This window comes from Sphingopyxis sp. MG (genome assembly GCF_002953155.1).
GTDB classification, from domain to species: domain Bacteria; phylum Pseudomonadota; class Alphaproteobacteria; order Sphingomonadales; family Sphingomonadaceae; genus Sphingopyxis; species Sphingopyxis granuli.
This window is the reverse complement of the sequence record NZ_CP026381.1, coordinates 563,250-1,019,703: the sequence shown is the minus strand read 5'-3', so window position 1 is coordinate 1,019,703 and position 456,454 is coordinate 563,250. Positions and strand designations below refer to the sequence as shown.

The 456,454-nt window shown below is 66.0% G+C and carries 402 protein-coding genes, 2 tRNA genes, 6 pseudogenes and 2 riboswitches (2 of these 412 only partly in view); of the genes and pseudogenes, 202 read left to right on the top strand and 208 right to left on the bottom strand.

What is annotated here, in order from left to right; translation table 11 throughout:
• The 8 genes from C3E99_RS04615 to C3E99_RS04580 all read right to left on the bottom strand — a co-directional run.
• Positions 1 to 839 carry the 5' portion of a dipeptidase gene (locus tag C3E99_RS04615; protein ID WP_076074720.1) on the bottom strand. Its footprint begins 340 nt before the window's first position, so the window shows 839 of its 1,179 coding nt (coding positions 1–839); it begins with the start codon at positions 837 to 839; its stop codon lies beyond the left edge, outside the window.
• A complete protein-coding gene (locus tag C3E99_RS04610) occupies positions 836 to 2,413 on the bottom strand; it encodes a serine hydrolase (RefSeq protein ID WP_076074719.1) in 1,578 nt (525 codons plus the stop codon). The genes C3E99_RS04615 and C3E99_RS04610 overlap by 4 nt, the downstream gene beginning before the upstream one ends.
• Complete coding sequence (locus C3E99_RS04605; RefSeq protein ID WP_076074717.1) at positions 2,410 to 3,543, bottom strand: YkvI family membrane protein; 1,134 nt, start codon at positions 3,541 to 3,543, stop codon at positions 2,410 to 2,412. The genes C3E99_RS04610 and C3E99_RS04605 overlap by 4 nt, the downstream gene beginning before the upstream one ends.
• Positions 3,540 to 4,580 carry a DUF1611 domain-containing protein gene (locus tag C3E99_RS04600; protein ID WP_076074716.1) on the bottom strand — a complete coding sequence of 347 codons (1,041 nt, stop codon included), beginning with the start codon at positions 4,578 to 4,580 and terminating at the stop codon, positions 3,540 to 3,542. Before C3E99_RS04600 ends, C3E99_RS04605 begins: the two co-directional genes overlap by 4 nt.
• Before the next feature lie 19 nt (positions 4,581 to 4,599).
• The gene (locus tag C3E99_RS04595) at positions 4,600 to 6,786 is read right to left on the bottom strand and encodes a TonB-dependent receptor (RefSeq protein WP_083675052.1); all 2,187 of its coding nucleotides are present in this window, start codon (positions 6,784 to 6,786) and stop codon (positions 4,600 to 4,602) included.
• A gap of 4 nt (positions 6,787 to 6,790) precedes the next feature.
• Positions 6,791 to 7,933 carry a dipeptidase gene (locus C3E99_RS04590; protein ID WP_104959468.1) on the bottom strand — a complete coding sequence of 381 codons (1,143 nt, stop codon included), beginning with the start codon at positions 7,931 to 7,933 and terminating at the stop codon, positions 6,791 to 6,793.
• Between the two features lie 82 nt (positions 7,934 to 8,015).
• On the bottom strand, positions 8,016 to 9,023 hold the full coding sequence (locus tag C3E99_RS04585) for a dipeptide epimerase (protein WP_076074714.1): 1,008 nt from the start codon (positions 9,021 to 9,023) through the stop codon (positions 8,016 to 8,018).
• Positions 9,023 to 10,999, bottom strand: coding sequence for a serine hydrolase domain-containing protein (locus C3E99_RS04580; RefSeq protein WP_076074712.1), 1,977 nt, complete (start codon positions 10,997 to 10,999; stop codon positions 9,023 to 9,025). Before C3E99_RS04580 ends, C3E99_RS04585 begins: the two co-directional genes overlap by 1 nt.
• A 142-nt stretch (positions 11,000 to 11,141) precedes the next feature.
• Between C3E99_RS04580 and C3E99_RS04575 the strand changes: the two genes are divergently transcribed.
• The 8 genes from C3E99_RS04575 to mnhG all read left to right on the top strand — a co-directional run bounded on the left by C3E99_RS04575 (position 11,142) and on the right by mnhG (position 19,168).
• Positions 11,142 to 11,765, top strand: a complete 624-nt coding sequence (locus C3E99_RS04575; RefSeq protein WP_067106306.1) for a helix-turn-helix domain-containing protein — start codon at positions 11,142 to 11,144, stop codon at positions 11,763 to 11,765.
• A 379-nt stretch (positions 11,766 to 12,144) separates the two neighbouring features.
• The gene (locus C3E99_RS04570) at positions 12,145 to 13,020 is read left to right on the top strand and encodes a universal stress protein (protein ID WP_067106216.1); all 876 of its coding nucleotides are present in this window, start codon (positions 12,145 to 12,147) and stop codon (positions 13,018 to 13,020) included.
• A 138-nt stretch (positions 13,021 to 13,158) separates the two neighbouring features.
• A complete protein-coding gene (locus C3E99_RS04565) occupies positions 13,159 to 16,089 on the top strand; it encodes a monovalent cation/H+ antiporter subunit A (RefSeq protein ID WP_076074709.1) in 2,931 nt (976 codons plus the stop codon).
• Positions 16,089 to 16,436, top strand: a complete 348-nt coding sequence (locus C3E99_RS04560) for a Na+/H+ antiporter subunit C (protein WP_067182485.1) — start codon at positions 16,089 to 16,091, stop codon at positions 16,434 to 16,436. Before C3E99_RS04565 ends, C3E99_RS04560 begins: the two co-directional genes overlap by 1 nt.
• Positions 16,433 to 18,052 (top strand): monovalent cation/H+ antiporter subunit D, encoded by a 1,620-nt coding sequence (locus C3E99_RS04555; protein WP_076074707.1) that lies wholly within the window; start codon positions 16,433 to 16,435, stop codon positions 18,050 to 18,052. Before C3E99_RS04560 ends, C3E99_RS04555 begins: the two co-directional genes overlap by 4 nt.
• Positions 18,049 to 18,531, top strand: a complete 483-nt coding sequence (locus C3E99_RS04550; RefSeq protein ID WP_067106207.1) for a Na+/H+ antiporter subunit E — start codon at positions 18,049 to 18,051, stop codon at positions 18,529 to 18,531. Before C3E99_RS04555 ends, C3E99_RS04550 begins: the two co-directional genes overlap by 4 nt.
• Positions 18,528 to 18,809: a K+/H+ antiporter subunit F gene (locus tag C3E99_RS04545; RefSeq protein WP_067106205.1), complete on the top strand. Its 282-nt coding sequence runs from the start codon at positions 18,528 to 18,530 to the stop codon at positions 18,807 to 18,809. Before C3E99_RS04550 ends, C3E99_RS04545 begins: the two co-directional genes overlap by 4 nt.
• The gene (gene mnhG / locus C3E99_RS04540) at positions 18,806 to 19,168 is read left to right on the top strand and encodes a monovalent cation/H(+) antiporter subunit G (protein WP_174521637.1); all 363 of its coding nucleotides are present in this window, start codon (positions 18,806 to 18,808) and stop codon (positions 19,166 to 19,168) included. Before C3E99_RS04545 ends, mnhG begins: the two co-directional genes overlap by 4 nt.
• Positions 19,169 to 19,205: 37 nt before the next feature.
• Here the strand turns inward: mnhG and C3E99_RS04535 are convergent.
• Positions 19,206 to 19,281 (bottom strand) — tRNA-Thr (locus tag C3E99_RS04535).
• A 14-nt stretch (positions 19,282 to 19,295) separates the two neighbouring features.
• Complete coding sequence (locus tag C3E99_RS19635; RefSeq protein ID WP_158682108.1) at positions 19,296 to 19,580, bottom strand: hypothetical protein; 285 nt, start codon at positions 19,578 to 19,580, stop codon at positions 19,296 to 19,298.
• A gap of 59 nt (positions 19,581 to 19,639) precedes the next feature.
• On the opposite strand from C3E99_RS19635, the gene C3E99_RS04530 reads away from it, so the two are divergent.
• The 5 genes from C3E99_RS04530 (at position 19,640) to C3E99_RS04510 (ending at position 27,600) form a co-directional block, all read left to right on the top strand.
• Positions 19,640 to 21,895, top strand: coding sequence for a TonB-dependent receptor (locus tag C3E99_RS04530; protein ID WP_158682106.1), 2,256 nt, complete (start codon positions 19,640 to 19,642; stop codon positions 21,893 to 21,895).
• A complete protein-coding gene (locus tag C3E99_RS04525; RefSeq protein ID WP_234002603.1) occupies positions 21,895 to 23,271 on the top strand; it encodes a sulfatase family protein in 1,377 nt (458 codons plus the stop codon). The genes C3E99_RS04530 and C3E99_RS04525 overlap by 1 nt, the downstream gene beginning before the upstream one ends.
• An 89-nt stretch (positions 23,272 to 23,360) precedes the next feature.
• Positions 23,361 to 24,020 (top strand): TetR/AcrR family transcriptional regulator, encoded by a 660-nt coding sequence (locus C3E99_RS04520; RefSeq protein WP_076074702.1) that lies wholly within the window; start codon positions 23,361 to 23,363, stop codon positions 24,018 to 24,020.
• A gap of 77 nt (positions 24,021 to 24,097) precedes the next feature.
• Positions 24,098 to 25,522 carry an MFS transporter gene (locus C3E99_RS04515; protein ID WP_083675047.1) on the top strand — a complete coding sequence of 475 codons (1,425 nt, stop codon included), beginning with the start codon at positions 24,098 to 24,100 and terminating at the stop codon, positions 25,520 to 25,522.
• Positions 25,519 to 27,600, top strand: a complete 2,082-nt coding sequence (locus tag C3E99_RS04510; RefSeq protein ID WP_067182473.1) for a beta-glucosidase family protein — start codon at positions 25,519 to 25,521, stop codon at positions 27,598 to 27,600. The genes C3E99_RS04515 and C3E99_RS04510 overlap by 4 nt, the downstream gene beginning before the upstream one ends.
• A 179-nt stretch (positions 27,601 to 27,779) precedes the next feature.
• Here the strand turns inward: C3E99_RS04510 and C3E99_RS04505 are convergent, their stop codons facing one another.
• The gene (locus C3E99_RS04505; RefSeq protein ID WP_076074699.1) at positions 27,780 to 28,964 is read right to left on the bottom strand and encodes an acyl-CoA dehydrogenase; all 1,185 of its coding nucleotides are present in this window, start codon (positions 28,962 to 28,964) and stop codon (positions 27,780 to 27,782) included.
• A gap of 91 nt (positions 28,965 to 29,055) precedes the next feature.
• Between C3E99_RS04505 and C3E99_RS04500 the strand changes: the two genes are divergently transcribed.
• Positions 29,056 to 29,958, top strand: a complete 903-nt coding sequence (locus C3E99_RS04500; protein WP_076074696.1) for a LysR substrate-binding domain-containing protein — start codon at positions 29,056 to 29,058, stop codon at positions 29,956 to 29,958.
• Positions 29,959 to 30,019: 61 nt separating this feature from the next.
• Positions 30,020 to 30,619: a hemerythrin domain-containing protein gene (locus C3E99_RS04495; protein WP_234002602.1), complete on the top strand. Its 600-nt coding sequence runs from the start codon at positions 30,020 to 30,022 to the stop codon at positions 30,617 to 30,619.
• Between the two features lie 654 nt (positions 30,620 to 31,273).
• Here the strand turns inward: C3E99_RS04495 and C3E99_RS04490 are convergent.
• The 4 genes from C3E99_RS04490 to C3E99_RS04475 all read right to left on the bottom strand — a co-directional run bounded on the left by C3E99_RS04490 (position 31,274) and on the right by C3E99_RS04475 (position 39,188).
• Entirely contained in the window at positions 31,274 to 32,914 is a 1,641-nt protein-coding gene (locus tag C3E99_RS04490) for a tannase/feruloyl esterase family alpha/beta hydrolase (protein ID WP_076074693.1), read from the bottom strand.
• A 53-nt stretch (positions 32,915 to 32,967) separates the two neighbouring features.
• Complete coding sequence (locus C3E99_RS04485) at positions 32,968 to 34,269, bottom strand: spinster family MFS transporter (protein WP_234002601.1); 1,302 nt, start codon at positions 34,267 to 34,269, stop codon at positions 32,968 to 32,970.
• A gap of 102 nt (positions 34,270 to 34,371) precedes the next feature.
• Positions 34,372 to 36,429, bottom strand: coding sequence for an acetoacetate--CoA ligase (locus C3E99_RS04480; protein ID WP_076074688.1), 2,058 nt, complete (start codon positions 36,427 to 36,429; stop codon positions 34,372 to 34,374).
• Between the two features lie 119 nt (positions 36,430 to 36,548).
• Positions 36,549 to 39,188 carry a TonB-dependent receptor plug domain-containing protein gene (locus C3E99_RS04475; RefSeq protein WP_104959467.1) on the bottom strand — a complete coding sequence of 880 codons (2,640 nt, stop codon included), beginning with the start codon at positions 39,186 to 39,188 and terminating at the stop codon, positions 36,549 to 36,551.
• Positions 39,189 to 39,333: 145 nt separating this feature from the next.
• Here C3E99_RS04475 and C3E99_RS04470 point away from each other — a divergent pair, with 145 nt between their 5' ends.
• The 10 genes from C3E99_RS04470 to C3E99_RS04425 all read left to right on the top strand — a co-directional run bounded on the left by C3E99_RS04470 (position 39,334) and on the right by C3E99_RS04425 (position 50,353).
• Positions 39,334 to 40,404, top strand: coding sequence for an AraC family transcriptional regulator (locus C3E99_RS04470; RefSeq protein WP_067182456.1), 1,071 nt, complete (start codon positions 39,334 to 39,336; stop codon positions 40,402 to 40,404).
• A gap of 161 nt (positions 40,405 to 40,565) precedes the next feature.
• Positions 40,566 to 40,943 carry a DUF3703 domain-containing protein gene (locus C3E99_RS04465; protein WP_234002600.1) on the top strand — a complete coding sequence of 126 codons (378 nt, stop codon included), beginning with the start codon at positions 40,566 to 40,568 and terminating at the stop codon, positions 40,941 to 40,943.
• A gap of 11 nt (positions 40,944 to 40,954) precedes the next feature.
• Entirely contained in the window at positions 40,955 to 41,275 is a 321-nt protein-coding gene (locus C3E99_RS04460) for a hypothetical protein (RefSeq protein WP_076074683.1), read from the top strand.
• 53 nt (positions 41,276 to 41,328) lie between these two features.
• Entirely contained in the window at positions 41,329 to 42,600 is a 1,272-nt protein-coding gene (locus tag C3E99_RS04455) for a TolC family protein (RefSeq protein ID WP_076074681.1), read from the top strand.
• Positions 42,601 to 42,604: 4 nt separating this feature from the next.
• Positions 42,605 to 43,753, top strand: a complete 1,149-nt coding sequence (locus C3E99_RS04450) for an efflux RND transporter periplasmic adaptor subunit (protein ID WP_104959466.1) — start codon at positions 42,605 to 42,607, stop codon at positions 43,751 to 43,753.
• A 3-nt stretch (positions 43,754 to 43,756) separates the two neighbouring features.
• Positions 43,757 to 46,966: an efflux RND transporter permease subunit gene (locus C3E99_RS04445; RefSeq protein WP_076074676.1), complete on the top strand. Its 3,210-nt coding sequence runs from the start codon at positions 43,757 to 43,759 to the stop codon at positions 46,964 to 46,966.
• Positions 46,950 to 47,870 carry a cation diffusion facilitator family transporter gene (locus tag C3E99_RS04440; RefSeq protein ID WP_076074673.1) on the top strand — a complete coding sequence of 307 codons (921 nt, stop codon included), beginning with the start codon at positions 46,950 to 46,952 and terminating at the stop codon, positions 47,868 to 47,870. The genes C3E99_RS04445 and C3E99_RS04440 overlap by 17 nt, the downstream gene beginning before the upstream one ends.
• A 158-nt stretch (positions 47,871 to 48,028) precedes the next feature.
• On the top strand, positions 48,029 to 49,195 hold the full coding sequence (locus tag C3E99_RS04435; RefSeq protein ID WP_076074671.1) for a PepSY-associated TM helix domain-containing protein: 1,167 nt from the start codon (positions 48,029 to 48,031) through the stop codon (positions 49,193 to 49,195).
• Positions 49,192 to 49,371 (top strand): hypothetical protein, encoded by a 180-nt coding sequence (locus C3E99_RS04430; protein ID WP_076074668.1) that lies wholly within the window; start codon positions 49,192 to 49,194, stop codon positions 49,369 to 49,371. The genes C3E99_RS04435 and C3E99_RS04430 overlap by 4 nt, the downstream gene beginning before the upstream one ends.
• A 43-nt stretch (positions 49,372 to 49,414) precedes the next feature.
• A complete protein-coding gene (locus C3E99_RS04425; protein WP_158682104.1) occupies positions 49,415 to 50,353 on the top strand; it encodes a TonB-dependent receptor plug domain-containing protein in 939 nt (312 codons plus the stop codon).
• Here C3E99_RS04425 and C3E99_RS04420 read toward each other — a convergent pair.
• Positions 50,336 to 51,919, bottom strand: coding sequence for an ISL3 family transposase (locus C3E99_RS04420; RefSeq protein ID WP_104959409.1), 1,584 nt, complete (start codon positions 51,917 to 51,919; stop codon positions 50,336 to 50,338). The genes C3E99_RS04425 and C3E99_RS04420 overlap by 18 nt on opposite strands.
• A 363-nt stretch (positions 51,920 to 52,282) precedes the next feature.
• Between C3E99_RS04420 and C3E99_RS04415 the strand changes: the two genes are divergently transcribed.
• A complete protein-coding gene (locus tag C3E99_RS04415) occupies positions 52,283 to 52,885 on the top strand; it encodes a thermonuclease family protein (protein ID WP_104959464.1) in 603 nt (200 codons plus the stop codon).
• 312 nt (positions 52,886 to 53,197) lie between these two features.
• On the opposite strand, the gene C3E99_RS04410 is transcribed toward C3E99_RS04415, so the two are convergent.
• From C3E99_RS04410 to C3E99_RS04395, 4 genes are all read right to left on the bottom strand, one after another.
• The gene (locus tag C3E99_RS04410; RefSeq protein WP_234002599.1) at positions 53,198 to 53,467 is read right to left on the bottom strand and encodes a hypothetical protein; all 270 of its coding nucleotides are present in this window, start codon (positions 53,465 to 53,467) and stop codon (positions 53,198 to 53,200) included.
• Positions 53,439 to 53,846 (bottom strand): MbcA/ParS/Xre antitoxin family protein, encoded by a 408-nt coding sequence (locus tag C3E99_RS04405; protein WP_234002598.1) that lies wholly within the window; start codon positions 53,844 to 53,846, stop codon positions 53,439 to 53,441. The genes C3E99_RS04410 and C3E99_RS04405 overlap by 29 nt, the downstream gene beginning before the upstream one ends.
• 39 nt (positions 53,847 to 53,885) lie before the next feature.
• A complete protein-coding gene (locus C3E99_RS04400; RefSeq protein ID WP_104959463.1) occupies positions 53,886 to 55,103 on the bottom strand; it encodes a tyrosine-type recombinase/integrase in 1,218 nt (405 codons plus the stop codon).
• A gap of 217 nt (positions 55,104 to 55,320) precedes the next feature.
• Positions 55,321 to 55,407: transfer RNA gene (locus C3E99_RS04395), tRNA-Leu, on the bottom strand.
• Positions 55,408 to 55,605: 198 nt separating this feature from the next.
• Between C3E99_RS04395 and C3E99_RS04390 the strand changes: the two genes are divergently transcribed.
• From C3E99_RS04390 to C3E99_RS04360, 7 genes are all read left to right on the top strand, one after another.
• On the top strand, positions 55,606 to 56,544 hold the full coding sequence (locus tag C3E99_RS04390; RefSeq protein ID WP_076077685.1) for a complex I NDUFA9 subunit family protein: 939 nt from the start codon (positions 55,606 to 55,608) through the stop codon (positions 56,542 to 56,544).
• 231 nt (positions 56,545 to 56,775) lie between these two features.
• Positions 56,776 to 57,576 (top strand): undecaprenyl-diphosphate phosphatase, encoded by an 801-nt coding sequence (locus C3E99_RS04385; RefSeq protein WP_076074665.1) that lies wholly within the window; start codon positions 56,776 to 56,778, stop codon positions 57,574 to 57,576.
• A gap of 159 nt (positions 57,577 to 57,735) precedes the next feature.
• Positions 57,736 to 59,178, top strand: a complete 1,443-nt coding sequence (locus C3E99_RS04380) for an NAD(P)-dependent oxidoreductase (protein WP_067105878.1) — start codon at positions 57,736 to 57,738, stop codon at positions 59,176 to 59,178.
• Positions 59,179 to 59,194: 16 nt separating this feature from the next.
• Entirely contained in the window at positions 59,195 to 60,316 is a 1,122-nt protein-coding gene (locus tag C3E99_RS04375; protein ID WP_067105876.1) for a DUF2059 domain-containing protein, read from the top strand.
• A 14-nt stretch (positions 60,317 to 60,330) separates the two neighbouring features.
• Positions 60,331 to 64,857, top strand: a complete 4,527-nt coding sequence (gltB, locus tag C3E99_RS04370; protein WP_067105874.1) for a glutamate synthase large subunit — start codon at positions 60,331 to 60,333, stop codon at positions 64,855 to 64,857.
• Between the two features lie 96 nt (positions 64,858 to 64,953).
• On the top strand, positions 64,954 to 65,391 hold the full coding sequence (locus tag C3E99_RS04365) for a hypothetical protein (RefSeq protein ID WP_067105934.1): 438 nt from the start codon (positions 64,954 to 64,956) through the stop codon (positions 65,389 to 65,391).
• Between the two features lie 44 nt (positions 65,392 to 65,435).
• Complete coding sequence (locus C3E99_RS04360) at positions 65,436 to 66,107, top strand: glutathione S-transferase family protein (protein ID WP_067105932.1); 672 nt, start codon at positions 65,436 to 65,438, stop codon at positions 66,105 to 66,107.
• Positions 66,108 to 66,135: 28 nt separating this feature from the next.
• Here the strand turns inward: C3E99_RS04360 and ubiG are convergent, their stop codons facing one another.
• Positions 66,136 to 66,861, bottom strand: coding sequence for a bifunctional 2-polyprenyl-6-hydroxyphenol methylase/3-demethylubiquinol 3-O-methyltransferase UbiG (gene ubiG, locus C3E99_RS04355; protein ID WP_104959462.1), 726 nt, complete (start codon positions 66,859 to 66,861; stop codon positions 66,136 to 66,138).
• Between the two features lie 222 nt (positions 66,862 to 67,083).
• On the opposite strand from ubiG, the gene C3E99_RS04350 reads away from it, so the two are divergent.
• Together C3E99_RS04350 and C3E99_RS19960 are read left to right on the top strand one after the other, a co-directional pair.
• On the top strand, positions 67,084 to 68,331 hold the full coding sequence (locus C3E99_RS04350; RefSeq protein ID WP_104959461.1) for an aspartate kinase: 1,248 nt from the start codon (positions 67,084 to 67,086) through the stop codon (positions 68,329 to 68,331).
• A gap of 131 nt (positions 68,332 to 68,462) precedes the next feature.
• Positions 68,463 to 68,618, top strand: a complete 156-nt coding sequence (locus C3E99_RS19960; RefSeq protein ID WP_199775064.1) for a hypothetical protein — start codon at positions 68,463 to 68,465, stop codon at positions 68,616 to 68,618.
• Between the two features lie 58 nt (positions 68,619 to 68,676).
• On the opposite strand, the gene C3E99_RS04345 is transcribed toward C3E99_RS19960, so the two are convergent.
• Both C3E99_RS04345 and C3E99_RS04340 read right to left on the bottom strand, forming a co-directional pair.
• Positions 68,677 to 71,163 (bottom strand): TonB-dependent receptor, encoded by a 2,487-nt coding sequence (locus tag C3E99_RS04345; RefSeq protein ID WP_076074650.1) that lies wholly within the window; start codon positions 71,161 to 71,163, stop codon positions 68,677 to 68,679.
• Between the two features lie 88 nt (positions 71,164 to 71,251).
• Positions 71,252 to 71,422, bottom strand: coding sequence for a YezD family protein (locus C3E99_RS04340; RefSeq protein ID WP_082796943.1), 171 nt, complete (start codon positions 71,420 to 71,422; stop codon positions 71,252 to 71,254).
• Positions 71,423 to 71,963: 541 nt separating this feature from the next.
• Between C3E99_RS04340 and C3E99_RS04335 the strand changes: the two genes are divergently transcribed.
• The 4 genes from C3E99_RS04335 to C3E99_RS04320 all read left to right on the top strand — a co-directional run bounded on the left by C3E99_RS04335 (position 71,964) and on the right by C3E99_RS04320 (position 77,244).
• Complete coding sequence (locus C3E99_RS04335) at positions 71,964 to 72,968, top strand: NAD(P)H-dependent flavin oxidoreductase (protein WP_076074647.1); 1,005 nt, start codon at positions 71,964 to 71,966, stop codon at positions 72,966 to 72,968.
• A gap of 33 nt (positions 72,969 to 73,001) precedes the next feature.
• Positions 73,002 to 73,730: a hypothetical protein gene (locus tag C3E99_RS04330; protein WP_076074645.1), complete on the top strand. Its 729-nt coding sequence runs from the start codon at positions 73,002 to 73,004 to the stop codon at positions 73,728 to 73,730.
• Between the two features lie 69 nt (positions 73,731 to 73,799).
• Positions 73,800 to 76,097: a phosphoenolpyruvate--protein phosphotransferase gene (ptsP, locus tag C3E99_RS04325; protein ID WP_076074642.1), complete on the top strand. Its 2,298-nt coding sequence runs from the start codon at positions 73,800 to 73,802 to the stop codon at positions 76,095 to 76,097.
• 124 nt (positions 76,098 to 76,221) lie between these two features.
• On the top strand, positions 76,222 to 77,244 hold the full coding sequence (locus C3E99_RS04320) for a glycosyltransferase family 2 protein (protein ID WP_104960312.1): 1,023 nt from the start codon (positions 76,222 to 76,224) through the stop codon (positions 77,242 to 77,244).
• Between the two features lie 593 nt (positions 77,245 to 77,837).
• On the opposite strand, the gene C3E99_RS04310 is transcribed toward C3E99_RS04320, so the two are convergent.
• The gene (locus C3E99_RS04310; protein ID WP_234002660.1) at positions 77,838 to 78,893 is read right to left on the bottom strand and encodes a lysylphosphatidylglycerol synthase domain-containing protein; all 1,056 of its coding nucleotides are present in this window, start codon (positions 78,891 to 78,893) and stop codon (positions 77,838 to 77,840) included.
• On the opposite strand from C3E99_RS04310, the gene C3E99_RS04305 reads away from it, so the two are divergent.
• Complete coding sequence (locus C3E99_RS04305) at positions 78,868 to 80,073, top strand: glycosyltransferase family 4 protein (protein WP_104959459.1); 1,206 nt, start codon at positions 78,868 to 78,870, stop codon at positions 80,071 to 80,073. The two genes, C3E99_RS04310 and C3E99_RS04305, sit on opposite strands and share 26 nt — an antisense overlap.
• Here C3E99_RS04305 and C3E99_RS04300 read toward each other — a convergent pair.
• The gene (locus C3E99_RS04300; RefSeq protein ID WP_158682100.1) at positions 80,041 to 81,912 is read right to left on the bottom strand and encodes a hypothetical protein; all 1,872 of its coding nucleotides are present in this window, start codon (positions 81,910 to 81,912) and stop codon (positions 80,041 to 80,043) included. The genes C3E99_RS04305 and C3E99_RS04300 overlap by 33 nt on opposite strands.
• On the opposite strand from C3E99_RS04300, the gene C3E99_RS04295 reads away from it, so the two are divergent.
• Positions 81,896 to 82,306: a GFA family protein gene (locus C3E99_RS04295; RefSeq protein WP_104959457.1), complete on the top strand. Its 411-nt coding sequence runs from the start codon at positions 81,896 to 81,898 to the stop codon at positions 82,304 to 82,306. The genes C3E99_RS04300 and C3E99_RS04295 overlap by 17 nt on opposite strands.
• 69 nt (positions 82,307 to 82,375) lie before the next feature.
• Here the strand turns inward: C3E99_RS04295 and C3E99_RS04290 are convergent, their stop codons facing one another.
• The 35 genes from C3E99_RS04290 to C3E99_RS04115 form a co-directional block, all read right to left on the bottom strand.
• Positions 82,376 to 83,806, bottom strand: a complete 1,431-nt coding sequence (locus C3E99_RS04290; RefSeq protein ID WP_234002597.1) for a serine hydrolase domain-containing protein — start codon at positions 83,804 to 83,806, stop codon at positions 82,376 to 82,378.
• Positions 83,803 to 85,122: a replication-associated recombination protein A gene (locus tag C3E99_RS04285; RefSeq protein ID WP_076074634.1), complete on the bottom strand. Its 1,320-nt coding sequence runs from the start codon at positions 85,120 to 85,122 to the stop codon at positions 83,803 to 83,805. The genes C3E99_RS04290 and C3E99_RS04285 overlap by 4 nt, the downstream gene beginning before the upstream one ends.
• Positions 85,123 to 85,129: 7 nt before the next feature.
• Positions 85,130 to 86,287, bottom strand: a complete 1,158-nt coding sequence (locus C3E99_RS04280) for a glycosyltransferase family 4 protein (RefSeq protein WP_067105848.1) — start codon at positions 86,285 to 86,287, stop codon at positions 85,130 to 85,132.
• 50 nt (positions 86,288 to 86,337) lie between these two features.
• Positions 86,338 to 87,279, bottom strand: a complete 942-nt coding sequence (locus C3E99_RS04275) for a hemolysin family protein (RefSeq protein WP_067105846.1) — start codon at positions 87,277 to 87,279, stop codon at positions 86,338 to 86,340.
• A 17-nt stretch (positions 87,280 to 87,296) separates the two neighbouring features.
• A complete protein-coding gene (gene ybeY, locus C3E99_RS04270) occupies positions 87,297 to 87,803 on the bottom strand; it encodes an rRNA maturation RNase YbeY (protein ID WP_067105844.1) in 507 nt (168 codons plus the stop codon).
• 100 nt (positions 87,804 to 87,903) lie between these two features.
• On the bottom strand, positions 87,904 to 89,967 hold the full coding sequence (locus C3E99_RS04265) for a transglycosylase domain-containing protein (protein ID WP_083675044.1): 2,064 nt from the start codon (positions 89,965 to 89,967) through the stop codon (positions 87,904 to 87,906).
• A gap of 434 nt (positions 89,968 to 90,401) precedes the next feature.
• On the bottom strand, positions 90,402 to 91,958 hold the full coding sequence (locus C3E99_RS04260; RefSeq protein WP_104959456.1) for a fatty acid--CoA ligase: 1,557 nt from the start codon (positions 91,956 to 91,958) through the stop codon (positions 90,402 to 90,404).
• A gap of 97 nt (positions 91,959 to 92,055) precedes the next feature.
• Positions 92,056 to 92,691, bottom strand: a complete 636-nt coding sequence (locus C3E99_RS04255; RefSeq protein ID WP_104959455.1) for a DUF938 domain-containing protein — start codon at positions 92,689 to 92,691, stop codon at positions 92,056 to 92,058.
• Positions 92,688 to 93,143: an ABA4-like family protein gene (locus tag C3E99_RS04250; protein ID WP_104959454.1), complete on the bottom strand. Its 456-nt coding sequence runs from the start codon at positions 93,141 to 93,143 to the stop codon at positions 92,688 to 92,690. Before C3E99_RS04250 ends, C3E99_RS04255 begins: the two co-directional genes overlap by 4 nt.
• A gap of 25 nt (positions 93,144 to 93,168) precedes the next feature.
• Positions 93,169 to 94,674, bottom strand: coding sequence for an aminomethyl-transferring glycine dehydrogenase subunit GcvPB (gene gcvPB, locus C3E99_RS04245; protein ID WP_234002658.1), 1,506 nt, complete (start codon positions 94,672 to 94,674; stop codon positions 93,169 to 93,171).
• Between the two features lie 144 nt (positions 94,675 to 94,818).
• Complete coding sequence (gcvPA, locus tag C3E99_RS04240; RefSeq protein WP_076074624.1) at positions 94,819 to 96,177, bottom strand: aminomethyl-transferring glycine dehydrogenase subunit GcvPA; 1,359 nt, start codon at positions 96,175 to 96,177, stop codon at positions 94,819 to 94,821.
• Positions 96,178 to 96,329: 152 nt separating this feature from the next.
• Positions 96,330 to 96,701 (bottom strand): glycine cleavage system protein GcvH, encoded by a 372-nt coding sequence (gene gcvH / locus C3E99_RS04235; protein ID WP_067105834.1) that lies wholly within the window; start codon positions 96,699 to 96,701, stop codon positions 96,330 to 96,332.
• 3 nt (positions 96,702 to 96,704) lie between these two features.
• Positions 96,705 to 97,838, bottom strand: a complete 1,134-nt coding sequence (gcvT, locus tag C3E99_RS04230) for a glycine cleavage system aminomethyltransferase GcvT (protein WP_076074621.1) — start codon at positions 97,836 to 97,838, stop codon at positions 96,705 to 96,707.
• 54 nt (positions 97,839 to 97,892) lie between these two features.
• Positions 97,893 to 97,996: riboswitch (glycine riboswitch) on the bottom strand.
• Positions 97,997 to 98,092: riboswitch (glycine riboswitch) on the bottom strand.
• A 251-nt stretch (positions 98,093 to 98,343) separates the two neighbouring features.
• Positions 98,344 to 98,991 (bottom strand): NAD-dependent dehydratase, encoded by a 648-nt coding sequence (locus C3E99_RS04225; protein WP_076074618.1) that lies wholly within the window; start codon positions 98,989 to 98,991, stop codon positions 98,344 to 98,346.
• Between the two features lie 387 nt (positions 98,992 to 99,378).
• Entirely contained in the window at positions 99,379 to 100,551 is a 1,173-nt protein-coding gene (locus C3E99_RS04220) for a deoxyguanosinetriphosphate triphosphohydrolase (protein ID WP_076074613.1), read from the bottom strand.
• Positions 100,548 to 102,365: an SPOR domain-containing protein gene (locus tag C3E99_RS04215; RefSeq protein WP_234002596.1), complete on the bottom strand. Its 1,818-nt coding sequence runs from the start codon at positions 102,363 to 102,365 to the stop codon at positions 100,548 to 100,550. The genes C3E99_RS04220 and C3E99_RS04215 overlap by 4 nt, the downstream gene beginning before the upstream one ends.
• Positions 102,366 to 102,444: 79 nt before the next feature.
• A complete protein-coding gene (ftsZ, locus tag C3E99_RS04210) occupies positions 102,445 to 103,947 on the bottom strand; it encodes a cell division protein FtsZ (RefSeq protein ID WP_076074610.1) in 1,503 nt (500 codons plus the stop codon).
• Positions 103,948 to 104,155: 208 nt separating this feature from the next.
• Positions 104,156 to 105,412 carry a cell division protein FtsA gene (gene ftsA / locus C3E99_RS04205; RefSeq protein ID WP_067113103.1) on the bottom strand — a complete coding sequence of 419 codons (1,257 nt, stop codon included), beginning with the start codon at positions 105,410 to 105,412 and terminating at the stop codon, positions 104,156 to 104,158.
• Positions 105,413 to 105,416: 4 nt separating this feature from the next.
• The gene (locus C3E99_RS04200) at positions 105,417 to 106,355 is read right to left on the bottom strand and encodes a cell division protein FtsQ/DivIB (protein WP_067113106.1); all 939 of its coding nucleotides are present in this window, start codon (positions 106,353 to 106,355) and stop codon (positions 105,417 to 105,419) included.
• The gene (locus C3E99_RS04195) at positions 106,352 to 107,275 is read right to left on the bottom strand and encodes a D-alanine--D-alanine ligase (protein WP_076074605.1); all 924 of its coding nucleotides are present in this window, start codon (positions 107,273 to 107,275) and stop codon (positions 106,352 to 106,354) included. Before C3E99_RS04195 ends, C3E99_RS04200 begins: the two co-directional genes overlap by 4 nt.
• A gap of 154 nt (positions 107,276 to 107,429) precedes the next feature.
• Entirely contained in the window at positions 107,430 to 108,422 is a 993-nt protein-coding gene (gene murB / locus C3E99_RS04190; RefSeq protein WP_234002595.1) for a UDP-N-acetylmuramate dehydrogenase, read from the bottom strand.
• Positions 108,419 to 109,852 (bottom strand): UDP-N-acetylmuramate--L-alanine ligase, encoded by a 1,434-nt coding sequence (murC, locus tag C3E99_RS04185; RefSeq protein WP_104959452.1) that lies wholly within the window; start codon positions 109,850 to 109,852, stop codon positions 108,419 to 108,421. The genes murB and murC overlap by 4 nt, the downstream gene beginning before the upstream one ends.
• Positions 109,852 to 111,030, bottom strand: coding sequence for an undecaprenyldiphospho-muramoylpentapeptide beta-N-acetylglucosaminyltransferase (gene murG / locus C3E99_RS04180; RefSeq protein ID WP_076074598.1), 1,179 nt, complete (start codon positions 111,028 to 111,030; stop codon positions 109,852 to 109,854). Before murG ends, murC begins: the two co-directional genes overlap by 1 nt.
• A gap of 10 nt (positions 111,031 to 111,040) precedes the next feature.
• Positions 111,041 to 112,258, bottom strand: coding sequence for an FtsW/RodA/SpoVE family cell cycle protein (locus tag C3E99_RS04175; protein ID WP_104959451.1), 1,218 nt, complete (start codon positions 112,256 to 112,258; stop codon positions 111,041 to 111,043).
• A gap of 148 nt (positions 112,259 to 112,406) precedes the next feature.
• Complete coding sequence (gene murD, locus C3E99_RS04165; RefSeq protein WP_067105565.1) at positions 112,407 to 113,723, bottom strand: UDP-N-acetylmuramoyl-L-alanine--D-glutamate ligase; 1,317 nt, start codon at positions 113,721 to 113,723, stop codon at positions 112,407 to 112,409.
• Positions 113,720 to 114,790, bottom strand: coding sequence for a phospho-N-acetylmuramoyl-pentapeptide-transferase (gene mraY / locus C3E99_RS04160; protein WP_104959450.1), 1,071 nt, complete (start codon positions 114,788 to 114,790; stop codon positions 113,720 to 113,722). Before mraY ends, murD begins: the two co-directional genes overlap by 4 nt.
• Entirely contained in the window at positions 114,790 to 116,166 is a 1,377-nt protein-coding gene (locus C3E99_RS04155) for a UDP-N-acetylmuramoyl-tripeptide--D-alanyl-D-alanine ligase (RefSeq protein WP_076074593.1), read from the bottom strand. The genes mraY and C3E99_RS04155 overlap by 1 nt, the downstream gene beginning before the upstream one ends.
• A complete protein-coding gene (locus C3E99_RS04150) occupies positions 116,163 to 117,602 on the bottom strand; it encodes a UDP-N-acetylmuramoyl-L-alanyl-D-glutamate--2,6-diaminopimelate ligase (RefSeq protein ID WP_076074591.1) in 1,440 nt (479 codons plus the stop codon). The genes C3E99_RS04155 and C3E99_RS04150 overlap by 4 nt, the downstream gene beginning before the upstream one ends.
• Positions 117,602 to 119,296 carry a peptidoglycan D,D-transpeptidase FtsI family protein gene (locus C3E99_RS04145; RefSeq protein WP_067105573.1) on the bottom strand — a complete coding sequence of 565 codons (1,695 nt, stop codon included), beginning with the start codon at positions 119,294 to 119,296 and terminating at the stop codon, positions 117,602 to 117,604. Before C3E99_RS04145 ends, C3E99_RS04150 begins: the two co-directional genes overlap by 1 nt.
• Complete coding sequence (locus tag C3E99_RS04140) at positions 119,293 to 119,886, bottom strand: hypothetical protein (RefSeq protein ID WP_067105575.1); 594 nt, start codon at positions 119,884 to 119,886, stop codon at positions 119,293 to 119,295. The genes C3E99_RS04145 and C3E99_RS04140 overlap by 4 nt, the downstream gene beginning before the upstream one ends.
• On the bottom strand, positions 119,880 to 120,857 hold the full coding sequence (gene rsmH / locus C3E99_RS04135) for a 16S rRNA (cytosine(1402)-N(4))-methyltransferase RsmH (RefSeq protein WP_067105578.1): 978 nt from the start codon (positions 120,855 to 120,857) through the stop codon (positions 119,880 to 119,882). Before rsmH ends, C3E99_RS04140 begins: the two co-directional genes overlap by 7 nt.
• On the bottom strand, positions 120,854 to 121,354 hold the full coding sequence (locus C3E99_RS04130) for a division/cell wall cluster transcriptional repressor MraZ (RefSeq protein WP_067105580.1): 501 nt from the start codon (positions 121,352 to 121,354) through the stop codon (positions 120,854 to 120,856). Before C3E99_RS04130 ends, rsmH begins: the two co-directional genes overlap by 4 nt.
• A gap of 384 nt (positions 121,355 to 121,738) precedes the next feature.
• Positions 121,739 to 122,896 (bottom strand): GldG family protein, encoded by a 1,158-nt coding sequence (locus C3E99_RS04125; protein WP_234002594.1) that lies wholly within the window; start codon positions 122,894 to 122,896, stop codon positions 121,739 to 121,741.
• Positions 122,893 to 123,285, bottom strand: a complete 393-nt coding sequence (locus C3E99_RS04120; protein WP_234002593.1) for a hypothetical protein — start codon at positions 123,283 to 123,285, stop codon at positions 122,893 to 122,895. Before C3E99_RS04120 ends, C3E99_RS04125 begins: the two co-directional genes overlap by 4 nt.
• Positions 123,282 to 124,262: a cysteine synthase A gene (locus C3E99_RS04115; protein WP_067105585.1), complete on the bottom strand. Its 981-nt coding sequence runs from the start codon at positions 124,260 to 124,262 to the stop codon at positions 123,282 to 123,284. Before C3E99_RS04115 ends, C3E99_RS04120 begins: the two co-directional genes overlap by 4 nt.
• A gap of 193 nt (positions 124,263 to 124,455) precedes the next feature.
• On the opposite strand from C3E99_RS04115, the gene C3E99_RS04110 reads away from it, so the two are divergent.
• A complete protein-coding gene (locus C3E99_RS04110; protein WP_076074586.1) occupies positions 124,456 to 126,594 on the top strand; it encodes a TonB-dependent receptor in 2,139 nt (712 codons plus the stop codon).
• A 42-nt stretch (positions 126,595 to 126,636) separates the two neighbouring features.
• Here the strand turns inward: C3E99_RS04110 and C3E99_RS04105 are convergent, their stop codons facing one another.
• Positions 126,637 to 128,055, bottom strand: coding sequence for an MFS transporter (locus C3E99_RS04105; RefSeq protein ID WP_104959449.1), 1,419 nt, complete (start codon positions 128,053 to 128,055; stop codon positions 126,637 to 126,639).
• A 285-nt stretch (positions 128,056 to 128,340) separates the two neighbouring features.
• Between C3E99_RS04105 and C3E99_RS04100 the strand changes: the two genes are divergently transcribed.
• Positions 128,341 to 129,816: a M81 family metallopeptidase gene (locus tag C3E99_RS04100; RefSeq protein ID WP_076074585.1), complete on the top strand. Its 1,476-nt coding sequence runs from the start codon at positions 128,341 to 128,343 to the stop codon at positions 129,814 to 129,816.
• Between the two features lie 58 nt (positions 129,817 to 129,874).
• Here C3E99_RS04100 and C3E99_RS04095 read toward each other — a convergent pair whose 3' ends face one another.
• The 3 genes from C3E99_RS04095 to C3E99_RS04085 are packed head-to-tail and all read right to left on the bottom strand — an operon-like array spanning position 129,875 to position 132,148.
• Complete coding sequence (locus C3E99_RS04095) at positions 129,875 to 130,393, bottom strand: MaoC family dehydratase (protein ID WP_076074583.1); 519 nt, start codon at positions 130,391 to 130,393, stop codon at positions 129,875 to 129,877.
• 13 nt (positions 130,394 to 130,406) lie between these two features.
• A complete protein-coding gene (locus tag C3E99_RS04090; RefSeq protein WP_083675036.1) occupies positions 130,407 to 130,949 on the bottom strand; it encodes a MaoC/PaaZ C-terminal domain-containing protein in 543 nt (180 codons plus the stop codon).
• Complete coding sequence (locus tag C3E99_RS04085) at positions 130,949 to 132,148, bottom strand: CaiB/BaiF CoA transferase family protein (protein ID WP_076074582.1); 1,200 nt, start codon at positions 132,146 to 132,148, stop codon at positions 130,949 to 130,951. The genes C3E99_RS04090 and C3E99_RS04085 overlap by 1 nt, the downstream gene beginning before the upstream one ends.
• 434 nt (positions 132,149 to 132,582) lie before the next feature.
• Between C3E99_RS04085 and C3E99_RS04080 the strand changes: the two genes are divergently transcribed.
• The gene (locus tag C3E99_RS04080) at positions 132,583 to 133,371 is read left to right on the top strand and encodes a GntR family transcriptional regulator (RefSeq protein ID WP_083675035.1); all 789 of its coding nucleotides are present in this window, start codon (positions 132,583 to 132,585) and stop codon (positions 133,369 to 133,371) included.
• Here the strand turns inward: C3E99_RS04080 and C3E99_RS04075 are convergent.
• Together C3E99_RS04075 and C3E99_RS04070 are read right to left on the bottom strand one after the other, a co-directional pair.
• Positions 133,354 to 134,226, bottom strand: coding sequence for an HpcH/HpaI aldolase/citrate lyase family protein (locus C3E99_RS04075; RefSeq protein WP_158682098.1), 873 nt, complete (start codon positions 134,224 to 134,226; stop codon positions 133,354 to 133,356). The two genes, C3E99_RS04080 and C3E99_RS04075, sit on opposite strands and share 18 nt — an antisense overlap.
• Positions 134,223 to 135,683 (bottom strand): amidohydrolase, encoded by a 1,461-nt coding sequence (locus C3E99_RS04070; RefSeq protein ID WP_104960307.1) that lies wholly within the window; start codon positions 135,681 to 135,683, stop codon positions 134,223 to 134,225. Before C3E99_RS04070 ends, C3E99_RS04075 begins: the two co-directional genes overlap by 4 nt.
• Positions 135,684 to 135,980: 297 nt before the next feature.
• Here C3E99_RS04070 and C3E99_RS04065 point away from each other — a divergent pair, with 297 nt between their 5' ends.
• Entirely contained in the window at positions 135,981 to 138,167 is a 2,187-nt protein-coding gene (locus C3E99_RS04065; RefSeq protein WP_076074577.1) for a TonB-dependent receptor, read from the top strand.
• A 103-nt stretch (positions 138,168 to 138,270) separates the two neighbouring features.
• Here the strand turns inward: C3E99_RS04065 and fabG are convergent, their stop codons facing one another.
• From fabG to C3E99_RS04045, 4 genes are read right to left on the bottom strand one after another with little or no spacing between them, the layout of a single operon-like run.
• Entirely contained in the window at positions 138,271 to 139,014 is a 744-nt protein-coding gene (fabG, locus tag C3E99_RS04060) for a 3-oxoacyl-[acyl-carrier-protein] reductase (RefSeq protein ID WP_076074575.1), read from the bottom strand.
• A gap of 11 nt (positions 139,015 to 139,025) precedes the next feature.
• On the bottom strand, positions 139,026 to 139,478 hold the full coding sequence (locus tag C3E99_RS04055) for a GxxExxY protein (protein ID WP_104959446.1): 453 nt from the start codon (positions 139,476 to 139,478) through the stop codon (positions 139,026 to 139,028).
• Between the two features lie 34 nt (positions 139,479 to 139,512).
• Entirely contained in the window at positions 139,513 to 140,463 is a 951-nt protein-coding gene (gene fabD / locus C3E99_RS04050) for an ACP S-malonyltransferase (RefSeq protein ID WP_104959445.1), read from the bottom strand.
• 44 nt (positions 140,464 to 140,507) lie between these two features.
• Entirely contained in the window at positions 140,508 to 141,335 is an 828-nt protein-coding gene (locus tag C3E99_RS04045; RefSeq protein ID WP_076074572.1) for an LD-carboxypeptidase, read from the bottom strand.
• Between the two features lie 157 nt (positions 141,336 to 141,492).
• Between C3E99_RS04045 and C3E99_RS04040 the strand changes: the two genes are divergently transcribed.
• From C3E99_RS04040 to rplI, 4 genes are all read left to right on the top strand, one after another.
• Complete coding sequence (locus C3E99_RS04040; RefSeq protein WP_104959444.1) at positions 141,493 to 142,872, top strand: Mur ligase family protein; 1,380 nt, start codon at positions 141,493 to 141,495, stop codon at positions 142,870 to 142,872.
• A gap of 478 nt (positions 142,873 to 143,350) precedes the next feature.
• A complete protein-coding gene (rpsF, locus tag C3E99_RS04035; RefSeq protein WP_067105615.1) occupies positions 143,351 to 143,716 on the top strand; it encodes a 30S ribosomal protein S6 in 366 nt (121 codons plus the stop codon).
• Positions 143,717 to 143,727: 11 nt separating this feature from the next.
• On the top strand, positions 143,728 to 143,952 hold the full coding sequence (gene rpsR / locus C3E99_RS04030; protein ID WP_033073748.1) for a 30S ribosomal protein S18: 225 nt from the start codon (positions 143,728 to 143,730) through the stop codon (positions 143,950 to 143,952).
• A gap of 13 nt (positions 143,953 to 143,965) precedes the next feature.
• The gene (gene rplI, locus C3E99_RS04025; protein ID WP_067105617.1) at positions 143,966 to 144,595 is read left to right on the top strand and encodes a 50S ribosomal protein L9; all 630 of its coding nucleotides are present in this window, start codon (positions 143,966 to 143,968) and stop codon (positions 144,593 to 144,595) included.
• Positions 144,596 to 144,736: 141 nt separating this feature from the next.
• Here the strand turns inward: rplI and folE are convergent, their stop codons facing one another.
• Entirely contained in the window at positions 144,737 to 145,333 is a 597-nt protein-coding gene (folE, locus tag C3E99_RS04020; RefSeq protein ID WP_067105618.1) for a GTP cyclohydrolase I FolE, read from the bottom strand.
• Between the two features lie 434 nt (positions 145,334 to 145,767).
• On the opposite strand from folE, the gene C3E99_RS04015 reads away from it, so the two are divergent.
• Positions 145,768 to 148,854, top strand: a complete 3,087-nt coding sequence (locus tag C3E99_RS04015) for a TonB-dependent receptor (RefSeq protein ID WP_104959443.1) — start codon at positions 145,768 to 145,770, stop codon at positions 148,852 to 148,854.
• Positions 148,855 to 148,953: 99 nt separating this feature from the next.
• Here the strand turns inward: C3E99_RS04015 and C3E99_RS04010 are convergent, their stop codons facing one another.
• The 6 genes from C3E99_RS04010 to C3E99_RS03985 all read right to left on the bottom strand — a co-directional run bounded on the left by C3E99_RS04010 (position 148,954) and on the right by C3E99_RS03985 (position 156,794).
• Positions 148,954 to 151,467, bottom strand: coding sequence for a TonB-dependent receptor (locus C3E99_RS04010; protein WP_076074567.1), 2,514 nt, complete (start codon positions 151,465 to 151,467; stop codon positions 148,954 to 148,956).
• A gap of 170 nt (positions 151,468 to 151,637) precedes the next feature.
• On the bottom strand, positions 151,638 to 152,240 hold the full coding sequence (locus C3E99_RS04005; protein ID WP_076074565.1) for a Yip1 family protein: 603 nt from the start codon (positions 152,238 to 152,240) through the stop codon (positions 151,638 to 151,640).
• 111 nt (positions 152,241 to 152,351) lie between these two features.
• Positions 152,352 to 153,110 carry a crotonase/enoyl-CoA hydratase family protein gene (locus C3E99_RS04000; RefSeq protein WP_076074564.1) on the bottom strand — a complete coding sequence of 253 codons (759 nt, stop codon included), beginning with the start codon at positions 153,108 to 153,110 and terminating at the stop codon, positions 152,352 to 152,354.
• Complete coding sequence (locus C3E99_RS03995) at positions 153,107 to 154,729, bottom strand: acyl-CoA dehydrogenase family protein (RefSeq protein WP_076074562.1); 1,623 nt, start codon at positions 154,727 to 154,729, stop codon at positions 153,107 to 153,109. The genes C3E99_RS04000 and C3E99_RS03995 overlap by 4 nt, the downstream gene beginning before the upstream one ends.
• An 11-nt stretch (positions 154,730 to 154,740) precedes the next feature.
• Entirely contained in the window at positions 154,741 to 155,607 is an 867-nt protein-coding gene (locus C3E99_RS03990) for a crotonase/enoyl-CoA hydratase family protein (RefSeq protein ID WP_076074561.1), read from the bottom strand.
• A 2-nt stretch (positions 155,608 to 155,609) separates the two neighbouring features.
• Complete coding sequence (locus tag C3E99_RS03985; protein WP_158682096.1) at positions 155,610 to 156,794, bottom strand: CaiB/BaiF CoA transferase family protein; 1,185 nt, start codon at positions 156,792 to 156,794, stop codon at positions 155,610 to 155,612.
• A gap of 39 nt (positions 156,795 to 156,833) precedes the next feature.
• Between C3E99_RS03985 and C3E99_RS03980 the strand changes: the two genes are divergently transcribed.
• Positions 156,834 to 157,649, top strand: coding sequence for a hypothetical protein (locus C3E99_RS03980; protein ID WP_234002592.1), 816 nt, complete (start codon positions 156,834 to 156,836; stop codon positions 157,647 to 157,649).
• A gap of 229 nt (positions 157,650 to 157,878) precedes the next feature.
• Here the strand turns inward: C3E99_RS03980 and dmpG are convergent, their stop codons facing one another.
• The 3 genes from dmpG to C3E99_RS03965 are packed head-to-tail and all read right to left on the bottom strand — an operon-like array spanning position 157,879 to position 160,626.
• Positions 157,879 to 158,916, bottom strand: a complete 1,038-nt coding sequence (dmpG, locus tag C3E99_RS03975; protein ID WP_076074557.1) for a 4-hydroxy-2-oxovalerate aldolase — start codon at positions 158,914 to 158,916, stop codon at positions 157,879 to 157,881.
• Complete coding sequence (locus C3E99_RS03970) at positions 158,913 to 159,842, bottom strand: acetaldehyde dehydrogenase (acetylating) (RefSeq protein WP_104959442.1); 930 nt, start codon at positions 159,840 to 159,842, stop codon at positions 158,913 to 158,915. Before C3E99_RS03970 ends, dmpG begins: the two co-directional genes overlap by 4 nt.
• 4 nt (positions 159,843 to 159,846) lie before the next feature.
• Positions 159,847 to 160,626: a 2-keto-4-pentenoate hydratase gene (locus C3E99_RS03965; protein WP_076074552.1), complete on the bottom strand. Its 780-nt coding sequence runs from the start codon at positions 160,624 to 160,626 to the stop codon at positions 159,847 to 159,849.
• Between the two features lie 101 nt (positions 160,627 to 160,727).
• Between C3E99_RS03965 and C3E99_RS03960 the strand changes: the two genes are divergently transcribed.
• Positions 160,728 to 161,522, top strand: a complete 795-nt coding sequence (locus C3E99_RS03960) for an IclR family transcriptional regulator (protein WP_158682094.1) — start codon at positions 160,728 to 160,730, stop codon at positions 161,520 to 161,522.
• Here C3E99_RS03960 and C3E99_RS03955 read toward each other — a convergent pair.
• The 3 genes from C3E99_RS03955 to C3E99_RS03945 all read right to left on the bottom strand — a co-directional run bounded on the left by C3E99_RS03955 (position 161,489) and on the right by C3E99_RS03945 (position 164,049).
• On the bottom strand, positions 161,489 to 162,466 hold the full coding sequence (locus tag C3E99_RS03955) for an acyl-CoA dehydrogenase family protein (protein ID WP_234002591.1): 978 nt from the start codon (positions 162,464 to 162,466) through the stop codon (positions 161,489 to 161,491). The genes C3E99_RS03960 and C3E99_RS03955 overlap by 34 nt on opposite strands.
• Complete coding sequence (locus C3E99_RS03950) at positions 162,463 to 163,614, bottom strand: acyl-CoA dehydrogenase family protein (protein WP_234002590.1); 1,152 nt, start codon at positions 163,612 to 163,614, stop codon at positions 162,463 to 162,465. Before C3E99_RS03950 ends, C3E99_RS03955 begins: the two co-directional genes overlap by 4 nt.
• A gap of 108 nt (positions 163,615 to 163,722) precedes the next feature.
• Entirely contained in the window at positions 163,723 to 164,049 is a 327-nt protein-coding gene (locus C3E99_RS03945) for a DUF423 domain-containing protein (protein WP_076074544.1), read from the bottom strand.
• Between the two features lie 84 nt (positions 164,050 to 164,133).
• Between C3E99_RS03945 and rimO the strand changes: the two genes are divergently transcribed.
• A complete protein-coding gene (rimO, locus tag C3E99_RS03940; protein WP_067105647.1) occupies positions 164,134 to 165,504 on the top strand; it encodes a 30S ribosomal protein S12 methylthiotransferase RimO in 1,371 nt (456 codons plus the stop codon).
• A 74-nt stretch (positions 165,505 to 165,578) separates the two neighbouring features.
• A complete protein-coding gene (locus C3E99_RS03935) occupies positions 165,579 to 167,060 on the top strand; it encodes a DUF4403 family protein (protein ID WP_076074541.1) in 1,482 nt (493 codons plus the stop codon).
• Here C3E99_RS03935 and C3E99_RS03930 read toward each other — a convergent pair whose 3' ends face one another.
• The 6 genes from C3E99_RS03930 to C3E99_RS03905 form a co-directional block, all read right to left on the bottom strand.
• Positions 167,061 to 167,342 carry a hypothetical protein gene (locus C3E99_RS03930; RefSeq protein ID WP_076074539.1) on the bottom strand — a complete coding sequence of 94 codons (282 nt, stop codon included), beginning with the start codon at positions 167,340 to 167,342 and terminating at the stop codon, positions 167,061 to 167,063.
• 83 nt (positions 167,343 to 167,425) lie between these two features.
• Positions 167,426 to 167,896, bottom strand: coding sequence for a hypothetical protein (locus tag C3E99_RS03925; protein WP_104959439.1), 471 nt, complete (start codon positions 167,894 to 167,896; stop codon positions 167,426 to 167,428).
• Positions 167,893 to 168,516 carry a hypothetical protein gene (locus C3E99_RS03920; RefSeq protein ID WP_104959438.1) on the bottom strand — a complete coding sequence of 208 codons (624 nt, stop codon included), beginning with the start codon at positions 168,514 to 168,516 and terminating at the stop codon, positions 167,893 to 167,895. The genes C3E99_RS03925 and C3E99_RS03920 overlap by 4 nt, the downstream gene beginning before the upstream one ends.
• A 64-nt stretch (positions 168,517 to 168,580) precedes the next feature.
• The gene (locus C3E99_RS03915) at positions 168,581 to 169,996 is read right to left on the bottom strand and encodes a hypothetical protein (RefSeq protein WP_076074531.1); all 1,416 of its coding nucleotides are present in this window, start codon (positions 169,994 to 169,996) and stop codon (positions 168,581 to 168,583) included.
• Positions 169,997 to 170,311: 315 nt separating this feature from the next.
• Entirely contained in the window at positions 170,312 to 171,421 is a 1,110-nt protein-coding gene (locus tag C3E99_RS03910) for a CsgG/HfaB family protein (RefSeq protein WP_076074529.1), read from the bottom strand.
• Complete coding sequence (locus C3E99_RS03905) at positions 171,418 to 171,879, bottom strand: curli assembly protein CsgF (RefSeq protein ID WP_067105661.1); 462 nt, start codon at positions 171,877 to 171,879, stop codon at positions 171,418 to 171,420. Before C3E99_RS03905 ends, C3E99_RS03910 begins: the two co-directional genes overlap by 4 nt.
• A 321-nt stretch (positions 171,880 to 172,200) precedes the next feature.
• Here C3E99_RS03905 and C3E99_RS03900 point away from each other — a divergent pair, with 321 nt between their 5' ends.
• Entirely contained in the window at positions 172,201 to 172,836 is a 636-nt protein-coding gene (locus C3E99_RS03900) for a response regulator transcription factor (RefSeq protein WP_076074526.1), read from the top strand.
• Positions 172,837 to 172,882: 46 nt separating this feature from the next.
• On the opposite strand, the gene C3E99_RS03895 is transcribed toward C3E99_RS03900, so the two are convergent.
• Together C3E99_RS03895 and C3E99_RS03890 are read right to left on the bottom strand one after the other, a co-directional pair.
• Positions 172,883 to 173,896, bottom strand: coding sequence for an inorganic phosphate transporter (locus C3E99_RS03895; RefSeq protein ID WP_067105665.1), 1,014 nt, complete (start codon positions 173,894 to 173,896; stop codon positions 172,883 to 172,885).
• A 173-nt stretch (positions 173,897 to 174,069) separates the two neighbouring features.
• The gene (locus C3E99_RS03890) at positions 174,070 to 175,194 is read right to left on the bottom strand and encodes a DUF47 family protein (protein WP_169799626.1); all 1,125 of its coding nucleotides are present in this window, start codon (positions 175,192 to 175,194) and stop codon (positions 174,070 to 174,072) included.
• A 191-nt stretch (positions 175,195 to 175,385) separates the two neighbouring features.
• Between C3E99_RS03890 and C3E99_RS03885 the strand changes: the two genes are divergently transcribed.
• Entirely contained in the window at positions 175,386 to 176,942 is a 1,557-nt protein-coding gene (locus C3E99_RS03885; protein ID WP_076077659.1) for a flavin-containing monooxygenase, read from the top strand.
• A 13-nt stretch (positions 176,943 to 176,955) separates the two neighbouring features.
• On the opposite strand, the gene C3E99_RS03880 is transcribed toward C3E99_RS03885, so the two are convergent.
• From C3E99_RS03880 to C3E99_RS03870, 3 genes are read right to left on the bottom strand one after another with little or no spacing between them, the layout of a single operon-like run.
• Entirely contained in the window at positions 176,956 to 177,138 is a 183-nt protein-coding gene (locus C3E99_RS03880) for a DUF3008 family protein (RefSeq protein ID WP_076074523.1), read from the bottom strand.
• A 40-nt stretch (positions 177,139 to 177,178) separates the two neighbouring features.
• Positions 177,179 to 178,114, bottom strand: a complete 936-nt coding sequence (locus C3E99_RS03875; protein WP_104959437.1) for a glucose 1-dehydrogenase — start codon at positions 178,112 to 178,114, stop codon at positions 177,179 to 177,181.
• A gap of 5 nt (positions 178,115 to 178,119) precedes the next feature.
• Positions 178,120 to 178,920: a DUF4163 domain-containing protein gene (locus C3E99_RS03870; RefSeq protein WP_234002589.1), complete on the bottom strand. Its 801-nt coding sequence runs from the start codon at positions 178,918 to 178,920 to the stop codon at positions 178,120 to 178,122.
• Positions 178,921 to 179,167: 247 nt separating this feature from the next.
• Here C3E99_RS03870 and C3E99_RS03865 point away from each other — a divergent pair, with 247 nt between their 5' ends.
• The 3 genes from C3E99_RS03865 (at position 179,168) to argC (ending at position 182,529) form a co-directional block, all read left to right on the top strand.
• The gene (locus C3E99_RS03865; RefSeq protein ID WP_076074518.1) at positions 179,168 to 180,571 is read left to right on the top strand and encodes a leucyl aminopeptidase family protein; all 1,404 of its coding nucleotides are present in this window, start codon (positions 179,168 to 179,170) and stop codon (positions 180,569 to 180,571) included.
• An 84-nt stretch (positions 180,572 to 180,655) separates the two neighbouring features.
• Positions 180,656 to 181,606, top strand: coding sequence for a C40 family peptidase (locus C3E99_RS03860; protein WP_234002588.1), 951 nt, complete (start codon positions 180,656 to 180,658; stop codon positions 181,604 to 181,606).
• Positions 181,603 to 182,529 carry an N-acetyl-gamma-glutamyl-phosphate reductase gene (argC, locus tag C3E99_RS03855; protein ID WP_076074514.1) on the top strand — a complete coding sequence of 309 codons (927 nt, stop codon included), beginning with the start codon at positions 181,603 to 181,605 and terminating at the stop codon, positions 182,527 to 182,529. Before C3E99_RS03860 ends, argC begins: the two co-directional genes overlap by 4 nt.
• 13 nt (positions 182,530 to 182,542) lie before the next feature.
• Here argC and C3E99_RS03850 read toward each other — a convergent pair whose 3' ends face one another.
• On the bottom strand, positions 182,543 to 182,758 hold the full coding sequence (locus C3E99_RS03850) for a hypothetical protein (RefSeq protein WP_082796929.1): 216 nt from the start codon (positions 182,756 to 182,758) through the stop codon (positions 182,543 to 182,545).
• A 159-nt stretch (positions 182,759 to 182,917) separates the two neighbouring features.
• Here C3E99_RS03850 and C3E99_RS03845 point away from each other — a divergent pair, with 159 nt between their 5' ends.
• Positions 182,918 to 184,258 (top strand): PQQ-dependent sugar dehydrogenase, encoded by a 1,341-nt coding sequence (locus C3E99_RS03845; protein WP_076074511.1) that lies wholly within the window; start codon positions 182,918 to 182,920, stop codon positions 184,256 to 184,258.
• A gap of 267 nt (positions 184,259 to 184,525) precedes the next feature.
• On the opposite strand, the gene dnaN is transcribed toward C3E99_RS03845, so the two are convergent.
• A complete protein-coding gene (gene dnaN, locus C3E99_RS03840) occupies positions 184,526 to 185,641 on the bottom strand; it encodes a DNA polymerase III subunit beta (protein WP_067105679.1) in 1,116 nt (371 codons plus the stop codon).
• 161 nt (positions 185,642 to 185,802) lie between these two features.
• On the opposite strand from dnaN, the gene C3E99_RS03835 reads away from it, so the two are divergent.
• Positions 185,803 to 186,297 carry a hypothetical protein gene (locus C3E99_RS03835; RefSeq protein ID WP_076074508.1) on the top strand — a complete coding sequence of 165 codons (495 nt, stop codon included), beginning with the start codon at positions 185,803 to 185,805 and terminating at the stop codon, positions 186,295 to 186,297.
• A gap of 19 nt (positions 186,298 to 186,316) precedes the next feature.
• Here the strand turns inward: C3E99_RS03835 and C3E99_RS03830 are convergent, their stop codons facing one another.
• Positions 186,317 to 187,000, bottom strand: coding sequence for a hypothetical protein (locus C3E99_RS03830; protein WP_076074506.1), 684 nt, complete (start codon positions 186,998 to 187,000; stop codon positions 186,317 to 186,319).
• Between the two features lie 274 nt (positions 187,001 to 187,274).
• Between C3E99_RS03830 and C3E99_RS03825 the strand changes: the two genes are divergently transcribed.
• From C3E99_RS03825 to C3E99_RS03815, 3 genes are all read left to right on the top strand, one after another.
• Positions 187,275 to 187,619, top strand: coding sequence for a hypothetical protein (locus tag C3E99_RS03825; RefSeq protein ID WP_067181969.1), 345 nt, complete (start codon positions 187,275 to 187,277; stop codon positions 187,617 to 187,619).
• Between the two features lie 61 nt (positions 187,620 to 187,680).
• Positions 187,681 to 188,913 (top strand): 23S rRNA (adenine(2503)-C(2))-methyltransferase RlmN, encoded by a 1,233-nt coding sequence (rlmN, locus tag C3E99_RS03820; RefSeq protein WP_199775063.1) that lies wholly within the window; start codon positions 187,681 to 187,683, stop codon positions 188,911 to 188,913.
• 410 nt (positions 188,914 to 189,323) lie between these two features.
• On the top strand, positions 189,324 to 189,782 hold the full coding sequence (locus C3E99_RS03815) for an outer membrane beta-barrel protein (RefSeq protein ID WP_067113725.1): 459 nt from the start codon (positions 189,324 to 189,326) through the stop codon (positions 189,780 to 189,782).
• Between the two features lie 78 nt (positions 189,783 to 189,860).
• Here the strand turns inward: C3E99_RS03815 and C3E99_RS03810 are convergent, their stop codons facing one another.
• On the bottom strand, positions 189,861 to 190,100 hold the full coding sequence (locus tag C3E99_RS03810; RefSeq protein WP_067113722.1) for a thioredoxin: 240 nt from the start codon (positions 190,098 to 190,100) through the stop codon (positions 189,861 to 189,863).
• Between the two features lie 95 nt (positions 190,101 to 190,195).
• On the opposite strand from C3E99_RS03810, the gene C3E99_RS03805 reads away from it, so the two are divergent.
• Both C3E99_RS03805 and C3E99_RS03800 read left to right on the top strand, forming a co-directional pair.
• Positions 190,196 to 190,747 carry a MarR family winged helix-turn-helix transcriptional regulator gene (locus tag C3E99_RS03805; RefSeq protein ID WP_104959436.1) on the top strand — a complete coding sequence of 184 codons (552 nt, stop codon included), beginning with the start codon at positions 190,196 to 190,198 and terminating at the stop codon, positions 190,745 to 190,747.
• The gene (locus C3E99_RS03800; RefSeq protein WP_076074497.1) at positions 190,744 to 191,394 is read left to right on the top strand and encodes an MOSC domain-containing protein; all 651 of its coding nucleotides are present in this window, start codon (positions 190,744 to 190,746) and stop codon (positions 191,392 to 191,394) included. Before C3E99_RS03805 ends, C3E99_RS03800 begins: the two co-directional genes overlap by 4 nt.
• 3 nt (positions 191,395 to 191,397) lie before the next feature.
• Here the strand turns inward: C3E99_RS03800 and C3E99_RS03795 are convergent, their stop codons facing one another.
• A complete protein-coding gene (locus C3E99_RS03795; protein ID WP_076074495.1) occupies positions 191,398 to 192,114 on the bottom strand; it encodes an arylesterase in 717 nt (238 codons plus the stop codon).
• Between the two features lie 17 nt (positions 192,115 to 192,131).
• Here C3E99_RS03795 and C3E99_RS03790 point away from each other — a divergent pair, with 17 nt between their 5' ends.
• Both C3E99_RS03790 and C3E99_RS03785 read left to right on the top strand, forming a co-directional pair.
• Positions 192,132 to 192,833 carry an ABC transporter ATP-binding protein gene (locus C3E99_RS03790; RefSeq protein WP_076074491.1) on the top strand — a complete coding sequence of 234 codons (702 nt, stop codon included), beginning with the start codon at positions 192,132 to 192,134 and terminating at the stop codon, positions 192,831 to 192,833.
• 28 nt (positions 192,834 to 192,861) lie between these two features.
• On the top strand, positions 192,862 to 195,366 hold the full coding sequence (locus tag C3E99_RS03785) for an ABC transporter permease (RefSeq protein WP_104959435.1): 2,505 nt from the start codon (positions 192,862 to 192,864) through the stop codon (positions 195,364 to 195,366).
• Positions 195,367 to 195,375: 9 nt separating this feature from the next.
• Here C3E99_RS03785 and C3E99_RS03780 read toward each other — a convergent pair whose 3' ends face one another.
• From C3E99_RS03780 to thrS, 4 genes are all read right to left on the bottom strand, one after another.
• Positions 195,376 to 195,741, bottom strand: a complete 366-nt coding sequence (locus C3E99_RS03780) for a type II toxin-antitoxin system VapC family toxin (protein WP_067110504.1) — start codon at positions 195,739 to 195,741, stop codon at positions 195,376 to 195,378.
• Complete coding sequence (locus C3E99_RS20095) at positions 195,738 to 196,187, bottom strand: DUF7662 domain-containing protein (RefSeq protein WP_234002587.1); 450 nt, start codon at positions 196,185 to 196,187, stop codon at positions 195,738 to 195,740. Before C3E99_RS20095 ends, C3E99_RS03780 begins: the two co-directional genes overlap by 4 nt.
• Before the next feature lie 77 nt (positions 196,188 to 196,264).
• Positions 196,265 to 197,026: a sulfite exporter TauE/SafE family protein gene (locus C3E99_RS03770; RefSeq protein WP_067110498.1), complete on the bottom strand. Its 762-nt coding sequence runs from the start codon at positions 197,024 to 197,026 to the stop codon at positions 196,265 to 196,267.
• Entirely contained in the window at positions 197,023 to 199,041 is a 2,019-nt protein-coding gene (gene thrS / locus C3E99_RS03765) for a threonine--tRNA ligase (protein ID WP_104959434.1), read from the bottom strand. The genes C3E99_RS03770 and thrS overlap by 4 nt, the downstream gene beginning before the upstream one ends.
• Before the next feature lie 149 nt (positions 199,042 to 199,190).
• Between thrS and C3E99_RS03760 the strand changes: the two genes are divergently transcribed.
• From C3E99_RS03760 to C3E99_RS03730, 7 genes are all read left to right on the top strand, one after another.
• Positions 199,191 to 199,595: a MerC family mercury resistance protein gene (locus tag C3E99_RS03760; protein WP_076074483.1), complete on the top strand. Its 405-nt coding sequence runs from the start codon at positions 199,191 to 199,193 to the stop codon at positions 199,593 to 199,595.
• A gap of 117 nt (positions 199,596 to 199,712) precedes the next feature.
• On the top strand, positions 199,713 to 200,513 hold the full coding sequence (locus C3E99_RS03755) for an alpha/beta fold hydrolase (RefSeq protein ID WP_076074481.1): 801 nt from the start codon (positions 199,713 to 199,715) through the stop codon (positions 200,511 to 200,513).
• A gap of 9 nt (positions 200,514 to 200,522) precedes the next feature.
• A complete protein-coding gene (locus C3E99_RS03750; RefSeq protein WP_076074478.1) occupies positions 200,523 to 200,960 on the top strand; it encodes an acyl-CoA thioesterase in 438 nt (145 codons plus the stop codon).
• A gap of 23 nt (positions 200,961 to 200,983) precedes the next feature.
• Positions 200,984 to 201,421 (top strand): VOC family protein, encoded by a 438-nt coding sequence (locus C3E99_RS03745; RefSeq protein WP_076074476.1) that lies wholly within the window; start codon positions 200,984 to 200,986, stop codon positions 201,419 to 201,421.
• Between the two features lies 1 nt (position 201,422).
• Positions 201,423 to 202,514 (top strand): NAD(P)H-dependent flavin oxidoreductase, encoded by a 1,092-nt coding sequence (locus C3E99_RS03740; RefSeq protein WP_076074473.1) that lies wholly within the window; start codon positions 201,423 to 201,425, stop codon positions 202,512 to 202,514.
• Between the two features lie 67 nt (positions 202,515 to 202,581).
• Positions 202,582 to 203,310: a hydroxyacylglutathione hydrolase gene (gene gloB / locus C3E99_RS03735; RefSeq protein ID WP_067181927.1), complete on the top strand. Its 729-nt coding sequence runs from the start codon at positions 202,582 to 202,584 to the stop codon at positions 203,308 to 203,310.
• Between the two features lie 64 nt (positions 203,311 to 203,374).
• Positions 203,375 to 203,821 carry a hypothetical protein gene (locus C3E99_RS03730; protein WP_234002586.1) on the top strand — a complete coding sequence of 149 codons (447 nt, stop codon included), beginning with the start codon at positions 203,375 to 203,377 and terminating at the stop codon, positions 203,819 to 203,821.
• A 368-nt stretch (positions 203,822 to 204,189) separates the two neighbouring features.
• On the opposite strand, the gene C3E99_RS03725 is transcribed toward C3E99_RS03730, so the two are convergent.
• The 3 genes from C3E99_RS03725 to C3E99_RS03715 all read right to left on the bottom strand — a co-directional run bounded on the left by C3E99_RS03725 (position 204,190) and on the right by C3E99_RS03715 (position 208,913).
• Positions 204,190 to 206,019: an AMP-dependent synthetase/ligase gene (locus tag C3E99_RS03725; RefSeq protein WP_199775062.1), complete on the bottom strand. Its 1,830-nt coding sequence runs from the start codon at positions 206,017 to 206,019 to the stop codon at positions 204,190 to 204,192.
• 61 nt (positions 206,020 to 206,080) lie between these two features.
• Entirely contained in the window at positions 206,081 to 207,772 is a 1,692-nt protein-coding gene (gene ggt / locus C3E99_RS03720) for a gamma-glutamyltransferase (protein ID WP_076077647.1), read from the bottom strand.
• 70 nt (positions 207,773 to 207,842) lie between these two features.
• Positions 207,843 to 208,913, bottom strand: a complete 1,071-nt coding sequence (locus C3E99_RS03715) for a quinone-dependent dihydroorotate dehydrogenase (protein ID WP_076074471.1) — start codon at positions 208,911 to 208,913, stop codon at positions 207,843 to 207,845.
• A gap of 83 nt (positions 208,914 to 208,996) precedes the next feature.
• Here C3E99_RS03715 and C3E99_RS03710 point away from each other — a divergent pair, with 83 nt between their 5' ends.
• The 9 genes from C3E99_RS03710 (at position 208,997) to C3E99_RS03670 (ending at position 217,953) form a co-directional block, all read left to right on the top strand.
• The gene (locus tag C3E99_RS03710) at positions 208,997 to 210,805 is read left to right on the top strand and encodes a DUF885 domain-containing protein (protein ID WP_076074468.1); all 1,809 of its coding nucleotides are present in this window, start codon (positions 208,997 to 208,999) and stop codon (positions 210,803 to 210,805) included.
• 95 nt (positions 210,806 to 210,900) lie between these two features.
• Entirely contained in the window at positions 210,901 to 211,782 is an 882-nt protein-coding gene (locus C3E99_RS03705; protein WP_076074466.1) for a helix-turn-helix domain-containing protein, read from the top strand.
• A 295-nt stretch (positions 211,783 to 212,077) separates the two neighbouring features.
• The gene (locus tag C3E99_RS03700) at positions 212,078 to 212,581 is read left to right on the top strand and encodes an Rrf2 family transcriptional regulator (protein WP_104959433.1); all 504 of its coding nucleotides are present in this window, start codon (positions 212,078 to 212,080) and stop codon (positions 212,579 to 212,581) included.
• A gap of 4 nt (positions 212,582 to 212,585) precedes the next feature.
• The gene (gene sufB / locus C3E99_RS03695; protein WP_104959432.1) at positions 212,586 to 214,073 is read left to right on the top strand and encodes a Fe-S cluster assembly protein SufB; all 1,488 of its coding nucleotides are present in this window, start codon (positions 212,586 to 212,588) and stop codon (positions 214,071 to 214,073) included.
• An 81-nt stretch (positions 214,074 to 214,154) separates the two neighbouring features.
• Positions 214,155 to 214,916: a Fe-S cluster assembly ATPase SufC gene (gene sufC, locus C3E99_RS03690; RefSeq protein WP_104960305.1), complete on the top strand. Its 762-nt coding sequence runs from the start codon at positions 214,155 to 214,157 to the stop codon at positions 214,914 to 214,916.
• Between the two features lie 121 nt (positions 214,917 to 215,037).
• Positions 215,038 to 215,769: a SufD family Fe-S cluster assembly protein gene (locus C3E99_RS03685; protein ID WP_104959431.1), complete on the top strand. Its 732-nt coding sequence runs from the start codon at positions 215,038 to 215,040 to the stop codon at positions 215,767 to 215,769.
• Between the two features lie 38 nt (positions 215,770 to 215,807).
• Positions 215,808 to 217,010 carry an aminotransferase class V-fold PLP-dependent enzyme gene (locus C3E99_RS03680; protein ID WP_083675027.1) on the top strand — a complete coding sequence of 401 codons (1,203 nt, stop codon included), beginning with the start codon at positions 215,808 to 215,810 and terminating at the stop codon, positions 217,008 to 217,010.
• A complete protein-coding gene (locus C3E99_RS03675) occupies positions 217,007 to 217,489 on the top strand; it encodes an SUF system Fe-S cluster assembly protein (RefSeq protein WP_067110457.1) in 483 nt (160 codons plus the stop codon). The genes C3E99_RS03680 and C3E99_RS03675 overlap by 4 nt, the downstream gene beginning before the upstream one ends.
• A 101-nt stretch (positions 217,490 to 217,590) precedes the next feature.
• Entirely contained in the window at positions 217,591 to 217,953 is a 363-nt protein-coding gene (locus tag C3E99_RS03670; protein WP_076074451.1) for a HesB/IscA family protein, read from the top strand.
• A gap of 224 nt (positions 217,954 to 218,177) precedes the next feature.
• Here C3E99_RS03670 and C3E99_RS03665 read toward each other — a convergent pair whose 3' ends face one another.
• Positions 218,178 to 218,894: an extensin-like domain-containing protein gene (locus tag C3E99_RS03665; protein WP_234002585.1), complete on the bottom strand. Its 717-nt coding sequence runs from the start codon at positions 218,892 to 218,894 to the stop codon at positions 218,178 to 218,180.
• A gap of 37 nt (positions 218,895 to 218,931) precedes the next feature.
• Positions 218,932 to 220,302 carry a cytochrome P450 gene (locus C3E99_RS03660; RefSeq protein ID WP_076077640.1) on the bottom strand — a complete coding sequence of 457 codons (1,371 nt, stop codon included), beginning with the start codon at positions 220,300 to 220,302 and terminating at the stop codon, positions 218,932 to 218,934.
• Between the two features lie 260 nt (positions 220,303 to 220,562).
• Here C3E99_RS03660 and C3E99_RS03655 point away from each other — a divergent pair, with 260 nt between their 5' ends.
• Positions 220,563 to 221,420, top strand: coding sequence for a hypothetical protein (locus C3E99_RS03655; protein WP_199775061.1), 858 nt, complete (start codon positions 220,563 to 220,565; stop codon positions 221,418 to 221,420).
• A 50-nt stretch (positions 221,421 to 221,470) separates the two neighbouring features.
• On the opposite strand, the gene C3E99_RS03650 is transcribed toward C3E99_RS03655, so the two are convergent.
• The 9 genes from C3E99_RS03650 to C3E99_RS03610 all read right to left on the bottom strand — a co-directional run bounded on the left by C3E99_RS03650 (position 221,471) and on the right by C3E99_RS03610 (position 230,936).
• Positions 221,471 to 222,796, bottom strand: a complete 1,326-nt coding sequence (locus tag C3E99_RS03650; protein WP_076074448.1) for a dicarboxylate/amino acid:cation symporter — start codon at positions 222,794 to 222,796, stop codon at positions 221,471 to 221,473.
• A 53-nt stretch (positions 222,797 to 222,849) separates the two neighbouring features.
• Positions 222,850 to 224,196 (bottom strand): dicarboxylate/amino acid:cation symporter, encoded by a 1,347-nt coding sequence (locus tag C3E99_RS03645; protein ID WP_067181885.1) that lies wholly within the window; start codon positions 224,194 to 224,196, stop codon positions 222,850 to 222,852.
• 99 nt (positions 224,197 to 224,295) lie between these two features.
• The gene (locus C3E99_RS03640) at positions 224,296 to 226,065 is read right to left on the bottom strand and encodes an SLC13 family permease (RefSeq protein WP_076074445.1); all 1,770 of its coding nucleotides are present in this window, start codon (positions 226,063 to 226,065) and stop codon (positions 224,296 to 224,298) included.
• Between the two features lie 7 nt (positions 226,066 to 226,072).
• On the bottom strand, positions 226,073 to 227,149 hold the full coding sequence (gene aroC, locus C3E99_RS03635; protein WP_076074443.1) for a chorismate synthase: 1,077 nt from the start codon (positions 227,147 to 227,149) through the stop codon (positions 226,073 to 226,075).
• On the bottom strand, positions 227,146 to 227,508 hold the full coding sequence (locus C3E99_RS03630) for a VOC family protein (RefSeq protein ID WP_234002584.1): 363 nt from the start codon (positions 227,506 to 227,508) through the stop codon (positions 227,146 to 227,148). The genes aroC and C3E99_RS03630 overlap by 4 nt, the downstream gene beginning before the upstream one ends.
• Positions 227,509 to 227,576: 68 nt before the next feature.
• Entirely contained in the window at positions 227,577 to 228,104 is a 528-nt protein-coding gene (locus C3E99_RS03625) for a GNAT family N-acetyltransferase (protein ID WP_104959430.1), read from the bottom strand.
• Complete coding sequence (locus C3E99_RS03620) at positions 228,097 to 228,924, bottom strand: SDR family oxidoreductase (RefSeq protein ID WP_076074437.1); 828 nt, start codon at positions 228,922 to 228,924, stop codon at positions 228,097 to 228,099. Before C3E99_RS03620 ends, C3E99_RS03625 begins: the two co-directional genes overlap by 8 nt.
• Entirely contained in the window at positions 228,921 to 230,003 is a 1,083-nt protein-coding gene (locus C3E99_RS03615; protein WP_076074434.1) for a YihY/virulence factor BrkB family protein, read from the bottom strand. The genes C3E99_RS03620 and C3E99_RS03615 overlap by 4 nt, the downstream gene beginning before the upstream one ends.
• A 3-nt stretch (positions 230,004 to 230,006) precedes the next feature.
• Positions 230,007 to 230,936, bottom strand: a complete 930-nt coding sequence (locus C3E99_RS03610) for a DnaJ C-terminal domain-containing protein (RefSeq protein WP_067111274.1) — start codon at positions 230,934 to 230,936, stop codon at positions 230,007 to 230,009.
• 193 nt (positions 230,937 to 231,129) lie between these two features.
• Here C3E99_RS03610 and pdxH point away from each other — a divergent pair, with 193 nt between their 5' ends.
• Positions 231,130 to 231,708 carry a pyridoxamine 5'-phosphate oxidase gene (pdxH, locus tag C3E99_RS03605; RefSeq protein WP_234002583.1) on the top strand — a complete coding sequence of 193 codons (579 nt, stop codon included), beginning with the start codon at positions 231,130 to 231,132 and terminating at the stop codon, positions 231,706 to 231,708.
• On the top strand, positions 231,705 to 232,532 hold the full coding sequence (locus C3E99_RS03600; protein ID WP_076074432.1) for a PhzF family phenazine biosynthesis protein: 828 nt from the start codon (positions 231,705 to 231,707) through the stop codon (positions 232,530 to 232,532). The genes pdxH and C3E99_RS03600 overlap by 4 nt, the downstream gene beginning before the upstream one ends.
• A 24-nt stretch (positions 232,533 to 232,556) precedes the next feature.
• On the opposite strand, the gene C3E99_RS03595 is transcribed toward C3E99_RS03600, so the two are convergent.
• Positions 232,557 to 233,714 carry a serine hydrolase domain-containing protein gene (locus C3E99_RS03595; RefSeq protein ID WP_076074429.1) on the bottom strand — a complete coding sequence of 386 codons (1,158 nt, stop codon included), beginning with the start codon at positions 233,712 to 233,714 and terminating at the stop codon, positions 232,557 to 232,559.
• A gap of 8 nt (positions 233,715 to 233,722) precedes the next feature.
• Between C3E99_RS03595 and C3E99_RS20275 the strand changes: the two genes are divergently transcribed.
• A complete protein-coding gene (locus C3E99_RS20275; protein ID WP_324787705.1) occupies positions 233,723 to 234,160 on the top strand; it encodes a hypothetical protein in 438 nt (145 codons plus the stop codon).
• Here C3E99_RS20275 and C3E99_RS03585 read toward each other — a convergent pair.
• The 3 genes from C3E99_RS03585 to C3E99_RS03575 form a co-directional block, all read right to left on the bottom strand.
• Positions 234,157 to 235,080 carry an alpha/beta fold hydrolase gene (locus C3E99_RS03585; RefSeq protein ID WP_076074424.1) on the bottom strand — a complete coding sequence of 308 codons (924 nt, stop codon included), beginning with the start codon at positions 235,078 to 235,080 and terminating at the stop codon, positions 234,157 to 234,159. The genes C3E99_RS20275 and C3E99_RS03585 overlap by 4 nt on opposite strands.
• A 73-nt stretch (positions 235,081 to 235,153) precedes the next feature.
• A complete protein-coding gene (locus C3E99_RS03580) occupies positions 235,154 to 236,041 on the bottom strand; it encodes a pirin family protein (RefSeq protein WP_076074421.1) in 888 nt (295 codons plus the stop codon).
• Entirely contained in the window at positions 236,038 to 236,304 is a 267-nt protein-coding gene (locus tag C3E99_RS03575) for a BolA family protein (protein ID WP_067111256.1), read from the bottom strand. The genes C3E99_RS03580 and C3E99_RS03575 overlap by 4 nt, the downstream gene beginning before the upstream one ends.
• A 58-nt stretch (positions 236,305 to 236,362) precedes the next feature.
• On the opposite strand from C3E99_RS03575, the gene C3E99_RS03570 reads away from it, so the two are divergent.
• From C3E99_RS03570 to cobS, 3 genes are all read left to right on the top strand, one after another.
• A complete protein-coding gene (locus tag C3E99_RS03570) occupies positions 236,363 to 236,953 on the top strand; it encodes a J domain-containing protein (protein WP_083675022.1) in 591 nt (196 codons plus the stop codon).
• A gap of 11 nt (positions 236,954 to 236,964) precedes the next feature.
• The gene (locus tag C3E99_RS03565) at positions 236,965 to 237,402 is read left to right on the top strand and encodes a nuclear transport factor 2 family protein (protein ID WP_076074415.1); all 438 of its coding nucleotides are present in this window, start codon (positions 236,965 to 236,967) and stop codon (positions 237,400 to 237,402) included.
• A 93-nt stretch (positions 237,403 to 237,495) separates the two neighbouring features.
• Positions 237,496 to 238,485 (top strand): cobaltochelatase subunit CobS, encoded by a 990-nt coding sequence (gene cobS / locus C3E99_RS03560; protein ID WP_067111248.1) that lies wholly within the window; start codon positions 237,496 to 237,498, stop codon positions 238,483 to 238,485.
• A gap of 18 nt (positions 238,486 to 238,503) precedes the next feature.
• Here cobS and C3E99_RS03555 read toward each other — a convergent pair whose 3' ends face one another.
• A complete protein-coding gene (locus tag C3E99_RS03555; protein WP_076074412.1) occupies positions 238,504 to 239,568 on the bottom strand; it encodes a DUF5694 domain-containing protein in 1,065 nt (354 codons plus the stop codon).
• 119 nt (positions 239,569 to 239,687) lie between these two features.
• Between C3E99_RS03555 and C3E99_RS03550 the strand changes: the two genes are divergently transcribed.
• Both C3E99_RS03550 and cobT read left to right on the top strand, forming a co-directional pair.
• The gene (locus C3E99_RS03550; protein ID WP_076074410.1) at positions 239,688 to 240,926 is read left to right on the top strand and encodes an alpha/beta hydrolase; all 1,239 of its coding nucleotides are present in this window, start codon (positions 239,688 to 239,690) and stop codon (positions 240,924 to 240,926) included.
• The gene (cobT, locus tag C3E99_RS03545) at positions 240,923 to 242,752 is read left to right on the top strand and encodes a cobaltochelatase subunit CobT (protein WP_067111243.1); all 1,830 of its coding nucleotides are present in this window, start codon (positions 240,923 to 240,925) and stop codon (positions 242,750 to 242,752) included. The genes C3E99_RS03550 and cobT overlap by 4 nt, the downstream gene beginning before the upstream one ends.
• Positions 242,753 to 242,793: 41 nt before the next feature.
• On the opposite strand, the gene C3E99_RS03540 is transcribed toward cobT, so the two are convergent.
• Entirely contained in the window at positions 242,794 to 243,801 is a 1,008-nt protein-coding gene (locus C3E99_RS03540; RefSeq protein ID WP_104959429.1) for a hypothetical protein, read from the bottom strand.
• A gap of 456 nt (positions 243,802 to 244,257) precedes the next feature.
• Between C3E99_RS03540 and C3E99_RS03535 the strand changes: the two genes are divergently transcribed.
• The 5 genes from C3E99_RS03535 to C3E99_RS03515 all read left to right on the top strand — a co-directional run bounded on the left by C3E99_RS03535 (position 244,258) and on the right by C3E99_RS03515 (position 249,847).
• The gene (locus C3E99_RS03535) at positions 244,258 to 245,904 is read left to right on the top strand and encodes an acetolactate synthase large subunit (protein ID WP_067111237.1); all 1,647 of its coding nucleotides are present in this window, start codon (positions 244,258 to 244,260) and stop codon (positions 245,902 to 245,904) included.
• A 96-nt stretch (positions 245,905 to 246,000) separates the two neighbouring features.
• Entirely contained in the window at positions 246,001 to 246,294 is a 294-nt protein-coding gene (locus tag C3E99_RS03530; RefSeq protein WP_104959428.1) for a GIY-YIG nuclease family protein, read from the top strand.
• Between the two features lie 68 nt (positions 246,295 to 246,362).
• On the top strand, positions 246,363 to 247,802 hold the full coding sequence (locus C3E99_RS03525; protein ID WP_104959427.1) for an aldehyde dehydrogenase family protein: 1,440 nt from the start codon (positions 246,363 to 246,365) through the stop codon (positions 247,800 to 247,802).
• Between the two features lie 117 nt (positions 247,803 to 247,919).
• On the top strand, positions 247,920 to 248,801 hold the full coding sequence (locus C3E99_RS03520; protein ID WP_076074400.1) for a UDP-2,3-diacylglucosamine diphosphatase: 882 nt from the start codon (positions 247,920 to 247,922) through the stop codon (positions 248,799 to 248,801).
• Entirely contained in the window at positions 248,798 to 249,847 is a 1,050-nt protein-coding gene (locus C3E99_RS03515) for a glycosyltransferase family 4 protein (RefSeq protein ID WP_076074397.1), read from the top strand. Before C3E99_RS03520 ends, C3E99_RS03515 begins: the two co-directional genes overlap by 4 nt.
• Before the next feature lie 20 nt (positions 249,848 to 249,867).
• On the opposite strand, the gene C3E99_RS20215 is transcribed toward C3E99_RS03515, so the two are convergent.
• The gene (locus C3E99_RS20215) at positions 249,868 to 252,300 is read right to left on the bottom strand and encodes a TonB-dependent receptor plug domain-containing protein (protein WP_104959426.1); all 2,433 of its coding nucleotides are present in this window, start codon (positions 252,298 to 252,300) and stop codon (positions 249,868 to 249,870) included.
• A gap of 225 nt (positions 252,301 to 252,525) precedes the next feature.
• Here C3E99_RS20215 and guaA point away from each other — a divergent pair, with 225 nt between their 5' ends.
• Together guaA and C3E99_RS03500 are read left to right on the top strand one after the other, a co-directional pair.
• Positions 252,526 to 254,103, top strand: a complete 1,578-nt coding sequence (gene guaA / locus C3E99_RS03505) for a glutamine-hydrolyzing GMP synthase (RefSeq protein ID WP_076074394.1) — start codon at positions 252,526 to 252,528, stop codon at positions 254,101 to 254,103.
• A 293-nt stretch (positions 254,104 to 254,396) separates the two neighbouring features.
• Positions 254,397 to 255,653, top strand: coding sequence for a tyrosine-type recombinase/integrase (locus C3E99_RS03500; RefSeq protein WP_104960301.1), 1,257 nt, complete (start codon positions 254,397 to 254,399; stop codon positions 255,651 to 255,653).
• On the opposite strand, the gene C3E99_RS20085 is transcribed toward C3E99_RS03500, so the two are convergent.
• Positions 255,625 to 256,062: a helix-turn-helix transcriptional regulator gene (locus C3E99_RS20085; RefSeq protein WP_234002582.1), complete on the bottom strand. Its 438-nt coding sequence runs from the start codon at positions 256,060 to 256,062 to the stop codon at positions 255,625 to 255,627. The two genes, C3E99_RS03500 and C3E99_RS20085, sit on opposite strands and share 29 nt — an antisense overlap.
• 105 nt (positions 256,063 to 256,167) lie before the next feature.
• Here C3E99_RS20085 and C3E99_RS03490 point away from each other — a divergent pair, with 105 nt between their 5' ends.
• The 12 genes from C3E99_RS03490 to C3E99_RS03430 all read left to right on the top strand — a co-directional run bounded on the left by C3E99_RS03490 (position 256,168) and on the right by C3E99_RS03430 (position 270,624).
• Positions 256,168 to 257,112 carry an ArdC family protein gene (locus tag C3E99_RS03490; protein WP_104959424.1) on the top strand — a complete coding sequence of 315 codons (945 nt, stop codon included), beginning with the start codon at positions 256,168 to 256,170 and terminating at the stop codon, positions 257,110 to 257,112.
• Complete coding sequence (locus C3E99_RS03485) at positions 257,109 to 257,513, top strand: DUF2958 domain-containing protein (RefSeq protein ID WP_104959423.1); 405 nt, start codon at positions 257,109 to 257,111, stop codon at positions 257,511 to 257,513. The genes C3E99_RS03490 and C3E99_RS03485 overlap by 4 nt, the downstream gene beginning before the upstream one ends.
• Before the next feature lie 123 nt (positions 257,514 to 257,636).
• A complete protein-coding gene (locus C3E99_RS03480) occupies positions 257,637 to 259,763 on the top strand; it encodes a ParB/RepB/Spo0J family partition protein (RefSeq protein ID WP_104959422.1) in 2,127 nt (708 codons plus the stop codon).
• 423 nt (positions 259,764 to 260,186) lie between these two features.
• Positions 260,187 to 260,351, top strand: coding sequence for a hypothetical protein (locus C3E99_RS03475; protein WP_104959421.1), 165 nt, complete (start codon positions 260,187 to 260,189; stop codon positions 260,349 to 260,351).
• Between the two features lie 194 nt (positions 260,352 to 260,545).
• Positions 260,546 to 261,094, top strand: a complete 549-nt coding sequence (locus C3E99_RS03470) for a hypothetical protein (RefSeq protein WP_104959420.1) — start codon at positions 260,546 to 260,548, stop codon at positions 261,092 to 261,094.
• Between the two features lie 64 nt (positions 261,095 to 261,158).
• Positions 261,159 to 261,575, top strand: coding sequence for a hypothetical protein (locus tag C3E99_RS03465; protein WP_104959419.1), 417 nt, complete (start codon positions 261,159 to 261,161; stop codon positions 261,573 to 261,575).
• Positions 261,568 to 262,212 (top strand): antitoxin of toxin-antitoxin stability system, encoded by a 645-nt coding sequence (locus C3E99_RS03460; RefSeq protein ID WP_104959418.1) that lies wholly within the window; start codon positions 261,568 to 261,570, stop codon positions 262,210 to 262,212. The genes C3E99_RS03465 and C3E99_RS03460 overlap by 8 nt, the downstream gene beginning before the upstream one ends.
• 150 nt (positions 262,213 to 262,362) lie before the next feature.
• On the top strand, positions 262,363 to 266,682 hold the full coding sequence (locus C3E99_RS03455) for a strawberry notch-like NTP hydrolase domain-containing protein (protein ID WP_104959417.1): 4,320 nt from the start codon (positions 262,363 to 262,365) through the stop codon (positions 266,680 to 266,682).
• Complete coding sequence (locus tag C3E99_RS03450) at positions 266,682 to 267,719, top strand: DUF7146 domain-containing protein (protein ID WP_104959416.1); 1,038 nt, start codon at positions 266,682 to 266,684, stop codon at positions 267,717 to 267,719. Before C3E99_RS03455 ends, C3E99_RS03450 begins: the two co-directional genes overlap by 1 nt.
• 342 nt (positions 267,720 to 268,061) lie before the next feature.
• Positions 268,062 to 268,988, top strand: a complete 927-nt coding sequence (locus C3E99_RS03445) for a DUF2493 domain-containing protein (protein WP_104959415.1) — start codon at positions 268,062 to 268,064, stop codon at positions 268,986 to 268,988.
• A 266-nt stretch (positions 268,989 to 269,254) separates the two neighbouring features.
• Entirely contained in the window at positions 269,255 to 269,695 is a 441-nt protein-coding gene (locus C3E99_RS03440) for a hypothetical protein (RefSeq protein ID WP_104959414.1), read from the top strand.
• Between the two features lie 602 nt (positions 269,696 to 270,297).
• Positions 270,298 to 270,624, top strand: coding sequence for a DUF736 domain-containing protein (locus C3E99_RS03430; protein ID WP_047166144.1), 327 nt, complete (start codon positions 270,298 to 270,300; stop codon positions 270,622 to 270,624).
• Positions 270,625 to 270,689: 65 nt separating this feature from the next.
• Here the strand turns inward: C3E99_RS03430 and C3E99_RS03425 are convergent, their stop codons facing one another.
• Entirely contained in the window at positions 270,690 to 271,931 is a 1,242-nt protein-coding gene (locus tag C3E99_RS03425) for a type II toxin-antitoxin system HipA family toxin (RefSeq protein ID WP_104959413.1), read from the bottom strand.
• A complete protein-coding gene (locus C3E99_RS03420) occupies positions 271,924 to 272,202 on the bottom strand; it encodes a helix-turn-helix domain-containing protein (RefSeq protein ID WP_234002581.1) in 279 nt (92 codons plus the stop codon). The genes C3E99_RS03425 and C3E99_RS03420 overlap by 8 nt, the downstream gene beginning before the upstream one ends.
• A 333-nt stretch (positions 272,203 to 272,535) precedes the next feature.
• Here C3E99_RS03420 and C3E99_RS03415 point away from each other — a divergent pair, with 333 nt between their 5' ends.
• From C3E99_RS03415 to C3E99_RS19955, 4 genes are all read left to right on the top strand, one after another.
• Positions 272,536 to 272,784: a helix-turn-helix domain-containing protein gene (locus C3E99_RS03415; protein WP_047166147.1), complete on the top strand. Its 249-nt coding sequence runs from the start codon at positions 272,536 to 272,538 to the stop codon at positions 272,782 to 272,784.
• Between the two features lie 117 nt (positions 272,785 to 272,901).
• Positions 272,902 to 273,168 (top strand): DNA -binding domain-containing protein, encoded by a 267-nt coding sequence (locus C3E99_RS03410; RefSeq protein WP_104959411.1) that lies wholly within the window; start codon positions 272,902 to 272,904, stop codon positions 273,166 to 273,168.
• A 168-nt stretch (positions 273,169 to 273,336) separates the two neighbouring features.
• On the top strand, positions 273,337 to 273,612 hold the full coding sequence (locus C3E99_RS20335) for a transcriptional regulator domain-containing protein (RefSeq protein WP_442800478.1): 276 nt from the start codon (positions 273,337 to 273,339) through the stop codon (positions 273,610 to 273,612).
• A gap of 196 nt (positions 273,613 to 273,808) precedes the next feature.
• Positions 273,809 to 274,039 (top strand): DNA -binding domain-containing protein, encoded by a 231-nt coding sequence (locus C3E99_RS19955; RefSeq protein WP_234002705.1) that lies wholly within the window; start codon positions 273,809 to 273,811, stop codon positions 274,037 to 274,039.
• Here C3E99_RS19955 and C3E99_RS03395 read toward each other — a convergent pair.
• Positions 274,012 to 275,595, bottom strand: coding sequence for an ISL3 family transposase (locus tag C3E99_RS03395; RefSeq protein WP_104959409.1), 1,584 nt, complete (start codon positions 275,593 to 275,595; stop codon positions 274,012 to 274,014). The genes C3E99_RS19955 and C3E99_RS03395 overlap by 28 nt on opposite strands.
• On the opposite strand from C3E99_RS03395, the gene C3E99_RS19950 reads away from it, so the two are divergent.
• Positions 275,559 to 275,870 carry a hypothetical protein gene (locus C3E99_RS19950; protein ID WP_199775131.1) on the top strand — a complete coding sequence of 104 codons (312 nt, stop codon included), beginning with the start codon at positions 275,559 to 275,561 and terminating at the stop codon, positions 275,868 to 275,870. The genes C3E99_RS03395 and C3E99_RS19950 overlap by 37 nt on opposite strands.
• A 242-nt stretch (positions 275,871 to 276,112) precedes the next feature.
• Here the strand turns inward: C3E99_RS19950 and C3E99_RS03385 are convergent, their stop codons facing one another.
• Together C3E99_RS03385 and C3E99_RS03380 are read right to left on the bottom strand one after the other, a co-directional pair.
• Complete coding sequence (locus C3E99_RS03385) at positions 276,113 to 276,784, bottom strand: HEPN domain-containing protein (protein WP_199775060.1); 672 nt, start codon at positions 276,782 to 276,784, stop codon at positions 276,113 to 276,115.
• Positions 276,785 to 276,804: 20 nt separating this feature from the next.
• On the bottom strand, positions 276,805 to 277,788 hold the full coding sequence (locus C3E99_RS03380) for a helix-turn-helix transcriptional regulator (protein WP_104959407.1): 984 nt from the start codon (positions 277,786 to 277,788) through the stop codon (positions 276,805 to 276,807).
• 88 nt (positions 277,789 to 277,876) lie between these two features.
• Between C3E99_RS03380 and C3E99_RS03375 the strand changes: the two genes are divergently transcribed.
• The 6 genes from C3E99_RS03375 (at position 277,877) to C3E99_RS03345 (ending at position 287,947) form a co-directional block, all read left to right on the top strand.
• Positions 277,877 to 281,200: a TM0106 family RecB-like putative nuclease gene (locus C3E99_RS03375; RefSeq protein WP_234002580.1), complete on the top strand. Its 3,324-nt coding sequence runs from the start codon at positions 277,877 to 277,879 to the stop codon at positions 281,198 to 281,200.
• A complete protein-coding gene (locus tag C3E99_RS20080; RefSeq protein WP_234002579.1) occupies positions 281,201 to 284,434 on the top strand; it encodes an AAA family ATPase in 3,234 nt (1,077 codons plus the stop codon). It abuts the gene before it with no gap.
• Positions 284,434 to 285,750: an McrC family protein gene (locus tag C3E99_RS03365; RefSeq protein WP_104959406.1), complete on the top strand. Its 1,317-nt coding sequence runs from the start codon at positions 284,434 to 284,436 to the stop codon at positions 285,748 to 285,750. Before C3E99_RS20080 ends, C3E99_RS03365 begins: the two co-directional genes overlap by 1 nt.
• Before the next feature lie 91 nt (positions 285,751 to 285,841).
• Entirely contained in the window at positions 285,842 to 286,930 is a 1,089-nt protein-coding gene (locus tag C3E99_RS19630) for a hypothetical protein (RefSeq protein WP_158682090.1), read from the top strand.
• Positions 286,931 to 286,952: 22 nt separating this feature from the next.
• Positions 286,953 to 287,450 carry a TIR domain-containing protein gene (locus C3E99_RS03350; RefSeq protein WP_104959403.1) on the top strand — a complete coding sequence of 166 codons (498 nt, stop codon included), beginning with the start codon at positions 286,953 to 286,955 and terminating at the stop codon, positions 287,448 to 287,450.
• Positions 287,447 to 287,947 carry a DUF4231 domain-containing protein gene (locus C3E99_RS03345; RefSeq protein ID WP_104959402.1) on the top strand — a complete coding sequence of 167 codons (501 nt, stop codon included), beginning with the start codon at positions 287,447 to 287,449 and terminating at the stop codon, positions 287,945 to 287,947. The genes C3E99_RS03350 and C3E99_RS03345 overlap by 4 nt, the downstream gene beginning before the upstream one ends.
• Here C3E99_RS03345 and C3E99_RS03340 read toward each other — a convergent pair.
• Genes C3E99_RS03340 through tnpA form a run of 4 tightly spaced genes read right to left on the bottom strand, consistent with a single transcriptional unit; the run spans position 287,942 to position 290,540 of the window.
• Positions 287,942 to 288,154, bottom strand: coding sequence for a hypothetical protein (locus C3E99_RS03340; protein ID WP_104959401.1), 213 nt, complete (start codon positions 288,152 to 288,154; stop codon positions 287,942 to 287,944). The genes C3E99_RS03345 and C3E99_RS03340 overlap by 6 nt on opposite strands.
• A complete protein-coding gene (gene tnpC, locus C3E99_RS03335) occupies positions 288,154 to 289,797 on the bottom strand; it encodes an IS66 family transposase (RefSeq protein ID WP_104960297.1) in 1,644 nt (547 codons plus the stop codon). Before tnpC ends, C3E99_RS03340 begins: the two co-directional genes overlap by 1 nt.
• Positions 289,798 to 289,857: 60 nt before the next feature.
• Complete coding sequence (gene tnpB, locus C3E99_RS03330) at positions 289,858 to 290,199, bottom strand: IS66 family insertion sequence element accessory protein TnpB (protein WP_104959400.1); 342 nt, start codon at positions 290,197 to 290,199, stop codon at positions 289,858 to 289,860.
• On the bottom strand, positions 290,196 to 290,540 hold the full coding sequence (gene tnpA, locus C3E99_RS03325; protein WP_104959399.1) for an IS66-like element accessory protein TnpA: 345 nt from the start codon (positions 290,538 to 290,540) through the stop codon (positions 290,196 to 290,198). Before tnpA ends, tnpB begins: the two co-directional genes overlap by 4 nt.
• 34 nt (positions 290,541 to 290,574) lie before the next feature.
• On the opposite strand from tnpA, the gene C3E99_RS19625 reads away from it, so the two are divergent.
• The gene (locus tag C3E99_RS19625) at positions 290,575 to 291,042 is read left to right on the top strand and encodes an SLATT domain-containing protein (RefSeq protein ID WP_158682088.1); all 468 of its coding nucleotides are present in this window, start codon (positions 290,575 to 290,577) and stop codon (positions 291,040 to 291,042) included.
• 334 nt (positions 291,043 to 291,376) lie between these two features.
• Here the strand turns inward: C3E99_RS19625 and C3E99_RS03315 are convergent, their stop codons facing one another.
• The 3 genes from C3E99_RS03315 to C3E99_RS03305 all read right to left on the bottom strand — a co-directional run bounded on the left by C3E99_RS03315 (position 291,377) and on the right by C3E99_RS03305 (position 294,715).
• Positions 291,377 to 292,120: a plasmid partitioning protein RepB C-terminal domain-containing protein gene (locus C3E99_RS03315; protein ID WP_442800477.1), complete on the bottom strand. Its 744-nt coding sequence runs from the start codon at positions 292,118 to 292,120 to the stop codon at positions 291,377 to 291,379.
• Positions 292,121 to 292,298: 178 nt separating this feature from the next.
• The gene (locus C3E99_RS03310; protein ID WP_104959397.1) at positions 292,299 to 293,198 is read right to left on the bottom strand and encodes a plasmid partitioning protein RepB C-terminal domain-containing protein; all 900 of its coding nucleotides are present in this window, start codon (positions 293,196 to 293,198) and stop codon (positions 292,299 to 292,301) included.
• Positions 293,198 to 294,715, bottom strand: coding sequence for a recombinase family protein (locus tag C3E99_RS03305; RefSeq protein WP_267894967.1), 1,518 nt, complete (start codon positions 294,713 to 294,715; stop codon positions 293,198 to 293,200). The genes C3E99_RS03310 and C3E99_RS03305 overlap by 1 nt, the downstream gene beginning before the upstream one ends.
• Positions 294,716 to 294,878: 163 nt before the next feature.
• Here C3E99_RS03305 and C3E99_RS03300 point away from each other — a divergent pair, with 163 nt between their 5' ends.
• Positions 294,879 to 295,544, top strand: coding sequence for a DeoR family transcriptional regulator (locus tag C3E99_RS03300; protein ID WP_104959396.1), 666 nt, complete (start codon positions 294,879 to 294,881; stop codon positions 295,542 to 295,544).
• Positions 295,545 to 295,592: 48 nt separating this feature from the next.
• Here C3E99_RS03300 and C3E99_RS03295 read toward each other — a convergent pair whose 3' ends face one another.
• The 4 genes from C3E99_RS03295 to C3E99_RS03280 form a co-directional block, all read right to left on the bottom strand.
• The gene (locus tag C3E99_RS03295; protein ID WP_234002578.1) at positions 295,593 to 298,373 is read right to left on the bottom strand and encodes a UvrD-helicase domain-containing protein; all 2,781 of its coding nucleotides are present in this window, start codon (positions 298,371 to 298,373) and stop codon (positions 295,593 to 295,595) included.
• Between the two features lie 137 nt (positions 298,374 to 298,510).
• Positions 298,511 to 298,708, bottom strand: a complete 198-nt coding sequence (locus C3E99_RS03290) for a hypothetical protein (protein ID WP_028035883.1) — start codon at positions 298,706 to 298,708, stop codon at positions 298,511 to 298,513.
• 13 nt (positions 298,709 to 298,721) lie between these two features.
• The gene (locus C3E99_RS03285) at positions 298,722 to 298,919 is read right to left on the bottom strand and encodes a hypothetical protein (protein WP_104959394.1); all 198 of its coding nucleotides are present in this window, start codon (positions 298,917 to 298,919) and stop codon (positions 298,722 to 298,724) included.
• Positions 298,920 to 298,942: 23 nt separating this feature from the next.
• Positions 298,943 to 299,743, bottom strand: coding sequence for a DUF1883 domain-containing protein (locus C3E99_RS03280; RefSeq protein WP_104959393.1), 801 nt, complete (start codon positions 299,741 to 299,743; stop codon positions 298,943 to 298,945).
• Between the two features lie 265 nt (positions 299,744 to 300,008).
• On the opposite strand from C3E99_RS03280, the gene C3E99_RS03275 reads away from it, so the two are divergent.
• From C3E99_RS03275 to arsH, 5 genes are read left to right on the top strand one after another with little or no spacing between them, the layout of a single operon-like run.
• A complete protein-coding gene (locus C3E99_RS03275; protein ID WP_104960294.1) occupies positions 300,009 to 300,371 on the top strand; it encodes an ArsR/SmtB family transcription factor in 363 nt (120 codons plus the stop codon).
• The gene (locus C3E99_RS03270) at positions 300,364 to 300,906 is read left to right on the top strand and encodes an arsenate reductase ArsC (protein WP_088712227.1); all 543 of its coding nucleotides are present in this window, start codon (positions 300,364 to 300,366) and stop codon (positions 300,904 to 300,906) included. The genes C3E99_RS03275 and C3E99_RS03270 overlap by 8 nt, the downstream gene beginning before the upstream one ends.
• 8 nt (positions 300,907 to 300,914) lie before the next feature.
• Entirely contained in the window at positions 300,915 to 301,340 is a 426-nt protein-coding gene (arsC, locus tag C3E99_RS03265; RefSeq protein ID WP_088712228.1) for an arsenate reductase (glutaredoxin), read from the top strand.
• Positions 301,341 to 301,349: 9 nt separating this feature from the next.
• Positions 301,350 to 302,405 carry an ACR3 family arsenite efflux transporter gene (arsB, locus tag C3E99_RS03260; RefSeq protein WP_088712229.1) on the top strand — a complete coding sequence of 352 codons (1,056 nt, stop codon included), beginning with the start codon at positions 301,350 to 301,352 and terminating at the stop codon, positions 302,403 to 302,405.
• Entirely contained in the window at positions 302,405 to 303,118 is a 714-nt protein-coding gene (gene arsH, locus C3E99_RS03255) for an arsenical resistance protein ArsH (RefSeq protein WP_047165825.1), read from the top strand. The genes arsB and arsH overlap by 1 nt, the downstream gene beginning before the upstream one ends.
• Positions 303,119 to 303,160: 42 nt before the next feature.
• On the opposite strand, the gene C3E99_RS03250 is transcribed toward arsH, so the two are convergent.
• Together C3E99_RS03250 and C3E99_RS03245 are read right to left on the bottom strand one after the other, a co-directional pair.
• Entirely contained in the window at positions 303,161 to 304,075 is a 915-nt protein-coding gene (locus C3E99_RS03250; RefSeq protein ID WP_047165824.1) for a nucleotidyl transferase AbiEii/AbiGii toxin family protein, read from the bottom strand.
• Positions 304,075 to 304,923 carry a type IV toxin-antitoxin system AbiEi family antitoxin domain-containing protein gene (locus C3E99_RS03245; protein WP_104959392.1) on the bottom strand — a complete coding sequence of 283 codons (849 nt, stop codon included), beginning with the start codon at positions 304,921 to 304,923 and terminating at the stop codon, positions 304,075 to 304,077. Before C3E99_RS03245 ends, C3E99_RS03250 begins: the two co-directional genes overlap by 1 nt.
• Positions 304,924 to 305,331: 408 nt before the next feature.
• Here C3E99_RS03245 and C3E99_RS03240 point away from each other — a divergent pair, with 408 nt between their 5' ends.
• The 4 genes from C3E99_RS03240 to C3E99_RS03225 all read left to right on the top strand — a co-directional run bounded on the left by C3E99_RS03240 (position 305,332) and on the right by C3E99_RS03225 (position 309,983).
• Positions 305,332 to 305,820 (top strand): GFA family protein, encoded by a 489-nt coding sequence (locus C3E99_RS03240; protein ID WP_076074392.1) that lies wholly within the window; start codon positions 305,332 to 305,334, stop codon positions 305,818 to 305,820.
• Between the two features lie 66 nt (positions 305,821 to 305,886).
• Positions 305,887 to 308,694 carry a DNA polymerase I gene (polA, locus tag C3E99_RS03235; protein WP_076074389.1) on the top strand — a complete coding sequence of 936 codons (2,808 nt, stop codon included), beginning with the start codon at positions 305,887 to 305,889 and terminating at the stop codon, positions 308,692 to 308,694.
• On the top strand, positions 308,691 to 309,182 hold the full coding sequence (locus C3E99_RS03230; protein ID WP_104959391.1) for a hypothetical protein: 492 nt from the start codon (positions 308,691 to 308,693) through the stop codon (positions 309,180 to 309,182). Before polA ends, C3E99_RS03230 begins: the two co-directional genes overlap by 4 nt.
• A gap of 123 nt (positions 309,183 to 309,305) precedes the next feature.
• Complete coding sequence (locus tag C3E99_RS03225) at positions 309,306 to 309,983, top strand: CDP-alcohol phosphatidyltransferase family protein (protein WP_076074384.1); 678 nt, start codon at positions 309,306 to 309,308, stop codon at positions 309,981 to 309,983.
• Positions 309,984 to 310,007: 24 nt separating this feature from the next.
• On the opposite strand, the gene C3E99_RS03220 is transcribed toward C3E99_RS03225, so the two are convergent.
• Entirely contained in the window at positions 310,008 to 310,898 is an 891-nt protein-coding gene (locus C3E99_RS03220) for a prephenate dehydratase (protein ID WP_067110357.1), read from the bottom strand.
• A 168-nt stretch (positions 310,899 to 311,066) separates the two neighbouring features.
• On the opposite strand from C3E99_RS03220, the gene C3E99_RS03215 reads away from it, so the two are divergent.
• On the top strand, positions 311,067 to 311,717 hold the full coding sequence (locus C3E99_RS03215; RefSeq protein ID WP_067181810.1) for a c-type cytochrome: 651 nt from the start codon (positions 311,067 to 311,069) through the stop codon (positions 311,715 to 311,717).
• Positions 311,717 to 312,166, top strand: a complete 450-nt coding sequence (locus C3E99_RS03210; protein WP_076074381.1) for a c-type cytochrome — start codon at positions 311,717 to 311,719, stop codon at positions 312,164 to 312,166. Before C3E99_RS03215 ends, C3E99_RS03210 begins: the two co-directional genes overlap by 1 nt.
• Before the next feature lie 67 nt (positions 312,167 to 312,233).
• On the opposite strand, the gene C3E99_RS03205 is transcribed toward C3E99_RS03210, so the two are convergent.
• Positions 312,234 to 313,106 (bottom strand): LOG family protein, encoded by an 873-nt coding sequence (locus tag C3E99_RS03205; RefSeq protein ID WP_076074379.1) that lies wholly within the window; start codon positions 313,104 to 313,106, stop codon positions 312,234 to 312,236.
• Positions 313,107 to 313,143: 37 nt separating this feature from the next.
• Positions 313,144 to 313,815, bottom strand: coding sequence for an extensin family protein (locus tag C3E99_RS03200; RefSeq protein ID WP_234002577.1), 672 nt, complete (start codon positions 313,813 to 313,815; stop codon positions 313,144 to 313,146).
• A gap of 254 nt (positions 313,816 to 314,069) precedes the next feature.
• Between C3E99_RS03200 and C3E99_RS03195 the strand changes: the two genes are divergently transcribed.
• The 5 genes from C3E99_RS03195 to C3E99_RS03175 all read left to right on the top strand — a co-directional run bounded on the left by C3E99_RS03195 (position 314,070) and on the right by C3E99_RS03175 (position 320,353).
• On the top strand, positions 314,070 to 315,197 hold the full coding sequence (locus C3E99_RS03195) for a phosphoserine transaminase (RefSeq protein WP_076074376.1): 1,128 nt from the start codon (positions 314,070 to 314,072) through the stop codon (positions 315,195 to 315,197).
• Between the two features lie 120 nt (positions 315,198 to 315,317).
• Positions 315,318 to 316,904 carry a phosphoglycerate dehydrogenase gene (gene serA / locus C3E99_RS03190; protein WP_076077632.1) on the top strand — a complete coding sequence of 529 codons (1,587 nt, stop codon included), beginning with the start codon at positions 315,318 to 315,320 and terminating at the stop codon, positions 316,902 to 316,904.
• Positions 316,905 to 317,051: 147 nt separating this feature from the next.
• The gene (locus C3E99_RS03185) at positions 317,052 to 318,167 is read left to right on the top strand and encodes an ATP phosphoribosyltransferase regulatory subunit (protein ID WP_076074374.1); all 1,116 of its coding nucleotides are present in this window, start codon (positions 317,052 to 317,054) and stop codon (positions 318,165 to 318,167) included.
• Positions 318,168 to 318,414: 247 nt separating this feature from the next.
• Positions 318,415 to 319,704: an adenylosuccinate synthase gene (locus C3E99_RS03180; RefSeq protein WP_067113039.1), complete on the top strand. Its 1,290-nt coding sequence runs from the start codon at positions 318,415 to 318,417 to the stop codon at positions 319,702 to 319,704.
• A 46-nt stretch (positions 319,705 to 319,750) separates the two neighbouring features.
• Complete coding sequence (locus C3E99_RS03175; RefSeq protein ID WP_067113037.1) at positions 319,751 to 320,353, top strand: ferric reductase-like transmembrane domain-containing protein; 603 nt, start codon at positions 319,751 to 319,753, stop codon at positions 320,351 to 320,353.
• Here C3E99_RS03175 and C3E99_RS03170 read toward each other — a convergent pair.
• Positions 320,350 to 321,234 carry a haloalkane dehalogenase gene (locus tag C3E99_RS03170; protein WP_076074371.1) on the bottom strand — a complete coding sequence of 295 codons (885 nt, stop codon included), beginning with the start codon at positions 321,232 to 321,234 and terminating at the stop codon, positions 320,350 to 320,352. The genes C3E99_RS03175 and C3E99_RS03170 overlap by 4 nt on opposite strands.
• A gap of 96 nt (positions 321,235 to 321,330) precedes the next feature.
• On the opposite strand from C3E99_RS03170, the gene C3E99_RS03165 reads away from it, so the two are divergent.
• A complete protein-coding gene (locus C3E99_RS03165; protein WP_067113033.1) occupies positions 321,331 to 321,921 on the top strand; it encodes an NADPH-dependent FMN reductase in 591 nt (196 codons plus the stop codon).
• Here the strand turns inward: C3E99_RS03165 and C3E99_RS03160 are convergent.
• From C3E99_RS03160 to C3E99_RS03150, 3 genes are all read right to left on the bottom strand, one after another.
• Complete coding sequence (locus C3E99_RS03160) at positions 321,918 to 323,231, bottom strand: spinster family MFS transporter (protein WP_076074369.1); 1,314 nt, start codon at positions 323,229 to 323,231, stop codon at positions 321,918 to 321,920. The genes C3E99_RS03165 and C3E99_RS03160 overlap by 4 nt on opposite strands.
• Positions 323,232 to 323,823: 592 nt before the next feature.
• The gene (locus C3E99_RS03155) at positions 323,824 to 324,303 is read right to left on the bottom strand and encodes a DUF2721 domain-containing protein (RefSeq protein WP_067113704.1); all 480 of its coding nucleotides are present in this window, start codon (positions 324,301 to 324,303) and stop codon (positions 323,824 to 323,826) included.
• Positions 324,304 to 324,379: 76 nt separating this feature from the next.
• A complete protein-coding gene (locus C3E99_RS03150) occupies positions 324,380 to 325,594 on the bottom strand; it encodes an LL-diaminopimelate aminotransferase (RefSeq protein ID WP_067113702.1) in 1,215 nt (404 codons plus the stop codon).
• 115 nt (positions 325,595 to 325,709) lie between these two features.
• Here C3E99_RS03150 and C3E99_RS03145 point away from each other — a divergent pair, with 115 nt between their 5' ends.
• The 3 genes from C3E99_RS03145 (at position 325,710) to clpS (ending at position 328,930) form a co-directional block, all read left to right on the top strand.
• Positions 325,710 to 327,521 carry a PHA/PHB synthase family protein gene (locus tag C3E99_RS03145; protein WP_076074366.1) on the top strand — a complete coding sequence of 604 codons (1,812 nt, stop codon included), beginning with the start codon at positions 325,710 to 325,712 and terminating at the stop codon, positions 327,519 to 327,521.
• Between the two features lie 122 nt (positions 327,522 to 327,643).
• Entirely contained in the window at positions 327,644 to 328,381 is a 738-nt protein-coding gene (locus tag C3E99_RS20270) for a phasin family protein (RefSeq protein ID WP_104959390.1), read from the top strand.
• 183 nt (positions 328,382 to 328,564) lie between these two features.
• Complete coding sequence (gene clpS, locus C3E99_RS03135) at positions 328,565 to 328,930, top strand: ATP-dependent Clp protease adapter ClpS (RefSeq protein ID WP_067113696.1); 366 nt, start codon at positions 328,565 to 328,567, stop codon at positions 328,928 to 328,930.
• A 281-nt stretch (positions 328,931 to 329,211) separates the two neighbouring features.
• Here the strand turns inward: clpS and C3E99_RS03130 are convergent, their stop codons facing one another.
• From C3E99_RS03130 to C3E99_RS03105, 6 genes are read right to left on the bottom strand one after another with little or no spacing between them, the layout of a single operon-like run.
• Complete coding sequence (locus tag C3E99_RS03130; protein ID WP_076077627.1) at positions 329,212 to 329,706, bottom strand: winged helix-turn-helix transcriptional regulator; 495 nt, start codon at positions 329,704 to 329,706, stop codon at positions 329,212 to 329,214.
• Between the two features lie 22 nt (positions 329,707 to 329,728).
• The gene (locus tag C3E99_RS03125) at positions 329,729 to 331,363 is read right to left on the bottom strand and encodes a recombinase family protein (RefSeq protein WP_067182192.1); all 1,635 of its coding nucleotides are present in this window, start codon (positions 331,361 to 331,363) and stop codon (positions 329,729 to 329,731) included.
• Between the two features lie 17 nt (positions 331,364 to 331,380).
• Complete coding sequence (locus tag C3E99_RS03120) at positions 331,381 to 331,734, bottom strand: HVO_A0114 family putative DNA-binding protein (protein WP_234002576.1); 354 nt, start codon at positions 331,732 to 331,734, stop codon at positions 331,381 to 331,383.
• On the bottom strand, positions 331,719 to 332,003 hold the full coding sequence (locus tag C3E99_RS03115) for a toxin-antitoxin system TumE family protein (RefSeq protein ID WP_067182197.1): 285 nt from the start codon (positions 332,001 to 332,003) through the stop codon (positions 331,719 to 331,721). Before C3E99_RS03115 ends, C3E99_RS03120 begins: the two co-directional genes overlap by 16 nt.
• A gap of 44 nt (positions 332,004 to 332,047) precedes the next feature.
• Positions 332,048 to 332,236, bottom strand: coding sequence for a hypothetical protein (locus C3E99_RS03110; protein WP_234002575.1), 189 nt, complete (start codon positions 332,234 to 332,236; stop codon positions 332,048 to 332,050).
• Positions 332,223 to 332,453 (bottom strand): helix-turn-helix transcriptional regulator, encoded by a 231-nt coding sequence (locus tag C3E99_RS03105; RefSeq protein WP_067186968.1) that lies wholly within the window; start codon positions 332,451 to 332,453, stop codon positions 332,223 to 332,225. Before C3E99_RS03105 ends, C3E99_RS03110 begins: the two co-directional genes overlap by 14 nt.
• Before the next feature lie 428 nt (positions 332,454 to 332,881).
• Between C3E99_RS03105 and C3E99_RS03100 the strand changes: the two genes are divergently transcribed.
• Positions 332,882 to 333,802 carry a nucleotidyltransferase and HEPN domain-containing protein gene (locus tag C3E99_RS03100; protein ID WP_067182202.1) on the top strand — a complete coding sequence of 307 codons (921 nt, stop codon included), beginning with the start codon at positions 332,882 to 332,884 and terminating at the stop codon, positions 333,800 to 333,802.
• Positions 333,803 to 334,013: 211 nt separating this feature from the next.
• Here the strand turns inward: C3E99_RS03100 and C3E99_RS19620 are convergent, their stop codons facing one another.
• Together C3E99_RS19620 and C3E99_RS03095 are read right to left on the bottom strand one after the other, a co-directional pair.
• Positions 334,014 to 334,229, bottom strand: a complete 216-nt coding sequence (locus tag C3E99_RS19620; RefSeq protein WP_148650817.1) for a hypothetical protein — start codon at positions 334,227 to 334,229, stop codon at positions 334,014 to 334,016.
• Between the two features lie 97 nt (positions 334,230 to 334,326).
• Entirely contained in the window at positions 334,327 to 334,629 is a 303-nt protein-coding gene (locus tag C3E99_RS03095; protein WP_158682086.1) for a hypothetical protein, read from the bottom strand.
• A gap of 617 nt (positions 334,630 to 335,246) precedes the next feature.
• On the opposite strand from C3E99_RS03095, the gene C3E99_RS03090 reads away from it, so the two are divergent.
• The 3 genes from C3E99_RS03090 to C3E99_RS03080 all read left to right on the top strand — a co-directional run bounded on the left by C3E99_RS03090 (position 335,247) and on the right by C3E99_RS03080 (position 337,208).
• Positions 335,247 to 335,729, top strand: coding sequence for a hypothetical protein (locus C3E99_RS03090; protein ID WP_234002574.1), 483 nt, complete (start codon positions 335,247 to 335,249; stop codon positions 335,727 to 335,729).
• A 2-nt stretch (positions 335,730 to 335,731) separates the two neighbouring features.
• Positions 335,732 to 336,673 carry a sigma-70 family RNA polymerase sigma factor gene (locus C3E99_RS03085; RefSeq protein ID WP_067182213.1) on the top strand — a complete coding sequence of 314 codons (942 nt, stop codon included), beginning with the start codon at positions 335,732 to 335,734 and terminating at the stop codon, positions 336,671 to 336,673.
• 103 nt (positions 336,674 to 336,776) lie between these two features.
• Positions 336,777 to 337,208: a MucR family transcriptional regulator gene (locus C3E99_RS03080; RefSeq protein WP_404950406.1), complete on the top strand. Its 432-nt coding sequence runs from the start codon at positions 336,777 to 336,779 to the stop codon at positions 337,206 to 337,208.
• A gap of 3 nt (positions 337,209 to 337,211) precedes the next feature.
• On the opposite strand, the gene C3E99_RS19945 is transcribed toward C3E99_RS03080, so the two are convergent.
• From C3E99_RS19945 to C3E99_RS03060, 5 genes are all read right to left on the bottom strand, one after another.
• A complete protein-coding gene (locus tag C3E99_RS19945; protein ID WP_172709630.1) occupies positions 337,212 to 337,376 on the bottom strand; it encodes a hypothetical protein in 165 nt (54 codons plus the stop codon).
• Positions 337,377 to 337,437: 61 nt separating this feature from the next.
• Entirely contained in the window at positions 337,438 to 337,866 is a 429-nt protein-coding gene (locus C3E99_RS19615; protein WP_148650819.1) for a hypothetical protein, read from the bottom strand.
• Positions 337,824 to 338,315, bottom strand: a complete 492-nt coding sequence (locus C3E99_RS03070) for a hypothetical protein (RefSeq protein WP_067182222.1) — start codon at positions 338,313 to 338,315, stop codon at positions 337,824 to 337,826. Before C3E99_RS03070 ends, C3E99_RS19615 begins: the two co-directional genes overlap by 43 nt.
• Positions 338,305 to 338,586, bottom strand: coding sequence for a conjugal transfer protein TraD (locus C3E99_RS03065; protein ID WP_067182224.1), 282 nt, complete (start codon positions 338,584 to 338,586; stop codon positions 338,305 to 338,307). Before C3E99_RS03065 ends, C3E99_RS03070 begins: the two co-directional genes overlap by 11 nt.
• Before the next feature lie 22 nt (positions 338,587 to 338,608).
• Positions 338,609 to 338,914, bottom strand: coding sequence for a conjugal transfer protein TraD (locus C3E99_RS03060; RefSeq protein WP_067182227.1), 306 nt, complete (start codon positions 338,912 to 338,914; stop codon positions 338,609 to 338,611).
• Between the two features lie 172 nt (positions 338,915 to 339,086).
• On the opposite strand from C3E99_RS03060, the gene traA reads away from it, so the two are divergent.
• Entirely contained in the window at positions 339,087 to 342,032 is a 2,946-nt protein-coding gene (gene traA, locus C3E99_RS03055) for a Ti-type conjugative transfer relaxase TraA (protein WP_104959389.1), read from the top strand.
• 9 nt (positions 342,033 to 342,041) lie between these two features.
• The gene (locus tag C3E99_RS03050) at positions 342,042 to 342,743 is read left to right on the top strand and encodes a DUF6118 family protein (protein ID WP_104959388.1); all 702 of its coding nucleotides are present in this window, start codon (positions 342,042 to 342,044) and stop codon (positions 342,741 to 342,743) included.
• A 686-nt stretch (positions 342,744 to 343,429) separates the two neighbouring features.
• Here the strand turns inward: C3E99_RS03050 and C3E99_RS03045 are convergent.
• Positions 343,430 to 343,744 carry a response regulator transcription factor gene (locus C3E99_RS03045; RefSeq protein WP_234002573.1) on the bottom strand — a complete coding sequence of 105 codons (315 nt, stop codon included), beginning with the start codon at positions 343,742 to 343,744 and terminating at the stop codon, positions 343,430 to 343,432.
• Positions 343,745 to 344,318: 574 nt separating this feature from the next.
• Between C3E99_RS03045 and C3E99_RS03040 the strand changes: the two genes are divergently transcribed.
• From C3E99_RS03040 to C3E99_RS03025, 4 genes are read left to right on the top strand one after another with little or no spacing between them, the layout of a single operon-like run.
• Entirely contained in the window at positions 344,319 to 344,873 is a 555-nt protein-coding gene (locus tag C3E99_RS03040; RefSeq protein ID WP_104959386.1) for a hypothetical protein, read from the top strand.
• Positions 344,874 to 344,884: 11 nt separating this feature from the next.
• The gene (locus C3E99_RS03035) at positions 344,885 to 345,691 is read left to right on the top strand and encodes a hypothetical protein (RefSeq protein ID WP_104959385.1); all 807 of its coding nucleotides are present in this window, start codon (positions 344,885 to 344,887) and stop codon (positions 345,689 to 345,691) included.
• A 3-nt stretch (positions 345,692 to 345,694) separates the two neighbouring features.
• Positions 345,695 to 348,172, top strand: a complete 2,478-nt coding sequence (locus tag C3E99_RS03030) for a hypothetical protein (RefSeq protein WP_104959384.1) — start codon at positions 345,695 to 345,697, stop codon at positions 348,170 to 348,172.
• Positions 348,147 to 349,061: a hypothetical protein gene (locus C3E99_RS03025; RefSeq protein WP_158682084.1), complete on the top strand. Its 915-nt coding sequence runs from the start codon at positions 348,147 to 348,149 to the stop codon at positions 349,059 to 349,061. The genes C3E99_RS03030 and C3E99_RS03025 overlap by 26 nt, the downstream gene beginning before the upstream one ends.
• 337 nt (positions 349,062 to 349,398) lie before the next feature.
• Here the strand turns inward: C3E99_RS03025 and C3E99_RS03020 are convergent, their stop codons facing one another.
• On the bottom strand, positions 349,399 to 349,671 hold the full coding sequence (locus C3E99_RS03020; protein WP_104959382.1) for a hypothetical protein: 273 nt from the start codon (positions 349,669 to 349,671) through the stop codon (positions 349,399 to 349,401).
• Between the two features lie 248 nt (positions 349,672 to 349,919).
• Here C3E99_RS03020 and C3E99_RS20330 point away from each other — a divergent pair, with 248 nt between their 5' ends.
• The 11 genes from C3E99_RS20330 (at position 349,920) to C3E99_RS20325 (ending at position 359,668) form a co-directional block, all read left to right on the top strand.
• Positions 349,920 to 350,321 (top strand): OB-fold domain-containing protein, encoded by a 402-nt coding sequence (locus tag C3E99_RS20330; protein ID WP_104959381.1) that lies wholly within the window; start codon positions 349,920 to 349,922, stop codon positions 350,319 to 350,321.
• A complete protein-coding gene (locus C3E99_RS03010; RefSeq protein WP_104959380.1) occupies positions 350,318 to 351,469 on the top strand; it encodes a thiolase family protein in 1,152 nt (383 codons plus the stop codon). The genes C3E99_RS20330 and C3E99_RS03010 overlap by 4 nt, the downstream gene beginning before the upstream one ends.
• Positions 351,466 to 352,245 carry an IclR family transcriptional regulator gene (locus C3E99_RS03005; RefSeq protein WP_158682082.1) on the top strand — a complete coding sequence of 260 codons (780 nt, stop codon included), beginning with the start codon at positions 351,466 to 351,468 and terminating at the stop codon, positions 352,243 to 352,245. The genes C3E99_RS03010 and C3E99_RS03005 overlap by 4 nt, the downstream gene beginning before the upstream one ends.
• Positions 352,242 to 353,456, top strand: a complete 1,215-nt coding sequence (locus C3E99_RS03000) for a CaiB/BaiF CoA transferase family protein (protein WP_104959378.1) — start codon at positions 352,242 to 352,244, stop codon at positions 353,454 to 353,456. The genes C3E99_RS03005 and C3E99_RS03000 overlap by 4 nt, the downstream gene beginning before the upstream one ends.
• Positions 353,453 to 354,250, top strand: a complete 798-nt coding sequence (locus C3E99_RS02995) for an alpha/beta fold hydrolase (protein ID WP_158682080.1) — start codon at positions 353,453 to 353,455, stop codon at positions 354,248 to 354,250. Before C3E99_RS03000 ends, C3E99_RS02995 begins: the two co-directional genes overlap by 4 nt.
• A complete protein-coding gene (locus tag C3E99_RS02990; protein ID WP_104959376.1) occupies positions 354,247 to 355,056 on the top strand; it encodes an alpha/beta fold hydrolase in 810 nt (269 codons plus the stop codon). Before C3E99_RS02995 ends, C3E99_RS02990 begins: the two co-directional genes overlap by 4 nt.
• Positions 355,053 to 355,829, top strand: coding sequence for an SDR family NAD(P)-dependent oxidoreductase (locus C3E99_RS02985; RefSeq protein WP_104959375.1), 777 nt, complete (start codon positions 355,053 to 355,055; stop codon positions 355,827 to 355,829). Before C3E99_RS02990 ends, C3E99_RS02985 begins: the two co-directional genes overlap by 4 nt.
• A 57-nt stretch (positions 355,830 to 355,886) precedes the next feature.
• A complete protein-coding gene (locus C3E99_RS02980; RefSeq protein ID WP_158682078.1) occupies positions 355,887 to 356,864 on the top strand; it encodes a dienelactone hydrolase family protein in 978 nt (325 codons plus the stop codon).
• A 123-nt stretch (positions 356,865 to 356,987) separates the two neighbouring features.
• Positions 356,988 to 357,542, top strand: a complete 555-nt coding sequence (locus tag C3E99_RS02975) for a type II 3-dehydroquinate dehydratase (RefSeq protein ID WP_199775059.1) — start codon at positions 356,988 to 356,990, stop codon at positions 357,540 to 357,542.
• A 189-nt stretch (positions 357,543 to 357,731) separates the two neighbouring features.
• Positions 357,732 to 358,991: an MFS transporter gene (locus C3E99_RS02970; protein WP_104959373.1), complete on the top strand. Its 1,260-nt coding sequence runs from the start codon at positions 357,732 to 357,734 to the stop codon at positions 358,989 to 358,991.
• A 215-nt stretch (positions 358,992 to 359,206) separates the two neighbouring features.
• Positions 359,207 to 359,668, top strand: coding sequence for a hypothetical protein (locus tag C3E99_RS20325; RefSeq protein ID WP_442800484.1), 462 nt, complete (start codon positions 359,207 to 359,209; stop codon positions 359,666 to 359,668).
• Between the two features lie 31 nt (positions 359,669 to 359,699).
• On the opposite strand, the pseudogene C3E99_RS20320 reads toward C3E99_RS20325, so the two are convergent.
• The 3 genes and pseudogenes from C3E99_RS20320 to istA all read right to left on the bottom strand — a co-directional run.
• Positions 359,700 to 360,331: pseudogene (locus C3E99_RS20320) on the bottom strand (IS701 family transposase); the annotation flags it as partial.
• Positions 360,332 to 360,724: 393 nt separating this feature from the next.
• Positions 360,725 to 361,465 (bottom strand): IS21-like element helper ATPase IstB, encoded by a 741-nt coding sequence (istB, locus tag C3E99_RS02960; RefSeq protein WP_104960292.1) that lies wholly within the window; start codon positions 361,463 to 361,465, stop codon positions 360,725 to 360,727.
• 14 nt (positions 361,466 to 361,479) lie between these two features.
• The gene (gene istA, locus C3E99_RS02955) at positions 361,480 to 363,006 is read right to left on the bottom strand and encodes an IS21 family transposase (RefSeq protein ID WP_199775091.1); all 1,527 of its coding nucleotides are present in this window, start codon (positions 363,004 to 363,006) and stop codon (positions 361,480 to 361,482) included.
• Between the two features lie 250 nt (positions 363,007 to 363,256).
• Between istA and C3E99_RS02950 the strand changes: the two genes are divergently transcribed.
• A protein-coding gene (locus C3E99_RS02950; protein ID WP_104959371.1) for an IS5 family transposase occupies positions 363,257 to 364,026 on the top strand; the annotation gives its coding sequence in 2 pieces (ribosomal slippage) (positions 363,257 to 363,571 and positions 363,574 to 364,026; 768 coding nt in all).
• Positions 364,027 to 364,033: 7 nt separating this feature from the next.
• Here C3E99_RS02950 and C3E99_RS20315 read toward each other — a convergent pair.
• From C3E99_RS20315 to C3E99_RS02930, 5 genes and pseudogenes are all read right to left on the bottom strand, one after another.
• A pseudogene (locus C3E99_RS20315) lies at positions 364,034 to 364,180 on the bottom strand (IS3 family transposase); the annotation flags it as partial.
• 819 nt (positions 364,181 to 364,999) lie between these two features.
• The gene (locus C3E99_RS02945) at positions 365,000 to 366,589 is read right to left on the bottom strand and encodes a hypothetical protein (protein ID WP_158682076.1); all 1,590 of its coding nucleotides are present in this window, start codon (positions 366,587 to 366,589) and stop codon (positions 365,000 to 365,002) included.
• Between the two features lie 67 nt (positions 366,590 to 366,656).
• Complete coding sequence (locus C3E99_RS02940; protein WP_158682074.1) at positions 366,657 to 368,702, bottom strand: DUF5060 domain-containing protein; 2,046 nt, start codon at positions 368,700 to 368,702, stop codon at positions 366,657 to 366,659.
• 95 nt (positions 368,703 to 368,797) lie between these two features.
• Complete coding sequence (locus C3E99_RS02935; protein ID WP_104959368.1) at positions 368,798 to 371,722, bottom strand: TonB-dependent receptor domain-containing protein; 2,925 nt, start codon at positions 371,720 to 371,722, stop codon at positions 368,798 to 368,800.
• A gap of 534 nt (positions 371,723 to 372,256) precedes the next feature.
• Positions 372,257 to 375,961 carry an autotransporter domain-containing protein gene (locus C3E99_RS02930; RefSeq protein WP_158682072.1) on the bottom strand — a complete coding sequence of 1,235 codons (3,705 nt, stop codon included), beginning with the start codon at positions 375,959 to 375,961 and terminating at the stop codon, positions 372,257 to 372,259.
• Between the two features lie 571 nt (positions 375,962 to 376,532).
• Here C3E99_RS02930 and C3E99_RS20065 point away from each other — a divergent pair.
• Positions 376,533 to 376,969 (top strand): annotated as a pseudogene (locus tag C3E99_RS20065) (transposase); the annotation flags it as partial.
• Positions 376,970 to 377,011: 42 nt separating this feature from the next.
• On the opposite strand, the pseudogene C3E99_RS02920 reads toward C3E99_RS20065, so the two are convergent.
• Positions 377,012 to 377,257 (bottom strand): annotated as a pseudogene (locus C3E99_RS02920) (transposase); the annotation flags it as partial.
• A 57-nt stretch (positions 377,258 to 377,314) separates the two neighbouring features.
• On the opposite strand from C3E99_RS02920, the gene C3E99_RS02915 reads away from it, so the two are divergent.
• Positions 377,315 to 378,538, top strand: coding sequence for an IS256-like element ISSpwi2 family transposase (locus C3E99_RS02915; protein WP_014082638.1), 1,224 nt, complete (start codon positions 377,315 to 377,317; stop codon positions 378,536 to 378,538).
• 1 nt (position 378,539) lies between these two features.
• On the opposite strand, the pseudogene C3E99_RS02910 reads toward C3E99_RS02915, so the two are convergent.
• Positions 378,540 to 379,540, bottom strand: a pseudogene (locus tag C3E99_RS02910) (IS256 family transposase); the annotation flags it as partial.
• Between the two features lie 59 nt (positions 379,541 to 379,599).
• Between C3E99_RS02910 and C3E99_RS19605 the strand changes: the two are divergent.
• The 3 genes and pseudogenes from C3E99_RS19605 to C3E99_RS02900 all read left to right on the top strand — a co-directional run.
• Positions 379,600 to 379,707, top strand: a pseudogene (locus C3E99_RS19605) (IS3 family transposase); the annotation flags it as partial.
• A 236-nt stretch (positions 379,708 to 379,943) separates the two neighbouring features.
• Positions 379,944 to 380,687 (top strand): SDR family oxidoreductase, encoded by a 744-nt coding sequence (locus C3E99_RS02905; protein WP_104959365.1) that lies wholly within the window; start codon positions 379,944 to 379,946, stop codon positions 380,685 to 380,687.
• Between the two features lie 200 nt (positions 380,688 to 380,887).
• Positions 380,888 to 381,490, top strand: a complete 603-nt coding sequence (locus C3E99_RS02900) for a 2-hydroxychromene-2-carboxylate isomerase (protein WP_076074361.1) — start codon at positions 380,888 to 380,890, stop codon at positions 381,488 to 381,490.
• On the opposite strand, the gene C3E99_RS02895 is transcribed toward C3E99_RS02900, so the two are convergent.
• Complete coding sequence (locus C3E99_RS02895; RefSeq protein ID WP_199775058.1) at positions 381,487 to 382,488, bottom strand: DMT family transporter; 1,002 nt, start codon at positions 382,486 to 382,488, stop codon at positions 381,487 to 381,489. The genes C3E99_RS02900 and C3E99_RS02895 overlap by 4 nt on opposite strands.
• A gap of 73 nt (positions 382,489 to 382,561) precedes the next feature.
• Here C3E99_RS02895 and murA point away from each other — a divergent pair, with 73 nt between their 5' ends.
• Positions 382,562 to 383,845, top strand: coding sequence for a UDP-N-acetylglucosamine 1-carboxyvinyltransferase (gene murA / locus C3E99_RS02890; RefSeq protein WP_067113200.1), 1,284 nt, complete (start codon positions 382,562 to 382,564; stop codon positions 383,843 to 383,845).
• Between the two features lie 299 nt (positions 383,846 to 384,144).
• Here murA and C3E99_RS02885 read toward each other — a convergent pair whose 3' ends face one another.
• The 9 genes from C3E99_RS02885 to C3E99_RS02845 all read right to left on the bottom strand — a co-directional run bounded on the left by C3E99_RS02885 (position 384,145) and on the right by C3E99_RS02845 (position 393,660).
• Positions 384,145 to 385,137, bottom strand: coding sequence for a DMT family transporter (locus C3E99_RS02885; protein WP_076074353.1), 993 nt, complete (start codon positions 385,135 to 385,137; stop codon positions 384,145 to 384,147).
• Positions 385,134 to 386,135: a threonine aldolase family protein gene (locus C3E99_RS02880; RefSeq protein ID WP_076077624.1), complete on the bottom strand. Its 1,002-nt coding sequence runs from the start codon at positions 386,133 to 386,135 to the stop codon at positions 385,134 to 385,136. Before C3E99_RS02880 ends, C3E99_RS02885 begins: the two co-directional genes overlap by 4 nt.
• A 49-nt stretch (positions 386,136 to 386,184) precedes the next feature.
• Positions 386,185 to 386,403 (bottom strand): hypothetical protein, encoded by a 219-nt coding sequence (locus C3E99_RS02875; RefSeq protein WP_067181756.1) that lies wholly within the window; start codon positions 386,401 to 386,403, stop codon positions 386,185 to 386,187.
• A gap of 193 nt (positions 386,404 to 386,596) precedes the next feature.
• Positions 386,597 to 387,814, bottom strand: a complete 1,218-nt coding sequence (locus C3E99_RS02870) for an argininosuccinate synthase (protein ID WP_067113208.1) — start codon at positions 387,812 to 387,814, stop codon at positions 386,597 to 386,599.
• A gap of 525 nt (positions 387,815 to 388,339) precedes the next feature.
• Positions 388,340 to 389,578 carry a mechanosensitive ion channel family protein gene (locus tag C3E99_RS02865; RefSeq protein WP_076074351.1) on the bottom strand — a complete coding sequence of 413 codons (1,239 nt, stop codon included), beginning with the start codon at positions 389,576 to 389,578 and terminating at the stop codon, positions 388,340 to 388,342.
• Between the two features lie 148 nt (positions 389,579 to 389,726).
• On the bottom strand, positions 389,727 to 390,011 hold the full coding sequence (locus C3E99_RS02860; RefSeq protein ID WP_076074348.1) for an addiction module antidote protein: 285 nt from the start codon (positions 390,009 to 390,011) through the stop codon (positions 389,727 to 389,729).
• On the bottom strand, positions 390,008 to 390,262 hold the full coding sequence (locus C3E99_RS02855; RefSeq protein ID WP_324787703.1) for a type II toxin-antitoxin system RelE/ParE family toxin: 255 nt from the start codon (positions 390,260 to 390,262) through the stop codon (positions 390,008 to 390,010). Before C3E99_RS02855 ends, C3E99_RS02860 begins: the two co-directional genes overlap by 4 nt.
• 82 nt (positions 390,263 to 390,344) lie before the next feature.
• On the bottom strand, positions 390,345 to 391,586 hold the full coding sequence (locus C3E99_RS02850) for an SAM-dependent methyltransferase (protein ID WP_076074344.1): 1,242 nt from the start codon (positions 391,584 to 391,586) through the stop codon (positions 390,345 to 390,347).
• 367 nt (positions 391,587 to 391,953) lie between these two features.
• Positions 391,954 to 393,660 (bottom strand): class I adenylate-forming enzyme family protein, encoded by a 1,707-nt coding sequence (locus tag C3E99_RS02845; RefSeq protein ID WP_076074341.1) that lies wholly within the window; start codon positions 393,658 to 393,660, stop codon positions 391,954 to 391,956.
• A gap of 76 nt (positions 393,661 to 393,736) precedes the next feature.
• Here C3E99_RS02845 and lgt point away from each other — a divergent pair, with 76 nt between their 5' ends.
• From lgt to C3E99_RS02815, 6 genes are all read left to right on the top strand, one after another.
• On the top strand, positions 393,737 to 394,612 hold the full coding sequence (gene lgt / locus C3E99_RS02840) for a prolipoprotein diacylglyceryl transferase (RefSeq protein WP_076074339.1): 876 nt from the start codon (positions 393,737 to 393,739) through the stop codon (positions 394,610 to 394,612).
• 52 nt (positions 394,613 to 394,664) lie between these two features.
• Positions 394,665 to 395,660, top strand: coding sequence for a class I SAM-dependent methyltransferase (locus C3E99_RS02835; protein ID WP_234002572.1), 996 nt, complete (start codon positions 394,665 to 394,667; stop codon positions 395,658 to 395,660).
• A 4-nt stretch (positions 395,661 to 395,664) separates the two neighbouring features.
• Positions 395,665 to 396,186, top strand: a complete 522-nt coding sequence (locus tag C3E99_RS02830) for a GNAT family N-acetyltransferase (RefSeq protein ID WP_076074334.1) — start codon at positions 395,665 to 395,667, stop codon at positions 396,184 to 396,186.
• On the top strand, positions 396,183 to 396,950 hold the full coding sequence (pgeF, locus tag C3E99_RS02825) for a peptidoglycan editing factor PgeF (RefSeq protein ID WP_076074332.1): 768 nt from the start codon (positions 396,183 to 396,185) through the stop codon (positions 396,948 to 396,950). Before C3E99_RS02830 ends, pgeF begins: the two co-directional genes overlap by 4 nt.
• Before the next feature lie 24 nt (positions 396,951 to 396,974).
• Positions 396,975 to 398,381 carry an SLC13 family permease gene (locus C3E99_RS02820; RefSeq protein ID WP_076074329.1) on the top strand — a complete coding sequence of 469 codons (1,407 nt, stop codon included), beginning with the start codon at positions 396,975 to 396,977 and terminating at the stop codon, positions 398,379 to 398,381.
• A gap of 94 nt (positions 398,382 to 398,475) precedes the next feature.
• Positions 398,476 to 399,768, top strand: coding sequence for a cystathionine gamma-synthase family protein (locus C3E99_RS02815; protein WP_067110232.1), 1,293 nt, complete (start codon positions 398,476 to 398,478; stop codon positions 399,766 to 399,768).
• Between the two features lie 272 nt (positions 399,769 to 400,040).
• Here C3E99_RS02815 and C3E99_RS02810 read toward each other — a convergent pair whose 3' ends face one another.
• Positions 400,041 to 400,748 (bottom strand): HAD family hydrolase, encoded by a 708-nt coding sequence (locus C3E99_RS02810; RefSeq protein ID WP_083675021.1) that lies wholly within the window; start codon positions 400,746 to 400,748, stop codon positions 400,041 to 400,043.
• 98 nt (positions 400,749 to 400,846) lie between these two features.
• Between C3E99_RS02810 and C3E99_RS02805 the strand changes: the two genes are divergently transcribed.
• The 5 genes from C3E99_RS02805 (at position 400,847) to C3E99_RS02785 (ending at position 404,938) form a co-directional block, all read left to right on the top strand.
• Positions 400,847 to 401,953 carry an ABC transporter permease gene (locus tag C3E99_RS02805; RefSeq protein ID WP_067110229.1) on the top strand — a complete coding sequence of 369 codons (1,107 nt, stop codon included), beginning with the start codon at positions 400,847 to 400,849 and terminating at the stop codon, positions 401,951 to 401,953.
• On the top strand, positions 401,953 to 402,819 hold the full coding sequence (locus C3E99_RS02800; RefSeq protein ID WP_076074324.1) for an ABC transporter ATP-binding protein: 867 nt from the start codon (positions 401,953 to 401,955) through the stop codon (positions 402,817 to 402,819). The genes C3E99_RS02805 and C3E99_RS02800 overlap by 1 nt, the downstream gene beginning before the upstream one ends.
• The gene (locus C3E99_RS02795; RefSeq protein WP_067110222.1) at positions 402,819 to 403,760 is read left to right on the top strand and encodes an MlaD family protein; all 942 of its coding nucleotides are present in this window, start codon (positions 402,819 to 402,821) and stop codon (positions 403,758 to 403,760) included. The genes C3E99_RS02800 and C3E99_RS02795 overlap by 1 nt, the downstream gene beginning before the upstream one ends.
• Positions 403,761 to 403,771: 11 nt before the next feature.
• Positions 403,772 to 404,371, top strand: coding sequence for an ABC-type transport auxiliary lipoprotein family protein (locus C3E99_RS02790; RefSeq protein ID WP_076074320.1), 600 nt, complete (start codon positions 403,772 to 403,774; stop codon positions 404,369 to 404,371).
• Positions 404,372 to 404,617: 246 nt separating this feature from the next.
• Positions 404,618 to 404,938 carry a DMT family transporter gene (locus C3E99_RS02785; RefSeq protein ID WP_067181715.1) on the top strand — a complete coding sequence of 107 codons (321 nt, stop codon included), beginning with the start codon at positions 404,618 to 404,620 and terminating at the stop codon, positions 404,936 to 404,938.
• Positions 404,939 to 405,126: 188 nt separating this feature from the next.
• Here C3E99_RS02785 and pepN read toward each other — a convergent pair whose 3' ends face one another.
• Positions 405,127 to 407,727, bottom strand: coding sequence for an aminopeptidase N (pepN, locus tag C3E99_RS02780; protein WP_104959364.1), 2,601 nt, complete (start codon positions 407,725 to 407,727; stop codon positions 405,127 to 405,129).
• A 169-nt stretch (positions 407,728 to 407,896) separates the two neighbouring features.
• Between pepN and C3E99_RS02775 the strand changes: the two genes are divergently transcribed.
• Entirely contained in the window at positions 407,897 to 408,691 is a 795-nt protein-coding gene (locus tag C3E99_RS02775; protein ID WP_076074317.1) for an NAD(P)-dependent oxidoreductase, read from the top strand.
• A 280-nt stretch (positions 408,692 to 408,971) separates the two neighbouring features.
• Here the strand turns inward: C3E99_RS02775 and C3E99_RS02770 are convergent, their stop codons facing one another.
• From C3E99_RS02770 to C3E99_RS02735, 7 genes are all read right to left on the bottom strand, one after another.
• Positions 408,972 to 410,255 carry a DUF445 domain-containing protein gene (locus tag C3E99_RS02770; RefSeq protein ID WP_420854273.1) on the bottom strand — a complete coding sequence of 428 codons (1,284 nt, stop codon included), beginning with the start codon at positions 410,253 to 410,255 and terminating at the stop codon, positions 408,972 to 408,974.
• A gap of 73 nt (positions 410,256 to 410,328) precedes the next feature.
• Positions 410,329 to 413,745 (bottom strand): efflux RND transporter permease subunit, encoded by a 3,417-nt coding sequence (locus tag C3E99_RS02765; RefSeq protein WP_104959363.1) that lies wholly within the window; start codon positions 413,743 to 413,745, stop codon positions 410,329 to 410,331.
• A gap of 34 nt (positions 413,746 to 413,779) precedes the next feature.
• Positions 413,780 to 414,985: an efflux RND transporter periplasmic adaptor subunit gene (locus tag C3E99_RS02760; RefSeq protein WP_420894035.1), complete on the bottom strand. Its 1,206-nt coding sequence runs from the start codon at positions 414,983 to 414,985 to the stop codon at positions 413,780 to 413,782.
• Positions 414,986 to 415,266: 281 nt separating this feature from the next.
• Entirely contained in the window at positions 415,267 to 415,539 is a 273-nt protein-coding gene (locus C3E99_RS02755; RefSeq protein ID WP_174521660.1) for a GlsB/YeaQ/YmgE family stress response membrane protein, read from the bottom strand.
• 324 nt (positions 415,540 to 415,863) lie between these two features.
• Complete coding sequence (locus C3E99_RS02750) at positions 415,864 to 416,127, bottom strand: GlsB/YeaQ/YmgE family stress response membrane protein (protein ID WP_067110264.1); 264 nt, start codon at positions 416,125 to 416,127, stop codon at positions 415,864 to 415,866.
• Positions 416,128 to 417,201: 1,074 nt separating this feature from the next.
• Positions 417,202 to 417,396 (bottom strand): hypothetical protein, encoded by a 195-nt coding sequence (locus C3E99_RS02740; protein ID WP_076074310.1) that lies wholly within the window; start codon positions 417,394 to 417,396, stop codon positions 417,202 to 417,204.
• Positions 417,393 to 417,689, bottom strand: coding sequence for a hypothetical protein (locus C3E99_RS02735; RefSeq protein ID WP_104959362.1), 297 nt, complete (start codon positions 417,687 to 417,689; stop codon positions 417,393 to 417,395). The genes C3E99_RS02740 and C3E99_RS02735 overlap by 4 nt, the downstream gene beginning before the upstream one ends.
• A 660-nt stretch (positions 417,690 to 418,349) precedes the next feature.
• On the opposite strand from C3E99_RS02735, the gene C3E99_RS02730 reads away from it, so the two are divergent.
• Positions 418,350 to 418,592, top strand: a complete 243-nt coding sequence (locus C3E99_RS02730; RefSeq protein ID WP_234002702.1) for a BrnT family toxin — start codon at positions 418,350 to 418,352, stop codon at positions 418,590 to 418,592.
• Positions 418,549 to 418,833, top strand: a complete 285-nt coding sequence (locus tag C3E99_RS02725; RefSeq protein WP_104959361.1) for a helix-turn-helix domain-containing protein — start codon at positions 418,549 to 418,551, stop codon at positions 418,831 to 418,833. Before C3E99_RS02730 ends, C3E99_RS02725 begins: the two co-directional genes overlap by 44 nt.
• A 10-nt stretch (positions 418,834 to 418,843) precedes the next feature.
• On the opposite strand, the gene nadA is transcribed toward C3E99_RS02725, so the two are convergent.
• The 7 genes from nadA to C3E99_RS02690 form a co-directional block, all read right to left on the bottom strand.
• The gene (nadA, locus tag C3E99_RS02720; protein ID WP_104959360.1) at positions 418,844 to 419,833 is read right to left on the bottom strand and encodes a quinolinate synthase NadA; all 990 of its coding nucleotides are present in this window, start codon (positions 419,831 to 419,833) and stop codon (positions 418,844 to 418,846) included.
• 225 nt (positions 419,834 to 420,058) lie between these two features.
• A complete protein-coding gene (locus C3E99_RS02715; protein ID WP_104959359.1) occupies positions 420,059 to 420,661 on the bottom strand; it encodes a DUF4230 domain-containing protein in 603 nt (200 codons plus the stop codon).
• Positions 420,658 to 421,587 (bottom strand): MBL fold metallo-hydrolase, encoded by a 930-nt coding sequence (locus tag C3E99_RS02710; protein ID WP_234002571.1) that lies wholly within the window; start codon positions 421,585 to 421,587, stop codon positions 420,658 to 420,660. The genes C3E99_RS02715 and C3E99_RS02710 overlap by 4 nt, the downstream gene beginning before the upstream one ends.
• A gap of 351 nt (positions 421,588 to 421,938) precedes the next feature.
• Complete coding sequence (locus C3E99_RS02705) at positions 421,939 to 423,156, bottom strand: GGDEF domain-containing protein (protein ID WP_076074304.1); 1,218 nt, start codon at positions 423,154 to 423,156, stop codon at positions 421,939 to 421,941.
• A gap of 63 nt (positions 423,157 to 423,219) precedes the next feature.
• The gene (gene grxD, locus C3E99_RS02700; RefSeq protein WP_067111307.1) at positions 423,220 to 423,552 is read right to left on the bottom strand and encodes a Grx4 family monothiol glutaredoxin; all 333 of its coding nucleotides are present in this window, start codon (positions 423,550 to 423,552) and stop codon (positions 423,220 to 423,222) included.
• A gap of 49 nt (positions 423,553 to 423,601) precedes the next feature.
• Entirely contained in the window at positions 423,602 to 423,835 is a 234-nt protein-coding gene (locus C3E99_RS02695) for a BolA/IbaG family iron-sulfur metabolism protein (RefSeq protein WP_067111308.1), read from the bottom strand.
• Positions 423,836 to 423,849: 14 nt separating this feature from the next.
• A complete protein-coding gene (locus C3E99_RS02690; RefSeq protein ID WP_067111309.1) occupies positions 423,850 to 424,188 on the bottom strand; it encodes a DUF1476 domain-containing protein in 339 nt (112 codons plus the stop codon).
• 251 nt (positions 424,189 to 424,439) lie between these two features.
• Here C3E99_RS02690 and C3E99_RS02685 point away from each other — a divergent pair, with 251 nt between their 5' ends.
• The 7 genes from C3E99_RS02685 (at position 424,440) to C3E99_RS02655 (ending at position 441,104) form a co-directional block, all read left to right on the top strand.
• Positions 424,440 to 427,538: a CHAT domain-containing protein gene (locus tag C3E99_RS02685; RefSeq protein WP_104960291.1), complete on the top strand. Its 3,099-nt coding sequence runs from the start codon at positions 424,440 to 424,442 to the stop codon at positions 427,536 to 427,538.
• A gap of 4 nt (positions 427,539 to 427,542) precedes the next feature.
• On the top strand, positions 427,543 to 429,612 hold the full coding sequence (locus C3E99_RS02680; protein WP_083675202.1) for an adenylate/guanylate cyclase domain-containing protein: 2,070 nt from the start codon (positions 427,543 to 427,545) through the stop codon (positions 429,610 to 429,612).
• Positions 429,599 to 430,363 (top strand): hypothetical protein, encoded by a 765-nt coding sequence (locus C3E99_RS02675; protein WP_076074301.1) that lies wholly within the window; start codon positions 429,599 to 429,601, stop codon positions 430,361 to 430,363. The genes C3E99_RS02680 and C3E99_RS02675 overlap by 14 nt, the downstream gene beginning before the upstream one ends.
• Before the next feature lie 196 nt (positions 430,364 to 430,559).
• The gene (locus C3E99_RS02670) at positions 430,560 to 432,398 is read left to right on the top strand and encodes a ShlB/FhaC/HecB family hemolysin secretion/activation protein (protein WP_158682069.1); all 1,839 of its coding nucleotides are present in this window, start codon (positions 430,560 to 430,562) and stop codon (positions 432,396 to 432,398) included.
• Positions 432,399 to 432,428: 30 nt separating this feature from the next.
• Positions 432,429 to 438,425, top strand: a complete 5,997-nt coding sequence (locus C3E99_RS02665) for a hypothetical protein (protein ID WP_104959357.1) — start codon at positions 432,429 to 432,431, stop codon at positions 438,423 to 438,425.
• Positions 438,426 to 438,559: 134 nt separating this feature from the next.
• Positions 438,560 to 440,047, top strand: a complete 1,488-nt coding sequence (cysS, locus tag C3E99_RS02660) for a cysteine--tRNA ligase (RefSeq protein ID WP_104960290.1) — start codon at positions 438,560 to 438,562, stop codon at positions 440,045 to 440,047.
• Between the two features lie 112 nt (positions 440,048 to 440,159).
• A complete protein-coding gene (locus C3E99_RS02655; RefSeq protein ID WP_076074296.1) occupies positions 440,160 to 441,104 on the top strand; it encodes a D-2-hydroxyacid dehydrogenase in 945 nt (314 codons plus the stop codon).
• Between the two features lie 726 nt (positions 441,105 to 441,830).
• Here C3E99_RS02655 and C3E99_RS02650 read toward each other — a convergent pair.
• From C3E99_RS02650 to pyk, 7 genes are all read right to left on the bottom strand, one after another.
• Complete coding sequence (locus C3E99_RS02650; protein ID WP_067113010.1) at positions 441,831 to 442,679, bottom strand: phosphodiesterase; 849 nt, start codon at positions 442,677 to 442,679, stop codon at positions 441,831 to 441,833.
• A gap of 43 nt (positions 442,680 to 442,722) precedes the next feature.
• Entirely contained in the window at positions 442,723 to 444,669 is a 1,947-nt protein-coding gene (locus tag C3E99_RS02645; protein WP_076074295.1) for a cytochrome c3 family protein, read from the bottom strand.
• 15 nt (positions 444,670 to 444,684) lie between these two features.
• The gene (locus C3E99_RS02640) at positions 444,685 to 445,563 is read right to left on the bottom strand and encodes a hypothetical protein (protein ID WP_076074292.1); all 879 of its coding nucleotides are present in this window, start codon (positions 445,561 to 445,563) and stop codon (positions 444,685 to 444,687) included.
• Complete coding sequence (locus C3E99_RS02635) at positions 445,563 to 448,001, bottom strand: FAD-dependent oxidoreductase (RefSeq protein WP_076074290.1); 2,439 nt, start codon at positions 447,999 to 448,001, stop codon at positions 445,563 to 445,565. Before C3E99_RS02635 ends, C3E99_RS02640 begins: the two co-directional genes overlap by 1 nt.
• Before the next feature lie 211 nt (positions 448,002 to 448,212).
• Positions 448,213 to 448,599 carry a DUF3060 domain-containing protein gene (locus C3E99_RS02630; protein ID WP_067181672.1) on the bottom strand — a complete coding sequence of 129 codons (387 nt, stop codon included), beginning with the start codon at positions 448,597 to 448,599 and terminating at the stop codon, positions 448,213 to 448,215.
• 91 nt (positions 448,600 to 448,690) lie between these two features.
• Entirely contained in the window at positions 448,691 to 449,464 is a 774-nt protein-coding gene (locus C3E99_RS02625) for an arginyltransferase (protein WP_067113001.1), read from the bottom strand.
• A gap of 183 nt (positions 449,465 to 449,647) precedes the next feature.
• Positions 449,648 to 451,144: a pyruvate kinase gene (gene pyk, locus C3E99_RS02620; RefSeq protein WP_234002570.1), complete on the bottom strand. Its 1,497-nt coding sequence runs from the start codon at positions 451,142 to 451,144 to the stop codon at positions 449,648 to 449,650.
• A gap of 63 nt (positions 451,145 to 451,207) precedes the next feature.
• Here pyk and C3E99_RS02615 point away from each other — a divergent pair, with 63 nt between their 5' ends.
• The 8 genes from C3E99_RS02615 to ruvB form a co-directional block, all read left to right on the top strand.
• Positions 451,208 to 451,537, top strand: coding sequence for a DUF1244 domain-containing protein (locus tag C3E99_RS02615; protein ID WP_067112997.1), 330 nt, complete (start codon positions 451,208 to 451,210; stop codon positions 451,535 to 451,537).
• A 672-nt stretch (positions 451,538 to 452,209) separates the two neighbouring features.
• Entirely contained in the window at positions 452,210 to 452,452 is a 243-nt protein-coding gene (locus tag C3E99_RS02610; RefSeq protein ID WP_067112377.1) for a DUF2312 domain-containing protein, read from the top strand.
• Positions 452,453 to 452,616: 164 nt separating this feature from the next.
• On the top strand, positions 452,617 to 452,934 hold the full coding sequence (locus C3E99_RS02605) for a YbjQ family protein (RefSeq protein WP_067112380.1): 318 nt from the start codon (positions 452,617 to 452,619) through the stop codon (positions 452,932 to 452,934).
• A 72-nt stretch (positions 452,935 to 453,006) separates the two neighbouring features.
• Entirely contained in the window at positions 453,007 to 453,753 is a 747-nt protein-coding gene (locus tag C3E99_RS02600; protein WP_067112384.1) for a YebC/PmpR family DNA-binding transcriptional regulator, read from the top strand.
• A 166-nt stretch (positions 453,754 to 453,919) separates the two neighbouring features.
• A complete protein-coding gene (gene ruvC / locus C3E99_RS02595) occupies positions 453,920 to 454,393 on the top strand; it encodes a crossover junction endodeoxyribonuclease RuvC (protein ID WP_076077606.1) in 474 nt (157 codons plus the stop codon).
• Between the two features lie 66 nt (positions 454,394 to 454,459).
• Positions 454,460 to 455,062, top strand: coding sequence for a Holliday junction branch migration protein RuvA (gene ruvA, locus C3E99_RS02590; protein ID WP_076074283.1), 603 nt, complete (start codon positions 454,460 to 454,462; stop codon positions 455,060 to 455,062).
• A complete protein-coding gene (locus tag C3E99_RS02585) occupies positions 455,059 to 455,463 on the top strand; it encodes a GFA family protein (RefSeq protein ID WP_104959355.1) in 405 nt (134 codons plus the stop codon). The genes ruvA and C3E99_RS02585 overlap by 4 nt, the downstream gene beginning before the upstream one ends.
• Positions 455,456 to 456,454: the 5' portion of a Holliday junction branch migration DNA helicase RuvB gene (gene ruvB / locus C3E99_RS02580; RefSeq protein ID WP_104959354.1), read on the top strand. The gene runs 30 nt beyond the window's last position; 999 of the gene's 1,029 nt are visible here — the first part of the coding sequence; its start codon is at positions 455,456 to 455,458; the stop codon falls past the right edge of the window. The genes C3E99_RS02585 and ruvB overlap by 8 nt, the downstream gene beginning before the upstream one ends.

Here is a 456,454-nt window from a genome sequence, read left to right as displayed (position 1 = left end):
GCGCGCGGCGGCGACATCTTCATCTCCGACATGTAGATGGTCGAGATGCACATCGCGCCGCCCTTCGCCGCAAGCGCCTTCAGCCGCCCCTCGTCGAGGTTGCGCGGGTGATTATGCGCCGAACGCAGGCTCGAATGCGAAAGCAGGATCGGATATTTCGACAGCGCGAGCAGTTGATCGAAGGTTGCATCGGACGAATGGCTCGCGTCGATGACGATACCGAGCCGGTTCATCTCGGCCACCCACTTTTCGCCGAGCGGGCTGAGGCCGTTCCAGCGCGGCTTGTCGGTCGCGCTGTCGGCGAACTGGTTGTTGAGCCCGTGCACCGGCCCCGCGAGACGCACGCCCTTGTCGTAGAACTCGCTGAGCAGCGACAGGTCCTCGCCCAGCGGATAGCTGTTCTCTATCGACTTGAAGGCGATCAGCTTGCCTTCCCTGTCGAGCCGCCGCGCATCGTCGGCGGTGCGCGCCGCGCCGATGGCGCCGCTGTTGGCGGCGATCATCCGGTCGATGCTGTCCGAACGCTTGCGAGCGTGCGCGAGCGCGGCGGCATAGCCCGCCGCGGTCAGCGGTCCCTGATCGGTGTAGATGGCGAAGAAGCCGCCATCGAGATTGCCGTCCTTCATCCGCGGGATGTCGAGTTGCGACAGGTCGGTCGCGAGGATGTGGCGGTCGGCGAAATTCCATCCCTGCCGATCGAAATGGAGCGGCGTGTCGAGGTGGGTGTCGAGCACGAGCATCCGGCTGTGCAGCGGTGCCTCGGCGGCCTTCGGCTTGTCGCCGCCGGTCGAACAGGCGGCGAGCGCGGTCGCGCCGAGCAGAATGGCGATGCGTTTCACTTCTTGTCCTCCACAGGCTTCAGGTCGAGGTCGTGATAGTCCCAACTGAAATCGGCGATCTGGCTGACCGCTTTCATCGTCACCCCGGTCACCTTGCCCCCGGCATCGAGCGCGAAGGTGACATAGGCGGGCTCTATCGCCGGATCGTCGAAATCGGTGACAAAGCTGTCATACTGCCAATGCTTGAGGCGCCCCGCCATCCGCGGCGTCGAGGTGAAGTCGATGCTCAGCCCCTTCGCGCCCGCCCCGATCACGACGTCGCCATACCAGGGATCGCGGTAGCGCCCCGCATAGCCCGCGAGCGGCAGCGACGGGCCCGATTTGGCGGGCGACGCCTTCGCCTGCTTGAGATATTCGACCCCACCCGCGAGCCGCGCCTGATACCAATCCTCCCATTTCCGGGTCCAGCCATAGTCGGGCTGGTCCAGATAATGGTCTAGCAGTTCGTAGGTCAGGCCGAGCAGCATGCCGCTGTCCTCGCTGTTCATCATGATCGCGAAACCGACATTCTTGTCGGGGATCATCACGACGCGGGTGATCGACCCGAAAACGCCGCCGCTATGCTGGATGATGCGGTGGCCGCGATAGTCCTGCACCTGCCAGCCGAGCGCATAGGCCTGCTGCGTCGGCTGCGCGGGTTTCAGCGTATCGGGCAGCGGGGTGATCGGCATCGGTGTCACCGGCGCCCACATCTCGGCCGCCTGCTTCTCGCTGAACAATCGCTTGCCGTCGGGGAGCGCGCCGTGCGCGAGCTGGATATTGAGCCACGCCGCCATATCTTCGGCGCTGAGCGCGAGGCCGCCCGCGGGCGCGCCGTTGCGGCCGAGCTCGTCGCGCTCGTCGAGCGCCTGCTGCGGCCCGATCCCGCGCAGCACGCCCGACAGGCGCGCGTGCGGCCAGCTCCGGTTCGCGATGCGGAAGCGGTCTTCGCTGTCGCTCGTCGCATTCTTCATGCCGCCCGCGCGCAGCACGCGCTCGCGGGTGAAATCCTCCCAGGTCTGACCAGTGACCTCCTCGATCAACTGCCCCGCGACCGCATAGAGGATATTGTCATAGGCATAGGCCGAACGGAAGCTCGTCCGGGGCTTGAGGAACGCGACGCGTTCGGCGGTCTGCCTGCGGGTCAGGCTGGTGCGCGGCACGAACATCAGGTCGCCCTGCCCCAGTCCCAGTCCGCTGCGGTGGACGAGCAGGTCGCGGATCGTGATCTCGCGCGTTACCCACGGGTCGTACATCCGGAACCACGGCATATGCTCGATCACCGGGTCGTCCCACCCGATCCGACCTTCGTCGACGAGCACCGCGAGCGCCGCGGCGGTCATCGCCTTGCCGGTCGATCCGGTCTGGAAGATCGTCTGACCGTCGATGGGCGCGCTCTCGCCGAGCTTGCGAACGCCCCAGCCGCGCGCGAGCGTGGTCCTGCCGTCCTCGACGATCGCGATCGAGACGCCGGGCGCGCCGACCTTCTGCCGCAGCACCTCGACGCTTTCGCCAATGTCGGCGGGCGGGTCGGCCCAGACGGGCGCGGCCGCCGACAGCAGCAGCGACAGGGCAAGCAGGCGAACGGGTTTCATGGCAAGACCTCCCTTCGAGGAGCAGACGACGGACGCAGCAGGCGCCAGGTGCCGAGAGTGATGAGCGGCACGACAAAGACGGCGAGAAACAGCCAGGCGAGGAAGCGGTATCCGCTGGCGATGAGCTCGACGAGGCCGATCTCGCCCGCGACGAACATGCAGCCGGTCAGGATCACCGCGCCGATCAGCGCCCGCGCGCCGGCGCCGAGCGCAGGCCGACCCCGGCTCTCGACCGCGCCCGAGATACGCTCGTTGATCGCGTGCACCGCGCCCGCGCCACTTTCGAGCAGCGCCGCGAGGATCATCATCTGGAACAGGATGTGAAAGCCCGGCACCTTCATCTGGCGCAGCAGGAAATCGGACGGCAGGGTCTCTGCCCCGATCGCGGGATAGAAGGCGATCATCGCGACGAAGAAGAGGATCGCCGGCAGCATCGACAGCGGCCCCGCGATCAGCCCCGCGACGACCGCGTCGCGCTGGCTGGTCAGATGTCGCAGCACCGGCAGGATAACCACCGCGCCGACGATATTGTAGCTCGCATAGGTGATGCCCCCCGCCATCCAGCCTGCCGATGGCGGCGGCGCGGCGGCGAACCCCTGCCCGATCAGCCCGCCGAAGCTGGCGAGCGCAAGGATCAGGAACAGGCCGTAGACGGTATAGAGAAGGATCGAGACATATTTGAACATCTGCTCGACGGCGCCCGTCCCCCAGGCGGTGACCGCGACGATCGCCACCGCCAGCAGCGCCGATCCCGCCCATTCGGGCCAGCCGAAGGTGGCGGCGCCGATCGCCGCCGCCGCCGCGCCGAACACTGCGAGGATCAAGATGACGAAGACGATATAGGCCGCCTCGAACGCGACCCAGGCGGGGCCGAGAAGCCCCTTGAAGAAGGCGCGATAATCATATGCGCCGAGTTGGCGCGCGAGCGCGAAGGTCAGCGCGGCGATGACGCTCCAGATGCCGGTCGCGAGCAGCATCGCGGCGAGCCCGCCCCACGGCCCCGAGGGCACGAAATATTCGGCAAGCTCGCGCCCCGTCGCATAGCCGCCGCCGATGATGACGGCTTTCAGCGCGAAGCCAGGGAGCAGGAAGCGCTGGAACCAGTTGGGGTTCGCCGCGCCCGCCGTCATGCGAGAATGGCGTCCACGAGCGCGGCGAAGCCCGGACCGCCGCGGATCGGGTCGGCGACCGGCAGGCCGAGCCGGTTGCGCTCGGCCGCCATCAGCGCTTCGGCGCCGTCGGCGTCGAAGATCGAGGTGTTGAGGCTGACACCGCCGCAGCGGATCGCGGGATTGGTGCGGCTGCCGAGCCGGACTGTCAGGTCGATCACCTCCTCGATGCTCGGCAGGGCGAAATTCTCCATTCCCAGGATCACCTTGCGGGTCGGGTCGTGGCAGACGACGAACACGTCGGGCTGGCTGCCGTGCAGCAGGCCGAGCGACACCGCGGCATAGGCGGGGTTGAAGATCGATCCCTGCCCCTCGATCAGGTCCCAATGGTCGTCGGGCGCGTCGGGGCTGAGCATTTCCGCCGCCCCGGCCTCGAAATCCGAAACCACCGCGTCCATCGGCACGCCGCCGCCGGCGATCATGATGCCGGTCTGGCCGGTGGCGCGAAAGTCGGCGTCGATGCCGCGTTCGCGAAAGGCCCGGTGCAGCGCCAGCGCGGTATATTTCTTGCCGAGCGCGCAATCGGTGCCGACGGTGAGCAGCCGCTTGCCGCTGCGCTTGCGCCCGTTGCCGATGGGGATCGTCGGCGGCGGGGTGCGGACGTCGATCAGCCGCCGCCCGGTCCGCCGGGCGGCCTCGACGAGCGCGGGAACGCTCGTCAGCCTGGTGTGCAGGCCGCTGACGATGTCGAGCCCGGCCTCCATCGCCTCGACCAGCACCGCCACCCACGTATCGCCGATGACGCCCCCCTGGTTCGCAACGCCGATCACCAGCGACCGGGCCCCGGCCGCGCGGGCATCGGCGGGCGACAGGCGCGGCAGGCCGGTGCTGACCGTGCAGCCGGGCGCCGACCATTCGCCGACGCAGCGGTCCGCGGCCCAGTCGGCGAGGCCGAAGGCGGTCTTGGCATAGCCCGCCTCGGTCGTATCGCCGAGGAACAGGAGATAGGGTTGCGGCAGTGTCAGGCTGTCGGCCAGCCTGCCGAGGGGGGCATTCATCTTTTTCACTCCGTTCGCGTCAAAAGGCCATGTCGAGCGCGACGCCGATCGTCCGGGGCTGCAACGGCGAGATGGCGAGGAAACTCGGCCGGTTGAGTCCGTCGGCCATCGTCGTGCGCGCCATCTCGCCCTTGTTGTCGAGCAGATTGCGCGCATAGGCCCGCAGCGTCCAGTGGTCGTCGAACACCAGCGACGCGTTGAGATCGACCGACGTATAGGGTCTGGCACGCGCGACGAGCGGGTCGCTCTCGACCAGCGAGAGCCGGCTGCTCGCATGGCGGATGCCCGCGCCGAAGCTGCCCCGCGTGCCGCCGCCGAGCCCGAATTCATAGTCGGCGCGCAGCGCGCCGCTGAACCTGGGTACCGCGGGCAGGCGGTCGCCGTCGACGCCGCTGATCTCGGGCACATCCTCGCTGAGCCCGGCGTCGGTGTAGCTGCCCGTCGCGGTGATCGTCAGCCCCGGCACGGGACGGAACGCGATATTGCCTTCGAAACCCTTGCTGGTCGCCTTGCCGCCGTTCGCGCCGCCCGACACGCCGCCGAAGGCGCGCGTGACCTGGATGTCGGTCCAGTCCATCCAGAACCCCGCGACGTCGATCGTCACCGCCCGGTCGGCTAGGTCGGCCTTCAGCCCGACCTCGTAATTGGTCATGCGGTCGGCATCGACGCTCGGCGGGACGTTGGGGACGATGACGTTCGGGCCGCCGGGGCGATAGCCGGTCGCGACGCGCGCATAGAGCATCGCATCCGGGGTGATGTGGAACTGCGGGCTGACCGAGAAGGTCCACACGCTCTCGGCCGAGGTGCCCGGATCGTCGGCGGACGGGACAATCGCGCCCGAACTGATCTGGCGGAAGGTCTGCTCGTTGCGCGCCCAGCGCAACCCGGCGGTGATTTCGAACCGGTCGCTGAACTTGAAGGTGCCGTTCCCGAAGACCGCATATTCCTTGTAGGTCGCGGGCAGGCCCACGGTCGCGAGCGGATCGAGCGAAGCGATCAGATTGCCGTCCATGTCATAGGAATGCACGAGCTGCGCATTGCTGGTTTTCTCGTCGGTGTAGAAGCCGCCGATCATCCATTCGAAGCGGCCACCGCTCGGCGAGGCGAGCCGCAGTTCCTGGGTCCATTTGCGGAGCCCGAGGTCGAGATGGAAGGGCGTGATGCCGGCGTCGATCGGCGGATCGGTGATGAACGGGAAGAGCACGCCGAAGGCATAGCTCGCGTCCTGAAGCTGGCGGCTCTGCGTCTTGCTGTAGGTCGTCGCCGAGGTCAGCGTCGCGGCGCCGAAATCATAATCGATCGTCGCCGAATAATAATCGAGGTCGATGTCGTAGGATTCGGGGACGTAATTGTTGTACGAGCGCCCGTCGCCGAGCCGCACGCCGGTGAGGTCGGCGGCATAAATCCCGTTGCCGTCGGAATCGAGCGATTGCCAGATGCCCGCCAGCTTCACGCTGAGTTCGGCCGTCGGCTGCCACAACAGCGCGACGCGGCCGCCGCGCTGCTCATAATCATTCTGGTCCTTCAGCGCGGCATTGTTGACGCTGCCGACCCATCCCGGGGTGCTGCGCCAGGCGAAGCTGCCGGTGACCGCCAGCTGGTCCTCGACGACCGGGACGTTGACGAACGCCTGCCCGCCCCAGCCGAGACCGTCGCCGCCCTTGATGCCAAAGCCTTCGATCCCGGCGCGCACGCGGAACGCCCGCGCGTCCGGCTGGACGGTGACATATTTGACCAGCCCGCCGATCGAGCTCGCGCCGTAGAGCGTCCCCTGCGGCCCCTTGAGCACCTCGATGCGTTCGAGGTCATAGGGCATCAGGTCGATCGTGAACTGCCCGGCGCGGTTGTAGAGCGCGCTCGATCCGACCGGCGCGTCGTCGAGATAGATGCCGACGGTCTGGCCCGCGTTGAGCGGCGCGACGCCGCGCAGGGTGATCGTCGTCTGGCCGGGCGTGCCGCTGTTGCTGACGTTCATCCCGGGAACATAGCCCGCATAGTCGACGAGCGAGGCCGAGCCCTGCTCCTGCAGTTCCTCGCCCGCGACGACGCTGATCGCGATCGGCACGTCCTGCACGTTCTGCACGCGCTTCTGTGCGGTGACGACGATCTCGCCGCTACTTCCGGTCGCCGCTGCCTCCTGCGCCTGCGCGGGGACCGCGGTCGTCAGAGCGATCAGGCTGACCGCAACAAAATACCTCTTTTTCATCGTCTTACCCCCAGACTTGGGCGAGCAGGCGGCGGAAGTTGCCCCCGAGCACGGCCCCGATGTTGTCGTTGGAATAGCCCCGGCGGATCAGTTCCTCGGTCAGGTCGAAGACCTTGCGCGGATGGTCGAATCCATCGATGTCGATCTTGTCGCGAAAGGCGTAGCTGCCCTTGTAGCCCGCTTTCAGCAGCGCATATTCGTCGGGCTTCATGTCGTCATAGCCGTTGAGGTCAGCGTCCGAGCCGATGCCGACATGCTCGACCCCGACCAGCTTCGCGACATGGTCGACATGGTCCGCCATATGCCCGACGTCGGTCGGGTCGGTCGCGCGCACGAACATCCGCACCCCGGTGATTCCCATCACCCCGCCCTTCGCCGCGAGCGCGCGGATCGCCTCGTCGGCCTTGGCACGCGGATGGCCGGCGATCGCGCGGGCATTGCTGTGGGTGATCGCGATCGGCCCCCGCGCGATCGCAATCGCGTCGAGGGTCGTCCGGTCGCCGCAATGCGACACGTCGACGAGCATGCGCTCCGCCTCCATCGCCGCGATGATCGCCGCGCCATAGTCGCTGACGCCGCCGTCGACGCGATCGGTGCTGCCCGACCCGATCATGTTCTGGCTGTTGTAGGTGAGCTGCGCGCAGCGCAGGCCGAGGCGGCGGAAGGTCGCGACATCCTCGACCGCCTCGAACTGGTCGGCGTTCTGGATGCCCATGATGACGGCGCATTTGCCGTCCCTCTTCGCCCGGTCGAGATCGTCGGCGGTGTCGACGAGCGTGAAGACGTGACTGTTGCGCCCGACGAAACCCTGCCAGCCGGCCATATATTCGAGCGCCTGCGCCTTCGCGCCGGGGCCGCCAAGGCCATAGGCGTTGTGAAAGCCGGTGATGCCGCTGGCGCGGAATTCGGCGGCTTCGGCGTCGGTCAGGCGATGCGCGACATAGGCGGGCGACGTCGTGATCTTGAGCGGTGCCAGCATGTCGATGACCAGCGACGATGCGACGAGGTCGACCGCACGGCGCGAATAGGCGTGCGCCGGATCGGCCGCGAAGGCATAGATGCCCCTGTTGATCATCGGCGCGGACAAAGCGGCACCGACCGCGCCCGCGATGGCCGCGCGGCGCGTTACCCGGAATGATCGCGTCATTCCATCCTCCACCCAGGAAATTTCGATTTCTAGACTATTGTCCTAATCAGAAAATTGTCAACCCGTTTAGGACATAAATTTGTCAGTCACCCCAAATGCCGGCGGGACAATGGATCCTGCCGCCGCGATATTCGACGCCGGGATCGCGGTCGCGCGCGAGGAAGGTCGGCCCGTCGAGGTCGACGATGTCGCAAAGCTGCCCGACGAGGTAGGAGGGCGCCATCGACAGGCTGGTCCCCATCATGTTGCCGACCATCACGTCGAGGCCGAGCGTCCGCGCCTGCCGCGCGATCGCGAGCCCTTCGGTCAGCCCGCCGCACTTGTCGAGCTTGATGTTCACGACGTCGAAACGCCCGACGAGCGACGCGGTGTCGGCGAGCGACAGCGCGCTTTCGTCGGCGACGAAGGGGAGCGGCCGCTTGACACCGTCGAGATCGGCCTCGCGTCCGCGCGGCAGCGGCTGTTCGAGCTGCGCGACGCGCATCTCGACAAGCACCGGCAACAGGTCGGCGAGCGTCCGGATGTCATAGCCCTGGTTCGCATCGACACCGATCCAGGCGTCGGGACGCGCGGCGCGGATCGCGGAGACGCGCGCGATATCGTCGGCCAGATCGCCGGTCAGCTTGACCTTCACCGGCGCCTGCGCGTCGATTGCCAGCGCCGCCTTTGCCATGACCTCCGGATCGTCGGCGCCGAGCGTCAGGGTCGAGCGCAGCGCCTTCGGCGGGTCGAGGCCGGCGAGGTCCCAGACCGGCCGGCTCTGCTGCTTCGCCTCCAGGTCCCAGAAGGCGCAGTCGAGCGCGTTGCGCGCGCCGCCCGGCGGCAGGAGATGCTGCAGGTCGCCGCGCGTCGCGCCACCCTCGATCGCCTCGCGCGCGCGCATCGCCTCGCCAAGCATATGATCGATGTCGTCGCCCAGATAATAGACGCCGGCACCCTCGCCGCGCCCGACATGCGTCCCGTCCGACAGTTCGGCGACGAGCAGCGCGGTCTCGGTGAAGACATGGCCCGAAATGCGGAACGGCTGGTGATAGGGAAAGCGCTCGACCCGCAGGTCGAGCGCCAGGGTGGGTGCAGGCTGCGTCGCCATCAATAGACCATCCCGAAGCCATAGAGATGGAAGGCGAGCGTCACCCAGGCGAGGACCAGCCCCGCGAGGACCAGCAGCACCGCGCCGAGCTTCATCGTCCAGCGGCGCTTGCCCTGGATGCTGAGCCACAGGTGCCACGCCGCCGCCGCCAGCAGGCCGAAGGCGGCGACCGGCGTCAGGATGCGCAGCAGGTGGATCAACCAGTCGAGCGGGCCGCCGATGCTGCCGATATCGGCCGAGAAGACGGCAACGAGCCCCGCCCAGCCGATGACCGCGGCCAGCACCAGCCACGCGAAGACGCGCGACAGGCGATAGGCGCGCAGCGCTTTGCCTTCGAGCACGAAATTCGCAGCGAAGCTGCGCCGGACCAACGCGCGCACCGGCCAGGCGAGCGCCGCAAGCAGCGTGATGCCGAGCGCGAAGATGAGCGCCGGGTTGAGCCATGCCGCGTTGACGCCGGCGGGTGCGGGCTCGAACACCATGAAGGGCGATCCGGCATCAAGGCTCCAGCGCACGACGCGGCCGTCCTTCACCTCTGCGGCGAGACGTTCGCCCGTGTTCGTGTCGCGCCACACGAAAGGCTCGACCTCGACCCAGTCGCGCGCCCCGGCGCTCAGGCCTTCGAGCCCCGGTACCGTGATCTTGCCGTCTTCGGTCAGCGACACGGCGGGCTGGCCGAGCAGGCCGAACAGGCTCATGAAATTGGTGAAGGAACCGCGGCTGCTGACGTAATGGCCGACCATCATCTCGGCATGCTGCCGCGCGGTCTTCGCGTCGACCTGCCCCGGCTTCTCCGCGCCCGGCAGGTAGCGATCGGCGAATTTATGGAACAGCGCGCTGCGGATCGCGCCCGCCGCGCCTTCCTTGCCCGGGCTGTTCATCGAAATGAAGACGCCGATGTCGGCATCGGGGAACAGCCACAGATAGGAATGGAACCAGACGGTATCGCCGCCATGCGCGATCGCACGGTGACCGTTGACCCATTGTTCGTAGAAGCCGAGCGCCATGCTGTTGAGCGGGCCGACACCGGGCGCCTTGAAATCGTGCATCATCTTCGCGGTTTCGGGCTTCAGCAGACCCGCGCCGTCATTGAGGTGCGCGATCATGAACTTGCCCATGTCGGCGCCGCTCGCCGACAGGCTGCCCGCCGGCGCCGGAATGACCATCTCGAACGGCCGCGCCTTTTGCGTGACGTCGGGATAGCCGCCCGCCATGTCGGGCGCGAGCGCCTTCGGAAGCGGCTGGCGGAACGTCGCATGCGTCATGCCGAGCGGCCTGAAGATATGGTTGTCGATATAATCGTCGAACGGCTCGCCGCTGACGCGCTCGACGATATAGCCCGCGAGCGCGGTGGCATAGTTCGAATAGGCGGGCGTCGTGCCGGGCGCGAAGACGCGTTGCGGCAGCGCGAGCGGCATCTGCCGCTTGAGCGTCATCACCGCCTTCGGATCGTTGCTGATCAGATGGCGGACCGATTCCTCGAAGCCCGCCGTATGCGTCATGATGTTGCGCAGCGTGATCGGCTTGCCCTCGAAGGGCGGAATCTTGAAGTCGAGATAGGCATTCACATCCTTGTCGAGGTCGAGCTTGCCCGCCTCGACCTGCTGCATCACCGCGGTCCAGGTGAAGAGCTTCGACACCGATCCCGGTCGGAAAAGCGTGGTCTCCGGCAGGACGGGCTTGCGCTTGGCGACGTCGGCATAACCATAGCCCTTTTCGAGCACGACCTGATCGCCGCGCACGACCACGACGACCGCGCCTGGAATGCGCGCGCGTTCGAGCGCGTAGGGCAGGAAGCCGTCGAGGAAGGCTTCGAGATCGGCCGAACTGAGCGTAGCCGCCTGAGCGGGTTTCGCCGCCGGCAGCGGCGCCGCCTCGACCTTCTTGACGGTCGGCGCCGGGACCGGCCCCTGTGCGGCGAGCGGCACTGCGGCGAGCGCGGCGAGCCCGATCATGGCCTTTCGGATGAAACGCATCGCTTTCCCCCTTTTTCTGGCGCGCCCTCTGAAACCTTGCAGCGAGCCGCGCGACCCCTTACCAAGGAGCCAACACCTATTGGCCCATTGGGGACATAATGATCCTGATTGGAAAATTGTCAAACATGGAATGGAAAAACTGATGGCGGACCGTTCGAACCCGCCGACGCTCGGCGCGGTGATGCGCGGAATTCGCTCGCGAAACGGCTGGACGCTCAAGGAAATGAGCGCGAAATCAGGTATCCCCGTGTCGACGCTGTCGAAGGTCGAGCACGACCGGCTGACCCTGAGCTACGACAAGCTCCAGCAGCTCAGCCAGCGACTCAACATCCGCATGTCGGATCTTTTCGCCGAGGGCGAGGAAGAGAGCGCGCCGCGCGTCACGGGCCGCCGCAGCATCGGCACGAAGGAAAAGGCGGTGCGCGTCACGACCGACAATTACGATTATCACTATCTTTGCACCGATCTGCGGCAAAAGCGGATGCTCCCCATCATCACCCGCATCCGCGCGCGCAGCGCCAGCGAGTTCGGCGAACTCGTCCGCCATCAGGGGGAGGAATTCATCTTCGTCATCGAGGGGCGGATCGAGGTGCACAGCGAATTCTACGATCCGGTCACGCTCGAGCAGGGTCAGGGCATTTATATCGATTCGACGATGGGGCATGCCTATGTCGTCGGCGAAGGTTGCGAGGAGGCGCTCGTCCTCGGCGTCTGCTCGAGCGCCGACGACGGGCTGATGGACTCGCTGATGAGCCTGCACGGCTAGGGCGGATCGTTCCAAATCCGGTGAGGTTCTCCCTCTTCGACGGGGCATCGTTCCCCGGCGAAAGCCGGGGTCCACGCGGGACAGCGCCATGCCATCTGACCCCGGCTTTCGCCGGGGAACAAGCTCTTACGTATCTGAAGAGCATATACGCCAAACAAGTTCAGGGGGACGGAAGATCAGCGAACGTGCAGCGAGGCTGAATCCCTGCGACTCTCGATGAGCCGCCGACAGGCGTGTCGGATTCTCGGTTGAAATCCCGGTCGTTATCGTATGAAGGAGACATGGTTCGTCCATGCCGTCCCTTTCGGCGCCGGGCGATCCCAGCGCCGCCACGGCCGTCTCCTGTTGCAATGACGCGACTGCAAATCCGGGAATGACCATGACCGACACCACGCCCCGCCACATTCTCCTTGCCACCGACCTCAGCTGTCGCTGCGACCGCGCGCTGGACCGCGCCGTGCAGTTGGCGGGCGAATGGGGCGCGGAGCTTACCGCCGCGACGGTGATCGAACCCGAACCCGCGGACCTTCTCGACCCCCGCCCCTCCTCCTGGCGCCGGCAGGCGACGCCCGCCGAGCGGATGCACTGGCGCCTGGCGCGCGATGTCGCCAGCGTCGCGGACGATATCGGCGTGGTGGTCGAAACCGGCGATCCCGCCACGAAGCTGGTCGAGATCGCCGAACATGAGCATTGCGACCTGATCGTCACCGGCATCGCGCGCGACGAGACGCTGGGGCGGATGATCCTGGGCAACACCGTCAGCCGCCTCGTGCGCCGGGCCGCGGTGCCGGTACTGGTCGTGCGCGACCGCCCGGCCGGACCCTATCGCCGGATCGTGATCGCCACCGATTTTTCCGAAGCCGCGCTCCAGGCGACGCTCGTCGCCTCGGCCTTTTTTCCCGCAGCAGCGCTGACCCTTTTTCATGGATATGACGTGCCCTACACCGGCTATCTCACCGACCGCGACTTCACGTCGGAATCGCGAGCCAAGGCCGACGAAGCCAGGGCGATGCTGCGAGCCGAGAGCCGCATCGACGCCGCGCTGCTCGAACGGCTGGACGTCGTTGTCGAACGCGGCACGCCCGAAATGCTGATCAGCGACCATGTCGAGGACCATCACGGCGACCTGACCGTCGTCGGAAGCCAGGGGCACGGCATCCTGTTCGACGCGTTCATCGGCAGCATGGACAAGCGGCTGCTCGATACGCTCGAAGGCGATCTCCTGATCGTTCCGGGCGCGGCGGGGGCCGGATAGACGCGTCGGCGCCGCCGCGCCGGATCGCCTGCCCAGCAAAAAACTCAACTCACGCCTTGCTCCGCCGCGCCAACGTCTACCATAAGGGGGGACGCCCTCGGGCAGCGCACCAGGCGATGGAGATCTTCCCCCTACCTTATGCACGACCCCCGCTTCCTCCTGGCCGTCGTCGCGCTTCCATTTCTGGGCAGCGCGATCGCGGCATTCCTGCCGGCCCGCGGCCGGAACCTCGCCTCGACGCTGGCGGGGGTGATCGCGCTTGCCGGCGCCATGATCATCGCGGCCTATTATCCGCTCGTTGAGCGCGGCGAGGTCGTGCGCCACGAACTGGCGTGGCTGCCGACGCTCGGGCTCAACCTGACACTTCGGCTCGACGGCTTCACCTGGCTGTTCGCGACGCTCGTCCTCGGCATCGGGGCGCTCGTCATCCTCTATGCGCGCTACTACATGTCGCCGGACGATCCGGTACCGCGCTTCTTCGCCTTCCTCCAGGCGTTCATGGGGTCGATGCTCGGCATCGTCCTGTCGGGCAACCTGATCCAGATCGCCTTCTTCTGGGAATTGACCAGCCTCTTTTCCTTCCTGCTGATCGGATATTGGCACCATAATCAAAGCGCGCGCGACGGCGCGCGCATGGCGCTGATCGTCACCGGCGCGGGCGGCGTGTGCCTGCTCGTCGGGCTGCTGCTGCTCGGGCGGATGGCGGGAAGCTACGACGTCGACGCGGTGCTCGCCGCGCGCGACGCCATCCATGCCGACAAGGCTTATCTGCCCGCCCTGATCCTGATCCTGATCGGCGCGTTCACCAAGAGCGCACAGGTCCCTTTCCACTTCTGGCTGCCGCATGCCATGGCCGCCCCGACGCCCGTATCCGCCTATCTGCATTCGGCGACGATGGTGAAGGCGGGCATCTTTCTGCTCACCCTGCTCTGGCCGGTCCTCTCGGGCACCGACAGCTGGTATCTGATCGTCACCACGACCGGCCTCGCGACGCTGCTGGTCGGCGCCTGGGCGGCAATCTTCCAGCAGGACCTGAAGGGCCTGCTCGCCTATTCGACGATCAGCCACCTCGGCCTCATCACGCTGCTGCTGGGTCTGGGCAGTCCGCTCGCGGCGGTGGCGGCGATCTTCCACACCGTCAATCACGCCACCTTCAAGGCGTCGTTGTTCATGGCCACCGGGATCATCGACCATGAAACGGGAACGCGCGACCTGCGCCGGCTGAGCGGCCTCGTCCGCTTCATGCCGATCACCGCCACGCTCGCGATGGTCGCGGCGGCGGCGATGGCGGGCGTACCGCTGCTCAACGGCTTCCTGTCGAAGGAGATGTTCCTCGCCGAAGCGCTCGAAGCGCACAGCGGCACGATCATCGACGTGGCGCTGCCCTATCTCGCGACGCTGGCCAGCGCGTTCAGCGTCTTCTATTCGGTGCGCTTCATCCACCAGACCTTCTTCGGACCGCCGCCGGTCGACCTGCCGCACCAACCGGCCGAAGCGCCGCACTGGATACGCCTGCCGATCGAGATACTGGTGCTCGCTTGCCTGCTCGTCGGGATCGTCCCGGCGCTCACCATCGGGCCGTTTCTCGCCAGCGCCGTCCAGTCGGTGCTGGGGGACCAGACGCCGACCTACAGCCTGGCGATATGGCACGGGTTCACCCTGCCGCTGGCGATGAGCTTCATCGCGCTGATCGCCGGTACGGCGCTCTATATACTGTTCCGCGAGCGGCTGAACGCCGTCGAGCGATCGCCGCTGATCGGCCGGCTGAAGGGACGCCGGACCTTCGAGGCGGTGCTCGCGGCGATCGTCAATGCGGCGCGCGGCCTGCACGAGCGGCTCGGCACCCGGCGCCTGCAGGTACAGCTGCGGTTGATCGTCGTCACCGCGCTGCTGCTCGGCACCCTTCCCTTCCTGCGGCTCGGCTATAGCCGGGGGCCGCTGCAGGATACGCTGATCGATCCGGTCTTCGGGCTGCTGTGGCTGTGCGGCGGCGCCTGCGCCATCGCGGCGGCGTGGCAGGCGAAATTCCATCGGCTGGTCGCGCTCGTCCTGGTTGGGGCCGCCGGGCTTGCCGTCTGCATCAGTTTCATCTGGCTGTCGGCGCCCGACCTCGGGCTGACGCAACTGCTCGTCGAGATCGTCACCCTCGTCCTGCTTCTGCTCAGCTTGCGCTGGCTGCCGCAGCGCCGCCCCGCCATATGGCCCGAAGAACGCAAGCCGCCGATGGTCCTGATCCGGCGCGGCGGCGACCTGCTGCTCGCGATCGCCGGCGGGACGGGCGCGGCCGCGCTTGCCTATGCGATGATGACCCGCCCGATGCCGGACAGCATCTCGCGCTATTTCGTTGAGAACGCCTATTCGGGTGGCGGCGGAACCAATGTTGTCAACGTCATCCTCGTCGATTTCCGCGGGTTCGACACGCTGGGAGAGATCACCGTCCTGTCGATCGTCGCGCTGACCGTCTTCACCCTGCTGCGCCGGTTCCGTCCCGCGCCGGAAAGCATCGAGATACCCGACCAGCAGCGGCGGCAGAATGCGTTCGACGAAGCGAGCAAGGATCATGCGATGGGCGATACGCTCGTCCATTATCTCTTCGTCCCGCGCATCATCATGCAATGGCTGTTCCCGGTCGTCCTGACCTTTGCCCTCTATCTGCTGATGCGCGGCCACGACCTGCCCGGCGGCGGCTTCGCCGCGGGCATCGCCACGTCGATCGCCTTCCTCCTCCTCTACATGGCGAACGGCACGCGACTGGTCGAAGCGAGCCTGAGCGTCCAGCCGGTGCGCTGGATCAGCGCCGGACTGGTCTGCGCGGTTGCGACCGGCCTTGCCGCCTGGTTGTTCGGCTACCCCTTCCTGACCAGCCATTCGCGCTATCTGACGCTGCCGCTGATCGGCGATATTCCGCTGGCGAGCGCGTTGCTGTTCGATATCGGCGTGTTCGCGGTGGTCGTCGGCACCACGCTGCTGATGCTGATCGCCATCGCGCACCAGTCGATCCGTTCGCCGCGCGCGCGCAAGCCGGTTCAGCCCGCGGCGGCCGAGCCGGGCACCGGGGGGAGCGCCTGATGGAAATCCTCCTTTCGCTCGCCATCGGGGTGCTGACGGCGTCGGGCCTGTGGCTGCTGTTCCGGCCGCGCACCTTTCAGGTGATCCTCGGCCTGTCGCTCCTTTCCTATGCGGTCAACCTGTTCATCGTGGCGGCCGGTCGGCTGCGCAGCGACGCGCCGCCGATCATCGGCAAGGATCCGGCGTCCGCCGATCCCGCGCTCTACGCCGATCCGCTGCCGCAGGCGCTGGTGCTGACGGCGATCGTCATCTCGTTCGCGACGACCGCGCTGCTGCTGGTGGTGCTGCTCGCCTCGCGCGGCCTGACCGGCACCGACCATGTCGATGGCGAGGACGGCGAAGCATGACCGGCTGGCTCCATCACCTGATCATCACGCCGATCCTGCTACCGCTGCTGGCCAGCGCGCTGATGCTCGCCTTCGACGAGCGGCGGCGCGTCCTGAAACGGTGGCTGAGCCTGATCGCATCCGCGCTGCTGATCGCCAATGCCGCGTCGCTGCTGTGGTTCACCAGCGACGCGGGCAATGCGGGCACCGACAGCCCCCATGTCTATCTGCTCGGCAACTGGGCGGCGCCCTTCGGAATCGTGCTGGTGGTCGACCGCCTGTCGGCGACGATGCTCCTGCTCGCCAACGTGCTCGGCTTCACCTCGCTATTCTATGCGCTGGCGCGCTGGGACCGGTCGGGACCGCGCTTCCACGCGCTGTTCCTGCTGTTGCTGATGGGTGTGAACGGCGCGTTCCTGACCGGCGACATCTTCAACCTCTTCGTCTTCTTCGAAGTGCTGCTCGCCGCCTCCTATGGCCTGATTCTGCACGGCGCGGGGACCGAGCGAACCAGCGCTAGCCTGCATTACATCACCATCAACATCGCGGCCTCGCTGCTCTTCCTGATCGGTGTGGCGCTGATCTATTCGGTCACAGGTACGCTCAACATGGCCGACCTCGCCACCCGCGTCGCCCGCACCGATCCCGGCGACATCGCGCTGCTGGAGGCCGGCGCGGCGATCCTGGGGGTCGCCTTTCTGATCAAGGCGGGCGTCTGGCCGCTGAGCTTCTGGCTCCCGCGCACCTATGCCGCCGCAGCGCCGCCGGTCGCCGCGCTGTTCGCGATCATGACCAAGGTCGGCGTCTACGTCATCCTCCGCCTCTCCTTCCTGCTGTTCGGCGAAGCATCGGGCGACGTCGCCGGCTTCGCCAACGACGGACTGCTCTATGGCGGTCTCGCCACCATGACCTTTGGCGTCATCGGCATCCTGTCCGCCCGCCAGCTCACGCGGGTCGTCGGGCACTATGTGCTGGTTTCGTCGGGCACGCTGCTCGCCGGGCTCGGCATCGGCGGCCAGCCGCTCATCGCCGCGCTGCTCTTCTATCTCGTCAGCTCGACGCTCGCGATCAGCGCGCTCTACCTCATCATCGAACCCGTCGAACGCAACGCCGACGAGGACGACATGATCGAAGGCATCGCCGAGCCCGTGTTCGACGACGAATATGTCGGCGCGATCGAGGAAGAGGAGGACGAGACGGGCGTCGTCATCCCCGGAACGATCGCCATCCTCGGCGGCGGCTTCATCTTCTGCGCGCTGCTGCTCGCCGGATTGCCGCCGCTGTCGGGCTTCATTGCCAAATTCGCCATCATCGATGCGCTGCTGCGCGCGGGTGCGGTCGGACCGATGAACTGGACGCTGATCGGACTGCTCATCGTGTCCGGCCTCGCGACGATGATCGTGATGACCCGCGCCGGCATCGACCTGCTGTGGACGCCGGGCGAGGACGCCCCGTCGCGCCTCAGCCTGGTCGAGGTCGCGCCCATCGCGCTGCTGCTCGCCGTCTGTCTGGCGCTGATGCTGTGGGCCGGGCCGGTCATGGCCTATCTCGAGGCGACATCGGCCGCGCTGCACGATCCGGCCGGCTATCTTTCCGCCGTCGCCGGCGCGCCTCCGGCGGGGAGCGCGCAGCCATGAGGCGGCTCGTCCCCTACCCGCTGCTGGCGCTCGCGCTGTTCGCAATGTGGACGCTGCTGACCGGCTTCTCGCCCGGGCACATCCTGCTCGGCGCTCTGGTCGCGCTGATCGTGTCGCGGTCGATGCTGTCGCTCAAGCCCGAACCGCCGCGCGTGCGGGTCGGATGGGCGATGGTCCGGCTCGCCGGAATCGTGCTGGTGGACATCGTCCGTTCCAACATCGCGGTGGGGAAGATCATCCTGTTCAACCCGCCGCACCGTCATTCGGACTTCATCGAACTGCCGACCGAGCTGCGCAGCCCCTATGCACTGGCCGTGCTCGCACTCATCATCACAGCGACGCCGGGGTCGCTGTGGGTACAGCACGACGCGAACCGGCACGTCATCCTGATCCATATCCTCGATCTGGTCGACGAAGCCGAATGGGTTCGGCAGATCCGGCAGCGTTACGAGCGGCTTCTGATGGAGATATTCGAATGAACGCGCTGTTCCTGGCGCTGGTGATCACCGCCGCGCAGATCGTGCTGGGCCTCGCGATGGGATGCGCCGCCTTTCGCATGCTGCGCGGTCCGCGCGCGCAGGATCGGGTCCTCGGGCTCGACACGCTCTATCTGACGGGGATGCTGCTGCTGCTCACCTATGGTATTCAGACCGGCCGCACCCTCTATTTCGAGGCGGCGCTGGTCATCGCGCTGCTGGGATTCGTCGGCACCGTCGCTCTCGGCAAGTTCCTGATGCGGGGAGAAGTCATCGAATGATGCAGGCACCCGATCTGCCGACCTGGGCCGCGATCATCGTCGGCCTTCTGGTCCTAGGCGGCGCGATCATCACGCTGGTGGGCGCGTTCGGCCTGATACGCCTGAAGACCTTCTATGCGCGCGTCCACGCCACGACGCTGGGCGCGACCGCGGGCATGGCGGCGATCCTGCTCGGCTCGATGCTGTGCTTCTCGATCACGCAGGGCCGGCCGGTCGTCCATGAGATATTGATCGCGCTGTTCGTCACCCTGACGACGCCGGTCACGCTGATCCTGCTCGCCCGCGCGGCGATCTATCGCGATCGCAGCGAAAAGCTCCCGCAGCTTCCGACCCGCAGCGAGCCGGAGCGCGCCGAATAACGTCCGTGCCGTACCAAATCGTCGATCATGGAGATTGTGGTGCCGCTTAGGTGACTCGAACACCTGACCCCATCATTACGAATGATGTGCTCTACCAACTGAGCTAAAGCGGCAACGAGGGGCGCCTCTACCAGCGTGTCGGGGCGAAGACAAGCGCCGTTGCGCAGATTCTCCCGTCGAACGGCAGGCGACATATCATGCGATCCTGCGCACCGATCCGGTAAGGAAATTTCCCGTAATTTTCCATTTTAAAACAAAATCTTGAACCTCGCCATTTCGAAGCGAGCAGCTTTCCACCGGCCTTGCGGCGAAGATATGGCGCACCCACGCCATCGTCCGGCTCGCCGCAATCGACGGATGTTTCGTTGCTCGCCGCCCTTTGCTCATGGCCGGGGCGGGATACAGGATTCATGCTTGACATTCGCCAGCTCAAATTATTATCCGAGTGGATAAATAAATGGGAGGATGCGGATGAAGAGCATATTCGTGGCGTTGATGGGATCGACGCTGCTCGCGAGCGGCGCCCATGCGCAGGACACCGCGCCCCTGTCCGCTTCGGAGAACGCAAGCGTCGCCGGCGACGAGATCGTCGTGACGGCCCAGAAACGCGAACAGTCGTTGCAGGACGTTCCGCTGTCGGTCGCGGTGCTGAGCGGCGAGCAGTTGAGCAACCGGAACATCACTGAAATCTCGCAGTTGCAGACGACGACCCCGAACTTCTCCTTCCAGGGCAGTAACAACCCGCGCGGCGCCGGCCTGGCGATCCGCGGCATCGGCACGAATAATTTCTCGTCGGCGATCGAGGGCTCGGTCGGCATCGTCATCGACGGTGTACCGATCGGGCGGCAGGGCGCGGGGATGACCGACCTGTTCGACATCCAGCGGATTGAAGTGCTGCGCGGTCCGCAGGGCACCTTGTTCGGCAAGAATGCCTCGGCCGGCGTCCTCAACATCGTGACCACCGATCCCAGCTACAGCTGGGGCGGCAAGGTCCAGGCGACCTACGGCGAGTTCGACGAATTCGTGCTGCGCGGAACGGTCACCGGCGGCCTGACCTCGAATCTGGCGTTTCGCGCATCGGCCTATCGCACGAAACGAGACGGCTATATTCGCAACCGATTCGACGACAGCCGCCTCAACGATCGCGACGAGTGGGGCGGTCGCGCGAAGCTGTTGTGGGAACCCGCCGACAATATCCGCGTGCTCGTCGCGGGCGACTATTCGTCGCGCGACGCCGCCTGCTGCATGTGGACGATCCGCAGTTTCGGCAACAATGCCGATATCCGCAACCGGGTGACCGCCGCAGGCATCGTTCCCGGCCCCGACAACCGGGAGGTTGCGCTCGACGGCCGCACGTTCATCCGCCAGGAAACCTATGGCGGATCGGTGCAGGTCGATATCGAGGGCACCGGGGGCATCACGGTGACGTCGATCACCGGCCTGCGCTGGTGGGATGCGACCGACAACAACGACGCCGACCAACGGCCGACCCCCGTTCTCAACATCAACAATGGCGACAGCCGTCAGCGCCAGTTCACGCAGGAACTGCGCCTGACCTCTCCGTCCGGCGAGCCGTTCGAGTGGGTCGGCGGCCTGTTCCTCTTCAACCAGGATTATGAACTCGGCAATTCGCAGCAGGGCACGTTCGACCAGCCTCTGCCGCCCGGCGTCCAGTTGTCGCGCGCGATCTTCGTCGAGAACGATACCCAGAATTTCGCCGCCTTCGCCGATGCGACCTATCATCTGAGCGATCAGTTCAACGTCTTCGGCGGACTGCGCTACACGGTCGAGCGGCTGAACACGCATTTTCGGCGCTTCGCCAATCCGGGTACCATCCTGCTCGGACCCAATGTCGACCAGAAGATGAAGCGCGTCGACGGCGCATGGACGTGGCGCATGGGGGCGCAATTCCGTCCGACCGAAGAGGTGACGCTCTATGGCAGCGTCGCGCGCGGCTTCAAGGGCGGCGGCTTCAATGCGCTGCAGGACTCGACCGTGCTGCGCACCGTCGAACCCGAGATTCCGACGTCGTACGAATTCGGCGCCAAGACCGAGTTGTTCGATCGCCGGGTGCGCTTCAACATCGCCTTCTTCAGCACCGATTTCGACGATTTCCAGGCGCAGGCGATCGGCGTTTCGGACACCGGTACCCTGGTGTTCGACGTGATCAATGCCGGCTCGCTGCGCACGCGCGGGATCGAGGCCGACGTCGACATCAATATGGGATCGGGCCTGCGTCTGATGGGCGGCGCGGCCTATACCAGGGCGAAATATACCGACTTCGCGGGCGCACCCTGCTATTTCGGACAGACGGTGGCCCAGGGCTGCATCGTTTCGGGCGGGCAGGCGCGGCAGGATCTGACCGGCAAGGAACTGGCGATGGCGCCGAAGTTCACGGCGAACGCGTCCGCGCGTTACGAAACCGAGGTTTCGGCGGCGGGCGCGAGCGTTTTCGGCCAGCTTTCCTTTGCCTATCGCGGCAGCACATTCACCGCGCTCGACCTCGATCCGAAATCGGTGCAGAAGGCTTATGGCCTGCTTGATGCCCAAATCGGCTTCGCATTGCCGGGCGACCGCCTGCGAGCGTGGATCTGGGGCAAGAATCTGACCGACAAGAGCTTCGTCGAACTGATCTACGACACGCCTCTCGACACCGGCGGGCAATCGCAGTTCTTCCCGTCGACCGCGGCGCGGCAGTTCGGGGCCACGGTGGAGTATAGATTCTGATGATGGAACTCGATCGCCGCAGCCTGCTCGCCAGCCTTGCCGTCGCCGGAGCCGGCGGGGTCTCCACACTGGCACTGGCGCGGTCGAAGGACAGCGCCGCGCGGCGCCGTCCGCCGAATTTCATCGTCGTCCTCGCCGACGATCTCGGGTACGGCGACATCGGGGCCAATGGCTCGCGCGCGATCCGCACGCCCAATATCGACCGGCTTGCCGCCGACGGGCTGCTGATGACCGATGCCTATGCCTCGGCGAATATCTGCACCCCGTCGCGCGCCGGCCTGCTGACCGGGCGTTATCCGATCCGCACCGGGCTGGCGTGGCAAGTGATCCAGGCGGACGACACGAACGGCCTGCCGCCCGAAGAGGTCACGATTCCCGAAGTGCTCGGCGACGACTATGCATCGGCGCTGATCGGCAAATGGCATCTTGGGCACACCCCACCCTATTGGCCGCCGACCGTGCAGGGATTCGACCTGTTCTTCGGCCTTCCCTATAGCCACGACATGAAGCCGCTGTCGCTCTATACCGCGGGCGAGGGCGTGGAATTCACCCAGGAAGACGTCGACATGGTGGCCCTGACGCAGCGATTCTTCGCGCGGGCCGGCGAGTTCGTCGACGCCAATCGCGATCGCCCCTTTTTCCTGATGCTCGCGCTGACCGCGCCGCATATTCCGCTTCACCCGACGAAGGAACACGCCGGGCACTCGCCGGCCGGCGACTATGGCGACGTCGTCGAAGAGGTCGATGCCGAACTCGGCCGCCTGCGCGAACAGATCGAACGGCTCGACCTTCAGAACGATACCTATGTCATCGTCACGTCGGACAATGGACCATGGTTCGAAGGATCGACCGGCGAACTGCGCGATCGCAAGGGCGGCGCGGGATGGGACGGCGGCTATCGCGTTCCGTTCATCGCCTGGGGCCCCGGCCGCATCCCGGCCGGCAGTCGCAGCAGCGCGATCACGATGAATTTCGACCTGTTGCCGACCTTCGCCGCACTCGCCGGCAAACCGCTGCCGAAGGATCTCGTTCTCGACGGCAAGGATATCAGCGCGGTTCTGCTCGACGGCGCGCCGAGCCCACACGAAGCACTGGTCCTGTTCGACAACGAGAAGGTCGCGGCGATCCGCACCGATCGCTGGAAATTCGTCGCGCGCAGCTATTATCGGGGATATGATCTGCCGCTGGCACGGATCGGTGCCAATCTGTTGTTCGACGTGCGCAGCGATCCCGGCGAGGATTATAATCTGGCGACGCGCCATCCCGAGGTCGTGAAGGCCATGCGCGCGCGCTTCGAGCAATATCGTCAGACATATGAGCCGCTCGGACGGAAAAAGGAGCCCGATCGGCTTCCGGGCGGCAAAGCCCTCCCCTGAGCCGTTTCTCCATTATTGCTTATGTCCGATTGTCGCTGGTATTGGCAGCGCGGTCGAACGATAATGATTCAAGGTCTGAGGCAAGCAGGTTGCAGTCGAAACCGGGACGGAAAAGAAAAACCCAGGATCGCGGAGTCGCGACCCGGCAGCGGATCGTCGAAGAAGCCCTGCAGCTTTTCTCCCGCCATGGCTTCGACGGTGTCGGAGTCCGTGAAATAGCCGAAAGCGTCGGCGTCCAGCACGGGCTGATCAAATATCATTTCGGCAAAAAGGACGAATTGTGGCGCGAGGCGGTTCGTCTGCTCTTCACCCGCATGAGCGAGATATTGGAGCCCGAGCCCGGCGAAGCCGACCTTCCCCCCGCCAAGGCTTTCGAAATCTCGTTGCGGCGCTATGTCCGCTATTGCGCCGAGCACCCCGAGCATGCGCGGCTGATGGTTCAGGAATCCTTCCGCGACAATGAGCGACTGGCATGGGCATCGGAAAGCTTCATCCGCCCCAGCCACGACCGGATCTTCCCACGATGGGACATCCTGATGCGCGACGGCACGATGCCGCGGGTCGACCCGGCGCTGATGGTCTATGCGCTGACGGGGGCCGCCCAGTCGATCTTCAACCTCGCTGCCGAAGCGAAATTGACGCACGGCATCGACGCATGCTCGAACGAGACGATCGAGGCCTATTCCGACGCGATCATCGCCCTGTTCCTTCCCGGCCTCGCAAAGCGCGAAGAAGCATCCGGAAAATAATTATCCGATTGGATAAAAATTAGAGACAGACGGACCCTGGTGCGATAGATGCTCCCCATAAAAGGGAGAGAGCAGCGATGGCCGATGGCAGCGTTGGAGCGGGGCAACACCGGGATCTTGCGGACCGATCATCCCTGCCCACCGGCGCGGTCGTCGCTTACGGGTCGGGCGATCTGGCGTTCAACCTCTATTTCACCTTCTGCTCGCTGTTCTTGCTCTATTTCTACACCGACGTCCTTGGCATTTCCGCCTCGGTCGGCGGATTGATCATCATGGCGGCGCTCATGTGGGAGGGGATTACCGATCCCGCGATGGGCGTGATCGCGAGCCGGACGCGGAGCCGGTTCGGCAGCTATCGCCCCTATCTGCTGTTCGGCGCACCGCTCCTCGCCCTCGCTTTCGTCTCCATGTTCCTGCCGCTGGGCCTTTCGGGCAACGCACTCGCCTTCTTCTGCCTTGCGACGCACATCCTGTTCCGCACGGTCTACACCGTCGTGAACATTCCCTTCGTCGCCCTGTCGGCCCGCATGAGCGCGGACTCGCTCGTCCGGTCGCGACTGGCGGGAGCGCGCATGCTGTTCGCGATCATCACCGGCCTGTTCCTCGCTGCGGCGACGCTGCCGCTCGTCGCCCGCTTCGGCGGCGGCCGCGAAGGCTTCCTGTGGGTCGCAACGCTCTATGCGTTCATCGCCACGCTGGTGCTGCTCAACTGCTTCAAGCGCACCCAGGAAACGATCGGCGAAGCGCCCGACGCGCATCCGACCTTTTCCGCGATGCTTCGCGCGGTCGGGTCGAACCGCGTATTCCTGCTCCTGCTCGGCGCAACCCTCGTCGGCTCGATCGGTTATGCGATGGGCGGCAAGGCGCTGCTCTATTACATGAAATATTATGCGGGATCCGAGGAGACGATCACTATCGGCCTGACGGTCTCGCTCGCCGCGGCGGCCCTGTCGATGCTCCCCTGGGTCAAGGTGACGCAGCGCATCGGCAAGCGCGCGGTGTGGTTGAGCGGCATCGCGATCAGTGCGACCGCCAACATCCTGATCTTCGCCATCGCGCCGAAGGCGGGGCCGATGCTTTACGGCTTGCTGGCGTTCAGCGGCGTCGGGAACGCAGCCTTCGTGCTGACTTTCTGGTCGATGCTGCCCGATACCGTCGAGGTAGGCGAATGGCAGACCGGCCTCCGCGCAGAGGGGGCACTCGTCGGCTTTCTCGCCTTCACGCAGAAGGTCGCGCTCGGCGTCGGAACGGGCCTGATCGGCATATTGCTCGACGTCATCGGCTATGTCCCCAACGCGCCGCAAGCCCCCGACACGCTGACGAGCATCCGCGGACTGGCAACGCTCGTCCCCGCGGCGCTGGCGGTCGGCGCCGGGCTGTTCATCTATTTCTACCCGCTCGACACGCGGACCCACGCGCGGCTCGTCCGGGCGATCGGATGGCGTAATGCACGCCGCCGCGGCCCGGCTTCATCCACCCCCGACAATGGACAGACGACATGACCGACCAGCAGCATGATTTCTCCCCGCGGCGCGGCGCCTCCGAGGAATGGATCGCCGAGACGATCGATGCGATCATGGAGCATGCAACGCTGGCGGAGAAAGTCGGCATGCTGTCCGGCCGCGGCTTTTTCCGGGAGTTCGCCGCCGACGACAAGCTATGGGGCGCGCGGCCCTATCGCGCCGGGAGCGGAATCGAACGCCTCGGTGTCCCGCCGCTGTGGTTCACCGACGGGCCGCGCGGCGTCGCGCGCGGGCAGAGCACCTGCTTCCCCTGCACCATGGCGCGCGGCGCGACCTTCGACACCGACCTCGAAATGCGGATCGGCGAGGCAATGGGGAAGGAAATCCGCGCGCAGGGCTGCGACCTTTCGGGCGCGGTCTGCATCAATATCCTTCGCCACCCCGCCTGGGGCCGGGCGCAGGAAACCTATGGCGAGGACCCGCACCATCTGGGCGCCATGGGAAGCGCGCTGGGGCTTGGCATCCAGACCCAGAATGTGATGGCGACGGTCAAGCATTTCGCACTCAACTCGATGGAGAACGCACGGTTCAAGGTCGATGTGCGGGTCGGCGAGCGTGCGCTTCACGAAGTCTATCTGCCGCATTTCAAGATGGCGCTCGACGCCGGCGTGGCGAGCGTGATGAGCGCCTACAACAAGTTCGACGGCGAATATTGCGGCCAGCATCACGGCTTGCTGACGGACATCCTGCGTGGCGAATGGGGTTTCGCGGGCTTCGTGCATTCCGACTGGGTGATGGGCCTTTACAAGCCCTATGCCGTCGCGGCGGGGCTCGACATCGAAAATCCCGAACCGCAGATTCTGGGCGAAAAGCTGATCGCCGCGGTCGAGGCGGGGCATGTCGCGCCCTTCGTGATCGACCGCGCCTGCCGCAACATCCTGCGCACGCAATATCGCTTCGCCTGCGCGCCCGATCCGCTGACCGCCTATCCCGCCGAACTGGTCGCGTCCGCGGAGCATGTCGCGCTGGCACGCGAGGCGGCGGAGAAGTCGATCGTGCTGCTCGAGAACAACGGCGTCCTGCCGCTCGACCGCAGCCGGGTCCGCCGTCTCGCCGTGCTCGGCCGGCTGGCGTCGCTCGAGAACACCGGCGACATGGGGTCGAGCCGCGTTCGCGCTCCCCATGTGGTCACGCCGATCGAGGCGCTGCGCGCGATGCTGGGCGCCGACGCCATCGCGGTCGGCGACGAGGATGACATCGACGCGGCGGTCGCGGCGGCGCGCGATGCCGACGCCGCGCTGATCGTCGCAGGCTACAATGCACGCGAAGAAGGCGAATATATACCGGGCGACATCACGCTGGGCCAGGAAAGCGATGCAAGCGGCAGGCGCCCGGCGATCGGAGGGGATCGGCTGTCGCTCGACCTGCCCGCGCGGCAGATTGCGCTGATCGAAGCCGTCGCCGCGACCGGAACGCCCGTGGTCGTCGCGATCGTCGCGGGATCGGCGGTGCTGGTGGAAGGCTGGCGCGCGCAGGCGGGGGCGATCCTCCAGACCTTCTATTCGGGGATGGAGGGCGGCGCCGCGCTCGCCGATATCCTGTTCGGCGACGTCAATCCGTCGGGTCGCCTTCCCTTCACGGTGGCGCGCGATCCCGCCGATTATCCCTTCTTCGACCGCGATGCGGACAGGATCGTCTACGATCATTGGCACGGTTATGCGAAGCTGATGCGCGACGGGATCGAGCCGCGCTATCCCTTCGGGCACGGCCTCAGCTACACGCGTTTCGCCCGCCGCGCCCTGCGCGTCTCGGCATCCGACCGGGCGGTGCATGTTTCCGTCACCGTCGCCAATGTCGGCGACCGTCCCGGCGACGACAGCATCCTGTGCCATGTCCGGTATCCGGGCAGCGTCGAGCGTTGGTCGCAGGCGCTGAAGGCCTTCACGCGCGTTTCCCTTCAGCCCGGCGAAACGCGGACGATCGCGATGACCATCGATCTCGACGATCTGCGCTACCGTGACGAGACGGCGCACGGCTGGAAGCTCGAATCGGGCCCCCATGAAATCTGCATATCCGGGGGCGTCGAGCCCGATCTCAGCGTATCGGTTCGGTTCTAGTCTACTCGAAAGGCGATTACCGAACGGCCTATGCCGGCCGCCGGAACCTGGCCGAAGGAAAGGGCGGAAAACCGCGCAACCTTACACTGGCATCTGGGCGACGAGCGCCTTCTTTTCGGCAGAGGGGCCTGCTTGAAGCCCCGCATGTGCGGGCCGGCCGCTGTGGCCGGCCCATCGGTTCAGAAAGCCGCGATCCCCGTTATGGCACGGCCGAGAATGAGGGCATGCATGTCGTGCGTGCCCTCATAGGTGTTCACGGTTTCGAGATTCACCATGTGGCGGATGACATGATATTCGCCGGCGATCCCATTGCCCCCGTGCATGTCGCGGGCGGTGCGGGCTATGTCGAGTGCTTTGCCGACATTGTTGCGTTTGACGATCGAGATGGTTTCGGGAGCCATGCCGCCTTCGTCGAGCAGGCGGCCGACGCGCAGGCTGGCCTGGAGGCCGAGCGCGATCTCGCTCGCCATGTCGGCGAGCTTCTTCTGGAAGAGTTGGGTCGCGGCGAGCGGCCGCCCGAACTGGTGCCGTTCCAGCCCGTAATTGCGTGCGGCGGCATAGCAGAATTCGGCCGCCCCCAGCGCGCCCCACGAAATGCCGTAGCGCGCCCGGTTGAGACAGCCGAAGGGGCCCTTCAGCCCCTGAACGCCGGGGAGGAGCGCATCGTCGGGAACGAAGACGTCGTCCATCAGGACCATGCCGGTGATCGAGGCGCGGAGCGACAGCTTGCCCTCGATCTTCGGCGCCGAAAGGCCGGCCATGCCCTTTTCGAGCAGGAAGCCGCGCACCGCGCCATCATGCGCATCGGATTTCGCCCAGACGACGAAAACGTCGGCGATCGGCGCGTTCGAAATCCAGGTCTTGCTGCCGCTGAGCCGGAAGCCGCCGTCGACCTTGCGCGCGCGGGTCCGCATCCCGGCGGGATCGGACCCCGCGTCAGGCTCGGTCAGCCCGAAGCAGCCGATCAGTTCGCCGCGCGCGAGGCCGGGCAGATAACGCTGCCGCTGCTCCTCGCTGCCATAGACGAGGATCGGATACATGACGAGGCTCGACTGGACGCTCATCATCGAGCGATAGCCCGAATCGATGCGTTCGATTTCGCGCGCGACCAGCCCGTAGCTGACGTAGGAGGCGCCGGCGCCACCATATCCGGCGGGCACCGTCACGCCGAGCAGCCCCTGCTCGCCCATTTCACGGAAGATCTCCGGATCGGTCCGCTCCTCGGCGAAGGCGTCGACGACGCGCGGCAGCAGGCGATCGGTGGCGAAGGCGCGCGCGGCGTCGCGGATCATCCGTTCCTCTTCCTCCAGCTGGGCATCGAGCCCCAAAGCGTCTTCCCAGTCGAACGGTCGGATATCAGCCATCGAACATACTCCTTTCGGCGTCCCTTGACGCCCGATTTTCATTCTATCAATGTCATTAAAATCATTATTCCATCGCATTCAGGAATGAAAGATGCTCGACCGCCGCCCGCTCGAAATTTTCCTCGCGATTGCCGAGGAGCGCAGTTTCGTCCGCGCGGCCGACCGCCTCGGCCTCGCCCAGCCGGTCGTGAGCCGCCAGCTCCAGCGACTGGAGGGAAACCTCGGCGCGCGCCTGTTTCACCGCGGCAGCCGGTCCAAGGTCACGCTGACACGGGCGGGCGAGCTGTTTCACGACGAAGCGCGCGACGCGCTCGCCGGGCTCCTGCGCGCCGAACAGCTCGGACGCAATGTCGCGCGAGGGGCGACGGGGCCGCTTCGCATCGGCTATGTCTTTTCGGGCGCGATGACCGCGCTGCTGAGCGACATGGTTCGCGGCCTGCGCACGGCCTTTCCCGATCTGGAAATCGAGCCGCGGCTGATCGAAACGCCCGCGCAGCTTCGCGAACTGGCCGAAGGCCGCATCGACGTCGCGATCGTCCGCCCCCGCCCGTCGTGGCCGCGCGGCGCGGCGGTGCTGGCCCGCCACCACGAGCCGATGCTGCTCGGGCTCGGGACGACGCACCCGCTCGCCCGCCACGACAGCATCGCGATCGGCGATCTGGTGCCCGAATGTTTTCTGACGCCGCAGTTCGACGTCGAGGACGAGCTCGCCGAGACCGTGCGGCGTCTGCTCCGCAAGGTCGGGGCTCGTCCCCGGATCAGGGCCACGGGCGATTTCATCACCGCGGCCGCGCTCGCCGCCGCGGGTGAAGGCGTCATCCTCGCGCCCGCGTCGCTCGCGCATCTGGTGATCGACGGTCTGACCTTCCGGCCGATCTCCGGGCATGCCGAGCGGCTCGAACTCGCCGTCGTCGGGCGGCCCGAACTGCCGGCCGCGCAGCGCGAGGCGATCATCGCCGCTCTTTCGGCATCGCGGACCGACTGCCGGGTCTGACCTTCAAGGGACACAGCGGGCAGTCATCGCGCGCCGCGGCGCCATGCCGGGCCGCTTTATCTTGACATCGGTCGTGCATCGTCGCAAAATACGCATGTTAGATACCTATTTTAAATCGAGGCATCCGCCGATCTTTGCGGCGACAGATGGAGGTCGTGATATGGCAAGCAATCCCGTCGAAACGGCCGACCCGGTCGACGCAGCGGAGACCCCCGCTCTCGTCGATCATATCATCGGGCGCTATCACCGCGTGCACAGCCGGGAGCTTCCCGAACTCATCCAGATGGCGCAGCGCGTCGAGCAGGCGCATCAGGGCCACCCGGCGGTCCCTGCGGGGCTTGCCGCGTTGCTGAAACAGATGCTCGGCGAGCTGACCATCCATATGCAGAAGGAGGAACTGGTCCTTTTTCCGCAGATGAAGAAAGGCGGACGCCCCGAAATCGGCACGCCGATCATGGTGATGATGGCCGAGCATGACGATCACAGCGCCTTCCTGCGGGCGGTCGATGGCCTCACGCAGGGCCTGCAGATTCCGGAGGGCGGCTGCGGGACCTGGCGGGCCCTGTATGCGGGCCTGGCCAAGCTGTCGGCCGATCTGACCGACCATATCCATATCGAGAACGACATCCTGTTCCCCCGTTTCCTGGGGTCCGGGGCCTGACGACGGCGCGGCCGCAATCCGGAGCGCGCGCAGACCGCCCCGGATTGCTTCCCCCGGATCAGGTCGGGATATATACCCTTCAGGCAAGTAGGGAGTTGTTCCCCGGCGAAAGCCGGGGTCCATGCGGGGCAGCGCTGTGCCATCTGGACCCCGGCTTTCGCCGGGGAACAGTGACTTGTCGAGAAGGGATAATTGCCGACTTGATCCGGGGTCGCGATGGCGAACCGGGTCAATCCAATGTCATCATTCTTTATGGTCTATGGGGATTCGGGTTTCGGCGCGCTGCCTCATTCGTTCGTCATGCTGACTCGTTTCAGCATCCATGGCCGGACCTTCCCTTTTGTGCCGCCTTTCATTCGAGCGCAGACCATGGACCCTGAAACAAGTTCAGGGTGACGAATGGGAGAAACTGCACAGAACGCCAAATCCCCACAGACCATAGTCATGGGCTGCACTTTTTCGCCGCCCCGCAAATACTCCATCACGGCCCGTTCCCCGGCGAAAGCCGGGGCCCAGATGGCGCTGCTCCGCGTGGACCCCGGCTTTCGCCGGGGAACAGCTACCTGTCCGAAAGGGATAATTGCCAAACAAGTTCAGGGTGACGAAAGGGAGAAACGGTGTCGAAACCGAATCGCCACGGGCCTTGGAGCGGCGTCAGCGATCGTCGGGTCCGGTGCAGATGAAATTGCTTGCCGACCGCGTCGAACCCGAGCCGCGATACACCGCCCTCCGCGGATAGGGGCAGAGCGGTCGCTGCATGGCGATCTCGCCCGTATCCTCGGCCGAAAATTTCGTCGCGATGACATGATCGGGCGCCTCGCCGCTGTCGGTCCAGGCAATCAGGGCCGAGAAAATGTCATGCTTCGCATCGTCGGCCGGCGGTCGTGGTGGGATGCCGAGCGTGGCGTTGAAGGCGTCGGGGCCGGTGCCGCCGCCGCAATGCATCATGCCGGGCGCGAGGAACAGGCGCGCGCTGTCCGCGAGATTGCGGCCGCCACCAAGCTGCGCCGCCTGCCGCTCATAGAATGCGATCGACTGGCCCGGCGCGACGAGCGTATCGGCCAGACCGTGATAGATGATCAGCTTGCCGCCGCGCGCGGCGAACGCCTCTAGACTGCCGCGCGTGGCATCGTTCACGATGGGGCCCAGACGCGCATCGACGGCGGGCATGTCGCGATCGAAATCGAACCCCTTCCAGTCCCAGTCGGCGCCGAACACCCATTTGAAAAGCGCGCCGAAAGGCGGCTGGCCGTTGATCGGCGTTTGCAGGAAGGACCAGCCGAAGGTGTCGGGCATTTCGCTTCCCGGGAGCCAGCCGAAATAGCTCGCCTTGCCATCGCGGCCCGTCGGTCCCGAATAAAAGGCGCGCGCGGTGGCCACTTCGTTTTCGGACAGACAGGCGTCCGATGCCGCGCCCATGCATTGCAGGACCGCGGGGTCGAAGCTGCAACTCAGGGGATCGGAGATGAACCGGTCCCCCGCCAGACCGTGCCCCTGTCGCCAGCAGGTCGCGATCGCCGCCTTGTTGAGCAGCTTCAGCTTGGCGTCGGAGAGCAGGCTGCCGGGCGCGCGATGCGCGGCGGCATAGTCCCAAAGCACCGCAGCATGGCCCCAGGTCCGGTTGATGACGGGCGCGCCGACGAGGATTCCGTCGTAATCGGCCGGATAGTAGAGCGATTCGATCAGGCCCTGCTGGCCGCCGGTCGAGCAGCCGGTGTAATAGGAGCGCCGGGCGTCGCGACCGTAGAAGGCCCTGGTGATCGCCTTTCCGGTCACGGTCATCACATGCGTCGACAGGCGGCCCCAGTCGCGCCACTTGCGCGGTTGGCCGATCAGGGCATCGCCCTCCAGCGGCGAGGCGGGCGCGGTTCCCGCATCGGTCGTCGCGGTCGCAAATCCGCGCCGCAACCCGTCGACCATCCCCGAATAGCCGCCAGCGAGAACGCCGGCGAAGCCGCCGTTTCCATTGCCGTGAAAGACGCCGGTCCAGTCCTGGGCGGGCAGCCAGATTTCGACGCCGATGTCGGAATCGGGCGCCGAGCGCACGCGCGCGACGACGCGGCAGAAGCTCCGGTAACCGGGCGTCTCGCCCGCAATCGTCGTCTCGGCCGCCTTGGCCGGAACCAGCGCCGCGCTGACGATGCTCGTATCGGGGAGCCGCAGGGCGGCGAGGCCGTTGCAACGCGCGGCGACGGCATCCGGCGCCGGGGTCGGCGCCAGGGCCATCGCATCGCTCGGGACCATCCACCCCATGATGAGGACCGCGGCGGCGGCAAGGCTGTTTTTCCGTTTCATGTCTGTCTCCGCAAAGCTGTCACCTTCACTTCGTTCCCCGCTTCCCCAGCCCTTCACACAGGATTGGCTTCGCGCCGCTCCGGAACGGCGGCGGAAGGCGCCCGCCTGATCAGACGGGCGAGCCACAGGAACAGCAGCGCCGCGATCAGGTACATGGGCGCCAGCGCATAAAAGGCCATCTGCAAGGCATGCCCGCCATATTCCGGGCGGAAGAAATCGCTCGCCATGCCGACGAAGGTCGGGCCGAGGCCAAGGCCGATCAGGTTCATCACGAGGAGCAGCAAGGCGCCCGAAATGACCCGCGCATCCGGATCGACCTCTCCCTGCACGAAGGTGACCGTCGCGGGCAGGAAGAAGGAGTTGAGGAACAGCGGCACACAGAGCAGCGCCAGCGCGACCTCCCAGCGTTCCGCGGTGGCGAAACCCAGGAAGAAAGGCAGGGCGAGCAGCAGCGACAGCGCCGGAATGCTGGCATAGGCCGCCTTGTTCCGGACCCCGAAGCGGTCGATGAGGCGGCCGGAGACGAAAATGCCCGCCCCCATGCCGATGCCGACGGCCAGCGCATACCAGATCGCGACCTCCTCCAGCGTCATCCCCTTCTCGCGCATCAGGAACAGGGTGGCGAAATTGCTGAGGCCATAGGTGATGAAATTGGCGGCGCCGCTCGCAAGCGCGGTGACCGCGAGAATCCGGTTGCCGAAGAAGCTGCGGATTGCCTGCCCGAAGCCCTGACCGGGCTCCGCGGCGACGGCGGAAACGGGCGCCGGGTCGAACTGGCCGCGCGCGGGCTCCGGAACGATCAGGTAGACGAGCACCGCCGTCAGCACCCCGACCGCGCCGACGACGTAGAACGGCACGCGCCAGTCATAGGCGGCCGCCAGCGAGGCGCCGAAAGCCACCCCCAGCGCGGACCCGAGCGGCGGGCCGAGATTGAAGATGCCCATCGCGGTTCCCCGCTGCTCGCGCGGGAAGCTGTCGGAGATGATGGCATAGGATGGCGGCACGCCGCCGGCCTCTCCCACGCCGACCGCCATGCGGGCGACCACCAGTTGCCCGTAATTCGCCGCCATGCCGCACGCCGCGGTCGCGGCGCTCCACAGGCCGCAGGCGAGCGAGAGGACTTTCACCCGGTTCGTGCGGTCCGCCAGCCAGCCGACGGGGATCGCGATGAAGCAGTAGAAGAGCGCGAAATAGAATCCCGTGATCCGGCCCAGCTGGCTGTCGGTGATCTGCAAGCCATCCTGGATCGGCTTGGCGAGAATGGAGACGAGCTGGCGGTCGAGGAAATTCAGCACATAGACGAAGCACAGCATGCCGAGCACCAGGCCGCGATGGCCGGGTGCGCGGCTGTCCACGATGCCCGGCCGATCCGGCGATCCGTTCCTGTCCATATGCCTAGCACCTTCCCTGCCCATTGTTTTCCCGATCCGGCCGGCGCGCGCCGGCGGCTCCCGCCCTTACATCGCCTCTCCCGCGTGCGGCGCCATCTTTGCGTCCATGTCGCGCCGCCAGCGCTGCGCCCGATCGATATACCAGGGCAGAACCTCCGGGGTAGCGGTCGCGTCGGCATTGATCACCTTCGCCACGGGCCAGCCGCCGAACAGCCTTTTGATCGGCAGTTCCTGCTTCTTGCCCGACAGCGTGCGCGGAATGCCGGGCGCGGCGATCAGCCGGTCGGGCACGAAACGCGGCGACAGGCTGGCGCGAATGGCGGTCGCCACCGCCGCCTCCATCGCCGCATCGACGCCATGTCCCTCGGCCGGAACGACGAACATGATCAGCTGGCTGTCGCCGTCCGCGCCCTCGATGTCGACGATCATCGTGTCGGCGATCTGTGGCAATCGTTCGACCGCCGAATAGATTTCGGCGGTGCCCATGCGCAGGCCGTGCCGGTTGATCGTCGCATCGCTGCGCCCCGAGATCGTGCAGCCGCCGTCGGTGCCGATCGTCAGCCAGTCGCCGTGGCGCCAGATGCCCGGCCATTCGGCGAAATAGGATTCGCGGTAGCGGCTGCCGTCCTCGTCCCCCCAGAAATGCAGGGGCATACTCGGGAAAGGGCGCGTGCAGACGAGTTCGCCGACTTCGCCGATCACCGGCTTGCCCCGCTCGTCCCACGCCTCGATCGCGGCGCCGAGGTGGCGGCACTGCAATCGCCCCGGCGTGTCGGGAAGCTCCGGATTGCCGGCCATGAAGGCGGCCGCGATCTCCGTCCCGCCGCTGACGTTGCACCACCAGATATCGGGGCGGCCCAATCCGGCGAATTGCGCCGAACCCCAGCGCTGGACGTCGGGCGGAAGCGGCGAGCCGGTGCTGCCGAGCGCGCGAACGGATTCGAGGCCGCCGATCCGGGACAGGTCGAGCCCGGCCTTCTGGCAGCTCGTGAAAAAGGCCGCGCCGGCCCCGAACCAGGTCACGCCGTTGCGCGCCGCGAACCGCCACAGCCGGGTCCAGTCGGGAGTCCCCTTGGGCCCGCTGGGCGATCCGTCGAACAGGCAGATGGTCGTGCCGCTGAGCAGGCCGCCGACCTGAATGTTCCACATCACCCAGCCGGTGGCGCTGTACCAGTGGAAACGGTCGCCGAAATTGTTCGGGGCGTAGCTCGGTCCGAGATCGAAATGGAGCTGGCCCGCACAGGTCGCGAGCAGGACCCCGCCATGTCCGTGCACGATCGGCTTGGGAAGGCCGGTGGTCCCGCTCGAATAGAGAATCCACAGCGGGTGATCGAAGGGCAGCCATTCGGGTTCGAACGCCGCGACCTCGGCATCGTCGCGCGCCACCGCCTCTTCGAAGGCGACGGCGCCCGGCACCTTGTCCTCGCCGAATCCGCTGTCGATGACGAGCAGCACTTCGATGCAGGGCAGTTGACGCCGAATCTCGGCGACGGCGGCGCTGCGGTCCATGGCCTTGCCGCCATAGGCGACGCCGTCCACCGCGATCAGCACCCTGGGCCTCGTCTGGCGGAAGCGGTCGAGTACCGCATTGGCCCCCATGTCGGGCGAGCACAGCGTCCATATCGCCCCCAGGCTGGCGCATGCCAGGAGGCCGATCACCGCCGCCGGGATGTTGGGAAGATAGGCGGCCACGCGGTCGCCCCGCCCGACCCCGTGCCGGCGCAGTTCGAGCGCCAGCGACGCCGCCTGCCGCCTGAGGTCCGCCCAGCTGAGGACCGCCCGGTCGCCGCGTTCGTTCTCGGCGACGATCGCGGGCTGGCCGGCGGCGTCGGCGGGGACCGCATGGCGAAACACGTGCCGGGCGTAACTGACCTGCGCCCCGTCGAACCAGCGCGCGCCCGGCATGGCGTCTTCGCCGAGCACGGCCGCGAACGGCGTCGGGGATTCGATCCGATAATAATCCCAGATGCTGCGCCAGAAGCCTTCTAGATCGTCGACCGACCAGCGGCGCAAATCCTCATATTCCGCGAATTCCAGATCGTGCGTGGTCTTGAGCCAGTCCGAATACAGGCGGATCTGCGGAACGGGAGCCGGGGCGTCCGCGCTGTTGCTGGCATGACTCATAACAGACCTTGTTTCATTTCAGGGAGATATGACGAGGAGCGCTGCACCGGCCCCAGTTCCGCTCGATCAGGCGGGTGAACGACGGGCGGCGACCTCATCGAAGATCGCCGCCCATGGCATCAGAAGGCGGTGCGCAGGCTCATCGCCGCATAGCGGCCGATCGCATTATGGGCGCCGCCGATGCCGTCCGTCCCGGGGAAGAAGGGCGGCTTCTTGTCGAACAGATCGTTGATCTGCAGCGCAATCTCCGTTCCCCTGGCGAAACCCGTATCGGGCAGCCGCAGGGACAGGCGCAGGTCCACCGTGGTGTAGCCCTTCGAATGATAGAGGCCCGACCCGGTCGGCGTCGCAAAGGAAGCGGTGACCCCGCTGCGATGATTGACGAAGTTGACCAGAGTGACCGGCCCCGCCGTGACTCCCAGCGTCGTGCGCAGCGTGGTTCGCGGGATGCCCGCCTCGAGCGAATCGCTGACCGCCGAGGTCGGCGACAACCGGGTCCGGTATTTCAGGATATAGTTGCCGGCGACGCCGCCGAAAATCGTGCCAAAACCCGCCGTATGCCGGTAACGCACATCGAAATCGATCCCGTTCGTCTTGCGGATGCCGAAGTTCCCCTGGCGCAAGTCCAATATGTTCTCGATCGTCGGCACCGCCGAGAAGGTGTAGAAGAAGGGAACGGTGTCGGTAATCGCCGCCGCGACCTGCGCGGCGGTCGGGTCGCGGATGACGAGCGACGCAAAGGTCGGGTCGGTGAAGAGCAGCGCGCCGAGGCCCGACGGCGTGCCGATGACGTCATTATATTTGATGTCGTAGAAGGTCGCGCCGGCGCTGAATCCCGGAGCGAATACGGGCCGGAAATCGACGCCGAGCGAAAAGGTCCGCGCCTTTTCGGGTTTCAGATTCTGGTTGCCGCCGTAAAGCAGCATCGTGTTGACCTGTGCCGCGCCGCGCAGGGGATCGCGGGCGCCGAAAGCATCGACGAGCGCCGCGGCAGCATAATAGGAACCGACGGTCGAACCCAGATCGCGAAGGCCGGGCGCCCTGAACGAACGACCGTAGCTTCCGCGAAAATTCAACCCGTCCACCGGCTCCCAGGTGATGCCGACCTTCGGATTGGTCGTCGAACCGAAATCGCTGTAATGATCGTAGCGCCCCGAAAGCGACAGCGCGAGGCTGCGGAGCATCGGCGAGGCATTGCCTTCGCCGACGATCGGCACGAACAATTCCCCGTACAGCGACTGGACGCTGCGTTTCAGATCCTCGGGAAATCCGACGCCGCCGCTCGATCCGCGCTGATCATATGTTTCGCGGCGATATTCGGCGCCAAGAGCGACCTTGACCTCGCCGCCCGGCAGATCGGCCAGCGGGCCGTCGACCTTCACGGCACCGATCCGGGTGCGCTGATGATTGGTGAAGTCGGTCGGATTGTCGAGAATGGCGGCGACGACGGTGGGGCTGGTCCCGGTACCGAACGGATCGAGCGCCGTCGCGGTCGTGGTCCCGGCCGCCGCCGCCGTCAGGGCGGTGGTGTCGATCCCCGGCTGGAAAGTATCGTTGCGCGACCAGTTGAAGGTCCCGTACAGGCTCGCCTTGAAGTCGCCGGGCAGCTTGACGTCGATCCCGGCCGTCGCATTGCCGGTCCTGACGCGATAGGTCTGGTCGAAATGATCCGCGCCGACCAGATTGTCGGGGCGAAAATCGACGAACTCGAACAGGGCGCCGGTGCCCGGCGGGGCCCGGAAAAAGGGGTTGGTCGCGGTTATCAGAACGAATGTCTGGCCCGGCAGCGCGGCCTGCACCACGTCCTTGCGATCCGAATAGAGCAGGTCGCCCCACAATGTGACGCTGGACGACAGATCCTGCCGCGCCGAAACGAACAGGCTGTGCGTGCGGTTCTCCGGAACGAGATCGACCGGCCCGCGCGGGTCGCAGGTGTTGAGGCCCGGCGCCAGGCCGGGCGCGGCATAGATCGGTCCGGTGAACAGGTTGACGTTGGCGTCCGGGCACACCGCCGAACGCGTGTCGATACCGCCGGCCGCCCGGAAGTCGAGCGACCGGTACCGGCGGTCCGCCCCGGTGATGTTGCCGTTCTGCGAATATTGATAGGCCGCGACGAACGAGCCGCTGCTCCATTCGTGCCCGAAAAGGACGCCCGCGTTGAGGGCGTGATAATCGTCCGCGAAACCGTAGCGGACGTTGGCCTCGATCCCCGATACGCGCTTGCGGGTGATGAAGTTGACGACGCCCGCGACCGCGTCGGAGCCGTAGATCGCCGATGCGCCGTCGGCGACGATCTCGACACGCTCGATCGCGAGTTCGGGAAGAAACGGATAGTCGGGATTGGTCTGCTGGGTGCTGCCAGAGATCAGGCGATGCCCGTTCATCAGCGGCAGGGTCGCGGCGGACGGCAGGCCGCGCAGGCCCGGCGCGAAGGAGCCGAGGCCGCCGTTGCTCGTGCGCGGGGCGGTGTTGAAGCTGTTGAGCTGCGGCACGGTCGCCAGCAGTTCGGGGGTGCTCGCCGCGCCGATCAGCTTTGCGTCTTCGCGCGACACGCTGATGAGGCCCGATCCGGTCGGCGGAATGCCGCGGATGCTCGTGCCGGTGACGACGATCTCCGTATCGGCTTCCGCCGCGCTGTCCTGGCTATCGTCGGCGCTCTGGGCATGAGCGGCAGCCGTTGCGCCCAGCATGGCCGCCGCGATTGCGGACCCGCACAGCATGCGCGCGCGGCGTCCCTTGAGAATGGTTCTGATCGACATGATGTTCCTCTTCCCTGGCTAGGCTTTTCCTGGCGCCGGGCTCTGCCGGCTTGATGTCGTGCTTATGATTTGCCAGAGCGGTTTGTAAGAGCATTAGCGGACATCGCTGTGTCTTTGGCGGACACGCTTTATTCTGAGGAACGATATGCCTGTCGATGATGGTCAAGGCGCATTCGCCAACGGCAATGGCCGCGCCGGCTTTCCTTCGCTGAATCAACGCATCTTTGCGCCTTTCAAGCTGGCCACCGTGATCGACACGGTGGCTGGCCGCGGCATCGCGCCGGAGACCGTGCTCGACCGCACCGGCCTGACGCTCGCCGAAGTGCGCAATCCCCATACGCTGACGTCGATCGGCCAATATCTGATCGCCTGCCAGAACATCGTGTCCGCCGGCGCCCAGTTCAGCGATGCGTTCGCGATCGGGTCGCGCCTCCACCTGTCGGCCTACGGCATGTACGGCTATGCGCTGATGTGCTCGCCGACGATGCGCGACTTCTTCGATTTCGCGGTGCGGTATCAGCCGCTCGCCACCCCCACCGTGCGCCTCGGCTGGCGGATCGAGGGGGAGTTCGCGATCTGGCAGTTTCACGAAATCTATCGCGACGTGATGAGCAGCGACGTGCGCACCTTCCTCGTCCGCCAGCAGATGAAGATGACGTACACGCACATCCACGACACGGCGGGATCGGACAATCTGCCGGTCCGCGCGCTGTTCGCGCTCGCCGAAGACGCCCATTCGGCGGAGGACGAGCGCGAATTGTCCTGCCCCTGCCTGTACGCGCAGGAGGCGAACGAGCTTCACTATCCGATCGGCATCCTCGAGCAGACGCCGGAACTGGGCAATCGCCTCACGAGGACGATGCTCGAGGAAACATGCGACCGGCTGATCGGGCAGTCGCGGATGTCGTCGGGCCTGTCGGGCGAGGTCTATCAACTGCTGCTGCTCACCCCGAACCACTTTCCGTCGATGACGGCGATCGCGGACCAGCTCGGCCTGCAGGAGCGCACGCTTCGCCGCCGCCTCGCGGCCGAGGACACCAGCTATGGCGAGATCGTCGACGACGTGCGCCGCAAGCTGGCCATCGAATATCTGCAGACGACCCGCATGAGCGTCGACGACGTGGCCTGGAAAGTGGGTTTCAGCGACAGCGCGAACCTGCGCCGCGCGATCCGCCGATGGACCGGCAAGACCATCGGCGAAATCCGTGCGGGGTGATGCGGGGGCACCGACCGCCTCCATTCAGGATGAATTCGGACCGCGCGCAGAACCGGCTGCCCCCAGTCGGTTCCCAGCCCAGAGGGGAATTTCGACCCTAAGGCTTGACCCTGTAGCCGCTACAGGGCGCATAAAGGCGCGAATCGACCAAGGGAGATTTCGTGGACACGATCGATCGGAAGCAGGCGAGGAAGCTGATCGCGGGCGAGCTTGATCGCTATCGCGCGGCGCGCACCGCCGGTGATGGCCGTTCCGCCTGGATCGCGCTCGAACGTGCGCATGTCGTCGCGCAGTCCTTTTTCGCGCTTCACCTCGCTTCGCACTGGCGCATGCTCGGCTACGCGCTCGCGCTAGGCGATGGACGCGAGGCCGCCGGGCAGTTGTTCCGTCTCGCGCTCGTGCCGCTCGGCTCGCTCACGGGGCGCCTGCCGGTCGGCAATACGGGCCGGGCCCGGATCAGCGCCTTCAAGCCGATGCCGATCCCATCCGACCTCGAAGCGCTGATTTCGCAGCGCGACAAAATGGCTTCGGGCCGATAAGGGAAGCAGTCATGCCGGGTGCGATGATGCGACTGCTGATGATTATCGGGGTGCTGCTTTGCAGCATGCATCTGGCCGAACCCGCGTCGGCGCATGCCACTGCCGATGAAGCCGCCTTCCATCTTTCGGCCGATGACGGCGACCGGGACAGTCAGGAGCCGGCATCGAAGCTGATGCATGGCGGCCACCATCATTGTCCCGTCGCGCCCGACTTGCGGCCTGCATCCGATACCCCATGGACGTTCGCGCGCGCGCCGCTGTTCGCGTCTGGCGTCACGCAGCTTCCCTCGCGCACCCTGCCCCCCCTTCTCGATCCACCTCTCGCGATCTGAGCGCGCTCGCCGCGTCGTGCGGCGATCCCCCGGATCAATTGAGGATGGATCTTATGTTCAGGTTCGTTGCTGCCCTGGTGGCAGCCACATCGTGCGTCGCAATCGCGCATGCACAGCAGGCCGGCGTCGTGAGCCGGCCAATATCGGAGCCGTTGCTGACGCTCGACGATGCCATCGCGCTCGCGACCGGCAGCGCTCCGGCAGCGGAAGCCGCGACGGCGGAGGTCGATTCGGCCGAGGCCGGACGCCGGGTTGCAGGCCTCAGGCCCAATCCCGCGCTGCTGGTCGAAGTCGAGAATTTCGTCGGCACGGGCCCCTATAGCGGGGTCAACGGCGCCGACGTCACCGCCAGTCTCGCCATTCCGCTCGAACTCGGCGGCAAGCGACGAGCACGGATCGCAGTGGCCGATGCCGAGGCACGCCGCGCGCTCCTCGCCCGGACGATCGTACAGGCCGATATCCGGTTGCAGGTCACCGAACTCTATATTCAGGCCGCGGCTGCCAGAATCCGGTTCGCGATCGCCGAGGACCAGTTCCGGATCGCCAGCGACACGGCGCGTGCCGCGACCGTTCGCGTGCAAGCGGGTCGCGCCTCGCCGCTCGAACAGGAACGCGCCGAAGTCGCGCGCCTCAACGCCGAAGTCGATGTCGACAGGACACGGCGTCTCGCGGACGCTGCGCGCGCCAATCTCGCGCGGCGGGTCGGACGTCCGATCACCGGGCCACTCGACGTCAGCATTCTCGGCGGGCCGACAAGCGGAACGGTGGGTCCGCCGCGCCCCGCTTCCTCGGCTGGCAGCCTCGCGCTCGCCGCGGCCGAAGCCGAACTCGCGACAGCGGACGCAGGCGTGCAACTCGCAAGATCGCAGCGCGCGCCTGACCTGACGGTCGGGCCGGGGGTCCGCCGGATCGAGGCGACCAGCGACGTCGCGGCGGTCTTCAGCATCTCGATGCCGCTGCCGCTGTTCAACAACGGGCGCGCCGCGGTCGAAGCGGCCAACGCCAGACGGCGCCGTGCCGATGCGCAGCGCCGCATGACCGCGCTCGACGTCGAGCAGCAGATCAGCGACGCCGAGGTCGAAGTGCACAATGCGGCGGCCGCGGCGCGGGTTGCCAGCGGCCCGGCGCTCTCGGCGGCGATGGAGGCCGCGCGGATAGCGCGCATCGGATACCGCGAGGGCAAGTTCGGACAGCTCGAATTGCTCGATGCCGAACGGACGCTGATCGAAACGAGATCGGCTTCGATCGAAGCGCTCGCCTCCTATCAACTTGCCAGGGCCCGGTTGGAGCGCCTCACCGCTCCCGCGCCCATCGAAGGGAATTGATTCCATGAATATCTTCATCAATCGAAAGCTGCTCTCCGCCGCGCTGGTGCCACTTTTGCTCTCAGCGTGCAGCGGCAGCGAGAACGCCAAGCCCGCCGATGAACATGGCGAGACAGAAGGCGGCCACGCCGAGGAAGGCCATATCGCGCTCACCGCAGAGCAGATCCGGGTCGCAGGCATTACGCTCGGCCGACCGGCCGTCGGCAGCGCAGGCGCGCTCCAGCTTCCCGCGACGATCGAAGGCGATCCGCAGGGAACGCAGGCGGTATCGGCGGCGATCGGCGGGCGCGTCGTCGCGCTCAATCGCCATCTCGGCCAGAGCGTCGGCCGCGGGCAGACGCTCGCGATCATCGAGAGCCGCGAGGCGGCACAGTTGCAGGGCGAGGTGCAGGCGACGAAAGCCCGGCTTGCGCTCGCCGACTCCAACCTCGCGCGCGAGGAGCGGCTGTTCGCGCAGCGCGTCTCGCCGGAACAGGACGTCATCGCGGCACGCACGGCGGCGACCGAAGCGCGCATCGCCTATCGGCTCGCGCAGCAACAGGTGGCGGCGGCCGGCGGCGGCGGCGGCCAGCTCAACCGCATCGCCATCGCGGCGCCGATCTCGGGCCAGATCATTTCGCGCAGCGTCGTGCTCGGCCAGACGGTCGCGGCGGACGCCGAACTCTACCGCATCGCCGATCTGTCGAGCGTGTCGCTCGCGCTGAACCTGCAACCCGCCGACGCCGGGCGCATCCGTCCTGGTGCGATTGTCACGGTCAGCGCGCCCGGGAGGCAGGCCAGCGGCAAGATCGGCTTCGTCTCGCCCGCGCTCGATCCGGCGACCCGGCTCGTGCCCGCCATCGCGATCCTCGACAACCGGGCCGGGCAATGGCGTGTCGGCGAAGCGGTCACCGCTTCGATCGCGCTCGCGGGCGATGGCGGCGATACGTCGATCAGCGTTCCCTCCACCGCGATCCAGACAGTCGAGGGCAAGAGCGTCGTTTTCGTCCGCACCAAGGAAGGATTCAGGGCGGTTCCGGTCGTTCCCGGCGACCGTGCCGGCCCGAATGTCATCGTGCGATCCGGCCTCAGGGGCAGCGAAGAGATCGCGATCACCAACAGCTTCGCGCTCAAGGCCGAGATCGGCAAGGGCGAAGCAGGGCATGAGGACTGAGCCATGATCGCCCGCACCGTCACCTGGGCGGTCGACAATCGCTGGCTTGTCGTCCTGCTCACCGCCATTTCCGCTGTCATCGGCGCCTTCGCGCTCTCACGCCTGCCGATCGACGCGGTTCCCGACATCACCAACAATCAGATCCAGATCAATGTCCGCGCGCCTGCGCTCTCGCCCGAACTGATCGAAAAGCAGGTCGCTTTCCCGATCGAGACCGCGCTCGCGGGGATTCCCGGCCTCGAATATACCCGCTCGCTGAGCCGCAACGGATTTGCGCAGGTAACGGCCGTCTTTACCGACAGGACCGATATCTATTTCGCGCGGCAACAGGTCGGCGAACGGTTGAACGAAGCCGCCGAGACGATGCCGGACGGCGTCCGCCCCGAAATGGGGCCGATCGCGACCGGGCTCGGCGAGGTCTATATGTGGACGGTGCGGCTTGCGCATCGCAAGGACGACGTTCACAAACCCGGCGAACCCGGCCTTCAGCCCGACGGCAGTTATATGACGCCCGAGGGCGAGCGGCTCGTCACCGAAGCCGACAAGGCGACCTATCTGCGTACCGCGCAGGACTGGATCGTTACCCCGCTTCTGCGCACCGTTCCCGGAGTTGCCGGGATCGATGCAATCGGCGGTTATTCGAAGCAATATATGGTCGTCCCCGACGTGCAGCGGCTCGCCGCGCTCGGCCTCGGCCTCGCCGACCTCGCCGAAGCGCTCGAGCGCAACAATACCGCCGTCGGCGGCGGCGTAGTCGAGCGCAACGGCGAAGGGCTCGCGGTCCGCTCTGATGCGCTCATCCGCAACGCCGCCGAGCTTTCGCGCACCGTCGTCGCGACGCGGGCGGGGGTTCCGATCACGCTCGATCAGGTTGCGAGCGTCCGCACCGGGCAGGCCGTCCGGATGGGCTCGGCGTCCGAAGCGGGCACGGAGGTCGTCGTCGGCACCGCGATCATGCGGATCGGCGAGAACAGCCGCACGGTCGCGACGGCGGTCGCCGACCGGCTCGCGGGCATCAACGCCTCGCTCCCACCCGATGTCATCGTCGAGCCGGTGCTGGACCGCACCAAGCTCGTCAATGCGACGATCTGGACGGTCGGCAAGAACCTGACCGAAGGCGCATTGCTCGTCATCGTCGTCCTGTTCCTGCTGCTCGGCAATTTCCGGGCGGCGCTGATCGCCGCGCTCGTCATTCCGGTGACGATGCTGCTGACCAGCTTCGGCATGCTGCAGGCGGGCGTTTCGGCGAACCTGATGAGCCTCGGCGCGCTCGACTTCGGCCTGATCGTCGACGGCGCGGTGATCATCGTCGAAAATGCGCTGCGGCGCATGGCCGACCTCCAGCACCGGCACGGCCGCATCCTGACGATCGAGGAGCGGCTGGCGACCGTTGCCGCGGCAGCGCGAGAGATGGTGCGGCCATCGGTCTATGGCCAGGCCATCATCATCCTCGTCTACGTGCCGCTGCTGACGCTGAGCGGGGTCGAGGGCAAGACCTTCATCCCGATGGCGCTGACCGTCATCATCGCGCTCGGATTCGCCTTCATCCTCTCGCTCACCTTCGTGCCCGCCGCGATCGCGATCTGGCTTTCGAAGCGGGTCGAGGAGAAGGAGGGGCGGATCATGACCTGGCTCAAGCAGCGGTACGAACCCGGCCTCGACCGGGCGATGGCCAAACCGAAGCTGACCATCGGCGCCGGAATCGGCGGGTTCGTTGTCGCGATCATCGCTTTCCTCTCGCTCGGGCAGGTGTTTCTGCCGCAGCTCGACGAAGGCGATCTGATGATTCAGGCCTTCCGCGTTCCCTCGACCTCGGTCGAGCAGAGCCAGGCGATGCAGCTGCCGATCGAGCGCATGCTGTCGAAACAGCCCGAGGTCGCGATCGTGTTTTCGAAGACCGGCACCGCAGACCTCGCGTCCGATCCGATGCCGCCCAACGCCACCGACAATTTCGTCATCCTGAAACCGCGGAAGGAATGGCCCGACCCGAACCTCGCCAAGGCCGATCTCGTCGAGCGGCTGGAGAAGGAACTGAACAAGTTTCCGGGCAATGCCTATGAAATCACGCAACCGATCCAGATGCGCTTCAACGAACTCATCGCCGGGGTGCGCGGCGACGTGGCGGTCAAGATATTCGGCGACGATTTCGACGCAATGAATGCGACCGCGCGGGAAATCGCCGCGATCCTGCGCACGACGGAAGGAGCCACCGATGTGCGCGTCGAGGAAACCGAGGGCCTTTCGATGCTCGACATCCGCGCCAACCGCGACGCGATGGCGCGGCTCGGCGTCACCGCGCAGGACGTGCACGATGTCGTGACCGCGACGATCGGCGGACGTCAGGCCGGCACGATCTTCGAGGGCGACCGCCGCTTCCCGGTCGTCGTGCGCCTTGCGGATACGCAGCGTTCGGACTTGTCGGTGCTTGAACAGATACAGGTTCCGGTCGCTGGCGGCGCCTTCGTCCCGCTCGCCAGCGTCGCCGATATCGCGATCGTCGACGGGCCGAACCAGATCAGCCGCGAAAACGGCAAGCGCCGCGTCGTGGTGCAGGCCAATGTCCGCGGGCGCGCGATCTCGGACGTCGTGGCCGATGCAAAAGCGGCGATCTCCAAGGATGTTCGCCTGCCGGCCGGCAGTTATCTCGAATGGGGTGGTCAGTTCGAGAATCTGGCTTCGGCGCGTGACCGGCTCCAACTCGTCATTCCGGCGTGCTTCGTGCTGATCCTGTTGCTGCTCTATGGCGCGCTTCGTTCGCCGCGCGACGCGGCGATCGTGTTCACGGGGATTCCGCTGGCGCTGATCGGCGGCGTGCTGGCGCTGTTCCTGCGCGGGATGGACTTCTCGATTTCGGCAGCCGTTGGTTTCATCGCGCTGTCCGGGATCGCCGTCCTCAATGGTCTCGTGATGGTGTCCTCGATCCAGGATCTGATGCGCAGCGGCGTCGCGCGCGCCGAAGCCGCGCGCCTGGGGGCGCTGCAACGCCTGCGGCCGGTCGTGATGACCGCGCTCGTCGCCAGCCTCGGTTTCGTGCCGATGGCGCTTGCGACGGGCGCGGGCGCCGAAGTCCAGAAACCACTCGCTACCGTGGTGATCGGCGGGCTGATCTCGGCGACCCTGCTCACCCTTTTCGTGCTTCCGACCCTCTATGCGCGTTATGGGGGAGAGCGGGCGAAGACAGAGGAAAGGATCGAAGATGGCGCATTCGCATAGCCATGACGAAGGCGATCACGCCGGGCACGATCATGCGGCCGGGGCCAACGCCCGCAGCCTGACGATCGCGCTGGCGCTGACCGGCACCTTCCTGATCGCCGAACTGGCGGGGGCGTGGCTGTTCAACAGCCTCGCCCTTCTGTCCGATGCCGCACATATGTTCACCGATGCGGCAGCGCTCGCGATCGCGCTTGCGGCGATCCGTATCGGGCGACGGCCCGCCGACGACAGGCGCACCTATGGCTACCGCCGCTTCGAAATCCTTGCCGCGGCGTTCAACGCGCTGCTCCTCTTCGCGGTCGCCGCCTATGTACTCTATGAAGGGATCAGGAGGTTCGTCGAACCGCAGGAGGTGCAGTCGCTCGGCATGCTCGCGGTCGCCGTGGCCGGGCTCGTCATCAACCTCATCGCGATGCGCGTGCTCGCAGGCGGGAAGGACGAAAGCCTCAACGTCAAGGGCGCCTATCTGGAGGTGTGGGCGGACATGCTCGGCTCGCTCGGCGTGATCGCCGCCGCGGCGCTGATCTATTTTACCGGCTGGAGCTGGGTCGACCCGATCGTCGCGATCGCGATCGGCCTGTGGGTGCTGCCGCGGACCTGGATATTGCTGCGCGACACGACGAACATCCTGCTGCAAGGCGTGCCGCGCGGCGTCGATCTTGGATCGGTTCGGACGAGCATGGCCAAGGTCGCCGGGGTAATGGAGGTGCACGACCTCCATCTCTGGTCGATTGCGGGAAGCGACATGAGCCTGACGGCGCATGCTGTCTTTCAGCCCGGCGGTGATCCCGAAGCCGTGCGGCGAGCGATATCCGAGATGCTCCATGACGAGTTCGGTATTTCGCATGCAACCATCCAGATGGAATCCGATGCCGAGCAGTGCCTGGAACCCGTGCATCCTTAATGAAAACAGACGCCGTTATGCGGACGATACCGTAACGCGCGCGCTGCCTCGAGCTTTGGCTTGCTCCGCCCACGGCGCGAAACCGCTTGCATGCCATCAAGCAGGCACCTAATGGCTGCTATTGATAATCCTTTTCAATATCGCGAATAGAGCGTTCCGTGCAGCGATCGACCGTCCGGACCTGGTTTCTCATCCATAAGTGGACGAGCATCGTCTGCACGGCTTTCCTGCTGATGCTGTGCGCGACCGGCCTGCCGCTGATCTTCCACGACGAAATCGACGCGCTGACCGAAGGCCCCCCGGCTTATGGCATGCCCGGCGTCGGCTCGTCGCGCGAAGCGCCGGGCCTCAGGCCACTCGACGAAATGCTGGCGAAAGCGCTCGCCGCCCGGCCGGGCGAAGTCCCGGTCTTCATGGCGTTCGACAACGATCAGCCGTCGCTGACGATCACCACCGCGCCGCGCCCCGACTCCCCTGCCCAGGATATGACGATCCAGCTCTTCGATCGCTCGACCGGCGAGCGGACGGGCGCGGTCGACGAGGACGGGGTGATGCACTTCCTGCTCCAGCTCCATACCGACATGTTCCTCGGTCTGCCCGGGATGCTGTTCCTCGGATTCATGGGGCTGCTGTTCGTGGTCGCGATCGTCTCCGGCGTCGTGCTCTATGCGCCCTTCATGAAGAAGCTCGACTTCGGGACGCTACGCACGTCGCGCAGCGCCCGCGTCAAATGGCTCGACTATCACAACCTCCTCGGCATCGTCGCGCTCGCGTGGATGAGTGTCGTCGGCGCAACCGGGGTGATCAACGCGCTCGCGACCCCGATCTTCCAATATTGGCAGACAACCGAGCTCGCCGAGATGACCAAGGCCTATGACGGCAAGGGCGCGGTGCCGCCATCGCGTTACGGCTCGATCGACAAGGCAATGGCCGCGGCGCGCAAGGCGATCCCCGGCAACAATCCGCAGTTCATCGCCTTCCCCGGCGGCAATTTCAGCAGTCGGCACCATTATGCCGTCTTCTTCCAGGGCGATACGCCGCTGACCGAACGCCTGCTCACCTCGGCGCTGATCGACGCCGAGACCGGGGAGTTCACCGACGCACGGCCGATGCCCTGGTACACCAAGGCGCTCGCGCTGTCGCAGCCGCTCCATTTTGGCGATTATGGCGGGCTGCCGCTCAAGATCCTGTGGGCGATCCTCACCCTCTTCACGATGATCGTCCTCGGTTCGGGCCTCTATCTCTGGCTCGGAAAACGCCGCAGCGGCACCGACGCGCTCGTTCGCGAGGTCGAGAGCGGCGGCGCGCTGGTGCCTGCCGAATGAGGAAGAAACATGGCCTCGCCGCGATCTTCGCAATCCCGCTTCTCGTTGCGCTCGTCAGCATCGCGGGCCTCGTCGTCGCGCTGACCGGCGACGGGCTTCGCGACGCCGCTTCCTGGGCCGCACTCGCCATACCCGTTTTCGCCGTCGGCTGGGCCATGACGTTCCGCCGCACCTGACATCCGACCCGCGGCGTGAAGCCGCATCAAAAAGGGGAATAACATGTCCAGTCTCTCCCTCCGCGGCATGATCGGCCTGACCGCCGGGGCATCGATGCTCGCGATCACGGCGCCTGCCATCGCGCAGGACGCGGTCGGCGGCGACGACATCGTCGTCACCGCGCAGCGCAACAACCAGACGAAGGTCACCGCCGGCGGCAATGTCGGCGTGTTCGGCACCAAGGCCGCCGAGGATATTCCGTTCAACATCCGCAGCTACAACGAGGCGCTGATTCTCAACCAGCAGCCAGACTCGCTGGGCGAAGTGCTGGAAAACGACCCGACAATCCGCACCGCACTGGGCTTCGGCATCGCCGGCGAGGTCTTCGTCATCCGCGGCTTCGACCTGTCGTCGGACGACGTCGGCTTCGATGGCCTCTATGCGAAGAACCTGGCTGCCGATGCCAATCGATCGAAGAAGGGGGAATGGCCGCCCTTCGTCAGCCTCAGCGAAGCCAAGGGTTATTTTTTCGACAGCGGCAAAGCGACCTTGAGGCCAGAGTTTGAGCAGAACCTAAAGAACGAAGTCATCCCTATGCTGGCCCGCAATCTCGTGGATTACGACGTAAACGTGATCGAGGTAATCGGCCACACCGATGAAGTTCCAATGGTCGGATCGAGCAATCTCGACGCAAAGCTGGTCAGCGCTTCAACGAATCGATTTCCCATTCGCGGCCTTCAGTCGACCGACAACGCGGGCCTTGCAATGGCCCGGGCCGTTGCCGTCGTTGGAATATTGAGGTCGGATCCTCGCCTGAAAGGTGCAGCAATTCTGCCACTGTCCGGCGCGCAGATGATCGTCCCGGTCGACCGTATGGCGGATGGAACGGCGACAGCGAGCGACCAACGTAGGCGTCGAATTGATATCCGGTGTCAATCGGCGTGCAAACGGGACCCCCTATCGGCGCGCAAAAGGGGCTCTGACTCACTTTTGGTGCAATAAAGAGGGATGATCGAGAGGTGGCATCAGCCTCGCCCGCAGCAAATCGAGCTTGGCGCGCCCATACATCTGGCGTTTGACGAGCTTCAACTTCGTGATCTGCCCTTCCGTTTGCCCGTTGGACCAGGGCTCTACGATAGCGGCCTTCACCGCATTCCAGTCGTCGCTCAAGCCATTGGCAAACGAACGAAGCGGCGTTTTCCGGGCTTCGTCGATCCATGTGGCGAGCTCGAAGTCTTTCTGTTGCCTGATGATCCGGTGGAATCGGTCGGCAAGATTTCGAACGACGACGAGCGCCGGGACGGCGGCTTCAATCGTCGCGATAAGCGTGGCTTCTGATTGCGAGAGTTGATCGCGTGCCATCGTCATAAGCCGGGCAATCACACGGGCTGATGGAATGACGCGCGACACGTTGTTCGGAGCTGCCTCGTTGCGCCTCCGCCGCGTCGCCCATTCTGCAACGACACGCAGGCTTCCGTTAAAGCCGATGATTTTGAGCCGCCGCCAGAGTTCGGCACCATTTTGGCAACCGGAACGCCATTCGGCATCGAGCGTCCCGAGCCACGGGTCGAGAGAGCTAAGCCGGGTGCGGAACATATCGGATCGTCCGCCACGAGCGACCTGGCGTACGGTCTTGCGGGCATAGCCGGTCGCGCGAACGACCGCCTTGATGGACGCCCCTTTTCCAAGCAGCACACGGATCGCATCATCGGCATCCTGACGCCGCTTGAAGCCTTCGTATTGAAGCCGCTCAGCGCAGGTGAGGAGTTCTGGATCGGGTTCGGCGGATTGAAGTGCCTGGCGAATGGCGCGCATAGATTTACGGACAGCGTCGAGGAACGCCTGGCTGGCATTCTCCATCAAATGCCAGCGATCGGCAATCTGCAGGGCGTCAGGCAAGGCGCGCGCGGCCGCATGCCGGTACCCGCCACCGCGATCACGCGAGATAATGCAGATCTCCGGCCGGGCCTTGAGCCACGCTTCTACGGTGGCGACGCCACGATCGGGGAGGAGGTCGATAATCTGTCGGCGCTCCAGATCACAGACGATCGTGCCATATCGCTGTCCGCGCTTCCACGCCCAGTCGTCGATGCCGATGATCGTAGGCTTAACCTGAGCGCCCTTGAAGCGCCGACGCACAGTTCGAAGCAATGTGTCCTTGCTGACCGGCATCAGAAGGCGGCGCGCCAAGCTGGCCGCCGGACGCCCACCCAGCGCCAGCCCAAGGTGATGTACGATAGAATCCAGGCGGGTCGTACGCCGGGCAAATGTTGCAGTCACATCCGGAGGAAAGCGTTCAACGAAGATACGCGTGGTGCAGCGGGATGTGGCGCAACGAAAACGCCGGGCGACAAGAGTAATCCGAACCGGCCGGCCATGAGATGGTAGATCGGCGAGTGTACGGTGATATCGACTGTGGACACGCGCAGATGGGCGGCAGCAGTTCGGGCAGATCGAAACTCGAAATCGGGATCGCCCGGTGATCAGTATCTGATCGGCGGCATACTCGACCTTGTCGATCACCAATCCTATTGGCGCAATGGCTTCGCGAAAACCGCTCCCATGCATGGCGATATCCTCCTTCGGGGAAACTCGCCATTATCAACGCACTTGCACCAAAAGTGAGTCAGAGCCCTTTTTGCACGCCGATCCACAATATCCGGCTACGTCGGACAACAAGCGAGGCGATTCCCATGGCGCGAACAAAATAATGGACCCGCTAGATCAGGCACTGGCGCAATTGCGGCTGGCAGCAAAGCAAGCTGTCGACAGGAAGTTGCGCAAGACCACGGTCGAGGCCCCCGCCGTGTCCGAACCACCCAGCATGCAAAGGTGGTGGTCATTGTTCAGCTTTCGTCCCTCGTGAGGGTAGCATGAGACTGCCCTTCCCCGAGGTTGACCCACTGTCTATAGGTACCGCGAGAGTTAGCGATGCGCCGCAATCGTTATAGCCGGGGGCGTCGGCCAACATCCACATACACGAAGCGACCGCGGCCTGTTCGGCGTACTGGCGCCCTTCTTTTCCTGGCAACATTCGTTCTGACGGTCGGTGTCGCACAGGCCTATTTTTCCGGCTGGTTCGCCCGGAAATCAGAGCAACCGCTGCCCCTTGCGACATCGGCAGCTGCGCAAATAAATCGGGGAAATGATCCTACGCCTGAGCCATCTGCAATTAAGGCAGACGGAGAGCGCATCGACTTCTCATTCTGTCACACGGGTGGCGGCGAGAACTGTATCGTCGACGGCGACACGATCTGGCTGCATGGCACCAAGATCCGGATTGCCGACATCGATACCCCGGAAACCCACAACTCCGGCTGCTCGGCCGAAAAGGAGTTGGGCGATCGCGCCACCGAGCGGCTTCACCATCTCCTTGAGAGCGGCCCCATTGAACTCCGTCCAATTGACAGAGACGAGGATCGCTATGGACGAAAACTTCGCATCATACATGTGAACGGACAATCGGTCGGCGATACGCTCGTCGAAGAAGGCCTGGCGCGTCGATATGACGGCGGGCGTCGTCCGTGGTGTTAAGCTTCAGACGGAACGCAACTCTCGGGCCGAATATCATCAGGCGAGCGTGATCTAGCGCCGTCGTCTGCCCTTTATCCATTCGTCGTGCGGGATCCAGTCCCCGCGCAATTTCTTGCTCGTCTTCCATACGTTGATTTTGTCGATCTTCGATGCACGCCGGTGGACGACCACCGTTCCGCGGACAAGGGATCGAAAAATTGATGAGATCAAGCCCACATCGTCTCTCCTTCCAAATCTGAGAAGTTTCTCCTCGTTTCGTTCACTCGATGCCCAACCATTGGCCTACGACCAGTTCGGCGTCCGGTTCTAATGCTATGCCGATTGAGGAAGCGCGATCCAGCACCGCACTGAAGAATGCGCGGCCGATTTCGTTGGGTTCGGGAGCGACCTCATCACCGGCAAGGTCGGCTTTACTTCTTCCACCAGCTGTTCGAGCAACGCTTGATCATCGGCGCCAGCAGCCAGACGGTTGGTCGAAATTCGATGTTGTGCCTCGACAATCCGCCACAGCTTTCCCCTGTACGCGCGAAAATGCTCCGGCTTCGGCGTTCGCTCAAACGCGGGCGCGGTAATCATCGACATAGTCGGTCACGTCGTTCAGACCACGGATCGTGCGGATCAGATCGATGGGCCTGCCGCCAAGATCCAAGTTTTCCGACTTCAGCCAAGACGTGGACGCCACATCGTCGCTTCCCATGAGCGCATCGAGGCTGCGAAAAAGCCGGACGAGATACTGCCCCAGTTCGAACGCCTTCTCGGCTCGCTGAAGTTGATAACTGCCGGAACGAAGCCGCGAGGCCGTTGCCGCGGAAATACCGACCACCGAGCCCAACTGCTCGTTCGTCAATTTCCAGCACGTAGCCACACGCGCGACCGCTTCCGAGAGAACTCGTCCCTGATCCGCCTGCGAGGCCAGCCGCGTCGCCATGACATTCTCCAGAATGAAAATCCACATCTTCATTCATAGGAACAAATGCCAGATTTTGCAAGTGGAGGCGTTTCATTTTGCGGTTAGGGCCGAGATCTGGGCTTCGTCGGACGCGCGTAGAGCGTCGAGATAATCGCTCCACCACTGGTGCATTGCTACCCGTTCATCCCAATAGCGCCCTCGATTATAGGTCCCGCGAACGGCATTGGCGTCCGCATGCGCCAGTGAGCGCTCGATCGCATCTGGATGCCATTTGCCGCTTTCATTCAAGAGCGAAGAGGCGGTGGTCCGCAGGCCGTGAGCTGTTACCTCCCCGGTGGAGTATCCCATGCGGCGGAACGCCTGATTGAGGGTGTTCTCGCTCATTGGCCGGCGAAACGTGTGAAAGGCAGGAAAGACGAACCCTTCGGGCCCGGTAAGCGCGTGAAGCTCCCTCAAATAGCTCACGACCTGACGCGACAATGGTACGGCATGAGGTCGGCGCATCTTCATGCGCTCAGCAGGGATATTCCATACCGCATTATCGAGATCGATCTCTGGCCACAGGGCTTTACGCAGCTCTCCAGGCCTGGCCATCACATGAGGCGCGATTTGACACCCGAGCCGCGTAATCGCGTTTCCGGTATATGCATCGACAGACCGCAGCAACGCACCGACTGCCTCCGGTTCCAAGAGCGCAGCGTGGTGCGTCACACGCGGGGCGATTAGCGCCCCCCGCAACACGGCAGTAGGATCGCTCTCTCCTCTTCCAGTCGCGACCGCATAGCGGAAGACCCTGCTGGCGAAGGAGCGGGCGCGACGCGCCGTTTCATATTTGCCGCGCGCCTCGATCCTTTTGAGCACAGCCAGAACCTCAACGGGCTTGAGGTCGGCGACAGGCATGGTCGCGATAGGCTTGAGCTGGTCGAGGAGCCAGTTCGCCTTCACCGTCGTCGCATCGGCTCGCCCCTCGGCGACCGACTTGTCGATATACTCCTTGGCGATGTCACCGAACGTGTTTCCGGCATTAAACTGCGCGATCAGCTTCTGACGCTTGCGCTCGGCAAGCGGGTCTACGCCCTCGCGCAGCTTACGCCGGGCATCGTCGCGCAATTGCCTAGCCTCGGCCAAGCGCACTTCCGGATAGGCTCCGAGCGCGATGCGGTTATCTTTCCCGAGATGCCGATACTTGAAGCGCCAGAGCTTTGCGCCTGTCGGGCGCACCTCCAGATACAGGCCTCCAGAGTCCGCGCGTTTGTAGGGGCGGTCTTCCGGCTTAAGCGAACGGATCATAACATCGGTAAGGGACATCGACTCAACTCCAGCAAGCAGGTCTCAGCCGGTGCGACATCTCAAGCCAGCGATGGGGCCACCAGAAAATGGCCGTGGGGCCATCGCCTATTCCGGTGGCCCCATTTCGAGTGAGATCGAGTGAAATATCCTCGGACACCAAAAGACAAGACCAAGGAGAAAATGGCATATTTCTGCCGTTTTGTCGATGGTTCTGGGATGTCAGGAGAGGGGTAAATGGTGCCCAGAAGAGGACTCGAACCTCCACGACCTTGCGATCGCCAGCACCTGAAGCTGGTGCGTCTACCAATTCCGCCATCTGGGCACGGGGTAGGAGCGGGCGCTTAGCGGCGGGGGCTGGCGCTTGTCAACCGCGCTGCACGGGCGCGGCGCGATTATTTTGCCGAAGCGCGGATTTGCGTCGCCGCCCGCGACACATGCCCTTGCCCCCGCGGGCGCTTCGCGGCATGGGAGCGCGAGCGGCGCCGCGGCGCCGGTGGAGAATCGGATACAGGGCGACGCGATGCGCAACCTCGACGGACAATTGATCACGGTGCTGGGCGGCGGCGGGTTCGTCGGCCGCTATGTCGTGCAACGCCTGCTGACGCTGGGCGCGCGGGTGCGCGTCGCGCAGCGCGACCCGCGCGCGGCGGTGTTCCTGAAGCCGCTCGGCGGCCTGGGCCAGACGCAGTTCGTCGCCGCCGACGTGCGCGATGCGGCGAGCGTCGCGCGCGCGGTCCAGGGCAGCGACGCCGTCGTCAACCTCGCCGGCAGCTTCGACGCGATGCACGCGGTGCAGGCGGAGGGCGCCGGCCATGCCGCCGCCGCCGCGAAAGCCGCCGGCGCGCGCGCCTTCGCCCATGTCTCGGCGATCGGCGCCGATCGCGACAGCGCCTCGGCCTATGGCCGCAGCAAGGGCGACGGCGAGGCCGCGGTCCGCGCCGCCTTCCCCGAGGCGACGATCCTGCGCCCGTCGATCGTCTTCGGGCGCGAGGACCGGTTCATCAACCGTTTCGCGGCGCTGATGCGCATGACGCCGGTCGTCCCGGTGATCGCGCCGGCAACGAAGCTCCAGCCCGTCTATGTCGGCGATGTCGCCGATGCGGTGGTCGCGGCGCTCGCCGCGCCGGCCGCTGGCGACCTGTTCGAACTGGGCGGGCCGCAGGTGTTGACGATGGCCGCGCTGCAGCAGTGGATCGCCGCCGCGACCGGACGAAAGCGGCTGTTCGTCGAGATGCCCGACGCCGTCGCAGCGGCGCTCGCCGCCGGGCTGGGCTGGCTGCCCGGCGCGCCGATCACCCGCGATCAGTGGCGGATGCTGCAGGTCGACAATGTCGTCGCCCCCGGCGCCGCCGGGCTCGCGCAGCTCGGCATCACGCCGACGTCGCTCGCCGCGGTCGCCGAAGGCTGGCTCGTCCAGTATCGCCGCCACGGCCGCTTTGCCGGGGCCGCGGCGCGTTAACCGCCCGCTCCGGCGCGCCCGGCCGCGCGCTTTTCAAATAGCGGCTGGAAAAATCCGCACGCGCTGCGTAGGTCCGTCAGGGAAAGGGGCGTCCGGCACCGAGCCGGCCGCCCCTTCGCCTATTCGTCTTCGCTTCGCAGGATCGTTCATGCCCCCAGCCGATTTGCCGTTCGCTCCCCCTCCCCCCTCGCTTGCCCCTCCCCCTGGGCACGCGCCGGCGGGAGAGCGTCGATGAGCCTGTGGCTGACCGCGATCATCCTCGGCATCGTCGAGGGGCTGACCGAATTCCTGCCCGTCTCCTCGACCGGCCACCTGATCCTCGCGACCGAGCTGCTCGGCTATGACGCGGCGCGCTGGGCGGTGTTCAACATCGCGATCCAGCCGGGCGCGATCCTCGCGATCGTCGTCCTCTACCGGCGGTTGTTCCGCGAGATGATCGTCGGCTTCTTCCGGCGCGACCCGGTGGCGATCGCCTTCGTGCGCAACCTGCTGCTCGCCTTCCTGCCCGCGGTCGTCCTGGGGCTCGCGTTCGGCGACTATATCGAGGCGCTGCTCGAAAACGCCGTCGTCGTCGCCTGGGCGCTGGTGATCGGCGGGTTCGCCATCCTGCTCGTCGAGCGGTTCGCGAAACCCGTCGACAGCGGCGGGGTCGCGGCGCTGACGACGCGCCAGTCGATCATCGTCGGCCTTGTCCAGTGCATCGCGATGATCCCGGGGGTCAGCCGCTCGGGCGCGACGATCATGGGCGCGATGGCGCTCGGCATCGACCGCAAGACCGCCGCCGAGTTCAGCTTCTTTCTCGCCCTGCCGACGCTGACCGGCGCGACGGTGCTGCAGCTTGCCAAGCATCACGAATCGATCACCCGGAACGACCTGGGCCTGATCGCGCTCGGCGCGTTCGTGTCCTTCATCGTCGCCTGGGCGGTGATCAAGGCCTTCCTCGCCGTCGTGACGCGATACGGATTCGGCCCCTTCGCTTGGTATCGAATCATCGTCGGCGCCGCAGCGCTGGCCTGGCTGGCCCTAAGATAGGTCCGACATTTTACTAATTTTGAAAGATGATTGCGTGAGATAAGCGACTTTCCAGAATTGAGCGGATTTAAGGTCAGTATTACTGCCTTAAATCCGCTTTTCCTGATGACAGCCTTTCGGCGCTCCTGCATCCGCCCTCGCAACGAAGGGAAAAAATGCATGGCTGCCGATCGCATGCTCCAGTTCGTGGGGCACGACCAATCCTATCCCGACAAGCGCTCGCCGGAGGAGCGCGCGCGCGATTTCCGCGAGATCGCCGAGCGCTACGCCGCGCCCGATGCGCGCGATCAGTCGGCGCGCTGTTCGCAGTGCGGCGTGCCCTATTGCTCGGTGCATTGTCCGCTGCACAACCACATCCCCGAATGGCTGCGCCTGACCGCGGAGGGGCGGCTGCGCGAGGCGTACGAGCTGTCGAACGCGACCTCGACGATGCCCGAGATCTGCGGCCGCATCTGCCCGCAGGACCGGTTGTGCGAAGGCAATTGCGTGATCGAGAGCGCGGGTCACGGCGCTGTGACCATCGGCAGCGTCGAGAAATACATCACCGACACCGCCTGGGCCGAGGGCTGGGTCGAGCCGGTCCGCGCGGGCCCGGCGACGGGCCAGTCGGTGGGCATCGTCGGCGCCGGCCCGGCCGGGCTGACCGCCGCCGAATATCTGCGCGTCGCGGGGCACGAGGTGCATGTCTATGACCGCCACGACCGCGCCGGCGGCCTGCTCACCTACGGCATTCCCGGCTTCAAGCTGGAGAAGGAGGTGGTGATGCGCCGCATCGAGCGGCTCGCCGAAAGCGGCATCCACTTCCACGCCGGGTTCGAGGTGGGCCGGGACGCGACGCTCGACGCGCTGCGCCAGCGGCACGACGCGGTGCTGATCGCGACCGGCGTCTACAAGGCGCGCGAGATCGCCGTCCCCGGCAAGGATGCCGAGGGCGTGGTCGCCGCGCTCGACTATCTGATCGCCTCGAACCGCAAGGGGTTCGGCGATGCGGTCCCCGCGTTCGACGACGGGCGGCTGAATGCCGAGGGCAAGCATGTCGTCGTCATCGGCGGCGGCGACACCGCGATGGACTGCGTTCGCACCGCGATCCGCCAGGGCGCGAAGTCGGTCAAATGCCTCTATCGCCGCGACCGGGAGAATATGCCGGGCTCGCAGCGCGAAGTCGCCAATGCCGAGGAGGAAGGCGTCGAGTTCGTGTGGCTGGCGGCGCCCGAGCGCTTCACCGCCGACAAGGCGGTCCGGCAGGTCGCGGCGCAGGGCATGCGCCTCGGCGCGCCCGACGCGAGCGGCCGCCGCAACCCCGAGCCCGATCCGGGCCGCAGCTTCGACCTACCCGCCGACATGGTGATCAAGGCGCTCGGTTTCGACCCGGAGGAACTGCCGCACCTGTTCGGCGCCCCCGACCTCAGCGTCACGCGCTGGGGCACGCTGCGCGTCGATCACCAGACGATGATGACCAGCCTGCCCGGCGTGTTCGCCGCGGGCGACATCGTGCGCGGCGCCAGCCTGGTCGTCTGGGGCATCCGCGACGGCCGCGACGTCAGCGAACAGATGGCAAAGTGGTTGAAGGTCAAGGCAAAAACCGAAAAGAAGGCGGCATGATCAACAGGAAGGAATCATGACCATGTCGAGCTGGAAATCGCTGGCGCTCGCCGGCACCGTCGCGCTGCTGTCCCCCGCCGCGCCCGCCTGGGCCGAACCCGAGGAAGCGCCGGCGGCAGAGGTCGTCGCCGACGATTCGATGCTGAGCGAAAGCAGCCTTGCCGATGCCAAGGCGCGGATGCGCAAGGAAATGGACGAAGCCATCGCGCTCGTCGAAAGGATATTCGCAACCGACACGCTGCCGCCGATCGACCCCGCGCAGCTCGCGCTCGCGCAGCAGACGACGGCCGCGCTGATTCCCGCGGGCAGCCTCGAGCGGATGCTCGACAATCTCTACGGCAAGGTCTTCAAGTCGATCATGGCGCAGGTCGACGGCGCGTCGGACCTGATGATCGGCATCAAGACCGGCGTCGACAGCGACACGATCGCCGCGCTCGACGCGCCGAGCAAGCAGGCGATCGCCGACCTGTTCGACCCCCATCGCAAGCAGCGCGAAGAGCAGGTGACCGCCGTCATCAAGCCGGTGATCAGCGAGGTGCTCGCCGACCTCGAACCGCCGATGCGCGCGGGGCTTGCGCGCGCCTATGCCCGCACCTTCGCCGCCGACCAGCTCGGCCAGTTCAACGCCTTCTTCGCCACCCCCGCCGGCCAGGCCTATGCCCGCGAATGGATGGCACTGCAGGCCGATCCGGAGGTGATGCTGGCGATGATCAAGGCCGTTCCGCCGCTGGCGGACAAGGTCATCGACCGCGCGCCGCAGGTCGAGGGTCAGCTCAAGGAGCTGCCGAAGGAACGCGCGCTGGCCGACCTGAGCGACGCCGAACTGCGCAAGCTCGCCAAACTGCTCAAGGTCGACGTCAAGACGCTCAAGGAAACGCGCGATTCGTGGAATGCGCCGGTCGAGACCACCGAAGCCGCGGCCAGCGACGAATGGAGCTATACCGACGATGCCGTCGACGCGGCCGCCGATGCGGCGGCCGCAGCCGCGGACGATTACGACGCGGGCCACGACCGCTCCAACTGGTCCGAGGCCGACCGCAAGGCGGTCGAGGAACTGGAAGCGGCAACCTACGAAGCCGAACAGAGTGCCGCCGCCAACGCGCGCAAGCGGCTCGGCATGACCGATCCGACCTCATAGTCAGGAACGAAGACATGACCCATTACCCCACCCCCGACCATGCGCGGCTCGCCGAAACCGGCATGTATCGCCCCGACCTCGAATCCGATGCCTGCGGCGTCGGGCTGGTCGCCGCGACCGACGGCAAGCCGTCGCGCCGCGTCGTCGATGCGGCGATCGAGGCGCTGCGCGCGGTGTGGCACCGCGGCGCGGTCGATGCCGACGGCAAGACGGGGGACGGGGCGGGCATCCATGTCGACCTGCCCGAACGCTTCTTCGACGATGCGATCGCGGCGTCGGGGCACAAGGTGCGCCCGAACCGCCTCGCCGTCGGCATGGTCTTCCTGCCGCGCACCGACCTGGGCGCGCAGGAAGCGTGCCGGACGATCGTCGAGGCGGAGATCATCGATGCGGGCTACACCATCTACGGCTGGCGGCAGGTGCCCGTCGACGTGTCGGTGATCGGCGACAAGGCGCAGCGCACGCGCCCGGAGATCGAGCAGATCATGATCGCCGGTCCGCTGCCCGAGGAACAGTCGCTCGCCGAATTCGAAAAGCAGCTCTATCTCGTCCGCCGCCGGATCGAGAAGAAGGTGATCGCGGCGCAGATCCACGATTTCTATATCTGCTCCCTGTCGGGTCGCTCGATCATCTACAAGGGGCTGTTCCTGGCCGAGAGCCTGGCCGATTTCTATCCCGACCTGACCAACCGCCTGTTCGAAAGCCGGGTCGCGATCTTCCACCAGCGCTATTCGACCAACACCTTCCCGCAATGGTGGCTGGCCCAGCCCTTCCGCTGCCTCGCCCATAACGGCGAGATCAACACGATCCGCGGCAACCGCAACTGGATGAAGAGCCACGAGATCAAGATGGCGAGCCTCGCCTTCGGCGAGCATTCGGAGGACATCAAGCCGGTGATCCCCGCGGGCGCCAGCGACACCGCGGCGCTCGACGCGGTGTTCGAGACGCTGTGCCGCGCCGGCCGCGACGCGCCGACCGCGAAGCTGATCCTCGTTCCCGAGGCATGGGGGCACGACGACGATATCCCCGACGCGCACAAGGCGATGTACGCCTATCTCGCCAGCGTCACCGAGCCGTGGGACGGCCCCGCCGCGCTGGCGATGACCGACGGCCGCTGGGCGGTGGCGGGGATGGACCGCAACGCGCTGCGCCCGCTGCGCTACACGCTGACCGCCGACAATCTGCTCGTCGTCGGATCGGAAAGCGGCATGGTGCTGCTGCCGGAGGCGAGCATCCGCAAGAAGGGCCGCCTCGGCCCCGGCCAGATGATCGCGGTCGACCTCGACGAAGGAACGCTTTACGAGGATCGCGCGATCAAGGACCGCATCGCCGGCGCGCAGGACTATGCCTCGCGCGTCAAGGGCTTCCGTACCATGGCCGACCTGCCGAAGGGCGGCAAGGCCAGCCTTCCCGCGTGGGACCGCGCCGAACTGCTGCGCCGCCAGGTCGCGGCGGGCCTGACGATGGAGGACATGGAACTGATCCTGTCGCCGATGGTCGAGGATGCCAAGGAAGCGATCGGATCGATGGGCGACGACACGCCGCTCGCGGTCATCTCGGACAAGCCGCGCCACGTCGCGCAATTCTTTCGCCAGAATTTCAGCCAGGTCACCAACCCGCCGATCGACTCCCTGCGCGAACGGCATGTGATGAGCCTCAACACCCGCTTCTCCAACCTCGGCAACATCCTCGACGAAAAGGGGCAGAGCGCGCACGTCCTCGTCATCGATTCACCGGTGCTCGTCGGCGACGACTGGGATCGGCTGCGCGCCTATTTCGGCGACGCGGTCGCCGACATCGACTGCACCTTCGCCGCCGGCGACGACGCCTCGGCGCTGCGCGACGCGATCGCGCGCATCCGCCGCGAGGCGGAGGACGCGGTGCGCGCCGGGCGCAGCGAGCTGTTCCTGACCGACCAGGCCATCGGCCCCGACCGCGTCGGCGTCGCGATGGTGCTCGCCGCCGCCGCGGTCCACACTCACCTGGTCCGCAAGGGGCTGCGCAGCTATGCCTCGATCAACATCCGCTCGGCCGAGGTGCTCGACACCCACGCCTTCGCGGTGCTGGTCGGCGTCGGCGCAACCACCGTCCACGCCTATCTGGCCGAGGCGAGCATCGCCGACCGCCACGCGCGCGGCCTGTTCGGCGACCTGTCGCTCGACGACTGCCGCGCCCGCTTCCGCAAGGCGATCAACGACGGGCTGCTCAAGATCATGGCGAAGATGGGGATCGCGGTGATCTCCAGCTATCGCGGCGGCTATAATTTCGAGGCGGTCGGCCTGTCGCGCGCGCTCGTCAACGATCTCTTCCCCGGCATGCCGGCAAAGATTTCGGGCGAAGGCTATCAGTCGCTGTTCATCAACGCGACCGACAAGCACGAGGCGGCGTTCGACAATCGTGTCATCGCGCTGCCCGTCGGCGGTTTCTACCGCCAGCGCGCGGGGGGCGAGGCGCACGCCTATTCGGCGCAGCTCATGCACCTGCTCCAGACCGCGGTCGCGACCGACAGCTATTCGACCTATCTGCAATTCTCGCGCGGGGTCGACGATCTGCCGCCCGTCTATCTGCGCGACCTGCTCGAATTCAACTTTCCGCAGCAGGGCGTCCCGCTCGACAGCGTCGAGGCGATCACCGAGATTCGCAAGCGCTTCGTCACCCCCGGCATGTCGCTCGGCGCGCTGTCGCCGGAGGCGCACGAGACGCTGGCGATCGCGATGAACCGCATCGGCGCGAAGGCGGTGTCGGGCGAAGGCGGCGAGGACAGCGCGCGCTATCATCCCTATCCGAACGGCGACAATGCCAACAGCAACATCAAGCAGATCGCCAGCGGCCGTTTCGGCGTCACCGCCGAATATCTGGGCGCCTGCGACGAGATAGAGATCAAGGTCGCGCAGGGCGCCAAGCCCGGCGAGGGCGGACAGCTTCCGGGCTTCAAGGTCACCGAGTTCATCGCGCGGCTGCGCCATTCGACACCGGGCGTGATGCTCATATCCCCGCCGCCGCACCACGACATCTATTCGATCGAGGACCTCGCGCAGCTCATCTACGACCTCAAGCAGATCAACCCGCGCGCGCGCGTCTGCGTGAAGCTCGTCAGCTCCGCGGGCATCGGCACCGTCGCGGCGGGCGTCGCCAAGGCGCACGCCGACGTCATTCTCGTCTCGGGCAACACCGGCGGTACCGGCGCCAGTCCGCAGACCAGCATCAAATATGCCGGCACCCCGTGGGAAATGGGGCTGTCGGAGGTCAATCAGGTGCTGACCCTCAACGGGCTGCGCCATCGTATCCGCCTGCGCACCGACGGCGGGCTCAAGACCGGCCGCGACATCGTGATCGCGGCGATCCTCGGCGCCGAGGAGTTCGGCATCGGGACGCTCAGCCTCGTCGCGATGGGCTGCATCATGGTGCGCCAGTGCCATTCGAACACCTGCCCGGTCGGCATCTGCACCCAGGACGAAAAGCTGCGCGCCAAATTCGGCGGCAGCCCCGAAAAGGTCATCAATCTGATGACCTTCATCGCCGAGGAGGTGCGCGAGATCCTCGCCAGACTCGGCTGCCGCAGCCTCGACGAGGTGATCGGGCGCACCGAACTGCTGCGTCAGGTCAGCCGCGGCGCCGAGCATCTCGACGATCTCGACCTCAACCCGCTGCTGGCCAAGGTCGACGCGCCCGACGAGGAACGCCGGTCGCAGGGTCCGAACTTCCGCAACCCGGTGCCCGACAGCCTCGACGCGCAGATACTGAGCGACGCGAAGCCGCTGTTCGAGCGCGGCGAGCGGATGCAGCTCACCTACAATGTCCGCAACACGCACCGCGCCGTCGGCACCCGGCTGTCGGCGGAGATCACCGCGCGGTTCGGGATGAACGGGCTGGCCGACGACCATGTCCAGGTGCGTCTGCGCGGCACCGCGGGCCAGTCGCTCGGCGCCTTTCTGTGCAGCGGCATCACGCTCGAGGTGTTCGGCGACGCCAACGACTATGTCGGCAAGGGCTTGTCGGGCGGCCGCATCGTCGTGCGCCCGACCGTGTCGAGCCCGCTGGTCAGCCAGCACAACAGCATCGTCGGCAACACCGTCCTCTATGGCGCGACCGCGGGCACGCTGCTCGCCGCGGGGCAGGCGGGCGAGCGCTTCGCGGTGCGCAACTCGGGCGCGCGCGTCGTGATCGAGGGCTGCGGCGCGAACGGCTGCGAATATATGACCGGCGGCACCGCGGTGATCCTCGGCCCCGTCGGCTCGAACTTCGGCGCCGGCATGACCGGCGGCATGGCTTTCGTCCTCGACGAGGACGGCAGCTTCGAACGCCATGCGAACGGCGAATCGATCCAGTGGCAGCGGCTCGACAGCGCGCATTGGGAAGGCGTGCTGAAGACGCTGATCGCCGAGCATGCCGCGGCGACGGGCAGCCGCTGGTCGGCCGAAATCCTGTCCGACTGGGACCGCCGCCGCGCGCAGTTCTGGCAGGTCTGTCCGAAGGAGATGGTCGCCCGCCTCGCCCACCCGCTGAGCGACTCCGATATCGCGGTCGAAGCGGCGGAATGACGCGGACGCGGCATGGACGGCATGCCGCGTTCAGCGCAGCGAAAGCGACTCGCGCCTATGATCCGCGCTTCGATTTCCGGTCGAAAGGACGACGCCATGCGCTGGACCATCGCTGCCCTCCCCCTGCTCGCGCTCGCGCTCGCGGCGCCGCTGCCTGCGGCGGCGGGCGAACATGATACGCGCGGCGCCGTCGCGGCGCTGAACGACCCCCTGCTCCAGGATCGCATGGCCGACACGGTGACGGCGCTGATCGGGGCGCTGATGCAGCTCAACGTCGGCCCGCTCGCGCAGGCCGTGGCGCAGATCGACCCCGAATCCGACGCCGCCTACATCCCGCCCGACGCGACGCTGGGCGAGGTCGCGGGCAAGGACGATCCCTATTATGCCGAGCGGATGGGCGACGACGTTCGCGCCGGCGCGCGCATGGCCGGCCACGCGGCCTCGGCGCTGGCGGCCTATGCCCCGGTCCTCAAGGACATGGCGCGCGACCTTGCCGCCCAATGGGAACGCGAACGCGACGCCGCGCGACGCTGAAAACCGCCATAGCCGTTGCGCCCCGCAGCCGCTATGTCGAAGCCATGTGGCAGCTCTATCAATTCCCGCTTTGTCCCTTCTCCCGCAAGATCAGGCTTTTGCTGGGCGAAAAAGGGGTCGGCTATGAATTGCTGCGCGAGTCGCCGTGGGAGCGGCGCGACGAGTTCATCGACCTCAATCCCGCCGGCCGCACCCCGGTGATGGTCGACGAGGGTCGCGGGCAGGTGCTGATCGACAGCAACGCGATCGCCGAATATTTCGAGGAGACGGTCGAGGGCAAGGCGATGATCAACGGCACCGCCGCGCAGCGTGCCGAGATCCGCCGCCTGGTCGCGTGGTTCGACCAGGATTTCTTCTACGAGGTGACGGGCCCGCTACTGTTCGAGCGGATGCAGAAGCGCATCGTCCACCGCCAGCCCCCCGACGGCGGCGCGCTGCGCGAGGCGATGAAGGCGGCGAACAACCACCTCGACTATGTCGATTATCTGATCGACCACCGCACCTGGCTCGCCGGCGCGACGATGAGCCTCGCCGACCTCGCCGCCGCCGCGCACATCTCGGTCGCCGACTATCTGGGCGGTATCGATTGGACCGGGCACGAGCAGACCAAGGGCTGGTATTCGGGGCTCAAGTCGCGCCCCAGCTTCCGCCCGCTGCTCGCCGAGCGGATGGAGATCGTTACCCCGCCGAAATACTACGAAGACGTGGACTTTTGACGCGCCACGGAATGCGGGCCCGTCCCATCTACCCCCGGCGCCGCGCCGTCAGCAGATAGTTGAGCGCCTCGCTGCCGCCGAGCTTGAACCCCCGCGCCGGCGACGGCGACAGGCCAGTGCGGTCGACCACCTCCAGCCCCGCCCCCTCGATCAGGCCGGTCAGCTCGTCGGGCCGCAGGAAGCGATCCCAGTCGTGGGTGCCGCGCGGCACCGCGCCGACCCGCTCGGCCGCCTCGACGAGCAGCAGCTTCGACAGCGTCGTGCGGTTCGGCGTCGACAGGATCATCAGCCCGCCCGGCGCGAGCCGCGCCGCCAGTTCGGCGACGAAGGCGGCCGGGTCGGCGACATGCTCGACCACCTCCATCGAGGTGACGAGGTCGAAGGTCGCGGGCGGCAGCGCGGCCAGTTCGCCCGCGTGATAGGCGATCGCCAGCCCCTGCCCCGCCGCATGCGCGCGCGCCGCGCCGATATTCTCGGGCGCCGCGTCGACGCCCGTCACCGCCGCGCCCATGCGCGCCAGCGGCTCGGCGAGTAGCCCGGCGCCGCAGCCGACGTCGAGCGCGGACCTGCCGGCAAGCGGACGGCGCTCGCGGCTGTCGGCGTGCCAGTGCGCGTCGATCTGCTCCCGGATATAGGCGAGGCGTACCGGGTTCAGGCGATGGAGCATCGCCGAGGACCCGCGCGGGTCCCACCAGTCGGCGGCGAGCGCCCCGAAATGGGCGGCTTCCTGCGGATCGATCGTCGCGGCGTTCATGCCCAGCGATGTGGCACTCCTGCCCCGGCGACGCAAGAAAATTGCCGTCCGGCCACGGTCGACGCGGCATCGGAACGCCTGCGATTGCCCGCGGCCAAGAAAATATATCCCCGCCGCCCGCTCGCCGCCTTGCCATAGCCCCTCCCCTTGCCTAACAGCGGCGCGCCCGCAGGATTCCACGGAAAAGTTGCAGGCGATACCAGTTGCGGAAGGCAGGACGAGATGGCGCGGATCGTGATGAAATTCGGAGGCACGTCGATGGCGGGCACCGAGCGGATTCGCACCGTCGCGAAACTCGTCGCGCGCGAAGTGGCCCAGGGCAACGAGGTCGCCGTGGTCGTCTCCGCGATGGCGGGCGAGACCGATCGGCTCGTCAATTTCTGCCGCGAGGCGAACCCGCGCTACGACCCCGCCGAATATGACGTCGTCGTCGCATCGGGCGAACAGGTGACGTCGGGCCTGCTCGCGCTGACCCTGCAGGCGATGGGCACGCCGGCGCGAAGCTGGCTCGGCTGGCAATTGCCGATCCGCACCGAAGAGGTCCACGCCCGCGCCCGCATCCACGAGATCGAGACCGGCGCGCTGTCTGCGGCGATGGCGCGCGGCGAAGTGGCGGTGATCCCGGGCTTTCAGGGCCTGATGGAGGACGGCCGCATCGCGACGCTCGGCCGCGGCGGGTCGGACACCAGCGCGGTCGCGGTCGCGGCGGCAGTAAAGGCGGACCGCTGCGACATCTATACCGACGTCGACGGCGTCTACACCACCGATCCGCGCATCGTCGCGCGCGCCCGCAAGCTCGATTATGTGACCTATGAGGAAATGCTCGAACTGGCGAGCGTCGGCGCCAAGGTGCTCCAGACCCGCTCGGTCGGGCTCGCGATGAAGGAAGGCGTGCGCGTGCAGGTGCTCTCCAGCTTCGTCGAGGGCGACGAGGCGCCGAAGCGGGGCACGATGATCGTCAGCGATCAGGAAATAGAGGAACTCCACATGGAACGGCAGCTCATCACCGGCATCGCTCTGGCCAAGAATGAGGCGAAGATCATCGTCACCCGCGTGCCCGACCGCCCGGGCGCGGTCGCCAGCATCTTCGGCCCGCTGGCCGCGGCGGGGATCAACGTCGACATGATCATCCAGAATGTCGGCCGCGACAAGGGCGAGACCGACGTGACCTTCACCGTGCCCGAAACCGACCTCATCCGCTCGATCGACCTGCTGGAGGCCGCGAAGGACAAGATCGGCTTCAATCGTATCCTGTCGGACGACAAGGTCGCGAAGATCAGCGTCGTTGGCGTCGGGATGAAGAGCCATGCCGGCGTCGCGAGCACGATGTTCCGCGCGCTCGCGGACCGTGGCATCAACATCCAGGCCATCTCGACCAGCGAGATCAAGGTCAGCGTGCTGATCGACGAGGACGAGACCGAACTCGCGGTACGCGTGCTGCACACCGCCTACGGGCTCGATGCCGAATAACAGTCTCTCCCGCGACCTGTCGACGCATCCCCATCGGTCCGTCGCAGACGGGGAACATTGGACCGGTCCCACGAGTTTCCTGTTCGCCGCAGCATGACGGTATGCCTGCGGCATTTTGCAGGAGACTGAAAATGGCCAACCCGAACCAGCAGGGTCAGAACCCCCAGAAGGGAGGCCGCGATCAGGGTCGCGAGCAGCAACAGCAGCAGCAGCAGGGCGGTCAGAACCGCCAGCAGGGCGAACAGCCGCGCCGCGATCAGCAGAATCGCGAACCGCAGCAGCGCTGACAAGACTGCATGAAAAAGGGGCCGCCCCAGCCGGGACGGCCCCTTTTTGCTGCGCCGGTCAGAAACGCGCCTTGATCGTTCCGCCCCATGTGCGCGGGTCGCCGGGCAGGCCGGTAATCAGGCCCGTATTGCCCGGCCCGACGCTGAGCTGGTCGATATAATTCTGATCGAAGGCGTTGCGGACCCAGGCGAAGAGGTCGAAGCCGCTCTCCGTCCGGAACCCGGCGCGGAAGTTCGACAGCGAATAGCCCTTGACCCAGGTATAGGCCGACGGCGTCGGGTTCGACGACCAGTCCGACCGATAGCTGCCGTCATAGCCGAAATAGAACTGCCCATCCTGGTCGACGAGCTTCGACTCCGCATTGACCTCGGCCCCGAAGGAAAAGGCCCATTTCGAAACCCCCGGCAGCCGCTGGCCCGAAACATCGCAGTTCGGCGGACTGGTCGTCCCACCCGACTGTTCAGGCGCGCACGGCGCATCGACGAATTTCACATATTTGGCGTCCGTATAGGCGCCGTTGACATAGGCCCGGAAGCGTTCGCTCGGACGGATCGAGAAATCGCCCTCGACGCCCTGCGTCCGCACCTTCCCCGCATTGGCAAGATAGCCGCGCAGCACGCCGAACTGGCCGTTGTTCACATTGGCCTGAAAATTCTTGATGTCGGTGCGGAAGGCGGTGAGGTTGAAGGTCGCGCGGCGATCCCAGAACTCCGTCTTGATGCCGACCTCATAGTGATTGACCGACTCCGGCTTCACCGTCGCGGCGCCGAGCAGCGGATTGTTGTTCGCATCGTTCGGCACGCCATTCTGGTTGATCCCGCCCGATTTGAACGTCTTGGCATAGGTCGCATAGAAGAGCAGGTCGCGCGTCGCCTTGTATGTCGCGGTCAGGTCATAGCTGAAGTTCCAGTCGCTGAACTCGGGCGCATATTCCTGCGGCGCGAACACGCCGAGCCGCGCGAGCGTGACCGCGTCGGTCGGCCCGAAAACGACCGGCGTCCCGTCGCCCGCGAAGACGCGCCGCTGATAAAAGCCCTCCTTCTTGTCGTAGTTCAGCCGGACGCCGGGCTGGATCGTGAACTGGTCGCTGATCTTCCAGCTCGCCTTCACGAACAGCGCGGCGCTGGTATTTTTCAGGAACTGGGTATTGATCGCGGTCAGCCCGTCGAGCACCGACGGGGTGCAAGCAAGCTGGTTCGACGCACTCGGGCCGCAACCGGTCACCAGCGGATCGAAGAGCGTCGAATCGCTTCCTGGATTGAGCGTCCAGCGGCTCGACGCCGGGCCGTGCTGTTCGGTCCCCTGCGTGTCGATGCGCTGGTAATAGTAGAAGCCGCCGAGCACGAAGTCGAAGCGGTCGCCGGTATAATTATAGCGCAATTCCTGCGTATACTGGTTCTGCTGCGACGGGTTCTGCGACTTGGTGACGATCGGCAGGCCGGTGAAGTCGCGATCGTTCTCGGGCTGCCAATCCCAATAGCGCCACGCGGTGACCGAGGTCAGCGTGCCGGGGCCCACGTCCCATTTGACGCGCAGCGCGACACCGCCGATCTCGTTCCCGGCGTTGAGGCTGGCGTCGAGGTCGGTCAGCCGGTCATAGGGATTGGTGCTCGGCACGGTATAGCCCTGCGCCGCGGCCAGCGCGGCATATTGGCGGTTCAGTGGGCGCTGCGTCGCGCCGGTGCGGACGAATACCGAGGCGCAGCATACCGCATCCTGCTTGCTCCAGTCGCCCGACAGGGTGACGCTGAGATCATCATTCGGCTGCCACAGCAATTGGCCGCGAATGCCGATATTGTCCTGGCTCTGGACCCAGCGGTCGGTGGTGACGTTATAGATGGTACCGCGGCGGCTGGTCGAAGAAAGCGCGATGCGCGCCGCGAGATGGTCGGTGAGCGGGCCCGAGATGGCGGCCTTCGCCTGCTTGAAATTCAGATTGCCGATGCTGATCTCGGCCTTGCCCTCGAAATCGAAGGTCGGCTGGTTGGTCGTGATGTTGATCGCGCCGGCGGTGGTGTTCTTGCCATAGAGCGTGCCTTGCGGCCCGCGCAGCACCTCGATCTGCGCGACGTCGAGGAAGTCGAAGGTCGCGGAAGCGACGCGCGAATAATAGACGTCGTCGACATAGATGCCGACCCCCTGCTCGATCCCGTCGTTGGTCAGGCCGAAAGGCGCGCCGATGCCGCGGATGTTGACCGCGGTATTGCGCGGGTTCGACGAATAGAATTGCAGCGTCGGCGCCAGTTGCTGGAGCCGCCCGACGTTGAAGCTGCCGGTGTTGTCGATCTGGTCGCCGCCGACGACCGAAATGGCGATCGGCACGTCCTGCGCGGTTTCGGCGCGGCGGCGCGCGGTGACGACGATGTCGCCGCCATAGCTGCCGCTGCCTTGGGCATTGGGGGCCGCATCGAGGGCCGCATCGGGCCGGGGCGCATCGCCGGCCTCCTGTGCGGCGGCGGGCTCTGCCGCGAACAGCAGGGCAAGGGCAAGGGTCCAATAGGATGCCGGAAAGGTCCGGCGGACGGAAGAATATCGGGCAGTCATGGCAATTTCCTGTTGCAAGAAAATTGCCACATCCGGTGGTCCGGTCTGCGGCAGTCGTGGGAGAATATCCCCCGGTCGGGAGCTTGGATCAGTTGGGGTAGCGGTGCCGTTCGGTCACATCGACCTGCACCAGCCGCCCTTCGTGGACGGTGAGCTGGATCGCGCCGAAGCGCAGCTTTTCGAGCGCGTCGAGCACCGTCTGGATCGCGCGGGGCACCGGTTCGCGCTGGCCCGGGGCCTTGTCGGATGAAGCAGACATAATTTCCCTTTCCCTGATCTGATTCGAGGCCAAGCATATGCCAACTGTTTTGGTTGACAATGATTGATTTGCTTTCTGCGGCGAAAGGACGAATTGCCACGCCGAACGGATCCCGGCGCCTGACGGCACCCCCACCCTCTCGTCTCGTCATGCTGCATCCATGGCCCGGCGCTCGCCTGAAAGGGCGGTGCCGGTTGATTTCACGCAAAGGCGCGAAGACGTGGGTTTATGGGTGTGAAGGGAGAAAAATCTCACAAAAAGACACCAAGAGGGCGGCTTGCTCTGCCCCGTCGCGTTCCCACCGCGAAGCGGTTTTCTCCTTTTAGAAACACCGCCTGCTGCGGCAGTCGCCATTTGCGGCAGACACGCCCTCTTGGTGTCTTTGTGTAAGATTTTTTTCGCGCCTTTGCGCCTTTGCGTGAAACAGAACCGCACAGCGCCTGACGACGGACCGGCCATGATTGATATCCGCAGGCAAATGCCGCCATCGCGGGCGCAATCCAATTGCACGCGGGCCCCGCTGCTGGCAAAGGCGCTTGCGATGAGCAAATTGAACGAACTGATGGCACGCGGCACCGAACTTCTCGGCAGCGATTACGCCATCCTCTGCGGCGCGATGAGCTGGGTTTCGGAGCGTCACCTGGTCAGCGCGATCAGCAATGCCGGCGGTTTCGGCGTCATCGCCTGCGGCGCGATGACTCCCGAACTGCTCGATGCGGAGATCGCGGCGACCAAGGCGCTCGCGAAGCGCGGCTTCGGCGTCAACCTGATCACCATGCACCCGCAGCTTTTCGATCTGATCGCCGTGTGCACCAGCCACGGCGTCGGGCATGTCGTGCTGGCGGGGGGCCTGCCGCCGAAGGGCAGCCTCGAGGCGATCAAGGCATCGGGCGCGAAGGTCATCTGCTTCACGCCGACGCTGGCGCTGGGAAAGAAGCTGGTCCGCTCGGGCGTCGATGCGCTGGTGATCGAGGGGATGGAGGCGGGCGGCCATATCGGCCCCGTCTCGACCAGCGTCCTCGCGCAGGAGATATTGCCCGAACTGGCGGGCGAGGTGCCGATCTTCGTCGCGGGCGGCATCGGCCGCGGCGAGGCGATCGCCGGCTATCTGGAAATGGGGGCTTCGGGCGTCCAGCTCGGCACGCGCTTCGTCTGCGCGACCGAAAGCATCGCGCACCCGGCCTTCAAGAAGGCCTTCATCCGCGCCTCGGCGCGCGACGCGATCGCCAGCGTGCAGATCGACCCGCGCCTGCCGGTGATCCCGGTCCGCGCGCTCAAGAACGCCGGGACCGAAGCCTTCACCGCCAAGCAGCGCGAGGTCGCGAACCTGCTCGACGCCGGGACGGTCGACATGGCCGCCGCCCAGCTCGAGATCGAGCATTACTGGGCGGGCGCGCTGCGCCGCGCGGTGATCGACGGCGACGTCGAAAACGGCTCGTTAATGGCAGGGCAATCTGTCGGCATGGTAACAGGCGAAGAGAGCGTCGCAGAGATTATCGCGTCGCTGGCACGGCAGGCCGAAGCGGCCTTGCAAACTCGGGGTTGACGCCGCATCGCAGGTGCGGTTGGGGAGAAGGTCATGAAATTGTCGCGCAAGATCATCGTAGCCGGGCTGCTGGCGAGCGTCGCCGCCTGCGCCCCGAAGCCGCCGCCGCCACCGCCCCCGCCGCCGCCACCGCCGCCGGTGGTGATCGTGGTGCCGCCGCGTCCGCTGCCGCCGGGCAGCGCCTCGCTGACCCAGATCCTGCCGGGCCGCGCGCTCGACGGCCGCTTCGTCACCGCGAACAGCAACCTCAGCGGCGACCGCGCCTTCTGGCAGCTCAAGATCGGGCTCAACGTCGCCGCGATCGGGTGCCGCGGGCTCGAGGAAGCGACGCTGGTCTCGGCCTACAACAACATCATCAAGACGCATGCCAAGGTGATCCGTTCGACCGAAAAGACGGTGATCAGCGAGCTCGGCAAGGAAACGAAGACCAACGGCATCTCGGCGCGCGACAAGCTGTCGACGCAGCTTTTCAACTATTTCGCGCAGCCCCCGGCGCAGCGCGATTTCTGCCCGCGCGCCAACGAGGTCGCGCAGCTCGTCTCGACCTCCCCCAGCGCGCAGGTCGTCGAACAGGCGGGGACGCTGCTCGCGCGGCTCGACCAGCCCTTCGTCGATTTCTATGAGGCCTATGCCCGGTATCAGGCCGACGTCGCGGCGTGGGACGCCAAATATGCCCCGGCGCCGGCGATCATGACGACGCCGGCGATCGACACCGCGGTGCAGCCGGCGACCGGCACGGTCACGGCGCCGGTCGACGGCTGAGCCTTTTCGCAGGGGGATGCGCGCGGCAGCGATGGCGTTGCCGCCGGGCTTCTGATAGCAGGGCTGGCGATGACCAATGCCCCTCCCCCGCCCTCGACCGCCGCGCAGTCGGCCCGCACGATCCTGACGCGGCTGCACGAGGTGATGGCGTCGCGCACCAATGCGCAGGGCAAGCTCAACCAGGTCGTCGGCATCATCGGCGAATGCCTCCACAGCGAGGTCTGCTCGATCTATCTGCTGCGCGGCGGCACGCTCGAACTCTATGCGACGCGCGGCCTCAACCAGGATGCGGTGCACGTCACCCGCCTCGCGCTCGGCGAGGGGCTGGTCGGCACGATCGCGCAGCAGATCGAGACGCTGAACCTCGACGAGGCGGCCGCGCACCCGGACTTTTCCTATCGCCCGGAAACCGGCGAGGAACTGTTCCACAGCTTCGCCGGCGTCCCGATCATCCGCCGCGAGCAGGCGGTCGGGGTGCTTTGCGTCCAGCAGAGCGACCCGCGCCGCTATGAAGAGATCGAGATCGAGACGCTGCAGACCGTCGCGATGGTGCTGTCCGAACTGATCGCCAACGCCGACCTCGTCGACACCACCGCGCGGATCGACGCCGCGGCCGCCGATCAGTCGGCGCAGCGGCTGACCGGCCAGAAGCTCGTCGACGGCATGGGGGCCGGCATCGCGGTGTTCCACCAGCCGCGCATCACCATCGAACACACGGTCGCCGATGACATAGAGGCCGAGCGCCACCGCGTTTACGCCGCCTTCGACAAGATGCGCGAGCAGATCGACCGCATGGCCAGCCAGGCCGAGTTCGGCATCGGCGACGAGCATGAGGAGGTTCTCGAAACCTACAAGATGTTCGCCTATGACGAGGGCTGGTCGCGGCGGATCAACGAGGCGATCGACAGCGGCCTGACCGCCGAGGCGGCGATCGAGCGCGTCCAGCAGCGCACCCGGATGCGGATGCGCCAGATCGACGACCCGCTGCTGCGCGACCGCATGCACGATCTGGAGGATCTGTCGAACCGGCTGATCCGCATCGTGTCGGGACAGATGGGCACCGCGGCGCAGATGGGCCTGCGGCACGATTCGATCCTGATCGCGCGCAACCTGGGGCCCGCCGAACTGCTCGAATATGACCGGCGGCGGCTCAAGGGCGTGGTGCTCGAGGAAGGCTCGCTGACCGCGCATGTCATCATCGTCGCGCGCGCGATGGGGGTGCCGGTGCTCGGCCGCGCCCGCGCGGTGCGCACCGCGGTCCGCGAAGGCGACCTGCTGCTGCTCGACGCGGGCGCCGGAACGCTGCACGTCCGCCCGACGCAGGCGGTGCAGGACGCGTTCGACGCCAAGCTCGAACTGTCGCAGAAGCGCCGCGCGAGCCTCGCGGCGCTGCGCGACCTGCCCGCGGTCACCCGCGACGGCGTGCCGATCGAGCTGATGATCAACGCCGGATTGCGCGAGGACATTGCCGCGCTCGACCTGACCGGCGCCGGCGGGATCGGGCTGTTCCGCACCGAGTTCCAGTTCCTCGTTTCCGCCACCCTGCCCCAGCGCGAGCGGCAGCAGCGGCTCTATCGCGACGTGCTCGACGCGGCGGGCGACCGCCCGGTGGTCTTCCGCACCGTCGACATCGGCGGCGACAAGTCGCTGCCCTACATGAATGTCGACGAGAATGCGCTGGAGGAGAATCCGGCGATGGGCTGGCGCGCGCTGCGCCTCGCGCTCGACCGCGAAGGCCTGCTCAAGGTCCAGGCGCGCGCGCTGATGGAGGCGGCCGCCGGGCGGACGCTGAACGTCATGTTCCCGATGGTGTCCGAACCGTGGGAATATGAAGCCGCGCGCGATCTGTTCGTTCGCCAGCGCGCCTGGCTGAAACAGCATGACAAGAAGCTGCCCGCCGCGATCCGCTATGGCGCGATGCTGGAGGTGCCGGGGCTGATCGAAACGCTCGACCTGATGCTGCCGCATCTCGACTTCCTGTCGATCGGCACCAACGACCTCACCCAGTTCCTGTTCGCCGCCGACCGCGCCCACCCGCGCCTTGCCGAGCGCTACGACTGGCTGTCGCCGACGGTGATGCGCTACATCGCGCGCGTGGTGAGGATCGTCGCGGACAGCAAGGTCCAGCTCGGCGTGTGCGGAGAGATGGGCGGCCGCCCGCTGGAGGCGATGGCACTGCTCGGCGTCGGGATCGAGCGGCTGTCGATCACCCCGGCGGGCGTCGGCCGGGTCAAGGCGATGATCCGCTCGCTCGACCTCGGCGCGCTGCGCGCCGACATTCCGGCGATACTGGCGCACCCCTCCTCCACCCCGCGCGCGCAATATCTCGACTGGGCGAAGGCGCATGGGGTGGATCTGGGGGAATAGCCGCGCAATTTCACCGGACCCGGACAGTCGGAATCCGGATTCTAACAGCCCGTTAACCAATTGCCTCTAGCTTCCGGAAAGCATCTGAAGCGGTCCGGAAGTGGGAGTTGTCCGAAACATGTTCATGCGTGCCGGCCAATTCGATGCGGCGCTTGCGCTGGATGACGACGCCGCGCCGACCATCGCCGTCCTGCTGCCGTGCTACAACGAAGGGCTCGCGATCCGGACGGTGGTCGAACGCTTCCGCGCCGCGCTGCCGACCGCGAAAATCTATGTCTACGATAATAACAGCAGCGACGGGTCGGCGGACATCGCACGGGCCGCCGGGGCTGTCGTGCGCAGCGAACCCCGGCAAGGCAAGGGTTTCGTGGTCCGCCGCATGTTCGCGGATATCGATGCCGACATCTATGTGATGTGCGACGCCGACGAAACCTATGACGCGGCCGTCGCCGGCGATCTTGTCGACCGGCTGGTCGAACATGGCCTCGACATGATCGTGGGAACGCGCGTCGACGTCAGCGGGACCGCCTATCGCCCGGCGCATCGGTTCGGCAACTGGATGCTGACGTCGCTCGTGCGCACGATGTTCGGCGGCGGCTTCAGCGACATGCTGAGCGGCTATCGCATCTTTTCCCGCCGCTTCGTCAAATCCTTCCCACAGATGTCGCAGGGGTTCGAGATCGAAACCGAGCTGACGATCCACGCCCTGCAACTCGGCATGCCGACCGGCGAAATGCCGACGCGCTTCAAGGATCGCCCGAGCGGATCGGAGAGCAAGTTGCGCACCATTTCCGACGGCGTTCGCATCCTGTGGACGATCGGAACATTGCTCAAGCAGGAAAGGCCGTTCCTGCTGTTCGGCGTCGCATGCCTGGGTCTCGCCGCCTTGTCCCTGTTGCTCGGCTACCCGGTCATTGCGGAGTATCTGCGCAGCGGGACGGTGCCTCGCCTTCCCACCGCCGTTCTGGCCACCGGGATGATGATCCTGGCTTTCCTCAGCCTGTTCAGCGGGCTGATACTCGACACGGTCACGCGCGGACGCAAGGAAGCGAAGCTGCTACGCTATCTCCAGATTCCGGGCACGCACACGATGGGGGACTTGCGTCGCGGAAAGGCCGCCGACCGACACCGGGACAAGGGAAGCTAGACTCCGATGACTTTGGATTGACCCCCTTCGTCATTGCGACCCCGGACCTGATCGGCAATTATCCCCTTCCGACAGGTAAGCGTTCCCCGGCGAAAGCCGGGGTCCAGCTACGTGCGCCTGCCTCGCATGGACCCCGGCTTTCGCCGGGGATCACCAGCGTCCTTGTCTCAAGGGTATAAACGCCGACCTGATCCGGGGGAAGCAATCCAGGGCGCTTTACGCCTGCTCTGGGTTGCCGCGCGGCTTCGCCGCTCGCAATGACGAGTCCTTCTAAGGCGTGTGGGGATTCATCTTGCGACTGTCCTTTATCGTGTGTCCCCGCGAAGGCGGGGACCCATCTGCGGTGGTTCCGAGATGGAACCGGCCGAAGATGGACCCCCGCCTTCGCGGGGGAACACGGCTTTATACAATATCGCGGCGATAGACTCTGAAGCCCCACAGACCATAGAGCGGCGTGCCATAAACCTGCAACGCCCCTCATCCGTTCGTGTCGAGCGCAGTCGAGACACCCATCGGCGTGGCGCAAGGCCGATGATTGTCTCGACTGCGCTCGACACGAACGGGACGATGGGTCAGATTTAAGGCTCGATGCTCTAACGCCTGTCGGCGGTAGCGGAACGGCCGAACAGGCCGAAAGCGCTGAGCAGCATGACCGCCAGAGTGGCGGGAATGTTGACGATACGCAGGACGAGGATCGCCAGAATCATCGGTCCGGCGGGACCATCGAGCAGTTCCGCGACGGCCGCCCAGCCCCATTCCGTGATGCCGAGATTGCCGGGAGTCAGGGCCGCAAGCGCCGACCCCTGAACCACCGCGAAACCCCAGACGGCCGATGTCACCGACAGGCCGGTCCCGATCAACAGCACCGCTGCAACGGAGCGGAGGCCGATGAACAGATATCGCACGATGCTGAGCGACAGGAGGCGCGTCGTCGTTTCGGGCGCATCCAGCCCCTTGTCGCGGGCGAACTGCAAAGTCTGCCGGACCCGGCCCGCCCCCGGCGCACCGGCGGGAATGAATCGGAGCGCGGCCGATAAGGGCGGTATCGACCGGAACATCCAGGGGGAAATCAGCACGGTGAAGGCCAATGCAAGCGCGACGCATGCGATGGCCATGGCCGGCGGCACGCCCAGCAGAAACAGGGCCAGACAGCCAGCGGCGCAAAGGACCAGAACCGCCACATCGAACAGCTGGTCGTAAACGGTGACGCTGGCACCCTGAAGAAAACTTCCTTCGAGATGGAGGCGGGTAACCGCGCCGCGGATCGCTCCGCTCGCCAGGAACGTGGGAACCACCTGTCCGACAAGAGCGGTCAGGGCGGAATAGAAGACGAGCATGGGAAGCGGAAAGGCACCGCTTTCGCCGTTCGCGAAATGCCTTTGCAGCAAACGCCATTTCAGCGCGCCGACGATCGACTGCCCTCCGATCGAGACGACACAGACAAGGAACAATATCGCGCCGTGCTCGCGAACCGGCCTGGCGACGTCATGCCAGCGCAAGTCACCGAAACGCACCGCGAGACCAACGAGAAGAATCGCCAGCAGAACAGTCGCCGCGCTCGCCCCCCAGCGCCGCGCCCGCGATCCTCCCGGTTGCCACGGCGGCGTTATTTGCAAAGCCCGGATGCCTTCACAACAATCGCTTCCCATTTTCGGCAACAGTGCCAATAGAGGGCATATGCCCGAATTGCTGATGATCTCCAGCCATTTCATCGACCATGGCGGCGGTCTCGAGCGGGTTGCGGACGACCTTGCAAGGCGATTGGCAGAGGATGGTCGTTTTGCCGTGACGCTGGCCGCGCACGGCCCCGCTCCATCGGGGCTCGCTTACCGAACGCTGGCATTGCGCGCGAGCAGCATCGTCGAGCGCCTGACCGGCCTGCCCCTCCTGTTCCCTCATCCGGCGGACCTGTTCGCACTGGCGAAGGCGGTGCGGAAGGCCGATGTCGTCGTCCTTCACGACAATCTCTATCTGGCAAATCTGATCGCCCAGTGGGTTGCGCAGCGGCGCGCGATACCGACCATCCTGATCAAGCACAGCGGCTGGGTTCACAGCCCATCGGCCGTCATGCGGACCGCCCAATCCATCGCGAACCGGCTGGTCCTCGGGCCATCGCTGCGCTCGGCGACCCGCTGCGTCGCAGTCACGGCAGCCAAGCGCGACAGCCTGTCGCATCTGGCGAGAGGGCGGAATATCGACGTCATCGAGAATGGCATCGACACCTCTCTCTTTTCCATTCAGGAGGTGGAGCGGGACATCGACGTCCTCTTCGTCGGCCGCTTCGTGGTCAAGAAGGGGATCGGACTGGTCGAACGCCTCGCCGCACAGATGCCCGAATGTCGCTTCCTATGCGCGGGTTTCGGCCCGGCAGCGCCACAACGCACGCGCGCCAATATCCTTGTCGTGGACCGGCCGGACCCGGCCGAGATCGCGCGCCTCTATGCACGCGCACGGGTCGTCGTCGTCCCGGCCCACAGCGAAGGCACGCCCCTCGTCGTTCCCGAAAGCCTGGCCTGCGGCACCCCGGTCATCGCAAGCAGGCAAGCAGCCCATCCAGCGCTGCCCCTCGCAGCCATTTTGCCGATCGACCTCGACTGGCCGGACGCCGTCGTCCGGCAATGGAAGGCGGCGATCGCCGCCGCCCTGGCCGAAAAGGCCGATCCCCATCGCCTTCACAAGGCGGTGACCGACCATTTCAGCCTGATTGCCACGGCCGGACGCTATGCCGCATTGATCGAGGAGGTTGTCGGCGTGCCGTATGCCCTTCCGGAGCGGCGGAGCGCGCGTCCGGAGGATTCAATCGACGATATCGCATCCGGCGCTTCGTAATTTTTGCTCCACAGCCCGATCGGCGCTGTCGTCTCCCGTTGCGCTACGAAGGCCGTAATAGGCAAGAATCGGTTCGAGCGCCTTGCCGTCGATGAACGTGACCGAGGGCCGCTCGGCACAGATCGCCAGCGCCGCCGCGGAGTCGATTTTTTCACGCCACAGGCGCAGCGGGCGCCGGTCCAGATAGGGCGGATTGACGATGAGATCGGTGGCAAAGGGCGCGTCGTTTCCGCCGATGACGACATAGTCGGCGTCCATCCGGTCGATCTGCTTCGAAATGCGCGCCGAAGGGGCATAAAAGGCGTGCGCCATCCACATCTGCACAGGCAGTAGGACCGCGATGCCGGCCAATGTGGTGCGGATCAGCAACGGACGCCAGCGCGGCAGGTGGGCAGGCATCGACTTCCAGCCGAACAGCGCGAGCAGGATGGCATTGCCGATGAGCCCGTGAAGATAACGATAGCCGAAACCATGTCCCTGATAGGGAAGGATGACCGTCATGACGACGACGGTCAGCGCGATGCTGCCGGCCAGTGCCGCCGCCAGCCGGTCCCGGCGCACGGCTCCCAGCCCGGCCATCGCAAGCGGAAGCAGCAGCACAGGCCCCCAGGCGACGAAGCGCAGCAGATTGGACGCCATATCCGCTACCCGGAGGTTATTATCCTTCGCCAGCGCCGCCGTCAGCCGATTCAGATAGTCCGCGGTGCCGCCTCCCCCTGCCGGGGGCGCCATCTGCACGATGGACGCTATCCATGTCGGCCAAAGATACCAGAAATAGCCGATCGCCAGATAGCCGGCGAAATAGAGCGCCGCGCGCCGCCAGCTTCTTTCGAGCAACAGCAACGACAGGACGGGGGCCGCGAAAAGCGGATGCATGATCGGCTGGTGGAGCCCGACGGCGACGAAAGCGACGACGAGCGCCGTTGCGTCCGACCATGTCCGGCGCTGCAGGAACAGCCGCAGCCAGACGAGGTTGAGCGCAAGATGCCCCGGCATGGCGTAGGCCGTCATCCCGTTGGCGAGGATCTGCGCCGAGCCGATGTAGAGCAGCAGGCCGACCACCGCCGGCTCGCGATCCTCCGGCCATATCCGCCGCGCGCAACTCCAGAGCGCCAGCCCGCCGATCAGCGTCATCAGCGGGCCGGTCAGCGCCGGGGTCGCGAATGCCCCGACGATCGCGCGAAGGGCCGCATTCAGGGGCAGATAGTCGGAAACCCAGGCTGCCCGGGGATCCGCCCGGTACATGAAGACGGTATTCAGCACATCGGAATGCGCGCGCCACAATTCAGGCAAAAGAGCTGCCACCCCTCCCCGCCCAAACACCACGGCATCGAACGTCGCCATCTGCTCGTCGCGGCTCATGTCGTAGCCCGACAATATCCAGTAGTGGCCGGCGAAGGCGATCAGCGCCATGCAGCCGGCGGCGGCTATGGCGACACGCAATGATCCTACCATGGGCTCGTGCCGCGCAGGAAGTTGCCAGAAGCAAATTATGAGCAGGAGGCTAGCACCGAACAGGAGCCATCGATCCTGCCGGTGAAGGAAGAACAGGCTGAGGTCGGCATGGGGTTCATATAAGGCGGAGAGTATGAAGGCCAGGAGTGTAACGGCCGCCAGCCACACGAACGCCCGGCGGAAAGGGTCTTTCCCTGCGGCCGTATCGCCACTCGGGTCACCCATGCTGCGCCGCACTGTCCGCATCGCCTGACAGTGCACGATCATGCCTAATTTTATGTTAACCTTGGGCTTCGCACCTGTACCGGGCGGCTTTGCAGCCACCATATGTTTATGATATGTTCCCCGCCAACTTAGGGAGACAGCCATGACCGATTCACCCACTCGCGCCAACGGCGGATGCCATTGCGGCGCAATCCGTTATTCGATGCCGACTGCGGTCGAGCATCATGCCTTGTGTCACTGCAGCGACTGTCGCCGCCACGCGGGGGCGCCGCTGGTCGGCTGGGCGCTCGTCGGACAGGACGCGCTGGAGGTCAGCGGCACGCCTAAAATCTATGCGTCATCGGAGCATGGCCGGCGCCATTTCTGCGGCGACTGCGGCACCGGGCTCTTCTATACCAACGATGCCGTCTTTCCCGGTCAGATCGACGTCCAGACCGCGACGCTCGACGACCCCGACCTGATCCCCGCGCAGGTGCAGATCCAGACCGCCGAGCGCATCGGCTGGATGGCTCGGCTCGACGCGATTCCGGCTTTCGAGCGCTATCCGGGGTAGCGTGGTTTCACGCCGGCCAGCGAGGGACCGACGCGAAAGAAACAATAGGTCGGCTTTGCGCGAAACGCGTTACGATCCATCGGCTGCGACGACCGCACGGACAAGCGCGGCGATGTCGAGCCGCTCGGCGGCATCGTCATAACCCTGGCGGACGATCACCAGTCGGCGCGATGGGATGACGACCATATATTGGCCGCGGTTCCCGAAGGCGCCGAAGGCATCGGCCGGGATGCCCTCCGACGCATCGAGCAGCCAGAAGCCCGCGCCATAGCCGAATGACCCATCGGGCTGCGGTCCTGCGCGCGCCGTCACGAAGCGGCGCCAGTCGGCGGGCAGCAGCCGTTCGCCCCGCCACACGCCGTCGTCTTGATAGAGCAGCCCCAGCCGGGCCAGGTCGCGCGCTGTGGTCGAAACCTGACTCGACAGGATCGCATCGCCGTCCTTGTCGCGCTCGATGAAAGTCCGCGTCATCCCGATCCGATCGAGAAAGGCGGCAGGATCGAAGGGCTCCCCTGCCCTTTCCAGCGCCGCCTTCAGCGACAGGACGGCGAGCAGCGTATCGTTGTTGGCGTAGCGATAGCGCGTCCCCGGCGGGTTCAGCAGCGGCCATTGCGTCGTCCACTGCCGCACCGACGCACCACCCATATAGATGGCGTCGGTGCGGTTGCCCGCGCTGTCGCTGGTCAGCCCGCTCGCCATACGCATGAGCTGTTCGGTGGTGATCGTCGCGCGCGGGTCGCCCGCCGTCCGCCATTCGGCGATGCGCGCCGGCGCCTTCACGTCGAACCGCCCGCGCTCGACGGCGTGGCCGATCAGCGTCGCGGCGATCGACTTGGCGACCGAGAAGGTGCGCTGCGCGGTGTGCACCCCATGCCCCGGCTGATACCATTCGAGGGCAATCCGGCCGTCCTTGACGATCAGCAGCGAACTCGTCCGGCCGCCGAAGCGCGCCCTGTCCGCCGCGACTGCCGAGAAGCGCGCCTCTCCATCGGCGACACGCGCATCACGGTCGCCGAGCGGCCACGGCTGCGCGTCGAGATTCGGTCGCGTGTCGTGCGAAAGCGCTCCCACCGCACCCGGTTCGGCGCCGATCGGCAGCGTCACGCAACCGTCGCGCCCCGTCCATTCGGCGACCCGCGGCGGCATGTCGTCGCGATAGCGCACCGTGACGCGTTTCGCCTTCATATCGATCTCGGCGCGGGTCGCGCGGACATCGGCTTCGATCTCCGGATAGATATGCGTCAATTCATCGCGCTCGATATCGGCGAGCGCCTTGCCCGCTCCGTTCCACAGGGACGAGCAGGTGAAAGCGGCGCGATAGCCCGCCGCCCAGGCGCGATTCAACTCGGCGTTCGTCTCGGCTGCCTGCGTGGGAAGCGGCAGCGCCGCGACAGCCAGCGCGAGCAGCACACGACGCATCGCGTCAGGGCCGCGCACCGAAGCGGACGAACGATTCGGACCGACCTTCCCTATGCGCTGTCCACCGAAAACCATCGTCATTCGCCTTTCCGTTCGCGCCGCCGCTCATCCCACCAGGCGAGCCGTTCGGCGATACGTTTTTCGAAACCGCGGTCGACGGGGCGATAGAAGGTCGCGGCTTCCATGTCGTCGGGCCAATAATTGTCGCCTGAGAAACCCTCGGGCGCGTCATGGTCGTAGCTGTAGCCCGCGCCATAGCCCAAATCCTTCATCAGCTTCGTCGACGCGTTGAGGATGTTCGCGGGCGGCGCCAGACTACCGGTGTCGCGCGCTGCCGTCCACGCGGCCTTCTGCGCGGTATAGGCGGCGTTCGACTTGGGCGCGGTGGCGAGATAGAGGCATGCCTGCACGATCGCGAGTTCGCCCTCGGGCGAACCGAGAAACTGGAAGGCGTCCTTGGCGGCAAGGCATTGCACCAGCGCCTGCGGATCGGCGAGCCCGATGTCCTCGCTCGCCATGCGCGTGAGGCGGCGGAGCAGATAGAGCGGTTCCTCGCCCGCAACGAGCATCCGCGCCAGCCAATAGAGCGCCGCCTGCGGGTCCGACCCGCGCACCGCCTTGTGCAGCGCGGAGATCAGATTGTAGTGGCCGTCGCGATCACGGTCGTAGACCGGCATGCGGCGGTGCAGGAACTGCCCGACCTCGCCCGCGTCGAGCGGCGTCTCGATGGCCGCGGCGAACAGCGTCTCGACCTGGTTGAGCAGAAAGCGGCCGTCGCCATCGGCGCTCGCGATCAGCGCGGCGCGCGCCTCGTCGGTGACGGGAAGGCGGCGCCCCACCTCGGCCTCGGCGCGCGCGACCAGTGTCGCCAGCGCCGCCTCGTCGAGCCGGTGCAGCACCAGCACCTGCGCGCGGCTGAGCAAGGCGGCGTTGAGCGCGAAACTTGGATTTTCGGTCGTCGCGCCGACGAGCACCACCGTGCCGCGCTCGACATAGGGCAGGAAACCGTCCTGCTGGGCGCGGTTGAAGCGATGGATTTCGTCCACGAACAACAGCGTCCGCTTGCCCGCCGTCGCCATCTTCTCGGCATCGGCAAAGGCTTTCTTGAGGTCGGCGACGCCGGAGAACACCGCCGAAAGCGGCGCGAAGCGCATCCCTACCGCCTCGGCGAGCAGCCGCGCGATCGTCGTCTTGCCGGTGCCGGGCGGTCCCCAGAGGATGATCGACGCCAGTTGCCCCGCCGCGACCATCCGCCCGATCGCACCCTCGGGACCCGTCAGATGCTCCTGCCCGACGACATCGGACAGGCTGCGGGGACGCAGCCGCTCGGCGAGCGGAATCGGGCCGGCAGCGCCCGGGTCGCGCTGCTGCTCCGCATCGTCGCCGAACAGGTCCATGGCGCGCTCAGCCCCGTTGCCGCTGCTTTTGCCGGATCAGCCGCAGATAGGTGTCGGCCACCGCCTGGTTGATCGCATCCCATTGATAGGCGGCGCTTTCCGCTAGTCCAGCCGCGCCGTGTCGCGCGCGCAGCGCGGGGTCGCGGCAATAGCGCTCGAGATCGTCGGCAAAGCCGGTGATCGCGCCCGGCGAGACGAGATAGCCGGTCTGGCCGTGCTTGACGATGCTCGCGCTGCCGGTCGCGCGCGCCGCGACGACCGGCAACCCGCACGCCATCGCTTCCAGCGTCACATTGCCAAAGGTCTCGGTGACCGAAGGATTGAACAGCATGTCGCACGATGCGACGGCGCGCGCGAGATTCTCGCCGCCCTGAAAGCCGACGAAGCTGGCGTGCGGCAGGCGCGATTCGAACCAGTCGCCCGCCGGTCCCTCGCCGATCACCACCACATGGTGCGGAACGCCGCGGCGCTGGAGCAGGTCGATCGTGTCAGCGAAGACATCGAGCCCCTTTTCCATCACCAGCCGGCCGAGGAAGGCGACGACCGGCACATCGTCGGCGATGCCCCACGAACGGCGCCACGCTGCGTCGCGGCGGTCGGGCCGGAAGATGTTGCGCTCGACCCCGCGCGTCCAGATGCCGATGTCGTAGTTCATCCGCTGCTCGCGCAGCACCTGCGCAAAGCTTTCCGACGGCGCGATCAGCGCGTCGCAGCGGCGATAGAGCCGCCGCAGCCATGCGACGACCAGCGGTTCGAGGAAGGACAGGTTGTAATAGCGGAAATAGGTCTCGAACCGCGTGTGGACCGAACAGGCGACCGGAATATTGCGCCTCCGCGCCCACGCCGCCGCCTGCCGCGAGACGCGATCTGGGCTGGAGATGTGCAGGATATTGGGCGCGAATTTGGCGATATCCTCGCGAACGCGCGCGGAGAAGGACAGCGGAATGCGATATTCGCTGCGGCCGGGGATCGCCATCGACGGCACGCTGACGAGGTCGCCGGTCGGCGCAAAGTCGGGGTCGTCGACGGTCGGCGAATAGACACGGACCGCCGCGCCCTGCCCCAGCAGATAGCCGACGAGGCGGTTGAGCGCCTTGTTGGCGCCATCGACCGTCATATTGTAGTTGCCGCTGAACAGCGCGATGCGAAGGTCGGAAACGTCCATCGCCCCTGCGCTAATAGCATCGCCGCGCAAAGGCAATCGGACGCGCGGCGTCAGAACTCGTCGCCGCGGTCTCCCGGCGCTTCTAGGTCGACCTCGACCGGCGGATGCAGGCGCAGGTGGTGGACGCGCTTCTCGTCGGCCTCGGTCACCTCAATCCGCCAGCCGCTAGGATGCAGCAGCACCTCGCCGACACCGGGCACATGCCCCGCGAGCACTGCGGACAGGCCGCCGAGCGTGTCGACATCCTCCTCGACATCGGCCAGCCGTGGGTCGATCGCCTCGCCGATGTCGTCGAGTTCGGCGCGCGCGTCGGCTTCCCAACAGCCGTCCTCGCCCGGCGCGAAGAGCGCCATTGGCTCGTCGTCATATTCGTCCTCGATCTCGCCGACGATCTCCTCGACCAGATCCTCGATGGTGACGAGACCCTCGGTTCCCGAATATTCGTCGATGACGATCGCGAGGTGGGTGCGCTGCGCGCGCATGTCGGCGAGCAGGTCGAGCACCCCCATCGACTGCGGGACATAGAGCGGCTGGCGGATCAGGTCGAGCAGCGGCGGCGGGTCGCGTCCCTCGGCGAGCACCGCGAACACGTCCTTGACGTGGATCATCCCGACCACCTCGTCGAGGTTGCCGCGATAGACCGGCAGACGACTGTGCCCCGCATCGACGAACAGCGCGACGACCTCGTCGAAGCCCGCGCTCTCGTCGATCGCGATGATGTCGGCGCGCGGCACCGCGACGTCGTCGACGGTCTGCTCGCCGAAATGCAGCAGGTTGCGCAGCATCTTGCGCTCGATCGGCGACAGATCGCCGACGATGCTGCTGCCGCGGCGTTCGGCGCTTTCCTCCTCGGCCTCGTCGATCGCCTCTTCGATCTGTTCGCGCAGCGAAGGTTCGCTGTTGCCGCCGAACAGCAATGTGCGGATTCCGGCCCACAGGCCGGATCTACTGTCCTCGTCCGATCGGTTGGAAGCCCCAGGCTCGTCGGGCATGTCGCTCGCTTTTTCCGTTAATCCTGCACCGCATATGGATTGGCGATGCCCAGCGATGCAAGGGCTTTCACCTCCAGCGCCTCCATCGCGTCGGCAGCGGGGTCATCGAGATGGTCGTATCCGACGAGATGGAGCGTGCCGTGGACAATCAGGTGCGTCGCATGATCGGCGATCGGCACCGCCTTTTCCACCGCCTCGCGCACGCAGGTCTCGCGCGCCAGCACGATGTCGCCGAGCAGTATCTCGCCGTCGTCGCTGTTGCTGAGCGTGTCGAGCAGGTCGGCCTGTACCTGCGGAAAGGACAGCACGTTGGTCGGCCGATCCTTGCCGCGAAAATCGCGGTTGAGCGCCTGCACCTCGGCATCGTCGGTCAGCCGCACCGCGACCTCGACGAGCGGCGCGGCGTCGGCAAGCCCCGCCCAGGGCGTCAGCGCCAGCGCCGCCGCGACCGCTTCCGCCGCGCGGGCGTCCCAGTCGAGCGGATCGGGCCAGGGCGTGGCCTGGTGAGTCTCAACGCTCAGCATGACAGGCGCCGGAACGCGGCGGAAGGAAAGAAGGCGATCATGCCCGCCACGCTATCGCCGCGGCGCCTCGCGGGACAGCGAAAAAATCCCTCGCCGCCCCTCATTGCGGCCCCTGCGGCGGCGGCTGGGCCGGCTGGGCCTGCACCTCGGCGGGCCGGTCGCCGCCGATGGGCAGCTTGAGGTCGATGCGCGTGCCGTTGATCTCCGTGCTGATCACGGCATTTCCCTTTTCGAGCCCGACGCTGGTCCGGTCGGACACCGGAATCGCGGGAATCTCCGGCACGTCGAGCGGCTGGACGGGGCCGCCGGGATCGGTCGCACGGGCGGGAGGCGCGGACCGCGGCGCATTGTGTCCGCGCGCCCGCACCATGAAGTCGTGCCAGATGCGCGCGGGCAGCCCCCCGCCAGTCACCCCGCTAAGCGGCGAATTGTCGTCGTTGCCGATCCACACGCCGACCACCAGCCCGTTCGCATAGCCGACGAACAGCGCATCGCGGCTGTCCTGCGTCGTGCCGGTCTTGCCGTAATTGGCCTGCGGCAGTCGCGCCGCGCGCCCGGTGCCGCGGTTGACCGCGGCGCGCAGCATCCGTTCGATATCGCCGTGGACGCGCCGGCCGAAATGATGCGGCCCCAAGAAAAGCGATTCGAACCAGCCGGGCTCCGCTTCCTTAAAGGCGTGCGGAACGACCGGATAGCTGTCCGCCGCGACCGCGGCATAGGCGGCGGTGAGTTCGAGCAGCGTCATGCTCGACGTGCCGAGCGCCAGACTGGGATCGCCCTTCGCGAGCGGCGCGGTGACGCCTAGGTCGCGCGCCATGCGGATCACCTTGTCGTCGCCGACCTGTTGCAGCAGTCGCACCGCGGCGACGTTGCTCGACCGCGCGAATGCCTCTTCGAGCGTGATCTTGTCCGAATAGGCGCCGCCGGCATTCTTCGGCTGATAGGCGCCGGTGGCGATCGGCGAATTGGCGATGGTGTCGTCGGGCCGCCAGCCATCCTTCAGCGCGGCCAGATAGACGAACAGCTTGAAGGTTGATCCCGGCTGGCGCCGCGCCTGCGTCACGCGGTTGAAGGGCGACGCAGCATAGTCGCGCCCGCCGACCATCGCGACGACTTCGCCGTTCGGCCGCATCGCGACCAGCGCGACCTGCGCCTTGCCGGGTACCGCACGGCCGGCGACGCGGCGCGCCACCGCCTGGAGCCGCGCGTCGAGCGTGGTGCGGATCGTGCGCCGCGCATAGCCGACGTCGGACAGCTTGCGCGCCTCGGGCAAGGCCCAGTCGGCGAAATAGGTGCCGGTCGGCAGGTCGTCGCGTGTCCGCACGTCGATGCGCGGGGTGCGGATCGCCCGCGCCTCGACGGTGGACAGCGCGCCGGTATGGACCATCGCACCGACGACCAACCGCATCCGTTTTTCGGCGAGATCGGGGTTCTTCGTCGGCGCGAGCCGCGACGGCGCCTGCACCAGCCCCGCCAGCATCGCCGCCTGCGCCGGGGTCAGCTTCTCGGGCTGACGGGAGAAATAGTGGAGCGAGGCAGCACGCAGTCCATAGCGATTGTCGCCGAAATAGGCGTTCGACAGATAGCGTTCGAGAATTTCGTCCTTGGTCAGCCACGCTTCGAGCCAGAAGGCGATCAGCGCCTCGCGCGCTTTGCGTCCCAGCGTGCGCTTCGGGGTCAGGAAGGTGAATTTGGCGAGCTGCTGTGTGATGGTGCTGCCGCCCTGCCGCCGCCCGCCCGAAACATTGGCCCAGACGGCGCGCGCGATGCTGCGCGGATCGACGCCCCAATGGCTGTAAAAGCGCCGATCCTCGATCGCCAGGAAGGCGGCGGGAACATGCGCCGGCAGTTTCGCGACCTCGACCGGCGTGTCGACCACCGCCCCCATGCGCGCGATCGGCGTGCCATCGGCGGCGAGCAGCGTGATTTCGGGCGGCGCAATCGGCTCGAGCGATTTCGACAGCGGCGCGGTCAATGCGAGCCACCCGATCAGCAGGATGAAAGCGGCGCACAGCACCGCAAAGGCCCGTCCTGACCGCCGCAGCCATTTGCGCGCCCGCGTCTCGGCGGGCGGCGGAAAGGCGGCATTCGGATCGGGAAACGACGCGCCCGCCGCGGGCACGGCGGCGGCTTCGATGGCGACGGGTTTACGGGACCAGAGCATGCTTTCGCCTGCGTATTACACTGACAACACAGGAGAGGCAAACGCGTTCCGCCGCGATTCCGGCCCGTGATCGGGAAGGATCGGGATGGCTTCAGGCCGATCCCACGTCTTTTCCCTTCGTCATTCCCGCGAAGGCGGGAACCCAGTGAAAGGTCAGCTGACACACGCCCTGGATCCCCGCTTTCGCGGGGATGACAAGATAGGAATATCTGGAATCCATCCCGAAGCCGCCGCGCATTCCTACAATATCCGGCTATGATAGCCCGTTTGCGATGCGCCGCGTCGATCGCCTCCTCTCCTCCCTTCCGCAACGCGACCTTTCCCGCCCAGACGGTCAAAAAGAGGGGGGCGTAGTGTGACTTTCATACACTTTGAAATAAAATGTCGCGGGTAATCTGACCATTTCGACGAGCGCGGAATCCGTCGACTCTCCCCTAATTCACCATCCGCTCATAACCTTCCCAATAGGGCGCGCGCAGGTCCTTGCGCAGGATCTTGCCGCTGGCGTTGCGCGGCAGCGCCTCGATCACGTCGATGCTGCGCGGGGCCTTGAACGCGGCGATGCGCTCGCGCGCCCAGGCGATGACGTCGGCCTCGTCGATCGTCATTCCCGGCTTCGGCACGCAGACGGCCTTGACCGTCTCTCCCCATTTGGCGTCGGGCACGCCGATCACCGCGACCTCCTGCACCGCGGGATGGCCGTAGATCGCGCTTTCCACTTCGGCCGGATAGACGTTTTCGCCGCCCGAGATGATCATATCCTTCACCCGGTCGTGGATATAGAGATAGCCGTCCGCGTCCATATATCCGGCGTCGCCAGTGTGGATCCAGCCATCGTCGGTCATCGTCTTCGCGGTCGCCTCGGGCAGGTTCCAGTAGCCGAGCATGTTGTTCGAAGATCGGGTGACGACCTCTCCCACCTCGCCGGTCGACACGTCGCGGCCGTCGGCGCCGACGATGCGGATTTCGACCCCGGGCAGCGGCTTGCCCGCCGATCGCATCCGTTCATTGCCTTCGGGATCGTGATCCTCCGGTGGCAGCATGCAGATCGTCCCGGTCGTCTCGGTCATACCATAGGCCTGGATGAACTCGGCGCCGAACATCCGGATGCATTGGCGCAGCAGTTCGAGCGGGATCGGCGCGGCGCCGTACAGGATATATTTGAGCCGACTGTAATCGACGCTAGCGCACCGCGGATGCATCAGCAGCATCTGCAACGCGGCGGGCACGATGAAGAAGCGCGTCACGCCGTGCTGCTCGACCGCGTCGAACACGCCTTCGGGATTGAATTCGGCAAGGATCACGCCGGGCAGCCCTGCGGCGAGCGCCATGATGCCGAGCCCGGTGCCGCCGATATGCGCGCACGGCATGGCGACAAGCACCGCCTCGTCATCCTCCCACTTGGTGTAGGGAAGGTCGAGATCGGCCGAATTCTTGCGCAGCGCAAAGAGGTTGCGGTTCGACAGCACCGCGCCCTTGGGATGGCCGGTGGTACCCGAGGTATAGAGTTGCAGCACCGCATCGTCGGGACCCGACGGCATGAAGGCCCCACGCGGCGTCGCGTCGATCAGCGCGCGAGTCGCGTCGGCGCCGCCGATCCGCGGGCCATGGTCAAGCTTGCCGGCGAGTTGGTCGGCCACCGCATCGAACCCCGGACCGGTGAAAACGATCTTCGCCTTCGTATCATTGACGATGAACGCCCATTCGGTGGGCGACAGGCGCCAGCCGATCGGCGCCATCACGATGCCGGCGCGCGCCGCGCCGAAAAAGAGGGTAAAATACAGATCGCTGTTCTTGCCGATCCACGCGATGCGATCGCCCTTTTGCAGCCCCGCCTCGGCGAGCGCCGTCGCGACCCGCGCGGTACGCTCTTCCAGTTCGGCATAGGAGAAGACGCGATCTTCCTCGCGCATCGCGATCCGGTCGGGCCGGTCGGCGGCCCAATGCGTGATGAATTCGTCGAACGTCACCAGGTCCGTAATATCGACCATCGGTTCTCTCTCCTCGAATCGCGTTGCTTTTTGCAATCGAGGGCAAGGCTAGCGGCTCTGCGCGCAAGGGAAAAGCGCGCAGATGTGACAGGGTGAGTCAGCGGCGGCAGAACAGCAGCATCAGGTTGTTCGCCGGCATCGCGCGGCGCGCAGCCAGGCTGAAGCCCGCCTGCTCCGCCGCCGCCGCGACCGACGCCGTGTCGCGCAGACCCCAGGCAGGGTTGCGGGCGCGAAGGCTGGCATCGAACGCGCGGTTGCTCTCGGCCGTCGGCACGTCGGCCTCGACATAGGGGCCATAGAGGATCAGCGGCGCGCCCGGCGACAGCAGCCGCGCCGCGCCCGCGAACAGGCCCAGCGTCGCCTCCCACGGGCTGATATGCACCATGTTGATGCATAGAATCGCGGCGGCGCGAGCGACTGGCCAATCGGGCGTGGCGGCATCGAGCTGCAGCGGCAGCAGGATGTTCGCGGCCGCCGCCTCCCCGCTCCACGCGACTATCGAGGTCAACGCGTCGGGATCGGGGTCGCTTGGCTGCCATGTCAGCGCCGGAAAGGCGACGGCGAAATGGACGGCATGCTCGCCCGATCCGCTCGCGATTTCGAGCACCGTGCCAGTTGCGGGAAGCCAGTCGGCAAGCACCGCGGCAATCGCTTCGCGGTTGCGCAGCGTCGCGGGGGCGTGGCGTTTCTCGCCGCCGCCTCTATCGGCCGACAGCCAGGGCTTCGGCGTCACTGCGACCGAATCCGCGCTCCGGCCCGCGCGCGGCGTTCGCGCCAGACCAGCCACAGGAACAGGCCGACCGGTCCCGCGAGCAGCGTCAGCAGCAGGAAAGGAAACTGGACGATGCGGCCGAAACCCTTGCCGTCGGCGTCGCGGGCGATCCACAGCCCGGCGAACAGGTCGAACGCCAGATAATGCACCCACCCCAGCGTCGCCCCACCCGGCGTCTCGAACAGCTTCATCACCCCGGCCAGCGAGGTGAAGTCGCCGCCGCCCGTCCCGCCCGAATCGATCCCGCCGCTCAGGAACCCGCCGATCAGCACGACATAGAGCAGGCAGAGCAGCGCCACCCCCGCATAGAGGATCAGCGACAGGATCCACGGGCTGCGCGGCGCGAAGGCCAGCACCAGCCACCCGGCTATCGCCCAGTAATTGGCCAGCAGAAACAGGCTGTCCCAGCTCATCGCGATCCTCCTCCCGCTTCGGTCATCACCCCTCCCAGCGCAGCACCGGCTTGCGCGCCGCGAGCGTCTCGTCGAGCCGGGCGCGCGGAGCGAAATGCGGGGCCGACTTGAGCGCCGGATCGCCGTTCTTCGCACGCAGCGCAATGCTGCGCAGCGCGCCGATGAACTGGTCGAGCACCGTCTTGCTCTCGGTCTCGGTCGGCTCGATCAGCATCGCGCCGTGAACGACGAGCGGGAAATAGACCGTCATCGGATGATAGCCCTCGTCGATCAGCCCCTTGGCGATATCGAGCGTCGAGAAGCCTTCGGCCAGTCCCTTGTCGCTGAACAGCGCCTCGTGCATGCACGGGCCCGACGCCGCAAAAGGCGCTTCGAGGACATCTTCGAGGCTGCGCAGGACGTAATTTGCGTTGATCACCGCATCTTCGGACACCTGCTTGAGCCCATCGGCGCCGTGGCTGAGGATATAGGCGAGGGCGCGGGTGAACATGCCCATCTGGCCGTGGAAGGCGGTCATGCGGCCGAAGCTGTCGGGATGCGCCTCGCCCGCATTTTCCTCCTCGATCAGGCGAAAGCGGTCGCCGTCCTTCGTCACGAAGGGCAGCGGGGCGAAGGGCGCCAGCGCCGCCGACAGCACCACCGGCCCCGACCCCGGCCCGCCGCCGCCGTGCGGGGTCGAGAAGGTCTTGTGGAGGTTGATGTGCATTGCATCGACCCCCAGGTCGCCGGGCCGCACGCGACCGACGATCGCGTTGAAATTCGCGCCGTCGCAATAGACATAGCCCCCGGCGGCGTGAACCGCGTCGGAAATGGCCTTCAGGTCGCGCTCGAACAGCCCGCAGGTGTTCGGATTGGTGATCATCACCCCGGCGACGTCGGGACCCAGCCGCGCCTCGAGCGCCGCCAGATCGACGCGACCCTCCGCGTTCGCCGGAATATCCTCGACCGTGAAGCCCGCAAAGGCGGCGGTCGCGGGATTGGTGCCGTGCGCGCTTTCGGGGACGAGCAGAACGCGCCGGTCCTCGCCGCGCGCCGCGAGCGCCGCCTTGATGCACAGGACACCGCACAGTTCGCCGTGCGCGCCCGCCTTGGGCGACATGGCGACCGCGTGCATACCCGTCAGCGTCACCAGCCATTCGGCGAGTTCGTGGATCACCGCATAGGCGCCCTGCACCGTTTCTTGCGGCTGGAGCGGGTGGACGTCGGCGAAGCCGGGCATCCGCGCGACCTTTTCATTGAGGCGCGGATTGTGCTTCATCGTGCAGCTTCCGAGCGGGAAGAGGCCGAGGTCGATCGCATAATTCTGGCGCGACAGGCGCGTATAATGGCGCACCGTCTCGGATTCGCTGAGCCCCGGCAGGCCGATCGGCGCCGAACGCGCGAGCGGGCCGAGGTCGGCCGCGCCGGTATTTTCGTCGAAGTCGACGCCGGTGGTTTCGGTCGAACCGATTTCGAACAGCAGCGGTTCTTCGAGCATCAGCGCGCGGTTGCCGGTGAAGGTCGTGCTGTCGTCGGCGCCGCCCGCGTTCATTTCGGGGCGCCAGCCGCTCTGATTCAAAGCCATGATCTTAAATCCCGTTCAGGCTGAGCTTGTCGAAGCCCTGCTCTTTTCTTGCGGCGGTCAGGAAAAAGGACGGCCCTTCGACAAGCTCAGGGCAAACGGAGAGCGGGAAAGTCATGCCAGCACCTCCTTCAGCGCCGCGGCAAAGGCGGCAATATCGTCCTCGGTCACGGTTTCGGTCACGGCGACCGCCAGCCCGTTCGCCAGCGCATCATTGTCGGGATAGAGGCGGCCGAGCGACACGCCGCCGAGGATGCCCTTTTCGGCAAGCCGATGGATCACGGGCCGCGCCTCGGTCGGCAGGACGAGGGTGAATTCGTTGAAGAAGGCCGCGTTGAGCAGCGACACCCCCGGCACCTTCGCCAGTTCGGTCGCAGCCGCCTTCGCGCGCTGGTGGTTGATCGCTGCGAGCCTGCGCAACCCCGCCTCGCCGAGCAAGGTCATGTGAATGCTGAACGCCAGCGCGCAAAGACCGGAATTGGTGCAGATGTTGCTCGTCGCCTTTTCGCGGCGGATATGCTGCTCGCGCGTCGAGAGCGTCAGCACGAAACCGCGCTTGCCGTTCGCATCGACCGTCTCGCCGCACAGGCGTCCCGGCATCTGGCGGACATATTTGCTCTTGCAGGCGAACAGGCCGACATAGGGCCCGCCGAACTGGAGCCCGACGCCGATCGCCTGCCCCTCGCCGACGACGATGTCGGCGCCCATCTCGCCCGGCGCCTTGATCAGCCCCAGCGCGACGGGTTCGGTCACGACGGCGATCAGCAGCGCGCCCGCGGCCTGACACGCCTCCGCCAGCGCGCTCATGTCGTCGATGCGGCCGAGGATATCGGGATATTGGACGACGACGCAGCTCGTATCCCCGTCGACAGCACCGGCGAGCGCCGCCCAGTCGGTTCCGGGTTCGAGGGTCGGGTCACCGTCGACGAGCGTATCGCCCGTATAGGTCGCCATGGTGCGCGCGACGCTGCGGTAATGGGGGTGCAGGCCGGTCGAGAGCAACGCCTTGCCCCGCCGCGTGATCCGCCGCGCCATCACGATCGCTTCCCAGCAGGCGGTCGAGCCGTCGTACATCGATGCATTGGCTACGTCGGTGCCGAACAGCCGCGCGACCTGGCTCTGGAATTCGAACAGCATCTGCAGCGTGCCCTGCGCAATCTCGGGCTGATAGGGCGTATAGGCGGTCAGGAACTCGCCGCGCTGGATCAGATGGTCGACGCTTGCCGGGACGTGGTGGCGATAGGCGCCGGCGCCGAGGAAGAAGGGTCCATCGCCCGCGACGCGGCTCTGGCGCGACAGCGCGGCCATTTGGCGCTCGACCGCCAGTTCGCTCGCATGCATCGGCAGGCCGGGGATCGGACCGGAAAGCCGCGCCTCGGCGGGTACGTCGGCGAACAGATCATCGATCGACGCGGCGCCGACTGCGGCAAGCATTTCCTTGCGGTCGTCGGGAGTGAGCGGAAGGTAGCGCATTTCACTGTCTCCCCCCTCCTGCAAGCGGGAGGGGCTGGGGGTGGGCATAGCCGCAGAGGTGATCCCATCGTTCGGGCCCACCCCGCTGCGACTAGCGAGCAAGCTCGCAAGTCTCGCTGCCCCTCCCGCAAGCGGGAGGGGGCGATTCCGATCTAAAGACTATCGCAGAAGGTCTTGTATTCCTTGGCGTCCATCAACCCGTCGAGCTGGCTCTTGTCGCCGAGCGTCATGCGGAAGAACCAGCCTTCGCCCTCGGGGTCGGTATTGACCAGTGCCGGGTCCTCCTCGAGTTGGCCATTGCCTTCGGTGACGGTGCCGTCGACGGGGGCATAGACGTCGCTTGCCGCCTTCACCGATTCGACGACCGCGGCGTCGCCGCCCTTGGTCAGTTCGGCGCCCGCATCGGGCACCTCGACGAAGACGATATCGCCGAGTTGGCCCTGCGCGAAATCGGTGATGCCGACCGTCGCGACATCGCCGTCGACGTCGATCCATTCATGTTCCTCGGTGAAATAACGCGGCATCGATCAGGCTCCCTGCTTGCGGACATAGTTATGCGGAACGAAGGGGGTCGCGGCGACGACGACGGGCACGCGCTTTCCGCGCACCTCCGCCGCGAGCGCGGTACCGGGTTCGGCGAGGCCTGTCGGGACATAGGCCATCGCGATCGGCGCGCCGACGCTGGGGGCAAAGCCGCCCGAGGTCACGATGCCGACCTCGACATTGCCGTCGAACAGCTTCGCGCCTTCGCGCACCGGCAGCTTTCCATCGACCGTCAGGCCGACGCGCTTGCGCGGCGCGCCATCGGCCAGATGGCCGAGGATGCGCGCGGCACCGGGGAAATTGGCCTCCTCGCGGCGGCGTTTGCTGATCGCGAAGGCCAGATCGCCCTCGATCGGATCGGTCGCCGGGTCGAGATCGTGGCCATAGAGCGGCAGCCCCGCCTCCAGCCGCAGCGAATCGCGCGCGCCGAGGCCGATCGGCTTCACTTCCTCCATCGCGCACAGCGCGTCGGCGAAGGGCGTGAGCGCCTCGTTCGGCAGCGCGATTTCGAAGCCGTCTTCGCCGGTATAGCCCGAACGGCTGAGCGCAATCGCGTGCCCCTGCCACGTCGCCCGCGCCGTCTGCATGAAGACGAGCTCCGTCACTTCCGGCACCAGCCGCGCGAGCGCCGTCGCGGCCTTTGGTCCCTGCAAGGCGAGCAGGCCATAATCCTCGTTGTGGTTGAGCGTCACGGCGTCGGGGAGATTCTCGCGCAGATAGGCAATGTCATCCCATTTGACCGCGCCGTTGACGACGATGCCCAGCCGGTCGCCCTCGTTGGTGATCATCAGGTCGTCGAGGATGCCGCCATCCTCCGCCAGCAGCAGCGAATAGCGCATGCGGCCGGGCTTGAGCCCCGCGATGTCGCCGGGGACGAGCGCTTCGAGCGCGACGACGACGCCCTCGCCCTCCAGACTGATCTGGCCCATGTGGCTGACGTCGAACAGGCCGGCGTGCTCGCGCGTCCACAGATGTTCGGCCATGATGCCTTCATACTGGATCGGCATCCAGTAGCCGGCGAATTCGACCATTCGCGCACCCTTCGCGCGGTGCCAGGCGTCGAGCGGCAGCGTCGCGGTTTCCACCGCTTCCTCGGCCGGCAATTCGGTGTCGGTCATAACAGTCTCCCGCGTTGACATGGCGAACGCACGGCCCGGTGCCGCGGTTTCCGCCATGCCCCCTCTGTCACGGGAACCTGAGAGTTTTCCTCCATGCGATCATGGAGTTACCCCTTCGGTGGTCGGGCGCGAGCCGCGACGCTTTCCAGAGTGTCCAGTCCGGCTGCGCGGTCCCTTGACCTGAGAGTTTCCGGGGCGGTTGCTCCTTCGGTGGCGGTGCAGTCGCCTGCCCCGCGCTCTCCCGCGCGGCCGGTCGAATCCCCTGCGGGGAGCCGACAGACGCGCGAGCCTTGGCTGCGCGCCCGCGCGGAGTCAATCGAAGAACGACGCATGATTCCGCACCCTCGTCACCCCGGATCAAATCGGCCCATATGCCCTTCCCGGCAAGCAAGGTTCGTGCCCCTGTCGAAGCCGGGGTCAGATGAGGTTGCGCGGCCCCGCGTGGACCCCGGCTTTCGCCGGGGAACGGCTCGTTCGAAAAGGGGTGACGAGGAAGAGAGGCGCGTCAGATCAAAGCCCGGATCGCGTCGTTTTCATGGACATGCACGCCGGACTCCCCCTGCCCCGAAAGCCGCACGATCGCACGCGCGACAGTCGCCGCGGGGATCGAGCGATAGCGGCGCAGCATGCCATGGAGCAGCGCGTTGGTGAAAGGCGCGGCCATCATAGCGATCCCCTCGCCGAGCCGTGGCGCCCCTTCGCGTGTGCCCGTCAGCAGGCCGGGGCGAAGAATATCGAGACGCACGAAATCGAGCGCGCGCAAGTCCGCCTCCATCTCACCCTTGGTGCGCAGGTAGAAATTGCGACTCTTCGCCGAGGCGCCGACCGAGCTGACGACGATCATCTGGCGGGCGCCGCCCAGCCGCGCACCGCGCGCCGCGGCGAGCACCAGGTCGTGATCGACCGCGCGAAATGCCGCCTGCGATCCTGCCTGCCGGATCGTCGTGCCGAGGCAGCAGATCAGGGTCGCCGGCCGTTCGGCGGCGATGATATCGGCCCAGCGTTCCAGCGGCGCGACGAGCGCGTGCCCATCCGGCGCCCCATCGACCGCGCGCCGCGCGAGGATGGTCAGCGGGCGGTCGTCCATCGCCGCGACCACCCCACGTCCGACGAGACCGGTCGCACCGATCAGCAAGATGTCAGGGGATGCCATGGCCGAAGCTTAGCGGCGCGGGCGCGGTTGGCAATGCGGCGGGTGTATGTTTCGCGCAGAGACGCAGAGGCCGCGGAGATGAGGTGGAAGAGGATTCACGCGGAGGCGCGGAGGCGTGGAGAGATTTTGCGCCCTCCCCCTCCCCATGTCGTTCCCGCGAAAGCGGGGATCCAGTTGCGACGCTGGCGATCCAACGCTGCCGCGCCGTTTATTCTTTTCGCTGGATTCCCGCTTTCGCGGGAATGACAAAGGGGAGTGGCGCCGAGCGAGGATGAGGAAGCGGAAGATGCGTTTACGCACCCTCTCTTCTTTCTCCGCGCCCTCGCGTGAGCCAGAACTCTGCGTGCTCCGCGCCTCTACGCGAATCTCATCCCAACGCCGCGCCGGTCAGGCGTGCGCCAGCGCCTCGGGCACCGCGTCCCGGCCGAAAATCTCCGCAAAGCGGTCGATGGCGAAGCGGTCGGTCATCCCGGCGATATAGTCACCGATATGACGCACCGTCGCACCGTCGCCTTCGGGCAGGCGCGATCCCCAATCCTCCCCCATCAGGCGCGGATCGGCCGCATAGGCTTCGAATAGCCGCGACACGACCTCCTTCGCTCCCGCTGCCGCCGCGATCTGCGAGGGGTGATGGTAGAGGTTCGCATACATGAAGCGCTTGAGGTCGCGTTCCTGCCGCGCCAGATCGTCCGAGAAATCGCCGAGGGTCCGGCCCGCGGCGCGGACCTCGGCGACGCTCGCGACACCGGAGGCAGTGACATTGGCCCCGGTCGCGGCGATCACGTCGTTGACCATCACCCCGATCTGGTCGCGCACCAGCTCACGCAGCAGCCGGTCGCGCGGCGCGCCGGGAAAGCGCTTCTCGACCGCACGATAATTGGCGGCCACGAAGGGCTGCGCCATCAACTGGTCGAGCGTCAGCAGACCGGCGCGCAGCCCGTCGTCGATGTCGTGATTGTCATAGGCGATGTCGTCGGCCACCGCGGCGACCTGCGCCTCCAGGCTGGCATGGCTGGACAGGTCGAGCGGGAATTCGGCATCGATCTCGGCCAGCGCCCATCCCGGATGGCGCACCGGGCCGTTGTGCTTGGCCAGTCCCTCGAGCGTTTCCCACGTCAGGTTGAGCCCGTCGAAGCGCGGATAGGGGCATTCGATCCGCGCCAGCGTGCGCAGCGTGTGGCCGTTGTGGTCGAACCCGCCGTGCGCCCGCATCGCATCCTTCAGCGCGGCCTCCCCCGCATGGCCGAAAGGCGGATGCCCGATATCGTGCGCGAGGCACAGCGCCTCGGTCAGATCCTCGTTGAGGCCGAGCGCGCGCGCGATGCCGCGACCGATCTGCGCCACCTCTATGCTGTGGGTCAGGCGGACGCGGTAATGATCGCCGTCGGGGGCGACGAACACCTGCGTCTTGTGGCGCAGGCGGCGGAAGGCGATCGAGTGGATGACGCGGTCGCGGTCGCGCTGAAAGGCGTCGCGCGGGCCGCGCACGCCGTGCCCCGGCTCCGCATGTAGGCGGCCGCGCGTGCGCGCAGGGTCGCTCGCGCACATCGCCAGCGTCATTTCACGGGATCGACGGTCTCGCCCGCCTCGCTGTTGAACAGGAAGCCGTCGCCGCCCGCCTTCTTGTAGTCGGCGAGCCAGTCCTGCGCCGCCTTCTTGCTAGCGAAGGGACCGACGAGCAGGCGGCGCGTCCGGCCCCATTCGGCGGTGGCGCCCGCCTTGCCCTTGAAGAGATCGGCGTTCTTCTTCGCGAAACGGTTGTAGTCGAAGGCCAGCGCCTTTTCGTTGGCGCCGGTGGCGATCTGGACCCACAGGCGTGCGGGGTTCGCCTTTTTCTTCGCCGCTTCCTCCTTCGCCTTGGCGTCGGCTTCGGCCTTTGCCTTGGCAGCCGCCTCTTCCTTCTCGCGCTTCGCGGCCTCGGCGGCCTCGGCCTTGCGTTTCTCCGCCTGGAGCATCGCGAGCGTGTCGGCACCGATCGCATTGTCGGGCCGCGCCAGTTCCTCGGGCGGAATCTCGATCGAACCGATGATGGCGGCGAGCGATGCGAGCGGCGCCGCGGCGGTCGGCTTCGCCACGGCCGCGGCGGGATCGGGCGGCGGCGCGGCGGCGATGGCGGGCGCGGCCGATGGCGAAGACGGAACGGCGGCGCCCGGCGACGGCGCACCGCTGCCACCGACCGAGAAGCCGGGGCCGACCGGCCCCGACGCATGGTTGACCGCGACGCCGATCGGCGCTGTGCTGTTCGTGGGCGGCGGAACGGACTGCGCGGGAGCGGGCGACGGAGCCTGCTGTGTGGACGGGAGCGCGGGCTTGCGTTCCGCTGGGGTCGGGGTCGATGCCGCGGAGGTAGCCGGCGGCGTGGCTCGCGGCTGCGGCCGGGTGTCGGGAGACGTCGTGGCGAGCGCCGGAACCCGCCGCGCGGGCGAAGGGGCGGCAGCACTGGCACGCCCGCGTTCGGACCGCTGGCCGCTGGCCGGGCGCCGCGCATCGACAGGCGCCGAAACGGGCGCAGGCGTCGGCGCGGGGGTCGCCGCCGCCATCTGCACCGGCTTGCGGCGCGGACCGAGTTCGCCCGAAGGGAAGCGGCCGAAATGCGCCGCCGCCGCCTGCTGCGCAGGGTTGAGCCGGTCGAGTTGGGTTAGGTAGGGGAGGATGTTTTGCGCGAGTTGTGGCGGCATCGTCGTGTTGACGATGTCGGTCGCTTCCTTGTCGCGGCCGTTCATTGCGAGGATCATCGCGCGGACCCGCCAGGCGCCGCGGTCCTGCGCGCGCAGTTGCGGCGTCAGCATCTCCACCGCCCGGTCGGGATCGCCGCTGATCCCCAGCGACAGCGCATAGCGGCGCGTGACCTCTTCATCCGGGCCGAGCGACAGCGCGAGTTGATAGTCGCGCTGCGCCGCATCCTGCTGGCCGAGCAGGTCGCGCGCGAGCCCGCGATCAGCGAGGAACAGGCGTTCGGGCGCGCCCAGCAACTGCGCCTCCCCGAAATAGTCGAGCGCGCGGGTCGGATTCTCCATGCGGACCATCGTCGATCCGAGCGCCGCCTTCACCGCCCCGTCGCGCGGATTCGCCTTTTCCGCGCGGACGAGAAAGCCGAGCGCGGCGCGATAATCCTCGAGATCGATCGAGGCGCGGCCGGCATCGAGCAGCGCACCGGGATCGGACCCGTTCGCCGCAATGCGGGGGATCGCCGACGACAGCAGGGTGCGCGCCGCGGTCCGCTTCTCCATCGCCGCTTTGGTCGCCGCGTCGGGCTGGCTCGCCTGCAACGCCATGGCCGGCCCCGCCGCCGCCGTTCCCAACAGCAGCAGCGTGGCGAAAGCCGTGGCGCGGCGGCGTGCACGTCCCGACCCGGAAGGTGCTCCAGCCGTCAATTTCGATCGCCACATGGGCAAAGTCATCCCGATCTACGGTCCGCCCCTGCCCGTCGCAGCGGCCGCTCGATAAACCCCGTTACTGGTTGTTCTGCCGCCCCAGGAAGCGCGGGATATCGACCCCGTCCTCCTTCTTCGCGGCATCGGCATCGGATGATGCCACGCCGCGCGACAGGCGCGACATGCGCTCGAACAGCGTTCCGCCGCCGATCGGACGCGCCGGGCTTTCGCCCGCCGGTGCGGCGTCGGGTGCGGGCGCCGCCGGGGCGGGCCGATAATCCGCCTCAGGCGTCGCGGCGGGTTCGCCGAGCACCAGTTCGCCGGTGGTGTCGTCATAGGTCGCGGCAACCTGCGAAAGCTCCATCGGCTCTTCCTCGGCCGGCGCGGGCGCAGAGGCCGGCGCGGTTTCGGCCGCCGGTGCATCGCTGATCGAAAAGCCGGGCTGCGGATCGCTGTCGGCATCGACCGCCGGTTCCGCGGCGGGCGCTTCCTCGACGGGGCGTTCCTCGACCAGCGGCTCGATCGCTTCCTCCGCCACCGGCGCGGGCGCCGCGGCGCGGCCCGGCTGGAAGGAGAAGCTGCGTGCCGCGGGCGCGGGCGCCGCCGCACTGTCGCCGGTCCCGTCGATGCCGGTCGCGACGACCGACACGCGGATCTTGCCTTCGAGCGCTTCGTTGAAGGCGCTGCCCCAGATGATGTTGGCGTCGGGATCGACCAGCTCGCGGATATGGTTCGCGGCCTCGTCGACTTCCATCAGGCGCATGTCCTCGCCGCCGACGATCGACACGATCACGCCCTTCGCGCCCGCCATCGACACGCCGTCGAGCAGCGGGTTGGCGATCGCCTTCTGCGCCGCCTCCAGCGCGCGGCCGTCGCCTTCGGCCTCGCCGGTGCCCATCATCGCCTTGCCCATCTCGCGCATCACGCTGCGCACGTCGGCGAAGTCGAGGTTGATCAGGCCGGGCATGACCATCAGGTCGGTGATGCCGCGCACGCCCTGCTGGAGCACCTCGTCCGCCATCGAGAAGGCTTCCTTGAAGGTCGTGTTGGGGTTCGCGACCAGGAAGAGATTCTGGTTGGGGATGACGATCAGCGTGTCGACATGTTCCTGCAGCTCGGCGATGCCCGCCTCTGCCGACCGCATGCGGCGCTGACCTTCGAAGGTGAAGGGCTTGGTGACGACGCCGACGGTCAGGATGCCGCGGTCGCGCGCCGCCTTCGCGATCACCGGCGCGGCGCCGGTGCCGGTGCCGCCGCCCATGCCCGCCGCGACGAAGCACATGTGCGCGCCGTTCAGCGCCTCTTCGACCTGGCTGATGCTTTCCTCTGCCGCCGCGCGGCCGACCTCGGGCCGCGAGCCCGCGCCCAGTCCCTGCGTGATCTGGGTGCCGAGCTGGATGCGCCGTTCGGCCGGCGAGGCGTTGAGCGCCTGCGCGTCGGTGTTGGCGACGATGAAATCGACCCCCTCGACCCGCGCCGCGATCATGTTGGCGATGGCATTGCCCCCTGCGCCGCCGACGCCGATCACGGCGATCCGCGGCTTCAGCTCGTCGACCTGCGGCGGGCCAATATCGATGCTCATCAAACAATCTCCCTGCAGCGGCGAACCCCTGCCGCCAGCCTCACCATGCGACCCAACGGGCGGTGGTCCCGCCGCCCGGATTCAAGGATGCGGACCCGTCTATGCCATGTTCGAGGTTTACCACAGACAGGGCCGCACTTAAGTCCCCGCATTGCACTATTGTGACGCCGGAATCACCCAAAAAATTAACCTTTCACGTTCGCTGCGATCAAAAGCTGCTTTTGAGCGCAGCCATCAACCGCTGGAGGATGCCGGCGCCCTTCGGGCGATAGATATCCTGCGCCATCATCGGCAGGTCCCGCAGGTCGACGGGGTCCGACGCGGCATAGAGAACCAGACCCGCCAGCGTCGCGAAAGCCGGTCCCGAGTGGGCATCGGGCAGGCCGTGCAAGCCGCGCGGCCGTCCGATGCGCGCGGCGCGGCCGAGCGCGCTCTGGGTATAGTCGGCGATGCCCTTGAGGTCGGCGCCGCCGCCGACCAGCACGACCTGCCGGCCCACCGGGCCGACGAAATGCAGGTCCTTGAGCGTCCGGCCGATCTCCCCCATCATCGTGTCAAGCCGCTGGCGGATCACCGCGACGAGCTGCGCGCGGGTGATGCGCGGCGATTCGCCGCCCGCGGGGGCGCCGGGATCGAGTTCGATCACCTCGTTATTGTCGCGCGGGCTGGCGGACGCGGAGCCGTAGAAGCTCTGGAGCCGCTGCGCCTGGCTGCGGCGGATGCCGAAGGCGGAGGCGATGTCGTCGGTGATGTCGCTGGCGCCGAAGGGCAGCGACGCCATCTCGACGAGCATCCCCCCGGCATAGAGCGACACGGTCGTCACCGACGCGCCGAGTTCGACGAGCGCGACGCCGAGGTCGCGTTCCTCGTCCGACAGGCAGGCGAGCCCGGCCGCGATCGGCGCGGCGACCACGGCGTTGACGTCGAGATGCGCCTGCCGCACCGCGACCTCCAGATTCCGCACCGGCGCGCCGTCGGCCATGATGATGTGGATGTCGACCCCCAGCCGGTCGGCGTGGAGCCCGATCGGGTTCTTGACCCCGGCGAGCCCGTCGAGCGTGTAGAGCGCGGGCTGCGCGTGCAGGATCATCCGCCCTTCCGGGTCGATGCCGGCGCGGCCCGCGGCGAGCAGGTCGTCGACATCCTCCTGTTCGATGCGGTGGCCGCCGAGTTCGCTCTCGATCGGCGCGACGTCGCTGATCAGGCAGCCGGCGGAGAAGGATACCCACACATCGTCGATGTTGAGTCCCGCGATGCGCTCGGCCTGCTCGATCGCCTCGCGCACGACATGCTCGGTCTGCTCCATGTCGGCGACATAGCCGCGCTGGACGCCGCGGCTCTCGCGCTGTCCGGTGCCGAGGACGTGCAGCTGGCCGTCGGCGGTCTGTCCCGCGATCAGCGCGCAGACCTTCCACGACCCGACATCGAGCGCGGTGATGATCTTTTCGATGCGCGGCGGCGCCATCGTCCTACCCCTCGTTCGCGGTGCTCGCCGCGACGGCATCGGCGGCCGCGCGCGCGGCGTCGAGCTTCGCGGGCGCCACCTGCCCCTCGTGCGGCAGGCGTAGCACGAAACGGCTGGGATCGCGCATGTCGAAGCGCAGGATGCCGCGGCCGAGCAGCCGGTTGGCGCCGTCCATATGCGCGAATTTGGCGAGCGCGCGCTTCGCCTCCGTCTCGCCTTCGGGCAGCGACAGCGTCTCGCCGCTGCGGAACCGCAGGTCCCAGCGGCGGTTGCCGACCCAGGTCGCGCCCGCCAGCAGTTCCTTGAGGCTGCTCGCCTCTGCCAGCAGCCGGTCGAGGTCCTGCGCGCGGCGGTTGGCGCTGGGGCCGATGACCAGCGGCAGGTCGGGCATGGTCGCGACCGAAACGGGTTCGAGGACGACGCCCTTTTCGTCGATCAGCGACAGGCGGCCCGCATTCTGCCAGATCGCGGCGGGGGAGCGCTCGACGATATCGACGACCAGCGTATCGGGCAGCCGCCGCGACACGCGCGCATCCTTGATCCAGCCATATTGCATCAGGTCGTGGCGCACCCCCTCCAGATCGACCGCCGCCATCGAGCGATCCTTCTGTGCGAGCGCGATGTCATAGACTTTCAGCCGGTCGATGCGGTCGGCGCCGACGACCTCGACCTTGCGCACCTGGAACCCCGCGCGGCCGACCGCCTGCGCCCATTCCTCCTGCACCTTTGCCGTGACCCCCGTCGCATGGGCGGCAAGTCCGGCGACCGCGAACAGGCTGAGGCCGATCGTCCAGTTGGCGATCCGCTGAAGCGTCGCGGGCCGCACCGGCAGCGCGTTGATGATCGCGTCGAGGCGCGAGGTCTGGACCCGCCTGCGCTTGCGCGGCGCCCGGACCGGGCGGCGCGGCGGGGCCTTGGCGCGCTTGATCCGCGTGCTGCTCACAGGGCGTCCTCCACGATGCGTTCGACCAGCTCGGCATAGTCGATGCCGATCGCCCGCGCCTGTTCGGGCACGAGGCTGAGCGGCGTCATGCCGGGCTGGGTGTTGACCTCGAGCAGATAGATGCCCGCCAGGCCATGTTCGTCGTCCCAGCGGAAATCCGAGCGCGACGCCCCCTTGCAGCCGAGGATGCGATGCGCCTGGAGTGCCAGGTCCTTCATCCGCTGCGCCACCTCTTCGGGCACGTCGGCGGGGCAGACATGCTGGGTCAGGCCGTCGGTATATTTGGCGTCATAATCGTAGAAGCCCGATTTCACGCGCAGTTCGGTGACGCCGAGCGCTTCGTCGCGCAGCACCGCGACGGTCAGTTCGCGCCCCTTGATGAAAGGTTCGGCCAGCAGCCGGTCGAACGCCTGCCACGGCCCCACGGCGTCGCGCGCGATCGGGTTGCCGTAATTGCTGTCGTCCCTGACGATGGCGACCCCGACCGACGAGCCTTCGTTGACGGGCTTCAGCACATAGGGACGCGGCAGCGGGTCGATGGAAAAGAGGCTTTCGCTGTCGACCATGGTCCCCGCCGGCATCGGAACGCCATGCGGCACCAGCGCCTGTTTCGTCAATTCCTTGTCGATCGCGATCACCGAGGTGACGAGGCCGCTGTGGGTGTATTTCAGGCCCATCAGGTCGAGCATGCCCTGCACCGTCCCGTCCTCGCCCGGCACGCCGTGGAGCGCGTTGAACACGACGTCGGGATTCGCCTCTGCCAGCCGCTGCGCGACGTCGCGGCCCATGTCGATGCGCGTCACCCGGTGCCCGCGCGATTCGAGCGCGTCGGCGATGCCCTTGCCGCTCATCAGCGACACCTCGCGCTCGGCGGACCAGCCGCCCATCAGCACGGCGACATGCCAGGGGCCACGAGTCATCGGAAAGTCCTCCCCGCTTGCGGGGAGGTGGCAGGCGCGAAGCGGCTGACGGAGGGAGCTATCGCGGCCCGCCGACGCTGTTTGAGGACGCCAGCCCCCTCCACCGCTTTGCGGTCCCCCTCCCCGCAAGCGGGGAGGATTTTGATTGCCACGCTCACGTCTCCACTCCCACGCGCTGAATCTCCCATTGCAGGTCTATGCCGCTGTTCGCCTTCACCCGGCGGCGCACCTCTTCGCCCAGCGCCTCGATGTCGGCGCTGGTCGCGGTGCCGGTGTTGATGAGGAAATTGGTGTGCTTTTCGCTGACCTGCGCGCCGCCGACCGTGAGCCCGCGGCAGCCGGCCGCGTCGACGAGCTGCCACGCCTTGTGCCCCTCGGGATTCTTGAAGGTCGAGCCGCCGGTGCGCGAACGCAGCGGCTGCGACGCCTCGCGGCTCGCCGATATGCGGTCCATCTCGGCCTGGATCGCCCGCGGGTCGCCGGGGCGGCCGCGAAAGGTCGCGCCGATCACCACCGCGCCCGCGGGCAAGGCGCTGTGGCGATAGCTGTAGCCGAGGTCGGCGAGCGGCAGGGTGCGGCGCTCGCCGGAGCGCAGCACGACCTCGGCCTCGACCAATATGTCCTTGACCTCGCTGCCGTATGCGCCGCCGTTCATGCGCACGAAGCCGCCGACGGTGCCGGGGATCGAGCGCAGGAATTCGAGCCCCGCGATGCCGGCGTCGCGCGCGGTCGAGGAGACGAGGATGCCCGAGGCGCCGCCGCCGCAGCGCAGCGTCGTCGCATCGACCGCCGCGACCGTCGCGAACGCCTTGCCCAGCCGCACGACGACGCCGGGGAAGCCGCCGTCGCGGACGATCAGGTTCGAGCCGAGTCCGAGCGCCATGACGGGGATCGCGGGGTCGAGATCCCGCAGGAAGGCGGACAGGTCGTCGGCATCCTTCGGCTCGAACAGCCAGCCGGCGGGACCGCCCGCCTTGAACCAGACGAGCGGCGCCAGCGGGGCATCGGGGGTGAGCTTGCCGCGGACATTCCCAAATGCCGTTTGCCCTGAGCCTGTCGAAGGGCCGATCTTCCCTTTTTCCTCCGCACGAGAAAAGGACTGTCCTTCGACAGGCTCAGGACGAACGGCTTTGGGATCGGACGTCATGCCTGCCCCTCCACCGCCGCCGCCAGTCCTGCCGCGATCTTCGTGATGTCGCCCGCGCCGAGGCAGATGATCCGGTCGCCGGCGCCGATCTGCCCCGCCGCGATCGCCCCGGCGACCGTCGCGGCGAGCGCCGCGGCGTCGGGGACGAAGGCGACGTCGCGGTGGCCGCGGTCGCGCAGCCCCTCGACGAGCGCCGCCGACGTCACCCCCTCGATCGGCGCTTCGCCCGCCGCGTAGACCGGCAGCGCATAGACGATGTCGGCGTCGTTGAACGCCTGCTGGAACTCGTCCATATGGTCGCGAAGACGTGTAAATCGGTGCGGCTGGACCACCGCGACGACGCGCCCCATCCCCGCGCCCTCGCGCGCGGCGGCGAGCACGGCGCGGATCTCGACCGGGTGGTGGCCGTAATCGTCGATCACCGTCACGGCGCCGCCGTCAGCGGCGATCTCACCGACGCGGGTGAAGCGGCGCTTGACCCCCGCGAACCCCTCGAAGCCCGACACGATGCGCGCATCGGGCACGCCCATGTGCAGCGCCACCGCGACCGCCGCGAGCGCGTTCTGGACATTGTGGCGGCCCGCCATCGGCAGGTGGATGCCCTCGATCGTCCGGCTGCCCCCGTCGCGGTCCCGCACCACGACGTCGAAGCGGTTGCCGTCGGGTCCCGGCGTCACATTGGTGCCGCGCACGTCGGCCTGCGCGGAGAAGCCGTAGGTGACGATGCGGCGGTCGCGGATGCGCGGGATGATCGCCTGCACCTCCGGATGGTCGAGGCAGAGCATCGCGGCGCCGTAGAAGGGCACATTCTCGATGAACTCGACGAAAGCCGCCTTGATCGCGTCGAAGCTGCCGTAGTGGTCGAGATGTTCGGGGTCGATGTTGGTGACGACCGCGATCGTCCCGTCGAGGCGCAGGAAGCTGCCGTCGCTCTCGTCGGCCTCGACCACCATCCAGTCGGACGCGCCGAGCCGTGCGTTCGAGCCATAGCTGTTGATGATGCCGCCGTTGATGACCGTCGGGTCGATCCCGCCCGCATCGAGCAGCGCGGCGACGAGACTGGTGGTCGTCGTCTTGCCGTGCGTCCCGGCGATGGCGACGGTCGATTTGAGCCGCATCAGTTCGGCAAGCATCTCGGCGCGGCGGACGATCGGCACGCGCTGCGCGAGCGCCGCCTCGACCTCCGGATTGCCGCGCTGGACCGCGGTCGAGGTGACGACGACCGCGACCCCCTCGACATTTTCGGGGGCGTGGCCGATCGCCACCTTGATCCCGCGCTTGCGCAGCCCCTCGACGACATAGGATTCGGCGATGTCGCTGCCCTGCACCTGATAGCCGAGGTTGTGCATCACCTCGGCGATCCCCGACATGCCGATGCCGCCGATGCCGATGAAGTGGATGATGCCGATATCGGTCGCGACGCCGCGCATCAGTTCGCCTCCCGCGCCGCGGCGACGCCGCTTGCCGGTGCGCGCTGGGCGCTGGCGCCGACGCGGATCACGTCCATCAGCGGCGGCGGCGCGAAGGATTCGACGAGGTCGGCGAGGTCACGCGTCGCGTCAGGCAGGCCGCAGCCCACCGCATGTTCGGCCGCCGCTTCGAGCGCGCCGGGTTCGAGCGCCATGCGCTGGATATGCTTGGCGACCGCGGCGGGGGTGAAATCCTGCTGCGCGAAGGCGATAGCGCCCCCCGCCTCGACCAGGTCGACGACGTTCCAGCGCTGGTGATCGTCCATCGCGTGCGGATAGGGGACGAAGATCGCCGGGCGGCCCGCGCAGGCCAGTTCGGCGACGGTCGAGGCGCCGGCGCGGCCGATGAACAGATGCGCCCAGCGCAGCCGTTCGGGCAGGTCGGCGATATAGGGCGCGCATTCGGCCGCGACGCCGAGTTCGGCATAGCGGGCGCGCACGCCCTCGATATCCGCCTCGCGCGCCTGCTGCACGACCTGGAGCCGTTCGAGCAACGCGGGGGGCAGCATCGCGATCGCGGCGGGCACGACCTCGCTCAGCACCGTGGCGCCGAGGCTGCCGCCGACGACGAGCAGGCGGACGATGCCGTCCTCGGGCAGCGGCGGGAAGCCTTCCTCGCGGATCGCGACGATCTCCTCGCGTACCGGATTGCCGGTGAGGTGGCGCTTCATCGCCTGCTTTTCGGGGAAGCGGTGGATGTTGCGGTAGGCGACGGCCACCGCGTCGACGCGCGGCGCCATCAGCCGGTTGACGCGGCCGAGCACCGCATTCTGTTCGTGGATCACGCGCGGCCGCCGCGTCGCCCCCGCGGCGAGCAGGCTGGGCAGCGAGGGATAGCCGCCGAAGCCGACGACGACGGCCGGGTCGAATTCGCCGATCAGTTCGATCGCCTGCCGGCGCCCCTTGCGGATCGCCAGCGCCGCCTTGACCCAGCCGACGGGGCCGCCGTGGACGCGGCCGGCGGGCAGCACATGCGTTTCGAGTTTGGCGGGCGCGCCCGGAATCCTGAGGCCGCGGTCGTCGCTGACCAGCGCCACGCGGTGCCCGCGCGCGATCAGTTCGCCCGCCAGCGCATAGGCGGGCAGCATATGGCCGCCGGTGCCGCCGGCGGCGAGGAGGAAGTGGCGGGTCGCGGTCATCGGCGGGCGATCATTTCTTGTTCCAGTTGCGGGTCAGGGACACCCGCGCGGCATAGGGGTTCCGCCGGGTCAGCGACAAGAGCAAACCCATGCCGATCGACAGCGCGATGAAGGAGGAACCGCCATAGCTGATGAAGGGCAGCGTCATCCCCTTCGACGGGAAAAGCTGGGTGTTCACCGCCATGTTGATCGTCGCCTGCCCCCCGAACTGCGCGATCAGGCCGGCGACGGCGAGGATCAGGAAGCTGTCCTCTTCGTCGAGCAGGCGGACGAGGACGCGGACGATGATCGCGAGATAGAGGACGACGATGGCAAGGCACGCGATCAGCCCGAATTCCTCGCCGATCACCGAGAAGATATAGTCGGTGTGCGCCTCTGGCAGCTTGAACTTGGCGAGCCCGGCGCCGGGGCCGGTGCCGATCAGCCCGCCGGCGGTGATCGTCGCATGCGCCTTGTCCTCCTGAAAGCTGTCGCCTTCGCCGAACAGCCAGCTGTTGATGCGCTGGGTCGCGACCGAATAGGTGAAATAGGCGACGACCAGCCCTGCGAGCCCGCCGGTGGCGAGCAGCACGATGATCCGCATCGAAAGCCCCGCGACCATCACCAGCACCAGCCAGGTACCGATGAAGATGATCGTCTGCCCCAGGTCGGGCTGTCCCATCAGCAGCACCCCGATGATGCCGGTCAGGACGAAGGAGAGCGGCACGACCGGCAGGCTTTGGTCGTGGAGCCGCAGCGACAGGATCCACGCGAGCGACACCGCGAAGAAGGGCTTGAGGAATTCCGATGGTTGCAGCCGGAACATGCCGCTGCCGAGCCAGCGCTGCGCCCCGTTCACCGAGGCGCCGATCAGAGGCACCAGGAACAGCAGGATCAGGAAGGTCAGCGTGCCGTAGATGGCGAAGCGCCGCGCCTGCGGCTTGGGCAGCATCGACACCGCGAGCATCACCGGCACGCCGACGATCACCCACATCAGCTGGCGGTAGAAATAATAGAGCGGATCGAGGCTGGCGGTCGTCGTCGACAGTTTCTGCGCCGCGACCGGCGAAGCGGCGGCGACGGCGACCAGCCCGACCGCGACCAGCATCGAGACGAGGAGCAGCAGCACCCGGTCGATTTCCCAGAACCACAGGCCGAGCGGCGTGCGGTCGGCGCGGCTGAGCCGCGGCCCGCGGCGCTTCGCCGTCCGGGTCGTCGCCGCGATGACGGGTCGTTCGGTGGCGTTCATGCTGTCCGGCTCCCCACTCATGCCCTGGCCAACACCGGGCGGGCACCTGCCCCGTCCGTTCGCGTCGAGCGAAGTCGAGACGTCCATCGGCCGTGCACGACTTCGCGGCGTCTCGACTTCGCTCGACACGAACGGAGATGAAAGGCCGTCATTCGCCAAGCGCCAAAACGGCCGCGCGGAACGCGTCGCCGCGCTGCTCATAATCCCCGAACTGGTCGAAGGAGGCGCAGGCGGGCGACAGCAGCACGACGTCGCCCGGCCGGACGGCGGCGGCGGCCTGCGCGACGGCGGTCGCGAGGTCGCCCGACCGTTCGACCGCGATGGCGTCGCCGATCTCGACCGCGAACGGGTCCATCGCCTCGCCGATCAGATAGGCGCGCCTGACGTTGCCGAACCACGGGCGGCAGGCGGCGAGCCCGTCGCCCTTCGCCCGCCCCCCGGCAATCCAGTGCAGACGCTGGTCCGGCGCCGGCGGAAAGGCCGCCAGCGCCGGTGCAGCGGAAGCCGCGTTGGTCGCCTTGCTGTCGTTGTACCAGCGGGCGCCACGGGCTTCGCCGACCCATTCCATGCGATGCGGGAGCGCGGTGTAGGTCGCGAGCCCACGCTCGATCTGTTCGTCGTTCAGCCCCAGCACGCGGCACACCGCGATCGCGCAGACGGCGTTCTGTGCGTTGTGCGGTCCCTGCAGCGCGGGCCAGCGCGCCTGGTCGGCGGGGTCGATATCCTTTGCCGACACGCGGTGGAGCCGATGCGCGACGCGCCCCGCGATCATCCGCGACGGATCGTCGTCGACCGCGATCACCGCGACCTGATCGGGGGTCTGGAGCGCGAAGAGGCGCGCCTTCGAGGCGGCATAGCTTTCGAAACCGTCGTAGCGGTCGAGATGGTCGGGCGTGATGTTGGACAGCACGGCCACGTCGCAGGCGAGGCTGCTCGTCAGGTCGATCTGATAGCTCGACAGTTCCAGCACATAGACGCCGACGCCGTTTTCATTTGGCGACAACGGATCGCGCGTCAGGATCGGCAGGCCGATGTTGCCGCCCATCAGCGCCGGGATCGCCGCCGTCTGGAGCATATGGGTAATCAGCGCGGTGACGGTCGACTTGCCGTTGGTGCCGGTGATGCCGACGACCTTGTGCGGGGGCAGATCGGCGCGCGCCTCCGCGAACAGTTCGACGTCGCCGATGACCGGCACGTGCGCCGCGCGCGCATGGTCGGCGATCGGATGGCGGTTGAGCGGCACCCCCGGCGAGACCACGACGCCCGCGAAACCGGCGAGGTCGATCGCCAGCGGATCGCCGATGTCGGCGCCGAGCGCCATCGCCGCGTCGCGCGCGTCGGCGCGGTCGTCCCACGCGGTGACGCCCGCGCCGCCGGCGATCAGCGCCTCGACCGTGGCGAGGCCCGAGCGCGCCAGCCCGAGCACCGCATAACGGCGGCCGGCGAAGGCGCGCGCGGCGATCATCGCAGCTTGAGCGTCGCGAGCCCCGCGAGCGCGAGGACGATCGAGACGATCCAGAAGCGGATGACCACGGTCGATTCGGGCCATCCCAATTGCTCGAAATGATGGTGAATCGGCGCCATGCGGAAGACGCGCCGCCCGGTGCGTTTGTACCAGAAGACCTGGATGATCACCGACAGCGCCTCGGCCACGAACAGCCCGCCGACGAGGACCAGCACCAGTTCGTGCTGCGCGGTGACGGCCATCGTCGCGAGCGCCCCGCCCAGCGCGAGGCTGCCGGTGTCACCCATAAACACCGCCGCCGGCGGCGCATTGAACCACAGGAAAGCCAGGCAAGCGCCGATGATGGCCGCGGCGAAGATCGCGAGCTCGCCCGCCCCCGGCACGTGCGGTATGCCGAGGTAGCCCGCGAACTTCGCATTGCCCGACAGATAGACGATGACGAGGAAGGTCAGGCTGGCGATCATCACCGGAAAGGTCGCGAGCCCATCGAGCCCGTCGGTCAGGTTCACCGCATTGCCGAAGCCGACGATCAGCACCATCGCGAAGACATAGAAGAAGGGCCCGAGCGGGATGGTGACGTCGCTGAAGAAGGGCAGATAGAGGTCGGTGCCGGTGCGCGACACGATCAGCAGCACCGCGACCGCCGCGATGCCGAATTCGATCGCCAGCCGCACGCGCCCCGGAATGCCGCGATGGCTCGACTTGGTCACCTTGTCGAGGTCGTCGAGGAAGCCGACGAGCGCGAAGCCGCCGGTGACGAACAGGCAGGCCCAGACGAAGCGGTTCGACAGGTCCATCCACAATAGCGCCGAAACCATCAGCGAAATCAGGATCATCAGCCCGCCCATCGTCGGCGTGCCGCGTTTCGCCAGATGGCTTTGCGGGCCGTCGTCGCGGATCGGCTGTCCCTTCCCCTGCCGCATGCGCAGCATCAGGATGAAGCGCGGCCCGATCCACAGCCCGATGATCAGCGCGGTCGCGACGGCGGCGCCCGAGCGGAAGCTCAGGTAGCGGATGAGGTTGAGAGCCCCGGGAAAGCCAAGCCATTCCGCCAGCCAGTATAACATCAATAGTCCCCGTTGGTCAGCGCCGTGACGACATGCGACAGGCCGACGCTGTTCGATCCCTTGACCAGCACGACGTCGCCGGCGCGGATCACGTCCTTCAGCCGCGCGGTCGCGTCCGCGTGGGCGGGCACATGCTCGAAATCGACGCGCCCCTCAAGCGCTTTGGCGAGCGGCGCCATCTCTTCGCCGACGAGCAGGGCGAACTGCACTCCCGCCGCGACGAGCGGAGCGGCCAGCCCTTCGTGATAGGCGGCGCCATCGGGGCCGAGTTCCTTCATGCTCCCCAATATCGCCACCTTGCGCCCGGCGGATTCGTCGCCGAGCAGGCCGATGGTCGCCGCCATCGAAGCGGGGTTGGCGTTATAGCTTTCGTCGATGACCCGAATCTCGCCGCCGGGCACCGCGACGCGGTGGCGTGCGCCGCGTCCCGCGAGCCCGCCCATCTCGGCAAAGGCGAGCCCCGCCGCGGGCAGATCGCCGCCGACCGCCTTGACCGCCGCGAGCACCGCCAGCGCGTTCGACACCCAATGCGCCCCCGCCTGCGCGATGGTGAAGCAGAGCAGCGCATCCTGCACCTGCGCCGTGACCAGCGAGCCGCCCTGTCCGTCGGGCAGCCAGTCGACCGCGCGCACGTCCGCGCCCTCGCCGAAACCGAAGCTGACGATGTGCGCGGCATGCTGCTCCGCCTTCGCGCGCAGCCGCGCATGATGCGGGCTGTCGAAGGGGATGATCGCGGTGCCGCCGGGTTCGAGCCCCTCGAAAATCTCGCCCTTGGCGTCGGCGATCGCCGCTTCGCTGCCGAAATATTCCATATGCGCCGGGGCGATGGTGGTGACGATCGCGACGTGCGGGCGGACCATGCGGGTCAGCGCCGCAAGTTCGCCTTCATGGTTCATGCCCATCTCGAAGATGCCGAAGTCGGCGGCCCCCGGCATGCGCGCGAGGCTGAGCGGCACGCCGACATGGTTGTTGTAGCTCTTGACCGAGCGATGCGCCTTGCCGGGGCGGAAGCGGTCGAGCGCCGCGAACAGCGCCTCCTTCGTCCCCGTCTTGCCCGCCGATCCGGTGACGCCGACGATCCGGGCATGGCTGCGCGCACGCGCCGCGATGCCCAGCGCATTCAGTGCCGCCGCGCTGTCGGCGACGCGGACGTGCGGATGGTCGATGGCGGTTTCGCAGACGATGCCCGCGGCGCCGGCGACGATCGCCTTGTCGATGAACTTGTGGCCGTCGGTCGCCTCGCCCTTCATCGCGATGAACAGGTCGCCCTTTGTCACCTCGCGCGAATCGAAGGCGACGCCGTGCACGGTGAAGTCGGCGCTGGCGGTGCCGCCGGTGGCTGCGGCGATGGCGCGCGCGGTCCACAGCGGGGTCATGCCGCCGCCTCCCGCGCGACGGCGACGTCGTCGAAGGGGATGACGCGCGCCGCGGCGCCGCTGCCGACGATCTGCCCCTGCTCGTGCCCCTTGCCCGCGATGCAGACGATGTCGTCGGCGCGCGCCTCGGCGATCGCGGCGGCGATCGCGGCGCGGCGGTCGCCGATCACGCGCGCATCGGGCGCGCCTGCCGCAATCGCGGCGCGGATGGCGGCGGGGTCCTCGCCGCGCGGATTGTCGTCGGTGACGATCAGCACGTCGGCCCCGGCGGCCGCCACCCGGCCCATCTCGGGCCGCTTGTCGCGGTCGCGGTCGCCGCCGGCGCCGAAAACGAGGATCAGCCGCCCGCTCGCATGCGGGCGCAGCGCGTCGAGCGCCGCCGCGATCGCGTCGGGCGTGTGGGCATAATCGACATAGACCGGTGCGCCCGCGCGAGTGATCGCCGCGCGTTCGAGGCGGCCGCGCACCGGCTGGAGACGGGCGAGATTGGCCAGCGTCTGCTGGACGTCGCCGCCGGTCGCGATGACGAGCCCCGCCGCGACCAGCGCATTGGCGGCCTGATAGGCGCCGATCAGCGGCAGCGTGACCTTCTGCGCGAGCGGCCCCGCGGCGATCGTCAGCGACTGGCCGAGCTGGGTCGGCTCGCGCGCGACGAGCCGCAGCGTCTCGCCCTCGCGCCCGACCGTCAGAATCCGCAGGCCGCGCTGCTTCGCCTCATACTCCGCGGCCGCCGACCACAGATCGTCGGCCCAGATCACCGCGACGCCGTCCGGATCGACCACCTCGCGGAACAGCCGCATCTTCGCGGCCAGATAGGCATCCATGTCGCCATGATAATCGAGATGGTCGTGGCTGAGGTTGGTGAAGGCGGCCGCCTTCACCGGCACCCCTTCGGTGCGATACTGGTCGAGGCCGTGGCTCGACGCCTCGAACGCGGCGTGCGTCACGCCTTCCGCGGCGAGCCCCGCCATGTTCGACAGGAAGGTCACGATGTCGGGCGTCGTCAGCCCGGTCGAGGCGCTGTCGTTCGAGGTGGTGATGCCCAGCGTGCCGATCGAGGCGGCGTGGAAGCCCGCCATGCGCCAGAGCTGGCGCGTCATCTCGACCGTCGAGGTCTTGCCGTTGGTGCCGGTGACCGCGACGCAGGTCGCCGGAAAGCGGTGGAAGAAGCGCGCCGCGATGTGCGCGAAGGCGCGCCTTGGGTTGGGGTCGGCGATGTGCACCGCGCCCGCCACCGTCGCCCCCGGCCGCGCGACCACGGCGATCGCGCCGGCCGCGATGGCGGCGGGGATGAAATCCTCACCGTTGAACCGTTCGCCGGCGAAGGCGCCGAAGATCGTGCCCGGCGCGACCTTGCGGTGGTCGATGGCGAGCCCGGTGACGACCGGGTCGGCACCCGAGGGGCCCGGCGGGTCGAGGAGCGCCGAGAGACGCATCAGTCCGCCTTCCCGCCCTTCCAGAGCAGCGGCGTCAGTTCGGACACGTCGACGTCGCGGCTTTCGTCGGGGAAGACGCCGAGCATCGGCCCCGCGCGCATCACCACTTTCCGGACCACCGGCGCGGCGGTCCAGCCGGCGGTGCGCTGCCCCGAGCTGAAGGCGTTGCCCTTCGGCTCGTCGATCATCGCGAGGACGACGTAGCGCGGATTGTCCATCGGGAAGGCGGCGGCGAAGGTCGAGACGAGCGAATGGCGGCGATACCCGCCCGCGCCCGGCTTTTCGGCGCTGCCCGTCTTGCCGCCGACGCGGAAGCCGGGCGCGTCGGCCTGGCGCCCGGTGCCGTCGGACACGATCAGGCGGAGAAGCTGGCGCATCCGTGCGCTGGTCGACGCCTTGAACACGCGGCGCCCCTGCGGCGGCGCCTTGTCGCCCAGCTTGAGGATTGTCGCCGGGCGCCAGATGCCACCGTTGACGAGCGCCGCATAGGCGCTGGCGAGGTGCAGCGGAGTCACCGCGATGCCGTGGCCGTAGCTGGTCGTCATCGTCGTCAGCCGGCCCCAGTCGCGCGGCCACAGCGGAAACGCCCGTTCCTTGATGTCGATCCCCGGCCGCTTGTCGAACTCGAGATTGCGGAACAGTTCCTCCATCTTCTCGCGGCCGAGCTGGTCGGCGATCTGCGCGGTGACGACGTTCGAGCTGTGGATCAGCGTTTCGGGCACGTTGAGCCAGCGGCCCATGCTGTGCGAATCGCGGATGCGGAATCCGGCGATCGCGAGCGGCCGGGTCGCGTCGTAGCGCTTCGCCATGCTGGTCACCACGCCATTGTCGATCGCCGCCCCGATCGACAGCGGCTTGAAGGTGGAACCGAGCTCGTAGAGGTTATAGGTCACCGCGTTGCGCCGCGCGCCGCCGTTGTCGGGCGCCAGCTTGTTCGGATTATAGGTGGGCAGCGAGGTCATGGCCAGCACTTCGCCCGTGTGGACGTCGAGGATCAGCCCGGCGCCGCCGATCGCCTCCAGATTGGCGACGGCGTTCGACAGCTCGCTTTCGAGTACGCCCTGCACGCGCGCGTCGATCGACAGCGCGAGCGGATCGCCGCGCGTCGCCTTGTCGGTCAGCCGTTCCTCGAACGCGCCCTCGACCCCGGTGACGCCCTGCCCGTCGGCGTTGGTGAAGCCCAGCACGTGCGCGGCGAGCGAAAGCTGCGGATAGAGCCGCTCCTTCTCGCGCGGGAAGTCGAACCCGACATCGCCGATCGCGTTGACCGCGGCGACCTGATCGGGCAGCGCGCGGCGGCGGATATAGGTGGGACGCGGCCCGTTCAGCTTTGCGAGCAGGTCCTCGCGCGGCATGTCTGGAAAGATCCGGTGCAGCTCGTCGGCCAGATAGGGCCGGCTGTTGAGCAGCTTCGACGGCACGACACGGATCGAATAGCCGTCGATCGTCCGCGCCAGCGGCACGCCGTTGCGGTCGACGATGTCGGCGCGCGCGGGCACGAAGGTCGCCGATCCGTTGCGGTGCCCGGCGGAAGTGTCGAACAGCGCGAAATAGACGAGCCGCACCGACACAAGGAAAAAGGCCGCCATGAACAGCAGCATCAGCATCATCAGACGCTGCTGCGCGGTCAGCAATATCTGCTGCCGCACCCCCGCGGTCCGTACCCGGGTCGGTCGGACGACCAGCGTGTTCATTGCGGCGTCTTGCCTCCCGCCGCTTCGCGGGCCGCCTGACGCTTGAGGTCGGCGAGCGTCGATTCGGTGAGGAGCTGGTCCTCGATCATCTTGAGCTGTTCACGCCGCCGCGTCGGCGCCATGTGTGGCAGCGCGTCGCTGCGCACCGCGCTGTCCGCCTGCGCGAGCACGACGGGCTTTTCGGCGGCGGGCCGCGCGGCGGCCGGCGGGGCGGGCGCGGCTTCGGGCGTGCCGACCGGGCTGACCATCGCCATCAGCACCGGCGCGACCTCGTTCGCGCCGCGCGCGCGCGGCAGGCGGTCGATCGAGGCGAGCTGCGTCTCGCTCGACAGATATTGCGACGCCGAGGGCGCCGAATAGCCGAAGGTGTCGGCGTTCCACTGTTCGAGCTGGCGCATCGACGCGCGCACCGCCAGTTCGGATTCGAGATAGCGGATATTGTCGCGCGTCCGGTCGATCTGCTTTTCGATGCGCGACAGTTCGCTGCGCGTCGCCGCGACCTTGAGCGACACGGGGTAGAGCATCATCGCGAAGACCAGCACCAGCAGGACCAGGCCGATCCCCTGAAGCTTGCGGGCCGCCATCAGCATGACATCGCCTCCTTCGTCATCGTCGCGGGCCAGGCGGGCGCCGCCGTCCGCACCGCGCTGCGCAGCGTCGCCGAACGCGCGCGCGGATTGCGCGCCTCTTCGGCCTTGCCCGGGCGCAGCTTGCGCGCGGGCGGGTGGAAAGTGGCGGCCCGCGCCGAAGGAAGAAGCGCGGGCCGGTGGCGCGAACCGCCGGCGTCGCCGCCGCTGCGTTCGCGCAGGAAATTCTTCACGATGCGATCCTCGGTGCTGTGAAAGCTGACCACCGCAAGACGGCCGCCGGGACGCAGCACGCGTTCCGCCGCCTCCAGCCCCGCGACCAGTTCGTCGAGTTCGCCGTTGATGTGGATGCGGATCGCCTGAAAGCTTTTCGTCGCCGGGTCCTTCGGCGCGCCCGGCGGATGCCGCAGCGCCTTGCGGATCACCGCCGCGAGTTCGCCGGTGCGCGACAGCGGCCGCGCGGCGACGATCGCGCGCGCGACGCGGCGCGACTGGCGCTCGTCGCCATAATGATAGAGGACGTCGGCGATCTCGCTCTCGTCGGCGCGGTTCAGCCACTCGGCGGCGCTTTCGCCCTCCTGCGCCATGCGCATGTCGAGCGGGCCGTCGGCCTGAAAGGAAAAGCCGCGCGTTTCGCGGTCGAGCTGCATCGACGACACGCCGATGTCGAAGGCGATGCCGTCGATCGCATCGATCCCGCGCGCCGCGAGCAGGCGGTCGATCTCGCCGAAACGGCCGTGAATCAGCGTCAGCCGGCCGCCGGCCTCGTCGACCAGCGCCTGCCCCTCCGCGATCGCATCGGGGTCGCGGTCGCAGGCGATCACCTCCGCCCCCGCCGCGAGCATCGCGCGGGTATAGCCGCCGGCGCCGAAGGTCGCATCGACGTGCCGCTCGCCCGGACCGATGGCGAGCGCGGCGACGACCTCGTCGCGCAGCACCGGATCGTGGCGAGGATCGCGGGGAAGCCCGGTCACTTGCGCGCCCTCCCCTTCGTTTCGGCCCAGGCGGCCGCGAGCCGCTTGAGCACCGGATCGGCCTCGGCGCATTCGGCAAGCGTCGGCAGCCACCAGATTTCGAAGCGGCGACCCGATCCGACGAAGGCGGTCGCCCCCGCCTCTCCGACGCGGTCGCGCGCGGTGAAGTTGGGGAGGAAGCGCCCGCTGTCGTCGAGCGTATAGGCCTCGGTATAGCTGAAGCGCTTCTTGAACGCCTCGTCCTCGTCGAAGTCGAGATTGCGGGCGAGCGCGGTGTCGCGATCGCGCTCGATCTCGTCGGAGAGGCGGTCGTACTGGTCCTGCCCATAGGCGACCAGGCAGGGCAGCTTTTCATGGAAGCCGACCCAGAGCACGCGCTGACCGTCCGCATTGAGGGGCACATTGTTGCGGAACTGCGAAGGGACGGCGATCCGCCCCTTGCCATCGATCGCGGCGAAGTTGGTGCCCGAGTATCGTCCGGGCGTTACAACCGCCATCGCTGCAGCCCCTGTTTCTCGCGCCTCCGGGCAAAACTTCCCTGATCCCGAAATCGCAAGGATTCCGGGTCGAATGACTCAGGCGGAGATTGCCCCTCTCCGATTCCTGCCTATCAAGAGTCGTTCGGGGTGGAAAGGGGTATTTTAGGGTGAAACCGGGTATTCACGCCCCAAATTGGCGATTCCGAGGTAAATCGAGCGCCAGAACGGGCGCGCGGACGCCCGAAAGCGCTTCCGGCGACAGATCATGGATCGAAACGGATTGGCCATTATCCCTGTTCGGCAGCCAATTGATCCCCGGCGAAAGCCCGGTCCACGCGTGGCAGCGCTTCGCAATCTGGACCCCGGCTTTCGCCGGGGAGCCGTATCGGGATTCAACGCGCCCTAACCGGCCGCCGGCCGTATCCACAGCGGGCGGAGCCAGCCTTGCGCGTCGTCCCGTCCGGCAAGCCGCGCCGCGATCCATTCGATCGTGTCGGCTTTGCGCAGATGCGCGGCCCAGGGCGGGACCGGCTGCCACAGCGGCGCGAACAGCAGGTCGGCGTCGCCGACCAGCCATGCCTGCCCCCGTCCGATCGGACAGGCGGCGACGCGCGCGCCCGCAAAGCTGCGGCATCCGGGCGGCAGGCGCGCGAAGCGCCCGGCGCTGAACAGGCGCAGCCGCGCGCCGTCGACATCGACCGGCCGCGCCGCGCGGTCGCCCGGCGGCGCGGCGTCCAGCGTCACGCCCCAATGATCGAGCAGCGGCGTGAGCAGGCTCGTGACCGGCGGATTGCGCGGGTCGCCGAGCGGATGCGCGGGCGGCCATCCCGACAGCGCGTCGGCGAGCACGACCGCCCGGCCTCCCCCGCGCACGAAGGCGTCGATCGCCACCAGTTCGCGCGGCGCGAGCGCGCGCGGGTGCGCGAGCAGCAGCGCGCCGCCCGGCGGCGGCGGATGGTCGACAAGACTGTCGACGAGGCGGACCGGCAGCGCCGCCTCGATCGCACGGAGCGCCGGATCGTCCTGCGACCCGTCGGCGATCATCGCCGCGATGCTGCCGCCACCGGTCCAGCGCAAGGGCAGCCCGGTCAGCATCGTCGCAGGCGCCGCCGTGTGGAAGGCCGGGCGATAGAGCGGTGCAAGCGCGGCGTGGCCGGCGGCAAACCAGCCGACAGCGAGCAGGAGCAGCGCGGCGACCCGAAGGCCGGCATGCCGGCGCCAGCGGATGATTGCGCCGCACAGCCACGCGGCGGCGGCGCCCCCGACGGCGACCAGCGCGACCCCTCCCCCATCGACCGCGCGCGCCAGCAGAAGGGTGAGCAGACACTGGATCGCCGCGAGCGACAGCAGCGCAATCAGGACGCCGCGCCGTCGCGCGGGGGCCGCATAGTTACGGCGCCACCAAGCTAGCAGCGCCAGCGGCGGCACGAGCAGCGGCAGCGCGAGCGCGGGGTCGATCCGGCCGAGCATGGCCTGCCCGCCGGCGAACCAGGCGAGCGCCGCGGCAAGCGCCGCGACCGCGAGCGCCGGCCACAGCGACCCGCGGGCCGATGCCGTCACCGCTTCGACTGGCGAGCGCGGGCGAGTTCGGGATCGGGTTCGAGGTCGGGCACGGTCGCCACCGACGGCGGTGCCTGCGGCACCTTGATCGCGGCCCCCGCATTATCCTCCTTCGACACCGGCTGGACCCCCAGGTCCTCGAGCGGCGCACTGCCGCTGCCAGCCTCTGCGCCGGGCAGGCGGACCGCGGTGGCGGTCGCGACGTCCTTGGCCGCATTCTCACGCGCCCGGTCGCCGATCACGCCCGCCAGCCCGACGAGCAGCAGCACGGTGACGACCCCCGCGATCCCGATCTGCAGCCGGCGCATCGTGTCATGGACCGGCACCGCGTCGGCGGGCGCCGACGCCGGTCCGCTCGCGACCGGGGACCGGATCTCCGGCCGGGTCACGCCGCCGCCTCCGCGAGCCCTTTGCTCGCGAGCCATTCGGGGTTGTAGAGCGTCGAGAGATAGCGAAAGCCGCTGTCGCACAGGATCGTCGCGATCCGCTTGCCGGGGCCCAGTTCGCGCGCCAGCGCCATCGCGCCCGCGACGTTGATCCCCGACGAAAGGCCGAGGCACAGCCCCTCTTCGGCGAGCAGGCGGCGCACCACCGCCAGCCCCTCCGCATCGGAAATGCGGAACTGCGTGTCGATCGGCGCGCCGTCGAGGTTGCCGGTGATGCGGTTCTGGCCGATCCCTTCGGCGACGCTCGACCCCTCGGGCTTCAGTTCGCCGCACTTGTAGTAATTATAGAGTCCGGCGCCGTGCGGATCGGTCAGCGCGATGGTGATCGCCGCGTCCTTGGCCTTCAGTCCCAGCCCCGTTCCGGCGATCGTCCCGCCGGTCCCCGCGGCGCAGGTGAAACCGTCGACGCGGCCGTCCATCTGCCGCCAGATCTCCTCCGCCGTGCCGAAGATATGCGCCTTGCGGTTGGCGATATTGTCGAACTGGTTGGCCCAGATCGCATTGTCGGTCTCTTCAGCGATGCGGCGCGAGGTGTGGACGAAATGGCCGGGATTGGCGAAGGGCGCGGGCGGCACGAGCACCAGTTCGGCGCCGAGCGCGCGGATCGTCGCCATCTTCTCGGCGCTCTGGTTGTCGGGCATGACGATGATCGTCTTGTAGCCGAGCGCGTTGCCGACGAGCGCGAGGCCGATGCCGGTGTTGCCCGCGGTCCCCTCGACGATCGTGCCGCCGGGTTTCAGGCTGCCGTTCGCCTCGGCGTCGCGGATGATATAGAGCGCCGCGCGGTCCTTCACCGATCCGCCGGGGTTCGCATATTCGCACTTGCCCCAGATTTCGCAGCCCGTTTCCTCGCTGGGCCCCTTCAGCAGCACCAGCGGGGTGTTGCCGATCAGGTCCAGGCTATTTTCAGCGATGGTCATGCCCCCGATCTAGGACGACGACCCATGCGCCGCAAGACAGCTTCGCTTGGCCGGCCCATCGGCTGGCTTTGTCGACCAACGGGGCATCGGGTCCGACCAACGACAGTGCGCAGCCGTCCGAAGACTTGCCTTGGTGATATTATATCATTACTGCGACGACGCTATCGCTTCGAAACAGCAACGGGAATCCTCCATGCGTCTGTCATCCTCCGCCGCCGGCCTCACCCTCGCGCTCGTCCTTTCGGCTCCGGCCTTCGCGCAGGACCGCACCGCGAGAGGCGTTGGCGACGACCTGCACACCGACCAGCCGATCGTCGTGACCGCCCCCTATGTCCGCAGCCTCGACATCCTCGGCAACGTCTCGGTGCTCGAAGGCGACGAGCTGGCCCGCGACATCCGCGGACAGATCGGCGACAGCCTGACCCGCCAGCCCGGGGTGTCGGCCACCAGCTTCTCCCCCGGCGCCTCGCGGCCGGTGCTGCGCGGCTTTTCGGGCGAGCGCGTGCGCGTGCTGACCGACGGCATCGGCTCGATCGACGTTTCGAACACCTCGGCCGACCATGCGGTGACGATCGACCCGCTGACCGTCGAGCGCATCGAGATATTGCGCGGCCCCGCGGTGCTGCTGTTCGGCAGCCAGGCGATCGGCGGCGCGGTCAACCTGTTCGACCGCCGCATCCCGCGCAAGGTTCCGGCGGACCATGTCCATATCGACGCGATCGGCGGCTATGCGACCGCGGCCGACGACCGCAACCTCGGCGGCTCGATCGACGTCGCGCTGAGCCCGCAGGTCGTCGCGCACCTCGACGGAAGCTGGCGCAAGACCGACGACATGCGCGTCGGCGGCTATGTCAACGCACCGGGGCTGCGCGGCCAGCTGCTCCACCTCGCCGAGCATGCGATCGAGGACGGCCACGTCGACGAGGCGGCGGAGCTGACCGCACAGGCGAACCGGCGCGGACGGATCGCCAACACCGCGAGCGAGACGTGGACGGCGGCGGGCGGCCTGTCGCTGATCAACGACGGCGGGCAGCTCGGCATCTCGGTCAGCTATTTCGACACCGGCTATGGCGTCCCCGAACGGCCCGACACCGCGCACGACCACGGGGACCACGACGACCACGATCATGACGACGACGATCACGGGCACGAAAATGGCGAAGGCCCGGTGACGATCGGCATGAAGCAATGGCGCGCCGACCTGCGCGGCGAGGTCGAGCTGGGCGACGGCTTCTTCGACAAGCTGCGCCTGCGCGGCGGCTATGCCGATTACCAGCATACCGAATATGAAGGCGACGAGGTCGGCACGGTCTTTTACAACAAGGGGGTCGAGGGACGGCTCGAACTGGCGCAGAACGATCGCGGCGGCTGGCGCGGAGCGAGCGGGGTGCAGTTCAGCCACCGCGATTTCGACGCGGTGGGCGCCGAAGCCTTCGTCCCGCGCAACCTGACCGACCAATATGCGCTGTTCACGCTTCAGGAATGGACGGCGGGGCCGCTCGGCCTCGAGGCGGCGGCGCGCTTCGAAAGCACCAGCGTCCGCGCGCCGGCGCTGGGCATCACGCGCGCCTTCGACACCTTCTCGGGCGCGCTCGGCGCCAATTACGACCTGACCGAGGCGGTAAAGCTGGGCGTGTCGGTGGCCCGCGCGGTGCGCGCGCCGTCGGCGGAAGAGCTGTTCTCGAACGGTCCGCACATCGCCACCCAGTCGTTCGAGCTTGGCGACGTCAACCTCAAGCGCGAGGCGAGCTGGGGCGCCGAAGCCTCGCTCAAGCTGCGCAGCGATCCGGTGAATTTCAGCCTTTCGGTCTATTCGAACTGGTTCGACGATTTCATCTATTCGGATGCGACCGGCGCCGAGGAGGATGGCCTTCCCGTTTTCCGCTATTTCCAGCGCGACGCGCGCGTCTGGGGTTTCGAGGCGGAGGCGAGCGCGCGACTGGCGCAGATCAGCGGCTTCGCCATCGTCGGCGACGTCACCGCCGACATGACGCGCGCGAAGATCAAGGGCGGCCCATATGTGCCGCGCATCCCGCCGCTGCGCATCCTGGGCGGGATCGAGGCGCAGGGCGACCGCGTCGATGCGCGCGCCGAGGTCGAATGGACCGACGACCAGACCCGCATCGCGGCCTTCGAGACGCCGACCAAGGGCTTCACGCTGGTCAACGCGTCGATCAGCTGGCGCCCGCTCCCCGAGGCGCGGCATCTGATGCTGTCGCTGGCGGCGAACAATATCTTCGACGTCGACGCGCGGCGCCACGCGAGCTTCACCAAGGATTTCGTGCCCCTCGCCGGCCGCGACATCCGCCTCACCGCACGGGCGAGTTTCTAGGGCCCGCTTCGATCCGGTCGAAACGGAGCCCGGGAACGGAGCCTAGGAGGAAATATCCTCGATCGACCGGTCCTGCGTTTCCGGCCCGAACCACCAGACGAGCAGGGCCGCGGCGGAGAAGCACAGGGCGCAAGCGATGAACGCGCCGGTATAGTCCCATTTCAGGATCAGGGCCGAGATGAGCAAGGGGCCCGAAACGGCCGCGATGCGCCCCACGGTCGAGGCGGTTCCCAGCCCGGTGGAGCGCGCGCGGGTCGGAAACAGTTCGGGCGTATAGGCGTAGATCGCCGTGGCGACCGAAACGAGGAAGAAGTGCATCGCCGCTCCGGCCGCGACGACGAGGACATATGTGGACGCCTGTCCATAGAGGAACGCGGCCACCGCGACGCACAACAGCGCGATGATGATGACGATCTTGCGCCCGAACCGCTCCATCGCCTGTCCCGTTATCCAGCCCGCCGGTATGCCCGCCATCGTGATGAGAACTCCTGTCCCGATGGATGCGGTAATGCTCATCCCACGGTCGACGAGGAATTTTCCGACCCAGACGCTGATCCCGTAATAGGCCAGCAGGAACAGGAACCAGAGCGACCAGGCAAACAAGGTTCGTTGCGCATAGCCGGGCGCGAACAGGGTGCGGAATCCGCCGTGTCCGGTTATGGCACTCGCGACTTTTCCGTCCGATTTCGGCGATGGAAGCGGCTTTCCATATGCATCCGCAACGGCAGCTTCGAAGCGCCGCATGGCGTGCTCCGCCTCGTCGTGGCGGCCCGAAGCCTCGTACCAGCGCGGGGATTCCGGCAAGTTCCGGCGGATATACAGCGCGGCCAGCGCGACGACGAACATGACGACGAACATCGCCCGCCACCCCAGCGAAGTGCCGATGAGCGAAATCACGCCAAATGATGCCAGCGTGAAGAGGACGACCGAACTTTGCGACGCGACGTGCATCCATCCGCTGATGCTAGCGCGGCGATTGGCGGGCATGATCTCGGCGACCAGCGCGAACACCGCGGGCAGTTCGGCGCCGAGCCCCAGACCCGTGACGAACCGGAAAAAGCTGAAGGACCAGATATCCCAGGAAAAGGCTGTCAGCAGGCTCGCCGTCCCCCAGATCAACATGCTGTGGATCAGGATTTTCCTGCGCCCGAAACGGTCGGACAGATATCCGGCGGCCGTGGCGCCGACGCCGACGCCTGCGAAAACCGACCCGCCGGCAATACCCGCCTGCTGGACCGTCAGACCAAGATCGAGCGTGATAGCCGAGAGCAGGTAGGACAGCATGACGAGATCGACGGCGTCGGCGGCAAAGCATGTCGCGAGAATGACCGCGAGCCACCGTTGATAGCCGGTAAATGGCAGGCGCTCGAAACGCTCCGACAGCGAATATGCAGTCGGCCGGTCGGGCCGGGCAAGATGGCCGACGCCATGATGATCGGGGTTCTCATGCTTGTTTTTCATATGGCTGCCACTCCCATGTGGGCCGCGATCCTGAGGGCGTACCCGTTTGATTTGCTTGTTCGAGGCGTCGAATTGACGAAAATCCCGGGTTCATCCGGACACGGCGAGCCGCTTCGCTGCGCCGCAAGGCCGCGCGGGCCGGGTTTGCAGCCGTTCGGTATCAGTGCGGGATTCGACCGGCTTCGCTCCCCTTTGGTTGAAGCATGAAAATTTTATAGATACGGTTTTATTTCTGTCAAGTTCGGTTTATCCGGACAGTATCGACAATCTGGACGGGGACGGCGCATGCCACGAATCGCCATCGGAGGCTTTGGTCACGAAACGAACAGCTTCGTTTCGCATCGCGCGGATTATGCGTATTTCGCGGACCATCGCGACCGTCCCCCGCTGGTCCGGGGCAGCGCCATCTTCGACTGGCTGCGCGACGGCGTGTTCCCCATCACCACCTTCATCGAGGCCATGCGCGACGAGCATGCGCTGATACCGCTCGCATGGGCGCATGGCGGCGCGGGGGGACCGGTCACCGATGACGCGTTCGAACGCATCACCGGCGAACTGGTCGGACGCCTCTCCGAAGCCATGCCGGTCGATGCCGTCTATCTCGACCTCCATGGCGCGATGGCATCCATTCCCTTCGAGGATGCCGAAGGGGAATTGTTACGGCGCGTTCGGGCCGTCGTCGGCGACAGACCGATCGTCGTCAGCCTCGACTATCATGCCAATATCACGCCGGAGATGGTCGAGCATTGCGACGGCATGGTCGTGTTCCTGACCTATCCGCACGTCGATCGCCGGGAAACGGGGGAGCGCGCGGCAAAACTGCTTTCGAGCCTGCTGGGCAAGCCGCGTCCGGCGGGGCGCGCCATCCGGCATATGCCGTTTCTCATTCCAACGACCTCGCAATGCACGCTGGTCGAACCCTCGCGCAGTATTGTCGCGGAATCGCGATTGCTCGACGGCGATGTGCTGAGCCTTTGCTATGCCGCCGGATTTCCGCCTTCGGACCTGTTCTGGTGCGGCCCGACCGTGGTGGCCTATGCTGACAGCCAGACCGAAGCCGATCGCGTTGCCGACGCCCTGACGGAACTGATCGTGTCGCGCGAGGCGGATTTCGATGCGACATTGCTGACGCCCGCCGAAGGCGTGGCGCGTGCGATCGCGATATCCCGGACGGCCTCCCGACCCGTTGTACTGGCCGACGTGCAGGACAATCCGGGAGGCGGAGGCAGCGCCGACACGACGGGAATTCTTCGTGCGCTGCTAGAGGCCGGGGCGAGCAACGCGGTGGTCGGAATCCTCTGTGACGCCGACGCCGCAGCGGCGGCGCATGCGGCCGGAGAGGGATGCGAGATCGAAATAAGCTTGGGCGGGCATGTCAGGGTGGACGGCGTGGAGCCGGTCCGCGCCTGCTATAAGGTGAAGGCGTTGGGCACCGGCCGGTTTCGCACCAGCGGCGCCGTGGCTGGCGGGCTCGATGTCGATCTGGGACCGATGGCCCTGCTGACGGTCGGTGGTACGGAGATCGTGGTCTCGTCGAAGCGGATGCAGGCGATGGACCTCGAACCGTTTCGCCATCTGGGGGTCGAGCCGGCCGAACGGGATATCGTCGTGGTGAAGAGCGCGGTCCATTTCCGGGCGGAGTTCGGCCCGATCGCCGAACAGGTGCTCCTCATCAAGGCGCCGGGCGCCTTCGCCGACGATCCTGAAGATTATCCCTACGAACGCCTGCGCAAGACGGTGCGCCTGCGTCCGTGCGGGTGACGTCGAACGCTATCAGTGCCTGCGGCCAAGCTGATGAAAGGCGATGCGGCTGGGCTGGTCAGTACCCCGCCGCGCGATAGGGACCGTGGCCCTTGCGATAGACCAGAAACTTGCGCTCGAAACGGCAGACCTCGTCGCCGTGCTGGTTGTGGGCGCGGGTCCGGACATGCAGGATCCCCTGGTCCGGACGCGATGCCGATTCGCGCTTGCCCAGAATTTCGGATTCCAGAAGGATCGTATCCTCGGCATAGACCGGCTGGAGAACGACATCGGTCAGGCTCAGATTGGCGACGACCTTGCCGAAGGTCTTGGTCGTCATCGCCATCATGCTCAGCAGGTAGGTTTCGGCGACCTGCATTTTTTCCCCGCGCACCGCGCGGGCATAGTTGCGATCGACGAGGTGCGGGGTAAGGTCCAGCGATTGCAGCGCATGCTTGTGGCAATCGCCCTCTTCGAACGTCCGGCCCGGCCGATGTTCGAAAACCTGGCCGACCTCGAAATCCTCGAAGTCGACGCCGTAGCATTCAATATATGTATCCTCGGCCTGTCGGCGCAGGAAATTGAATGATTCCTTCATCCTGTCCAGCTTTCTAATAGTTATTTTCCGAAAACGGGAGAGATTCCTTCCTGTATATCAGGCTATCATATTGCATTTCGCAGAAGACAATGTCCTTCTGATTGATCCCATATGTCATGACAGTCACTTTTCCGCATCGGGCATCATCATATTGCGAAGTGTCCATGATCCGGCTTTCACTGTACAAGGTATCGCCGGCGAAGATCGGTGCTTTCATCGTGATATGATCCCAGCGGATGATCGCCTTGCGCCTGTTGAAAGTTTTCCACGTCATCCCGATCAACCGCTGGATCATGGCAGTCGTGACCATCAGCGGCGAAGAAAACTCGGTTTGCGCGGCATATCGCGCGTCGTAATGCAACATGGCCTGGTTCAACGTGTCCATGCAGTCGTCGATATTGTCCTGCTGGGTAATCGTATAACCCGGACGATGCCGGAAATGCTGGCCTGCCCGGAAGTCTTCGAAATCGAGGCCGAAGCGTTCCCGGTACCGGTCTTTTCCGACAGGAACATAGGCCGGGAACATCATGTCCCCCGTCTCGCTTTCTCTCGTCATCAGATCACCCCCGACAGTTCGAGGTCGCGTATGGCGTTCTCGTCAAAGCCGATGTCGCGAAGAAGGCTGCTGGTATGCTCTCCCAGCGCCGGCGACATTTTCAGGTCGAGGCGGTCGGCCCCGAAATTCATCGGGCTGCCCAGGATCTTGAAATCCCTCCCCCCGTCTCGAGCTATGGTCCGTATCCGGCCGGATTCAGTGACGAAGGGATTCTCCATCGCCTGCCTTACGTCGTAAACGGGCGCGACCGGGACTTTTCCATCAAAAACAGATATCCATTCGAACGTCGTTTTCCGGCTGAAGACATCATCCAGAACGGCGGTCAGCTCGTCCCGAACATCATATCGTTTCGAGAATGTCTCGTAACGCGGATCGTCCGCAAGATCGCCTCGCCCAATCTTCTCGCACAATATCCTCCAGAATTTCTCCTTGTTGCACATGACATAAATCCATCCGTCCTTCGTCCTGTACAATTGGCAGGGCGTCAGCGAGGCATGGGCCGACCGCGGCAATCGCTGTTGATTGTGGCCGGAATTCAATTGCCAATGCGCGATGTAGTTGAGGTTGTAGAGCGCCACGTCGAACAGGTTAATGTCGACGTCGCGGCCCCGTCCCGTCTGCCTGGCTTCCAGCAGGGCGGCCACCGTGGCGCAGGCGAGCGCCAGTCCCGACATGAAATCGACGATCGAGAGCCCGAACCGCGTCGGCGGCGTATCTGGCTCTCCCGTCAGCGAGAAGAAGCCGGCCTCGGCCTGCATCATATAGTCGTATCCGGGCCAGCCCGCCCGCTCGCCGGTGCGGCCGTAGGCGCTGATATGTCCGCAGACCAGTTTGGGATTGAAAGCCTTCAGATGATCGTAGGTAAGGCCGAGTTTCTCCGGAACATCGCCGCGCAGATTGCCGACGATCGCGTCCGCATTCTCGACCAGGCGGTGCAGGATCTGCCTGCCGCGATCCTGCGTCAGGTCGATGGTCATGCTCTTCTTGTTGTGATTGAGACCCTGATAGAAAATGCTTGCCGAGCATTCCGGCATGTCGTCCAGAAAGAAGGGACCGACCGAGCGCGAAATATCTCCGCCATCGCGCGGATTTTCGATCTTGATGACTTCCGCGCCCATGTCGACGAGATACTGGGTGCCGATCGGCCCGGCGCCATATTGCTCTACGGCCAGAATGCGGACGCCGTTTAACGGAAGCATGATGAGATTCTCCAGGAATGAGCGTGAGATGCCGGGGGCCTCATGGGGCGGGCCGACGGGACGATGGCGCCCGCGTCATCAATCGGGAGGGCGGCGAGCGACGCTTTCATGAGCAGACGCGGCGATCATCCGCTTCCCGTTGCAACAAGGTCGAATGGAACCACGCATAAACCCTCGCCAAAGCATCCTGACACACCGCGCGCAGAGGCGACCTTCTTTGGCTTGTGATGGGTAAGCCTTTGAAAATCACCGGGGTTGGGCCCTTCACCATGCCGGTCCCTTATTATGTTTTCAATTAAATCCGGTTCTATTAATTGTCAAGCACCAAGAGCAGCGTCCATAGGCCGCCGCATAGGCGCTCAACTTCGGGTAAATCCTGTGATATGGGGCGGTCGCAACGGGGCCGGAAGCGCCCCTCAAAACCTTGGAAAATCATGGCTCAGAAACCGAACCAGCGAATTGCACAGAAGGGTGTGCCGCTTTACCAGCAGATCGCATCATGGCTGCGCGAAGATATCGACAGCGAGCTGTATCCGGTCGGGTCGCTCCTGCCGCCGGTTCCCGAACTCGCGAAAGCGTTCGGCGTCGGCAAGCATACCGTCGGCAAGGCATTGGAGCAGTTGAAGAACGGAGGCGTGATATCGATCCGCCGCCGCGGCGGCACGCGGGTCGAGGCGACCATGGCGACGACCAGTCCCTATGTCGTCCAGGCGTTCGATTCCATCACGCAATACTCCAACATGGCAAAGCTGAAGATCACCGACAAGAATCTGATCGTGGCGCGAAAGGATGTGGCGGAGATGCTGCAGTGCCCGTCCGCCCAGGAATGGCTGCATATCGAAGGATATCGGTCGAGCAACACGTCGGAAGAAGTCGTCGGCTATACCCAGGTTTTCATCAACCGCGCCTTTCCCAAGATTTACGAGCGCGTTAATAAAAACACGCTCATCATCTTCAAAATGTTTCAGGAAATATACGACGAGAGCATCGTCGAAGTTCGTCAGGAGATGCGCGCCATCGTCATTCGCGATAAGGCAGCGAAGGTTCTGAAGGTTCCCGAAGGCACGATCGGCATGCGCTACATAACGCGCTTCTACAGCGCGAAGGGCGAGCAGCTGGAAGTGACGGTCAACATCCACCCGCTGGATAAGCTGAACTTCGCGCAGCATATCGTTTATCCGCGCCCCATCAACGACGCTTCCGGATCACCCGACGCCGGGTGATGCGCGCGCCAACAAGCGTTGGGCCCATGCGATGACCGGGCGGTCGACCATGTGGCCATCGACGCGGACGACCGCCCCGCCCCGACCTTCCGCGGCAAGGACGATTTTCCTCGCGCGTTCGACATCGCGGTCGTCGGGGCGGAAGGCTTCGTGAACGGCAGCGACCTGAGATGGGTGGATGACGACCCTGCCGTCGAACCCCATCCCCGGGAGCCGGCGGCTTTCCTCGGCGAGGCCGTCCATGTCCGCGATGGCGAGCCACGCGCCATCGAGTGCGAGGATGCCTGCGCGCGCGGCGGCCTGAACGATCCGGCCGCGGGCATAATGCAGGGCGTCCCAGTGCATTCCGCTGCCCGTTTCGGCGGAATAGTCGGCCGATCCGAAGCAGATTGCGGCAACATGCGGCGCCATGGCGATTTCGGATGCGTTTTCCAGGCCTTCCGCCGTCTCGACAATCGCGATGATCGGGCAATGCAGGTCGATCTCGTCCATCAGCGCAGCGAGCGAACGGACGTCGTTGGAACAACATGTCTTGGGCAGCAATATGACATCCGGCCGCACGGCGTGGGTTGCCAGGTGCAGAATATCCCTCGACCCGTCGAGGGTCGAAAGGCTGTTGATCCGCAAGGCGCGACAAACCTCCGGCTTGGCGGCGATGGTGAAAAACCCCGCGACGGCAGACCGTGCCTCCGCCTTGCTCGCGCGCGCAACCGCATCTTCCAGATCCACGCAAACGATGTCGGCACCGCTGCCCAGAGCCTTTGCATAGCGATCCGGACGATCGGCCGGCACGAACAGCATCGTGCGGGCGACAAGGACGGAAGAGCTCTCCACAGGCGCGCCTTCGTCCTTCACTTCATGTAATCGAGCGGCGGATTACGATCCCCGACAAGTGGGGTGTACCGATATCCGGCGCCACGGCGTTCGACGAACTCGGCCTTCACTTCGGCCACAAGTTCGGGGGACAGCATCAGGTCGACCGTCGTCAGCGCCATAGCCTTGGCGGCGACATGCATGCCCTTCAACCCAATCGACATGTTGCTGGCGGCCGTGGCCTGCCACGAATGGCCCGACGTGCCGGGCACATAGGTCGCGGTTCTGATCCAGTTGGTCGGCACCGTCCACGACACGTCGCCGACGTCCGATGATCCCGTCCAGATGTCGGTGGGATTCAACTCGACGGGCTGGATCTCCCGCGCCCGATCAATCTTCGGTACAGGCTGCTGGAAACTCTGGATCAGCGTTTGGGCAAAGGCCATTTCCTGCGCATCATAGATCACCCCGCCCACCCGTTGCAGATTGTCATGAGAAATCTGCGACAGCCTGGTGTTGGGCAGATAGCCGTAATGGCCCGTCAGCACTTCGTGGTCTACGGTCGTGCCGGTGCCAAGGGCGGCGCCCTCCGACGCCTTGACGATGCGATCCCAAAGCCTTTGGGCTTCCTGCGCGTCAGGGTCGCGCACGAAATAATAGACCTCCGCGAAATCGGGCACGATATTCGGGGCCGGGTTCGTCCCGGTTATCGCATAGTGGATGCGCGACTTTTCACCGATATGTTCGCGCATCATATTGGCCATCACATTCATCACCTCGACCCCATCGAGCGCCGACCGCCCCTTGTCCGGCGCGGCAGAGGCGTGCGTGGCGTAACCGTGGAAGCGGAATTTGCCGGTGATCATCGCGAGGTTCGATTTGGTGACGGCGGCATTGTAGCTGTCGGGATGCCAGTTCATCATCACATCCACGTCGTCCAGCAGACCATCGCGAACCAGATATGTCTTGCCGCCGCCGCCCTCTTCGGCAGGCGTCCCGTAAACGCGGATCGTACCCCGCCCCTTGTGCGCCGCCAGCCAGTTCCGAACGGCGACAGCGGCCAGAACCGAGCCGGCCCCCAGTAGATTGTGTCCACAACCATGGCCGGCGTCGTGCCCGTCCATTGCCTGTTTGACGGGAACACCCGCCTGGGACAGTCCGGGCAAGGCATCGAATTCGGCGAGAATGCCGATGACGGGTTTGCCTTCGCCATATGAGGCGACAAAGGCCGTCGGCATCCCGGCAACAGGCGCGGTGATCTTGAAGCCCGCTTTTGCCAGACGCTCCTGAAGAAGCGCGGAGCTCCTGTGCTCCTGATATCCGATTTCCGCCCAGCGCCCGATCTGCAGCGCGTTCGCGTCGTCCACCGATCGCAAGGCCTCGATATCGGCGATCAACGCGTCGCGCCAGCCGGGTTGTTGCTGAGCGGCGACAGGTGCATGGCCGCTTAGAAGCGCGATCGTCACGAGGCCCGCCCGCCAATTCCGCCATTGCATCATCTGCCCGTCCTCCCCGGATATCATTCACTCCTATCTCGATATTATATCCGGTAATATTAGTCAATTATCATTGCGCAGCAGCGCCGGCGCCTTCTGGGGCACGGAAGGAAGGATTGCTGCAATGCATCATTACTGCAGACATCCTCCGTATAAGCGCTGCATGAAGAAGCGCACACTCCTTGCACCCACATTCGACCTCAACAAATAAATCCGGTATTAATTGTTGACGAAAAATATGACCGATATTATTCATGGCGCGGAAGAGGCTGTGGAATGGCCTCCAAAAGGGAGGAAGCGATGCGGTTGAATTATAAGGTGGGACTGTCGGCCTTGGCCCTGCAGGCGACTCTGTTGGCCGCATCCGGCGCGCAGGCGGCGGAGCAGGAAGCCGCGAGGGATGGCGGGATCGACGATATCGTCGTCACCGCGCAGAAGCGCAGCGAAAACCTGCAGAGCGTCCCGATTTCCATCTATGCGCTGAGCGGCGATTCCATCGCCAAGGCCGGCCTGAACGACGTCTATGACCTGGCGTCCTATGCCCCCAGTTTCAAAAGCGACAATGTGGGTCCGGCGGATCCGACGTTCACGATGCGCGGCATCGGGTCGAACGAGCGCGGGGCGGGGAGCGACCGGTCGGTGGTCGTGTTCCTCGACGACATCTATATCGGCCGCAGCTCGGGCACCGTTTTCGAACTGTACGATATCGAGCGCATCGAAATGCTGCGCGGACCGCAAGGCACGCTGAGCGGCCGCAACGTCGTCGGCGGCGCGATCAACATCGTCACCAAGAAACCGACCGAGCGATTCTCGGCAGCGGCCGAGGTGACCCTCGGCAACTATGATCTGCGACAGGCGAAAGCCCGCGTGAACGGAAAGCTTGCCGAAGGCGTCGCTGCCAGCCTCTCCTTCACGACACGCTCGCGCGACGGATTCTACACCTATGCTCCGACCGGCAAGGATACCGACGGGATAAATTCCACCAACCTGCGCTCCAAGATCGCGATCACGGCCAGCGACAATCTGGAAATCCTGCTGTCGGGCGACGTCTCACGCTTTCGTCAGGACGGCGTTTCGGCGAAACCGTTCGGAGTTGGGAACTACACCAGGAATACACTCGGCTACACACCGCTTCCCGATCCGTGGACAATCGAAACGTCGCGCCGGGGCTATGCGGAGGTTGATCTGTGGGGCCTGTCGGCACGCGCCGATTTGACGACGGACGTGGGCATTCTGACGTCGATCACCGGCTATCGCCACGTGCTGTCGGACAGCGCGCAGGATTCGATCGGTCTGCCGGCGGGCTATTTCCTTTCCTATCTGTCGGCGCGGGAAAAATCGGATTTCTTCTCGCAGGAACTCCGCATGGCCTCGCTTCCCGACAGCGGGCCCCTGACGTGGGTCGTGGGCTTCTATTTCCTCAGGGACGATGTCCACCGGCTCGAAGGCTATGATCGCGATTTCAAGGGGCAGACATCGCGGCCGCTATGGAATCAGGATGCAAGGACCACGAGCATTTCCGGCTTTGCGCAAGGCACGTACAAGCTCACCGACCGGTTGAACCTGACGGCGGGCGTTCGCTACACGCACGACGACAAGCGGCTGCACAATATCCTGACCGACGAGTCGGGCGGGACCGCGACCAACGGCCTCACGCCCGGAATTTCGGCGTTCGACGTTTCGGTGCAGAAGAACTTCAATGCCTTTACGCCGAAGGTCACGATCGATTTCTCGCCAAGCGAGGACGCCCTGATCTATGCAACCGTGTCGAAGGGATTCAAGTCGGGCGGCTTCCAGGGGCTGGCTCCCACTGCGGCCGCGGCCTCGCGCGCATTCTTTCCGGAAATCGCCTGGAACTATGAAATCGGCACCAAGACGCGATGGTTCGACAACCGCCTGCAGATCAATCTCGCCGGCTTCTACATGGACTATCAGGATCTCCAGGTCAGCAATCGCATCCTGACCATTCCCGGCGACCAGTCTTCGGCGCTTCGCATCCTGACCAATGCTTCGGACGCCGTCGTCAAGGGCATAGAGCTCGAGGTGCTGGCCAAGCCGGTTCCCGGGCTGACGCTGTCAGGGAATTACGCGTATCTCGATACGGAGGTGAAGAAATTCATCATCGGAACCGACGGGACGGACCTGTCCGGAAACCGGCTCGGCAAGGCGCCGAAGAACGCATTCACGATCTCCGGCTCCTATGTCAAAAGCGTCGGCGAGAATTCGGAGATCTCCTTCAACGCCGACTATGTTTACCAAAGCTCGATGTTCTTCTTCATCGAGAACACCCCGACCGCGGAAGAGCCGGCTTACGGCATCTTGAACGGGCGTATCACCTATACGCTCAACAACTGGTCCTTTACGCTGTTCGGCCGCAATATCACCGACAAGCTCTACAGAACGAAGACCGTTCCCGTCGGGGATGGGGCTTTCTCGGGATTCGGGGATCCGGCCACCTATGGCGTAACCGTCGGCTATAAATTCTAGGGCCGCGCTTCATCGACTGCATGGTCGAATGACGAGGGCGACGAGAGCGATCGCCAACATGCCGTGACATGCCGCCCCTGCAAAGGCAGGGGCGGCAAATGGATCAGGACAGCATCGCCATGCCGCCGTTGACGTGGATCGTCTGGCCGGTGACGTAGCCCGCCTCGCGCGACGCGAGGTAGACGACGGCGGCGGCGATGTCGCTTCCCTCGCCCATCCGGCCCGCCGGGATACGCTGGTTGAGCGCTTCCTTCTGCGCGTCGGGCAGGCCGTCGGTCATCGCGGTGGCGATGAAGCCCGGTGCGACGCAGTTCACGGTGACACCGCGGCTCGCCAGTTCCTGCGCCAGCGCCTTGGTCATGCCGGTGACGCCCGCCTTCGACGCGGCATAATTGGCCTGCCCCGGATTGCCCGTCGCGCCGACGACGCTGGTGATCGAGACGATGCGGCCGAAGCGCGCCTTCATCATCGGCTTGGCGGCGGCGCGGCACAGGCGGAAATTCGCCTCGAGGTTGATGCGGATGACCTCCGACCATTCCTCGTCCTTCATGCGCAGGATCAGATTGTCGCGCGTGACGCCGGCATTGTTGACGAGAATATCGAGCGTCCCGCCCAGCGCCTCGACCGCCGAAGGCACGAGCGCGTCCACCGCGGCGGCATCGCCGAGATTGCACGGCAAGGCGACCGCATCGCCGCCGAGGCTGTCGCGGAAGCCGTTCAGCTTGTCGGCATTGGAACCCGAAACCGCAAGCCGCGCGCCCTGCGCGGCAAGCGCCTGCGCGATCGCGGAGCCGATGCCCCCCGAAGCGCCAGTAACGAGGGCGGTCATGCCGGTGAGATCGAACATCGTGTCATTCCTTATGTTTGAGTCCGGTCGTCGGACGCTGGTCCATGGTAATTTTCGCGCAGAGGCGCAGAGTGCGCAGAGTCCTTATGGTCATTGACGAGGCGGCGGATACCTTCCTTCAAGGTAGGCTGACCGAAATTGATCAGCAGTCCCACAGGCAGATGGAGCAGCTTCAAATAAGTGAGAACCTGCTTTGAATGGACGGGATGCGCGCCATCGGTCGACTTGATCTCGACCACTAATCGCTCATCGATCAGCAAATCGACACGCGCGACTTCGGTAAACTCCATACCATCGAAAATGATGTTGATCGGCCATTGCCGATCAACCTTATATCCCATCGCGCCAAGACGCCCGGCCAGAAGCTTTTCATAGACGCTTTCCAGCAAACCCGGCCCGATTTCGCGATGCAGACGCATCGCGACGCCGATTACATCATGCGAAATCTGATCGATGGACACCATGTCTCTGCGATCTCTGCGCCTCTGCGCGAATCTTTCAAAGAGCTTTGAGCAAAGCCTCGATATCGTCCATCGACATCACGCTCACCGTCTCGACCTCGCCGCCGGCGCTGCGCTTGACCATCGGCGACAGCACCTTGCCGCCGATTTCGACGAAGCGGTCGACGCCGATATCTTCCATCGCGCGCACGCTCTCGCGCCAGCGGACGCGGCCCGTCACCTGGCTGACAAGCAGGTCGCGAATCGTGTCGGCGTCGCTGACCGGCGCCGCGGTGACGTTGGCGACCACCGGGACCAGCGGCGCGGCGGGCGGATTCGCGCCGAGCGCGTCGGCCATCGCATCGGCCGCGGGCTGCATCAGCGGACAGTGGAAGGGGGCCGAGACGGGCAGCAGCACGCCGCGTTTGATGCCCCAGGATTGTCCGGCTTCCTTGACCAGCGCGACCGCGCGCTCGACCGCGCCCTTGTGGCCAGAGATCACAACCTGCGACGGGTCGTTGTCGTTGGCGACGGTGCAGACCTCGCCCTCGGCCGCCGCGTCGGCGAGTTTCTGCGCGGTGTCGATGTCGGCGCCGAGCAGCGCCGCCATCGCGCCCACGCCGACCGGCACCGCCGCCTGCATCGCCTGCCCGCGCGTCTTGAGCAGCCGCGCCGCGGTCGCGATGTCGAACGCCCCCGCCGCGCACAGCGCCGTATATTCGCCGAGGCTGTGGCCCGCGACATAGTCCGCCATCGCCGTCAGCGTCACGCCGCCTTCCTTTTCCAGCACCCGCAGCGTCGCGATCGCGTTCGCCATGATCGCCGGCTGCGCGTTCTCGGTCAACGTCAGTTCGTCCTCCGGCCCTTCGCTCATCAGCTTGAACAGATGCTGGCCCAGCGCCTCGTCGACTTCCTGGAACAGCTCGCGCGCATGGCCCGACGCATCGGCGAGCGCCCTGCCCATGCCGACCGACTGGCTGCCCTGACCCGGAAAGATGAATGCGCGCATCTGGCGTCCCCTTGGTGTGATTTGTCGCACCCGCGACTATTGCCTCACCCGGCGCGATGCAAGCCGAAGGGGACGACCTTGTTCGCCGCGTCGTGCCCGATGTCGGCGCGGCCGAGCCAGGCGATGCCGGTGCGCGCGCACCAGTCCCGCGCGATTGCCTCCGCCTCCATCCCGAACGGCCGGTCGTTCAGGGGCACGTCGCTGACGCGGCCGAGGCGCAGCCCCGCCAGCCCGCGCGGCGCCAGGCAGCTTGCGACATGGAAGAAGGCGCGGTCGAAGGCATAGAGATATTCGCTCACCTCCTCGACGAGCAGCACATGGCCAGAAAGATCGGGTTCGAGCGGGGTTCCGAGCAGCATCGACAGCGTCATCAGGTTGAAGGCGGCATGGCGCGCGCCATGCGTCAGCCCCGGCTCGCATGCGGCGGGATCGCGCGCGACCAGCCAGTCGAGCGCACGCGCCACCGCCGCCTCGCCGTCCGCGCGGCGGACATCGGCGACCATCGGGCCGTGCGCGACATGGTCGAACCCCTCGCGATAGAGGCAGGCGAGCAGATTGCCCTGATCCGAATAGCCGAGGAACGCCTTGTGCCGCGCGCCCTCCCCCATCGCGGCGACGGCGTCTTCGGCGATCCGGCATGCGCCGTAGCCGCCGCGCGCAAACCAGACCGCGTCGATATCGGGACGGTTCGCCATCGCGACCAGCGCCTCGCGCCGCACCGCGTCGGCGCCCGCGAAATGGCCGTGGCTGACGAAGCATTGCGGGTCGAAGACCAGCTCGACTTCGGGATAGCCGAGCGCCGCGATCGCGCGCACCGCCTCTGCATCGTCGGGCAAGATGGGGGTCGAGGGGGCGACGATTCCGATGCGCATGACTAGAAGCACCTCCCAAATCCGTTCGCATCGAGCGAAGTCGAGATGCCCCTCGGCTCTGCGCTGTCCCGATGGGTGTCTCGACTTCGCTCGACACGAACGGATTTCGCGCTGAGTGCCGGTTGCAAACCCGTCGCCAAGGCCATAACGCGCGGGCATGGCCGAAAACAAATCCTATTTCTTCTGCGGCATCGGCGGATCGGGAATGCTGCCGCTGGCGATGATCGTCGCGGCGCGCGGGGCCGCGGTTTCGGGGTCGGACCGCAGCCGCGACCAGGGGCGCACGCCCGACAAGTTCGAGTGGATCGCCGGCCGCGGCGTCGCGCTGTTCCCGCAGGACGGCAGCGGCGTCGCGGCGGGCCAGACGCTCGTCGCCTCCGCCGCGGTCGAGGACAGCGTGCCCGACGTCGCGGCGGCGCGCGCGCTCGGCCTGCCGCGGCTGACGCGCGCCGACCTCAACGCCGCGCTGTTCAACGCCGCCGACACGGCGGTCGGCGTCGGCGGAACGAGCGGAAAATCGACCGTCACCGGGATGATCGGCTGGATCCTGGAGAGCGCCGGGCGCAGGCCGACCGTGATGAACGGCGCGGTGATGCGCAATTTCGCCGGCGCCGACACCCCCTTCGCCAGCGCGCTGGTCGGCGATCCGGCGACCTATGTCAGCGAGGTCGACGAAAGCGACGGGTCGATCGCGCTCTATCGCCCCGACGTCGCGGTCGTCACCAATATCAGCCTCGACCACAAGAGCCTCGACGAGTTGCATCAACTCTTCGGCGATTTCGCCGCGAAGGCGCGCGTCGCGGTGATCAACGCCGACGACGCCGAATCGGCGCCGCTGCTCGCCGGCGGCAACGTCCTGCGCTTCGGCTTTTCCGACGCTGCGGCGGTGCGCGGCAGCGATTTCGAGCCGCTGCCCGACGGATGCCGCTTCACCGTGCATTTCGCGGGCGACAGCCACGCCGCACGCCTGTTGATGCCGGGACGCCACAATGCCGCCAACGCCCTCGCCGCGATCGCGGCGGCGCGCGCGCTCAATATCCCGGTGGCGCAGTCGGTCGCAGCGCTGGCCGATTTCGCGGGCCTCGCGCGCCGCTACGAGGTGCTCGGCCAGGCGGGCGGCGTCACCGTCATCGACGATTTCGCGCACAATCCGGACAAGGTGGCCGCGACGCTGGCGGCGGTCGCCGAATTGCCGGGCCGCGCGCTGCTCTTCTTCCAGCCGCACGGCTATGGTCCGCTCCGCCAGATGGGCCAGGAGCTGGCGGCGAGCTTTGCGGGCGGGATGCGCGACGGCGACCGGCTGTTCGTCTGCGATCCGGTCTATTTCGGCGGCACCGTCGACCGCAGCATCGGCAGCGAGGCGCTGGTCGCCGACATCGTCGCCGGCGGCGGCGACGCGGTCCACCTGACGACGCGCGCGGCATGCGGCGCGGCGATGCTCGACGCTGCGAAGCCCGGCGACCGCATCCTGATCCTCGGCGCGCGCGACGACACGCTGACCGAATTCGGGTACGAAATACTTGCGAAGTTGACCTGACCTCCGCGCAAATGGGCAAGGGACAAAGGCCGACCTCGGCTTGAATTTTGGCGCTGCAGCCTTTATGTCAACCTTGTATACAGGGCGGCAAAGCAGCAGATGTGGCTATGACGGGTGCATGGATCGCGATAATCATCGGCGTCATTACGGCATTGGTCCTTGCATTTTCCTCTCGCTCGCAAGAACCCGACGCCTGATCCATTAAGACGCTCCGCATGCCCGCCACGACTGGCGCGTGCCCCCGGAACGCATGATCCCTGCAAGAAGCGGGGCGGGGGGACATTCGAACCGATGCGCTACCGGACAATGCGATCCCTTGCTTATCCCGCCGAAATCTGTATAGGCGCCCGCATTCGGGGCGAGGCCTTGTGCCTGTCGCCCCGTTTGCTTTGCACGAACAGGCAAAGCCGGACGACAGCCGGAGGGGTTTCGCGATCGGCGCGAAATCAGCGATCGGCCAAATGAAGGAAGCGCAACCATGCCGTTCTACGAGCATGTATTCATCGCGCGTCAGGACCTGAGCCAGGCTCAGGTCGATGCGCTGGCGGAAAATGTCGCCACGATCGTCACCGACCACAAGGGCACGATCCACAAGACCGAAACCTGGGGCCTGAAGCAGCTCGCCTACAAGATCGCGAAGAACCGCAAAGGTCACTATGCGATGGTGTCGGTCGAAGCGCCGGGCGAAGCCGTCGCCGAGATCGAGCGTCAGGCGGCGATCAACGAAGATATCATCCGCTGGATGACGATCCGCGTCGACGAGCTCGAAAAGGGTCCGTCGGTGATGATGCGCAAGCAGGAACGCCGCGGCGGCCGTGGCCGTGACCGCGACGGCGAAGAATAAGGAGAAGCATCATGGCACGACCCTTTTTCCGTCGCCGCAAGACCTGCCCCTTCAGCCAGAAGGACGCACCGGTCATCGATTACAAGGACGTCCGCCTGCTCCAGGGTTACCTGTCGGAGCGCGGCAAGATCGTCCCGTCGCGGATCACCGCGGTGTCCACCAAGAAGCAGCGTGAGCTGGCCCGTGCGATCAAGCGCGCCCGCCACATCGGCCTGCTTCCCTACATCGTGAAGTAAGGAGGGCGGACCGATGGAAATCATCCTGCTCGAACGTATCGAGAAACTGGGCGGTATCGGCGACGTCGTCACCGTCAAGAACGGCTTTGCGCGCAACTATCTGCTGCCCAACCACAAGGCGCTGCGCGCGAACGACGCCAACCGCAAGCTGTTCGAAGCGAACCGCTCGAAGATCGAGGCCGACAACGCCGAACGCCGCAGCGCCGCCGAAGGCCGCGCCAAGGACGTCGACGGCAAGCAGGTCGTGCTGATCCGCCAGGCGTCGAACACCGGCCAGCTCTACGGCTCGGTGTCGGTGCGCGACATCGTCGACGCGCTGGTCGAGGACGGCGTGACCAACATCACCAAGGCGATGGTCGAGCTCGAACGCCCGATCAAGTCGCTCGGACTGTTCGACGTCAAGGTCCGGCTGCATCCCGAGGTGAGCGTCACCGTCGGCGTCAACGTCGCCCGCTCGCCCGACGAGGCCGAAATGCAGAGCCAGGGCATCGACGTGATCGCGGCCATGTTCGAGGAAGAACATGCCGAAGCGGTCGCCGCGGCGCTGGAACCCGACAGCGAGGACGAGTTCGAGGACGCGACCCCGCCGTCGGAAGCGGTTGCGGAAGACGCGCCTGCGGCCGACGAGGGCGAAGAGGCCTAAGCCTCTCTTCCTCTCGCAAGAGGCAAAAAGGCTCCGAAACCGCATGGTTTCGGAGCCTTTTTGTCATCGTCTCGCCAGGGCTTCCATATCGCTGCCCTATCCCCTGCCGTCGCCCCGACGAAAGCTGGGGCGAGGTTTCGATCAATACCCCATCAGGCTCAGTACTTCCTTGCGGCTGCGTTCGTCGTCGAGGAAGCAGCCGAGCAGGCGGCTCGTCACCATGCCGACGCCCGGCGTGCGCACGCCGCGGCCGGTCATGCAGCCGTGCTGGGCATCGATGACCACCGCGACGCCGTGCGGCTGGAGATGGTCCCAGATGCACCGCGCGACCTCGGCCGTCAGCCGCTCCTGCACCTGGAGCCGGCGGGCATAGCCGTTCAGGACGCGCGCCAGTTTCGAGATGCCGACGACGCGATCCTTCGGCAGATAGGCGATCGACGCCTTGCCGGTGATCGGCGCCATATGATGCTCGCAGTGCGACTGGAACGGAATGTCGCGCAGCAGAACGATCTCATCATAGCCGCCGACCTCTTCGAAAGTGCGCGACAGATGGAGGCCCGGGTCCTCGGCATAGCCCTGGCAATATTCCTTCCACGCCCGCGCGACGCGCTTCGGCGTGTCGAGCAAACCCTCGCGCGACGGGTCGTCGCCCGCCCATTCGATCAGCGTGCGGATCGCGTCCTGCACGGGACCGGGCACGAGAATCTTGCCGTCCGGCCCCAGTTCCACCTCGGTCATCGCCCCTCTTTCACTGTTGCTATCATGTCGCACATGTCGCCCCCCAAATGGCTTTGCGCAAGCCCATGGCGCGAAGAAATTCCCACCCCGGGACAAGTTTACGTTGGGGAATCGTGGCTTTTCGGAAGGAGCCGAGGAGCGCGCTTTCCCGCGATTTTTTCTCCCGCACAAGTGGCTTGACGCTTTCGTCAACTAAGCGCACCTTTGGACCATTACAGAGTTCGCTTGAGCGGACCGTAATCCGGAGAGGCCGGCGTTTTCCCCGACGCCGGTGGGAGAGGACGATGACCAGCATCGCTGGCGAGCAGCAACTGCTCTGGCGTCGGATCGGACGGGTCCGGTGCCCGTTCGCATGCCTGATCGGCGTCCCTTCCCCAACCACAAATCAGATTTGGGCGACCCGCAACCGCGGGATCGAAAATGGGAGGATATAAATGAAGTTCAACGCACTGATCGGAACGTCCATCCTGGCCATGACGGTGGCGACACCGGCCTATGCGCAGAGCGGTTCCACGACCGACGCGTTCGGCGGCGAGATCGTCGTCACCGCGCAGCGCCAGTCCGAACGTCTGCAGGACGTGCCGATCGCGGTCAGCGCCTTCTCGTCGGAAGCGCTCGAGGCGCAGCAGATCAAGACGCCGTCGGACCTTCAGCTCACGCTGCCGAACGTCACCTTCACCAAGACGAACTTCACCGGCGCAAGCTTCACCATCCGCGGCATCGGCGACCTGTGCGTCGGCACGACCTGCGACAGCGCGACCGCGATCCATCTGAACGGCGACCCGCTGTTTTCGACCCGCCTGTTCGAAACCGAATTCTTCGACCTCGAACGCGTCGAAGTGCTGCGCGGGCCGCAGGGCACGCTGTTCGGCCGCAACGCGACCTCGGGCGTGGTCAACGTGATCACCGCCAAGCCGAAGCTCGGCGTGTTCCAGGCGTCGGCCGAAGCCGAATATGGCAATTATGACTCGATCAAGGGCAAGGCGATGGTCAACATCCCCCTTGGCGACACTGCGGGCATCCGCGTCGCGGGCATCTACCTCAACCGCGACGGCTACACCAAGAACACCTTCCTCAATACCCGCATCGACGACCGCGACCTCTACTCGGTCCGCGGCTCGCTGCGCTGGGAGCCGTCGTCCGACACCACGATCGACCTGATGGGGTCGTATTTCCACGAACGCGACCAGCGCACGCGCATCCAGAAGCAGCTTTGTCAATATGACCCGACGGGCATCCTCGGCTGTCTGAACAACCGGCTCGATGCGTCGCCGTTCAACGGCAATGCGACCTTCACCGCCGCACTGACGTCAAAGGAATTCCTGGCAACGCAGGGCATTCCGGCCGCCTTCGCGCTTGGCAGCATTTACGGCCCCAACGTCTATGGCAATACGTCGATTTCGAGCGACCCGCGCGAGGTAAAGACGGCCTTCACGCCGTCCTATTTCACTAGCGAACTGATCCTCCAGGGCCAGATCGAACATAATTTCGGCCCGGTCGCCTTGCAGGTGTCCGGCCAGTATCAGAAGGTTAAGCTCGAGGCGCAGCAGGATTACAACAGCAATATCGGCGACCGCTCACTCTATGCGGGGGCCTTGAACACGTTGGCTTTCTTTGCCGCCAACGGTATTCCGACCGGCCTGCCGGCGCCTGCTCCGGCGTTTGTTCCTGGCTCTGCAGCCTATTTCGCGCCCGTGGCCGCAGCCCTGATTCCGAACGGTCCAAACGGCGTTCTTTGCACTTCGCAGTCCGACGATACGGGACGGGGCGTCTTCGGCGGCAACGGCATCTGCAGCGACCAATCGCTGCAATTCGATCGATCGAACCAGTATAACAGCAGTTGGTCGGGGGAAGCCATCCTGTCTAGCGACCTTGATGGTCCGTTCAACTTCCTGCTCGGCGGCATCTATGCCGATTATCACCTGACCGAGAATAGCTATTATGTGAACGCCTTCCCGATCGATTATCTCGCGGGTGTGCTGGGAGCGTTCTCGTCCTTTAAGGCGGGATTGCCGCCGTCGGTGCTGGGTCAGCCCTTCTTCCGCAACAACACGGATGATTTGAAGATCAAATCCTACGGTCTTTTCGGGGAAGCCTATGTCGAGTTCAGCGATCGGCTGAAACTGACCCTCGGCCTGCGCTACAACAACGACAAGAAGAGCGTCCGCGCACGGTCGCTGCTCGCCAGTTCGAACGGCAATATCTTCGCACCCCACAGCTTTGCCGGCGATCTGTTCGACACACCCTATGGCGCCCTTTTCGATGGCGACAGCGCGACGCCCTGTACCCAGACGTTGCCCGATGGCAGCACGGCCTTCATGGATGGCACCCCCGCTACTCCGGTGGGCGCGGTCGGATCGAAACCGGGATGCGAAGCCTATCAGAGTCGCAGCGTCTCCTATAACAAGCTGACTGGCCGCGCGGTGATCGACTTCAAGATCACCGAGGACAATCTGATCTATGCCTCCTATTCGCGGGGCTATAAATCGGGCGGCATCAACCCGCCGCTGCAGCCGGTCTTCGCGGTGCCCGAATCGTTCAAGCCCGAACAGGTCGACGCGTTCGAAATCGGGTCGAAGAACAGCTTCGGCAACGGCGCACTGCAGCTCAACGCCACCGCTTTCTACTACAAGTACAAGGATCTCCAGCTCAGCAAGATCGTCGCCCGTACCGCGGTCAACGACAACGTCAGCGCCGACATCTACGGCTTCGAAATCGAAGGCATGGTGCGGCCCGACCCGAACTGGCTGATCAACCTCGGCTTCAGCTACCTGCATACGAAGGTGACCGAAGACAAGCTCACCAGCAACCCGCGCGATTTCGGCGGCGGCCGGGCCGATGCCGTCATCATCAAGGACATCACCAACGGTGCGAACTGCGCGGTTTCGTCGACTTCGGGCAACGTCACCGGTGTCAACGCCTTCGTCAACACGGTGAACAACGTCATCAACGCCGGCCTCGTCCCCGGCCTCGCCGCCGGCGCTGGCTTGCAGGGAACGACGACCTTCCCGGCAGACGGAGGCATCGCTTCGACCGGTGCGTTCGGCATTTGCGGCGTGCTCGGCGCCGCTGCCAGCGGCGCCTTCGCGGGGGCCGGTCTCGACCCGGCGGCGTTCGGCGGGATCGAATATCATTCGGCCGGCGTCAATGTGAACCTGAAGGGCAACAAGCTGCCGCAGGCGCCGAACTACAAGTTCAGCGCTGGCGTGCAATATACCGCGCACCTCGGCGACAGCGACATGACGCTCGTCCCGCGCTTCGACCTCGCCTACACCGGCGACAGCTATGGCAGCATCTTCAACGGCAACGTCAACAAGATCAAAGGCTATGCCCAGGTCAACGCGCAGCTTCAGCTGAACGGAGCCGAGGACAAATGGTTCGTGAAGGGGTTCATCCAGAACGTCTTCGACGTGAATAGCGTCACCGGTCTCTACATCACCGACCAGTCGTCGGGTAACTACACCAACATCTTCACCCTCGAACCGCGGCGCTACGGCATCGCGGCGGGCGTGCGGTTCTAACCAGCCCAAATAGGCAAAAAAAGCCCTGGCCTCTCGAACGAGAGGCCGGGGTTTCTTTTGTCCATCGTCGAAGGACGGGCGCGGACGCCCGCCTTCCGATCAGAATTTGAAGCGCGCGGTCACACCGTAGGTCCGCGGCTGGCTGGGATAGCCCGAGACGCTGCCCGACTGCGCGACGGCGTTGAAGATCGTCGTCAGATAGCGCGCATTGGTCAGATTGCGGGCCCACACGCCGAGTTCGAGGCCGTTGGTCAGCGCGACGGTGAAGGACGCGTTGAGCTGGTTGACCTCGCGCTTCAGATTCTGCGCGACGCTCGCCGGCAGGGCGGCGAGGCCGTCGACGATCTGCGTCGGGCTTTCATACTGATAGTCGACATGCGCGATCGCCCGCGTCCCGCCCGCGAATTCGTGGGTGTAGGTGCCGCCCATCGAAACCGACAGGTCGGGGATGCCCGCGGGCTTCATGCCCGACAGGTCGCCGAACGCCGAAGCGACGAAGCTGTCGTATTTGGCGTCGAGATAGGTGACGGCGAGGTTCAGGTTGAGCCCGCGGACCGGCCGCACCGATCCGTCGAACTCGATCCCGAAGGTCGACTGCTTGCCGGCGTTGGCGAGCGCGAAGCCGGTGCCGGTGAAGACGTTCGACTGGAACCCCTTGATCGACTGCTTGAACACCGCGAGGTTCAGCGCCGCGACCGACCAGTTGGCCTTCAGTCCCGCCTCATAGACTTCCGATTCCTCGGGCGCCGCGAAGCGCGTGCCCGCCACCAGGTTCGGCGTCGCGAGGCCGCCCGCGACGATCGCGGGCAGGTCCGCCGCCAGCGGGCGGCTGTCGCGCGACAGGTTGACCGAGGCGGCCTTGAAGCCGGTCGCATAGGTCGCATAGACGTTGACCGTGTCGGTCAGTTCATAGGACAGACGCGCGCTCCACGAAAAATCGCCATCGCTGACCCGGCCCGGCTCGACGCTGTTCGGAACGTCGAGGAAAGGCGGCAGGAACTGAAAATCCTTGAGGCCGGCGAGGGGGTTCGCGCTACTGCCATCGGGCAGGATCAGCGTCGGATTCGCCGCGAGGAAAGCGGCGGTCGCCGGATCCACCCCACTGCTGACAAGCACGAATTCACGGAACGGCGTATAGGCGGCCGCGTCGAGGTCGATCCCCGAAAAGACGTCGGTGCTGGTGACGTCGGTCGTGAAGCGCTTCTTGTCCTTCGTATAGTTGCCGCCGAGCGTCAGCGTCAGCCGGTCGCTGATCCCGAAATCGAGCGTGCCGAAGATCGACCAGGCGGTGTTCTTCATCCGGTAACGTTCATCCATGCCGTCGCCGGCGTGGAAGAAGGAATCGTTCGGCGCACCCAGCGCGGCCTCGAGCGTCGGAACGTCCAGCAGCCCGCCGCTGGCCGCCTGGATCAGCGCGTTGCCATAGGGACGGAAGTCGTCGCCGAAATAGATCTGACTGTGCTGCCGAATCTTCTCGTGGAAATAATAGCCGCCGATCAGAAAGTTGACCGGCCCGTCGAAGTCCGACGTCAGCCGCAGTTCCTGGGTGAAAGTGTTGATCGCGGTATCGTCCGATTTCTGCCCGATCAGGTCGGCGCCCGAGAAATCCGAATCCTGATTGGTGTCGGCGCGCACCTCGCGATAGGCGGTGATCGAGGTCAGCGCGAGCGCACCGAGATCATAGTCGATCTGCGCCGATCCGCCGTAATTCTCGATCTCGTTCGACGACAGGAAATTGTTGTAGACGCGGTAGGAAAAGGGATTGGCGGCATCGACGCTCGTCCCGCCCGCCAGCAGGTCGGTGATCGCGACCGTCGGCCCGGCGATGACGTTCGCCGCGATGCAGCAATTCTCGTCGATCTTGTCGTAATCGCCGATCAGGCGGATCGACAGCGCGTCGGTGGGCTCGAACAGCAGCTGCCCGCGCACGCCCCAGCGGTTGCGGTCGTTGACGTCCTTGCCCAGCCGCAGATCCTGCGCATAGCCGTCGCGGCGGTTGAAATTGCCGCCGAGCGAGAAAGCGACATTTTCACCGATCGGGCCGGTGACATTGCCCTTCACCGTGATCGCGTCGTAATTGCCGTAGGTCGCCTCGATCGAGCCGCCGAAATCATATTGCGGCTTTTGCGTGACGATGCTGATGACGCCCGCCGAGGCGTTCTTGCCGAACAGCGTCGATTGCGGGCCGCGCAGCACTTCGACGCGCTCGAGATTGGGCAGGTCGCCGATCTGCGCCGCCGAACGCGAGCGATAGACACCGTCGATGAAGACGCCGACCGACGGCTCGATGCCGGGGTTGTTGGCGCCGTTGCCGAAACCGCGGATGATGAAATTGGTATTGGCGCTCGACTGAAGCTGCGCCACGCGCAGGCTGGGCACCGCCGATTGCAGGTCGATGAGGTCGCGGATCTGCGAATTTTCGATGTCGGCCGCCGAGGCCACCGACACGGCGATCGGCGTATCCTGCAGCGTCTGCGACCGCTTGCTCGCGGTGACGATGATCTCGTTGCCGTAATCATTATCGCCGGCACCCGTGTTCTGGGCAGCGGCGATGGCGGGGGTCGCGGCGGCGCACAGCATCGTGGCGCCCAGCAGCATGTTGCGCAAGGTCATGATTCTCTCTCCGACCCGCGAAGCGCAGCCCACAGGGGCCTGAGGAGGGGATGCTCCGGGGGTGCCAGTGGCCCTAGCGCGCCGCCGGACACCGTCAACGCGGAGAAAGAAAAACCTTGGCTTTTCCGTCCGATAGTGGCCGAAAAGCAACAGTCCCCGTGCGAGACCCCCTACAGCCGTCCGCTGAACAGGCCGGAAACCGGCGCCATGATGAGGCTGAGCAGCAGCGCGACCACGATCGCGGCGATGATGACGACGGCGGTATAGCCCAGCGCCTTCGCTTCCGGCGCCCGCATCAGCTTTGGCAGCCCGAGGTAGAGCAGATACAGGCTGTAGAGGCCGAGCAGCATCAGCACGGCGAGCGCCGGGACGAGGCCGAAGATTCCGGCCACCCAACTCGCGGTTGCCGAATAGGCGGAGACCTTGAACGCCTGCACGCGATTGGGCGTCGCGTCGAAGGTCGGCGCGAGGGCGTCGATGATCAGCGCCAGCACGAACACGCCGACCAGCGCCGCGCCATATTGGACGAGCGCGGTGCCGAGCGCCGCGCCGACCGACGGCCGAAAGGTGAAGCCCATCGCCGAATAGCCGAAGACGGTCGACCCGATGAAGTGGGAGGCGGCGGGAATCGCCGCGAGCGGCAGGACGTGGCGGCGATAGATGTCGCCGATCGTGTCCGCCTCCGTATCGATCTTCGCCCATTCCTCCGCCGGACGCAGAAGAATGCCCTTCACGCGCGCGACGAGCGCCGGCTTGCCATCATTCGCTGTCATCTTCCTCTCCCCATTTCGCGGCTTTCGACGGAGCCATATGCGGGATTCCGGCCCGTCGCCGCTGTGCTCCATAGCACAGGGACGGCGGAAACGGGAAAGACGCGTCCGGGGCTACTCGAACCGGCCGCCGCGCCCGGCACCATCGGCGAAGCGGCCCGCGCCGGCCTTCGCCTCGGCGCGCAGCGGTTTTTCGCCCTCGCGTCCCTCAAACCGCAGCGCCTCGGCCAGGTCGAAATCCCATTGGCGATAGGCCGACGCCCGGTCGGTGCGCATGCACAGCGCCGGAAAGCGCGCGATCTCCGCCGCCAGCGCCTGCGCGGCCGACAGCGCGGCACCGTCCGGCACGACGCGGCTGGCCAGTCCCATCGCCAATGCCTCGTCCGCCGCGACCGGCCGCCCGGTCAGGATCATGTCGAGCGCCCGCCCCTGACCGACGACGCGCGGCAGGCGCACCGTGCCGCCGTCGATCAGCGGCACGCCCCAGCGGCGGCAGAAGACGCCGAAGGTCGCGCTTTCGGCGGCGACGCGCAGATCGCACCACAGCGCGAGTTCGAGCCCGCCCGCGACCGCATAGCCCTCGACCGCGGCAATCACCGGCTTCGACAGCAGCATCCGCGTCGGCCCCATCGGCCCGTCGCCCTCGGGCTCGTAGCGGCGTTCGCCCTGCCCCACCGCCTTCAGGTCGAAACCGGCGCAGAAATGGCCGCCCGCCCCGGTCAGCACCGCGACCGCGCTGTCGTCGTCGGCCTCGAAATCGGCGAATGCGGCGCGCAACGCGTCGGCGGTCGCCGGGTCGACCGCGTTGCGGCACGCGGGCCGGTCGATGGTGACGGTGCGCACCGCACCGTCGTTCGTGACGCGGACCGTCATGTCGCGGGCATCGCGCGGTCGACGATCATACGCGTGTCGATCGCGGCATCGAAGGCGCCATAGGCGCTGCCACGCGGGATCAGCCGCAGGCGGCAGAAAGCCTCCGCGAGCGGGTTGCCCTGGCCGATCAGCACCGCCGCCTGCGCCGCGAGCGCGAGCCGCTCGATCAGCAGCCGCGCGGTGCCTTCGTGCGCGGCGCGCAGGTCGATCGCGTCGATCCAGCGATCATAGGCGCCGTCGTGCCCGCGCTGCGCCGCCAGAAAGGCGTGCAATGCCTCGACCCCGTCGGGTTCGCGCGCGATGGCGCGCAGCAGGTCGAGCGCGATGACGTTGCCCGACCCTTCCCAGATCGCGTTGAGCGGCGACTGGCGGAACAGGCGCGGCATCGGCCCCGCCTCGATATAGCCGGCGCCGCCATGCGCCTCCATCGCTTCATAGACGAGGCCGGGCGCGCGCTTGCACACCCAATATTTGGCGACGGGGGTCAGCAGCCGCGCGAGGGGATCGTCCGCATCGAAAGCCTGCGCCAGCCGGAAGCCGAGCGCGGTCGCCGCCTCGCTTTCGACCGCGAGGTCGGCGAGCACCGCCGCCATCGCCGGCTGGTCGATCAGGCGGCGCTGGAAGGCTGAGCGGTTCGCGGTGTGCCACAAGGCCTGCGCGAGCGCGCCGCGCATCTGCTGCGCCGATCCGACGACGCAGTCGAGCCGCGTGTGCTGAACCATCTGGATGATCGTCGCCACACCGCGCCCTTCGGGCCCCAGCCGCTGCGCCAGCGCGCCATGATATTCGATCTCCGATGAGGCGTTCGACCGGTCGCCCATCTTGTCTTTGAGCCGCATGACACGAAAGCCCGCGTTGCGCGTCCCGTCGGGCAGCCAGCGCGGCACGAGGAAGCAGGTCAGCCCGCCCCCGGCATAGGCAAGCGTCAGGAAGGCATCGCACATCGGCGCCGAACAGAACCATTTGTGCCCCGTGAGGCTGTACCAGCCCTCCTCGCCCGTCGGCTCGGCGCGCGTCGTGTTGGCGCGCACGTCGCTGCCGCCCTGCTTCTCGGTCATCGCCATGCCAATCGTCACCCCCGCCTTTTCGGCGGTGGGGCGAACCGCCGGGTCATAGCGGCCGGCGGCGATGCGCGGCACCCACATATCGGCGACCGCCGGCTCGGCACGCAGCGCAGGCACCGCGGCATAGGTCATCGTCATTGGACAGCTCGTCCCCGAATCGGCCTGCCCGGTCAGGAAGAGGATCGCCGAATGCAGCGCATGTCCGTGCGCGCTGCCGTCCCACGCGGCCGACGCGAAGCCGCTGTCGAGCCCCAGCCGCATCAGTTCGTGATAGGCGGGATGGAAACGCACTTCATCGACGCGGTGGCCATAGCGGTCGAACGTTTCGAGCACCGGCACCTGCCGGTTCGCCTCGACGCCCCATTCGATCACCTCGGCCGAGCCGCAGCGCTGCCCCAGCGCCGCCAGCTGGTCGGCATGGCCCGCCGCCCCCGCCTGCGTCACCGCATCGACCAGCGCCCGATCGCCGGTGAACAGGTTCGTGTTTTCGAGCGGCGGCGGCTGGTTGAACACCTCGTGCGTGTCGAGCCGGTCGATCGGGCGGATGGCGGTCATCGTCTGTCTCCTCAATCTTCGACCGGCAGGCGCTTCGACACCTGGCTCGCGATCGGATCGCCGCTGTCGCGCTCGGCCACCGCCTGCTTGAAGCCGACCTCCTGCGCGCGCTCGCGGAACCATATACCCTCTGGCGAATGGCGCGAAACGCCGTCGAACAGCGTCGCGAACATCTGCGTGTTATTGAGGCCCATATTGTCATAGGCTTGATTGACGACGGTCTTCGTCATCATCAACTGGTTGCGGGGCACGCCGCGCAGCCGCCCCGCCAGCCGCTCGACCGCATCGTCGAGCTCCGCCTCGGGCACCGCCTCCAGCGCCAGACCGATGCGCGCCGCCTCGCGCCCGTCGATCAGGTCGCCGGTCATCATCATCCGCTTCGCCATCTGCGGCCCCAGCCGGTAGACCCACATCGCGGGCGTCGGCACGCCCCAGACGCGCGCGGGCGGATAGCCGATGCGCGCATCCTCCGCCATGATCAGGAAGTCGCAGCACAGCGCGATGTCCGATCCGCCCGCGACCGCGGCGCCGTGGACGCGCGCGATCGTCGGCTTGGTCGCGCGCCACAGCGCCATGAAATCCTGCGTGTTGCGCCACATCATCTGGAAATCGAGCGTCGGGTCCCACGGCATGTCCTGCGACCCGCTGATCTCTCCCTTGCGCTCGGCATAATGCTTGAGGTCATAGCCGCCGCAAAAGCCCGGCCCCGCGCCGCGCACGACGATGACATGGACGTCGGGGTCGGCCTCCGCCTTCTCGACCGCGGCGCGGATCTCGCGCGGCATGCCGTGCGCGATCGCGTTGAAATATTCGGGCCGGTCGAGCGTGATCGTCGCGACCCGGTTGTCGGTCGCATAGGACAGGGTTTCGAAACGCATGGTCAAATCTCCCGGGGAACATGGACCGCGCCCATGGCGAGCGCAGCGGCGATTTCAGCGGCGTCGAGGCCGGCGGCGGCGAGGATGGCGCGGCCATGTTCGCCGACCCGCGGCGCATGGGCATCGGTCGCCGCCCGCGCGCCGTCGAAGCGTGCGACCGCGCGGGCGCGGCGCACCGGTCCCGCCTGCGGATGGTCGGTCAGCGCGACGAAATCGTCGTGGGCGAGCTGCGCATGCCCCGGCAGCGCCGCCGAGCGGTTGGCGACGCCGCACGGCACCCCCGCCTCGGCCAACCGCTCGACCGCCTCGGCCGTCGTCATCGCCGCGACGCGCGGGGCCGAAAAGGCGCGCAGATCGTCCCAGTTGAGGAAACGCGTCGCCATGTCGGCATAGCGCGGATCGGACAGCAGCTCGGGTGCGCCGATCGCCCGCGCCCAGCCTTCGAACTCCGATTGCGACAGCATGACGACGACGATCCATCCGTCCGCCGTCGCCCAGGGACGATAGACCGCGGCGATGTTCGGCATCCGCGACGGCGCGTCGGGAAAGACTTCGGCCCCGTGCAGGTCGATCCAGCCATAAGCGACCGCCGCTTCGAGCATCGAGATATCGACCACCGTCCCCTCGCCGCTGCGCCCGCGCGCGACGAGCGCCGCGGTCGCAGCTTGCGCGGCATAGAGACCCGCCGTCTTGTCGCAGATCCACTGCGGCGCCAGCGTCGGCTCGCCGCTGTCGTCCCAGCTCACCATCCCCGATTCGGCCTGGATGATCGGGTCATAGGCGCGGGTGCCGCACATCGGCCCATCTTGCCCGAAACCGCTGATCCGCGCGATCACCAGATCGGGGCGGAGCGCGTGCAGTGCCGCGATGCCCAGCCCCAGCCGTTCCATCACCCCCGGCCGGAAATTGTGTATCAGCAGGTCGGCATGCGGAACGAGGCGGCAGAGCAGAGCGCGGCCCTCGGTGCGGGCAAGGTCGAGCGCGATCGATTGTTTTCCTGCGTTGAGCGCGACGTGCGCCGAACTGAACCCCGGCGCCGCGATCGCGCCCAGCAGGCGCGCCCGGTCGCCCTCGGGCGGTTCGATCTTCCACACGCGCGCACCCTGCTGCGCCATGATCTGCGTCGCGAGCGGTCCCGCGACAACGCTGGTCAGATCGATTACCGTGATGCCTTCGAGGGGCAGCATCTTCCTCTCCTCCATTATTTATTGCACAATAAGTCGGATATGGACGCAGAACGCAACATAATAATCGCTGGCGGCGGCACGATGAGCGCACGGATGCTGATCCTCGACCTGCTCGACACCGGCGAGCCGCCGGCCTTCTCGGTCGGCGAACTGGTGCGGGCGGGTGCCGCCTTCGGCATCGAGGCCCCGGGAATCCGCACCGCGCTGACGCGCCTCAAGACCGAGGACCGGGTGCGCGCGATCGCGCGGGGCCGTTACACGATCGGTTCGGGCGGCGCACCGCTCCAGCAGCTCATCCTGGGCTGGCGGACGCGGCTCGACCTGCGGCGGGCGTGGGGCGGCGGCTGGCTGCTGGCGATCGCGGGGCCGCTGGAACGCGCCGACCGGACGGCGTGGCGCCGCACGCTGCGCGCGCTGGACCTCGAAGGCTTTGCCGAGGCCGAAACGAACGTCTGGGCGCGCCCCGACAATCTGGAAGGCGGCGCCGAGGGGGCGCGGCAAAGGCTGGCGACGCTCGACGCGGCCGCATCGCTGTGCGTCGTCGAGGCGGCGGGGCTCGACGCGGGGCGCGCGGAACGCTTCCCGACGCTGTGGCCCGCCGACGCCCGGCGCGCGGCCTATCTGGAACTGGCCGGGGCGCTCGACCGCAGCGGCGCGCGCATCGACGCCATGCCGCTACACGCCGCGGCGGCGGAGACGCTGCTGCTCGGACGGCAGGCGATCCGCGCCATCATGCGCGATCCGCTGCTTCCCGACGCGTTCGGCCCGGCCGACGGCCTGTCGCGCCTGATCGAGGCGATGAACCGCTACGACCGCGTCGGCAAGGCGATCTGGCAAGCCTATCTGCGGGGATAAAGCGCGGCGCCTTCAGCCGCGCCTTTATCTGCACCATCCCAAATCCGTTGGGACGGTAATTTGGATACCAATGCATGGTTGTCTTGGCTCGCAAAGCCGCGTGCTCCCGCGAATGCGGAAGTCCAGAGCTTCGAAGAGCCAAGGGCGGCGCCACATCGCTCTGAGTCTCCGCCTGCGCGGGGACACGGCAAGGCTCATCCAAACATCATCACGCTCCAAACTCGACACATCAGCCCGCGACCTCGCGGCGGCGCACCATGTCGAGCGCGACGTCGACGATCATGTCCTCCTGACCGCCGACCATCTTGCGGCGGCCGAGTTCGACGAGGATCGCGCGCGTGTCGAGTCCGTGGTCGGCGGCGGCCTTTTCGGCGTGACGCAGGAAGGAGGAATAGACCCCGGCATAGCCGAGGGTCAGCGTCTCGCGATCGACGCGCACCGGGCGGTCCTGCAATGGGCGCACCAGTTCCTCGGCGGCGTCCATCAGCGCGAAAAGGTCGCAGCCATGGTTCCAGCCATAGACGTCGGCGGCGGCGATGAAGACCTCCAGCGGCGCATTGCCCGCCCCCGCGCCCATGCCGGCAAGGCTGGCGTCGACGCGGATCGCACCGTTCTGCACCGCGACGATGCTGTTCGCGACGCCGAGGCTGAGATTGTGGTGCGCGTGGACGCCGCGCTGCGTCTCGGGCTTCAGCACGCGGTCATAGGCGGCGAGCCGCGCCGCATAGCCGTCCATCGTCAGCGCACCGCCCGAATCGGTGACATAGACGCAATGCGCGCCATAGCTTTCCATCAGCTTCGCCTGGCCCGCCAGCGCTTCGGGCTCGGACATATGGCTCATCATCAGAAAGCCCGCGACGTCCATACCGATGCCGCGCGCGAACTCGATATGCTGCTTTGCGACGTCGGCCTCGGTGCAATGCGTCGCGATGCGGACCGATCGCACGCCCATTTCATAGGCGTGCTTCAGATCGTGGATCGTCCCGATGCCGGGGAGAAGCAAGGTCGTGAGCACGCTATGCTCCAGCACCTCGGCCACTGCGCCGATCCAGTCCCAGTCGGTATGCGCGCCGAAGCCATAGTTGAAGCTCGATCCTTGCAGGCCATCGCCGTGCGACACCTCGATCGCGTCGACCTTCGCAGCGTCGAGCGCCCGCGCGATCGCGCGCGCATGGTCGAGGCCGTACTGGTGGCGGATCGCATGCATCCCGTCGCGCAGCGTCACGTCCTGGATATAGAGCTTTGTGGTGATGGGGTCGAAGCTCATGCCGCCATCCTTTCGGCGATCTTCTCGGCGGTCTTCAGCGCCGCCGAGGTCATGATGTCGAGATTGCCCGCGTAAGCCGGCAGATAATGCGCCGCCCCCTCGACCTCCAGAAAGACGCTGACCTTCAAGCCCGTGAAGCTGCCGCCCATTTCCGGAATGGTCAGCGGCGCGTTGCCGCCGATGCTTTCGAACTGCACCGCCTGCTTCAGCCGGTATCCGGGGACATAGCTCTGCACCTCGGCCACCAAGGCCTCGACCGACCGGCGGATCGCGTCGCGGTCGCCGTCGTCGCACAGGCAATAGACGGTGTCGCGCATGATCAGCGGCGGTTCGGCGGGGTTGAGGACGATGATCGCCTTGCCGCGCGCCGCACCGCCGACCTCGACGATCGCCTGGCTCGTCGTCTCGGTGAACTCGTCGATATTGGCGCGGGTGCCGGGGCCGGCGCTCTTCGACGCGATGGACGCCACGATTTCTCCATAATGCACCTTCGCCACCCGATTCACCGCCGCGACGATCGGGATCGTCGCCTGCCCGCCGCACGTCACCATGTTGACGTTGGGCGCATCCAGATGCGCATCGCCGTTGATCGGCGGGATCGTGTAGGGCCCGACCGCCGCCGGGGTCAGATCGATCACCCGCTTGCCATGGGCGATCAGCACCTCGCTATGCCGCTGGTGCGCACCTGCGGAGGTTGCATCGAAGACGATGCCGATGTCGGCAAAGCCCGGCATCGCGACGAGCCCGTCGAGCCCCTCGGCAGTAATCGGCACGCCGAGCCGCTCGGCGCGTTTCAGGCCGTCGGATTCGGGATCGATGCCGACGAACGCTCCCATCTCCAGCCCCTTCGACACGCGCATGATCTTGATCATCAGATCGGTGCCGATATTGCCCGAACCGATGATCGCCACTTTGGTTTTCGTCACGATCTCAGTTCCCGTAGGTGAAGCGGCATTCGCCGATGCCCGCGACGCGCGCGACCACCGCGTCGCCGGGCGTCAGCGCGACCATCGGCCCCAGCGCGCCGGCGAGCAGGATGTCGCCCGCCTTCAGCGGCTCGCCGCGGGCCGCCAGCGTCCGCGCCAGCCATGCGGCGGCGTTGAGCGGGTTGCCGAGCGCCGCGGCGCCGACCCCGGTCGAGGCGACCGCGCCATTGACGGTCATCTCCATCGCCGCGCCTTCGAGGTCGAGCCCGGCGAGCGGCCGACCTGCGTCGGCGAGCAGGAAGAAGGCCGACGATCCATTGTCGGCGACCGTGTCGGCAAAGCTGATCTTCCAGTCGGCGATGCGGCTGTCGACGATCTCGATCGCCGCATGGACGCGTGCGACCGCCGCCGCCGCCTGTTCCGCAGTCGTCGCCGGGTCGGGCAGGTCGGCGCCAAGGATGAAGGCGATCTCCGCCTCCGCCTTCGGCTGGATCGCCCGTGCCGGGTCGAGTCGGCCGCCGTCGGCGATGCGCATGTCGTCGAACAGCACCCCGAAATCGGGCTGGTCGACGTCAAGCTGCTGCTGCACCGCCTTCGCCGTCAATCCCGCCTTGCGCCCGACGATGCGCCGCCCTTGCGCTTCCCAGAAGCGCGTGTTGATCGTCTGCACCGCATAGGCGCCGTCGGCATCGGTCGGGTCCAGCCCGTCGCGAAGCGGGGGCACTGTCCCGCCCGCATAGGCGTCGCGCAGTCGCCGCGCGAGGTCTTCGAATGTCGCTGTCATCTCGATCTCCCTGCGCGCCTGCTATCAGGGATCGCGCCGGGCGCCACCGCGCGATTGCGATTATCTCTTAATATTCGAGAGCAAGCCTGCCAAAAGGTGGCATGAATTCGCCCTCGCCCCCCGCTTACACGTCGCAGACGCTGATCAAGGGACTGCGGCTGCTCGAAGCGCTGGTTCGCGACGGCGGGCGCTCGACCCTGTCGGCGGTGGCGGCGCGGCTGGCGCTGCCGCCGCAGACGGCGCATCGCCTTGCGCTGACGCTCGAGGCCGAAGGCTATCTGGTCCGCACCGCGAAGGGCGTCTATCGCGCCGCGCCGCGCCTCGCGGCCCTCGCGCAGCCCAGCGAGCCGCGCCCCGCGCTTGCCGCCGGCCTGCGCCGCCCGCTCGCGCGGCTGGCGGCACAGTTCGGCGCCTATGCCCATGCCGGAATTCTTGAGGATTCGATGGTCACCTACATTGTCAAGGAGCGCGGCGACGCCGCCGAGCTGTTCACCGCCGAACGGATGCAGCTCGAAGCCTATTGCTCGGCGATCGGCAAGATATTGCTCGCCGCGCTGCCCGAGCCCGCGCTGGCCGCCTATCTCGCCGGCGGCCCGCTGATCGCGCTGACCCCGAACACGATCACCGATGCGGCGGTGCTGCGAGACGAGCTGGCGACGATCCGCCGGACCGGCATCGCCTATGACCGCCATGAAATCCGCAACGACCTGTTCTGCATCGCGGTGCCGCTGCCGCCGGAGGACGGGCGCATCGAGGGCGCGATTTCGCTATCCTTCCTTGGGCGCACACCCGATGCGGCGGTGCGGCGCAAGGCGATCGCGCGGCTGCGCGCAGTAGCCCGCCACCTCGCCGGAGAGGCCGGTCAGGCGGGCGCCGCCAGTTCCGCCCGCACATAGTCGACCGACCCGGCGCCGCTTGTCAGCCGCTGGGCGCCGAGCCGCCGGTTCCACCAGCTTTCGGACCCGTCGGCGAGCCGCCATTCGTGCAGGCGGCGGGTGAAGAGCTGGAGGTCATGCTCGGCGCTGATCCCGATCGCGCCGTGCACCGCGTGCGCGGTTGCGGCGACGCGCGTCGCGGCCCTGCTCGCCACCGATTTGGCGGTCGCAGCGGCGGCTAGCGAAGGCGGCCAGGCCCCGGCGCAGCCGAGCTGCGACGCGATGCGCGCCGCGACCGCCTCTTCGGCCATCGTCGCCAAATTCTGCTGGAGCGCCTGCTGGCGGCCGATCGGCTTGCCGAACTGGACGCGCTCGTTGGCATAGGCAGCGGTCATGACGACGAGCCGATCCGCCGCGCCGGCGATCAGCGCCCCGCGCAGCACCGCCGCAAGCGCGCGCAATCCCCCCGCCGGCGCCGGCAGCATCCCGTCGAGCCCGTCCCATCGCATCCGCGCCGCGAGGCTGCGGGCAACCCCTGTCGCTTCGGCCCCGTCCGCCGCGACGAGGGCGAGCCGCTCGTCCTGTTCGACCAGCACATGGCGCGCGACGAGCCCGAGCGGCACCACCACCGTCTGTCCCGGCGCCGCCACGGCGAGCGCGACCGGTCCGTCGGGCAGCGGCGCACCGGCGTCCGCCAGTAACGCCCGCGCGATCATCGTCTCGCCGACCGGCAGCGGCACCGCGTGGCGCCCCAGCGCCTGCCATAGCGGCTGCACCGCCGCGACCGGCAGGCCGAAGCCGCCCGCCGCCTCGGCAACCAGCGCGTCGAGGAACCCCGATCCGGCGACCGCATCCCATATCGCATCGATATCGCCGCCCGCCTCGACCGCGCGCACCGCGGCGGGCGCGGCGACGGTTTCGAACATCCGCTCGAAGGGCGAAAGAAGCGCGTCGTGATCCATCATCGCAGTCCCATTCCGCGCGCGATGATCCCGCGCAATATTTCCCGCGTGCCGCCGCGCAGCGAAAAGCTCGGCGCGACGTGCGTCACATAGAGCAAGGTGCGATACAGCTCCGCATCGACCGGCTCGTCCGGATGCGCGGCGAGGTCGTCGCCGATCGCGATCGGCAGTTCCTGTTCGAAGCTGGTTCCGAGGTCCTTGACCAGCGACGCCTCGACCACCGGGCTCTCGCCGAGCGCGAGCCGCGCGGTGCAGGCGATCGACATCGCCCGCAGCGTCCCCAGCCGCGCGGTGAAATCGCCGACCAGCGCCAGCGTCGCCGAATCCTCGCGCCCCATCGCCTGCAGATGCCGAACCCAAGCGTCGAGCAGCACGACGCTCGAATAGATGCGCTCGGGCCCGCTGCGTTCGAAGGCGAGTTCGGCCGTGACCTGCTTCCAGCCCTCGCCCTCCTGCCCGATCAGCGCGTCGGCGGGCAGGTCGACATCCTCGAAGAACACCTCGGCGAAATGCGCGTCGCCCGCCAGATCGGCGATCGGCCGCACCGTCACGCCCGGCGCCTTGAGGTCGATGATGAGCTGCGACAGGCCGCCGTGCCTATCCTCGCTGGTGCCCGAGGTGCGGAGCAGCGCGATCATATAGGCGCTGTGCATCGCGTTGCTCGTCCAGATCTTCTGGCCGTTGACGCGCCAGCCGCTTTCGGTGCGCTCGGCGCGGGTGCGCACGCTGGCAAGGTCGGACCCCGACCCCGGCTCGCTCATCCCGATGCAGAAGAAAATCTCGCCGCGGCAGATGCGCGGAAGATAGTCTTCACGTTGCGCCTCGGAGCCGAAGCGCAGGATCAACGGCGCGCTCTGGCGATCGGCGATCCAGTGCGCCGCGACCGGCGCACCCACCGCGAGCAGTTCCTCGACGACGACGAACCGCGCGAACGGCCCGCGTTCGCCGCCGCCATAGCGCCGGGGCAGCGTCAGGCCGAGGAAGCCCGCTTCGCCCAGCCTGCGGCTGAACGCCGCGTCGAACCCCGCCCACGACCGGGCGCGAACCGCGTCACCGCGCGCCGCGACGACTTCGGCGGCGAGCGCGCGGATCGCCGGGCGCAGCGCTTCGTCTTCGGCGGGCAGCGCCGCGAGGGTCAATGTGTCGAACACCCGTTCTTCCCTCCTCTGTCGCCGGCCGCACCGCGGCAGATGCCGCATGCCCCATCGCCGCCCCGGCAGCAATAGATATGCCAGCCTCTTTCCCGAAGGCCGATTCGGTCACCCTCGCGGCATCGCCCACGCCGCCCACAGCCAGCCGGCAATCATCAGGGCGCCGCCGATCGGCGTCACCGCGCCCAGCCACCGCGGCGCGCCCAGCGCCATCGCATAGAGGGTGGCGGCGAACAGGATCGAACCGGCCAGCAGCATCGCCGCCGGCCCGCGCGCGGCGCCCATCACGGCGAGCGCCCCGACCGCGTGGATCAACTGATAGAGGCCGCCGGTCCGCAGCCATTCGGCCTCTTGCTGCCCCGCCGCGCCATGGGCGCCGAACGCGCCCGCCGCCACCGCGACGGCCGCGGAAATCGCCGCAAACAATCCGATCATCGATCCTTTTCCTTCCTTCGCGCGGCCGCCCGATGGCGCCGCGCGTGACAAAGCCGCAAAAATCGCATAAGGGCGCCGCCAATCATGCCAGTCAAGACCCTCCCCGCCCAGCCGAAAGTCGGCATGGTTTCGCTCGGCTGCCCGAAGGCGCTGGTCGACAGCGAACGCATCCTGACGAAATTGCGCGCCGACGGCTATGGCCTGTCGCCCGATTACGCCGGGGCCGACGTGGTGCTCGTCAACACCTGCGGCTTCCTCGACAGCGCGAAGGAGGAAAGCCTCGAGGCGATCGGCGAGGCGATGGCGGAGAACGGCCGCGTCATCGTCACCGGCTGCATGGGCAGCGAGGCCGACCTGATCCGCGCGCGCTTCCCGAAGGTGCTCGCGGTCACCGGTGCCCACCAGTATGAGCAGGTGGTCGACGCGGTCCACGACGCCGCGCCGCCGACGCAGGGGCCCTTCGTCGACCTGGTGCCGGAGGGCGGGCTCAAGCTGACCCCGCGCCACTACAGCTATCTGAAGATCAGCGAAGGCTGCAACCATAGCTGCGCTTTCTGCATCATCCCCGACCTGCGCGGCCGGCTGGTCAGCCGCCGCATCGACGCAGTGCTGCGCGAGGCGGAGAAGCTCGTCGCGGCGGGGACGAAGGAACTGCTGGTGATCAGCCAGGACACCTCGGCCTATGGCGTCGATATCCGCCACGACCCGCGCGAGTGGAAGGGGCGCGAGGTGCGCGCGCACATGACCGATCTCGCGCGCGAACTCGGCCAGCTTCGGACGAGCGAAGGCCGCGCGCCATGGGTGCGGCTGCACTATGTCTATCCCTATCCGCACGTCGATGCGGTGATCCCGCTGATGGCGGAGGGGCTGCTCACCCCCTATCTCGACATTCCCTTCCAGCATGCGAGCCCGAAGGTGCTGAAGGCAATGAAGCGCCCCGCGAACGAAGCGAAGGTGCTCGAACGGTTGGCCGCGTGGCGCGCGATCGCGCCCGACATCGCGGTGCGGTCGAGCTTCGTCGTCGGCTTCCCCGGCGAGACCGAGGAGGATTTCCGCTATCTGCTCGACTGGCTCGACGAGGCGCAGCTCGATCGCGTCGGCGCTTTCCGTTTCGAGCCCGTCGCTGGCGCGCAGGCGAACGCGCTGCCCGATCCGGTGCCGGACGCGGTCAAGGAAGAGCGCTATCAGCGGATCATGGAAAAGACCGCCGCGATCAGCGCCGCGAAGCTCGCGGCGAAGGTCGGCCGTACCCTCCCCGTCATCATCGACGAGGTGGGCGAAGCCGACGAGGATGGCAGCATCGGCGCCACCGGCCGCAGCCAGGCCGACGCGCCGGAGATCGACGGCCATGTCTACCTCCGCGACGTCGCCGCAGGGCTGAAGGCGGGCGACATCGTCGACGTGCTGGTCGAGGACGCCGACGAGCATGACCTGTTCGGGGTCGTGACCGCCTGATTTCCGGGCGACATTTTTACGGGAACGCTTCGGCCCGGTCGGTGGTAGAACAGATATCGACCGGGGGCCGACATATGCGGATAGCACAGCGACTGCCATATCTGATCGTCATCGCGACGGCGCTTGCCGGCTGCAAGGCGCAGACGGTCGCGGACATGGCGCCGCCCCGCGCCACCGACACCGCGCCGACACCGAAGCAGACCTCGCTGGTCGCGGTGCCGATCGACGCCGACGCAGCGGCGCTGCGCACCGCGCTCGAACGCGCGGTGCCGCGCACGCTGTGGACGATCGACCGACGCGAACCGAAGTGCGTGCCGCCGCAGGACGTCAAGGTTTTCGGCAAGAAGGTGAAGGTCACGCCGCCGATCGCCTGCACCATCGTCGGGCAGGTGACGCGCGGCCCCCTGCGGCTGCGCGGCGAAGGGCAGGAGATCGTCGTCGACGTGCCGCTGAACGCGCGGGTCAGCGCACGCGACGTCGGCGGCGTCCTGAAAGGGGAGACTGCGACCGGATCGGCGATGGCGCACGCGCGCATCCGCGTCGAACTGACCCCCGACTGGCGGCTGCAGGGCAAGGCGCGCATCGCCTATGGCTGGACGAAACCACCGGGGATCGACTTCCTCGGCCGGCGCATCACCTTCACCGACCAGGCCGACGCGAAGCTGAAGCCCGTCGTGCGCGATGTCGAGCGCGAGGTGAACCGGGAGATCGCCCGGGTCGACGTGAAGCGACAGGCCGCCGACATCTGGCGGCGCAGCTTCACCACCCTCGAACTCAATCGCGAGAATCCGCCGGTGTGGATGCGCCTGACGCCGCAGCGCCTCCTCTATGGCGGCTACCGCGTCGACGGACAGCGCATCAAGCTGAACCTTGCGCTCGAGGCGATGACCGAAAGCTTCGTCGGCGATCGCCCCGCCGACCCTGCGCCGACGGCGCTGCCGCGGCTGGTGCACGAAACGCCGCGCCCGCACCTCGACGTATTCGTGCCCGTCATCGCCGATTATGCGGAACTGGAACCGGTGATCCTGCGCGCGCTGGTCAAACGGTCGGCGCAGCCGTTCGAGGTTCCGAAGGTCGGGCCGGTGATGGCGAAGTTCTACAAGGTGACGGTCTATGGCGCGCCGGGCGGCCGCGTCGCGGTCGGCGTCTCGGTCACAGCGCAGCCGCAGCGCATCCCGCAGGGGCCGACGCACGGCCGCATCTGGGCCACCGCGATCCCTGTGAACGATCCGGGGTCGGCCGAGGTCCGCTTTGCCGATCTGACGATTCTGGGCGACACCGACGGGATCGGGGGCGATCTGCTGCTGAAGCTTGGGCAAAGCCCCGGCTTCTCGACCCTGATCGCGTCCGCGCTGACGCAGAATTTCACCCGCGACGTGGAAGAACTGGAAGGCAAGATCCGCCGCGCGGTCGATCAGCGGCGCGAGGGCGATTTCGAGATTCGCACGACCGTCACGGGCTTCGAGACCGGCGAGATTAAGGCCTATGGCGCGGGCCTCTATCTGCCGGTCCGGATGAGCGGATCGGCCAGCATCGCCTATCGACCCGCCCGATAGTCAGCCGGCCACCGTCTCTTTGTGGAGAATGCGGCCCGCGCCATCCGCGATCGTGAAGGTGACGCGCCACGGCACCTCGTCGGGGAAGCGCGTCCGGCCGAGCACATGGGGCTTCGCGCCGGCGACATAGCTCGCCGAATTGCGCGAGCGCGACTTGCCCGTCACCTCGACCGTATAGACATAGCGCTCGCCATGCCCCGGCCGGCCTTCGAGGGTCAGTTCGACATATCCCGCATGCCGTTCGGTCTGCAGCAGAATCGGTGAGGCGTCGCGAGATGTCATGGCGGTCGATCCCGAAGCGAGAAAAGCGGCAAGCGGTGCCGCCAACAGAAATTGCGCCGCCCGCACCCAGGCGCTCCACGGTTTCACCGGCGATTGCCCGGCTTGGGTTGCTGGACCGGCGGATCGGGCGGCCCGATCGGCAGCTGGTCGGAATCGGCGCCGAATATCCCTTCGGACCCCGGAAACTGGTTCAGGAACCGCGCCAGCATGTCGGGGCCGATCTCGCGCGCGATTAATTCAGGCGTGGGCTGCTGGCCCCGGCGGCGTATCATTTCCCAGGCCGTCGCGACCTCCCGGTACAGTTCCGCGCGCGGATGCTCCACCGTCAGCTTTTCCAGGCTGCCTTCGGGACCGCTATCGTCGCGCGGCAGGTCGATCGTGTCCGGCAGTTGCTCGACGGCGACGCTCGTGGATTTGCGGGCGTCGACCTGCTCGACCTGATCGCCGCCCTTTTCGCGGGGCGAGCCGATCTGGCTCACTGTGGTCGCCTCGCCCCCGCTCGGCGGCGGTTCCGCGGTCGGCGCGGCCAGAAGCAAGGCGAAGGCGACGATCAACGGCTTCCCGTCTGGGTGATGCCGATCGAGGCACCGCCCTCCTGAAGGATTTGTAGGATCAGGCCCGTGCCGATCTGATCGATGGCGGCCAGATTATCGTTCCCCTGCTGGGTGACGTCGAGCGCGTTCCCCGCGCCGGTCTGTGTCAGCATGGCTATATTGCCGATACCGTCCTGAAGCAGGCCGACATGGTTGGCCGCGCCGGCGTCCGCCTGCTGGGTCACCAGCGCGCTGTTCGCTTGGCCGGATTGCCATATGCTCGCGATATTGCTGCCCCCTGGCGCGCCGGTCTGGCGAACGCCGACGGTGCCGTCGCTCCCTTCCATCGCCAGCGTGACGGCGGCCAGCGCATCGCCCTGCTGGACGATGTCGGCCCGAAGCGCGTCGCCGGTCAGCGTGATGTCGACGGCCGCATGAGGAGCGTCCTGCGCCACGTCGACGCCGCCGGCGGAGCCGATCTGCTCGATCGTCACGCTCTGGCCGGGATGCTGGCCCTGCGCGACCGCGGCCGAAAGCCCGGTCCCCGACTGGTCGATCGTCGCGGTGGACTGGGCCATAGCGACGCCCGGCCCGGCCGACAAGGCCCCGGCGGCGAGAAGCCATAGATCACGGCGTTTCATCGGACTTCTCCCTGCAATAAAAAGTCCCCGGAGGGCGCCCGGGGGCGTCCTCCGGGGCGCGGGGTCACTGTGCGACGTTCGCCACGTTGAACGATCCCGACTGAAGAACGGTCGAGACGTTTCCGTTGGTGAGCTGCGTCACATTCGCGGTGTTGTTGTTGCCGCTCTGATCGACCGACGAAGTGTTGCCCGAACCAAATTGCAGGACGAGCGCATATTGCGAGTTGCCTGCCTGGGTCACGGTCGAGCTGTTGTTGTCGGCATACTGGCCGACACCGGCATAGCTGCCGCTGCCGGTCTGGACGATCGACGAGCTGTCGAAATTGCCCGTCTGCTCGTTGACCGCGACATGGTTGTCGCCATCCTGGTCGATCGACGACGTGCCGTCATTGCCATATTGGTAGATCGCCGCAGAGAAATTCTCCGTCGGCGGGCTATCCTCGCGCTGGATGATGCTGCCCGTATTGCGGTTGCCGACCTGATAGACCAGGGCGTCGCTGTCCTCGGACCGCTGGACGATCGATGCGTCATTGTCGTCGCCGGCAAGCTGCCAGACATAAGCGACCGAACGGTTGCCGTGGTTCAGCACGCTCGACACGCTGTTCGTGCCCCACTGCAGGACCTCCGCATAGCCGTCGTTGGCCCGCTGGAAGACTTCGGAGTCGTTGCCGTCCCCGGACTGGTCGACATAGACCGACGAATTGATCGGCCGGATGCCGCCCGGCGACGTCTGGTCGACAAGGCTGCTGTTGCCGTTGCCCGACTGGTCGACGGTCGCCAGCACCGATTCGCCGTCCTGGACGATGTCGGAACTGTTGCCGTCGCCGCTCTGGTTGACGTCGGCGTCGTCGTCGGTTCCGGTCTGCAGGACGGTCGAGAAATTGTCGGCCCCGCTCTGCACGACATAGGCCTCGCCGACGTCGCCGATCTGATCGACCGTGCTGTCGTTTCGCAGCCCGGTCTGCGTCACCTCGGCGATCTGGCTGCCGGTGCCGCCCTGGTTGATCATGCTGTTGTTGCCGTAGCTGTCGTCGGTCAGCGCCGCCGTCGCATCGCCCTGAACCACCGTCGCGCTGTTGCCGTCGCTGGTCTGGTTGATCGTCGAGGACTGCCAGTCGTCGACCTGCGTCACGTCGGCATTATTGTTGTTGCCCGACTGATTGACGAACGATTCGGTCTGGATCGCGATGGTCGACGTGTCCTGCGATACCGTGGCGACATTATTGTCGCCGGACTGGTCGACCTCCGACACGTTGATCGGGGTCGAACCCGATCCGTCGTCGGCCTGGGTGACGTTGGCGAGGTTGTTGGCGCCGCTCTGGGTGACCAGCGAATCGCCGCCGTCCAGCGAACCCGTCTGGTCGACATTGGCGGTATTGCCGGTGTTCGACTGGTTGACGGTGCTGACCGATTGGGCGAGCGCCGGTCCGGCGATTGCTAGCGCGAGAACAGAAGCCGCGCTCATCATCATCTTCTTCATCTTCCTGCTCCTTGGCTTTTGCGGCAGGCGATGCGCCTCCGCAATACAAAGGCCGGATCCGTTGCGTCATCCAGCGCCGGCCCCGCTGGTTGCCGACGGGAAGAGAGAACGCGGTCGGGTGCGACGGCGACGGGGGGGTATCGGCGCCGCCGCACCTTGCGATTCCGCCGCGGCTGCGATATGAAGCCGGACGGACGCTCGCGTCTGGCGAGGTTTCCCGTAAACCTTGCCAAGTCCGGTCTCGTCGACATCACGATGCCAATCAGAGTGTCGACGGGACCGCCTTTCGTGCCCGGATGATCCGGGCGATTCCTTCTATTCCCCTCCCTTGTTCGGCTGGGCCGTGACGTTCGTCGTATCCAGCGTGTTTAGCGTCGGTATGGGCGGCGCGGGTTGCGCCGGTCCGGTCGGGCGTGCAGCCGGCTGCGCGGGCCGCGCCGAAAGCTGCGGTGCATCGCCGCGATGCGCCGGCGCCGCTGGCGCACGCGCCTGGACATAGCCGGGCGTGCATGCGCCGGTGATCGTGCTGCCATCGGTGCGGCGCACCAGTTCGACCGCCTCGGGTTCGATATTGTCGCGGCGCGCATAATATTGGCGGAGCAGCTTTTCGCCGAACTCCGGCTGCGTCGACATGCACCACAGATCGCGCCCCGCGCCTTCGATGATCAGGCCGTAGACCGCGGATTCGATCGCCTGCTGAAGCGCAAGAGCGTCGGGCTCGTTGGTCGCGACACCGCCCTCCAGTTCGAGTAGGTCCTTGAACGCGACATAGCGGAAGGCATTGGCGTCGAGCCCGATCGACGCGATCGACTTGCGTACGCTGACGGTCAGCAGCACCTCGCCCGTCTTCACGCTGACGGCACGGAGATAGACGGTCACCGTATCCTCGCGATATTTGGTGCTGCCGCCGATGCCCAGGAACCGCGCGCCGATACCGCCCGACTTGGTGTTGGTATCGTATCCGATGATGCCGCCTTCCAGGATGACGCCCGCGAAAAGCAGCGGGGGAAGCGCCTGGCGATTGAGTTTCGTCTCGCCCAGGTAGGACGCCCGCATCTCGCGGATCACGGCGCGCTCGCGCAGCAGATTGTCGAGGCGCTCGCGCTCGATGACAGTGAACCAGCGCCCGCGCCCCGATTCCTGCAGTGCCTTGACCAGAATCGAGGTCGCACCCTGCGTGACCGCGCGCGACAGCGTCTGGACCCCTTCGGTGGGTTTGAACTGGCCCGTCTGATCGGCGAAATTATAGACCGCGACCGAGATATTATCGCCGGGTGCCGGCAGGCTCTGCAAGGTGTGGGTCGCGGGGGTCGGCAGCACCGGCTGCGGCGCCGACCAGCTCGCCCCGTCGTTCACGGCGCACGCGCAGAGCAGCGTCGTGGCCGCCGCTACGACGGCGGTGCGAAGGCGCAGGGGAGAGGTCATTCGCCCGGTCCCGTCAGGCCGCCGTCATCGCTGCCTTGCAGCAGCGGGATGACGATCTCGGTCACGCTGCCGTCGGCGTTGTTGGTGATCGTCAACGTGACCGAATCAAGGCCGCGGACGAAGGAAATCTCCTGGTCCCCGAACTGGATCAGGCCGCTGTCCTGCGCGTTCTCGCCAAAGATGATGTCGGTGATCTGGGTGGCCAGAGACGACAGCAGGCGGCTTTGCAGCGTGCGCAGGAACTGCTGCGCCGGATCGGTCGAGGTGACGGCGTTCGGGTCCTTATATTTGTTCTGCGCGGAGGCGATGCCCAGAAGGTGGGCGGAATTGAAGGGGTTGCCGCCGAACGAGGGATTGACGGGCGTGTAGACGATGTCCTGCGCGTGCCCCCCCGCCGGCATCAGCACGGCACACGCCCCCAGCGCCGCTGGCGCGGCCCACTTCGCCCGGAAAATCATGGCACGTCCTCCGCCTGCTATCCCCGCCGCAAATTCGCGACCCGCCTGCCGGTCGCCCGGAAAGCGTTTGAGGCTCGGGGTGCTTCGACCAACCGCCCGTTATCGCGACGTGGAGAGCCGAAACATTTGTCGCGGCAGCCGATTGGCAACCGCCGAAGTGGATGACGCTATGCCAGGATGGGCGAGTCGCCTACCCGTACCACTACGGATGGTGGCTTTACGGGTAGATGGCTAAGGGAGTAATAGGCCAAAGACGTCATACGAGGTCGCCCGACGAAGTTTCGAAAGCAAATCATCGAACAACGGTTGGGAGTTAGGGAGATGAAACACGACCTGGTCCATGTCGTTGACGACGACGAGGCCGTTCGCAACACGCTCTCCCTCCTGCTTCACGCCAATGGCTACCGGGTGCGGCCATGGTCCAGCGGCGAGGCGATGCTGGCGAACGATTTCGACAGCGAGCCGGCCTGCGTGCTGATCGACCTGCGCGCGCCGACCGCGGCGGACCTCGACCTTCTGGAAGCCATCAACCGGCGCGGCACGATGGTCGCGACGATCATCCTTTCGGAACAGGCGGATGTTCGGACCGCCGTCGCCGCCCTGCAACGCGGCGCCGCCAATTTCATCGCGATGCCCGCCGAAAGCGAATTGCTGCTGAACGGCATCCGCGACGTTCTCGGCTCGCTGCACAATCGGCAGGCGGCGGACGCGCGGCGCCGCGACGCGATCGCCCAGCTCGGCAAGCTGTCGCCCAGGGAGCTCGAGGTGCTGTATGGCGTCGCCAGCGGCAAGCAGAACAAGGTCATCGCGCTCGAACTGGGGATCAGCCCCCGTACGGTGGAGGTCTATCGCGCGAACATCATGGAAAAGATGAACTGCAGGACCCTCGCCGGAATATTGAGAATCGCATTCATTGCCGGACTGCTGGAGGACAACGTCATCGCGGGCGCCGCCTGATCGTGGCGGCACGGGTCGTGCGAGACCGGCGATAGCGGCTCCGCGATCAGAAAAGCCGCGTCAACGAATAGAAGATCGCTGCGACCACCGCGCTCGCGGGAATGGTGATGAACCAGGCGACGACGACGTTGCTCGCGACGCCCCAGCGCACCGCGCTCGCGCGGCGGGCGACGCCCGCGCCGATGACGCTGCCGGTGATGGTGTGCGTCGTCGACACCGGGATGCCGAACCAGCTTGCCGCGAACACCATGATCGACCCGCCGGTCGACGCGGCGAAGCCCTGATGATGCGACAGCTTGGTGATGCGCCCGCCCATCGTCTCGATGATCTTCCACCCGCCCGACAGCGTGCCGAGCGCGATCGCGACATAGCAGCTGATCGCAACCCAGTGCGGCACGTGGAATTCGCCGTCCAGATAGCCGGTCGAATAGAGCAGCACCGCGATGATCCCCATCGTCTTCTGCGCGTCGTTGAGTCCGTGGCTGATCGAATAGGCGGCCGAGGAGAAGAGGTGGAGGCGGCGAAAGCTCTTCTCGGCGAATTTCGCGGTCGCGCGGCGCAGCGCCCAGCTGCTCGCGAGCATGACCAGCATCGCCAGCAGCATGCCGAGCATCGGCGACAGGAAGATGGCGATCACGGTCTTGTTGAGCCCCGACCACTGGATGCCTTCGAAGCCCGCATGCGCGACGCCCGCCCCGACGATGCCGCCGACCAGCGCGTGGCTCGACGAGGAAGGAATGCCTTTGATCCAGGTGACGATGTTCCAGAACATCGCACCGACCAGCGCGCCGAACACGACCGCGGGCGTCACCAGATTCTTGTCGATCAGTCCGGCCCCGATCGTCTCCGCGACCCGGTGCAGTTCGGGGAAGCTGATCGACAGGAAATAGGCCGCGAAGTTGAAGAAGGCGGCGAACATCACCGCCTGCACCGGCCGCAGCAGGCGCGTGGCGACCACCGTCGCAATGCTGTTCGCGGCGTCGTGCAGCCCGTTCAGGAAGTCGAACGCCAAAGCGAGCAGGATCAGCCCGGCGAGAAGGGGAAAGGCCAGTTCGTGCATGGGCCTATCCGTCCAGTGCCAGAGAGCCGTTCGTGTCGAGCGAAGGCGGGACACCCCCCGACCCCGTACGGTCCCGATGGGCATCTCGACATCGTTTATCCTGAGCGCCTGCAAGGCAGCCGAAGGGCTCGATGCGAACGCGATTTTTCATGCCGGGCATGTCTTCCGTCCGCTCACGCGTGATCGATGACCAGGCCATCGATCTCGTTCGCGACGTCCTCGAAGCGGTCGACGACGCGTTCGAGATGGCTGTAAAGCTCGCGCGCGATCATGAAATGGATGGTGTTCGTCGCGCCATGTTCCTTGAACAGGCGGCGGAGGCCCGCGTCGTGGATCTCGTCGGCATGCCCCTCCATGCGGACGAGCCGCTCGGTCAGTTCGTGCAGGCGCGCGCCGTTGGCGGCGACGTTGCGCAGCAGCGGCAGCGCCTCGACCGTAAGCCGCGCCGCATCGACGATGATCGCGGCGATGTCGCACATCTCGGGCTCGAACGTCTTGACGTCGTAGAGGTCGATGGCGCCGGCGGTCTTCTGCATCTCGTCGATCGCATCGTCCATCGAGGCGATGAGGTCGGTGATCGCGCTGCGGTCGAAGGGGGTCAGGAAGGTGCGGCGCACCGTCTGCAGGACCTCGCGCGTAATCTCGTCGGCGTCATGCTCGCGCTCGACAATCTCCTGGACGTGATCGGCCATCCCCTCGCCGCCCTGCAGCAGCCGCGCGAGCGCCTCGGCGCCCGCCGCCAATGTCGCCGCATGCGCCTCGAACAGGTCGAAGAAATTGCCCTGCCTCGGCAGCAGGCGCTGGAACCAGGCAAACATGCGATTGACCCCTGTCTTTTCGGCCACGTGGAACATGAACCCCGACCGCTGCGCCGCGGCGCGAAAGCCGCTGTCCCCGAACGACCGGATCAGCGCCTGAAGGTCGGGCTCGTCGACCGACGCCGCCGCCGCGTCGAAGGGGAACCAGCGCCGTTCGCGCTCGTCCATTTCCTTCCATTCGTCGAGTTCGCGCGTCACCGCGAGCGGAAACACCTCGACATCGTACATGATCGCCGCGCCGTTCGGGCGGCGCTTGCGGTATTGGAAGCTGCCGATCGGCGTCGGACAGACCGCGCCGACCACCCCGGCCTCCTCCTCCGCCTCGACCGCGGCGGAGGCGTGCCGTTCCATGCCGTTCAGCGGATTGCCTTTCGGGATCACCCAGCGCCCGGTCCCGCGTGAGGTGATCAGCAGAATCTCGGTCGGGCCGTCCATGCCTGGCCCGCCGAATCGATAGGGAAGGACAGCGATCTGCCGCATGTCGTCGGCGTTTACCCCTTGCGGTCCGCGCAAGCGAACCCGTGATTGCGAATTGGTGACGCCCCTATGACAATATTGTGACAGCGGCAATGGCGCATGGTGTCGAGCCCGGTTTCCGTACCCGTCAATTCGATTGCAAAATGCAACGCTGTGCGTAAGCTGTTTGCCAAAGACGAACGGGAGACGACATGATGGCTGGCAGCGCGACCCTTGATCGCAGCGAACGGACGGCGGCCGCCCCCGTCGATCAGGATGTGCTGATCGTCGGCGCGGGCATCTCCGGCATCGGCATGGCCGTGCATCTTCAGATGAACTGTCCCGACCGCAGCTTCGCGCTTGTCGAGCGGCGCGCGAATCTGGGCGGCACCTGGGATCTGTTCCGCTATCCCGGCATCCGCTCGGACAGCGACATGCACACGCTGGGGTTCATCTTCGAACCGTGGAAGCATGAAAAGTCGATCGCCGACGGTCCGTCGATCCTCGCCTATCTGAACCGCATCGTCGACGAGCGCCATATCCGCGACCATATCCGCTTCAACCGCAAGGTGGTCGGCGCCGACTGGAGCAGCGCCGAGGCGCGCTGGACCGTGACGCTGGAAGATGACGCGGGCGCGACCACGACGACGACCGCGCGCTGGCTCTATCTCGGCTCCGGCTATTACGACTATGACGAGCCCTATGACGCGCATTTCCCGGGGCGCGAGGATTTCGCGGGCCAGATCGTCCATCCGCAATTCTGGCCGAAGGATTTCGACTATGCGGGCAAGAAGGTGGTGGTGATCGGGTCGGGCGCGACCGCCGTGACCATTGTTCCGTCGATGACCGAAAGAGGCGACGGCAAGGGCGCGGCACATGTGACGATGCTCCAGCGCACGCCGACCTGGTACGCGATCCGTCCGGCGAAGGACGGGATCGCCAATTTCCTGCGCAAGATCCTGCCCGAAAAGCTCGCCTACAGCATCACGCGCTTCAAGAATATCCGCCTGCAGGACATCGTGTTCCGCCGCGCGCGCGAAAAGCCCGAGAAGGTCGCCGATTTCCTGACCAAGAAGCTTAAGCAGGCGCTCGGCGACAAATATGATCCGGTCGCTTTCACTCCGCCCTACAATCCATGGGACCAGCGCCTGTGCCTCGTCCCCGACGCCGATTTCTTCGAGGCGATGAAGGCCGGACAGGCATCGGTCGTCACCGATCATATCGAGCGCTTCGACCGGACCGGCATCCAGCTCAAATCGGGCGGGCACCTCGACGCCGACATCATCATCACCGCGACGGGCCTCAAGCTCGCGGTCGCGGGCAAGATTCCGGTGCGCGTCGATGGCGAGACCGTCGATTGGAGCCAGCATTTCTACTACAAGGCGTGCATGTTCTCGAACGTGCCGAACTTTGCGGCGGTGTTCGGCTATCTCAACGCGAGCTGGACGCTGCGCGCCGACCTCGTTTCCGAATATGTCTGCCGCGTCCTCAACCATATGCGCGATACCGACACCACGGTCGCGACGCCGGTGCTCGAAGACCCGTCAACGCTGGTCGAGGACGACATCTTCGACTTCTCGTCGGGCTATATCCAGCGCGCGCTACACATCATGCCGAAAAGCGCGGTCGACATGCCTTGGCGGCTCAGCCAGAATTATGTGCGCGACCGCGTCGACATGCGTACGGGCACGATCGCCGACGGCATCCTGACCTTCGGCCACGCGCGCAAGGCGGCGGCATCGCCGCCGGCGGAACTGGAGGCGGCCGAGTAATAGGCCACCGCCGTCAATCGACGTGCTCGGGCTTGCCCTTGCGCGCGCCCCTGGCAAGCTCTTCGAGCTGCTTTTCGCTCATGCTGTCGACCATCTCGCGCGACGCGCCCTTCAGGTCGGACTTAGGGGTGTCGCCGCGCTTGGCGCTGAGCGCGGCGCCGGCGGCTTTCTGCTGAGCCTTGGATCTGGCTGGCATGACCTGTCTCCTGTCTGCCCCCGCTATCCGTTAACGCCCCCTATCCGTTAACGATCGTCCCACCGTTGGGATGCAACACCTGACCCGACATATAGCTGCTGTCGTCGCAGGCGAGGAACAGGAAGCAGGGCGCCACCTCATTGGGTTCGCCCGGCCGCTGCATCGGCGTGCTCTCCCCGAAATGCGCGACCTTGTCGGCGGGGGCGCCGCCGCGCGGGTTCAGCGGGGTCCAGATCGGCCCCGGCGCCACCGCGTTGACGCGGATTCCCTTCGCCACCAGATTCTCGCTCAACGACCGCGTGAAGGCGGTGATCGCCCCCTTGGTCGCGCTGTAGTCCAGCAAGCCCGGCGAACCCTGGTACATCGTCACGCTGGTGCAATTGACGATCGCCGCGCCCTTGCGCAGATGCGGCAGCGCCGCCTGCACGAGGTAGAACATGCCGAAGATGTTGGTCGCGAAAGTGCGCTGAAGCTGGTCGGGGTCGATGTCGCGGATGTCCTCCGCCGGATGCTGTTCCCCCGCATTGTTGACGAGTATGTCGAGCCGCCCGAAGCGCTCGATCGTCCGCTCGACGATCTTCGCGCCCGCCGCGGGCTTGCCGACATCAGCCTTGACCGCGATCGCGTGGCGCCCCTCGCCCTCGACGATCGCGACGCTGTCCGCGGCGTCCGCCTTGTTGTCCTTGTAGACGATCGCGATGTCAGCGCCCTCGCGCGCGAAAAGCGCACAGACCGCGCGGCCGATGCCGCTGTCGCCGCCGGTGACAATGGCGACCTTGCCGTCGAGCCGGCCCGATCCCGGATAGCGCGGTTCCCACCGGGGCGGGCGGTCGAGGTCGGATTCGCGGTCGCTGGGCGGATCGGCGATCGTCTTCGCCTTGCCGACCGCCTTTTCGAGCTTCGCCGCCGCGCGCTTCTTGCCGCGCTTCTCGGTGGGGGTTTCGCCGACCTTGCCGGCCTTGGGCTGCTTGGCCATCGTCGCTATCCTCGTGTTGCCGGACGGAAATCGCCGCGATATTCGGGCTTGAGCGCGTGGATCAGCGCCGCCGACATCGGCAGGTCGATCCTGTAGCTGCCCTCGACATAGGGGCCCACTTCATAGGGACCGATCCCGATCGTCAGCCGGTCGAGCTTCTTCCCGTCGGACGAGCCGAGCCAGATCGTCTGCGCCGACGCCACCGGGCATTTGCCGGAAACGCTGTCGGTATCGCGGTTCCATTCGACGCCGCGTGCGGTCTTGGCGCGCTCGACGCCGGCGCACAGGTCGTCGTTCGCCGCCTTGTCGAACGCCGCGCCGCTCGTGAACATGTCGAGCGGCTTCAGCCGCGTCGCCTTGTTACGGTCCCACACCAGCGTGTCGAAGCTCTGCATCCCGTGCGCGCCGCCCATATAGGTTCCGATCTCGGCCGACAGGCTCAGGAAGCGCGGCGTATCGGTGACACGCTGCCAGCTCTGGAGGTGGCTGTGCGCGTGATAGGGAAACCCCTCCTTCGCCGCCGCTGCCCTGTCGCGCTCGGCCGCCGCGACCAGCGCCGCGCGCTGGACCCCGCGGTCGTTGTCGAGCCATGCCGCAAGCCCCGCAATGCGCGCCGCCTCGACCGGATAGCTGTACGCGAATTCGATGAGGTCGGTCTTTTCCTCGACCTTGGAGGCTGTCGCTTCCTTCGCCGCGACATCGGCGGCACCGTTCAGCGGCGCGCCCGGGACCGACGCCGCGGCCTCCTTTTCGGCGCGGGTCGGCGCGGCCTTTTCCGAACAGCCGGCGACAAGCAGCGCGCCCATGCACAGGAGCGCCGCGGAGCGATGGGGGAATATCCTCGTCATGCGCCAACAACGCCGGGAATCGACAAAGTTTCCACGTCGGCTTAGGTAAGGCGCGCCCGGCGGCGTCGATCTTTCTTCCGTTCGTGCTGAGCTTGTCGAAGCACCGTCCTTCTCTCTCCTCAACGCTGAAAGAAAGAACGGCCCTTCGACAAGCTCAGGGCGAACGGCGTGGATCGGATGCGCCGCATTTTTATGCAGGACCGCCATGTTCGATTATTCCGACCTGATCCAGCCCGACAAGGGGCAGGACGCCCGCACCATCCATCTGGTCGACAAGACAAGCTATGACGATTGGCTGAAGGGGCGCAGCGCCCGCGAACGCACCGCCCTCGCCGCCGCCGGCTACAAACCCGACGGCTACGCTCACGCCATTCTGCCCGGCGACGATGCCGAAAGCTGGTCGGTGGTGACCGCGGTCGCCAATGTCGACAGCCTGTCGGCATGGTGCCTCGCCAAGCTGGCGCAAACGCTGCCCGAAGGCCGCTACCGCGTCGAAGGCCGCCAGCCCGGCAAGGCGCTGTTCGGCTGGCTGAGCGGACAATATCGCTTCGACACCTATCGTTCGAAGGCCGAAGCACGCGGGGGCCGCGTGCTGCTGACCACCGACGTCGCGGCGATCGCGCCGGCCGTCGCCGAGATGCGCGGCGTCGCGCTGGTCCGCGACCTCGTCAACACCCCGGCCGCCGACATGGGCCCCGCCGCACTCGAGGCCGCGGCCGAGCGCATCGCCAGGGCGCACGGCGGGACGCTGACGGTGACGAAGGGCGAAGCGCTCGAACAGGGTTATCCGATGATCCACGCGGTCGGCCGCGCCGCCGCGCGCCACCATGCGCCGCGCCTGATCGAGATCGTCTGGGGCAAGGAAGATCATCCGCGCATCGCGCTGGTCGGCAAGGGGATCGCGTTCGACAGCGGCGGGCTCGACATCAAGCCCGCGGCGGGGATGCGGCTGATGAAGAAGGACATGGGCGGTGCCGCGCACGTTCTCGCGCTCGCCGAGCTCGTCATGGCGACCGGCCTCCCCGTCCGCCTGCATTGCCTCGTCGCGGCGGCGGAGAACGCCATATCGGCCGACGCCTTTCGCCCCGGCGATGTGCTGCGCAGCCGCAAGGGGCTGACGGTCGAGATCGGCAACACCGATGCCGAGGGGCGGCTCGTGCTCGCCGATGCGCTGGCGAAGGCAGGCGAGGATGCTCCCGAGCTGGTCGTCGACTTCGCGACGCTGACCGGCGCCGCGCGCGTCGCGCTCGGCCCCGATCTTCCGGCGCTCTATGCGAACGACGACGTGCTTGCCGACGAGTTGCTGAAGGGCGGCGTCGAGCGCGACGATCCGCTGTGGCGGATGCCGCTGTGGGATGGCTATGCCGACCTTCTCGAAACCGATATCGCCGACCTCGGCAATGCTGGGACATCAGCGTTCGCGGGGTCGATCACCGCCGCGCTGTTTCTCAAGCGCTTCGTTCCGGAAGGCGCGGCCTGGGCGCATTTCGACACCTTCGCGTGGCGCCCGTCGGCGAAGCCCGGACGGCCGAAGGGCGGCGCGGCGCTTGGGCTGCGCGCGGCCTGGGCGATGCTGCAAGGACGCTACGACCGGCGCGGCAAGGCCTGAACATCCTTGATAAAGCGCGTCCCGCTGGTCTAATGGCGCGCGATTGTCCGTCCCGGCGGACCTCATCCATTTTCAGGACGGCTAGTGAAAGCAGAGATTGGCGATAAATCCGCGGCGAGCCGGGTACGCATGGGGCGCCCCGGCGCGGCCGGTGCGGGCCGCGACCGCTTCGCCCTCGCCGGAACGTCGCAGCCGTTCGACCCCCGCGTCGTCGCGATCCGCCCCGACCTCGCCGACATCGCGGTCGCCGGCCACTATTTCGCCCCGCACTATGCCGCGCCGATGATGCGGAGCTGCGTGCTTCCGGCGACGGCGCTGCGCGCCGACCCGGCGCCCGACGCCCGGCAGACGAGCGAGTTGCTGTTCGGCGAGGCCTTCGCGCTGCTCGACCTCACCGGCGGCTGGGCGTGGGGCTACAGCCTTGCCGATCATTATGTCGGCTATCTCGCCGCCGAAGCGCTCGGCGCGCCGATCGCCCCGACCCACCGCGTCACGGCCGCCGAGGCGATCCTGCACAGCGCGCCCGACGCCGCCAGCGGCGGATCGGCCATCCTGCCGCGCGGCGCGCTGGTCATGGGCGAGGAGCAGGGCGAATGGCTCGCGACGCCGCACGGCTTCCTGCCCCGCGCCTCGCTGGTCGAAGCGGACGGCCGCGACGACGATCCGGCCGGCATAGCCGAAGCGCTGGTCGGCGCACCCTATCTGTGGGGCGGCCGCACCGCAAAGGGCATCGACTGCTCAGGGCTCGTCCAACTGGCCTGGAGCGCGGCGGGCGTTCCGCTTCCGCGCGACAGCGACCTGCAGTTCGCGGCGCTCGGCCCCGACAGGGCGGTCGATCCGGCCGCTCTCGCGCGCGGCGACCTCGTCTTCTTTCCCGGCCATGTCGGCATCATGACGGACCCCGAAACGATCGTCCATGCGAGCCGGCATTGGGGCGCGGTCAAGGCCGAGCCGCTCGCCGATCTGGTCGCGCGCGTCGCGGCCGAAGGCAAGGATCCGCCGATCATCGGCGCCCGGCGGCCGGGGCAGGCATGACACACACGGTCTTCATCGACGGCGCCGCCGGAACCACCGGCCTCGAGATCGCCGAGCGGCTCGCGGGACGAACCGAATTCGCCCTGCTCACGCTCGACGATGCGCGGCGCAAGGACGCGGCGGCACGGCGCGAGGCGCTGAACGCCGCCGATTTCGTCATCCTCTGCCTGCCCGACGACGCGGCGCGGCAGGCGGTGGCGATGATCGACAACGACCGCACGCGCGTGATCGACGCCTCGACCGCGCACCGCGTCGCCTCCGGCTGGATCTACGGCTTTCCGGAAGTCAGCGGCCATGACGCGGTCGCGCAGGCCGCGCGCGTCTCCAACCCCGGCTGCTATTCGACCGGCTTCATCGCGCTCGTCGCGCCGCTCGTCCGCGCGGATCTGCTGCCTGCCGACTGGCCCTATATCTGCCATGCGGTCAGCGGCTATTCGGGCGGCGGCAAGGCACTGATCGAACGCTTCGAGGCCGACCCCGACATCGCCTGGCGCGGCTATGCGCTGGCGCTCGGCCACAAGCATGTGCCGGAGATGCAGGCGCGCTGCGGTCTGGCGGTCGCCCCGCTCTTCTCGCCCGCCGTCGTCCCCGCGCACCGCGGCATGGTGGTCGAGGTGCCGTTGCCGCTCGCGGCGATGCCCGGCGCCGCCTCGCCCGACGCGCTGCGCGCCGCGCTCGCCGATCATTATGCGGACAGCACGGTCGTCGCGATGGGCACAGCGCCCGAAAGCGGTGAAATGCTGCTGCGCGCCTCCGACGAAGGCAGCGACCGGCTCGACCTGTTCCTGTTCGCCAGTGCCGATGCCAGCCAGGTCCGGCTCGTCGCGCGCCTCGACAATCTGGGCAAGGGCGCCAGCGGCGCCTGCATCCAGAACCTCAACATCATGGCGGGTTTGCCCGAGACCGCGGGGCTGCGCCTGTAAAGCGCCGCCGCGCTCAGTGAACGGTATCGAGCGGAGCCTCGATCGACAGATAGGTGATCAGCCGCTCGATCTGCCGCCAGCGCGCGAAATGGACGTGGTTGCCCAGCACGCGATATTGCTCGGCGCGCGCCGCCGCGGCGAAGCCCGCTTCCTCGCCATGATCGCGGATCAGCGCATCGGCTTCGTCGACCGCCGTGCGGTCGGCCAGGAAAGGTGCGGGCAGCTGCATGGAAACCCCGATCCGTTGCATCGAACCCGCCGTCTAGCGCGGCCGCATCACCGCGCCGTTCCCAACCGTGATGAACGATCCAGTAAGGTTAACGGGCACGTTCCGTCCCGCCCGCGTTTCGCGCTTTGCCGCGGCGAAGCGCCGGTGTAGACAGGCGCCATGCGCAAGATCGTCAAATATGCCGCCCTCGTCCTGCTGTTGATCCTGATCGCCGGCGGCATCGTCCTCTACATCCTGTCGCGCCCCGACGTGGCGCGCTTCTCGACCGCCGAACTCAGCGGCCGGGTGCCGGTGATGGCCTCGCAGCATCCCGAGAGCTTTCCGACGATGAACGTCCCCGAGGCGACGAGCTGGTCGGCCGGCGAAGCACCGCGGGCTGCCGAAGGCCTGACCGTCGCGCGCTTCGCCGACGGGCTCGACCACCCGCGCGCGATGCTGGTGCTGCCCAATGGCGACGTGCTGGTCGCCGAGGCGCAGAGCCCGCCGCGCGAGGATGGCGGGATCGAAGGCAAGGTGATGAAATCGCTGATGGGCAAGGCGGGTGCCGGCGGCGTGTCGGCAAACCGCATCACGCTGCTGCGCGACGCCGACGGTGACGGCAAGGCGGAAGTGCGCAGCGCCTATATCACCGGCCTCAACTCGCCTTACGGCATGGCGCTGGTGAAGGATACGCTCTACGTCGCCAACACCGACGCCATTCTCGCCTTCCCCTATGTCGAGGGCGCGACCAAGATGGCGGGCCAGGCGAAGAAGATCGCCGACCTGCCCGCAAAGGGCACCAACCGCCACTGGACGAAAAGCCTCGCCGCGGCGCCCAATGGCTGGCTCTATGTCGGCGTCGGCGCCGACAGCAACATCGGCGAAAAGGGCATGGCGAACGAGGTGAAGCGTGCCTCGGTGCTCGAGGTGCGGCCGGAGAACGGCTATGTGCGGACGTTCGCCGCGGGCATCCGCAATCCCGTCGGCCTCGCCTTCTATCCTGGCAGCGACCAGCTCTGGACCGTGGTCAACGAACGCGACATGCTGGGCAGCGACCTCGTTCCCGACTATCTGGCCGAGATCGACGAAGGCGATTTCTATGGCTGGCCCTGGTATTATTGGGGCGGCTACATCGATCCGCGCGTTGCGCCGCCCGAGGAGGATCAGCGCCAATATACCAAGCGCCCCGCCTATGGCCTCGGCGCGCATGTCGCGCCGCTGGGGATGACCTTCACCCAGGGACTCGACCTTGGCGAGCGCTGGGCGAACGGCGTGCTGGTCGCGCGCCACGGATCGTGGAACCGCGAACCCGCGACGGGCTATGACGTCGTCTTCGTCCGGTTCGGCACCAACAAGCGCCCCGCCGACGCGCTGCCCGTCATCCTCCTCGACCGCTTCCTCGCCGCCGACGGCAAGACGACGCGCGGCCGCCCCGCCGACGTCAAGGTCGCGAAAGACGGCAGCGCGCTGGTTGCCGACGACACCGGCGGCGTGATCTGGCGGATCGCGAAGGCGGGATGACGACAAGTCCTGCGTCACTCGCAGGGTTCAGCGGTAACGACGAAGCCATCCATGACGCGATGACTTGGACGGACTTCCATGTCCGTTCGTGTCGAGCGTAGTCGAGACACCCATCAACCTGGTGCAATGCTTACGGGTGTCTCGACTACGCTCGACACGAACGGGACGATGGATCGAATTCAGCCGATACCATGGATCAGCGCCAACATCATCGCCGCCATGCTCCTGCGGCCGAAGCTCAAGGCAGCGTTTTCACGCCCCGCGGCATCACACCCGCATCGGCATCAGCACATAGAGCGCCGGGCTTTTCTCGCTTTCGCGGATCAGCGTCGGCGCATTGGCATCGGCGAGATGCAGTTCGACCGTGTCGCCATCGACCTGCCCCAATATGTCGCTGAGGTAGCGGGCGTTGAAGCCGATCTCCAGCGGCTCGCTGTCGTATCCGGCGGGCAGTTCCTCGGCCGCAGTGCCGTTTTCGGGGCTGGTCACCGACAGGGTGATGCGATCCTTGTCGAGCCCGACCTTCACCGCGCGCGTCTTTTCGCTCGCGATCGTCGACACGCGGTCGACGCCCTGAAACAGGCTCTTGGGATCGACCTTCAGCAGCTTGTCGTTCGCGGTCGGGATGACGCGGCTATAGTCGGGGAAAGTGCCGTCGATCAGCTTCGACGTCAGCACCGCATGGCCGAGCTGGAAGCGGATCTTGGTCGCCGACAGGCTCACCTCGACATTGCCCTCGGCCTCGTCGAGCAGCTTGCGGATCTCGCCGACGCATTTGCGCGGCACGATCACGTCGGGCATCGCGCTCGCACCGTCGGGCCGCGTCACCGTATAGCGCGCGAGGCGGTGGCCGTCGGTTGCCGCGGCCTTCAGCACCGGCCCGCTCGCATCCTCCGCGACGTGCAGGAAGATGCCGTTGAGATAATAGCGCGTTTCCTCGGTCGAGATGGCGAAGCGCGTCTTGTCGATGATCTGGATCAGCTCGGCGACGGGCAGCTCGAAGCTGGTCGGCAGGTCGCCCTCGGCGATCACCGGAAAATCATCGCGCGGCAGCGTCGGCAGGTTGAAGTTCGAGCGGCCCGCCTTGACCTGCATCTTGCCGTCGGCGGCGGCGAGGCTGACCTCAGCCCCCTCGGGCAGCTTGCGTGCGATCTCGAACAGCGTGTGCGCCGACACGGTCGTCGTGCCGGGCGTTTCGACCTTCGCGGCGACGGTCTCGACGACCTGAAGGTCGAGGTCGGTCGCCATGAGTTTCAGCTGTCCGCTAGCGTCGGCTTCAATCAGGACGTTCGACAGGATCGGAATGGTATTGCGCCGTTCGACCACCGACTGGACGTGGCCGAGGCTCTTCAGAAGCACTGCGCGTTCGATCGTCGCTTTCATTCTTGTCCGCCATCCTGTGTCTTGCGGGAGAAGTCCCTGCGGGGGCGGGCGATTCGGCGCCCCGATTCCCTGCCCCCGAAAATGCCAACCTTCCTTACCGAACGCATCGCGCCGCGCAACCCAATGCTTGCAAAGCCGAGCGTTTCGCGCAATCGGACCGGATGCGCCCGGCGCTTTTCCTCCTCCTGCTTGCGGCGCAGCCGGCCGCCGCCTGGGCGGCCCCGCGCACCGCGCTCGGCGTCTTCGACGGCTGGGGCGCCTTTCGCGAGGCGGCGACGCCGCGCTGCTACGCCATCGCCGCGCCCGCGGCGACGATCGGCACGCCCCGCACGAAGCCCTATGCCAGCGTCGGCTATTGGCCCAAGGCGCGCATCCGTGGCCAATTCTATGTCCGCCTGTCGAAACCGCGCGGCGCCAACCGCGAATTGCGGCTGACCGTCGGCAGCCGCCGCTTCATCCTCACCGGCAACGGCGTTCATGGCTGGGCGAGCGACGCCCGCATGGACGCCGCGATCATCGCCGCGATGCGATCGGCCCCGAGCATGAGCGTCGAGAGCGGCACCGAAAGCGGCGGCGCGATCGCCGACACCTACCGCCTGCGCGGCGCGGCGACCGCGATCGACGCGGCGGCGCTGGGATGCGCGCGGGCGGGATAGCGCCTTCGCTGCGCTGTGCCTACTTCCGCGCCGCCTTAGCCTCCGGCGCCAGCGTTTCGACGACCTCGCCCGCCGCGTTGAGGAATTCGATCGCACCATAGCCTTCGGGGGTCACCGTCAGCCGCACCCGCGCCCGGTCCTCCGCATCGGCAAGCGCCACCGATGGCGTGCCGTCCGCCGCAACGTCCAGCTTGATCCGGGTCGAGGTCGCCACGCCGGGCACCAGACGATTTCCCAGCGCCGGCTCGCGAAGCGGCGGTGGCGCCTGGTTGATCGAGAAGCTCACCGCGCCGTCGGGCGCGACACGCCAGCCGATGGCATCCTGCGCCGGATGGTCGAGCGCCAGCACCGCCATGCTGCCGTTCGGCAGGTCGGCGACGCCGAACCCGCCGCGCTCGCTGCCCCTGGCATCGTAGAGGATCAGTCCCGATACGTCGAACGCCCGCTTGTACTGGATGCCGTCGATGATCGGCGCCGGCGTGTCGGCGGCCAGGGTCATGCGGATCGTTCCGTCGTCTCCGACGATGTCGATTCGCTTGGCGGTAATGCGCTCGTGATCGACCGATTCGACGCGCACGGCGGGATCGCGATCGGCGATGATCTTCTCGAGCGTCTCGATCGAAGGCGCCGCCGGCCGGGCGATCGCGGGCGCCGCGGTCAGCGATCCGACGAGCAGCAAGGGAAGGGCATATCGCGGAGGCATGATGGTATCTCGCAGAAAAGAGGAGAGGAACCGATGGAAACGACCCGGCGGGCCCGCATCCTTGCCCGGTGGCGGCCGGAACCGTCAAGCATTCGCTCCCTTTTTCTCCGAGCGGATGGATCGTTACGCCGACCGACACGGGTTCGACAGATTGTTGCGATGACGCTTGCCCCCACCCGCTTCTTTGCGCATGATCGCGGATGACTGCCGGGGACGCGTCCAGCAGAAAGACGCGCCCTGCCCGGTCGAACGATTGGGATGAGGAGACAGCAAGATGAACGCGCCCGTGCGCTGTGACGGTACCGCCCGCGAGCGGCACAAGACGCTCGATTTCATCGGTTTGCGCGCCCATGCGACGACCGTCGGGCTGATCCAGCTTTGCGAGGAGCTGATGAACGCCGGCGTGCTGAGCGCAGAGGGATTGCAGCGCATCAAGGATGCGATCCGCATGGAACTGACCGTGTGCAATGCCCGGATTTCAGGGCAGTCGAACTTCGACGACACGCTGCGCCGCCGCCTCGACGCGATCTTTCCGCAGGCGCCCGGCCGCCCGCCCGAGGAGCCGGTCGGCCCGCTCACCGATTTCGAGGAAGCGATCGAGGAAGGCCTGCCGCACTGAGATGAAGGCGGGCGATGCGCGATTGCGCAAGCCCCCCTTCCCTCCTATATCGCCGCGCATCATGCAGATTCCCGGCCATATCGACCCGGTCACGACCGGCACCGTGCCGTTGCGCGGCGGCAACCGCATCGACCTGGTCGGGTTGACGCGCGAAGGGATTCGCGCCGCGCTGGAAGAAGCCGGGCTCGACGCCAAGGCGGCCAAGCTGCGCGCCAAGCAGATCTGGCACTGGATCTATCACCGCGGCGTCACCGAATTCGATGCGATGACCGACATCGCCAAGACGATGCGTCCGTGGCTGACCGAGCGGTTCATCGTCGGCCGCCCCACCGTCGTCACCGCGCAGGTGTCGAACGACGGCACCCGCAAATGGCTGCTCGCCGCCGCCGACGGTCAGGAATATGAGATGGTGTTCATCCCCGACGCAGATCGGGGAACGCTGTGCGTGTCGAGCCAGGTCGGCTGTACCCTCAACTGCCGCTTCTGCCACACCGGCACCATGCGCCTCGTCCGCAATCTGGGGGCCGGCGAGATCGTCGGGCAGGTGCTGCTCGCGCGCGACGCACTCGGCGAATGGCCGAAGGGAACGATGGCAGGAGGCGCGGAAGACGAGGAAGACGACGCCGGCCACTACACCGCCGATGGCCGCATGCTCACCAACATCGTGATGATGGGGATGGGCGAGCCGCTCTACAATTTCGACGAGGTCAAGAGCGCGCTGAAGATCGTCATGGACGGCGACGGGCTGGCGCTGTCCAAGCGCCGCATCACCCTGTCGACGAGCGGAGTCGTGCCGATGATGGCGCGCGCGGGCGAGGAGATCGGCGTCAACCTCGCGGTATCGCTCCACGCGGTCAGCAAGGAAATCCGCGACGAGATCGTGCCGCTCAATCGCAAATACGGCATCGAGGAACTGCTCGCCGCCTGCGCCGCCTATCCGGGCGCGAACAATGCCCGGCGCATCACCTTCGAATATGTGATGCTGAAGGACAAGAACGACAGCGACGCCGACGCGCGCGAACTGGTGCGACTGCTCAAGCAGTACCGGCTGCCCGCGAAGGTCAACCTGATTCCGTTCAACCCGTGGCCCGGCGCGCCTTATGAATGCTCGCCGCCCGAGCGGGTGCGCGCGTTCAGCAACCTGATTTTCGAGGGGGGGATTTCGGCGCCGATCCGCACCCCGCGCGGGCGCGATATCATGGCCGCCTGCGGCCAGCTCAAGAGCGCGGCGACCAAGCCCACCCGCGCCGAACTCGACCGCATCGCTGAGGAAAAGCAGGCCGCGCTGGGCTAAAGCATGATGACTTTGGAAGGACTCGTCATTGCGAGCGGCGAAGCCGCGCGGCAATCCAGAGTGGCGCAAACCGCCCTGGATTGCTTCGCTCCGCTCGCAATGACGCAAGTCGGTCAATCCAAAGTCATCAGAGTCTAAACGCTAATCGGCTTCGCCGAAATCAAGCTCCCAACCGTCATCCTAGCGAAAGCCGGGATCGCTGTCGACCCGACCCAAACCCGCAAGCGATTCCAGCTTTCGCGGGATGAGGAGGCCTGCTCCATTCTGACCGTGTTGCAAAAACAACACAGGTAAGAAAATTGTCTTATTCTGAACGATCCATTCATGGCAGCGACAGGCCGCAACCCCATTTAGGGGCCGGGTCGCGACCCAACAGGGCGCGTCCCGATTGAAGAAAAAAGGAAAATGACATGAAAAAGTTCGCAGTTGCCGCCGCTCTCCTCACCGCGGTCGTTGCCACCCCCGCCCTTGCCGCCGACGGCGGCGAAGCCCGCGTCGAAGTGCGCGGCGGCTACATCTCGGGCGGCGGGCTCGACGACGCCACGCTCGGCATCGCGGGCGGCTATGACCTGAACGCCGGCCAGACGACCTTCATCGGCGCCGAGATCGCCGGCGACAAGGTTCTCAAGAAGGGCTTCGACGTCCAGTTCTCGGCCGGTGGCCGCGCGGGCGCCAATGTCGGCACCAACGGCAAGGCCTATGTCAACGCGGGTTACACCTTCGGCCAGATCGACGACCCCTATGTCGGCGCCGGCTATCAGCACAAGCTGGGCCAGAACGTCTATGGCAAGATCGAATATCGCCATCAGTTCATCAACAACTTCAGCGACCACGACACCTTCGGCGTCGGCGTCGGCCTCGCCTTCTAAGGCGACCGCCAGAGCTGAAAAGGAAAGGGGCGCACCGCGGTGCGCCCCTTTTTCATTGGCGTCAGGGCGCCGGGACGGTCATGCCCTCAGCGCGTCGATCGGAGCGCCGAAATTGATATGATAGGCCTGCCCGCCGAGCACCAGCGCCGGCACCGAGCGGACCCCGGCGTTTTCGGCTTCCGGGACGCGGCCCGGTGTTTCGCCCAGATGGACGCGTTCGACGTCGTAGCGCGCGGGGTCGATCGCGTCGGCCACCACCTGCTCGGCGTCGAGGCAGACGCTGCATCCGGCATGATAGAAAATCGCCTTCTCGGTCATGGTTCGTCTCCTTTTAAAAAGTATCGAGTCGATACAATGCATCTGTCATGCCCACCGGGATTGTGCAAATGGTTTTTAGTCGATACTAAAAAGAGATGACGCAGGACCTGACCGACATGCTGACGCGCACCGCGCGCCTGATCGCGGGCGACGGCCACGCCGCGGGGCTCAAGCCCGTGCAGTGGCAGGCGCTGCGCTATCTGGCGGCCGCGAACCGCTTTTCGCGCACGCCGGGGGCGCTCGCCGCATGGCTGGGACAGACCAAGGGAACGGTGTCGCAGACCGTGGCGACGCTCGAACGCAAGGGGCTCGTCGCGCGGACGGGCGACGCGGGCGACCGGCGGCTGGTCCGGCTCGCCCTCACACCCCAAGGGGAGACGCTGCTCGCCTCCGCCCCCGACACGATTGCCGAGGCGATGCTCGCCCCGATGGCGCCGGCCGACCGCGCGGCGCTGGAGGCGCTGCTCGCCCGCATGCTCGGCGGCTTTCTCGCCGCGCGCGGCCACCGCCCCTTCGGCCTGTGCGCCAACTGCCGGCATTTCCGCCGCGATGCCGAAGGCGGGAACCCGCATCGCTGCGCCTTGCTCGACGTGCCGCTCGACGAAACCGATTCGCGCGCCATCTGCATCGAGCAGGAGGCCGCATGAGCATCGCCATCGACGCGCTTCTGACCGGCAAGGCGCGCGCCTTCGGCGATAGCGGCGAACCGAGCGCGATCGGCAAGACGCCCGTCGCCGGGTCGCGGCACGTCGGCTTCCTCGGCATCGCGGGCGACGAGCAGGGCGACCTGACCGTGCATGGCGGTCCCGACAAGGCGATCCATCATTATCCGCGCGACCATTATCCCTGGTGGATAAAGCGACTGGGCGGCCATCCCCTGCTCGCCGCGCCCGGTGCGTTCGGAGAGAATCTGTCGACCCGTGACATGGTCGAGGACGCGGTGTGCATCGGCGACCGCTACCGGCTCGGCACCGCGCTGATCGAGGTCAGCCAGGGGCGCCAGCCGTGCTGGAAGCTCGGCCACCGCTTCGGCATCGCAAGCGTGCCCGCGACGGTGGTGAAGACCGGCCGCAGCGGCTGGTATTACCGGGTGATCGAGGAAGGAACGGTCGCGGCGGGCGACACGCTCGATCTGATCGCGCGGCCGCTGCCCGACTGGACGATCGCGCGCGTCTTCGCGCTGCTGATCGGCGGCGCCGGAAAGCGCGATCCGGCGGCGGTCCGCGATCTGGCGGCGCTCGACACGCTGGCGGGAAACTGGCGCAGGCGCGCCGAGAAGCTGATCGCGCCCTGATCGCTACCCGGCGGCGGGGAGCGCCGCCTCGACCAGCGGCGCAAGGCCCTGCACGACGACTTTCACTCCCTTGGCATTGGGGTGCAGATGGTCGGCGAGCATCAGCGACGGGTCGGTGACGACATCGTCGAGGATGAAGGGATAGAAGCTGACCCCATATTTCGCGGCAAGATCGGGATATATGGGGTTGAATTTCTTCTCATAATCGCTGCCGAGATTGGGCGCCGCCATCATCCCGGTGAGCAGCACCGGGATATCGCGCCGCTTGAGTTCCGCCAGCATCGCGTCGAGGTTGGCGCGCGTCTGATCGGGACCGATGCCGCGCAGCATGTCGTTGCCGCCGAGCCCCAGCAGCACGAGCGCGGGTTTCTGTCGGGCATTGTCGAGGACATAGGCCAGCCGCTGGCGTCCCGCCGCGCTGGTATCGCCCGACACGCCGGCATTCTGCACCCGCGCCACGACGCCATCGGCGGTCAGCGCGGCCTGAAGTTGCGGCGCCAGCCCCTCTTTCGGTCCGAGCTGATAGCCCGCATAGAGGCTGTCGCCGAATGCGATGACCAACGGCGCATCGGCGGGGAGCGCGGGCGCGGCCTGCGCATGCGATGCGCCGTCGCCCTTCGGGGCCGCGGGCGTATCCGCCGACCCGCAACCCGCGAGCGGTTGGCAAAGCGCGAGCATGCAACCATATAGCAGCATCGAACGCCATCCGGCCGTTTTCATCTCCAAAGGGTCCTTTCTTGACCGACGCGCTCTCCGCATCGCCCGAACCGGCGATCGCCGCCCATAATGTGACGCTGACGCTGGGAACCGGCAAGGCCCCGGTCGAAATTTTGCGCGGGGTCGGCCTGACGGTCGACGCAGGCACATCGGTCGCGCTGCTCGGCCCCTCGGGCTCGGGCAAAAGCTCGCTGATGGCGGTGCTTGCGGGGCTCGAACGCGCGAGCGGCGGGACGATCCGCGTCGCCGGGCTCGATTTCGGCACGATGGACGAGGATGCGCTCGCACGGGCGCGGCGCGGGCGGATCGGGATCGTGCTCCAGGCTTTCCATCTGCTCCCGACGATGACCGCGCTCGAAAATGTCGCGGTGCCGCTCGAACTCGCAGGGCACGCCGATCCGTTCGGACGCGCGCAGGCGGAGCTGGAGGCGGTCGGGCTCGGCCACCGCCTGACGCATTATCCCGCACAGCTTTCGGGGGGCGAGCAGCAGCGCGTCGCCATCGCGCGCGCGATGGCGGGCGAGCCCGCGATCATCTTCGCCGACGAGCCGACCGGCAACCTCGATACCGCGACCGGCCACGCGATCATCGACCTGATCTTCGCACGCCGCGCCGCGCTGGGCGCGACGCTGCTCATCATCACCCACGACCCGGCACTCGCCGACCATTGCGACCGCGTCGTCGTGATGCACGACGGCCGGATCGAGGAGCGGGCACCGTGAACAGGCTCATCCTTCGAAGAGGCGCAAATTGACCCCCGCCCTCGCCACGCTCTGGCGGATCGCGCGGCGCGACCTCGCCGCGCGCATCCGCGGCCTGCGGCTGCTCGCGGTCTGCCTGTTCCTCGGCGTCGCGACGCTCGCCGCGATCGGCAGCCTGACCAGCGGCATCACCGCCGAGCTCGAGGCGCGCGGCCAGACGATCCTCGGCGGCGACCTCCAGCTCGCGCTGCCGCAGCGGCAGGCGAGCGCCGAAGAGATGGCGGCGTTCCGCCTCGCGGGGACAACCTCCGCCACGGTACGGATGCGCGCGATGGCGAATGCGCCGGACGGCGAGGCTTTGCTCGCCGAGCTGAAGGCGGTCGACGACGCCTATCCGCTCTATGGCACAATGCGGCTGGCGAGCGGCGCACGGCGCGGCTCCCCGCCGCCGGGAACGGTCTGGATCGGCACCGACCTCGCCTCGCGGCTTGGGCTGGAACCGCAATCGAGTTTGAAATTCGGCGAAAAGGCGTTCCGCATCGACGGTATCATCGCCGACGAGCCCGACCGGCTGGGCGAGGGATTCACGCTGGGGCCGGTCGCGATCATCGGCATCGACGACCTGCCGGCGACGCAGCTCATCCAGCCGGGCAGCCTCTACGAAAGCAAGTATCGCATCCGCCTGCCAGCGGACGCCGATCCGGCCGCGGTGGGCAAGAACCTGACCGCCGCCTTTCCCGATGCGGGCTGGGACCTCACCGACCGCAGCAACGGCGCACCGGGAACGCGCCGCTTCATCGAGCGCATGGGTCAGTTCCTGTCGCTCGTCGGGCTCGCGGCGCTGGTGATCGCCGGGATCGGCGTCGGCAACGGCGTCGCCAGCTATCTCGCGGGAAAGCGGCCCGGCCTCGCCACGCTGAAGGTGCTGGGCGCCGACAGCGCGACCGTCGCGCGCATCTATGGCTTGCAGATTCTGACCGTGGCGGCGCTCGCCATCGTCGCCGGGCTTGCCGCCGGTGCCGTCGCGCCGGCAGCGATCGGCGCGATCGCGGGCGACGTGCTGCCGGTGCGGCCCGGTTTCGCGCTCTATCCGCTGCCGCTCGCGGTCAGCGCCGCCTATGGTCTGCTGATCGCCGTCGCCTTCGCGCTGCCGCCGCTCGCGGCGACCCGCCGCGTTCCTGCTGCCGGACTCTACCGCGCGACGGTGAGCGGCGCCGGACGGATCGAGGCGCGCGTGCTGGCGGCGGTCGGCGTCGCCTTCGCCGCCATCGTCGCGCTCGCGGTCGCGACGGCGCGCGAGCCGCTGTTCGCGCTGGGCTTCGTCGCCGCAGCCGCCGCGCTGCTCGTCGTGCTGGTCGGGCTCGGCTGGCTGGTGCGGCGCGTCGCGGGCCGCCTTCCGCGACCGCACCGCCCGCTGCCGCGCCTCGCCCTCGCCAATCTCCACCGCCCCGGCGCCGCGACCGGCGCGCTCGTCGTCGCGCTCGGGCTCGGCCTCACCCTGTTCGTCGCGCTCGCGGCGATTCAGACGAGCATCACGGCGGAGATCGCGCGCACCGTGCCGCAGCGCGCGCCGAGTTTCTTCATCCTCGATATTCCGCGCGACCGCGCCGCCGATTTCCGATCGCTGGTGACGCGCGCCGATCCCGATGCCGCGATCAACATGATCCCGGCGCTGCGCGGCAGCGTCACCGAGTTCCGGGGTCAGCGCGTCGACGAACTGGCCGAACTGCCGGAGGGCGCATGGGTGCTACGCGGCGACCGCGGCCTGACCTACAGCGCCACGTTACCCGCGGGCAGCACGCTCGTTGCCGGGCGTTGGTGGGACGCGGGCTATCGGGGCCCACCGCTCGTCAGCGTCGAGCAGGAGGTCGCGGCGTCGCTGGGGCTGCGGCTCGGCGACACGCTTGGCGTCAACGTGCTGGGGGTCGAGGTGCAGGCGAAGGTCGCCTCCTTCCGCACCGTCGATTGGGAGAATTTCGGGCTCAACTACGTCCTCGTCTTCTCGCCCGGCACCTTCGACGCGGCGCCGCACAACATGGTCGCGACCGTGGCCGTGGGACCGACGGCAGAGACCGAACTTTCGCGGAGCGTGCCGCGCGCCTTTCCCTCGGCCTCGCTGATCGCGGTGCGCGACGTCGTCAGCCAGGTCACGACCCTCCTCACCCAGATGAGCCAGGCGATCGCGGTCGCGGCAAGCATCGCGATCCTCGCGGGCATCGCGGTGCTGATCGGCGCGATCGCCGCCAGTCGCGAGCGGCGCGTCTACGACAGCGTGATCCTGAAGCTGCTCGGCGCGACGCGCGGACAGATACTGGGCGCGCAGGCGCTCGAATATGCGGCGCTGGCCGGCATCGTCGCTTTGCTCGCGCTGGGGCTCGGGCTCGCCGCAGCCGCCTATGTGGTCGTCGAGCTGTTCGATTTCACCTTCGCGCCCGATCCGCTGATCGTCGGCCTGACCCTGCTCGGCGGTGCCGGCCTCGCTTTCCTGATCGGCATCGCGGGAAGCTGGCCCCTGCTCTCGGCCCGCCCCGCGCAGGCGCTGCGGAGTCTGTGACCGATCCCTTCACGGGCGATACGAGCACCCAAGACGCTTGGCGTGGTCGAACAGCCGCTTGTCGAGGGTCCATAGCCGCACGCCCGATTCGCCGGCAACCGATGCCAGCAGATGAGCATCGACCATGCCCAATCCGGTAGCGAACAGGCGGTGATCGGAAATGAATGCGAGCAGGCGACTATGATCGACGACGGGCATCGGAGGAAGGTAGGCCAGCATCGCGATGAATCTCGCCCGCTCCGCAAGCGATCCCAGCGCCAATTCGGCGGTGACGAATGGATGCTGGCATACCTCTCCCTCGGACAGGGCAAGGGCAAGCGCTGCATTGGCGCGGCGCAGATGATCGATCCAGACCGACGTATCGACTAATATCATACAGAGGGTCGTTCGCGCGGCGGCGCAGCCGCATCGGGCATCGTTCCCCCCATCAGCGCCAGCGCCCGGCCGGCTTCGCGCTGCAGCAGCGCCGACACCGCCGCGCGTTCGAGCGCCTTGCGGTCGCGAATGCCACTGATCCGCGCGGCTTGGTCCCACAGGTCGTCATCCGCGACAGCGCGCCCAGTGCGGCTATGGTTTCTCACCCGTTCGAAGCGGACCCGTCCGCGTTGCTGGTCGATTTCGCGCGTTTCCCATCCGGCATCGATCCACGCCTTCGCCTGGCTATGATGGCCGCGAAACTGGTTAGCCCACCACGCACGGTGCTGGTGCGCGCTCGGAGGAAGCTTGAAGCGAAGAATCCTTTCGATTTCGGCGAAGGTCGCGTCCCAGCTATCATCCGGAACCGTCGCCAGGAAATCGGCAAGTGGCCGATATTTTCCCATGATCGTCACTCCATTTCGCAGCCAGAATAGTTCGAAACTATTTTTATGTCAAGAAAACTATTCTCCCGCTGAAACGGTCAGTTCAGCAGCCGCACCACGGCGGAAACGGCGGCAACGCCCAGCACGACCGCCACCATCGCCTGCCAGACATGCGGCGCCACGCGGCCGAAGTGGCGGCCGCCGAGGCGGTTGCCCAGCCACATCGGCAGGAACAGCAGCACGGCCAGCAGGAACAGCCGCCACGTCGCCAGCCCGACCCACATCGACGCGAGCGTCCCGGCGATGGCGGTCGCAAAGAAGATCAGCAGCATCGACGCCCGCGCGACGCGCGGTTCGAGGGGACGACGGTAATAGAAAGGAACGACCGGAGGCCCCGGCATCGCCGCAAAACCCGTCAATATCCCAGCGGCGAACCCGGTGCCCCCGATTGCGAGCCGACCCGGCTGGTGTCCCTCGGGCTGTTTGGGCAGCAGCACCGCGACGAAGGCGCCCACCGCGACACTGGTGATGAGCAGCCGCGCGACATCGGGCGTCACGCCTTTCAGCGCCAGCATCCCCAGCGGCGTCGTGACCACCGCGATCAGAGCGATCGGAATCGCGCTCGCGCGGTCCGAATCGTGGATGATCGGCCCCAGCCCGACCGGACCGATCAGCAGTTGCAGCAGGATGCCCAGCGTCACCGCCTGCGCCGGCGCGATGATCAGGCCGAGCAGCGGCACGAGGATGATCGCCATGCCGAAACCGGTGAGTCCGCGCACATAGGCGGCGCCGAACGTCATCGCCGCCGCCCCCGCGATCGTCAGCGGCGCGAGGCCGACCAGATCGTCGAGGCCCGTCAAGCGGGCCGCAGGTCCGGCGGCGTCGCCTCGTCCTTCAGCATCGCGATCGCCTCTGCAAGCGGCAGGATACGCTGGCCGTCCTGGCCGAGGGTGCGGATCGCGACCGTCCCTTCCTCGGCCTCGCGCTTGCCGACGACCAGGAGGTAGGGAACCTTCGCCAGGCTGTGTTCGCGCACCTTGTAATTGATCTTCTCGTTGCGCAGATCGGTCTCGACGCGGATGCCCGCGGCCGCAAGCTGCGCCGCGGCGCCCGTGGCATAATCGTCGGCGTCGCTGACGATCGTCGCGACCACGGCCTGCACGGGCGCGAGCCAGGTCGGGAAGCGACCCGCATAATGTTCGATCAATATGCCGATGAAGCGCTCGTAGCTGCCGAAGATCGCGCGGTGGAGCATGATCGGCCGGTGCCGCTCGCCGTCTTCGCCGATATAGCTGGCGTCGAGCCGCTCGGGCAGCACGCGGTCGGACTGGATCGTGCCGACCTGCCACGTCCGCCCGATCGCGTCGGTCAGGTGCCATTCGAGCTTGGGCGCATAGAAAGCCCCCTCGCCCGGCAGTTCCCCCCAGCCATAGTCGTCGGTCGCGAGCCCCGCGCGCACCACCGCGTCGCGCAGTTCGGCCTCTGCGACGTCCCAGATCTCATCGCTGCCGAAGCGATTGTCGGGCCGCAGCGCGAGCTTGATCGCATAGGAGAAGCCGAAATCCTTGTAGATGCGGTCGGCGAGCTGGCAGAAGCTCTGCACCTCGTCGATGATCTGGTCCTCGCGGCAGAAGATATGCGCGTCGTCCTGCGTGAACTGGCGGACGCGCATCAACCCGTGGAGCGCGCCGTGCGGCTCGTTGCGGTGGCAGCAGCCATTCTCGTAGATGCGCAGCGGCAGGTCGCGATAGGATTTGATCCCCTGGCGGAAGATCAGGACGTGCGCCGGACAGTTCATCGGCTTGAGCGCCATCCATTCGGCGGCGTCGGAGACGAGCGGGCCCTCGTCCTCGGTGTTCGGCACCTCGTCGGGGATGACGAACATATTCTCGCGATACTTGCCCCAATGGCCCGACTGCTCCCACTGGCGCGCGTCCATCACCTGCGGGGTCTTGACCTCCTTGTAGCCCGCGCCGTCGATCGCGCGGCGCATATAGGCCTCGAGCTCGCGCCAGACGATATAGCCCTTGGGGTGCCAGAAGACGCTGCCGTGCGCTTCCTGCTGGAGGTGGAACAGGTCCATCTCCTGCGCCAGCCGGCGATGGTCGCGCTTCGCGGCTTCCTCCAGCTTGTGGAGATGCGCGTCGAGCTGCTTCTTGCTCAGCCAGCCGGTGCCGTAGATGCGCGTCAGCTGTGCATTGCGCTGATCGCCGCGCCAATAGGCGCCCGCCACCCGCATCAGCTTGAACGCCTGCGGATCGACCTTGCCCGTGCTCGCGAGGTGCGGGCCGCGGCACATGTCGAGCCAGGAGCCGGGTTGATGAGGGGGGCCCGACCAATAGACGGTCAGATCCTCGCCCTCGGGCAGCTCTTTCGCCCATTCGGCCTTGAAGACCTCGCCGTCCTTTTCCCACTTGGCGATCAGGGCGTCGCGGCTCCAGACCTCGCGGCGCAGCGGCTTGTCGGCGCGGATGATCTCGCGCATCTTCTCCTCGATCGCGGGCAGGTCGTCCATCGAGAAGGGTTCGCGGCTGTCGGGCGCCTTCACGTCATAGTAGAAGCCGTCGTCGGTCGCGGGGCCGAAGGTGATCTGCGTCCCCGGCCACAGCGCCTGCACCGCCTCGGCCAGGATATGCGCATAGTCGTGGCGTACGAGTTCGAGCGCGTCGGCCTCGTCGCGGCTGGTGATGAGCGCGAGACTGCTATCGGCCTCCAGCGGGCGCATGATGTCGCGCACCTCGCCGTCGACACGCGCGGCAAGCGCGGCCTTCGCGAGCCCGGGGCCGATATCCGCCGCGATCTGCGCCGGGGTCGTGCCGCGCGCGACTTCTCGGGCAGAGCCATCGGGAAGGGTGACGCGGATCATCTCGGACATTGGGAAATCGGCCTTTCTGGCGAGGGAAACTGCGCCCCTTTGCCAGCATGCGATATGGGCGGCAAGGGGCGGATTCGCAATCGGGGTTGCAATGATATAATGTATCATTATGGAGGCGGCACGCATCGCCACCGCGAAGGATTCGCCCCATGTGCATTCCCGTCCCCCGTTCCCGCGTCGCCGACCTTGCGGGAATCACCCTCTCGTTCGGTTGCCTCGTCCATTGCCTTTTGCTGCCGCTGCTCCTGCTGCTGGCGCCGGCGCTCGCGCCGTGGCTCGGCCTGCCCGAAAGCTTTCATGCCGCGGTGCTGCTGCTGGCGCTGCCCGCGGCGTGGGTCGCGATGGCCGGCGGTTGGCGGCATCATCGCCGACGGCTGCCCGCGATACTGGCAGCGGCGGGCTTGCTGCTGCTGACGCTGGGGCTGGCGGCGCACGGGCAATGGATCGCGCTTGGCGATCCCGAGACCGCCGACCGGCTGTTCACCTCGCTCGGCGCGCTGAGTCTCGCGAGCGCGCACGGCCTCAACTGGCGGTTCCGCCATCGCCGCGGATAAATCGGCGGCTTCCGGGGGCAGCGGGGCGGAGAGCTTGCAGGCCCCCTGCACGCGGGCTAGGGGCAGCGGGTCTCGATATTCGATCCGCCGCCGCCAGAACAGGAACCGCCCCCGTCCATGGAGAGACGACAGCTCCCTCCCCTCCCCGTTGCCGGCACGGCCGCAGCGCCCGCCTGGCTCGATCGGCCGGGGCGCCCGCGCCTCGCCTATCGCCATGTCACTGGCGCGGGACCGACGATCGTCTTCCTGCCCGGCTATATGTCCGACATGGCGGGCGGCAAGGCGACGGCGCTGCTCGCCTGGGCGGCGGCGGAAGGGCGCGCCTGCCTGCTGCTCGATTATGCGGGATGCGGATTGTCCGAAGGTCAGTTCGCCGAACAGACGCTGCTCGACTGGCGCGGCGACGTGCTCGACCTGATCGACGCGAAGGTCGAAGGGCGCGTGCTGCTCGTCGGATCGTCGATGGGCGGCTGGCTGATGCTGCTGACGGCGCTCGCGCTGACGCAGCGCGACGGGCCGCGGCGCGTCGCGGGCCTCGTCGGCATCGCCGCAGCGCCCGATTTCACCGAATGGGGTTTCAGCGACGCCGAAAAGGCGATCATCCGCACAGAGGGCGCGCTGATCGAAGATACGCCCTACGGCGACCAGCCCTATGTGACGACGCGCGCCCTCTTCGAATCGGGCGAAGCGAACCGGCTGCTGGATGGCACGATCCCCCTTACCTGCCCGGTCCGCCTGCTCCACGGGCAGGAGGACGGCGACGTCCCGCCCGACATCAGCCTGCGCCTCGCCGCGGCGTTGGCGAGCGACGACGTGCAGGTGACGCTCGTCAAGGGCGGCGACCACCGCCTGTCGCGCGACGGCGACATCGCCCTGCTCATCGACACGGTCGCGCGATTCGCGGCCCATCCAGCCTGAAGGACAACCATGGCCCGCAGCGACTTTCGTTTTCACGTCACCAAGCGCGTCCGCTATGCGGAGATCGATGCGCAGGCGGTGGTGTTCAACAGCCGCTATCTCGAATATTTCGACATCGGCGTCACCGAATATTGGCGCGCGGCGGGCGTCTATGACCGCTGGCCGGATCACAGCAGCCCCGAATTCCACGTCGCGCGCGCGGAGGTCGATTACAAGGCTCCGATCCTGCTCGACGAAGAGATCGACATCTGCGTCCGCGCCGAGCGCGCCGGGCGCAGTTCGCTGACCTTCCTGTTCGAGCTGCACGGCAAGGGCAAGGACGAGCTGCGCGCCGCCGGGCGGATCGTCAACGTCCACGTCGCCGAGGCGCGCGGGGCGGCTTCGCCGGTGCCGGAGGCGTTCCTGGCGTTGTTCGAAGCGTTTGAAGGACGGGCGTTGCGCGCCTAGGGTCCTGATCCTAGACAGGTTTCATGGTTCAATATCTCCACACGATGATCCGGGTCACCGACCCCGACGCCACCATCGCCTTCTTCAAGCTGATCGGGATCGAGGAAGTGCGCCGCTTCGACAGCAAGCAGGGCCGCTTCACGCTGATCTTCCTCGCCGCGCCGGGACAGGCGGGGATCGCCGAGGTCGAGCTGACGCACAACTGGCCGCCCGAGGACGGCAGCGCCCCCGAAACCTATACGGGCGGCCGCAACTTCGGCCACCTCGCCTATCGCGTCGACGACATCTATGCGACGTGCCAGCGGCTGATGGACGCGGGAGTGACGATCAACCGTCCGCCGCGCGACGGGCATATGGCGTTCGTGCGCTCGCCCGACGGCATTTCGGTCGAGCTGCTGCAGGACGGCCATCTGCCGCCGCAGGAACCCTGGGCGTCGATGCCGAACGTCGGAAGCTGGTAGGATGCCCGGCTGGCCCGATCGCCGGTTGACCGGGCTGTTCGGGACGCGGCATCCGATCGTCCAGGCGCCGATGGCGGGCGCGACGTCGACCGACATGATCGTCGGCGCGATGGCCGGGGGCGCGCTCGGCTCGCTGCCGTGCGGCATGCTGACCCCCGACGGCGTCGCCGCGGCGGTGGCGGCGATCCGCGAGCGGAGCGACGCGCCGCTCAACCTCAACTTCTTCTGCCATCGCCTGCCGCCCGCACCCGACACCGCGGCATGGCAGGCAGCACTGGCACCCTATTATGCCGAATATGGCATCGCCAACGCCGGCCCCCCGCCGCCGCTGCGCGCGCCGTTCGACGCCGCGATGGGCGAAACGGCGGTCGCGGCGAAGCCCGCGGTCGCCAGCTTCCATTACGGCCTGCCCGACGAGGCGCTGCTCGCGCCGCTGCGCGCCGCCGGCATCGCGATCGTGTCGAGCGCCACCACCGTTGCCGAGGCGCGACACCTAGCGGCGCGCGGCTGCGACGCGATCATCGCCATGGGTTATGAAGCGGGCGGCCATCGCGGCTGGTTCCTGGGCGAAGAACCGGACAGCCAGATCGGGACGATGGCGCTGGTGCCGCAGGTCGTCGACGCCGTCGCCTGCCCGGTCATCGCGGCGGGCGGCATCGCCGACGCGCGCGGGGTTGCCGCCGCGCTGATGCTCGGCGCGGCGGGGGTGCAGATCGGCACCGCCTATCTGTTCACCGACGAGGCGCCGATCAGTGCCGCGCACCGCCGTGCGCTGAACGGACCGGAGGCCGAGGCGACGCTGCTCACCAACCTGTTTTCGGGCGGCGTCGCGCGCGGCATGCGCAACCGGCTGGTCGCGGAACTGGGGCCGATGGCCGACGCCGCGCCGCCCTTCCCCCATGCGTCCGCCGCGCTCGCACCGCTGCGCAAGGCGAACGAAGCGCAGGGCGGCGGCGATTTCTCGCCGCTGTGGGCGGGACAGGCGGCACCGCTGGGCCGCGCCGGCACCGCCCGTGCCCTGACCGAGCGGCTCGCCAGCGAAGCCCTCGCGCGGCTTGACGGAAGCGGATCGCACCCGCCACAATCGCGCTGACGCCAAGGTCGGCGCCCGCCCGCTCCGTCATCAGGGCAAGAGGCCGGACCGCGAAGGAGAAAAGAGCATGGCTGCGCTCGACATCGTCCGCATCCCCGTCCTCAGCGACAATTATGTCTGGCTGGTCCACGATCCCGAAAGCTTCGAGACGATGGTGGTCGACCCGTCGGTCGCCGATCCGGTGCTGGCCGAAGCCGACCGGCGCGGCTGGCCGATCACCGCGATCTGGAACACCCACTGGCACCCCGACCACACCGGCGGCAACGCCGATATCAAGGCGAAGACGGGCTGCGAGATCATCGCCCCCGCCGCCGAGCGCGAACGCATTCCGACCGCCGACCGACTGGTGAAGGACGGCGACCGGGTACGGCTGGGATCGCATGTCGCCGACGTCTGGGACGTGCCCGCGCATACGGCGGGCCATATCGCCTATCATTTCGCCGACGACGCCGCGATCTTCGTCGGCGACACGCTGTTCGCGATGGGATGCGGCCGGCTGTTCGAGGGAACGGCCGAGCAGATGTTCGCCAACATGCAGCGGCTCGCGACGCTCGACGACGCGACGCGCGTCTATTGCGCGCACGAATATACGCTGTCGAACGCGCGCTTCGCGGTGACGGTCGACCCCGACAACCGGGCGCTCGCGGACCGCCTTGCCGCGGTCGAGGCGGCGCGCGCCGCCGGCGAGCCGACGGTGCCGACGAGCATCGGCGCGGAACGCGCGACGAACCCCTTCCTGCGCGCGCCCACCGCCGCCGAGCTCGGGCGCATCCGCGCGCTCAAGGATGCCGCGTGATGCGGCGGCTTCAGCGCGCATTCATCCTCCCTGGCGCATCGTGCCGAATGCAAGGAGTCCGATCATGGCCAGGCTGAATCCGGTATATGCGGCGGCGCTGATCGGCGCGATGCCGCTGATCGCGAGTTGCGCTCCCGCCGGCAGCGCCGATGCCGGCGCCGCGGCGCTGACCCCGAAACAGAGCCGGACGCTCGACAAATATCTGGCCGGCAAGGTCGCGGGCGAGCCGGTCCGGTGCCTGCCGCACTATGCGAGCGCCGATACGATCCGCGTGTCGGACGATATATTGCTCTATCGGCAGGGAAGTCGCATCGTCTATCGCAACGACCTGAAAGGCCGCTGCCCCGGCCTCGCGCGCGACAGCGACATCATGGTGGTGCGCCAGTTCGGCACCCAGACATGCAGCGGCGATTTCTTCCACCTGGTCGACCGCGGCAGCGGCATCCGCGGACCGACGTGCGTCTTCGGCGATTTCATCCCCTATCGCAAACCGGCGGGGGACGAAGGCTGAGCCGACAGGCCCGGCCGCAGGCGGGGTTCGGTTTGCGCCGAGCTCTCGGGTCGCAGCCCCGCCTGCTCCGATGAAAAGCCATCCTTTTCGTTAGACCATGACGACATCAGACGGACTCGTCATTGCGAGCGGCGAAGCCGCGCGGCAATCCAGAGCATGCATAAATCGCTCTGGATTGCTTCGCTCCGCTCGCAATGACGTGGTCAATCCAAAGTCATCAGAGTCCGAAGTACCATGTCATAACGTGCCGCGTTCCGTCCGAAGGATATATACGCCAAACGAGTTCAGGCTGACGGAAGGAAGCCGAACCCGGATCCCCGCAGACCATGGACTCTTTCCGACCCGTCTGCGCGGGGACACGACATGCATCACCCCCGATACAGCGCCGCGATCTTGTCGGCATAGACCTGCTTCAGCACGTGGCGGCGGATCTTCATCGACGGCGTCATCTGTTCATTCTCGATCGTGAAGGGTTCGTCGGCGAAGTCGAACTTGCGCACCTTCTCGATCACCGAGAGCTGGGCGTTGACCCGGTCGACCGCAGCGCGGATCGCGGCGCGGAATTTCTCGTGCTCGCGCAGCAGCTTCAGGTCTTTCGGCAACCCCTCCGCCTCGGCCCATTCGTCCATCCATTCGGGATCGGGAACCAGCAGGCCGACCAGGTGCGGGCGCTTGTCGCCATAGACCATCGCCTGCAATATCTCGGGCTGGAGCGTCAGCATTCCCTCGACACGCTGCGGCGAGACATTGTCGCCCTTGTCGTTGACGATCAGGTCCTTCTTGCGGTCGGTGATGACGATGCGGCCCGCCTCGTCGATATGGCCGATGTCGCCGGTGTGCAGCCACGGCCCCTTGTCGGGCTCGGCCGGATCGGGGACCAGCACGCGCTCGGTCTCGGCCGGGTTGCGCCAATAGCCCTTCATGACCAGTTCGCCGCGCACGCAGATCTCGCCGTCGTCGGCGATCCGCACCTCGGTATTCATCAGCGGCGGGCCGACCGTGTCCATCTTCAGCCCCGCCGCGGGGCGGTTGCAGCTGATCACCGGCCCCGCCTCGGTCTGGCCATAGCCTTGCAGCAGGGTCAGGCCGATCGAATGGAAGAAAACGCCGATTTCGGGGTTCAGCGGCGCGCCGCCCGACACCAGCGCCTTCATCCGGCCGCCGAAACGCTTCTGGATCTTCGGGCGGAACAGTTTGTTGAGCAGCAGGTCGACCGGACGGTCGAGCACGCCCATGCGCCGCTCATAATCCTTTTCGCCGACGCGCAGCGCCTGGCTCAGCATCCAGTTCGCCAGCTTGCCCTGCTTTTCGACCGCCTTGATCATCCGCGCGCGGATGACCTCGAACAGGCGCGGGACGACGACCATGATCGTCGGCCGCGTCTCCTCGATGTTCGAGACGAGCTTTTCGAGCCCCTCGCTGTAATAGATTTGCGCGCCGACCATGATCGGCAGGAACTGTCCGCCCGAATGCTCATAGGCATGGCTGAGCGGCAGGAAGGACAGGAACACCTCCTCGTCGCCGATGCCGAAATCATTGACCAGCACTTCGGCCGCGCCCGCCGCATTGTGCAGGATCGCGCCATGATGCTGCATCACGCCGCGCGGCGCGCCGCCGGTGCCGCTGGTGTAGATGAGGCAGGCAGTGTCGTCGCGCGTCATCGCCAGGCCCCGCGCCTTTGCCTCCTCCAGATGCGCCTCGCCCCCCGTGACCAGCGGGTCCCAGTCGTGGATCGCGACATTGCCCTGCTGGCCGACGCGCAGGCTTTCCATGCTGATAACCAGCCGCACGTTCGAGCGCAGCACCGCAGGCATCAGCGTCCGCGCGAGTTTGGCGGTGGAGACGATCACCGCGCTGGCGCCGCTGTTGTCGAGGATATGCTGGTGGTCGCGCTCGGTGTTGGTGGTGTAGGTCGGCACGGTGATGCACCCCGCCGCCATGATGGCGAGGTCGGCGATACAGAATTCGGGGCGATTCTCGCTGACCAGCACGACGCGGTCGCCGTCGCGCAGCCCCAGCCGGCGCAGATTATATGCCAGCGCGGCGACCTGGTTCATGACCTGCCGCCACGACAGCGGCTGCCAAGCGCGATCGGCCTTGCGCCACAGGAAAGGCGTCTCGCCGCCCCGCTCGGCGCGGTCGAAGAACATCGCGACGAGACTGGGGAAATGGTCGAGATGGGGGTTTTCCAGCTTCATTCCTCTACTCTCCCAGAGAGGTTGGATCGTTCGTCATCGTGCCGACCGGAAAGCCGGCGCATCACCCCTGCGGCGGCGAGCCTTCGACCGACGCCGATCCGGGGCCGCGCGGATCGGCGGCGCCGTGCCAGACGCCGTCGACGCGCTGCGCCGCGTTGAGTTTCGATCCCAGTTCGGTCGGCGTGAAGGCATAGCCGAAGGGCTGCATCTTCGCGGCGATCGCCTTGCCCGCCGCATCGTCCTCGATCAGCACGCCCTGCTGGCCGAAGAACAGGTTGGGCAGCGCGATCGCATCCTCGGCCGACAGGCCCCAGTCGAGCACGCCGATCAGCGTCTTGGTCACGTGCATGATGATGCGCTTGCCCCCCGCCGAGCCGACCGCGAGCACGACCTTGCCGTCGGGACCATAGACGATCGTCGGCGACATCGACGACAGCGGCCGCTTGCCCGCCTGCACCCGATTGGCTGCGGGCGCGCCACCCTGCACCGGGCTGTGGTCGAAATCGGTCAGCTCGTTGTTGAGGAAATAGCCGTTGACGTTGAGGTGGCTGCCGAAAATGCTCTCGACCGTCGAGGTCATCGAGGCGACGTCGCCGGCGCGGTCGACGACGACGAAATGCGTCGTGCCATGTTCGGCGACCGGCCCCGAAGTGGTGCGCGGTTCGGCCCCCGGCGGGTTGCCCGCTTCATAACGGCCCGCCGCGCCGAAGGGCGAGATGAGCTGGCGCCGCCCGGCCAGATACGCCTTGTCGAGCAGCCCGGCGACGGGCACCGAAACGAAATCGCCGTCGCCCAGATATTTGGCGCGATCGGCATAGGCAAGCTGCATCGCCTCCGCCAGCAGGTGCCAGCTCATCGGGTTGTCCTTGCCCATCGCCTTCATGTCCCAACCTTCGAGCAGGCCGAGGATGCCGAAGACGGTGGTCGCCCCCGACGAGGGCGGCCCCATGCCGCAGACCTTGTAGACGCGGTAGGTGGTGCACACCGCCGGCCGGTCCTTCGCCCGATAGGCGGCGAGATCCTTCGCGGAGATCTGCGCCGGGTTACGCTTCGATCCGGCGACCGCCGCGCTGATCGCGCGGGCATTGGCGCCGGTATAGAAGGCATCGGGACCGCGCGCCGCCATGTCGCGGAGCAGCGCGGCATAGGCGGGGTTGCGGATCGTCGCGCCGACCGGTGCGGGCTTGCCGTCGATATAATAGATCGCGCGCGCGGCGGGGAAATCCTTCCACAGCTCCTCGAACCGGACCAGCCAGTTGTGGAGGACCGGCGTCACCTGATACCCCTCCTCCGCCAGCCTGATCGCGGGCTGGAACAGCGCCTTCCATTCGAGCTTGCCCCATTTCCCGTGCGCCATCTCCATCAGGCGGACGTTGCCGGGCACGCCGACCGACAGGCCGCCCGGCACCACCTCCATGAACGGGCGCGGCTTGCCGTCGGGCCCCAGGAAGCGGTCGGGCTTCGCCGCCGCGGGCGCGGTTTCGCGGCCGTCGATCGTCGCGATGCTGTCGCTCGCGGCGTCGTGATAGACGAGCAGCCCGCCGCCGCCGACCCCGCTCGACTGCGGCTCGACGAGGGTCAGGACGAGCATCATCGCCATCGCCGCATCGGCGGCCGAACCGCCGTCGGCGAGGATCGCGCGCCCCGCCTCGGTCGCGCGCGGGTCGGCGGACGAGGTCACGCCCTGCGCGACGGCGAGGGAGGGAACGGCAAGGACGAAGAGGCTGAGCGCGGCGAGGAGTCGTTTGATCATGCGCGCGACATTGGCGCGGCCCTTGGGCCAGCGCAACCCCGACCTCTTCTTCCTTGGCACGGGTCTTCGCCTAGCCGCCCGCTCCCACCGCGTCGGCCACCCGCACGAAGCCGTCGCGCGCGGCGAGCGCTTCCAGTCCGCGCGCGATGCGGCCGGCAAGGCCCGGCCCTTCATAGACCATCGCCGAATAGAGCTGGACGAGGCTGGCGCCCGCGCGGATGCGCTCCCACGCCTGTTCGGGCGACGCGATGCCGCCCGCGGCGATCAGCGGCAGCGTGCCCCCGCTCGCGGTGCGGAAATCCCGGACGCGCCGAAGCGCCAGTTCGGCGAGCGGCGCGCCCGACAGCCCCCCGGTCTCGCCCGCGTGGCGCGACGCGAGCGGCGGGCGCGTGATCGTCGTGTTCGACACGATCACCGCCGCGAGCCGCTTGTCGAGCGCCACTGCGACGATATCGTCGATGTCGGCGGGCTCCAGATCGGGCGCGACCTTCAGAAACACGGGTTTCACGGCCCCTGCGAGCTGCGCCGCCGCGACGCCGTCAAGCAGCGCCTCGAGCGCGCCCTTGTCCTGCAGGGCGCGCAGTCCCGGCGTGTTCGGCGAGCTGATGTTGACGGTCAGATAATCGGCGAGCGGCGCCATCGCCGCGGTGCCCTTCGCATAGTCGGCGATGCGATCGACGCTATCCTTGTTCGCGCCGATGTTGATGCCGAGCGGCACCGGCAGGCCGTGGCGGCGCAGGCAGGCGATCCGTCCGGCCGCCGCCGCCTGCCCGCCGTTGTTGAAGCCCATGCGGTTGATGATCGCGCCGTCCTCGACCAGCCGGAACAGGCGCGGGCGCGGATTGCCCGCCTGCGGCAGCGGGGTCAGCGTCCCGACCTCGACGAAGCCGAAGCCGAAATGCGGCATCGCGTGCGCGACGCGCGCATCCTTGTCGAAGCCGGGCGCGAGCCCGACCGGATTGGGGAAGGACAGACCCGCGAATTCGGTCGCGAGCGCCGGGCTGGTCAGCGCGCGCCGCGCGCGCGGCAGCGGCTGGAGCGCGGCGAGCGTCAGATTGTGCGCGGCCTCGCCATCGGTGGCGTGGACGATCGGGCGGGCCAGCGCATAGGCGGCATCGCAGGCGGAGGCGAAGAGCGACATGGCCCGCCATTGCGCCGCGCCGGCCGCTATGGCAAGCCCCACAGCGGATCGGGCAAATCCGCCGGACATAACAGGAGATTATCGTGTCGCACCGCCGCATCGCCGCCAGCCTGTCCACCTGCCTGATCGCGCTCGCTATCGCGGGCTGCGCCCCGGTGGCCGCCGAGCGGGCGCCCGCCGCCGCGTCGATCCCCGTTCCGCCCGCCGGCGCGGGGCTTGCCGATTTCTTCGAGCAATATGATGCCGCGCAGCTTTCGCTGAGCCCGCAGGGCAAGGCCTATCGCGGCATCCGCGACCAGGATTATGGCCGCTGGAACGATGTCGGCGACGAGGCCGAGGTCGCGAGCCACAAGCTCCAGCAGGCGACGGCGGAGGCGATGCGCGCCAGCTTCGACCCGCGGACGCTTTCGCCCGACGACGCGCTGTCGTTCGAACTGTTCAACGCGCAGGCGGAGCGGGCGGACCGGCTGTTCGCCTTTCGCGACCATGCCTATATCTTCGACCAGATGAACGGCGCGCAGAGCCGGCTTCCCGCCTTCCTCATCAATATCCACCGCGTCTCCAGCGCCGCCGAGGCGCAGGCCTATGTCGACCGCATCCGCGGCCTCGGCCCCGTTCTCGACGCGCTGAGCGCCCAATCGGCCGCGCGCGCGCGAAAGGGCATCCAGCCGCCCAAATGGGTCTATGCCTATGTCATCTCCGACATCGAGAATCTGATGAAGCCCGACAATGCGGTGATCGAGGACATCGCCGCGAAGGTCGGCAAGCTCGAGGCGACCGATGCGGAGAAGGCGCGGCTGGTCGACGCCGCGCGGGCGGCGTGGACCGAAAGCGCCGGGCCGGCCTATGGCCGCCTGCTCGCCGAGATGAAGCGCCAGCAGGCGGACGCGCCGACCGCCGACGGCATCTGGCGCCTGCCCGACGGCGCCGCTTATTATCAGGCGCTGCTCGCCAATTACACGACCACCGACATGAGCGCGGCCGAGATCCACGACCTTGGCCTGCGCGAAGTCGCGCGCATCCACGGCGAGATGAAGGCGATCATGGCGAAGGTCGGCTTCAAAGGCACGCTGCCGCAGTTCTTCGAGCATCTGCGCACCAGCCCGCAATATTATCACACGACGCGCGAGGCCTATCTCGCCGACGTCGCGACGCGGGTCACGGCGATGGAGGCGCGGCTGCCCGCCTTCTTCAACACGCTGCCCAAGGCGCATCTGCAGGTGAAGGCGGTCGAGGCGTTCCGCGAGAAATCGGCGGGCAAGGCCTTTTACCAGTCGCCGTCGCCCGACGGGTCGCGGCCGGGCACCTATTACGTCAATCTCTACGACCTGCGCGACATGTCGAAGACCGAACTCGAGGCACTCGCCTATCATGAGGGGGTTCCCGGCCACCACCTCCAGCGCGCGGTGCAGACCGAACTCACCGGCCTGCCGCCCTTCCGCCGCTTCGGCGGCTTCACCGCCTATACCGAGGGCTGGGGCCTCTATTCGGAGGAGCTGGCGAAGGACATGGGTTTCTATACCGACCCCTACAGCGACTTCGGCCGGCTCGGCATGGAATTGTGGCGCGCGTGCCGGCTCGTCGTCGATACCGGCATCCACGACAAGCGCTGGAGCCGCGAGCAGGCGATCCGCTATCTCAAGGACAACACCCCCAACCCCGACGGCGACATCGAAAAGGCGATCGAGCGCTATATCGTCTATCCGGGTCAGGCGACCGCCTATCTGATCGGCAAGCTCAAGATCATGGAATTGCGCACCCGCGCGCAGGCGGCGCTGGGCGAGCGTTTCGACATCCGCGCCTTCCACGACGTGGTGCTGCAATCGGGGCCGGTGCCGCTCGACGTCATGGAACGGCGCGTCGATGCGTGGATCGCGCACGAAAGCGCCTGACACCTCCGATCATTGCGGCTTGACGCCCCGCCGCTTATGGAAAATTATACATGTTGGAAACAAGGCGGCAATAAAGCCGCCGAGGGTCGTTCGTCATGTCAGACAATGCGTCCGCGGGCGCGGGGAGCAGCGCGCCGTTCGAGCTTCACTATTTTCCGCCCGATCCCGATCTGGCGGAGATGGTGTCGAGCTTTTACTGCGCGCGCATCAACATGCCGCGCTTCGACGAATATGAACGCGCCGACCGGCCGCAGTTCCGCTTCCTGACCGTGGCCGACGGCGAATATGTCTTTGCCGACGGTCATCGCACATCGGTGTGCCGCGCCAATATCGTCGGGCCGACGAGCGGGCGGGTGCGCGCGATCAGCAATGGCCCGACGCAGATCTTCGGCTTCGGCATGCTGCCGGCGGGCTGGGCGGCGCTGATGGGCGCCGACGCCGAAAAGCTGACCGATCGCGCGATCGACGCCGCCGACCTGTTCGGCGACTGGGTGAACGAGGTCGCAAGCCGCTTCCACGATGCGTCGAGCGACGCCGAACGGCTGGTCATCGGCAACAATTTCGTGCGCGAGGTGCTGAAGCGGGGCGAGCCGGCGCCGATGTGGTTCATCCGCACCGTCGACCGCTGGCTGACCGAGACGGCATCCCCCCACGTTCCCGACCTGGTCGCGGCCACCGGCATGTCGATCCGCTCGGTCGAACGGATGACCAAGCATTTCTATGGCCTATCGCCGCGCATGCTGGCGCGCAAATATCGCGCCGTCCGCGCCGCCGCGGCGCTGGCGCGCGGCGAGGATCTCGAATCGGCGCATCTTGGCGACGCCTTCTACGACCAGTCGCACCTGATCCGCGAGATCAAGCGCTTCGCCGGCGCGACGCCGGGACAGCTGGCGACGCCGACGCTCTATACCGAGGCAACGACGCGCGGACGCAAGCAGCTCGCGGGCAAGGTCAGCCCGATCGTGTCGGACACATAGGCGAGTCGGCGATGGCCGCATTTACCATCAAAATTTTTGATCGCGTCGATTTGGCGTTTTCATACAATCGCGAATCGCGGCGCGCGCATAATCGGGCATTGCGACCCAGAAGAGCTCTTCCTTTTCACGAGGACTGAGACCTTCATCTCGGCACTCGTTCGGCTTCGGCCGGGCGGGTGCCTTTTTATTTGCGCCGCACAAAATCGCCTTGCTTGTACCCCGCGCTTGGCTCGCCTATATAAGTGGAGTAATTTACTCCAGTTAAGAATCATTCGCAATTCCAGCGAGGAAATCCGTGCGCCTGTCCAACCTTGCCGATTATGCCGTGGTGCTGATGAGCGCCGCCGCGCGTCAGTGCGGGTCCCAAGTCGGTTCCGGGCCGCTGCACGCCGCGCGGCTGGCCGAGCAGACGGGCATTCCGGGGCCGACGGCGCAGAAGCTGGTGAGCCTGCTTGCCCGCGCCGGACTGCTGGTCGCCTCGCGCGGCAGCGGCGGCGGCGTCCGGCTGGCACGGCCCGCCGCGGCGATCAACATCGCCGAGATCATCGAGGCGGTCGAAGGCCCGATCGCGCTGACCGCCTGCTGCGACGAAGGCCGCCACGACTGCGGTTTCGAGGGCAGTTGCCAGATTCAGCCGCACCTCGGCATCGTCAACGGCGCGGTGCGCGCGGCGCTCGCGGACATCAGCCTCGCGACCCTTACCGTTGCGCCTGCAAAGGCGGAGGTCGCCGGTGGGCCCGCTCCGGCGCCGCAGGATAAAAAGACAGCGACCCCGGCCTTCGCCGGGGCGACGAGTTAGAGACATGACCGATACACCCGAAACCGCCCTCAAGGACCAGGCCGCTCGCGAGGCCGCGTTGCGCGTCGCCGATTACGAGCATGGCTGGTCCTCGCCGATCGAACAGGAATTCGCGCCCAAGGGGCTGAGCGAAGACACGGTGCGCTTCATCAGCGCCAAGAAGGGCGAGCCCGCATGGATGCTCGACTGGCGCCTGAAGGCCTATCGCCACTGGCTGACGATGACGCCGCCCGACTGGGCGAAGCTCAACGTCCCGCCGATCGACTATCAGGACGCGTACTATTATGCGGCGCCCAAGACGAAGCCGAAGGTGTCGAGCCTCGACGAGGTCGATCCCGAGATTCTGAAAGTCTACGAAAAGCTCGGCATCCCGATCGAGGAGCAGAAGGTGCTCGCCGGGGTCGAGGGCGCGCGCAAGGTCGCGGTCGACGCCGTGTTCGACAGCGTTTCTGTCGCGACGACCTTCCGCGAAGAGCTCAAGAAGGCCGGCGTCATCTTCCTGTCGATCAGCGAGGCGATCCGCGAGCATCCCGACCTCGTGAAGAAGTGGCTCGGCCGCGTCGTGCCGATGCACGACAATTATTTCGCGGCGCTCAACTGCGCGGTCTTCTCGGACGGCACCTTCGTCTATGTGCCGGAGGGCGTGCGCTGCCCGATGGAGCTGTCGACCTATTTCCGCATCAATGCCGAAAATACCGGGCAGTTCGAACGGACGCTGATCGTCGCCGACAAGGGCGCCTATGTCAGCTATCTCGAAGGCTGCACGGCGCCGATGCGCGACGAGAACCAGCTTCACGCCGCGGTAGTCGAACTGGTCGCGCTCGACGATGCCGAGATCAAATATTCGACCGTCCAGAACTGGTATCCCGGCGATGCCGAAGGCAAGGGCGGCATCTATAATTTCGTGACCAAGCGCGCGCTGTGCCAGGGCGCGCGGTCGAAGACGTCGTGGACGCAGGTCGAGACCGGCAGCGCGATCACGTGGAAATATCCGAGCTGCGTCCTCAACGGCGACGACAGCGTCGGCGAATTCTATTCGGTCGCGGTGACGAACAATTACCAGCAGGCCGACACCGGCACCAAGATGATCCACAACGGCAAGCGCACCCGCTCGACCATCGTCAGCAAGGGGATCAGCGCCGGCAAGTCGAACGGCACCTACCGCGGCCTCGTCCGCGTCGCGCCGAACGCCGAGGGCGTGCGCAACTTCACCCAGTGCGACAGCCTGCTGCTGGGCGACCAGTGCGGCGCGCACACCGTGCCCTATATCGAGGTCCGCAACCCGAGCGCGCAGGTCGAGCATGAAGCGACGACGAGCAAGATCAGCGACGACCAGCTTTTCTATGCGATGCAGCGCGGGCTTTCGCAGGAAGAGGCGGTGGCGCTGATCGTCAACGGCTTCGCGAAAGAAGTGCTGCAGCAGCTGCCGATGGAGTTCGCGGTGGAGGCGCAGAAGCTGCTGGGGATTTCGCTGGAGGGGTCGGTCGGGTGATAAACCCCACGCTCATAGATCAGGCAAGACGCCTTTCCACCCCAACCTCTCTCCTGGAGGGGAGAGGCTTGAAAGATGAATATGCTCAAAATTGAAAACCTCCACGCCACTGTCGCAGACAAGCCGATCCTGAAGGGGCTGTCGCTCACCATCAACGCGGGCGAGATTCATGCGATCATGGGGCCGAACGGCGCGGGCAAGTCGACGCTGTCTTATGTGCTCGGCGGTCGGCCGGGGTATGAGGTCACCGAGGGATCGGCGACCTTCACGCCTTCGCCTCAGGCGGGGGCGATCGACCTGCTCGCCCTCGACCCGCACGAGCGCGCCGCCGCCGGCCTGTTCCTCGGCTTCCAGTATCCGGTCGAAATCCCCGGCGTGTCGAACGTCCAGTTCCTGCGCGAAAGCCTGAACGCCCAGCGCAAGGCGCGCGGGCAGGAGCCGCTTTCGGGCGGCGAGTTCCTGAAGATCGCGCGCGAGAAGGCGGGGCTGCTGGGGCTCGACATGGACATGCTCAAGCGCCCGGTGAACGTCGGTTTTTCGGGCGGCGAGAAGAAGCGCAACGAGATGGTGCAGATGGGCATCCTCGACCCGACGCTCGCGATCCTCGACGAGACCGACAGCGGCCTCGACATCGACGCGCTGCGCGTCGTCGGCGAGGGGATCAACGCGATCATGCGCAAACCCGACAAGGCGGTCCTGCTGATCACCCATTACCAGCGTCTGCTCGACTATGTGCAGCCCGATTTCGTCCACGTCCTCGCGGCCGGGCGCATCGTCAAGTCGGGCGGGCCGGAACTGGCGCGCGAGCTGGAAGAACATGGCTATGCCGAGGTGGTGGCGTGACCCTATACGCGTACCCTTCCTTCCATTGTCATGCCGGACTTGATCCGGCATCCCGCTTTTCCGACGTGGGAAGCGGGACCCCGGATCAAGTCCGGGGTGACGAAATGCGGGAGGTAGAGGCGTGACGACCGCCATCCTCCCCACCCGTCGCGACGAAGCGTGGCGCTATGCCGACATCGAAGCGGTCGCCGCGGCATGGCCCCTGCCCGCGCCCGAGAGCATCATCGTGCCCGCGGGTGGCAACTTCGCACGCGCCATCGTGCAGGATACCGGCGCGATCCGGCAGATCGAGCTGGTGCTCGGCAAGGGCTCGGCCGCGTCGCTGCACGTCCTCAACATCGGCGGCGCCTATGGCCGCATCGAACTGAACGTCACGCTGCACGAGGGCGCCGACTTCACGCTCGGCGCGGCGCAGATCGGCGGGAGCGAGCAGACGCTGGAGATCGTCACCACCGTCACCCATGCCGAACCCGGCGCGCGCTCGCGGCAGATGGTGCGGTCGGTGCTCGGCGGCACCGCGACGGGCACCTATCTCGGCAAGGTCGCGGTCGCACGCGGCGCGCAGCAGACCGACAGCGAACAGGACGTGAAGGCGATGCTGCTCGACCGCAGCGCCACCGCCAACGCCAAGCCCGAGCTCGAAATCTTCGCCGACGACGTGCAATGCGCGCACGGCTGCGCGATCGGCGAGCTCGACGCGCAGGCGCTCTTCTACCTCCAGTCGCGCGGGCTTCCGCCCGCCGGCGCGAAGAAGATATTGCTCCAGGCCTTCGTCGCCGGCGTGTTCGACGGCGCCGAGGACGAGACGCGGCTGCAGGAGCTGGCGCTGGCGAAGCTGGGAGAATTGGTGTGACCAACCTCTCTTCTCCGTTCGCATCGAGCGAAGTCGAGATGCCTCTCGGCAGCGGACGCACGCCCGGTGTCTCGACTTCGCTCGACACGAACGGCATTCGGGATCAGTTTCCCGGCCTTACCCCCGGCTGGCATTATCTCGACAGCGCCGCCACCGCGCAGAAGCCGCAGGCGGTGATCGACGCCTGCACGCTGGCGATGGGGCGCGATTATGCGACCGTCCACCGCGGTGTCTATGCGCGCTCGGCCGACATGACGCTCGCCTATGAGGCGGCACGGCGGCGGATTGCGGCGTTCATCGGCGCGACCGAGGACCAGATCGCCTTCGTGCGCGGTGCGACCGAGGCGATCAACCTCGTCGCCTATGCCCATCCGAAGAAGGGCCGCGTGCTGCTGTCGCTGCTCGAGCATCACAGCAATATCGTGCCGTGGCAGCTCGCGGGCTGGCAGATCGACGTCTGCCCGCTGACCGCTGACGGCCGGATCGACCTCGACGCGGCCGAACGCATGTTGACGCCCGATCATACCATGGTCGCCTTCGCGCATGTGTCGAACGTGCTCGGCAGCCCGCTCGACGTCGCGCGCGCAGCGGAGCTTGCGCACCGCGTCGGCGCCGAGTTGCTGGTCGACGGCTGCCAGGCGGTGCCGCGGCTGCCGGTCGACGTCGCGGCATCAGGCTGCGACTATTATGTCTTCTCGGGTCACAAGCTCTATGGCCCGACCGGCATCGGCGTCCTGTGGAGCGACAGGCTCGACACGCTGCCGCCGTGGCAGGGCGGCGGGTCGATGATCGACCGCGTGACGTTCGAGAAGACGAGCTACGCCCCCGCCCCAACCCGCTTCGAGGCGGGAACGCCGGCGATCGTCGAGGCGCTGGGGCTCGCGGCGGCGATCGATTATGTCGATGCGATCGGCCTCGACGCGATCCACGCGCACGAATGTGTGCTGGTCGGGTCGCTGCGCGAACAGCTCGCACGGCGGAACAGCGTCACGCTGTTCGGTCCCGACACCAGCGCCGGGATCGTCAGCTTCGCGATGGCGGGCGTCCATCCGCACGACATCGGCACGATCCTCGACGAAAGCTCGGTCGCGATCCGCGCCGGGCATCATTGCGCCCAGCCGCTGATGGAGCATCTGGGCGTGGCCGCGACCGCCCGCGCGAGTTTCGGGCTTTACAGCAACGACGACGATGTGGCGGCGCTGATCGACGGCCTCGCCCGCGTCGAAAGGATTTTCGGATGACCGACGAACGCACGATCCGTATCGAGGAAGTCGAAAGCGTCGACGCGCCGCCCAGGGCGCGCGTCGCCGATGCCGAGGCGGCGCCGGAAACGATGGGCGCGAAGCTCGAACGCAAGCGCGACTATCTGGATGGCTTCCTGTCCGCCAAACCGGCCGCGGCCGACCCGAACGCAGTCGGCGGTGACCTGTACGAAGCCGTCGTCGCCGCGCTCAAGGATATCTACGACCCGGAAATCCCGGTGAACATCTACGACCTCGGGCTGATCTACAATGTCGAGATCGACGAGGGGCATGTGGCGATCACCATGACGCTGACGACCCCGCATTGCCCGGTCGCCGAATCGATGCCGGGCGAGGTCGAACTGCGCGTCGGCGCCGTGCCCGGCGTCGGCGATGCCGAGGTCAACCTCGTCTGGGACCCGCCCTGGTCGCCCGAGGCGATGAGCGACGAAGCGCGGCTGGAACTGGGGATGCTATGACCCCTCTCGCAAGCGCGAGGAGGTTGGGGGTGGGCCGCGGGCCGAATCATCCCTATATAGAATGAACCACCCCCGGCCCCTCCCCAGGCGGGAGGGGGGAGATGACGATGACGGACACGAAAACCAGAATCCGCCCCGCCGCGGTAACGCTGACCCCCGGTGCCGAGGCGCGCGTCGCGGCGCTGATGGAAAACGCCCCCGCGGGCGCGATCGGCGTCAAGCTGTCGACGCCGCGCCGCGGCTGCTCGGGGCTCGCCTACTCGGTCGACTATGTGACCGAAGAGGACCGGTTCGACGAAAAGATCGAGACGCCCGGCGGCACCTTCTACATCGACGGCGCCTCGGTGCTCTACCTGATTGGCAGCGTCATGGACTGGGTCGAGGATGATTTCGCCGCAGGCTTCGTCTTCCAGAACCCCAACGCCAAGGGAAGCTGCGGCTGCGGCGAGAGCTTCACCGTTTAAGGCGTGACGATATCGAATGGACTCGTCATTGCGAGCGGCGAAGCCGCGCGGCAATCCAGAGTGTGCGTAAACCGCTCTGGATTGCTTCGCTCCGCTCGCAATGACGAAGCGGGTCAATCCAATATCATCACGCTTTAAGGAACAAGCGCCCCCGGATCGGAACACCCAACCCGTTCGTGTCGAACGGGAAGAAAGGTCGGATCGAGAGCATCCGCGCCCACCCCTCAACGGCAGACCGACCAGCCCGCGGTGCGCGCCGCCATGTCGAGGTGGAAATGGTTGGCGTGCGCCGCGTCGTGGTCGGGCGACAGCACGGTGCTGAACAGGCCGCACGAGCCGTCGCGCACCGCGTGCAGGAACTCGCTCCGCCGGTCGCCGTCGTCCCAGTCGTTGATCAACGCGATGCGCGTTCCGTCGGCAAGGACGAAGGCCGAAATGTCGATCGCATTGGCGGTCGAATGCTCGCTCTGCGCCGCGCGCCCGGCGATGGTGCGGCAGTTGTAGCTGCCCAGATTCTCCAGTTCGACGACCTTCTGGCCGAAATATCGCTGTGCGAGCGGCTGCACGACGTCGCGGGTCCACAGCGCCATTGCCGCGGTCACCGCGCAGCCGGGGGCGGCGTTGGCGGGACGGAGCGAGGGAACGAGGCGGTCGCCGGTGAGCACCATGCGCTGGCTGGCACGGCAGGCGCCCTCGCCGACGACAGGCCGCCGCTGATACCCCGCCCCCGCCCGCTCGAACGCCGCGAAGCAGCCGGCATCGTCGCCGACGAGGCCGATCAGCTTGCGATGCGTCGCCCAGCCCTGCGGATGCGCAAGCTCGAACCGCGCGCCCGGCCAATGTTCGGGATGATCGCGCACCCATGTCATCGCGCGGATCGCGGCGACGGTCACCAGCAGGGCAGCGACGAACCACAGCAGATAGGGCCGGAAACTCTTCACCGCCCCCACGTGGCGGATCGCGCCCCGCCCGGCAAGGTCAGAGCGGCGTCAGCGTCACCGTCAGCCCGTCCTTCGGCCGCGGGATCGGCCACATCTGCCAATCGGGCGCATAGCCGTCCGCGATCTCGATGCGATGCGTCGTCAGGACGTGGTGAAAGAAGATCTTCGCCTGCATGTGCGCGAAATGCAGCCCCAGGCACATGTGCGCGCCGCCGCCGAAGGGCACCCATGCATATTTGTGCCGCCCCTTCGCCGCGTCGGGGGCAAAGCGCATCGGGTCGAACCGTTCGGGATCGGGCCAATATTCGTCCATCATGTGCGTATAGCTGGGGCTGACGCCGACGTTGGTGCCGGCGGGAATGCGATAGCCGCCGAATTCGAAATCGCGCAGCGCGCGGCGCGGGATCACCGGAACCGGCGGGATCATCCGCAGCGCCTCCTTGAACGCCCATTCGGTGAGTTCGAGTTCGCCCAGGCTGTTGTGCCCGACACCCTCGCCCGCGGGCGCGACGCGCAGCATCTCCTCGCACAGCCGGTCTTGCCATTCGGGATGCCGGCCGAGCAGCCAGACGAGCGACGTCACCGAACTGGTGATCGTGTCGTGCGCCGCCATCATCAGGAAATTCATATGGTCGACGATCGCCTCGACCGACAGATATTCGCCCCCCTCGTCCTTCGCCTGGCAAATCTGGGTGAAGATGTCGTCGCCGGTCGAGGCGCGGCGTTCGGGGACCATCTTCGTGAAATATTCGACCAGGAATTTCCGCCCGGCGACCCCGCGCCCCATCGCGGTGAACGGCAGGGGCACGCGGACAACGCCGATCGACGCCTGCACCATGTCGACGAACGCCTTGTTGATCCGTTCCGCCTCCGGACCCCAGGGGATGCCCAGAAAGCTGGTCGCCGCAAGGTCGAGCGTCAGCTGCTTGATCGCGGGATAGAAGGCGAAGCGCGTCCCGCTCCAGCGCGCGACACGGTCCCTGATCCCTTCGTTGAGCGCATCGGCATAGAGGCGCATCGGCTCGGGCTTGAAGGCGACCGACAGCGTACGGCGGTCGGCGCGATGCTTGTCGAAATCCATCAGCATCAGCCCGCGCGGGAACAGCAGGTTGAGCACCGGCCCCCAACCCTGTTCGGACGAGAACAGCTTGTCGCGGTCGAACAGCACCAGCTCGTTCGCTTCCGGCCCGACGAGCGATACCCCGCGCCCGCCGAAGCTGCGGGTGCGATAGACCTTGCCGTGGCGGTCGACCATGCGGTTGGTGAAGCCGACGGGATCGCGAAGCTGCGCCAGCGTCGTGCCGAGCAGGGGAATCCCGTCGTCGCCCGGGATATGATCGAGCGCGCTTTCGGGGCCGCGCGGCAACCAGTGCGCGGTGTCGGGACCGAAGCGGCGTTCGGACCACATGCTATTCGCGGGGACATTCATTGTCGCATCATCCTTGCTGATTCACCCGATCGCGCCGACGCTATCGCCCTATTGACACCGATGCAAGCAAGTGCCGGACGCGACAATGGGACCCGTCGGCCTCCCCCCTCGCGCAAGCAGGAAGCGAGAGCCGGCGTCGTGTCGCGCATCCATTCTCCATTCACCGCGAATTCAACTCGACTCGGGCAGTTTGTCCGACGGAAAACGGACCGCCTCGCTGGTCCGGAAAGGACAAGATCATGCGCAAGACGATCCGTCGCCCCCTCTCCCTCGCGCTTGGCGTGGTCGCGACGACCGCGCTCGGCGGCTGCTATTACGGCGACGTCTATGGCAGCAGCTATGCCTCCGCCGGGGCCTGCCCCGACGCCTATTACGACTACGACCCCTACAGCTATGACGACGGTTACGGCTATGGCTGCTACGATCCGGCCGATTACGGCGGCGGCTTCGTCCAGATCGGCTTCGGTGGCGGCTGGTACGACGATTATTATTATCCCGGCTACGGGATGTGGATGTACGACAATTACCGCAACCGCTATCCGCTACGCGGCCAATATCTGAACTATTGGGGCGGTCGGCGCGCGTGGTGGAAGCACCGCGGCGATCGCGGCGGCGGTCAGTGGCAGGGCAGTACCCGCCCCGGCAACCCGCCCGTCCGCCCGGGACGCCCCGGCGGCTGGCAAGGCCATGACGGCGACCGGCCGCAAGGCACCCGGCCCGGCCGCGGGACGCCCCCGGCGGCCGGCCATAACCCCACCCGTCCCGACAATGGCACCGCCCAGCCCCCGCGCCGTCCCGGCGGTTGGCAGGGTCGCGATGGCGACCGACCTCAGGGCACCCGACCCGGTGGCTGGCAGGGTCGCGACGGCGATCGATCGCAAGGCACGCGCCCGGGCCGTGGCACGCCTCCGGCGGCGGGCAACCGCCCCGGCGGCAACGGGGCAGTCCGCCCCCCGCGCCCGGCGCCCGAAGCGGGTGCGCCGCCCCCGCGCGCCTCGCGGCCGGCCCCGCCACCCCGCGCCACCCCGCCCGCACGGCCGAGTGGTCCGGTGCGCGGCAGCCGGATCGAGCCCACCGGGCCGGTTCGCGAACAGTAGAATCTCCGCTCTCGCCCCTCTCCTTCGGGAGAGGGGCCTGAACGCCCGCGTCAGGCGGCCGGCTCCGCGCCCTCCGCATCGCCGACGCCCGCCGACACCACCGTCGCGGCGACGAGGTCGCCGACGACGTTCAGTGTCGTGCGGCACATGTCGAGGAAGCGGTCGACCCCCAGCACCAGCCCGATCCCTTCCGGCGGCACGCCGATCGAGGCGAGGATCAGCGCGATCACGGGCAGCGATCCCGCGGGCACTCCCGCCGTGCCGATCCCGCCAAGGATGCAGACGAGCATCACCATCACCTGCTGTTGCATCGTCAGGTCGACGCCGAATAACTGCGCGAGGAAAATCACCGTCACGCCCTCGAACATCGCGGTGCCGTTCTGGTTGGCGGTGGCGCCGAGCGTGAGGACGAAGCGCGCCACCCGGTCGGGCAGGCGCAGCCCATCGTGCGCGACGCGCAGCGCGGTCGGCAGCGTCGCGTTCGACGAAGAGGTGGCGAAGGCCATCACGAAGGCCTCCTGCGTCTCGCGGAAGAAGGCGAGCGGGGACTTGCGCGCGAGCAGCCGCAGCACGATGGGAAAGACCACGAACATCTGGAGGCCGAGCGCGAGCAGCACGACGCCGACATAGGCCGACAGGCGAACCATCAGGTCCCAGCCGAACTCGGCGGCCAGATTGAACATGAAACAGAAGATCGCGACCGGCGCGAGCTGGATGACGATGCCGATCAGCGTCATCGCGACCTCGAACACCCCTTCGATCGCGCTCTTGAGCGTCGCGGTCTGCGGGGTTTGCACGATCATCAGGCCGATGCCGAAGAACAGCGCGAAGAACATCACCGCCAGCACGTCGTTCTGGCTCATCGCGCCGACGAAATTGCTGGGGATGATCGCGACGAGCGCATCCATACCCGTCTTCGCCTCGCCCGCCTGGCTGGTGATCGCCTTCGCCCCGTCGGCGCCCTGCGCGATCAGCGTCCGGGCCAGCGCGGGGTCGACCCCCGCGCCGGGCTGGAGCAGGTTGACGAGCAGCAGGCTGATCGCCACCGCCACGGCCGAGACGCATACCGTGTAGACCAGCGTGCGCACGCCGACCGACTTCAGCGCGCGCATCTCGCCCATCTCGGCCACCCCGACGATCAGCGCCGATACCAGCAGCGGGATGACGAGCATGAACAGCAGGCGCAGGAAAATCTGCCCGATCGGCCCCGTGACGTAAGCGGTGAGCGCATCGACCCAGCCGGCGTCGGCGGCGCCATAATGCACCGCCAGACCGGCGATCAGTCCCGCGGCGAAGCCGATCAGCATGCGCCATTGCAGGCGGCGGGCGCGCACCTCCTCGCTGCGCGCGCTCGCGCTCGCCGTCGTGTCGGCCATGGTTCGGCTCCCTTGCGCGCCCGTGTCGGGGGGAGCGGCCGGAATGCTGGGCGTCAGGTGCGGCCGGCCGCGGGCGGGCCGCTATCCTCCACCATATCCTCCTGCAGCTCAAGCCCACGCGCGCCGCGGTGCGCGGTCCGGCTCGGCGCGTGGGGGTAATCCATGTCCGCGGGATCGGCCGTTTCCAGCATCCCTTCCCACCGCGTGATGACCGACGTGGCGACCGCGTTGCCGACGACGTTGGTCGCCGACCGGCCCATGTCGAGGAACTGGTCGATGCCCAGGATCAGCGCGACGCCCTCGACCGGCAGGCCGAACTGCGCCAGCGTCGCGGTGATCACGACCAGGCTGGCGCGCGGCACGCCGGCGATTCCCTTCGACGTGATCATCAGCGTCAGCAGGATCAATATCTGCGTCCCGATCGACAGGTCGATGCCATAGGCCTGCGCGATGAACAGCGTCGCGAAGCTCATGTACATCATCGACCCGTCGAGGTTGAAGCTGTAGCCGAGCGGCAGCACGAAGCCCGAGATGCGGCGCGGGACGCCGAAGCGGTCGAGCTGCTCGAACAGCTTGGGCAGCGCCGCCTCCGACGAGGCGGTCGAGAAGGCGAGCAGCAGCGGCTCGATGATATAGCGCACCAGCATCAGAATGCGCTTGCCCAGGAAGATCGCACCGAGCGCGAGCAGCACCACCCACAGCAGCAGCAGCCCGAAATAGAATTCGACGATCAGCCGCAGGAAATCGAGCAGGATACCCAGCCCGTTGACCGTGATGACGCCGGCGAGCGCGCCGAACACTGCAAAGGGGGCGAACAGCATCACATAGTTGGTGATCTGGAGCATCAGCTCGCCGAGCGCGTCGGCGGCGCGCACCAGCGGCGCACCGCGCTCGCCGAGCGCCGACAGGCCGACCCCGGCGAAGAGCGAGAAGACGAGGATCTGGAGGATATCGTTCTGCGCCATCGCGTCGAAGATCGACTTGGGGAAGATGTGCATCACGAAATCGCGCAGGTTGAGCGCGTCGGTCTTGACCTCGCCGATGTCGGCCATCGGCGTCAGGTCGAGCCGGACGCCGGGCTGGAGCAGGTTGACGAGCAGCAGCCCCAGTGACAGCGAGACGAGGCTGGCGGTGATGAACCACAGCAGGGCGCGCCCGCCGATGCGGCCGAGCGCCGCGCTGTCGCCCATGTTGGCGATGCCGGCGACGATCGTCGCCAGCACCAGCGGCGCGATGATCATCTTGATGAGCTGCAGGAAGACGTCGGCGAGCAGCTTGAAATAGCCGGCGACCTGCGTCGCCGCCTCCTTGTCGGCGCCGACCTGCGCATAGGAGATCGCCCCGGCGACGATGCCGAGGATCATGCCGATCAGGATGTAGAGCGTGAGGCGTTTAGCCATGAAAGATGTTCCCCTTTTCCCGGATCGTCCGGGTCTGTTTTCGTGGTTCGGGTAACAGCCCGGCGGACCGCGGGCAATCACCGATGCGGCGAACGGCCGTCAGGGCGACCAGAAAGCCAGCGCCGTGCAGCCCGCGATCCCGGTCAGGATATTGAGCGGAACGCCAACGCGAACGAAATCGACGAAGCGATAGTCGCCCGCCGCATAGACCAGGGTATTGGTCTGATAACCTACCGGGGTCGCGAAGCAGGCCGACGCCCCCATCATCAGCGCGATCAGCAGCGGATAGGGCGCCACCCCCGACACGTCGGCGATGCCGATGACCAGCGGCCCCATCAGCGCCGCCACCGCATTGTTGCTGAGCAGTTCGGAAAGCAGCATCGCGGAGAAATAGACGATCGCGATCACCGCCCATGGCGGCGCGTGGGTCAGCAGCGGCTCGAGCGCGCCGACGACCAGCGCGACCGATCCCGCCGCCTCGAGCGCGGCGCCGACGGCGAGCATCGCGAAAATCAGGATCAGCACGTCGCCGTCGATGCTCGCCCACGCCTCCGACGCGTCGATGCAGCGCGTCAGCAACACGATGCCGACCCCGATGAAGGCTGCGATGCCGATCGACATCGCCCCCAGCGCCGACAGCAGCACCGCGCCGGCCATGACGAGGATCGCGATCCATGCCTTGCGACGTCGGAAGGCAGTGATCGAAGTCATCGCCACGCCGATCAGGCCGGGATTGGCGCGCAGCCTTGCGATGTCGGCCTCGTCGGCCTCGACCAGCAGCCGGTCGGCGGCGCGGATGCGGTTTTCGGACAGCGTCGGCCCGGGATTGTGGCGAAAGCGCGAGACGCCGAGGATGCGGACGGGCTGTCCCTGAAGGAAGGGGATTTCGCCCAGCCGACGGTCGATCTCGCGGTGACTGGGCGATACCGTCACCTCGGCGACCATCGCCTCCTTGTCGAGCTTGTCGCCGATGCCGATGCCGAAGCGGCCGCCGCCGCGCAGCGTCATCAGGCTGGCGCCGTCGATCCGCGCGACGATCCGGTTGCCCGCCGCCAGTACATGCGCGCGCGCGTCGGGACCCGTGATGAAGCGTCCACCGCTGATCACGCCGATCGGCGCGAAATCCAGATTCGCCTCGCCCAGCGCGCTGCCGATCGCCGGATCGTCCTCACGCAGCGTCAACTCGGTCAGATAAAGCTGTTCGGACCCGTCGGCCTTTTCGGTGATGCGCGGCGAATCCGACGGCAGGAAACGCGCCATGACCAGCAGGCCGAGGATGCCCGCACCGGCGATCGCAAGGCCATAGGGGGTGATGCTGAACAGGCCGAAGGGCTCGAGCCCCGCCTGCTCGGCGATGCCCGCGACGACGAGATTGGTCGAGGTGCCGACCAGCGTCAGGCAGCCGCCAAGCACCGCGACGATCGACAGCGGCATCAGCAGCCGCTTCGGCGACACGCCCATCGCCTCGGCCAGCCGGAAGCAGACGGGCATCATCACGACGACGAAGGGCGTGCTGTTGATGAAGCCCGACACGACCAGCCCGCCGCCGAACACCGCGACCACCGCGAGCCGCGGACTCCGCCTGGCAAGGTCGACGACATAATTGCCGACGCGGTCGATCACCCCGGTGCGGATCAGCGCGCCGGAGAGGACGAACATCGCCCCGACGGTCAGCGGCGCGCTGTTGGAGAAGACGCCGTAGGCGGCCTTTTCATCGAGCAGTCCGAGCGCGAGCATGACCCCCGCGCCCCCGACCGCGACGACCGAGGGCGGAAAGCGTTCCCACAGGAAGGCGATGAAGATGCCCGCCAGCAGGACCAGGCCGATGACGGCGCGGTGCGCGGCGATGAAGTCGGCGAGAAGCTCCACCCGCCCCCTATCCGCACTGCGCCCGGTGGAGCAGCTTGTGGTCGGCAAGGACGAGCGCCATCATCGCCTCGACGACCGGCGCGCCGCGGATGCCGACGCAAGGGTCGTGGCGTCCCTTAGTAATGATGTCGGCCGCCTCGCCAGCGCGGTTGATCGTCGGGACGGGCGTGAGGATCGAACTGGTCGGCTTGAAGGCGACGCGCAGGACCACCGGCTGCCCGGTCGAGATGCCGCCGGCGATGCCGCCCGCATGATTCGACAGGAAATCGGGACGGTTGCTGCCGTCACTGGCTGGGCGCATCGCGTCGGCATTCTCTTCGCCGCGCAGGCGCGCCGCGTGGAATCCCGCGCCAATCTCGACCCCTTTTACCGCGTTGATCCCCATCATCGCGGCGGCGAGGTCGGCGTCGAGCTTGGCATAGATCGGGGCGCCCCAGCCCGCGGGCACTCCGCTCGCCGCGCATTCGATCACCGCGCCCAGCGAACTGCCCGCCTTGCGCGCGCCGTCCATCAGCGCTTCCCAGCGCTGCGCCGCGGCGGGATCGGGACAGAAAAAGGGATTACGGTCGATTTCGTCGAGGTCGAAGTTGGCGGGATCGATCGCATCGCCGCCGATCTCCGCCACCCAGGCGTGAATCTGCACCTCGGGGATCACCAGCCGCGCCACCGCGCCCGCGGCGACGCGCGCCGCCGTCTCGCGCGCGCTCGACCGGCCGCCGCCGCGATAGTCGCGGATGCCGTATTTGGCGTCATAGGCATAATCGGCGTGGCCGGGACGGTAGGCCTGCGCGATCTCGCCATAATCCTTCGAGCGCTGGTCGACGTTCTCGATCATCAGGCTGATCGGCGTGCCGGTCGTCCTGCCCTCGAACGTGCCCGACAGGATGCGCACCTGGTCGGGTTCCTGCCGCTGCGTCGTGTGGCGCGACTGGCCGGGACGGCGCTTGTCGAGGAACGGCTGGATATCCCCCTCCGACAGCGCAAGCCGCGACGGGCAGCCATCGACGACCGCGCCGAGCGCCGGTCCATGGCTTTCCCCCCAGGTGGTGAAGCGCAGCACGCGTCCGAAGCTGTTGAAACTCATGCGCGCGCGGTCCTGTCCATGAATTCGATTCGGTTACCGAAAGGGTCCTCGGTGAAGAAGCGATAGCGACCGTCGATGACGCTATCGTCGTGGGTCACGAAGCCCGCCGCATCGAGGCGCGCGCGCAGCGCATCGAGCGCGTCGGTCGCGAGCGCGACATGCGCCTTTTTCGCCGCCCGGAAATCCGCTTCCACGCCCAGATGAAGCTGACGGTCGCCGAGCGCGAACCAGCAGCCTCCGCGCGCCGCCATGTCGGGGGGCTTGGGCAATTCGGCCAGCCCGAGCAGAGCACCGAAGAAGGCCCGGGCCCGCGCCTCGCCGCTGACAGGCATGGCGACCTGCACATGATCGATGGCCAATGCGAAATCCATGTTCGCGCGATGGCGGGATTCGCGCCGCAATTCAAGCGCCGTGGCGCGCTCCGCGTTCAGCCGAGGCGGGAAAATGCGGGCGCATATTTGGCCCGGCCACGCTCGGGCCATGCTCTATCCCCGAGCATCATCGCCATGAAATGCGGCCCCGCGAAGGGCGAAGCGAAGCGCGCGGCGAGATCGGGCGAATAGCCGAAGCGCGGGTAATAGGCCTCGTTCCCGAGCACGAAGCTGATTGCCACACCCTGCGCGCGCAGCGCGTCGAGCCCGGCGCGGATCAGCGCGGCGCCGATGCCCCGTCCCTGCAGCGCCGGCGCCACCGACACGGGCGCGAGGCCGGCGGCGGACAGCGCCGCGCCATCGGCCTCGACGTCCATGCGGCTGAACAGCACATGCCCCGCGACCGCACCGCCCGCTTCCGCGACGAGCGAGACCAGCGCGTCGCCGTCCGCCTCCAGCATCCGCACCAGTTCCGCCTCGCCCTGATGGCCATGCTCCGACCCGGCGAAGGCGGCGCGGATGATGGCGTCGATCGCGCCCGGATCCTCCGCGCGCGCGGGCCGGATCACCGGCGCATCAGGCAAGCGCGATGTCCGGCGCGTCTTCCTGCTTCATGCCGATGGTGTGATAGCCCGCATCGACATGGTGCGTCTCGCCGGTGACGCCGCTCGCGAGATCGCTCAGCAGATAGAGTGCCGAGCCGCCGACATCGTCGATGGTGACGTTGCGCCGCAGCGGGGCGTTATATTCGTTCCATTTCAGGATCAGGCGGAAATCGCCGATGCCGCTCGCCGCCAGCGTCTTGATCGGCCCCGCCGAGATGGCGTTCACGCGCACCCCCTGCGGGCCATAGTCGTTGGCGAGATATTTGACGCTGGTTTCCAGCGCCGACTTGGCGACGCCCATGACGTTGTAATGCGGGATCACCTTTTCGGCGCCGTAATAGGACAAGGTCAGCATCGCGCCCCCGCCCTCGCCCGTCTCGGGATCCTTCGGCGGCATCATCGCCGCGGCACGCCTGGCGACCGCGGTGAAGCTGTAGACGCTGATGTTCATCGTCATCAGGAAATCCTCGAGCCCGATGTCGGCATAGTTACCGCGCAGCGCCTCCTTGTTGGTATAGCCGATCGCGTGGACGACGAAATCGATCGTCGGCCAGCGCGCCGCGAGCGTCGCGAAAGCCTGGTCGAGATTCGCCATGTCGGACACGTCGCAGTCGATCAGCAGGTCGCAGCCCAGTTCGTCCGCCAGCGGCTTCACCCGCTTGAGCATCACCTCGCCCTGATAGCTGATCGCGAGTTCGGCGCCCGCGCCGTGCAGCGCTTTCGCGATCCCCCATGCGAGCGACTTGTCGTTCGCGAGGCCCATGATCAACCCGCGCTTGCCCTTCATCAGACCCGTCATTCCGTTTCTCCGGTCTTGTCGTCTTCGATTATGATGTCGTCCACGCGCCCAATAGCGTCGTGACCCAGATCCTCAACCTCGACCAGCGCGGCATTGAGCTCGGCACCCATCACCATACCCAATCCGACGAGGTAGAAAAAGAAAAGCGCGACCATCACCCCCGCGAGGCTGCCATAGGTCGCGTCATAGCTGAGCAGGCTGGCGAGCAGCGGCGGCAGCGCCAGCGTCACCGCGATCCACCACGAGGTCGTGAACAGCGCGCCCGGCCATTTCGGGCATTTGAGCTTGCGGTATTTCGACGGCGTCAGCGAATAGAAGAGCATGTAGATGGCCAGGAACAGCCCCGCCCCCGACACCCCGCGCGAAATCAGCACGACGCCCCACGCCTGATATTGTTCGGGCAGCACGCGCGTGACGAACTGTTCGATCCCGACGATCAGCACCTGCATGCTGAACGACAGCAGCATCAGCACCACCGCGCCAGTGATGATGCCGATCGACAGCAGCCGGTAATGGAAGAAGCCCTTGGAGAAATGGGTGCCGTAGGCGCGGCGCAAAATGTCGCGGATCGTTTCGACCAGGCTGCCCACCGTCCACAGCGCGACGATCGCGCCGAGCCACAGGAACAGGCCGGTGCGCGCGCCCATCACCTCGCGGATCGGCCCGGCCAGCGCCTTGGCGACCGTCGGCGGCATCAGCGAAAAGACCGCGGCGATCGCTTCCTCGCCGCCCGCGCTGCCGCCGAACAGGCTCAGCGCGGCGGCGAGCAGGATGAAGAAGGGAAAGAGCGCGATCAGCGCGAGATAGGCAAGGTTCCCCGCGTGGATGAAGCCGTCGGTATAGGTGCCCACCAGCACGCGGCGGACGATCGCGAAGGCGCGCGTTCCGGGCCCCAGCGTCTCGCGCCCGCGTTCGATGACCCCCTGCGCCCGCGCGCGCAGATGCAGGCGCTTGGCGCGTTCGGCGCGCGCTTCGGGCGAGTGCGGCGAATGCCCTTCGGCGCGGAACTCCCGCTCGACCTCGTCGGCGATTTCGCGCTCGAGCGCGGCGGACGATTTCCTCTGGCTGCGATCAGCCACGCATCACACGCCGAGTTCGGCCCGGACGGCGCGCGTATCGGTCCATTCGTCCACGATCCGGCGGAGCGCGGGGTCGTCCTTCGGCAGGTCGACCATCAGCCGCACCAGCTGATCGCCGCGCCCGCCGCTCTTCTGGCTGAATCCCTTGCCCTTGAGCCGCATCACCTTGCCCGACGTCGACCCGGCCGGGATCGACAGCATCACCGGCCCGTCGACCGTCGGCACCTTGACCTTCGCGCCCTTCACCGCCTCGGCCAGCGTCACCGGCAGGTCGAGGCGGATGTTGCTGCCGTCGCGCACGAAGAAGGGATGGTCCTTGACCGTGATGGTGACGATGCCGTCGCCATTGCCGCCCGGTCCCGGCTGCCCCTTTCCGGCGAGCCGCATCTGCGTCCCCGTCTCGACCCCCGCGGGCAGCTTGAGGTCGATGGTCTTGCCGTCGGCCAGGGTGATGCGCTGCATCGCCTGCGTCGCGGCGTCGATGAAGGACACCGACAGGCGATAGGCGACATTGGCGCCCTTCGGCGGCGGGGCGCTGCGCGCGCCGAAGCCGCCGAACGGCCCCCCGCCGCCGCCGCGCCCGCCGAACAGACCCTCGAAGATATCGCCGAAATCGGCGCTCTCGCCGCCGAACCCCCGGAAGTCGCCCTGCGGCCCGCCGCGTGGGTCGCCGCGAAAGCCGCCGCCGCCATAGCCGAAGGGCATGGCGGGATTGCCGTCGGCGTCGATCTCGCCGCGGTCGAACTGCCCGCGCTTTTCCTTGTCGGACAGCAGGTCATAGGCCTTGGTGACGTCGGAGAATTTCTCCGCCGCCTTCGGATTGTCCTTGTTCCGGTCGGGGTGCAACTGCTTGGCGAGCTTGCGATAAGCGGACTTGATCTCCGCTTCGCTGGCGTTTTTCGCCACGCCGAGGGTGGAATAGGGATCTGCCATATATCTTCTGTAGCCCGATAAGTGACTGGCCGTGAAGGCCCATTGCGCGGCGATGTGGGAATGGCGCGCGGGGCGGTCAAGTTCCCCGACAACAGCTCCGTCTTCCGTCACCCCCGACTTGCTCCGGGGTGACGACACGGTCGGGGACGGCTTTTGCTCGACCACAGGCCGGCAGCGCATTAGAAGCGCCCGCATGACCACCGACCCCTTCGCCCTGTTCGATGCCTGGTATGCCGAAGCGCGCGCCGGCGAACCCAACGACAGCAATGCGATGGCGCTCGCCACCGCGACGCCCGACGGCCGCCCGTCGGTGCGGATGGTGCTGCTCAAGGAGCATGGCCCCGACGGCTTCGTCTTCTACACCAACCTCGACAGCCGCAAGGGCGAGGAACTGGCCGCGAACCGTCACGTCGCGCTGCTGTTCCACTGGAAATCGCTGCGCCGCCAGATTCGCATCGAAGGGGCGGCGGCGCCGGTCGAGGAAAGCGTCGCCGACGCCTATTTCGCAACCCGCGGCCGCGATTCGCAGCTCGGCGCCTGGGCCAGCGAGCAGTCGCGGCCGCTCGACAGCTATGCGACCTTCGAGGCGCGCTTCGCCGCGATGCAGGCGCGCTTCGAGGGGCAGGACGTGCCGCGCCCGCCGCGCTGGTCGGGCTGGCGCGTGACGCCCGAACGAATCGAGTTCTGGCAGGACCGCGCGCACCGCCTGCACGAGCGCACGCTGTTCGTGCGCGAAGGCGATACATGGTCGAAAGGACTGCTGTTCCCATGAGCTGGCGCCGCTTTCCCGTCACGCGCGTCGACGCCTTTGCCGACCGCGCCTTCACAGGCAACCCCGCCGCGGTGATGCCGCTCGACGAATGGCTCGACGACGCGACGCTGCTGGCGATGGCGGCGGAGAACAACCTGTCCGAAACCGCCTTTCTGGTCCCCGACGAAAGCGAAGCCGCCGATTATGAGCTGCGCTGGTTCACGCCGGGCGTCGAAATCGCGCTGTGCGGCCATGCGACGCTGGCGAGCGGCCATGTCCTGCTGTCGGCCGCGCCGTGGCGCGACGCGATGACCTTCCGCACGCGCAAGGCGGGAATATTGACGGTCGCGCGCGCCGGGGACGACGACGGCGACGACGTCTATCGCATGACTCTGCCCGCCTATCGCCCCGAACCAAAGCCTTTGCCCGACATCGCGGCGGCGGTCGGCGGGCGGCCGGTCGAGACGCTGTGGCATGGCGGCGGCTATGCCCTGCTGGTCTATGCGAGCGCGGCCGAGGTGCGTGCACTGACGCCCGACATGGCGGCGCTGCGCGCGCTGGGCGATGTGCAGGCGATCGCGACGGCGCCCGGCGCGGACGATCCCTCGGCCGCCGATTTCGTCAGCCGGGTCTTCGTCCCCGGCGCGGGCGTCGACGAAGATCCCGTGACGGGATCGGCGCATTGCGTGCTGACGCCATACTGGTCCGCGCGGCTCGGTCGCGAACGCCTTTCGGCGTGGCAGGCCAGCAGGCGCGGCGGCTCGGTCGGTTGCCGCATGGACGGCGATCAGGTCGAACTCACGGGATGCTGCGTGACGACGCTGGTGGGCGATTTCCTGCTCTGACCGGACGCCCTGCCGGCGCCGTCGTCACAGCGCCTCCTGCAAATCCGCCAGGTGCCGCCGCAGCGCCGGAAACTGGTCGTCGCTGGTGATTCCCAGCCGCACGATCGTCACCCGCTGCGACGGCGAAACGATGATATATTGCCCCTGATGCCCGATGCAGGCGAACAGGTCGTTGGGGCCGCGGTCGGGCCATAGCGCGATGTTGGCGCCGCGCGGCCGCTGACGGTTCAGCCAGATATGCCCGCCATAGCCCGCGTCGGCGGGCGACGGCGACAGCATGAAGCGCATCCAGCTTTCGGGCAGCAGCCGCTGGCCATCGACCACGCCGTGATTGCGCAGGAATTCGCCGAACTTCGCATAGTCGCGCGCGGTGGCATGCATGATCGACCCGCCGATCATCGTTCCCTTCGCGTCGAACTCGGGGGTCAGGCTGGTCATGCCGAGCGGCTCGATCAGCCGCCCCTGGATGAAGTCGCGCACCGCCTCGCGCCGCGCCTCGGGGCTGGGCGACGGGGTCAGCGTGTCGGCGAGGATATCGGCGAGGATGACGCTGGTCGCCGAGCTGTAGTTGAACAGTTCGCCCGGCCGCGCGACCGCCGGCTTCGCCTCGGCGAAACCCGCCATGTCCTGCGCGCCGGGACCGAAGAGCATGTCGACCGTGTCGCCCTTCCAGACCGGGTCGCCCACCTCGACATGCTCGATGCCGGAGGTCATGTGGAGCAGGTCGCGCAGCGCGATCGCGGCGCGCGGATCGCCGCTGCGCTGCCACGCCGCGACCGGCGCCGGACCGTCGAGCGACAATTGCCCGTCGGCGACGAGGAAGCCGGTGAGCACCGCGGTGATGCTCTTCGCCATCGACCAGCTGATCAGCTTGCTGTCGGGCCCGAAGCCCTCGCCATAGCGTTCATAGATCGGCTTGCCGTCGCGCAGCACATAGAGCGCGCGCGTCTCGCCGACCGCGCTGGCGTCGGCGAACAGCGCGTCGGCGCGCGCCTTCACCGCCGGATCGAGCGCGGGAAGCGGCGGCAGCGTCTCGGCGGCGATCGCCGGGTCGGGCGCCGCGCCGAACCGCGGGGCCGGCACCGGCGCCGCGGTCGCGCCCTGCCCCGCCGCCTGCGTCAGCGACCAGCCGCCCAGCATCGCGAGCACGGCACTTGCCAGCATGGCTTTTTTCGTGATCATGGCACCCCGTGAGTAACACCAACCCGCCACAGACGGCAACGGGCGAACCGACACCGCCGGCCGCGCCCACCCCGCCGCCGCCGAGGCCCGAGGTGCCGGCGCACCTGCGCGGGCGCAAACGTGGCGCGAGCCGCTGGGGCGGCTGCCTGCCGTGGGCGGCGATCGTCGGCGTCCTGCTGCTCGCCTTCCTGATCTGGAAATTCCCGTCGTTCAAGGCGCAGGCCGAACTCGGCTCGGCCTATGCCGCGCGGGTCGGCTGCTCGTGCCGCTACGTTCAGGGCCGCAGCCTCGAAAGCTGCCAGAGCGATTTCGAGCCGGGAATGGAGCTGGTATCGCTGAGCGAGGATCCGGCGACCAAGACGGTGACGGGCAGCGTCCCCCTCCTCGCCTCGCGCAGCGCGCGCTATGCGGGCGCCAACGGCTGCCTGCTCGATCCGGTGCGCTAACCCGCCGCCAGGAAAGCGTCCATCGCTGCATTGACCCGGTCGGGGGCTTCCCACGGCACGAAATGGCCGCAGCCCGGCACCTCGACGATCGTCGCGTCGGGAACCAGCTCGTCCAGCCCGTCGAGATTGCACGCCGGCAGCGCGACATCGTCGAGCGCCCAGATCACCAGCGTCGGGATCGTCAGCTTCGGGAAAGGCGTCGCGGGCGGTTCGCCATAGGGCGCGTCCATCGGCGGCACCTCGGCCGGCGAGCCGCGATACCAGTTGATCATCGCGCGGCACGCGTCGCGATCCTCCCAATCGACGATCAGCCGGGCGATCTCCTCGGGCGGCTGGATACCGCCGCTCGGCACGCGGCCGGCAAAGGCATGCGCGAGCAGCCCGGCGATGCCCTGCTCCTCGATCAGCGCGTCGCTCGCCGGGTCGCGGAAGGTGCGGATATACTGGCTCGCCGCGCGCTGCTCCGGGTTGGTGAGCAGCAGGCGCTGGAAAATGGCCGGGTGCGGCGCATTGGCGATCACCGCGCGCGTCACGCGCCCCGCCCATTGCGGGTGCAGCCCGCCGGGCTGGCCGCCGAGCGCGACGCCCCACGCGATCGCCCCGCCCCAGTCGTGGCCGACGACCGTGAAACGCTCGACGCCGAGCGCATCGGCGAGCGCGAAGACGTCGGCGATCAGCTTGTCGGGCGTATAGGAGTCCGCGCCCTGCGGCTTCGACGAGCCGCGATAGCCGCGCTGGTCGGGCGCGATGCAGCGGAAGCGGTCGGCGAAATGCGGAAGCTGGTGGCGCCAGGTGCGGTGCGATTCGGGAAATCCGTGGAGGAAGACCAGCGCCGGCGCGTCGCGTGGCCCCATGTCGACGACGTCGAGCTCTACCCCGGTCGAAAGCGCCACCCGCTTCTGTTCGAAATCGCCCACCATCTCGCGCTCCTTCCATCTTCCGTCGGCGCGAAGGTGGCGGGATTATTTCCCGCTGACAAGCCTGTCAGTTCGATCAGGGATAGGCGGGCGTCTTCGGCATCCCGGGCAGCGGGATATATTCCTCGCTGTCGCCGGGGACGAGCGGGAATTTGCGATCCTTCCAGTCGTGCTTGGCCTCGTTGATCCGGTCGCGCGACGAGCTGACGAAATTCCACCACAGGTGCCGCGGCGTCGTGAAGGCCTCGCCGCCGAGCAGCATCACCCGCGCATCGCTCGCCGCGCGCAGCGTCATCGCCTCGCCGGGCTTCAGGATATAGAGGCTGTAGCGATCGAGCCTCTCGCCATCGAGGCTCGCGTCGCCCAGCGCGACGACCACCGCGCGCTCGTCGGCCTCCGCCTCGATCGGGATCGCCGATCCCGCCTTCATCGCGATGTCGGCATAGATGGTCGCGGCATGCTGGGTGATCGGCGAGCTTGCGCCCCACAGGCTGCCCATGATGACGCGCGCCGATACCTGCCCGTCGTCGATCAGCGGCAGCTCGTCCTGCGCGGCATGCTCGAACGCCGGGTCGACCTCCTCCTTGCCGTCGGGCAGCGCGAGCCACGTCTGCATGCCGGAGATCGCCGATCCGGTCGCGCGCTCGGCCGCCGGGGTGCGCTCCGAATGGACGATGCCGCGTCCGGCGGTCATCAGGTTGCAGGCGCCCGGACGGATCGTCGCATAGGTGCCCAGGCTGTCGCGATGATCGATCGCGCCCTCGAACAGATAGGTGACGGTCGCCAGGTTGATGTGCGGGTGCGGCCGCACGTCCATCCCCTTGCCGATATCGAAATGCGCCGGGCCGAACTGGTCGACGAAGATGAAGGGCCCGACCATCGTCCGTGCCTTGTCGGGCAGGGTCCGCCGCACGTCGAAGGCGCCGATGTCGTGCGTCGAGGGGGTGATCACCTGCATCGTCATTCTCCCGGCGCGGTCGCCCTGATCGCCAGCGCATGGACGCGCTGCCCCGGCAGATCGCCCAGCGCCTTGTTGACCGTCCGCTGGCGCGCGACGCGGTTCTGGCCCGCAAAGCCCGCCCATTCGATGCTCAGGCTGAAATGCGACTCGCCCGATCCATCGTCGCCGGCATGACCATGATGCTTCGCGCTGTCGTTGCTGAGGATGAAATCGGCGTCGGGGAAAGCGGCACGCAGCCGCTCCTCCATTTCGCGTTGGATTGGCATTTCGCGTTGGACTGGACCTTTTTGCGTCATGCCCCCATGTTGGGCGCGGACGTTCCCTATGACAAGCCCCCGCCCCAACCGATTCCACGGCCGCGTGCCCCGCGAGGCGCAATGCGAAGCCCCCGGCTGCACCGAGCCCGGCGAGTTCCGCGCGCCCGTCACCGGCCACCGCTCGCCCGACGGGCCGCCGCCGTGGCGCTGGCTGTGCCTCGACCATGTGCGCGAATTCAACGCCGTCTATAATTTCTTCGACGGAATGAACGCCGAGCAGATTCTGGCCGCGCAGTCGCCGACCGCGGGCTGGGAGACCGAGAGCCGTGCCTTCCGCGCCGCCGGCAGCGCCGACCTGCCGCCGCGCTGGGCCGATTTCCGCGATCCGATCGACGCGTTAGGCGCGCGCTTCCGCCAGCGGATGGACGAGGCGCGGCGGCAGGCCGCCGACCCGCGCTTCACCCGCGACGAGCATCGCGCGCTGGCGATGATGGGCCTGCCCGCCGACGCCGGGCGCGCCGCGCTCCGTCGCCGCTACAGCGAACTGGTCCGCCGCTATCACCCCGACCGCAACGGCGGCGACCGCAGCCACGAGACGCGGCTCAGCGAAGTGGTCGCGGCCTATCAGCTGCTGCGAAAGAACGCGGCCTTCGCATAGGGAGAGGATGGATGAGCGACCTCGACAAACGGCGGATCGAAACCGTGAAGCGCCACATGGCGCTGGAGATCGCGCAGGATTGGGACGGCGTCCTCGCGACCTTCGACCACCCGCGCTACGAACTGCTCGGCCCCGGCACCGTCTTCGACGGCGAGGCGGCGGTGCGCTCCTATTTCGCCTCGTCGCGCGAGCCGTTCCCCGACCAGGCGAACGAGATCATCGCGATCGCCGCCGACGCCGCGACCGACACGGTGCTCGTCGAATTCTGGCTGACCGGCACCCATCTCGGCCCGCTGCGCCTCGGCCTGCGCACCGTCGAGCCGACCGGCAAGGCGTTCCGCATCCGCATGGCGGCAAGCTTCGAATTCGCGCCCGGCAGCGACCGGATCGTCTGCGAACGGCCCTATTACGACCAATCGGCGGTGATGAAGGCGCTCGACCTGTTCTGAATAAGGCGTTGCAAGCCGCAACCCATGGCGATACCGCGACGGCGTAGCGCCGCCGGCGGCGACTCTCCCTCTTTGCCCTGCTGGACATTTGCCATGACCGATATTCCGAACAGCCTCCCCGATCATCACGGTTCGACGCTTCTCGCGGCGCCCGATACCGAGATCGACGCGCGCGAGGTCTTCGGCGTGGATATCGACATGAAGGTGCCCGCGTTCAGCGAGGCCGATGAGCGCGTGCCCGACCTCGACCCCGCCTATGTCTTCGACGGCGACACCACCCTCGCGATTCTCGCGGGCTTCAAATACAACCGCCGCGTGATGGTGCAGGGCTACCACGGCACCGGCAAGTCGACGCATATCGAGCAGATCGCGGCGCGGCTGAAATGGCCGTGCATCCGCGTCAACCTCGACGCGCACATCAGCCGCATCGACCTCGTCGGCCGCGACGCGATCGTGCTGCGCGACGGCCAGCAGGTCACCGAGTTCCGCGAAGGGCTGCTGCCCTGGGCGCTGCAGACGCCGACTGCGCTGGTCTTCGACGAATATGACGCCGGGCGCCCCGACGTGATGTTCGTGATCCAGCGCGTGCTGGAGACGGAGGGCAAGCTGACGCTGCTCGACCAGAATCGCGTGATCCGCCCGAACCCGCACTTCCGCCTGTTCTCGACTGCGAACACAGTCGGACTCGGCGACACCAGCGGGCTCTATCACGGCACGCAGCAGATCAACCAAGGGCAGATGGACCGCTGGAACATCGTCGTCACGCTCAACTATCTGCCCGCCGCCACCGAAAGCGCCATCATCCTCGCCAAGGTGCCGACCGCCGACGACGCGACCGTCGCCAACATGGTCAAGGTCGCCGACCTGACGCGCCAGGGCTTCATGGCCGGTGATATCTCAACCGTCATGTCGCCGCGCACGGTGATCAGCTGGGCGCAGAACACCGCCATCTTCAACAGCCTCGGCTTCGCCTTCCGCCTTTCCTTCCTCAACAAGTGTGACGAGGCGGAGCGGATGATCGTCGCCGAATATTATCAGCGCGTGTTCGGCGAGGACCTGCCCGAAAGCGTGGTCGGCAAGTAAAGCGGGAGCGACCTCCCGCTATTGCAGCACCGTTTCGGCATCGACCAGCCGGACGTCGTGCATCCGGTGGAGATAAGCCTCGAAATAGCCCTTGTGCGAGGCGCCGACGATCGACAGCGTCCGCGACCCCGGCTGCGCCGCGATCGCCGCGCGGATGTTGGCGACCATGCGCAGGTTGCGCGCCTCCCACCAGCCGACATAGCGCCGGCCATAGCCCTCCGGCGAGGGATCGGCGAGCGCGGCGCCGAAATCGCTGTCGAAGGCGACCTGCGCCGTTTCCGGTCGGTTATAGTCGCGATAGAGCGCCAGCACGCCCTCGCCGTCGAGCCGGGCCGTCAGCGCATCGTCCCGCGCCTTGCGCCGCTCGGCCACGGGATTGTTCCAGGCGCGGCGCATCGCCGCCTCGAAACCCGGATCATTGTCGAGCGACGCATTGATCGCGTCGGAACTGTGATCGTCCGCCGCATGGACGCGCTCGAGCCCGAGCCGCGCCGCGAGCGCCGCCGCGATCAGATAATCCTCGTTGCGCCGCGTCGTCAGCGCCGTGATTTCGGACGCCAGGGCTTCGTCCAGCCCGTCGCCGGCCCGCCGCTCGGCGGCCGGCAGGCGCAGCCACTGGACCAGAGCCGACGCCGGCTCGCCGCCCGCGAGGAACAGCGCCGCCAGATGGCGCCGGTCGGCCGGCTGCGGCTGCGCGGGCCAGGCGGCGAGCCGCCGGTCGGCCTCGGCCGTCGCCGCGGCCATGTCGAGCCCCAGCGCCTTCTGCGCCGGGCCCGGATCGCGGCAATAGGAGTCGTAGGTTCCCGGATAGCGCGCCTTGTAGCGCAGCATCATCTCGCATTCGGGGCCCGACACCGCCTCGATGGTGATGATATCTGGCTTCCACGCCGCGAGCCGCGCCAGCAGCGGTTCGAGATGCGCGGGATCGAAATCGGCGGGCAAGCCCGAAAGATGCGGCGTACCGAGCACGACGACGAGGTTCGGCGGCCCCGCGACCTGGCTCTTGAGCGCGGCCGGATCGAAAGCCGGAACATAGGGGACCTCCGCCCCCGCGGCGAGCAACAGGGCCAGCATTGCGGACATCGGCTTCTCTCCTGCATCAGAACTGCCCCTCGATAGACGAAGTGTATTATTCAATCAATACACATTGCGCCGACCGATTTCGGCTTTCCAAGCCGCGCCGCCTCTGCCAGCGTCCCGCGATGCGCCGACTTCGTGCGATCCGCGTTTTCCATCGCCGCCGTGCGCCGGCGCGCCGCCTGTCCGCCGCCGCCGCTGCGCTTGCCGCGCTATCGCTCGCCGGCTGCATCACACCGGTCGATTACGGCAAGATTCGCCACGCCGCCTATGTCGCCGATCCGCGCTGCGATCCGAAGACGGGCGCGCCGGTCGATGGCGAGGCGCTGCCGCTCTTCGTCGTCACCAGCCGCCTGCCCGACTGCCGGACGAGCGACCTTGCGCTGCTCGTTTATCGCGGCGACCGGGTGCGCCACGGCCGCTTCGCGGCGCCGCGCGAGGAAAAGGTCGACGGCAAGACGCGAACCCGCACTCCGCTCGCGCTGCAGGCGGAAGGCGACTGGTGGCGCGCGCTGCAGGCCGAGACCGATCGGCGCCAGGGGCGCGTGCTGCTCTATGTCCACGGTTACCGCGAAAGTTTCGAGACGACCGCCAGGGACGCGGCGCAGATCGCGCGCATGACCGGCTTCGACGGCCCGACGGTCGCCTATAGCTGGCCGTCGCAGCACGACGTGTTCGGCTACATGGTCGACGAGACCAACATGTATCACGACGTCCGCAACTTCCGCGATTTCCTGAAGGCGCTCGCCGAGCAGCCGTGGGTGAAGGAGATCGTGATCGTCTCGCACTCGCTCGGCGCGCGGCTCGTCGTTCCCGCCATCGCCTATGTCGACCGCGCCGCGCCGAGCGCCGACAGCCGCAACATCTCGAACATCATCCTCGCCTCGCCCGACATCGACCGCGAAACCTTCGAACGCGACATCGCCGACGGTGCGCTCACGCCCGCCAAGGTCGCCCGCGACCGGCACATCACCATCTATGTCTCGCTGCGCGACAAGGCGCTCGCCGCCTCGCGCGCGCTGCATGGCTATCCCCGGCTGGGCTCGCCCTATTGCTTCGATCCGTTCGAGGCCGCCGACCTGAAGGCCCGCGGGCTTCCCGAACGCTGCTATCCCGTCGCGATCCCCGGCCTTACCGTCGTCGACACCACCGACGTGTCGCGCGGGTCGACCGGGCACAGCAATTTCCTGCGCAGCGCGGCGGCCTGCCGCGATTTCGTCGATGTCGTCGCGGGCCGGCGGACGCGCCCGGAGCGCATCGCGACGCATGTTTCGCATGTCTTCCGCTTGCTTCCCGACCCGGCAGCGCCCAAGAACGGCGACGACAGCATCTGCAACCGAATCCCCGATCCCGAAGCACCATGAGCCAATCCTCTCCCCTCGACGATTTCAAGACCGCGCTGTCGAGCGTCGCCCGCGCGGTGACGCGCGATCCGGAGGTCGAGGTCGGCTTCACCGCCGACGCGCCGGCACAGGTCGGCAAGGCGATCAAGGTCCCGACCCCGTCGCGCACGCTACCGCGCGACCAGGTCGCGGAGGCGCGCGGTTTCGCCGACGCCTATGCGCTGCGGATGAAGCATCACAACGAGCGGACGCACGCCGCGGCGCGTCCGGCCGAGCCGATCGCCGCCGCCGCCTTCGATGCGATGGAACGCGCGCGGGTCGAGGCGCTCGGCGCGCGCTCCATGGCGGGGATGCGCGCCAACCTGTCGGCCAGCCTCGCGATGCGGATGCGCTCCGATCCGATCAGCCGCGCGCAGAACCGCGACGACGTGCCGGTGTCGAGCGCGCTCGAACTGATGCTGCGCGAGGTGCTGACCGGCGAGCAGGCCCCGCACGGTACCGAGACCGGGCTGTCGCTGGTGCGCGAATGGATCGCCAAGGATGCCGGCGCCGACCTGACCGCGCTGTCGATGCTGCTCGACGACCAGGCCGCCTTTGCCGAGACCGCGCGAGTGGCGCTCCGCAACCTCGACCTCATCCACGGCGACGACCCGCTGGAGGACGGCAGCGAGGACGGCGGCGATCAGGAAGAGGCCGAAGCCGAGGCCGACGAGAGCCCGGACCAGCAGGACAGCGAAGAGGGCGGCAGCGGCGAAAGCCAGGTCGACGCGCGCGCCGAGATGGACGGCGACCAGGCCGACGATGGCGACAGCGACCCCGACGCGCAGGAGATGGAGGGCGACGGCGACCCCGAAATGGGCGGCGAGGGCGACGAGGGCATGCTGCCCGTCCGCCCCAACCGCCTGCCGACCGACGTTCCCGACTTCAACTATATCCGCTTCACCGAAAAGCATGACGAGATCATCGCGGCGACCGAACTGTGCGACGCCGACGAACTGACGCGGCTGCGCGCCTATCTCGACCAGCAGATGACGCATCTGCAGGGTGCGGTGACCAAGCTCGCCAACCGGCTCCAGCGCCGCCTGATGGCGCAGCAGAACCGCGCGTGGGATTTCGACCAGGAGGAAGGCCAGCTCGACGCCGCCCGCCTCGCCCGCGTCATCGTCTCGCCCGGCCATTCCTTGTCCTACAAGATCGAGCGCGACACCGATTTCCGCGACACCGTCGTCACGCTGCTGATCGACAACAGCGGCTCGATGCGCGGACGGCCGATCAGCATCGCGGCGATCAGCGCCGACATCCTCGCGCGCACGCTCGAACGCTGCGGCGTCAAGACCGAGATCCTCGGCTTCACCACGCGGACGTGGAAGGGCGGGCAGAGCCGCGAGGATTGGCTCGCCGCGGGCCGTCCGCCGCACCCCGGCCGCCTCAACGACCTGCGGCACATCATCTACAAGCCCGCCGACGAGCCCTATCGACGCGCCCGCAAGTCGTTGGGCCTGATGATGCGGGAGGGGCTGCTCAAGGAGAATATCGACGGCGAGGCGCTGATGTGGGCGCACAGCCGCATCGTCGCCCGGCCCGAGGAACGCCGCATCCTGATGGTGATCAGCGACGGCGCGCCGGTCGACGACAGCACGCTGTCGGTCAACCACGGCGCCTATCTCGATCAGCATCTGCGGCAGGTGATCGAATGGATCGAGAACCGCTCGCCGGTCGAACTCTGCGCGATCGGCATCGGCCACGACGTGACGCGCTATTACAGCCGCGCGGTGACGATCATGGACGCCGAACAGCTCGGCGGCACGATGGTCGAGCAACTGGCGGGGCTGTTCGACATCGACTGAGCATCACCCTTCCCCTCGATGAGGGGTTCGGTCGCCGCATATCAGTCGTGCGCGCCCACCGCCTTGGCCTTCCCGGCCAGCCCGACATCCCAGTGCGCGGCGAAGAATTGCTCGAGGACTTTCGCGGTCGCGTCGCCGAATCGCTTCCGGCTTTCCGCCGTATCGCGAACGCCCCTGAAAGGCGCCTCGATCTGCAGCCCGCAGATGCGGCCTTCGGGCGAATCGCTCCCCGAACCGCAGGCGTGGCGGCGGGTATTGGGGCCGCCGTTGAAATAGGGCTGGCCCCCGGGGCCGGGATCGCTCACGCTCGGGACCGCGGGAAAGCCCGCGTCCGCAAATAGCGTGCCGAGGCTCGTCGGTCCGCGAAGCAGCGCCGAAAGCGGCGTCTCCCCACCTTTGGCAAGGCTGCGGATGCTCGTCCTTTCGAGAGCGCCGGCGTCGCCGTCGATCGCCTCGTCCGAGCGGTCGAGCAGCCCCCCGGTGAGCAGATAGCCGAGTTCGAGCCGCTGCACCTTGTGCCCGTGCCCGTGGATGTCCATGAACCATCCGCGCTCGCTCGTCCGCAGGACCTCCTTCTTCGCGATATCGATGAAGGCGTGCCATTCCTTGTACGCCTGCTCGGCGTCGGCATTGCCGCAGGCGGCTTCCGCCGCCGACCGGTTGGCATCGAGCTTCTGCCGCGCCAGCCGATTGATGATCACGTGCGGATAGGTGCCGAACCGGTCGTGAAAGGACTGGCGCATCGCCTGCACCAGTTCGGCGGTGTTCCGGTCGGGCCCGACCACGGTACGCGCGCCGCCGCAGCGTTCCTTCGTCCGGTCGGGAATATCCTCCGGCAGCAGCGTGCCGCCGTGCGGAGCGACGAGGATCACCGGTGCATTGCCCGGCAGATATTCGATATAATGGCCGTAGGACTTGCCGACCTCGAACGCGGCAGCCTCCGAAGCCGAAGCGGATGGGACGGCGGCCCAGGCCAGCGCGAAGCCGGCGCCGCCCGCGACAACCATCCGGATCGGCACGCCCCATGCCCTGCGAACCCGATCGATCATCTGCTCCCCCTCACTGCCTTGCAAACGCGATTTCGCCATCGCGCCATCCACCGGATAGTCGTGGACAGGGCAAGGCGGGAAAACGAAAAATCTATGAGACCGGTATAACCTCAAGGCGTACATCCATCAGACACGTAAGGTCACCGTTCCCCGGCGAAAGCCGGGAGCCACGCGGGGCAGCGCCACGCCATCTGGACCCCGGCTTTCGCCGGGGAGCGGTGACCTGCCGAAGGGGATGATTGCCTAACCTTGATGGGAACACAGAACCGCTGTCCTAGATGCTTTGCCTCGCGCCCCGCGTGACAACCCTTCCCCCTCTCGTTACACATCCCCTCCGGCACAGCAGGGACTCGCGATCGCAGGACGGGGCCGCTGGGCCATGATCCGCGCCGAGGTCGCCGGCGCAGGCTTGGGGCCGCACGATCGGGAAGCGGTCCGAAAAGGGGGCGACCGACCATGACCAAAGCATCCGACCTGTTCATCGCATGCCTCGAGGAAGAGGGCGTCGAATATATCTTCGGCGTTCCGGGCGAGGAGAATCTCGACATGCTCGACAGCCTGTCGCGATCGAAGCAGATCAGGCTGATCCTGACCCGTCACGAACAGGGCGCGGGATTCATGGCGGCGACCTATGGCCGCCACACCGGCCGGACCGGCGTCTGCATGGCGACGCTCGGCCCCGGCGCGACCAATTTCGTCACCGCCGCCGCCTATGCGCAACTGGGCGGCATGCCGATGCTGATGGTGACGGGGCAAAAGCCGATCAAGAAATCGAAGCAGGGCCGCTTCCAGATCCTCGACGTCGTCGGGATGATGAAGCCGATCACCAAATTCACCCATCAGCTCGCCAGCGCCGACAATATCCCGAGCCGGGTGCGCGAGGCCTTCCGGCTGGCCGAGGAGGAAAAACCCGGCGCCGCCCATATCGAGTTTCCGGAGGATATCGCCGAAGAGGACACCGCGTCGGTGCCGCTGAAGCGCAGCCATGTCCGCCGCCCCATCGCCGACGTCAAATCGGTGCGCGAGGCGGTGAAGGCGCTCGAGGCGGCGCGGGCGCCGGTGCTGGTAATCGGCGCGGGCGCCAACCGCACGATGACCGGCCGCATGCTGCTGCAATTCGTCGAAAAGACCGGAATCCCCTTCCTGACGACGCAGCTCGGCAAGGGGGTGATCGACGAACGGCACCCGCGCTTCCTCGGCTGCGCGGCGCTGTCGGCGGGCGACTTCGTCCACCGCGCGGTCGAGGCGTCGGACTGCATCGTCAACATCGGCCACGACGTCATCGAAAAACCGCCCTTCTTCATGCAGCAGGGCGGACCGCGCGTCATCCATGTCTCGACCAGGACCGCAGAGGTCGATCCGGTCTATTTCCCCGATATCGAGGTGATCGGCGATATCGCCAACGCCATCTGGCAGATCAAGGAGGACATCGTCCCCAACGGCGGCTGGAACTTCGACCACATGCTCGCCTATCGGAAGGCCGATCTGGAGCATACGCGGTCGCTCGCCGCGGATGCGCGCTTCCCGATCTTTCCACCGCATCTGGTGCAGCAGGTACGCGACGCGATGCCCGACGACGGCATCATCTGCCTCGACAACGGCGTCTACAAGATATGGTTCGCGCGCGGCTATACCGCCTATCGCCCCAACACGGTGCTGCTCGACAACGCACTCGCATCGATGGGCGCGGGGCTGCCGAGCGCGATGATGTCGGCGATGCTCTATCCCGAACGCAAGGTGATGGCGATCTGCGGCGACGGCGGCTTCATGATGAACAGCCAGGAGATGGAGACCGCGGTACGGCTGGGCCTCAACCTGACCGTGCTGATCCTCAACGACAGCGCCTATGGCATGATCCGCTGGAAACAGGCGAACATGGGGTTCGCCGACTTCGGCCTCACCTACAACAACCCCGATTTCGTCCAATATGCCGAAAGCTATGGCGCGAACGGCTATCGCGTCGAAAGCGCGGCGCATCTGAAGCAGCTTCTGGCCCACACGCGCGACACGCCGGGCGTCCACCTGATCGACTGCCCCGTCGACTATTCGGAGAACGACCAGATTTTGAACATCGACATCAAGCGGCTGTCGAAGGAGTTGTAGGATCGCCTTTGGCCGCCCCTGGATCCCCGCTTTCGCGGGATGACAGATAGGGCGCCGTTCTTGTCATCCCCGCGAAAGCGGGGATCCAGGAGTCTGATGGAACAGACCTATCACGTCTATATCCTTGCCAGCAGACGGAACGGCACGCTTTACATCGGCGTGACCGGGGATTTGGCCCAACGATGCTGGCAGCATCGGAACGGCGAAGGCTCGAAATTTACGGCGAAATATGGTGTAGAGCGTTTGGTATACGCGGAAGCCTTCGCCGATGTAAACGAAGCCATCGCCCGCGAAAAAGCGATCAAGAAATGGCGTCGGGCGTGGAAACTGGAATTGATCGAGCGCGACAATCCGCAATGGCTCGACCTATATGAAAGGCTCAACGGCTGATGGCCCGGCCCCTGGATCCCCGCTTTCGCGGGGATGACGGCGTTGGGGAAGGTTGAGAGTGTTGGAGAATGATTGTGAAACTCAAGGACGTCTACCCCCTCTACCTCAACAACAAGGCGGTGCAGCCGAACACCGACCTTGCCGTCACCGACAAGTTCACCGGCGAGGTCGCCTTCCGCACCGCGCTCGCGACCCCCGACGTGATCGACGAGGCGATTGCCGGTGCGGTGCGCGCCGCGGCGCCGATGGCGAAGCTCGCGAGTTTCGAGAAGCAGGACGTCCTCAATCACTGCGTGGCGCGTTTCCGCGAGCGCTTCGACGAACTCGCCTATGCGCTGTGCGTCGAGGCGGGCAAGCCGATCGCCGATGCCGAGGGCGAGGTCGGCCGCCTGATCGACACCTTCCGCATCGCCGCCGAGGAAGCGGTGCGCAATTACGGCGAGATCCAGCCGCTCGACATCTCGCCGCGCTCGAAGGGCTATATGGGGATGTGGAGGCGCGTGCCGATCGGCCCGTGCAGCTTCATCTCGCCGTTCAACTTCCCGCTCAACCTCGCCGCGCACAAGATCGCGCCGGCGATCGCGGTCGGCTGTCCCTTCGTGATGAAGCCCGCGTCGATGACCCCGCTCGGCGCGATCATCATCGGCGAGGTGCTCGCCGAATGCGACATCCTTCCCGAAGGCGCGTTCAGCATCCTGCCCGCGAGCCGCGACGGCGCCGACCTGTTCACCAGCGACGACCGGCTGAAGCTGCTGTCCTTCACCGGTTCGCCCGGCGTCGGCTGGGACCTGAAGGCGAAGGCGGGGAAAAAGAAGGTCATCCTCGAACTCGGCGGCAACGCCGCGGTGATCGTCGACAAGGACGCCGACCTCGACCATGCGCTCGCGCGGATCATCTTCGGCGCCTTCTACCAGTCGGGCCAGTCGTGCATCGGGGTGCAGCGGATATTGATCCACGCCGACGTCTACGACCGCTTCCGCGATATGCTGGTCGAAAAGACGAAGACGCTCGTCTCCGGCGACCCCAAGGACCGCGACACGTTCATCGGCCCGATGATCTCCGAAAAGGAAGCGGCGCGGCTCGGCGGCTGGATCGAGGATGCGGTCGCGGGCGGCGCGACGCTGCTGACCGGCGGCCGGCGCGACGGCGCGATGCTGGAGGCGACCCTGCTGGAGAATGTTGATCGCAAGGCCGATGCCTATCGCGAGGAGGCGTTCGGCCCGCTCGCCATCCTGTCGAAATTCACCGACTGGGACGACGCGCTGGTAGAGGTCAACGACAGCAAGTTCGGCCTTCAGGCGGGGCTCTTCACGCGCGACCTGCACAAGGTGCTGGCGGCGTGGGACGACCTCGATGTCGGCGGCATCGTCGTCAACGACGTGTCGAGCTATCGCGTCGACAACATGCCCTATGGCGGGGTGAAGGATTCGGGGCTGGGCCGCGAAGGCATCAGATTCGCGATGGAAGATATGACCGAAATCCGGAACATGGTGATCCGGCGCGCGTGAGCGCTTGTCACCGGACCGTCGCCAGACCGTCACCGAACCGTCTTCGCTTCGATTCGCAGGGTGTAACAAAAGCCGTGTCTAGGCCGTGGGCAGCCAAGGCTGCTTACGGAGTGCGACATGGCTTCTATCTCGACCCTGCCCATCCCGGCGCGTTTCGCCGATCCCTTCGCCGCCGAACCGCACGTGCCCGAATGCGTCGTCGGCGAACGGCGCAGCTACCGCACCGTGTGGATCAGCGACATCCATCTCGGCACCCGCGGGTGCAATGCGGCGCTGCTGATCGACTTCTTCGACCATGTCGATTGCGAGACGCTCTACCTCGTCGGCGACATCATCGACGGCTGGCGGCTCAAGAAACGCCATTTCTGGCCGCCCGAACATAACGACGTCGTCTGGCGCGTGCTCAAGCGCGCCAAGCGCGGCACGCGCGTCGTCTATGTCCCGGGCAACCATGACGAGATGGTCAAACCTTTCGATGGCTTCGATTTCGGCGGGGTCGAAATCCGGCGCGAGGCGGTGCACGAGACCGCCGACGGGCGCCGCCTGCTGGTCGTCCACGGCGACGAGTTCGACGCGGTGATGCTCGCGCACCGCTGGCTCGCCTTCGTCGGCGATGCCGCCTACACCGCGCTGATGAAGGCGAATGTGGTGGTCAACGCCATCCGCAGTCGGATGGGCCTGCCCTATTGGTCGCTGTCGCTCGTCGCCAAGCACAAGGTCAAGAACGCCGTCCAGTTCATCGGCCGCTACGAGGAAGTCGTCGCCCACGCCGCCCGCTCGCGCGGCGTCGACGGCGTCGTCTGCGGCCATATCCACAGCGCGGAGATGCGGGCGATCGACGGTGTCGATTACTATAACGACGGCGACTGGGTCGAAGGCTGCACCGCGCTGGTCGAACATGCCGACGGTCGCATGGAGATCGTGCGCTGGGCCGAGGAAGTTGCGGCGCGCTCAGCCCCGACGCCGCTCGAACAGCCCGCATCGGCACGCGCCGCATGAGGATCGCCATCGTCACCGACGCTTGGGAACCGCAGGTCAACGGCGTCGTCCGCACGCTTCAGGCGACGATCGCCGAACTGCGCGCACAGGGGCACGCGGTCGAGGTGATCTCGCCCGACCTGTTCCGCTCGATTCCCTGCCCCACCTATGGCGAAATCCGCCTCGCCCTTGCGGGCAAGCGCGCGGTCGGGCGGCGCATCCGCGCCTTCGCCCCGCAGGCGATCCATATCTCGACCGAAGGTCCGCTCGGCCTCGCGGCCCGGCGCTGGTGCCTCGACCATGATTTTCCCTTCACCACCGCCTATCACACGCGCTTTCCGGAATATGTCGCGGCGCGCCTGCCCATATCGCCCGGCCGCGTCTGGCGCTTCATCCGCTGGTTCCACCGCCCCGCCCGGCACATCATGGTCGCGACGCGCTCGTTGCAACGCGAACTGGCCGCGCACGGCCTCGACCGGACGATGCTGTGGGAACGTGGCGTCGACCCGCGCCTATTCCGCCCCGATCGTGCGCCCCACCCCCTCTTCGCCGGCCTTGCGCGCCCGATCCAGCTTTACGTCGGCCGCGTCGCGGTCGAAAAGAACATCGCGGCGTTCCTCGCCACCACGCAGCCGGGGACCAGGGTCGTCGTCGGCGACGGCCCGGCGCTCACCGACCTGCGGATGCGCCACCCCGAAGCGGTATTTCTCGGCAAGCTCGGCGGCGAAGCACTGGCGTCGGCCTATGCCGGCGCGGATGTCTTCGTCTTCCCCAGCCGGACGGACACGTTCGGCCTCGTCGTCATCGAAGCGCTGGCGTGCGGAACGCCCGTCGCGGCCTATCCGGTGCCGGGACCGGGCGACATCGTCCGCGACGGTGCGGGTGCCCTCGACGAAGACCTGGATGCCGCCATCTCGCGCGCGCTGACCTGCCGCCGCGAGGACGCCGCAGCCCTCGGCGCACGCTATGGCTGGACAAGCTGCACGGCGCAGTTCCTGAACGCCTTGACCTTCATTCCGCGAGACCCGGAGCCCAGCGCGCTCGCCGCGCCCGGCCTCGCGGCCTAGGAACACCTAGGGACAGGCCCCTAGAATGCCTTGCGCCATTGCAGCTCGATATAGCGGCCGAGCGGATCGATGTAGCCCGGCTGATAGTTCAGCGGTACCACTCCGCTCGCATCGGTGATCCGCCGCTGCGCATCGAACAGATTGTCGACCGACAGCCGCACGCGCGAGTTCTTGAGGAAAGGCAGACTCCCGGTCAGCTTCGGCATCTGGTTGAAATCGGCGAAGACGCGCAGGTTGAAGGTCGCCAGATCGTGGAAATCGAGGTTACCGTTCGCACCGCCGACGATGGTGCTGCCGCTGTCGTATTTGGCGCTGACCCGCGCGCCGAAGCCCTTGTAGAAGACGCCGCCGTCGAGTTCGAGCAGGTGCCGGTTGCTGCCGCCGCCGTTGCCGGTCGCCGAACCGCCGAGCAGGTCGAGTTCGGGCACGCCGGGCCCGATCAGCACTTTGTCGGTGAGCTTGACGGTGTGATAGAGCGAGATGTTCCAGCGGCCGCCCTGCGGCCGCCCCCCGAACATGCCGCCCGGTCCGCGCGCGCCGCCGCCGGGCCGGCCGAAGCCGCGCCCGCCCGCGGACGGCGGCGGGCCGCCTTCGCCCCGCGGCGCCGCGCTGCCGTCAGGCGGCGGCGGCGCATCGGCCCCCTCCGCACCGCGGCGTCCGCCGGCCCGGCCGCCGGCGCCTTCGCTCGCGGTCGCTTCCTTCTGCCCGAAGCTCGCGCCATAGTTGATCCCCCAGCGGATCTGCGAATTGGTCGCGCGATCGAAATTGACCGGCCGCTGGTCGAGCGCGATCAGCGTGCCGCTGCCGTCGCGGACCACGCGGCCGGGGAACGCCGCCTCGATCTCCGGCGTCAGCAGCGGGAAGCTGTTCGCGGTGTCGAGACTGCGGTTGCGGTTATAGTCGATCGAGAAGCGCAGCCCGTCGACCATCGGCACATTCCAGTTGAGCCCGAGCTTCAGGTCGCGGCGCTGCTCGGCGAGCAGGAACGGATTGCCGCCGGTGGTCGTCGTGATCTGCACCGTCTGGCCGGTCGCGAAGTCGTAATAGGTGACCGCGGGCGTCACCAGCGGCGCCGCGCCGAGCTGCGTCATGCTGGGCGCCGCCTCGTCGCTCGCGAAGCTCGCGAGCAGCGACAGGTTGCCGGTCAGGCCCCAGTTGAGCGTCGCGCCCCAGCTCTTGAGCGCGGAAAAGTCGCTCGGCCGCTCGACCTCGGCGTTGAGAGTCAGCGACAGGCGGCCGAGCTTGCCGACCTCGTAATCGGGATCGAGCAGCGGCACGGTCAGCGACCCGAAGACGCTGGGGGTATCGCGCGCCAGATCGGTGACGGTGATCGTGCCGCCCCGTTCGGAACGGCTGTCGAAGCGCAATCCGGTATAGCTGCCGGTGATCGACGCGCGGATCGGCCCGGCCCAGCCGTCGATGACGCTGCCCGAGATATTGGCGTTGCCGCCGAAGCTCTGCTGGCTGCTGTCGAAGCGGTCGCTCGTGCCGCCGAGGCGATCGGTGAAGATGCGCTGGTCGGCATCGGAATAATTGCCGGTCGCCGACCAGCGCCAGTCGCCGAGCATGCCGTTGACGCTCGCCGAGCTCGTCCAGTTCTGGGTGCGGCTGTCGCGGCGCAGCGGATCGCCCGCACCGCCGGCACCGGGGCCGAGCAAACTGAGGCTGTCGGTCTGGTCGAAGCGCAGGCTGACCGACGCCTCGGTCACCTTGTCGATGCCGCGCACCAGCGTGCCGTCAATGACATAGGTGTCGCTGGCGGGCGACAGACTGCGCGCCTCGGCGTCAGCGGCGCTGCCGGTGACCGGGATCAGGTCGCGGTCGCTTTCGCGCAGCATCGTCTGATGCTCCCAACTCGCGTTGAGGTTGAGCCGGCCATTGTTGCCGATCGCCATGAAGGCGGGTTCGAGCTCGCTCTTGAACTGCCCGCCCTGCGTCGGGATACCCGCCTCCGCTTCCGCCGAAATCTGGCGGAAATCGGACTTGAGCACGAAATTGACGACGCGCTCGGTCGCGGCATAGCCATATTGCAGCGCGACCTGTTCGGGAAACACCTCGACCTTGGCGATGGCCTCCGGCGGGATGTTGCGGACCGCGCCGAAGCCGGAGATGCGCCGCCCGTTGACCAGGATCACCGGACGCCCGCCGCCGCGCCCGCGGCCCGACCGCGTCTGCGGTTCGAGCGCGTCGAGCAGTTCCGCGATCGACGACGCGCCATAGCTGGCGATATCGGCCTCATCGAGTTCGACCTCGGCCGCGAAATCGGTGTCGAGCTGCCCCGCCAGCCGCGGCGCGGTGACGACGATCTCGTCCTCATAGTCGTCGCCGAAATCGGAATCCGACTGCACCGAAACGGTATCGACGGGCTGGTCATCGACCGCCAGCGCGGGCGTCGCGGCAAGCGCAGTCGCCGCAAGCAGGGCCGAGCGGAGAGAGAGAGAAGGGCTTTTCATCGGGAGAGGCGCTTTCCGTTATCCGTATATCTTGTCTTGGTTTTTCCCTAGCAGCGGCGACTGAACGCGCCCTGACGAGGATTGGCACCGCGCGTTCATCTGGTCACAATTTGTCGCAACAATATGGCAGGGCATGCGAAGGGGGCGGTTTGCTTGTGGGCCGGCCCGGGCACGATGGCACGGCGACGGCTGGACAGCGAGGGCGCGCCTCTCTATCGGCCAGCCATGCAGACTCCAGCTCCCTCCGAATCCATCCTGATCGTCGACTTCGGCAGCCAGGTGACGCAGTTGATCGCGCGGCGCGTCCGCGAGGCCGGCGTCTATAGCGAGATCGTGCCGTTCGGCAGCGCCGAGGCCGCGCTCCAGCGCATGCAGCCGAAGGGCGTGATCCTGTCGGGCTCGCCCGCTTCGGTGCCCGCGGCGGGCAGCCCGCGCGCGCCGCAGGCGGTGTTCGACAGCGGCCTGCCGATCCTCGGCATCTGCTACGGCCAGCAGGTGATGAGCCAGCAGCTCGGCGGACAGGTCGAACCGGGGGGCAGCGATGGGACGCGCGACGGCGAGTTCGGCCGCGCCTTCCTGACCGTCACCGAGCCCTGCGTACTGTTCGACGGGCTATGGGAGGTCGGCGAGCGCCATCAGGTATGGATGAGCCACGGCGACCGCGTGACCGAGTTCGCGCCGGGTTTCCGCATCGTCGCGGTCAGCGACGGTGCGCCTTTCGCGCTGATCGCCGACGACGCGCGCCGCTATTACGGCACGCAGTTCCACCCCGAGGTCGTTCACACCCCCGACGGCGCGAAGCTGATCGCCAATTTCGTGCGCCACGTCTGCGGCTGCTCGGGCGACTGGACCATGGCCGAGTTCCGCGCGACCAAGATAGCCGAGATCCGCGCGCAGGTCGGCGACCAGCGCGTGCTGTGCGGCCTGTCGGGCGGCGTCGACAGCGCCGTCGCCGCGGTGCTGATCCACGAAGCGATCGGCGAGCAGCTCACCTGCGTCTTCGTCGACCACGGCCTCCTCCGCCTCAACGAGCGCGAACAAGTCGAAACGCTGTTCCGCGATCATTACAACATCCCGCTGGTGGTGGTGGACGCCGAGGCCCGCTTCATGGCCGGCCTCGCCGGCGTCACCGATCCCGAGAAGAAACGCAAGTTCATCGGCGGCGAGTTCATCAACGTTTTCGAGGAAGAAGCGAAGAAGCTCGGCGGCGCCGACTTCCTGGCGCAGGGCACGCTCTATCCCGACGTGATCGAATCGGTGTCCTTCACCGGCGGGCCGAGCGTGACGATCAAGAGCCACCACAATGTCGGCGGCCTGCCCGAACGCATGAACATGAAACTGGTCGAGCCGCTGCGCGAGCTGTTCAAGGACGAGGTCCGCCTGCTCGGCAAGGAGCTCGGCCTGCCCGACATCTTCGTCGGCCGCCACCCCTTCCCCGGCCCCGGTCTGGCGATCCGCATCCCCGGCGAAGTATCGAAGGAGCGCTGCGACATCCTGCGCAAGGCCGACGCCGTCTATCTGGAAGAGATTCGCGGCGCGGGCCTCTACGATGCGATCTGGCAGGCGTTCGCTGTGCTGCTGCCGGTCAAGACGGTCGGCGTGATGGGCGACGGGCGCACCTACGACCATGTCTGCGCTCTGCGCGCCGTGACCTCGACCGACGGCATGACCGCCGATATCTATCCCTTCGACGCGAGTTTCCTGTCGCGCTGCGCGACGCGGATCATCAACGAGGTGGAGGGGATCAACCGGGTGGTGTACGACTATACCTCGAAGCCGCCGGGAACGATCGAGTGGGAATGATTCAGGCCCATCCAAACGCCGCCGACAACGCGCCAGAATTTCCCCTAACACTCTGATTGAAAATATTTTTTTATCCGCCACCTATCGAGACCTATCGGTGGGTAGCAATCACAAGTACCGTCACGATTGACGGTGCTCGCTCATATTGATCACGGCCGTCTCAGAAAGTACCGTCGCAAGAGTTGAGGATCGTGACGGTACTTTTTTCAACGTAAGACACTGATAACAAAGTGATTTAGGCGTCACGAACCTCCCAAAACCGCATGACGGTACTTTTCGGAGGCTGCGCGAACATGTTGACGGACGCTGCGCTTAAGGCGCTGAAACCAAAAGACAAAGTCTACAAGGTGTCAGACAGGGACGGCATGTATGCCCGTGTCACGCCGACAGGTCTGATCTCATTCAGCCTGGATTACCGGCTGAATGGGCGCCGCGAGACCGTCTATCTCGGCAGGTACGGACGTGACGGCATTTCGCTCGCACGGGCTCGCGAACTCTGCCTGGACGCCAAACGCGCAGTCCGAGAGGGCCGCTCACCCGCAATTGAAAAACAGCGCGAGAAGCGCCGCCTGAAAGAGGCCAAGAGCTTCGGTCAGTTCGGCGAGAAGTGGCTGGACAAGGCTCCGATGGCGGACAGTACCAGAGCGATGCGGCGCTCGATCTTCGATCGAGAGTTGCTGCCCGTCTGGCGCAACCGGCTGCTGCGCGAAATCACCCCAGATGATCTGAGAGCTCTCTGCGCCAAGATCGTCGATCGCGGTGCGCCTGCAACGGCCATCCACGTCCGCGACATCCTCAAGCAGATCTACAGTTTCGCGATCCTGCACGGCGAGAAGGTGCCCAATCCCGCCGATGAAGTCGGCCCAGCTTCGATTGCTGCATTTCGGCCCAGAGACCGTGCGCTTTCACCGACAGAGATCCGCATCATGCTGAGGCAACTGGAGCATGTCCCGACTTTGCCGACCATTCGCCTCGGCATGAAGCTCTTCCTGCTGACGATGGTTCGTAAAAGCGAGCTGCAGGACGCCGTATGGGACGAAGTGGACTTCGAGAACGCGGTTTGGAGCATTCCGAAGGAGCGGATGAAGCGCTCCAAGCCACACAATGTGTATCTTTCCCGACAGGCGCTCGACATCATGATCGCGCTCAAGACCTGTGCCGGCAATTCCCGGTATCTGCTGCCCTCGCGTTACGATGCGGATGCCCCAATGTCGCGGGCGACGTTCAACCGCATCACCTACGCGGTGGTCGATCTGGCGCAGAAGGAGGGGCTGCCGCTCGAGCCGTTTACAGTCCATGATTTGCGACGGACCGGCTCAACGCTGCTGAATGAACTCGGTTTCAACAGCGACTGGATCGAGAAATGCCTCGCCCACGAGGACGGGCGATCTTCGCGCGGCGTCTACAACAAGGCAGAGTACGAGGTTCAGCGCCGCCATATGCTCCAGGAATGGTCGGACGTCGTTGACGCATGGGTGGAAGGCCGCAAGCGGCCTGTCACCCTTCTCCCTCCGACCATGCCTATGCTTGAGCCCGACCCTGCCCTTTGACCGGCCGGAACTTCCGCTGGGCGACGTCGGGGTGTTTGGCGCGCGGGATTGGCCGCGTGCGCCGGCTTTCGAGCCACGCTTCGACCTCGGCAAGATCCCAGACGACGCATCTGGGTGAAAGGGCAAAGCGGCGAGGAAATTCTCCGCGCTGCTCCATTTCGTAAATGGTGCTGTCCGCCAGAGGAACGATTTCTCGCAGTTCATTCCTTCGGATCGAACGTTTGACGGGCCGGTCGCTAAGGGATGGCATCTGCAGCTCCTGATCGTGGTGCGGTGATGCGATTGGAGCCGATATGTGCCGATAAGGGCCAGCAGAAATTGGCCGCGGCGTATGGTCGGCGACCATGGCGTGCAGATCGGACAGGCCTGATGCTGTTTGCGGCCGCTTTCTCAGGCGGGTCTTCTCCATTTAGGCCCCACCGCGGCTCCTAGAGTGAGAGTGCGGACGGGGTTTGCCGTGACGGGTTGAAGGTCGGGAGAGAGGCTTCCGGCGCCCGTCGCGGAGACAATCTCGATGGCCAGACAGAACCGCGCCGCACGCGACGGCGGCGACCGCACCAATCTCTATGACGAGATCACCGCGAAAATCATCAACGAGCTGGAGCAAGGGCGCTTGCCCTGGGTCCAGCCCTGGGGCACGGCGGCGAAGGCGCCGCTCGCGATGCCGAGGAATGCCGCGACGGCCCGGCAATATTCCGGGATCAACATTCTGATCCTCTGGGGCACCGTTGTTCAATACGGCTATCCGACCCAGCATTGGTTGACTTTCCGCCAGGCCTTGTCGCTCGGCGGCAATGTCCGGAAAGGTGAGCGCGGCACGACCGTCGTCTATGCCGACCGCTTCACGCCCGAGGATGAGAAGCGCCGCGCGCGGGAGACGGGGGAGGAAGCTGGCAGCATCCCGTTTCTCAAACGCTTCACCGTGTTCAACACGGCGCAATGCGAGGGCTTGCCTGAGGATGTTGCTATCGAGGCGCCGCCACCGCCGCCCCACATGATCGAGCCAAGGGTCGAGGCGCTGATCCGGGCAACCGGAATCGACTTTCGCATCGGTGGGAACCAGGCCTTCTATGTTCCAGTGCACGATTATGTTCAGGTGCCGCCGCCACAGGCCTATTTCGAGCCGATCGACTGGCACCGGACCGCCCTGCACGAGCTGGGGCACGCCACCGGCCATGCCTCCCGGCTTGGGCGGGATATGTCGGGCCGCTTCGGCACCAGGAAATACGCATTCGAAGAATTGGTCGCCGAAATGAACGCGGCCTTCTGCTGCGCCTCGCTCGGCGTTGTGCCGACCGTACGCCATGCCGACTACATCGGCTCCTGGCTCGAGGTGCTGCGCGAGGACAACCGCGCCATCGTCCGCGCCGCTTCCCAGGCCAGCAAGGCGGCCGATTGGCTGCTGGCGCATCTGCCCCGCGAAGATACAGCATCGACGGATCGGAGGGCTGCGGCATGATCCTCCTGACCAGCACCCAGCGCGAGCAGCTCCTCGCCAATGGCCGCCAGAGCGATGTCGACCCCGTCCCCGTGGTAAAATTCTTCAATCCGTTGGGTAGCGGCGTCTGGCTTGCGACCGAATTGGATAGCGACGGTGACACCCTTTTCGGCCTTGCCGATCTGGGGTTTCCAGAGCTTGGAAGCTGGAGCCTTGGCGAAATGCAGGCGATCCGCTTGCCCTTTGATATGAGGATCGAGCGCGATCTGCACTTCACCGGCGATTTCCCGATCTCGGTCTGGGCTGACATGGCGCGGCGGGCCGGTGGCATCCGCGAGGCCGAGCGCATTCTTTACTCCGGCGCCCGAGCCGCCTCCACGCCGACCCGGAAACAGACCGATACACAGAGCCGGAAACACTGAATCCCGCTTCTCCGGCTTTACGATTTGCGCCGCTCTCTTGAGAGGAAGAGGGCGGCGCTTTGCTTCGTGACGGGTTGGTGGCCGGAGAGAGAGGCTCCCGGCGCCCGTCATGGAGTAAGGCATATGGCTGCTGCCGTTCAGAAGATCACCCTCGCGTCCTCGCGCGATATCCCGTTCAACAAGCTGGCGCTGAGCCAGGCCAATGTCCGGCGCGTCAAAGCCGGCATCTCGGTCGAGGAACTGGCCGAATCCATCGCCCGCCGCGGCCTGATCCAGTCCCTGCATGTGCGGCCAGTCCTCGACCCTGAGGGCAAGGAAACCGGCATGTTCGAGGTGCCCGCAGGCGGTCGCCGCTATCGGGCCCTTGAATTGCTGGTCAAGCAGAAGCGTCTCGCAAAAACTGCACCGGTACCATGCGTCATATCCGAGGCCGATGCCGACATCCTGATCGACGAAGTCTCGCTCGCGGAAAATATCGAGCGCGCGCCGCTTCATCCGCTCGATCAGTTTCGGGCCTTCCAGGCGCTGCGCAACAAGGCGATGAGCGAGGAAGCCATCGCAGCCGCCTTCTTTGTCGACCCGAAGGTCGTCAAGCAGCGCCTGCGTCTTGCTGCGGTCTCGCCCGTGCTTCTCGACGTTTACGCCGAAGACGGCATGACGCTCGAACAGCTCATGGCCTTCACCGTGTCGGAAGACCATGCCCGGCAGGAACAGGTCTGGGATGCGATCAAGGATTCCTGGCAGAAAGAGCCGCACTATATCCGCCGTCTCCTGACTGAAACCGCAGTGCGCGCCTCTGACAGGCGAGCGCTTTTTGTCGGTATCGAGGCCTATGAAGCCGCCGGCGGCTATGTGCTGCGCGATCTCTTTCAGCGCGACGACGGCGGCTGGCTTCAGGATCCGGAGCTGCTCGATCGCCTAGCAGGCGAAAAGCTGAAAGCCGAAGCCGAGTCCATTGCGGCCGAAGGCTGGCAGTGGGTCGAGGTAGCGGTGACCTTTCCCTATGGCCACGACCACGGCCTGCGGGAACTCGAGGGCTCGGTCGCCGATCTGACCGACGATGAGCGCGCCACCCGCGAATCCCTGCGCGAGGAATATGACCGGCTCGAAGCCGAATATGCCGAGGCCGACGAGCTGCCCGATGAGGTCGATCAGCGGCTTGGTGAGATTGAGCAGGCGTTGGAAGAATTCGAGCGCAGGCCGAGGATCTATGATCCCGAACAGGTTGCGCGGGCGGGCGTCTTCGTCAGCATCGATGGGAACGGCAAGCTGCGGGCCGAACGGGGTTATGTTCGGCCCGAGGATGAAGCGGCGATTGATGGCGAAGATCCCGATGGCTCCTCCGGCCCGGCCACAGAGGGCGCAGTAGCTGGTGTGTCGCATGCGGTTGTCCAAGTCGGTGGCGGCAGCGAATCTCCGGAGGACGACGATGAGGCCGAGATTGTGCGGCCGCTGCCGGACCGGTTGATCAGCGAGCTGACCGCGCATCGCACGCTCGTGCTGCGCGATGCTGTTGCGATGAATCCCCATATTGCGATGACCGCGCTGCTGCATCGGCTGGTGATGGACACCTTCCTGCCGCAGCCCGCCAGGGGATGCCTCGAGGCCCATGTCCGCCAGGTTCACTTGCCGGCACAGGCTGAGGATTTGCGCGACAGCGTCTCGGCGCGGTCTGTTACCGAACGGCACGAACGCTGGGGCGATCACATCCCGGCTGACGATGAGGCGCTCTGGAACTGGCTGATCGATCTCGATGAGGAGTCCCGCATGGAGCTTCTCGCCCATTGCGTCAGCTTTGGCATCAACGCCCTTTACGAAAAGCCCAATCCCTATAGCGGCACGGGCGTCAGCCAACACGGGCTGGAGGTGCGTCTCTCCCAGGCGAACCGTCTGGTGTGCGCTACCGGTCTCGACATGGTGGTGGCGGGCTGGAAGCCGACCGTCAGCAACTATCTCGGCCGTGTGACCAAGCCGCGCATCCTCGAGGCGGTTCGCGAAGGTGCAGGCGAACGGGCATCGGAGCTGATCGGGCATCTCAAGAAGGGCGACATGGCCAAGGAAGCCGAGCGCCTGCTCGCCGATACCGGCTGGCTGCCCGAGCCGCTGCGCACGATCGATCCTGCTGCGGAGCCTGACGCTTCGGCGGAAGGCGATGTCGATGTGGACCTTCCTGAATTCCTCGCAGGCGACGCCGAGGATGACATTGTCGACGAAGAGGATGAGGCGCAGCAGGTGATCGCCGCGGAATGATCGTCACGCGGAGCGGCTCCGGCTGCCCCGTCTCTTCCTGACGCAATCGGGATGGAGCAAGCCGCGCCAGGGTCGCCCCAGGATCAATCCCCGTCATGGCTGGCGCAATGGGTGCCGTCCCCGGGGCTGAAGGATCATCGCTTATTGCCCGCGTGGTAACCAGGCTGGCGCGGCGAACCGATCCGCAACGGATATGCGGATTCCTGTCAGAGGCAGAACACCCCCCCGCTTCCATTCGCAAACCTTGGTCTGAGCCGTCGTCTTTGCATTCAACCCGCAAGGGGTCGGCTTGACGCTTTGCGTGCCGCCCTCGCGGATCCGGACAAGCCGAACGCGCGAGGGTGATTGCAGATCCGGTCAGACACTTCGGGCGCCTGTCGCGCGGGGGATGGTCCCCCGCCTCCAAAACAGGAGCCGGAACCCATGTCCTATGCAGATGCCACCGCCTTTGCCGCCAGCCTCGCCACCACGCTGATGACTGTGATCGTCGTGTTCCAGGCCGGGGACGGCACCCATGGCGCCATGCCCGCCAATGAGTTCGATGGCGACGAAGAGATGGTAAAACTCGAACTTGATCCGTGGATCTGAGGCACGAGAAGAGCCTCATCCCGATGGCCCGGCGCGCAGGCAACGCAGCCGAGCCATCGCTTTGCGGATAATCTCTCACTGCCGGCGGTAGCGGCCATACCGCGATACGAAAGAGTTAGAGTGCGGGCCGGTTGGCCGTGACGGGTTGGTGGCCGGAGAGAGAGGCTCCCGGTGCCCGTCGCGGAGTAGTTCCCATGTCCCTCCACCGCTCATCCGGCTTCCGCCCGATCGGCGAAATCCTCGCCCGGCAGGTGCTGCCCGGGCTGCGTAGCGCCCTTCGGTATCCGCTACGGGTTTCCTGCCTCGGCACTGTCAGTTTCGTCGACGATCACGATACCAGCCAATTCGACCGGACTATCGTTCTCGGTGAATGTACCACTCCCGAAGACGCCATGACGATCGCGGCACAGCGCGTTTCGCGTGACGATATTCGCGTTGGAGAGGACGACACGCTGCGCTTTGAGGCGCGCATTGCCGCAATTCATGACTCGACCTACGGTCTGGTCCTCGCCGGAGAAATCCGGGCTCGGGCCATTGTCTGGCAGCAGCCTGTCATCTCTGACGCGCAAGCCCGCCGTATCGTGAGCGAGGCAAGCCGGTTGCGCGGCAGCGCCTCGGCGGCTTGCGATGCCCGGTCGGCGCGGAACCTGCGCTACCGCGCCAGTCTGCTCGAAACACGCCTGGTCGATCGCGGCTGGCGGGAGACCGCTGCGGAACTGCTTAGCCTGCCCCGCGCCGCCTGATTTTCACCTCTTCCACGCAATCGGCCTGGTCCTGCGCCAGGCCTCCTCATGTCCGGAGGCCGTCATGGCTGACTATTACACCCATTTTTCCTGCCTGCTCGATGTAGGCACCCCTGAGAACGCTGTCCGTGCGCTCGAACTCTATAATGCGCTGGCGGACGAAAATGCAGCCGAAGATCCCTCATCGGATGGCTTCCTGCTGTCGATCCAGCCCGAACATGGCGGTACGCAGCTCTGGATACGCGACGATCCCACCGGCGATCCCGAGCACGTTATCCAATTCGTCAGGCGCTGCGCCGCCGTGTTCGAGCTCAAGGGCCGGTGGGGCTTCCAATATGCCAACACCTGCTCGAAGCCGCGCCTCGATGGCTTCGGCGGTGGCGCACACGTACTCGATCTTTCGACCGGCGAGACAGTGGATTGGATCTATACCGACGGCTGGCTCTCGACCGTGCTGGAGGGAGGCGATCCCCATGCCTGAAATCATCGAAACCACAGTCTATCGCCTCGACGAACTTTCCGAAACGGCGAAGGACAAGGCCCGCGCCTGGTATCGTGAAGGCGGCTTCGACTACGATTGGTACGACGCCGTTTATGAGGATTTCCAGCGCATCGCCGAGATCCTCGGCATCCGCCTCAAGACCCGAACCGCTCGCCTGATGGGCGGCGGATCGCGGCAGGAACCCTGCATCTGGTTCCGGGGCTTCTGGTCGCAAGGTGACGGCGCGTGCTGGGAGGGGTTCTACTCCTACTGCAGGAACGCCTCTGCCGCGATCCGGGCTTACGCGCCGCAGGACGAGATGCTGCATGGCATCGCAGATGCGCTTCAGGTTGCCCAGCGGCGCAACTTTTATCAGCTTCGCGCTGACGTCGGTCATCGCGGCCATTACTACCACGAATACTGCATGGACATTGCGGTAGAGCGGGCCAGCCCGAACTGGCAGGACATGACCGCCGACGCGGAGGACGTCGTCGCCGAGGCGCTGCGTGATCTCGCCCGCTGGCTCTATCGCCAGCTCGAGCGCGAATATGACTACCTGTCCTCGGATGAGGTGGTGGACGAGACCATCCTCGCCAATGGCCACACCTTCACCGAAGGCGGACTTCGTTTCGGCTGATCCCGCTTGAAGCATCCCCGCCTCATGGTCGGGGCGCTCTTCATGTCGCTCCAGCCAGAGTGAGAGGGCCGCCGGAATGGGTGAGCCTGGGCGGTCGAGAGAGAGCGCAGTCCGGGCTTTCCCGTTTCCGCTCTCCCGAGGTTCCCTTCCATGAATATGGTGTCTCCCGTGACCGATCCGGTCACGTCCTTAGCCGCAGCGCCCGCCATCCTCGCTGCGGCAACCACACTCCTTGGCCATCTGGAACGCGGCCAGCACGTCAGTGCCGCCACGCTTCGCGATGCGATGGAGGCGGCTTTCGGCGCTTCCGATTCGACCGGCGCCTGGGACTGGAAGATGGGTTATGAGACTTGCGAAGTCGCCACAGTCCTTTTCCTACGCAAATACGGAAAGGCGCTTTTCCGGAAAGCCGCGTCTCCGGCTACACGGTTTTCCGCAATTGCCCGGATCGTGGACCGGTTGCCGACCCACCCGCGCCGATCCGAGGAAGGCCAGGCGCTCCAGCAATTCTCGACGCCCGCGCCGCTCGGTCTCGCGGCCATGGCAGCCGCCGCAATCACCCCCGGTGACGTGGTGCTGGAACCGTCGGCCGGAACCGGCCTCATGGCGATCCTGGCCGAGATTGCCGGCGGCAGGCTGGTGCTGAACGAGCTCGCCGATACCCGCGCTGAGCTGCTTTCTTCCCTCTTTCCGGCTGTTTCCACAACCCGCTCCGATGCCGCACAGATCGACGATCACCTCCAACCGGCAATCGTCCCCTCGGTCGTGCTGATGAACCCGCCATTCTCGGCGATGGCCAATGTTTCGGGACGAATGGCTGACACGGCGTTCCGCCATGTTGCTTCTGCTTTGGCGCGGCTGGCCGATGGTGGGCGGCTCGTAGCCATAACAGGAGCGAATTTTGCTCCTGATCAAGCTGGCTGGCGGGATGCTTTCGTCCGCTTGCAAGAGCAGGGCCGCCTTGTCTTCAGCGCTGCCATCGCCGGATCGGTATACGCAAAGCATGGCACGACCTTCGCGACGCGCCTGATCGTTATCGACAAGACGCCGGCCGAAGATCCATCTCAGTTCTCTCCCTCATCCGGCACTGCGCCCGATGTTGCGACGCTGCTCGCTTGGATCGAGGCGCAAGTTCCACCACGCTTGCCGGTCGCAAGCCCGAAATGCCGGGAATTCATCCCGGCGGCCGCGCCAAAGACAGTGCGCGGCTATCGCACGGGCGTGGCCCCGGTGCGATCCGTCACCGATACAGTTGGCGATCCCGAGGGCGTCGAGCTCGCTTATGAGACGGTGGACTGGGCACCGCCCGAGGGCACGCGACTAAGCGATGCGATCTATGAGCAATACGGATTGCAGTCGATCCGGATTCCCGGTGCACAGCCACATCCAACCAAGCTTGTCCAATCGGCTGCGATGGCGTCGGTTGCACCACCAAAGCCGTCTTATCGGCCGATCCTGCCTGCCGACATCCGCGAGCGCCTCTCCGATGCCCAGCTCGAGACAGTGATCTATGCCGGTGAGGCCCATGCCGATTATCTGGCCGGCGCCTGGTCCGTGGACGAAACCTTCGAGACGGTCAGCGCGGCGCCCGCGGACGCAGAAGGCGCTGTACGGTTCCGCCGGGGGTTCATGCTCGGTGATGGCACCGGAGCCGGCAAAGGCCGTCAATCGGCCGGGATTATCCTCGACAGCTGGCTGCGCGGGCGGCGCAAGGCGGTCTGGATCAGCAAGTCGGACAAGCTGATCGAGGACGCGCAGCGCGACTGGTCGGCGCTCGGCATGGAGCGACTTCTGATCACGCCGCTATCGCGCTTCTCGCAGGGCAAGCCGATCACGCTGTCGGAAGGCATCCTTTTTACCACCTATGCCACGCTGCGCTCGGATGATCGCGGCGAGAAGGTTTCGCGCGTCCGGCAGATCGTGGATTGGCTGGGATCGGATTTCGACGGTGTCATCATCTTCGACGAGAGCCATGCCATGCAGAACGCCGGTGGCGGCAAGGGAGAGCGCGGGACTATCGCGGCATCGCAGCAGGGGCGTGCCGGGCTGCGGCTCCAGCACGCCTTGCCCGATGCCCGGATTGTCTATGTCTCGGCCACGGGCGCAACGACGGTGCATAACCTCGCCTATGCCCAGCGGCTCGGCCTCTGGGGCGGCGAGGATTTCCCTTTTGCCACCCGTGCCGAGTTCGTTGAGGCGATCGAGGCTGGCGGCGTGGCGGCGATGGAGGTGCTGGCGCGCGATCTGCGTTCACTTGGGCTCTATACCGCGCGGTCCCTTTCCTACGATGGCGTCGAATATGAACTGCTGGAGCATCGGCTGACGGACGAGCAGCGCCGCATCTATGATGCCTATGCCGGCGCTTTTGCGGTCATTCACAATAATCTCGATGCGGCGATGGAGGCGGCCAACATCACTGGCAGCGACGGTGCGCTGAACCGCCAGGCCAAAAGCGCCGCCCGATCCGCCTTCGAATCCGCGAAACAGCGCTTCTTCGGGCATCTGCTGACCAGCATGAAAACCCCGACATTGATCCGGTCCATCGATGCCGATCTTGCGGCCGGGCATGCCGCCGTCATCCAGATCGTCTCGACCGGCGAGGCGTTGATGGAGCGCCGCCTCGCCGAACTGCCGGCTGAGGAATGGAACGACGTCCGCGTCGACATCACGCCAAGGGAATACGTACTCGATTATCTCGCCCATTCCTTCCCGGTGCAGCTCTACGAACCCTTCACCGATAGCGAGGGCAATCTCTCCTCGCGGCCGGTATTTCGCGATGGCCAGCCCGTCGAATGTCGGGCGGCCGTTGCCAGGCGCGACGCGATGATCGAGCACCTGGCCTGCCTTCCGCCCGTTCCCGGCGCCCTGGACCAGATCGTGCAGCGGTTTGGGACCGATGTCGTGGCCGAGGTCACGGGCCGTTCGCGCCGGATCATCCGCAAGTGCGAAAGCTCAGCGGCAAGGCTGGCGGTCGAGAACCGCGCACCCTCCGCGAACCTTGCCGAAACCGCCGCCTTCATGGATGATCGCAAGCGCATTCTGGTCTTTTCCGATGCGGGCGGCACCGGGCGCAGCTACCATGCCGATCTCGGGGCGCGGAACCGGCGCCTGCGGGTCCACTATCTTCTCGAACCGGGCTGGAAGGCAGACGCGGCCATTCAGGGGCTGGGCCGCACCAATCGCACCAACCAGGCGCAGCCGCCGCTGTTCCGACCCATCGCGACCGATGTGAAGGCCGAGAAGCGTTTCCTTTCGACCATCGCACGGCGTCTCGACACGCTCGGCGCGATCACGCGCGGTCAGCGCCAGACCGGAGGTCAGGGCCTCTTTCGGCCCGAGGACAATCTGGAAAGCCCCTATGCCCGCGATGCCTTGCGGCAGCTCTATATGCTGATCGTGCGCGGCAAGGTGCAAGGCTGTTCGCTCGGCCGTTTCGAGCAGATGACCGGTCTGAAGTTGATGGATGCGAACGGCATCAAGGACGACCTGCCGCCGATCACCACCTTTCTCAACCGGCTGCTGGCGCTGACCATCGACCTGCAGGCCATCTTGTTCTCGGCTTTCGAGCAGCTCCTCCAGGCGCGAGTCGACGGGGCTATCGCCTCCGGCACATACGATCTTGGTCTCGAAACGCTCCGCGCCGAAAGCTTCACTCTGACCGGCCGTCAGGTCATTTACACCCACCCCGCGACTGGCGCTGAGACCCGGCTGCTTTCAATCAGCGAGCGCAAGCGCAACAGGCCGATGTCGCTCAATGCGGCCCTGCGTGAACTGACCGATCCGCGGGCAAAACTGCTGGTGAATGAACGCTCGGCCCGCGCCGCCGTCCAGATCCCCACCACCAGTGTCATGCTGGACGATGGCGAGATTGAGCCGCGCGTACGACTGCTCCGGCCGATGGAAAGCACGACCTTTGCTCTTCGGGCGATGGGCGAAACGCGCTGGATCGAAGCCGATCGGGACAGCTTTGCGGCCATGTGGAACCGGGAAGTCGCGCAGGTACCGGCCTATTCCGAGGGCACCCTTTACATCGTGGCGGGATTGCTCTTGCCGGTCTGGAAGCGGCTGCCGCAGGATTCCACCCGTGTTTATCGGCTCCAGACCGATGACGGCGAGCGCATCATCGGCCGCCGTGTCTCGCCGGCATGGGCAGCCAGCGTTGCCACCACAGAAAGCGTCAGCCTGACAGCCAATGAGGCTTACGCCGCTTTGATCGACGGGCGCACAATCCTCGACCTGGCCGAAGGGCTGCAACTGCGCCGCGTCCGGGTCATGGGGGCTCACCGCATTGAACTTACAGGCTTCAGCGATGCCATGCGCGAACGCCTGCGCGCTTATGGGCTCTTCAGCGAAATCATATCGTGGAAATTGCGCTTCTTTGTGCCGGTCGGGGCAGCCGGCACCGGGATTATCGGCAAGCTTGTCGAGCGCTTCCCGATCGAACGCATTGCCGAACGGGAGGCGGCCTGATGTCCCGTCTTTACGCCACCGATCTGGCGCAGCGTCTCGGCCGGCAGGCCGAGTCGGTTTGCCGTCACTACCTCTCGAATGGCCATAAACAGGGCCATTACTGGCAGGTCGGCGACGTCCGCAATGGCGCGGGACGCTCGATGTTCGTGCGGCTGCATGACAGCGCCAGGGGACCGGCGGGCAAATGGTCCGATGCCGCCACCGGCGAACATGGCGATCTGCTCGATGTAATCCGCGAAAGCCTCGGTCTCCTCGACTTCGCTGATGTTGCCGATGAAGCTCGCCGCTTTCTCAGCCTTCCTCATCCGGAACCGACGCCCACGGGGCCGCATCGCGGAACTCCGGCTATATCGGGGTCGGCAGAGGCCGCACGCCGGCTCTGGCGCATCGCACAACCGATCACGGGCACTCTCGCAGAGACGTATTTGCGGAGACGCGGCATTACGGATTTGCACGGAACCGGCGCGCTGCGCTTCCATCCGAACTGCTACTGGCGGCCCGAGCATGGAGGGCCAACCGAGACCTGGCCGGCGATAATCGCGGCGGTCACCGATCTCGATGGCGCCATGACCGGCGCTCACCGCACCTGGCTCGCGCGTGACGGGTCGGACAAAGCGCCGCGTGATCCGCCACGCAAGGCCATGGGGGACCTGCTTGGTAACGCCGTCCGGTTCGGAAAGGCACAAGATGTCATCGCGGCGGGAGAAGGCATCGAGACCATTCTGTCGCTGCGGCAATTGCTGCCACAGATGCCGATGGCCGCCGCACTCTCGGCCGGGCACCTCGCTGCTTTCCAGTTCCCGGCCCATTTTCGTAGGCTCTATATCGTGCGTGACAACGATCCGGCAGGCGACAGTGCACGAGACAAGCTCGTCGAACGGGCGCTGGCGGCCGGAATCGAGACCATCACGCTCTCGCCGATGATGGGTGACTTCAACGAAGACCTCACTTCGTGCGGGCTGGATGCATTGCGGGTACGGCTTCGCGGGCAACTGGCTGCAGACGATGTCAGCCGTTTCATGGCTTTGGCTGCATAGCCGGGATGAGAAACGGGCGGGTGCTCGCGTTCCGTAGCGGCATCCAAGAAGCCTTCTCTATTCGGCAGGGGACCGCGCCTCGGCCTTCGAGAGGGCGAGCGGCCCACAAACGGACCGGCCGGGCAATGGCGGCGCCCGACTGATTTCCGTCGGCGGCCCGCCACCCCATGCGACGAGTCGCGTGGGGACCCCGTCTCCTCCGCCTTTACAGCGCGAAGCAAATCAGCCGGGCTTTGCCATCGAGGCCCTCGCGAAAGGCTCGGGCTGCCTGGCCGGACCGCCTGCGGGCTTGTCGTCGCCATGAGGCCGCGACGGTCGCGGTCCTTGCCATTGGAGCCTGCCATGTACGCCCATGACGAACGCGAACCCGATCACGCGACATCTGCCACCGGTCATGTCATCGAGGAGCTTGAGCTTTACGGCTATCGTCCGTCAGAGGACGAGCCCGATCCCCGGATCACGCCCGAGGATCACATCATCCAGAGCGCGGTCGCTGACATTTTCGACGCCCTGATCTCTACCATGGCCGACACCAGTCTCGATTTCGACCTTACCGAGATCCTCTGGTCGAGCGTCAATACCTTCCACCGCGCTGTCGAACGGATCGAAAAGAAGCTCGACGACAACGAGCAGGCCCAGAAACGCCTCCAGCGCGAACAGGACGGATCCGAGGTGAAATCCGTCCAGCTCGAGACCCTGATCGGGGTCGGGCAAAGCCTGATCGAACGCCGCGACAGTCTTGAGCTTTTCCGCGAGACCGCTGCCGATATCTATCTGCGCACCCTCGGCATGCCGTGGTCGCCGCGCTCGGGTTCACGGGTCAATCATCGCCAGATGACGGCGGCCATGATCGATAGCCGGGACTTCATCGCCGCCAAGCGACGCGCCGACAACGACGTGCTGTTACCGGCCGGCACGAAGATCGCCTTTTCGGGTGGCGAGACCACCGATCATCGATTGATCTGGGACAAGCTCGATCAGGTTCATGCCAAGTATCCGGACATGGTGCTGCTGCATGGCGGGTCGCCGAAGGGCGCCGAGCGCATCGCCGCCACCTGGGCCCACAATCGCAAGGTGCCGCAGGTCGCCTTCAAGCCCGATTGGGCCAAACACGCCAAGGCCGCGCCTTTCAAACGCAACGATCAGATGCTCGGCACGATGCCGATCGGGGTCATCGTCTTTCCCGGTACCGGGATCCAGGACAATCTGGCCGACAAGGCGCGCAAATTGGGCATTCCTGTCTACCGCTTCGGGACGGGCGGCGCGTGAGCGCCGCCCGCAATTCCTCAAGGCCTTCGACGATCCGGAGACGGCTCGACGTCCTGTCATGCCGGCGAAACTCATCGCCTTTAACGTGATGGGCCGCTGGATCCGAGCAGGTCCAGGCAGAGCAAGGAAAAGGGCCGGACAAGGTCAGGGGATCGCCTTGATCCCTATTTGTTCTTACTGATCGCTGGCACTTCTGCTACTGTTCCGATCGCGCCGTGGAGGTGGTGGCAGGCGCACCGTCCAATCCATTGCACGGAGACACCACCATGACCTTTCTCGGTATTCTCGTCGCCATGGCCGCCATAGGTTTCATGTGCTGGCTGCTGTTCAACCTTGCCGTCTTTGCGTTACCCTTCTTCATCGGTGTGAACGCCGGTATCTGGGCCTACGGCACCGGTGCGGGCTGGCTTGGGGCCGTTCTTGTCGGATTGCTTGCTGCCGGCCTGACCTTGGCGGCAGCCCAAGGCCTGCTCATTGCGGTCCGGCCGCTATGGGCGCGGTTGCTGATCGCACTCGCCTTTGTCGCTCCGGCTGTCGTCGCCGGCTTCTATGCCACGCTCGGCATCGTCAAACATATGATGCCGTCCGAGACCTGGCAGCTCATCTTCTCGATCATTGGCGCAATTGCTGTGGGAGTGACGACCTTCCTGCGGCTTGCGGCAATGGCATCTGCCGAGCCTGCTGACACGGGCCATGCGCGAATCTAGCCGCGTGTGCAGAATCCGGGTGGAGGCCAGAACAGAGGGATAAGCTCGTTGTCGTCAGAGATAAGTGGCGCGGGACCGGCGTGGTGAACTCGCATCAACCCGGTGGAGCGATGCGGCCCATAGCGGGAGCGCAGGACGGGTGGCGCGAATTTCGCGGGCACATTGCGGAACCCAGGCGGGATGCGTTCTCGCCGACTTCGGTTGGGGCAAATAGCAGTACGCGTGCCAAGGACAGGGGCGACGTTACGGGCATCCGTCGCGACCGGTCCGGCGGAACCTTGAATGCGCCAGACTCTGCGTTCTTCTCGTATCTATGACCGCTCCAAGCGGCCTCTTCCATGGCCTGATCTGGCCGAAGACCAGCGCGCGGGGCGCGCTTCGATCGCTTTGGCGCAACAGCGTCGTCACAACTTTCTTCCCCTGACGGCCCACCCCATGTTCCATGGGCCCCCGAGGCGCGTCATTCCTCGCGCGAGCAAGAAAGTCCCTCCTGTGCTGTCCAGTCCCCGCAAACGGGGATGCGCCAGCGATCGTCTCCGTCCCGTCGATCGCCATCGAGGCCGCAATGGTGCGGGCTCGAAAACGGAAAACGGAGATTTGAAATGGCGACCATCGGTACCTTCAAGAAGACCGGCTCGAACGAATTCACCGGCGAAATCGTCACCCTCAGTGTCCAGGCCAAGGGCGTGCGTATCGTTCCCGACATCCGCGCAAACGGCGAGAACGCTCCCAGCCATCGGGTCCTGGTCGGCCGCGCCGAGATCGGTGCCGCCTGGTCCAAGCGCTCGGGCGAAGGCCGCGATTATCTGGGTCTCAAGCTCGATGATCCGAGCTTCACCGCTCCGATCTACGCCAACCTCTTCGATGACGAGGACGGCGAAGCCTACTCGCTGATCTGGTCCCGCCCCAACCCGCGTCGCGGCGACTGAAGCGCAAATGGCCCCGGCGACACAGCCGGGGCCATTTCTCTGTCAGCCGCACCAATGAACGGCGCTCAGTCCAAGAGGACAGGCATCATGGCCCTGACATGGGCGTCGATCCGCTCCAGAACGATCGACGGGACGGCATCACGTTCCGGCAATTTCCACCAATGCGCATCGATGCGCCTTACAGTTTCGCTGACAGTTTTCAGGACGGCGGGCTCTGGAAGCCGCGCTCGATTGGCGAAAGCCTTCCACCGCGGCAGCGTCAGTGCCTTGAATGCGCGTTCCCCGCCAAGTGACAAAGCCAGATTGTCAGCCGGGATATAGGGAACCGTCGAAAGCACGTCGTAGATCGGCGCCAGGGCGGGCGAATTGCCGTCACCGGGGTAGATCAGCGACCAGTTTTTCAGGTGCATGTCGCCATTGCCCATGACCACCGACAAGGTCAGGCGGCGGACGAACTCCAGCGCCGCTATCGGCGAGATCGCCACATTCAGCGCCGCAGCGATGTCATGATAGGCCGCGCCTTCGTATTTTCGTGCCGGATAGATGCCGAAGACCTGGGCGAAATCCTCGATATGGATTCGTCGCGCACCGGCGGCGCGATCGAACCGCCGGATAAGAAGGACCAGACCCTCCGCCAGGGTCTCGAACTCTTCGGGGATGCCTTCGAACTGGTCTTTGCCCACCAGCTCGCGTTCGGGCACGTCCATGCCGATCGCTTCGGCCAGCGCGAGATTGGCGAACTCGTTCTCCGACACGCCTGGAAAGGCGGTCGAAGGAAACTTGGCGATGTACTGGCCGTCGCTGTCTCCGAGCGGCACAGTCAACCCGCCGCCCTTGCCGGTGTTCTTCATCACCGAAAGCTTCATCTGCACGCCGGCGAGCGAGAAACGTGCTTTCGGCTTGCCCTCAAGTGCAGCGGTTGCGGCGACGATATCTCCGTTGCTCGGCACAACCCGTACAGCGCCTGGCAGGTCGGCGCCCAGCGCAGCCAGCAGATCGAAATCGTTGCCGGGCCGGACGGTCCGGGCGTGATGCTTTTCCATCGCCTCGCGCAGCTTGTCCTCGGGCAGGAGGTTGGCGAAGAAGGCCGGCAAGGCGCCTGCCACCGGCCGCGGATCCTTGCGCAATCCTCCTGTTGCCGCGCGGAAGGACAGGCTCAACACGGGATGCCCTCCGCTCGCGCGGTAGGCGGGATCGAAGCTGAAGGCGTTGAAGTCGCCCGGTGTCCTGACGATCGTGCCGACCTTCACCTCATTGAGGAAAACATCGAGAGACAGGAGGGCTTCGGCGGAGCGGGCTTTATTCATCGTCACCCTCCGCTTGTGGGCTGAAAGCCGGCCGGTCGTCCTCGCCCTGCGGGCTGAGCAGCGCCTCGATGGCCGGGACCATCGCCTGAGGCACCAGCATCATCTCCAGGCCAAGCGCCCTGGCAACATTGATCAGAGTCGTGGCGCGCGCCGCTGCGGCTCCGGTCTCGACGTCGCGATAGCGGGGACGGGATATGCCGGCGAGATCGGCGACCTGTTCCTGCGTCAGGCCCGCCGCTAGCCGTGCGCGCCGAAAATGGTCGCCGATCATATTCAGAGCCTCTGCTTCGGCTTTCATGCGAATCCTTTACAGATCAATTTGCCTGATTTGATCCGGATACGTATCATAGAGCGGCCTGGAAGGCAAGACGATGATCCACAAGCATATCTCGATACGAGAGATTGATACGTTTGAAGATCATGCAGTGATCTTTCATGGCCAATCCCGTCAGCCTACGTTGGCCGAATCAGTCGTCCGACAACAAAGGTCAGCGCCGCTGTAGCTGCGGAACAGCTGGCCAATTCCCGATGACTATTTGCCAAGAACGACTATTATAGTCGTAGTTCTGGAGTGCGCGCCGGTCGCAATGGGAGGTGATCATGCATGATCACCGCCCGACAGTCGCGGGCCGCGCGCGCCTTGCTGGGTTGGACACAGGAGACGCTTGCTGACAAGGCCCGTGTATCACTGACTGCGCTCAAGCGCCTCGAATCCGAAAGCGGCCTCGAGGTGTACGAAAGCACGCGCGATCAGGTCCGTCGGGCTCTCGAAGCAGCCGGTGTCGTCCTCTTGTCGACCGAGCGTGGACACGGAGTGCTGCTGGTCCATGATGGTGGTGACAAAAAGCGCTGACGGGCAAGCGGCAGATGCCGTGTTCCCTCCGAGGGATATTCTCCCAAAACACACAATCCTGGAGTATCTGGTGTTACCCCGCGTCCTGCAGTGGGCAGCACGCACCAGGCAATTGACATGCCCCCGATAGAACCCTTCGAGGATGCACCGCCGGCCTCCAGCGAATTAACCGCCTACGACCGTGCCCATATCAAGCTGTACATGCGACTGCTGGATGCCGCTGCCGATGGTGCCGAGTGGACCGAAGCCGTTCATATCCTGTTTGGCATCGACCCCAATCTCGAGCCGGATCGCGCGCGCCAGGTCCATGATGCTCATCTGGCGCGCGCCAAATGGATGGCGCAGACCGGTTACCGTCATCTTCTCTGGAAGCGACAGGTCTGAAGTTCGCGTCCGGCGCGGCGCACGGAGACGCGCGGGCGAGATACGGCGTTTCGCGGCCTGTCGGGATTTTCCGCATTGCTGGCCGCCCTGTCATGCCGCTGCAACAGATCTTGTCGTAAATAGCTCGGCGAAAAATCTGACCTGCGCTTTGCACGTGAGGAGGGACGGGTGCGACCGGACACTTCCCATTGGCGAGACGGTCGTCGCTATGAATTCTTCGACACGCTCTCGGTCGAAGGGCTCGCATGGGAATGTTTGCGGCGGTTCGAACGCTACCAGGAGCATTATGGCGAACTCGTCGCCATGAAGGCCGAAGATCATCCCTATTCAACCGACGCCCAGCGTCACTGGGGGTTGCGATTTCCCGGCTCGTCCGAGCCTTTCCGCGCTTCGTCAGGACGTCCTATGGTCGCCGCTTGCCAATCCGGCGGTCTTGCTCGCTGACGACGCTCCGAAATTTCTGCCGCCGTCACCGTCACTGGCCGCGCCTGCTGACGTTCGCTCGAGTCCAGAAGGTCTCCATGCCATCCATCGCGCCGGCATCGTCGCGCAGATCCTCCTGCTGTCGGGCCGAAAAACCGATAGAGCCTCGGCTGTCATCCTGCCACTCGACGACGATCTGCCCGATCGGGTCGAGGCAGTGCTGCGGCTCTGGCAAGCGCTGAGCGCGCGCCCCGTTACCCGCGACGGACGCATCACGCCGTACCAGCGTCGACGTATCCGACTGATGATGCGAGCCGCCGACGGTCGGGCCAATGGCGCCACTTATCGCCAGATCGCCAACGCTCTTTTCGGTCCCGAACGGGTCGCGGCTGTGGATCGGCGTGCAAAAAGGGCTCTGACTCACTTTTGGTGCAATAAAGAGGGATGATCGAGAGGTGGCATCAGCCTCGCCCGCAGCAAATCGAGCTTGGCGCGCCCATACATCTGGCGTTTGACGAGCTTCAACTTCGTGATCTGCCCTTCCGTTTGCCCGTTGGACCAGGGCTCTACGATAGCGGCCTTCACCGCATTCCAGTCGTCGCTCAAGCCATTGGCAAACGAACGAAGCGGCGTTTTCCGGGCTTCGTCGATCCATGTGGCGAGCTCGAAGTCTTTCTGTTGCCTGATGATCCGGTGGAATCGGTCGGCAAGATTTCGAACGACGACGAGCGCCGGGACGGCGGCTTCAATCGTCGCGATAAGCGTGGCTTCTGATTGCGAGAGTTGATCGCGTGCCATCGTCATAAGCCGGGCAATCACACGGGCTGATGGAATGACGCGCGACACGTTGTTCGGAGCTGCCTCGTTGCGCCTCCGCCGCGTCGCCCATTCTGCAACGACACGCAGGCTTCCGTTAAAGCCGATGATTTTGAGCCGACGCCAGAGTTCGGCACCATTTTGGCAACCGGAACGCCATTCGGCATCGAGCGTCCCGAGCCACGGGTCGAGAGAGCTAAGCCGGGTGCGGAACATATCGGATCGTCCGCCACGAGCGACCTGGCGTACGGTCTTGCGGGCATAGCCGGTCGCGCGAACGACCGCCTTGATGGACGCCCCTTTTCCAAGCAGCACACGGATCGCATCATCGGCATCCTGACGCCGCTTGAAGCCTTCGTATTGAAGCCGCTCAGCGCAGGTGAGGAGTTCTGGATCGGGTTCGGCGGATTGAAGTGCCTGGCGAATGGCGCGCATAGATTTACGGACAGCGTCGAGGAACGCCTGGCTGGCATTCTCCATCAAATGCCAGCGATCGGCAATCTGCAGGGCGTCAGGCAAGGCGCGCGCGGCCGCATGCCGGTACCCGCCACCGCGATCACGCGAGATAATGCAGATCTCCGGCCGGGCCTTGAGCCACGCTTCTACGGTGGCGACGCCACGATCGGGGAGGAGGTCGATAATCTGTCGGCGCTCCAGATCACAGACGATCGTGCCATATCGCTGTCCGCGCTTCCACGCCCAGTCGTCGATGCCGATGATCGTAGGCTTAACCTGAGCGCCCTTGAAGCGCCGACGCACAGTTCGAAGCAATGTGTCCTTGCTGACCGGCATCAGAAGGCGGCGCGCCAAGCTGGCCGCCGGACGCCCACCCAGCGCCAGCCCAAGGTGATGTACGATAGAATCCAGGCGGGTCGTACGCCGGGCAAATGTTGCAGTCACATCCGGAGGAAAGCGTTCAACGAAGATACGCGTGGTGCAGCGGGATGTGGCGCAACGAAAACGCCGGGCGACAAGAGTAATCCGAACCGGCCGGCCATGAGATGGTAGATCGGCGAGTGTACGGTGATATCGACTGTGGACACGCGCAGATGGGCGGCAGCAGTTCGGGCAGATCGAAACTCGAAATCGGGATCGCCCGGTGATCAGTATCTGATCGGCGGCATACTCGACCTTGTCGATCACCAATCCTATTGGCGCAATGGCTTCGCGAAAACCGCTCCCATGCATGGCGATATCCTCCTTCGGGGAAACTCGCCATTATCAACGCACTTGCACCAAAAGTGAGTCAGAGCCCCGTTTGCACGCCGATTGACAGGTTGGCTGAGAGCCGGCAGCTTGTGATTGTCATTGGTGCATGTCTGATGTTCGCCGCAATGACGGCCTGGCTCGTTTTCCTGCTGATGCTACTGAAGTCCTTTATCTGGAACCTGTATCAAGCGGTCTTGGTGACGATTCTAACCGAAGCCGAACTGACGGAGCAGGAAGACGGACGCGACAATTAGCTCGCTGATATTCAACCTTCGACCATTTTCTGCCCGATCAGTTCCGGTGCAGGGCTAGACTAGAGTTGTATTGCACCGGCCTGAGCATCTGATCCTGTCTGGCGGCTCGTGCTTTGAGCAACGGCAGATCGGCGTGCTGGAAATGTCTCCGACATGTCAGAACAGTGGTCGATAAATCGGCCGTTTTCCTTTACAACTGCTGGATAGCGCTAAGAATGACGTGGTCGATGCTCTGCTGGCCATCAAGGAACGACCGGATAGAAGGGCTTGCCCCAGTCCTTGTCGGGATTGTCCATCATCAGATCGGTGAAGACCGGCATCAGGAAGCCGAGGATCGCGGCGCCATCGCGGACCTGAGTGCGGTTGATGCCGCTGTTCCAGGTCGAGCCGCCATGAACGAGCTGGTTGCGCAGCACGTATAGCCGGTCGAAGACGAAGCTGAGCACGCGCTTGGTGTCGCCGCTCTGGATGGCTTGCGCGAAGGCGCGGGAGGAGGCTTTGAAACGATCTTCCCAATCCTCGAAGCCGGCAATCCCGTTATGGTGCTGCCAGAATGGATTGAAGACGTAGCGGTTCTCCATCAGCAGCCGCACCGGTCCAGAAAAGCGCTGCCAGATTGCCCCGTAGATGCGACGCTGCTCGTCGAGCGCGATCACCTTTCCGAAGAAGTCGGCAAAGGCGGCGCGTTCGCCCGGCTGGATGGTCTGGAACTCACCTTCGTCGGCATAAGCGGCGTTGAACGCGATCCACAGGAAGATAAATTTTGCGTCGTCGTCGGTCCCGCAGGCCTCGGCGCGGCCGATCCAGCTGATGGCGCGATGGACGCGCAGGCCCATCGTTTGCGGAAAGCCCTCGCGGATCGCGCGCTGCTTGGCTTTCAGTTCCGCATAGGTGAGGCCCGTCTTTGTGGTCATTCCGCTTCGTTCCTGTTGCCTTATGGCAGGGCGCCAAAATCGCTCCTGCGGTGGTTTTCGACCAGCGTGCGTAGCCCCTCGGGCGCGATGACCTCGACCGCATCGCCCCATTGATAGAGATGCCACGCCATCTCGAGCCAGCCCGCCGCATGAAAGCGCACGATGAGGCCGCCATCCTTTTGCGCCTCAACGGTTTGTTTTGGGTGAAAGCAGAACTCGGCCGCCCTTGCTGCGGCGTGCGGCGCAAAATGCCAGATGACCTCGTCATACTGCGCCGGATCTTGGTAGACGCCGAAGGATTGCGCCGCATAGTCCTCCAGCGAAAAGCCGGGCATCAGGCTGAAGCTCTCATCCAGGGTCTGGGCGCTCAAGATCTGGTCCATCCGGAAGTTCAGCATGTCTTCGCCGCGCGCCGGCTGGCGCGCCACCAGATAGCTGCGATGCCCCAGCAGGAGCCCGTGCGGCTCGATGATCCGTTCGGGCGCATCCTCGTCCCGGTAGCGCAGCCGCAGACGAAACGGGCCGCGCAGTCCCTCGATCACGGCATCGAGCACCGCCGGCGCCAGATTAACGCGCGGGCCGGGCCGCGTCACCGAGCCCATTGCCAGCAGGACCGCCTCGACGTCGGCTTCGGTGCGCAGCGCATCCTTTGGTGTCAGTCGCGCCAGCAATCCGTCGCGCAAGTCTTCAAGGGCCGCCGCGTGGCGTAGCCGCCCATCGCCGCGCGCCGTCCGGCCGGCGATCTCCAGTGCTTCGACCGCCGTTTCCTGGCGGGTCTGAAGCCGGTCGAGCATGGGGTCGGCAACACGCCAACGCCGCCGGCGGTCGTCACCATCCACCGCTTCGACATTGGTGAACACGGTCTCCAGCGCATCGGTCATGCGCTGCGCCGTGCGATGCGAAACGCCGAATTCCTCGCAGATCTCGTCGAGGCCGATCCCCGTCCGCCGCGTGGCGGCCAGACGCGCCAGCCTGATCAGGTCCTGAGCCTTGGCGAACGACATGATCCAAATCCTGGTCACAGACTATGTCAGATATTGACACCCACGCACGCTATGGCTGAACGTGCAATCTGTCGAGATGCAAGTCTTGTTGGAGATTGCGTTCGACGAGGGGGCGGTAATGCGAACTATTGAGGGGGATCGGATACTCTTGTCCGCCTCGGATCTGATGCGGTTCATGGGCTGCGCTCACGCGACCGCGCTCGATCTTGCCTATATGCGCGGCAAGGGGCCAGTGCCGCGTGAAGATACCGAAGATGCAGCGCTGCTCCAGAAGCAGGGCGATGCCCACGAAGCGGCTCATCTGGCCAAGCTCAAGGCATCGGATGTGTCGGTGATTGAGATCGACCGGTCCGACCTTGCCGAGAATGCGCAGGCAACCCGCGCTGCTTTGGCAAGCGGTCCGCAGATCGTCTTTCAGGGGGCGCTGCTGGGCGACAATTGGGGCGGTTGGTCGGACTTTCTCGAACGCGTCGAGCGCCCGTCGGATCTCGGTCCCTTCAGCTACGAAGTCACCGACACCAAGCTCAAGCGCCGGCCCCATCCCAAACATGTGCTGCAACTGGTGCTCTACTCGGATTTGCTGACCGAGATTCAGGGTGTCGCCCCGGAATTTGCCCATGTTGAACTCGGTGATGGCAGCCGGGCGCAGCTACGGCTCGCGGACTATCAGGCCTATGCGCGCATGGCGCGTCAGCGGCTCGAGGCTTTCCTGGAAAACCCGGCGCCGACCCGGCCGATCCCTTGTGCCGATTGTGGGCTTTGCCGCTGGGGCGATCACTGCGAAAGCCAGTGGCATGCCGAGGACAGCCTGTTCAACGTGGCCAACATTACCCGGACCCAGGTCAAGAAACTCGAGGCGGCTGGCATCACCACCATGGAGCGGCTGGCCGGGCTCGATCAGCCCATCCGCGGCATGGCCGAGACCACCCGGGCGCGGCTGGTGACGCAGGCGCGCCTGCAGCACGCCCGCAAGACCGGGGCGCCGGCCTTCGAGTTGCGCGAGGCCGAACCCGGCAAGGGCTTTGATCTTTTGCCCGCGCCGCAGCCGGGCGATCTTTTCTACGATATTGAGGGCGATCCGCATTACGAAGGCGGGCTCGAATATCTCCACGGCGTCTGGTTCGATGGCCAGTTCAAGGCTTTCTGGGCACATGATCACGGCGCCGAAGCACGGGCTTTGGCGGGCCTTCTGGAGTTTTTCCGGCAAAGGCTCGCGGCCCATCCCGAAGCGCGCATCTATCACTATGCGCCCTATGAGATCACCGCCTTGCGGCGGCTGACCACACAGTATGGAATCGGCGAGGCTTTTCTCGATCGCCTGCTGCGCGAGCGGCGCTTTGTCGATCTTTTCGCGGTGGTGCGCGGCGCGCTGATCGGCTCGGAAGCCAATTACTCGATCAAGTCGATGGAAGCCTTCTATGGCCGGGTGCGCGAAGGTGAGGTCAAAACTGCCGGCGGCTCGGTCGTGGCCTATGAGCGCTGGCGCGAAACCGGCGAAAAAACGATCCTCGACGAGATCGAAGACTATAACCGCATCGACTGTATCTCGACCGAGGAGCTGCGCGATTGGTTGGTGAGCATCCGCCCCGCTGCGCCCTGGCCGATACTGGCAGTGGATGCCGGCGACAAGGAAGTCGAGGAAGACGCCGATACGCAGGCCTTGCGCGCGAAGCTTGCCGCATCCGGTCTGCCGCAGGAGCGGCAAGACATGTTGTTCAACCTCGGCCTGTTTCACAAGCGCGAGGCCAAGCCTGCGCAATGGGCGGTCTTCGACAGCGCCGGCAAGGACGAGGACGAGCTGATCGACGATCTCGATGCACTGGCCGGTCTGGAAGCCATTGATCTGGCAGAACCCGTCAAACGCTCGGTGCTGCGCCGTTATCGCTTTCCGCTCCAGGAGACCAAGCTGCGGGCCGGCCGCAAAGCGACGGTCCCGGTCATTGACGGGCCGCCGGCCACTGTCAGCATCGAAGAGCTCGACCGCTCCGAGCGGATCATCGCGATCAAGGCGGGGGCGGCCAAGGCGCATCTTTTGACCGAACGCCTGACGCTCCACCCCGACTGGCCGCTTAATACGGACGTCATTGCCACGGCCCTGCGCGATGTGATCGACGATCAATGCGGTGCGCGCCGCCTGACCGCGCTCGATGATCTGCTGGCGCGCACGGCCCCGCGTCTGGTGACGGGACCGCGCGCCGATCTGCTCGATGGCGCCGATCCCTTGACCGGTACGATCGCGGCGATCGCCGCAATGGATGGAACCGTGCTGCCGATCCAGGGGCCGCCGGGAACCGGCAAGACCTATGTGACCGCACGGGCAATCCTTGCGCTGGTGCGCCAGGGGCACCGTGTTGGCGTGGCCTCGAACAGCCATGAGGCGATCCGCAATGTGCTGATGGGGTGTCTTGCCGCGCAAGATGATGACGATGCTGTCCCGGGCCTGTGCATCGGCCACAAGGTCAGCAGCGGCGAAGACGGTTATCCGGACGACTGTACCGGCGTCATCCGCTCGACGGCCAATGACGATTCCCTCTGGAGCCGCGCCCATGTGATCGGCGGCACCGCCTTCTTTTTTGCCCGATCCGAGCACGAGCAGGCGCTCGACTGGCTCTTCATCGATGAAGCCGGGCAAGTGGGGCTGGCCAATATGGTCGCCATGGGGCGCTGCGCGCGCAACATCGTTTTGGTCGGCGATCCGCGGCAATTGCCGCAGGTCATCCAGGGTGCCCATCCCGATCCGGCCAACCTTTCCTGTCTCGAATGGATGCTGGGCGAGCACGCCACCATTCCGCCCGATCGCGGCATCTTCCTGCCGGTCTCGCGCCGCATGCATCCCGATGTCTGCAGGTTTATTTCGCGGCAGGTCTATGAAGGCAGGCTCGTTAGCGCGCCCGATACAGCCGTCCAGGCAGTCCGCGGGACGGGCTTTCCTGAAGCTGGTGCTTTCTGGGCGCCGGTCGTCCATGAGGGCAATGCCCAGATCGCAGCCGAGGAAGTCGCTGCCATTCAGGCTGCGATCGACGATCTGCTCTCGGGAAGCTGGACCGACAAGGATGGGACAACGCGCGCCCTTGAGCCCGCCGATATCATCGTCGTTGCGCCCTATAATGCACAGGTCAATGCCCTGCAGGACGCCTTGCCCGCTGGCATTCGTGTCGGCACGGTCGACAAATTCCAGGGGCAGGAAGCACCCGTCTGTCTGGTGTCCATGACCGCCTCCTCGGTCGAGGAAACCCCGCGCGGCATGGATTTCCTGTTCTCGCTCAACCGCATCAATGTCGCTGTCTCGCGCGCCAAAGGCCTGGCGCTCGTCTTCGGCGCACCGCGGCTGCGCGAAGCAAAATGCAACACAGTTGAACAGATGCGCCTCGTCAACACGCTATGCGCATTGCCTGAGTTTGGAGACGTTTGAATGTGGGAGAATTTCGAGGCGCGCCTCGATGAAAATGAGCGCGAGGGCTCCATTCCACTGCGAAGAGCGCTTTTCGACGTGTTGCGCAGCTCGGGACTCCGTCCCGGCGCGGGTATCACCAAGAAGATGGTGTCGCTTGAATATGGCCCTGGCGAGCGGCTCGTCTGGGAAATCCAGAATCCATCCAACGTCTTTCTGCACATAAGATGGCGCGATTCTGTCGAGGCGAATGGCTTTGCCACCGAGTTGCGTCCTTATCAGCGCGGCATGAAGGATGGCGGTCGGCATTCCGCTCTCAGCCGCGACTGGTCCTTTGGCGACGCTGACTGCTTTGTCGTGAGGATTGAAGACGCCGAAACCCTGCGCCGGCTGATCGCGGTGCTGTTGCAGTCCGGCGAAGCGCTGATGCTCAATCCGGCTGCGATCACGCGCTGGATCGAGCGGCTACGCCATTTCTTTCCCGCCTTCGACCGTTTCGATCCGCCCGATCCTCATTTCGACGAGGCGGAGCGGACTTACAAGCTGGCGATTGCGGCGGAGCTCAGGACGGCGATCGAACAGGCCGGTTCCGACCAGGAACTGGCTGATGCCGTCAACACCGCGCTGGCCAAAAGCAATCTGCTGCAATGGCGCGCCTATTGGCCGATGTCGCCCAAAGGCGACGCCGATCGCGAGCAGCTCTGGCCGGCCTTGCGCGCGCTTGTCGACGCCGCGCTTGGTGCAGCGGACGGTCACGCCTCGGCGCTGCAGTCCTTTGTTGACGCGTGGATTGCGGCCGTCCCAGACGGCAAGCCCGATCCGGCGCGCCAGATCGCCGAATTCCTGCTCCTCCATCTCGCTCCGGACGAAGGCATCTATATCCGCCATTCGGTGCGCCAGGATCTCTGGCTCGAAGCGGTTGGCAGCCGCTTTCCCGATCATGCGTCGATGGCCGACACCTATCACGACGAATGGCGCTTCATGCAGGCCGTGCGCGCCGCTTTTGCGGACCGGGGTCTGGCGCCGCGCGACATGATCGATGTGCAAAGCGCGCTGTGGATCGTCCACAATTACAAGGAAGAAGATGCGGCGACCTTTTCGCGCGAAGCGATCGAGGGGGCGATGGACGCCTATGACAGCTACCGCCAGTCGGGCGAGCACACCGCCATCTTCGAGGCCTTTGGCGAGCCGCGCGACTATTGGGTGCGCTCGACACGGGCGCGGCCGAGCCGCGTCTATCCGTCCAAGCCGATCGTTGGCTTCCTGCGCGGCAAAACGCAGCTCAATGGCGGATGGGGACAGAAGGCCGATGCCGCCGCCCAGCTCCACAATGCGGGTTACATCATCGTCGATGCCGATGACGCACCGGTCACCCCGCCGGAGCGCTACGAGCATCTGATCCGCGACGCAGATCGCATCCGGCTCTGTGCGCGAAACTATTATGTCGAACCTGCCCGTGAGAACGGCGCGGCAGACATTGCAATTCGCGCCGGTGATCTTGGCCGCGACATGGGGCTACGCGACGCGTTCCCGGCGATCTGCAGCGCGCTCGGCGGCGAGAAATTTCAGAAGCTCGCCAATGTCCCCGCGCCCGCGCACACGCTGCCAAATCCTAGCAGTTCTACCGTTTTCACCTATCAGCTCGCCTCAGCGGAAGGGCACCAAACCATGACCTTTGAACCCACCACTGCGATGCCGGCGACCACCAATCTCATCCTTTACGGCCCGCCCGGGACCGGCAAGACCTATGCTACAGCCTGGGAGGCGGTGCGGCTTTGTATGGGCGACGCGGCGGCCGAACCACTGCGTGATGACCGCGACACGCTGATGGCCGAGTATCACCGTCTTGCCGGCGAAGGCCGGATCGAGTTCGTCACATTTCACCAATCGATGGCCTATGAGGATTTTGTCGAGGGCCGGCAGCCCATGACAGGATCCGACGATGATGAGGAAGCTGCCTCTGCGGGCTTCCGGCTCGAGACTGTGCCCGGGATATTCCGGCGCATCGCCAAACGTGCCGAAACCGGCCTGGACAAGGCCGCGACTGGCAACCGGATCACGATCGATGGTCGCCAGATCTACAAGATGTCGGTGGGCTCCAGTGCCGGCGATCAAGAGCTGTTCGAAGAAGCGATCGAGGGCGGCTACACCTTGCTGAGCTGGGAAGATATCGATTGGAGCGACCCAAAATACGCTAGCGCCGAGGAAATCCTGAAAACGTGCGAAGCACAGGGCAAGATCGAAGGTCCAGTCACGCTGCAGTCGGGCCAGGTATCGATTACCGACACGTTTCGCAATCGACTCAAAACCGGCGATATTATCGTCGTGTCAAAGGGCAATCGGCTGGTCCGCGCCATTGGCGCGGTGACCGGGCCCTACGAATATCATCCGCGGCCGGAGGGCAATTATGGCCACCGGCGCGCGGTTCGCTGGCTATGGCACGATGCCGCGGGCGTGCCGGTCACTGAAATCTACGACGGCAATTTCACTATGCGGTCGCTCTACTCGCTGAGAAAGGAGCGCCTCAATATTCCGGCCCTAGAGCGTTACATGAACAGCGCGAATAAGAAGGCCAACGCCGATTCCGAACGCGAAGCCTTCGTGTTGATCATCGACGAGATCAACCGGGCCAATATCTCCAAGGTGTTCGGCGAGCTGATCACGCTCCTGGAACCCGATAAGCGCCTGGGTCAGGCAAATGCGCTCAAAGTACATCTGCCATATTCGGGAGATGAATTCGGCGTGCCGGCCAACCTACATATCATCGGCACAATGAACACGGCGGACCGGTCAATCGCGCTGCTCGACACTGCCTTGCGCCGCCGCTTCACCTTCCGCGAGCTGATGCCCGACGTTGAGGAACTGCGGCGGGCGCTGGCGGCGCGAGGGCTTGATGCCGCAAATCTCGAGGGGATCGACCTGTGCAAGCTGCTGCACACGATCAACGAGCGGATCGAATATCTCTTCGATCGCGAACACCAGATCGGCCACGCCTATTTCACCAGTTGTCGTGGCCGCGCCGATGTTGAAGACGTCATGCGCCATAAGGTCATCCCGCTCTTGGCGGAGTATTTTTACGAGGACTGGTCGAAAGTCGCCGCGGTGCTGGGCGATGGCGACGGCACCAATGGCTCCCATTTCCTCGAAGCGCGGCGGCTGACGGCGCCGGCCGGTTTTGCCGACGATGAGCTGAGCGGCGACAAGTTGCGCTGGAGCGTCAAGGCGCGCTTCGATTTTTCGGACTTTGCCGCCTGATGCCCGCCTATACGGTTCGGGAATGGGACAAGCTCGCCTACGGCGAAGGCGCGGGGCAGATTCCCGACGGTTATGCCGGTAAGCTGGCGGCACTGGCGGCTCGCTCGGCCTTTGCCGGACGCGGCGGCAGCGGCGTGCTCGAACATGGCCGGCATGCCTTGCGCGCGCGCGGCGTGGTCGGAATTCTGGCAGCGGGCGATGCGAGCCTGGAGATCCTGCCCAAGATCGATGTGGCGCCCGGTGAAACAACCGATCACCAGAATGCAGCGATCCGTAAGCGACTGGTGCATATGCTGGCCGTCGCGCTGGATTTGAAAATTGACCTGGGCGTCATCACCGATCTTGCCTGGCAGCGCGAGACCCTGCTCGAAATCCTGATCCGCATCTTCTGCGACAAGCTGACCGAAGCGCTGCGCAAGGGTATGCCGCGCCGCTATATCACTTGCGAAGACGATCTGCCGACCTTGCGCGGTCAGCTCGACATCACCCGCCAGTTCACCCGCCACGCGGTCAATCCCTCGCGCCTTGCCTGCCGCTTCGATCTTTTGTCCGAAGACACACCGCTCAACCGGATCATGAAAGCTGCAGTGCTGCGCCTGGCGCGCCTCTCACGGCGCGCCGCCAACCAGCAGCGCCTGCGCGAGCTGGCCTTCGTCTATGCTGATATTACCGACGTTTCGGTTGCCGCGCTGCGCTGGGATCAGGTTGTAATCGACCGCACCAACCGGGCCTGGCAGGAGCTCTTCGCCATGGCGCGGCTCTTTTTGCAGGACCGCTATCAGACGACCACAGGCGGCGCCGGCCAGGGCACCGCCATGCTGTTTGAGATGAACGCGCTGTTCGAGGAATATGTGGGGCGCTTGATCGCCCGCGCCTTGGCAGGAACCGGGCTCACTGTTTCGTTGCAGGGCGGACGGCTGTTCTGTCTGAGCGCGCAGGACAGCGGACGCGCCCTGTTCCAGACCCGGCCCGATATCCTGATCCGCCAAGGCGGCAGGGTCGTCCATGTCATCGACACCAAGTGGAAGCGGATATCGGCGCGGATCGATGATCCCAAACAGGGCGTCTCGCAGGCAGATGTCTACCAGATGATGGCCTATGCCCAGCTCTATGACGCGCCGCGCCTGACGCTGCTCTATCCCCACCATCCCGGCCTCGGCGGCCAAGACATGGTTCATGGGCGCTATGCGATCACCGGACACGCCACGATCCTGGAAACCGCAAGCATCGACGTGGCCAACAGCACCGACATGCTGGGGCGGCTTCGCCGCCTGATCCTGAGGGAAGAGCCGGTGGCTCTGGAACCGGTAGGATGATGGGCTGGCGATCTCAGGGAACGAAGCTTGGTCCAACCGGCGGCGGTTACGCACTCATCCGGGCAATTTACAAGCGTTGCGAGGGACGAAAATGAGCAATTTCCGCTTCCGGCGTCTTGAGCGCCATAGAACAGGAGGGACGCGCGATAAGATGCAGCTTTCCTACCCGCTGCCCCGCAGTCCTTCGGGCAAGGCCTACCAATATTCTCCGAATCCGAGCGCGGCGCCCCGGCTATTTCTGATCGGGGATGCTCCAGAGACGCGTGCGATATCGGAAGAACACCGCCTGGCCATCCGACGCGAACCGGGCCCCGGACAAACGGTATGTCCCTATTCCGGCTTTGTGGCCGATGACGATGAGTTCATTCATTTCTCCGACATCGAGGCTGTCAAAAAGCAAGTGGCGTGGGAAGCAACTGCGGACGTCGAGGATCATATCGCCGATCTGGCGAAGAACTTTAACCGACGTCAGGGCAAGGGCGGGCTCATCTCGATAAAGATGGATTTCAAGCCGAGCAGACGACCGCGGCCTCTCGCCATCCGTGAAGACCTCCTGCGAGAATTGACCTGCAATGTCTGCGCGCGAGAGTACGCTGTCTACGCCATCGCGCTGTTCTGCCCCGATTGTGGTGCGCCGGGCTACGGCCAGCATTTTGAGCGGGAAGTCGAGCTGGTGCGCGAGCAGGTTGCGCTTGCTGACGCGCAGGATGAAGCCGGACGGCCCGAGACGGCGTATCGCCTGATGGGAAACGCCCATGAAGACGTTCTGACGGCGTTCGAGACTGCCCTAAAGACGATTTACCGCCATCTTGTTCGTGAAGGCCTGCCGGACAAAGCCGAAGGACTGCTGAAAAAGAAAACGGTCGGTAACGCCTTCCAGAACATCGGGCGTGGACGTTCCCTTTTCAAAGAGATTGGCATCGATCCATTCCACGTCCTGTCCGAAGACGACCTCGAATTGCTGCGCCTGAATATCGAGAAGCGCCACGTCATCGGGCACAATCTCGGTATCGCCGATGAGCATTACGTCGAACTCACGCAATCAGACCAGCCCGGCGAAACGGTCCGCCTGATCGGCGGCGAGATCGAGCGCTTCGCTGCGCTCTGCCTGCGGGTCGTGCTTGATCTGGAAAAGTCTCTGCTGCCTGGCCCGCCGGATACGCACGAACAGACCAGTTAATCAGTAAGGAGAGGGGGGAGCTATGGGCTACCGCAACAAGACCTATGTGATTTTTGATGGCGACAACGACATGTGGGCCTATGCCTACATGAAGGGTTGGAACCAGAACAAGAAGATCGATTTCAACTTCAACGACGCCCATGATCTGAACACGATCACCAATGCGTCGAGTGAGGCGAACACCAAACGGAAACTCCGCGAGCGGTTCTCCACCGCGAAGCAGGCCGTAGTGTTGATCGGGGAATCGACCAAGAACCTGTATCGTTTCGTGCGGTGGGAGATCGAAGTCTGCCAGACGCTCGGCCTGCCGGTCGTGGCTGTGAATCTGAACAAGATGCGGCGCTATGATGCCGACCTCTGCCCACCGATTCTTCGTGATGCAGACGCCGTGCACGTGTCTTTCAATGCCCGGATCATCAAGCACGCCCTCGATGATTTCTGTACGAGCTACAGTAAGTACCAGGGCAAAGGGGATAACTGGCATTATAAGGAGCAGGTTTATAAGGACCTCGGCTTGTGACGCCCGAAGATTACCCCGCTCTGTTCCATTCCGCTGACGCATCCTCGGTTGCCGCGCAATCGAGCTACCTATGGCTGATCCGGCTCCAATATGGGCTGTTGATCACGGCCGCGTCAGTCGCGTTATGGTTCGATTATGCGCCCGCGCTTCTCCTCGTTTACGCGTTTATCGTCGGAGCGTCGACGGCGTTGCTGATCTATATGTCGGTCAAGAAGCCGGAGAAGGACTGGTACGGTTGCCGCGCGCTGGCAGAGTCCATCAAGACGTCGACCTGGCGCTATATGATGCGCTCCGAGCCGTTCGAAGACGTTCCTCAGGTAAGTTCGGTCAAGCAGAAGTTCGCCGCGTTCCTCAAAGAGATTCTGGACGCGAACGGCCATGTGCGCGATTCAATCAGCCGCCGCCCCACGCCGGGCGATCAGATTACGCCCAAGATGAACGAAATCCGTGCCCTTCCTCTTGGTAGCCATCCGGTGAAGGCCGCGGATCCGCTATGATTGTTCGGCAATGAGGTTGATGAGGCATTCGATGCCGTCAGGCGTGAAGGCCATGGCGCCGCCGTCTTCATCGGGCCCGAACACCCATATCAGCCCGTCTTCGGGTTCCATTTCCGCGGCGATGTCGAAGAGCCACTCTTCGTCCCTGCCGAGCTCGCGCGCGACGAGCGCCAGGGTTTTGACGCTATCGACTTTGTTCACGGCCATCAGGCGGCGATCGCTGCAGGCTTGATCTGCCAGTTCCAGGGAAGGAGCTCATCCAGCCGGCTGACCGGGTGATCGGCGATGCGGGCGAGCACATCGGCGAGCCAGGCCTGCGGGTCGATGTCGTTCAGTCGCGCGGTCTGGATCAGGGTGTAGAGGATGGCGGCGCGCTGACCACCGCGATCGGACCCGCAGAACAGCCAGGCCTTGCGGCCGAGCGGGACGCAGCGCAGCGCCCGTTCAGCCGCGTTGTTCGTCAGGCAGATGTGGCCATCATCGAGGAAGCGAGTGAACGCGGCCCAGCGTCGCAACATGTAATTTATCGCCTTCGCCAGATCGTGGTTGCGCGACAGCTTGGCCAGCTGCGCGGTGAGCCAGGCGTGGAGCTCGGCAATGAGCGGCGTGCTGAGCTCCTGCCGCACGGCGAGGCGTTCGGCGGCGCTGCAGCCGTTCACGGCGCGCTCGATGTCGAACAGCGCGTCGATCCGCTGCACGGCTTCGAGCGCGATCGGATAGATCATGCCGGCGCGCTCGCCGCGGCTCTTCTTGCGCGCAGCGCCCTCGACGTCGGCGAGCTCGAAGAACTTGCGCCGTGCGTGGGCAAAACATGCGGCTTCGAGGACGGGGCCGGGCGCACGGTCATCGCGATAGAGCTCGCCATATCCGCCATAGGCATCGGCTTGCAGGATGCCTGACCATGCGGCGAGATGTACTCTTGGATGCTCGCCGCGCCGATCGCGTGAGTAGTGGAACAATGCCGCGGGCGGATCGGCACCAGCGAACGGCTTGTCGTCGCGCACATAGACCCACAGCCTCGCGGTATCGGTCTTGCCCTTCGCGAGGACTGGCACGGTCGTGTCGTCGCCGTGCAATCGCTCGGCGGCGAGGACATGGGCCTCGATCAGGCGATAGATCGGCATCAGCGCATGGGCGCCGCCGCCGACCTGATCACCGAGCGTCGATGTGCTGAGCGGCACGCCCTCGCGGGCGAACCGCTCCGCCTGGCGGTTGAGCGGCTGGTGCTGCCCGTACTTCTCGAACAGCAGCATCGCGAGGAAGCTCGGCCCGGCCCAGCCGCGAGGGAGCACATGAAAGGGCGCGGGCGCCTGCGCGATCTTCTCGCAATCCCGGCAAGAAAACTTCTCGCGCACTGTCTGAGTGACCTTCCACGAACGCGGGATTACCTCGAGCGTCTCGGTGATGTCTTCGCCGAGCTTGGCAAGGCGGCTGCTGCCGCATGCCGGGCAGGAACAGGGGGCGGGCACGACGATGCGCTCGCGCGGCAGGTGATCGGGGAACGGCTTGCGGCTCGGGCGCTTGCGCTCGAACGCGGTGACGGTCAGGGCCTTTGCGGCGGCGGCCTCGGTGACGAGCTCATCCTCGCTGGCATCGGCCTCGAGATCTTCGAGCTGTAGCTCCATCTGTGCCAGGAGGCGCTTGCTGCGTTCTGCGCTGGCGCCGTAGGCCTCGCGCTTCAGCTTGGCGATCTGCAGCTTGAGATGGGCGATCATCGCCTCGGTGGCGCTCTCGCGGGCCTTTGCGTTGGCGAGCCGCGCCTCTGCCTCATCGGCTCTGCGGGTCGCCGCGTTCAGCAGCGCCTTGAGCGCTGCGACGTCGTCCGGAAGGGGCGAAACGGCGGCTTCCATGCCCATGAATGAATCACCATCGGCCCCGCCAATCAAGCCGATAATACATCATCCCGGGCATTATCCCGCGCTCTGCGGCCGCCAGCTATACTGCGGGTTACGCCAGTCGATACCGTCAAGCAGACAGGCCAGTTGGGCACTGGTCAGCGACACGATCCCGTCCTTCGCCGACGGCCAGATAAAGCGTCCCTTCTCGAGCCGCTTGGCGTAAAGCGACATGCCGATACCATCATGCCAGATGATCTTGGTCAGCGATCCGGCACGCCCCCGAAAGACGAACAGATCGCCGCCGAAAGGATCCCGCCCCAGGCTCTGTTGAACGAGCAGCGCGAGCCCCTGCATGCCCTTGCGCATGTCTGTGTGGCCCATCGCTATCCACACCCGCGCGCCGGGCGGGATCATCGCAGCGCCTTCAAGGCCGCGGCTGTCAGCACGGGCGATGCCGAGGCCGCAATGCTGACCCGGGCGCCGCCCGGCAGCTCGATCAAGATCGCGACGCCCGGCGCGGGCAAAGGCGGCTGCAGCTCGTCGGCCACCATCGCCTCGGCGAATACTGGGCCCGGCAAGGCTGCGCGAAACTTGCGCCGCCATGCATAGATCAGGCTGGTGGAAACATCATACCGGCGGCTAACCTCGGCAACGCAGGAACCCGGCGCAAACGCCTCGTTCAGGATCTGAAGCCGCTCGTCCTCACTCCACCGCCGACGCCGCTCGGGCCCGCTAAACAGCGTTACCTGGCTCATATCCGTCCTTAAGCTCGCTCACACGAGCACGCTTATGAGCGCGCGAAACCTCAACCTACAACACGGCCCTCACCGGACGGGTACTCCTCTTGAGGAGCGCCGCGAGTTTTATCGGACCAGGCGCATTGTAGAACAACGCAACTGGTATGTTGGGAAGGTAAACACCAACCGACGGCATTTTCGGGGCTGGATTGCTTTCTGCATCCTCATTCAAGGCAGCGCTATCGTTCTTGCGCTCATCCGTTCGCACTATCCTGAAGGTTGGTCGGTCTGGCCGGCAGAACCGCTGCTTGTCGCCGCGTCTGCTGCGATCGGTTGGATTCAGATCAAGAAATTCAACGAGCTGGCCTCGGCCTATAGCCTCACGGCTCATGAGATCGGGATCATACAGACCCGGATCAGCGATGTTACGACCGAGTCTGAATTCTCTGAATTCGTGAACGAGTCTGAGCGCGCATTTTCGCGCGAACACACCCAATGGGTGGCGCGTCAGAACGATTGATGCGGTCGCTAGTCGGCCACCGTCTTTTCCTACTCGGGTCGGGTATCGAGTTCCGGGCTTTTGACGACTGTCATACCGGCTGCAGCAACCAAACGGTTTGACGGACAGCGCTTCGAGCAATGCAAGATCGGCGTGCCGGAAGGTGCCTTCCGGCACGCCGATCTGTGATGCGGGAGCTTGTGGTGCTTCCGCGGGGCGGCTGGACCTGATGGCGGCCAGCCTGGTGGGCTTCCTGCGGGTTCGCCGCCATTCCCACCACCATGCTCGATCCGCCCCACAGTGCGGCGTCTCCCATGGTCCCCGCGCTTATCGGGTCCGGGTCCCCATTGCCTGCTCAGGCGTCCGGCTCGGCGATCGGCGCCAGCGTGTCGATCTCGGCGATTTTCTGGAACTCGCCGAGATATTCCTGGCGGTGACTGGCCAGCCAGCGCGCCACCCGGCCATTGGCCAGAAGCTTGGCGACATAGCCGCGCGCCACCGTCAGATGCAGATTGTCGACCCCATAGGTTTCTTCGACCGATTTGACCTGCGTTTGCAGCGCCGCCAGTTCGCGCTCCATGCGCGCGATCTGCTGGCCTGACGGGGTCGGCGTGCCGGCGCCTTTGCCCTTCCTGGCTGTCGCCAGCTGATTGTCCGGGGTCGCTGCGCGAAGGGCCCGCGCAAACATGATCGAAAAGTTGTTCTGCCCGATCATCAGATCCGCCGCCTCGATCTGCCGCATCGCCGACATCTGTCGCAGAATGTCGAACACCTTCATCGAGCAGGGCGTGTCTTTCAGCATCTCGGCCGCTTCGGGGCTGATGCCCTCGAGCAGGCGAAAGCGCCGGATGACCGATTCCACCTGCAGGTTCAGCGCCTCGGCAATATCGGTCGCCGCCACCCCGCGATCCATGGCCCGCGCGATCATCCGGTGCTCCTGGATCGGCGGTATCCGGTTGACCCGCTTGTTATAGGTATAGGTGTCGTCATCGGTGGCGATCAGGCATTCGACTTGGTCGATGCCAAGCTCTTTCAGCGCTTCGATCCGCAAATGCCCATCGAGCAGGAAATACGATCCGGTCTTGGCCGTATCGGCCATGACCGCCGGGGCTTCGATCAGCCCGACCGCCTTGATCGAGGAAAGTACCTGCGCGAAGGTTCGGCCCTCGCGCGCGCCATCGGGCAGCGTCTTGAGCGGCACGATGCTGGAGACGGGTATGGTCACGAACTGGCTTTCGAACGCCTGATGGATCCGATCGCCGGGATCGTCGATCCGTTCAGCCATCGTGCTCTCCCGAAATCCGCATCGCCAGCGCCCGCGGCATCGTCGCCAGGCCCTCGGCTCTGAGCAGATTAAGGAAGCTCTCGTCGGTGAGCAGGTCTTTGAGCGCCTCGACAATGAACAAGAGCCGCGTCTGGGTGAAATCGGACTTCTTGACCAGGAGCCGCTGCTTTTCCGCTTCGCGCTGGTAGACCTGCATGAGATCGTTGGCGGTCATCCGCCTGCCGCTGCCCTTGCGGCCCAGTCGCCCCGAAGGCAGGCCCTTGCCCTGCGCACGCATGCGCATGTCGAGCATACGCCGCGCTGCCGCCAGCTTCTTGCCTCTGAGCTTGCCGGTCTCATAGGCGTCGAGCAGTAGGGTCTGGGCTTCCTCGCTCTCGGCCTTGGAAATCTCCATCGCCAGCGTGATCGGGATAACGCCGGTTTCGACCGCGGCGACCAGACGCTCCTCACCGCGCTCGAGCAGTGAGGCGATCATGTTGACCCAGGACGCGCCGACCCCGAGCTTTTCGCCGATGGCCGTGTCGTTATAGCCCCGCGCGCGCAAGGCGCCGATCTCACGCATGATGTCGATCGGACGCGGCGTGCGGCGGGCAATGTTTTCAACCAGGCTCATCACCAGGCATTGGCTCTCGCTGGCCTCGATCACCACCGCCGGGATTTCGCTCTGGCCTAGCATCTGGAAGGCTTCGAGCCGACCCTCGCCGCAGACCAGATCATAACGCGCACCGCCCGGACCGTTATGGCGCGCCACCGTGATCGGACGCTTGAGCCCGATGGCCTCGATATTGTTGACGATCTCGCGGTGCTGGCGCTTGTTGCGCGCCCGTGAGTTGAGCACCGTGATCCGCGAAATCGGGATCATTTCGACACCGCTGGAACGCACGGCAGACATCAGGCAGCCTCCGGTAAGGGGATGGGAGCGGCGATGGTGTAGAGCAGGTCGAGGTCGTCGAAGCGGTAGGCGTCGAGCGCCAGCGCATTGTCTTCACTCAGCCGGACCTTGTCGGCCAGTTTCTCAAGGCGCGGGAACAGGTAGTAGTCGAATGGCGCGCGATTGGCGCGGTCCATGCGCACGACCACGGTAATGTCGGGGGCAAGCGAGGTGTCAAAACGCAGCTTCCAGCGTAAAAGCCCCGTCGGGGTCTCGAAACAGCGCGCGATCACCACCGAGACGCTGAATTCGCCGTTGACGATCACCCGGTCGCTCTCGTCCTCCTGCCACGCTTCGCTGCCGCTTGCCTGCAGACCGTCGAGCACCTCGCGCAGGATGCCAGGATAAAGCTGGCGCAGTTCGCGATTGATCGCGACATAGCGATAGTCCCGCTCCGGGGTGAACCCGACCAGGCTATAGGCCCTGAGCAGGCTGCCGAACCGTGAACTGTACGCGCTGCTCGAGGCCATGGCCTCGCATTCGTCGATGATGATCCCCGAAAGCATGCCCTGACGCTGGTACAGCTCGGCCAGGGCCGTGAGCATCTCTTCATCGCTCAAGCGGAACGAGCGCGCGGCGATGATCGAGCGTGCCGCCTCGAACAGCTCGCGCTCGACAATCGCTTCAAACGCGCCGTCGGCGCGGATCCACATCTCGGGCGCGTTGCGCACCCGCTTTTTCTTGAGCTTGAACGAGCGGCGGTTCCAGACATTGTCGCCAACATATTTCTTATTGATCAGCAGCTGATGGACCGTGCCGCGCGTCCAGGGCCGGCCAAGATCGGTTGTAAGGCCGCGCGCATTGAGATCGGCCGCGATCACGCTTTCGCTGCGCCCCTCATGGACAAAGGCGCGGTAGACATCGCGCACCAGCGCGACCTCTTCGTCCGGCCCGGGCGTGAGGATCACCCGGTCGGTCTGGATGCTCTTGTGCTCGCCGCGGACCAGCACCCCCTTGATCGCGCCATGCTCGTCGATCAGCGTGCGCCTCAAACCAAACCCGGCCGGGCCGCCCTGACGAAATCCCTTTTCGATCAGCCGGCCTTGCCCGGCAAACACCTTGGTCGAAAGCTCGCGGCTATATTCGCCGGCCATGGCGCGCTTGACGCCCTTGACGATGGTCGAGACCGGGCTGCCATCATTGTCGAATTGCTCGGCGCAATATTGCACCGCAATCCCGGCGCGCCTGCAGATATATTCGTAGTAAGCGCTCTCGTCGGCGTCCTGGAATCGGCCCCAGCGGCTGACGTCATAGACCAGCACCAATCTGAAATCGGCCGTGCCGGCCTCAACATCCTCGATCAACTGCCTCAGCGCATCGCGGCCCTCGATCTTGAGACCGCTCTTGCCAGCATCGGCATAGGTGCGCACGATCTCGATCCCGCGCGCTTCTGCATATTGCCGGATCGCGTCGGATTGGTTTTCAGTCGAATATTTCTGATGATCGGTCGACATGCGGACATATTCGGCCGCGCGCACCAGAGGTGCCGGCTCGGATCGGTCGTCGTCGTTAAGATCCCATCTCGGCAAACTTTGCCCTTTCCTGCTTTACCTGAGGCGGTCCGGGCAACCGACCGCCTCAGCACGTGGCCTCGCCACCGCTTCCGCACCTCGACCAGTTTAACTGTGGAGAGACCGGAAGATGTTGCAGAAAAAGGGCAGGAAATTACCGCCATGGAAAGGTGTCCTGGCCACGCGCCAGATCTATGCGCAAACCATGGCCGAACTGCTGCGCAAGGAGCACGGCGACAGCCACCGTGCGATCAAGCAGATCATGCGCCAGACCCACGCCAGCGAGCGCACCGTCAAACACTGGCTGTCGGGCCAACACGGTCCCGATACGGTGTTTTTCTTGCGTCTCGTGGTGTCCTCACCCGTCATTCGCGCTTTCGCTCTCGGGATCATCGAGGGACCGGTGGCCGCCAAATTGTCAGGGTCTGTCGATCGCTATGCGCTGGCGGCGGCCCGGGCCGCCTATGTCGTCGGCGAGTTTGCCGGAGGCAGGAGACCGGCGGATCACCGGCCAAATGACCCTAAAGATGACCCTGATCGCGACCCTATGAATGACCCTGATCGGGCTGAACTCAATGAGCGCCAATACTGGTTTCTGGCCAGAGTCGCCGAAGGCGATCGCTGCGGCGCCAGCGAGATCATGGCCTTGTGGCAAGTCAGCCTCAAAACCGCGCGCCGCGACATCGCCGCGCTGAAAACGGCGAACCTGATCTGCTATGTCGGATCGCGGCGGAAAGGGCGATATCGACGAACAACCAGTGCTCCGGAGACCCATGAGCGCCCGCTCGGCGGATGAGGCTGTCATTGGGGCCAATTGCCCTTCGTTACGACCGCAGACCTGGCCTTATGCGCGTCGTCGCAAGCGTGTGGCCGGATGCGTCTCAGCTCCTTCACTATGCCTGCAATCGGGGAACTGGTTGCATCCGCTGAACACCGTGCCGTTCCTGTTGCGCTTCTCGACCATCTGCCCGACCAGACACTTGGGGCATTGACGCAGCGCTGCGCCTTCGATCGTCTCAAAGCGGATCTCGTCGCCCGCGATCTCGCACAGCTCCCGGATATAGCGGGACGGTTGCCGGCTATTGGTGATGAGATAGGCGCCCCGGCTAGCGCGCGTCAGCGCAACGTAGAACAGACGTCGTTCTTCCGCATATGCGTAAGTCTCCGGGCGCGGAATAACCAGATTGAGCAGTTCATCGTCCTCGATGCGGCTCGGCACACCGTAGTCGCCCTCGCTCACATCGAGTAAAATCGTGTAGTCGGCCTCAAGCCCCTTGGCCCGGTGAAAGGACATCCCCGAAACGTCGATATGGGCAAAGGCGGGCGGACGTCCTGCGAACGGATCGAGCAGATTGTACCGCCATAAAACCAGAACCTTGAGCTTGGCGTCCGGCTCCTTGCGCCACTGCGCGGCCATACCGCCCAAAGCCGTGTCGAGCCGTTCGAGCAGGCGATGGCAGGCCTTGGCAAAATCAGGTCTGCTGCGCTCGTCATCGATGGGAATGACCCGGATCGAACGCGCGATGGCAGGCCGTGTCGAGCGAACCGCCTTGGCGATTTGTTCTGGATTGCGCTGGACGAATTTCGCGGCCGTCTCGGCGATCAGCTGATTGCAGCGATAGGTCTGTTCCAGCCGCCCCCGCCAGCTTGCCCCGAAATTGGCCTCGAACTGCGTGAAGATTGTGATGTCCGATCCGGCAAAGCGATAGATCGACTGCCAGTCGTCGCCGACGGCGAATACCTTGCTGAACGCCACCTGCTGCTTGAGCGCCTTGATGAGATTGGCGCGCGGCTCGGAGATATCCTGGAACTCGTCGACAAGAATCAGCGAATAGGGGCTCTGATAGCGGCCGGTTTCGACAAGCCTGACGGCATCGGCGATCATGGAATCGAAATCGATCCGGTCGGTCTCTTCCAGGCGGCGGGAATAGCCTTGCGCGATCGACCAGACGACCCGGGCATAGAGCTTTGCCCGCTCCTTGTCGTGCAGGGTTTTGGCGCGTTCGAGCAGCATGTCGAGCGTCAAATGGCTGGCGCGAATGTGCTTGATGCAGATCGATATGAGCTTGTGATAATGCTTGATCACCACCGGCTCGAGCGCCTTGGTGATCTCGGCATAGTCCCTGCGCTCCAATGGCACGGCGCGCTGCGCCAACTCGGCTTCGAGCGTGCTCAAAAGCGTTTCGCTGCTGGCCTGGGCTGACGTCGTTTCGAAGAAGTCGATGCCTTTGCGGCGATAGGCCTGCCGCTTGCTCTCGGCATGCACGGCATAGTCCGCAAATGGCGAGGTCCCATCGGCGTTGAGCGCGAAGTGCTCATGCACCGTGTCAGCCTGCGGATAATAGAAGTCGGGATGGAGGTGGCGCACCGTACCATCATCGTCTTCGACTGCGATCTGCCGCTCGTATTCGAAGGCAACCGAATGCAGCCACAGCCAGTTGACGATCTTCTGCTCCTGCAGGGACTTGACGATAGTGCCGGCAAGCGAGCCGATCGTGGCAGAGCCCTTCCTGAGGCGATCGGAGACATAGCGATTGTAGTCGGTTTCGGTGTCGAAGACCTCGACCGGAATGTCGGCCTTGGGATGCACCACCAGCAGATCGCTCCACATCCGCGCGAACTCCGGATCGCTCTCGACCAAGGCTTGAATGATCTCTTCGATGACCTTGGTTTCGCCGGCAGGGTGCTCGACCCAATTGGCCAGTTGGGGCGGCCGCCCCTCGACCTCTTCGATAATGCCGCGTCCCAGCGCATGAAACGTCGTGACGCGGCAAGCCAGCTCGCTTTCCTCGACCTGCAGTTGCCGGGCGATCCGGGTCTTCAATTCATCGGCAGCACTCTTGTTGAAAGCCAGAAGCAGGATCTCCTCCGGCCGGTAGAGCTGCTTTTCCAGAACATAAGCAACCTTGCCGACCATGGTCGCGGACTTGCCCGAGCCCGCCGAGGCCACCAGCAAATTGTTGTCCTCGAGGCGAATGCAGGCTTCGCGTTGCTGATCGGACAGGGACCGCCCGTCGAGATCGTCGAAGAACGGCCCGAATGTTTCCAGCTCCGCGGCGACGAATGCTTCATTATAGGCTTGGCGAACGCCCGGATCCGTCAGGAAGGTGAACGAAGGCGGCAGAGACGCCTTGAGCCTGGCCGGCATTAACTGTGAATTCAAGAGCGGATGCGCGAGGGCGGCCGCCGCATCGCCTGGCACGCTGGCAATCGCCCGGCCAAGATCGGCCTGAGCGAGATACTGCCTGCTGCCTTCGGTGATTTTCCGAAGCTGGGCATCGACATCGTGCAAGCGGCCCGTTTCGGCGCCAATCAGGCCGAAGAGATGGGTATTGATGAAGGCGTGAAGGTCAGTGACCAATTGCGCGGCTGCTTCACCAGTCAGGCCGGACAGAGCATCCGTTCTGCCGCGAGAGCGGATCTCAACGCTGTGCCACAGCAGAGCCTTGCTGGCCGAAATCGACACGATATCGAGGCAGGCAAGCTCGATATCACCTTCCTGGCGCAACCGGATGCGCCCGGACAGTCTCGGGTCCAGGGTCAGCTTCCATTTTCCGGAAGCAAACAAACGCGCAAGAAAGCCGGGGCGGTATGTCTGCGCTCGGCCGGATAACAATTTGCTCAACGCCACCTTCGATATGCCCGAACATCCAGATTCAAAGGGCTGATTATCAGCAACTTGTTGAGATGTTCCAAACCGGTGGCGGGCAGATTTTTGAATGAGCGGTCATGAGCGCCGCCGCGGAAGTGATACTTTGACTGCTAATCGATGCGGCGCACGCGTACCGCCTTAGGCATGCCCTCGACATGCATATACCGGCCCTCGATCACCACACGCGGCCTGTACTTGTACTGATAGCGATAATAGTACTGATCCTGGCGCCAGACCGTTCCATTGGCGAGCTTGACAATGGTATCGCCGCTCCAGCCCGTCCAGGCTCCTGCAATACGCGTCTGCATCGGCGTTGTTCTCCTAGTCGATCCGGCGGACGCGGATGCCGCGGCTCATGCCCTCGACATGCATGACGTTGCCGGACAGGGTCACAGAGGGGCGGTAGGCGTAGCGATACTCATAATGATACTCCTCCTGGCGCCACACCGAACCGTCGGTCAGCCGGACGATGGTGTCGCCGTCCCAGCCGCTCCATTCATCCTCAACCTGTTTTCTCATCTGGTCTCTCCTGGCCTCTGGCGTCACGCCGCGTTCGGCAAGCGCACGACGTCGGCGATTTCCGCGGCAATCTCTTCGACGGTGTGGGTGGCGGTGCTGCGCGCCAGTCGATCGGCGAGCGAAGCCGAGTAGCCGATCACCTCGCGTTTGGAGACGTTGTGCCAGATCGGGAGCAGGATCTGCTCGCCCGATACGGCGCGGGTGACGAGCCCGTCGAGCTCGTATTCGGGCCAGCCTTTGCCAAAGAACGCCTGCGACAGCACAACCACGCCGAAGCGGCTGCTTCCCAGGCCCCGGTCGATTTTGCGGCGAAGGCTGTCGCCAATCCGCAGTTCGAATTCGTCATACCAGACCGACAATCCTGCTTCGCGCAGTGCATTTGCCAGCGGTCGGACGACCTCGTCCTTGTCTTCGGACGCATGAGAGATGAAAACGTCGAACACTCGGCCATCGGGTGCCTCGGGCGGCGGCGCGAGATCATCATCGGCGTCGCGGACGAGTGTGGGGACACTGCGCAGCGGTGCCTCGTTGATTGTGGGCAGAGGGGTGAGCGCCGCACCCGGGACCACCTGAACTCCGGACCGCACCGATCCGCGAAGCCCCTGCATGTCGATGGCAACATGCCAGGTGCCGGAACGCGGCACCGGTAGGCGCACGGGAGAGCGCTTCGCGAGGCCTCCGACATAACTATGGCGACGGCCCGCTTTGTAGCTGTTGAAGTTCGAGCCATCCATGAGGCGGACGTTGGCCGCACTGCCGCTGAGCGTCACCACGACGACACTGCCCCGTTCGACATGCCCCAGATTGTAATGCGTGAAATTCATCGAGCTCTCCGATCGCGTGCGTTCAGCTAAGAGCAGACTGTTCGAGAGCGCGGAGAGCGATCGCGAATCGTCTATCTTTTTCAGGATAAAATTCGCATACGAAGGTGACAAATCCTGTCACCTACGCCGACTGCCTAACGCGGCCCAAAGTCCGGTCCGTCACCATGCGATGGACAGATGCCGCGCGATGCACACTAGGGACTGGTGCCCTGAGAGCTTTTGCTATACCAATCATCTCAATGATTCTTGAATTATTGAGATGATTATGGATGAGAAACGAGCTCTCGCGGCCTGCGCCGCGCTTTCGCAGGAGACGAGGCTACGCATCGTTCGGCTTCTTGTGACGGCCGGGCCGGAAGGAATGTCCGCCGGTGCCATCGGCGAAGCAGTGGACGGCGCGTCCTCTTCGCGCATGTCTTTTCACCTGAGCCATCTAGAACAGGCCGGGCTTGTTGAATCCCGGCGAGCCGGGCGCTCGATTATCTACACCGCGGCGCTCGGGGTGCTCTCGGGCCTTATCGAATTCCTCATGCGCGACTGCTGTCAGGGGCACCCGGAAGTGTGCAACCCGGCCATGGCCGCGTTGTCATCTTGTTGCGAACCGAGGAAAGGCACAGCCCATGTCTGATGCAAGCCAACCCGATCGTATTTTCAAGGTCCTGTTTCTGTGTACCGGCAATTCGGCGCGCTCGATCCTGGCAGAAAGCATCCTGAACAAGGATGGCGCGGGTCGCTTTCGTGCCTTTTCCGCCGGCAGTCAGCCCAAGGGGAAGGTCCATCCCCTCGCGTTGAAGGTGCTGAAAAGCTTTGACTATCCTGCCGACGGCTTGCGCTCGAAGAGCTGGGAAGAATTCGCTGCGTCTGATGCGCCGACCATGGATTTCGTGTTCACGGTCTGCGACAGCGCGGCCGGTGAAGCCTGTCCGGTCTGGCCGGGCCAGCCGATGACCGCGCACTGGGGCATCGAAGATCCCGCCCCGGTGGAAGGCTCCGAGATCGAACAGGAAGCCGCCTTCGTTGCGGCCCTTCGCTACCTCAAGAATCGCATCTCCATTTTTACCGCGCTCCCCGTAGCCAGCCTCGACAAGGCATCCCTGCGCGCCAAGCTCGTGGAGATAGGGCAATCGGATGGGGCGTCCTCGTCCCGCAACAGCGCCGCGTGAGGTCAGCCATGGACGTTGTCATCTATCACAACCCCGAGTGCGGTACCTCACGCAACACGCTGGCGATGATCCGCAATGCCGGTGTCGAACCCCATGTCATCGAATATCTAAAGACCCCGCCCTCAAGGGTGATGCTGGACCAGCTCATCCAGCGCATGGGCATATCGGTGCGCGCGCTGCTGCGCGAAAAGGGAACGCCTTATGGGGAGCTCGGTCTTGGCGATCCGGCGCTGACCGACGACCAGCTTCTCGACGCCATGATGGCGCATCCGATCCTCATCAATCGACCGATCGTGGCCACACCCAAGGGCGTGAAACTCTGCCGGCCGTCTGAAGTCGTGCTCGACCTGCTGCCGCCGCAGCAAGACAAATTCATCAAGGAAGATGGCGAGCGCGTCATTGACGAGCACGGTCACCGCGTAGCGACCGCATAAGGGAAATCCATGTCCACATTCGAACGCTACCTAACCCTGTGGGTCGCGCTTTGCATCATCCTTGGCATTGCACTCGGCCATTTTGTGCCGGGCGTGTTCCAGGCCATTGGCGCAGCCGAAATCGCTAACGTCAATCTGCCGGTGGCGGGGCTGATCTGGCTGATGGTTATACCGATGCTGCTGAAGATCGACTTCACGACGCTCGGCGAAGTTGGCCGGCACTGGCGGGGCATTGGCGTAACGCTGTTTATCAACTGGGCGATCAAGCCTTTCTCGATGGCGTTGCTGGCCTGGCTGTTCATCGGCTGGCTCTTCCGGCCCTTTCTGCCGGCCGGCCAGATCGACAGCTATATCGCCGGCCTGATCATTCTTGCCGCTGCCCCGTGCACGGCGATGGTGTTCGTCTGGTCGCACCTGACCAAGGGCGAGCCGCATTTCACGCTCTCCCAGGTCGCGCTCAATGACGCGATCATGGTGGTGGCCTTCGCGCCGATCGTTGGCCTGCTGCTCGGCCTGTCGGCGATCACCGTACCATGGGGCACGCTCGTTTTATCGGTTGTGCTTTATATCGTGATCCCGGTGATTATCGCCCAGATCGTGCGTCGCTATTTGCTGGCGGCAGGCGGGCAAGCCGCGCTCGACCGGCTGCTCGCCAGGCTAAGCCCGGCCTCGCTGACGGCGCTGCTGGTGACACTGGTGCTGTTATTCGGCTTTCAGGGCGAACAGATCATCGCCCAGCCGATGGTCATCGGGCTGCTCGCGGTGCCGATCCTGATCCAGGTCTATTTCAACTCCGGACTTGCCTATTTGCTGAATCGGATCACGGGCGAGCAGCATTGCGTCGCCGGCCCTTCGGCCCTTATCGGTGCCTCCAACTTCTTCGAACTCGCCGTCGCCGCTGCCATCAGCCTGTTCGGGTTCCATTCGGGCGCGGCGCTCGCCACCGTCGTCGGCGTTCTCATCGAAGTGCCGGTCATGCTCTCGGTCGTGTGGATCGTGAACCGCTCGAAAGGTTGGTATGAGCGGGGCAGCAAGACCGTGGCTGTCGCGGAGGCGAACCACTAATGCTGAACGCTCTGCCCAATATCGATCCCGGTTGCATCGATGTTCCCGATATTGACCGGCTGCGGGCGTCGCCTTCGGCGCATCGGCCGCGCATCCTGCTGCTTTATGGCTCGCTTCGCGAGCGCTCCTATAGCCGGTTTCTGACGCAGGAGGCCGAACTACTGCTGAATGCCTTTGGCGCCGAAACACGCATCTTCGACCCGACCGGCCTGCCATTGCCGGACGGAGCGGAAGTCGCTCACCCGAAAGTGCAGGAGCTGCGTGACCTGTCGCTCTGGTCGGAGGGGCAGGTCTGGACGAGTCCCGAGCGGCACGGCGCGATGAGCGCGGTGATGAAGGCCCAGATCGACTGGATTCCCCTTTCGGTCGGGGCCGTCCGGCCGACACAGGGCCGAACACTGGCCGTCATGCAAGTATCGGGCGGCTCCCAGAGCTTCAACGCCGTCAATCAGATGCGGGTGCTTGGTCGATGGATGCGCATGGTGACGATCCCCAACCAGTCATCCGTCGCCAAGGCGTTCCAGCAATTCGACGAGGCCGGCCGCATGAAACCGTCCTCCTACTACGATCGCGTGGTCGACGTGATGGAGGAGCTGGTCAAGTTCACGTTGCTCACACGGGATGTCTCGACCTATCTCACCGATCGCTATTCGGAGCGCAAGGAAAGCGCCGAAGCGCTGATGGAGCGCGTGAACCTTTCGGCCGCCACCTGATTTGCTCGCCGATGATGATGACGGCTCCGGCCTTCTACGACCCTATGTTGCCAGAACCTCTTCAAGCTGCCGCACCAGTGCCTGGCGTTTCTCAGCCTTCAAACCATCGAGGTTTTGTTGCCGCCATCGCACGGCCGGCAGTTCGGCGCCGGCCTCCAGGTTGAGGGCTGGCCAGTCGGGTTCGCCGCGCTCGAACGCCAACAGAAATTGGCGGTGCGCATTGGGCATTTCTCCGACGATGTCGGCAATCAGTGCTTCACGCGCCGCAAGCAGGGTCTCGAGTTCGACCGGTTGTCGCGTCATGCCGACGAAACCTCGGTCAAATTCTACCGCAATATCTTTGCGCCGCACCGCCAGAACTTCGGCCATGGGGCGGTCGTGGCTGATCAGGTAGATGAGGAAGGCCCGACGCAGCGCATCGTCGATGCCTTCATTCGCCAGAAGATCACGCACGTCGAACAGATCGCGTGGATGCTGACGGTCGAGGGCGGCGACAATCTTGCCGGCATAGAGATCGGGAAACGAGACGATCCGCATTTCGGCAAAGCCGAATTCATCTTCCACGCTGGGGGAGACCGACCGTATGGCGGGCTCGAACACGCAGCCACGCAGGACCGGCGTCACCTCAATCTTGATTTGCGCGCCATCGCCACGGACGACGAGCTTAGTGATCACATTCTCGCGCGAGCGTGACGGAGCGACACGGGAGCCGCGGACTGACTCGGTAATGCGCTCAGCGATGCGCGCCATCGCCGCATTGATCGTTGCAAGCGAGGTCGCGCGGTCCTGCACTGGCAGGTAGGTAAGATCGATATCGACCGAGAGGCGCGGCAGGTCGCGCACGAACAGATTGATCGCCGTGCCACCCTTCATCGCGAAGCACTCTTCCGCAACCACCGAAGGCAGTGTGCGGATCAGTAATGCGACCTGATTTCGGTAAGTGTCCGCAAATGCCATCAATACGCCTCGGCCAGTTCCTTGGGGACAGTGATCTCGTAGGTCGGGTCGTACCTGCCGTCCTTGACCAGCATGCGCTTGCCCGAACCCAGTTCGATTGCGGTCCGGTCGACTTGCTTGAGCCATGCATGGCGATGCCGATCGGCAAAGAAGAAGAACAGGCGCTTCACCTTCACACTGCGGCAGCGGACAAGCAGCTTCTGGAGCCGCCTCGGCGCAAGATCGCTCAGACCTTCCATCAGCACGTCGACCTGATCGAAGCTCTCACGCTGGGGCAGCTCATCGAGAAGTTCGAGAACCGCCCGTTCGGGCGTCGATACCGTCAACGGCCAATCCCATTGCCCCCAGGGCAGAGCGCGCAATCCGGCGTCCTGAAAAGATCCCGCAACTCGCGCATCAGGTGCGCGGTCCGAAACGAGGGAAGGAAAGCTGACATCCTCCAGGTCGGTCCCGAAGAGCGGCGAGCTGTTGTGATACACGAACCGTTCCTTCAGTGGGAGCGTCGTGAGCCAGCTGGGCGGCTTCGCTGGACCGTGAAGATGGATCTCGGAACGATCCTGTGAGAGGTAATGGGCATAGCCTTGCAGCTCGAGGGCTGTCCGGCCGCCAACGGTGAGACGATAGCCGAGAAGCGTCTGCAGCGAGACGACCACCTGCTGCCAGCCAAGCTGTCCGCGAGGGCGCCGATACACTCGGCGTGCCGGCTGCTCGAGCCAGCCAGAGGCAACATATTTGGTGCGCAGCGAGGTTGAGTAGCCTTGAGCGGAAAGCCACGCGGCATCGACGAGCAGGCCCTCAGGCAGGACCTGTTCCAGTTGCTTTAACTTTCCTATTGTTTGCTCACTCATAGTGAGTGTTTTAGCATATTTTCAAACCAAGCGCGAGTTTGAAGATGCCCTGGTTTGCTGCTTTGTGGTTAGCAAATCGGCATAAACGCAAACTGACCTCTTGTCCGAGACAGGCTGCTCGTTGTGGTCAGCGGTGTTTTCTGCTACAGATTGGGTCAATCTGTGGGACGGCGTTCACAGGGTCGAGACTGGCGATTGACGCCGATTGTCCTTGAAACCCACAAATTTTTTTTCGACCCTTTTTCCCTTTAAAATCAAAAGCGTAACATTTTGACTAGCCAGTAGTCGGTTTTTGCGCGCCCCAAGGCCATAATTATACGTGATATCAACGGCTTAATGTTGGTTTGGACGATTGAGTGGGAGTGATCGGAAAGGGGACCATCCCGTCCGCATGAGGAGACGAAGAGGATGACCCCGACCCGCATCGAAACCGAAGCATCGGGTGGCTGCCAGTGCGGCGCGGTGCGCTATCATGCGTCGGCGATGCTCGACACGTCGCACATCTGCCATTGCCGCATGTGCCAGAAGGCGACGGGGCATTTCTTCGCGGCGCTGGTTGGCGTGCCGAAGGATGCGCTGCGCTGGACGCGCGGCACGCCCGCGATCTTCAACAGTTCCGACCAGATCGAGCGCGGCTATTGCCGCGACTGCGGGACGCCGCTCTATTATGACTATCCCGAAAGCCGGCATCTGAGCGTCACGACCGGATCGCTCGACGAGCCCGCGCGCTTTCCGCCAAAAATGCAGTTCGGCATCGAGGCGCGGATGCCCTGGTTCGAGACGCTCGTCACGCTGCGCGAGGAAGGCACCACCGAGCAGACGATGTCGGGTATCGCCGAAGCCATCGCCCCGAGCAACCACCAGCATCCCGATCACGACACCGAAAGCTGGCCCTGACAAGGCCGGCGCCGCGGAGCCGGATCGCCTATCGCTAGGCCGGGTCCGCCCTGCTACACCGCCGCCATGTCCGAGAAGAATCACCTCTATCTGGTCGATGGCTCCAGCTACATCTTTCGCGCCTATCACCGCCTGCCGCCGCTGACGAACCCCCGGGGCGTGCCGGTCGGCGCGGTCTATGGCTACACCACCATGTTGTGGAAGCTCGCGAAGGATCTGCACGCCGCCGACGGCCCGACGCACCTCGCCGTCATCCTCGACCATTCGAGCCAGTCGTTCCGCAACGAAATCTATGACCAGTACAAGGCGAACCGGCCCGAGCCGCCCGCCGACCTGGTTCCGCAATTCCCGCTGATCCGCGACGCGACGCGCGCCTTCTCGCTGCCGTGCATCGAGATGGAGGGTTTCGAGGCCGACGACCTGATCGCCAGCTATACCGAGGCCGCGGTTCGCGAGGGGTGGGACGTCACCATCGTCAGCAGCGACAAGGACCTGATGCAGCTCGTCCGCGAGGGCAATGGCGCGCCGGAGGTCGACATGCTCGACACGATGAAGAACGTCCGGCTCGGTCTCGACGCGGTGCAGGAAAAATTCGGCGTCGGTCCCGAGCTGGTCGGCGACGTGCTGGCGCTGATGGGCGACAGCGTCGACAACGTCCCCGGCGTGCGTGGGGTCGGGCCCAAGACCGCGACCAAGCTGATCGTCGAATATGGCGACCTGGAGGCGGCGCTGGCGGGCGCCGCGACGATGAAGCCGTCGAAGCTGCGCGACAATCTGATCGAACATGCGGAGATGGCGCGGCTGTCGCGCATTCTGGTCGACCTCAAGCGCGACTGCCCGCTGCCCGAGCCGATGGAGGATTTCCGGCTGGATGCCATCCCGCCCGAGCCGTTGAAGCTCTTCCTCGACGAGCATGGCTTCCGTTCGCTGTCGGCGAAGCTCGACACCGGGACGACGCCGGGCGGTCCGCCGACGCTGCCGCGCGCGGTGGATGCGGGCGCTGCCACCGCCGCGCCTTCGACCCCGACGCTGCCGCCGATGCCACCGATCGACCGCTCGCTCTACGAGACGGTGACGACGATCGAGGCGCTCGACCGCTGGATCGAGGCGGCGCGCGCCGCGCATGTCGTCGCGGTAGATACCGAGACCGCGAGCCTCGACAGCGTCACCGGGACGCTCGTCGGGGTCAGCCTGTCGACCGGTCCGGGCAAGGCCTGCTACATCCCGCTCGGCCACGGCGGCACCGACATGTTCGCCGAAAAACCCGAACAGGTGCCGGTCGCCGATGCACTCGGCCGCCTCCATTCGCTGTTCACCGACGAGGCGGTGCTCAAGGTCGGCCACAACCTCAAATATGACATCGGCGTGCTCGCGCAGCACGGCGTGCGCATCGCGCCCTATGACGACACGCTGGTGATGAGCTTCGCGCTCGACGCGGGCAAGCACGGCCACGGGCTCGACGAACTGGCCAAGCTGCACCTCGATCACACCTGCCTGACCTTCAAGGAGATGTGCGGAACCGGCAAGTCGCAGATCAGCTTCGCCGAGGTGCAGCTGGCGCGGGCGACCGAATATGCGGCCGAGGATGCCGAGGTCGCGTGGCGGCTGTGGAAGCTGCTCAAGCTGCGCCTGCCGCTCGAAGGCGGGACGCGCGTTTACGAGATGGTCGATCGCCCGCTCGTCGCGACCGTCGAGGCGATGGAGCGCGCGGGGATCATGGTCGACCGCGACTATCTGGCGCGGCTGTCGGGCGAGTTCGCGAACGCCATGCTGCGCACGGAAGGCGAGATTCATGCGCTCGCGGGCCAGCCGTTCGTGATCGGCAGCCCCAAGCAGCTCGGCGAGATATTGTTCGACAAGCTGGGCCTGAAGGGCGGGCGCAAGGGCAAGTCGGGCGACTGGTCGACCGACCAGAACGAACTGGAACGGCTCGAGCGCGACGGCGTGCCGATCGCGCGGAAGGTCCTCGAGTGGCGGCAGCTCGCCAAGCTGAAATCCACCTATACCGACGCGCTGCAGCAACAGATCAACGCGAAGACCGGCCGCGTCCACACCAGCTACAGCCTCGTCGGCGCGCAGACCGGGCGGCTGTCGTCGACCGACCCGAACCTTCAGAACATCCCGATCCGTACCGAGGTCGGTCGGCAGATCCGCGACGCCTTCATCGCTGCGCCGGACCATGTCCTGATGGCGGCGGACTATAGCCAGATCGAGCTGCGGCTCGCGGCGCACATGGCCGATGTGCCCGAACTGAAACAGGCCTTTGCGCAGGGGCAGGACATTCACGCCGCGACCGCGATCGAGCTGTTCGGCGAGGTGAACCGCGATACGCGCGCCAAGGCCAAGACGATCAACTTCGCCATCCTCTACGGCATTTCGCGCTGGGGCCTCGCGGGACGGCTGGAAATCACGCCCGACGAGGCACAAGCCTTGATCAGCCGCTATTTCGAGCGCTTTCCCGGCATCAGCGACTATATCCAGGCCACGCTGGAGGGCGCGCGCGAACATGGCTATACCGAGACGCTGTTCGGCCGCAAAACCTGGTTCCCGCGCATCAAGGCCGCGAACCAGAACGAGCGGCAGGGCAGCGAGCGCGCTGCAATCAACGCACCGATCCAGGGCACCAGCGCCGACCTGATCAAGCGCGCGATGGCGCGCATGCCCGGGGCGCTCGCCGATGCCGGACTGTCCGACGTGACGATGCTGTTGCAGGTCCACGACGAACTGGTCTTCGAAGCCCCCGAGGCCAAGGCCGAAGCCGCGGGCGCGGTGATCCGCCGCGTGATGATGGGCGCTGCCGAGCCGATACTGAAGCTGTCGGTCCCGATCGACGTCGAGATCGGAGTCGGCAAGAGCTGGGGCGACGCGCATTGACCGGCATCGCCCTTCTGCTCGCCGCCTTCGCCCTCGATCCGCTCGCGGCCCCTCCCCCCGCCGAAACCGCCGCGCCGGCACCCGTCGCCGAAAGTGATCTGCGCGAGTTCGCGGCCGTCGTCGGCCGCAAGGCGGTGGGCCGGCCGGTCGGCGGCCCGCTCGGCACCGGCGACAAGATTCTGCTGCTCGCGCGCGACGACAAGGGATTTCCCGCCGTCGCGGGCAGCTTCGGCTTTTCGGTGCGCCAGTCGCTCCCCGCCCCGCCAGCGGGCACGCTCGCGGTCGTGCGGCTGCACCAGCGACCCGAAACCATCGTTCCCGGTCCAACCCCCGACGACCTCGCCTTCGTCACGACGAACCGATTGCCGCTGTTCGTGATCGGCGAATGGGCACGCCCCGCGCCGATGTGGGAAGTCGCGTGGATCGACGGCGCCGCGCGTTTCCGTACCATCGGCGAGGTCGGGGAGATCGGTCCCTGGCGCGATTAACGGCCCATCGCGACTGAAGCGGCGGCCGGCTCCAGCGCCCTTTCGCCGCGCGGCCTTTCGCTCTATGGCGGTTCGGTGACGTCTGGCTGACGCAGATGTGACAGCCAGAAACGAAAGGCAGACATGTCCGGTATCCCGAGCGCCGAGATGAAGGCCCCGACGCGTATCCAGCACAATATCCTGGCGCGCAGCGAGCGCCGCCTTCTGAACTGGCTGTGCGCGCGCCTGCCCGCCTGGGTGACGCCCGATCAGCTCACCCTGCTCGGTTTCGTCGGCGCGCTGATGGTCGCCGCGGGTTACATGCTGAGCTGGCTCGACAATGAATGGCTCGGCCTGTCGCTCGCCGGCTATGTCGTCAACTGGTTCGGCGACTCGCTCGACGGCAGCCTGGCGCGCTGGCGGCGGATCGAGCGCCCCGCCTACGGCTATTTCGTCGATCACAGCGTCGACGCGATGGCGACCTTCCTGATGATCGGCGCCTTGGGGCTTGGCCCGCACATGCGCTTCGAAGTCGCGCTGCTCGCCGTCACCGGCTATTTCATGCTGTCGATCCACACCTTTCTGGCGGCGAAGATCATCGGCGAATTCCGCCTCTCCTATCTCGCGGGCGGCCCTACCGAGCTGCGGCTGATGCTGATGGCGATGACCGCGGCGATGCCGCTCGTCGGCCCCGACATGGTGGCGGGCACCGATTTTTCGGCATTCGACCTGTTCGGCCTGTTCGTCGCGAGCATCCTGGTGACGCTGTTCGTCGTCCAGAGCTTCACGACCGCACGGATGCTCCGCCATCGCGGCGGCTAGGCGCCGGTCGGTTCCAGCGGCGCGCTATCCGCGCACGCGCGCCATCGGATAGGTGCCGAGCAGGCTCACCGACTTGGTCTGGAAATCGAGTTCCTCCAGCGCGCGGTCGACGGCTTCCTCGCCCGGCGCCCCGACGATGTCGGCATAGAATTTGGTCGCCGCGAAACTGCCGCCGAGTTGATAGCTTTCGAGCTTGGTCATGTTGACGCCGTTGGTCGCGAAGCCGCCGAGCGCCTTGTAGAGCGCGGCGGGGATATTCTTCACCTCGAAGACGAAGGTCGTCATCAGCGGCACGCCCTGCGGCTGCGTATCGCGCGGCGTGCGCGCGAGGACGACGAAGCGCGTCATATTGTGATCGGCGTCCTCGAGTCCCGTCGCGTGAAGCGTCAGGCCGTACAGGTCGGCGGCATGCGGCGGTGCGAGCGCGGCGAGCCCGACCTCGTCGCTGTCGGCGACCCAGGCGGCGGCCCCGGCGGTGTCGCTGTGCGCCACCGGGTCGATCCGGTTCGCGCGCAGCCATTTGCGGCACTGACCCAGCGCCTGCTCGTGGCTCATCGCGCGCGTCACCGGGCCGAGGTCCCGGCTCATCAGCCCATAGCGGATGCGCAGGAAATGCTCGCCGACGATCGACAGGCCGGATTCGGGCAGCAGGAAATGGATGTCGGCGACGCGGCCGTGCAGGCTGTTCTCGATCGGGATGATCGCACGGTCGACGCGCCCTTCGCGCACCGCGTCGATCGCGTCCTCGAAGGCATAGCAGGGCAAGGGCAGCGCGTCGGGGTCATATTCGCGCGCAGCAAGGTCGCTGTTCGCGCCGGGGGCGCCCTGAAACGCCAGGCCGCGCGCGGGCTCGGCCAGCGCCGCCGCCTTCATCTCGTCCACCAGTCGCTGCGCCGACGCCGAATAGCTGCCCATATCTGCCTTCCCCAGCTGCGCCGCGGCGCATAGCGGGCCGTCCGCGGCGGCGCAATGGCGGCGTCGCCGATTTCATCCCCTTGCGCCGCCGCGCGCGCACCAGTAAGGGAGCGGCCAATCATATCATGCGCCTGTTGATCAAGGGCGCCAGCGAACGGGGCTGCAAGCATGGACAATCGCAACAACACTATTGCCGGCTGGGTATTGTTCGCCGGTATTTGCGCTCTCGGCCTGTCGATCGGGACCGGGATGCTGTTTGCGAGCCACAACCCCGAAAAGCCCGGCTATCCGATCGAGGACGCCGAAGGTGGCGGGGGTGCCGCCGAATCGGCCGTGCCGCTCGCCAACCTGCTCGCCGCCGCCGATCCGGCAAAGGGCGAGGCGGTGTTCGCGAAGTGCGCCGCCTGCCACACGATCAACTCGGGCGGCGCCAACGGCATCGGCCCGAACCTGTGGGGCGCGCTGGGCAAGCCGCACGGCCACGTTCCCGGCTTCGCCTATTCGGATGCGCTGAAGAGCGTCCCGGGCAACTGGGATTTCGAAGGCATGGACAAGTGGGTGACGAGCCCGCGCAAATATGCCCCGGGCACGAAGATGTCGTTCGCCGGCCTGTCGAACCCCGAGGATCGCGCCAACCTGATCGTCTATATGAACAGCATGGGGTCCAACCTGCCGCTGCCCGCGCCCGAAGCCGCGCCGGCTGAAGACGCCGCCGCCGAAGGCGAAGCCCCGGCAGAGGGCGCCGCGCCCGCGGCAGGTGACGCGGCTGCCGCGCCCGCCGATGCGGCCGCACCTGCACCGGCCGAAGCGAAAAAGTGATGCGCCGCGCGCCCGCCTTGCTGGCGGTCGCCTTCGCGCTCGCCAGCTGCGGACAGCCGGACCAGCCCGCCTCCACGGACGATCCGGCGTCGGAATCCGCGACACCGGCAGAACCGGCTGAGCCTGCGGCTGCGGTAGAACCGACCGCGGCGATGGGCGAGCCGCTGTTCAAGCGCTGCGTCGCCTGCCACACGATCGACAAGGACGGGCGCAACGGGGTCGGTCCGAACCTGCACGGCATCGTCGGCCGCGCGGTCGCCTCGCACCCCGGCTTCTCCTATTCGGGCGCGATGAAGGCCAGAGGCGGCGTCTGGGACGAAGCCGCGCTCGACGCCTATCTGGCCGCGCCGATGAAGAATCTCCCCGGCACCCGCATGGCCTTTGCCGGCATCCCCGACGCCGCCGAACGCAAGGCGCTGATCCTCTATCTGGCGGCGCAGTCGGAATAGCGCCGGCCGGGCGATTTCCATCTGTCCGGGCTGCTCGCAGCCCCGGCTTTCGCCGGAGCGACGGCGGTCAATGATGATCGTCGTTCGCGTAGAAATCCCGGATGATGCGCCACGCCTCGTCCGCCGTCTCGACGAAGGCGAAGAGGTCGAGGTCGCGGGCGCTGATCACGCCTTCCTCCACCAGCGCCTCGAAATCGACGACCCGGTTCCAGAAGCTCTTGCCGAACAACAGCACGGGAATCGGCTTGATCTTGCCCGTCTGGATCAGCGTCAGCAGTTCGAACATCTCGTCGAAGGTGCCGAAGCCGCCGGGGAACACCGCGACCGCGCGCGCGCGGAGCAGGAAGTGCATCTTGCGCAGCGCGAAATAGTGGAACTGGAAGCTCAGCGACGGGGTGACGTAGCGGTTGGGGGCCTGCTCGTGCGGCAGCACGATGTTGAGCCCGATCGACTCGCGCCCCTCGTCCGCCGCGCCGCGGTTCGCCGCCTCCATGATCGAGGGACCACCCCCCGAGCAGACGACGAAATGCCGGCATCCCCGGTCGTCGCACGGCGTCTGGCTCGCAAGCCGCGCAAGCTGGCGCGCCTCGTCGTAATATTTGGCCTTCGCCTTCAGCCGGCGCGCGATGTTGCGCTGGACGTCGTCGGTGGCCGCGGTTTCGAGCGCATCGGCCTGACCGGGTTCGGGAATACGCGCCGAACCATAGATGACGAGGGTCGACTCGATCCCCGCCTCGTCGAGCAGCAGTTCGGGCTTGAGCAGTTCGAGCTGGAAACGGACCGGGCGCAGATCCTCGCGCAGCAGGAAATCGGTGTCCTGAAAGGCCAGCCGATAGGCGGCGCTGGCGGTCTGCGGCGTGGTGGTCGCCTGCTGGGCGAATTGCGCGTCGTCCTTGGCCTTGTGGAAACGCGAGCGATGGGGTTGCTTGTCTTTTGCCATGCCGCCGCAGCTAGCCGCCCGCGCCGCGCTTGCCAAGTCAGCGGCAGAAACCGTTGCCGCTCATGTCGAGGTGGAAATGATTGTAATGGGCGGCGTTATAGTCGGGGCTGAGCACCGTCCCAAAGCGCCGGCATGCCGATTTGTGCAGCGCGCGCAGAAAGTCCTGCGACGGCCTGTCGCCCTTCCACCCGCCGTCGAGCATGATCCGCCGCCCGTCGGCAAGCACGAAGCCCGCGACGTCAATCGCGTTCGAATAGGCGTGCTGCGACAGCCGCCCCGACCGGCCGCCATAGATGTTGCGGCAGCTGTAGGTGCCATAGGTCTCGATCTTCACGACCTCGGTCCCGAAATATTTCCGCGCCGCGGGGCGCACCGCATATTGCGCCCACGCCGCGAAGTTGCGCGCGAGCGGACAGGTCATCGGCCCGAGGTTCGTCACCGGAGTGCCGATGTCGAGCAGTTTCACCGAATCGATCGAACTGCACCCGCCGCCATGATCCTGGTTCGGCAGCGGCGTGAAGCGCACCCCCGCCTGCTTGAGGTCGAAGGCGCATTGCTGCGCGTCGGTGCTGGTGAAGGACGGTGCGCCGGTGACCTGCGGGCGCTGGACCGTCGTCGCGCCGGGACGCTTCGCATCGGACCGCTTCATCACGTCGGGAGCGCCGAAGCAGGCCGACAGCGCAAAAGCCGCGGTGGCCGCAACGAGCATCCGGGGCTTCAAGACCGTCGGGATCGCCATGCCGTCAAATTATCGACGAAAGGGTTAACAGCCCGTAAACCATCTTCGCGGTTCGTCGCAAATGATGCGATGCTCCTCTTTCTCGGCGATGGAGATCGGCGGGCGAAAGCCCCCGCATCGCCGCCGCCCGCACAAATCATTTGACAGTTGCGCCCTCCTCCTTAAACGCGGCGCCGGGCCACGCGGTCCCAACGCCGCGCGTGCTCTCTGTAAGGAGAGTTGACATGACTGAAGTGCGTAAACCGCAGGCCAAGCCTGCGCGCCCCTTTTTCTCTTCCGGTCCCTGCGCCAAGCCGCCGGGCTGGTCCCCCCAGAAGATCGCTACTGAATCGCTCGGCCGTTCGCATCGTGCGAAGATCGGCAAGGCGCGTCTCGCCCTTTGCATCGACCTGATGCGCGAGATGCTGCGCCTGCCCGACACGCACCGCATCGGCATCGTCCCCGGATCGGACACCGGCGCGTTCGAAATGGCGATGTGGACGATGCTGGGCGCGCGGCCGGTCACGGCGCTGGCCTGGGAAAGCTTCGGTGAAGGTTGGATCACCGATGCCGCGAAGCAGCTCAAGCTCGACCCGACGGTCGTCCGCGCCGATTACGGCCAGCTTCCCGACCTGAACCAGGTCGACTGGTCGAATGACGTGCTGTTCACCTGGAACGGCACCACCAGCGGCGTGCGCGTGCCGGACGGCGACTGGATCGCCGACGACCGGCAGGGGCTGTGCTTCGCCGACGCGACCAGCGCCGTGTTCGCCTATGACCTGCCGTGGGACAAGATCGACGTCGCGACCTTCAGCTGGCAGAAAGTGCTGGGCGGCGAAGGCGCGCACGGCGTCCTGATCCTCGGCCCGCGCGCGGTCGAGCGGCTCGAAAGCCACACCCCCGCATGGCCGCTGCCCAAGGTGTTCCGCCTGACGAAGGGCGGCAAGCTGACCGAGGGCGTGTTCAAGGGCGAGACGATTAACACCCCGTCGATGCTCGCGGTCGAGGATGCGATCTTCGCGCTCGAATGGGCAAAGGCGCTCGGCGGGCTCGACGGCCTGAAGGCGCGCAGCGATGCGAACGCCGCGGCGCTCGACGCGATCGTCGCGGACCGCGACTGGCTGAGCCACCTCGCAGCCGATCCGGCGAGCCGGTCGAAAACCTCGGTCTGCCTGTCGGTCGCCGGCGCGGACGCGGATTTCATCAAGAAATTCGCCGGCCTGCTCGAAGCCGAGGGCGCGGCCTATGACATCGCGGGCTATCGCGATGCCCCGCCGGGCCTGCGCATCTGGTGCGGCGCGACCGTCGACACCGCCGACATCGAAGCGCTCGGGCCGTGGCTCGACTGGGCTTACGCCGAACTGTCGACCTGACGCTCCCTCTTTTCCGTTGGCCCTGAGCTTGTCGAAGGGCCGCCCTTTTCTTCCGACGTCCAAAAGAGGAACTGTCCTTCGACAGGCTCGGGACGAACGGCGTTTTTGAAAGTCACCGAAATGACCACACCCAAAGTCCTCATCAGCGACAAAATGGACCCCAAGGCCGCGCAGATCTTCAAGGAGCGCGGCATCCAGGTCGACGAGATCACCGGCAAGACCAGGGACGAGCTGATCGCGATCATCGGCGATTACGACGGCCTCGCGATCCGCTCGGCGACCAAGGTCACCGCCGACGTCCTCGCCGCCGCAACCAATCTGAAGGTCGTCGGCCGCGCCGGGATCGGCGTCGACAATGTCGACATCCCCGAAGCGTCGAAGAAGGGCGTCGTCGTGATGAACACCCCCTTCGGCAACAGCATCACCACCGCCGAGCATGCGATCGCGATGATGTTCGCGCTGGCGCGGCAGATTCCCGAAGCCAATGCGCTGACACAGGCGGGTAAATGGCCGAAGAATGATTTCATGGGCGTCGAACTCACGTCGAAGACGCTCGGCCTGATCGGCTGCGGCAACATCGGCAGCATCGTCGCCGAACGCGCGCTGGGCCTGAGGATGAAGGTCGTCGCCTTCGACCCCTTCCTGACCCCCGAGCGCGCGATCGAACTGGGCGTCGAGAAGGTCGACCTCGACACGCTGCTGGCAAAGGCCGACTTCATCACGCTGCACACGCCGCTGACCGATCAGACGCGCGGCATCCTGTCGAAAGAGAATATCGCAAAGACCAAGCCGGGCGTGCGCATCATCAACTGCGCGCGCGGCGGCCTGATCGACGAGGCGGCGTTGAAGGAAGCGCTCGATTCGGGCCATGTCGCGGGCGCCGCGCTCGACGTCTTCGCGACCGAACCGCCGGCCGCGGACAATCCGCTGCTCGGTACGCCGAACTTCATCTGCACGCCGCACCTCGGCGCCTCGACCGACGAAGCGCAGGTCAATGTCGCGATCCAGGTCGCCGAACAGATTTCGGACTATCTGCTGACCGGCGGCATCACCAACGCGCTCAACGTCCCCAGCCTGTCGGCCGAGGAAGCGCCCAAGCTGCGCCCCTATATGAGCCTGGCCGAAAAGCTCGGCAGCCTCGTCGGCCAGCTCGCGCACGACAATCTGACCACGATCTCGGTCGAGGTCGAGGGCGCGGCGGCCGAGCTCAACATGAAGCCGATCACCGCCGCGGTGCTCACCGGCCTGATGCGGCGCTATTCGGACAGCGTGAACATGGTCAACGCCCCCCACCTCGCGCGCGAGCGCGGGCTGGACGTGCGCGAGGTGCGCCACGACCGCGAGGGCGATTACCAGACGCTCGTCCGCGTCACCGTGGCGACCGAGGCGGGCGATCGGTCGGTCGCGGGCACGCTGTTCGGCAACAACGAACCGCGCCTCGTCGAGATGTTCGGGATCAAGGTCGAGGCCGACCTCGACGGCCATATGCTCTATATCGTCAACGAGGACGCGCCCGGCTTCATCGGCCGCATCGGCACCGCGCTCGGCGAGGCGGGGCTCAACATCGGCACCTTCCACCTCGGCCGCCGCGCCGCGGGGGGCGAAGCGGTGCTGCTGCTCAGCCTCGATTCGCCGATGCCCGAACCGCTGCTGTGGCAGGTCTGCCAGCTTCCCGGCGTGAAGACGGTGAAGGGACTGACGTTTTAAGCCAGCTTTTCAAATCCCGTTCGCATCGAGCGAAGTCGAGATGCCCATCGATGAAACGCTTCCCTTCGGGGTGTCTCGACTACGCTCGACACGAACGGATTTCGAGGTCGGTTGAATCCCTGCCTTCACCCTCCTAAGGCCAGCCCCATGACCAAGGCCCCCGCTCTGCTTCCCGAAGGCCTCCGCGACCGCCTGCCGCGCCAGGCGGAGGCGGCGTCGCGCGTGACGCGCGCGCTGGTCGATGCGATGCGCGCGCACGGTTACGGCCGCGTCGCGCCGCCGCTCGCCGAGTTCCGCGAGACGCTGAGCGGAGACGACGCCCGCGCGGCGCGCGACCTGCTGCGCTTCACCGACCCGGTGTCGCAGCGCACGCTGGCGCTGCGCCCCGACATCACGCGGCAGGTCGGGCGCATCGCCACCTCCCTGCTCGCCGCCGCGCCGCGCCCCCTGCGCCTCTGCTACGCGGGGCAGGTGGTGAAGCTGCGCGCGAGTCAGCTTCGCCCGGCGCGCGAGATGCTGCAGGTCGGCGCCGAACTGATCGGCAGCGACAGCGTCGCGGCGGCGCGCGAGATCGTCTCGGTCGCGATCGACGCGCTCGACGCGGCGGGGATCGGATCGGCGACGATCGACTTCACCCTCCCAGACGTCGTCGACCTGCTCGCCAGCGGTCCGTTGCCCGTCGCCGCCGACCGCGAAAATCTGCGCGACGCGCTCGACGCCAAGGATGCGGGCGCGCTCGTCCGTCTCGGCGCCCAGGCCTATCTGCCGCTGCTCCGCGCGACCGGGCCGTTCGACCGCGCGCTCGCTGACCTGCGCGCCTTCGACCGCGACGGCACGCTGGCAAGCCGCCTCGACGCGCTCGAGGCGATCGCCGCGCCGATCCGCCAGCGCGCCGCGCTGACCCTCGATCCCACCGAGCGCCACGGCTTCGCCTATCAAAGCTGGTTCGGTTTCCAGATCTTCGTTCCCGGCCATGGCGACGCGATCGGCCGCGGCGGCGGCTATGCGATCCCGCTCGGCGAGGAACAGGAGGAGCCGGCGGTCGGCTTTTCGCTCTATCCCGACCCGCTGATCGACGACGGCCTGGGCGCCGCGAACGAGGCCGAGCGCCGCATCTTCCTGCCGCTGGGCCACGACGCGGCGCTCGCCGCCAGCCTGCGCGCCGATGGCTGGCGGACGATCGCCGCGCTCACCGACGCCGACGAGGCCGGACGACTCGGTTGCGGGTGGAGCCTGGGGCCCGACGGGCCGGTCGCGGTATAGAGCATCATGCCTTAAATATGCACCGTTTGCCCTGAGCTTGTCGAAGGGCCGTTCTTTCTATCAGGCGCCGCAGAAGAAGGACGGTGCTTCGACAAGCTCAGCACAAACGACCTTGGGGGTGTTCCCCTGCACGACCGGGATCCGGCACGGACCCACCGCATATTCCACGCCCCGCCCCTTGCCTCTGCGGCCAAATCCGCTAAGCCCGCGCCGGGCCGGACCGGGCCGCATTCAGCAGGACAGCATCATGGCAAATGTCACCGTCATCGGGTCGCAATGGGGCGACGAGGGCAAGGGCAAGATCGTCGACTGGCTCGCCAATCGGGCCGACGCGGTCGTCCGCTTTCAGGGCGGGCATAACGCCGGCCATACGCTCGTCGTCGGCAACCAGACCTACAAGCTGTCGCTGCTGCCCTCGGGCATCGTCACCGGCACGCTGTCGATCATCGGCAACGGCGTCGTGCTCGATCCGTGGGCGCTGCGCGACGAAATCGCAAAGCTGCGCGGACAGGGGGTCGAGATCAATCCCGACAATTTCGCCATCGCCGACAATTGCGCGCTGATCCTGCCCTTTCACCGCGACCTCGACGCGCTGCGCGAGACGGCGGCGGGCGCGGGGAAGATCGGCACCACCGGGCGCGGCATCGGTCCCGCCTATGAAGACAAGGTCGGCCGCCGCGCGATCCGCGTCTGCGACCTTGCGCACCTCGACCATCTCGAACCGCAGATCGACCGCCTGACCGCGCACCACGACGCGCTGCGCGCGGGCTTCGGTGAGCCGCCGATCGACCGCGAGCGCCTGCTCGCCGACCTCGCCGAGATCGCCGACTTCGTGCTCGAATATGCGCAGCCGGTGTGGAAGCGGCTGAAGAAGGTGCGCAAGGCGGGCGCGCGCATCCTGTTCGAGGGCGCGCAGGGCGTGCTGCTCGACATCGACCACGGCACCTACCCCTTCGTCACCAGTTCGAACACCGTCAGCGGCACCGCGGCGGCGGGCTCGGGCCTCGGCCCCTCGGCGGTGGGTTTCGTGCTCGGCATCGCCAAGGCCTATACGACGCGCGTCGGCAGCGGCCCCTTTCCGACCGAACTGGAGGACGAGACCGGCCAGCAGCTCGGCGAGCGCGGGCATGAATTCGGCACCGTCACCGGCCGCAAGCGCCGCTGCGGCTGGTTCGACGCGGTGCTGGTGCGGCAGAGCTGCGCGGTGTCGGGCGTCACCGGCATCGCGCTGACCAAACTCGACGTGCTCGACGGGTTCGAGAAGGTGCGCATCTGCACCGGATACCGTCTGCACGGCAAGATCCTCGACTATTTCCCGAGCCACGCCGCCGATCAGGCCGCGGTGGAACCGATCTACGAGGAGATGGAGGGCTGGGCCGAATCGACCGCGGGCGCGCGCAGCTACGCCGATCTGCCGGCGCAGGCGATCAAATATATCCAGCGCGTGCAGGAACTGATCGAAACCCCGATCGCGCTCGTCTCGACCAGTCCCGAGCGCGAGGACACTATCCTGATCCGCGATCCGTTCAGCGACTAGGAAGCGCGCGCGAACGCGCTATAACCCTGCCATCGGGAGGGGGCCTATGGCGACGCGAACCGATGGATGGAGCGAAGGCGGGCGGCTGCTGATCCTGCTGATGGCGATGCTGCTCGTGATGAGCGCGATCGTCCTCGCCATCGCGGGCAGCGGAATCGACGGCACGCGCATGCTGATCCGCGCGAGCGCGCGCTCCTCGCTTCTCCTGTTCGTCGCCGCCTTCACCGCCGGTGCGCTCTTCCGGCTGCGGTCGACGCCGGCAACACGCTGGACGATCCGCAACCGGCGCTGGCTCGGGCTCGGTTTCGCCTTCTCGCACCTCATCCACCTGCTCGCCATCCTGTGGCTGTTCGGCGCCTATGGCGACCGGACACCTCCGCCCCCGATCTCGACGCTCGTCGGCGGGGGAATCGCCTATGTCTTCATCGCCCTGCTCGCGGCGACCTCGTTCGACGGCGCCGTGCGGACGCTCGGCACAAAGAACTGGCAGCGGCTGCACAAGGCCGGCGTCTGGTACATCTGGCTGATCTTCATGGTCAGCTATGGGGGCCGCGCGGCGATCGCCCCGATGTATATCCCGCCGGCGCTACTGCTGATCGCCGCCGCCGCGGTCCGGTTCGTTCCGGCGCGAAAGAGGGCGACTGCCTAGCGCGCCGCCGCCACGTCGCGGATCGCGGCGACGAAGCCCGCCGGGTCGTTCTCCTGAATGAAATGCCCGCCGTGCAGCGTACGGTGCGCCATGCCGCGCGCGCCGGGGATGCGCTCGACGAACAGCGCATCGCCGCCGCGCGTGATCGGATCGCCGTCGGCAAAGCAGCACAGGAACGGCTTGTCGAATGCCTCCAGCGCCGCCCACGCCCGTTTCTGGTCGGGCACCGCGACATTGTCGCCCAGCGGCACGAAAGACGGGAAGATACGCGCCGCAACCTTCGACGCGCGCGTCGGAAAGGGCGCGTCATAGGCGGCGATTTCCTCTGGTGTCAGCGACCGCTTCGCCCCGGCATTGACGATGCGCCCGATCGGAAAGACCGGGCTGTATCGCGAAAAGGCGCGCCAGATGGCAAAGGCGCGCGGCGCCGGCTGCCCTTCCGGCAGGCCGCCGTTCGACAGCGCGACGCCGGCGAACCGCTCGGGCATTTCCGCCACCAGCCGCAGGCCGATCAGCGAACCCCAGTCCTGACAGGCGAGGATGATGTCCTTCAGATCCAGTGCCTCGATCCACTGCCGCATCCACGCGACCTGCTGCGCATAGCTGTAGGCCGATGCCTCAAGCGGCTTGTCGGACCGGCCAAAGCCGATCAGGTCGGGCACGACGACGCGAAACCCGGCATCGACCGCCGGACCGATCATCTTGCGATACAGATACCCCCAGGTCGGCTCGCCGTGGAGCATCAGCACCGGCTGCGCCGCGGCGTCGCCTTCATCGACATGATGGACGCGCAGACCGTCCGCGATCTCGACATATTGCGGCGCAAAGGGCCAGTCCGGCAACCCGGCGAACCGGTCGTCCGGCGTGCGGTATACGCGCATATCCTTCTCCCCCACTTCTCCCCGATCCAGCTTAGACACGCGCCCGGCAGGCGCAACCCGCTTCCGTTCGGGCGGCAGACGTGGCACGAGAGGCGCATGAGCCGCGTCATCCTCGTCTTCTACGGCAGCTATCGCCAGGACCGGCAGGGCATCAAGCTCGCCCGCTGGATCGTCGAAGCCCTCGCCGCGCGCGGCGACCGCGCCGAACTGGTCGATGCGAAGGCCGTCGACCTGCCGATGCTCGACCGGCGGCACAGCGACTATCGCGAGGGCGAAGCGCCCGCGGCGATGGCCGCGCTGGCCGACCGGATCGCGGCCGCCGACGGCTTCGTCTTCGTGGCGGGCGAATATAACGGCGGCCTGCAGCCGGGGCTCAAGAATCTCGTCGATCATTATCTGCCGCAGTTCGCGTGGCGTCCGGCCGCGGTCGCGTCCTACTCGGCGGGCCCCTTCGCCGGCATCCGCGCCGCGACGGCGTGGCGCACCACGCTGGGCGCGATGGGCATGGTCGTCACCTCGACCCCGCTCAGCCTGGCGCGGATCGGCGGCGCCTTCGATACCGCGGGCCTGCCCGCGGGCGAGGACGGCGGCCGGCTGATCAAGGCCTTTCCGCGCTTCGCCGACGATCTGTGCTGGTGGATCGACGCGGCGAAAGCGCAGCGCGCCGCCGAGCGTCCGCCCTTCTAACCCGTCTTGAGCTCCGCCGTCAGGCGCAGGCTGGCGCGCCAGAAGAAGAAGGCGGGGATCAACCCCAGCCACGCGGCGCCGTACAGGACATAGCGCACGCTTTCCCCGCCGACGCTCGGCACCAATGCATCGGACAGGACGCCGAACAGGAAGGGCCCGAACCCGAGCCCGATCAGATTCTGCCCGAACAGCATGATCGACGCCGCGACCGCGCGCGCCTGCGGCCGCACCAGTCCCTGCACACAGGCGTAGGCGGGGCCGTAATAGGCCGAATTGACGATGCTGGGCACGATCAGCAGCGCCATCGCGACCCGCCAGTCCTCCATATAATAGCCGAGGAACAGCAGCGGCGCGACGATCGCCATGCCATAGGCCGGAAAGGTCAGGATATGCCGCTTGTCGCGCCGGCCGAAGACGTCCGCCGCCTTGCCGCCCAGCCAGGTGCCGAACGCCGCCGCCAGTCCCAGCACCACGGCCATCGACAGCCCCGCTTCGGTCGTCGACAGGCCGTGGCTGCGGATGAAGAAGCTGATCGTCCACAACGCCTTGCCATAGCCGAGGAAGGCCGTCACCGACGCCGCGATCAGGATGTAGACGAAGGCGCGCGAGGCGAAGACCTCCCTGAGCGCCGCGCTTGCGGGAAGCGCCGCGGTCGCGGAAGCGGCGGTCGCCTCCGCGACGCGGTGATGGCGCGGCTCGCGCATGACGAAGAGCACGACGAGCGCGAGGATCAATCCCGGCAGGCCCACGAGCATCAGCGCGATGCGCCAGCCATAAAGGTCGTTGACCACGCCGCCGAGGATCAATCCGAGCAGCGAGCCGACCGGGACGCCGAGGCCGTAGAAGGCGATCGCCGACGAACGCTTCGCCGCCGGCACGCTGTCGGTGATCAGCGAATGCGCCGCCGGGGTGCAGCCCGCCTCGCCGACGCCGACGCCGATCCGCGCGAGGAGAAGCTGCACGAAATTCTGCGCTAGCCCGCACACCGCAGTCATCACCGACCAGATGGCGAGCGCCAGCGCGATCAGCCGGACGCGGTTCGTCCCGGCTTTGTCGGCATGGCGCGCGATCGGGATGCCGAGCAGCGCATAGAAGACCGCGAAGGCCGGGCCGGCGAGCAGCCCGAGTTCGGTATCGGTCAAGCCGAGGTCGCCCTTGATCGGTTCGGCAAGGATGTTGACGATCTGCCGGTCGAGGAAATTGAAGATATAGACGATCAGCAGGAGCCACAGCGTCGCGCGCGTCCCCGTGCCCATGCCGTCCGTGGGCGGCGACCCGAGCCCCGGTGCAAGGGCAGATTTATCGTTCATTCGTCTCTCCGCCGCCATGGGTGCAGAGGCCAAACGAGCGTGTCAATGGCGCTGAAAGCGGTGCGAAAGACCGCGCCGGCTTTGCCGTTACGGCGACCGGGCCCGCGTGCAGCAAAAAAAAATGGGGATGCTTCATCCGCCATATCCGCTCCCCGGCCAAAGCCGGGGTCCAGACGAGGCGGCGCCATCGGGCATGGCCATCTGTCGCCGGGGAACCGGAACCGCTCCATGTATCGACGGAGATGCGCCGAAAATTTCGCTGGCCCCGGGGCGCCGCCCGAACCGGCATGAAAAGTGCCGGAGCAGCGAGTACTAAATCCGAACCGCTCGTCCGTTTGTGCTGAGCTTGTCGAAGCACCGTGCTTCTTCTTGCGGCGCCAAAGGAAAGAACAAGCCCTTCGATAGGCTCAGGGCAAAGGGTTCGGACTTAGGACACGGCGCTCAAGACTCTGATGACTTTAGATTGACCCACTTCGTCATTGCGACCCCGGACCTGATCCGGGGGAAGCAATCCAGAGCGGTTACCGCACACTCTGGATTGCCGCGCGGCTCCGCCGCTCGCAATGACGATTCCATTCGATGTCATCACGGTCTAGCGCCGCGACCGGCGCAGCCACCCGGCTTCCTCGCCCTCGAGCAAATCCATCGGCACCTGAATGGCCCGAATGGCAAGGCGCACCTCGAGGAGGAACAGCAGCAGCGACGCGAGCAGCAGCAGCATCGCCAGCGCAAAGGCCCACGACGCCGCGACCCCCAGGTTCAGGCCGGTGAACGCCTGGGTGAACAGCAGCGCGACGAGCAGGCAGACGACGATGCCGCAGGCGACGGCGGCGAGGATCGAATTGTTGATGACCCGCATCCGGCGGTCGGCGGCGCGCAGTTCGGCGACGACGCGCGCATGCTCATCACCCTCGGTTTCCGGCCAGCGCGCCATCAGCACCCGCGAACGGTCGACGACGCGCGACAGCCGGCCCGCGAGCACGTTGAGCAGGCTGCCGGTCGCCACCAGCAGGAATACCGGCGTCACCGACAACTGGATCGTCTGCGCAATCGCGCTCGCGTCCGCCGCCATCGTCAAGCCGGCCGCTCCGCCGCGAACCGGTAGTCCCGTCCGTTCATGGGCCGCGACCCGCCCGCCCGGTCACCGGTCAGCCGCCCGCCGCAACCGACGGCGTATTGACGCCGTGCATCTGCAGGAACTTGCGGATGTTGCGCGCCGCCTGCCGGATGCGCTGCTCATTCTCGACCATCGCGATGCGGACGAAGCCCTCGCCGTCCTCGCCATAGCCGACGCCCGGCGCGACCGCGACCTTGGCGTGGGTCAGAAGCTGTTTCGAGAATTCGAGGCTGCCCATGTCCCGCAGCGCGGGGGGCAGCGGCGCCCAGGCGAACATCGATGCCGGCGGACTGGGAATCTCCCAACCCGCGCGGCCGAAGCTTTCGACCATCACGTCGCGGCGCTTCTGATACAGGTCGCGGTTGCGCGCGACGATGTCCTGCGGGCCGTTGAGCGCCGCGCAGGCGGCTGCCTGGATCGGCGTGAAGGCGCCATAGTCGAGATAGGATTTGACGCGCGTCATCGCCGCGATCAGCCGCTTGTTGCCGACCGCGAACCCCATACGCCAGCCCGCCATCGAGTATGTCTTGGACATCGAGGTGAATTCGATCGCGACATCCTTCGCCCCCGGCACCTGAAGGATCGAGGGCGTCGGGTTGCCGTCGTAATACAGCTCCGAATAGGCGAGGTCGCTGAGCACCCAGACCTTGTTTTCCTTCGCCCAGGCGACGAGCCGTTCGTAGAAGGCGAGGTCGACCGCTTCGGCCGTCGGGTTCGACGGGTAGTTGACGACCAGGATCGACGGACGCGGCACGGTGAAGGCCATCGCGCGGTCGAGCGCCCGCCAGTAATTCTCGTCGGGGGTCGTCGGCACGCTGCGGATCGTCGCCCCGGCGATGATGAAGCCGAAGGTGTGGATCGGATAGCTGGGGTTCGGCGCGAGCACGACGTCGCCGGGCCCGGTGATCGCGGTGGCGAGGCTCGCGAGCCCTTCCTTCGACCCCATCGTCACCACGACCTCGCTTTCGGGGTCGAGTTCGACGTTGAAGCGGCGCGCATAATAATTGGCCTGCGCGCGGCGCAGCCCCGGAATCCCCTTCGACTGCGAATAGCCGTGAGCGTCCGGTTTCTGCGCGACCTCGCACAGCTTGTCGATGACGTGCTGCGGCGGCGGCAGGTCGGGGTTGCCCATCCCCAGATCGATGATGTCCTCGCCCGCCGCGCGTGCTGCCGCTCGCATCGCGTTGACTTCGGCGATGACATAGGGCGGCAAGCGCTTGATGCGATAGAATTCATCCTCGGACATGGGAACTGGAACAACTCCTTTTCGTTAAGTTCGGCCTTGACGCGAGCGGCAATCTCGCCAGCCGCATCGCGGCTTGTTATAGGCATAATATCGGCACTGACCAGCAGGAACGAGCATGAGCGACGCGGGCGGCAATACGGGCGGGGACGACAACGGCACGACGCCGAACCCCTTCATCCCCTCCCCCGACGACATGCAGCATTGGGCGAGCGTGATGGCCCGCGCGCAGCAGATGATGCTCGACCATGCGATGGGGCAGGCCGGGGCTGACAGGCAGACCGACAAGGATGGAAGCGCGGGCGCGGCGTCGCCGTTCGACCCCGCCACCTGGCTGGCAAACCCCGCGGCGCAGATGTGGGCCGAACAGAGCGCCAGGATGTGGGAACAGGGGGTGCAGTTCTGGTCGTCGCTCGCGACGCTGCAACCGCCCTTTGCGCCCGCGGCACCGGCCGACGCACCGAAGGACCGGCGCTTTACCGATCCCGACTGGACACAGAACCCGGTGTTCGCGCTGATTCGCCAGACCTACGGCCTGCTATCCGACCAGATGCTCGCCACCACCCGCCAGCTTTCGGGCCTCGACCCCGAAGCGCGCGCGAAGCTGGAGTTCGCGGCGAAGGCGACCGCCGAGGCGCTGTCGCCGACCAACCTTGCGATCACCAATCCCGAGGTCATCAAGCGCGCGGTCGAGACGCGCGGCGAAAGCCTGCTCAAGGGGCTGAAGCACATGCTCGCGGACCTCGCGCGCGGGCAATTGAGCCATGTCGATACCGACGCGTTCGAGGTCGGGGTCAATATCGCGACGACTCCCGGCAGGGTCATCCACGAAACCGAACTCTACCAGCTCATCCATTATGCCCCGACGACCGCGGAGGTCTTCACCGTCCCGCTCGTCATCTTCCCGCCATGGATCAACCGCTTCTACATCCTCGACCTCAACCCGCAGAAAAGCTTCGTGCGCTGGGCTGTCGATCAGGGATTGTCGGTGTTCATGGTGTCGTGGAAATCGGCCGACGCCTCGATGAAGGACGTGGTGTGGGACGATTATGTCGCGGCGCAGGTCGATGCGATCGACACGGTGCGCGACCTGCTCGGCGTGCCGCACGTCCATACGATCGGCTATTGCGTCGCCGGGACGACGCTCGCCGCGACGCTGGCGATGCTCGCGGCGCGGGGCGAGGCGGACAAGGTCAGGTCGGTGACCTTTTTCACCGCGCAGGTCGATTTTGAGCTCGCGGGCGACCTCAAGCTGTTCGTCGACGATAGCTATCTCGCGCTGCTCCAGCAGTTGTCGGCGCCGGGCTTCCTCGATGGGCGCTACATGGCGGCGACCTTCAACAGCCTGCGCGGCCGCGACCTGATCTGGAACTATGTCGTCAACAATTATCTGCTCGGCAACGACTATCCGCCCTTCGACCTGCTCTACTGGAACGGCGACACGACCAACCTGCCCGCGAAGTGGCACCGGCAATATCTGGTCGATCTCTATCGCGACAACCGCCTCGTCCTTCCCGGCAGCCTGTCGGTGTGCGGCACGCCCGTCGACCTCCGCAAGATAGAGACCCCCGCCTATATCCAGGCGGGACGGGAGGATCATATCGCGCCGCTCGCCAGCGTCTGGCGGCTGATGGACCATCTGTCGGGTCCCAGGACCTTCGTGCTCGCCGGATCGGGGCATATCGCGGGCGTCGTCAACCCGCCTGCGGCGCACAAATATCAATATTGGACCGGCGACAACGACGCCAAATCGCTCGCCGAGTTCGAGGCCGGCGCGACCGAGACCAAGGGAAGCTGGTGGCCGCACTGGATCGGCTGGATCTCGGCGCAGGACGGCAAGAAAACGGCCGCCAAGGGCGCGCGCATCCCCGGCAAGGGCAAGAAAAAGGCGATCGAGGATGCCCCCGGCCGCTATGTCAAGCAGCGGTAATATCGCGCGAATATAGCGGCCCCCGACAGGCGCCACGAATTTTTTGTGCAGCGCACAAAAAATCTCTTGAAATCGACGACTCCCTCCTATATTGTGCACTGCAACATAAAGGAGTTGTTTCGATGGCTACCAAGATGGACAGTGCTGAAAAGGCTTTCGAAGCCGCGACGCTGGAAACCGCCGCCAAGCCGGCGACTCCGGTTGCCCCGGCCGTGACCGCAGACGCCGCCCCGGCGCCCGCGAAGGCCGAAGCGCCCAAGACCCCGACCGTGAAGGCGAAGGCCAAGCCGGTCCAAAAGAAGGCCGCGAAGCCGGCCGTCAAGAAGGTCGCCCCCAAGAAGGCGGCTGCCAGGAAGACCGCCCCCAAGGCCGCGCCGAAGCCGGTCGCCGCCGCCACCAAAGGATTCAAGACCATGAACGACACCGTCAAGAAGTTCGCCGACGAAGCCAAGACCCGCGTCGAGACCCTGACCGCCGATTTCAACCAGCGCGCCAAGGATGCGATGGCGAAGTCGGGCAAGATCGCCGAAGAGGCCGCCGAGTTCAACAAGGCGAACATCGAAGCGATCGTCGAATCGGGCAAGATCGCGGCCAAGGGCTTCGAAACGCTGGGCCAGGAAGGCGTTGCCTTCGCCCGCAAGAGCTTCGAGGACACCACCGCCGCGCTGAAGGGCTACACCACCGTCAAGTCGCCGGCCGAGTTCCTGAAGCTCTATGCCGAGAACAGCAAGAAGGCGTTCGACGCCGCCGTCGCGCAGACCTCGAAGACCAGCGAGCTGGTCGTCAAGCTGGCGAACGACAGCTTTGCGCCGATCTCGAACCGCGTTTCGGTCATCAGCTCGAAGATGAAGGCAGCCTAAGGGCCTTTTTCTTCCCGGTTGGTGCGGGCACTCCCCCTCCTCTCCCCGCCCGCGCCGACACTCCCAAGACCGCTCGCTTCCTTTTCGGAAGCGGGCGGTTCTTGCTTTCGCCGGCCCTTGCGGCGCGGCGAATTAACCACCCCTCCCTCTTGCGATTCCGGCTGGGCTTGCGATATTCCCCCGATGATGCTTCCCGCTTCGATCCCGCATCTGGTCCACGCGATGGCGGACAAGGACGATGGCGCGCCCGGCACCCCCGGCGTCGGCATCGCGACGCGCACGCGCGCGAAGCCCAAGAAGCCGTCGATGTACAAGGTGCTGCTGCTCAACGACGACTACACGCCGATGGAATTCGTCGTGATGGTGCTCCAGCGCTTCTTCAACATGGACATCGAGCGCGCGACGCAGGTGATGCTGCACGTCCACCAGCAGGGCGTCGGCGTCTGCGGCGTCTTCAGCTACGAGGTCGCCGAGACCAAGGTCAACCAGGTGATGGACGCGGCACGGCAGAACCAGCACCCGCTGCAGTGCACGCTGGAGAAGGCGTAAACGGTTCATCCCCTCCCGCATGCGGGAGGGGCAGCGAGGGTTGCGAGCTTGCTCGCTACTCGCAGCGGGATGGGCTGCAATGCGCGCACCATTACCCTCTCCACTGCGACTAGAGCATCGAGCGTTAAATCTGACCCATCGTCCCGTTCGTGTCGAGCGCAGTCGAGACACCCATCAGCGTGGCGCAAGGTCGATGAGTGTCTCGACTTCGCTCGACACGAACGGATAAGGGGCGTTGCAGATTCATGGCACGCCGCTCTAGCGGCAAGCCGAAGGGGAAATCAACCGCCCGAACGCGCCGCCTGTTCGGCCCGGAGCGCGGGCGACGGCTCGCCTTTCAGCTCGCCATAGCGCAGCGGCTCGCCGCACCCCGGACAGATCGTCGCCGTCCCGACATCGGCGCCGCACGCGCGGTGCACATAGCGCATCGCCGGCCCGCCGCCCGTCTCGCCGGGCGTATAGGCCCAGCGCTCGGCCCAGCCGCGCAGGGCATAGAGCACGTCGAACAGATCCCTGCCCTTGGCGGTCAGCCGATATTCGTGGCGCGGCGGCCGGTCGCGATAGGCATGGCGCTCGATCACCCCTTCCGAAAGCAACCGCTTGAGCCGCGCCGAGACGAGCTGCGGCCCAAGGCCGGTGGTCGCGACGATCGTCTCGAACCGCCGCCGCCCGAAGAACAGCTCGCGCAGGATCAGCAGCACCGCCCGGTCGCCGAGCAGCTCGGCCGAGCGGCCGAGCGGGCAGAAGGTGTTCGACAGGTCGGTGCGTTTGGGCAAACTCTAGCCCCTCCTTCGTTCGTCATTCCCGCGAACCCGGGCACACCTTTATTATAACTCGGTCGGTGGTCGGCTGTGGGTTGTCGTTCACAAAGTCGAGAATTCCCATCAGTGAGCCGTGGAGGGTCGCGTGAACCTCGCCGCGCTTCTCGCCGGGATGTAGCACAATTTTGCCTACGAGCGAGCGAATGTCGCTTGAGGCATCGAGCCGCGCTTGCGGGTCTTTGAGCGTTTCCGTGAGCTTGGTAACCTTGCGCTTGTAGATTTCAGCAATGCCGGGATGGATATCGGGGATGCCCGCTGGCGCTTCGGCCAGCCGCGCGTTGACCTCATTCCGCTCGCGTTCCAGTTCAGCCATGCGCGCTTTCATAGACGGCTGATACAGCCCGTCCTCTATCGCGGCCATGATGCCCGCGACGGCCTTGTCGATCCGCGCCAGCCCTCTCCGGTCAGCTTCGATCTGAATGCGCCGCTCGCGGTTCTCTCGGTTGATATGCGTGGCATAGGCGGCAACGGCGGCGTCGATCTTGTCAGCCGACACCAGCCGCTCGGCAATGCCGGCGAGCGCCCGGCGTTCCAGCTCCTCGCGCCGGATCGTCCGGCCGTTGGTGCAGTTCCGGCTGCGATGATGACCAATGCAGCCGTAACGATCGGTCGTGACGATCGCATAGTTGCCGCCGCATTCGCCGCATTCGAGAAGACCCGACAGGAGATAGGCCGGACGCCGCAACCCATTGACGCTTCGTGCCTGGGCCGCTTCCTTGTGGCCCGCGTAGCGCGCGGCGAGTGCTTCCTGCTGATGCTTGACCGCGTCCCATAGCTCATTGCTGACGATACGCAGTTCGGGCGCCGCCTTGCGCACCCATTCCGATTCCGGGTTGAGCCGGGTGACGTCCTTGCCGGTGGTCGGGTCTTTCACATAATGTTTGTGGTTCCAGACCCGGACGCCGACGTAGAGTTCGTTGTTGAGGATGCCGAGGCCGCGGCGCGGTGTGCCGCGGATGCTGGTATCGCGCCACGGCTTTCCAGAAGGCCCCGCTATGCCATCCGCGTTGAGGTCGCGCGCGATGGCGATCGGGCTTTTTCCCGCCGCAAATTCGCGAAAGATGCGTTCGACGATCGACGCCTGCGCCAGATCAATTTCACGCTCGCCGCGAACCAGCTCGCCTTCGCTGTTCAGGCGCCGCACCATGCGGTAGCCATAGCCGACCGCGCCAGCGGAAAAGCCCCTCTCAACCCGCCCGCGCAGGCCGCGATGCGTTTTCTTCGCAAGGTCTTTCAGGAACAGCGCGTTCATCGTGCCCTTGAGCCCGACATGAAGCTCGGAGATTTCACCTTCGGCGAGGGTGATGAGCGGCACCCGAGCGAACTGGAGATGCTTGTAGAGCGTTGCGACATCGGCCTGATCGCGCGACACGCGGTCGAGGGCTTCCGCCAGTACAATATCGAATTTGCCCGCCTGCGCATCGGCCAGCAGCCGCTGGACACCGGGACGCAGGATCATGCTCGACCCTGAGACGGCGGCATCTTCATAGATACCTTCGACCTGCCATCCCTCGCGTGTCGCACGCTCGCGGCAGAGGCTAAGCTGATCGGCGATCGACGCCGCATTCTGCTGGTCGGAGGAATAGCGGGCATAAAGCGCAGCACGGATCATGGCGTTTCCCCCTTCTGTCACGCAGCTTTGGTCAGCATGAAATCGACGTGGACCGCATCATAGGGAAAGACAATGCCGCGCTCGGCACGGTCGATCACCCCGGCCGCGAGCAGCGCCTGGACATCGCCATGCACCGCCTTGACGTCGCGCCCGACGCGCCGCGCGGCTTCGCGGATCGACATCACGCCTTGCCCCGTCATCGCCTGAAGCAGTTCCCAGCGTTTGCGCGTCAGCGTCTGCCAGAGCAGGTCGGTCGACCCGAAGGAATAATGCGCGCCCTGCGCCTTGCCCTCGAACGCCGCCAGCGCACGGGCTTCGACCGCTTCGCGCGAAGCGACGGATAGCGTCACGATGTTCATTCGGGTTTCCATTTGTCCACGTCCTTCCAGAAGTCCGCCAGCAAGGCTGCCGGTGTGGTGAAGGCATAGGGCGTCTCGCGCTTGCCGACATGGCGGTGATCGCCTTTGCCGGCCTCATTGTCGTAGCGCAGCACGCAGATGCCGCCGACGACATAAGCGAGGGCATATTTGAGATCATGGTTCGACCCCGGCACGCGTCGCGGCACGCGCCATATCCGCAATTCCACGAACGCCTCGGCGCCGAGTTGATGACGCTCGTGAAGAAGCGGCTCCGCCTTCATGTTGGATTTTCTACCAACGATCAGCCCCGTTGTCAATGACTCCATCAACCTTTGTCGATGGGATCATTGTCATTGGCGGCGCACAGCGCACGAATATGCTCGCGCGCGATGTGGCGGCCGATCGCCTCGGCGATGCGTGTCAGCGCGGCATCGACCTCGGCGGCGCGCAGCACGGGCGCATTATCGTTGGTTGGAACGATGCCTCGTTCGGGCTGCGCATCATCCTCGTGCATCGCCGGTCCCCGCGTCATCATCATTATCCGCACGATAGGCGGCGGGGTTGGCGACCCAGCGGTCGATAGCGGATTCGTGCCATCCGGCCCCGTGGACGCCAAGCTTCTGCTGCCGCGGGAAGGTGCCCTCGGCGATCTTGCGATAGATGGTCGAGCGCGACAGTCCGGTGCGATCTTGGACGGTCTTGATACGGATAATTCGTTCGGGAGCGGGCACGGGGACTACCTCCAACACCTGATGGTTAATGACGCCCCTTGCGGACAGACTTCAACGGTCGAGGCCCGCCGTTCAAGTGCTTCTTCGCTGCCGCTCGGCGCAATCGAAGCATAGGATGCAAAGACAAAAGATAGCCCACAATAGCGCATAAACGGCAGCGCGCGGCGCGAAGAGGCAGGAATAGGAAAGCTTCGCGCACAATAGCATTGGTTCATACAGGTGGTGCGAATGGATAATCGCTTTGCGGCGCCGGTTCGAATCATACGCAGACTCTAGCATTCGGTGGTCTGCCCGCCGCGAACCAGTCTGCGTCAGCCTGTCCGGCCCGTGCAACAGAGGAGGCATTGCTGTGCCGATCGGGGCACGTATCGACGCCGCGGTGCCGATAGCTCTTGCCAAGGACCGGAGATTGGCTGAAGATTCCAGCAATGCGCACCGACGTCTATCATCTACCAGCCGCGAAGCAGCGCGAGCTTGAGCGCATCGTCGAGATATTGTTCGACGAGTTCGGCCAGGCGACCGAGAATGCGACCGGGCGCCGCAAGGGCGCGCGCATTCTCAAGATCGTCCTGTTCGGCAGTTACGCGCGCGGCGATTGGGTCGATGCACCCGCATCGGCAAACCAGTATAAGTCCGACTATGACATCGTCGTCATCGTCAGCCAGAAGGAATTGACCGACCGCGCCGCCTATTGGGCGAAAGCCGAGGAGCGGCTCATTCGCGCCTATACCATCGAGAAGACGCTAAGGACGCCGGTCAATTTTATCGTCCATTCGCTGCATGAGGTGAACGATGGCCTCGCGCACGGTCGCGTCTTTTTCATGGAGGTTGCCAAGGACGGCATTGCGCTTTACGAAGCCGATGGCCGGGAACTGGCGACGCCGAAGCCGAAGACGTCAGAGCAGGCGCTGGAAACAGCGAAGGAATACTTTGAGGACGGCTTCCCATCGGCAATGAAGCGGTTCGAGATTGCCAGATTCGACATTGAACGCGGCTTTCTTAAAGATGCTGCGTTCGACATGCACCAAACGGTCGAGCGCCTTTACTCCTGCCTTCTACTCACGGCGACATTCTACACGCCCTATAACCACAATATTGCCTTCCTCCGATCACTCGCTGAGGGGCTGGACCGACGCCTCTACGGTATCTGGCCAGAGAATAATCGCCGCGAACGCGCAATGTTTCAGAAACTGAAGGAAGCTTACACCAAGGCGCGCTATTCAAAGCATTATCGGATCAGCGAGGAAGAACTGGCCTGGCTCGGCGAGCGCGTCGAGGAACTTGGCTGCGTCGTCCATCAAATCTGTTCGGACCACATCGCCACATTGGCAAAAGCGGTACACCAATAGCTCTCTCCCGAGGCTCCGGCGTTTCTGGCATGGTGTCATGCACGGGATAAAATGACCAGAGACGTTCCAGCGGGATTGTCCCGCCCGCATCATTCAGGCCCGGCCGATGGTCGAACAGTCGGCGCACGCCGCGCGGGCGGCACGCAACGGACACCGCTCGCACATCTGCGCGGCCACCCAGCAATGCAATTCGACGCGGGCGCGGGAGGGATCAATGAGAGGTAAGCATTGCGCCGAACGAGATGAGCGCCAGCAGGCCGACCGGGACGAAGGTCGCAAACGATGAGATGTCCTCGCCGGTTACCGCGAAACGGGCTTCGTTCGCCAGTGCGGCGGCCGAAGCCATGGGAGGCTTGTGGTTCTCGCCAGGACGAACCGGACCGTCGGCCGGATGAGCGTTGGAACGGGCAAATGCATTCGTTGACATAATCACTGTCCTTCAAGGCGAGACATGTCGCCAATGGATAAATGGGATCGGCGCAGCCCGGCCGTTCGGTCGGACGCGCGGCTCACGGTCGCGGAAATCAGCCGAATAGCCACCACAGCGCAGTGGCCGCCGCCGTGACGGGAAAGAAGAGAAGCACGGACAGCGCGGCGATCGACGGGTAGAGCTTGTCGCCATGGTCGCGATAAAATGCGGCCAGCTTGCCTGATAATCGTTCGTCGGCGGCAATCACCGCCTTGTCGATCGGCGGCAGGGCGGGGAATATCTCGATCAGCCGCGCCAACTCCTGCTCACCGAGCCGAGGATAACGGGCGAGCAGATTTTCGGTCTCTTGCGTCCTCTGTGACGCTCCCCGCAAACGGGAATAAGCTCTGGTTGCCATGTCTGGAATCTCCTTTGCGCAGCATTAGCGCCCGCGCGGGCGTGGCTGCATGGGTGGGAAAGGGTTTGCCCTGCATCGGAAGAGGATATGAGCCGCGGCCGCGGAGGACCGCATTCGCGCTCGGATGCATGCACCGGACGCAGCCTGGCACGGCGTGCGTCCGGCTAAGCGCCAATCAGTAGGCGCCCACAGTTCCAGAATTTAAGAGAAACAGACATTGTGCCCCTTAGATAGGGGGCAAATATGCATTATCAAGCTCACTGGTAGATAAAAAGAGCGCGACGCTCTTCCACTTGTGTGACAGCACATAAATCGCAAGCCATAACGTCCGAATAATCGATTCTTTTCCGGCCGGCCGGTCAATATTGCGGTATTGGATCAATTGTCCACAAATAGACCATCTCTCGGCGGCTTGCCGAAACTCCGTATTTCTGACACAATCCCCGTTACAGGATGGAGAGACTGGCGGCCATCCCGAGGAACGTCCTGCCAGGCATCATGTAGGTTCGGCCACCGCGGTCGGGCAGTTGCTGTAAGCCGCTAGGGCGGCACAAGAACAGCGGACACCGCTTGCACATCCGCGCTCGACGCGTGGACCGCTGGTGTGTGAGCTGCAAATGACTATCCCAACGAACGACGTCTACGCGCGCGAGGTCGTGATGGCGCGCGTCGGCCATCTGATCCGCCGCAAGCAACAGGAGATCGAGCGCATCACGCGCATCCTGCGCGCCTGTTTTGATCCCGAACAGGTGCAAGCGCCCGAGCCGGGCCAGATCAGACGCATCATCCTGATCGGCCCCTATGCACGGAAGAGCTGGTATGAAGATCGGCGCACGATCGATTTCTCCGATTACGAACTGTGGATCGTCGTCAACCATCCGCTGTTCAAGGAAGAGTGCTGCTGGAACCGTGCCCGCAACGTGATCCAGCGCGAGATAGGCAACCGCTGCGCTGTCGCCCTCGACCTTTACTCCAAAGCCGACGTTCGCATCGCGAAAGCCGAGCGCGACACCTTCATCCTCGACCGGATCGAGGCGGGCATCACCCTCTATCGTGCCTCGCGCCATGCGCCGCTCCATCCCCGCGAACGGAGGCGCTGACCATGATGCACCTCTATAATCGGCGGATCGAAGCGGTGGAACTCCTGCCTCCGCTTCCACGCGCCCTGTTTCTGCTCCACAATTTTTTCGGCCTCGATGTCGATGTATTGGCCGAGCGGATCGGTACGGATCGCGACACCATCGCTGCTTGCCTTGTCGACGCGCGCGCGATCGTTCGTGCGCATGTCTGCTATAGCGAACCGGTCCCCTGCGTTGGGCCGGCGACTGCCGCCTTGCAGGCGCGGTTGCGGCAGGACTATCGGCGCTCGCTCGAATCCGCTTTCGCTGAGAGCGGCTATCGGGGCGAGATCATATGGCCCAACCCGATCGCCGACATCCGGGCCGACCAGGACGCGGCGGCTGCGTCCCTCGTCCCGCAGCTACCGGCCGCACTGCGCCGAGCGGTCGCCCGCTCGCACCGGGCCGGCGTCGCCACGGTCGATCTCTGGCGCACCGTGTTGCGGTGGCGCCGGTATCGGCGCGAGCGTCTGCTACGTGTCACGGAAGCACTCCGATGCGCGGGGTGGCAGCCGTTCGACGAATGGCTGGCGGAGTGCCTGATGCCGGGTCGGCGCTATCCGCATGGCTATGCGGAACATCGGCGGCGTCGGCGTCCCTTACCCGACGAAAGACCGCCGACAGAAGCCGAAAGGAACGGCGAAGAGGTCGCCGACACGGTGCAGATTCCCGAGCCGCTGGCCAGTCAGCCCGAACGCACGCGGCAGGTCTGGATATTGTTCAACTGCTACGGCCGTTCATCCGAAGAGATCGCGCGGCGGCTCGGCATCAGCCGCAGACGCGTCAAACGCCTTCGCGAACAGGCCGATTATGCGATCATCGGCATGAGCCATCCGTCGCTTGGCGAACGCATAAGGTTTGACGTCATGGTCATGCGGCTCGGCCTGCAACTGAAATGGGAAATCATTCGGTCCGCTTTTCTATGAATGGGCGGATACAACATCATCGCGCGCTTGAAGCGACGACAACATCTGTGCATGTCATGTTTAGCAATAGATCCCTAATAATACTGCGCCGATGGAGACAGAAATGGACGATCAGGAATCGCTGGTAACGCTGACGGCCGACATCGTCGCCGCGCATGTCAGCAATAATAATGTCGCGGTCCCCGACTTGCCGCTTCTCATCCAGACCGTGCACGGCGCCCTTACCGGACTTGGCGAGACCGCGGAGCCCGAGATCGAACAGAAGCCCGCCGTGTCGATCCGCGCGTCAGTGAAGCCCGATTACATCGTGTGTCTTGAGGACGGCCGTAAGCTCAAGATGCTGCGCCGCCACCTGATGACGCGCTACGGCATGACACCCGACGACTACCGCGCCAAGTGGAACTTGCCGGCAGACTACCCGATGGTTGCACCGAACTATGCCGAACAGCGCAGTGCGCTGGCAAAGAAGATCGGCCTCGGCACCAAGGGACGTGGCGGCGGCCGCAAGAAGACCATCTCCCTCTTCAAGAAATAGCCGTCAGCCTTCGGCAGCCTGGCTGTCGAGTGCATCGGCGATCATCGCTGCAAGCGATTCCTCGGCACGGATGCGGACAACCGCATCCTTGCTGTCGAGGTCGCGCCGTATCCATTGCGGCGCGCGTTCGATCACCCGAAGAACGGTATTTGCCAGTTCCTGTGTCATGGGACGCCTATGGCAGCCCGGCCGCCATCGGGCAATGTTGCCGGCGTAATATGGGACGCGTTCATCGATGCCCAGACGGCAAGGGAGTCACGCCAAAAGCCGGCGTCACAACGCTGTTCCAGACGTCCAGTCCGGACGGCCCGCCGCGCTTCACTTCGATCTCGGCCAGCGTTTCGCAAGGTTGCCGGATCAGGACCGGAACGAAGCGCATGTGCAGCTTTGGCATTATGACATCGCGCGCCGGGAATGTTTGATGGAATCCCCTCAGGCTCGGGTCGAGGCGATGATGCAAATAAGGGTCGTGCCAGCCTTCGGCGTCGGCGAACAAGTCTCTCACTCGATCATCGACAATATCCTCGACGCGCGCCTCGACTTTCGAGGCCTCGGAACCCGCCAGAACGACGCCCGGAAGGAACGGCAGGATCGCCGCGTCCCAGCGTTGGAGCGCTAGGGTTGCATCGATGATGAGAAAGGGCGGCGCGCAGACCATGCATGACCGGCGGCAGCATCAGCGTCAGGGTCGCGCTTGAAAGCGATCGTCCGCATTGTTCGCCTGCCCTGATCGGGCACTTCGAGGACCACCGATCCGAACAGGCCAAAACTCCAGATCTGCAGCAGGTCGAGCATTCGCGTCATCATGGAGCAGACGGCGAGGCAGCGGCCGTGTGCGTCGTGGGCAGCGAAGGTCTCGCGCAGCAGATGGGCGAGTTTCGGGACGACCGCGCGGACACGGGCCTCATAGACCGGAGACATTGGCCGCGTGAGAACCCACTGCGCATATCGTTCGAGATAGGCGGGGTCGGTGTTTTCGCGGGCAAGAAAGCCAAGCTGGTCATAGAAACCGAACCTATCCGGATCGATCCCCGACACTTCAAGATCGGCCGTCAGCAATGCGTGCTGCCCGACGGTGAACATCGTGTGCCTTTCGTTATCGACCATCGCCTTGTCCTCGTGCCGGGACGGGTGAAGAACGTTCATCCCGGGCGGCCTCCTGTTCGGCTTCGAACGCCCGCTTGCCTTTGCGTTGCCAGCGGACCAGCGCGTAATCGCGATCCTCGCCGCGGAGCTTGTCCGCGACCGCCAGGAAGGCGCCGTAGAGCGTGGCGCGATCGTCGCCGGCCAGATCGACAAGCCCCGCCTTCACGACGAGACCGCCGAGTTCGATTAATTGCTTCGTGCGCTCGCGGCGCTTCACGACCCATTCGCGCATATCGGTCCGAGCCTTTCGTGCCTCAACGCGATGCCGCGCCGCCTTCGAGCGGTAGAGTGCCTTCCGGCTTCTGTTCAGTTCGCGGCGCAGGCTTTCGCGCCTTACCTTGAAAGAAGGCCGCGCCCGCCTTGCGCCAGGCCTCCTTCGCGCCAGCGTCTTTCGTCGCGACGACACCGAGCAATGCGCCGGCGAGCATGTCAGCATCGAGCGCGTCGGCCCCGGTTGCTGCGACCAGTTCGCCAAGCTGGCGCACACGCCGTTCCTTGAGAGTCTTCGCCTTGTCTGCGAGCGCCTTCAGCTCTGACTCAAAATCGCGGGGTTTTCGCATCGCAAGTCTCCATTGAGTGTCGATGCGACCATGATAGAAGAGTGACACCGGTGATGCAGTAGTGTCGCCGGGACAGCCTGACACCACCTGGTCCCTGCGAAGAATTTATTCGAGAAGGGCGCGCTTATACGTCGTGCCGACGTGGCTTTTGAAGTGTAGATGGATTGCCGCAATGGCAATCTATCACTTCTCGGTCAAAGTCATCAGCCGCGCCGCGGGTCGTAGCGCCGTGGCAGCCGCCGCCTATCGGTCCGCCGATCGGCTGCACGACGAGCGGCTCGATCGCGCGCATGACTACACCAACAAGTCTGGCGTCGTGCACAGCGAAGTGCTGCTTCCCGAGAACGCGCCCGATGAATGGCGCCACCGCGAGCGGCTGTGGAATGACGTCGAAGCGTTCGAGAAGCGCAAAGACGCGCAGCTATCCCGCGAGGTCGAGTTCGCCATCCCGCGCGAGCTGACGGAGCGCCAAGGCATCGAACTGGCCCGCGACTTCGCACAAGCGGAGTTTGTCGAACGCGGCATGATCGCGGATTTGAATGTGCATTGGGATATCGGCGCGGACGGCATGGCGAAGCCGCACGCGCATGTCATGCTGACCATGCGCGAGGTCGGCGGGGATGGGTTCGGCGCGAAGGAGCGCGACTGGAACCGCACCGAGCTTGTCGAGCAGTGGCGCGAGCGTTGGGCCGATCATGTCAACGCTCGCCTCGCCGAACTCGACATTGACGCCCGGATAGATCACCGTTCGCTGGAAACGCAGGGCATCGGCCTTGAACCGCAGGACAAGATCGGCGCCGCAGCTTCGCGCATGGGTGAGCGCGGGTTGGAATCCGAACGCATCGAGGATCATCGCGCCATTGCGCAGCGCAACGGCGAACGCATCATCGCGGAGCCGCGCGTCGCGCTCGATGCGATCACGCACAGCCAAGCCACATTCACGCAGCGCGATATGGCGATGTTCGTGCATCGGCACACCGACGGGAAGGATCAATATGACCGGGCAATGAGCGCCGTTCGCGCGGCGCCCGATCTTGTCGCGCTCGGCAAGGACGGACGCGGTGACGATCGGTTCACATCGCGTGAGATGATCGACACCGAACAGCGCTTGCAGCGTGCCAGCGAACTGATCGCGGAGCGCGAACGGCATCGCGTCGATGAGAAGGCACGCGAAGCGGCGTTGGCGCAGGCGGAAGCACGCGGCTTGTTGCTGGCCAGCGAGCAGCGCGCGACGTTCGATCATGTGACGGGCGAGCGGGATTTGAGCCTCGTCGTCGGCTACGCCGGGACCGGCAAGAGCGCGATGTTAGGCGTGGCGCGCGAGGCATGGGAGCGCGCCGGGTATGAGGTGCGCGGTGCGGCGCTGTCGGGCATTGCAGCCGAAGGGTTGGAGCATGGTTCGGGCATCGCCTCGCGCACCATTGCCAGCCTTGAATATGGGTGGTCACAGGACCGCGACCTGCTCACTTCGCGCGATGTTCTGGTGATCGACGAGGCGGGCATGGTGGGCACGCGCCAGATGGAGCGCGTGCTGTCCCATGCCGCCGATGCCGGCGCCAAGGTCGTGCTGGTGGGCGATCCGCAGCAGTTGCAGGCGATCGAGGCGGGCGCGGCGTTCCGCGCGATCCACGAGCGCCACGGCGGCGTCGAGATCACCGAGGTGCGGCGTCAGCATGAGAGCTGGCAGCAGCAGGCCACGCGGCACCTTGCCACGGGGCGAACCGGCAAGGCCATCGATGCCTATGCGACACGCGGCATGGTCCACGCCGCCGAGACGCGCGAGGCGGCGCGCGGTGAGCTGATCGAGCGCTGGGATCGCGACCGGCAGGCGGACCCCGGCGCCAGCCGGATCATCCTTACCCACACCAATGCCGAGGTGCGTGAGCTTAACGAAGCGGCGCGCGATGCGATGCGCGCCAGCGGAGATCTTGGCGCGGACGTTCACCTCAAGGTCGAACGCGGCGACCGGGATTTTGCGGCGGGCGACCGCATCATGTTCCTGCGCAACGAACGCAGCCTTGAGGTCAAGAACGGCACGCTTGGCACCATTGAGCAGGTGAACCGGCAGGGCATGACCGTCCGCACGGATGACGGGCGCAACGTCGCGTTCGACGTGAAGGACTATCGCGACCTCGATCATGGCTATGCCGCCACGATCCACAAAGCGCAGGGTTTGACCGTGGATCGTGCCCATATGCTCGCGACACCGGGGGGTAACAGCCACCTGGCTTACGTCGGACTGTCGCGGCATCGCGAGCGCGCTGATCTCTATTATGCGCGCGAGGACTTTGCCAATCAAAATAGGCTTGTACGAGCCCTGTCGCGCGATGGCGCGAAGGACATGGCGAGCGACTATGCGGTCCGCGATCCGGCGCAGCAGTTCGCCGAGCGGCGCGGCATCGGCGTCCGCGAGCGCGTTGTCGAGATGGTCAAGGCCGTGCCCGAGAAGGCGCGCGGCATGTTCGATGGGTTGCGCCTCTCGCTGCCTGGTCAGCAGCGCGATCAGGGGATGTTCGCGGGCTTTCGCCCGCCGGAACGGAAGAATGAGCAGGCGCAGGCCGCGCCCTCCCATGCGTCCAGCCAGCGCCGCGCCGTCGAACGCTACGCCCGCGCGGCGAACGAGATCAATCGGATGCGCGACCGGGGCTTGCCGGTGCTGCCTCACCAGCATGACGCCCTGAACAGGGCGGGAGAGGCGCTGGAGGCGATCCGGCCCCATGCCTCCACCGATTTGGGCAATGCCTTCCAGCGCCAGCCGGAACTCATCCATGAGGCCGCGGAAGGGCGCGGCCAGGCCGCGGTACGTGCGATGAACAAGGAAGCCGAACTGCGCGCCGACCCATTCCAGCGCGCTGACCGCTTTGTCGAGGGCTGGCAGCAGCTTCGGCAGGCGCACGAGGACTTGCGCCGCGACGGCGACCTTCGGGGCGCGAAGCGGGTCGGTCAGGAACTGGCGGGCATGGCGAAAAGCCTCGAACGTGACGCGCAGATGGAATCGCTGCTCCGCGGGCGGCGGCACGAACTCGGCATCGGAACGAACATGGGCCGCGACGTCGCGCACGACCTTGCGGCGTCGGTGCCGATTGACCGCGCCCGCGACCTTGGCATGAGCCGATAGGAGGAAGATATGGACGACGACAGAAAGCTACCCCGACTGCCCTATGACGATCCGGACCCCGATCCGGCAACACGGGCGTTCAACCGGCTCGAAGGCGAAATGGCGATGATGCGCCGCGCGGTCGAACATCTGGCGACCGAGAAGGCCGAAATCGATATCCCCGATTACAGCAGCACGCTGACCGAGATGGCGAAGCGGCTTGTCGCGATCGAGGGCAAGCCCGCCATGACGATCACTCCCGAGGATATGGCGGCGCGGATCGCGGCAGCGGCCACGGAGGCACGGCGCGAAGACCTGGCAACGCTCGCCGAGGCGAAGAAGCAGCATGGCGAGGCGGCACACGCCTTGCGGGCCTTGGTGGGAACCGCCTCCACAATCCGTGAACAGCACCGCCACCTCAAATGGGCGGCCGCTAGCGGCTTGCTCGCCGGTTGCCTCCTGTGGGCGGTGCTCCCCGGGTTCGTGGCGCGCATCCTTCCGACAAGCTGGCATCTGCCCGAACGCATCGCCGCGCGCACTGTGCGCGAGCCGACTCTATGGGAAGCGGGAACCCGGATCATGCACGCCGACAGCCCTGCGGCGTGGCAGGCCATCGCCGAGGCCGCCGAGATGCGCCGTTACAACCGCGAGGCCATTGACGCTTGCGTGCAGCAGGCCGCCAAGGCCAAGCAGCCTGTGCGTTGCACGATCAGGGTGAGGAGGCAGCCTTGATCGAACCGCCATCGGCAAGCCCTGACGCGTCTTTCTCGTCAGAACGTTCATATGCGACGAATGGTCGATGAGGCTAGCGAATGCATTATCTTCGGTCGAGCTCCGCCCACCTTGATCCACATCAGCGGACTGCCGCGGCCATCGGCCGTCAGGCCTAGTATTTGCCATCTGCCAACACCAGATAAAGCGTATCGCATCCTATGCTTCGAGCGCCAGTGCGACTGAGAGATGTCTTCATACTCCCGCTCGTTTACGGAGCCGGGCCATGCCAACTGTATCGACTTTTCCGAGAATTTCGCCTCGACTCGTCGCTTCCTTTCATAAGGATCTGAGATATCCCTCATCGCGGGGGGAGGAGCAACGATCCGCCGTCGAGAACTGGGAAAATGAAGGCGGTTATTTCCCCCGGTTCCTGTCGTTACAGAATTCGGCCACCACGGTTGTTACCGACCCGGACCCTCTGGCCACAGAGATAGATCGCTTGACCAAAACTCTCGCCAGCGATTTTGCAAATGGGCGTGTAGGGAAGCGATATAATACCTATCAGCACCGCTCGCGAGTGATCCGCCAATTGACGGCTTGCCGGACGGCGATGCGCCTTGGTGCTCGATAACACGGATCAAACAGTCGCCGCCGCCGTCAATCACCCTACCAGTCGGGAAGCCTGCACCTTCCCGCCAAAGATGTTATTGCCGCGGTATATTGTCCGCTATGGCAACGATCCCGTTTGACAAGACACTTTTGCCGCCGTGTCGAAGCTTTGTTTCGACCGGAACCATACCAGCGGCAATCACGGAAGTGACATGGCACGGATTGTCAATCAGCCCTTCTTCCAGCGCCATTGCTACAAGGTGGGCGCTATTGCGCGAGCGTGTCTTCAACTTGAGGTGATTGATGTGTGACTCGACCGTGCGTGAAGTAATTTCGAGCACCCGCGCTATCTCCTTCGCGGAGGCACCCGAGGCAACGAGGGTCAGAACTTCGAGTTCGCGCGCCGTCATAGGCTGCATTAATATATCCGGCATGATTTACCTCCGGCGATCGCTCTTGCTGGGTCCTCAGCAAATTTGCGATCCTGGGCAGGCCCACGTGCGGGAATTGCGATTTCCCTTGTTCGACTGCGACTCGGAGTGCGCCGACCAGCCCTTGTAGCCCTTCATCAATATTCATTCAACGGATAAAGTTGTCCAATATATACAATATTTTACTTGAAAAGCCACTTTTCACGCCACCCTCGAAATGAAAAGTGCTTGGTTCCCAAAATTTCGCGCATCAGACACGGTGCGCGATTAGAAATATTCATAGGTAAAAATACAGACGTATTCGCCTAAGTTGTAACATGAATGATATAGTGACATAAAAAACTGTCGTGCATTCATAACAACGGCAAAATCTTAATTGGATGATCTTGTGTATATAAAGCGTATATATTGATCATGTATAAATCCATATAAGCATTTTGTAATTTTTGTGAGTTTTCGATTCCGATTCATCAAGGGATCGGATTTTTGCTCGAATATCGGGCATAGGAAGCCGGACATTCCCGGAAATCACTTAAAACCAAGGAAATTCGATATGCGTCATTCATTGCTTCTTGCCTCGGCCGCCGTTGCTTTGGTCGGTTTCAGCGCAGCCCCCGCCTCGGCGGAATCGCTCAGTGTGCAGGGCGTCGTTGCCCCCTATTGCAACGTCAATCTGACCAATGTCTCGAGCGGGACCGCCTCGATCGCGTTCACCGACAATCAGAAGGTCGCGAACCTGCGCCTTTCGTGCAATGCCGCTTCGGGAACGAAGATGGTCACCGATCCGCTCAATGGTGACCTGCTCAGCGCAGCTGGCAATCGCATCAACTATGCGATGACACTGAAGTCGCCCACGAATGCCAACTTCGTGATCAACGAAACCGATACGGCGCCGGGCAATGCCGAAGCCGTCGGCCTCTTCACGCGGCAGCAGGCCGGCTATGCACAAAGCGTCGCCAATGGCCTTCCACTTGAGCTCTGGCTCAATGTGAACGTCGAAAATGCCAATACCCAGCCGGATTTCTCGACCCCCAACGTGTTCCCGGCTGATGCGGCGCCTGCTGGCACCTATACCGAGGTGTTCAGCTTCACCGCTTCGTCCATCTGATCGGACGGGTAATGCATGGGATCGCCCCCACGGGCGATCCCATGCTGCATTTTGGTGCCGGGGGCAGACTCATGCGTATCGCATATCCACTTTGGGCCGCGGCCATCGGGCTTCTCGCCATAGCCCAGCCGGCGCATGCGCAGGGCTATCAGATTCAGCCCATGCTCGCGACGATCCGTCCGACGGGTCCCGATTCCCGGCTGACATTGTCGATCAAGAATACCGGCGAAGTCCCGATCATGCTCGAAATGATCCCCTTTCGTGCGAGCGTCAACGAGACCGGAACGCCGACCCGGGTACCGGAGGACAAGGATCTGCTGGTCTATCCCGCGCAGACCGCCATCCCCCCGGGGCGCGAACAGACCGTGCAGATACGCTATATCGGCGACGCCGCACTCGCCGAGGCCCGGATGTATGGCGTGCGTGTGGCACAATTGCCGATCGATTTCCGCACCGGCGCCGCGAAGGGCGGCGCCAACGCACAGGCGGATGTAAAGGTCAGCTTCAACTTCCTCAGCCACATCATCGTATCGCCGGAGTCCGCGAGATCCGATATCGTCGTCGAGGTCGTCGAACATAAAGCCGACGGCGGGCTGACACTGCGGCTCCGCAATCCCGGGACGGGTATTGCGGTGCTCAACTCGGCGCGCTGGACCTTCACCGACGCCAGCGGAAAGAGCGTGGAGCTCGATACCGACCATGTTCAACTCGGAGATTTTTCGGCGCTCTTGCCGCACCAGGACCGGCTGGCCTCGGTCGCCGCTAAGGATGTCCCCGGATTGACGGGCACGATTACGTCCAAGCTGGAAATACCGTGACGCATGGGGCACTCGCTGCGATACTTCTCGATCTGCCTGTGCGGATCGATGCTCGGCGCCGTGCCAGACCCGGCATCCGCCGCCGGTCAAACTGCGGACACCGGGCTTGCCGTCGTCGCGGACTCAGTCGGAACCGCGCCCATTCCGGCTGGCGGCCCTTCGACCCGGGTTCCGCTCGACGTGCCGCTGATGCTGAACGGCAAGTTCCTCGGAACCATTTCCGTCGCGGTTGATGGTAAGGGCGATGGCGAGATCGACGCCAGGCGCTTGATCGAGCTTCTTGGCCCAGTCGTCACCCCGAAGATCAAGGGTTTGATCGAAGGCAGCATCGCAGGACGCAATATTGTGCCCTTCGACGCGCTCGACGGCGACGGGCTGAGCATCGCCTTTGACACGCTGAGCCTGAGCGTCACCGCGACCTTGCCGACCGACGCCACCAGCGCAACCGCGGTGCGCGTGGTCGAGCGTGACGGCGCGCCCGTCCCGCAGACCTTCGATCAGCCCGCCGGTTTTGCTGTTGGCGCCAATATCTCCGCGACCCAGCGCTATGTTCATGACCAGGGTCAGGGCTTCCAGCCACTCAGCGTCGATGTCGACGGCATCATGAACATTGGCGGCTTCGACGGCGTAACCGTGACCGGCGGGATGCGTTATGACGGCAACAATCGCGAACATCGGTGGGAGCGCCGCGAGATTCGCGCCACGCGCGATTTCTACGATAGCGCGGTTCGTGCCACGCTCGGCGAGTTTACCCCGGGCAGCACATCATTCCAGGGTTCGGGGCGCATCCTCGGCTTCGGCGTGGAACGGGCCTTCTCGACGATCCGTCCCTTTCAGAACGTCCGCCCGATCGGCCGCCAGGACTTTGTTCTCGATCGCGAGTCCAGCGTCGAGGTCTATGTCAACGATATCCGCGTCCAGACCCTCAGGCTTGCTGCCGGCCGCTACGATGTCGGCGACTTCCCGTTCGCTGCGGGGCCGAACAGCGTCAGGCTGGTCGTCGACGATGTCGGCGGCCGCCGCGAAATTCTCGACTTCAACATCTTCAGCGGCGCCGATCTGCTCAATCCGGGGGTCACGGAATTCGGTGGCGCAATCGGACTTCGCGAGGGTGACACGCGGCTACATTATGGATCGCCCGCCGCGACCGGCTACATCTACCGCGGCATTTCCGATGCTCTGACGTTGGGGGTCAACGCGCAGGCGACGAGTTTCTCGATGCAGGCCGGCGGATCGGCGCTATGGGGCTCGCCGCTCGGCTTCATCCAGGTGGAGGCCTCGGCGAGCCGGAGCCTCAACGGCTTCGGGTTCGGAACCGCGCTTTCATTCGATTATCGCGGCGAATTCTCGCTGCTGCGCGAGCGCGATCTGCGACTGAACATCTCTTCGGTGCTGCGTAGCACCAATTTCCAGGATGCCTTCACGCGCGAAGCCCGCAATCTCCAGGCATGGCAGTCGGCGGCGCTGCTCCAGTGGCGCGCGCCGTTCGAGATCAGCATGGGGCTGGGCTATGGCTATACGAAGATGCGCGGCGACGGGCGCGATATCCAGCGGTTCGATGCGAATATCGGACGCACTTTCGGGCGGTTCAGCGTGAACAGCACCGCGTCGCATATCAACGACGACCGTGGCAGCGACTGGCGCGTGTCGGTCGGCGTCTCGGTCCGCCGCGGCCCGGGCTGGTATGGCGATGTGCGTTACGACAGCAGCACGAAGCGCAAGGAGGTCGAGATCAGCCGGTCGTCCGAAGGCAGGCTCGACGAACTGAGCGGCAATCTCCGCTTCACCGACGAGCGTGAGGGCACCGCCTTGGCGGGCCGGCTCGCCTATATCAACAATCGTTTCGATCTCGTCGTGAACCACAACCGGATCGAATCGCGCAGTCCCGATGGACCGAGTTCGACCATTTCCGACTGGAATCTCCGTGGATTCATCGGCTTCGCCGATGGAGCCATCGGCCTCGGACGTACGGTGAATGACGGTTTCATCGTCGCGCCGGTGCATGACACGCTGGCCGGAAGCCAGGTGAGGATCCAGTCGGGCGACCGGATCGTGGCACGATCGGGCGTGTTCGGGGCGGCACTCATCCCGGTCAACCGGGCCTATAGCATCAACCGCTATGAAGTGAAGGTAGATCCGCTCCCGGTCGGCTATGATATCGGGAGCGGTGTCATCAACACATTCCCCGGCTTCGGCTCGGGCTACCGCGCCGAGATCGGCAGCGATGCTTCGCGCATCGCGACCGGATATCTCGTCGGCCCGCAAGGCCCGCTTTCGCTCGTCGGCGGCACCGTCGAGGCCGTGGACGACAAGAAGTTCGAACCACGCCCCTTTTTCACCAACCGGACCGGCCGCTTCGTCGCCGACCGGCTGGCGCCCGGACATTATCAACTGATCGTAGGCAGCGCCGTCGTTGCCACATTCGAAATCACCCGCGACTCCAAAGGATTGATCGATGTCGGTACGCTCAACACGCCATAGGCTTTCCATCGCGCTCATATTGGGAATTGCCATGGCCGGCACCGCCAGTTCTGCTGCCGCTTGCGACGCGCTGGTCGTCGAACAGCCATCGGTGCTGCGGCTCGACTATGATCCGTTCGCAAGCGCCCCGGCGTCAGGAAGAATGAATTTCAGCATCGAGAGCCGTTCGGCCGAACGCTGTGCGATGGACATCGCCTTGCTCGGCCGCGACCGTCTGCCCCTCGACGAAACCGAAGTCGGCGACACTGGCGTGCGGGTCCGCTTCAACGCCGGCGCCGGCGACACTGCGATGGCTGCAACCGCGACACCCGGGATCTGGCGCGTGCAGCTCGATCCCGGCAAGAGATATCGCCTCTCATTCGAGGTCGTGGCAATTCGCGATGCGGTCGCCGAGGCGGGCGAGCATTCGGAAACGCTCGAAATGGAACTTCGCGAGAGCGGCGCCCTTTCTGCCAGCCATGCAGGGAACCCCGTAACGTTGAAGCTTATCTCACCGCCGCGGGCGCAGATGAACATCGCCGGCGCGGCTGGCGCGTTCGGCCAGGGGGCTGCGGTGAGCCGCGTCGATTTCGGCGAAATGACGGCAAATGAAGCGCGCCGCGTCTTTCTCCAGGTGCGCGCCAATACCATCTCGCGGCTAACCATCGATTCGGCCAACCGCGGCCTCCTCAAGCGGGACAACAGCAGCCCCGCGGCCGACTCGATCGGCTATTTTGCCACCCTGAATGGCGTCGAGATCGATTTGCGCCAGCATTATGAAGCCATGCTCGATCTGCCGCGCACCCTTGGGGGATCGTCGCTGCCCTTCGATCTGCGCCTTGGCGAAGTGGGAGCGCATGTGGCCGGGACATACAGCGATCTCGTCACGATCGAATTTAGCCCGCTCTAGTGGAGAGTGCGACTAGCTAATTCCCCAGTAATCAAGGAAAAATTGTCCTGCAGGAAATACATGAACAGTGTAAGCTCCGATTCTCAATATTCGACCCACAAAACCATGCTTCTTTCCGACGCAAATAGATGGCTGATTTCACCAAACCGCTCGGGGATCGGCTACGGCTTAAATCAGGCGCAAAACCGCCGATTCAACTATCCTAAGGTTCAAATGGCCGTTTCCAACGAATTATAACATCGGTGTCCCTGGGAACCCGAGACCACCGACGTTATAACTCGGTTTGTTTCGGGTTGCCGGACCACGACCGGCAAGAAGCGCATGTGCAAGTCTTGCGCTATGACCTCGCGCGCGTGGAATATTCCGAGAAATCCCTGAAGCCTCGGGTCGAGACGCTGGTGCAAATTTTGATCGTGAAAGCCTTCCATCCCTTCGTCCAGTCGCGCAGCCGGTCGTAGGGGGTGAGGTTGTAGACGCGCGCCCAACTCTTGCCCTGCCAATAGCCATCGCCGCGCACGGTGGCACCCCAGCCGTCGCTGAGCGGGATCGTATATTCCGCTCCCAGATTGACCGCCCAATGCGGCGAATTGGGAAGCTCGTTATCGGACAAATCCGTATAGAAGCCGGCCCCCCATTCAATTCCGGATAGTTTGCAACGTCATATTCGAGTGGAGCCAGGTGTCATATCGGCCGCAGCGGCACGCGCGAGGCAGACATCGAGGTCGGATATTGTGTCGCGTTCGAGGACTTTTGACGACCGGTTTTGAATTCTGTCGTAATCTTTAGGGTTGAACCGGCACCACAGCGCTGCTAATCGTTTCTTCTAACGGAAAATCATTCCGATGATTGGAATACCATATGAACGCTAACCAATGTCCGCCTGGTGAATGGGCCCCCATCGAGGAGCACCCGATTTCAGATTTGGATGCTACCGACCTGCCCGCCTTTGTCGTGCGTGATGGCGCAACATTCTTGCTCTGCACTCTAACTGCGCAAGGTCAGCACAGCTTTCTCCACACGGATGGCGCACAGCGCGTCGAAGTGGGGCCAGAAGGCGTTCTCTACAGCTTCTCGACGGTACACGTGTCCTCTTCGCAGCCCGTACCGTACACGATAGGCTACGTAGATTTTCCCGGAGATGTCCGCGCATTGGCAAAGGTCCGGGGTCCCGATCATGCATTGGACTGTGACTGTGTCGTCCGCCTTGCCAGCGAAGGCTCCGAGTGGTTTGTTGAGCCTGTCGCGAGGGAAAGCCAGTGAGCCGCGCCTATATCGTGAGCGGCGCAATGATCCCGATGGGGAAACATCGCAATTCAAGCTATAGTGGACTGGCGGTACCCCCGGTCCGCAAGGCGATCAGAGACGCTGGGCTCGATCCGAGCGAAATCGACACCGTCTATTGCGGCCATGCCTTCGGCGGAATGCTTACAGGTCAGCGCATCGTCAAGGAGGTGGGGATCGGCGGCGTTCCGATCTTCAACGTCGACAACGCCTGTTCGGGCGGCGCGAGCGCATTACACCTCGCCTGGAAGAGCGTGTGCAGCGAGGAACATGCCGCGGCACTGGTCATCGGGGTCGACAAGCTTACCCAGTTTGGTGGCGGCACCTTGCCGCTTGTCGCGGAAGATATCGAGGTGCGCAACGGCATGGTGATGCCCGCTTTGTATGCGATGCGAGCGCGACGATATCTGTACGAACGGGGCGAGTCAGTGGATTTGCTGGCACAGGTCAGCGTGAAGGCGCGGCGTCATGGCGCGATGAATCCTTTCGCACAGCTGCGTAAACCAACCAGTGTCGAAGAGGTCGTTGCTTCCAGGATGATTTCAGACCCGCTCACGCTGCTGCAATGCTGTCCGACGGGCGACGGCGCGGCTGCGGTTATCGTGGTGAACGACGACATCCGCAAGCGGCTGGCTTTGCCGGCGGTGGAAATTTGCGGGTCTGTGCTGCATTCGGGGACGCCGACATCCGGCTTCCGCAACATGTTACGGCCCGATATTACCCGGCACTCCGCGAGCGACGCCTTCGAACAGGCGGGGATTGGGCCGCAGGATGTAGATATCGTCGAACTCCACGACGCGTTCTCGATCGCGGAACTCGTGTACTACGAAGCGTTGGGGCTCTGTGAAGACGGGGAATCCGCATCCTTTCTCACCTCCGGCCAGAGCACGTTCGGCGGCGCCGTCGTCGTCAATCCGAGCGGCGGGCTGCTGTCAAAAGGGCATCCCGTTGGCTGCAGCGGTGTCGCACAGGTTGTCGAACTATATTGGCAGTTGACGGGTCGGGCGGGCGCACGACAGGTTCCGAATGCGCGCATCGGCATGACGCACGTCACTGGCGGTGGCATAGCTCGCCTTGATCATGGCGCATGCGCCATCCACATCTTGAAGGCGCTGGACGAAATATGACGAAACATAGTGACGAAGGGCCGGGCACGAGCAGCATCAGCCGCGCGCTCTATCTGTTGGCGCTATTGGCCGACGCACCGGGCCCGGTAACGGTCAAGCAGGTCAGCACTGACCTCAAGGTACCGCCATCGACCGCGCACCGGCTGCTCAACGCGCTCGCCGCGGAAGGCTTCGTCGCTGCGTCGGGCAGCGGCATCTATCGCATCGGGCCGCGCTTCTACCGGATCTCGGCGCGCGTGATCCAGGCCATGTCCCAGGTCACGATCGCGCAGCCCATCGTCGACGCATTGGCCGCCAAGTACAATGAGACAGTCCTGCTTGGAAGGTATGTCGCCGCTGATCGGACTATGAACTTTGTCTATCGTGCGGACGGCAGTCAGATGCTTACCTACCAGATCGATCTTCACAGGCCGCTGTCGTTATACTGGGGAGCATCTGGCAAGGCGATTCTCGCGTTCCTGCCGGACGATGAAATCGAGCAAATCCTCCTTCGCGAGCGTGCCTTATCAGTGTCGGGAGAAAAGCAGCCGTCCTTGCGTGCGAGAATGGCGGAACTGCGCGAAGTGCGCGAGCAGGGATACGCGATCAGCGAAGGACAGAAACTCCCTGGCGCACGAGGCGTCGCCGCTCCGATCTTCGACGCAAAAGGCGTTTTCGGCTGCCTTTGCATGACCTTCCCGCAGGAGCGCATGCCCAACGCCAGTATCGATGCCATCGTGAAGGATATCATGGAAAAGAGCGACGAGATCTCGCGGTTCCTCGGAGCAGCCAGATGAGTTCGCCTGGCCAGCCGCTGAATGGTGTACGTGTCCTGGATCTCACCACATTTCTTTCTGGACCTTTTTGCACGCAGATTCTTGCTGACCTTGGCGCCGAGGTGATCAAGGTCGAGCCGCCCGGCGGCGATTCAAGTCGGCACATCCCCCCTCATTTCCTCGATGACCAAAGTCTGTACTTCCTCGGTATCAATCGGAACAAGCAAAGCATCTCGATCGACCTGAAGACGGATCGCGGACGGCGGTTGCTGCTAGAGCTCATCGCGAAGGCAGATATTGTCGTGGAGAACTTCCGGCCCGGGGTCGCGCGCAGGATCGGACTAGACATTGAGAAAATCGCGGCCAGCCATCCGCGGTTGATTTGGGCGTCAATCAGCGGTTTCGGTCAGACCGGGCCGGACAGCACAAAGCCCGCCTACGACATGATCGTACAGGCACTGTCAGGCGTGATGAGTATTACCGGGGAGGCGGGTCGGCCTGCCGTCAGGCTTGGCATCCCGGCTGGCGACACGGTGGCGGGACTCTATGCGTGTATAGCCATTTGCGCAGCCCTGCATCGTCGCAATTTTACGGACCGCGCCGACATCATCGATGTCGCGATGCTCGATTGCCAGCTCGCGATGCTTTCATATCAAGCTACCTATTCGCTCGTCGCAGGAACGGACCCTGGCCCTCAGGGCGCGAGGCACGATTCGATCCCAACGTATCGATCCTTCAAGGCCCGGGATGGCCGCGAACTGGTCGTCACGGCGAATACCGAAAAGATGTGGCAGGGGCTGTGCAGATCTCTCGATCTGTCAGAGCTGGTGGGTGATGCGCGCTTTGCGACCGCCTCCGATCGACTGAGGAATCGCGTGGAACTGTGGCAGTTGTTGGAGGCGGCCTTCCTTGAAAAGGATGCAGTCGAGCATGTTGAAAGCCTCCAGAGCAACGACGTCCCTGCGGCACTGATCAAGCGCGTTCCGGAGGCTCTTGACGATGCGCGCGCCGCAAGTCGCGACATGATCGTTGAGATGCAGGCTCCCAAGGGCGAGCGTATCGAGGTGGTGGGCAATCCCATCAAGTTCGCTGGCAGCAAAAGCCCGGAACCGACCTATCCGCCTGCCCTCGGCCAGGACAATGTCTCCATCTTGTCGGCATGGCTGGATATGCCGCGATCAGTCGTGGACGAACTGCTGGCCGACGGTGTGCTGGGGGATGGCTCGGCATGAATGGCAGGGCGCGGCCAGAGATCCCGGTGATTGCGTTTCACGCGCTTGGCCTGGACCGCCATTCGTTCGAGCCGCTTCGAAGGTGTCTGCAGGACGGTCGGCGTCTGGTTGCGTTCGATCTCTTGGGTCACGGAAGCAACGGCGATCGGGCGAGCGAATGCCTGGAGGATCATGTCGACTATGCCACCGAGCGTATTCTGCGGGCGGCGGACGGCCCGGTACATCTGCTGGGACACTCCTTCGGCGGCGTGGTCGCAGCGCTCGCATGTCAAAGGATTCGCAGCGATGGGCATGATGTCATTTCGCTGGCGCTCCTCGCAACGCCTTCGAGTGGCGGAAAGCTCTATGCCGATCGCTCCGATGCACTACTCCTCAACGGTGTCGAGCCGTTCAAGCAATCGACCCTCGCCCGTTGGTTCGGCGAGACGCCGCCGCCGCAGTGGCGATCAAATATTGAGTATGCATCGAAGTCGCTGAGTTCTCTTTCGGCGACAGCTATCGCATCGGCATGGCGGGCGCTCGCGACATTCGGCGACTTTTCCAGCGTCACTTCGCAACCGGGAGCAATGTGCATCGCCGCTGCGGACGACCTGTCGACGCCGCCGTCGGCTATGTCAGCGATTGTGGATGCGATGAGCGAGAACGCAATCGGGTCAGGCCCCGCGCTCAAGACGCTGCCGAAGGGCGGGCACCTCTTTCCCCTGACGATGGCACCCGATGTCGCACGAATGCTGGAGGCGCATTGGGGCGCCGTTGAAGGCGAAGCCCTCCTGAAAGCGGGAGGCCGAGCGTGAACAGGATCGAGGACGGCACAACGGTCATCGGCGGGCGAAGCCTGATCGTACGGAGGTCCGGGCCGCCTGAGGGACCGGCCGTACTGCTCCTGCACGCGTTAGGCCTGGACCGGTGCGCGTTCGATCCGCTTCGCCATGCGCTGGGCGGGTCGCTGGACATCATCTCCTACGACCATCGTGGCCACGGAAGCCGCGCGAGCGAAGAAAGTTTCACGCTCCAGATGCTGGTCGAGGATGCGATAGGCATGATCCGCTGGGTCAATCGTCCGGTTCATCTGCTGGGCCATGCCCTTGGTGGCGTCATCGCGACGCTTGCGGCGGCGTCCCTGCGGAGTGGAGTGCAAAGTCTCGCCCTTGTTGCCTCACCGCTCGAATCGATGCCGGCATTTACCGAGCGGGCAGAACAGATCGATGCGGGCGGGCGGGCCGGCACCGTCGAGCAATCGCTGAAGCGGTGGTTCGGCGGGCTCGAAGACCTGTCGACGTACCGCGCCGCTCTCGCCTACGGACGAAAGGCGATTTCGGCGGTTTCCGCCAAAGGATATGCCGATGGCTGGCGGTCACTGGCGGATTTTGGCCGGCTCCAACTGGATGACGCAGAGCTTCCGCCAACGCTTTGCATCGCCGCTGCGGATGATGCCTCGGTCCCGGCCTCGTCTTTCGATAGCCTCCTCCGCGGCGGCGCGAAGAGGCGCGAAAGCCTTTATCTCGAAGTGCTGCCCCGTGGCGGGCATATGTTGCCGTTGACCGAGCCGGAGCGGCTCTCGCGGCACCTCAAGGAACATTGGAAGGCGCCCCAAGCATGACCCCCTCACCCACAGCACCACCCGGACCCTTGCCTCGCGGTTTGCGGGTCGCCGTTACGGGCGGAAGCGCGGGGATTGGCGAGGCTATCTGCAAGCTGCTCAATGCGCAGGGCGCGACGGTCTTCAATCTTGACCTGAGGAAAGGATCGGCCAGCGGCGCGGAAACCTTTATCAAGACTGACGTGCGGTCGCGCGACAGCGTTCAGCAGGCGTTCGAAGAAATCGAGCGCGTCGCGGGCGCGCTCGACGCGTTGGTGAACAACGCCGGTATCGCGTTCGTCGGCGGCATAGAGGACGGCAGCGACGAACAGTGGCTCGAACTGTTCAACGTGAACCTGATGGGATACCGGCGCGCCACCGCCTGCGCCTTGCCGCTGTTGCGAAGCTCGCACTCGCCCGCAATCGTCAACATCTCTTCCTGTTCAGCGACCTCCGGTATCGCGCAACGCGCTGCCTATTCGGCATCCAAAGGTGCGATCCACAGCATGACGCTGAGCGTCGCAGCCGACCTGGTCCACGAAGGCATCCGTGTGAACGGCGTCGTCCCCGGCACGGTCGAAACGCCCTTCATGCAGGCGCTGATCGACGCGGCGATCGACCCCGCCGCGCAGCGTCGCGAGTATGAGCGGCGACAACCCACCGCAAAGATGGTCGATCCGGTTGAGGTCGCTCATGCCGTTTCGTTCCTGATCGACCCTGCTTGTAGCTCCGTCACCGGATCGTTCGTCGTGGTGGATGGCGGGCTAGCCTCGCTGCGCACGAGGCGTCGCTAGCGCGCAAATTCAGACCAATCAAAAGGGAGGAGGAACAAGATGAAGGAGAGGAACAAGATGACAGCTCAGCTCACCGTGCACGGCACGGGTTCCCGCAGTCACCGGATCGCCGCAATCGATGGTCCGAACAAGTCCAATCCGGGCGCCCACAGCAAGCACATTTTCGGTGCGATGGTGCTGCGCGCCCTAACCCTGCCGCTCGCCATAGCTGCGGTCGCGACACCCGCGTGGGCCCAACGGGTCCAGATCGAGGCCGTTACCTTCCCGAGCAGCGACGGCAAGACCGAATTGAAGGGCTATATCTTCAAGGCGAACAACGCGCCTGCAAACGCGCCCGCCGTCGTCATGATGCACGGCGGCGCGGGCGCCTATTCGAGCCGCGCCGCGGGTGAATATAGCGCCGCGACGCTGACCGCGCGGCACCGGGCGTGGGGTCGGCTGCTAGCGCGCAGCGGCTATGTCGCGCTGATGGTCGACGATTTCGGACCTGCCGGTTATCCCGAGGGCTTCAAGGGGGCTGCGTACAAAAGCCGCCCCGCCGTGGTCGACGAGGTCGCCTATCGCCCGCTGCACGCCTATGGCGCGCTCGGCTTTCTCCAGCAGCGCCCCGATGTCGATGGAAGGCGCGTCGCTCTGCTTGGCTGGTCGAACGGCGGCAGCGCGACCCTCGCGGCGATGGCTGACGACAAGCCCGGCGACATGCCCAATACCGGCTTTCGCATCGGCGTCGCGCTCTATCCGGACTGCGATCTCAAGAAGCGCTTCGCGAAGGACGGCTACCGCCCCTACAGCCCGGTTCGCGTCTTCGTCGGCACTGCCGACAAATATGTGTCAGCGAAGCTCTGCGAAAAACTCGTCGCCGATGCCCGCAAAAAGGGCGGCGACATCTCGCTAACGACCTTCAAGGGCGCGACACACAGCTATGACACGCCGGGGAAAAAGCGCCAGTCGATCAAGGCTAATGCCGACGCCAAGGCCGCGACCGAGGCCGACATCGTCGCCTTCCTCGCCGCGACACTGAGGCCCGCACAATAGGAGCACGCGACGTCCGCGCACGCCCCGTGCCCCTTCACGTTGTTTCGTCACTGGATGGTTCAACGTGAGGGGGACGGGATCGCCTCGTCGCTGACGTGCCAATTCAAGCAATAAGAGGAGAGGATGAATATGACAGCTCGGCACCCGTTCACCCTGAACCGTACCGGTTCCCGTCGCCACCGGATCGCCCTGATCGACGGGCCGAACATGTCCAGTCTCGGCGCCCGCAGCAAGCAGGTTTACGGAGCGATCGCGTCTCTGGACGACCTGAAGGCATTTGTCACGTCGGCGGGTTCGGATATCGGCGTCGAGGTCGAGACATTCTCGTCCAACCACATGGGCGATATCCTTGAGTATATCCACGGATCGGCCGATCGGGTCGACGGCTATATCATCAATCCGGCGGGCCTGACGACCATGGGCGAGGCCGTTCGGCACGCCCTCGAGGATACGACCAAACCGGCCATCGAGGTGCATTTCGCGAACATCTCGGGGGCGCCGGGAACGCCGCGCGGTCTGGCCAGCGGCAAGTTGATCTCGACCTTCACGCACACCGCGACCGGCCTTTGCATGGGGCTGCGCCAATACAGCTACATCGCCGCGCTGGTGGGTCTGGTGATGGCGCTTGATGACCGGGGCTTCCTCGGCGGCGAACTCGCGGACCTGGAGACAGCCTGAAGGCGGCAGGGCCTGACTGCGACAGGGGGATGCATGGCAAACGCCTGGTCTATTTTACGCGACGAACGCGATCGATCCAAAGTCGGAGTGGCAGGGTCTTGCGCATGAGCGGTCCAAGGCCGACCCGCAGCCCCCATCGAGGACTTCGGCCGGAATATCCACTCCTCGAACGGTAAAGGTATCTGAACTATGGGACGGCGACATTTCCTGTTGGTAGGCACCTTTTTGCTCACCATGCTTCTGTACGTGGACCGCGTCGTGATATCTGCCGCGAAGGAGCAGATCACGGGCGAACTCCAGCTGAGCGACACCCAATTCGGGTGGGTGATCGCCGCATTTGCGCTCGGTTACGCTTTGTTTCAGGTGCCGGCCGGCCAGCTTGCCGATCGTTTTGGGCCACGCAGAACGCTTGCCGCAATTGTCATCCTTTGGTCTGGGTTTACCGCCCTGACCGGGGCGGCCTGGGGCTTTCTCTCCCTGCTGATGTTCCGCTTTGCATTCGGAGCGGCGGAGGCCGGCGCGATGCCGGCTTGTGCCAAAGCCGTGTACAGCTGGCTTCCCGCCGCCGAACGCGGCATCGCCAACGGCATCAACCTGTCCGGTACGAGGGTCGGCGCTGCGCTGGCGCTTCCCGGCCTTGCCTGGATGCTTTCATCCTTTGGGTGGCGGCAAACCTTTGTGATCATGGGCGCAGCCGGCTTGTTATGGGTTCTCGCCTGGTACGCGCTGTTCCGGGATCGGCCTGAAGATCACCGGGGGATGCCCGAGGCGGAGATTCAGAAGATCATTGCGGGACGAACGCTTTCCGCGGCGCAGGCCAAGCCGTCGAGGCACGGCTCCGGGTCGCATCAGGGCCGCCTGTGGCCCGTCGTCACGCAGTATTTCGCGTCGTGCTTCACCTTCTTTTTCGCGCTGTCTTGGCTATTCCCATATCTGCAGACAACCTATGGCCTGACCACGGTCGAAACCGGCTTCTTCACCGCCGTCCCTTTGGCGGCTGGCGCGGCGGGCAACTGGCTGGGCGGAGTGGGATCCGATTTCGCCGTACGCAGGACCGGGACCGCAGCATCGCTACGTCATGTGGCGATCACTGGTTTCATTTTGGCGGCGATCGGGCTTGTCGGATGCCTCAATGCTGAAACGGCAATCGTAGCGGTGGTTTTCCTCAGCATCACGGTGTTCGGCGCCGACATGACCCTGCCGCCGTCTTGGGCATTCTGCATCGACGTTGGCGGTGAACGGGCGGGGGCCGTAACCGGTCAGATGAATATGGTCGGTGCATTCGGCGCATTTGCAACGGGGCTTGCCTTTCCATACTTCTACAGCGCCTTCAATTCAGTAACCCCGTTCTTCCTCACCGCCGTTGCGCTGAACCTCGCCGGGGCGATGCTTTGGGGGTTCATACGGCGCTCCAACCGGTCCGAGCCCGAAGGTTTCCACCGGCAATGAATAGAGCCTTGGGCCGAATTAGTGCCGCTTCTTGGGTGTGATGGCAACAACCGTATTGGGGGCATGTCCCCAATACGGTTTGCTACCTGATGGCCTGTTGCCGGTTTGATGGCCCTCGAGATAAGTCCATTCAGGCTAGCACTACTTTGGTAGAAGTCTGATTGGCATGTTTTCCAGCGGCTCTCTGCAATGAGGGCAATGCGTCGGTGGCGGCCTTGACAAGTGATCAAGAATGGCTTGCCGGACTGCTGGCAGGCTCGGCTGTGGCGGTGGACCTGCGATTTTTTTTCCCGTCCCGCCTGAGCGAGACGGCGGGATTGCAGGAAGGCATATGCGATCATCGACATGAGGGCATGGCGATGGAGGCCTGTCCAGAAACGGCCGTCAAAATGGTCGAGGCCAAGCTCTTCCTTGAGTTGCTGGTGTGCCTGCTCGCAGATCCAGCGCGCCTTGATGGCGCCGGCGAGATCCCGGATCGGCGTATCTGCGGGCAGGTTCGAGAGATAATATTTGCGCTCGCCGCTGGAGCGATGATCGCCGACCAGCCAGGCTTCTTCCCCGGGGCATGTGCTGCGCGCCCGAAGCGCCGATGCGTTGGGGCGGGCCGTCGGCGACGCGCACGCGCATGGCGGCGAAGCGAGCGCTCAGACGCCTCTTCGTCCCGCGGCGCCAACTGACCTGTCGCCATTTTGTGTCGTCGAGCATGGCATGGGCGGCGCGCGATGCGATGTCCGGAACATGGTGCTGCCGGGGGCGTCCGCGTCCCGCCACAGGAAAGACGAGTTGCACATCCGCCGGATACACCTTCTGATGCCGGGGGATGCCGACCGCCCAGTGCAAGCCCCTTGCGCTGAGCGCCTGACGGAAAGGGGCTGCGAGCCCATATCCGGCATCCGCGAGCACACAGCGAAGCGCACCCCGGCGGCGATGACCCGGTCGATCTCCTCGATCGCGATCGCCGGCTTGGTGCGATAGGGGCGAAAAGCCTCGGGCACGCCGACCTTGACCATGCACGCCTCGTCGCTCGTCCAGCTTTCCGGCAGGAACAGCCGCAAGCCCAGCATGATCGGCACCTCTCGCGACGCCAGCGTCACCGATACGAGCGTCTGACAGTTCGCATTCTTGCCCAGCGCCGACGCATATTGCGGCGCCACGCCCACCGACGCCGTTCCCTTCTTCGGCAAGGCCGTATCGTCGATGATCAGCCATGCCTTGTCGCCGCCGACCAGCGCATCGGCCTGGCCCCACAGAGTCGCCTCCAGCGGCGCGCTGTCCCAAAGCCCCGCGCCAATGAAGTGATGCAGGCGATCATAGCCGACTTCGCCCGTCCGCGCCGCCATCGGCTGGATACTCTTGCGATCTCCCGGACCGATCAGGCCGGCGACATAAGCCGGCACATCCACTGCCGCGCCTTATGGCCAAGTCCCTTCAGATAAGGCGCCAGCCAGCGCTCCAGATCATCCCGCTAATTACCATCCATCGCCGACATCCTTCCAACGTCGGCTCCCTATGAATCACCCATCAACCAAAATGGGAATCCCCAAAATCAATCTTCTGCCAAAGTAGTGCTAGGTCACATACCCATAAACAGGGTTCCCAAGAGGGGTGAGTGCGGATTCCGACGATGTCGCCCAGTTATTCCGATCTGATGGCGCCCACTATTCCGAGCCTATGCCGCCCACCTGGCGGAGCCTCGATCGTCACGGTTTTGTGACATGGATATTGCGATACGGTCAAGCAGCCTTCAGCTGGCTCACCCGGCGCATGGATTCCCCGCTCAGCTCGATCCGGTGAGCATTGTGAACGAGCCGGTCGAGGATGGCGTCCGCATAGGTCGGACAGCCGATCAGCTCATGCCATTTCGCGATCGGCACCTGGCTCGTCACGACCGTGGAGCGGCGGCCGTAACGGTCTTCGAGGATTTCCAGAAGATGGTGCCGGGCGTTTGCTTCGAGCGGCTCCAGGCCCCAGTCATCGAGGATCAGCAGCTCGACCTGCCCGAGGCTTTTCAGGCGCGACGCGATGCGGCCGTCGCCGCGGGCGAGGCTCAGCTCGTCGAGCAGCTTCGACAGCCGTGTATAGAGCACCGAGCGATTGTCGCGGCACGCCTTGTGGCCGAGCGCGCAGGAGAGCCAGCTCTTGCCGACCCCCGTCGGGCCGATGATCGCCAGATTCTCATAGGCGCCGATCCAGTCGCCCTTGAGCAGGCTTTCCATCATCCGCCGGTCGAGCCCGCGCGGTGAACGATAGTCTATGTCCTCCGGCACCGCGAGGTGACGCAGCTTCGCATGGCGAAGCCGCGCCGCCAGCCGCTTGTCGCGGCGATGCGTCGCCTCATGGTCGAGCAGCAGCGCCAGCCATTCGGCATGGCCGAGCCCGGCGGCTTCGTCATTGCCGCCAAGATCGGCGAACGCCTTCGCCATGCCGTGAAGACCAAGCTGGTTCAGCTGGTCGAGGGTGGGATGAGCAAGCACGATATTCTTCTCCTTCAATGATAATATTTGGGACCGCGGATATTGCCGTGCGCGATCGGCTCGCGGTCGCCGCGCGAGCGCGCCGGCACGCCATCGAGCCCCTTTTCGAGGATCGACCGGATCGAGGGATAATTGCGCGCCTGGATCTCCAGCGCCCGCAGCGCCGCAGCCTCGAGCCGCTCGGCGCCGAACCGGCTTTCCAGCCTGATGATGCCGAGGCACGAGCGATAGCCCTGCTCGGGATGCGGCCTGTCCTCCATGATCTTGTCGACCAGCAGCCGCAGCATCGGCCCGATCCGGCTCGCCTCGCTCTGGATTCTGAGCGGCGTCCATTCGCCATAGCGCCGGTGACTCGAGGGCATATGGTCATGCACCTTCGTGTGACGACCGTTGCCGCTGCTGCGCATGTGAACGGCGATCCGCGTGCCGTCGAGGAAGATCTCGACGGTGCGGGCCGTCAGCCGCACGTCGACCTCGCGCCGCGCGAACCGATACGGCACCGAGTAATGATGGCGCTCGATGTCGATATGATAATCGAGCCCGACCCGGCGCTTGCGCCATTCCGCATATTGGTAGGCCTCCGCCGGCAGCGGCGTCAGTTCGGGCGCGTCCAACTCCTCGAACAGCTGGCGCCGGGTCCGGCCATATTGCCTCAGCACACGTTCGTCGTTCAGCCGCTGCATCAGCTCGGCGATCGCGGCATTGAGCTCACCGAGGCCGCGGAACACCCGATTGCGCAACCGCCCGAACAGCCAGCGCTCGACGATCCCGACGCAGGCTTCGACCTTCGCCTTGTCGCGCGGCCGCCGCGGCCGCGTCGGCAGCACCGCCGCGCCATAATGGCGCGCCATGTCGCAATAGCTCCGGTTGACCTGCGGATCGAACAGGCAGGCCCGGATCACGGCGACCTTGGCATTGTCGGGAACAAGCAGCCGCGGCGCGCCGCCGAACGCCTCCAGCGCCGCCACATGCGATGCGAGACAGTCCGGCAGCTTCTCCGTCCAGGTCGCGCATGCGAACGACAGGCTCGATGCGCCCATCACCGCCACGAAGATATGCGCGTCGCGCGTCCGGCCCGATCTCCGGTCGACCACCACCGGCACCTTGTCGCCCGCATAGTCGATGAACAGCTTGTCGCCGCCCAGGTGCGTCTGCCGCATCGTGACCGGCAGCCGGCCTTCCCAGGCACGATAAAGGTCGCAATAGCGGCTGTACCTGTACCCGTCGGGATGCTGCTCGGCATATTCTTCCCACAGCACCTGCAGCGTCACATGCTTGCGCTTCATCTCGCGATGCACCACCGACCAGTCGGGCTCGGGTCGCTTTCTCCGACCCGGCTTCGAGCCCTGCGGACCGTAAAGCCGCTCCTCCAGCTCCTGGTCGCTCATCTCGACCGGCGGCGGCCATTCCAGCCCGGACCGATCGTAGCGCTTCACCAGCTCGCGCATCGTCGAGGGCGCCACGCCCACGCGCAGCGCCACCTCCCGCGTCGAAAGCCCCGCATCCTTATGCAGCTTCAAAATCTCGCGCACCCGGCGCATATCTACCCTCCTCGTCGGCATCCTCGTCTCCTTTGCAGTTGCTCCTGCAAAGAAAGACGTTTTGGCGAGCGAGGACTTCCCCTCCCGAGGTGGGCGACATCATCCCGGAATGCCGGGCGACATCACCTCGGAATGGTGGGCGGGATCATGTCGGAATGCCGGGCGGCTTCATCTCGGAATCGTGCGCGCGATGAATTCGGAATCCGCAGGGTGAGTTCTGATTCAGTGTTTTTCCGGAAGGGAGACGCTGATGGCGCGTTTTGATTTGACGGATTTCGAATGGTCGGTGATCCAACCCTTGCTGCCGACGAAGGTACGGGGGGTGAAGCGTGTGAACGACCGGCGGGTATTGAATGGGATATTCTGGCGGCTGCGCACGGGAGCGCCTTGGGCGGATATTCCCTCGCGCTACGGGCCGCACACGACCTGTGTGAACCGCTTCAACCGCTGGCGGCGGGCGGGCGTGTGGAAGCGGATATTGGACGCCGTTTCCGAGGCTTATGCGGGCGACATCCAGATGATCGACTCCTCGTCGATCCGCGTCCACCAGCACGCCGGCAACGCCCAAAAAAAGATGGTCGATCCCGTTGCATGGGTCGTTCGCGCGGCGGCCTGACTACCAAGATCCATGCCATGGTCGATGCCAACGGGCTGCCGATCAACTTCGTTTTGAGCGAGAACCAAGCCTGGGACGGACATAGCGCCCACGCTATGCTCGATACGCTGGGGCCAAGCTCGATCCTGCTCGCAGACCGGGCCTACGACGCCGACAAGCTGCGCGCCGCGATCGCCGACAAGGGTGCCTTTGCCAATATCCCGCCCATGCCGCAGCGAAAACGGCCCCCGGCGTTCAGTCCGCTCCTCTACCGCTTCCGCAATCTCGTCGAGCGCTACTTCAACAAACTTAAGCATTTCCGCGTCGTCGCAACCCGATATGACAAGCGCGACGACAACTTCCTCGCCTCAGTCCAACTCGCCTCCATCCGTATCTGGTTACGCGCTAATGAGTCGGTGACCTAGCCCAGCTTCACGACTGAGGCAACCCAAGGTCCGAGTGACGCCGGGTCGGGTTGTCGAAGCATTCGATATAATCGAACACATCGGCCTTTGCCGGTGCTCTCGAGCAGTAGATCTTGTTCCCGATCCGCTCGGTCTTGGGCGAGGATAAGAAGCTCTACATGGCAGCCCCTCCGACAGGCTCAGGATAAATTATCCCATTCATAGCCGCACCGGCTCATCGACCATCCGACCATCCCGCACGAAAACAGATCGATCACCGCTGCGACGTAGAGGCCGCTTCGCAAGACAGCGAGAGTTCCGCACAGCCGCCGCAGGGAGCGCAAGATGAAAGGGGCGAACAGGTCGCGGGGCGGTCGGAGAGGAACAAACCGTGCCCTGCGACCTGTTCGCAGTCCGGTGCCGCAAATGAACCTGCAAGCTCTGCGGACCGGATCGGCGCCGGGGTCATTCCCGCGCCAATTTCGTGATGATGAAGCCCCCCGGCCAAGTCAAAGACCTTCATCGCGGAAGTTTCGGACGTTCCAAGAAAGGCGCGCAGCGATCGTTCGGGGAAGGGGGATGCTATCAGCCAAGCGGCGAATGCTGCAATAGGAAACGTGGCGATTGTTGGTCAGATCAACGATCTGACCAACCCGACCATAGTATACCGAGATCGCGCGCCATCGCTCGCCCGCCGGGTCGCGGAATCCAACTGCGTCCGTCGGCCGTCCGAACTCTGGATTTACGCCCCGTTGAGCCATGACGACCTGAGCGCCGTTGGGCGATAGTCGTCGAGCAGGCGCGATGTCACGCGACCCTCCGACCATCGATGCGACGTGGCTCCGGCGCATGTCGATGCCGCAGAAGCAGTCCCCTCCATGCTGATCACTCGTGACTTCGCGAGGATATTGCGCCATCAATCGCCGGGACGAGGCAGCTAGAGCGAGCGGCGCGGCGGAGAGGGACTTGAGCCCGGTCCGGCGAATCATCGCCATCATGCGCGACGCTCGATCCGGAACGTGGCATAAGGCTTGAGTGAGGCGATCGCTTCGATTGGCTCGGGCGGGCGCCAGCTGAACTGACGCACCTCGATGTAATCCGGCGTGACATCGAACAGGGTGAAGCCGTTCTTCTCCTGGGTCTCCGCCAGATCGGTACCCAACAGCTTGCCCGGAGTGCTCGCGAACATTCCGCGCCCGTGGCTCGGCCAGCCAGTGGCCGTGCCGATTGTTCCCGCAAGGATCGCCTCGACCGGATTGGTCGCAAGGTCGATATTGCCGCTGCGCGTGAAACGCTTGGCACCGCTGGCGTGGATATCGCCGGATATGGTAATCGCAGGGCGCTCCCGCTGTTCGGTCAGCGCCTTGATTAGCCGCTGGTGCTGGTCGAACCAACTGGCGGGCCAAAATTCCTTGTCGCCGTAACTGGTGCCCAAAGGCGGTCGATCCTCGTACCAATCACCAAGCTTGCCTGCAGTCCAGCCGAACGGGACTGACGGGACGTGGATGTACTGGCTGGCCTCGGATCGGTGCAACCGTTCAATCAGGAACCGCTCGACTTCCGGAAACAGCATACCGTTACCGGTCTTGGTATCCCATCCGCGGCGACAATCGAACAGAGCCAGCTCGACGAGCTTACCGATTCTGACCGCCTCGACCGTTTCAGAGGTCAGGCTCCCACCGGGCAATTTCGGACGACCCAGCGCAAAGGGATAGGCCATTGCCGCTGCGCGGCGTTGCAGATTGAGGGTGAAAGGACGCGGCGGGAAGGTGTAGCCCCAAGTGCCGCCATTGTCGTTTTCAAAATAGTCGTGGTCGTCGCTGATGAAGACCAGCGGAACCGAGGCGAACCGGTCCTCATAGATCGACGCGATCTGCCGCCCGATCACCGTGTTGAGGGAGCGGCGGTTGGTCTCGGAATCGAATTCCAGATCCTGGTCGATCCACGCAATCCTGCGGTAGATCTCTTCGTTGCGCGCCAGAGTCCTGGCACTTCCACGGATTTTCAGCGCGGTGTCGAGATCCCAGTAGATGTGATCGCCATTGGCCACCGCCAGATCGGGCGAGAAACTCAACGCACGATCGAACAAAGCACGCCGCGTGTTCACCGCTAGCGCACTCTTGGCCTCATCGCCGCCCGCACAGGTGAAGAACAGAATGCGGAACCGTTCGGGCAGGTCATCCAGGTCGGGCAGCGTCTTAAGCTGCCACGGTGCGCGCAGCGCGGCACCGAACTCATCGGTCAGGGTCAGCTCGTGCGTGGTGCCGCCTTTTAGACCCTTCTGGACGAAGCCCCAGGCGTAGCCGTCCACATCCATCTGTTGCGCCGCAGCCTGCCGCCCGTCGATCGTCAGCACCGGTGCTGCGAACGGCGGAGTGTCGAGCAGCACCTTGACCGCCAGCGCGTCATGGCTCGCCGAAGGCAGCAATGCTCTGACGGTGCGGGTTTCGGCGGCGCTCGCACGCGACCAGGAGACTCCGCCGAGTAGTACGCCGCCGAGGCCCGCAACTGCGGCGCTGTGAAGGACCGTTCGTCTGCTATACATGATGGCCTCACATGTCTGGCCGGTGTCGACCCGCGCCATTCCAATGGATATCCGTCAATCTCGGTCGCAGTGAAGACGAGCGCCCCGGCTCGCCTTCCCACCGAAGCTAGTCGGCGATCCGACGAACCAGCGCGACCCAATCGGCCGATCCGCCGGACGGTGGCGTCCCGAGCGAGACGAAACGCGAATTGCGGATGGAACGGGGGGCACCCCTTTTCAGCGGGGCTTCACCACCCGCGATCTCCGCCACGCTTCCCTTTCGCAACGGGCCGCCAGCGACGGCGTCGTACCAATCGACGCTGTAGCGTCCGCTTTCGCCGAGCAGCGACAGCGCGGCGGGCGTCCCGGCGCGGGTATAGACGATGTAGGTCTTGCCGTGATCGGCAAACACATATTCCGTCCTGGTCATCGTCAGGTCGTCATCGGCAACCATCCCCAGGGCACGCTCACCGACATGCTCATTAAAGAACGCGATGGCGTTTCTGCCGTCGTTGAATTTCAGCGTACGCGTGCGGTCGTTCTCGCACCCCAGGTCGTGACACTTGTTTCTCCAACCGTAATACATCTCCATCCCACCGGCCCCGGCGAGCAGCGCATTCCAGATTGCGTGACGGCGATAGGTTTCGCGCGTCGGAGCAATCTCGGGCTGAACGGCGGGCGACCGCTCCTTCGCTGCCTTGCGGGCTTCCGCGGCGGTCTCCTCCTCCTCGCCGGGCGGAAGGTCGCCCGGGTTGAACGACACAACACCCTTGGTAGGCAAGGTGTTCAGGTCGAACCCCGCATCGATCGGCGCACCGGGCCCTGCGGTGCCGGACTCGTCATAGCCGATCACGACGCGACGCCCCGCCCTGATGGAGGCGTTGGTCCATTTGACGATATCGGGACGCATGTCGGAGAAATCGATCGTGTTCCCCTGCATCGCCAGGCCGTTCATGGAAGATCCGCTCGCCAGATGGGGCCGGAAACGCTCCTTCTGGCGCGGATAGGTCGCCATCACGAGCGGGTGATCGTAGGGATCGAGGGAGTCTATATATTTCGCTTGCTCACGGACGACATCCGGGTGCTGCGTGTTCTCCTCGCCCATGTTCCAGGACACGGCGAGGAAGTGGTTGAGGCGCGCGACCATCTCCCGGATGTAAATCTTCCGCTGGCGGCCCAGCTTGCCGCCGTCCATGAAGAAGTTGTTCTCGACCTCCTGCATCTTGAAATGCACCTGGAGACCCAACTCGTCGGCATAGGACAGCGCACGCTGCCACTGGGCCAGCTTCACAACGTCGTAGCGGTCGTGATGCACGCCCTTTGCCCATTGATCGGCGGGCGAAAGCTTTTCATAGCTTTCCGCAGACACGCGCATGATTTGGGGGATGACGTTCTGATCGTCGCCCCCGATATTGAACAGGAGCATGCTGACACTGTTCACCCCGGCCCCTTCCAGATAGGCGAAGCGTCCCAGCAATCCCTTGCCGCGTTCGTCGCCCCATGTGAACGACTTCGCTCGCGCGTCATAGTCCCTGACATGCGGTTGCCAATCGTGGCGCATCCCTCTCGCGTTCGGCGTGCGGTCGAAATCGATATAGGCCAGCATGTTCTCCGGCGAATCCACGCCGAACTTGAAGAAAGGTTTGCCGGTGCCAGACCAGCGATAATACTGCGCTTCGCGATACTGAAGCAGCCCGCGCGCGCGGACATCGTTTCTGGGTGTGGCGGACACTTTGAAACTACCGGTCGTGCCATCAACCCCGACCACCGCTTCGCCAGCGTCGCCGCTTGCCACCACATCGGCGCCGGTCCGGAAGCTGACACGATAGCTCCACTCGCCGGCTGACATGGGCACAAAATGCACGCGCCATAGCTTCCCGTTCGTGCACCCGCTATCCGCTGCGTCGGCGCATGCCGCGAAATAGCCCGGCACCGTATATTCGCGGCCGGACCGGCTGAAAGTGACGTCTAACCGGTAGTCAGCGAACGGATTTGGGCCAGTTGCCTGATCGAGCACAGGCCCCTCCACGTCGAGCGTAACAGGGTCGTAAACCCCCCCGGCGTTGCGCGCAGTGACGTTGGCATTTGCCGCCAGAGGTGTGCCAAAGGCCAGGGCGGCCAGTGTCATACCCCAGCGTGCTCGGCTCGGTAACAAGTATCCGAGATAATCCATGTAATTTCCTCCCGCATAGAACAACAAGCGCGGCGTCGAGGGTTCGAAACGAAGCTTGCTCAGCAACGAGCCGCCGACACATCCACAGTTCCGACTTAGAATTCCGCGCTAAAACCGAACGTCACGATCCGTCCGTACGGGTTCGACACATAGCGGTTGATGCCATAGGTGCGGCCCAATGTGCCGCCGTAGAACACCGGATCACGGTCGAACAGGTTCCTGACGTTCAGGTACAGCCTGGCGTTTGTACCCCCACCAAATCTCAGCCGGTATGCGGCGGTCATATCCACCGTCGTATCCGCCTCGACCCGGTCGCCTCCGCCGATAGGCCTATTGTTCTCATCAAGGATCAGCGGCTCAACAGTCTCGTCGCTCCAGTTCCTGTAGGCGCCGGTATGATTCAGGAACCCGTTTATCGAGAAGTCACCCAGAGCCCAGCCAAACTGGAACCGGAACCGCTTCTGGATTTGGGGAAAGCTTGAATTATAGCCGGAGGTGTTGAGCGTATTAAATTCTTCGCCGCCGAAATTCTGGTCGAAGCGGGTATAGTAGGTGCCTGACACGCCGAAGGTGAATCGACCGAAATCGGTTCTGTGCCGATAGGTGATGTCCGCGTCGATGCCTTGGACGGTCATGTTGAGCACATTGCCCTGGTCGTTGTTGTTCATGAAATAGGTTATGGGCGGCAGCGTCGTTGAGATGGTGCCGCCGTTGGCGACATTCGCGAACTCGTTTATTTGGGCCGTCGTGCAGCCCGTTGGGCAGATCGTCAGCCGGTCCCGCATCGCGGTAGAATAAAGCTGTTGCACGATCTCAAGTCGGTTCACGCCGCCGATAAACTTGTTGCTCCAGTATGTCAGCGATGCCCGAAGGCCCCGGCTCTGCGGCGGTACAAAGTCGACGCCGAGGGACCAGCTGTTACCGGTCTGTGGCTTGGCGTCAGGCCCCATGCCATAGTCGCGCGTCAGGCCCAAGTTCGAGGACGTGCCGATCTGGCATACGGTAACCGCACTCGCGCAACCGGGCAGCAATCTGGCATCTGGATAAATATCGAGCGGAACGTAGAATGGCTGGGAGCGCGTCACCCCAGTCGCTCTGCGCTGATAGCCCAGCTCCGGAATTCCGATCGAGGTCAGCGGCGGCGCAACGAACGCGGTTGCATAGTTGCCGCGCAGTCTCAGCCCTGAAACCACCTCCCAGTTGGCCGCGATCTTGGGATTGGTGGTGCCGCCCACATCGTTGTAATGATCATATCGGCCCGAGAGGCTAAGATCGAGCCGCTTCATCAACGGCACACCCATGTCCTCCGAGACCAGCGGAACCGCGACTTCGACATAGCCCGAGAGGGCATTGCGGCTGAGCGTGAAGCTAACTTCGCCGGTCAAGTCGGTATCTTCGACATGCTGCTGGGCCCAATAATATTCGCCGCCGAACGCCAGGCGCACATCGCCGGCCGGCAATGCGAACACCACGCCCTGCGCTTCCAGCTTTGCCTGGTTGAATCTGTTGAGGTGCATGAGGGAGTTCTCGTTGGTATAGAGACTTGCCAGAACCGCCTCCGAGGTCCTGCCGCCATTGGGCTGCCAGACGTCCAGCGCGTTCTCCGTCGTCAACGGGATGTTTGTAGCGCGGCTAATAGCTCCGGTCGCGGACCTGGTGCCGTTCAGTGCTTCCTGTACGCAGGCGGTGCAGATAAGGCCGTAGTTGTTCGTGTAGCTGCGGCTGTGCCCGAACGCGTTGCTAAGCGTCACGGACCAGCTATCGGACAGCTTGTATTCGGCATTACCGTAGAGATAGAGCGTCTCGTTCTTCGCCTGCTGCGTTCCGTAGTCATTCCCGGGCCTGATCGCGGACCAGGTGACCACCTGCTGCGTCGCCGTGGGGTCCCCCGCCGGCGCCGTATAGAATGGATTGATCTGGCCAAAGCGACTCGACGCCGGAGAGAAGGCCCCCGGGCCGAAGACGGTCACGTTGTTGACCGCCGCGGGGCCGAAGCGGTACACGGCGCGCAAACGTTGGTAATTGGCGGTGCCGGTTACCGTCAACCGGTCGCCAAACGTATTGTCGACGCGCAGCAGAACATTTGTGCGCTTGTGGTTTCCAAGCGCATCCGCATAAATCGCATTACTATTGCAAGGGGCGTTGTCCGTAATCACGGCTGTCGTCGTCGTCGCCGAGGGCGACAAATAGACTTCGCTTCCAGACGAAGGCGTGCTGAATGTGGCCGGCGAACAGTGGAACGTGTTGGTGTTGCGACCGCCGACCGAACGGAAATCGCCCCTGCTCAGGAAATCCCGGTCCCTCATCCGCAGCGGGCTTCGATACGTATGTTGAGCGGCGACATAGATACCGCCGGTGTTCCATTTCGTTCCCACGATGCCGTTGACGTCGTAGGTGTGCCAATTGTCCGCGAACCCGACTTTGCCGGCTATTTCCGCTCCGCTGAACGATGACCGCGTGATGTAGTTCACGACACCCGCAACAGCATCGGAGCCATAGATGGACGAGGCGCCGTCCGCGAGCACCTCGACCCGCTGGACCGCACTGCGCGGGAGGATGTTTGGATCCGTCTGAGCAGTTCGCGTGCCCCCGCCGGGGATCCGCATACCGTCGATCAGAACCAGCGTCGTGTTGCTCGCGGCTCCCCCCAGGCTGTGGATTTGCGGCGAGTAATAGGAGAATACGTTCTCGCCAGCATCCGCGCCCGACGTGGTGATTGCCGGTACGGTGTTGAGCAGTTCGCTCATGTCGGTTGACGCCGTTTCTTCAATAGACTCTCGATCCAGCGTAACGAGGTTCGATCCGATTGGAGCGACGCCGCGAATGGCCGTGCCCGTGACGACGATGTCCTTGTCCTTTTCAGATTCCTTTTCAGAGGCCTCGCCCGCCCGGGTTTCCTGTTCAGTAACCGGCTTCTTCTCGGCTTCCTGTTGGGCCGCGAACGCCGGTGCGATTCCGAGAGACGTAACTGCCAACACTATAGCGATAGTCGATACCGATCCATTCAGCCGAATAGCCATGACCCTCTCCTCCCAAATACTCAGTCTTTTCTAATTTCAGTTCGAACGCACGCGCTGAACCGCGCACCCTCACGATAGGTCCGAAGCGCTTGTCGCGGTGCACCGCCAATCCGCCTCAGACATTCCGCTCATTGGAATAATATTCCATCTTAAGAAATGCCCTAGCAAACACGCTCCGGCTTTACAACCCTTGGCTGACGATTGTGCGCCCGCAGGCGAAGGGAGGTGAGTTCGGCAAGGTTTTTTCTGCTGTCACGGTCAGGGGACGCAGACGCTCGCCGCGCGACGGCCGGACTGTCGCGACGACATGTTCGGAGACGGCGTCCAGCGTTTCGGCCTACGGCCTGCGTTGGGCTATTTATAGACCGTGCGACGGGCACCGGCGCTGCAGCCGGATCACCTCGGGTGAACTTGTTGAAGCACTTTAGGGGGCTAGCAGCTTCGCGCGGGCGAGGCCTGCCCCCGCCGCTGGCGGGAGCAGGTCAGCAAGTGGCGCAGTCCGGCTGGCGGAGCCCTCGGCCGGCTTCGGACGCCTCAGAATGTCACGCCAAACGAGACGTTACCGGAATGGTCCTGAGCATTCTTGCTGAGTAGTCCCGAATAGGACAGGCTGAGACGCATCTTGGAATTGAGGCGCCACAGAACCTCCGTATCCATCAGGCCCGCATCTCGGGCGAATGCGGCGCCTTGGACACGAAAGCGTGCGTTTGTGCCCGCAAAGGTCAGATGCGAGGCTGGGATCACCGAACCGAAACCGTGCTGCCAGGCCGCTGTAGCCCGCACGGCAAAAGGGCCGTCAGCCGATGTCGTGAACCGCAATCCGGTCGTAGAGGAAGAATATGTGTCCCGCTCACGCCCGGACGACAATGCCAAAGACCCGCCCGGCGTTTCGCTAAACGCGCTGGTGCGCGCTTGCACCCACGCCCCGCTAACGAACGGTTCGACCAGCCCGGCGCCCAATCCGACGGGGAGGCCGATCTCGCCCCCCCCGTGCAGCGTCTGGCCCCCATAGGTTACGCGATGGTTGCCAGTGACACTGCCCAGCGCCAACGTCCGCTCAACTTTGATGTCTGCATCGGAATAGCCGCCGGCCACCCGGATGCGAACGGGGCCGATCTCGGCACTTGCATAGCCCATCAGCCGCACGGACCTGGCGGTACCCTGGCTTGTGTGCGACCCGTTGTTCAACTTGGTGCTCGTGAATCCGGTGGCCGCACCAAAGCGCAGGGTGTCCCCGCCAAAATCAACGCCCCCGATGATGCCTCGGCCATCGCGCTCGAGCACGGCCGCGTTAGTGCGGTCGCGATTGTCGCCCCAGTTTCCGAAACCGTTCAGCCAGACGCCGGAACCGGGTGCCGCAGTCTGCATCCGGTGCATGACCGCTGCCCATGGGCGGCGAACGTCCTCGATCATTGCCGTCCGAACCGACGCATGGATTTCGCCAGAGACTGTATCAAAGCCTTTACGGGCAGTCGCACCATCGAGCTGGAGCACCGCATCGTGCAGGGCGTTCCCGCCCCCAAGTGACTGGATGGCACCGGCGACCCCGCGCTGATTGGGGGTCGCCGCGATGGCGGCGAAGTCGATGTCGTTCCTGGACAGTGTCAGCGTCACCGCATTGGTGCTGTACCGGAGCGAGGGCGTCAGGAATGCAAGGTTGGAGGTGACGCTGGAAAACCCGTTCGAAGCGCCGCTACGTGCGATCCCGCCCGCCGCCTGAATAATGACATAGTCCGTTTCGATGGCGTAATTGCCGGCTCCAGCCAGCACCTGGACAGTCCCGCCGTTGATCGTGACCGCCCCTGACGCATTCAAAAGGTCGGTTGCGCCAGCTGCAGTTGTTTCAACCTGGAAAACCGAACCGGTGTCGAAAGTTGCCGTGGCGACAGACAGCGTGCCTATGCTGTTGCCGGGTGCAAGAATCCCGCCATTCCCTATCACAACATTTCCAAGCTGGCCGATGCCGCCGATGACGCCGCCGCTCGCCGTCTCGATCGTGCCGCCGAGCGTGCCGCCGATCCTGAGCGTGCCGGCCACAACGGACACCGTTCCCGCAAAGTTCGACGAATCACCTGTCAGCACGAGCGTACCTGTCCCGCGCTGCTCCAGCCGACCCTGACCGGTAATGATACCGGCATAGATATGCTCGTCCGAGCGCCGGAAGGCGAGAGTCGGCGTGTTGCCTCCTGAGGGTGGGCCGATATGGACGTTGCCAGGCAGCAGCCCGCTGGTCCCGCCATCGCCGATCTGGAGCACGCCGTTCACGATCTGCGTGCCACCCGAATAATCGTTCGCACCGGTCAGGACGAGCGTACCCAAGTCCTCCTTGACCAGCGCCCCGGTCCCAGCCAGCCGCGAGCCGATGGTTGCGACCATGCTGGAGCCGGCGCTGGTGCCATCGCCGACGCGCAGGTTTGCCGCGCCAATCAGGTCCAGCGCGCCGCCCTGAACTCGGTAGCCTGTAGTCGCGAACTGCATATTGGTGGCTGCGACCGGCCCGGCCGCGGTGTCGACAGTGACCGTTCCTGCCTGGCCGCTGAAGACCGCAAACCCGCCGCCCCAGGGCTCGCTGGAACTGCCGTCGGTACCGGTCCAGTTAGTCCGGCCATCTGCACTCCAAGTCCCGTCGCCACCGGCAATGGTTCCGTTGGCGGTCGTGCGGGTCCCGTTCCAAAACTGAATGTCCGAGACCGTCCCGGGAATTGAGACGACCAGATTGACCTGGCCCGGCGCCGAAGTTTGGAGAACTCCCTTTTGCTCTCCGCTAAGGGGGGTGACGTCCAGTCCGTTGTCGGTAAGCGTCCCTCCATAGCTGAACAGGCGATAGAGTCCGGCCCCGAAATCGGTGGCCTCGGTTACTACGAGGGTCCCGTCCAGCGTGAGGTTGCCCGTGATGTTGAACATCTCGCTCGCGCCAATGTTGCCGAGTGTCGCGGAGACAGTCGCATCGGAACCGAGCGTCAACGAGCCCAATGTCAGCGTTTCGCCTGATGTACCGACCAACGTGCCGTTGACCACGGCCGCACCGGTCAGCCTCCCGCTGCCGCTGAGCGAGCCGGCTGCTTGAACCGTCAAGTCGGTAGTCAGTGAGCCGTCGAGGTGCAAGCCGCCGCTCTGGATCGTCACCCCGCCCCCGAGCGTACCCGTTCCCCCATATGTCAGCACGCCCGTACCCATCTTGATCAGCGAGCCGCTGCCTGACAGGGCGCCGGTGTAGCTGGTGTTCACGCCAGAACCGCCAAGCGTCAGCGTAGCGCCGTTGATCCTCGTCTCCCCAGTGCCGGACAGGCCACCGACTTGCTGATCGAAGCCCGCGACAATGTCGAGAATTCCCGCCGTCTCGACGGTCACCTGCGAGTTGGACGACAGGGCATTCGTCATACCCCCGCGCAGGGTACCGCTCCGGACGATCGTGTTGCCGCTATAGGTGCTATTCGCACCAAAGGTCAGAACGCCTGCCACCGGGGAATCGAGGATGACTGCCCCGGTACCGGTGATGGGCGCGGCGAGGTCAACCTCGTTCGACCGATTGATCACCAATGTGCCGTGGTTGGTGATCTGGCCAGTGATGGCGCCGCCGGTTCCACCATTGCCCCAGCGGAGAATCGCCCCGCTCGCGATGTTGGTACCCTCCAAAGCGGCGGTAAAGGCACTTGTGACCGTCCAATCGCCGGAGAGGACATTGTAACCGTCGAATCCGAGGACATCGGTGAGCGTCTTGGTACCGGAGCCCGTTAGATACATCCGGTTGCCGGCCGCTGTGCCAGCGGCGGCCCTGATCCGGCCGTTTACGGTCGCGTCCGTGTCGAGATAAACGCTGTTGCCGCCGCCGTGGACGTTGACGGCATAGGAGGTTCCCGTTGTCGCCGTACTGGCGGAGGTGACGCTGCCTGCTTCAAGACGAATGATGGAATTGGTTTCGGCGCGGATCGCGTCGGCGGCGGAACTGCCAGTAATCCGTGCCTCGATGGTGCCGCGATTGATCACCTCACCGGTCCTCAGATAGACACCGGACCCACCGCCGATGAACGCGCCCGCCTCGTTGGTCAGGTGCAGGTTCACGGCGGCGTTGGGGCCGATCCCGCTGCTCGTGGCATTAGTCCCGGTGCTCTCGATGCGTCCCTGGTTGACGACCGTCGCGGTACCGGAGCCGGTGTTGGCGATCGTCACGGCGCGTCCCGTGGTGACGATGCTGCCGGTCGAGGTAACGGTGAGGGCCTCGTCGGCGCCGAGGCTCATCTGGCTTGTCGTTGCGACGTCTACCGTAGTTTGAGCCAAAGCCGCGCCCGGAACAAATAGTCCAAACGCAGTGCCAAGTAGAATTGTGCGCAACGAAAACGCCGATGCCGGATGCTTCATAATATACCCCTTCCCCATATTCAGTCAATTCTAGTGTCAGCTCGAGCCACGCGCTGCCTCCCTCATCCTCACGGAAGGCCCAAAAGTTTGCCGCAGCGCCCCACTAATCTATTTCGATTATTCTATTCAATGGAATTTTATTCCATTATTAGAAATTCTCTAGCAAACGCGCTCCGGCTTTGCAACCTTTGGCTGGCGATTTGCGTGCTTGCGCCTTGCATCGCCATCCTGTGGCGCGCTTGACTTTGTCTTGGGTGGAGGTTGTGCTGGCGCATGGGGCGACGACTGCGGAAGCGTGCCGCCGGATCGGTGTTACGGAACAGACATAGCGTAATCGAGGCTGGTCGACCCCAAGATGCTTCGGCAGGTCGATCCTGTCGAAGAAGAGGAGTGATCTTCCCCCGATTGCGCGGACACCGATGATAGGCTCTGCGGAGTCAGGAGGTGTAGAATGGCAAAGACGACGAAGCGTCAGTTTACAGATGAGTTCAAGCGCGAGGCTGTGGCGCTGTGGGAGACGAGCGGGCGCAAGCAGACCGAGATCGCGGCGGAGTTGGGGATCATGCCAACGATGTTGCGCCGTTGGTAGCGCAAGTGGCAGGAAGGTGGCATTGTGAGCCCGGCGACGAAGTCGCCGATATCGCCAATGGCATCGCCGGCGGATCAGGAGGCGGAGATCGCCAGACTGCGCCGCGAACTCGACCGCGCGCGGATGGAGCGCGACATACTAAAAAAAGCCGTCGGCATCTTTGCGGAGATGCCGCGATGAGGTTCAATTTTATCGAGCAACATTCCGCGACCTGGCCGGTGCGCGTCATGTGCCGCGTGCTCGGTGTGTCAGCCAGCGGATATTATGGCTGGCGCAGTCGCGCGCCGAGTGCCCTCGCGCGGGCCTGTCAGTAATTTTGTGCGCGAGGCCGATTACCGTCATCAGATGACGAACCTTTCGCCGAAGATCACGGCGAACTGGGTTTTTGCCTCGGTCCATTCGCGCGGCGGTCGTTTCCACTCTTGCGCCGCATGATTGAGGACGAGGTGTAGCAGCTTCATGGCAGCGTCGTCACCGGGGAAGTGTCCGCGAGTGCAAACCGCACGCCGCAGCTTCGAGTTCAAGGCCTCGATAGCGTTCGTGGTGTATATGATCCTGCGGATGGCTTCACTAAACGCAAAAAATGGGGGACTGTCAGGATTTCCGTGTGTGGCCGGGCATAATGGGCAACAAGGAGTCCCACTATGTCACGACGCAAAGAACCTGCCATACCGAATGAGCTTCTCGATCAGCTTTTGGCGGGCGGCGCTGCCAGTGCCGCCTTCGAGCAGGGCGGTCTGCTCGATTCGCTGAAGAAGGCGCTGACAGAGCGTGCCCTGAATGCGGAGATGGATCACCACCTCGCTGGCGAAGACGGCGCCGGCAACATGCGCAACGGCTACGGTCGGAAGACGGTAATGACCGACACCGGCAAGTTGGCGATCGACGTGCCGCGCGATCGCCAGTCGAGCTTCGACCCGCAGTTGATCGCCAAGTATCAACGCCGCTTTCCCGGCTTCGACGACAAGATCGTGTCGATGTACGCGCGCGGCATGAGCACCCGCGAGATCACCAGGCACCTGCACGATCTATACGGCATCGACGTCTCACCCGATTTGATTAGCACGGTGACCGACGCCGTGCTCGATGAGGTCGCCACTTGGCAGCAGCGGCCGCTCGATCCGGTTTACCCGCTGGTCTTCTTCGACGCGATCCGGGTCAAGATCCGCGACGAGGGCATGGTGCGCAACAAGGCGATCCACATTGCGCTGGGCGTCCGCGCCGACGGCGCAAAGGAGGTGCTCGGCTTGTGGCTCGAGCAGAATGAGGGTGCCAAGTTCTGGCTTCGGGTGATGAACGAGCTTCGCAACCGTGGCGTTGAAGACATCCTGCTGGCCGTCGTTGACGGCCTGAAGGGCTTTCCCGATGCGATCACCGCAGTGTTCCCCGATGCGATCGTCCAGACCTGCATCGTTCACCTGCTGCGCAACTCGATGGACTTCGTCTCCTGGAAGGACCGAAAGAACCTCGCCAGCGCGCTCAAGGAGATTTACCGTGCCACCGACGCAGATGCCGCCGAAAAGGCGCTGACAGCATTTGAGGCTGGCCCTTGGGGGCAGCGCTATCCCGCCATCGGCCAGAGCTGGCGGCGCGCCTGGGGCGAGGTGATCCCGTTTTTTGCGTTCCCCGACGAGGTCCGCCGGATCATCTACACTACGAACGCCATCGAAGCTTTGAACTCGAAGCTCAGGCGGGCTGTCAGGGCCAGGGGACACTTCCCCAGCGACGAGGCCGCCACCAAGCTGCTCTACCTGATCTTGAATCGGTCGGAGAAAGAGTGGAAGATGCCACCACGTGAGTGGACCATGGCGAAGGCGCAATTTGCCGTGATCTTCGGCGAACGTTTCATCAGAGCCATGGCGGCCTGATGATCAACCGCCCGGCCGCACACGGAAATCCTGACAGTCCCAAAAATGGGATGACCTGATCCCAATGTCGCCGCCAACTTTGTGCGATCGCCGGATATTTCTGACCCCAATGCCCTGCCTCGAATGCCTCCAGGGCGGTCAGGCCGGTCTCGGCGTTTTCGGCGCGATAGACGCTACGCAGGGATTGGGCGATCGCCTTGCGGTCTTTCCACGACGCGAAGCTCATGCTGTTTCTGATCAAATGCACAACGCATGTCTGGACCACCGTTTCCGGGAACACGGCGTTGATGGCGTCCGGGAAGCCTTTCAGGCCGTCGACGACCGCAATCAGTATATCGGCGATGCCGCGGTTCTTGAGCTCGTTCATGACGCGTAGCCAGAACTTTGCACCTTCGGTTTGCTCGATCCAGATGCCCAGGATGTCCTTGGTCCCGTCAGGCAATATGCCGAGCGCGATATAAACGACTTTGTTACGGACGAAGCCTTCGTCGCGGATTTTGACCCGGATCGCGTCGAAGAACACCAGCAGATAGCAGGCATCGAGTGGCCGACCTTGCCATTCGGCGACCGTTTCCAGCACGGCGTCGGTCACCGTCGAGATCAGGTCCGGCGATACGTCAATGCCGTAAAGCTCCTCGAGATGCCCTCGGATCTCGCGAACCGTCATCCCGCGCGCATACATCGAGATAATCTTGTCGTCGAAGTCCGAGAACCGGCGCTGATATCTCGCGATCAGCTTCGGATCGAACGTCCCCGAACGGTCGCGCGGGATATCCAGCGTCACCTTCGAACTACCCGTCAGCATCGTCTTCTGTGACGTGCCGTTGCGCCGATTTCCTCCACCGGCCTCCGCCTCGGATCCAGATGATCGTCAAGCTCCGCTGCCAGCATCCGTCCCGACAGCGCCTTCTTCAGTTCGTCGATCAAGCCGTCCCTGGCAAATAACTCCTGCGGATCACGCCCTGCCAGCAACTGATCCAAAACTTCCTTGTCGATAGCCATAGGATGGGTCCTTTCCATTCCATCTTATGGCCTCGCGCACAAAATTACTGACAGGCCCGGCCGACGTGTTCGATTACATCGAATGCTTCTACAACCCGACCCGGCGTCACTCGACCCTGGGTTACCTCAGTCCTATCGACTTCGAACGCGAAGCTGGGGTAGCCTGAATGAACCTATCTCGGTGTCCATCAAACCGGCAGCAGGCCACATCTAGCTATCCTAGCTTTCCGCATCCTCATATGGGAATCGCCGCCAAGTTATGACAAAGGTGTGCCCGCGAAAGCGGGAATCCAGTTCCAACGCCGGTTCGCTGGATTCCCGCTTTCGCGGGAATGACGAATGACTTTTACTCTTGTTACTATGATTATCATAGTTACTATCACCCGCAAGAGGAGATTCGCCCGTGACCGATCCAGCATCCACTCGCGCGGCCGTCATCGTCGGCGCCGGCGATGCGACGGGCGGCGCCATTGCGCGCGCCTTCGCCGCCGAAGGGCTGACCGCCTGCGTCAACCGGCGCGAGCGCAATGCCGACGCGCTCGAAAGGCTCGCGCAGTCGATCCACGACGCGGGGCATCAGGCGCGCGCCTTCCCCGCCGACGCCCGCGACGAGGACGCGATGATCGCCCTGTTCGATCAGGTCGAGGCAGAGGTCGGGCCGGTCGAGGTCGCGGTGTTCAACATCGGCGCCAATGTGAATTTCCCGATCGGCGAGACGACGGTGCGCGTCTACAGCAAGGTCTGGGAAATGGCGTGCCTGGCCGGGTTCCTGATGGGGCGCGAGGCCGCGAAACGCATGACGCCGCGCCGTCGCGGCACCATAATATTCACCGGCGCGACCGCCAGCTTGCGCGGCGGGTCGGGCTTCGCCGCCTTTTCGGGGGCGAAGGCGGCGCTGCGGATGCTCGCCCAGTCAATGGCGCGCGAGTTGGGGCCGCAGGGCATTCACGTCGCGCATGTCGTGATCGACGGCGCGATCGACACCGAATTCATCCGCGACCGCCACCCCGATTTCGACAATGCCAGGGCGCAGGATCTGATCCTGAACCCCGACGCGATCGCCGCACAATATGTGGCGCTGCACAAGCAACCGCGGAGCGCGTGGACGCACGAACTCGACCTTCGCCCATGGGGAGAAAAATGGTGACGGAAATTCCCTCTCCCCTTGCGGGAGAGGGTTGCGGAGACTTGGCGGCTCGGCCGCCTAGTCATAGCTGGGTGAGGGGTATGCGATCCACAGGATCGCGCGAGCTTCGCTCGCAACCCCTCATCCAAGTCCGCCTAATCGCTTCGCGATAAGGCTCCCTATCCTTCTCCCGCAAGGGGAGAAGGGAAAGGATTTGAAGCATGACCAAGACCCTCGAACTGATCTTCGATTTCGGCAGTCCCAACGCCTATCTGACGTTGAAGGTCCTGCCGGGCATCCTCGATCGCACCGGCGCCGAACTGGCGGTCACTCCCTGCCTGCTCGGCGGCATCTTCAAGGCGACGGGCAACAAGGCGCCGATGGTGCAATATGCCGGGGTGCCGGCAAAGCTCGCCTACGAGAATCTGGAAATGCGCCGCTTCATCGAACGGCATGGGCTGACCCGCTTCCAGCTCAACCCCCATTTCCCGGTCAACACCCTGCTGATCATGCGCGGCGCCATCGTCGCCGCGGACGAAGGGCGGCTCGACGCTTATGTCGAGGCGGTGAACCGCGCGATGTGGGAGGAAGGGCTGAAGATGGACGACCACGCCGTCGCCGCCGCCTTCCTGTCGGCCAACGGTTTCGACGGCCCGGCGTTGCTCGCACGGACGCAGGAGCCCGCCATCAAGGAAAAGCTCGCCGCCAATACCGAGGCCGCCGTCGCGCGCGGAGTGTTCGGCATCCCGACCTTCTTCGTCGGCGACGCGATGTTCTTCGGCAAGGATCGCCTGGCCCAGGTCGAAGAGGCGCTGCTGGGCTAGAATCTGCCGCCATCGGACGGCCGCGCCGGAACCACCGCATCGGCCGCCGTAACCGGCGCCTGCATGCTGCGGCCGGCCACGAAAATTCCCGCGATCACCAGAAACAGCCCGGCGACGTGGAAGAGATGCAGTTCCTCCCCCAGGAACGCGATCGCCAGCCCGGCGCCGATCAGCGGCATGACGTTCATATACTGCCCCGTCGCCGCCGACCCGATCAGTTCGACGCCGCGGTTGAAGAAGAGATAGGCAAGGAACGAGGGGAAGATCGCGACATAGGCGATGGCCAGCACGCTTTCGCGCGCGGCGACGATCCGCCGCCCCTGCACCAGTTCGCCGGCATAGAAGGGCGCGATCGCCACGATCCCGATCAGGATCGAACCCGCCAGCAGGCTGAGCGGATGAACCGGCGGGCGGCGGCGCAGCAGCACCGAATAGACCGCCCACAGCACCACCGCGAAACCGATGATCGCATCGCCGCCGTTGAGCCGCAGCGCGAGCAGCGCCTGCAGGTCGCCGCGCGAGATGATGGTCAATACCCCGGCCAGCGAGACGGCCACGCCCGCGATCTGCCGCGCCGTCGTGCGCTCCTTCATCAGCAGCGCCCCGATCAGCAGGATCAGCGCCGGCTGCGCCGACTGCATGAGCATCGCATTGAGCGCGGTCGTGGTCTGGAGCCCGCTGTAGAGCAGGGTATTGAACGACCCGATCCCCAGCATCCCCAGTAGGATCATGATCGGCCAGTGCGCGCGCAGCACCGGCCAGTCGCGCCGAAGGTGCGGCCAGGCGAGCGGCAGCAACAGCAGCAATGCGAGCGCCCAGCGCCAGAAGGACAAGGCGATCGGCGGCACGAAATCGCGCGCGGCCCGCCCGACGATCGAATTGCCGGCCCAGCAGGCCGCGGTCAGCGTCAGCAGCAGATAGGGCCGCGCCCACAATCCCGCCAGCCCCGCCCCCGGAGCCGCGCGCACCGATTCTTCCATGCCTGTTCCGTCGTTCATCGCGCCTCCGTGCCGTGCCGGGCATCCGGAGGCAACCGCTTGCGCGCTCCCGCGCATCCGCTAAACACGCTCGATGGATCAAATCGTCATTCGCGGCGGCCAGCGACTCAAGGGCCGTATCCCCATTTCCGGCGCCAAGAATGCCGCGCTCACCCTGCTCCCCTGCGCGCTGCTCACCGACGAGCCGCTGACGCTGCGCAACCTGCCGCGACTCGCCGACGTCGACGGTTTCGGCCACCTGCTCAACCAGCTCGGCTGCTCGACGACGATCGAAGGGTCGCGGCCGGAGGATTTCGGGCGCGTGATGACCGCGCGCGCGACGACGCTGACCTCGACCGTCGCCCCCTATGACATCGTGCGCAAGATGCGCGCGTCGATCCTCGTCCTCGGCCCGCTGCTGGCGCGCGCGGGCGAGGCGACGGTCAGCCTGCCCGGCGGCTGCGCGATCGGCAACCGGCCGATCGACCTGCACCTGAAGGCGCTCGAAGCCTTCGGGGCGGAGATCGAGCTCGCCTCGGGCTATGTGAAGGCGAGTGCGCCGGGCGGACGGCTGGCCGGCGGCAGGTTCACCTTTCCCGTCGTGTCGGTCGGCGCGACCGAGAATGCGGTGATGGCGGCGGTGCTCGCCAAGGGGACGTGCGTGCTCGAAAATGCGGCGCGCGAGCCCGAGATCGTCGACCTGTGCAACTGCCTCGCCGCGATGGGCGCCGAGATCGACGGCATCGGCAGCGAGACGCTGACCATCGAGGGCGTCGACCGGCTGCACGGCGCGACCTATCGCGTCATGGCCGACCGCATCGAGGCGGGAAGCTATGCCTGCGCCGCGGTCATCACCGAAGGCGACGTCGAACTGGTCGGCGCGAAGGCGGCCGAGATGGAGGCGACGCTCGCCGCGCTGCGCGAGGCGGGCGCGACGGTGGAGGAGGTCAAGGGCGGTATCCGCGTCGCCATGTCGGGCCGCGCCGAACCCGTGACGCTGTCGACCGCGCCCTACCCCGGCTTCGCGACCGACATGCAGGCGCAGTTCATGGCGATGGCGACGCTGGGCACCGGCGCTTCGCTGTTCACCGAGACGATTTTCGAGAATCGCTACATGCACGTTCCCGAACTCGCGCGCATGGGCTGCGACATCCAGGTCAAGGGCCGCACCGCAGTCGTCCGCGGCGTCGAAAAGCTGGTCGGCGCGCCGGTGATGGCGACCGACCTGCGCGCCTCGATGAGCCTGATCATCGCCGGGCTCGCCGCCGAGGGCGAGACGCAGGTCAACCGCGTCTATCACCTCGACCGCGGCTATGAGCGGCTGGAAGAAAAATTGCAGGCGGTCGGCGCCGATATCGAGCGGGTCAGCGACGACTGACGCGGTGTGCGAAAAGCGCGCAACATCATTTCAAGGCATACAGAGCACACGGTACGCCCCTTTGTTCGAGGGGTCGTGCGTCCATTCGACCTCCCCTCCCGCTTGCGGGAGGGGCAGCGAGGCTTGCGAACTTGTTCGCTAGCCGCAGCGGGGTGGGCAAATGCAACGCCGCTGGCCCACCCCCGACCCCTCCCGCAAGCGGGAGGGGAGACGCGTGTATGCACAAATTGAAGCAGTCATGCGTCGAAGGCCGGCACGGCGCGATAACGTAGGAAAGCCTTTCGTAGGTCGCTCCGGCGTCAGTCGCGCGGGTTCTCGCTCGCCATGGCCGAGCATTCGGGGGCGTCGACCGCGACCGATACCATGTTTCCGCTGACCGAGGGGCGCTCGGGCCGCTTCGCCACCGCGATGATCAGTCCGGCGAGCGCCACCGCGCCGCCTGCGATCGACAGCGGCGCCCAGTGATAGTCTTCGAAGACGGTCGAAAAACCCATCGCGATGATCGGGATCAGCACGCTCGACCACGCCGCCTGCCCCGGGCCGACGGCGCGGATCACGCTGAAATAGAGCGGAAAGGACACCGCGCTGGCGACGATACCCAGATAGAGGACGCCCAGCAGATAGACGGGCGTCGCCTCGATCGTCGGCGGCCCGGTCGTAATCCATGCAAAGCCGCCATCGGCGAGCGCGCCGAAGAGCATCGCCCATGCGATCATCACCGTCATCGACTGCGCGCGGGCGATCTTCGTCCCCTGCATGACGTTGGCGATCGAGGCCGAGAAAACCCCCGTCAGCGTCAGCAGCGTGCCCGCGACCACCGCCTGCGGACCGAGCGCCGCGGCGCGATATTCGTGCAGGATCATCAGCCCGACGCCGACGATCGCGATTCCGGCACCCGCCAGGAAGCGCCCTTCGAGCGGAGTCTTCAGGAACAGCCGCCCGAACAGCGTGTTCGGCACGATGAGCAGCGCGAACAGCACCGCGACCAGCCCCGACGTGATATGCTGTTCGGCGCGATAGACGAAATTGAAGTTGAAGGTGAACTGCGCGATGCCGAGCAGCACGACGAAGGCGAAGGCCCGGCGGTCGAGCCACAGCCGTTCACCCCGCATCGCGGCGAACAGGAACATCGCGGCCGCCGCGACGATGAAGCGATAGGTCACCGACCAGCTCGGCGGGACGATGCCGAGTTGCCCCTTGATGACGATCCACGTCGATCCCCAGATCAGCGTTACCAGAGCGAAGGGGATAAGGACGCGCGGATGGAGGAGCGATACGCCGGGCTGGCTCATAGCGCGGCGATCGCCGCCGCGAGCGGCGCCGTCGAGGCGGCGTCCTGATCCCAGCTGGTGACGAGGCGCGCGGCGCCTTCGCCCCAGTCGTAGAAATCGAATCCCTGTGCGCGCAGATCGGCCGCCTCTTCGGCGGTCAGCCGCACGAACAGCTCGTTCGCCTCGACCGGATACATCAGCCGGTCGCCGCAGGCCGCGGCGAGCGCCGCCGCCCCGGCGTTGGCGGCGCGCGCGTTGGCGAGCCACAGATCGTCCTTCAGCATCGCGCGGATCTGCGCCGCGACGAAGCGCCCCTTGCTGAGCAGGTGCCCGCCGCGCTTCTTGAGTTCGCGTACGCCAGCACCGCCGCTGCCGCCGAAGAACACCAGCGCCTCGGCCATCATCGCGCCGTTCTTGGTGAAGCCGAACGACAGCGCGTCGACCCCGGCGCGCCAGGTGACGTCGGCCGGCGTGCAGCCGAGAAAGGCGACCGCATTGGCGAAGCGCGCGCCGTCCATGTGCAGCTTCATGCCGCTGGCCTTCGCGATCTCGCTGATCTCGGCGACCTCGTCGGGACGCCAGGACAGGCCATATTCTGTCGCGTTGGTGATGCTGATCGCCGCCGGCTGGACCTGGTGGACGTCGGCGCGGATGCCGGCGATTCGCGCCTTCAGCGCATCGGCGTCGATCTTCGCCCCCGTGCCGGGCAGCGGCATCAGCTTGGCGCCGCCCGAATAGAAGGTCGGGGCGCCGCATTCGTCGACCTCTATATGCGCTTCCTCATAGCAGAGGATGCCCTGCCACGGCCGCACGAAATGGGCGAGGATAATGCTGTTCGCCGCGGTTCCGGTCGAAATCCAGACGACCTCGCACTCCGTTTCGAACAGGTCCGAAAAGGCCGCGTCGAGCGACCGGCTGAGCGCGTCGCCGTCATAGGCGGTATCGACGTGGTTCGCCGCGGCGAGAGCGTCCATGACCGCGGGATGGACCGCAGCCGCATTGTCGGAAAAGAAGCGCAGGGCGGTCATGCCGCCGCCCTTAGCGCAGGACGGGCATCCTGCTAAGCCGTTATTTGCTCCACGCGTCCGGCGCGGCGTCCCGGTCGGGCGAGCGCGGACGGTAGAGCCATTTGCCCTTGGTCCGCGACCGGCGCACCAGATATTCGCCCGGCATCAGCAGGCGGAAGTGCGTGCCGTTGCGGTCGAGCAGCAGACCGAAACGGGGCAGCAGGATCGAACGGCTGTGCCATTCGTAGACGCCGTCGTTCGGCGCGGCAGGATTCTCCATGGCGGACCACTCCGCTCCCGAGCAAAATCGCCCCGTTCCGATGGCGGGAGACTCCATCGGACCCGGAACGTCCTTACCGCGATTCGGTTGCATGGTGGTGGCAGGGGCGGACGGCACGGCGCATGAAACGACCGGACCGACCGGCTTCGGCCGCGCGAGCGCGGCCAGCCGAAAACCGCGCCGCGCCGCGCGATCAGCGGTCGCGCTTCGCCAGCAGCTTGAGCCGCAGCGCGTTCAGCTTGATGAAGCCCGCCGCGTCCTTCTGGTCATAGGCGCCGGCGTCGTCCTCGAAGGTGACGTGGCGCTCGCTGTACAGGCTGTGCGGCGACTTGCGGCCGACAACGGCGGCACTGCCCTTGTAGAGCTTGAGCCGCACCGTGCCCGTCACCTTTTCCTGGCTGTGGTCGATCGCCGCCTGCAGCATCTCGCGCTCGGGCGCGAACCAGAAGCCGTTGTAGATGAGCTCGGCATATTTCGGCATCAGCTCGTCCTTCAGGTGCGCCGCGCCGCGGTCGAGCGTGATGCTTTCGATCCCGCGATGCGCGCGGGCATAGATTTCGCCGCCCGGCGTCTCGTACATGCCGCGCGACTTCATGCCGACGAAGCGGTTCTCGACGAGGTCGAGCCGGCCGATGCCATGCTTGCGGCCAAGGTCGTTGAGCGCCGCGAGCAGCGTCGCGGGCGACATCGCCTGCCCGTTCAGCGCGACGCCGTCGCCGCGCTCGAAATCGATGGTGACATATTCGGGCGCATCGGGCGCATCCTCGGGGTTCACCGTGCGCGAATAGACATAGTCGGGGGTCTCTTCCCACGGATCCTCGAGCACCTTGCCCTCCGACGAAGTGTGGAGAAGGTTCGCGTCGGTCGAGAAGGGACTTTCGCCACGCTTGTCCTTCGGCACCGGAATCTGGTGTTTTTCGGCGAAGTCGATCAGCGCGGTGCGGCTCGTCAGGTCCCATTCGCGCCACGGCGCGATCACCTTGATGTCAGGGTTCAGCGCATAGCAGGACAACTCGAAGCGCACCTGATCGTTGCCCTTGCCCGTCGCACCGTGCGCGACCGCGTCGGCGCCGGTCTGCTTCGCAATCTCGACCAGCCGCTTCGAGATCAGCGGCCGCGCGATCGAGGTGCCGAGCAGATAGTCGCCCTCGTAGCGGGCGTTGGCGCGCATCATCGGAAAGACGAAGTCGCGGACAAACTCCTCACGCAGGTCGTCGATGAAGATATGCTCGGGCTTGATCCCCATCAGCTCGGCCTTGGCGCGCGCGGGTTCCAGTTCCTCGCCCTGCCCCAGATCGGCGGTGAAGGTCACGACCTCGCAGCCATAGCGGGTCTGCAGCCACTTGAGGATGACGCTGGTGTCGAGCCCCCCCGAATAGGCGAGGACGACGCGCTTGATGGACTCGGACATGATGGCACCTTCTGGCGGGAGACGACGCGGGCGCGGCTAGCAGGCCAGCCCGCGCGGCGCAACGGCCTGATCGGGCGAAGGGGCGGAAAAGGGCGCGGCCACATCCTTCGCCATGCGGAACTTTCCCTTTCGTCACCCTGAACTTGTTCGGCAAACATCCCCTTCCGACAGGTGAGCGTTCCCCGGCGAAAGCCGGGGTCCAGCTACGTGCGCCTGCCTCGCATGGACCCCGGCTTTCGCCGGGGATCACCAGCGTCCCTGTCTCAAGGGTATAAACGCCAACTCGTTTCAGAGCCTGCCCCGGACCCGATCCGGGGGTCCATGGCCTGCCCTCGAATGAAAAGCGGCGCAAAAGGGAAACAAGTTCAGCATGACGAAGGATGGACCTGATCCGGGAAAAGCAATCCAGGGCGGTTACCGCGCACTCTGGATTGCCGCGCGGCTTCGCCGCTCGCAATGACGAGTCCATTCGATGTCATCGCGCTCTGACCGCACCGCGAGCGCGCGGAGCGTAGGAACAGCGCGTCAGGCGGCGCGCAGAAGCCGGAAGTCGACGCCGCTCGGGTCCTGAAAGGGCCGCAGTCCGAATTCGGGCATGATCGCGAACAGATGATCGAAGATATCCGACTGGATATCCTCATATTCCGCCCACGCGGTCGTGCTGGTGAAACAATAGATTTCGATGGGAAGGCCCTGCGCCGTCGGCGCCAGCTGCCGGACCAGCAACGTCATGTCCTTCGATATGCGACCGTTCGCCCGCAGATAGGCGAGGACATAGGCGCGGAAGGTGCCGACGTTGGTGACGCGGCGGCTGTTGACCGGATCGTGCCCGGCCCGTTCGACCCGGGCATTCCATTCGCCCAGTTCGCCCTGCTTGCTCTCCAGATAATCGTCGATCAGCCGCAGGCGGCGCAGTTGCTGCTCTTCGTCCGCGGTCAGAAAGCGGATGCAGTTCTGGTCGATCAGCAGCGACCGCTTGATCCGGCGCCCGCCCGATTCCGACATGCCGCGCCAGTTCTTGAAACTCTCCGCGATCAGGCGATGCGTCGGGATGGTGGTGATCGTCTTGTCCCAATTCTGCACCTTGATCGTGTGCAGCGCGATGTCGATCACGTCGCCATCGGCGTTGAGCTGCGGCATTTCAATCCAGTCGCCGACGCGCAGCATGTCGTTCGAGGTGAGCTGCACCGACGCGACGAGCGAAAGTATCGTATCCTTGAACACCAGCATCAGCACCGCGGCCATCGCGCCGAGGCCGGACAGCAGCAGCAGGGGCGATTGCTCCATCAATGCCGCGACGATCAGGATCGCCGCCCCGGCATAGAGGATGATCTTCAGCACCTGCATATAGCCCTTGATCGGCCGGCTCGCGGCGTCGGGCCGCCGCTCGTATATCTCGTTCCCCAGGCTGAAGGCCCGGCTGATCGCCATGGCGATGAAGAGGATGATGGAGGCGGCGACGACATTGCCGACCACGGTGACGACGCCCGCGGGCAAATGCGGCACCGCTCCGATGCCCGACGAGATGACAAGCGCGGGAAAGACGTTGGCAAGCCTTGCCGCGACGGGAACCGGCGTCGGCCCGCCCTGCGGCAGCCAGCGCAGCGCGACGCGCAACACGACATGCTTGACGATGAAGTTGACGACCCAGGCGATGGTGAGGAGCAGGCCCAGGCCGATCAAGGTCTCGGCCCAGGGCGGCAGGTCGGCAAGGAAGGGAAAAACAGCAGCGATCGAGAGGGTTTCGGTCGTGATGGAATGCATGACATCGTGCCTGCTGGCGCGCAGGCCTGTCTCCTTTGGCTATGGACGGGATATCAAAACATCGCACGCCCCGCGCGCCGGTGTCAAATTTCGCCGACTTCCGCAGGCTGACCTACGCCTTTGTCATGCCGAACCCGTTTCCGCCTTTTCACGCCGCCAGCGAAAGTCGCAGCCCCAATGCCCTGCATATCCTGACCAGCGTATCGAGGGTCGGATTGCCGTTCTCACCCAGCGCCTTGTAGAGGGCTTCCCGCGTCAGACCGGTCTTGCGGGCCAGCGCCGTCATGCCTTGCGAGCGAGCGATGGTCCTCAACGCCTCGCGGATTTCCTCGCTGTCGCCGTCTTCCAGATAGGTGTCGAGATAGGCGGCGATATCCTCGGGCGTGCGAAGAAGTTCTGCCGGATCCCAGATTTTGGTTTCAATAGCCATCATTCGATCTCCTTCGCCATCGCCTTGGCCTTTTCGATGTCGCGCGATTGCGATCCCTTGTCGCCACCGCACAGCAGGATCACCACGACATCGCCCCGCCTCGTAAAATAAACGCGATATCCGGGCCCGAACGTGAAGCGCAGTTCGCTGACTCCGCCGCCGACCGATTTGACATCCCCCGAGTTACCCGTCGCAAGACGATTGAGGCGCTTTGCGATACGAGCGCGTGCTGCAACGTCCCGGAAGTCCGGCAATCCACTGGATGAAATCGTCCGTGCGCCGAATTTCGATCATATGTGAACTATAGATTACACGGTCAGACGTGTCAACTACGGATTACATCGCGCCATATTGCGCTTCCGCCTCGCCCATATAATCCCGCGTCAGCGGCAGCGCGCGGCGGCTGCGGGCGAACTGGATCTGGTAATTGCCCATGCTGCCGCTCTCGAACGCCGCGGTCGCGCCGGCGAGGTAGAAGGTCCACATGCGAAAGAAGCGCTCGCCCATCATCGCCACGATCTGTGCCTCGTGCGCGACGGTGCGCGCATACCATTGGCGCAGCGTCAGCGCATAGTGGAGGCGCAGCGTCTCGACGTCGGTGGCGATCAGCCGGCATTTCTCGCTCGCCGCCACCGTCTCGCTGAGCGCGGGGATATAGCCTCCGGGGAAGATATATTTGCGCGTGAAGGCGTCGGTCGATCCCGCCCCCCCGAAGCGGCCGATGGTGTGGAGCAGCATCACCCCGTCCGCCGTCATCAGGTTCGCGCAGGCGCGGAAGAAGGCCTCGAAATTGCGCGCGCCGACATGTTCGAACATGCCGACCGAAACGATGCGGTCGAAGCGCCCCGGCTCGCGCGCCGCAAGGTCGCGATAATCGATCAGTTCGAAGCGCACGCGGTCGGCGACCCCCGCCGCCTCCGCACGCTGGCGCGCGAGGGCGAGCTGCTCGTCCGACAGGGTGATGCCCAGCACCTCGACCTGCTCCAGCTTCGCCAGCGTGATCGCCATCCCGCCCCAGCCGCAGCCGATGTCGAGCACGCGCTGCCCGGGCGCGAGCGCGAGCTTTGCCGCGATATGCGCCTTCTTCGCCGCCTGCGCCTGCTCCAGCGTCATGTCCGGCCGCGGCCAGTAGGCGCAGCTATATTGCATGTCGTCGTCGAGGAAGAGGCGATAGAGATCGTTGCCGATGTCGTAGTGATGATGGACGTGGGCGCGCGCGCTGCGGCGGCGGTTGATCGAGTTGAATCGCGTCCGCACCCCTTCCAGCCATTCGCCGAAGACGGTCTTGTCCTTGAGCTTCGCCCCGCGGTCCCACGGCGTGTTCATGCGCAGCAGCGCGATCAGCTCCATGATGTCGCCCTCGACGATCTGGAGGTCGCCGTCCATGAAGGTTTCGCCGGCGCCGAGGCGCGGATCGAAGATGATCCGGCGCATCGCGCGCCGGTTCCGGAAGCGGACGGTGACCTCCGGAAAACCGGATTCGGGCTCGCCGAAACGCTCTTCGCGACCGTCGGGCATGACGACGGTCAACCTGCCGCGGCGCACGACGCGGGTAAGGAAGGGACGCAGGATCGACATAGGTCTCGGTTCAGAACCCCCGTGGCGGCATTTGGTTGCGCTCGGTTGCCGGCATAGCATGCAGGATCGCCGATGTCGTCCCGGTCGCGGCGCGGAGCCCGCGTCGTGCACGCAATGCCCGATTGTCCGTCATCCCAGCGAAAGCCGGCACGACGTTCGGGGCCGGACGACCTCGAAGCGCTACGGCGGGACAGTCTAAGAACTGCGGGAATTCAGATCATATCGCGTTGATTTGTAAAAGTCGTGTTCCCCCGCGAAGGCGGGGGTCCATCTCCCACCGGTTCCATCTTGCGCCGACCGGAGATGGGTCCCCGCCTTCGCGGGGACACACGACCCGGAACAAGCCGCAATCTGAATCCCACAGACCTTAGGCGGCCGCCTCCGCCGCATATTCCTCGCGGTAGCGGGTGCGCAGCGTCACCTTGTCGATCTTTTCGGTGCCGAGCTTGGGCAGCGGATCGCGCGCGATCCAGATGCGCTGCGGCACCTTGAAGGGCGCGAGGCGCGCCTTCAGGAAATCGGCCAGCCCCGCGGCATCGAGCGCGCTGCCCGGCTTCGTCCACAACACGGCGCCCGGCACCTCGCCCAGCCGCTCGTCGGGCAGGCCGAACACCGCGCATTCGTTCACGTCGTCATGTTCGTAGATCGCCGCCTCGACCTCCTGGCAGCTGATGTTCTCGCCGCCGCGGATGATGATGTCCTTCTTGCGGTCGACGATGAACAGATAGCCGTCCGCGTCGAGATAGCCGAGGTCGCCCGAGCGGAAATAGCCGTTGGCGAAGATCGCCGCCTTCGTCGCCTCGGGATTGTTCCAATAGCCTTCGAAATTGCAGACCGAGCGGATGCAGATTTCGCCGACCTGTCCCTGCGGCAGCGCGTTGCCGTCGTCGTCGAGGATCGCGAGGTCGACGAGCGGCTTCGACGCCGGGCCGGTCGACAGCGGCTTTTCGAGATAATTCTCGTTGATGATGCCGCAGCCGACGGCGTTGGTCTCGGTCAGGCCGTAGCCGAGCAGCGGCTTGCCGTCGCCCATCTCGGTGGCGAGGCGCTTGACGTGCTCGGGCGGACGCGGCGAACCGCCGCCCGCATAGCTCTTGCAGGTCGACAGGTCGTATTTCGACCGGTTCGGATGGACGAGGATCTCGTAGCTCATCAGCGGCACGCCGACGAAATAATTGACCTGTTCGTCCTGGATCAGCCGCATCGCCTCTTCGGCGTTCCATTTCGGCATCAGCACCAGCTTGCGCCCCAGCGCGAAGCTTTGCAGGAACACCGGAATCTCGGCGGTGACGTGGAACAGCGGCGTGCAGATCAGCGTCGCGGGCTGGATGTCCGACATCAGCCCGTCCTGGGTCAGCAGATGGACGATGCTGGCGGTCTGGGTCACATAGTTGAAGACCGCCTGCACCACCGCCTCGTGCCGCGAATAGGCGCCCTTCGACTGGCCGGTCGATCCCGAGGTGAAAAGGATGGTCGCAAGGTCCTGCCCGGTCAGCCGCGGCAATTCGGTCTCCGCGCTGCCGCCCGCGTCGGTGATCGGCGCGATCGCCTCGTCGATCGGCCTGGCGATGTCGAGCGTGATCACCGTCGCGCCGTGCGCGGTTCCGGCGAGCCGTTCGGCGCGCTGCGGGTCGGCGATGACCAGCTTCGCCTCGCTGTCGGCGATCCCCGCCGCCAGCTCGCCGCCCTGCCACCAGCCGTTGAGCAGCGTCGCACAGCCGCCCGCCAGCAGCACGCCGATATAGACGACGCACCAGGCGTTGGCGTTGCGCATCGCGATCGCGACGCGGTCACCGCGCTGCACCCCGTGCCCTTCGACCAGCGCCGCCGCGACCCGCCGCGCGGCCGCATAGGTCTGCCGGAACGACAGGCGCTCGTCGCCCTCGACCAGGAAGGTCGCGTCGCCGTGCTGCGCGCAGAAGAAGGCGACATAGTCGGCGAGGTTGGTCGGCGCATTGGTGATGAACGGCAGGTCCCGCCCGAAGCGTTCGACCGATCCGACCTGGATGAGCCCTCCGGGGCCGGTGATCTGTTCGTAAGCGGCGTCCAGGCGCAGGTCGAGCGCGGATGGCATCAGTATCTCTCCTCTTGGTCTCGGTGCGCTTACCCCTTATGGGGAAAGGCCTCTCCTGGGGAAGGGCCGAGCCTTTATGACATTTCCTGCGCTTCTAGCCGAAGCAACGCAATATTTGAACTTCCATGATCTGATGGGCGAAAACAGCGAAATCGCCTTCCACGTCTTCGGCCTGCCGATCCGCTGGTACGCGCTCGCCTATCTCGCCGGCATCTTCGTCGGCTATTGGTATCTGCTGAGGCTAATCGCGCAGCCGGGCGCCCCGATGGCGCGTCGCCACGCCGACGACATGATCTTCTATGCAATGCTCGGCATCATCCTCGGCGGCCGCATCGGCTATGTCCTCTTCTACAATCTCGGCGCCTATCTGGCCGACCCGATCGCCATCTTCCGCCTGTGGGACGGCGGCATGTCGCTGCACGGCGGCGTGGTCGGCGTGCTGATCGCCATCTGGTACGTCACGCGCAAGGAAAAGCTGAGCTTCCTGCGCTTCTGCGACTATATCGCGTGCGTCGTGCCTTTCGGCCTCTTCTTCGGCCGCGTCGCCAATTTCGTCAACGGCGAGCTGTGGGGACGCCCGACGACGGTGCCCTGGGCGATCATCTTTCCGGGCAGCGGCACGATGGACCCGCGCCACCCGAGCCAGCTCTACGAGGCGGGGCTGGAGGGCGTCGTGACCTTCCTCGTCCTCGCCTTCATCTTCTGGCGCACCGATGCGCGCTACAAGCCCGGCTTCCTGTTCGGCATGGCGGCGATCCTCTATGGCCTCAGCCGCTTCGCGCTCGAATTCGTCCGCGAACCCGACGTCCAGCTCGGCACGCTGCCGTGGGGGCTGACGATGGGGCAGACGCTGACGGTGCCGATGCTGATCGCCGGAATCTGGCTGGTCGCGACCGCCAGGGGCCGCCGCCAGCGCGTCGAGCCGATCGCGGGGCCCGACAGCATTGCGTGACGGCCCGCCCACGCCGGCGCAGCTGATCAGGGAAGTGGCGGCGGGACGGCCGATGACGGTCGCCGACTATATGGCGGCCGCCAACGCGCATTATTATGCGACGCGCGACCCGCTGGGGACCGCCGGCGACTTCACCACCGCGCCCGAGATCAGCCAGATGTTCGGCGAGATGATCGGCATCTGGATCGCCGACCTGTGGCGGCGCGCGGGCAGCCCCGCGATTCGCTATGTCGAGATCGGCCCCGGCCGCGGCACGCTGGCCGCCGACGCGCTGCGCACGCTCGCGCGCTTCGGCTGCGCGCCGCAGGGCATCCATCTGGTCGAGGCGAGCCCGGTGCTGCGCGCGGCGCAGGCGGCGCGCCTGTCGTCGGCCGAGCATCACGACGCGGTCGACGCCCTGCCCGACGACCTGCCGCTGATCGTCGTCGCCAATGAATTCTTCGACGCGCTGCCGATCCATCAATATGTGCGGACGGCGGACGGCTGGCGCGAGCGCATGGTCGAGCGCCGCGACGGCCGCCTCGTCGCGGTCCCCGGCGACACGCCGGTGGACGAGATCATCCCCCCGGCGCTGCGCGTGCGCGGCGAGGGCACGATCGTCGAGACCGCCCCGGCGGCGGCGGCGGTCATGCACAAGTGCAGCGCCCGCCTCGCGCGGCAGGGCGGCGCGATGCTGGCCGTCGACTATGGCTACAGCGGCCCGGCGGCGGGCGACACGCTGCAGGCGGTGAAGGCGCATCGCTTCGCCGATCCCTTCGCCGATCCGGGCGAGGCCGACCTGACCGCGCATGTCGATTTCGCCGCGCTCGCCCATGCCGCGCGGCGCCCCTCGACCCACGTCCTCGGCCCCGTCGGACAGGGCATCTGGCTGAGCGCGATGGGAATCGACGCGCGGCTCGAAACGCTGAGCGCCGCGGCGCCCGCGCGCGCCGCCGAACTGCGCGGCCAGCGCGACCGGCTGGTCGAGCCCGGCCAGATGGGCGAGCTGTTCCAGTGCCTCGCGGTGTCGGCGGCCGGCTGGCCGCGCCCCGCCGGCTTTCCGGAGTGACCGCATGACCGCCGCCGTCGTCCCCGCCCGCGCCGACGATGCCGAGGCGCTGTCGCGCTTTGCCGAAGCGGCCTTCGTCGACACCTTCGGCCCTCTCTACGACCCCGCCGACCTCGCGGCCTTCCTCGCCGACTGGAACCCGCCCGCGCGCATCCGCGCGCAGATCGCCGACCCCGCCTGGACGATCGGGCTGGTGCGCGATGCAGGGGGCGCGATCGCGGGCTTTGCGAAGCTCGGCCCGATCGACTTCGCGCTGCCCGAAGGCCAGCCCGCCGACGATGCGACCGAACTGCACCAACTCTATGTCGGCGAGGCGGCGAAGGGCACCGGGGTCGCCGCCGCGCTGATGCAATGGAGCATCGCCTGGGCCCGCGAGCGCGCCGCCATCCTCTATCTGTCGGTGTTCACCGAAAATCCGCGCGCGCAGGCCTTCTATCGCCGCTATGGTTTCGTCGACGTCGGCCGCAACGCTTTCCGGGTCGGCAACCATATCGACGAAGATCGCATCTGGAGGCTCGACCTGTGACCCCGCCCTTTCGCACCGCCGCGCCGCTGGAGGGCGTCCCGCACGGTTTCTTCGGACGCCGCGGCGGGGTGTCGGGCGGCGACCTCGCTTCGCTCAACTGCGGGCTCGGGTCGGGCGACGATCCCGCGCTGATCGCCGAGAACCGCCGCCGCGCCGCCGACGCGCTGTTGCCCGGCGCGGCGCTGGCCGGCCTCTATCAGGTCCACGGCAACCGCTGCGTCGTCGTCGATGCGGCAAGCGACCCCGCCGCGCGGCCGGAGGCGGACGCGCTTGCGACCCGCACCCCGGGCATCCTGCTGTCGATCCTGACCGCCGACTGCGTGCCGGTGCTGTTCGCCGACCGCGAGGCCGGCGTCGTCGGCGCCGCACATGCCGGGTGGAAAGGCGCGCTCGCGGGCGTCACCGACGCGACGCTCGACGCGATGCAGGGACTGGGCGCCGACGCCTCGCGCATCACCGCCGCGATCGGCCCGTGCATCGGCCGCGCCTCCTATGAGGTCGACGAGGCTTTCGTGCAGCGCTTCGTCGACGATGACCCCGAAAACGAGCGCTTCTTCGCCGCCGCGCGCGCCGGCCACGCGATGTTCGACATCGCCGCCTATGTCGCCGCGCGCCTTGCCGCGGCGGGGGTGGCGCGGATCGCGATCGACGGGCAGGACACCTATGCCGAGGCCGCGGAGTATTTCAGCTATCGCCGCGCCTGCCACCGGGGCGAGGACAGCTATGGACGCCAGATGGCGCTGATCGGCATCGCGGCGCGATGAGGGGAACGCGATGAGGGAGGTGCGATGACGGGGGCACGGCTGTTCGGGCTGGTCGGCGGGCTGCTGGCGTTCGCCCTGATGCGGATGCTGCCGGCGCCCGCGGGAATGGAGCCGGGCGCCTGGGCGGTCGCGGCGATGACGCTGCTGATGGCGGTGTGGTGGATGACCGAGGCGATGCCGCTGACGGTCACCGCGCTGCTGCCCTTCCTGCTCGTGCCCAGCTTCGGGGTGATGGATTCCAACGCCATCGCCAAGGAATATTATTCGCCGATCCTGTTCCTGATCCTGGGCGGCGCCTTTCTGGCGCTGGCGATCGAGCGCGTCGGCCTGCACCGCCGGGTCGCGCTGGCGCTGCTCAAGCGCGCGCCGCCGACCGCGACCGGGCTGCTCTTCGCCTTCATGGCGGCGACCGCGGCGATCGGCCTGCTCGTCTCCAACACCTCGACCGCGCTGATCATGATCCCGATCGCGCTCGCGGTGATCGAGGCGGCGGGCATCCCGGAAGGAGAGACAGAGGGTTTCGCCGGTGCGGTGATCATGGGCACCGCCTTCGGCGCGACGATCAGCGGGTTCGGGACGCTGGTCGCGACGCCGACGAACGCGATCGCCGCCGGGCTGATCGAGCGGACGCTGGGCGTGCACATCTCCTTCCTCGACTGGCTGATGTTCGGCCTGCCGGTCGTGATCCTGAGCGTGCCGATCGTCACCTTCGTCCTCGCGCGCGTCCAGCGATTGAAGGACCATCCCTTCGACGCCGCCGCCGCGGCGAGCGCGCTGGGCGAGGCGACGACGTGGAGCCGCGCCGAGCGCCGCGTCGTGCCCGTCGCGCTGCTGGTCGTCGCGGCGTGGATCGCGCAGCCGCTGCTGGCGCCGCTGTTTCCGAAGGGCGCACTGACCGACGGCACGATCGCGGTGGCGGGCAGCCTGCTGCTGTTCGTCGTTCCCGACGGGACGGGCCGTCCGCTGCTGGTCTGGAAGGAAGCCGACCGGGCGCCGTGGGGCGTCATCATGCTGTTCGGCGGCGGGCTGGCGCTGGCGGCGGCGATGACCGAAAGCGGGCTCGCGGCGTGGCTCGGCACCATCCTCGCCCCGCTCGGCGCGATGCCCGCGATCCTGCTGGCGCTGATCATCGTTGCGCTGACCATCCTCGTCACCGAGTTCGCGAGCAATGTCGCGACCGCGAGCGGCATCATGCCCGTGCTGACCGCGCTGATCGCGGCGACGGGGGCCGATCCGATCCTGCTCGCCCTGCCCGTCGCAATGGCGGCGAGCTGGGGCTTCATGCTGCCGTCGGGCACCGGGCCGAGCGCGCTCGCCTGGTCGACCGGCCACATCGCGCTGCCGCGCATGCTGAAGGCCGGGCTGGTCCTCGACATCATCGGCGCGCCGCTGCTGATCGGGGTGATCTGGACCGTCGCGATGCTGGTGTAGGGCGGGGCGGCCGTGGCACGCGCCGCGCGCGGATTTCGTTTCAATTGCAACCGGCGCTGTTGTAGACGGAACGCCTCATCCAAAGGAGCATTTCATGGCCATGCGCGGCAAACCCAAGGCGGACATCAAGACGATCGGCGGCCGGACGCTCAATCCCGCGACGCTGATGATGGGGCATGGCTACGACCCGGTGCTGTCCGAAGGATCGCTGAAGCCGCCGATCTTCCTCACCTCGACCTTCGCCTTCGAGAATGCGGCGGCGGGCAAGCGCTTCTTCGAACATATCACCGGCAAGCGGCAGGGGCCGGCCGACGGCCTCGTCTATTCGCGCTTCAACGGGCCGAACCAGGAAATCCTCGAAGACCGCCTCGCGATATGGGACGGCGCCGACGACAGCCTCGTCTTTTCCAGCGGCATGTCGGCGATCGCCACGCTGCTACTGTCGCTGGTCAACCAGAATGATGTCGTCGTCCATTCGGGCCCGCTCTATGCCGCGACCGAGACGCTGATCGCGCGCATCCTGTCGCGCTTCGGGGTCAGCTTCGTCGATTTCCCCGCCGGCGCGACGCGCGAGGAACTCGACGCGCTGCTCGCGCGCGCCAGGACGCTGGCCGACGAAAAGGGCGGCAAGGTCGCGCTCGTCTATCTCGAAAGCCCGGCGAACCCGACCAATGCGCTGGTCGATGTCGAGGCGGTGCGCGCGGCGCGCGACGCCGCCTTCCCCGGCGATCAGAAGCCCGCGATCGCGATCGACAACACCTTCCTCGGCCCGCTGTGGCAGCAGCCGCTGAAACAGGGCGCCGAACTCGTCGTCTACAGCCTCACCAAATATGCCGGGGGGCATTCGGACCTCGTCGCCGGGGGCGTGTCGGGCGACCAGCGGCTGATCGACATCATCCGACCGATGCGCAACACCATCGGCACCATCTGCGACCCGAACACCGCGTGGATGCTGCTGCGCAGCCTCGAAACGCTCGAACTCAGGATGAGCCGCGCGGGCGAGAATGCGCTGAAGGTCTGCACCTTCCTGAAGGATCATCCGAAGGTCGAGGGACTCGGCTACCTCGGCTTCATCGCCGACCCCCGGCAAAAGGACATCTTCGACCGGCACTGTTCGGGCGCGGGATCGACCTTCTCGCTGTTCATCCGCGGCGGCGAGGCCGAAAGCTTCCGCTTCCTCGACGCCCTGAAGATCGCAAAACTCGCCGTCAGCCTCGGCGGCACCGAAACGCTCGCCAGTCACCCCGCGGCGATGACCCACCTGTCGGTTCCCGACGAGCGCAAGAAGGCGCTGGGCATCACCGACAATCTGGTGCGCGTGTCGATCGGCATCGAGGACGCCGACGACCTGATCGCCGATTTCGACCAGGCGCTGGCGGCGGTTTGAGCCGCAAAGCCAGTGTAGGATCTTTCGCGCAGAGGCACAGAGTTCGCAGAGAAACGGAACCCTCCCGTTCGTGCTGAGCTTGTCGAAGCACCGTTCTTGATCTTTCGACCTCAAAAGCAAGAACGGCCCCTTTCGACTGCCCGACAGGCGCTCAGGACAGGCTTCGACAAACTCGGAAAGCCTCCGCGAACTCTGCGCCTCTGCGCGAAATTCATGACGCGCGGCGGCAGGACGACAGCGACCCCTGCTTTCGCAGCGGCGACGTCGACATTCTATTTCCGTCGCCAGTCGACAACCTGCCAGCCCATCGTCGGCGCAAGCTTCTTCAGCCGGCGCGACGGGGTCGTCGCCACCGCCTGATCGGCGAAATGCAGCATCGGCCGGTCGGACACATGGTCCGAATAGGCGCGGATATGCGCCGCCTCGCGCATGATGGCGTTGTCGGCGAGCCATTCGCCGATGCGCGCGAACTTCGCCTCGCCATAGCAATTGTCGCCCGCCAGCCGGGCATGGACATGGTCGGCGCCGTCGGGTTCGTCGAGCCGCGTCGCGAGGACGTCGTCGATCCCCAGCCGCCGCGCGATCGCATCGACATAAAGGTGGAAGGAGGCGGTCGCGAGCAGCAGGCGATAGCCCGCCGCGCGATCGGCCGCGATCTGGTCGAGCGCCGCCGGGTGCAGCCCGCGCGCGACGACCTTGTCGGCATAGCTTTCGGCGAGCGGCGCGATCTCCGACCGGCGAAAGCTTTTGCCGACCAGCAGTCGCAGGTTGATCGCCTTGAGCCGCGACCGGTCGATCAGCCGCAGCGCATAGGCCAGCCCCGCGAGCGCGACGAGCGGCAGCAGCAGCAGCCGCCACGGCTGGCGCCGCCGCGCGACGTGCATCAGGAAGCCGCTGTAGGTGCCCGCGCGCGTGATCGTGCGATCCATGTCGTACATCGCGATGCGGTGGGCGTAATCGGGGGCGGCCGGGCGATCCATGCGCCTTCCTTACCCCCGCCGCCATCGTCGGCCAAGCCCGGCCCGCGCCACGGATTCGCTTGCCGTCATTCGGCAAATAATCCAAGGTCGTCCGCACGATGGCGGCCAGGGCGGATTTCGAGACGGACGAAGGAGCCGATGGCGTCGATGTGCGCTTTACCGGGCGTCTGACGCTCGCGCGGCTCGGCGACCTGCCCGCCCGGCTCGACGCGCTGGGACCCGTCGCGACGCTCGACCTTTCCGCGATCGAGCGAATCGACACCGTCGGCGCCTGGATCGTGACGCGCACCGCGCAGGCGCACGACGCGAAGGTGGTCGGCGCCAGTGAGGAGGCGCAGCGGCTGCTGAAGGCGCTGGCCGACGACAAGAGCGAATATCGCGTCCATCGCGACCGGCGGCCGATGTGGGCGCGCATGCTCGAGCAGATCGGCACCGCGAGCGTCAGCATATGGCGCGAGCTGGTCGGCATCGTCGATTTCTTCGGCGCGATGATCATCGCGCTGTTCATCCAGATTCGCGCCCGCCGGCGCATCCGCTGGCACGCGATCGTCACCCGCTTCCAGACCGTCGGCGTCGACGCGCTGCCGATCATCGGGCTGATGAGCTTCCTGATCGGCATCGTCATCGCGCAGCAGGGCGCGGTGCAGTTGCGCCAGTTCGGGTTGGAGGTGTTCACGATCAACCTCGTCGGCCGCGCCTCGATCCGCGAGCTGGGGCTGCTGATGACCGCGATCATGGTCGCGGGCCGGTCGGGCTCCGCCTTCGCGGCGCAGATCGGCACGATGAAGCTGACCGAAGAGGTCGACGCGATGCGCACGATCGGCGTCTCCCCGATGGAGGCGATCATCCTGCCGCGCGTCGCCGCGTCGACGATCACCATGCCGCTGCTCGCCTTTTATGCCAGCATCTGCGCGATCGTCGGCGGCGGCGCCTTCTGCTGGGTCGGGCTCGACCTGCCGCCGCTCACCTATATCCAGCGGCTGCGCGAGATCATCCCGATGACCGATTTCTGGATCATGCTGATCAAGGCGCCGGTGTTTGGCATCCTGATCGGCGTCACCGGCTGCTATGAGGGGATGCAGGTGCGCCAGAATGCCGAGGAGGTCGGGCGCCGCACGACCTCTGCGGTCGTCGCCGCCATCTTCCTCGTCATCGTCCTCGACGCCTTCTTCGCCGTCTTCTTCTCGACGATCGGGTGGAACTGATGAGCACCGACGAGCAGGAAGAGGAGATCCGGCAGGAGATCGCGGCGGCCGAGGCGGTGCGGCCCGAGCAGTTCGAATATGCGATCCGCGTCCGCGGCCTCGTCAACCGGTTCGGCGACGCGGTGGTCCACGACGGCCTCGACCTCGACGTGCGGTCGGGCGAGATACTGGGGGTGGTCGGCGGGTCGGGCACCGGCAAGTCGGTGCTGATGCGGTCGATCGTCGGCCTGCAGATTCCGACCGCGGGCGAGATCGAGGTCTATGGCACCTCGCTCGACACGATCGCCAACGAAGAGGAATCGCGCGACCTGCGCCGCCGCTGGGGGGTGATGTTCCAGGGCGGCGCGCTCTTCTCGACGCTGAGCGTCGCCGAGAATATCCAGGTGCCGCTGCGCGAATATTATCCGCGCATCGACCAACAGCTTCTCGACGAGATCGCCGCCTACAAGGTCGCGATGGTCGGCCTGCCGCCCGATGCCGGGCCCAAATATCCGGCCGAACTGTCGGGGGGCATGGTCAAGCGCGCCGGGCTGGCGCGCGCGCTCGCACTCGACCCGGCGCTGCTGTTCCTCGACGAGCCGACCGCCGGGCTCGATCCGATCGGCGCCGCCAAGTTCGACGCGCTGATCCGCGAGCTTGCCGACACGATGGGGCTGACCGTCTTCCTGATCACCCACGACCTCGACACGCTCTATGCGACCTGCGACCGCGTCGCGGTGCTGGCCGAAAAGAAGGTGATCGCAGTCGGGACGATCCCGGAACTGCTTGCCACCGAACACCCCTGGATACAGGATTATTTCAACGGACCGCGCGGCCGCGCCGCGACGGAATCGCACGAGCGCGTCCCGCGCGATAGGAAAAGCTGATGGAAACACGCTCGAACAATGTGCTGGTGGGCGCCTTCGTCCTCTTCTTCACCGTCGCGCTGGCCTTTTTCGTGGTCTGGCTGGCGAACGACAGCGGCGGCGCGAAGCGCGAATATGACATCTTCTTCAAACAGTCGGTCGACGGGCTGAACAAGGGCGCGCAGGTGCAATTCTCCGGCGTGCCGGTGGGACAGGTGCGCCAGATCGCGCTGTGGCCCGACGATCCGCAGTTCGTCCGCGTCCGCATCGAGGTGGAGGAGAGCGTGCCGATCCTGCAGGGCACCACCGCCGCGCTGGAGGGCGTCGGCTTCACCGGCGTGTCGCAGATCGCGCTCGACGGCGCGGTGAAGGGGGCACCGCCGATCAGCGACAAGGGGCCGGCGGGCAAGCCGGTGATCCCGACGCGCGTCGGCGGGCTGGGCGAGCTGCTGAACACCGCGCCGCAGCTTCTCCAGCGCCTGTCAACGCTGTCCGAACGGCTCGCCGAACTGGTCGATGACGAGAATCAGGCGAGCATCAAGGGCATCCTCAACAATGTCGAGCAATCGACCGCGATCCTCGCGCGCAACGGCCCTGCGCTCGAAAAGGCGCTCGCCGACACGCGCATCGCGATCCAGCAGACGGGCAACGCCGCCGAGCAGATCGGCAATCTCGCCGCCGCGACGCAGGGCACGATCGACCGCAACGTCGACCCGGCGATGCGCAATCTGCGCGACACGCTCGCCTCCGCCAACCAGTCGATGCAGACGCTCGAACAGGCGATTTCGGACGCGCGGCCGGGCCTTCGCACCTTCAGCGAGACGACCGTTCCCGAAGCCAATGCGCTGATCCGCGACCTGCGCCGCACCTCCTCGTCGCTCTCCAGCCTGACCGACAAGCTCGACCAGCAGGGCGCCGGAGCCGTGATCGGCGGCAGCAAGCTGCCCGACTACAAGAAATGAGGATTCGTCCGATGCCCAGCCGCCTTCGTACTCCCTTGACCCTCGCGCTCGGCGCCCTGCTGCTTTCGGGGTGCGTCAGTTTCGGCGGCAAGGTGCCGCCCTTCCTGCTGACGCTCGATGCCGACGCCGCCCCGGCGGCGGGCGAGGCGCGCACCGCCAGCGACGCCGCGACGCTGACCATCCTGATCCCCGCCGCGCCGCAGAAGCTGCGCACGACGCGCATCCCGGTGCAACAGGACGATGCCAGCGTCGCCTATGTCAAGGACGCGCAATGGGTCGAGGCGCCGCAGCGGCTGTTCCAGCGCCTGCTGTCCGAAACCGTCGCCGCGCGCACGAACCGCGTGGTGATCGACGAAGGCCAGTATCTGACCGCGCCGGGCGAGCAGCTTGCCGGGCAGCTCATGGAGTTCGGGGTCGATGCGCGGTCGAACGAGGCGATCGTCGTCTACCAGGCGATGCGCGTCGGCGCGGGCGGCAAGACCGTCACCCAGCGCCGCTTCGAAGCGCGCGAGCCGATCGGCGGCCGGATCGAGGCCAAGCCGGTGGGTGAAGCGCTGACCCGCGCCGCGAACAAGGTCGCGAGCGACGTCGCGGGGTGGCTGGGGGATTGAGATATCCCGCCTCGTCATTGCGGGCGAAACGAAGCAACCCGGGTAGAACGCGGAACTGAAGATCGGTCAGATCAAGGGCGCGCCGCTCTGACGTACACCCTCCGGATTGCTTCGCTCGCAATGACGGTTCCAATTCACGGCGTTCCGATCTAAGCGCGCCGCGCAGTCATGCTGCGGCTTGCGCGCCTCTTTCGGGTTTCCGGCGTGCGCCCTTCCCCCGAGCCCGCCGACCGGAAAGGACTCTTCATGGGATGGATCATCCTCGCCATCGCCGTTTTCACCGAAATCTGCTGGGCGCTCAGCCTCAAATGGGCGGCGACGGTCGGGACGTGGCAGGCGTCGGCGGTGCCGGTGACGCTGAGTTTCGTCAACATGGCGCTGCTCGCCTTCGCGATGCGCGAGATTTCGGCCGGGACCGCCTATGCGATCTGGACCGGGCTGGGCGCGGTCGGCGTGATCATCGGCGGCATCCTGCTGTTCGGCGAAAAGGTCAGCGCGGTGCAGGTCGGCTTCATGGCGCTGATCGTGATCGGCGTGGTGGGCACCAAGCTGTTTTCGGCCGGGTGATGAAGAGCGCGGAAACGGCCGAAAGGCGCCATTTGTCTCCCCTCCCGCTTGCGGGAGGGGTCGGGGGTGGGCAGCAGCGGCGCAAAGGCCCACCCCGCTGCGACTAACGAACAAGTTCTTAAGTCTCGCTGCCCCTCCCGCCTGCGGGAGGGGAACCGGTATGTGACGCAAACGACGGCCTTCTACCCCTACCCCAGCAAACTCTTGCTCGCCTGCTCGGTCGCGTCGCGCGACAGGCCCGGTTGCGCCAGGATGCGGTCCAGTTCCGCCTTCATCAGCGCCGCCCGCGCCTCGTCGAAGCGCTTCCAGCGGCCGAGCGGCGGGATCAGGCGCGCGGCGGTCTGCGGGTTCTTCGGGTCGAGCGCGATGACGAGGTCGGCGAGCAGGCGATAGCCGGCGCCGTCGGCGCGGTGGAACGCCGCCTGATTGGCGGTGAAGGCGCCATAGAGCGCCCGCACGCGGTTGGGGTTCGCCAGCGTGAAATCGGGATGGCGCGCAAGGTCGCGCACCGCATCGACGGTGTCGGGGCGCAGCGACCACGCCTGCACTTGGAACCATTTGTCGAGCACGAGCGGATTGTCGCGGTAGCGCTGGTAGAAGATGTCGAGCGCATGGGCGCGCTCATCGCTGTCGCCGTGCGCGAGCGTCGCGAGCGCCGCCTGCCGCTCGGTCATGCCGTCGGCGTCGGAGAAGATGGCGAAGGCCAGCGCGGGCGCGTCGTCCCTTGCCGTCGCCCCAAGGTAGGCGAGCGCGACCCCGCGCAGCCGGCGGCGTCCCTTGGCGGCGGGAGAGAGGTCGGTCGCGGGCGGCGCGGGATCGGCCAGGATCGCGCGCCATTCGCTTTCGAGCGCCTCGCCGATCGCGGCCTGCAGCGCGAGTCGTTCGCGGCGGATCGCATCGGGATCGACCGTCACCATCTGGTCGCCGATGAAGGCCTCGCTCGGCAGCAGCACCGCTTCCGCGACGAAGGCGGGATCGGCGGCGGCGCCCGCCAGCGTCTCGCGCACCGCATCGACCACCGCGCCGCGCTCCGCCGCCTCCCCCGACACCGCCGCGACGAGCGTGTCGAGCATCAGCTGCTGCAACGCTTCGTAGCGCGCAAAGGGATCGTCGTCGTGCGCCGCGAGCCACGCGAGTTCGCCCGGCGCGCGCGCGCAATCGACGATCACCGGGGCGGAGAAGCCGCGGTTGATCGACAGCATCGGCCGGCCGGCGAAACGGCCGAGCGACACCGTCGCGTCGGCGCGGTCGAGCAGCACGAGTTGCTCCGCCGCATCCTGTACCGCGCCGTCGCGGTCGAACGCCTTGATCCGCAGCGGGATCAGCATCGGCGCCTTGTCGGGCTGCCCCGGCGTCGGCGGGATGGTCTGCGCGAGGTGCAGCACCCATTCGCCGCTCGCCGCGTCGCCCTCAAGACGCGCGGCGATCCGCGGCGTTCCGGCCTGGCTGTACCAAAGGCGGAATTGCGTCAGGTCGATGCCCGCGCCGTCCTCGATCGCGCGGACGAAATCCTCGCAGGTCGCCGCCTCGCCGTCGTGGCGGTCGAAATAGAGGTCGGTGCCCCGCCGGAACCGTTCGGGGCCGACCATCGTCGCCATCATGCGGATGATCTCCGCGCCCTTGTTATAGACGGTGGCGGTATAGAAGTTCGAGATTTCCTGATAGCTATCGGGGCGGATCGGGTGCGCGAGCGGTCCGGCATCCTCGGGGAACTGCGCGGCGCGCAGCACGCGCACATCCTCGATCCGCTTGACCGCCGCCGACCCCATCGCGGCCGAAAAGCTCTGGTCGCGATAGACGGTGAAGCCCTCTTTCAGGCTGAGCTGGAACCAGTCACGGCAGGTGACGCGGTTGCCCGACCAGTTGTGGAAATATTCGTGCGCGACGACCCCCTCGACCCCGTCGTAATCGGCATCGGTCGCGGTGTCGGGGTCGGCGAGGATATAGCGGGTGTTGAAGACGTTCAGCCCCTTGTTCTCCATCGCCCCCATGTTGAAATCGCTGACCGCGACGATGTTGAACAGGTCGAGGTCATATTCGCGGCCATAGACCTGTTCGTCCCACGCCATGCTGTGCTTGAGCGAAGCCATCGCATGGTGGGTGCGGTCCTGATCGCCCGCGCGCACCCAGATGCCGAGTTCGACGCGGCGTCCCGACAGGGTGGTGAAATGATCGCGGTTGACGACGAGGTCGCCGGCGACGAGCGCGAACAGATAGGAAGGCTTCGGCCACGGGTCTTCCCACAATGCCCAGTGCGTTCCGCCTTCTCCCTCGCCGGTCGCGACGCAATTGCCGTTCGACAGCAGGATCGGGAAGCCGGCCTTGTCGCCCTCCATCCGCACCCGGTAGCGGCTGAGCACGTCGGGACGGTCGGGGTGGAAGGTGATGCGGCGGAACCCTTCCGCCTCGCACTGCGTGCAGAGCATGGAGTTCGAGGCATAGAGCCCCATCAGCTGGCTGTTGGCGGCGGGGTCGATCCGCGTATCGACCTCGACCACCGCGGCGGTCCGGTCGCCCAGGTCGACGACCAGGTCCGGCCCGTCCATCCGCCAGCCGTTCCACGCCTCGCCGTCGACGCGCACCGCTTCTGCCGTCAGCGCGTCGCCGCGCAGCACGAGCGGCGCCGCGGCATCGGCATCGCGCACCACCGACAGCGCCGCCGTCACACGCGTCTCTTCGAGCCCGAGCGCGAAATCGAGCGCCACTTCCGGCACCCGCCATTCGGGCGGGCGATAGGCGGTGCGATGGATGGTGACGGGGGGGACGGGAGAGGAGGACGCGTCGGTCATGTGCGGGAGAAACCTCGAACGGGAATCGTTCGCCCTGGGCTTGCCAAAGGGCCGTCCTTCGTTTCGGCGCCGAAAGAAAGGACGATGCTTCGACAAGCGCAGCACGAACGGGAAAAACTGTCGGTCATTGTCCTAGGCTTGGCGGCTGCGCCGCGCAATAAGGCGACCCATGAGCAACATGCTGATTTTCGGAATGGGCTATGCGGCCGGGCACCTCGCGGCACGGCTGCGCGCGCGCGGGTGGGAGGTCATCGGCACCACGCGCGACGGGCGCGGCGGCAGCACCGCCTTCGCCGACGCGCCGGCGGTGCTGGCGGCGCTGCGCGACGCGACGCATATCCTGTCGTCGGTGCCCCCGGCGGACGGGGGCGATCCGGTGCTCGCCCGCTATGGCGAGGCGATCGCCGTCGCGCCCGCCCGCTGGGTCGGGTATCTGTCCTCGACCGGCGTCTATGGCGACGCGCGCGGCGCGTGGGTCGACGAGAGCGCCCCCGTCCACGGCCGCCGCGCCGACCGCAATGCCGCAGACGCCGCGTGGCAGGCGCTGCGCGGCGACGTGCGCGTCCTTCGCCTGCCCGGCATCTACGGCCCCGGCCGGTCGATCCTCGACCGGATTCGCGACGGGCGCGCGCATCGCATCGCGCTGCCCGGACAGGTCTTCAGCCGCATCCATGTCGACGACATCGCGGGCGGCGTCATCGCGTCGATGCGCGGGCCGGCGGGCGTCTACAACCTTGCCGACGACGAACCCTGTTCGCAGAACCGGCTCGTCGAATGGGGTTGCGCGATGCTGGGGGCGCCGCTGCCGCCGCTGCAATCGCTGGACGACGCGACCCTGTCGCCCGCCGCGCGCGCCTTCTATGCCGAGAACCGGCGCGTCGCGAACGGCAAGGCGAAGCGGCTGCTGGGATGGGCGCCGACCTATCCGACGTGGCGCGAGGGGTTGAGGGCAATGCTCGATTGATCTCACGCAAAGACGCAAAGACGCGAAGAAAAATATCTCACACAAAGACACAAAGAGGGCGGCCTATATCGCCACCTCTCCCTTGATCCGCAGCCACAGCAGATAAATTGACCGGACTTTGTCCGGTCCTTTTCCATGCACTCGACAGGATGATGAACGGAGGTCGATATTTCCTCCGCCCTCTTTGTGTCTTTGTGTGAGATTGTCGCTACGCCGCGCCGGATTATCTTCTTCGCGCCTTCGCGCCTTTGCGTGAGATTTTCCGAAAAACCCGCCCCGGCTACAGCAGCACATCCACCGCGTGGATCAGCACCCCGACCAGCCCGCCGACCAGCGTGCCGTTGATGCGGATATATTGCAGGTCGTCGCCGACCGCGCTTTCCAGCCGGTCGGTGATCGTCTTGGCGTCCCAGCCGCGGATCGTGTCCGACACCAGCCGCAGCGCCGTTTCGCCATAGCTGTCGACCATGCCGACGACCGCGCGGCGCGCGTAGCGATTGAGCGTGCGCCGGATCGCCTCGTCCTCGCCCAGCATCGCGCCGAACTGGGTGATGAGTTCGCCGATGCGCCCCGCGAGCATGGTTTCGGGATCGCGCGCCGCCTTGAGCAGCGCGGCGCGGCCCTGTTCCCACAGGCCGTCGAGCCAGCGCTTGACCGCCTTGTTCTCGAGCAGTTCGTCGCGCACGCGCGCGACCTTCGCCTTGACCTCCGGGTCGTGCTGGAGGTCGAGCGCCATCTTGGCGAGCCCCTCCTCGACGCGGATGCGCAGCGGGTGCGTCTCGTCGACCGCCATCTCGGCGAGCAGCTTCGACAGGCCGGCGACGATGCGGTTCGCGATGCTTTCGTCGAGCCCGGTGAAGCGGACGATCGCGTTGCTGTTGTCGTGGACCATCTGGTGGATCAGATGCTCGTTGAGTTCGAGCGTCTTCGATCCCCACCCGACCATCGCATCGAGCAGCGGCTGGTGCCGCCCCTCCGCCAGCGCGGCCTGCAACGCCTGGCCGAGCAGCGGCGCGACGTCGAGTTCGCGCAGCCGGTCGGCGATCGCCGACTTGACCATCCCGCCCAGCCGCTGCTGGTCGAGCGCGCCGAGCGCGTCGGCGATGATCCGCGACGCACCGAGCTTCAGCCGCCCGCCGCCCTCGGCCGGTTCCGACAGGAACTTGCCGACCGCGCCCGCGACGTCGACCGTCTGCATCTTGCGCGCGATCAGGCGCGGCAGCAGGAAATTGGTGAGCAGGAACCGCGCCAGCGTGTCGCCGATGCGGTCCTTGTTGCGCGGCACGATCGCGGTGTGCGGGATCGGCAGCCCCATCGGGTGGCGGAACAGCGCGGTGACCGCGAACCAGTCGGCGAGCCCGCCGACCATCGCCGCCTCCGCAAAGGCGCGCACGAAGCCGATCGCGGGGTGCACGTCCTGATAATATTTGGCGCTGACGAAGATCAGCGCCATCACGACGAGCAGCCCGGTCGCGACGACCCGGATATTGAGCCCGCCCGTCGGAACCGCAACGCCCCAATGGTCGGAGGGCGCGCTCGGGCGGGCGGGGGTCGGCTCGGTCATGCCCAACAAATGGCGAAGCGCGCCAAAGGTTGCAACCGGCGCGGCGTCCGCTCGCGCCGATGCCGCCCCCGCGTCACTCCGCCGGCGACGGCGCCGGGTCGCCGTGCGGACGCGTGTCGTCGCCCTTGCGATAGGTGAGCAGGTTGGCCGAGAAGAAGCGGCCCAGGCGCTTTTCGATGCTGTCGGCCAGGCTGAAGCCCGCCGGGACGATCAGCAGCGTGAGCAGCGTCGACAGCGCCAGCCCGCCGATCACGACGACGCCCATCGGCGCGCGCCACGCCCCGTCGCCCGACAGCGACAGCGCGGTCGGCACCATGCCGGCGATCATCGCCACCGTCGTCATCACGATCGGCTGCGCGCGCTTGCGGCCCGCATCCTTGAGCGCCGCGAGCTTGTCGACGCCATGGTCCATCTCCTCGATCGCGAAGTCGACGAGCAGGATCGAGTTCTTCGCGACGATGCCGAGCAGCATCAGCAGGCCGATATAGACCGGCATGGAGATTTCCATGCCCGTGATCCACAGGCCCAGCAGACCGCCGAGCGGCGCGAGCAGCAGCGACGACATGTTGACCAGCGGCGACAGGAAGCGGCGATAGAGCAGCACCAGCGTCGAGAAGACGAGCATCAGCCCCGCCACCACGGCGATCATGAAGTTGGTCGCCAGTTCGGCCTGCCACTTGGCGTCGCCCTGGATGATCTTGCGCACCCCCTGCGGCATCGACTTGACCGCCGGCAGCGCGTCGATCCGGGTCTGCGCGTCGCTCGTCACCAGCCCCGGCGCGAGGTCGGCGCCGATCACGATGCGTCGCGTCTGGTTGTAGCGGCGCAATTCGGTCGGGCCGGCCCCGAAGCCGATTTCCGCCACCGCCTTCAGCGGCACGGTGGTCCCGCGCGAGGTCGGCACGGGCAGCGTCTCGATCGTCGCCAGGCTGCGGCGCGAATCCTCCGACAGCAGGACGCGGATCGGAATCTGGCGGTCCGACAGAGAGAATTTCGCGGCATTCTGGTCGATGTCGCCGATCGTCGCGATGCGGATCGTCTGGCTGAGCGCCGCGGTGGTGACGCCGAGTTCCGCCGCGAGGTCGAGCCGCGGCTTCACGATGATCTCCGGCCGCGGAATGTCGCCCTCGATCCGCACCGAGCGCAGTTCCTTGAGCTTGCCCATCTCCGCGACGATCTTCTGCGCATGGCGTTCGAGCAGCACCGGGTCGTCGCCGCCGATGATGAAGGTGATGTCGCGGCCCGAGAAGCCGCCCGCCTGGCTCTGGAACGAGACGCGCGCGTCGGGGATCGCCGCCAGCTTCGGCTGCAGGCCGCGTTCCCATTCGACGCTGGTGACCTCGCGATGCTTCTTCAGCGTGATATAGACCCCGCCGCTGCCGACCTGGACGTCGTAGAAGGCATTCTCCACCACCTTGTCGTCCGCGAGGATCGCGTTGATCTCGTTCGAGACATGCGTGCTCTGCGCCAGCGTCGAGCCCGGCGGCAGCTCATATTTGATCTGGCTGTAATCGCTGTTGATCGTCGGCTGGAACTGGTTCGGCAGCTGCGTGAACAGCAGGATGCTGCCGAGGAAGGCGAACAGGCCGATCCCGACGATCCACACGCGATGGTCGAACAATCGCGCCCAGAAGCGCCGCGCCATGAACATGGCCCAGTGGGTGAAGGCCCATTGCCGCATCCCCGCCGCATAGGCGAGCGCCCCCACGACGATCTGCACCAGCCCGACGAGCAGATAGGCGGCGACGAAGCTGATCGGCGTCAGCAGCAGGAAATGGATCGCGGGATTCGGCGCGTCCTGTCCCACCGGCACCGGCTGGAAATAGCGCAAGGCCATGAACAGCACGGCGAGGCCGGCGGCGATCAGCGGCACCGACAGGAAGGCCGGCCGCGTCGCGATGGCGTCGTAACGCGCGCGAACCGCGTGATGCTTGCTGTTGTCGAGCGTCCAGGCAAGGATGCGTTCGTAGCGGTCGATCCACGGGCCGCCGGCATGCTCCTGCTCGCCTTGCGCCGACAGGAAATAGGCGGCGATCATCGGCGTGATCATGCGCGCGACGGCCAGGCTGACGAGCACCGCGAAGACGACGGTCATGCCGAACTGGATGAAGAACTGCCCGGAGATGCCGGGCATCAGCGCCACCGGCAGGAAGACCGCGACGATCGACGACGTCGTCGCGACGACGGCGAGGCCGATCTCGTCGGCGGCGTCGATCGCGGCCTGATAGGCCGTCTTGCCCATTCGCATGTGTCGGACGATATTCTCGATCTCGACGATCGCGTCGTCGACGAGCACCCCGGCGACGAGGCTGAGCGCGAGCAGCGACAGGCTGTTCAGCGAAAAGCCCATCATGTCCATGAACCAGAAGGTCGGGATCGCCGACAGCGGGATCGCCATCGCGCTGATCAGCGTCGCGCGCCAGTCGCGCAGGAACAGGAAGACGACGACGACGGCGAGCACCGCGCCCTCGATCATCGCGGCCATCGAGCTGCGATACTGCTCCTTCACATATTCGGTCTTGGTGAAGAGGATCTTGAAGTCGACCTTGGGGTTGTTCTTCTTGATCTCGGCGAGCTTCTTCATCGTCTCGTCGTGGACGGTGACGTCCGACGATCCCTTCGCCTTCTCGATCGAGAAGGACAGCACCTGCTTGCCGCGGATCATCGCGAGGTTGCGCTGTTCGGCATAGCCGTCGGTCACCTTGGCGATGTCGGCCAGGCGGACGGTGCGGCCGTTGCCGATCGCGATGCGCGTCTCGCCGAGCTGGAAGGCATTGGCGGCGTTGCCGAGCACGCGCACCGCCTGTTCGGCCCCCGCGATCTCGGTCCGCCCGCCCGCGGCGTTCAGGTTCACCTGCCGCAGTTCCTGGTTCACCTGGCTCGCGGTCAGGCCATAGCTTTGCATGCGCGCGGGATCGAGGATGACGCGGATCTCGCGATCGACGCCGCCGGCGCGGCTGACCTTGGCCATGCCGGGGATCGACAGCAGTTCCTTGGCGACCGTGTTGTCGACGAACCAGCTGAGCTGTTCCAGCGTCATGTCGGTCGCCTCGACCGCGAAATAGGTGATCGGCCCGCCCGCCGCGTCGATACGCACCACCTGCGGTTCGAGGATGCCGTCGGGCAGGTCGCTGCGGATCTGCTGAACCGCCTGGTTGACGTCGTTATAGGCGCGGTCGATCGGCGTGCCGATCGCGAACTGCACCATCGTGCGGCTGTTGCCCTCGCTGACATAGGAGGACATTTCGTCGACGCCGCTGACCCCGCGGACCGCCGCCTCGACGCGCTGCGTCACCTGCGTCTCCAGCTCCGCCGGCGCGGCGCCGGGCTGCACGACGATGACCTGGACCAGCGGGAACTCGACGTCCGGATTGTCGTTCACGTCCATCCGATTGAAGCTGACGAGGCCCGCCAGCAGCAACAGGATGAACAGCACGACCGGCGGCACCGGATTGCGGATGCACCAGGCGGAGATGTTGCGAAAGCTCATGATTCAAACGCCTTACGTGCTGGTCCGGGTGCGCTTATTGCGCCGATTTCTGGATCACCGGCTTCACCTTTTCGCCGGGGTTGAGGAAGGCGCCGGCAAGCACGACCACCTTTTCGGTGCCCGACAGGCCGGAGGCGATCGATACGCCGCCGTCGGTCACGGTCCCGACCTTCACGGCGCGCCGCTCGATCTTGTCGTCCTTGCCGACGATCAGCACGAAATTGCCGTCGGGGCTGCTCTGCACCGCGCTTTCGGGGAGCAGCGGGGCCTCCGCCGTGCCCGACACCAGCCGCGCGTCGGCAAAGCCGCCGGGGCGCAGCGCGCTGCTGTAGGGGATGGCGATGCGCGCGGTGCCCTGCCGCGTGTTCATGTCGACGATCGGCGACACCTGCCACACCTGCCCCGCGATCTGCAGGTCGGTGCCGACCGGGGTGATCGTCGCGCGCGTGCCGACGCGGACGCGCTGGAGGTCGGCCTCGGCGAGCTGGGCGAGCATTTCCATCTCGCCGCCCTTCGCCATGCGGAACAGCACGCCGCTGCCCGCGCCGACCACCTGGCCGGGTTCGACCTCGCGCGTCAGCACCAGCCCCGCGGCGGGCGCGACGATGTTGAGGCGGCCGTTGCGCGCGACGGCTTCCTGATATTGCGCCTGCGCGACGCGGACGCGCGCGTTGGCGGCGTCGCGGGTCGCGCGCTTGCGGTCGAGGTCGGCCTTCGAGATGAAGCCGCGCGACACCAGCGCCTCGGCACGCTCGAGTTCGGCCTGCGCGAGGCTCGCGTCGGCCTGCGCGACGCGGATCGAGGCGGAGAGGCTGGCCGCCTGCTGCGTCTGCACCGAACGGTCGATGACCGCGAGCGCCTGTCCGGCGCCGACCCACTGGCCGGGTTCGACGAGGACGCGGATCACCTGGCCGCCTTCGCCCGCGACCCCGACGGGCATTTCGCGGCGCGCGGCAATCGTGCCGTTCGCGGCGATCGCCGCCTGCACCGAAACCCGGCCGGGGATCACCACGGTGACGTTGGGGACGCTCTGCGCGGCTGCGCCGTCCGCTCCTTCGGCGGTCGCGGCGCCGGTGCCCCGGTGCGTGAAGGCATACCAGGTCGCGGCCAGCGCGAACCCGATCAGCACCAGCGCGACGATCAGTCGCGTGCGCTTGCGGCGGCTCTCGCCCTCGTCATAAAAGCTCGGGGTCGATCCCGCCAGGCTGTCCATCGCTTCCACTTTCCGCTCGTAGTTCACGCCGAAATCCCCATCCGCTGCCCATGGCAGCCGACGCGACGACCGCCGACAGCGATACGCCCCCGCCCGCATGACAGGACCCAAATCCTCGTAGGTGTATTACCGTATTACATCACTAGTGGCAAGAGGCAAACGCCGGCTGCCATCGCTCCGTCCGCCGCCCGCTCATAGACGGGATGGACGGCCGATTCCAGCGGCTTCGGACAACGGAAAGGGCGGCGCACCCCTGCGGGTGGCCGCCCTTGCGTCGGCCGGGCGTCGCGCCCGGCCGCCACGGGATTTCAGCGCACGCGGCCGCGCCGGACGAGGTTGACGATCGCAAGCAGGATCACCGCACCGACGAACGCGGTCAGCAGCGTCCGCCAGTCGAACGCGTCGCCGCGCAGATGCCCGCCGCCGATCAGGCCGCCCAGCAGCAGCCGACCGAGGATCGAACCGATACAACCGACAACGATATTCAGGAAGATGCCCTGTTGGGCATCGGTCCGCATCACGATGCTGGCCAGCCAGCCGATGATGCCGCCCATGACAAGTGCAATGATGAAATCAATCATGATTTGACCCCCTACGATCATTGGTCTGCCCGACGCAGCAGGCACATGGTGGTAACGTAAATATCCGCGGCCGCCTAGAAGTGTTTTCCAGTCGGGCGGACTCGCCCGACGCCTCGGAAAACACGGAAAAACAATGTCCTAGAGCGCCGTGCTTCAAATCTGCACCGTTTGCCCTGAGCTTGTCGAAGGGTCGTTCTTGCTTTCAGCGCCGTAAGAAGAAGGACGGTGCTTCGACAAGCTCAGCACGAACGCGTGTGGATGATGCAGATTTCATGCTCGCCGCTCTAGCGAAATGGCAGCCGCCGGACAAAGCCCCGTTTCGGATCAGCGAACGCTGCCGCGGCGGACGAGGTTGATCAGGCCGAGCAGCACGACCGCGCCGATGAACGACCACAGCAGGCCGATCGGGCTGAACGCGTCGAGCGAGGCGCCCATGCCGAACATCCCGCCGAGGATGTTGCCGAGGAATGCGCCGACGACGCCGACGACGATGTTGAGGAGGATGCCCTGTTGCGCATCGGTCCGCATGACGATGCTGGCCAGCCAGCCGATGATGCCGCCGACGATCAACGTGATGATGATACCCATGTCCGTCCCTTTCTCTGTCGGTTCGGGAAGCCGCCGACGGCGGCAGATGATGCCGATGCCCGGCGATCCGGGCATCGTCCCGACGATGCGGACATAATGCGAGAAGGGCGAAAAAGGTTCCCGGCCGGACCGCGAAAGGCCCGGCCGGGAAAGGGAGATCAATTCCGGATCGGGGAACTGATCTGGGTCGCAGGAGCAGGCATAGGGGAGGAATGGCGACGGCGTTGTGACAGCCATCACACCGCGACGCCGCAGTTGGGCGGATCGCCCGTTCGACGCGGCATCACGGTGCAGGCCGCGTCCGCCCCCCGCCCCCGGTCATCGCGAGCCTTCGACTGTCTTGCAGACGCTCAGGATAGAGCGGCGTGCCATAAACCCGCGACGCCCCCCATATCCGTTCGTGCCGAGCGCAGTCGAGACACCCATCGGCCTTGCGCCGCGCTGACAGGTGTCTCGACTGCTCTCGACACGAACGGGACGATGGGTCACGCTGCCTCATCGGTTCGTCATGCTGAACGCGTTTCAGCATCCATGGCCGGACCTTCCCTTTTCCGCCGCCTTTCGGACGAGGGCGGACCATGGCCCCCCGGATCGGCTCCGGGGCAGGCTCTGAAACAGGTTGGCACATATGTCCTTCAGGCAAGTCAGGAACTGTTCCCCGGCGAAAGCCGGGGTCCATGCGGGGCAGCGCTGTGCCATCTGGACCCCGGCTTTCGCCGGGGAACAGTTCCTTGTCGAGGGATCATTGCCAGACAAGTTCGGGTGACGGAAAAGAGAAACCGTGCCGAAATCCGAATCCCCACGGGTCTTAGGGTCAGGGCCCATTAATTTGCCGTTCGAGGCGTCGAAATGGCGAAGATATCGGGCTTGGGCGGACGCAGCGGGTAGCATCGCTACCCGCAAGGCCGCACGAGCCTGAGATCGAAGCCATTTCGGCGTCCCTGCGGGATTTGACCGATTTTGCCCATGGCTTCGTCGGCAAGTCTTGAAATATCGACATATTCCCGCGTCTTGCTTCCTCGCCCTGAGCAAAATCGCTTCAAACCTCGAACGGCAAATTAATGGGCCCTGACCCTAAACCGCGCGCAGCAATCCAGCGCGGCCCGCCCACGCTCCGGATTGCCGCGCGGCTTCGCCGCTCGCGGGTGACGACAAATCTTGCCCTATCATGAAAACGCGCTCGTCGCGCTGCATCTCCTCGATCAGCGCCTCGCGCAGCGCCGCGCGGTAACTCAGCGTACGCACGCCATTGGCCGGCCGATCGCTCATGCAGCGCCTCCCGCGCTCAACAGTCCTTCGAAGATTCGCTCGGGCCCGGGCTTGGTGGCCGATAACGCATGCTCGACAGCGCGTTCCATCGCCTTTGCCTCCTCGGCCCGGATCTGGTCGAGCCGATGCTGTTCCACACCTCTTTCGAGAAGCCTCTGCGCCGCGATCGCCTCAGGATCGCGCGTTTCCATCGCCTCCAACTCCGCTTTGTCGCGGTAGGCCTGATCGCCCGCGGAACAGGAATGGAAAATGCCGCCGCAACGCCGGCGACGAAACGAAATGGGGGCCGGCATCGCTGCCAGCCCCCACTATCCGGTTTTGTCCTGCGCTGCCGCCTGCCCCATCCCGGTCCGCTGTCTTGCGATCAGCAAACCGCCAAACGAGGCGCCGTGACGCGCGCCGGAACAATCCGGCGACGGTTCGGTCGGCCCCCTTGCGGGGGCCGGCCTCACCGGAAGGCCCTTCGTCATCTCGTCCGGCATCTGCCGAAGCAGTCGCCTTTCCCGAGCGATGGTCTGCCTTCCAATCGCCTGATCGGGTTCGCTTCAACTCGTGGGAATATCCGCGTTCCGTGATCGGGCTATCGGTCGTTTCGTCGTCCGACCCTTCCGTTTCCGTCCGACTGGTCTTGCAACCAGTCTTTCCGTCCCGGCGGTCCGACGTCTCTGTCGTCCGATGATTGGAAGCTGTCACGAAGCGCCGCCGCCGCCAACAGAAAAAGCGCGGAATCGCCCTTTCGAGCGCCCGCGCCTGTGGATAAGTCCGGCATTAGCAACTTGGCTTTGCTGCGCAGCATTTTTGTAACAAGAGCGCAGCATTTTCGGATTCGGATCGCCTTGGGTTTCATGTCGTAGCCCGACTCGATCGACGCGACTCGCTTGCTTTCACTGTGTAAAACACATATAGTATCGCATGGATTTCGATTATGACGTCGACAAGGACAGCATAAAGCGATTCAAGCATCGACTGCCGCTCCTGTTCGGCAAGCGCATTTTCGACGATCCGGCGCATGTCATCGTCCCCACGATACGAATCGGGATGAGGAAGAACGGTACAAGGCAATCGGTCTTGTCGACGGCAAACTCCATACCGCAGTCCATGTATGGCGCGGCGGTGTGGTCAGGCTGATTTCGGTCAGACGGAGCAATGCACGTGAACAAAGAGACTATCATAGCGATCCCGGCGGATCGAAATGACCCGGAAGACCGCGACGTCAGCGTTGCGGGGCTCGAACGCGGATTGATGGGCCGCCGCATCCGCATGCTCCGCAATCGCCTGGGCATGAGCCAGGACGAGTTCGCGCAAGCCTATGGCATTCCGGTCGCCAATATCCGCCAATATGAGATCGGCCGCCACATGCCGCCCCCGGCGGTACGCGCCTACCTCAAGGTGATTGCGGCGGAACCGGAGATGACGAAGCGGGCGGTGGCGGGGTAGCCCTCACGGCTTACGCCCGCCCCAAATCCCCCTTGCCGATGGTGCCCGACGCCATTTCGAGCATGCGGTCGAGGCTCTTCTTCGCGCCCAGGCGCAATTCCTCGTCCAGCTCGATCCGCGGCTGAAGGTCGCGCAGCGCGAGGTAGAGCTTCTCCATCGTGTTGAGCGCCATGTACGGACAGATGTTGCAGTTGCAATTGCCGTCGGCGCCCGGCGCGCCGATGAAATTCTTTTCGGGCAGCGCCTTTTCCATCTGGTGGATGATGTGCGGTTCGGTCGCGACGATCAGCGTGTCGCCGGGGAAGGTCTTGGCGAATTGCAGGATGCCGCTCGTCGATCCGACATAATCGGCATGGTCGACGATATAGGGCGGGCATTCGGGGTGCGCCGCGACCGGCGCGTCGGGGTGCTGCGCCTTCAGCTTGAGCAGTTCGGTCTCGCTGAACGCCTCGTGGACGATGCACACGCCCGGCCACAGCAGCATGTCGCGCCCGAACTTGCGGTTCATATAGCCGCCGAGGTGCCGGTCGGGTCCGAAGATGATCTTCTGCTCGGGCGGAAGCTGGCCGATGATCGTCTCGGCGCTCGACGAAGTGACGATGATGTCGCTGAGCGCCTTCACCGCCGCCGAGCAGTTGATGTAGGTCAGCGCGATATGGTCGGGGTGCGCGGCGCGGAAACGCGCGAACTGCTCGGGCGGACAGCTGTCCTCGAGACTGCATCCCGCATCCATGTCGGGCAGCACGACGATCTTTTCGGGCGACAATATCTTCGCCGTCTCCGCCATGAACTTGACGCCGCAAAAGGCGATGACGTCGGCGTCGGTCTCGGCGGCCTTGCGCGACAATTCCAGCGAATCACCCACAAAATCCGCAAGATCCTGAATCTCGGGCTTCTGGTAATAATGCGCGAGGATCACGGCGTTGCGTTCCTTGCGCAGCCGGTCGATCTCGGCGCGCAGGTCGAGGCCCGAAAGATTTTCGCGGATGGGAGCAGTCATGGCTTTATCCTTATCTGGTCCTGGCCCCCTCGCCATCGGGGGCCGCGTTCCCCTACACGCTGCCCAGCGGCAGGGCAATTCATGCGATCGGTCGACACAATATCTCCCCTCCCGCTTGCGGGAGGGGTCGGGGGTGGGCCGGCGGCGATGCGGTTAACCCACCCCGCTGCGACTAACGAGCCAGCTCGCAAGTCTCGCTGCCCCTCCCGCAAGCGGGAGGGGAGATCAATTGGCGAAGCGCGCCGTCACTTTCGCGTCGATCCCCGCGGCCTTGAGCGGCATCGCGAAGCTCTGCTCGATCGCGGCGCGGGCGGCGCCTTCGGCGAGGCGCATCGGGGTCGATCCCTTCGCCTGCTTGATCAGTTCTTCCTGTGCCGCCTTGCGGTTGGCGGCGTCGAGCACCGCCTCGGCATCGGTGAGCGTCAGCAGGATCGCGCCGTCGCGAAACTCGCTGATTGCGTCGATATCGATCTCCGGCCCCGCGAGGCGCAGCGGCGGCAGCGCGACGGTGAGCGTACCGGCCGCCGCGTCCCAGTCGAGGTCCGACGGCTTGAGTTTGCCGAGGTCGAGTTCGTAGCGTACCGTGCCGGGCATGATCAGCGTCTTCTTCGCGCTGAGCCCCAGGCGGCTTTGTGTCGAGGTCACCACCGCTACATAGCGCGCGGTGAAGGGCACCAGCACATTCTGTTCCTGAAGCCCTTGCAGGCTCGCCGCGACGACCGTTTCGGGATCATAACTCTTCTGCCAGCCGTCCCACGCGCGCCAGCCGAGGAAGATCGCGGCCGCCAACAGGACGACGATCAGGATGCGGAAGGCGCCCCGGCTCACGCCGCGAGGCTCCAGGCGTCGCCGTCGCGCAGCACGCGGCCGCGCGCCTCGAGGTCGAGCAGGTGCGCGAGCACCGAACGGCCGGCGGCGCCGGTCAGGCGCGGGTCGAGACCCTTGTACATATGGCTCACCATGTCGGGCACCACGCGCACGCCCTGTTCGAGTTCCCGCAATATCTGCCGCTCGCGCTGGCGGCGGTGGCCGAGCATGCCGCGAACAAGCTGCTTCGGCTTCGCGACCGCCGGGCCGTGCGCGGGATAATAGACGCGGTCGTCGCGCTCGTAGAGCTTCTGCAGGCTCGCCATATAGGCCGCCATGTCGCCGTCGGGCGGGCTGACGACGCTGGTCGACCAGGCCATGACATGATCGCCGGTGAACAGCGCCCCGCTTTCGACGAGCGCGAAGCAGAGGTGGTTGGACGTGTGCCCCGGCGTCGCCACCGCTTCGAGCGTCCAGCCGTCGCCGGCTACGCGCTCGCCGTCGGCGAGGACGCGGTCGGGGGCATAATCGGGGTCGAAGGCCGAATCGGCGCGCGGCCCATCGTCGGACAGCGCGAGCGGGGCGCAGCCGACGATCGGCGCGCCGGTCGCCTCCTTCAGCGGACGCGCCGCCGGGCTGTGGTCGCGGTGCGTGTGGGTGCACAGGATCGCGGCGACGCGCCGCCCCTCCACCGCGCGCAGGATCGCGTCGACATGACCGGCGCCGTTGGCGTCGGGCGGATCGCCGATGCTCATTCCCGATCCGGTCGGGCCGGGGTCGATCACCGCGACGTCGCGGCCCGCCCCGACCAGCCAGGTCTGGGTGCCGGTGAAGGTATAGGGCGAGGGATTGGGCGCGAGCACGCGCCGGACCAGCGGCTCGTGCTGCTCGCACTCGCCGGCGTGGATCGTGTCGGGCCAGGGCTTTTCGTCGGTCACGGCGCCCATGTGGCATCGCCGGACCGAAAGGAAAAGGGCCGGGCGACAGAAAGGGGGCGCGACACCCTCGCCCGGCGGCGCCCACGGCCGCGAGGCCTGTCGGAAAATTTGACAGGTCGGCACGCCGGCAAGGTTTCGCTAACCAGCGTAACCCTGCAAATCCGCGCACTCGCCGATCTGGCACGACGCTTGTATGGCATATTCCGTTCCCGAGTGTTCCGCTCAATGGAGCGGCAGGGGGTATCGGTCTGGTCCCCGCTACCCCCTGCCCCCACCGGGACATCCCCACTTACCCCCAAAGGCAAAAGGGGGGCGGAGCGGCCGAACGGCCCCGCCCCCCGGTTGCTTTTTCGGAACCGTTCAGGGCGACGGCCGCCCGATCGCCGATGCGGGCAGCGGCGCTTCCGGATCGGCGAGGCGCACCCGGTTCCGCCCCGCCCCCTTCGCCGCATAGAGTGCAGTGTCGGCGCGCCGCAGCAGTTCCTCCAGATCGTCCGCGTCGGTGCGGCCCGTCGCGACGCCCAGGCTGACCGTGACGACCCCGCCGCCCGGCAAGCCGTCGTGACGGATCGCCGCGCCCTCGATCGCCTGGCGAATGGCCTCGGCCACCGACAGGGCGGGCGCCTGGCCGGTATCGGGCAGAAGGATCAGTATCTCCTCTCCGCCATAGCGGAACACCGTGCCCTGTTCGTCCACCTGCTTGCGCACGATGTCGCTCACTCGCTGGATGCAGGCATCGCCGTCGACGTGGCCGTGGACGTCGTTGTAGAGCTTGAAGCTGTCGATATCGAGCATCAGCAGCGAGATGGTACGCGCCGTCCCCGGCGCCCAGATCGCGTGGCGCGACCGGCGCAGCGAATGGCGGTTGTAAAGCCCGGTCATCGGGTCGCGTTCCGACAGGGCGGTCAACTGCGCCTGCAACGCTTCCCCGCGCAGGCGGTTGAGGAAATTCTGGCGGTCGACCCGCTCGGCGAAATAGGCCGACAGCGCGAGGAAGATGCCGAGCGTGATGTGGAAGGACACGATACCCGAATAGGTCACGGCGTCGAAGCTGCCGTTGAGGCCCGTCGTTGCGATCTGGATCGCGACCATCGCCGCCAGCCCCGCGAGGACGGTCGGAAAGCGCGGGCGGAGCACGATGACGAAGAAGGCGAGCGTGCCGACGCTGCCCGTCTGATAGACGAAGAGATGGTCGCTCCGCGAAAAGACCAGCATCGCCATCGGCAGCGACAGGCCGAGCAGGCCGACCCCCAGCGCCAGCCGGTCGTAGGTCGCGGGCGAAGGCCACCTCCGCATGATCCAGACCACCGCGACGGCGTAGGGCAGGAACAGGCCGAGGCGCAGGGCGATGACCGTCGGCGCGACGTCGGGCATCATGCTGAGGTCGCCGAGGATCGCCACCAGATAGAGCAGAGTGCCGAGGAAGGCCCACAGCGGCACCATGCGGGCGCGGCTTTTCAGATATTCGCGCAGGAAGACCGCTTCGACGGGATCGGAAAAACGCAGGCGCCGCAGCCCGCGCTCCATTTCGCGATCCATCTCGTCAATGGCGACGGAGCGACCTTCCGCTGCCTGCATGGAGTCACCTATGCGTTAGCCGGATCCTTCCAGCCGGGAAAGCCGCACCGACCCGGATGCCGCCTATTCCGCACGCGCCGGGATGTCGTCCATCAGCTGATGCAGTTCGCCGGCCTCCCACATCTCCATCATGATGTCGCTGCCGCCGACGAATTCGCCCTTCACATAAAGCTGCGGAATCGTCGGCCAGTCGGAGAATTCCTTGATGCCCTGGCGAATTTCCATGTCCTGCAGCACGTCGACCGAGTCGTAGGCGACGCCGAGCCGGTCGAGCATCGCGACCGCCCGCGAGGAAAAGCCGCACTGCGGAAACAGCGGCGTCCCCTTCATGAACAGCAGCACGGGATGATCGGCGACCAGCTTCGCGATGCGGTCGTGGACGGTGGGGTCGCTCATGATATGCCTCCGATGGCGCGGGTGCGCCGAAAAATACGCGGGATACCCCTTATGAAGGGATGGCGGTGGTCAATTGCAAGGCATGAAGTTCGCCGCCCATGCGGCCGCCGAGCGCGGCATAGACGGCCTTGTGCTGCGCGACGCGCGTCATGCCGCGAAAGGATTCGCACACGACATGCGCCGCGAAATGATCGCCGTCGCCGGCAAGGTCGGTGATCGTCACCTCGGCACCCGGAAAGGCCGTCGTGATCGCCGCCCGCAAATCCGCCTCGTGCATCGCCATCGCGCTGCCCCTCCTCAGCCCTGGCTGCCGTCCAGACTGTCCATGAACTGGCGGCGCGCCTCGGCCGTCTTGTCGTTGAGCACGGCACGGATCTCCGCATCGCTGATCTCGACCGCCGCGGCGGTGAGATCGCCCGCGAGCTTGCGGATCACGTCCTCGTCGCCCGCTTCCTCGAAATCGGCCTGCACGACCGCCTTCGCATAGGCGTCGGTCTCTTCGGGGGTCAGCCCCATGCGTTCGGCCGCCCATTCGCCGACCAGCCGGTTGCGGCGGGCGGTGATGCGGAACTGGACTTCCTGGTCGCGCGCGAACTTCGCTTCAAAGGCACGCTTGCGATCATCGAATTGCGTCATCTTGTCCTCACGAAAAGAGCCTGAGAGCCTGTCGGCCCCAGATAGGTCGCCCCCGTGCCGGGCGCAAGCCGCCTGTGCGGCAACGAACGGTTATCCCGCCCCGCCGGACTGTGCGGCAGATCACTTCCTTTTTTCGAACGAAGGGTTTAGGGTCCGCGGCGACGGGAATGGGGTCGTACCGCAGCGATGAAGACTGCGCCTCGTCGCAAAGCGACGGCCGGGCACAACCGGCCTGTATGGGGGATTTGACCATGACCGCGCGACGTTCCAACCTCTTGCCGGCGCTCGCCCTCGCGACGCTTGCGGCGCCGTGCGCGGTCGCGGCGCAGGGCGACGATCCGACGCTGCGCGACAGTTTCTCGATCGGCAGCCAGGGCGGGTCGCTGTGCGAGGTGCAGGCGACGGTCCGCGACCCGGTGATCGACGGCATGTTCGACCGCGCGTGGACGATCCTGTGCCGCGACGCGAGCCAGCCCGTCGGCCATGTCCGCATGCTGCGCGCCACCCCCGCCGAAGCGCTGGCGCGAATCGAGAAGGCGCGCGCGGGGACGATCGCCTGCACCGCCCCCGACGCTTGTACCGTCAAGGACAGCGCCATCGCGTGGCGGACGCGGATCGAGGCCGACGGCAACACCGCCTATGCCGTCGAGGGCTTCGCCGCCTATGACGACGCGTTGACGCTGGCGCTCGAATCGATCCGCACCCGCCGGATCGTCCCGGGGGTCATCAGGGCCGCGACGACATCGATCGGCGGCAACGACGGCTTCGCGCGCACGCTGGCGGGAGCGATCGACATCGACAAGGCTCTTGCCGAGGGATACCGCCGCAACCACAGCGGCGACTATGCCGAGGCGGCCGAATTCTTCGAGGCGCTGTCGCGCCGCACCGCGGAGGAACAGGCGGCGGCCGACCTCGATCCCACCGAATTCATCCTGAACCGCGCGCTGCAGAAATCGAACCTCGGCGAATTCGCGGAGGCCGAGCGGCTGTTCTCAGAGGTCGAGGCGATCCCGACCAGCGACCCGGTCCAGCTTCGCCTGCGTCGCAATTTCCGCGCGATCGACGCGCTCAACCGCCACCAGTATGACGCTGCCGCCGAATTGCTGCAGGCGCCGTTGCCGTCGTTCGCCACCGCCGCGGCGGCCGCCGACGGCACGGTGACGCTGACTCCGGAGGTCGCCGCCGGCATTAACAGCGGCGCGAGCGCACGCGCGATCCGCCAGACCTCCGACCGCGAACGGCTGACCCCGGCAGAGCGCGCGCGGATCATCGACGCGCAGGCGACGCACCTGCTGGGCACCGTCGAGCGGCTGCGCGGCAATGCCGCCGCTGCGAAGACCGCGCAGCTCCGCGGCCTCGACGAGGCGCTCGCGGTGCGCGAAGGCCGCGTGACCTCGATCGTCCGCCTGCGCTCGCAGATGCTCGGCGAACTGGCGCTGAGCGAAGAGGCGATGGGCGAGATCGCGGACGCCGACGCGCGTTTCCAGCAATCGGTGCAGGCGCTCGCGGTCGAATATCCCGAAACCACCGCGCTCGCTTCGGCGCGCGCGCGCTACGCTGCCTTCCTGACGCGCAACGGCCAACCGGACAAAGCGCTCGGCATCTATCGCGACGTGGTGGCGTCGCTGGCGAATTCGCAGCGTTCGACGGCGGGAATGGCCAATATGATGGCCCCCTATTACCGGCTGCTAACCGAGCGCGCCGCGAGCGATCCCGCGGCGGTCGGCGATTTCTTCGTCGCCAGCCAGCTCCAGGTCCGTCCCGGCGTCGCCGATACGCAGGCGGTGCTGGCGCGCGAATTGTCGAGCGGCAGCGACGAGGGCGCGGCGCTGTTCCGCCAGGCGACGACGCTGAGCCGCGATATCGAACGCGCGCGGATCGAGGATGCACGGCTCGCGCAGATGCCCGCAACGCCGGAAATCGGCGCACTGCGCGCCGACCTGCGCACCCAGCTCGACAATCTGTCGACCCAGCAGGCCGAAACGGTCACGCGCCTGTCGGCCTTTCCGCAATATCGCGCGGTGACACCGGGCAAGATCGACCTCGCCGACCTGCAAGGCACGCTGCGGTCCGACGAGGCCTATCTGAAGATGCTCGTCGTCGGCGATGCCGTCTATGCCATGCTGATCGATCGCGGCGCGGCGCGGCTGTGGCAGGCCGATATCGGCGCCGGAGGACTGGAAAGCGCGGTCGACGCGATCCGGTCGACCATCTCGACGGTCGAGAACGGGCGCCGCGTCACCTATCCCTTCGACGCCGCGACGGCGCGCAAGCTTTATGCGCAGCTGTTCGGACCGGTGGCGGATCGCCTGCCGGGAATCCCGCATCTGATCTTCGAACCCGACGGCGCGATGCTGCGCCTGCCGATCACCCTGCTCGTCACCTCCGACACCGGGCTCGCCGACTATGAACAGCGACTGCTCGACCCCAATGCCGATGCGTTCGACATGCGCCGGATCGCCTGGCTGGGCCGCACCGTCCGGCCGAGCACCGCCGTGTCCGCGCTCGCCTTCCACAACGCCCGCCAGACCGCGCCGTCGAGCGCCGCCAAGCAATATTTCGGGCTCGGCCACAATGCGCCCGTCGCCGGCCTGCTGCCGTCGCTCGGCACCCGCGGCGCAGGCGGCGCCATCGGCAGCGACGCCGAGTGCCGCTGGGACATCGGCCAATGGGGTCGCCCGATCTCCGCCGACGAACTGGTCGAGGCGAAGAGCCGGATGAGTCCCGAGGCGGCGATGCTGCTGACCGGCAGCGCCTTCACCGACACCGCGGTCAAGACCCGCACCGACCTCGGCGATTATCGCATCATCCATTTCGCCACCCACGGGCTGGTGACGGCACCGCGCCCCTCCTGCCCCGCGCGGCCGGCGCTGGTGACATCGTTCGGCGACGGCGATTCGGACGGGCTGCTGACCTTTCAGGAGATTTTCGACCTCAAGCTCGACGCCGACCTCGTCATCCTGTCGGCCTGCGACACCGCGGGCGCGGCGTCGGTGTCGGCGACGCGCGAGGCAGGGGTCGCGAGCGGCGGCGGCAACGCGCTCGACGGGCTGGTGCGCGCCTTCATCGGCGCCGGCGGCCGTTCGGTGATCGCGAGCCATTGGCCCGCGCCCGACGATTTCGACGCGACCAAGCGGCTGATCGGCGGGCTGTTCGCCGCACCGCAGGGCGAAAGCATCGCCGACGCGCTCGCCGCCACGCAGATGCGGCTGATGGACGACAAACAGACCTCGCACCCCTATTATTGGGCGGGTTTCGCGATCGTCGGCGACGGCGGCCAGCCGCTGCTGCACGATGGCGCGGCACCGACGCCGGCACCGATCGTCCCGGCAGGCCGCGCCGCGCGCTGAACCGATGACGCGACCGCAGGCATCCCCCGACGCGGCCGAACGGCCCGCCACCGTTCCGCTGGGCAAGCGCCTGCGGCGGCTGGCGACGCAGCTTGGGCCGTCGCGCATGGCGGCGACCCTGCTGTTCCTGTTGCTCGCCGTGCTGATCGCGCGGACGAGCTGGCAGATTCCGCTGATCAACGATGCCGAGCGGGCGCTCTACGATGCGCGCGCGACGCTGATGGCGCCGAAGGTCGCGCAGGACAAGCGCATCGTCCTGATCACCTACAACGACGAGACGCTGTTCAACACCGGCATCCGCTCGCCGCTCGACCGCACCCTGCTCGCGCGCGCGCTCGCCAATATCGACCAGATGGGGGCGAAGGCGATCGGCATCGACATCGCCTTCGATTCGCCGCGCCCCGACGATCCACTACTGAAAAGCCAGCTTCGCGCGATGCGGACGCCGACGTGGCTCGCCTATGCCGAGCAGGCGAGCAATCCGAACACGATCTTCTACGAACAGCAGAGGTTCCTTCAGACCTTCATCGCCGACGTCGCCACCGCGACGACGAAGCCGACGAGCGTGCTGTTCCGCACCGACGGCGACGGGGTGATCCGCACCTGGCCCGACCGGCCGAAGACGCTGCCGCCGCTGATGGCGAACGCGCTGGCGCCGGTCGACGCGGCACACGCCGATTTCCAGGGCAATATCCGCTTTCTGACCCCGGCGCGCGCGACCGCGGGGCAGGAAGAGCCGGTGTTCGCCAACCTGCCCATCGACACCTTCGCTATGCCCATGGACGCCGACCTGCGCGCCAGCCTGTCGGAGCTGGTGCGCGGACGCTATGTGCTGATCGGCGGCGACATCATCGACAACGATCAGTTCAATACGCCGATGAGCCGCTTCACCGACCCGCTGACCGGGCTGCACGAAACGATGATTGGGCTGGAGGTCCACGCGCATATGCTCGCGCAGCAGCTCGACGGGGCGTGGACGACGCCGATTCCGGGCGCGCTGCTGTGGGCGCTCGCCCTGCTCGTCGTGCTGGCGGGCGGGCTGACCAGCCTGATCGACGTGCGCGCGCGCTGGGTGGCGCTCGCCTTCCTCGTCCAGATGGCCTTTTTCGTCGTCGTCCCCTTCTGGTTCCAGGGGCGCGGCATCGACACCACCACCCTGCCCGCCTTCGGCTGGGCGCTCGGCTGGCTGTTCGGCTATGCCGCCGTCGGTACCGCGGCGCGCACCATCGGGTCGCGCCAGCGCGCCTTCGCGCAGTCGGCGCTCGGCAAATATCTGCCCGCCGACGTCGCCGCGCAGATCATGCGCGACCCCGACCAGCTTTCGCTGCACGGCGAGCGGCGCACCATCTATTGCGTGTTCACCGACCTCGAGGGCTTCACCAAGCTGAGCCACGCGACGACGCCGGAAACGGTGGCGCGCCTGCTCAACGAATATCTCGACCGGCTGTCGGACATCGTGCTCGACCATGGCGGGACGATCGACAAGTTCGTCGGCGATGCCGTCGTCGCCTTCTGGGGAGCGCCGATCGGCCGCCCCGACGACGGCGAAAAGGCCGCCGCCGCCGCGCTCGCCATGTATCGGGCGGGGGAACAATTCCGCGTCGACATGGCCGAGGGCGTCCCGCCGCTGGGCATGACGCGCGTCGGGCTGCACGTCGGCGACGCGATCGTCGGCAATTTCGGCGGCGAAGGGCGCATCCAATATACCGCGCTCGGCGACAGCATGAACACCGCCTCGCGGCTCGAATCGGCGAACAAGAGCCTGAAGACCGGCGTGCTGATCTCTGCCGAGGCGGCCGAGCGGTCGGGCCGCGACGATCTGGTGCCGATGGGACGGGTGACGCTGCGCGGCCGCGCGCGGCCGGTCGACGTCTTCACGCCGCGCCCCGACCTGAACGCCGCGCAGCGCGGCCGCATCGCCGCGCTTGTCGCCGCGCACGCGGCGGGCGATAGGAAAGCCTATGTGACCGGCGCCACAGCGCTGGCCGGCGAGTTCGGACAGGATGCCGCCATCCTGTTCCTGATCGAACGCCTGAACGAGACCGAAAAGGGAGAAAGCTATGTTCTGTCCTGATTTGCGGATGCGCCGTGCCGGCCTGGCCCTCGCCGCCTCTGTCCTCGCCGTTGCGCTCGCCGGCACCGCCGCCGCCCAGTCGATGGTGGTGCGCTCGACCGGACCGTCGGCGGCCAAATATCCGACCGGCGCGAAGCTGAAGGCGAGCGACCGGGTGACGCTGGTCGCGGGCGACAAGGTCGTGCTGATGCAGAGCGGCCGGACACGGACGCTGTCGGGGCCGGGCACCTTCAACGCCGGGGGCACGATCCAGGCCAGCCAGTCGATGGGCACGACGGTGACGCGCATGCTGGCCAAGGGGCCGACGACGCGGTCGCGCGGCGGATTCTCGCGCGGCCCCGACGAGCCGGTGCCCGCCGAGATGCGCGCGCCGAACCTGTGGCTGCTCGACTATCGCGAGGGCGGCACCTTCTGCGTCGCCGATCCCGCGACGCTGATGCTGTGGCGCCCGCACATGGAAAGCGACGAACTGCTCAAGATCGAGCATGGCGACCGCGGCGAAACCGTCGCCTTCGTGTCGGGCGCCAATTTCCGCAAATGGCCGACCGACGCCGTGCCGATCCAATATGGCGTCGACTATCGCCTGTCGGGCGCCGGCCTGACCGCGCCGGTCACGGTGCGCTTCGCACAGGTCGAAGCGGCGCCCGACACCGTCGAGGGATCGATCGACGTGCTGATGGCGAAGGGCTGCACGCCGCAGCTCGACCGCCTGGTCGACGCGATGTCGGAGGCGGAAGCCGCCGGCGGCTGACGAACGGCCGGAGGCCGGAGGCATCGGGCGGTCATTGAACCCGTCCGATGCATCTGGTAGCACCGGGAAAAATTACAGCCGCACAACCGGCTGAACCTTTCCCTGGGTCGTATATTCGCGGTGCCGCCGATGCGGCGGACGCGACAAGACGGGGCGGCCGGCCATGCCGGGACGCGCCAGTACGCAAGGGGTGGACATGATCGATCTGGGGCAATCGGACGCACCGGCAACCGCGCGGCGGACACGATCCGGGCGGCGCCGGTCATGGGGCTGGTCCGCCGGGCTGGTCATGGCGGCATGTCCGCTCCCCGCGATCGCGCAGGCGACCCCGCAGGTTCCGACGCGCGAGGAGATCCAGCAGCCGTCGCTGCCCCCCGCGGTTCCCCCGGGCGAACGCATCGTCGCCGCCGACGACAGCATCGAGCGCGCGCCCTGCCCGCTCGCCAACCCCGAATATGCGAGCACGCGCATCACGCTGCGCGGCGTCCGCTTCTCCAGCGTCGAAGGCATCGACCCGGCGATGCTCGATGCCAGCTGGTCCGACCGCGTCGGCCAGTCGTGGCCGATCTCGGTCGTGTGCGACATTCGCGACCATGCCGCCACGATCCTGCGCGCCAGGGGCTATCTGGCCGCGGTGCGCGTTCCGCCGCAGACGATCGCCGACGGCATCGTTCAGCTCGACATCCTCGCCGCGCGGATGACGCGGATCGAGGTGCGCGGCGACGCGGGCAGCAACGAACGGCTGCTGCAACGCTATCTTTCCCGGCTCGACGATCAGCCGGTGTTCAACATCATCGATGCCGAGCGCTATCTGCTGCTGGCGCGCGACATTCCCGGCATGGATGCGCGGCTGACGCTGCGCCCCGGCGCCAATCCGGGCGAGGTGGTCGGCGAGGTGCGCGTCGCCCGCACCCCGGTGATGTTCGACGCCAATATCCAGAATTTCGGATCGCGCGACGTCGGCCGCCTGGGCGGGGTCGCGCGCGTCCGTGTCGCCGGGCTGACCGGTATGGGCGACCTGACCACCGCCAGCATCTATTCGACCGCCGACTTCAAGGAACAGCAGGTCGTGCAGCTCGCGCACGAATTCCGCGTCGGCGGCGACGGCCTGCGGCTGGGCGGCAGCTATACCTATGCCTGGACGCGGCCCGACGTCGCCGGATTGCCGATCAGATCGAACACGCAGATCGTCAGCCTCTTCGCCTCCTACCCCGTCGCGCTGGCGCAGGCGCACCGGCTGACGCTGTCGGGCGGGCTCGACCTGATCGACCAGGATATCGGGTTCGGCGGCGTGCCGCTCAACCGCGACCGGCTGCGCGTCTTCAACCTGCGCGCCGATGCCGCCTGGATCGACCCCGCCGCGATCGCCGGGCGCGACGGCTACAGCCCCGCCGAGCCGCTCTGGTCCTTCGCCTCGTCGATCGAGGCGCGGCAGGGCGTCGATTTCCTCGGCGCCAGCGACGATTGCGGGCCGGGCGGCGCGGCCTGCTTCCTGCCCGGCGCGGTGCCGCTGACCCGGATCGAGGGCAAGCCCGACGCCTTCCTGCTGCGCGCCAACGCGCTCGCCGAATGGCGTCCGGTCAAGCAGTTCACGCTGTCGGCTGCCCCGCGCGCGCAATGGGCGAGCGATCCGCTGCTCGCCTATGAGGAGTTTTCGGGGGGCAATTTCACCGTCGGTCGCGGGTTCGATCCCGGCACGGTGATCGGCGACAGCGGCGTCGCGGTCGCATTCGAGGCGCGAGTGGGCTCGTTCGTTCCCGCCAATATCGAAAGTTTCGCGCTCCAGCCCTTCGCCTTCTTCGACGCCGCATGGGTGTGGAACAAGGACAGCGCCTTCAACGGGCTCAATCCGCAAAAGCTCTATTCCGCCGGCGGCGGCGTCCGCGTCGCCTATGGCAACGCCGCGCGGCTCGACGTGACGCTCGCGGTGCCGCTCAACCGGGCGGGATTCCTCACGCAGCGCCCCGACCCCCGCCTGCTCGTGTCGCTGACCACCCAGTTCGGTATCGTCCAGTCCGGCACAGGGAGGCGCTGAGCCATGATTTTTGCAGCAAGGATCAACGCCATGCCGGCCCACGCAGCCCCCTCGGCCGTTCACAAAGGCAAGCGGCGCCTGCTCGAAAGCTGCGCCGTCGCGGCGGGCCTGATGGTGTTTGCACAGGGCGCGCATGCGCAGGTCGCGGCCACGCCCCTCGACCCGCCCGGCAGCGTCACGGTCGGCACCGACATAGCAAGCCGGACGACGACGGTCGGCGTCTCCGGTCCCCAGACGATCATCAACTGGGTTCCGGACGACAGCGCCCCGACCGGCGGCGACATCGAAGTGCTGCAGCAGAACCATAACTGGAATTTCAACGGCAGCGGCGATTTTGTCGTTCTCAACCGCTTCGTCAACGGCGCGGGCGGCGCACTGAGCCGACGGGTTGCGCTGAACGGCAATATCAACAGTTCGGACGGAAGCGCCCAGAGCGGCAGCATCTGGTTCTACAACGCCGGCGGCATCCTGATCGGCACCGACGCCATGATCAACGTCGGCAGTCTGGTCCTGACCGCCAACGCGATCGAAACGGGCGACGGGTTTTTCGATCCGGCGACCGGAGCGATCCGGTTCCGGGCCGCCCCCGGCAGCGTGGCGACGGTTACCGTCAACGGCAGGATCAACGCGAATCACGAATTCAATCCCGGCAGCAGCTATGTCGCGCTTGTCGCACCGCGCATCGCGCAGGCCGGCCGCGTTCAGGCCAACGGATCGGTCGCCTATGTCGCGGCCGAAGCCGCCGATATCCGGATCAACACCGGGCTGTTCGATATCAATGTCATCACCGGTACGGAGGGCGGCGACGCCATCACCCATACGGGCATCACCACCGGGCCGGCACATGTCGACGGCAGCAATTATGACAGTCGCATCCATATGGTGGCGATCGCGAAGAACGACGCCGTCACCATGCTGGTGTCGGGACAGGTCGGCTATCAGGATGCCACGATTGTCCAGACAGACCCCGATGGCGCGGTCCGGCTGTCAGCGGGCTACAACATCGTCGGTGGCGAGATCGATGCCTCGACCGTCAACGGCCCCGCGGCGAACATCACGGTCGGCGACGTGCGCTTTCTCAGCAACACTACCGCTCACGCCAGCGGCGCTTTCCTGGGGCAATCGCAGCAACAGCTTCCCGCTGTCCCGCCCACCGGCCCCGCGCCGGAACGGCCCGGCGAGATCCATGTCGAAGGCGAGGGGCTGTTCATCGGCGATGCCTCGGCGGCGCTGGTGGTCGGCACCGGCGGCAGCGGCCAGTCGGCGGGCGCGGACGGCAACCTGACCATCGAATCGAGCGGCGCGACAGGCGATGCCTCGGTCACGGTCCGCGACGGGGGTTCGATCTTTGTCGGCGGCCTGCCCGGCGGCGGAACGCTCGCCATCCGGGCCGACGGCCGGACCGATCCGGTCACCGGCATCAACCAGGGCGGCACCGCGACCTATTCGCAAAGCGGCGGCAGAACCGAGGTCGGTAACCTCGTCATCAGCGCCGTGGCGGAAGACGGCAACACCCCGGGCGGCACCGGGCGCGGTGGCGTGGCGCGCGCCGAACTGACCGGTGGCGAACTGGAGGCGGGCGACATCGCGGTCGTCGCACGTGGCGGCGGCGGATTCGGGACCAGCGGCGCCGATTTCGATTCGGGCATTCCGGTTGGCCCGGCGGGAACCGGCGGCACGGGCTCCGGCGGCACGGCGACGATGCGCATCGACGGCGCCGACGTGCAGATGGGCGCCCTTCTTATCGACGCATCGGGTCGCGGGGGCAGCGGTGGCGAATTCTATGCGTTCGTGACGGGTGGCGATGCAGGCGACGGCGGCGACGGCATCGGCGGCTCGGCCCGTTTCGATCTGGTATCGGGCACCATAAGCGGCGGGACCCTGAACGTCGATGCCCATGGCGAGGGCGGCAGCGGCGGCGCCACCTATGATGTCAGTTCGGGCAGCGACCTCACCGGCGCCCAGGGCGGCGGCGGTCTGGGCCGGGGCGGCACCGCGACGCTTGGCCTTGCCGCCGATACGGATATTTCCGACCTCGTCATCGCCAGCGCGGACGCGCTGGGCGGCATGGGTGGAACCGGCTATGGTGCCGGGCCGGCCGGCCGGGGCGGCGACGCGCAAGGCGGAACCGCGCAACTGATCGTCACCGACCATGCCATCGGTCCACTCTTCTCGATCATGAGCGCCGAGGCGACCGGCGGCGCGGGCGGCTTTTCGGCCGGCTCGACGGGAGCAAACGGCGGCGACGCGGTCGGCGGCACCGCACGGCTGGAGGTCATCGGAGAAGCCGGCAGCGCGGTGGTTCTCAGCGCCAACCTGCGCGCCTCGGCCACCGGCGGAGAAGGCGGGTTCGGCACTATCTCCTACACCGACCCGACCTTGGCGCCGGCGGGCGGCGCGGGCGGCACCGGCACCGGCGGCACGCAGGAAATCATCGCGCGCGACGGCGCCACGATATTGATCGACGCCGACAACTCCTCGGCGATCGCCGAACTGGGAAGCGTGGGCACCGGCGGCGGCGGCGGCCGGGGCGCAAGCAACGACATGGGCACCGCCTCGGGCGGCGAAGGCGGTGCGGCGGGAACGGGCATCGGCGGGACGGTGCATCTGCTCGCCGCCGGGGGCACGATCACCACCGGCAGCAACTCGCTGCTCGTCGGGGCCGACGGCACCGCGGGGGCGCCCGGCGAAGGCGGCTTCGGAACGGGCGGCGACGGAGGCGCAGGCGGGGAAGGCCGAACCGCCGGCGGCCGCGTCCTGTTCGAAGCGACCACAGCGAACGGCCGGACGGGCGAGCTGAACCTGGGCTTCACCGGCATCTCGGCCAGCGGCGACGATGCCGGGCGGGTCGTGATCGGCGGCGACGGCCGCACGACCTTTGCCGATCTGAACGTCTCGGTAACCGGGGTGGCCGCGCCGACCGCCGGCAATCTCGACACCGCGACGACGGGCATTCTGCTGGCACCCACCGGCGCGGGCTCGATCGCGACGACGGGCGACATGCGGCTGACGACCGACGGGTCGGTCGGCATCTATGCCGCCGGCGGCGGCCACGTCGCGGTGGGCGGCACGCTGGACATCGCGGCCGGGGACCAGATCGACCTGCGGCACGCCACGCCGGCGGCCGGCGGCGCACCGACTATCGCGGCGGTGGGCAATGCCACGCTGACCGCCGCCAACAGCATCACCGGCGACGCGGGCAGCACCGCGGCGAGCGACGCCGCGCTGGCCCTGACCTCGACGAACGGCTCGATCGCCATCGGGTCGGCGCGCGCGGGCGGCGACATGGCGCTGAGCGCCGTCAACGGCAGCATCGGAACCTCCGGAATCATCGCGGCGGGCGACGATATGCGCATCACCGCCGCCAGCATGGCGCTCGGCCGGATCGAAGCGACCGGCAGCGGCACCGATTCCGAAGCCGATGGCGCCAACATCGTGCTGACCTCGACGGGTGCCGCCACCGTCGTCCATGCGGAGGCGACGGGCAACTTCACCGCCAACGTCGGCAGCTTCGCGACCGGGCTCAACTCGATCGTCACCGGCGGCGACATCGTCGTGGCCTCGCCCGGCACGGTCGACCTCGGCAATTCGAGCGCCGGCGGCTTCGTGTCGGTGAACGGCCAGTCGATCGCCTTCAACACGGTGAGCGCGGGCAGTTTCGTCTCGCTGACCGCGGAGGGCACAGGCGCCGCCGACGGCGTCTTCGGAACCGACATAACCGCGGGCGGCACGGTCGCCATCGACGGCCCGGGCATCGCCGTCGGCGGCACGATCCAGTCCGATGGAACGCTGCGCGCGACGGCGAGCACGGGCAACGTCGCGATCGGGCTGGCCGATGCGGCCGGCAACGTCATCGTCTCCGCCGGAACGGACCTTTCGGGTATCTATCGCGCGGGCGGCAACGTCGAACTGACTGCCGGGGGCAATGTGACCGCCGAAGCCGATGCGGCGGGCGGCTATGCCGATCCGTCGGGCAATAGCCTCTCCGAAGGCTATGTGTTCGTCGATGCGGGCGGCGACGCGGCGCTGACCGACAGCAGCGCGGCGACGATGATCGGTATCCGTACCGGCGGCGCGGCGAGCCTGACCGGGGGGACGGCGGGCGAGGATGTGTTCGTCCTCGTCGGGACGACAGCGACGCTGGCCAACGTCACCGCCGGCGACGACCTGACCGTCCAGGCGGGCGGCGCGATCGACGCCACCGATGCGGCGACCACCGGAACCGGCCCCGACGGCCGCAGCGTCGTCTATGCGGGCGGCGGATCGGTGCCGGTGCCCTTCCTGCAGATCGCGACGACGCCGGCCGACCTTTCCAACGTCATGCTGACGGCCGGCACGGACATCGCCGCCGTCCGCGTCGGCGCCTTCGACAATCTGATCGCGGACGCGGGCGGCACGGTCACGGGATCGGTGATCGCGGGCGGCAACCTGACCCTCGTCGCCGACGGGTCGATCGCCATAGATTCGGCGGAAACCGGCGATGACGGCGCCGTGACGCTGAGCGCCGGGACCGGAATCGACGCCGACGAGATCTACAGCCGCGGCGTGACGACGCTGACCACCGACGACGGCGCCGTCCGCGTCGGGAACCTGAATTCGCGCGACGCCGTCAGCGTCAGCGCCGACAGCCTCGACATCGGGACCAACGGACCGATCACCTTCGCCAACATCGTCACCGACGTCGGTGACGCGGCGATCCGCTCGGGCAACCGGTTCATCGTCGAGAATGCCACCATCGCCGGCACGGCGCGCTTCGACAACAGCGGCGAGCATATGATCATCGAAGCACTGACCGCCGACGCCGCCCAGTTCAACGCCGCCGAGATGATCTCGATGGCCGGCGTCGGCGTGACCGACGGCCTCGCCGCCAGCGCCGGCACGACCATCCTCGTCGACGGCGCGGTGACCGGCCGCGACATGACGCTCGCCTCGCGCGACATCACCATCGCGCCGAGCGGCCACCTCGGCACCCTGGGCATCACCCGCACGCTGTCGCTCGCCAACAACGACGACGGACGGCAGAGCTTCGTCGGCGGCACCGGCACCGTCACCGGCTATCACATCGACGCCGACGAGATGACGCGCCTCCATGCCGCCGCCATAGAGATTATCGCGCCGATGGTCGCCGGCGGCGGCGCCGAGCCCGACCTGGTGATCGACGGCTTCACCATGACCGGCGGCGCATCCTCGAACGCCAACCTCGGCACCGACGGATCGCTGACGCTGCGGACGCCGGGCCGCGCGCGCGTGATCGGCGCGGTCGCGCTGACCGATCTTGCCGACACCAACAGCCTGACCGTCGCCGCCGATACGGCGCTGGAGGTCATCCTCGGCCAGGGAAGCGTGCGCCTGTCGAACGGCAGCGATCCCGCCGGCCGGTTGAACCTTGCCGCGAGCGCCGTCTTCGTCGCAACGCAGGCGGCGATCGGCGACATCGCGGGGGCGGCTTCGATCGACGCCATCGACGCGCGCCTTGCCGAGAATGACGGAGTGACCAGCGACGAGGGCGCGCTGTTCGCCGGGGGCATCGATGCCGCCGTCGGCGACGGCTTCTATGTCCAGAACAGCGGCGCCGGAACGCAAACCGCTCAGCGGCGCGGGCTGACCTTCGGCGCGCTCGGGCTCAACGTCGATGCATCGGCGCCGACCGCGCGCATCGTCGTCAACGGCGTCGCGGCCGGCGCGTCGGGCCCGGTCACCGGCCTCGACACCATCCCGCTGCTCACCGTCAACGGCGCGGCGCCGGCTTCCGGAAGCTTCGACCGGCGCTCGACGCTCAACGGCTGCCTGATCCTCAACACGGGCGCCTGCCTGCCCGCGCAGCCGGGGGGCGTGGAGATGAATTTCCCCGTTCAGGACGTCATCGAGGAAGAGGCGAGCGCCGACAGCGACGAAGGCGAAGGCAGCACCCTGCCGACCCCGCTGATCACGATGCGCGAACTCGACCCGATGACCGGCGAGCCGCTGCTCGACGATCCGGTGACCGGGGCGGGCAACGACGACCTGTGGACCTCGCCGGGGAGCTAAGGCGTATCGGTTCATTGAATGGCTGACTCCCCTCCCGCAAGCGGGAGAGGAGATCATGGGCGTATCACTCCCGGACTTGGTTCGAGGCGCCTTTCGGTTGACGGCGAACCCCGGCGCGGGGCATGGGCGCGGGGATGACCGACGCCCCCGCCCCCGCGCCCGGCGCGCCGCTCCGGCTGTTCAACAGCCTGACGCGCCAACTGGAAGATTTCCGGCCCGTCCATCCGGGCGAGGCGCGCGTCTATTCGTGCGGGCCGACCGTCTACAATTACCAGCACATCGGCAACATGCGCGCCTATGTCTTCGCCGACACGCTGGGGCGGACGCTCGCGTTCAAGGGCTATGCGCTGCGCCACATCATCAACATCACCGACGTCGGCCACCTGACCTCCGACGCCGACGCCGGCGACGACAAGATGGAAAAGGCGGCAGCGTCACAGGGCAAGTCGGCGTGGGACATCGCCGCCTTCTACACCGCCGAGTTCAAGCGCGACCTCGCGCGGCTGGGCGTGCGCGATCCCGCGAAATGGACGGTCGCCACCGACTATGTCCCGCGCATGATCGCGTTCGCGGAGCGCATCGCCGACGCCCATTGCTACCAGCTCGACAGCGGCCTCTATTTCGACGTGTCGACTGTCGCCGATTACGGCCGGCTGGCGCGCGCGGTGACCGACGAGGGAGAAGGCCGCATCGACGAGGTCGAGGGCAAGCGCCACGCCGCCGATTTCGCGATCTGGCGCCGCACGCCGCCCGGCGAGACGCGCCAGATGGAGTGGGATTCGCCGTGGGGACGCGGCGCGCCCGGATGGCATCTCGAATGCTCGGTGATGGGCGAGGCCGAACTGGGCCTGCCGTTCGACATCCACACCGGCGGCATCGACCACCGCGAAATCCACCATCCGAACGAGATCGCCCAGAATCAGGCGTGGCGCGGCTGCGGCGGGCTCGACTGCGCGGAGCATTCGGGCGCCCGCATGTGGATGCACAATAATTTCCTGATCGCCAGAAACGACCAGGGGCGCGGCGGCAAGATGTCGAAATCGGCGGGCGAATTCCTGCGCCTCCAGACGCTCGTCGACCGCGGTTATCACCCCCTCGCCTATCGCCTGATGTGCCTCCAGGCGCATTATCGCAGCGAACTGGAATTTTCGTGGGAAGGCCTCGGTGCGGCGCTGACCCGACTCAAGCGGCTGGTGATGGCGGCGGCGGCCGTCCGCGAAGCGGAGGCTGTACCGGTGACCGACCGGCGGCTGGCCGACCTGCTCGCAAGGTTCGACGCGGCGGTCTCCGACGACCTCAACACCCCGATTGCGCTCACCCTGATCGAGGAAGCGGCGGCGATGAAGAAAGTCGACGCGGGGCAGAAGCGCACGCTGCTGGAACGGATGGACGGCGTCCTCGGGCTCGACCTGCTGACGCTCTCGCGCGAGGCGCTGCGCGTCCGTCCCAAGGGTGCGACCATCGACGAAACCGCCATCGAAGCGACGCTGGCGCGCCGCAAGGAAGCGCGGGCCGCCAGGGATTTCGCCGCGTCCGACGCGCTGCGCGACGAGCTGGGCGCCGCCGGGGTCGAGGTGATGGACGGCGACCCGCTCGGCTGGGACTGGCGGCTCGAAAGCTGAACGACATCGCGGTCCGTTCGTGTCGAGCGAAGTCGAGACACCCGACAGGCGCGCGCGACCGATGGGCATCTCGACTTCGCTCGATGCGAACGGAAGAGGGAGAGCAATTTCCGTGATCAAGACCGTCACCGTCCTGTCGGACCTGATCCGCCCGCTCGTCGAAAGCCGCCTGCCCGACTGGGTCGTACCGCGCTTCTTCCGGACCAAGGAAGAGGCGATGGCGATGGCGCCCGAGGCCGACATCGGCTGGTTCGACATGCACGACAAGCGCGACATGGCGACCGCGATCACCGCGGCGGCGAAGATGCGGTGGCTGAACTCCATCTATGCCGGGGTCGACCGCATGCCGCTCGACCTGCTGCGCACGCGCGGCGTCGTCGTCACCAACGGCGCCGGGATCAACGCGATCACCATCGCCGAATATGTGGTGATGGGAATGCTGACCGTCGCCAAGGGCTATCGCGAGGTCGTGCGCGCGCAGGAACGCCGCGAATGGCTGATCGATTCGCCGGGTAAGGTCGAACTGGCCGGATCGAGGGCGCTGCTGCTCGGCTATGGCGCGATCGGCAGGCTGATCGAGGAACGGCTGAAGGCCTTTGCGGTCGATGTGACGGTGGTGCGCCGCTCGCCCGGACCGGGCACCCTGACCCCCGACCAGTGGCGCGGCCGCCTCGGCGATTACGACTGGGTGATCCTCGCGGTCCCCGCGACGGCGGAAACCGACGGCATGATCGGCGCCGCCGAACTGGCGGCGATGAAGCCCGACGCAACGCTGATCAATATCGCGCGCGGCAGCGTCGTCGATCAGGAAGCGCTGGTCGCGGCACTGACCGAAAAGCGCATCGGCGCCGCCTTCCTCGACGTCACCACCCCCGAACCGCTGCCCGCCGACCACCCGCTGTGGGCGCTCGACAACGCGCATGTCACGATGCACCTGTCGGGCCGCGCGCAGGACAGGATGTTCGCGCGCGCTGCCGAACGCTTCCTCGACAATCTGGGTCGCTGGCACAGGGGCGAACCGGTCGCGCCGCAGGTCGACCTGACGCTGGGCTATTAGACTCCGATGACTTTGGATTGCCGCGCGGCTTCGCCGCTCGCAATGACGAGTCCGTCTAATGTCATCATGGTCTAAGGCCTGTGGGGATTCGGGGTCCGGCGCGCTGCCCCATCCTTCGTCACCCTGAACTTGTTTGGCAATTACCCCCTTCCGACAAGTGAGCGTTCCCCGGCGAAAGCCGGGGTCCAGCTACGTGCGCCTGCCTCGCATGGACCCCGGCTTTTCGCCGGGGATCACCAGCGTCCCTGTCTCAAGGGTATAAACGCCAACTCGTTTCAGCATCCATGGCCGGACCTTCCCTTTTCCGCAGCCTTTCATTCAGGGACAGACCATGGGCCCTGAAACGCGTTGGTATAGATATCCATCAGGCAAGTAAGGAGCTGTTCCCCGGCGAAAGCCGGGGTCCAATGCGGGACAGCGCCGGCCATCTGGACCCCGACTCTCGCCGGGGAACGATTCCTTGTCGAAAAGGGATGGAGCATCGAGCCTTAAATCTGACCCATCGTCCCGTTCGTGTCGAGCGCAGTCGAGACACCCATCAGCGTGGCGCAAGGCCGATGGGTGTCTCGACTGCGCTCGACACGAACGGATAAGGGGCGTTGCAGATTTATGGCACGCCGCTCCAATTGCTAACTGCCAACCTGTTTCAGGGTGACGAAAGGGAAACATCCGTGCCGAAACCCGAATCCCCACAGGCCACAGGACGACGAGCGATCCCGGACCGGCCTACTCCGGCCGTTCGGCCTTCAACTCGCGCACCAGCGGTTGCAGGCGCTCGTCATATCTGGCGAGGGTCGTGTGCGCCCCGGCATGGTCGTAGAAGCTGACCAGTTCGCGCCCGTTCCAGTGGTGCAGCGCATAAGCCGGGTCCTCGGCGACGATCATCGGGCGGTCGTCGGGGCGGTCCGGGTCGATCGCCCGCAGGTCCAGCGACACCTGCGGCGCGGTCGAGGAACAGATGGCGATGGTGCGCCCTTCCCACGCCACGGTCACGCTGCGATGCAGGTGGCCGCAGATCAGGCCGCGCACCTGCGGGTGGCGGCGCACGACCCGGGTCAGGCGGCCGACCCAGGGTTCGCCGGGATGGGTGTTCATCCATTCGATCCCGCTTTCGATCGGCGGGTGGTGCATCACGATATAGGTGGGCTTGCCGCCGTCCTTCGCCAGTTCGGCGTCGAGCCACGCCGCGCGGGCGTCGCAGAAGGCGCCGCCGTGGCGCCCCTCCTCCAGCGTGTCGATGGTCACCAGTCGCAGCTCGGGCAGTTCGATCGCATATTGGACGAAGCCGGCACCGTCGTCGAAGCCGGGGAAGGCCGCGTGAAACGGGTCGCGCAGGTCGTGGTTGCCGACGCTCGGCCAGACCGGGAAGGGACAGCGCGAAAAGGCGGCCTTGAGCTGGGCATAGCTGCCGGCATCGCCGCAATCGGTGATGTCGCCGGTGGCGATCAGCAGGTCGGGCCGGTTCGGCCCATCGATCAGCACGTCGAGCACGGCGTCGAGCCGCTTGCGGTTGTATTCGGCCGGATTGTCCGGGTCGAAACCCAGATGGATATCGGTGATCTGGGCGATTAGCATATCCGTCCCCCACCCCGGCCGCCGGGCCCCGACCGCCTGATCTTCATCCGCCGCGCCCTGTCGTCGAGGCCAGTTTCGGCGCCGAGCTGCGCCATGTCCCATCATAGAGGCCGCGCGCCGCCGGCCCTGTGATCAGGCTCACAGCCTGCGCGGCGGGCGGCGGCCGATCGGCGATGGCCGCGCTTCCCTTCCTGCGCTGGCGCGCGGGCACCCACGGCTTGCCCCCGTCGCTGTGATATTCGTGGCACATCGCGCAAGGCGATTCGGTCGCGGTCGCGACCTTGACCAGCCGCGCGCCACCCTCGCCGACATGGCAGTCGCGGCACTGGCGGAGGCCGGGGATCAGAAGGTCGCTCGCCGCCTTCGATCGCGTCGCCGCGACGTGGCAGTCGGCGCAGTCGGTTTCCCTGTGCGCATCATGGTCGAACCAGCCCTTGGTCAGGAAGCGCGGCGTCTGGTTCACCGCCATCACGCGCCAGTCGTTGCCCGCGGCGGGCGCGAAGATGGTGTGGCAATCATAGCAGGCGCCGCCCTTCGAGAAGACGGCGCGCACCGCATCCTCGGCGCGGTTCGGGCGCGCCGCGACCTCGCGGAAATAGATGTTGTAGACCTGTCCCTCGGCATATTGGCCGGGGCGCCGCCGCTCCATGCCGCCGAGTTGCAGCGGCCGCGTCGGCGGGGTCGAACGGTAATAGGCGATCAGGTCGGCGACCACCTGCCGCGGCTCGCCGTGGCGGAGCGTCCGCGTGACCCCGCCGACCGTCTCGAACGCGAGACTGTGGCACATCGCGCAGTCGCGCTCCATCTCGACCGGGCTGATCCGTACCCCGTCGGCGTCGGGGCGATGACAGTTCGCACATTCGAGCTTTTGCCCGAAGCCATGGCGGCCGCGGAAGCTCGCCGCCATGCGCGCGACCCCGCCATTGGCCTGCAGATGCAGGTCGTGCGGGAATTTGAGCCCGCCCTGATCGACGATCGCCCCCTTGCTCAGCGCCGCGCGCACTGGCTTCGCGCCCGGCGCGGTGCGCACGAGCGGCCGGAATTCGGGATGCAGCGTGCCGAAATCGGCGGCATCGGCGACGGTCGGCTCGAAGCCCGCCTTCACCAGCCGCGCCTGCATCCCGTCATGGCAGTCGGCGCAGAATTTCTGCGGTGTCGCCGGCATCGGCCCGGCGCCTTCATGTTCGGTATGGCAATCGACGCAGCGGCCCTGCGGCCGGTTGAAGGTCTTGGCGAAGCCCGCGAGAATGCGCTCGCCGACGCCGGGCGGGTGGCGTGCCGCAAGCAGCATCGCGGTCGGCGCATTGGCGTGCGCCGCGCTCATCGCCTTGTGCTCGCCGGTGTGGCAGCCGACGCACGCCTTGTCGGTCACCGCGACGAAGGCGTCGACGTGGCACGACTGGCAGTCGCCCTTCAGGCTCTTGTGCGCGCTCGACAGCGGCCCCGACGACCAGGCGAGGTCGGCATGATAGCCGCCCGGCCGCTCGTCGACCTGCCGATAGCTGTGCCACGCCCAGATCGGCCCGGCGAGGAAGGCGAGGAAGACGAGGATGGCGAAGGTCCAGGCGCCCAGCCGCTTGCCCGGCATCGTCCCGGCCAGCGAGAAAGCCTTCGCCTCGTCGACGTCCTTCGACGATTGCGACAGTTCGTCGATCCGTTCGACGAGCAGGACGATCGCGTCGCCCTCGCGCGCGACCGTCAGCCGGTGCCCGCCGAACCGCAGTTCGGCGCCAGCCGCGCTGTCGATGTCGGCGGCGTCGAGCGTGCGGCCGTTCAGGTCGAAGCCCAGCCCCTCCTGCGCCGCGACATGGACATGGCGGCCGTCGCTGCTGCCGATCGTCGCATGGTGCGGGTTCACCGCCAGGTCGGGAATGTGGATGCCGTTGCCGCTTTCGCGCCCCAGCGTGATCGTGTCGCCCGGCAGCGGCTGGTCGCGGACGATCTGCTTGCCCGTCTTCGTCGTCGCGATGCGGCGCAGGATGAAGCTCATCGTCCCCCTCCCCGCCTACCAGTAGAAAAAAACGCTGACGATGTGCGCCGACAGCGCCACGATCAACGCAAAACTCAGCGGAACATGCACATAAACCCATATTTCGAGCAGTGCTCGCAGCCGCAGATGCCGGCGCAGCCGCGCAAGCGCCGCCTCCTTCTGGCGCAGCAGGCCGACGACCTTGCCGCGCGCTTCAGCATCGGCCGCGCGCGAGCCCGCCAGCGCGCGCAGCGCAGCCGCCGTCGCACAGCGAGGATAGCGCCCGGTCAGCCGCCCGCGGATGCCCCCCGCGAATGGGTCCTCGTCCAGCGCGGCGAGCACCGGGGCGGCATCCTCAGCCGTCAGCGGCTGCGCTGCGGCATGAAGCTGGCGGTCGAAGGCGCGGATCGCCTCGAGCATCTGCATCTGCGTCATCTGCTCGCGGTTGTTCGACAGCGCAGCCGGCAGCGTCGCATAGACGACCACGCCGTAGAGCCCCGACAGGATGACGAGCATCATCAACGCCCAGGCGAGCGTGTGGACGTTCCAGCCTAGCTGGAAACCGGTGTGCCAGGTACCGATGACGATCAGGCTGAGCCCCAGATAGACATGCGCGGAGGTCCACGCCTTCAGCGACCAGTAATCGCTCGTCATCCGGCGCTTGCGATAGCCGAGCGCGGTGAGCCACAGGATCAGCGCGGCGCCGATCGTCCCCAGCGTATAGCCGTACCAGCTCCCGCCATTGGGGCGCGGTGTCACGTCGACTAGCGCATAGGAAACGACGATCAGCAGGCAGAGCATGCCGGAAATCTTCGCCCAGCGGAAATTGGCGTAGCGCAGGAATCCTTCGTGCCGACGCTGACGGACGCGTTCGACATGGGTGCGCTGCGCACGGCGCCGGAACAGCGTCGCCATCAGTCGGCATCCTCTTCGAGCCGGGTGACCGACAGGAACTCCTCGGGCGAGACGCGGATCGCGGCGCCGGTGGGACAGGCGCGCACGCAGGCGGGGCCGCCCGCGATCCCCTTGCACATGTCGCACTTGACGGCGATCTTCTTGGGCTTCTTGCCCTCGGGCATATTCGCCTTGGTCCATTGGGGCGACGGTTCGCCCGGCCCCGGCCCCCGGCCGAGCAGCAGCCAGCTGAGCAGACCGGGCTTCGGCGGCGGCGTCGATTCCATACGGATCACGCCATAGGGGCAGTTGCGCATGCAGTTGCCGCAGCCGATGCAGCCGTCCTCCATATAGACTTCGCCGTCGGGGCCGCGATGGATGACGTTCGGCGGACAGTCGGCCATACAGTGCGGATGCTCGCAGTGGCGGCAGCTTGTCGGGACGTGCAGATGCGCAAAGGTCCGCCCCGCCTCGCGGTCGAGCCGCGACAGTCCTTCGTGGCTGTCGGCGCAGGCCTTTTCGCAATTGTCGCAGCCGACGCACAGATTCTCGTCGATCAGCAGCGCATCGGTCGCCTCGCCGAGCCCTTCCTTCATGATGAAGCTGGCGGTGTCCGAATAAAGATCGACCGCGCTCGCATAGCTGGTCTTGCGCGATTCGATGAAGCCGTTCATCGCCGCGCGCTCGGCGACCGCGGCCTCGGTCGCCGCGCGCACCTGCGGCCGCGCGGCGAGCATTGCCTTGAACCCCGCGCCGGTCAGCTTGATCACCTCGCTGCCGACCGCTGCCTTGACGGTCGCGTTGCGCTTCTCTCCGCTCAGCACCGCCATTTCGCCGAAATAGCTGCCCGCGGGCAGGTAGCGCAGGAAGATCGGCCGGCCGCCGATGTGCTTTTCGACCACCATCGAGCCGGAACGGACGACATAAACGTCGTCGCCCGCGTCGCCCTCCACGACCACCGGCTTGCCGGCGGGCACGCGGATCACCTCGGCCCCGTCGATGACAGGCGCCAGATCCTCGACCCTCAGGCCGCCCTTGAAGATCTGGAGAAGCTGGCGTTCGAGCGAGATGCGTTCGATCACGCGCTTCGCGCCCGGCACCGCGCCCATCAGCTTGAGCGCGGCGGTGCGCGACACCTCCACGAAGATGCTGTCCTCGCCGGCGCGAATCGTCGCGCCGCGCTTGCGGCCAGAGATCAGCCCGACCTCGCCGAAGATCGACCCCTGCTCGATCGGCACGTTGACGCCCGGCGCCACCTCGACCAGCGCATGGCCGTCGGCGATCGCGAACAGCGACGATCCCGGCTCGTCCTTTTCGAACACCACCTCGCCCGCAGGGTAATAGGCAATCTTCGAATCGAGCATGAATTCGCGCATCTGGAGCGGCGACACGTCGGCGAAGATGCGCACCCGCACGCGCAGATGGTCAAGCCACTCGCCGACTGTTTTCTGCTGCGGCAGGTTTGCGAAGATCGTTGCAAGGTCCTTTTCGTCGGCGGGGGTCAACGCGTTGTTGCCGTTGATGAATTCGACGACGTCATAGCCCTGGTTCATGCAGTGCTTGATCAGCGGATAGCCCGCGAGCGCGCCGATGACGTAGATGCCGGGCACCGTCGTCTCGAAGGTCGGCGACAGCTTCGGAAAGGCTTCGCGGTCGGGGCCGGTGAATTCGATCCCCATCGATTCGACGAAGGCTCGCGGCGCGACGGATCCCAGCCGCGCGACGATCACGTCGCACTCGATCCGCTCGTCGCCGGTCGGCGTCTCCAGCGTCAGCCAGCCCGGTTCGACGATTTTGGGCTGGGTTTCGGTGCGGATGTCGATCGCGCCATTCTCGCCCGCCTCCATCAGGTCGGAGACGTTCTTCGCCTTGGCGCGCGCGAAATCCTTCGACCGATTAAGGATCGTCACCCGGTTCTCGAGCGCCTCCTCGGCGACGCCGAGCGCATTTTCGATCCCCGCGTCGCCCGACCCGACGACCGTGATGTGCCGGTCCCTGAAATCCTCCGGGTCGTCGACCTGATAGATGATGTGCGGCAGATCATTGCCGGGGCAGCGCAGCCGGTTCGGGTTGCCCTGCGTCCCGATCGCCAGCACGATATGCTCGGCGACGATCGTATCGCCGCTCGCCGTCCGGATATGGAAGGCGCCCTTTTCGCCCGTGACCTCGACGACCTCGGCGCGATAGGCGACGGTCACCTTGTTGGCCGCGGCGTCCTCGTCCCAGATGCCCAGGATCGCCTCGCGCGACCCTTCGTCGAAGCGGCAGTCGGAGCGCAGGTCGAGGCGAGCCGGCGTCGCCATGACGTGCTTGCCCTTCTGATATTTGAAGATCGTGTCCGACAGATGGTCGGTCTTTTCGAGCAGCACATGGCTGAGCCCGAGCTGCGCCGCGCGCGCGGCGGCGCTCAGCCCGGCGGGACCGGACCCGATGATCGCGACCCGGACCGTCTCGCTCATGCGCGCGCGGCCCGCCCGCGAAAGGCAGGCTCGCTGCGGCTGACGACCATCCTGACGAACATGCGCGCTGGCATCCCTTCCCCCTGGCCGCCAGCCCCCCGGCAACCTCTGCATGGATGCGACCCGGACTTATGTCCTGATCGGAACGCTATGCCCTTGAAAGCGGGGGCGGGTCAACCGGGGAGACGGATGCCGGCCGAAGCGCGCGCGATCAGCGCGCGGGCGCGACCCGGTTGCCGACACCCTGGATCGACACGCGCGGGCGCGCCTTCCCGGCGGTGCTCCAGGTGACGACATTGTCGACGCCCGACACATTCACCGGCGCCCCGGCGCGCAGCGCGATGCGAATCCGGTTGTCGGTGCCGGTCACGGTCAGCGACGGGCAGTCGCCCACGAAGCTGATCTCGTTTTCGGTGCCGCTGACGACCGCCGCGCGGCCCTCGCAATCGACGGTCAGCGTCTGTCCGACCCCATCGATCGTCGCGCCGCTGCGCGTTCCGGCGCTGCCGCTCTGCGCAAAAGCCAGAGCCGGCACCGCGGCGACAAGGCCGATCGCGGCCATGACGGGGAATTTCGGGAAAAAGGCGTTCGAAAGCAAGGCTGTCTCCTTCACAACCCCTCGAATGCCCCGCCGCAGGCATGCGCGGACAAATCTTGCTCCACGATGAACGAACGCCGCGCGCCGCCGGTCAGGCGAGTTCGAACATCGCCGCGATGCGATCGGACGCCACCGGCTCGAAGCGCGACCAGCCGTCGGGGCCGAGCTTTTCGAGCGGGCGGAAACGCGCCTTGTAGGCCATGCGCGCCGATCCCTCGATCCAGTAACCGAGATAGACATAGGGCAGGCCGGCCTTCGCGGCGCGGCGGACATGATCGGCGATGATGAAGGTGCCCAGTCCCTCGCGCAGCGGATGGTGGGCGTCGAAGAAGCTGTAGATCATCGACAGGCCGTCGCCCTGCCGGTCGGTCAGGCAGCAGCCGACGAGGCGGCCGCGGCCGCCGTCGGCCGCCGGTTCGCGATATTCGATCATGTAGGAATCGACCGGCGTCTGCTCGACCATGTCGGCGAAATCCTGCTCGTCCATGTCGGCCATGCCGCCGCTCGGGTGGCGCGACAGCAGATAGGCGCGCAGCAGCGCATATTGTTCCTCGGTCGCCCACGGCTTGCAGGCGGTGACGACAAGGTCGCCGTTGCGGCGCATCGTGCGTTTCTGCGACTGGCTGGGCCGGAATTCCGCGGCGCAGACGCGCACCGAGACGCAGGCCGAGCAATCGGCGCAGCTCGGGCGATAGGCGACCGACTGGCTGCGGCGGAAGCCGATCCGGCCGAGCGCGTCGTTGAGCTCGTTCGCATTGTTGCCGCTCAGTTCGGTGAATACCTTGCGCTCGGTCCGGCCCTCCAGATAGGGGCAGGGCGCGGGGCTGGTGACGAAGAAGCGCGGGAAACGGAACGGTGCGGACACGCGGACTAGACCTCCAGACTTGTGATGCGGATCCCCCCACGCGGGTCCGGCGCGTTCTTTCCACCGACTATGCCGCCCCGCGTCAATGGTGCAAAGACCGTTTACCATTTTTGTTCGTCCCGATCTGAATCAGATCGGAAAACCGCGCGGTCGGGCCGGACATTCTGTCCCGTTTCGAATCGATCAGGCGTAGCCCTTGAGCTCGTCGCCGGTCAGCGTCGCGACGTGGAGCACGTTGGTCGACCCCGGCGTGCCGAAGGGAACCCCCGCCATCATCACCAGCTTCGCGCCCGCCTGGCCGACGCCGTGGCGCAGCGCCATGCGCTTGCCCTTGGCGATCATCTCCTCGAAGCTGCCGATGTCCTTGGTCGGAACCGCGTGCGCGCCCCACAGCAGGCCGAGCCGCCGCGCCGCCTCGCGCTTCGGGGTCAGGATGAGCAGCGGCGCGCCGGGCCGCTCGCGCGCGACGCGGCGCGCGGTCGAGCCCGACGCGGTGAAGCAGATGATCGCGTCGGCGGCGATCGTCGCGATGATCCCGCCTGCCGCCTCGGCCAGCGCGTCGGCGGTCGTCGCGTCGGGAAAGGTCTCGGTGAAATGGAGCCGGCGGTAATAGTCGGGATCGCCCTCGACCGAGCGCGCGATCGAATCCATCATCGTCACCGCCTCGACCGGCCAGGCGCCCGCCGCGGTCTCCGCCGACAGCATGATCGCGTCGGCGCCGTCATAGATGGCGGTCGCGACGTCGGACACCTCGGCGCGCGTCGGGGTCGGCGAGACAATCATCGATTCGAGCATCTGGGTGGCGACGACGACCGGCTTGCCCAGCCGCCGCGCCGTCGCGACGATGCGCTTCTGGAGCGGCGGCACCGCCTCGGGCGGCAGCTCGACGCCCAGGTCGCCGCGCGCGACCATCGCGGCGTCGGCAATCTCCAGTATCTCTTCGAGCCGGGCGACGCCCGCGGGCTTCTCGAACTTGACGAGCAGCGCCGCCTTGCCGCCGATCAGCCGCCGCGCCTCGGCCACGTCCTCGGGCCGCTGGACGAAGGACAAGGCGATCCAGTCGACATGCTGTTCGAGCGCGAAGGACAGGTCGCGGCGGTCCTTTTCGGTGAGCGCGGCGAGCGGCACGACGACGTCGGGGACGTTGACACCCTTGCGGTCCGAAATGCGGCCGCCGACCTCGACGATCGTCGCGATGCAGTCGGAAGTCACGCTCTTCACGCGCAGCACCAGCTTGCCGTCGTCGATCAGCAGCCGCGTGCCGGGTTCGAGCGCGGCGAACAATTCGGGGTGCGGCAGGTGGACGCGCTGCGCATCCCCCGGCGCCGGATCGGTGTCGAGCACGAACGCCTGCCCCGTCACCAGCTCCGCCGGGCCGTCCGCGAAGGTCCCGACGCGCAGCTTGGGACCCTGCAGGTCGACGAGGATCGTCGACGGGCGCCCGGTCGCCTTCTCGAGCGCGCGAATCGCCGCGATCACCTTCGCATGCCCCGAGTGGTCGCCATGGCTCATGTTGACGCGGAAAGCGTCGGCGCCGGCGCGGTACAGCGCGGCGATCATCTCCGGATTCGCGCTCGCGGGGCCGAGCGTGGCGAGGATGCGCACCTTGCGCTGGCGGGGGGGAAGGGTGTGGACCACGGTTGCTCCGCTTGCCTGATTGCCGTTACGGTGCGTGGGCATGGCGCTTCGTTCGCGCCATGGCAACCGCGCGATATCGATTGATCCACGCAAAAGGAGGCAGCCATGGCGTGCAGCGAAGACCAGAACGGCGTGGACGATCCGCTCGACGCCCTCGACGACGCGGCGGCCGCGGCGGCGTTCCGGCGGCTGGTACGCCTGCTCCGGCACCGCCACGACGCCGCCAACATCGACCTGATGGGGCTGGCCGGCTTTTGCCGCAACTGCCTGGGCGACTGGATCGCCGAGGCGGACGGGATGGACAAGGAGGCGGCCCGCGCGATCGTCCACGGCATGCCGACCGCCGAGTGGAAGGCGCGCCACCACGTCCCCGCGACCGCCGAGCAGCTCCGCCGGATGGAAGAAAGCATGGCGAAGAATCCCGGACCCCGCTAGGACGGATCGACATTCAGCTCTGGCGGCCTGCAAATGGCGGCCTTTCGCGCTTCCGGTGCCCACGTGCCGTCAGCACGCTGCGCTCCGGGTCCCGAAAATCCACCATTTTGACCTGTGGTCGTCTTCGACTCCGGCTCGCCATCTTCTGAATGTCGATCCGTCCTATGGTCTGTGGGGATTTGGCGTTCTGCGCGGTTTCTCCCATTCGTCACCCTGAACTTGTTTGGCGTTTACACCCTTGAGACAGGGATGCTGGCGTTCCCCGGCGAAAGCCGGGGTCCATGCGAGGCAGCGCTGTGCCATCTGGACCCCGGCTTTCGCCGGGGAACGCTCACCTGTCGGAAGGGGATAATTGCGAACTTGTTTCAGAGCCTGCCCCGGACCCGATCCGGGGGTCCATGGTCTGCGCTCGAATGAAAGGCGGCACAAAAGGGAAGGTCCGGTCATGGATGCTGAAACGAGTTCAGCATGACGAACGGATGAGGCAGCGTGCCGAAATCCGAATCCCCGCAGACCATAGAGCGGCGGATCCGATTACATCGGATCGCTCCGGATTCCTGTTCTTCCGCATTTTCTGAATCGTCAGGTGATTCCACCTGACTGGAAAATGCTCTAGGGGAGCCGCCGAGGCGATTCTCGCCGCCCCATCCAACCCATCCAGCGGAGCATGACATGAGCGAAGCCACCACTGCCGACCAACAACTGCGCCTTTTCATCGAGCGCGTCGAGCGGCTGGAGGAAGAGAAGAAAGGCATCGCCGACGATATCCGCGACGTCTATCTCGAAGCGAAATCGCAGGGTTACGACCCCAAGATCATGCGCCAGATCGTCCGTCTGCGCAAAATGCCGGTGCACGACCGCAAGGAGATGGAAGCCATCCTCGACGTCTATAAATCGGCGCTCGGGATCGACTGAGGACGGCCCATATCACTCTCTCCCGTTCGCCCTGAGCTTGTCGAAGCCTGTCCTGAGCGCCTGCAAGGCAGTCGAAGGGGGCCGTTCTTTTCTTTAAGCATGGAAAACAAGGACGGGGCTTCGACAAGCTCAGCCCGAACGGATTTGATGGAGGGTTCATGGTTATGTTCAGCACCACCACCAACACAGTCGAGGGCCGTCCGGTCCGCGAATATCTGGGCATCGTCACCGGCGAGGTGATCGTCGGCGCAAACATCTTCCGCGACCTGTTCGCCAGCATCACCGACATCGTCGGCGGCCGCTCGGGCAAATATGAGGACGTCCTCGCCCGCGCGCGCAAGGAAGCGCTGGGCGAGATGGAGGCCGAAGCGGCGAAGCTCGGCGGCAATGCGGTGGTCGGCGTCGACATCGACTATGAAGTGCTCGGCCAGAACGGGTCGATGCTGATGGTGTCGGCGAGCGGGACCGCGGTCGTCCTCTGACGCGGCGGTTGTCTCGAAAAGCCGTTCACGCTAGGGGCGACGCCACATTTTCCATATCGATGGAGGTAGGCTGTGGCCGGCCATAGCAAATTCAAGAACATCATGTATCGCAAGGGCGCGCAGGACAAGAAGCGCAGCGCCCTCTTCTCCAAGCTCGCGCGCGAAATCACCGTCGCGGCGAAGATGGGCCTGCCCGACCCCGACGCCAACGCCCGCCTGCGCGCCGCGGTCAACGCGGCCAAGGCGCAGTCGATGCCCAAGGACAATATCCAGCGCGCGATCGACAAGGCATCGGGCGGCGACGGCGAGAATTACGAGGAAATCCGCTACGAAGGCTATGGCCCCGGCGGCGTCTCGCTGATCGTCGAGGCGCTGACCGACAACCGCAACCGCACCGCGACCAACGTCCGCACCGCCTTCAGCAAGAACGGCGGCAACCTCGGCACCAGCGGCAGCGTCAGCCACGGTTTCGACCGGCTCGGCCAGATCACCTATCCGGCAAGCGCGGGCGACGCCGACACGGTGTTCGAAGCCGCGCTCGACGCCGGCGCCGACGATGTCGAGTCGTCCGAGGACGGCCACGAAATCTGGACCAGCGTCGACGCCCTGCACGAGGTCGCCAAGGCGATCGAGGCGAAGCTGGGCGAGGCCGAGAGCGTGAAGCTCGCGTGGCGCCCGACGATCAGGAGCGAGATCGCCGACGAGGCGACCGCGCAGACGCTGTTCAGGCTGATCGATACGCTCGACGACGACGACGACGTGCAGACCGTCTGGGGCAATTACGAGATTCCCGACGCGGTGCTGGAGAAACTGGGGTGATCGTTCCCTCTCCCCTTGGGGGAGAGGGATGCGGAGACTTGCGGGCTTTGCCCGCTAGTCGCAGCTGGGTGAGGGCATGCCTCCGCCGCACTCCCTCACCAAGTCCGGCTAGCCAGACAAGCTGGCAAGCCTCCCTATCCTCTCCCCCAAGGGGAGAGGAATGTCGGTGATCATCCTCGGCCTCGATCCGTCGCTCAGTTGCACCGGCTGGGGCGTCATCCGCGTCGAAGGCAGCCGGATCAGCCATGTCGCCAACGGGCAGGTCAAGACCGACGCCAGGGCCGCCCTGCCCGACCGCCTCGCACATCTCGACACCGCGCTCGCGGCGGTGATCGCCGATCACGCACCTGCCCAGGCCGCGGTCGAGGAGGTGTTCGTCAACGACAATCCGCAATCGACGCTGAAGCTCGCGCACGCACGCGGCGTCGCGCTGCTCGCCTGCGCGCGCGGCGGCCTGCCGGTAGCGGAATATGCGCCGCGGCTCGTCAAGAAGGCGATCGTCGGCACCGGCGGCGCGGCGAAGGAACAGGTGCAGGCGATGCTGCGCGTGCTGCTCCCCGGCGCGAAGGTCGCGGGCGCCGACGCGGCCGATGCGCTGGCGGTGGCGATCTGCCATGCCAACCACCGGCCGCGCGTTTGATGGTTTCACGCCCACGCCCACAGCATAGATGTTCCCTTTTCATTCCCGTCGCGCTAGGCACGGGACATGATCGCGAAACTCACCGGAAAACTGGACAGCAGCGGCGCGGGCCATGCGGTGATCGACGTCGGCGGCGTCGGCTGGCTGGTCGAGGCGTCGGCACGCACGTTGGACGCGCTCGGCCCGGTCGGCGGCGACGTGACCGTCCACACCGAAATGCTGGTCGGCGAGGATTTCCTGCGCCTGCTGGGCTTCGCGCGCGCCGAGGAACGCGACTGGTTCCGCCTGCTGACCAGCGTCCAGGGCGTCGGTGCCAAGGTCGCGCTCGCGATCCTGTCGGCGCTGGAAATCGGCGACCTGCAACGCGCGCTCGCCACCGGCGACAGCGCAATGGTCGCGCGCGCCAACGGCGTCGGGCCGAAGCTCGCGCAGCGCATCACGCATGAACTGAAGGACAAGGCGGGGGCGCTCGGCGGGATCGCCGGGGGTTCGAATCCCACCCTGTCCGCCACATCCGGCCCGCTCGGCGACGCCGTCGCCGCGCTCACTGGCCTCGGCTTCAAGCCGGGCGAGGCGAGCACCGCGGTCGCGGCGGCCAGCGAGGAACTGGGAGCAGGCGCCTCGCTCGACGCGCTGGTGCGGACCGCGCTCAAGAAGGCGGCGAAATGACCGAAGTGGTCCGCCACGCCGCCTGCCGCTGCGGCCAGCTCCGCATCACCTGCACCGGCGAGCCGGTGCGCGTGTCGGTATGCCATTGCCGCAACTGCAAGGCGCGCAGCGGCAGCGCCTTTGCCGCGCAGGCCCGCTTCCCCGCCGACCGCGTCCGCACCGAGGGCGAGGCGAAGATGTGGCAGCAGGCGGGCGACAGCGGCAACGTCGCCGACTTCTTCTTCTGCGGCGAATGCGGCTCCACCCTTTGGTTCCGCAACCGCCCGGATCCGGACACCTGCGCCGTGTCCCTCGGCAATTTCGAGCCGGGCCACGGGTTCGAATTGCAATATTCGGTTTACGAAGAGCGGATGGAGCCTTGGGTTTCGATCATCGGCGAGACAATAGAGCGTTATGACTGAGCCGGCCCTCACCACCCCCACGCGCACCCCCGAGGACGCCGACGCCGCGCTGCGGCCCAGGTCGCTCGCCGAGTTCGTCGGGCAGGCGGCGGCGCGCGAGAATCTGCGCATCTTCATCGAGGCGGCGAAGGCGCGGTCGGATGCGCTCGACCATGTGCTCTTCTTCGGGCCGCCGGGGCTGGGCAAGACGACGCTGGCGCAGATCGTCGCGCGCGAGCTCGGCGTCGGCTTCCGCTCCACCTCCGGCCCGGTGATCGCGAAGGCGGGCGACCTCGCGGCGCTGCTCACCAATCTGGAGGACGGCGACGTCCTGTTCATCGACGAGATCCACCGGCTCGCGCCCGCGGTCGAGGAAATCCTCTATCCGGCGATGGAGGACCGCGCGCTCGACATCATGATCGGCGAAGGGCCGTCGGCGCGGTCGGTACGGATCGACCTGCCGAAATTCACGCTGGTCGGCGCGACGACGCGGCAGGGCCTGCTGACGACGCCGCTGCGCGACCGCTTCGGCATCCCGGTGCGGCTCAATTTCTACACGCATGCCGAACTCGAACAGGTGATCGGCCGCGCCGCACGGCTGCTCGGTCTCGGCATCGCGTCCGACGGCGCGCTCGAGATCGCGAAGCGTTCGCGCGGGACGCCGCGCATCGCCGGGCGGCTGCTGCGCCGGGTGCGCGATTTCGCCGCCGTCGCCGGTGCGCCGACGGTCGACGCGAAGGTGGCGGACGCCGCGCTCAACCGGCTGGAGGTCGATGCGCTGGGGCTCGACGCAATGGACCGCCGCTATCTGACGATGATCGCCGACATCTATCGCGGCGGGCCGGTGGGGGCCGACACGCTCGCGGCGGGCCTGTCCGAGCCGCGCGACACGATCGAGGACGTCATCGAGCCCTATCTGCTCCAGATCGGGTTGATCGCCCGCACCGCGCGCGGACGGATGCTCAACGCCAGCGCGTGGAAGCATCTGGGGCTCAACCCGCCCGCCGGGACG

What these genes read in the sequence shown, in the direction of transcription:
- C3E99_RS04290 (WP_234002597.1), bottom strand. Translation starts at nt 83,806, where the DNA reads ATGACGATGGTTTTCGGTGGACAGCGCATAGGGAAGGTCGGTCCGAAT.
- serA (WP_076077632.1), top strand. Translation starts at nt 315,318, where the DNA reads ATGACCACACCCAAAGTCCTCATCAGCGACAAAATGGACCCCAAGGCC.
- lgt (WP_076074339.1), top strand. Translation starts at nt 393,737, where the DNA reads ATGACATTTCCTGCGCTTCTAGCCGAAGCAACGCAATATTTGAACTTC.
- C3E99_RS03905 (WP_067105661.1), bottom strand. Translation starts at nt 171,879, where the DNA reads ATGATTTTCCGGGCGAAGTGGGCCGCGCCAGCGGCGCTGGGGGCGTGT.
- grxD (WP_067111307.1), bottom strand. Translation starts at nt 423,552, where the DNA reads ATGAGCGACCCCACCGTCCACGACCGCATCGCGAAGCTGGTCGCCGAT.
- C3E99_RS04055 (WP_104959446.1), bottom strand. Translation starts at nt 139,478, where the DNA reads ATGGTGTCCATCGATCAGATTTCGCATGATGTAATCGGCGTCGCGATG.
- C3E99_RS03470 (WP_104959420.1), top strand. Translation starts at nt 260,546, where the DNA reads ATGTCCCTCCACCGCTCATCCGGCTTCCGCCCGATCGGCGAAATCCTC.
- C3E99_RS19630 (WP_158682090.1), top strand. Translation starts at nt 285,842, where the DNA reads ATGAGCAATTTCCGCTTCCGGCGTCTTGAGCGCCATAGAACAGGAGGG.
- C3E99_RS03885 (WP_076077659.1), top strand. Translation starts at nt 175,386, where the DNA reads ATGGCTGGCAGCGCGACCCTTGATCGCAGCGAACGGACGGCGGCCGCC.
- aroC (WP_076074443.1), bottom strand. Translation starts at nt 227,149, where the DNA reads ATGAGTTTCAACAGCTTCGGACGCGTGCTGCGCTTCACCACCTGGGGG.
- C3E99_RS03185 (WP_076074374.1), top strand. Translation starts at nt 317,052, where the DNA reads ATGACCAAGGCCCCCGCTCTGCTTCCCGAAGGCCTCCGCGACCGCCTG.
- dmpG (WP_076074557.1), bottom strand. Translation starts at nt 158,916, where the DNA reads ATGAGCTTCGACCCCATCACCACAAAGCTCTATATCCAGGACGTGACG.
- C3E99_RS04085 (WP_076074582.1), bottom strand. Translation starts at nt 132,148, where the DNA reads ATGCTTCCGTTAAACGGCGTCCGCATTCTGGCCGTAGAGCAATATGGC.
- ybeY (WP_067105844.1), bottom strand. Translation starts at nt 87,803, where the DNA reads ATGCTGAGCGTTGAGACTCACCAGGCCACGCCCTGGCCCGATCCGCTC.
- C3E99_RS04595 (WP_083675052.1), bottom strand. Translation starts at nt 6,786, where the DNA reads ATGAAAAAGAGGTATTTTGTTGCGGTCAGCCTGATCGCTCTGACGACC.
- C3E99_RS03060 (WP_067182227.1), bottom strand. Translation starts at nt 338,914, where the DNA reads ATGCGAAAACCCCGCGATTTTGAGTCAGAGCTGAAGGCGCTCGCAGAC.
- C3E99_RS04505 (WP_076074699.1), bottom strand. Translation starts at nt 28,964, where the DNA reads ATGGCTGATATCCGACCGTTCGACTGGGAAGACGCTTTGGGGCTCGAT.
- C3E99_RS03445 (WP_104959415.1), top strand. Translation starts at nt 268,062, where the DNA reads ATGTACGCCCATGACGAACGCGAACCCGATCACGCGACATCTGCCACC.
- C3E99_RS02615 (WP_067112997.1), top strand. Translation starts at nt 451,208, where the DNA reads ATGGCGTGCAGCGAAGACCAGAACGGCGTGGACGATCCGCTCGACGCC.
- C3E99_RS04405 (WP_234002598.1), bottom strand. Translation starts at nt 53,846, where the DNA reads ATGAAGATGTGGATTTTCATTCTGGAGAATGTCATGGCGACGCGGCTG.
- C3E99_RS20330 (WP_104959381.1), top strand. Translation starts at nt 349,920, where the DNA reads ATGAACGCTAACCAATGTCCGCCTGGTGAATGGGCCCCCATCGAGGAG.
- C3E99_RS02710 (WP_234002571.1), bottom strand. Translation starts at nt 421,587, where the DNA reads ATGGGCGCCGTGACCGACGAAAAGCCCTGGCCCGACACGATCCACGCC.
- C3E99_RS03715 (WP_076074471.1), bottom strand. Translation starts at nt 208,913, where the DNA reads ATGTCGCTCTTCGCCTCCGCCTGCGATGCCGCCTATGCGCTGGCCCGC.
- C3E99_RS04530 (WP_158682106.1), top strand. Translation starts at nt 19,640, where the DNA reads ATGAAGAGCATATTCGTGGCGTTGATGGGATCGACGCTGCTCGCGAGC.
- pyk (WP_234002570.1), bottom strand. Translation starts at nt 451,144, where the DNA reads ATGCCCACGCACCGTAACGGCAATCAGGCAAGCGGAGCAACCGTGGTC.
- C3E99_RS03675 (WP_067110457.1), top strand. Translation starts at nt 217,007, where the DNA reads ATGACCGACGAACGCACGATCCGTATCGAGGAAGTCGAAAGCGTCGAC.
- gltB (WP_067105874.1), top strand. Translation starts at nt 60,331, where the DNA reads ATGACCCATTACCCCACCCCCGACCATGCGCGGCTCGCCGAAACCGGC.
- pdxH (WP_234002583.1), top strand. Translation starts at nt 231,130, where the DNA reads ATGACCACCGACCCCTTCGCCCTGTTCGATGCCTGGTATGCCGAAGCG.
- C3E99_RS04275 (WP_067105846.1), bottom strand. Translation starts at nt 87,279, where the DNA reads ATGCCCGACGAGCCTGGGGCTTCCAACCGATCGGACGAGGACAGTAGA.
- C3E99_RS03850 (WP_082796929.1), bottom strand. Translation starts at nt 182,758, where the DNA reads ATGCAGCTGCCCGCACCTTTCCTGGCCGACCGCACGGCGGTCGACGAA.
- C3E99_RS02845 (WP_076074341.1), bottom strand. Translation starts at nt 393,660, where the DNA reads ATGCCATCCGCGCTCGACCTGCGCCTGGACGCCGCTTACGAACAGATC.
- C3E99_RS03935 (WP_076074541.1), top strand. Translation starts at nt 165,579, where the DNA reads ATGCGGATAGCACAGCGACTGCCATATCTGATCGTCATCGCGACGGCG.
- C3E99_RS02690 (WP_067111309.1), bottom strand. Translation starts at nt 424,188, where the DNA reads ATGACGCAATTCGATGATCGCAAGCGTGCCTTTGAAGCGAAGTTCGCG.
- C3E99_RS03730 (WP_234002586.1), top strand. Translation starts at nt 203,375, where the DNA reads ATGGCCAGGCTGAATCCGGTATATGCGGCGGCGCTGATCGGCGCGATG.
- C3E99_RS02775 (WP_076074317.1), top strand. Translation starts at nt 407,897, where the DNA reads ATGAGCAACATGCTGATTTTCGGAATGGGCTATGCGGCCGGGCACCTC.
- C3E99_RS03250 (WP_047165824.1), bottom strand. Translation starts at nt 304,075, where the DNA reads ATGGCATTTGCGGACACTTACCGAAATCAGGTCGCATTACTGATCCGC.
- arsB (WP_088712229.1), top strand. Translation starts at nt 301,350, where the DNA reads ATGTCCACATTCGAACGCTACCTAACCCTGTGGGTCGCGCTTTGCATC.
- C3E99_RS04460 (WP_076074683.1), top strand. Translation starts at nt 40,955, where the DNA reads ATGCCGGGTGCGATGATGCGACTGCTGATGATTATCGGGGTGCTGCTT.
- C3E99_RS02585 (WP_104959355.1), top strand. Translation starts at nt 455,059, where the DNA reads ATGACCGAAGTGGTCCGCCACGCCGCCTGCCGCTGCGGCCAGCTCCGC.
- C3E99_RS03210 (WP_076074381.1), top strand. Translation starts at nt 311,717, where the DNA reads ATGCGCCGCGCGCCCGCCTTGCTGGCGGTCGCCTTCGCGCTCGCCAGC.
- C3E99_RS02645 (WP_076074295.1), bottom strand. Translation starts at nt 444,669, where the DNA reads ATGAGCTTCATCCTGCGCCGCATCGCGACGACGAAGACGGGCAAGCAG.
- C3E99_RS04070 (WP_104960307.1), bottom strand. Translation starts at nt 135,683, where the DNA reads ATGATGCAATGGCGGAATTGGCGGGCGGGCCTCGTGACGATCGCGCTT.
- C3E99_RS04150 (WP_076074591.1), bottom strand. Translation starts at nt 117,602, where the DNA reads ATGCGTCTCTCGGCGCTCCTCGACCCGCCGGGCCCCTCGGGTGCCGAC.
- C3E99_RS04560 (WP_067182485.1), top strand. Translation starts at nt 16,089, where the DNA reads ATGGAAATCCTCCTTTCGCTCGCCATCGGGGTGCTGACGGCGTCGGGC.
- gcvT (WP_076074621.1), bottom strand. Translation starts at nt 97,838, where the DNA reads ATGACCGACACCGAATTGCCGGCCGAGGAAGCGGTGGAAACCGCGACG.
- C3E99_RS03480 (WP_104959422.1), top strand. Translation starts at nt 257,637, where the DNA reads ATGGCTGCTGCCGTTCAGAAGATCACCCTCGCGTCCTCGCGCGATATC.
- C3E99_RS03275 (WP_104960294.1), top strand. Translation starts at nt 300,009, where the DNA reads ATGGATGAGAAACGAGCTCTCGCGGCCTGCGCCGCGCTTTCGCAGGAG.
- C3E99_RS02790 (WP_076074320.1), top strand. Translation starts at nt 403,772, where the DNA reads ATGCCCAGCCGCCTTCGTACTCCCTTGACCCTCGCGCTCGGCGCCCTG.
- C3E99_RS02680 (WP_083675202.1), top strand. Translation starts at nt 427,543, where the DNA reads ATGACGCGACCGCAGGCATCCCCCGACGCGGCCGAACGGCCCGCCACC.
- C3E99_RS04080 (WP_083675035.1), top strand. Translation starts at nt 132,583, where the DNA reads ATGGCTCAGAAACCGAACCAGCGAATTGCACAGAAGGGTGTGCCGCTT.
- C3E99_RS02935 (WP_104959368.1), bottom strand. Translation starts at nt 371,722, where the DNA reads ATGGCTATTCGGCTGAATGGATCGGTATCGACTATCGCTATAGTGTTG.
- C3E99_RS03920 (WP_104959438.1), bottom strand. Translation starts at nt 168,516, where the DNA reads ATGAAACGCCGTGATCTATGGCTTCTCGCCGCCGGGGCCTTGTCGGCC.
- fabG (WP_076074575.1), bottom strand. Translation starts at nt 139,014, where the DNA reads ATGTTCGATCTCACCGGCATGACCGCCCTCGTTACTGGCGCTTCGGGG.
- C3E99_RS03225 (WP_076074384.1), top strand. Translation starts at nt 309,306, where the DNA reads ATGTCCGGTATCCCGAGCGCCGAGATGAAGGCCCCGACGCGTATCCAG.
- C3E99_RS04585 (WP_076074714.1), bottom strand. Translation starts at nt 9,023, where the DNA reads ATGGCGACGCAGCCTGCACCCACCCTGGCGCTCGACCTGCGGGTCGAG.
- C3E99_RS03100 (WP_067182202.1), top strand. Translation starts at nt 332,882, where the DNA reads ATGCGCACCGACGTCTATCATCTACCAGCCGCGAAGCAGCGCGAGCTT.
- C3E99_RS02895 (WP_199775058.1), bottom strand. Translation starts at nt 382,488, where the DNA reads ATGAACGACGGAACAGGCATGGAAGAATCGGTGCGCGCGGCTCCGGGG.
- C3E99_RS04425 (WP_158682104.1), top strand. Translation starts at nt 49,415, where the DNA reads ATGTCCAGTCTCTCCCTCCGCGGCATGATCGGCCTGACCGCCGGGGCA.
- ubiG (WP_104959462.1), bottom strand. Translation starts at nt 66,861, where the DNA reads ATGAACGCCGCGACGATCGATCCGCAGGAAGCCGCCCATTTCGGGGCG.
- C3E99_RS03240 (WP_076074392.1), top strand. Translation starts at nt 305,332, where the DNA reads ATGACCCCGACCCGCATCGAAACCGAAGCATCGGGTGGCTGCCAGTGC.
- C3E99_RS03550 (WP_076074410.1), top strand. Translation starts at nt 239,688, where the DNA reads ATGCGCCGACTTCGTGCGATCCGCGTTTTCCATCGCCGCCGTGCGCCG.
- C3E99_RS03985 (WP_158682096.1), bottom strand. Translation starts at nt 156,794, where the DNA reads ATGCTGCCCCTCGAAGGCATCACGGTAATCGATCTGACCAGCGTTGTC.
- C3E99_RS03245 (WP_104959392.1), bottom strand. Translation starts at nt 304,923, where the DNA reads ATGAGTGAGCAAACAATAGGAAAGTTAAAGCAACTGGAACAGGTCCTG.
- C3E99_RS04365 (WP_067105934.1), top strand. Translation starts at nt 64,954, where the DNA reads ATGCGCTGGACCATCGCTGCCCTCCCCCTGCTCGCGCTCGCGCTCGCG.
- C3E99_RS03205 (WP_076074379.1), bottom strand. Translation starts at nt 313,106, where the DNA reads ATGGCAAAAGACAAGCAACCCCATCGCTCGCGTTTCCACAAGGCCAAG.
- C3E99_RS02985 (WP_104959375.1), top strand. Translation starts at nt 355,053, where the DNA reads ATGACCCCCTCACCCACAGCACCACCCGGACCCTTGCCTCGCGGTTTG.
- C3E99_RS03465 (WP_104959419.1), top strand. Translation starts at nt 261,159, where the DNA reads ATGGCTGACTATTACACCCATTTTTCCTGCCTGCTCGATGTAGGCACC.
- C3E99_RS03025 (WP_158682084.1), top strand. Translation starts at nt 348,147, where the DNA reads ATGTCGGTACGCTCAACACGCCATAGGCTTTCCATCGCGCTCATATTG.
- C3E99_RS03090 (WP_234002574.1), top strand. Translation starts at nt 335,247, where the DNA reads ATGACTATCCCAACGAACGACGTCTACGCGCGCGAGGTCGTGATGGCG.
- C3E99_RS03960 (WP_158682094.1), top strand. Translation starts at nt 160,728, where the DNA reads ATGAATTCGCCCTCGCCCCCCGCTTACACGTCGCAGACGCTGATCAAG.
- pepN (WP_104959364.1), bottom strand. Translation starts at nt 407,727, where the DNA reads ATGACCGACGCGTCCTCCTCTCCCGTCCCCCCCGTCACCATCCATCGC.
- murC (WP_104959452.1), bottom strand. Translation starts at nt 109,852, where the DNA reads ATGCGCGGCGTCGCGACCGATATCGGCATCATCCACTTCATCGGCATC.
- C3E99_RS04575 (WP_067106306.1), top strand. Translation starts at nt 11,142, where the DNA reads ATGGCGGACCGTTCGAACCCGCCGACGCTCGGCGCGGTGATGCGCGGA.
- C3E99_RS02850 (WP_076074344.1), bottom strand. Translation starts at nt 391,586, where the DNA reads ATGTCGATCCTGCGTCCCTTCCTTACCCGCGTCGTGCGCCGCGGCAGG.
- C3E99_RS04320 (WP_104960312.1), top strand. Translation starts at nt 76,222, where the DNA reads ATGCGTGCCGGCCAATTCGATGCGGCGCTTGCGCTGGATGACGACGCC.
- C3E99_RS02860 (WP_076074348.1), bottom strand. Translation starts at nt 390,011, where the DNA reads ATGATGGCTATTGAAACCAAAATCTGGGATCCGGCAGAACTTCTTCGC.
- C3E99_RS03310 (WP_104959397.1), bottom strand. Translation starts at nt 293,198, where the DNA reads ATGTCTGCCGTGCGTTCCAGCGGTGTCGAAATGATCCCGATTTCGCGG.
- C3E99_RS04420 (WP_104959409.1), bottom strand. Translation starts at nt 51,919, where the DNA reads ATGCATGGGAGCGGTTTTCGCGAAGCCATTGCGCCAATAGGATTGGTG.
- C3E99_RS03670 (WP_076074451.1), top strand. Translation starts at nt 217,591, where the DNA reads ATGACGATGACGGACACGAAAACCAGAATCCGCCCCGCCGCGGTAACG.
- C3E99_RS03340 (WP_104959401.1), bottom strand. Translation starts at nt 288,154, where the DNA reads ATGGCCGTGAACAAAGTCGATAGCGTCAAAACCCTGGCGCTCGTCGCG.
- C3E99_RS03220 (WP_067110357.1), bottom strand. Translation starts at nt 310,898, where the DNA reads ATGGGCAGCTATTCGGCGTCGGCGCAGCGACTGGTGGACGAGATGAAG.
- C3E99_RS03870 (WP_234002589.1), bottom strand. Translation starts at nt 178,920, where the DNA reads ATGGGCGCGCTGCTTGTCGCCGGCTGTTCGGAAAAGGCCGCGCCGACC.
- C3E99_RS03050 (WP_104959388.1), top strand. Translation starts at nt 342,042, where the DNA reads ATGGACGACGACAGAAAGCTACCCCGACTGCCCTATGACGATCCGGAC.
- C3E99_RS03810 (WP_067113722.1), bottom strand. Translation starts at nt 190,100, where the DNA reads ATGACCGAGAAGGCGATTTTCTATCATGCCGGATGCAGCGTCTGCCTC.
- C3E99_RS02800 (WP_076074324.1), top strand. Translation starts at nt 401,953, where the DNA reads ATGAGCACCGACGAGCAGGAAGAGGAGATCCGGCAGGAGATCGCGGCG.
- C3E99_RS03750 (WP_076074478.1), top strand. Translation starts at nt 200,523, where the DNA reads ATGGCCCGCAGCGACTTTCGTTTTCACGTCACCAAGCGCGTCCGCTAT.
- C3E99_RS03795 (WP_076074495.1), bottom strand. Translation starts at nt 192,114, where the DNA reads ATGAAAACGGCCGGATGGCGTTCGATGCTGCTATATGGTTGCATGCTC.
- C3E99_RS03365 (WP_104959406.1), top strand. Translation starts at nt 284,434, where the DNA reads ATGCCCGCCTATACGGTTCGGGAATGGGACAAGCTCGCCTACGGCGAA.
- C3E99_RS03525 (WP_104959427.1), top strand. Translation starts at nt 246,363, where the DNA reads ATGATTGTGAAACTCAAGGACGTCTACCCCCTCTACCTCAACAACAAG.
- C3E99_RS02865 (WP_076074351.1), bottom strand. Translation starts at nt 389,578, where the DNA reads ATGCATTCCATCACGACCGAAACCCTCTCGATCGCTGCTGTTTTTCCC.
- C3E99_RS04450 (WP_104959466.1), top strand. Translation starts at nt 42,605, where the DNA reads ATGAATATCTTCATCAATCGAAAGCTGCTCTCCGCCGCGCTGGTGCCA.
- C3E99_RS04250 (WP_104959454.1), bottom strand. Translation starts at nt 93,143, where the DNA reads ATGAGCTGGGACAGCCTGTTTCTGCTGGCCAATTACTGGGCGATAGCC.
- C3E99_RS04265 (WP_083675044.1), bottom strand. Translation starts at nt 89,967, where the DNA reads ATGCTCTGGTCCCGTAAACCCGTCGCCATCGAAGCCGCCGCCGTGCCC.
- C3E99_RS03215 (WP_067181810.1), top strand. Translation starts at nt 311,067, where the DNA reads ATGGACAATCGCAACAACACTATTGCCGGCTGGGTATTGTTCGCCGGT.
- fabD (WP_104959445.1), bottom strand. Translation starts at nt 140,463, where the DNA reads ATGCGCGCATTCATCTTTCCGGGTCAGGGCAGCCAGTCGGTCGGCATG.
- C3E99_RS04110 (WP_076074586.1), top strand. Translation starts at nt 124,456, where the DNA reads ATGCGTCTGTCATCCTCCGCCGCCGGCCTCACCCTCGCGCTCGTCCTT.
- C3E99_RS02770 (WP_420854273.1), bottom strand. Translation starts at nt 410,255, where the DNA reads ATGACCGAGCCGACCCCCGCCCGCCCGAGCGCGCCCTCCGACCATTGG.
- C3E99_RS02980 (WP_158682078.1), top strand. Translation starts at nt 355,887, where the DNA reads ATGACAGCTCAGCTCACCGTGCACGGCACGGGTTCCCGCAGTCACCGG.
- C3E99_RS20215 (WP_104959426.1), bottom strand. Translation starts at nt 252,300, where the DNA reads ATGAAAAGCCCTTCTCTCTCTCTCCGCTCGGCCCTGCTTGCGGCGACT.
- C3E99_RS04500 (WP_076074696.1), top strand. Translation starts at nt 29,056, where the DNA reads ATGCTCGACCGCCGCCCGCTCGAAATTTTCCTCGCGATTGCCGAGGAG.
- C3E99_RS03515 (WP_076074397.1), top strand. Translation starts at nt 248,798, where the DNA reads ATGAGGATCGCCATCGTCACCGACGCTTGGGAACCGCAGGTCAACGGC.
- ptsP (WP_076074642.1), top strand. Translation starts at nt 73,800, where the DNA reads ATGACCAATGCCCCTCCCCCGCCCTCGACCGCCGCGCAGTCGGCCCGC.
- arsH (WP_047165825.1), top strand. Translation starts at nt 302,405, where the DNA reads ATGCTGAACGCTCTGCCCAATATCGATCCCGGTTGCATCGATGTTCCC.
- C3E99_RS19625 (WP_158682088.1), top strand. Translation starts at nt 290,575, where the DNA reads ATGAGCGCGCGAAACCTCAACCTACAACACGGCCCTCACCGGACGGGT.
- C3E99_RS03035 (WP_104959385.1), top strand. Translation starts at nt 344,885, where the DNA reads ATGCATGGGATCGCCCCCACGGGCGATCCCATGCTGCATTTTGGTGCC.
- rimO (WP_067105647.1), top strand. Translation starts at nt 164,134, where the DNA reads ATGCCAGTCAAGACCCTCCCCGCCCAGCCGAAAGTCGGCATGGTTTCG.
- C3E99_RS04360 (WP_067105932.1), top strand. Translation starts at nt 65,436, where the DNA reads ATGTGGCAGCTCTATCAATTCCCGCTTTGTCCCTTCTCCCGCAAGATC.
- C3E99_RS04115 (WP_067105585.1), bottom strand. Translation starts at nt 124,262, where the DNA reads ATGACCATCGCTGAAAATAGCCTGGACCTGATCGGCAACACCCCGCTG.
- C3E99_RS04295 (WP_104959457.1), top strand. Translation starts at nt 81,896, where the DNA reads ATGACCGATTCACCCACTCGCGCCAACGGCGGATGCCATTGCGGCGCA.
- C3E99_RS04525 (WP_234002603.1), top strand. Translation starts at nt 21,895, where the DNA reads ATGATGGAACTCGATCGCCGCAGCCTGCTCGCCAGCCTTGCCGTCGCC.
- rlmN (WP_199775063.1), top strand. Translation starts at nt 187,681, where the DNA reads ATGCAGATTCCCGGCCATATCGACCCGGTCACGACCGGCACCGTGCCG.
- C3E99_RS03285 (WP_104959394.1), bottom strand. Translation starts at nt 298,919, where the DNA reads ATGAGAAAACAGGTTGAGGATGAATGGAGCGGCTGGGACGGCGACACC.
- ftsZ (WP_076074610.1), bottom strand. Translation starts at nt 103,947, where the DNA reads ATGAGCATCGATATTGGCCCGCCGCAGGTCGACGAGCTGAAGCCGCGG.
- C3E99_RS04010 (WP_076074567.1), bottom strand. Translation starts at nt 151,467, where the DNA reads ATGACCTTGCGCAACATGCTGCTGGGCGCCACGATGCTGTGCGCCGCC.
- C3E99_RS03755 (WP_076074481.1), top strand. Translation starts at nt 199,713, where the DNA reads ATGGAGAGACGACAGCTCCCTCCCCTCCCCGTTGCCGGCACGGCCGCA.
- C3E99_RS03150 (WP_067113702.1), bottom strand. Translation starts at nt 325,594, where the DNA reads ATGTCCGAGGATGAATTCTATCGCATCAAGCGCTTGCCGCCCTATGTC.
- C3E99_RS04555 (WP_076074707.1), top strand. Translation starts at nt 16,433, where the DNA reads ATGACCGGCTGGCTCCATCACCTGATCATCACGCCGATCCTGCTACCG.
- C3E99_RS19945 (WP_172709630.1), bottom strand. Translation starts at nt 337,376, where the DNA reads ATGACACAGGAACTGGCAAATACCGTTCTTCGGGTGATCGAACGCGCG.
- C3E99_RS03990 (WP_076074561.1), bottom strand. Translation starts at nt 155,607, where the DNA reads ATGCGTTTCGAAACCCTGTCCTATGCGACCGACAACCGGGTCGCGACG.
- C3E99_RS04195 (WP_076074605.1), bottom strand. Translation starts at nt 107,275, where the DNA reads ATGACTCGTGGCCCCTGGCATGTCGCCGTGCTGATGGGCGGCTGGTCC.
- C3E99_RS04040 (WP_104959444.1), top strand. Translation starts at nt 141,493, where the DNA reads ATGGCCGAAAACAAATCCTATTTCTTCTGCGGCATCGGCGGATCGGGA.
- gloB (WP_067181927.1), top strand. Translation starts at nt 202,582, where the DNA reads ATGGCTGCGCTCGACATCGTCCGCATCCCCGTCCTCAGCGACAATTAT.
- C3E99_RS20085 (WP_234002582.1), bottom strand. Translation starts at nt 256,062, where the DNA reads ATGGAGAAGACCCGCCTGAGAAAGCGGCCGCAAACAGCATCAGGCCTG.
- C3E99_RS03475 (WP_104959421.1), top strand. Translation starts at nt 260,187, where the DNA reads ATGTCCTATGCAGATGCCACCGCCTTTGCCGCCAGCCTCGCCACCACG.
- tnpA (WP_104959399.1), bottom strand. Translation starts at nt 290,540, where the DNA reads ATGAGCCAGGTAACGCTGTTTAGCGGGCCCGAGCGGCGTCGGCGGTGG.
- C3E99_RS03880 (WP_076074523.1), bottom strand. Translation starts at nt 177,138, where the DNA reads ATGCCAGCCAGATCCAAGGCTCAGCAGAAAGCCGCCGGCGCCGCGCTC.
- C3E99_RS04410 (WP_234002599.1), bottom strand. Translation starts at nt 53,467, where the DNA reads ATGTCGATGATTACCGCGCCCGCGTTTGAGCGAACGCCGAAGCCGGAG.
- gcvPB (WP_234002658.1), bottom strand. Translation starts at nt 94,674, where the DNA reads ATGAACGCGGGCGGCGCCGACGACAGCACGACCTTCACCGGCAACCGC.
- C3E99_RS02610 (WP_067112377.1), top strand. Translation starts at nt 452,210, where the DNA reads ATGAGCGAAGCCACCACTGCCGACCAACAACTGCGCCTTTTCATCGAG.
- C3E99_RS03760 (WP_076074483.1), top strand. Translation starts at nt 199,191, where the DNA reads ATGTGCATTCCCGTCCCCCGTTCCCGCGTCGCCGACCTTGCGGGAATC.
- C3E99_RS03110 (WP_234002575.1), bottom strand. Translation starts at nt 332,236, where the DNA reads ATGCACGAGGATGATGCGCAGCCCGAACGAGGCATCGTTCCAACCAAC.
- C3E99_RS04095 (WP_076074583.1), bottom strand. Translation starts at nt 130,393, where the DNA reads ATGAAGGAATCATTCAATTTCCTGCGCCGACAGGCCGAGGATACATAT.
- C3E99_RS04280 (WP_067105848.1), bottom strand. Translation starts at nt 86,287, where the DNA reads ATGGACGTTTCCGACCTTCGCATCGCGCTGTTCAGCGGCAACTACAAT.
- C3E99_RS02875 (WP_067181756.1), bottom strand. Translation starts at nt 386,403, where the DNA reads ATGGAGAATCCTGCCGCGCCGAACGACGGCGTCTACGAATGGCACAGC.
- C3E99_RS03485 (WP_104959423.1), top strand. Translation starts at nt 257,109, where the DNA reads ATGATCCTCCTGACCAGCACCCAGCGCGAGCAGCTCCTCGCCAATGGC.
- C3E99_RS04610 (WP_076074719.1), bottom strand. Translation starts at nt 2,413, where the DNA reads ATGAAACCCGTTCGCCTGCTTGCCCTGTCGCTGCTGCTGTCGGCGGCC.
- C3E99_RS04310 (WP_234002660.1), bottom strand. Translation starts at nt 78,893, where the DNA reads ATGGGAAGCGATTGTTGTGAAGGCATCCGGGCTTTGCAAATAACGCCG.
- C3E99_RS02945 (WP_158682076.1), bottom strand. Translation starts at nt 366,589, where the DNA reads ATGGCGCGGGTCGACACCGGCCAGACATGTGAGGCCATCATGTATAGC.
- C3E99_RS03270 (WP_088712227.1), top strand. Translation starts at nt 300,364, where the DNA reads ATGTCTGATGCAAGCCAACCCGATCGTATTTTCAAGGTCCTGTTTCTG.
- C3E99_RS04045 (WP_076074572.1), bottom strand. Translation starts at nt 141,335, where the DNA reads ATGCGCATCGGAATCGTCGCCCCCTCGACCCCCATCTTGCCCGACGAT.
- C3E99_RS03910 (WP_076074529.1), bottom strand. Translation starts at nt 171,421, where the DNA reads ATGACCTCTCCCCTGCGCCTTCGCACCGCCGTCGTAGCGGCGGCCACG.
- C3E99_RS03705 (WP_076074466.1), top strand. Translation starts at nt 210,901, where the DNA reads ATGTCAGACAATGCGTCCGCGGGCGCGGGGAGCAGCGCGCCGTTCGAG.
- murA (WP_067113200.1), top strand. Translation starts at nt 382,562, where the DNA reads ATGGATCAAATCGTCATTCGCGGCGGCCAGCGACTCAAGGGCCGTATC.
- C3E99_RS04345 (WP_076074650.1), bottom strand. Translation starts at nt 71,163, where the DNA reads ATGACTGCCCGATATTCTTCCGTCCGCCGGACCTTTCCGGCATCCTAT.
- C3E99_RS03835 (WP_076074508.1), top strand. Translation starts at nt 185,803, where the DNA reads ATGCGCCCGGCGCTTTTCCTCCTCCTGCTTGCGGCGCAGCCGGCCGCC.
- C3E99_RS02815 (WP_067110232.1), top strand. Translation starts at nt 398,476, where the DNA reads ATGGCCATGCGCGGCAAACCCAAGGCGGACATCAAGACGATCGGCGGC.
- C3E99_RS19635 (WP_158682108.1), bottom strand. Translation starts at nt 19,580, where the DNA reads ATGAATCCTGTATCCCGCCCCGGCCATGAGCAAAGGGCGGCGAGCAAC.
- C3E99_RS03895 (WP_067105665.1), bottom strand. Translation starts at nt 173,896, where the DNA reads ATGCACGAACTGGCCTTTCCCCTTCTCGCCGGGCTGATCCTGCTCGCT.
- C3E99_RS04225 (WP_076074618.1), bottom strand. Translation starts at nt 98,991, where the DNA reads ATGGCATCCCCTGACATCTTGCTGATCGGTGCGACCGGTCTCGTCGGA.
- rpsR (WP_033073748.1), top strand. Translation starts at nt 143,728, where the DNA reads ATGGCACGACCCTTTTTCCGTCGCCGCAAGACCTGCCCCTTCAGCCAG.
- C3E99_RS02665 (WP_104959357.1), top strand. Translation starts at nt 432,429, where the DNA reads ATGCCGGCCCACGCAGCCCCCTCGGCCGTTCACAAAGGCAAGCGGCGC.
- C3E99_RS03290 (WP_028035883.1), bottom strand. Translation starts at nt 298,708, where the DNA reads ATGCAGACGCGTATTGCAGGAGCCTGGACGGGCTGGAGCGGCGATACC.
- C3E99_RS02605 (WP_067112380.1), top strand. Translation starts at nt 452,617, where the DNA reads ATGTTCAGCACCACCACCAACACAGTCGAGGGCCGTCCGGTCCGCGAA.
- ftsA (WP_067113103.1), bottom strand. Translation starts at nt 105,412, where the DNA reads ATGGCGCCGCCGCGCATCGAAAAGATCATCACCGCGCTCGATGTCGGG.
- murB (WP_234002595.1), bottom strand. Translation starts at nt 108,422, where the DNA reads ATGACGTCCGATCCCAAAGCCGTTCGTCCTGAGCCTGTCGAAGGACAG.
- C3E99_RS03660 (WP_076077640.1), bottom strand. Translation starts at nt 220,302, where the DNA reads ATGTGGTCCGAACGCCGCTTCGGTCCCGACACCGCGCACTGGTTGCCG.
- C3E99_RS03825 (WP_067181969.1), top strand. Translation starts at nt 187,275, where the DNA reads ATGAACGCGCCCGTGCGCTGTGACGGTACCGCCCGCGAGCGGCACAAG.
- C3E99_RS03070 (WP_067182222.1), bottom strand. Translation starts at nt 338,315, where the DNA reads ATGGTCGATAACGAAAGGCACACGATGTTCACCGTCGGGCAGCACGCA.
- C3E99_RS04340 (WP_082796943.1), bottom strand. Translation starts at nt 71,422, where the DNA reads ATGTCTGCTTCATCCGACAAGGCCCCGGGCCAGCGCGAACCGGTGCCC.
- C3E99_RS02915 (WP_014082638.1), top strand. Translation starts at nt 377,315, where the DNA reads ATGTCACGACGCAAAGAACCTGCCATACCGAATGAGCTTCTCGATCAG.
- C3E99_RS03995 (WP_076074562.1), bottom strand. Translation starts at nt 154,729, where the DNA reads ATGACCGCCATCCGCCCGATCGACCGGCTCGACACGCACGAGGTGTTC.
- C3E99_RS04145 (WP_067105573.1), bottom strand. Translation starts at nt 119,296, where the DNA reads ATGAACACGCTGGTCGTCCGACCGACCCGGGTACGGACCGCGGGGGTG.
- C3E99_RS19620 (WP_148650817.1), bottom strand. Translation starts at nt 334,229, where the DNA reads ATGTCAACGAATGCATTTGCCCGTTCCAACGCTCATCCGGCCGACGGT.
- C3E99_RS03780 (WP_067110504.1), bottom strand. Translation starts at nt 195,741, where the DNA reads ATGATATTAGTCGATACGTCGGTCTGGATCGATCATCTGCGCCGCGCC.
- C3E99_RS02805 (WP_067110229.1), top strand. Translation starts at nt 400,847, where the DNA reads ATGGCGGCCAGGGCGGATTTCGAGACGGACGAAGGAGCCGATGGCGTC.
- C3E99_RS04385 (WP_076074665.1), top strand. Translation starts at nt 56,776, where the DNA reads ATGAGCCTGTGGCTGACCGCGATCATCCTCGGCATCGTCGAGGGGCTG.
- C3E99_RS03315 (WP_442800477.1), bottom strand. Translation starts at nt 292,120, where the DNA reads ATGGCCGATACGGCCAAGACCGGATCGTATTTCCTGCTCGATGGGCAT.
- C3E99_RS03080 (WP_404950406.1), top strand. Translation starts at nt 336,777, where the DNA reads ATGGACGATCAGGAATCGCTGGTAACGCTGACGGCCGACATCGTCGCC.
- C3E99_RS04015 (WP_104959443.1), top strand. Translation starts at nt 145,768, where the DNA reads ATGAAGTTCAACGCACTGATCGGAACGTCCATCCTGGCCATGACGGTG.
- C3E99_RS04605 (WP_076074717.1), bottom strand. Translation starts at nt 3,543, where the DNA reads ATGACGGCGGGCGCGGCGAACCCCAACTGGTTCCAGCGCTTCCTGCTC.
- C3E99_RS03565 (WP_076074415.1), top strand. Translation starts at nt 236,965, where the DNA reads ATGAGCGACCTCGACAAACGGCGGATCGAAACCGTGAAGCGCCACATG.
- C3E99_RS04005 (WP_076074565.1), bottom strand. Translation starts at nt 152,240, where the DNA reads ATGACAGCGAATGATGGCAAGCCGGCGCTCGTCGCGCGCGTGAAGGGC.
- C3E99_RS04330 (WP_076074645.1), top strand. Translation starts at nt 73,002, where the DNA reads ATGAAATTGTCGCGCAAGATCATCGTAGCCGGGCTGCTGGCGAGCGTC.
- C3E99_RS03965 (WP_076074552.1), bottom strand. Translation starts at nt 160,626, where the DNA reads ATGACAGCGACATTCGAAGACCTCGCGCGGCGACTGCGCGACGCCTAT.
- C3E99_RS03915 (WP_076074531.1), bottom strand. Translation starts at nt 169,996, where the DNA reads ATGAAGAAGATGATGATGAGCGCGGCTTCTGTTCTCGCGCTAGCAATC.
- C3E99_RS03120 (WP_234002576.1), bottom strand. Translation starts at nt 331,734, where the DNA reads ATGGAAACCCGAATGAACATCGTGACGCTATCCGTCGCTTCGCGCGAA.
- C3E99_RS04455 (WP_076074681.1), top strand. Translation starts at nt 41,329, where the DNA reads ATGTTCAGGTTCGTTGCTGCCCTGGTGGCAGCCACATCGTGCGTCGCA.
- C3E99_RS03535 (WP_067111237.1), top strand. Translation starts at nt 244,258, where the DNA reads ATGACCAAAGCATCCGACCTGTTCATCGCATGCCTCGAGGAAGAGGGC.
- C3E99_RS04155 (WP_076074593.1), bottom strand. Translation starts at nt 116,166, where the DNA reads ATGACCCCGCTGTGGACCGCGCGCGCCATCGCCGCAGCCACCGGCGGC.
- C3E99_RS02735 (WP_104959362.1), bottom strand. Translation starts at nt 417,689, where the DNA reads ATGCCGGCCCCCATTTCGTTTCGTCGCCGGCGTTGCGGCGGCATTTTC.
- C3E99_RS02870 (WP_067113208.1), bottom strand. Translation starts at nt 387,814, where the DNA reads ATGTCCGAGTCCATCAAGCGCGTCGTCCTCGCCTATTCGGGGGGGCTC.
- C3E99_RS03980 (WP_234002592.1), top strand. Translation starts at nt 156,834, where the DNA reads ATGGACGCAGAACGCAACATAATAATCGCTGGCGGCGGCACGATGAGC.
- C3E99_RS02970 (WP_104959373.1), top strand. Translation starts at nt 357,732, where the DNA reads ATGGGACGGCGACATTTCCTGTTGGTAGGCACCTTTTTGCTCACCATG.
- C3E99_RS03415 (WP_047166147.1), top strand. Translation starts at nt 272,536, where the DNA reads ATGATCACCGCCCGACAGTCGCGGGCCGCGCGCGCCTTGCTGGGTTGG.
- C3E99_RS03005 (WP_158682082.1), top strand. Translation starts at nt 351,466, where the DNA reads ATGACGAAACATAGTGACGAAGGGCCGGGCACGAGCAGCATCAGCCGC.
- C3E99_RS04600 (WP_076074716.1), bottom strand. Translation starts at nt 4,580, where the DNA reads ATGAATGCCCCCCTCGGCAGGCTGGCCGACAGCCTGACACTGCCGCAA.
- C3E99_RS03115 (WP_067182197.1), bottom strand. Translation starts at nt 332,003, where the DNA reads ATGAAGGCGGAGCCGCTTCTTCACGAGCGTCATCAACTCGGCGCCGAG.
- C3E99_RS04415 (WP_104959464.1), top strand. Translation starts at nt 52,283, where the DNA reads ATGCGCCGCAATCGTTATAGCCGGGGGCGTCGGCCAACATCCACATAC.
- C3E99_RS04380 (WP_067105878.1), top strand. Translation starts at nt 57,736, where the DNA reads ATGGCTGCCGATCGCATGCTCCAGTTCGTGGGGCACGACCAATCCTAT.
- C3E99_RS03945 (WP_076074544.1), bottom strand. Translation starts at nt 164,049, where the DNA reads ATGATCGGATTGTTTGCGGCGATTTCCGCGGCCGTCGCGGTGGCGGCG.
- C3E99_RS03490 (WP_104959424.1), top strand. Translation starts at nt 256,168, where the DNA reads ATGGCCAGACAGAACCGCGCCGCACGCGACGGCGGCGACCGCACCAAT.
- C3E99_RS02975 (WP_199775059.1), top strand. Translation starts at nt 356,988, where the DNA reads ATGAATATGACAGCTCGGCACCCGTTCACCCTGAACCGTACCGGTTCC.
- C3E99_RS04065 (WP_076074577.1), top strand. Translation starts at nt 135,981, where the DNA reads ATGCGGTTGAATTATAAGGTGGGACTGTCGGCCTTGGCCCTGCAGGCG.
- folE (WP_067105618.1), bottom strand. Translation starts at nt 145,333, where the DNA reads ATGACCGAGGTGGAACTGGGGCCGGACGGCAAGATTCTCGTGCCCGGT.
- C3E99_RS04550 (WP_067106207.1), top strand. Translation starts at nt 18,049, where the DNA reads ATGAGGCGGCTCGTCCCCTACCCGCTGCTGGCGCTCGCGCTGTTCGCA.
- C3E99_RS02695 (WP_067111308.1), bottom strand. Translation starts at nt 423,835, where the DNA reads ATGGCGATGCACGAGGCGGATTTGCGGGCGGCGATCACGACGGCCTTT.
- C3E99_RS03890 (WP_169799626.1), bottom strand. Translation starts at nt 175,194, where the DNA reads ATGCGGCAGATCGCTGTCCTTCCCTATCGATTCGGCGGGCCAGGCATG.
- C3E99_RS04175 (WP_104959451.1), bottom strand. Translation starts at nt 112,258, where the DNA reads ATGAACGCCACCGAACGACCCGTCATCGCGGCGACGACCCGGACGGCG.
- C3E99_RS04305 (WP_104959459.1), top strand. Translation starts at nt 78,868, where the DNA reads ATGCCTTCACAACAATCGCTTCCCATTTTCGGCAACAGTGCCAATAGA.
- C3E99_RS19960 (WP_199775064.1), top strand. Translation starts at nt 68,463, where the DNA reads ATGGCCAACCCGAACCAGCAGGGTCAGAACCCCCAGAAGGGAGGCCGC.
- C3E99_RS03380 (WP_104959407.1), bottom strand. Translation starts at nt 277,788, where the DNA reads ATGTCGTTCGCCAAGGCTCAGGACCTGATCAGGCTGGCGCGTCTGGCC.
- C3E99_RS04445 (WP_076074676.1), top strand. Translation starts at nt 43,757, where the DNA reads ATGATCGCCCGCACCGTCACCTGGGCGGTCGACAATCGCTGGCTTGTC.
- C3E99_RS02785 (WP_067181715.1), top strand. Translation starts at nt 404,618, where the DNA reads ATGGGATGGATCATCCTCGCCATCGCCGTTTTCACCGAAATCTGCTGG.
- sufC (WP_104960305.1), top strand. Translation starts at nt 214,155, where the DNA reads ATGCTCAAAATTGAAAACCTCCACGCCACTGTCGCAGACAAGCCGATC.
- C3E99_RS04510 (WP_067182473.1), top strand. Translation starts at nt 25,519, where the DNA reads ATGACCGACCAGCAGCATGATTTCTCCCCGCGGCGCGGCGCCTCCGAG.
- C3E99_RS02685 (WP_104960291.1), top strand. Translation starts at nt 424,440, where the DNA reads ATGACCGCGCGACGTTCCAACCTCTTGCCGGCGCTCGCCCTCGCGACG.
- C3E99_RS03555 (WP_076074412.1), bottom strand. Translation starts at nt 239,568, where the DNA reads ATGTCCGCAATGCTGGCCCTGTTGCTCGCCGCGGGGGCGGAGGTCCCC.
- C3E99_RS03650 (WP_076074448.1), bottom strand. Translation starts at nt 222,796, where the DNA reads ATGGCCGACACGACGGCGAGCGCGAGCGCGCGCAGCGAGGAGGTGCGC.
- C3E99_RS02755 (WP_174521660.1), bottom strand. Translation starts at nt 415,539, where the DNA reads ATGATTGATTTCATCATTGCACTTGTCATGGGCGGCATCATCGGCTGG.
- C3E99_RS02830 (WP_076074334.1), top strand. Translation starts at nt 395,665, where the DNA reads ATGACCGCCGCCGTCGTCCCCGCCCGCGCCGACGATGCCGAGGCGCTG.
- C3E99_RS03805 (WP_104959436.1), top strand. Translation starts at nt 190,196, where the DNA reads ATGACGCAGGACCTGACCGACATGCTGACGCGCACCGCGCGCCTGATC.
- C3E99_RS02650 (WP_067113010.1), bottom strand. Translation starts at nt 442,679, where the DNA reads ATGCTAATCGCCCAGATCACCGATATCCATCTGGGTTTCGACCCGGAC.
- C3E99_RS03045 (WP_234002573.1), bottom strand. Translation starts at nt 343,744, where the DNA reads ATGACGGCGCGCGAACTCGAAGTTCTGACCCTCGTTGCCTCGGGTGCC.
- C3E99_RS04400 (WP_104959463.1), bottom strand. Translation starts at nt 55,103, where the DNA reads ATGTCCCTTACCGATGTTATGATCCGTTCGCTTAAGCCGGAAGACCGC.
- C3E99_RS04515 (WP_083675047.1), top strand. Translation starts at nt 24,098, where the DNA reads ATGGCCGATGGCAGCGTTGGAGCGGGGCAACACCGGGATCTTGCGGAC.
- C3E99_RS20270 (WP_104959390.1), top strand. Translation starts at nt 327,644, where the DNA reads ATGGCTACCAAGATGGACAGTGCTGAAAAGGCTTTCGAAGCCGCGACG.
- C3E99_RS04480 (WP_076074688.1), bottom strand. Translation starts at nt 36,429, where the DNA reads ATGAGTCATGCCAGCAACAGCGCGGACGCCCCGGCTCCCGTTCCGCAG.
- C3E99_RS03875 (WP_104959437.1), bottom strand. Translation starts at nt 178,114, where the DNA reads ATGGCCAAGCAGCCCAAGGCCGGCAAGGTCGGCGAAACCCCCACCGAG.
- C3E99_RS03430 (WP_047166144.1), top strand. Translation starts at nt 270,298, where the DNA reads ATGGCGACCATCGGTACCTTCAAGAAGACCGGCTCGAACGAATTCACC.
- C3E99_RS03085 (WP_067182213.1), top strand. Translation starts at nt 335,732, where the DNA reads ATGATGCACCTCTATAATCGGCGGATCGAAGCGGTGGAACTCCTGCCT.
- C3E99_RS03175 (WP_067113037.1), top strand. Translation starts at nt 319,751, where the DNA reads ATGGCGACGCGAACCGATGGATGGAGCGAAGGCGGGCGGCTGCTGATC.
- C3E99_RS03425 (WP_104959413.1), bottom strand. Translation starts at nt 271,931, where the DNA reads ATGAATAAAGCCCGCTCCGCCGAAGCCCTCCTGTCTCTCGATGTTTTC.
- C3E99_RS02750 (WP_067110264.1), bottom strand. Translation starts at nt 416,127, where the DNA reads ATGGGTATCATCATCACGTTGATCGTCGGCGGCATCATCGGCTGGCTG.
- C3E99_RS02670 (WP_158682069.1), top strand. Translation starts at nt 430,560, where the DNA reads ATGATCGATCTGGGGCAATCGGACGCACCGGCAACCGCGCGGCGGACA.
- C3E99_RS03900 (WP_076074526.1), top strand. Translation starts at nt 172,201, where the DNA reads ATGAAACACGACCTGGTCCATGTCGTTGACGACGACGAGGCCGTTCGC.
- C3E99_RS03600 (WP_076074432.1), top strand. Translation starts at nt 231,705, where the DNA reads ATGAGCTGGCGCCGCTTTCCCGTCACGCGCGTCGACGCCTTTGCCGAC.
- C3E99_RS19615 (WP_148650819.1), bottom strand. Translation starts at nt 337,866, where the DNA reads ATGGTCTGCGCGCCGCCCTTTCTCATCATCGATGCAACCCTAGCGCTC.
- C3E99_RS03350 (WP_104959403.1), top strand. Translation starts at nt 286,953, where the DNA reads ATGGGCTACCGCAACAAGACCTATGTGATTTTTGATGGCGACAACGAC.
- C3E99_RS02835 (WP_234002572.1), top strand. Translation starts at nt 394,665, where the DNA reads ATGACGGTCGCCGACTATATGGCGGCCGCCAACGCGCATTATTATGCG.
- C3E99_RS02900 (WP_076074361.1), top strand. Translation starts at nt 380,888, where the DNA reads ATGACCAAGACCCTCGAACTGATCTTCGATTTCGGCAGTCCCAACGCC.
- tnpC (WP_104960297.1), bottom strand. Translation starts at nt 289,797, where the DNA reads ATGGAAGCCGCCGTTTCGCCCCTTCCGGACGACGTCGCAGCGCTCAAG.
- thrS (WP_104959434.1), bottom strand. Translation starts at nt 199,041, where the DNA reads ATGTCCGAGATGATCCGCGTCACCCTTCCCGATGGCTCTGCCCGAGAA.
- C3E99_RS03125 (WP_067182192.1), bottom strand. Translation starts at nt 331,363, where the DNA reads ATGATCCGTGCTGCGCTTTATGCCCGCTATTCCTCCGACCAGCAGAAT.
- C3E99_RS03930 (WP_076074539.1), bottom strand. Translation starts at nt 167,342, where the DNA reads ATGACATCTCGCGACGCCTCACCGATTCTGCTGCAGACCGAACGGCAT.
- C3E99_RS02640 (WP_076074292.1), bottom strand. Translation starts at nt 445,563, where the DNA reads ATGGCGACGCTGTTCCGGCGCCGTGCGCAGCGCACCCATGTCGAACGC.
- C3E99_RS04580 (WP_076074712.1), bottom strand. Translation starts at nt 10,999, where the DNA reads ATGCGTTTCATCCGAAAGGCCATGATCGGGCTCGCCGCGCTCGCCGCA.
- C3E99_RS03440 (WP_104959414.1), top strand. Translation starts at nt 269,255, where the DNA reads ATGACCTTTCTCGGTATTCTCGTCGCCATGGCCGCCATAGGTTTCATG.
- mnhG (WP_174521637.1), top strand. Translation starts at nt 18,806, where the DNA reads ATGATGCAGGCACCCGATCTGCCGACCTGGGCCGCGATCATCGTCGGC.
- C3E99_RS03030 (WP_104959384.1), top strand. Translation starts at nt 345,695, where the DNA reads ATGGGGCACTCGCTGCGATACTTCTCGATCTGCCTGTGCGGATCGATG.
- C3E99_RS04430 (WP_076074668.1), top strand. Translation starts at nt 49,192, where the DNA reads ATGAGGAAGAAACATGGCCTCGCCGCGATCTTCGCAATCCCGCTTCTC.
- C3E99_RS03300 (WP_104959396.1), top strand. Translation starts at nt 294,879, where the DNA reads ATGTTGCAGAAAAAGGGCAGGAAATTACCGCCATGGAAAGGTGTCCTG.
- C3E99_RS04090 (WP_083675036.1), bottom strand. Translation starts at nt 130,949, where the DNA reads ATGACGAGAGAAAGCGAGACGGGGGACATGATGTTCCCGGCCTATGTT.
- C3E99_RS02795 (WP_067110222.1), top strand. Translation starts at nt 402,819, where the DNA reads ATGGAAACACGCTCGAACAATGTGCTGGTGGGCGCCTTCGTCCTCTTC.
- C3E99_RS04285 (WP_076074634.1), bottom strand. Translation starts at nt 85,122, where the DNA reads ATGGACCTGTTCGGCGACGATGCGGAGCAGCAGCGCGACCCGGGCGCT.
- cobT (WP_067111243.1), top strand. Translation starts at nt 240,923, where the DNA reads ATGAGCCAATCCTCTCCCCTCGACGATTTCAAGACCGCGCTGTCGAGC.
- C3E99_RS03815 (WP_067113725.1), top strand. Translation starts at nt 189,324, where the DNA reads ATGAAAAAGTTCGCAGTTGCCGCCGCTCTCCTCACCGCGGTCGTTGCC.
- C3E99_RS03530 (WP_104959428.1), top strand. Translation starts at nt 246,001, where the DNA reads ATGGAACAGACCTATCACGTCTATATCCTTGCCAGCAGACGGAACGGC.
- traA (WP_104959389.1), top strand. Translation starts at nt 339,087, where the DNA reads ATGGCAATCTATCACTTCTCGGTCAAAGTCATCAGCCGCGCCGCGGGT.
- C3E99_RS04390 (WP_076077685.1), top strand. Translation starts at nt 55,606, where the DNA reads ATGCGCAACCTCGACGGACAATTGATCACGGTGCTGGGCGGCGGCGGG.
- C3E99_RS03200 (WP_234002577.1), bottom strand. Translation starts at nt 313,815, where the DNA reads ATGCTCGTTGCGGCCACCGCGGCTTTTGCGCTGTCGGCCTGCTTCGGC.
- C3E99_RS03395 (WP_104959409.1), bottom strand. Translation starts at nt 275,595, where the DNA reads ATGCATGGGAGCGGTTTTCGCGAAGCCATTGCGCCAATAGGATTGGTG.
- C3E99_RS03845 (WP_076074511.1), top strand. Translation starts at nt 182,918, where the DNA reads ATGCGCAAGATCGTCAAATATGCCGCCCTCGTCCTGCTGTTGATCCTG.
- C3E99_RS03065 (WP_067182224.1), bottom strand. Translation starts at nt 338,586, where the DNA reads ATGCGCGAATGGGTCGTGAAGCGCCGCGAGCGCACGAAGCAATTAATC.
- C3E99_RS03830 (WP_076074506.1), bottom strand. Translation starts at nt 187,000, where the DNA reads ATGCCTCCGCGATATGCCCTTCCCTTGCTGCTCGTCGGATCGCTGACC.
- nadA (WP_104959360.1), bottom strand. Translation starts at nt 419,833, where the DNA reads ATGACTGCTCCCATCCGCGAAAATCTTTCGGGCCTCGACCTGCGCGCC.
- C3E99_RS03450 (WP_104959416.1), top strand. Translation starts at nt 266,682, where the DNA reads ATGTCCCGTCTTTACGCCACCGATCTGGCGCAGCGTCTCGGCCGGCAG.
- C3E99_RS03580 (WP_076074421.1), bottom strand. Translation starts at nt 236,041, where the DNA reads ATGACGATGCAGGTGATCACCCCCTCGACGCACGACATCGGCGCCTTC.
- rpsF (WP_067105615.1), top strand. Translation starts at nt 143,351, where the DNA reads ATGCCGTTCTACGAGCATGTATTCATCGCGCGTCAGGACCTGAGCCAG.
- C3E99_RS04220 (WP_076074613.1), bottom strand. Translation starts at nt 100,551, where the DNA reads ATGACGCTGGCGATGTGCGCGAGCGACCCTGCGCGCACGCGCGGCCGC.
- C3E99_RS03040 (WP_104959386.1), top strand. Translation starts at nt 344,319, where the DNA reads ATGCGTCATTCATTGCTTCTTGCCTCGGCCGCCGTTGCTTTGGTCGGT.
- C3E99_RS04590 (WP_104959468.1), bottom strand. Translation starts at nt 7,933, where the DNA reads ATGACGCGATCATTCCGGGTAACGCGCCGCGCGGCCATCGCGGGCGCG.
- C3E99_RS03740 (WP_076074473.1), top strand. Translation starts at nt 201,423, where the DNA reads ATGCCCGGCTGGCCCGATCGCCGGTTGACCGGGCTGTTCGGGACGCGG.
- polA (WP_076074389.1), top strand. Translation starts at nt 305,887, where the DNA reads ATGTCCGAGAAGAATCACCTCTATCTGGTCGATGGCTCCAGCTACATC.
- C3E99_RS03585 (WP_076074424.1), bottom strand. Translation starts at nt 235,080, where the DNA reads ATGGTGGGCGATTTCGAACAGAAGCGGGTGGCGCTTTCGACCGGGGTA.
- C3E99_RS02940 (WP_158682074.1), bottom strand. Translation starts at nt 368,702, where the DNA reads ATGGATTATCTCGGATACTTGTTACCGAGCCGAGCACGCTGGGGTATG.
- C3E99_RS02675 (WP_076074301.1), top strand. Translation starts at nt 429,599, where the DNA reads ATGTTCTGTCCTGATTTGCGGATGCGCCGTGCCGGCCTGGCCCTCGCC.
- C3E99_RS03500 (WP_104960301.1), top strand. Translation starts at nt 254,397, where the DNA reads ATGTTGACGGACGCTGCGCTTAAGGCGCTGAAACCAAAAGACAAAGTC.
- gcvH (WP_067105834.1), bottom strand. Translation starts at nt 96,701, where the DNA reads ATGCCGCGTTATTTCACCGAGGAACATGAATGGATCGACGTCGACGGC.
- C3E99_RS03160 (WP_076074369.1), bottom strand. Translation starts at nt 323,231, where the DNA reads ATGAACGATAAATCTGCCCTTGCACCGGGGCTCGGGTCGCCGCCCACG.
- C3E99_RS04130 (WP_067105580.1), bottom strand. Translation starts at nt 121,354, where the DNA reads ATGGCGGTTGTAACGCCCGGACGATACTCGGGCACCAACTTCGCCGCG.
- arsC (WP_088712228.1), top strand. Translation starts at nt 300,915, where the DNA reads ATGGACGTTGTCATCTATCACAACCCCGAGTGCGGTACCTCACGCAAC.
- istA (WP_199775091.1), bottom strand. Translation starts at nt 363,006, where the DNA reads ATGCGCCGGGTGCGCGAGATTTTGAAGCTGCATAAGGATGCGGGGCTT.
- C3E99_RS03180 (WP_067113039.1), top strand. Translation starts at nt 318,415, where the DNA reads ATGGCAAATGTCACCGTCATCGGGTCGCAATGGGGCGACGAGGGCAAG.
- C3E99_RS04140 (WP_067105575.1), bottom strand. Translation starts at nt 119,886, where the DNA reads ATGCTGATGGCGGCCCGCAAGCTTCAGGGGATCGGCCTGGTCCTGCTG.
- C3E99_RS03410 (WP_104959411.1), top strand. Translation starts at nt 272,902, where the DNA reads ATGCCCCCGATAGAACCCTTCGAGGATGCACCGCCGGCCTCCAGCGAA.
- C3E99_RS04335 (WP_076074647.1), top strand. Translation starts at nt 71,964, where the DNA reads ATGAGCAAATTGAACGAACTGATGGCACGCGGCACCGAACTTCTCGGC.
- C3E99_RS03745 (WP_076074476.1), top strand. Translation starts at nt 200,984, where the DNA reads ATGGTTCAATATCTCCACACGATGATCCGGGTCACCGACCCCGACGCC.
- C3E99_RS03420 (WP_234002581.1), bottom strand. Translation starts at nt 272,202, where the DNA reads ATGATCGGCGACCATTTTCGGCGCGCACGGCTAGCGGCGGGCCTGACG.
- C3E99_RS03155 (WP_067113704.1), bottom strand. Translation starts at nt 324,303, where the DNA reads ATGGCGGCGGACGCGAGCGCGATTGCGCAGACGATCCAGTTGTCGGTG.
- C3E99_RS03570 (WP_083675022.1), top strand. Translation starts at nt 236,363, where the DNA reads ATGACAAGCCCCCGCCCCAACCGATTCCACGGCCGCGTGCCCCGCGAG.
- C3E99_RS03455 (WP_104959417.1), top strand. Translation starts at nt 262,363, where the DNA reads ATGAATATGGTGTCTCCCGTGACCGATCCGGTCACGTCCTTAGCCGCA.
- dnaN (WP_067105679.1), bottom strand. Translation starts at nt 185,641, where the DNA reads ATGAAAGCGACGATCGAACGCGCAGTGCTTCTGAAGAGCCTCGGCCAC.
- C3E99_RS04570 (WP_067106216.1), top strand. Translation starts at nt 12,145, where the DNA reads ATGACCGACACCACGCCCCGCCACATTCTCCTTGCCACCGACCTCAGC.
- C3E99_RS04490 (WP_076074693.1), bottom strand. Translation starts at nt 32,914, where the DNA reads ATGAAACGGAAAAACAGCCTTGCCGCCGCCGCGGTCCTCATCATGGGG.
- C3E99_RS03540 (WP_104959429.1), bottom strand. Translation starts at nt 243,801, where the DNA reads ATGATCGATCGGGTTCGCAGGGCATGGGGCGTGCCGATCCGGATGGTT.
- ggt (WP_076077647.1), bottom strand. Translation starts at nt 207,772, where the DNA reads ATGATCAAACGACTCCTCGCCGCGCTCAGCCTCTTCGTCCTTGCCGTT.
- C3E99_RS03575 (WP_067111256.1), bottom strand. Translation starts at nt 236,304, where the DNA reads ATGCCAATCCAACGCGAAATGGAGGAGCGGCTGCGTGCCGCTTTCCCC.
- C3E99_RS04350 (WP_104959461.1), top strand. Translation starts at nt 67,084, where the DNA reads ATGGCGCGGATCGTGATGAAATTCGGAGGCACGTCGATGGCGGGCACC.
- C3E99_RS04105 (WP_104959449.1), bottom strand. Translation starts at nt 128,055, where the DNA reads ATGAAAAACAAGCATGAGAACCCCGATCATCATGGCGTCGGCCATCTT.
- C3E99_RS03385 (WP_199775060.1), bottom strand. Translation starts at nt 276,784, where the DNA reads ATGACCACAAAGACGGGCCTCACCTATGCGGAACTGAAAGCCAAGCAG.
- C3E99_RS03610 (WP_067111274.1), bottom strand. Translation starts at nt 230,936, where the DNA reads ATGGCAGATCCCTATTCCACCCTCGGCGTGGCGAAAAACGCCAGCGAA.
- C3E99_RS20095 (WP_234002587.1), bottom strand. Translation starts at nt 196,187, where the DNA reads ATGGGAAAATATCGGCCACTTGCCGATTTCCTGGCGACGGTTCCGGAT.
- C3E99_RS02885 (WP_076074353.1), bottom strand. Translation starts at nt 385,137, where the DNA reads ATGAGCCAGCCCGGCGTATCGCTCCTCCATCCGCGCGTCCTTATCCCC.
- C3E99_RS02740 (WP_076074310.1), bottom strand. Translation starts at nt 417,396, where the DNA reads ATGAGCGATCGGCCGGCCAATGGCGTGCGTACGCTGAGTTACCGCGCG.
- C3E99_RS02930 (WP_158682072.1), bottom strand. Translation starts at nt 375,961, where the DNA reads ATGAGCCTCGGCGCCGACGAGGCCCTCACCGTTACCTCGACCGGCAGC.
- C3E99_RS02765 (WP_104959363.1), bottom strand. Translation starts at nt 413,745, where the DNA reads ATGAGCTTTCGCAACATCTCCGCCTGGTGCATCCGCAATCCGGTGCCG.
- C3E99_RS03955 (WP_234002591.1), bottom strand. Translation starts at nt 162,466, where the DNA reads ATGATGGATCACGACGCGCTTCTTTCGCCCTTCGAGCGGATGTTCGAA.
- C3E99_RS03280 (WP_104959393.1), bottom strand. Translation starts at nt 299,743, where the DNA reads ATGAATTTCACGCATTACAATCTGGGGCATGTCGAACGGGGCAGTGTC.
- C3E99_RS04375 (WP_067105876.1), top strand. Translation starts at nt 59,195, where the DNA reads ATGACCATGTCGAGCTGGAAATCGCTGGCGCTCGCCGGCACCGTCGCG.
- mraY (WP_104959450.1), bottom strand. Translation starts at nt 114,790, where the DNA reads ATGTTATACTGGCTGGCGGAATGGCTTGGCTTTCCCGGGGCTCTCAAC.
- C3E99_RS03620 (WP_076074437.1), bottom strand. Translation starts at nt 228,924, where the DNA reads ATGACGGGTCTGATGAAGGGCAAGCGCGGGTTGATCATGGGCCTCGCG.
- C3E99_RS03655 (WP_199775061.1), top strand. Translation starts at nt 220,563, where the DNA reads ATGCGCAAGACGATCCGTCGCCCCCTCTCCCTCGCGCTTGGCGTGGTC.
- C3E99_RS03095 (WP_158682086.1), bottom strand. Translation starts at nt 334,629, where the DNA reads ATGGCAACCAGAGCTTATTCCCGTTTGCGGGGAGCGTCACAGAGGACG.
- C3E99_RS03645 (WP_067181885.1), bottom strand. Translation starts at nt 224,196, where the DNA reads ATGGCTAAACGCCTCACGCTCTACATCCTGATCGGCATGATCCTCGGC.
- C3E99_RS03725 (WP_199775062.1), bottom strand. Translation starts at nt 206,019, where the DNA reads ATGAAGCTGGAAAACCCCCATCTCGACCATTTCCCCAGTCTCGTCGCG.
- argC (WP_076074514.1), top strand. Translation starts at nt 181,603, where the DNA reads ATGACACACACGGTCTTCATCGACGGCGCCGCCGGAACCACCGGCCTC.
- C3E99_RS04545 (WP_067106205.1), top strand. Translation starts at nt 18,528, where the DNA reads ATGAACGCGCTGTTCCTGGCGCTGGTGATCACCGCCGCGCAGATCGTG.
- C3E99_RS03145 (WP_076074366.1), top strand. Translation starts at nt 325,710, where the DNA reads ATGAGCGACGCGGGCGGCAATACGGGCGGGGACGACAACGGCACGACG.
- C3E99_RS02635 (WP_076074290.1), bottom strand. Translation starts at nt 448,001, where the DNA reads ATGAGCGAGACGGTCCGGGTCGCGATCATCGGGTCCGGTCCCGCCGGG.
- C3E99_RS03520 (WP_076074400.1), top strand. Translation starts at nt 247,920, where the DNA reads ATGGCTTCTATCTCGACCCTGCCCATCCCGGCGCGTTTCGCCGATCCC.
- C3E99_RS03195 (WP_076074376.1), top strand. Translation starts at nt 314,070, where the DNA reads ATGACTGAAGTGCGTAAACCGCAGGCCAAGCCTGCGCGCCCCTTTTTC.
- tnpB (WP_104959400.1), bottom strand. Translation starts at nt 290,199, where the DNA reads ATGATCCCGCCCGGCGCGCGGGTGTGGATAGCGATGGGCCACACAGAC.
- rplI (WP_067105617.1), top strand. Translation starts at nt 143,966, where the DNA reads ATGGAAATCATCCTGCTCGAACGTATCGAGAAACTGGGCGGTATCGGC.
- C3E99_RS20080 (WP_234002579.1), top strand. Translation starts at nt 281,201, where the DNA reads ATGTGGGAGAATTTCGAGGCGCGCCTCGATGAAAATGAGCGCGAGGGC.
- gcvPA (WP_076074624.1), bottom strand. Translation starts at nt 96,177, where the DNA reads ATGCGCTACCTTCCGCTCACTCCCGACGACCGCAAGGAAATGCTTGCC.
- murD (WP_067105565.1), bottom strand. Translation starts at nt 113,723, where the DNA reads ATGATCGCCGCGCGCGCCTTCGCCGGCCGCCGTTATGCGGTGCTCGGG.
- C3E99_RS02810 (WP_083675021.1), bottom strand. Translation starts at nt 400,748, where the DNA reads ATGGATCGCCCGGCCGCCCCCGATTACGCCCACCGCATCGCGATGTAC.
- C3E99_RS03165 (WP_067113033.1), top strand. Translation starts at nt 321,331, where the DNA reads ATGAGCCGCGTCATCCTCGTCTTCTACGGCAGCTATCGCCAGGACCGG.
- C3E99_RS03865 (WP_076074518.1), top strand. Translation starts at nt 179,168, where the DNA reads ATGTTCGATTATTCCGACCTGATCCAGCCCGACAAGGGGCAGGACGCC.
- murG (WP_076074598.1), bottom strand. Translation starts at nt 111,030, where the DNA reads ATGACCGCGACCCGCCACTTCCTCCTCGCCGCCGGCGGCACCGGCGGC.
- C3E99_RS02705 (WP_076074304.1), bottom strand. Translation starts at nt 423,156, where the DNA reads ATGCAGGCAGCGGAAGGTCGCTCCGTCGCCATTGACGAGATGGATCGC.
- C3E99_RS04475 (WP_104959467.1), bottom strand. Translation starts at nt 39,188, where the DNA reads ATGTCGATCAGAACCATTCTCAAGGGACGCCGCGCGCGCATGCTGTGC.
- sufB (WP_104959432.1), top strand. Translation starts at nt 212,586, where the DNA reads ATGACCGATACACCCGAAACCGCCCTCAAGGACCAGGCCGCTCGCGAG.
- C3E99_RS02820 (WP_076074329.1), top strand. Translation starts at nt 396,975, where the DNA reads ATGACGGGGGCACGGCTGTTCGGGCTGGTCGGCGGGCTGCTGGCGTTC.
- C3E99_RS04000 (WP_076074564.1), bottom strand. Translation starts at nt 153,110, where the DNA reads ATGACGGTCCGCGTCACGAACGACGGTGCGGTGCGCACCGTCACCATC.
- C3E99_RS03680 (WP_083675027.1), top strand. Translation starts at nt 215,808, where the DNA reads ATGCCTCTCGGCAGCGGACGCACGCCCGGTGTCTCGACTTCGCTCGAC.
- C3E99_RS03800 (WP_076074497.1), top strand. Translation starts at nt 190,744, where the DNA reads ATGAGCATCGCCATCGACGCGCTTCTGACCGGCAAGGCGCGCGCCTTC.
- C3E99_RS04440 (WP_076074673.1), top strand. Translation starts at nt 46,950, where the DNA reads ATGGCGCATTCGCATAGCCATGACGAAGGCGATCACGCCGGGCACGAT.
- clpS (WP_067113696.1), top strand. Translation starts at nt 328,565, where the DNA reads ATGATGCTTCCCGCTTCGATCCCGCATCTGGTCCACGCGATGGCGGAC.
- guaA (WP_076074394.1), top strand. Translation starts at nt 252,526, where the DNA reads ATGCAGACTCCAGCTCCCTCCGAATCCATCCTGATCGTCGACTTCGGC.
- C3E99_RS03170 (WP_076074371.1), bottom strand. Translation starts at nt 321,234, where the DNA reads ATGCGCGTATACCGCACGCCGGACGACCGGTTCGCCGGGTTGCCGGAC.
- C3E99_RS04565 (WP_076074709.1), top strand. Translation starts at nt 13,159, where the DNA reads ATGCACGACCCCCGCTTCCTCCTGGCCGTCGTCGCGCTTCCATTTCTG.
- C3E99_RS04100 (WP_076074585.1), top strand. Translation starts at nt 128,341, where the DNA reads ATGCCACGAATCGCCATCGGAGGCTTTGGTCACGAAACGAACAGCTTC.
- cobS (WP_067111248.1), top strand. Translation starts at nt 237,496, where the DNA reads ATGACCGATATTCCGAACAGCCTCCCCGATCATCACGGTTCGACGCTT.
- C3E99_RS03595 (WP_076074429.1), bottom strand. Translation starts at nt 233,714, where the DNA reads ATGATCACGAAAAAAGCCATGCTGGCAAGTGCCGTGCTCGCGATGCTG.
- C3E99_RS03000 (WP_104959378.1), top strand. Translation starts at nt 352,242, where the DNA reads ATGAGTTCGCCTGGCCAGCCGCTGAATGGTGTACGTGTCCTGGATCTC.
- ruvA (WP_076074283.1), top strand. Translation starts at nt 454,460, where the DNA reads ATGATCGCGAAACTCACCGGAAAACTGGACAGCAGCGGCGCGGGCCAT.
- cysS (WP_104960290.1), top strand. Translation starts at nt 438,560, where the DNA reads ATGACCGACGCCCCCGCCCCCGCGCCCGGCGCGCCGCTCCGGCTGTTC.
- C3E99_RS02995 (WP_158682080.1), top strand. Translation starts at nt 353,453, where the DNA reads ATGAATGGCAGGGCGCGGCCAGAGATCCCGGTGATTGCGTTTCACGCG.
- C3E99_RS04470 (WP_067182456.1), top strand. Translation starts at nt 39,334, where the DNA reads ATGCCTGTCGATGATGGTCAAGGCGCATTCGCCAACGGCAATGGCCGC.
- C3E99_RS04260 (WP_104959456.1), bottom strand. Translation starts at nt 91,958, where the DNA reads ATGGTCGATATTACGGACCTGGTGACGTTCGACGAATTCATCACGCAT.
- C3E99_RS03460 (WP_104959418.1), top strand. Translation starts at nt 261,568, where the DNA reads ATGCCTGAAATCATCGAAACCACAGTCTATCGCCTCGACGAACTTTCC.